Origin of the sequence: Flavobacterium panacagri, assembly GCF_030378165.1 — a bacterium.
GTDB classification, from domain to species: Bacteria; Bacteroidota; Bacteroidia; order Flavobacteriales; family Flavobacteriaceae; genus Flavobacterium; species Flavobacterium panacagri.
On the sequence record NZ_CP119766.1, the window covers coordinates 2,133,845 to 2,595,217 of the forward strand.

Consider the following 461,373-nt stretch of genomic DNA (forward strand, 5'->3'; position numbering starts at 1 on the left):
CCCGTAATTGGAAAATTACCTATGGCGGCTTTAGTCGGCGTAATGATGATGGTGGCCATTACCACTTTTGAATGGGCTAGTTTTAAAATTATTAATAAAATGCCAAGACACGATATTTTTGTGGGTATTTTAGTAGCCGTTATCACTATTGTGCTTCATAATTTAGCTTTAGCGGTTTTAATTGGAGTGATTATTTCGGCTTTAGTTTTTGCTTGGGAAAGTGCCAAAAGAATCCGTGCACGTCAATATATTGATGAAAACGGCATAAAACATTATGAAATATACGGTCCGTTATTTTTTGGTTCTATAACTGCTTTTATGGAAAAATTTGATGTACAAAACGATCCGAATCATGTTGTAATTGATTTTAAAGAAAGCAGGGTCTCAGATATGTCTGCTATTGAAGCATTGAACAATCTGACTAAAAAATACAAACAAGAAAATAAAACTATAGAATTACAGCACTTAAGTCCGGACTGCCGACAATTACTCAAAAATGCCGATGCGGTTATTAATGTTAATGTTATTGAAGATCCGAATTATAAAGTGGTGAGTTAGAAATTTCAGTCGATATGTAAACCCGACAGGTTTTTAAAACCTGTCGGGTTTCTTTTTGTGCCTCATTCTAGTATTTTGCAGAGACGCACAGTGTGCTTCTACAGATATGACTGTGATTTTTGTGTAATTTCTGCATAATAATAAAGAAAAGGATTGATTTAAATTTGTGCATTCGTGGCGAAAAACAAAAGATTGATTTTTGTAACTTTGTAAAATGAAACTAACAGAAACTTTAGAAGACTTTTATACGGTAAAAATAAAAGGGATGCCCGAAAATCTTAAAAAAGAAATCGGACATTTTAATGTTTTTAAACTGGATGATTATATAGGAAGCACTTGTAATCCTTTGCCTTATACGCGAAAAGACTTTTACAAAATCAGTTTAATCATTGGAAAAAACAAAGTGCATTATGCTGATAAGGTTGTTGCGATTGAAGATCAGGCTTTATTCTTTGCCAATCCGCAAATTCCATACAGCTGGGAACATATTGATGAAAACCAAACAGGATTTTTCTGCATTTTTACCGATGCTTTTTTTAGTCAGTTTGGGAATTTAAAAGAATATCCATTATTTCAGCCCGGCGGTAATCCGGTCGTTCCAGTTTCTCCAGAATTAGCAGAATCTTTAAAAACGGTTTATTTAAAAATGCTGGAAGAAATTAATTCTGATTATGCTTTTAAATATGATGTGCTTCGAAATTTGGTTTTCGAAATTATTCATCTTGCGTTAAAAACACAGACCGTAACTGCTTCATTATACAGTAAATCGAATGCTACAATTCGTGTTTCTTCTTTGTTTTTGGAATTGTTAGAACGCCAGTTTCCGATTGAATCGATTTCGCAGCAAATTAATTTCCGTTCCCCTTCAGAATATGCAAATCAATTAAATGTGCATGTCAATCATTTGAATAAAGCATTAAAAGAAACCACTGGAAAAACAACTTCACAGATTATTTCAGAAAGAATTGTTCAGGAAGCAATGATTTTATTGAAACAAACCAATTGGAATATTAATGAAATTGCCTGGTGTTTAGGTTTTGAAGAATTGTCTCATTTTATTAATTTTTTTAAAAAAAATGTTCAGGTTTCTCCTAAAATCTACCGTTTGACAGAAATTGTTTGATTTTTGTAACTTCTTGTTTGATTGCTTCAATATTGGAGAAGTACTTCACTAATACCTTTGTCCTGTATTTAAAACTTAAAAAATTAAAATCATGGACAATAAAAAAGTTTGGTTTATCACAGGTGCTTCAAAAGGACTTGGATTAGAATTAGCTAAAAAATTATTAGCAGAAGGATTTAAAGTAGCTGCAACTTCAAGAAGCGAAGAAGCTTTGATTAAAGTTTTAGGAAATTTGTCTGAAAGTTTTCTTCCTTTAGAAATGGATTTGGTTGATGAAAAAAGTGTTAAAAATGCAATCAATAAAACTATCAATCATTTTAAAACAATTGATGTTTTAGTGAACAATGCCGGCTATGGTTTATTAGGTGCATTAGAAGAGTTAACAGATGCTGAATCTAGAAAAAACTTCGAAGTAAATGTTTTTGGATTATTGAATGTAATTAGAAATACAATGCCAATTCTTCGCGCTAATAAAACAGGACATATTTTTAATATTTCTTCTGTTGGAGGTTATTATGGAGAGTTTCCAGGTTGGGGAATATACTGTTCTACAAAATTTGCGGTTGCTGGTTTAACAGAATCTTTGGCAGCAGAAGTGAAATCATTTGGAGTTCATGCGACAATTGTTTATCCAGGTTATTTCAGAACTGATTTCTTAAAAGACAGTTCATTATTATTGCCTCAAAATCCTATTGCAGAGTACAAGGAAGTAAGACAATCGGAGAGTGCACACAAAGATGATATCAATGAAAATCAGCCTGGAGATCCTGTAAAATTAGCAGAAGCCTTAATTAAAGCAAGTGAAGATCAAAATCCGCCGTTGCATTTGTTTTTGGGAGAGGATGCTTATAATATGGCAAACCAAAAAATTGCAAGCGTTCAAGCAGAATTGGAACAGTGGAAATCGGTTTCTGTTTCAACAGCGCTTTAATTAGAAAATCAAATAAAAAACTCCAAATTCCGAATGCAATGATAAACCCCACAGGTTTTTAAAACCTGTCAGGTTTACTATTTTATTGAATTGCCTCCTGCTTTAGCTGGAGGAAAAGAATAGCTTAATCAGAAAGGGCGTTAGCCAAACTTCGTAGTTTAGCTAACGCCCTTTTTTATATTTCAAAAGCATACCTCCAGATAAATCTTGAGGCAATTCAATTTGATTAATTTAAAGAATTATCTAATTTTCTAATTGCTACATTTTCTAATTAAAAAATTCTTCCGATAGGTACTTTTTTAACTTCTGAAATCAATTGTCCGTCATTAGTAAAACCTTCAATTACAACTTGTATTTCTTTTTGCTGATTCTTAGGAATTTTGATTTGATAGTCCAAATTATCTTTTAGTTCTATGTTTGGAAACCATCCCAAAGTACCAAAATAATTCAATTCATCCTGATTTTCAAATGGAGCGGTTTTGTAAGTGAAGTCTCTTGCAAAACCTTTTGTTACAATGAGTGTTGTAAATTTTACTTTGAAATAATCGTTTTTCTGCCCGGTTTTCATGAAAATTTTAATTGTTCCATGTCCTGCGCTTGTAGTATCAGAGCTTCCTGTCTGATCAATGTAAATTTCATCAACTTGATCTAACGTAAGATTAAAAAGCTGATTGAAATCGAAGACTAGAAAATTGTCAATATATACATTTGGAGAACTCGCTGATTCACCTAGAAAAGCACTTCTTCTTTCTTTTATATATACAGTAAAGTCGGTTGGGTTAACACCTGTATTGTAGCCATTTAAAGATAGGAAATTCAGTACAGTTCCATATTCTTTGCCATCAAATTTAAAAGCTTTGGCCATGGAACTCATGTCGGCTTTATGAGTAAAAACTTCTTTTTTGAAGCTGTTTTTTATTGCAACTTCTTTTAATTCAGTTGCTTTTGCTTTAGGGGGCTGAAAATTAAAAATAGTGTCAGAACTTTTTACGACAGGGCAAAATGCTTTTTCGAATGATGGTCCCAAAACAAACCTAGGTTCGGTTCGGGCAATTCGTGCTTCTATTTTAGTGGTTTGAGTAACGTTTTTTTCATTGGTCATCTGTAAAGCTAAAACAGTCGAATCCTGAACAAAAAAATGTTCAAATTTAAAATCATTATTTTGGTCGATAGTAGTTTGATCAAATAAATTGTTTTTTAATGCAATAAGAGAAATTTTGTTTTGAGAATTCGGTTTTAGATCTTTTTCTACTTTTCCATTTATTGTAACTCCTTTTTCAAATTCAAAACTAATTTTTGGTGGTCCAGATTTTATATTCTCCCAAAGGTATTTTCCTTTGTTCTGATTGAGTAGTAATAGTTCTATATCTTGTCTTCGGGTTTTATTATCAGGATTAAAATAAAAATAAGTATCAGGTTCTGGTTTTTCTAAATAAGTATTTAAGTAAAAAGTTCCTAAAAGTGTTTTCTTTTGATTGATACACACACTTTTTTCAGGAAGAACACTAATACTTAAATGTGCTTTAGCAATATCTGTTTTTCCAGATAGTATAATGCTGTCATTAGTTGTTATTTTTGCATCTAGTGATGTAGACGGATTTTTGCTCTCTTCGATATAAGTTAATCTTTCGGTGATTTCATTTAGATCTTCATCCAAAACTCTAATCGTATTTACTCCATTTGATAAAAATTTTTTGTCAAAATAAAAAGGCTGTTCTGTTTTGTTATTGCTGAAGGTAACTTCTTGCTGCATCGAACTTCCGTTTTGTTGAATCAGTACAGTGAATTTTTTATTTTGATAAGACAGAAGTCCTTTTTCATTCGTCTTTAGAATAACAAGTAAATTGTTTCTTCCGGGGTTATTAGGAGCACTTAATATGAGTCCAGTCTCTTCAATTTTCCCAAGAGGCTGTGTTATTTTTAGTTTGTCATTATTTATTTTAATCGTATACTTTTCATTTAAATCGGCTTTTAGATAAAAAACTCCGTTTCCCATTTGGTTTGTACGAAAGTGTGTAATTTCATTTGATTTGGAATCCAAAATAACACCATCTGCTACTTCTATTCCTATTTTATTGCAGTCTGCAATTTTAATTCCGATCATGTTGACGGTGCCATTTAATATAATTCCTCCTTCGGGAAATAAGCTTATTTCTGCCGTTTTCCAGTTTGGTTCATTGGTTTGAAATGCATATGGAGTGGTTTTGTCGATAATCTCAATGGTCTGATTGAAAGAGTCGTCTTCCTTGAAATTATTCATCCAATTTGTATAGAAATGAAAATGATATTTGCCAGGTTTAAATTTTTCATTTAAATGAATGCCACCAGAAAAAATGCCGTATTGTGCAAAAAGCAGTTGTTTCTGAATTATTTGTTCCTCTTCATTATAAACAACTAATTGAATGTTTACAGTCCTGCTGTTTGGGATATTGTTGTTTTTACTGAGAACGTATCCTTTAAAGGCAATATCTTCATTATTTGTAAACAAGTTTTTATTGAATTGTACATGGATAATCTCGCGGTCTTGAAAAAAATAGTCGTTTAGGTATTTCGTGATTTTTTCTTGGTTGGAAATAGCCTGTGCGAAAGATTGTAGACAGAATAGAAAACTAAAAAACCTGATGATTAATTTCATACAAAGAAAATATTAAAGGCTATTATGATGTTTGTAATAATAGGTTTAAATTTAATTGTAATATTAATCTGTAAAAGTTAAAGCATTCATAATCTTTTAAATATTTATTAAATAAAATGAATATTTATAAAATTGGCTACCTTTGGTGTTATAAGTCAAAAAACAGCAAATGTTCAAAGAGAATTAGAACAAAGGAAATCGATTGCTATACCAGCAGTATTTTGATTGAATAATCTGCGGCAACTAGAAAATTTGTCTGATGATATAATTTGAATTGCCTCCAGATTTATCTGGAGGTCACTTGTTGAAACATTAAAAGGCTTTAACTAAACTTTATAGTTCGGTTAAAGCCTTTTCCTCTTTAAGAGGGGGGTTATTCCTCCAGATAAATCTGGATGCAATTCAATTTGATTAATTTAAAGATTAATAAAATTATCAAATTGACTCATTATTAAATTGCCACATTTTCTAATTAACGAAGCATCGATTTTACATCGCTAAACTTCCCGTCAATCTCACCAACCTGTAAACCTAAAATATGAGCAATTAAAGGATAAATGGAAACATTTTGAAAAGTTGGGACAGTTTTATCTACTTTGAAAGCAGGGCCTTTTGCATAAAAAATTGCATGCATATCTTTTTCATTATTATCATAACCATGTGTTCCGCCTTTTATATGAGTACTTTCTTTGCCTACGAGACTCCATCCTTTTTCAGCTTCAATTACAAAATCATGTGCTCTTGGATTGGTTCCGTAGTGCAATCTTTTTGGAACTTCTGTAGATTTCCAAAATTTAATATGTGGTACTTTTTTTAAGGCTTTAGCAATAGAATCTTGAAATCCTGCTTTAGCCTGTAAGCTCATAATAGGATTAACAACATCTTTATATCCGAGCCATTCAGGTTTTAAATAATCTAGAACGGCTACTTTTTTATCATTACTGATATTGGCCATTCCGTGGTCTGAAACGATGATTAAATTGATTTGTTTTCCTATAGGAAGTTCATTTAATCTTCGGGATAATTCGCCCATAATAGAATCCATTTTGACTACTGCTTTTTTGGTTTCAGGAGAAAGCGGGCCAAAATTATGACCAGAATGATCCGGTTCGTCAAAATATAAAGTAACCAGATGAGGTCGTCTTTGTTCTGGTAATTGTAACCATTTTAGAACTGTGTCGATTCTAGCTCCGTATGGAGTTTTGCCATCATAATTTTTAAAATAACTTGGATTTCTTTTGTCAATATCAGAACCTGGCCAAAAGAAAGAAGCGGTTTTTACGCCTTGTTCTTCTGCTAAATTCCAAATCGGATTTCCTCCATAAAAGCGAGAATCATTTTTTGCTTTGCTTGATAATGAAAACGCTTGATCTAAAGAAGCATCATAAAAAACATTATTGATAATTCCGTGATGATCTGGATAAAGTCCTGTTACGATTGAATAGTGATTTGGAAAAGTTTTACTTGGATAAGAAGGTTTCATTGATTTGGCATGAACGCCTTCTTTTTCAATTTGTTTCAGATTTGGAAGATTATACATTTTGCCATAATCCCAACGAAATCCATCCATAGAAACTAAAACAACATAATTGTCTTTATTGTTTTGGGCCTGTAAGATGAATGAAATTGCGAAGAAAAGTAGTGATAGGAGCGCAGTAGAATATTTTTTCATTTTTTGAATTTATTATAACTGCAAAGTTAGAGATAACAGATTTTTTAAAGAAAAAGAGAATGTTAAATAAAAAAGCAAGTCACGAATAGACTAGAAGAATAGCCACGAATTCACGAATTTATGCAAATACGTTGTGTGAAAAAAGCTTTCCATAAATTACACAGATTAAAAGGATTTCTATTTCATACAGATTAATATAAAATTTATATTAATCTGCTTAAATCTGTGAAATCTGCGTGAAAAAACTTTGCGGCACCTAAGTAAAGGAATCCTTTTAATCCGTGTAATCCGTGGCTAAAAAAAAATAACCACAAAGATTAGAAAAAAATAATTTGTGAATTCGTGGCAAACAAAAAAAGCGCCAGATAAGAAATCCAGCGCTTTTAAGTTTTAAGAAGAGAATGAATTACATCATTCCTGGCATTCCGCCACCCATTGGCATTCCGCCTCCTGCATTTTCTTCTTTAATATCAATTAATGCACATTCTGTAGTTAAGATCATTCCGGAAACAGATGCAGCATTTTCTAATGCTACACGAGTTACTTTTTTAGGATCGATAATTCCTGCAGTAAGCATGTCTACATATTCGTCAGTTTTTGCGTTGTATCCAAAATCTCCTGAACCTTCAGAAACTTTAGCCACAACAACAGATCCTTCAAGACCAGCATTTTCAACGATAGTTCTTAACGGAGATTCAACAGCGCGAGAAACGATTTGGATCCCAGTAGCTTCGTCAGCATTGTCAGCTTTTAAGTCAGCCAAAGCAAGTTTAGCTCTTAATAGCGCCACACCACCACCAGCAACGATTCCTTCTTCAACAGCAGCACGAGTTGCGTGTAAAGCATCATCTACTCTGTCTTTTTTCTCTTTCATTTCAACTTCAGAAGCTGCACCAACATAAAGAACCGCAACACCGCCAGCTAATTTAGCCAAACGCTCTTGTAATTTTTCTTTATCGTAATCAGATGTAGTCGTTTCCATCTGACCTTTAATTTGGTTTACTCTGTTTTTGATGATATCAGCTTCACCAGCACCACTTACGATAGTTGTGTTGTCTTTATCGATAGAAACTCTTTTTGCGTTTCCTAACATTTCGATAGTTGTATTTTCTAGCGTATAACCTCTTTCTTCAGAAATTACAGTTCCGCCAGTTAAGATAGCGATATCTTCTAACATTGCTTTTCTTCTGTCTCCAAAACCTGGGGCTTTAACAGCAGCAATTTTAAGAGCACCTCTTAATTTGTTTACTACTAATGTAGAAAGAGCTTCTCCGTCAACATCTTCAGCAATAATTAATAATGGTTTTCCTGATTGAGCAACTGGCTCTAAAACTGGAAGTAATTCTTTTAAAGAAGATACTTTTTTGTCGTATAATAAAATGTATGGAGAGTCTAGTTCCACTTCCATTTTCTCAGGATTTGTTACGAAGTAAGGAGAAAGATATCCTCTGTCAAACTGCATTCCTTCAACAACATCCACGAAAGTGTCAGTTCCTTTAGCTTCTTCAACAGTGATCACACCTTCTTTTCCAACTTTAGCGAAAGCAGTAGCGATTAATTCGCCAATAACTTCGTCATTGTTAGCAGAGATAGAAGCAATTTGTTTGATTTTGTCTGAATCGCTTCCTACTACTTTAGCTTGTTTTGCTAAGTCAGCCACGATTGTTTCAACCGCTTTGTCGATACCACGTTTTAAGTCCATCGGATTGGCACCTGCAGCAACGTTTTTAAGACCTTCTTTTACGATAGCCTGAGCTAAAACTGTAGCAGTAGTAGTTCCGTCTCCTGCAAGGTCATTGGTTTTAGAAGCCACTTCTTTCACCATTTGCGCACCCATGTTTTCTAGTGCGTCTTTTAATTCGATTTCTTTTGCAACAGAAACACCATCTTTAGTAACAGTTGGTCCACCAAATGATTTTCCAATGATTACATTGCGACCTTTTGGTCCAAGTGTTACTTTTACAGCATTTGCTAATGCATCAACACCACGTTTTAATCCGTCACGTGCTTCAATATCAAATTTTATATCTTTTGCCATTTTAATATTTTTATTTAAAGTTTGAGTTGTTTCAAGTTTATCACAGTCTTAATTCTTAATACTGATTACTTAATACAATATGTTTTTTAGATAATTGCAAGGATATCGTCCTCACGCATAATTAAATAATCAGTACCTTCTAATTTTAGCTCAGTTCCTGCATATTTGCCATAAAGAACAGTATCACCAACTTTTACAGTCATAGTATGATCTTTAGTTCCGTTTCCTACTGCAACTACAGTTCCTTTCTGTGGTTTTTCTTTGGCAGTATCTGGAATAAAAATACCTGAAGCAGTTTTCGTTTCAGCTGCAACAGGCTCAATAAGTACGCGGTCTGAAAGCGGTTTAATGTTTAAAGCCATGATTTTATATTATTATAAGTTATACATTTTTTTATGTTCTATAAACTTTCAGAAATTGTGCCATGCTGGTAAAACTGACATTATTTCTTAAAAAAAATGCCAGCTTTGACAGGCTGGCATTAGATTTTTATATTGAGCTAAAATTATTTAGCTGCTGGTGCTGCTGGAGCAGGAGTGTTTCCTTGTGCTGGAGCTACAGGTGTATTTACTGGAGCTTCAGTTTTGTCAATAAGTTTAGAGTCTGTATCGCTTAAAGCTCCAGAGAAACTTAAGCTAGAAAGTAAAATTAGCACAATTAAAACAGTAGCTAAAGTCCAAGTACTTTTATCTAAAAAGTCAGTTGTTTTTTGTACACCACCTAACATCTGCGTTCCGCTGATAGTAGAAGACAATCCGCCTCCTTTAGGGTTCTGTACCATGATAACTACGATCAATAGAAAACAAACTATTGTGATTAAAACTAAAAAAATTGAAAATGTGCTCATTACTTAATTATTGTTATTGTTATTTTGTTGTAAAATCTTTATATCCGATATGCGGTCTGCAAAGAAAGTAATTTTTTCTGGATATTTCAAAATTAATATTTCATATGCCTGAATTGCCTTTGTATATTTCTTTTGTTCCAGATATACTCTAGCCAAAGTCTCTGTCATTAGGTACGAATTGTCCTCTGGAGCACTTTCAATCTGAACAATCGGAGCGCTATTTCCAGGTTTAATTGGAGAGATTTTCGGATTGTTTTCGATAAATTTATCGATTATGCTGGCTTTTTTTTGTCTTTCTTCCTCTTGTTGTGCTTTTTCAGAAGCTTCTTTTGCTGCTCTTTCTTCAGGAGAAAGATCATTTGAACGATCAATTGGTTCTGTTCTAGATAATTGAAGCCATTCTTGGAAAGAGTGTTTTTCTCTTAATGAAAAATCCAAAGGTTTGCCAATCTCCAAATGTTCTGCAGCAGTTTTTACTGATTCAGTTCTTTCTTCTTCAAATTCTTCAGGAGTTTCTTCTATAATTTCTTCAATTTCTTCCTGAAGTTGTTCAGCAGTAATTTCTTCAACAGTTTCTTCAATAATTTCTTCAATAATTTCTTCTTTAACCTCGATTTTAGGAATTACAGTTTCTGCTTCTTTAATTGAAGAAAGAATTGATCTTTCGATTGTATTAAACTTAGGTTCTGGAATTATCATTTCCTCAATAACGCCTTCTTCTTCGTCTTCTTCGATAGTGCTTGAAACAGGTTGTTCAATAACAGGAATAACCTTAACTTCTTCTATAATTGCTGGTTCTTCAGGAATTGCAGCTTCAGCTTCTTTAATAGAGCTTAAAATCGAATTTTCAATACGATCAAATTTTGTTTCTTCCTCAATTTCTTTTGCTGATTCTGATACAGTAGGAGTTTCAGAAACTTTTATAGAACTTAAAATGGAATTTTCAATACGATCAATTTTAGGTTTTTCAATTTCGGGCTCTTCTGTTTTTTCTGATTCAGTAAAAGAAGGAATATCAATTTCTTCTAAAGATTCTGTAGTTTCGGAAGTTACATTTTCTATAGTTTCAGAAGTGATAATAGATTCTATTTTCTTTTCCTCTTCAATAACTGGTTTTTCATAAGTTACCGACTGTGCTTCTTTGATAGCCATAAAAATAGAAGGATCTATTTCAGGAATTGTTATAGGTTTTTCTTCTATTGCTGGTTTCTCAAAAGTTACCGTTTGAGCTTCTTTAATAGCCATAAAAATAGAAGGATCTATTTCTGGAATATTTTTGACTTCAGTAACAACTAAAGGTTCTTCAATTTTTAAAGATTCCTCTATTTTTATCGGTTCTTCTGGTTTTACAAAATCCTCAATTTTTAAGGATTGTTCAGCTGAAACTGTAGAAACGGATTGAGCTTCTTTAATGTCAGGAACAGGCTGTTCTTCGGGATCATTTTTTTGAAGTGCTTTTCTAATTTGTTCAGGAGAAATAATTTCGCTATCAAAAACCGTAATTTCTAAAAGATCTCTTAGTTTTTGTTCGTAGAAATCATTTTGAACAGATGTAAAAACTTCTGAAGTGATAAAATCAAATAAAACGGAACGATCCGAAGTATGTGCTGCTGTAACTTTTAAAGCATAATTATACTTAAAACTGTTTTGATTGTAAAGTCCTTTTAATCGTAATGCGCGTGCACTTTGAAAATACGGAAATTCATTCAGAACACTTCCTAATGCATCCGCCTGCTTTTCTGTAATAGCATCCGGTTTGTTCATTAAGTAGGTATAATCAGTAACGTTCATTTTTTTTGTTTAATCGTTTAAAATTTTATTGGCTTAACTGTTTTGAAAATCGATTAATCGATTCAACAAGTTAAGATTTTACCATTTCGCCAATGACTCATTAAAAATGTCTTGGGTAATTCTTTCAAAAATTGTTTTAAGCGCATCATTTAATGTTGCTCCTGTTGGGAGTTCCTGTCCTGGGAAATCATAATAGAATTCAAAAGGTTTTTCGAAGTCATCTGTTTCTTTTTTCTTATTCATGAATCTAACATTCACACGAATTGACAAACGGTTTTGAGCGGCTCCCACATCGCCATTTGATCCTACGGCTGTTGCTGTCATTGGAGTAATTCTATAATCTACAATTTCTCCTTCGTATGTTAAATCACCATTGACACTTACCAAGTTTAAATTGGTCTGATTCATAATCAAATCCTGCAAAGCCAATGTAAAAGTTCTGTCGATTCCTGGTTCTACTAAATCTGCGTTGTTTTGAAAAAAGTTAACCTGAAAGGTTTTAGCATCAATTTTTCCAGTTCCTGTAAAATTGTATTTTACAGTACAGCTGCTAAAAGTTGTAGCGATAAGTAGAATAAGGATATGTTTTAAGTATTTCATTTTTTTATTTAAGGGTTGCTTGGCCAGTTCACTGGTACTTGGCCAAAGATATTCATTTTCGTTTAAAACATTTCGTGTCTTGGTGTCTTTGTGGCGAAACTATAAATCGAATTGTTTGATTTTGCGGTATAAAGTCCTTTCAGAAATACCCAATTCATCAGCAGCAGCTTTACGTTTTCCTTTGTTTTTTTCTAATGATTTTTTGATCATTTCGATTTCTTTCTGCTCTAGGCGTAAAATTTCTTCTTCTTCTATAGTTTCGGCAAACAAATAATTATCATCTGGTATCTGATAGTTGTCTTCACGAACGGCTGGCGTTGTCATGACAGCAGTTCTTGGTTCTTCTTCAAAATCAATTTCGCTGTCGTTTTCTTGGTTTCCGTATATTTTCTGAATTAGATTTGGATTAATATCTTGAACTTTAGAAGTGCCGTTTTTCATCAATTCTAATGTCAGTTTTTTCAAATCGTTTAAGTCACTTTTCATATCAAAGAGGACTTTGTATAAGATATCTCTTTCGGTACTGAAGTCACTTTCTTTTTTACTGTCATTAATTACCGAAGGTAGATTACTTCCTTCTGCAGGCAGATACGATTGTAAAGTGGCCAGCGTAATATCGCGATTGGTTTCTAAAACAGAAATCTGTTCCGCCACATTTCGAAGTTGACGAATATTACCGCTCCATCTAAATTTCTGTAAAAGCTGAACAGCATCATCATCCAATCTTAACGGAGGCATTTTGTATTTATGGGCAAAATCGGCTACGAATTTTCTAAATAACAAATGAATATCATCGTTTCTTTCTCGTAAAGGCGGTAAAGTAATTTCGACTGTACTCAAACGATAATACAAATCTTCACGGAATTTACCTTTTTCGATTGCATTAAATAAATTCACATTTGTTGCTGCAACAATACGGACATTTGTTTTTTGAACTTGGGATGAACCTACTTTTATAAATTCGCCATTTTCTAAAACACGTAACAATCTTACCTGAGTTGTCAAAGGTAATTCTCCAACTTCATCTAAAAATATTGTTCCGCCGTCTGCCACTTCAAAATAACCTTCACGAGTGCTTGTGGCACCTGTAAACGCCCCTTTTTCGTGACCAAAAAGTTCACTATCAATAGTTCCTTCCGGAATAGCTCCGCAGTTTACTGCAATATATTTACCATGCTTTCTGTGTGAAAGCGAATGTATAATTCTAGGAATATTTTCTTTACCAACACCACTTTCCCCAGTTACCATAACCGAAATATCAGTTGGAGCAACCTGAATGGCTTTTTCAATGGCACGATTTAATTTTGGATCATTTCCAATTATCTCAAATCGCTGTTTTATTGCTTGAACTGTTTCCATGTAGTTTTTGTTTCAAGTTTTTTATTTGTTTCAAGTTTCAGGTTATACCTAAAAATTAAAACTTTGGCTTGTATTTTTTTTCTTTTGCCACAGATTAAAATGATTAACACAGATTTTTTTTAAATCGGTCAGAAATGTTATTATTAAATTAACCACAAATTACACAAATTAGCGCAAATTCAGTTTATGAATTTATCAATCTTTTGTGTACTAATGATTTGTTTTGAAAGTTTGCAATTATTCCAACAGGAGTATCCGCAAGCTTCATGTAATTTAATGTTTGAGCAAGATGATCATTGCTAATTTCTTTAACTGATTTTACTTCTAATATTATATCTTCATAAACTATAAAATCGGCATAAAATTTATGAGGCAAAATAACTCCTTTGTATTCTATTGAAAATTCCTTTTCTCGATGATAAGGAATGTTGTTATTTTTGAATTCAATTTCTAATGCATCTTTATAGACAATTTCAAGTAATCCAGGGCCTAGTAATCTATGTACTTCCATGCATATGCCTACAATTTGATAATTTTGATCTTTCTTGTAGTAATATTCGTTTGTATCGATCATGAATAGTTAATTTGCGGAAATTTGTGAAATTTGCGGTTATAAAAACTAATTCATCTCAGAATATCCAATGGCTTCACCCTTTAAAGTTCCGCTAGTACAGCTTATGATTTTTACGTTTACAAAATCTCCAATTTTATAATTCTCTTTCGGAAAAACAACCGTTATACTTTGAGAATTTCTTCCGGAGAATTCTTCTTTAGATTTTTTAGAAACTTTCTCGATTAAAACTTCAACTGTTTTTCCAACAAATTCCTCACTTCTAAACCAAGCATGTTTTTGTTGTAAATCGACAATTTCCTGTAATCTTCTGGCTTTAGTTTCTTCTTCAACATCATCTTTCATTTTCCTTCCAGCAAGAGTTCCAGGGCGTTCAGAATACGAATACATATAACCGAAATTATATTTTACATATTCCATCAAACTCATGGTGTCTTGATGATCCTGTTCCGTTTCTGTGGGGAAACCGGCAATCATATCTTGTGAAATCGAAGCATCTGGAACAATCGCTCTGATTTTATCAATCAAAGCCATATATTCCTCACGAGAATGCAGACGATTCATTTCTTTTAAAATTCTGTTACTTCCAGACTGAACCGGCAAGTGAATATGTTTACAGATATTTGGATATTTCGCCATCACATGTAAAATACTTTCGTGCATATCCTGCGGATTTGAAGTCGAAAATCTAATACGCATTTTAGGAAAACCTACCGCAACCATTTCTAATAATTGATCAAAATCGACAGCAGTAGCTTTCTGCATTTCAGAAGCGTTTACGAAGTCTTTTTTCAAACCGCCGCCGTACCAAAGATAACTGTCAACGTTTTGTCCTAAAAGTGTAATTTCTTTAAAGCCTTTTTCCCAAAGATCTTTAATTTCATTCATAATGCTTTGAGGTTCACGGCTTCTTTCTCGTCCACGTGTAAACGGTACAACACAAAACGTACACATATTGTCGCATCCACGAGTAATCGAAACTAAAGCGGTGATTCCGTTACTCATTAAACGAACCGGCGAAATATCTCCGTATGTTTCCTCTTTTGATAAAATTACGTTAATGGCGTCACGTCCTTCTTCAACTTCTGCCAATAAATTCGGAAGATCTTTATAAGCATCAGGACCAACAACAAGATCGACTATTTTTTCTTCTTCTAAAAACTGACTTTTCAAACGTTCCGCCATACAGCCTAAAACGCCTACTTTCATTTTTGGATTCGTACGTTTTACTGCATTGTATTTTTCTAAACGTTTACGAATAGTTTGTTCCGCTTTGTCACGGATAGAGCAGGTATTCACCAAAACCAAATCGGCTTCTTCAAGAACAGATGTTGTATTATAACCTCCGTCAGATAAAATGGAAGCTACGACTTCACTGTCCGAAAAATTCATCGCACAGCCGTAACTTTCTATAAAGAGTTTTTTAGTATTCTCAGGTTTATTTTCCAGAACAAGACTTTCGCCCTGTTTGCTTTCTTCAATAATCTTTTCCATTGTAAAAATTCAAAGTGCAAAGATAGCGTAATTGAAACGAATATGACAAGATGTCAGATAAAGAATTAACAATGTTTTGAGAAATGTTGATAGCTAGTGTTTTGAGGTTTACTTTCTATGATAAACAGCTATTTCCAGCTCTCCACTTCTTGTCCTCATAAAAAAAGCAAAGTTTTTAATGTTGCAAAAAGAGCTTCCGTTGGTCGCTTTTTTTATAACAAGAAACTTTTGTTTTTTATTCCGGGCAATCCGTTTGCAAATGAAATTCTCTGAACACCGGTTTAAAATAAAGTCAGTGAAGTAATCTGGGCAAAGTAAATGTGTTTTTAAAAGAAAATAAATTGAGTTTTAATTTAGCGCATGTTTCTGCAATGTAAAATCTAAACTCTGAAATCTAAAATTAAAAGGGATTTCTCTGTCAGAAATCATTAAAAGTTATACCTATATATATAATCGAGATTATTACAGATAAATCTGCAATTTTAAGTTTCATAATATCAAAATACTTCAAAAATGCATTCGTAAGGTTAATATTTAAAAAAAATAGATACTTTTGTTGCAGAAAATAAGAGCAATGGCAAAGAATTTAGTTATAGTGGAGTCACCTGCAAAGGCGAAAACGATCGAGAAATTCCTCGGAAGCGATTTTCAGGTGGAGTCAAGTTATGGTCACATAGCCGACTTACCATCAAAGGAAATAGGAGTAGATGTAGAAAATGGATTTAAACCTAAATATGAAGTTTCTCCTGATAAAAAAGCCTTGGTAACGAAACTAAAATCACTTTCTAAGAATGCCGAAACGGTTTGGTTAGCATCCGATGAGGACCGCGAGGGAGAGGCTATTTCATGGCACTTGGCGGAAGAATTAAAATTAGACACAAAAAAAACCAAACGAATTGTTTTTCACGAGATTACAAAATCAGCGATTCTTAAAGCAATCGACAATCCAAGAGAAATTGATTATAATCTAGTAAACGCACAGCAGGCACGTCGTGTTCTGGATCGTTTAGTAGGTTACGAATTATCTCCTGTTTTATGGAGAAAAATCAAAGGAGGACTTTCAGCAGGTCGTGTGCAGTCAGTTTCTGTACGTTTGATCGTTGAAAGAGAGCGTGAAATTCAAAGTTTTAATGCAGTAGCAACCTATTCAATTGTTGCAGAATTTGTAAACGAAGCTGGAAAAGCTTTCAAAGCAAAACTTCCAAAAAACTTTAATACTAAAAAAGAAGCCGAAGATTTCTTAAATCAAAATATCGGTTCAAAATATAAGGTAGCTGATTTAGAAACTAAACCTACCAAAAAATCTCCAACATCTCCTTTTACAACTTCTACGTTACAGCAGGAAGCAGCAAGAAAATTATACTTGCCAGTTGGAATTACCATGCAGTTGGCACAGCGTCTTTATGAAGCCGGATTGATTACTTATATGAGAACGGATTCTGTGAATCTTTCAAAGGAAGCAATGGATGCAGCTGAAGCAGAAATCATAAAATCTTACGGAAAAGAATATTCTAAACCTCGCGTTTTTGCTAACAAAAATAAAGGAGCGCAGGAAGCACATGAAGCAATTCGTCCGACAGATATGTCTCGTCACTCTGTAAATATTGACCGTGACCAAGCGCGTTTATACGATTTGATCTGGAAAAGAACTTTAGCGTCTCAAATGAGTGATGCGCAGTTGGAAAGAACAAATGTAAAAATTGAAGCGGATAATCATGATGAGCTTTTTACAGCTTCTGGAGAAGTATTACTTTTCGAAGGATTCTTAAAAGTGTACTTAGAAGGTCATGATGACGATGAAGAAGAGCAAGAAGGAATGCTTCCAGCTTTAAAAGTAAACGAAAAACTAGCAAATAATTACATTACAGCTACAGAAAGATATTCAAGACCGCCTGCACGTTATACTGAAGCTTCTTTAGTGAAAAAACTGGAGGAACTGGGAATTGGACGTCCGTCTACTTATGCGCCAACTATTTCTACAATTATAAATAGAAATTATGTTGAAAAAGGAACTCTTGAAGGACAAGAGCGTAATTATACACAGCTTACTTTGCAAAACAGTAAAGTAGGAGAGAAGTTGTTGAAAGAAAATACAGGTTCTGATAAAGGGAAATTAGTTCCTACAGATATCGGAACTATTGTAACCGATTTCTTGGTGAAGAATTTTGGAAACATTTTAGATTATAATTTCACAGCAAAAGTAGAGCAGGATTTTGATGAAATTGCTGAAGGAAATATTGACTGGGCAAAAATGATGCAGGATTTCTACAATCAATTTCATCCAAATGTAAAAGAGGTTGAGGCAAATGCAGAACGAGAAAGCGGTGAAAGAATTCTAGGAAAAGATGCTGATGGAAGACAAGTTTCTGTTCGTTTAGGAAAATTTGGGCCAATGGCGCAGATTGGAGAAGCAGATGATGAGGATAAAAAATTTGCCAGCTTAATGGCAGATCAAAATATTGGAAATATTACCCTTGAAGAAGCTTTAAATTTATTTTTGCTGCCTAAAAGTTTAGGAGACTATAAAGGAGAAGAAGTAGAAGTGAATAACGGCCGTTACGGTCCTTATGTTCGTCACGGAAGTGTTTTTATTTCACTGCCAAGAGGTGAAGATCCATTGAATGTTTCTAAAGAAAGAGCTCAGGAATTAATTGACGAAAAAGCACTTGCAGATGCACCGATAGCTGTTTATAAAGGAGAAGGTGTCCAGAAAGGTGTTGGGCGCTTTGGGCCATTTATTAAATGGAACGGACTTTTTGTGAATGTGAGCAAAAAATACAATTTCGATAATTTATCGCAAGCAGATGTAGAAGAGCTTATTGAAGATAAGCTTCAAAAAAATATCGATAAAGTGCTTCACAATTGGGAAGACGAAGGAATTGTGGTGGAGAAAGCCCGTTGGGGACGTTCTGTAATCCTGAAAGGTAAAATCAAAATTGAATTGAGTAAAGATGTTGATGCAACGAAGTTGACATTAGCTCAGGTTCAAGAAATGATAGAAGCAAAAGCTCCTGCAAAGAAAGCGGCAGCGAAAAAAACGACAACAACTAAAAAAGCGCCAGCTAAAAAAGCAGCTGCTAAAAAGAAATAAAGAATAGATGGAATTTGATTTTCTAGAACCAGTAAATGATGTAATTGTAAAATTCGTCGGTGCGCTGTCTTCACAAGAACTTGGAAGTAAAGTAGTTTTTCATACCCAAGATCAGTTTCCTGATATTGATCAAATTAATATAGCTATAATTGGTGTTTTAGAAGATCGTACAAACATCAATATGGTTAACGAAGTTAATCTTTCGGCTGTTCGTAAGAAATTATATAGCATGTATCCAGGTAACTGGGATGCATCAATTGCAGACTTAGGAGATATCCTTGCTGGTGATTCTGTTGAAGATACTTATTTTGCAGTAAAAAAGGTTGTAGCGGCTTTAATTAAGAAAAAAGTCATTCCTATAGTCCTGGGAGGTTCTCAGGATTTGACCTATGCTTTGTATCGTGCTTACGACGATTTAGAACAGATGGTGAATTTGGTAGCTGTGGATAATAAATTTGATTTTGGAAAAGAAAATGAGTCAGTTTCGGCTAATTCGTATTTAACTAAAATCATAATTGATGAGCCAAATAATCTGTTTAACTACTGTAATATTGGGTATCAGACTTATTATAATTCTCAAGAAGAAATTGATTTGATCGAAAAATTATTTTTTGATGCTTATCGTTTAGGTGAAATTTCTAATAAAATTACCCTAGCAGAACCAGTTTTTAGAGATGCAGATTTAGTTAGCTTTGATTTGAATTCTGTAAAATCTTCAGCTTCAGGTAATACGGTTACTTTTGAGCCTAACGGATTTAATGGAAAAGAAATTTGTGCATTGTCTAGATATGCGGGAATAAGTGATAAAGTTTCTGCTTTTGGAGTCTTTAATCACAATAGTACAATGGCAGAGTCCGTTATTATTGCTCAGATTGTATGGTATTTTATTGAAGGATATCATTACCGTTCAAAAGAATATCCATTCGGGAGTCGTGCCAATTATCTTAAATATATAGTGCCGCTGGAAGAGGAGGAATTGATTTTTTATAAAAGTGATAAAACAGACCGTTGGTGGATCGAAATTCCTTTTCAATCAAATGGCCACAATAAGTTAAAAAGAAATACGTTATTACCCTGTTCTTATGATGAATATTTGGCGGCTTGTAACCAAGAATTGCCAGAAAGATGGTGGAAAGCGCAACGAAAAAATGCTTTGTAATATTAAAATTTAAGGTAAATCTTAAATTTTTAAAATGAGTAGAAAAAAGTTAAAATTAATTAGTGAGAAAATATTTACATATGATAAAAATTAACGTTTTACATCGATTTTTTGTCACAGTTTATCGATGAAATATTTTTTTTTTATTTTATTTAACATTATTTTTGAACGGTAAAATAAATTCGCAAGTAGTATTGTTTTTTAGATAAATAATAAATACGTTTACGGACTTTTAATAATGAATAGATAATCCCAAATTTATATGAAGAAGTTTATTGCATTTGCAGCAATGTTAACACTGGTAATCGGCTGTGGTAAGTCAGGTGACAAAGGTGAATTAGTTGGTGTTACAGGAGGGAAATGGCATCCCGAGAAGCCTTATGGAATGACATTAGTTCCGGGTGGATCTTTTATTATGGGTAAATCAGATGCTGATTTAGCTAACGTAGAAGATGCTCCGACTAAAACGGTAACTGTTCGTTCATTTTACATGGATGAAACTGAGATTACTAACAGTGAGTATCGTCAATTTGTGGAGTGGGTAAAAGACTCTACAATGAGAGTTCGTTTAGCAATTTTAGCTGACGAAACTGGACAAAAAGCGACTGATGGTAAAGGTAAAAAAGGCGGAAGTATTGCTGATTATGCTTTCAACGATTCTGATCCAGAAAAAATGACAGCTTACGATAAATATATGTACGATAACTATTACAGTGTAGGTACAAAAGATGATCCGTACGCTGGAAGAAAACTAAACAGAAAAGTTAAATTAATTAAAGATACAAAAGCATATCCAGATGAGTATTATGCTGAAGTAATGGATTCTATGTATTTGCCAATTGAAGAATCATACAATGGTTTAAGAACAATTGATGTAAATAAGTTGAAATTCCGTTATTCTTGGATGGATATTCAAGCTGCTGCAAAAGCTAAAGTTGGAAAAAGAAGTGATTTCGTAAAAACAGAGCAGGTTAATGTTTATCCTGATACAGCTGTTTGGATTAAAGATTTTGCTTATTCATATAATGAGCCAATGCATAATGATTATTTCTGGCACAAAGCTTATGGGGATTATCCTGTAGTTGGTGTTACTTGGAAACAAGCTAAAGCATTCTGTGCTTGGAGAACTCTAAATAAAAATAGCTATATCAAATCTAAGAAAAAAGGTCGTGACCTAGTAAACGCTTTCAGATTGCCAACTGAAGCAGAATGGGAATATGCGGCTAGAGGAGGTCTAGAGTCTGCAACTTATCCTTGGGGAGGTCCTTACACTAAAAGTGATAGAGGTTGTTTCTTAGCAAACTTCAAACCTAGTAGAGGAGATTATGCTGCTGATGAGGCTTTATATACTGTAGAAGCTAAATCATATGAAGTAAATGGTTACGGATTATACAATATGGCAGGTAACGTTTCAGAGTGGACAGATTCTGCTTACAATCCAAACGCTTACGAATATGTTTCTACAATGAATCCAAACGTAATTGATGGTAAAAACCAAAGAAAAGTGGTTCGTGGAGGTTCTTGGAAAGATGTTGCTTATTTCCTACAAGTAAGTACTCGTGACCACGAATACGCTGATTCAGCTAGAAGTTATATCGGATTCAGAACTGTTCAAGATTACATGGGAACTCAAGTAACTGGTAACGGAAACGGAAGCAAAAGAAAGTAATTTATAATTTTATCAATATCCAACAAATCTATTTTAAACCTAAAAAAAAAGTATTATGGCATTATTAAGTAAAAAAGCAATGAATTTCGCTTATGGTATGGGAGCGGCAGTGGTAATCGTTGGAGCTTTATTCAAAATTACTCACTTTGAAATTGGACCATTAACAGGAACAGTTATGCTTTCAGTAGGATTAGTGACTGAAGCGTTAATTTTTGCGCTTTCTGCTTTCGAACCAGTAGAGGACGAGTTAGATTGGACTCTTGTTTACCCAGAATTAGCTAATGGACAAGCTAGAAAAAAAGAGGTTAAAGCTGAAAACCCAACTGAGGCTCAAGGATTATTATCTCAAAAATTAGATACTTTATTAAAAGAAGCTAAAATTGACGGTGAATTAATGTCAAGTTTAGGAAACAGTATCAAAAACTTCGAATCTGCTGCTAAAGGAATTGCTCCAACTGTAGATTCAATTGCAGGACAAAAGAAATATTCTGAAGAATTATCTGTTGCTGCTGCTCAAATGGAATCATTAAACAGTTTATATAAAGTACAGTTAGAAAGCGCTTCTAGAAACGCTGAAGCTAACAAAGAAATCGCTGAAAACGCTTCTAAATTAAAAGAGCAAATGGCATCTATGACTGCTAATATTGCTTCTTTAAACAGTGTTTACGGTGGTATGCTTTCTGCAATGAGTAACAAAGGATAATTAGTTTTCAACTAATATTAAATTTATTAATAAAGAACTAATTAGAAAAAAATGGCAGGAGGAAAATTAACCCCTAGACAGAAGATGATTAACCTGATGTATCTGGTTTTCATCGCGATGTTAGCAATGAACGTATCAAAAGAAGTTATTTCTGCTTTTGGTTTGATGAATGAGAAATTTGAAAGTGCAAATACTACTTCAACAGAAACAAATGCAGGTTTATTAACATCTTTAGATCAAAAAGCAGCTGAAGCAAAAGGAGAATTTGCTATTGCTGCAGTTACTGCTCACAAAGTTGAAACAATTACAAAAGATTTCTATGATTATATAGCTACTCTAAAAGCTCAGGCTATTAAAGGTTTCGAAGTTGAAAAAGAAACTGGAAAATTGCCTTACGAAGCTATGGATAGAGGAGATAATATCGACGACTGGTTTACAGGAGACGGTTACACTAAAAAAGGTAACGAAATTATCTCTAAAATCGAAAAATATAAAGCTGATATTAAAGCTGCTTTAGGAACAGACAAAAAATATGCAGCAATTATCGCTGAGGTTGAAAAGAAATTTGATGTTTCTGATGTAAAAAACAAAGAAGGAATCAAAGAAAAATATTTAGCTTATCATTTCAAAGGATTTCCTGCAATTGCATCTGCTGCAAAATTATCAACTTGGCAAAATGACGTTAAAAAGACAGAAGCTGACGTTTATAACAGTGCTTTAGGTAAAGCTGCGGTTGCTGCTGCTTCTTACAGTAATTATCAAGCAATTGTTGTTTTAGATAAAAATGCTTATTTCCAAGGTGAAAAAGTTACTGGTAAAGTTGTTTTAGGTCGTTATGACGAAAATACTAAGCCTACTTCATTCCAAGGTCCTGGACAAATCGTAAACGGACAAGCTGTTATCTCTTTAACTGCTGGTGGAGTTGGAGAACAAGATATCAACGGACAATTTACATTCTTAGAAGATGGTAAAAACATTCCTTTGAAATTCTCTGGAAAATATGTTGTAGTTCCAAAACCAAATTCTGCTACAATTTCTGCTGATAAAATGAACGTTGTGTATAGAGGAGTTGTTAACCCAATTTCTGTATCTTTCGCAGGTGTTGCTGATAATAAAGTTGTGGCTAGTGCTCCAGGATTATCTTCAGCTGGAAAACCAGGAAAATATAACATGAGCCCAGGTCAAGGTACTGAAGCTACAATTTCTGTAACAGGTACATTACCAAATGGTGATAAAGTAACAGACAAGAAAACATTCAGAATTAAAGGTATTCCTGGTCCAACAGGAACAATTAGAGGTGAGATGGGAGTTGTTAAAGGTCCTAGATCTAACTTAGAGATTGCTACAATTGGAGCTAAATTACTTGATTTTGATTTTGAAGTTGGTTTAGATGTTGTTGGATTCAATATGAAAATTGCTGGACAGCCAACTGTGGTTGTAACAGGAAACAAAATGAATGCACAATGTAAACAAGTACTTTCAAGAGCAGGTAAAGGAGATCAAGTTACTATTTCTGAAATTAAAACTAAACTGGTTGGTGCTGGTAGTTATTTATTGCCAAGAACTGCTCCAGTAATTTACGAAATACAATAATAAAGTAGTATAAGCTACGTTCAATATCTTATAATGATATCATGATGAAAGTAAGAAATTTTTTAATAGCTATTGTTTCTATCGCTGGAGGTTTTGCTTCTAATGCGCAATCTAATTTGCTTAATGCGAAAACACCTGCACAGATAGGACTTAAAACTCCTGCTCAACTTATATCTGATAATGATAAGCCATTGGCTTATGGTTATGTAGATGATAGAGATATCTTGATGGGAAAAACAACATGGGAGATCATTGACTTAAATGAAAAAATCAATTTCCCAATGTATTTTCCGGTAGATACAGCTAATATTGGTTCTAACAGACGTTCTTTATACGACGTTCTTACTAAGGCTATTAAAGGTGGAAAAATAACTGAAGTTTATACAGATAGTTATTTTAATACTAAAAAATCTATGAAAGACATCGAAGGATCATTATCTCGTATTGATACAACTGATGCAGGTAGAGAGTTAATTAACCAATATCCAGATGACTACAAATCACGTGTTGTGAAGAAAAAAGTAGTTACTGGTAAAGGTAAAAACAAAAGTGTATCTTATGTTGAAGAAACAGTTGGCCCAACAAGAACAGTTCCTGCTGAATATATCTTAAAACAAGATCTTACTGCTGCAGATGTTACTCAGTATAAAATTAAAGGATACTGGTATTTTGACAAACGTCAGAGTGAATTGAAATATCGTTTACTTGGAATTTGTCCAGTAACTCCAGATGTTTATACAATGAATAGTGACGAAAAGGATTATATTGAATTGTTTTGGGTATTCTTCCCAAATGCTAGAGAAGCGCTTCACGAAGCAAAAGCTTTTAACGATCAAAATTCAGCTCTTCCTATTTCATTTGATCAGATCTTAAATTCTAGACGTTTTAATGCTGTAGTTTACAAAGAGGAAAACCTTTATGGAGATAGAGCAATTAGCGATTATATGAAAGATAATGCACAAAATCAGTTGTTAGAATCTGAAAGAGTGAAAGAAAAAATTCGCAACTTCGAACAAGATATGTGGAACTACTAAGTAGTACATAATCAAATATTTAAAAAACTCTTACTACCTTTGTAGTAAGAGTTTTTTTTATTTAGATAAATGGTGAAATATCATTCTGTAAAGGTTGTAAAAGCAGATAAAGATTATGGTTTTTGTTTATGTAAGAAAAATAACAATATTTTTAATAAAATTTCGTTTAATGCCTTATAATATTTATTATGATGAAAGTGAGAAATTTTTTTGTTGCTATTGTTACTGTTGCTGGAGGTCTTTTTTTACACGCACAGTCTAATTTACTTAATGCCAAAACTGCTGATCAAATTGGAATTAAGACACCCGCACAGATGATATCTGATAATGATAAGCCTCTTGCGTATGGTTATGTTAATGATCGGGATATCTTAATGGGAAAAACGGTTTGGGAGATTATTGATTTGAATGAAAAAATTAATTTTCCGTTGTATTTTCCAGTTGATACAGCTAATATTGGTTCAGATAGGCGCTCTCTTTATGATGTCTTAACAAAAGGTATTAGAGAGGGGAAAATAACTGAAGTGTACACAGATAGTTATTTTAATACTAAAAAATCGTTGAAAGATATTCAAGGATCTCTTTCTCGAGTAGATACAACGGATGCTGGCAGGGAATTAATTAATCAATATCCAGACGATTATAGATCACGTGTTGTTAAGAAAAAAGTGGTTACAGGGAAAGGGAAAAAGAAAAGTGTTTCCTATGTTGAAGAAACGGTTGGTCCAACCCGAACAGTTCCTGCAGAATATATCTTAAAACAAGATCTTACCGCTGCAGATGTCAGTCAATATAAAATTAAAGGGTTTTGGTATTTTGACAAACGCCAGAGTGAATTAAAGTATCGCTTACTCGGAATTTGTCCAGTTACTCCAGATGTCTACACGATGAATAGTGACGAAAAAGATTATATTGAATTATTTTGGGTTTTCTTTCCAAACGCGCGTGATGTTTTACATGAAGCAAAAGCTTTTAACGATCAAAATTCTGCCCTTCCAATTTCATTTGATCAGATATTAAACTCAAGGAGATTTAATTCGGTTATTTATAAAGAAGAAAATGTTTATGGGGATAGAGAAATCAAAGATTACATTAGAGATAATGCGCAAAGTCAGTTGTTGGAATCGGAACGAGTAAAAGAGAAGATTCGAAATTTCGAAGAAGATATGTGGAATTACTAAGTAATGAATCAAATTATAAGAGAAACTCTTGCTACCTTTGTAGTTAGAGTTTTTTTATTTTATCTACACTGCAAATGCTTGATTATTTAATCGTCGGATCTGGATTGGCTGGAATTTCTTTTGCCGAAGTTGCCCTTAAAAACAATAAATCTATTTTGGTTATAGATGACAAATCTCAAAATTCATCTAGAATTGCAGGTGGTTTGTACAATCCGGTTATTCTGAAACGTTTCAGCGAAGTTTGGAATGCTAAAGAGCATTTGGTTTTGATGAACGAATTCTATGATCAAGTTGAGGAGAAATTGCAGGAAAAATTCAATTATAAAATGCCTATTCTTCGAAAGTTTTTTTCGATTGAAGAACAGAATAATTGGTTTGCTGCTTCTGATAAAATAAACTTAGCTCCGTTTTTATCCACCAAACTCATTACTAAAAAGTATCAAGGTATTGATTCTCCTCATAATTATGGAGAAGTGCTGCATACAGGCTATGTAAAAACTGGACAGATGTTGGAGAGTTATAAAGCTTATTTAAAAGATAATAATTTGCTTCTGGAAGAATCTTTTCATAGTTCTTTCTTAGAAATTCTTGAATCTGGAATTCAGTATAAAAGTATTAAAGCCCGCCATATCATATTTGCAGAAGGTTTTGGACTACATAAAAATCCATATTTTAATTATCTTCCTTTGGATGGGACGAAAGGAGAATTGTTTTTGATAAAAGCCCCTGATTTAAAATTAGATCTAATTGTGAATACAAGCGTCTTCATTTTACCAGTAGGCGGTAATCTGTTTAAAGTTGGTGCAACTTACAATTGGCATGATAAGACGGATCTTCCAACAGAAGAAGGGAAACAGGAACTTATAGATCGTATTAAGGAAATTATTACCTGCGATTTTGAGATCATAAAGCATTTTGCTGGAGTAAGACCAACAGTTGCGGATAGAAGACCTTTAGTTGGTACTCACGAAGCATACAGTTCTATTCATGTTCTTAACGGATTAGGAACGCGAGGCGTGATGCTCGGGCCGGCATTGGCAAAAATGTTGTACGAGCATATTGAAAACGGAACGCCTATAGACCGAGAAGCCGATATTAAGCGATTCCATAAAAGATATTTAAAAGGGATTACTTTCGGCCAGCGTTAGGATCATAAGAAACAAACATATTAATGTATAAGTTTCTGGATAGACGAAGTACAAAAGGAAATAAAACTACCAAAGTCACGATAATAGCGATAAACGATTGCTCGATATTGGCTCCAAAAAAAACAAAAGAGATAATAAAGGCAGCAATTCCGACGGCAACATTCAAACCGTAGCTTACATACATAGCGCCGTAAAAGAACGACGGTTCAATTTGATATTTGAATCCGCAATGGCTGCAGTTTTCATTCATTTTTAGAACTTTACTCAAATGAAGGGGATTTTTGTCTTCATACATGCTTTCATTTTGGCATTTTGGACAACTTCCTGTTAAAATACTATTTAGTTTCGATCCTTTTTTTAACATTTTGTGTTTTGAATTTTTTATAATCTGTAAAGAAGTAGCTGTATTTAGATATTGAAATTTACCTTAATAGTGTCAGTAATTACTGAAACAAAGATAAGGTAATTTTTAATTTTCTGCTTTATTTTAGAGAATAAAACCACCGTTTTTTAAACGTTTCTACATTGTTGAAATGACTTATAATATAGAAAAATTGTCTTTTATGGGCAGTTAGAATTAGTAATGTTTTCTACTATTACAAATCAATTAAAATGTTTAAAGAACAATTAAATAAAAGTAATTTTTCTAGCTGAAAAAAAATAAACCTTTCTGGATACTATGAAATTGGTATTGTAAAGAGAGCCAATTTATTAAAGCTCTTAAAAATATTTCCCTTGTTTACGGAATCCCGTAAACTTTAATGCGCTTCTTTTTATATTATTGTACAGGTTAATTTATAAATACAAAATTTCGTAATGGCAATAAATTTACAAAAAGGACAAAAAATTGACATCGGATTATCTAGAATTACGGTTGGTCTAGGCTGGGATCCAAATGAAGGTACTGGGCATGATTTTGATCTGGATGCTTCTGCGATCATGATCAATGCAAGTAGAAAACTTTTAGGGGAAAGCTATTTTGTTTTTTATAACAATTTATCATCGCCCGATGGAGCACTATTGCATACAGGGGACGATCCGACAGGTGGTAATAGCGATGGCGATGATGATGAGGCTATCAAAGTAGACTTATCTAAAATAGATACCGCTGTTGAGGAGATTCTTTTTGTGGTAACAATTGAAGATTTTGAGCGCAGAAAACAGAATTTTGGTCAGGTTAGAAATTCTTATATCAGAATCGTCAATGATGAAAATGGAGAAGAAATTGCTAAATATGAGTTAGGAGAGGATTTCTCTATAGAGACTGGTGTTGAGTTTGGAAGATTGTATAAAAGAAATGGTAATTGGAAGTTTGAAGCTTCCGGTATTGGTTATAAAGCCGATTTGGGCTATTTCTTAGAGAAATATTATTCAGGCGAAATCATTAAGTAACATCTGTTTAGCAAATTTTAAATCTAGTCCTTTTGGAAATAAATTATGAAAATTACAGCCATCTTTCGTTCGATTTGTGGCTTACATTAATAAAATCAAATCCAGAGTTTAAGCAAAAAAGAAACTTATTATTTAAAGAGTTTTTTGAAATAGAGCACGGAATTGAAAAAGTAAATGAAGTTGTTCGATATTATGATGTTTTGTGTAATAATATTAATGAAAAAACGGGATTAAATATTGATACATACGAAATCTATTATTTGATTTTAAGTGCTCTAGATGTTGATTTTGAGAGAAATGATACAGGAAGTTTATTGGAATTCTACAAACATACTGAAGAATTGTTTTTGAAATATAAGCCGGTTTTAATTTATCCAGACATACAAAATCTATTTAAAGAAATAACAGTTCAAGATAAATCGATAAGTATTTTAAGTAATACTGCATTTATTAAAGGTCAGGTTTTAAGAAAACTGCTTGAACATTATGAACTAGCAGATTATTTTAAATTTCAAATCTATTCAGATGAAGTAGGGTTTTCAAAACCAAATCCAGCGATTTTTCAGCTTGTATTTGATGAAATTAATAAATATAAAAAGATAAATAAAAAAAATGTTTTGCATATAGGCGACAATTGTATTGCAGATTACAATGGAGCAATACAGTTTGGATTTAATGCACATTTACTAAAAATATAAACGTGAATAAGAGTTATAGCTTACACAAAATTATAGACCAAGATATTTGTCCTTTTAAAGAGGCAGAATACAGCAGATTTAAATTTGGAGATAAATTCTACGCAGAGAAATTTGCAGAGGATCTATTCGATGGATTTGTTGAAGAGCATAAAGATTTAATTTTATCTGATAAAGATATTGTTATTCTGCCAAGTCCTTATTTATCAATTCCTACTGCATCAAATTTTTTATGTTACTATTTTAAAAAGGAGCTGAACAGTTTTTTATTTAAAAATGGTAAAAAAGCTTGTATCGAATCTAAAATTTATAGAAATCAGACTTACGTTACTGATTATGGTAACTTAGATTTTGAACAAAGAGTAAAATTGATATCGAATGACACTTATTATATTGATCGCAATTTTATTGAAGGTAAGATATGCATTTTTGTGGATGATATTAAGATAACGGGAAGTCACGAGCATACGGTAAATAAGATTTTGGATCAATATAATGTTCAGGGTGATTTTATTTTTGTTTATTATGGTGAACTCGTAAACAAAGAAATTCATCCAAAAATTGAAAATCATTATAACTATTTTGCAGTAAAAAATGTAGAAGATATTGTTTCTATAGTGAATAGTGAAGACTTCCAATACAATACAAGAATTGTGAAGTTCATATTGAGCCTCGATGATAAACAGTTTGCATACTTAATTTCGAACATTTCTAGAAAAAAAAGCAATGAATTATTTCATCTAGCAATCAGTAATAATTACCACCAGATTTTAGAATATAAAAACAATATTAACATCATAAAAATAGATTAGATTATGGCTATTAATTTGCAGAAAGGACAAAGAGAAAATATTAATGCACCCAAATTTACAATTGGTTTAGGATGGGACACAAATAACAGCAGTACAGGTTCTAGTTTTGACCTTGATGCCTCAGCTTTTATTGTGGGGGAAAACGGAAAAATATTATCTGATTCTCATTTTATCTTCTATAATAATCTAAAAGCTCCAGATGAGTCTGTTATACATACTGGAGATAATCTAACAGGTGATGGAGATGGAGATGACGAACAAATTAAAATAGATTTAACTAAAATTAATAGTGCCGTAAAAGAAATCTGTATCGTAGTGACAATTCATGATGCTGAAGGAAGGAGACAAAATTTTGGACAAGTTAGAAATTCATTCATCCGTATCGTTGATGATTCTAATAATGCCGAAATGGTTAAGTATGAATTGGAAGAAGATTTCTCAATAGAAACCGCAGTTGAATTTGGAAGAATTTACAATAAAGATGGCCAGTGGAAATTTGAAGCGATGGGAGTTGGTATGAAAGGCGGATTAGAAGATTATTTAAATAAATACAATTAATTATAGATGGCAATTAATTTAGAAAAAGGACAGCGTATTAATCTTGAAAAAAGTAATGGTTCAAAATTAGTAAATATTTGCGTTGGTGTAAATTGGGGAGCAATAGAGAAAAAAGGATTATTTGGAACTAAAAAAGAACCAGTTGATTTAGATGCTAGCTGTGCGATTTATGACGATAAAAAAAATCATATTGATTCGGTAAATTTTAGAAAACTCATTTCTAATGATCGCGCAATCAAACATAGTGGAGATGATTTAACTGGAGATTTAAACGGTGACGATGGTCTAGATAATGAAGTTATTACTTTAGATTTTTCTCAATTAACGCCGGCAGCCAGTTATGTGGCATTTTTCATAAATAGTTTTAGAGGCCAGGACTTTAAAGATATTCCTTTTGCATCAATCAGAATATATGAAGGAACTCCAACCAGAGTGAGTCAGGAATTTGCACGTTATGATGTTGCAAACGATGCTTCTTTTGCAGGAAATGTATCTATGGTTTTAGGTGTTTTTTACAAAAGAAACGACGAATGGAAATTTAACGCAGTTGGTGTACCGACAAACGATAAAAAACTAGAACAGACAATTGTTACAATTCAACAGAATTATCTATAAATACTTATGGAAAATCAATTAGTTACTCAGGAGAATACTGCTTTGATTGATAAAGATGGAAATGTAAATTTAACTTCAATTTCGGAAGCAGAAATAAACAGTTATAAGAGTATTTCTAATCAATTAAATGAGAACGATGCCAATTCGATTCTTAATTATGGTGCCGATATTCAAAACTCTATAGCAAAACAAAGTGATAGTTTCTTAACCAATGTAAGAACCTATAATTCTGGAGAAGTAGGAACTTTGATTAATGATCTATTAACGGAATTAAATTATGTAGACGTTGATCAATTAGATCAAAGTCCATTTAAAAGATTTCTTTCAAAAATACCATTGCTCAATAAACTGATAACAGATGTAAAAAAGCTATTTCAGGAATATGACAGAATTACTGTAAATATTGAAAAAATCAGTAATAAAGTAAAAGCTGGAATGATCAATTCTGTAAAAGATAACAGCGCTCTTCAAACTATGTTTGACGGAAATGTGAATCTTATCAAAGAAATGGAAAAGCACATTATTGCGGGGCAGATTCGTTTTAAAGAATTGAACGAAGAACTTGCTGTGATGGAAGGCAATAGTGCGCAATATCAGGATTATCAAATTTCTGATAAAAGAACTTTCATAAATCGATTAGACAAGCGTCTTGCTGATATGAAAATTGTACGTTTTATTATGCTGCAATCTTTGGCGCAAATTAGAGTAGTTCAGAATAACAATACTTCGATTGCAGAGAAAGCGCAGTCGATTTTGACTACAACATTGCCTGTTTGGAAAAATCAGCTGACGCTAGCTGTTGCTTTACAAAGACAAAAACAAAATATTGAAGTACAAAGAAGAGTATCAGAAACAACGAATACTATTTTACAAAAGAATGCTGAAATGCTAAAACAAAATAGTATCGAAGTGGCCAAAGAAAATGAAAATACAATCGTTTCTCTGGAAACTCTTAAAATGACAACAAAATCTTTAATTGATACGCTGACAGAAGTAAAACAAATTCACGAGCAAGGTACAGAAACCAGAAGACAGCTTGATGCAGGTTTACAAAGTCTAGAGCAAGAATTGAAAAAAGGCGTTGTAAGCTAGACTATTGAGGAAATAATTTTTTTGAAACAATATAAATGCAAGAAGAAGAGGATCGATATCTTCAGATAATAAAAGAGAGTAATAGAAAATTAGTGATTTTAGAATTGTTATCCAATTTCTTTAATCACAAGGATCTTGTCGGGGTTCTGGTAAGGACAAAAATCATTCATAAGCTCTTTCAAAATAATAGAATATTAGATATAAATAAACTGGAACTCTTTCATATTCAGTATACTGATAGTCTTATTGCATTGTTTCAGAAAATCAAAAAATCAAAAGAACAGCAGTATGTTTTAATCTCTGATGAAATATACATCAACGAGGATATTTTAGTCAAATTAAAGCAGGAAATAGGAGAAACAAAACTGGCAAAATTACTGCAATTGCATGCACAGAATATGTCAAAAAAGATAGAAGAGCTCTATCAATTATTTGTTTCAGAAAAAGATGTTTTTTTTAATTGGAATGATCTGCTGACTTTTTCACAAAGCATTCAGGCAGAATATTACAGAGAAATAACAATTGATCAATATGAAAAGCTTTCACAGTTTAACAAAAGTGTTTATGAAAATGCTCATGCAAAATTCGAAACAAAGCTTTTAGGTCGATTAAACATCTTAAATTTTAAAATTAAGTTTTCGTGTGGATTAGTTTGTAATAATGAGATAATAGAGATTTATGAGTTCAGAGATTCTAATGATAAATTTGTTTTTGTAGCTAACGAAAAATCATTTTATTTTCTAAATGAAGAAGTGGTAAAGGGAATTGATCTCTCAAAAAATGATTCTTCAAAGCAAATTATTATAAAAGGATTGAAGAATAAAAATGCCGAACTAAAAAATGAGCTTAGTACTATAAAAACAACGCTGCCTGAAAATGTTTTAGAAGTGTTAAAAGAATATCTTGAGAAGATTTCATCTGTTGATTTTCTGGATGAATTACAGAATGTTGACGAACAGACTAATATCTTAAAAACAATGTTGAATATTAATATTAATTAAAAAAATAAAATGGCAATTAACTTAGAAAAAGGACAGAGACAAAGTATAGCTGCTCCTAAATTTACTGTAGGATTAGGATGGGATAGCAATTCAAGTAACACTGGATCAAGTTTTGATTTGGATGCTTCAGTTTTTTTAGTTGGTGCAAATGGAAAAATTCCAAATGACAATCATTTTATTTATTACAATAATTTAAAATCTCCAGATCAAGCAGTTATTCATGCAGGTGATAATTTAACCGGTGATGGTGATGGTGACGATGAGAAAATCTACATTGACTTATCTAAAATCTCATCAGATGTTAACGAAATTTCGTTTGTGGTTACAATTCACCATGCAGATACAAAAAGGCAAAATTTTGGACAAATCAGAAATTCATTCATTAGAATTTTAGATGAATCTAATGTTGAGTTGGTAAAGTATGAACTAGATGAAGACTTTTCGATAGAAACTGCTGTTGAATTTGGAAGAATTTACAAGAGAAATGAGGAGTGGAAGTTCGAAGCTGTTGGTATTGGAATGAAGGGCGGTTTACAAGATTACTTAAATAAATATAATTAATTTAAAACATTAACTCAAATGGCAATTAACTTAACCAAAGGTCAAAAAATTGATTTAAGAAAAACAACTGGTGAAACATTAACCAATTTCTGTATTGGAGTAAACTGGGGAGCAATCGAAACAAAAGGTTTCTTAGGATTATCAAAAAATGTAGTAGAGATTGATTTAGATTTAAGCTGTATTTTGATTGATGATCAAAATAAAATTTGTGATCATTTATATTCTCCTCTATACAGAGTAGAAGTATTACAGCAATTTGGTTTGCCAAAAGGGAAATTAGTAAGTGTTGATGGTGCTTTAAGACATACTGGAGATGATCTGGCAGGTGATACAGGCGGAGATGATGGTTTAGATAATGAAATTATTACAGTTGACCTTTCTAAAGTTGATGCTAAAGTAAGTCAGATATTTTTCTTTTTAAATAATGCTGGTAAAGAGGATTTTTCTCAAATTCCTTATGCAAAAATCAGAATGTATGAAGGTACTCCAACAAGAGTGGTTTCTGAGTTTGCTTCTTATAACGTAGCTGCAGAAAGTCAATACGTAAACAAACGTTCGATCATCATGGCGAAATTGTATAAACGTAACGGAGAGTGGAAGTTTAGTGCAATTGGAGATCCAACAGATGATACATTCTTAGGTCAGACTATTCATAAAATTGTTCAATCTTACCTTTAATGCAAATCAAAAACATTGAAGGACTAAGAGTTTCTCAAGTTAGAGACCTAGTTGGGCAAGGTGGAAAATTTGTTGTTTTTCCATATACAATTTCATTTGTAGTAATGACTTTAAAAAGAAGTTCTGATATTTATTTTATCAGACCTGACGAAAGCACTTTTAAATACTCATATGGATATGCACTGCTGAATTTAGTAATCGGCTGGTGGGGAATTCCTTGGGGACCAATTTATACAATTGGCTCTGCGTATCATCATGTGGTAGGAGGAAAAGATCTAACAGATATTGTTATGAGTCATTTAACACAGCATGACCCCGAGGCAGATACAAGTAGTTATAATATAAATGGTGTTGAAAGTTCTAACCAACGAAATAACAACACTTCTGATACTCCAACTTATAATATTCCTGTGTAAAACAATTCTACCATGAGAAGACTGCCCGTATACTTACTATTAGACACATCTGGTTCAATGACTGGTGAACCCATCGAAGCTGTTAAAAATGGTGTACAAATGATGATTAGTTCATTACGCCAAAATCCGCAAGCGATTGAAACGGCTTATTTAAGCGTGATTACTTTTGATACGACTGCACAACAAATTATTCCATTAACAGATTTGGCATCTTTTCAAATGGTTGATCTCAAGGCAACTGGAGTTACTGCTCTAGGCGATGCATTGAAATTAACAGCAAGTAAGATAGAAACTGAAGTTGCTAAAACAACAACAGAGCAAAAAGGAGACTGGAAACCACTTGTATTTATTATGACTGATGGAATTCCGACTGATAACTGGGAAAGTGGTCTTGCAGAATTTAAAAAAGTAAAGGTAGCTTTTACAGTTGCCTGTGCGGCCGGAGCAGGTGCAGATACCAATGTGTTGAAACAAATAACAGATACTGTAGTAAGTCTTGAAAATGCAGACAGTTCAAGTATTGGAAAATTTTTCCAATGGGTTACAGCTTCAATTGGAGTAACTTCAACTAAGATTGAAGATTTAGGCAGAGAGTTTACAAATGTAAAAGAGTTACCTCCTCCGCCATCTGAATTAAACATTGTAGTTTAGTTTCAAGCTGGAGGAGTTCCTTTTTTATAAAAATCAAGAAGAGCTGTTGTAAAATAATTTAGGATTAATTGATTGTTTACTTGTTTTTAAAAGTTATATGAGAAGATTACCAGTATATTTTTTATTAGATACATCCGGATCAATGTATGGCGAACCAATTCAGGCACTTAATAATGCTTTGAGTGGTATGATTAATACTTTGAGGTCAGATGCACAGGCGCTAGATTCGCTTTGGATAAGTATTATAACTTTTGACAGAGAAGTAAAAGAAATCGTTCCTTTGACAGAATTGGTTCATTTTCAGCTTCCAGAAATAACTTGTCCACAAAGCGGCCCCACAAATACAGGTGCAGGATTGGATTTTGTTATTCAAAAAGTAAAAAAAGAAGTGATATCAGGATCTACAACTCAAAAAGGAGACTGGAAACCATTGCTTTTTGTTTTTACAGATGGTAAACCTTCAGATATTCAATTTTATAGAGAAAAAATTCAAGAAGTAAAAGCATTAAATTTTGGTGCTGTGGTAGGTTGCGCTGCAGGTCACATGGCAAATGACAGTATTTTAAAAGAACTTACAGACAATGTAGTTCATTTAGACTCTGCAGATAGTTCGACTTTGAAACAGTTTTTTAAATGGGTCTCAGAAACTATCGAGCAAGGCAACAAAAGTCAGGGAACAGGAGAAAGTGTAACACTGCCTCCACCGCCAAGTGAAATAACGGTTGTGATTTAATTTAAAAGTACTCCATATGCTATTTACATTTTCTAAAGTTCTAATTCATGTCGCAACTGCAATTGATGAAGCTTATCAGGAGGGACAAGAAAATGAACTTGAAAATCTAGAGTTAAGCTCTGATGAAATTTTGGAAACCATGGACATTGATAATATTACATCATGTTATCAAAATACAGGTATTGAAGGGTTTAATATTAAAAATGCAGGGCATGTTTTAAAACAAAACTATACAGGAAAAGTATTTGATATTCTACACGTAATTGTTCGTAGAAATTGTGCTTATGTAAAAGTTATGCATAGTATACCATTCAATGGAGGAAATAAATGTTATGGAGCTTCATTCTCTATAAATTTTATGGAACCTAACAATGGAGTTGCTATTTATGGATGTCCAACTAAAAATTCTGATGAGAAACAGGCTTTCAAAGCTATTTCTATGGAATTATTAGCCGCTCTTTCAAAATGATGTTAGCTAAAATATTTATAAATGTTCTAATTGTTGGTCTGTTTTTATATTCAAAATTATTGCCATATAAAGATAAATTAAATCCTCAATATAAAACGGTTTTTGATTTTTTCAATAGTATATTTTCTCCCATATTTAATTTCCTAAAATCCTTTGTGAAACCTTTTCAGGTAGGTATTGGACTTGCAGTCGATATGACACAGATTATACTATTAATTGTTTTTTTAATGCTATTAAAATTTCTTTAAAATGAGAAGATTACCAATATATTTTTTAATTGATATTTCTGAGTCAATGGTTGGAGAACCGATCCAACAGGTAGAAGAAGGATTGGCAACTATAATTCAAGCATTAAAAACTGATCCGCATGCTCTGGAAACGGTTTATGTTTCGATTATCGTTTTTGCAGGTCAGCCTAAAACATTGGTGCCACTACAAGAAATAGTGAGCTTTTATCCGCCTAAATTTCCAATAGGAAGCGGAACATCATTGAGTAAAGGATTAGGACATTTGATGTACGAATTAAGAAGTAATATTGTAAAAACGACTTATGAGGTAAAAGGAGATTGGAAACCAATAGTATTTTTATTTACTGATGGAGTTCCGACAGATGATACTCAAGCTGCGATAAATGAATGGAAAAATAATTGGCAACGAACGGCTAATTTAATTGCTGTTTCTTTTGGAAATGAAACAGATACCAAGCTTTTAGGAGAATTGACAGAAAACGTGCTTCATTTTAAAAACACCAGTGTACAATCGTATAAAGAGTTTTTTAAATGGGTGACAGATTCTATTAAAACAAGCAGTATTAGTGTAGAAAATAATTCAAGTGGTTTTGAATTAGCAAAGTTAGATGGAGAAACACTTTCTAAAATTGACTTAACTAAAGAGACTCGAAATAAGCAATATGTTGATGATAATTATGTTGTTTTAAGCGGAAAATGTCAAAATACAAAAAGACCTTATTTGATGAAGTACCGCAAGAATATTGCATCTTCTGTTTATGCAGGTATTGAATTGGCTTCAAAAAATTACAAATTGGTTGGCGCTTACCAAGTGGACAACAATTATTTTGAATTGGCAGACAACAGTAATTTTAATAATAAAGTAAATACAGAAGAGTTATTTGGTGCACCAACATGTCCGTGTTGTGGAAATCAAATCGCTTTTGCTGTTTGTGTTTGTGAAAAAATACATTGTATTGGAGACGAACAAATAAGTACTTGTCCATGGTGTAATAATCAAGGTTCTTACGGATATGGAGAAGGAGGTTTTGATGTAAACAGGGCACAAGGATAATACGCATGGAGGAGACCAAAAGATATCTTCAGTCTTTTTTATTTCAAAATAAAATCGATATTCCGAGAAGCAAACAATCTCTTTTTGAAGATTTTATTGCGAATGAAACGAATATAACGGCAGTAAAAATAATTAAAGAAAAACAGCAAATAATTATGCAAAATTGGGAGTTAATAAATCGAATTGATGACATTACGAATCGATCAGTTTTTCTGCCAAATGGTACTGTAAACAAAGCATACGAAGCAAAAATCGATTTTATCCAATTGGGATGGAATGATATTGTTTCATATGAAATTCAAAATTTGGAAAACACTGGACTTTCATTTGATACTGAAAAAGAACTGCTTTCTGGTATTCCAAAAATAAGCGGGGACTTAAAAATAAAACTCTTTTTTAAAATTGAAGGTGAACCTGAAGAAACATCTTTAAATGAGAAAGTGATGATTGTTATTGTAAATCCTGATCCAAAATCCCTTTGGAAGAATTTAGAAAGTGATCAAAATACTCCTTTTGCAAAAGAAGATAATGTTGCGATTTCTAGTTTTTTCTTAGATAAGAAAATAGTTGTAGCTTCTAAACGTGGGCGCAGTCATGCTAATGTAGGCTCTTTTAGAGAAGACGATTTTGCCTTCAAAAATTTCACAGCTAACGGATGGAGTGTTTTAGCAGTTTCTGATGGAGCGGGTTCGTCGGCTTTGTCAAGAAAAGGCTCAAAACTGGCATGTGATACTTTAGTTGAATATTTTGAAGAAAATCTTGATAAGGAAAATCTAAAACAATTTGATGAAATCCTATTGAGTTATTACCAAAAATCAGATCCAGAAGCATCGAAAAAAATAAGCCATTTTGTTTATAATACGTTATTAAAAGCAGCTCATTTTGTAAATCAGACAATTGAGGAATTTGCAATTGCGAATAAGGAAGACCTGAAAAAATTTCACGCCACTTTAATTTTTACTTTGGTAAAAAAATACAATTTCGGTTATGCTGTTTTGACTTTTGGAGTAGGAGATTGTCCAATTGGTTTACTAAACAAAGATTTAACTGAAATTTCGTTAATGAATACTATAGATGTTGGTGAATTTGGTGGAGGAACAAGATTCATTACCATGCCGGAAATTTTCCAGAGTGATAAACTTTCTTCACGATTTGGCTTTAAATTAGTAGATGATTTCTCGTATTTAATGCTAATGACAGATGGAATTTATGATCCTAAATTTGTGGTTGAAGCCAATTTAGAAAAAATAGAAAAATGGAATGAATTTCTATCAGATTTGAAAGGGAATAATGAAGACGAATCAAAAGTTGATTTTGAAAATGAAAATGAAGATATTGCGTCACAGCTTTCAACTTGGATGGATTTTTGGAGTCCAGGAAATCACGATGACAGAACCCTTGCTATAATTTACTAAACATGAGTACAGTTACAGTAAAATCAATAAATGATCCTTCAAAAACCTATCAATTTGTTGATAACGGTGAGCCAATGCGCGGAGGTGTCAAAGATGTCTATTTTAGTCCCGATAGAAAATACGTTGTCGCTATTTTTAGAGATAAATTAGATTTTAATCAAAAAGAAAGACTTCAGAAAATTACCAATAAATATTATGCCCAAATCCAAAATGGAGAAGCTGGAGAATATTATTTAAATGAGGTTTTTAGATGGCCAACAGATGTTATCGAATATAATAATCTAACAGGTATAATTGTTCCTGTTTACAAGCCAAAATTCTTTTTTAGAAAAGGATATCAAACTAGTGAATTAATAAAGGGTAAAGAAAAAAATGGAAAATGGTTTGCGGGGCCAAAATTTAGAAATCCACATTTTCCGCTTCGAATTGCTAATGCTGAATTAGGTGATTGGTTGAGTTATTTTCAGGTTTGTGTCAATCTTTCAAGAGGAGTAAAAAAGATGCATGCTATGGGGTTAGCTCATTCTGATTTATCTTATAATAATGTATTGATAGATCCAATAGAAAGATCAGCCTGTATGATAGATCTTGATGGCTTAGTTGTTCCTGGTTTATTTCCAGCGGAAGTAATTGGCACAGCAGAATTTATTGCTCCCGAAGTACTTTCGAGCAAACATTTAGACAAAAATGATCCCAATAGAAAATTGCCAAACAGGCTTACAGATCTGCATGCTTTACCAGTTTTAATCTACATGTTTCTGTTACACAGGCATCCGTTAAAAGGAGGAAAAGTACATGATTTGGATACCGAAAAAGATGATTTATTGTCGATGGGAGAAAAGGCCATGTTTATTGAACATCCGACAGATGACGCAAATAGACCAAAGCTTAATCAGATTTCTAAATGGGATTTGCCTTGGGCAGATATAACCAAATTGCCTTACACTATAACAGGGCCTTATTTAAAGACTTTATTTGATAAAGTTTTTGTGGATGGACTGCACAATCCAATGCAGCGTCCTAATGCAGAAGAATGGGAAATAGCATTGTTGAAAACGACCGATTTAATGCAGAAATGCCATAATCCAACATGTGAACAAAAATGGTATGTTTTTGATAACACAAATACTCCAAAGTGTCCATTTTGTGGTACAGCACATCAAGGAACACTTCCAGTTTTAGATTTGTATTATCAGTTTCAGGAAACGACTTGGAAACCCGAGAATCATAGATTAATGGTTTATAACGATCAGTATTTGTTTCAATGGCATGTTAATCGGAATATTGTAAGAAACGAAAAGCTGGCGCCAGAACATAAAATTCCAGTTGGGTATTTTACTTTTTTCAATGGTAAATGGGTTTTAGTCAATCAAAAACTGACTTCGCTAAAAGATCTAACCGAGGATAAAGAAATTCCGATTGGGACAATGGTAGAGCTTAATCAGGGAAAAAAAATATTGCTTTCAAATGAAGAAGGCGGAAGAGTAATCATGGTAACAATGGCCAATTTATAATTTAAAAATTTTAACTTAATTAATATCTAAAAATGAATCAACACCCAATCTTTTCAGAGCATCCCGGTTTAATTATCGTTTTTGCGGTTGCAGTAGTCATAATGCTATTGCTGGATTTAGGAATTTTTAATAAAAAAAGCCACGTAGTAACAAATAAAGAAGCTATAACTTGGTCATTAGTTTGGATAAGTTTGGCCATGATTTTTAGTGGTTTAGTATACTATTTTGCAGGCGCAGCCAAATTCTACGAATTTCAATCGGCATATTGGATCGAAAAAGCACTTTCTGTAGACAACCTATTTGTATTTATTTTGGTATTTAAGTTTTTTGACGTAGCTAATCAAAATAAACATAAGGTATTGTTTTGGGGGATTATTGGGGCATTAGTACTTAGAGCAATCTTTATTTTCTCTGGAGCTTTCTTAATTGAACTAACCTATTTAAACAAACTTTTAAGTCTAGCTGGATTAGAAGGATTTAAGTATGATATTAACTTAATTATGACTGCATTTGGTTTATTTCTAGTTTACGCAGGTGTTAAATCATGGTCATCTGGAGACGACGACGATGACGAAGATTATAACAATACAAGAGGGGCAAGATTGATTAGAAAGTTCTTTAGTGTAAGTGATAAATATGACGGAGATAAATTCTTTACAATAGAAAACGGAAAAAAATTAGCAACACCGCTTTTAGTAGTTGTTGCTGTAATTGAATTTACAGATTTGTTATTTGCAGTAGATTCTATTCCAGCTATTTTTGCAATTTCAAATGATCCGTTTATACTTTATACGTCAAATATTTTTGCAATCTTAGGACTTAGAGCATTATTTTTCTTATTGGATAACTTCATTCACCTATTTAGTAAATTACAATATGGTTTAGCAATTATTTTATCATTTATCGGAATTAAAATGATTATTTCGCCATTCTATCACATCGAATCAATTTACTCTTTATTGGTAATTGGAGGCGTACTTCTTATTTCTGTGGTAGCTTCTATCTTAATGCCAGAACCGAAAGAAGCATAATTTTTTTTTAATTTTAAAAATAAACGGATTGAGAATTATGCCAAATTTTCAATCCGTTTTTATGTTTTGTAATATTGCAAAAGGGATTGTTTTTCAATATAAAACTTCAATTAAAAGTTATACTTTTGCACTTTCAAAATTGTAAATGGCAATCTGCTTTTACAGTTTGTTTTATTTAATAAATAATAAAGTTTCTAAACTTTATAACCGGCAGAAAAAATTATGCTTAATATACACAATCTTTCCGTTTCTTTTGGAGGAACCTATTTATTTGAAGAAGTAACTTTCCGTTTAGGAGCTGGAGACCGAGTAGGTCTTGTTGGTAAAAACGGAGCAGGTAAGTCTACCATGCTAAAAATGTTGGCAGGAGATTTTAAACCGGATTCAGGAGTTATTTCTCAAGAGAAAGATATTAAAATGGGTTTCTTGCGTCAGGATATTGATTTTGAACAGGGAAGAACCGTATTAGAGGAAGCTTATGAAGCTTTTACTGAAATCAAAGTTGTAGAAAAGAAGCTGGAAGAAATCAATCATCAATTGGTTACCAGAACGGATTATGAAAGTGAAGAATACGCTAAAATCATTGAGGATTTATCTGATTATACGCACCGTTTTGAACTTTTAGGTGGTTATAACTATGTTGGAGATACAGAAAAAATTCTTTTAGGTTTAGGTTTTAAAAGAGAAGTTTTTAATAACCAAACCGAAACTTTTTCTGGTGGATGGAGAATGCGTATCGAATTGGCAAAATTACTTTTACAGTCTAATGATGTATTACTTCTGGATGAGCCAACCAACCACTTAGATATCGAAAGTATTATTTGGTTAGAAAATTTCCTTCGCAATTATCCTGGGGTAGTTGTGATTGTGTCGCATGATAAAATGTTCTTGGACAATGTTACGAATAGAACAATCGAAATTTCTTTAGGAAAAGCATACGATTTCAATAAACCGTATTCTCAGTATTTAGAATTGCGTCATGAAATTCGTGAGAAACAATTGGCGACTCAAAAAAATCAGCAGAAGAAAATTGAAGAAACAGAAAAATTAATCGAGAAATTCCGTGCCAAGGCTTCAAAGGCTTCGATGGCGCAGTCGTTGATTAAAAAATTAGATAAAGTAGAAAGAATTGAAGTTGATGAAGACGACAATTCTGTAATGAATATTTCTTTCCCTGTTTCAAAAGAACCAGGAAAAGTAGTAATCGAAGCTGAAGATGTAACCAAAGCCTACGGCGATAAAACGATTCTGAAAGACATTAGTTTATTAGTCGAAAGAGGAAGTAAAATTGCCTTTGTTGGACAAAACGGACAAGGGAAATCTACTTTTATCAAAGCTTTGGTAAATGAATTTGAATATGAAGGAAATATCAAATTGGGTCATAATGTACAATTAGGATATTTTGCCCAAAATCAGGCGGAACATTTGGATGGAGAAATTACACTGCTTCAAACGATGGAAGATGCCGCAACCGACACCAATCGTATGAAAGTACGTGATATGCTGGGAGCATTTTTATTCCGCGGAGACGATGTAGAGAAAAAAGTAAAAGTACTTTCGGGAGGAGAACGTAACCGTTTGGCGCTTTGTAAGCTATTATTACAGCCAATTAATGTTCTGCTGATGGATGAGCCTACCAATCACTTAGATATTAAGTCTAAGAACGTTTTAAAGGCCGCGCTTCAAAAATTTGGAGGAACTTTGTTGTTAGTTTCTCACGACAGGGATTTCCTTCAGGGAATGTCGAATATCGTTTACGAATTCAAAGACCAAAAAATTAGAGAATATTTAGGCGATATCAACTTTTTCTTGGAACAGCGTAATATGGAGAATATGCGCGAAGTGGAGAAAAAAGATGTGGTAAAAAATGCACCAGCTACAAAAGAAAAAGAAGCAAGCAAATTATCTTACGAAGACCAGAAAAAAGGAAAATCACTTCAAAATAGATTAAGTAAAATCGAGAGTCAGATTCAGCAATTAGAAAAACAGATTCAGCACGACGATAAAATGCTGGAAACCAATTACGATAAACATATTGAAGACGCATCTTTTTTTACGGCTTATAATAAAAAGAAAGAAGATCTAGAGCAGTTATTAATGGATTGGGAAATCGTTCAGGAAGAGATTGATAGTTTTAATGCTTAATATTCTGTTTTAGGTTTCAAGTTGTAATCCTGGTAACTAAATTTTACCGCAAAGCACGCTAAGTTTTTTTATAGTTTGCCTTTAAGATGTAAAAAGTTCGCAAAGCTTTATTTATATAGCTTTGCGAACTTTGTGTTTTATAAAAACTCTCGCTTAAAAAACTTAGCGTGCTTTGCGGTTAAATATTCATTAGTTCAAAACCTGAAACAAAAAAAAACTATTCAATAATCCTAATAGATTTTGAATGTTCAATAGCTTTGCCACTTTCTTTAAAATAGCAGACAGAAACATTCAGATTTTCTAGGTTTTTTAGAATCTTTTGGACTTCAGATTTTGGTGATTTACCAGTTTGTCTAATGTAAACCGCAATTACGGTAACTGGAAATATTTTGCAGATACGTTCGTATAAAATAGGATCGTGCTGTGAATCATCACCTAATAAAACATATTTTAAAGTAGGATAGAATTCGACAACATGTTTGATTTTTTCAAACTTATGATCGTGGCTTCCTCTTCCGCTCATAAAGAAATCAGTAATTCCTCTTCTAATGTCTTTCAGGAGAATTACAGCTTTTGGAAGTTTGTGGATTTTGGTAAATTTTGCAATAAAACGGTATAAATTCCATTCACTGCTGGAGATATAGAAAAAGGCATTTTCTTCTTCAGGTTTGTCTCTTCCTGCCTGACTTAAGGCTTGATAATGAGCGACAACATCTTTAAAGACTTTACGGTCATTTACATTCTTAAAAAGTAAAATATAAAGTTTTTTGAAAAAATTTTTGGTGTGAGAAATCAAAAAAGTATCATCAATGTCAGATATGATTCCGAGTTTGCCTTTGTGCGGTCGTATAAAACTGCCTTTACACACTATAGTTTCGTCATTGTATTTCAAACTAACTTCATATGGCATCCAGCCAAAATGCGTTTCTTTTTCCAACGGAATACAAAAATTGAAATAACCATCATCTAGAGTTTTGGTGTGAATGATTTCGTTATTATAATGAAGATAAACATCAAAATTTTTAATGGTTTTGATTCGGAATAACTTTAAGATTGAAGTAGCGTTTTTTAATTTTCTTTTTTCAAAATCGTAATTGTGCTCTTTCTTTAAAACGTGCCCCATCACAATTAATTCTTGCTCATTTGCATAACCGCGATATAATTGTAGAATTGGTTTCATTAATTACGTATATTTAGGTAACTGTAATTTACTTAATTTAAATTGGTTTTAAAAATAAAATTTTGAAAAAGAATATACTATTTGTTGTAAATCCGATATCGGGAGATCTTGATAAATCAGACTTAATCGAAGCTGTAGAAGAGTTTGCAGCGACCAATCATTTTGATCTGGAAGTGTATGAAACCACTGGAAAAAATGACCCAAAAGAAATACAATCTATATACAAGCAATATCAACCAGAGCGAATTGTTGTGGCTGGCGGTGACGGTACCATTAAAATGGTTGCCGAAGCTATGGAAGAACAAGATGTCATAATTGGTATTTTACCAGCAGGTTCTGCAAACGGGCTTTCGGTAGATTTGAATCTTCCCGATGGAATCGAGGAAAACCTCAAAATAGCCTTTCTGCATCATTATATCGAAATGGATATGATATGTATTAACGGTAAAAAAAGCATTCATTTAAGCGACTTAGGATTGAATGCAAACTTGGTTAAAAATTACGAACAAAGTGATGTGAGAGGTTTTTGGGGATATGCGTTGCAGGCTTTTACAACTTTAAAAGAATCTGAAGATCCTTTTGTAGCCACTATTTCGGCAAATAATAAAACAGTGGAACATACCGCAAGAATGATTGTAATTGCCAATTCGCAGAAATACGGAACAGGGGTAGTCATCAATCCAAATGGTGCGATGAACGACGGGAAGTTTGAATTGGTAATTTTGAAAAGCCTGGATTTGTTATTAATTGGAAAAATTATTACCGGAAATATGCCAATTGATTCAGATGATATTGTCATTATTTCAACAGAAAAAGCCGAAATAAAAACCGATTATCCAGTTAATTTTCAAATTGATGGGGAATATTGCGGGGCACAGACTTCCTTGGAAATTCATATTCTGCATAAACAGATGAAAATTGCGGTGCCTTAAAACTTTGAATCTTTGACAAAGTTTCGAACTTTGTCAAAGTTGTCATTTAAACGGATTTCGTTCCTGCCATTCTGTTTTGGGCTCCAGATAATTGAAAAACCTCGAAATGTTATGGTTTATTAAAGCATTGCTGTGCGTAATTAAACCATACATTTTAACAGGTTTTGCACCGACAGAACTTTTTATTTCGAGTGCAGTTCTAGCAAATACAATTTCTTTGAATCCTTTTTTTATAGAATAGGCAATCATGTCGTAAAGCATGTTTAGATACAGCATTTTTTCGCGCTGAATACTTTCGTCATAGCCAAGGAAATAAGTATCCATGGTATCGCCATTTTTGATGAGTGTATTGAATCCAATTAGTTTTTCGTCAATGAAATAACCATACAACAAAAAGTTATCACCCATGATTTCTTTGAAAAAGCTGAAATGATTTCGAGCGAGGAAAAAAGTATTAAACGGAGCATTCTTAGCGACATGAAAATACAAATCGTAAATAACATCTTCATATTGCTTAATATCCGCTAATGACATTTGCTGTTTTACAATTCCTTCTGATTTTTTTCGGGCTCTTTTATATTGATCTCTATATTTTTTGGATAAAGCGTCGATATAATCCTGTTCGTTTTTCCAGTTTTCCCTGATTTCAAAAACCATATTAGGCTGAGTCGAAAACGTATAATTGTTTTTAAATTCGGCTTGCAGTGGTTTTATTTCTTCAGCAGTAAAATCTTTTATGCTTGTAATGTGAACTTTTTTTCCGTTTTCTTTTAGGTCTTTTTTAAGCTGATTTACGGCTTTGTGAAGGGTTTTAATGGCTTTTGCTTCTTTGATATTTTTATCAAAAATAAAAGCGTTTTGTCCCGTCAGCATGTTGTTGCCAACGAATAAAACATGTGAAGCAAAATTCTTCAATGCAAAATTTCGAACAGAAGTTTTTAAGCATTTATCACGCTCTCCAAACGATTCTAGTTTTTCAGCAAAAAGAAATTGCGTTAAAACAATACCGATTAATTTTTCTTCTTCAAAGAGTCCAATAAAATGGCAAGTCATGTTTACTGGAGAAGAATTTTCCAGAACTTCTAAATATTCACGAGTTAAAAAGATATTTTCAGCAGCAAGCGAATTCCATTCTAATGGTAGTAATGAGGCGCTTTTGTAAATCTGGAAAGAATAAGTTGTATTCAAGAGTGTGAACTAATTTCGTCAAAATTAGATAATATTTAGAATAACTCACTTTCTTTAAGTTATTATTAAGAAAAACCCGTTTGATTTTTTGGTTTCAAACGGGTTTTTGATATTTTGTTTTTTATGCAAAACCGCAGACAATGCCGCCCATTAAAGTAAGCGTAATTAGCCAGTAGCCAGTATGAATAAAAATATATTTCCAGGATTTTCTTTCGAACAAACCATTAATTCCAATTAACGGAAACGCAAAAAATAAACCAGACATAAATCCATGTAATGCGCCATGTTTAAAAGTTCTATATGCCATTCCATAATCGGCCATAAAAGCGGTAAAAGAAGGTTTTGCACTGTCCATTAACGGCGGGCCTCCAACCATTCCGATGGCACCAGATTGATGAATGGTAAGCGACATTAAAGTCATAGTAATCATTAACGAAAAAATGTACGTTAATCCGAAAATTTTAAGCATGCTGCCTTTTCTAAGTTCTTCTTGTGTGAGGTTGTTTTCTTTCATCCAGATGGTTCCGAACACTTTTGGACTGTACCAGATAAAACCGACAACAAGGGTAACAATTGCAGAGATAAGCAATGCGATGAAGTTAATTTTCATAATATGAGGGGTTTAGGATTAGTTAGTCAAATGTAGTTAAAAAACAGATACTGAATTTAGATTTTTGCAAAGTGCTATAAGTCTTGTTAATAAGAAATTTATTAACAGTTTATCGATATTATGCGAATATTATCTATGAAATATATAAATTCGTAAAATAAATTAAGAGCTAAAATCTTGCAATAAAAGCCAAGTATGTATAAGCTGTTATTTTAACCAAAACCAAAAAATAAATTACAATGTTTACCAAAAATTAATCGTGCTTATGAATGAATTTTACACTCGTTAAAAAAGTTGATTAAATATATTTAGTTAATTGCTGAAACCGTAATTCGTTACGGTTTTTTTGTTTTTGGACAGAAGCACTTCTTTAAAAAAATAACATTTAATTTAGAAAGGAATTTTTTATGTTTGTCTAAAATTTTATAACTTTAATACAAGTATCCAAAACAGCAAAGTTTGTAAAAACCGCGCTATTACTAACTTTAATAAACAGAAATTATGACACTGCAATATCAAGGTGAGCAATACGGAAAAAAGACCACTTTTACTATTAGAATTATTGGGAACAATTTGTCAAAAAGTAGTTCAAATTACCAAATCGATCTTTTAGTTGGCGACAAAAAAGTGCCAACTTTTACAAGTGAGATTCATCAGAGTCTTTCGAATTGCTTAAAAGAAATCTATTTGTTTAGAAAATATAATGGAATCCAATTTGATGAATCAACAGAGAAGATTGTTTCGCTTTTTGTTCCTTATGATAAAGTGTTGTACAACTACAATAAATATGCTTTATTTAGAGCATAAATTTTTCTCAAAATAACATGAAAAAAGGCCATTTGGAAAGATGGTCTTTTTTTTGTTTGAAAAAATCAGCTCCAAAATAATTGTAATTAATTTTTAATGAAAAAAATAATCCTAATATCACTTTTTTATACTTTGTTTTCATGTACAAGTAACAGAAATATGGGCGTTTATGGATATGCGTACAGTAACGACAGTGTTATTATTACTGATACTGATAATGAAATTCTTAAAATTAGAGTGGCTGGAAATGAGGATGAAAGGAGGTTATGTCCTGTAAATAAACCTGAAGTAAAAATTAAATCTTCAGAAGTAAAATTAAAAGTACAAATAGATTCATCAGGCATAGTGGTTTTAGATACAGTTGTAGTAATGCCTAAAGAATACAAAAGGCCTTTTATAACTTTTGTTTATCCTTCATCAAGAACTAAATTTAAAAGGATGTTATTGGCGGGAGATTATTCGATGTTTCCACTAGATTGAATTTTCTAAAAATGCAATATGCTTGTAGAATGTTTAAAAATAAAAAAGCTCCAGATTTCTCTGAAGCTTTTGTCTTGCTAAGTAGTCCGTGGGGGAATCGAACCCCCCTTACCAGGATGAAAACCTGGCGTCCTAACCGATAGACGAACGGACCTGCTTTGCTATTGCGGGTGCAAAATTAGAACTAATTTTGAATTATACAAGACGCTTTGAAAAAAAAGTTTCTTCGAATATTTGTGGGATACCATTTTTAAAGATAGATAATCGCAAATTAATTTAGGTACATGAAGTGTATTTGTTTGATTGATAATTGTTTCTTTAATATTTAGAAAATAAAAAAGAGATTTTTTATTAAAAGGAAGGCTTTCAAAAAAAAATAAATTTTATTGAATATTTTTTTTGTTTGAAAGAATATTCTTTTTTTTTTTTTGTTGAAATTGCAGAATTTAATAATAGGAGTCTAACTTTTTCAAAAGAATTAAAAATAAGTTCTAAGGAGTTTTAAAGTTGTTTCATAGGTTGGTTTTCGTCTTGCTTTTGCAAGTAACCAAGCTAAAAAGCTCATAATTACAATATCCTTCGGTCCGCTCTGTGCAGTAATTATAAAGTCTTCTATGGTTTCTTGAAATTTTTGTGTTTGTATAATTTCAGGTTTCAGGACATATTGTTCTACCAATAAGAGATATTGTACAACACGATCTTCATTTACGGTTAAAAGATATTTTTTGTAACGTCGTTTAAAACTTTTTATTCGAGACAATGCCAATTCTGTGTTTTCTTGCTGTGCGTGAAGCAGAATTTCGATAAGACACTTTTTTATTGTCCAGTCCATTCCCATTTTTTTTTCGTACCAATTGTCGGTATGGTTTAATTTTGCCATTTCTTTTTCAGCATTGCGGCCTGCGTTTTGCTGTACATAAAAAACAATAAGCATGAGACGAATATCATTGCTGTCGTTAGGATCAGCTTTTTTGTTTGCAGAAAGTGATTTTTCGGCAATTTCTATTGCTTTCTGTGGTTTACCAAGATAGTTTTCATTGAAAGCTAATAATAGAAAATATCTAAGGCTAAAACGCTGATAGTATTTGCCAGATTGTTTTTGAAGTTCTATAAACATCGGGTTCAAATAACTTACAGACTCAGAAAACTGACCATTGCGAAAATAGAAATTAGCAATAAAATACAAAATGTAGATATGATAGTAGAGATGACGTTCGGCCAGATCAGTTTTTTTGCTGATAAAACGATAACTTTTAATAACGAAGGGCTGAATAAGAGAGAAGTTGTTGTTTATAGAAGCATATTCGTTGGCAATAAATAAAATTTGATACAAGGATTTAAAAGTCAATCCCTGTCTTAACGATATTCCATGTGTTTCAATAGTTTTTTGTATTAGTTCTTGAAAGTCAACTATTCTCCCTTCATGATAAATAGCGGCAAGCTCACGTCGTAAAACTGCGTAACCTAAATTAAGCTGTTCCTCATACTCAAGCTTCTTTTTATTGGCTTTAAACTTTTGTATTGTTTTTTCGATTGGTTGTGACAGATTGAAATGCGCAAATTGAATCTGCGTCATGTAGATTTCGTTGAGAAGACTAAAATGCTCAATATTTAATGCAGTCTCTTCGGCTTTAGCCAAACATTTAAATGCTGTTTTTATAAGCTTATGTTCAAAAAATAAACGGCTCACTACAATAAGACGGAGCGTTGCATTTTCTTGTGAAGTATCATTCTCAAAACTTCGGTTGGCCATAAAATCGATTATGTTGTCGTAAAGTCTTTTTCTGAGTGCATGATAGGCATCGTTACTTTTTTTATCTTCTAAAATGTTTTTTTTATTCTTTATATCGTCAGTTTTTAAAGAATTAAATAATTCTATATTACCAACGTCTTTTCGTTTGTTCTTTCTTGATAAATAATTAATGAATGCCTTTTTTTCTGAATCATTCATCATGTTTGCTATTTCTTGAAGGGCATTCATAAGTACGTTTTTATTATGGTAAAAATATGAAAATGTATTTTTATATCGTCAGTTTTATTTTAAAATTGATTTTCATAACTACAGTTTCATATAGAAATTTGCTTCATAATTATAAAACATAAAAAATTATGGAACCGCTAAAATCAAATGAATCAAACAACAATTCAGAATCAAAAAATGCAAGATTAAATAATGGGAATAGTCCTTTAAAGCCAAGTGCCGCTTTTGTCGGAGCATCGTGGATGACTTTAATTTTAGGGATGGCTTCTTATTGTATTGGTCTTTATAATTCAGGAATGGCCTATAATGAAAAAGGCTACTATTTTACAATTCTTCTTTTTGGTCTTTTCTCCGTAATATCAGTGCAAAAAAGTGTACGAGACAGGTTAGAAGGCATACCTGTAACCGATTTATACTATAGCATAAGCTGGTTTAGTACCATTGCTTCGATAGTATTACTAATCATAGGTCTTTGGAATGCCGATTTACTACTTAGTGAAAAGGGATTTTTCGGAATGGCATTCGTTTTAGGATTGTTTTCTGCTCTTGCTGTACAGAAAAACACCAGGGATCTTAAGCAATTTGAATCGACTAGCATATAGTTTTTAGCGGGCCCCATTACTGTCGCAAACTGCGCGGTTTTGGGGTTTACTAAAATTTTAATTTATAAGGAAATGAAATTCTAAATGAACTTTTATTCTATAGATAAGGGTTTGATATAAAAGATAAAAGCTCCAGGTTTCTCTGAAGCTTTTGTTTTGGTTCTTTTAGGTTTTATTATTTGCACGGATATTTTTCAAAAATAGATTGAAGTTCCTCAAGGGCAGATTTTAATTTAAAGTCTGTTTTTTCAATAGCTTCAATGATCTTTGGGCAGTCAGCAAAAGCTTCCCTAGACATTTTACGAATTAATGAATCTGTTCCAATAGCTACAGAGTAGCCACCTACGAATCCAAAGACTAATTCTTCACTATTCTTTTTTCCAAAAAAGTAAGATGTATTTGGAGATGTAATTACTCTGCTGGTTCCGGCCGCATTTGGACGGTTACTTCCTGGCTGAAAGATGTAGCCTATTTTAGCACTTTTATCATAAACAATGTACATCCATCTTTTTTTGCCTGATCTCGAAAATTTTCCAGTCAGAAGATTTGCCGTTGTAGCATACAATCTCTCAGCAGTAGATTTTACGTTGTTATCATCAGTAAATTCAATTTTTTTGATGTCGGTACTTGCGATTTTTTCTTTTTTGGCTTCTTCGTCAGTTTTAAATTTTACTTTAGAATCATCGTATTCTACTTTTTCAGCCAGCCCTTTTTTTACAGTGCCATCTTCCATGTACAAAACGGCTTTAATATATTTTGCATGAATTGTACTGCTGAACAATAAAAGGGCGAATAAGAGTAAAATTGTTTTTTTCATAGTGTTTTTAAAATTTGTAGTAAATGTTATATGATTCATTAGGAAAAGGCAAGCAAATGTATAAGTAATATTTAAAACAAAGATTACCTGAAATCAGGTATGTTGTCGGTTTTTTTTGTCTTTTCGTCGATTTTCTTTCGATGTAAGCTAAAATTAATACATATATTCGCAGAAATTTTTGCTGATGAAAGTAATATTACCCCTAATAATTTTTAGTTTTTTTTTAAGTGTCCCAATCTATAGTCAAAACGAAACTAACATTACATACGGATTAAAATTTGGAGTTTTGCACTCCACCTTCAGTAATCTTCCAGAAAGCATTAAAGGGAGAGATAATACTTTTGATAATAGCGTGATGGAAAGCAAAGGAAAATTCGGTTTAGAAGGCGGTTTCTTTTTAAACTGTAAGCTTCACGATACACGAGTTGCCATCCAGCCAGAAATCTTATTTAGACAGTCAGGAGAAAAAGTGACTTATAAGGATGCTGTTGGCAAAGAGTTCGAACTCGGATTGAATTATGCTTTTCTGCAAATCGGGGCTTTATATAAAGTTTATCCGTACGAAGGTTTAAATTTTGGTGCAGGAGCTTTTTATGGTATCAATTTATCTCCAAACGATATTACTTATACGTCTAATGAAGCGGGTGGTATGTATGATGTAGCCACGAGACAATTCTATAAAGATGGTCTTGATGGAGATGCCGATTTTGCATTATGCTTCGCATTAGGTTATGAACTTCATCAAAGCATTCACTTTGACTTTCGCTACTATTTGGGCGTAAAAGACATGATTAAAAGTAATGCATCTTCTTTTCAGTTTATCGAAAATCAAAATAAAAGCAGTGTCTTTTGTTTTTCGTTAGGCTACAGTTTTCATCAATGGTAATGTATAAAAAAATGAAAAAAATTATTTTGCTTCTTTTATTAGTAAGCACAAAATCGGTATTGGCCCAAGGCGATCGAGAAATAACTTATGGTCTTTTTGGTGGTGGAATTTATTCTAAAATGTCTAACCTTCCGGACGTGATAGTGCCAAAAGGTATTTATGAAGGCTACACTTTAAAAGAAGAAGGAAAGTTTGGAGGAACTGGCGGTTTTTTCATCAACTGGAAATATCCTTATGCAAAGGTTGCGATTCAAACAGAAGTCTCTTATTCAGGTCAGGGAACTGATTTGAATTACGAAGATGTAAAAGGACTTAAATATAAAATGACATTTGGTTACAGTTATATTAATGTTGGGGCTCAGTTTAAATATTATCCAGTTGAAGGTTTTTATATTGGCGCTGGGCCTTATGTAGGCTTTAATATTGCCAGCGATAATATCAAGTACTCCTCAAATGCACAGCAAATATTTGCCGATTCTGGAGTGTATTTTGAGCCGGATGCTAATGTTCAGAAAGTATTAAAAGAATCTTTGACGGGTAAAAATTATTTCTACGGCGTTTTATCGGCAGGATATGAATTTAGTAATAATCTTTCTATCGGGGCACGATATTCTTTAGGGCTTACAGATGCTTTAATGACCGAAGAAAATGGACATCGCTATAGCGAAAACAAAAATAAGATCAATAGTATTTCATTAATTATTGGTTATTCTTTTGACTTTGATGATTTAGGTAATTTCTAATCCTATTTCATTATAAAAATCACTTTGCACTATGAATAAAAGGATTTTTTTATTGGTAAATGTATCAGTATTCCTAATGACGAATATTGTTTTTTCACAAGAGAAAGTATTGCCTGGAGCAGTTTCAGAACCTTTTTTTTGGATTAAATCCAGAAATACAGGAGAGAACTATTATTGGGAAAGTCTTATAAACAATAAAGAAGCAAAGGTGCCAATAAAAAAACACAATGGTGCAGTTTTTAATTTTAATCCAAGCATTGTTATTAATACTTCGCAGGATTCTTTAATTGTGCCTTTGGGCTCAGATAGTAAAAGACGCCAGACGCTTTTTATGGTTTATAAAGTGCAAGACAGTCTGAAAGAGCAATTTTTATGGACAATAAACGATCCTCAAAAAATAATTTCGGCAGCGACGAACAAACGATTGGTCGATTTAAAAAAGTATTCATATCAGTCTTACCAGGAAAAGATAAAACCTCACAAAGCCAATATTCATTTTTTTCAGCAGAATGTAACAGATACTGTTGCAAAATTGTCTTCGCTAACCATTGGTCAAAAATCCAAAATGGAGAAATTGCCTCCTGAAGATTTTAAAGGGAACATAAGCGAAATATTGATTTACGATCGCGTTTTATCAGGTCTAGAAACACAGAAAACGGCGAGTTACCTTGCGATAAAATATGGAATTTCGTTATCAAATTTTGATAATAAAAATTACGCAAACAGTAAAGGCGAGACAATTTGGGATGCTGAAAAACATAAAGGATTTTCTTCATCAATTACCGCAGTTGGTCGTGACGATGCCAGCGGATTATTGCAGCTTAAGAGCAATAATATGATCGACGAAGGACTGATGACGTTTGAATTGAAAAGTAAATCGGATAAAATTCCCAATAATTACTTTGCTTTTTGGAGTGATAACGGAAAGAATCTCTTAGTTAAAAAACAAGAGCAAGGAGAACCAATTGGCGTTTCTAGAGAATGGCAATTGGATTATTCTAATCCAAGCGATTTAAGTTTGGATTGGACTTTTAATCCTGCTTTTATAAAAGGAACATTGCCAAAAGATACGTATTACTGGCTTTTAGTTGATTATTCTGGAAAGGGAACTTATGATGAAAACGATTCAGAATACATTCGTTTAGGAAGCACTTCGAGTACAGAAAAATTAGTTTTAAAAGATTTTGACTGGAATAAACAGAAATCAGGAACAGCAAAATTTACTTTAAAAGTGGCTCCGCAAATGTTTAGCAGAGTTTGGATAACCGAAGCCTTATGCGGCGTTTCTGGGTCTGGAGAATTAAATTATACGATAGAAGGCGGAGAAGCTCCTTTTACCGTTACCGTTAAAAAAGAAGGCAGTGAAGCCGTAGTAAAACAATGGAATCAAGCCGCTAAAAGTCAGAGTGGCGTACAGCTTTCATCAGGAACGTATGATTATATCGTAAAAGATAAAAGAGGAAATCTCTATTCAGAAACCGTATTTGTTGCCGATAAAGAAGGAACTTTTCCGAACCTAAAATCAGATTATCTGCTTACTGATGGAAATGCGTTGCTTTTGGATGCCAGTAAGGATTTACCATCGGGAAATTATCAATACCAATGGTTTTATGAAGGTAATTTTATAGAGGACAATCCGAAGATTTTAATCGATCAGCCAGGGAATTATGAGCTTAGATTGATAAATGGACAAGAATGTAAAACGGCTAAAAAGATTGCTGTATCAACAGATGGAAAAGAAATTACAGATTCCAGTGTTTTGATATTATATCCAAATCCAACTACAGATGGCAAATTTTCAATTGCGATGCAGTTTCCTAAAAAGACTGATACTTCGATTCGCATTTATTCGCTTACAGGATCACTTTTAAAAGAGAAGAAATACAGTCAGATTGAAACCCATCTGCATGAAGACAGTATTAAAGAACCGTCTGGAATGTATCTGGTAAATGTGACTTCAGATTTTGGAAGTAAGACCTTTAAAGTAATTGTGAAATAATTTGATACCGTAAAACTGGTTCAGATTATTCAAATATAAAACCGATTGTCTCAAATCGATTTAACCCGCTTATGAAAAATAGAATTATAATATTGGTATTTTTAATAGGAGCATTTTTGTTTGCCGCTAATATTGGTGAATATAAAATGACCTCGTTATTTTCTGAAAACACAGCAGAAGAAAAAACGGTTTCAGTTTCTGATTCGACGGTTGTTGTAAAAAATGAAAATAAAACGACAAAACTATACACGGCTGATATCAAAGAAGGAATTATTGGAGTTGATAATCCGGAAGATATTGACGATGCCTACGATAATGTTTTTCATTTAAAGGTAGATGAACTTCCTTCGGAAAAGGAGAATGCTTATTTAGAATACGAATTATTTGGTTATGATTGTGCCGCTTCTATTTCGAGAAGTTTAAATAATCAGTCCAGTATTGGAGGACAATTTTTGTCTTATAACAAAGCGTGGACTACTCAATCTGAATTATTATCTGAAAAGTCATTACGAAAAGGAGATAATGTGCTTTTGTTTACAGCTCCTGAAGGAAATGCAAATGGATATAAAATTAAAAACGTACGAATAGTATATAAAAACGGAAATCAAACTTCTGATTTTACACTCCTGAAAACAGCTGATAAATTATACATCAAAGGAGTCAATTTTCCATCACAGATTAAAAAAATGAGCATTGCCGGAATTGCAATTGATGTAAACCAGCCAGAATTTGAATTGGTTTTGGATGCTCAGAATACAGGTAAATCAATTTTTGTAGAAAAAGAAACGGTTTCAGGAGTTGTTGTAAATGAGAAAATAGAGGTATCGCATTTTTCTAAAGTAGAAAGTTTCAGACCAATCGAAAATGCAAAAGAACGTATTTCAAAAACCATCCATTTTGAAACAGCCAATTCTTTAGAATATAAAGATTTCTCGGCTATTTTTCCAGCTGGTGCTTTAAAAAGTAATGTAAAAGTTTCTGTAAGCGGTTTGCGTAAAATTGATATTGCACCATTAAACTCAGCGATGGTAAATGTGACAGCCGTAAATGCAGGTTTTCGTTTATTGCCTCACGGAACCATTTTTGAAAAAGCCGTGACACTTTCGCTTCCATACGATAAAAAAACAATTCCCGAAGGTTATACAGAAAAAGATATCAATGTGTTTTATTTTGACGAAAATAAACGCCTTTGGCAGGAAGTAACCAAAGATTCTCTGGACATTAAACAAGGAATTATTAAGGCCAAAACAACTCATTTTACCGACTTTATTGCCGGAATTATAAAAATGCCCGAATCGCCTGAAACTTCAGGTTATACACCAACAAGCATTAAAGACCTAAAAGCGGCCAGTCCGTTAGTAGGGATTCAATCTATTGCACCGCCTTCAGCAAACGGAAGAGGAACCATGAGCACTGGTTTTTCTATCGTTATTCCGAATGGACGAGGAGGGCTGCAGCCTTCTTTTAATTTACAGTACGATAGTGATGGCGGCCACAGTTGGGCAGGAATGGGCTGGGATATTTCGACACCATCAGTAAATATTGAAACGCGTTGGGGAGCACCAAGGTATGATGCCGTAAATGAGACCGAAAGTTATGCAATTGCGGGAGAAGCACTGATTCCAAATACTCACAGAGCGGAATGGATTGCTAGAACTTCAGACAAGCAATTTTATCCAAGAAGAGAAAGTGCTTTTCAGCAGATCATCCGCAAAGGATCATCTCCTAAAAATTACTATTGGGTGGTTAAAGACAAAAGCGGAATAGCGAGTTATTATGGCGGAACACAATCTGGACTTGCTGTAAATGGTGTCTTGCAGGATGCTGACGGAAATATTGGACATTGGGCACTTTGTCTTCAGATTGACTTAAAAGGAAATACAGTTGAATACGAATACGATAAACGTGACGGAGAATTATATCTTAAAAAAGTATACTATACTGGTTTTGGTTCGCAGAAAGGAAATTATAGTGTCACTTTTGTAAAAAACTCAGATCTTGGCGAAGCAAACCGTCCAGATGTGCAGGTTTCGGCCAGATTAGGCTTTAAACAGTTGCACAATCAATTACTGCGAAAAATTGAAGTGCGTTACAAAAACGATATGATTCGCAGTTACGAATTGAAATTTAAGGAAGGTGCTTTCAAAAAGACTTTGTTGGAGTCAATTTCAGAATACGACTCAGAGTCTAAATTGTTTTACACCAATACTTTAGATTATTTCGATGATATTCGTGATGCTTCGGGTAAATACAATCCGTTTGGGCCAGAGCAGAATTGGACTGTACCGAACGATAATTTAAAGAACAGTTCTATTCCTGTTTTCAGTAATGTGCTTTTTTCTGGAAAACATTCTTTGGTAAGCAGTACGGAAGGTTCTACAGAGGGAGTGAGTTATAGACTTGGTATAGGTTTGGCGACAAATGCAGGAAGTTTGAAAGGTTTTACTGTTGGAGGACACGGAGGTAATAGCTGGGGATCATCTGATGTTGCTGTAATTTTAGAAGATTTAGATGGTGATGGACTGCCAGATAAAGTTTTTAAAACAAAAAGCGGTGTTTATTACAGAAAGAATTTATCGGCTTCTGGTCAGAATTCTTTTGGTGATTTGCAACAGCTGAATATTAGTGATGTAGGATATTCTAAATCGACTTCATTTAATTGGGGTGTTGATTTGAATTTGAAATTTGGAAATATAGGATATGATGAACAGCGCTCAACCAATAAAACCAAAGTCTACTTTATGGATTTTAATGGTGATGGTCTGACCGATTTTGTTCGCAATGGACAAGTATATTATAATCGTCTGGAAAATGGAATTCCGACTTTTAGAAACAGTAGTACAGGAACTCCTTCTCCTGTATTTGGAGGCGGTAACGTAACCATTCCTGGGTTTACGACCATTTCAGCAGAAGAAATAGAAAAGCAAAATCCGCTGCACGATGTAGTGCGTATGTGGGAAGCTCCTGTAAAAGGAATTATCTCAGTTTCACATCAATATCAATTAATTCAGGAAACAATTCCCGAAAGAATAAAAGCCCGTGCAGAATATGTAAACAATGCCGGAGAGGATAAAGCAGATGGTGTTCGACTTTATTTTCAAAAAGGAAATCAATTAATTTGGAATGAGACAATCGCAGCAACAGATTATAACCTTAAAAACAGACAAAATACTTCACTTTCTGTTGAGAAAGGAGAACGATTGTATTTTAGAGTAAGCTCCTTAAAAGATGGAAATTTTGATACCGTAATTTGGGATCCAGTTGTTACTTATTTGCAAGTCAAACAATATGACAGGGATTTAAATGGTAATCTTGCAGAAAGTGATTTTACCGTACCTTCATCTTTAAAAGATGTTAATGCTTATTCGTTGTCATCTTATCAGGCAAGTACTGATTTCTTCAGCAGTTCTTTGGCAGGAAAAGTCGTTCCAACTGCGGGAAATGTTCTGCTTAAAGGGATTTTAAACAAACCGGTTACCTCAGATCATATTAAATTAGTAATTACTAAAAATTATTTAGATCAAAGCAACCCAGCTGTTGTGGTTTTCGAAAGGACTTTTTTAGCAGAAGAAGTAGCTTCATTTAATTTAGCATCTGTGACTTTGCCAGCTTTTGAAGCCGAAACGCAGATTAGTATGGCTTTAGAAACAGCAACCAATATTAATTGGCAGAGTATTTCTTTTGCACCAATGGTAACAATTCCTGCCTATCCAGGTGGTGTTGCCGAAGAAGTCCCTTTAGAGGTTTCTCATTTCTTATACAACAAAAGAGAAGGAAATTATGCAATACCAGGAGTAACTTCTACGGTGGCTGGAAAAGTGAAATTAAGTATTCTTCCACAAGATTTAATATTGGCAACTCCATTTCAGTATCCAGGGAATATTAATAATTATAACGGAGAAGTAATTGTATCCGCAAAACAAAATAATAAACTGCTGGCACGTAATCGTTACCAGATTGCGGCAGGAACTTTAGTATTGCAAAATAACGCATTTGATAATGCTGTTAACTATCCTGAAGCTGTTTTAGGAGAGCCAATTCAATTAGAAATAACAGTATCAAATCAGCAATCGATTACGATTCTAAAAAATTATCCAAAAGCCAATGCTTTAAATATTCAAGTTCAGGTAACCGATTTAAAAGATCTTACAAACTTAACAGATGATGTAATCTGGACCAAAGCAACAGATGATTTTGCTATTTACAGTCTTTTAAATTCTGATGAAAGAACACTAGGATTATATTACAGAAATTGGGGAGGATTTGTTGTTAATGGAAATCTGGCATCCAATACGATAGATCAGACACAGTTAAAACAATCCGACGCTTATAATACAGAGCCAGATTTAAACAATACAGATCCTGAAAATTATGATGGAAAAGGATATGAAATAGCAAATAATTATTTTGTTTCCTTAAATCCATCTTATGCTAAAACAAAATGGGAAGGTTTAGAAGAAGGAATTTACATAAAAGGTCAGACGATAGGAACTTCAAGATTAGGAGAAGATGATATAGCGGATTATACTGATTTTTCACTTCCTAATTTACAAGGAGGCAGTACAACGGCGCTGGATATGATTAATGAAAGCAAAAGTAAAAGCATTTCAGCGGGAGTTTCGGCTGGTCAGGCAAACTTAGGATATAGTAAATCCATAGACGGAGATTCGTACGTAACACAAACGATGAGTGATTTCAACGGCGACCGTTTCCCAGATTACATTCGTGGAGGAAATATACAGCTTACGGCTCCAGTAGGAAAGGTTTCAGATGAGATAATCAATATTGGAGACAATTTTAGTCATTCTAAAACAAGTTCTGAGGGGCCAAATTTTGGAGGAAGTTACAACCACGGAGCACCTTCAAATTCTTTGAGTGTGACCGTTGGTAAAGTAGATGTAAAAAAGAAATCTTCAGAAGGAACTGCTTCAAAAGAAGCTGAAAAAGGAGGAAACAGTATTTCGGTAAATGCTTCGCAGGGAAAAGGTGAAGACAGTTCTGCAATGGTACACAGTGATATTAATGGTGATGGACTTCCAGATAAAATCTCAGAAAACGGTGATGTTTATTTAAATACAGGATATGGTTTTTTACCTGCCGAAAAATGGAACTATAATACGATTAATAAAGGAAATTCTACAGACTGGAGTGCTGGCTTAGGATTTAGTATTAAACAAGGTTCTATTTCGGGAGGAGCAAATTATGCCAGATCACAATCGGATAGCGATGAATCTTTTATGGATATCAATGGTGACGGACTTGCAGATAAAATTCGATATGTAGGCAATACCATGATGGTGTCGTTAAATTTAGGAAATGCTTTTGATACGCCTGTGATATATCCAAGATTTTCAGAAATGAATCAGAATAAGGGGGTTAGTTATGGTATAAATGCCAATGTTTCTATTGACATTGTGGTTTGGTTATTACGTATTACACCTACAATTGGAGGAAGTAAGGGATGGAGCACGAATCGTTCTGAAGGAACTTTTACAGATATTGATGGTGATGGAAACCTGGATTATATCGTTTCTAAAGACGACGGCCACCTTACAGCACAGCTTTCTAACATCAAAAGAACCAACAAACTTAAAGGCGTTAAAAATGCTGCGGGAAACAGTTATGTGGTAGATTACGAACTAACTAAGCCAAGTTATGAAAATCCGTCTGCCAAATGGGTATTGCAGTCTGTTGACGTTTTTGATGGACACACAGGAGACGGTATCGATCATTCGATAGCAAAATTTAGATACGAAGACGGATATCAAGATCGTCGCGAAAGAGAGTTTTACGGATTTGGGAAAGTGATTCAGGAACAGATTGATGCTGCCAATAATTCTGTTTTTATGACTACCGTGCAGGAGTTTTACAATCAGGATTATTTTAGAAGGAATCTTCTAAAACACAGTTATATTTTAGACAAAAACGGAAAAATGCGTCAGGAATCTGAAAACGAATATAGTTTTGTTGAGGTGGCTACTCAGACGAGTGTTCCAGTTTCAGAATTAAATTTACCTTCCTGTGATGCTAAAAGAATTTTCGTGGGATTAATTCATGTGAATCAAAAAGTGTATGAAGGAGGAAGTGAATATTTAGAAATCAATACTTTTAATACCTATGATGCCAAGGGAAATATTATTCAGTATGAAGATTTAGGAAACGGAACTGCCGATGATAAAGTAACTGCTAAAATCAGTTATTACGAAAGCACTACGCCATATTACGGAGGAATCCCAAAGCAGCTGGAAGTATTTACAACCGAAGGTTTAAAAAGAAAGAGAGCAACAACCATTAATACAACGACTGCTGAGGTTACACAGATTAAAAATTACGCTGCTACAGATAAAATTGCCATTACCGATATTGAGTATGATACGTATGGAAACCTGCAGAAAATTACTGGCCCAGAAAATCATAAAGCACAACATATGATTTTGGAATATGTATTTGATGCCGAAAATCATCAATACATGACCGAGATCAAAGATGCTTTTGGATACCAAAATAAAATGGAATACGATTATCGTTTTGGAATTCCGCTAAAAACAACTGACCGCAACGATCAAAGTACAATTTATACCATTGACGGAAAAGGCCGAATTGCAACTATTAAAGCACCTTATGAAGTTGCTTCTGGAAAACCGTATACCATTGCTTATGAATATTTCCCAGAAGCCAAAGTTCCTTATGCGAAAACCAAAAATTACGATCCAGAGTTTGATAAAGATATTGAAACTTTTACTTATACTGATGGTTTGGGAAGAGCCTTACAGGTAAAAAAAACAGCCAGTTTATTTACACAGGCAGGAAGTCCAGATCAGGAATCGCTTATTATTTCTGGAAAAACAATTTATGACGGATTGGGAAGAGTTACAACAACTTATTATCCAACTACAAGTTCAACGGTCGATACTAATTTTAGTACAGCAGTTTCAAATGTAACGCCGACTAAAACAGAGTACGATGAGATAAGCCGTCCAGTAAAAGTAACGCTGCCAGACGGAAGTACCAATTCGACAGTTTTTGCCATAGAAAGTTATGATGGAGTTCCTGTTTTAAGAACGACTCAAACCGATGCTTTAAACAAAACAACTGAGACTTTTACTGATGCAACTGGACAAAATTTAGCCAGTATGCAGAACGATTTGACCACAAAGTTTGAAACCAATGCACTGGGCGAAATGATCAAAGTAACCGATGCGATGGATCATATTACCAAAAGCAGTTACGATTGGTTAGGAAGACGTGTAGAGTTTACGCATCCAGATGCAGGAACAACAAAAATGGAATACGATTTGGCAGGTAACCTGACCACTCGTATCACACAAGATATTAAAAATACAGTTCCTAACGGCGGTGCTATACAATATGTATATAATTACAACCGTTTGGAAAGCATAAAATACCCTAAAAACCCGCAGAACAATGTGCAGTACAATTACGGAAAAGCTGACGGTACTGCTTCGCGCCGTGGAAGATTATGGTTCGTACAGGATGCCAGTGGCGGACAAGAGTTTTTCTATGGAAAATTGGGTGAAGTAGAAAAAGAGATTAGAACACTTCGTATTACGCCAACCGATGTACAAACTTATATTTCACAATACGAATACGATACCTGGAACCGTATTCAGAAAATGACGTATCCAGATGGTGAAGTGGTAGAATATACCTATAACCGTGCAGGAAACTTGCAGAGCATGAAGGGTAAAAAAGAAAGCCATACCTACGATTACATTAAACAATTGAGTTATGACGAATTTGAACAGCGCAAATATTTAAAATACGGAAACGATACTGAAACCAATTATACCTACGATCCTGTTATGAGAAGGTTACAACAGTTACAGGTAAAAAGCGGTTCAAGACAAGTCATGAACAATGCATACAGTTATGATTTAGTTGGAAACGTATTAAGTATAAAAAATAACGCACCAATAGTTAACAATACTTTGGGCGGAACTTCTGCGCATGAATACCAGTACGATGATTTTTACCACTTAAAGTCTGCAAAAGCGACATATCAAGGCGAGTTTACCAAAGCGAGTTATGAGCTGAATATGAGTTATAACAAAATGCACAATATTACCAAAAAAGACTTGGTACATATGGTAAACAATGAACACAAAGGCTATGCGTTAGAGTATAATTACGATAACGAACTGCACCCGAATGCGCCAAACAAAATTGCCGAGACAGGAAAAGCACAACCAAGAGAGTATGTGTACGACGGCAACGGAAACCCAACCAGTTACACCGAAGAAAAAAGTTTCAGAAAAATGACTTGGGACGAAGAAAACCGTTTGATGGGAATTAACGATAACGGAAGAATTCACCAATATACGTATGATGCAGGAGGAGAAAGAGTAATAAAAAGTTCAGGCGATTCGCAGAATGTAGCCATAAATGGTGAAACCGCTGCAACAATTGTACATACGGATGATTATACAGGTTATGTTTCTCCTTATTTTGTAATTAGTAAAGGGAAATTTACCAAACATTATTTTGAAGGAGCAGGGCGAATCGTAAGCAAATTGGGTAACGGAACTTTTGCACAGCCTTTAAAATTAACCGCTGGAGGTATAAACTACGGCAAACTAACGGCGGAACAGCAAAAAGCATTAGACACTTATGTAAAAAGTTTAGGAGTACCGCCAGGGCCACCAACACAACAGGGAATTTATGCCACGCCAGAATTTACAGGCGATCCGTATCCAAGCGAAGTCATTAAACCCGTAGAAGAAAATCAGGAACCGCCAGAAGGATGGCCAAGAAATCCAATTTTCAATGCACCGGGCGATGTGCCGGGATCGCCTGTGCAATTTGGCCCTCCAGTAGAACCTACAACAGTAAAAGGAGGAGAAGGTTTCACAGGAACAGGAATGCCCGAAAATGATATTTTCTATTTTCATCCGGATCATTTGGGAAGTACTTCGTATATTACCACCAAAAATGGTTCTATTTCACAACATGTGGAATATATTGCTTTTGGGGAAGTGTTATTTGAGGAGCATTCATCATCGTTCAGTTCACCTTACTTGTTTAATGGGAAGGAGTTAGATAGAGAAACGAATTTGAGTTATTATGGGGCGAGGTATTTGGATATGAAGACTAGTTTGTGGTTGAGTGTAGATCCGTTAAAAGAAAAATACTTGAATATTGGCAGTTATGTATACGTTGCAAATAACCCTACAAATGCTATAGATCCGGATGGAAGATTAATAATTTTTGTAAACGGAATGTGGGGAAGAGGTACTGGTGCTTCTGATGGAGGAAAAGCGAAACATTGGGGGGAAAGTTGGATTTTTAAAGCCCAAGAGGCTATTGGAGATTTTAATGCTAGATTTTATGATGGGTCTTCTGACAGGACAGGAAAAACAGGAGGAATGTCTCGACTTAGTTTTAATATGGATCCACTTAATAGATATAGTTCAGGATATAAACAAGGGAGAATAGATGCGTCAAGTATAGTTAATTCATTAGAACGTGATTCAAATGGAAATATAACTGAATCAATAAAGATGGTGACATCAAGTATGGGAGCAGCTTACTCTAGAGGAATGACAAAAGCAATAGTTGATTATGTAAAAGATGAAAATGCTGCGATAGACTTGTATAATAATGGTTTGGCTAAAGATAAAAATGGTAATTATCAAGATCCATCCAAAGTTAAACAAAGATTAAATGTTGTTATCGAATTCACTCTGGATTTGGATGCATTTCAAGCAAAAAATGTTAAAGCTGACCCTAATAGCGCTGCAAATTATTTTATGAAAGCTGACGGATGGGAAAGTAATTTTATTGGTGGAAATAACGTACCAGGATCAACAGAAATAGGTTCATCAAATATGAAGCATCATCATCCATCCTGGGCTCCTACAAAGGACTTCCCAAAAGGTAAAATGAATCCTACTAATTCATCAAAAAGACCAATCGAAAATCCAACTAATTAGTAAAATATGAAAAAACAAATATTTTTAACGAGTTTTTTATTGTTACTCTCATTTTGTTTGCAAACTATTCTCATAGGAACTTCTCCCAATATAGATTGTAGTCAGATAAAAACACAGTTTTATGTTATTGCACAAACATTATTAATTCAGTATATAGTTCTGATTCTTATTGAAATTTTAATTCTAAAATTTTGGATTAAATCTGATCTTAAAAAAAGCATTAAATTAGTTTTGATTTTTACAATTCTTTTTTTAGGTATTTTCGCTTATTTATTTTATGGATATTATAATGATATTTGTAATTAACATAAATTGAGTCATTTACTTTTAGTTGAAAACTATAATCCCGATCGCATATATATTTTCACGATGATCGCACGGATTTGCAATCCGTGCCGTAAAGTTGGCTTGGCTCGTTTTCTTTGTAAATATAAAAAAGGCACATTAATCTGTGTGACTTTTGTTGTAATGATTTGTTTTTGTGTCTTACTGTTGCGGGTACGGATTGCAAATCCGCATCTATAAAGAAACTTTTTTCCCCGCTCCCGCACGAATCCTTTCGTGTGCCGCAAAGATAATCGATAAAGAATAACAAAGAATAGAACCTCGCAAGTTGCGAGGTTTTTTTGTGTTTTATAATGAGGTTTATTATTTTCTACCAGCACAATAGAGAATTTATCGCACGCCAGAATTTACAGATGATCCATATCCAAGAGAAGTAATTAAACCTGTTGATGAAAATGAGGAACCATCAGAAGGTTGGCCAAGAAATCCGGCGTATATATTTTTAAGTATATTTGTTTGTACGGTGAAAAGTCATAGACATTTGTGTAGCATTGCGAATAAGACTTTGTTCAGCAGGCCTGATAGCACTAATAAATTTCAGACACCAAATAATTTATACAACAAGTTAATCGAACAAAAAGTCTTTACTCCCACTATAATAAAAAATGCAGGTAATAAAACATCTCAAGATTATGAGGATGCCGTTATAGATGATGGAGTAAAAGCGGCTATAAAAAATTAAAAAAAAATAAAATGAGAAATAAAAAATTGATTGTTTTTTTATTGATGACTATATGTCTAAATTTTTCTTGTGACAATAATTCAGATTGTAATTTATATAAAACTCTTTCAAAAAGTGAAAAAGATGTACAAAGTATTGAGTTAATAAATCTAAAAGATAAAAACAAAATACACATAGACAAATCATTTTTTCTTGATTTAAAAGAGTTAAAAAAAATTGATGGTATATGGAATTTTAGAAAGCAATTTCTAATAATTTCATATAATAATGGATTAAAAGATACTATTACCACTGATGGAACTGTATTTCTTTACAAGGATAAATACTATAGAAGAAATGATAAAAAGAACATATTACATAAATAACTGCAGAAAGGTTAAGTGTTAGAGTACAATTATGTTGGTGAACTACATCCTAACGCCCCGTACGAATCCTTTCGTGTGGAGCACAGATAGTCGATATAGAATAACAAAAAAATAAAACCCTCTGCTTTCCTAAGCGTTAAACTGAAAAGCTACGCAATCCCGAAAGCTTTCGAGATTGCGCAGCATTGCGAATAAGACTTTGCGTAACAGTGGATTTTTTACATATGTAACTCAAAAATTACTAAAATGAAAAAACTCATTTTGTTTCTGTTTGTATGCTCTTTTCAAATTTATGGACAGCACATTGATCTGGAAAGAGCTATGAATTTAATGATCACAGAAATTAAGCCAGATAATTTTAAATATATAAACCTTGCAGAGGAAAACTTAATTGAAAGAGAATTTGATTACAGTATTCAGAATTATCAGAAAAGAGAAATCTTCATTAAAGATTCACTTTTTCCAATTGAGTTAATAATGACGCCAAAAGAAGAAAAGAAAAGGATAAATTGGAAAACTTTTAAATTGAATAATTGTAAAATATATACTGAAAGCGATTGTATTAATATTGTTAGACATTCAAGACATTTAATTAAAGTAAAAAACAAATCAGAATATGATAGCATCATAAATCTAAACATTCCAAATGCAATTGTTGTGATAATAAATCCTGGCTGGGGAAAGCATAAAACCAAATTAGAAATAAGAAAAGCTACTGAAAAAATAGAAAGTGTTGAAAAAAGTATTGAAGATCATTTCTATTTCAGTTTTTCAATTCCTGTTTTTTCCGAAGATAAAAAATACTTCAGAATTACAATTTATAAAGGTAAGGAGCGTAATGGAGAAGGTACCTCAAAGATATTTAAAATCGAAAATGAAACTTTGACAGAGGTGTTTGAATACAATCGATGGAAAACGGAGTTTTCGACCGTAAATTAAAAAGAACAAATAATAGATTTTAGCATAGATTTAATGAAAAGTACCAAAACGGAGATATTTTGAAGTATTTGTTTATAACCTAAATTGCACTTTGCTAACCATGAGAAAGATAAAAAAATCCAGTATTATTAAACTCCGAATAATTATTTAATGCTGTTTTTGAAACAAAACAGTTTTATTGAAGACTAATATTTTAAGGTGATTTTTATTTCTCCCTCTTTTTTTAATTGCTGTTATTTTAAAAACTAAAACTTATGATGACTTTAATCGCTATATTTTTTCCTTCGCTGTCTTTTCTGCTGCGAGGAAAAATCTTGACGGCCTTATTATGTCTTATTCTGCAGATTACGCTCATAGGGTGGATTCCTGCAGCGATATGGGCTGTTTTGTCACTTCAGAATTCGAGGGCAGACAGACGTAATGCTAAACTTATCAAAGCAATTAGATCAAAGTAAAATAAGTTCATTAATTGATGAAGCTTGCGCAAGGTATAGCGTCTCGCTTGTGAACGTAATGAAAATTCAGTTCTAAACAAAAGCTTAGAAAATACAAAAAGCTTCAGAGAAATCTGAAGCTTTTTGTATTGGTAGCGGGAAGTATTCAAATATCTAACCAGATTATTGTGAATTATTATAATGTAATCGTCTACGCATCGTAATGATTTATATTAAAACAGAATATCTGTGACAATTTTGATAGTTTTGTTATATGTATAATATTAGTTATATCCATAAACAAACTAACAGAAAATGAAGTTAATAAAGCAATTTAAAGATCAGTTTATAAATCTTTACGACAATTTGACTAATGCTGATTCAAGTTGGGAGAATAGACAATATGATTTTTGCTTAATTTTTGGGCAGACGAATGAGAACAAATTACCTTGGATAACAGCAAATTGGAAATCAGATTTTGAGCCATATTTTGACTTGCTGATAAAACAGAACGGAATTTTTAAAGAGGCAGGATGTAAAGCGACCAAATACAAACTTGAAAAACGTATTTCCAAAAAAGAAAAGGAATTTATATATCATTCAGAAATAAAGCTTGGGAGACTCAAATGGGATGAAAAGTCACACGAAAAATGGACAATAGCTAATAATACTGATAATTACTTTCTCGATTTTGAATTATGGTCGCCAAGTTGGACAATTTGTGAAAAAAGACAATCACCGCCAGATATTTATATTTCAATATCTAATGAAACTGATTTTGAAAATAGTCGTGATATTAAATTTGGCTATTTTATTGTAGTGGCAATTGCCAAAAGTTTAAAATTTGACTCCAGGCCGATTTTGAAAGAGTTGTCTGAAAGAATAGACTCAAAAGCTACAATTTTAAAAACAAGAAGATGGGGTAAACCTGAAAAAACTGGAGTTTGGATTTTTGAAAATTGGATACAAGATACTTTTAGCAATGGTATTTATAAGGATAAAAATTTGCATTCAATAAACTTTGAAGAGTTAGAATTTGAACCTACATGGGAAGTGATACATCGAGCTAATTAAAAAAGAAGAATCTATGTGTAACAACTTACCAAAAAGAGTATAAAAAATCAAAAAAGCTCTAGATTTTTTTGAAGCTTTAATTGTTGTACTCCCAACGGAACAATTTTCGAACCATTCTCTATATGATTTAAAAAGAATAAATATAATTAGTCATTGAGTGATGCCTATATAAGGAGGTATTAAAATCTGCCATTTACATTTTGATTTCTTTTTGTCTATTGTTGATTAGAGGTTTTGATTATTTTGACTACTTATTTTATGATGTCAAATTCCTCGCATAAGTATACTCAATAATAAATTTCTTTTTATTGACATGACGTAGAAAAATAGACACCGGAGTCTTTAAACCATCGGGAAGAAGGAAAATTTTCTTGATCAACCTGAATGCATTTCAGATTTTCATTTTTAGTAGCGGAAACATAAGATATTGTACTATTATTTCCGTTTTTGAGATTAAGAGAACTCAATTCATTCGAAGAACAAATTAAAGCAAGCAATGCTGTGTTATTTGATAAATCGAGAGTTTTCAACTTGTTATCTTCACACGTAATTCTGGTTAATTGCAGATTCTGAGACAGATCTAAATTTTCTATTTTATTTTGCTGACAACGAAGCTCTTTTAAAGCTGTGTTTTTAGTGACATCTAAAGTTTTCAATAAATTAGAGTTGCATTCAAAATGCATTAAAAGAGTGTTTTGACTTGAATCTAAATTAGTCAGTTTATTTGAACTACAATTTAAATACCATAAAAGTGTATTTTTAGAGATATCCAAAGTCGTTATTTGATTCGATACACAGCTAAAATTATTCAGTACTTTGTTTGAACTGATATCCAGTGTTTTTAGTTTGTTTTCATTGCAATATAACATTCTTAAGCCTTTATTTTTAGAAACATCAAGGTTTGTCAATTGATTATTTGCACAAGCAAATTTTTCCAATTTTGGATTCAGACTTATATCTAAAGTAGTCAAGAGATTATTACTGCAAAACAACTCCCCTAAAATTACATTTTTAGATAAATTCAAAGTTGTTAATTTATTGCTGTCACATCGTAAAATTGTCAAAGCAATATTGTTAGAAACATCTAAATCTGATATTTTGTTAGATTGACAATCGATATAGTTTAAATGTAAATTTTTAGATAAGTCGAGGTTTGTTATTTGATTCGCATGACAGCCCAATTCGATTAATGAAGTGTTCTTAATAACACTTAAATCAGTTAATACGTTATTGTTACAATATAAGGTAGTCAGTGCTTTATTTTCTGAAAGTTCTAAAGTTGTTAATTTATTGCCATCACAATTTAAATTGGTTAGCAATTTATTTTTAGACAATTTCAAAGATTTTAAGTTGTTGTAATCACAATTCAAAGTAACCAACGCTTTATTTTGGCTAACATCTAAAGAAGTCATGTGATTGCGCTGACAATTTAATAAAGTAAGTGCTTTATTATTTGAAATATCTAAATCGATACTATTAGATTCACAATCTAGTTCTTTTAGAGCCTTATTTCCGGAAATATCCAAAGTATTAAGATAGTTTTCCTGACAGTAAAGCGCAGTTAAATTTTTATTTTTGTTTACAATTAAGGAAGTTATTAGGTTTTTAGTACAAATTAGTTTTGTCAAACCTTTATATTCGGTAATATCCAGATTTTCAATGCTATTTCTAGAGCAATCTAATGTTTTTAAAGCGATAAAATCTTCCAAACCTTTTAAGTCTTGGATTTGTCTATTGGAAACATCCAAATCTGTAATCGAGGCAATATTTGCTGTAAAAACTCTTCCGTCTGGTTCACCAGAATCATATTTTAGTGCAATTAAAGCTTTCTCAAAATTAACATCCGGAATCACTGTATATCCAGGTTCGATTTCTGCGCATATTATTTTGCATTTTGAAAAATCTGAAATATCATTGACATGATACGGTTTGCCATCAAAGTCTGCACTAATACATTTTAGATCAGGATTTTCCTCAGTAAACATATAACTTATAAGAGGACAATTTTTAATATTCAAATCAGTTAATTGATTTTTAGAACAATCAAAACCTTTTAAAGAAAGACTGTTTGATAAATCCAATGTTTTTAGCTGATTCTCACTGCATCCCAAACCAGTCAAAGCTTTGTTAGTGCTAAGATCTAATACAGTCAATTGATTATTGGAGCAGTTAATTTCAGTAAGTCTATTATTTTTTGAAAAACTTATAGCTGTTAATTGATTTTCCTGACATTGTATGAATTTCAGATTAATGTTTTGCATTATATCCAGATGGGTCAATTTATTATTATTGCATTCCAAAGTAATTAAATTTGAATTTTGGCTTAGATTCAGAAAAGCCAATTTATTATTAGAGCATTGTAAATACTCTAAATTGCTATTTTCATTCAAGTTTAAAGAAGTTAACTGATTTTCGAAACACATTAAATACTGCAAGACAGTGTTTTTACTCAGGTCTAAAGTTGCTAATTTGTTGTTGGAACAATCTAACTGATTTAATTTTGCATTTTGCGTTACATCTAAAGCTTTCAATTGATTATCATAACACAACAAGTGAGTTAGAATAGTGTTTTTTGTTACATTCAATGATTTTAGTTTGTTATTGCCGCAGGATAAAAAGGTTAAGACGGTATTTTTGCTAAAATCCAGTTTTGTTAATTTATTTCCGATGCATGATATGTTATCTAATGCTTCAAAATCTTGTATTCCAGTTAAATCTGAAATGCTTTTTTCTGAAATATTTAATGATTTTACTTTAGAAATTACAGCCGTTAATACTTTTCCGTCAGGTTTACCAGAATCATATCCCATATCTATCAGGCACTTTTCGAAATTAGCATCAGGAATTAAGGTATAACCTGTTATTGCTTGTGAAAACAAATTATGTGGCGTGCAACAAAGCAAAATAACGAATAGTATTCTTTTCATAAATGTTTCTTTTATAAAAAATGGAAATACAGAATATGATTTTTCAAGCATTAAAAGGGATAATAATTTCTGATTATAATTTATTTATGAATAAGGAATACAGTAGAATAAAGACATCGAACTGTTTTTCCTTTTATCTGTCCTGGAATCCATTTTGGCATTTTATTCAAAACTCTCAAAGCTTCTGGGCCGGAACCATAGCCATAATCTCTCAATACTTTTTGATTCGTAATTGTACCGTCTTTTTCTATTATAAAAGACAAATAAACTTTTCCCTGAAGTATTTCTCCGTCATCTTTTGGTGCTTTAAAGTTTTTATCTATAAATTTCACTTTTGCAGCCATTCCACCGTTATAATCGGGCAATACATCGAGTTCTGCTGTATTATAAATTTTGTTTTCGTCTATAGTTCCAGGCTTGATTATTGCCGGAGGAGTATATAAAGTGCCAATATTTCCTGCGCCTTTAATGGGTTTATTGCCTAAATATTTAATCTTAACTACATTTGAAATTAGAGCGAGCCAATATCCTTCATCATTTTTAAGAAGATAATAATCAGATGCTGGAGTTGTATCTGAACCACAACCAAGTCTGTAGCCAGTCATAATGGCTAATATTTCGACATTCTTATTTTTAATTATTTTATTAATGCCTCGGTAGATATAATCTTTGTCGGCTAGAAAATTGTAGAATGTTTTAACGCTTTGTGCATCAATACCTTTTATGGGAATAAGTTTTTGACTGCCATAATAAACGTAAATGTTATTTTTGTCTTTGTAATAATTCAGAATTCTTTCAAACGTTTCAGCATCTGCAGTGGTTTCTTTACCATTAATGTATATTTTGTTATTCGCTTTATACAATTTATATTCATAATGATTAATTTGTGTTGAATTGAGGATATCTGTTTTAGCGTTTTTTGCAGCATTGATTTGCGCCGGAGAAAGATTTTTATACATTTTCTTATTATAAACATCGTAAGCCTGATTTTCATAGATTAAATAATAATAACCATGAAAAGTATTTTTGGATGTAACTTTTCGTGTGTATACAAAAGGAAATTTTTTAAGTTCAGACTTTCCTTCTTTTTCGTCCCATTCTTGTCCATAAATTCCATTTTTGTCAAAGTACCAATCTGAAGACGGAATCATTCCAAAAGTTTTAGCGTCAACTGAAGTAAATGGAAAATTTGCACCAGCATACACCATTTTACCATCAGAAATATAACGGCTGTTTATCTGATCCCAAGCTTTAATATTTTCTGGATTTTTTGCTATTAGTGCCGTTTTTTTGCCATCATAATACACAAAATTCTTATCTATAGAATAATGTTTAGACAATGGTCGAATAGTTTTTGCATCAATATTTGGAACAACTGATCTGCCGCCTAATATTAATACGTCGGTTGAAGTTTTCATTAAATAATGATTTACAGACCGAAGAGTATCTCCGTTATGCAACCCAATTTCACCATCTATATAAACGTAGTTTTTGTCGTAGATTACAGTATTAACAGTCTCTGAAAGTGAATTTACATCAGCGTTTTTTATTTTTTTGAAATTGTAATAAAGATGATTTTTGTCTTTAAAATAAAGTGTTGAAAAAGAATAGGCCGATTTGAAACTTTCGATATCAATATCTTCCTTGATTTCGATATTGTTTTTAAAAAGCTTATCCTTTGTTTTCCAAACTAAATCCGGGCGAACAAGGTAATCTGTATTCCTGATTTCGGCAATAATTTTAAAACCGGTTGTATCAGTTGCTATAAAATCTCCATTATAATAAACGCCATTTTTGTCTAAAGCAAAAAGACCATATTCATTGAATCTTGGAGATCTAAAAGATTCAACATCTGCATCTTTTAGAATTTTTCTTTCACTGGTATTCTTTTGAAAAACAATATAGTTTTTATTTTTGATATAAAGCGGAGTCTCAAAACCAGCATTAGGATTTATTACTAAAGTAGTATCTACAACAGGATCTATTATAGAAAAAGAATCTGGAGTTTGTGCACAGCTTAAATTTGAAATCAATATAATTGATAATACTAAGAAGTAATATTTATTCATGTTGTGGTATGTATTGTGGTTTTTTAGGTTCTCTTTATTATATGGATGTGTTAAAATCTAAAAAGGTTGGGGAGAGAAGAATTTTTTTGCTGTTTTTGCATGTTACAGATAAATTTTTATGCCATGTTTATTTTTTGTTGAGCGCAAAAACTTAATAAATAGGAATAAAAAGAAAGGCAAACATCTGTCTCATAGTTTGGAATTATTGAATTTATTTTAGGTTAATTATTTTAAAATCATTGTTTTATGTCTCTGTCTCTTATTTTAATTCTTCAGAATTTCTTTATTCTCTCTAAAATAAAGAAATTGATTTCATCAAATTAACAATAAAAAAAGTGTTTTTGACGAATTAATTGCTCTTCATAAGGACAGATGCTTGAAATTCGGAAAAGGTTGTGACTAAGTTGATTATTTATGACTATTTGCTTTAACAAAAAATCATTTGTAATTGCAAGTTTAACATAACGGGACTCTAACCAAATTTGCTTGTAAATGCAGGGACTTAAAAATTTAAGTAATTGAAACAAGATTTTTCGAACCATAAAAAAAGCTCCAGATTTCTCTGAAGCTTTTTGTCTTAGTAGCGGGAACAGGACTCGAACCTGTGTCCGCCGTGGCGGATAAGAGCCCGATGAGCTAAATTTTAGAAACAAGATTTTTAATAAATTCTCTTCCCACTCCAGTTTTTAAATATTTTTCTCTTTTCATAGCTTCAGATTTTGAATTAAAAAACTCAACATAAATTACTGTCCAAGGTCTATATTTTGGAGTATAACCTTTCGTTTCAAGAAAATTATGAGATTTAAATCTTTCAATTAAATTGGAAGTAAATCCAGTATAGTTTTTCTTGAATTTTTCAGAATACAGAATGTAAACAACAAATTCATCCATATTGCAAAATGTTAAAAAACAAAAAAACACCACATGTAATAAGTGGTGTTTTTACTTAGTAGCGGGAACAGGACTCGAACCTGTGACCTTCGGGTTATGAGCCCGACGAGCTGCCTACTGCTCTATCCCGCGATGTTTCGGGTGCAAAGATACACACTAAATACGGTTATGCAAACAATTTTTGCACTTTATTTTTTATATTTCTTGAGAAGTGTTGTTTTTTTTAGATTTTAAAATCCAGTAATTCCTGATAAATATTTCCCTTTAAGCCTAGTAATAAGCCGAATGCGGGTTCTGTTTTGATGCCTTTTTGTTTGAGTTTGATAATTTCCAGTCGGAAGTTTTTATCTTTGGAATGTAGGATTTTGTCTTCAATAATCATGTGTTTATAGCCGTTTTGAAGTTCGGTTGGTATATTTTGCCCAAAGATTTCTATTTCAAAAACGTCAATAAAGAAGTTTGCAACAACCGATTCCTGATCATCAATTACAATTTCTCTAATTGTAAAATGAGTTTCTTTCTCAAAATGTTGTTTAACTCTTTCAATAAAATCCAGTTTGTTTTTCCAGTAACAAACAATATCCAAATCACTGTTTTCGATATCGATGTTTATTGGAATAGTACCGACTAAAATCGGATCAAAATCAACTAATTTTTCTAGAACTTTGTGTTTCGTTAAAACTTCAAAAGCCAATTGTTGTTTTTGATTTCCTGTTTTTAAATAGGTTATATTCTTGAAATCGGTCATTTATAATTACTTCTTATAATTTTTTTCTTTGGCAATTTCCTGTTTTAATCTTTTGTTGATGTTGATTTTGGCATTTGCAAAAACAAAAAGAGTCGTTCCGTATTCTCTCGCATATTTATTGGTAATCTGACCGCCTACAAAAGCCTTTTCAAAAAACGGACTCGTTGTTTTAAATTCGTCACTGTTCTCTTCAAATGTTTTAACACGAATTAAGTTTTTGTAATAAAGATTCAAATCAAACCAATTCACATAATCGGCATTGAAAGAAACGGCTTTAATTCCTTTTTTGGTATAATAATTTATAGCTCCGGCCTGACCATAATTGTCGCAAAGCACCAAAGTATTTTCTGTTTTGGGAAACAAAGCATAAATCGAATCGGTTTTGCGGGCAAGTTCTTTCCAGCCCAGCATATCGGCAAAATCTTGAGATAAGTCGTGTTCTTTTCCGTCTTCCCAACGATGTGTTTCTAATTTTTCGGCAACCAATTGTTCTGGACTTCTATTCGGAAAAGCCATGAAATACATCGGAATAAAAAACAATAACGGAAGTGCAATAAATACAGGTTTTAAAAAACGTTTCCACCCGTTTTGTAAAACGTTCGAAAGAAATACAGATCCAAATGCAATGTATATGGGATACAAACCAATAGCATAATAAGATTTTGCTTTGAAGTACAAAAAGATAACTAAAGTGAAAATGATCGAACCAAAAAAGAATCGGTATTTCTCAAATGGTTTGTAAAATAATAAGGCGTACAAAGAAGCCAGAATTACGAAAAAACTTCCAATAAAAAACAAAACCTGTTCTTTTAAAAATCCAACTCGTTCTACATTTACCAATTGCGTTTCTGCCAGTTCTTTCATATGATGCACAATCGGGAAATGATTTCTGTATTGCCATAAAAGATTTGGAATTATGAAAAGAAAGCCCATAATCAGAGCAAAATAAAGCTCTTTTTTAACTAATATTTTTCTCTGATTCGAAAGTATAATAGCAGGAATTAATCCCAGCAACAAAAACAAAATGTTGTATTTATTAAGAAAGCCAAATGCGAAAACAAAAGCGCCTAAATAGAGCCAATTGTTTTTTTCTGAAGTGATATACTGAATCAGAATATAATAAAATAACGTCCAGCACAACACGTCCAGCGAATTTGGCTGATACAGCATATTAAGACGTAACAAAGAAGAAAAAACAATGCCCAATGCACCAAGAACTAAAGCGTAGAGATTTCCTTTTAAAAGCTCGATAGTTTTCCAAACAACCAAAAGCGTCAAAGCACCAAAAAGGGCAGGGAAGAACTTGACCCAGAAAACCGAATTACCCAGCAATAAAATAAGACACGAAATCCAAGAAGTAACCGGCGGAACCGATAAATAGCCCCAAGCCAAATGATGCGCCTGATCCAGATGCAGATATTCATCACGCTGTAAATCATATTCTGGACTAATTAAAACGTACTGTAAAACAAATTTGAGCAGAATAAACCCAATTAAAATCAGTGTTTTTTTATTCATGAAGTTTTGGTTTAAGCGTAAATGATTTTGTTTCAGTTAAAAGGCTTAACGAATATAGACTTTATTTTTGAAAAAGATTAAAATAAATGAGATATCAATCACGCATAAACTATGTGCCTTTATGCAAGTGAAACGCCTTTTAACGTAAAGTAAATTCTATGTTTCTATGTGTTTGAATATAAAATAAAAAAGCTCCAGATTGCTCTGAAGCTTTTATTGAATTCTTATTCTTCTGTTGCCGTTTCAAATTCCATGTGGTCGATTATTTCAACTTCTGGTTTATCTGGTTTAGAAGCTTTCAGGGCATTAAATCTTTCCAGCATTTCGGTTTCGCCTTCTTCACCGCTGAAATAAGGGAAAACATCCATAATTGGTGTTTCTGAAATAGATGGAATAGAATATTCACCCATTGTATTTTTCATGATGTGAAGTGTGTTGTCAAAAGCTTCGCGAACATCGTTTGCCTGAACAAGCATATACATACTCGTTTTTCTTTCCTTGCCGCTTTCTTCATCATAAGCAATTAATGTAATTTTAGACTTGAACCATCTGTCCGCATTTTCAAAAGGATGAATTTCGGCATAATTGGCTACTTTAATGGCTGTGATTTTAAATTCTTCACTAGTATAAGCGGCCATTTCTTCGGTCATTCTTTTTTCTGCTTCTGTATAAGACAAAGCATCGACCAAATAAGGTTCGGTTAAAACTTTTTGTCCTCCGGTTTCGTCAGTTTTTCTATATTTTACTTTGCATTCGTACCAAATTGCGCTCATTTTCTTCTAAATTTTAAAGATGCCAAAGATAAATCATACTGCAAAATAAATAGTTAAATATCGAAATAGATATTCACAATTTAAGATTGTTTTTGGTAACGTTTTGAAATTCTGAAAGTTATGTTTTTTTGCTCTAAAAAAGCTTTGTAATCTTTGTCATTCTTTTGAAATTTCAGAAAAAAGAAAACATTTTTCTTGTGTAATTATTTGTAAGTCAATGTTTTATTAGTGAAGTTTTGAAAATGATAAAAAAAATCAATTTACCTCAAAACCAAATGGTCAATTTGAACGTAAGTGTGGGAAGATAGTGGTTGGGAATGAGGTAAATTCGAATGATAATTAGTTTTTGGAACATACTGAATCTTACCGCATTTCTGGCTACTATTTTTTATGAATTTTAAGAATACTAAATGACAGGAAAATTAAACGTTCAAAGATTAAAAGAGACTTTAGATTACTTGCAAAGTAAACAGCGTGAGTTAAATAGACAAGGCGAAAATGATTCCAGAAGCATCGAATCTATGATTAAATATCTCAAAAAAGATATGCTGGATCAATACAATTTGGAGGATCATCATTTGTCTATCAAACAAGAAATTAAAGACACTGAAACATTTATAAAAAACGTTAAAAGCATCATTGAGATCAATTCTTAACTTTATTCTATAGAAAGAAAACTACTTTTATTCCAGTTTATATTTTTCGGTTTTACAATCCAGAATCAGTTTATGTTGGAGAAATAGTTTATTCCCAATCATTCCCTGCATTCCGGAGCGTTTCATTAGAAATTTCTGAAGATCTGAAGTGCCTTCAATATAAGTAACTTCAGAAAGGTTTAAAACTAAATTTCCAAACTGTATTTTCTTTTTCGCGGAAGCGGAATATACATCCAGTGTATTTTCCCAAGAATTTCCTTTTTCGGCTTTTATCGGACTATTTTTGATTTTGTATTTTTCCCAAATTTCTTTTTGCGTAATCAATTCGTAACCACTTGTTCCTGTATCAAAGAGCAATTTCAAATCTTGATTTTCAATTTTTGAAGGAATCAATATTTTGCGTTTTTTGAATTCAAAAGCTGTAAAATTTTCTTCTGATATTTGTTCAAGAAAGGAACATTTACTGTTTTTAAAATCTAAAATAGTTACTCGTTTTTCCAGTAAATCGGTTCCAATTGTACCTACAATATTTTCCGCATCTGGATTGTCAAAATCGATTACACTTCCATAATTTAAAAGTTGAAAAACAGCCGAATTAATCTTCATATTTCTAATCGTAAAACCTGTTGAAATCTGTTTTTTTGCGGAGTCCATTTTTATCGCATTCAGAAATTTTTCTGAGATTGATGCTAATGATTTTTTATAGAAAACAGTAATCGGCGAGTCGGAATCAAACTGCATATAAAAGATTTTGTCAATTCCGTCAATTTGTACCGGAATTAGTAAAGCTTCATGCTGATTTTCATTGCCTGAAATCCATTTCAGCGGAATGTTTTCTGCAATTCCTGAAACGTTCAGATAATTCTCCGGCGGTGTGAATTTCTTTTGAAAATAAAAATATCCTCCAAATAAGGACAAAACAATAATCGTTACAATAATAAGGGCAACTTTCTTAAATAATTTCATGACTGATTTTTTTTGCAACATTCGGATTTAGCTTCCGATTTTCGCGCAAAATCAATGCGACATTTTTACGTCAGTTTTATGACTCCAATTATAAGAAGTTGTGTTTTAGTTTGATAGCTAATGTTTGATTTTGATTTAGGCTAATACCATTCAGAATAACAATTACCAATTTCAAACCCAGAATTGTAATTAACGGAATGAGAAAAAGTGGAAATTTTATCAAAAAAGCACGTTGAATAAACGGACTTAAAATCAATAAAAATGAAAGGATAAGGCTTAAGAAAATTTGAACAGTAATGATTTGTTTTCCTAATTCACGGTTTTTATGATCTTTGGTTTTATAAGTCAGAATCAAAGGAAAAATGATGCTTCCAAACGGAATAATAAGTCCTGTTAAAGCAGAAAGATTGATGATTTTAGCTCTTTCTACTTCGCTTTTCTCATTTTTATTTATGAGGTTTTCTGGTTCTGTTTCCAGCGATTGTGCAAGAGTTTTGAGTGTAAATCCTTTTAGAATACTTCCGGCTTCGATTCTCTGAATTGTTCTTAACGAAAGTCCCGATTTTTCGGCCAGTTCATTTTGAGTCATGTTTTGGGTTTCTCTCAAAATTTTTACGTTGTTCTTCATTTTTTAGGATTGGCAGTTTGAAGACGAAAATATAAAAAAGTTTTTTATCGTTTGTTTTTAAATTATTTCAAGCAGATTTTACAGATTTAGGCAGATTTAATTATAATAATTAGTTGGGAGTAATTATTTTTAAACACATAGAAACATAGTTATACAATAGCTGAAAGGCATTTCATTTGCATCAATACACATAGCAAACTATGCGTTGGAAACTAGTTTCTTTTTATCTCTTTTTTAGACAAACAAATAACTATGTTCCTATGTGTTTAATTTTTTTCTATTAATTAGATCTAATGGGTTTATGATAATCTGCTTTTATCTGCTCAAATCTTTTTAAATCTGCGTGAAACTTTTTAAGTACTCTTCAGGGTATATTTAACAGAATACAATCTTTATAAATAGTGTTTCAAAAGTTAAAGTTTAATAAAAATTAAGCCTTTTTCTTTAACAAAATGATTAACTTGTTGTAGAATAATGATTCACCTATATTAAATATCCTAAAAAATACCACTATGCGCGTATCAGTAGTTCGAAAAAACATAAAATTTACACCAGATTCCAGAAGAGTAGTTGCCCGATATTTTATGAATGGGCACGAAAGAACCCAGCAAATGGTGCTTCGGATTATGATGCTCGACGAAAAACAAGTATCACAGACTTTGGAACAAACGCTTCGTGAGTTCGCCAGACGACACCGAAATATCTCGGCAGTTTTCTTTAAACATTGCGAAAGAATAAGACCTATAATAGAAGAATTACAGATCAATTATGAAGGCATGTCTTCTGACCGAAAAATGTTGATTGGTTCCTATTGTACAATGGAATATGCAATTGAATCGGCTGCGATTTTCAATCCATCAATTGTAGAAGATTTTGACCAGACTGGATTAGAAGCAGGCGAAAAACGTGTTGTCATTTCGTTTAGAGCTACGGGCGAAGGACATATTTCATCTATTGTTTTTAGAAGAGGAATTCTGGATAGAAACAATGATCTGCATATCATGAAAATCGGAAATCATATTGATAAGGCCGAAATCGAACATAAGACCTTATTTAACAAAGAAAGATTTCTAACAAAACTGGCAGAAATGCATACTACAGATAAGTATATCGAACAAATTATGCACGATCTTCCAGATGAATTTGAGTTTGCAGTGCTTAAAAATACATTGACCGATGCGTTAAAAGATCCTGCTATTCGAGAAGAAAGAAAAACAGCTTTACAGGAAATATTATGGCTCGCTAATTCCTTTTACGATTTACAATTCAAACACGATTCGGATATTACGGAACGTGTTATTTTTCCAATTTCTGATTCTGAAAGCCGTGGAATTGAAGATGCGCGTTTTGTTCGTTTTGTGGATGATGACGATTCTGTCCGTATTATGGCAACTTATACAGCTTATAACGGACATACGATTTTACCAAAATTAATTTCTACCGAAGATTTTTATAGCTTTAGAGTAATGCCGCTTCATGGAGAAGGAGCGCAGAACAAAAATCTGGCTTTGTTTCCGAGAAAAATCAAAGGTAAATACGCTATGTTGGCCAGAATCGATGGTGTAAACAATTACATTATGTATTCTGATAGAGCCACGCAATGGAATACACCGGTTTTGCTTCAGGAACCTCGTTTTACTTGGGAATTAACGCAAATCGGAAATTGCGGTTCACCACTTTGGACAGAAGAAGGCTGGCTTGTTATTACCCATGGAGTAGGAACCATGAGACGTTATTGTATTGGTGCCTCTTTATTTGATTTGGAAGATCCGTCTAAAGAAATAGGAAGACTTACAGAACCATTACTCGCTCCGTTGGAAGACGAACGTGAAGGTTATGTGCCAAACGTAGTGTATTCCTGCGGTGCAATAATTCACAACAACAGTTTGATTTTGCCTTATGCCGTTTCAGATTATTGCTCAACCTACGGAGTTGTTGATTTGGCTGAATTGTTAGATGCACTTCGAAAAAGTAAATAGCAATTAGCTGGGGCAAATTTCAAAAAATATTTAAACACATAGAAACATATATTAGGATTGTGTCAAAAAAGAAATTAGAAGAAACAAGTTTCCACACATAGCTAAACTATGTGCATTTAAATTAGTGAAACGCCTTTTTTTAATCTCTAAAAAACCATGTCTCTATGTGTTTAAAATAATAAGGCTATCCGCTAAACAAATTAATAATTCAGTATAAAGCATATTGGTAACGCGGATAAAACGGATTTACTTCGTAAAAACGCGGATTAAAACAGATTTTTTATTTATTAAATTTTTTAGACAGATTAATAAAAAATCCTTTTTAATCCGCGTCTTCGCGTTAGCGAATCTGTATCATCCGCGTCTGATTATACAGATTTTTATGAAGATCAACAAAAAATCTATTTTCTGCTTTTTAAATCAGGAATCTTTTCGGTCAGATTCTTCCAGTATCTTTTAGGCATGTGTTGAATGTGAAGCTTCGTGTTTTTACGGGATTCTATATTGACACTTTTAAAATAATTACGCCATAAACTCTGAAAAAATTCTTCATTTTCATCAAATATTTCGGCAAGGAATTTAGACGAAGAAGAGTTGGCATCAAACTGTATTTCGACTGTTGATATATTTTCGAGATCATAGTAAATGCCGTATTTGCGTTTAGCGTCATAAATTAGCCAGCGTTGGTCAGCGTAGCGATTTTTAAAATGATTTTCTATTAGAGGCAATACATTGCAATCTGGCTCTACGATGGCATAATACAAGTTGTCTTTGGTCAGTTTGAAACGAACAAAAGCTTTCATCCTGTGGCTTTCTTTACCGGTTAAATGCGTTGCTTTTTGCACATTTAAAACACTAGTATTGCTGAAATCCTGTTCGATATTAATTGGACTTGCCAAAACATATTGTACATATCGAAACAGGGTTTCTTCAATCTGATTCATTTCAGATAAAAAAGCATAATACAAATTCGAAAATCCGCTGTTGGAAAGGCGTTTTTGAAGACCATTCAAAACACGATCGGCTTTAGTATGATCCGTATTTACAAAATGCCTATTGGAAAAAAGTAAAGCATTCGAAGTTTCGTCTTTCGCGAAAGCAACATCTTTGAATTTGTATTCATAGATTTCAAAAACAGCCGTAAGCCAGCCTTCATAACTTCCGTCGTAAATTATCTGTGTCATTTTGATTAAAATAAAGCCAGCTGATTGGAGAAATTATTTTGGTATTTGCTCTTTTGAAAATTCAGAATATGCTCTTTGATCTGAGCAGAAGTCAGGTCTTTTTGAAGCTGAAAAGGAGAAGCAAAAGCCAGAAAATATTTGGAACGACTGTATGCAATTCCTAATTTTTGTAAATCAGTGGCCTGTAATTTTTTAAACTTTCTGGCCGCGACAATTTTCTTAGCACTCAAAACCCCAATTCCAGGAATTCGCAGAATCAGTTCTAAATCGGCAGTATTGATATCAACCGGAAACTGATGTAGATTTCGCAATGCCCATCCTAATTTTGGGTCGATATCCAAATCAAGATTCGGCTGGTCAAAACCGACAATTTCGTTGACATTAAATCCGTAAAAACGCATTAACCAATCGGCCTGATACAAGCGATTTTCCCGAATCATTGGCACGGGAGTTCCAATTGCAGGAAGTCTGTTGTCGTAACTTATTGGTACATAGCCGGAATAATAAACCCTTTTCATCTGCATGGTATCGTAGAAATAATTGGCCATTCCCAAAATTTCAAGATCATTTTCCTGCGTGGCGCCAATCACCATCTGTGTACTTTGCCCGGCAGGAGCAAATAACGGTGCTTTATAATTAGATTTCTTTTCTTCTTTATAACCAACAATTTCATTTTTAAGATATTCCATTGGTTGAATCACGTCCTTGTGATTTTTGTCTGGCGCAAGCAGTTTTAGGCTTTTTTCGGTTGGCATTTCTACATTTACGCTTAAACGATCGGCATATAATCCAGCTTCCTTTAACAGTTCTTCACTTGCACCTGGAATGGCTTTTAAATGAATGTAACCATTGAAGTTTTCTTCCAGTCGTAATTTCTTTACAATTCGAACCAGACGCTCCATAGTGAAATCGGCATTATCAAAAATACCCGAACTCAAAAACAATCCTTCAATATAATTTCTTCGGTAAAAACCTATGGTAAGATCTACGACTTCTTGAACCGTAAAAGCAGCGCGTTTAATGTCGTTGCTTTTTCGGCTTACACAATAAGCGCAGTCAAAAATGCAGTGATTGGTCAGTAGAATTTTTAATAGAGAAACACAGCGTCCGTCTTCTGTGTAAGCATGACAAATTCCGTGTCCAGTGTCGCCCAAACCTTTGTCTTTGTTCTTTCGGGTGCTTTGACTGGAAGAACAGGAAACATCATATTTGGCTGCATCCGCTAAGATCGCCAATTTCTCCATTACTCTTTCGTGTACCATTTTGATCTTAATTTTTTTGTTTTGGAAATGAAAATTCATTCCTTCAAAACTACTTAATTGATCAAAAAAATAAAGGAAAACAGCTGTTCTAAATTGTACCAAATTTGAATCAGTTAGAAAAGTGACTTTAAAATTTTAACTTTTCCAGATTCAAAAACAGGTATAAATACGTGTTTTCAGGTTTTGCAAACTTTTTATATTGCGCCTCAGTAAGAAAAAAATCCGTTATCCCCCTTAACAATTGATTTTTATCTGTAAAAAGACTTACTAGTATTAGCGAATATTTATAAACCGAATAGCTAAAACGATGAAATTTGTAAAAGGACAAGATGTCTCCTACACAGCATTGAGTGGGAGGTCTTATGAGGCGAAAGTGATAGAAAGAAAAATGGATTTCAAAAAAGGGCTGATAATAAAATCTACTTCAAAACAGAGAGATTTTCATTATCTGATTGAAATTCAAAAAAATGGTACAACAGAAAATATTTTGTGTGCCGAGAATCATCTACAATTAATAGAAAAGAAAAAACGACGGGAAAAGAAAGCTGCCTAGAAATGACAATTTATAAAGGCTGTAACTTTTTCTAAAACTACTTCTGGTACTTCTTTGTGAGGTGTGTGTCCTACGTTTGGAACTATATATTGCTCTGATTTTCCATTAACTAAATGCAACGTTTTTTCAACTTGTGCTAAAGTGCCATATTCGTCATTTTTGCCCTGAATGAAAAGCAACGGAGATTTAATTTTTGGAAGTAAACCTTCAATGTTCCAATCTCTGAAATCATCTCGAAGCCACGTTTCTGTCCATGCTTTAAAAACGTTTTCTGTTTTTTCGGCATGATATTTCTCTAGTTTTAAAGCGAGATTTGTTGTTTCATAAGCCTGAACGGCCTGCCGAATTCCTTCGAGCGTAATTTCTTCTACAAAAATATGGGCTGCTTCGGCAACAACCATTTTGATGCGGTTTTGATATTTTGCAGCAGCAATCAACGCGATAGAACCACCATCGCTATGACCGAATAAAATAGCATTTTTAATATTTAGTTGTTCTAAGATATCGTTTAGAACTGTAGCTTCCAATTCTAAGTAATTTACAGATCGTACAAAGGTTGGCATAGGATTCGATTTTCCGTAACCCAAACGATCGTAAACTAATAAATTACATTGGCAGGCAATGGCAATTCTTTTAGGAAAATCTCTCCAAAGTTCGACACAGCCTAAAGAATCGTGCAGAAAAACGAATGTTGGCCTGTCTTTAAAAGCATGTTGATATTCAGCATAAAGAGTATTTCCGTTGCAATTGATTAACATACAGCTGTTTCGTTTTGCATTACTTTTTCTTTTTTGGCTTTAGAAATATTAAGATAGATAATGGCACCAAGCATTATAGCAATTCCTAATAGCTGTGGTAAAGTTACTTTTTCGCCCAAAATAATATGGGCGCAGAAAACCGCTGCCGGCAATTCTAAAGTCAGCAGAACCGAACTTAAACCTGCACCAATTTTAGGCATTCCGACAGTAAAACAAATTGGTGGAATCACAGTTCCAAAAACTGCTAAAAATGTTCCCCATTGCAGTAAACCAAAATCTAAATGTGTACTTGAAGTTATCGCTTCGCAGTTGATTAAAAATATAATCATAGCAGATCCGCTTGTCATTAAAGCGCTTTTTTCGAACATTGGGGTTTCTTTTCCGATTTTGCTCGTAAAAACGATATACAAAGTGTAAAGTATAGCTGATAATAAACTTAAAAGAATTCCTTTAAAAGAAATATTGGTGTTGTTTAGTTCCAAAAGATTGCCCGCTAATACAGTTCCTAAAATGATACATAACGAAGAACCGATTTCAACGGTACTTGGTTTTTTCTTAAAAACAATCCATTCGACCAAAATACTTAGCCATGTAATTTGCATTAACAAAACAATTGCTAGTGAAGCAGGAATATAAGCAACAGACAAATAATAACTGTAAGCAGAAGAACCCATTGTAGTTCCCGCTAAAAGCAATTTCCAGTCTAAAGCTAGTTTATGACCGTTTTTAAGTTTTTTGAAAAGAGCAATCAACCATAAAATCAAAGTTCCCATCAGGGCTTGCGTCAACGTAATTTCAGCTGGACTGTAACCTTCTCCATAAGCAATTTTGGCGAAAGAAGACAGCATTCCGAAACTCAAAGCGCCCAAAGCGACAATAATAATATATTTGTTCATTTTTGTATTCTAAAATATGTTTTGTACAGTCAAAAGTATTTATTGTAGAATTATGAACGAAATATTAAAATTAAATATGTATTTAATTCTTTAAAATAGAAAATTTTATGATTTTTGTCCGAAATTAAATTGTTTTTTATACTTTAACTGGAAAAAATCCGATGCAAGAATTAAGCAAACAAGAAATAGAACTACTTCGAATCCTACAGCAGAATGCCAGATTCGATATTACAGATTTAACCGAAAGACTAAATATGTCGCGAACTTCTGTTTACGACCGAATAAAAAAACTCGAAAATGAAGGTTATATCAAAGATTATGTCGCGATAATTGACCCGAAAAAAGTAGGATTGAATTTCACTGTAATTATAAATCTTTCTTTAACAAGCCAGCGTTTAGAATTGGTCGAAGAATTCTCACGACAAGTTTCGGAACTCGATGAGGTTGTAGAAGGTTATGTAACAGGCGGAATTTTTGATTATGTTTTGAAAGTGGTAGTAAAAGATCCCGAAGCGTTTAATGATTTTATTCGAAAATTATCCAACATTCCAAATATTAGTAAAGTGCAGAGTTCTTTTGTAATGAGTTATATTAAGCAGTCTACTAAATTGCATTTTTAGGAGAAGTAAATTTAGAATTTAAATAGTTCAGTAAAATCTATCTGTAATGCGTTACATACTTTTTCTAAAGTTGAAAGCGTTGCATTGACATTTCCTTTTTCCAATCGAGACATATTACTTTTTTCAAAGTTACATTTTGATGCTAAATCTTGCTGAGAAAGATTTTTCTGAATTCTAATTTCCTGAATTCGTTTTCCGACTTTTTGTTGTATGGTATTGTTCAAAATAAATTATCTTTTATGATAATTCAAATTTTGTTATATATTTGCCTTACTTGGTTATCATTTATGATAACTATAAAAAATAATCTTATGGAAATGAATGAAGTGAAAAAGCTAGACGAGATAAAAAAGCTGTCCAGATTATATTTAAATACACTAAAACCAAAAGATGGAAAGTCTCCTAGTGCAGAAATCAAAATGCTGAATTATTCAGAGCTTGGGTGTGTTATTACCAACATGCTAAAGCTTTGTATTTTAGCACTGGAACAGGATAATTGTAAAAACCAAGCGATTGATGTTGGATTAATTTTGGAACAAGCACTTTATTTATTTCCGACAGATGAAATGGAATTACTGGATTTGATTCAGGAAATGTTGGTTCAGGAAGAATAACATAAAAAAGCTTCAGATTACTCTGAAGCTTTAATTTAATGTATTAGTTTTTATTAAAATAAATATAGTTTTTTCAGTTTTAGATGTGTTTTTACTAATTGCCAATAAATGGTGGAAGTACTATTATGGCTGCTAATGTGTTATGCAGCTCATCAATACTATTCCACTCGGAACAATTTGGAGGAAGATCACTTTTATGATCTATAAGAGCATTAAACAATTTTTCGATTATTTGTCTTTTTGCTTCATTACTTCTTATAGTTTCTAAAGCGTTATAAGGTTTGTCTTTTTTTATTTCTTCTCCAAAGTAAGCTTCTTCGAAATTAGGTAATGAAGCAATTAGTCTAACGTTTACATTCGCAGGTCTATTTTCTATTTCCCCTAAAATATTAGGATTGTTTCCCCAAGCAGAACTTCGTTTTGTACCTTCTTGATTCCAAGGTCTGTCACTATCATGCAATACTGAATAATCAGCTCCAAACTGATTTAATATTTTTATTAATGATACGATAGTTGCTTTGCCTCTTGCTCTAATAATATGAACATCATTGTACTTTGTCTGATTAAGATTTTTAATGTAATTAAATGCAGTATATTCAGTATCTCCTTCAACTATAATTACTTTACCCCCAAAAAAAAACTCAGCGACATAAGGATCACAGAGATTTAGCAATTTTAAATTCTCCTTATCATCATCTCCAAGTTTAATTTTGTCAGGTCTAAAAACGGTAGTTCCTTTTACAACACCATTCTCGTTTTTTTCTACTCTAATAATTGTTGTGTTATCTCTATCAAAATTTATAAATATTGGGGAATGAGTAGTTGCCATTACTTGCCAGTTGTTATTTTCTGGTAACTCATACAAAACATTACTAGCTTCTCTAATAGCATTTGGATGTAAACAAATTTCTGGTTCATCTATTAATAATAAATGAGGCCTCGAAGGTCGTCCCTCTACAGAGACTCTAGTAGATTCTGATAGATATTTTAAAGCTGTCCATAATAAAGTTCTGCGTGCTCCGCTTCCTTGCTTATCAATTGAACTTTTATATCCATCTTTGGGACCCATTAGAAGATTTACTGTAGCGGATTTAAACAAGGATATAGATTTGTCTATGTTGTTTTCTGCGTCAAGTTCAAAGTCAATAATGTAATCAGGAAAAACTTTGGAAATTAATTTCGAAAGCTCTTCATTTGCTGTTTTTATTTGTTCTTGTGATTCATCTATTACTTTGTTTTGTAATATTTTTAAGCTTTCAAGTAGTTTGAAATATTCATTTTCTTCTTCTTCAGCTTGTAATCCAAGAACTTTTTCATTAATTGCAGTCATTAATAAATCAGCAATTGCTTTTGCTTGTACATCAGGGTTGTCAAATGCTAATACAGGATGTGGTTCTGGTCTTCTAAGATTCGCAACAGCTGCAAAACCAAAAGGGGCTTTTGTATCCCAATCATTTATTTCTGTATTGTATCCAACTCTAATGGGATTTTGTCCAGGTCCATTCCATGTCCATTTTTCTTTAACTATAAGTTCATTATTTTCTGTTCTATGTAACCAATGGGTACCAACTCTTTCTTCGTATACAATTGAATGTAATTCAACTTGTGGCAGATTTTCGGGATCAACGTTGTTGTTTGGAAAGTCATCTATACTTAAAAATGATTTTTTAGAACCATCATGCATTACTGTTTCATAAGCTTTTAAAATGGAACTTTTCCCAGCATTATTTGGCCCAACTAAAACAACAATATCGTTCAAATCTATATGTACCCCTTCTGAGCCTATACTCCTAAAATTTTTTATTATTAATTTTACTAATCGTGGATTAGGCATTGATAGAACTATTTGTTCTTCTTCGCTCTTTTCATTTTTTTTGCCATTTGTTTGGTTTAGGTTAATAGAAATAAATTAAAATGTTTTTGACTTACAAAAGTTTTAAATTTTAGTGAATTAATTCTAAGTGTTTTTACCCGATTTAGAAATATATAGTTTGATGTTTTTGAAATTAATCTATCGAGCATCAGTGAAAGTTGATGCAAGTTTTTTTTATAAAAAAAGCTCCAGATTTCTCCGAAGCTTTTGTGAATTAATACATTATCATTTTACAATTTCCGGTAAAGGCATTTTCCAGACATTATTAATTACATCTGGCTGTGGGCCGTAAATTCTGGTAACAAACATGAAGTTTCCTTCTTTAGGAGTAGGCAGCCAGTTGCTTTCTTTATCTTTTCCAGGCGAAGTATTTTGTAGATAAATATTCAAGTCTCCGTTGGACTCAAATTTTAAACCTTTCGTTTTATTTCCAATAGAGTATCTGTTTATTGGATTTGGAACAAGAAAACGTTTGGGTAAGTTGTACATTGTAATACTCCAAAAGTATTTTGCTTCGGGTAAATCTTTTTTGCTGAATTTTAAAATATACTTGTTGTTTCCTAAAAGCGGCTGTTTGTCTTTATCATTGGTACTTCCTGTGTAAACGGCTTCTATTGTTGTATTTCCATAAATTCCGGCAGCGGCTGCAACGGCACGGTTGAGATAGTTGTTTTTAAGTTCGGCTCGGGTACCAAAAAGATTTCCGAAGTCTTTTAGAGAAGCTAAATTAGATTCCAACTCTTGTTTTCCTTCTTCAATTCCTTTTTCAATTGCCTTAATAGTTTCCGGAGGATATTTAGAGCTGTCAAAAGCAACGCCAGGTACAATTCCAATTTTTGCAAAACGTGCTCTAAGTTCTTTCTCACTGCTGTCCTCGTTTGCATATTGCAATAAAGAATTTAATACATTAATGAATTCAGGCGAACTATAATCGCTTTCTTTCCAGACAGGAAGTGGCAGATTGTATTTTTTAACTGGCGGAGCGGCCTGTTTTGTAAATTCGTGTAAAGGAATTATTTTATATTGTGCCTGTATTTTTTTAAGATTAGCTACATCTGAAGGATCGTGCAGCTGCGTGCGACCAACTAGAAATATTAAATTGGTTTCAGAATGTAAAACTTTATTGATTCCTTGCGGGGTTTCGCCTTTCCAGTCTGGGCCAGCAATAAGATATTTACCAGGATTATTTCCAGTGGCACGAGTCCCAATATATTCGTAATTAAAGGTGTAAAGATCAACAAACTGCATTACATAATATCTGTCGTTTTCAATTTTAGGAACTTCCAAAACAACAGGTTCGCTCGAAACATCAAGAGCCGCCATCGAATACGGAGTATCATTATTTATGGTAATAACCAAAGTGTCTGCAGGAGTTGCACTTGATGCAAAACTTTTAAAATTATTAAAACCGGCATAAGCGGCATGTGTTTTATCTAGTGCATTGGCATAAATGGTTTTGTAGTTATAAAATATAGGATATCCATAAATCCATGCCTCTTTGGTAATTGCAGTTATTGAATTGGCAGATGGGGTTTTGTCTGAAACATCTTGTTTCTCTTTTGATTGATCTTTTTTGCAAGCGGTTAACGCTAAAATGCACACGAATAAAAAAGCAGTAAAATTTTTCATAATTCAGGTATTTTGATTTCACATGAGATTATTTCCTGATTTTAAAATTAGATTTTAAAAGAAAATTTTTACTTTTTTAAATAGCAAAAATGGTTGCAACTTATAAGTTGCAACCATTTTTATTCTTGAAAATCAAAACTGAATAGCTCTTTTTATAGAAGTAGTTTATTCATTAAGCCATTCCCATCTTTTACTCCAGTCCAGAAGAATTTCATCTCTCCATTTTGAAATGGTTTTACCTCCCTGAATTTTGCCAAAATAAAGATCAGGATCGTGTTTATCTGTAAACCAATTACTGCCTAACTGATAATCTTTTGAGCTTCTTTTTCCGGGCCATAAATTGGTTGCAACCAATGCACCGGTTTTTCCGTTAATTTCCGGAATATCCGAAGACAATTTATAATTTAAAACTTCTGCTTTCTTCGGAATATATCTGATAGCATAAACATCATTCCCAATATAATAACCAGGCCATTTCTGAATTGTTTTTCCATAAGGCACTTCCATCCAAAAGCCTATAGATTCTTTTTTAGCTTTTGTTTTGGGTACAGTAAATCGCATTTCCATAATCGAACAGTAGGCAATCGTATCGTTAATAGTTGTTGTACGATCAAGTACAGTTCGCGGACTATGATTGAATTTTTCGAAACTGCATCCCCAGCTTTCACGTGTTGGATCATTGGGATCGCCGTCCATCATGTAGAGCAGGGAAGGCGTATCTCCCATTTTTACTTCTCCTTTATAATAATTGATAAAGTCTTTCCCCAAAAAACTTTTGTCTTTAATATGATTCGTGTAATAATTTGAAATTACTACGCTATCGGGCTCATCACTTTTAGAGAATAAACCATAATAAGACGAGTTGTTTTCGATAAACCATAAATTGGGAAAATTGGCAACAATATAAGCGTAACTATTAGCACTCCATTTTTTATTTGGCCCACCAATCCAATACACTTTGATTTTATTTTGAATTTCAGGTGCGTCGTGCAAGGCTTGCGCCAAGTCTTCTAGACCTCCCCAGCACAATATCCATAGAGGCTGAGAACTTTTTTTCTGAGCCGATTTTACAATCCAGTTAGAACCTTCTGTAGCTTTAGAATAACCAATAAAAGATACATTTCCGTGATATCCCTGTTTGGTTATAGAACGAAGATAATCCGGAGATGCAAATCCGGATTGGTGTTTTTGAAGTTTAGGAAGATCTTTTTCATACAAATCAATCATTCGAATTATTTCCTGTTTGCTTCCGTTTCCATAAGAAGGCGATGAAATTAATCCTTCAATTTCAAATTTATCGCTATACATCAGTAAATGCGTCATCGATTGATTATCATCTGGATCTGTGCCGCCAATATCTGTACTAATTAGTATTCTTGGCTTTACAGGCACGGCTTTTTGACCATAAACTGAAGTAATAAAAAGGCTCAGTAAACTAATGATATAAGATTTAATTCTCATGACAATATGCATTTAAAGATTAATGTAATCGATTACAATTGCTAATATAAGGCTTTTATGTATAAGTTAATTTAAAAAATATTTCGAGTTTGAAGCGTTTTTGTGATTTTAAAGAATAAAAAAAGCTCCAGATTTCTCTGAAGCTTTGATGATTTGTAAAATAAATACTTTTTAGAAATTAGTATTAACTTTTTTAGAGCGGTCTGCTATATAAGAAATCAACCAAGTCACTTGTCCATCTTTTACAAAGTAAATTTTCTTTGTTCCAGAATTTGGAATACTTTCCAGACATGTTACCAATATATTGTTTGCCGAAATAAGGTATTTTTGATCGTATGTATTTAAAACTCTTGCAGCTTCTTTATTCGTTTTTGCAAGGTTTGTAAACTTTCCAAAGTTGTTTTTCAGAATAGCATCATAGTCAATAACATCTTGAAGCGTCAAAGCAATATAATGGTCTTTAACGTTCTCATCATAATAAAGTGTTGAAAAAGCCCAAACTGCACCTCCAGATAAATATAATTTATCCTTTTTTTCTAAAGGAGGATTGGAATCAAAAAGCTGTTTTGTCTTTTTACGCAGAATCGGATTAAAGTCAAAAGACTTTTCTTGGTAAGTAGACATATCATTCACCTGACTTTTGTTTACAACCGTTTTTTCTACAGCATCAGTAAGAGTCATGGTACCAAAATCAAGTTCCAAAGGAATAAATTCTAATTTATTATCTTTGAGTTCATCAATATAACCACCTTTAGTAGTTTGAGCTCCAATGTCTAAAAGGAATGCCGTTGCATAATCAACAGGAGGAATAGCACCTTTTACTAAGGTTTTTGCTTCTTCATTTACTTCAAGAACATCAAGCTCTTTATTAGTAAGTGTAGCAATTTTATTTTTTAGAACATTAACATTAGTAGCAGAAGCAAAAACAGGAGCTGCAACGATAAAGATATTTTCGTCTAACATCTTATAGTCGGTTCTAATTTTTTTCAATTGGTCAACAACTATAATACCTGTTTTGTTAATATCTTCTGGCGTAAGTTGTCCATTTGCTCCAATATGATCCGCAAAAGGAATTCTTTCTGTCCAGAAGGAAAGAATTTTATAATCGGCTTTTCTAATGTTACTTACATCAATAACAGAAACTTTAATTGCTCTTCGGCCAATTTCAATTCCAGCATAAATACTTTTTTGAGCAAAGGAATTGAGGGTAAAAATTAAATTAAAGAGAATAAAAAATAGAACTTGGGGTTTGTTTTTTTTAAGCATTGTGTTGAATTAGTAATTAAAATATAATTTGTTTTTAAAAAATTGTAAAGTGTTTTCGTGGTATTGATGTGAAAGTCACAATTTTGTATTGAAAATAATAGCTTTCATTACAGGATTGCAAATTTATAAAAAACATTTGCTAATGAAAAGCTAGTTAGTAAGAAAACAATGTTAAGTTTTGTAATCATGAAAAGATGTTTAATAAATCTTAAATTCTAAGTATTTTATGATCTTGAATTTAGATTTGATGTCTATTCGTTTTTTAATTTTTAAAGAAGAAATACCTAAAACAACATGAAGAAATTGAAATATAACATAATATCCCAAAAATTTATTGCAGGATATGAAGACATTCCTTTTATAAGAACCGGTTATAAAAGTAATACTGCCTATAATGTCTCAATTGAAATATTTGATACAGATTATATTAATTCTTTTTTTAAAACATTTGAGTTGGTTGATTTATACGCAATTCTAATCTTAGATCTGGAACATATTTTTAAGGATGCTAATTTGATTTTTATTTCAAAATTTAAGGTTTACAATAAGAATATTGCGATTGTAAAAGTAGAGTCTGATTTTTTTACGACCATAAACTATAATAGTAGGAATGAATTAGAGAAGCCATTTTTCTTTAGATCAAATAATTTTGAAGAATTGAATTGGGATAAAATTTTAAGTAAATGTTTATACGAAAGAGAGATCGTAAATCTGAAAAAGAGTGTTTTAACAGTAGATCCTTTAAAAATATTAAAAAATAAAGGAATTGATAAAGTTGTAAAATTCTATGTTGATCTAATTGAGGCTTTTTTAGAAGATGTTTTAAAATTGAGACAAAATGTTTTAGATGTAAATGAAGATTATATATCAAAAATTGAAATCAGTTTAGAGTCGAAAAAATAGGAAGAAAAGGTACTTAAGAGTTGTAATAAAAAAAGCTTCAGAGATCTGAAGCTTTTTTTATTGACGTACGTAGCAAATAAGTTATTTTATTCCAAGATTGCCATCAAATGTATTGAAGTCATCTGTTCTTTTTGGTTTAATAATTAATAAATTATAGAGCTGATGGCAGATTGTTTTTAATTCCGTTAAGTTGGAATTGTCGATTGCTTTTTCTCCTAATTGTATCAATTTACTATGTTTAGACTTGTCTTTAAAGGCACTCGGCTCTTCAAGTCGGAAATAATAAAAATAATCTATATAGCTTTCATCCTGATTGTGATAGATGTTTTCTAACAAGTTTTCGAGTTCTTTTTTCTTCTTGCGAATCAAATATTTATTGTTTGATTGAAGAAATTCCTTCTCGTTTTTTGTAATTTTTTCAAATTCTTCTTTCTGGCGTGGACTTCCTTTCTCAACATAAAAAGCAAGGCTATCTTTGATGCTGTTATATTCTTCGAGCTCAGACAAGATATGTTTGTGTCTAATGAGATCATCAAATTCCTGAATGTAGATTTTTTTCAATTCATCAATTTGATATTTTTTATCTGTAATAGCATCATTTTTATTTTCTAAAGCCTCATTATATAGAACAGTCAACGATTCCTGAGATCTTTTTAATTTGGCTAAATATTCATAATTTTCATGCTGTTCTTCACTTCTTATTTCTTCTAAAATGGTATCTAAAGCATTTTTGATTTCGGAGGCTAATTTTTCAATAGAAATTTTTCGCTGATGCGGATTAAAAACTTCACTGATTTCCAAATCAAGAGCACTTATGTAAACATCAATACTTAAATCTCGAGATTCCGAAACTTTAAAGTTTAGTTCGATATCCATTCCTTTTAAAAGATCCTGCTCAAAATTGCTTCCAGCTATTTCAATATATCCAATAGAGACATTACTGCCAACCATATTTCCGGCATTTCCTTCTACTACATTTATAATCAGTTTTTGGTCAGAATTTCTTAATATGTTTTTAGAACAGGTTTTGTAAATGGTTTTCTTAAGTGGCAGAATATCGTTTTTCTTAAAGATAATTTCCATATGGCTTTTCCCTGATTCTTCGTCTAGTTCTAAACAAATATCGTTTGGAATTGGCTGTCCCAAAATACTGTATAATCCGTTGGTAATTTGGATATTTGGATTGCTAAATATTTGTTTCTGCTGCTTATCGAATAAAAATAATGTAAATTGATTGGTTGCTTTTTCTAATAAGGGAACAAATTCAGCTATTTTTTTATTGGCTTTCAAAAGACCAGTGTCAAAACCGCCATCAGCTCGCGTAATTCTGTAATAGCCCTCAAAAGATTCTTCTAAAAGAATGACAATTAATTCTTCAGAATCTTTAGAATGCGGTTCGTAAATAGTCTCAACCTGAATGTTGTTTTCTACAGCTGCAGGCTTGCTTGTAATTTCTTCTTCAATTAATTCAGAAGGTTTAGAACCTGCATAATAAGCAGCTCCAAGCATTACGGCAGTTGTTGGATCTATATTTGTTTCTACCTGAATTTGCGTTCTCTCTTGCAATTGCTGGCGTATGTAAGGAATATATGTAGTGCCGCCAACTAGAATAATGCGTTCTATATCTGAAAAACTCAGAAAGTTTTCTTTAATTAATTTTTCAACTAAATGAAACGATTCTTCAAATTTAGGCTGAATGATGGATTCTAATTCTTTTCGGCTGATATCGATGTCTAATGAAATTTCAAGCTCATCAAAATCGATTTCAATACTTGAGATTTCTTTAATAGAAAGTTCTTTTTTGGCTTCTTCTGCTTTATACAAAAGTTCAAAAAAGAGTTTATTGTAAACGGAGTTTTCTTTAGAAATTAGTTTTGACCAAAGATTATTTTCCTGAGTCTGTTTTTCGATTTTTGGACATATAATTTTCTCAACAAATAAAGTATCCAAATCAACGCCTCCTAGAAAATTATTCCCTTTGTGATCAAATACCTTTAAATCTCGTTCGTTAATATTTACCAATGCGATATCAAAAGTTCCTCCTCCAAAATCATACACCAGCCATTTTTTGTCTGAGGTAATTTCAATATTTAATGAATTCGAATAAGCCAAACAAGCGGCAATGGGTTCTTGAAGCAAAACTATTTCTTCAAAACCTGCCAGATAACCTGCTTTTTTGGTAGCATTGGATTGGATCGTATCAAATGAAGCTGGAATTGTAATAACGGCAGATCTCAGCTTTTCTCCTTGAGCGAAATTAATTAGTTCTTTCAAAACCATTGAAGAAAGTTCGATCGGACTGCGATTTTCGTTGAGGTCTTTAATGAAATAAATTTCATCAGATCCCATTTTTCGTTTAAAAGAAGAGAATACATTTTCTGCATTTGTTGCACTGTGTTCTCTTGCTTTTTCACCTATTTGAATGCGTCCTTTTCGAAACGAAACGACAGAAGGAATAGTATCTTTGAAACCAACAGGATTTTTATAAATACTGATTTTTCCGTTTTCATATTTTGCAATTCCTGAATTTGTTGTTCCTAAGTCAATTCCGATATTGATATTCTTCATAATGCTATTATTATTCTACAATAACCACTGCTTTTTGAACCAATTGCAGTGTGTCATTTTCTGTTTTGTAAATGGTGGGTCTGATAACTTTGGTTATTTTCTTCGAATTTGAGTTTAGGATATTTGCATCAATAGAACTATCTCTTTCATCATAGTTGGTTCCTAAAGGATTGATAATTTTATATCCTTTTTCTTCCAATTCATTATAAATTCTTTTTAGATTGCGCTCCAAACCAGTGAAGTTTTGTTCTAACGCTTTTTTCTCAATTTCAAACAGTTGGTTTATGATTGTATTCATTTCTAAAATCGGATTTTTATGATCAGCAATTTACAATTTATTTAATACGATATTAATTATAAATATTATTTTTTATTAGCCCTAAAATTCTTTGGAACACAATGAATATCATTCAATTATTTTCTTTGTTAGATTTAAAAAGAGATCAGATTTTAGAATTTGGTTCTGCGGATTATATTAGAATCGAGAAAAACATAAATTTCGAAAGAAAGATAAATTCAGAAATAGATTCAAATACAAGTGGAAATTTAATTTTGGCATTAAAAGAGTACAAAGAAGAACTCTTGTTTGTAATCTCAAATCGTATACTTTTTAATTTTTTCACCAATAATAATCGTATTGAAAATCATTTTCAAGATGATAATTTGAATGTTTCTGAAGAAAAAATGAAACATTTTATAAGTCTTTTTTTGGCAGATGATTTGATTTCTTTTTTCAGTCAAAAACTATCAAAAGGTTGGTATCATTATTTAGAAGAACTGGATCTTCTTGTAAAATTTAAAAGATATTTTCCAGAAGAGATTAATTATAAAATGAGTTCGCTTATTTTTTCTAAACTTGATTTTGCAATTTATAAATTGAGTGTTTTGGAGAATAATAAAGTTTCAGATATCGCTTATATCAAACACAGAACCTTTTATGAATTATTATCTCATTTTGCTTCTATTGAATTAGATCAAAAAATTACGAACCTTTTGTCATTGGTTATTGACTTTTATAAAAAAAAGACAAATATTGTTTTTTGGAATTCTGTTATAAAATCAATGGCATTTTATACGGCTTTTGATGATAGTATTAATGAAATTTTATTTAAAAACAGTGATGCTGTTTCTATAACCGGAAAATACTTTAGTAATGCTGATAGAAGTCCTGCTATGCGTGTACTGATTGCAGCAATTTGTGTTATTATACCTTTTTTGGTTACTAAATGTTCCTGATTTTTTTATTTAATCTTTTACAAAAGAGTTAAAAGATTATGTTTGTGCTCTGAAATAATATAGTAAGGATGAATCTAATAGAATTATTTGAAGAGTTAAAAATAAATAAAAGCCATATTCTAGTATTCTCGCCAGAAGATATAATGCGAGTCGAAAAGCAGGTTAATGTTGAGAAAAAGATAAATCCAGAAATAGATGCTAAGACGAGTGAAAATTTAATTTTGGCCTTGAAAGAATACAAAGAAGAACTCTTGTTTGTAATCTCAAATCGTATACTTTTTAATTTTTTTACCCATAGTAATTTACCCAAAGATAGTTTCCTAAATTACAAGAAGACTGTCTCTGATGAAAAAATAAAATATTTTATTGCTCTTTTTTTAGCAGAAGATTTGATTTCATTTTTTAGCATTAAACTTTCAGAAAATACTTCTGAAAAGTTTAAAAAACTGGATGCTCTTTTAGATTTAAAAAAATATTTTCCCGAAGAGGCTATCTACCAAATGAGTTTGCTTGTTTTTTCTAAGCTAGACTTAACGCTTTCTCAATTAGCTGCTTTAAATATTAGTGAACCCTCAAATATTATTTATATTCAACACAAAACCTTTTATGATTTGCTGTCTCATTTTGCATCAATTGAATTAGATCAAAAGATGGATAGTCTTATGACGTTGGTTGTTAGATTTCATAAAAAAAAGACAGATAATGTTTTTTTTATTTCTGTTATAAAATCAATGGCATCTTATAATGCTTTTGGTGAGCTTTTAAATCAAGCTCTTGTAAAAAACAGAGCTATTTTAGTTCAATTGGAGGAAGATAAGGAGCAAGATAAAATATATCTTGTTGTAAAAATTATTGCTGTGATTCTTTTTCTTTTGTTTGCTTTTTCAAAAATTCAATGGTTCTAAATTTATTTCTATTTAATCTTTTGCAAAACGGTTAAAAAGATTATGTTTGTTGCTCAAAATTAACAGCACAGATGAACATAATAGAATTATTTGAAGAGTTAAAGATAGATAAAAGCAATGTTCTATTATTTTCCCCAGAAGACATAATTCGAGTAGAAAAACAGATTAATGTTGAGAAAAGAATCAATGCAGATATAGATGTTAATGTTGCTAATAATCTGATTCTGGCTTTAAAGGAGTATCGCGAGGAATTGTATTTTATAGTTTCAAGCCGAATTTTATATAATCTTTTTTCGAAGAAAAATTATTCCAGACATAATTTTCCTGCTCCTCAAAGAGAATATGATGCTGCAAAGATTCAGTCTTTCATCAGTCAATTTCTTAATGATGATTTAGTGTTGTTTTTTGACCAGAATTTATCTCAGAATAAGTTTGATTACATCACAGATATTTTTGATTTTAAAGACTGTTTTCCAGAAGATGCCCTTTTTCAGTTGAATAAAAAACTTAACGGAAAACTAGATTTTATACTTACAAATTTAACCCAAATGGGTTCGGCAAATATGTCGGCAATCCCATATGCTGAATATAGAAGTTTTTATGTTTTGGTATCTTATTTTAGTTCTGTCGAGATGGATAGTAAAATAAGAAGTCTTGTAAATATTGTTTCGGCACGCTATAATGCCAATAAACTATCCGATTTTTATATGACTTGCATCATGTCGATGCAAGGTTATGTAGCTTATGATCCTTATTTAACGGATATTTTAGTTGGCAATAGAGAAGCTGTTCTTGCCAACAATACTGATAACGGCTCGTCATCAGACAATTCGTCTGGTATATCTGGAAAAACTATTTTTTTTATAATACTTGCTTTAGTAAAAATGATGGTTCTTTTTTCTAAATGCAATCATTAATTTTTAAGTATTGAATTGTATTATAAAAGTATGAAACCTTTTTAAAAGAAAGAGGAGCAGAAGCCTCTGACTTTTTACAGCTTGCAATAACTATCGAAAGTACTAAAGATGAAGAATATTCAAGATTTAAATATAAAAAACGAAATACTGCCGATATTTGATTATTCCTTAAATTCTTTTACAAAAAATAGGCTTCTTTATTTATTGGAAACACCTCTAAAAGGTGAAAATGAAATTATAGAAAGACAAAATATTCTCAAGGCTTTCGGATCTAATATGAACGTTTTGGAAAGTTATTCCTATACCGTTCTTTATTTAAATGAAGTTCACTTTTTTCTAAATACATTTAAAGCAGTAAACTTAAAAAGTAAAGGTTTTCTTTTTTCGAGTCCAGATGATGATGAAATTCTTTTGAAGAACAAACTGCATCAATTGATATTGTTTTTTCACAGACTGGAATCTTTCTATTTTTCAAGAATTAGGGTCAAAGATTTTCCTGAAATTTACAGAAAAGACTTAAATAGGATTCTATCTTTTCTTTCATTTTTTGAATTGAAACATTATGAGTTTATAATCAGGGAAAAACGTTTAAAAAGAAAACATATTAAAGAACTAGCAGATAAAATTCTGAAGCTGCAGATCGAGCAGAGAATAGAAACATTTTGGGGAGATTTATTTTTGTTCGAATCGTATTGTTCTATCAGTTTGGCAGTAAAAAATAAAAAGTTTTCTTTTCCAACTTTTCACGAGAAAGAAATCAATCTTAACGAATTCTATCATCCATTGGTTCAAAATCCAGTTAAAAATAATTTTACAGCTTCGAGTAATGTTATTGTATTAAATGGACCGAATATGTCAGGAAAATCGACTTTTCTTAAGTCTATTAGTTTGTGTGTTTATTTAGGAAATCTTGGACTTGCCATTCCTGCGTCAAAAGGGATAATTCCTGTTTGCAGTGATTTTTCAATTGGAATTAATAAACGAGATAATATCTTAAGCGGATACAGTCATTTTATGACAGAAATTATGAATCTTAAAGATGTCGTTTTAAACGCAGCAGAAGGAAAGAAATGTTTTGCAGTATTTGACGAACTCTTTAGCGGAACAAATGTTGAAGATGCTTCAGAAATTTGCCGAACTACCATAAATGGTCTTAGTAAGTATAGTAATTCCTATTTCTTTATTTCTACCCATATTCAGGAATTAAGAGATGTTACCAATGATAATATCGCTACATTTTACTTAGATTGTGAATTGATTAACAATGTGCCGACTTTTACCTATAAATTAAAAAAAGGATGGTCGGATATTAAAGTCGGCAGAATTTTATTTGATAAAGTCGGGTTGAATGAGCTTCTCAATACTTCAAAGTCAAGTGATAATTAATCTGAAAGTTTTGCAGCAAAGCTCCCGATTCTCTATTTCTCTACTCTTTTGAAATCCAAATCCTGAAAATCAAAACTAAAGTCCATGTTTGGAGAAATTCCTTTCATTTTAATAGACTGTGCCTTACCTGTTTCGTCTAGTGAAAATAGAACAAAAGCATCACAATTCATGGCCTGATATTCCCATTTTACTGCAAATGTATTGGCATTATAAAAAGCCATTGTGCCATTTAATTTTGGAGAACGAAGACATTTGATCCACAATTGCTTATTATTCAAAAATACTTCTGCTTTTCCAAACCAAGGGTCTTCATAAATGCCAACGTAATCTTCGTTTTTTATTTTAGTGTTTTTTGCAGAAGCGACTTTTTTCCAGACATTTTTGGTTACATCATCGCTTTCCGTTTTATCTTCATCCAGCCATTGCGCTACTTTATCTGTCCAGCCAAAATTATCCAGACCTAAATAACTGTCCTCAATAGTATTGGATACCGCAGTAAAAAGACCGCCACCGCCATTTTCAGTATTCGTCAGAATAACAATTCCTAAGTTTAGATCAGGAAACAAGGTTACTTTAGATAACATTCCTGGCAGACCTCCTGTATGTTCTACTTTAAGATTGCCTTTTACATCTGATAAAAACCATCCTAAACCGTAACCATTAAAATGAGAATTGTATCTCGGATCAGAATCTACAGGCATAATAGTGTGTAGACGCCACATTCTATCATGGTTTTTTAAAGAGAACAAAGACGACTTTTGATCTTCTCCATATTTACCTTTATTTAATCGCACAATCATCCATTTTGCCATGTCAGCAACATTGGAATAAATGCCTCCTGCAGCGCTTGCTATTCCAATATCATAAGCCTCGATTGTTTTGATGGTTCCAGATACGGAAGAATGTGGAACGGCAAGATTTGTTTTATCTTGCAGCAGATTTCCAACAAAAGTGTGATTCATCTGCAAAGGAGTTATAATTCTTTGTTGTACAAATTGCTCATAAGGCATTCCGCTGACTTTTGCGATTATTTCCCCAGCAATTATATAAAGTAAATTATCATAGTCAAATTTTGTTCTAAAGGCAGAAACAGGTTTGAAATGCTGAAAACTTTTTGTAACATCTTGCACTGTAAAGTTGGATCCGTCGGGAAAAAACATCAAATCACCAACACCTAATCCAAGTCCGCTGCGATGCGTTACTAAATCCTGAATATTAAAATTCTCTGTAACATAATCGTTATACATTTTAAATTCAGGCAGATAATTTTTAACCTTATCCGTCCATTTCAATTTACCTTCGTCTTCTAAAATGGATAAAGCAGCTGTTGTAAAAGCTTTGCTATTGGATGCAATTTGAAAATTGGTGTATTCGTCTACTGCTTTTTTGGTTTCGATAGAATTAACTCCGTAACCTTTCGAATGAATTATTTTTCCGTCTTTAACCACCGCAATGGATGCTCCAGCAACTTTAAATCTTTGGAGCGTATTTAACATTAAAGAATCAATTTTTGCAGCTGATAATTGGGCAAATGATGCCGAAGAGGCAAAACAAATAAAAAGTAATAAAGCGAAACGAATTCTCATTTTTTTCATATTAATTTCATTTTTGGACTTATTTAAAAACAATTCAAAAGAATATGACTGTTTTTTAAATTATAAGCTGATAGGGTATTTAGTAATGACGAATATAAGAAATATCTTTAATCTATTGTCAAATTAAAGAAAGCCTGAGAAATATAAATTTCTTAGGCTTTTGTAAGGTGAAGCATTGAAAATATAACCAAATTCTTGAAGGTTATTAAAATCGATATCCAGCACTAAGTCCAAATTTTGCAACAATAGTATGATCTGTTTTATCAGCATTGATTAATATACCGCCATAACCAATATTTGCTTCAAAAAGAAATCCGCTTTTACTAACCCATTTCCAGCCTCCGCCGGCACCGAGAGCAAAATTAATAACGTCGGGATTTTCGGCATATATGGAATGATCTTCTGAAGTGTATATTTTTTTACCATCTGTTGAAGCTAGCATTCCAAATCCTTCCACAAACCAGCCCGATGCGTATTTTTTACCAAAATATCTTCTGTAATAGGGAGAAATAGAATAATTCATGTCATTGCTTGTGTCGGTTGTTAATACATGAAAATAATAAATGCCTAACGACGATCTGTTGTTTAAATGTCTTTCGTAGCTTACGTTTAGGGTTTTGTTAAAGGCCGCAATTGCATTTATGGTAATGTCATTTTTTTTCTCAAAAGGATTTGATTCGGTTTCATTTTGAGCATTGGCGGAATAAAAGGCAAGTAAAATGATAAGTAGTAAATAGTTTTTTTTCATAAAAGTACATTGATTAATGTTGCTGTCTCAAAAAGAAAAAATCCTTATTCAATAAATGAAAGAAGGATTTTTATTTTATTAAGTTTTAGAAAAAGAAATACCCAACGGATACTTGAAATGCTCCATTTCTATTTTTGATTGAAGAATTATCTACATTATTAATGTCAGTTAATCCCAGATTATATCTTACACCAAAATTAAGTCCGTTTTCTAGTTTATAGCCTATACCAAAATTAACACCAAAATCAACAGTATTAAACGAATCTTTTACATCAGTTTTTTCATTTTTAGCAGAAAGTAAAAAACCTACCTGCGGTCCAGCTTCAAGGCTCAATCCTTTTGTTACATAGTATTTTCCCATTAAAGGAATGTTCAGATAGTTCATAGCAACAACATCTGTATTCAAGCTATATCCCTGACGAGAATACATTACTTCAGGTTGGAAAGAAAATTTTTCAGAGATTGGAATTTCCGATACAAGGCCAACATGCTGAGATGTTACATAATCAATGTTATTGGTGTTATCTCCGCTGACAGTTGAAAAGTTTAAACCCGCTTTAGCTCCAAATTTAATTTTTTGAGCATTTACATTCATAAATCCTAAAACTGTAAAAACAGTTAGTAATAAAATTTTTTTCATAAAAAGTGATTTGAATTATTTGAAGCCAAAATTGATGTGAAAAAAAGTATGAAAGGTTTCAAAAACTTAAAATTGGATAAAATGGGACTTATTTGCTAGCGTTTTTGTATTCATTTGGTGTTAGACCAGTAACTTTTTTAAAGGCTTTATAAAAAGTCGTTTTAGAAGTAAAACCAGACTCTAGCCCCATTGCTAGCAGATTGTAGTTTTCGTATTCAGGATTTGAGATCATTTCCTTAACCGCTTCAACTCGGTATTGATTAATGTAATTGGCAAAGTTATCTCCTGTTACAGTATTTATGATTTGAGAAAGATATCCTGGGCTTATGCCTAGTTTTTCGGCTACTTTTTCTCTGTTTAATGTACTGTCGTTATAAATGTGCTCCTCTTGGCAAAGAAGTTCCAGTTTTTGAAAATAAAGATTATCTGCCGTTATCGATTCTCGATATTCTTCGACTATATTATTTTCAATGATATGTAGCTGGTCAGGCGAAATAGCTAAATCGTTGTTTAGAAAATTGAAAATAGCTTGTTTGTTTTTGGCCAATTTGTATTTGTAAATACCGATATAGGCTGTCCAATGAATTACAAATGTTGCAGCTAAACCCAGAACACTCATAATAGAAGAAACATCTAATTGGAAAAACCAGCCAACCATATAGGTAGTTAGCCAGAAAACTAACAGCATATACATGAAAGTTAATAAAGTAATGACCCATTTTTTCTCTTGTGGATCCTTTAAATGTTTTACCATAAAATAGGAGTAAAGTGGTAGAAACAATACGATGCTAACGGCCAATAAAAATTGAATCATCCTAAGGATATCGATTAGGTACATGTAGGACTCAGGAATTTTATAAATTCCAGCTATAATGTCAAGATAAACTCCAACAGTAAGAGTACTGTTGTAGACAAATGGAATGTAATACAAATACGTTTTTTGCTTGTTTTTTACAGTATCATCGATGCGGTTTATAATAAACAGAAATGTGAAAACAGGTAATAGAAATACCCAATCGAAAGCGTCTATAAAACGTAAAAAAGGATAGGATTTAAATACATCTTGAAGTTCAAAAACATAATTTAGTAAAACGATGGAAAGTGTCAAAAGTAAGTACGCGAGATATTTATTCGATTTACTATTGAATAAGGAAGACTTTAAAATAATGAAGCCTAAGACTATTCCCTGAAAAATAGCAATATTTAAAAGTGTTGTATAAATCAAGTTATAGTATGGAATTTGGTTTTAAAAGTATTTGAAACAATTTTGCTAAAACATAGCTTATTTCATACGAATAATTAAGGCGAATTTATAGTAATGCTAATGACTTTCTAAATGGATTAAGAAATGATTAACTAAAATAATGAAAGAATTACAGCTTTCTAATTGGTAATTCTAGATCAGATTAATTGTCTTTTTATTTAGTTTTAATTGTATTTCCTTTAACATAAAATGAACTGAATTAAGTATAGTTTCGTCATAGAAAATTATAGGTAATTACCTAAAAAAAAACAGAAGCATTCTAACTAAATACTACGCTATAGATTGATCTTTACTATTTTTTTTAACACGGCAATTTTTCAGGGAATAGTTCTTGGAGCAATTATCTTAAAATCACCATTATTTAAGAGCAAGGCCAATAAATATCTGGCTTATGCAATATTTACTCTTTCGATTCTTATTGCCAATCTCGTCTTCGAAATAATTGATCTTTACAACAGTATGCCTTTTCTGCGCTTTCTTGATGATGTCGAATGGGCATTTCTCTTTCCTGTATTAATTTTTATGTTTGTTATACATCAGGTAAATCATCCCATCAGAAATTCGAAAAATATTCGCTGGCTGTTTGTTCCATTTCTTTATTCCGCTCTTGCAAATGTTTTTTATGATTGTGATGCTGTTGCACATATTTTTACAATACCGCACTTTCTTAAAAGCGCTATAGAAACTTTAGGAAGTTTTGATTTTTATATTATTCTTGCATTTATGCCTTTTATGGCTGTTTACACTTTTCGTTTCATTACATTTTCAAAAGACAAACAGGAAAAAAAATGGATTACTTTTTTATGGCTTTTGGTTTATGTTTTAATGCTTTCTTGGATAACGGCTATTTTGATAACACTTTTTTTCGAATATGATGTTTCATTTGTTATGCGGATTCTGGCATTGTTTGCTACGTTTTTAATTCATTGCACAGCTTATTATGGTGTGTTCAGATATAGATTAGCCGACAATAAAGCAGGTATTGATGAATTATTGAATAAAAAGATTGTATTAGATGGCGAAGCATCTATCGAAGAAGTGATTCTTAATAAAGCAAATGATGCAGCAGCTTTGGAGTTCTTTACAAAAGAAAATCCTTATTTTAAGAGACTTGAACTTCTTTGTAAAGAAAATGAGATTTACAGAGACAGCAATCTCAACAGAGAAAAAGTGGCAGAACAATTAGGCATAAGCCCAGGATATGTTTCGCAGCTTATTAATGCGATTACTGGAGATAATTTTGCCAATTACATAAATAACTATCGGGTAGAAGCGGTGAAAGAAATGATTCTCGATGCAGACTATGAAAATTACAGCTTGTTGGCAATAGGATTAGAATCTGGATTTACTTCAAAGACAACATTCCACAATGCGTTCAAAAAATCGACAGGAATGACTCCAAACGGCTTCCGCAATAACAATAAATAAGTTCAGATTTCTTCAGTCTGAAGATATTTGGACTTTACCATTTTATATTTCATTTAGGTTTGCCGATGATAATCAACTTAAATTTATATGAAATTAAATCGACTCATTTTTGCAACTGCGATTTTGTCTGCAGTGTCTGTTCAATCTCAAACTACTGAAAAAAAGAACCAGCTGGAATTTTCTGCAGGATATAATTTTGGCTATTTGAAAAATCTCGAATTTGCGCCAGTGGCAATGTATGAGTATGAAGGCTCGGTGTATAAATTAAATTACACACATAGTAGTAAAAAAGAAAATCTATTTGAAGTGAAGGCGGATTATCTTTCATCTGAATTAAAAACCGATAAGCTTTCCAATCTCAATACTGATTTTGCAAAAGTTGGGTTGGGTTTTTCTTATCTGAAAAAGATTCATAATAAAGACCGATTTACGATCTATGGAGGACTCCAATCGCAGACTAATACTTCTATTTATAGCAATCCAAATACTTCTACTTTTAATAATGGGGATTACTATACATTACATCAGGAATTTGGAATAGCGGCAAGATTCAGATACCAATTTAGTGAAAAACAATATTTATCATCAAAATTAACACTTCCTATAATTTTGCTTAGAGTTACCAACGCTGAAGGAAAGTTTTATACAATAGACAACTATCAAAGTGTTTTATGGGATTTGGAGTATGGGTACAAGCTTTCTAATCATTTTGATATAAAAGCAGTATATAACTTTAATTATGCAAGACTTCAGGTGCCAAGTGCATACAGAGAACTGCAGCATCAATTGAATCTGGGTATTAACTATAAATTTTAATCATGAAACAAATCAAATTTTTGGGATGCTTTTTTGCAATTATCTTTATGTTTTTATTTGCCTCCTGTGCAGACATGCTGATGGGTGATGAAGGAAAATACGACGAAGATGTCTACTTAAATTATAAGACAAAAACGGTTTTAGAACTGCCTTTTGAAGACGACTGGTATATAGTCGCGGGAGGAAAATCTCTGGAATTAAATCATCATTTTACTCCTAACCGTCACCAAAGATATGCTTTAGACATTGTCCATGTAATAAATCGAAGAGGAAATACGGGAGACGGAACCAAAAATGAAGATTATTATTGTTTTGGGAAACGTTTGAACGCCTCTGGAGACGGAAAAATAATAGCAATGGAAAACACAATTGAGGATAATGTTCCGGGAATTAAAAATAGTAAGCAATCGTTTGGGAATTATATTATTATTGATCATTTGAATGGAGAGTTTTCTTTTATGCTTCATTTAAAAAAGAATTCTATAATAGTAAAAGTTGGAGATACAGTAAAGAGGGGGCAGCAGGTTGGTCTGGCAGGAAACAGCGGTTACTCTACAGGCCCGCATCTGCATTACCATCTGCAGTCAACTTCCTCTCTTGCAACGGGTGTTGGTCTTCCTATGCAGTTTCAAAATTACTATGCTGATGATGTTTTTACAGAAAGAGGAGAGCCAATTACTTCTCAGATCGTGAGGAAAAACTAAGGAACAACAACTTTCATTTTTTTTAATAAAACCTGCGTAAGAAATAAGTAAAAAAGCTCCAGATTTCTCTGGAGCTTTTTGCATTAATGCAAGAATATTTGAATTAATATATTTTTATACATGATTGATAAAATAACCAGAATCTAAATCTGAAAGAATAATATTTCATTATTTTCGTTTAAAAATCAATCATCAATCAAATCAATCAAAATGAAAAAACAATTTTTTCTTTATTTTACAGCTTTACTTTTTACAAGTACGATCTCAGGACAAGAGATAAAAGATTTCTTTTCGACCCTTGCTAAAAATAATCTTTTTAACGGCAGTGTTTTAATTTCTAAATCGGGAGAAACTGTTTTTTCTGATTTTTATGGATATGCTAATATCGACAAGGAAGAAAAAATCAATGAAAAATCTCAATTTACAATTGCATCAGTATCCAAAACGTTTACTGCGACAGCAATACTGCAGCTGAAACAAAAGGGGAAATTGAATATTGACGATCCAGTACAAAAATATCTTCAGGATTTTCCTTATCCCAATGTTAGTATTAGACATCTGCTGAGCCATACTTCTGGAGTAAGTCACTACTATCGTCTATTTGATAATGCAATAAAAGAAAATCCAGAGAAAACTTTTTCTAATAAAGATATTATACCAGCATTAATTGAAAATAAAGTACCGCTTTCATTTGCTCCGGGAGACAAATGGGAATATAATAATGTTAATTACTGCCTTGCGGCTTTGATAGTAGAAAAAATAACAGGAATTGATTTTAGAGATTATTTGAAAAAAAATATTTTCGATCCTGCTAAAATGAAAGATTCATTTCTCCCTAAGAATAGAAGACTTAAAGAGCCAAATCAGGTAGAATTGTATACTTATCCAAATTTTTATTCAACGAATCTAGTCAATGTCCAAACCTTAAAAGAAACTTTTTTAATAGATGAGAAAAGCAATTTTTATGGGCCTGGAGGTATTGTAAGTACGGCTTTAGATTTACAGAAGTATCAAAAAGCATTATTTAGCTATCAGCTTTTAAGCAAGAAAGAATTAGAAGAAGCGCTGACACCAGCAAAGCTTAATAACGGCAAAACTGCTTCTTTTCGAATGGATGAAAAAGAGATCGCCTATGGCTTAGGCTGGGCGATGTACACTAATGATACTAATGAAAAAATAATTTTTCACGACGGACTCAATACTGGGCTTACATCAATTCTAATGCATAATATTACTAGAAACAACACGGTTATTTTGCTGTCCAATACAGCAAGTCCAGTTTTTATTACAGCCAATGAAGTTTTGAAATTAATCGATCATAAGCCTTATAAAATGCCTTTGCAGAATCTTTCGAGAATTTATGGCAGTCTGCTTGAAAGCGGGGATAAAGAAAAAGCAAATCAGTTAATTGAAGGATATTTAAAAAAGCCAGATAGCTACGAAGCATCAGAAAGAGATTTTAATAGATTGGGGTATCAATTTCTTAGACTTCAAAAAACAGACAATTCTTTGCTGACATTCGCTTCGGCAGCATTACTTTTTCCTAACAGTTCAAATATATATGATAGCTATGGAGAGGCATTACTACAAAGCGGTAAAAAAGAGGATGCGATTAAAATGTATCAAAAATCTGTTGAATTAAATCCAGATAATGAAAATGGTAAAAAAGTATTGAAAGAATTGCTGTAGTTACCAGATGTAAAAGTTTCAATCAAGGCCTAGAACACAAAAAGCTTCAGAGTAATCTGAAGCTTTTTGTGTTGTGGCAATTAATTTCCGAATCATTTTATTGATGATATGAAGAATATAATATTAATCTTTAAAATATTTTGGTAGAGTATTCCTTTATTTGATAGTTTAATTTTTAAACCATAATTCAATTCAGTTTAAAGATTTCATCAAAAGGACTTTTACGAATTTCTAGATTTCCGGGCGCTCCAAACTTCTTTATAAAGTCCCATTTTACTTTCTTATCAATTTTTAATGGTTTTACTTTATTACTCAGAGCATAAATTTGCATGCCAGTACATTCGAAAAAAATATTCTCATAAATTTCAAAGTCTAAACAGGGAAAATTTTTATTCAAATGATATCCTATATCCCATAGATAAAGCACTTCGTTTTTATTAAGTTCAATAACATATAAATCACTTTCATCTTCATATTCTGGTGCTATAGCAATTCTTTCAGCAGAAATCTTGCAAGTATGAACTACACCTTTATCTATTATTTTATTAAGTTGATTCAATACAATTTTATGTTCTTTTGTTAATTTATGAATTTCATAAGGAAAGAATACAATAAATGAAAACGCTAAAACCGAAAGAGTTCCAAAGAGGAATGTCCAGAAACTCTCTGGTATATTAACTGCAATAAAAGCGGATCCGATTCCTACTCCGCCTGCAATAAGTAAATGGGGAAATTTTATTTTTCTGTTAGCAAGTTTTTGTTTTTGGGTAATTATTTTTTTTAATAGTTTTAATTCATCATCATAAAGATCTCTGGGGTTGTAAGTTATTTTCATGTTTTAAGATGTTATAATATACTCACATGTTCTCCTAGTTTAGTTTAAAACTGTCAGTAGTAAGTTATTGTATTCTTTAAATTTTAATTATTATCAATCACATTTTGTGAATTGCTAATATAATTTATTTCTCTTGCTCTCTGAAGAGTTTCTTATGAAAAGTCGCGCAATCTCGAAAGCTTTCGGGATTGACTTTGCGCATTTTTTTGTAGTTATTAGAATTTTGATACATCACAAAAGTTTTCCGACTTTTTTCGTTCATACCTTGTTATAATTTTATATTAAGAAATCTTGTTTTAAAGTCGGAGACTTTATGGCGTGAACGTTTTTAATTACATTTGTTTGGAAGAGGTAAAGTCAGTCCCGAAAGCTTTTAGGATTGCGCAACATTGTGAATAAGAGTTTGCGGAGCAGGGTACTTATTTTGAGCAAACAAAAACTACACCTGCAGGTCAAATAAGACCGAAACCCAACGGAGGAACATAAAAAAACAATATGATAAATAGAGAAACAATTATTAATTTTTATGAAGATTTAAAAAAAGAGAACGATTTTAATATAGATGAAAAATTATTGTGGAGCTACTTTTTTTTGGATACAAACAAAAAGAAGTTACAAGATTTTACTGTTAAACTTGAACAGCTTGGATATAAATTTGAAAGTATTTTTGAAGCTGAAAAAATAAATGAAGAAGATGATGTAGAGTATTATCTTCAAGTTATCGAAATTCAGCACCATACAATTGATTCGTTAAATGACTTAAATATGATGTTTTATAAACTAGCTGAAGTAAATGATATTAATCATTATGATGGTTTTGATGTAGGCAATATAGAGTAATTAAGTCATTATTAAATTAACACAAAAAAGTCCCGAAAGTTTTTCGGGACTACGCAGCATTGCGAATAAAACTTTGCGGAGTAGGGGGATTTACAGAAACTTTTACAACTAGGATTGATATAAAAACATTAAATATGGCATATGAAGATTTCTTAACAGATTGTTTTGGCGAATTACAAAAAATGCAAGATGATTTAAATAAAGCGTATGATATTAATTCTTTTACAAGTTGGAACTATGACCAGCCGAGTGGTATTATAACACTATCTAAGCCTGATAAAACTATTAATTTCAGATATTATCAAGTTGGAACTTATTCCACAGCATCTAAAACTTGGAAATGGTCGTGGGACAATGAAAATACATCTAAAAACGTAGTCGTTGATATTGAAAAAATTAAAGGTTTTGGAATTGCAAATAACTATGAAAATCTAATTAATGGGGAATTTCCATCTTATGATGAGATAGGATGGGAATTATCTTCTATCTGCTGTAATTTAATAGGCGGTATTGGCGTGTATAGGCCTGTTGTTGATCACTTAAAAATTTACATTGTATTAACTGAACTGATTGATAATGATTTAGCAGAAAGAGAAAAGACCAAATATGTTGATTGCGAAAATCACGAGAGAAGAAGAAGAGCATTTATCTGCCAGCATTTAAAAGAAGGAAGCAAAAACGGATTCGAAGAATCATTTGAAACATTTGAAGATATGGAATTCGAATATGAAGATGATGATTTTGTGGCTTGGTGTAACGAATGTGAGAAATTGAGAATCAAAGAAGGTGGTTTGTCAGAAAAATGCTGGGAAGAAGGCAAATTTAAAATTGTTTGTGAAAAGTGCTATTTCAAAATTAAAGAAACAAATACCTAAAATGAAAAATCAAATTCTGATTTTATTAATATTTTTAAAAACGTTAGCAGCCCAAGGGCAAAGTAAAATGGAAAATAAATTTATCACTTGGGAAAATTTTGTAAAAGGATTTGGCAAAGAGATGGTTTCTGCTGAAGACGTATTTAAAAATATGTCTGACAGTGGATTGAAAGACAATTGTCTAACTAAAATGGATTTTACTTTTATTTCTGACGATAAGGAAAATCTAATCCGATTATCTGAATTCTTAAACTCCCATTATCCATATGTATTGCATGAAGTTAAGAAATATGGATCTCTTTGGGAAGTAAACGGAGAAACAAATGAAATACCAATGACTGCAGACAATTTAATGTATTGGAGTTTGGATATGTACAAAAGAGGATATGAATTTGATTCAACTCTCGATGCTTATGGAGGATTATTTGATCCACGAAGCTCAAATTTCCCAGACTTGGATAATTCGAAAGCGGAGTACTATTTTGATAAAGGTATTGACTGTTACAACAATGGTGATTTAAGTGGCTCAATATTTAATTGGTCATTGGCAATTGCAATTGATTCGAAAGATTCAAATGCTTATTATTCAAGAGCAATCGTAAAGAATGAACTTTACACTTGGAAATCGGCTCTTAAAGATTATGACAAAGCTATAGAGATTGCTCCAAAATTTGGAAGTGCTTTAATTAATAGAGGCGGATTAAAAGATGAAAACGGAGACTATCAAGGTGCGATTGCAGATTATGAAAAAGTACTGCAGTTTGATGATTCATCACTTGAAAATAAACAGCAGGCATATTTTAATCTTGGAAATACAAAACTTAATTTAAAAGATAAAAGGGCAGCTTGTGAAAGTTGGAATAAAGCATTGGAACTTGGCGCAGATTATGCTAAAGATAAAATTGATGAATACTGTAAAGAAAAAAAGAAATGAATGCTTAATCCTTTCTTAAAATGAATTTTCTTAAAATTTTCTTTTTCAGTAAAAAGCCAGTCATAAAGTATATATAATAAAATAACCGATCGCTGTAGATATGTATACAACCATAGTGCAGATTTTTAATCTGTGTCCGCAAAGAGAATCGGAAAAAGATAAGAACAAAAAAGAGCCTAGATCTATCTGAAGCTTTACTTAGTAACGGGAAGCATTCAAATATCTAACCAGATTATCTTGGATTATTACAATATTTTAGCATGTACATCTTAATTTTTTTCTGAATATTATTGTTTGCATTGCGATTCTTATAGGTATCAAAAGGTATTAGTCAAATTAAAAAGCTTTTTGATAATATGTATTGAAAAAGTATATATTTGATAATAATATATTGAAGTTTATCACGTATATAAATAAGTTTTATAAACGTTTTTATTCAAATCGCAATAATTATTCTAATTACAAGAAGATTTGCCATGAAAAAAGAAACCTATATTATTATCCTATTTTTTTTTATTAATCTAATTCAGGCACAAAAGAAAAGTCCAGATTATTTTACATTAAAGGGCGTTTTAAAAAATAATTACAAAGGGTATTTATACGTTTCTTATGATGATAAAAATGATAGCTGTTTAGTAGAAAACAATAAATTTTCTTTCAAAGGGCATATAAAAGGTAACATGACAAATGTATTTTTTTGGTTGAGAGATAAACCTTGCATAATGAAAAAAGAATTTTTTCTCGAAAATAAAAACGTTAAAATCGACTTAGCTTTTTATGAAGAAATCCAAGACAGAGATACGACAGTTATTTTTCATGCAACTTCAATTGTGGGTACAAAAACAGCTCTGATACAGAACGATTATGAAAGATTTGTTGCTAGTAATTTATTTGCTAAAGATCGGGATCAAAATTTATACAGAAAGCTAAACACAATGGCAGTTAAAAATCCAAAAAATTATTATGTGGCTACTTTAATTGAGGAAATGTGTTGGGATAGTACATTGGATAAGAATCAATTAAAAAAATATATAGTAAATTAGATAAAAAAAATCAACGAAAAAGCACTATTTATATTATAGAAAAAAAACTGTATCCTAAAAACGATATAAATGTAAACGATATGGTTTATGATTTTGAATTACCGGATGAAAACAATACTGTATTTAAAACAGTATCTTTAAAAGGGAAATGGTATCTTATAGATTTTTGGGCAACCTATTGTAGTATCTGTATCGCTGCATTTCCTAAATTACAAAAGATTCATGATTTATATAAAGACCGGAATTTTGAAATTTTAGCAGTTTCCGTTGATAAAGATTTGCAACAATGGCAAAATTTCTTGAAAATACATGATCTAAAATGGCAAAATTTGATTGAAAAAAGGGGTATTGACAATAGCGAAGCTGTAAAAAAATATATTTCTTTTACCCCATCAAATTTTTTAATTAGCCCCGAAGGTAAAATAGTTGCAAGAAATATTAGCCCCGAAGATTTAGAAAAATTCCTCAAAAAAAATTTAAAATAATCCTAAACAATAACAGAGAATTACAATTACCTTTTCCATTATTTGGAAAAGGAAGGCATCTATATTGTAAAAATGATTTTTTTTCAAATACAATCACATCCCTCGCTGGCGCTGGCGTCCCGCTCGTGAACGCAAAGTCTTTCAGTAGTCTAAACAAAAAAAGCTCCAGATTTCTCTGAAGCATTGTGTTAGTAGCCCTAACGGGACAATTTTCGAACCATTTTATTGATGATTTGAAAAGAATATATATAATTCAATCAAGTGATGTATTTACTGTGTAAGGTATCGAATAAAAGCATCTTACTTTTTTTCCATCTTTAATTCCCGGGCTCCATTTAGGAGATAGTTTTAAAACTCTAATGAGTTCTTTTCCGGTTCCATAGCCAAGATCTCGAAGGATTTTTATGTCAGATAAAGTTCCATTTTTTTCAATTATAAAGGTTGAATAAATTTTTCCTTTTAGATTTTTTTCTTCCACTTTGAAATTTTTATTTACAAAACCATTAAATCCACTTATTCCGCCAGGAAAATTAGGTAGAACATCTACATCTGTAGTGCTATAGAGGGCTTCTTCTATTTCTTTTTTTTCTGCTTCTTTTTCTTTTTTATAAACGATATCCCATTTATGACTATAAGTTTTTCCTAAAAAATTGTAGGATACAATATCAGAAGATTTGACGATCCAATATCCTTTAATATTTTTGAATAAGTAATATTGTTCTTTGAGGAAATTCTTCTCATTATTTATTATAGAAACACCTTCTTTGTAAATTGTATAATCGGATATTAGTTTTAAATCTTTACTCTCAATTACTTTTGAAGTTTTAATGTATAAATAGTTTTTGTCAGCAATAAACCAATCAGAATAATTTGTTGAAGCCGCATCGATGCCTTCAATTTTCTGCAAACCTGATTTCCATGTATTATAATAATAAACATGGGTATTGTTTTTAAAATACTCAGGCCCAATTCTCTTAAAGCTACTACCATCAATATTTGTTAATATCCCTTGGTAGTAAACTCTATTTCCTTTTTTATAAAAATTATAATCGTAGTTCTCTGCATTTGGTACTAATGTGTAATAAGGAGTGCCACAACCGGGATATGATTCCACCCATTTACGTTTGGTATAACCTTCGGGAATTTTTAAAGAAAAATCTCTTACTGCGTTATTAGTCTTTTTATTTTGACCATTTCCTATTGAAAAAACACTTAATAATATAAAAATTATTGTTTTCATGGGTTACATTTATTTTGTTGAATGAATGTTTGTTATTTGGCTTTAATCAACACAATCATAAAAACCACTTTCCATCTTTTTCAATAATTTTTTCACTAATTTACTATAGAATCTATTAGTTTGTCTAGCGGCTTTTTTGCTTTGATGATAGATCAATCCAGTACCAGTCACTGTACCTAGATTAATTTCATAGCAGTTTTTATCTTTAATTAAAATTTTTTGAGTTTTAATAAATAATCCTTGAATAATTAAAACGTCACCTTCTTTTGCTTCAATTTCAAATTTGCCATTATCGTCTGTTTTTGTCTTTCTTTCCGTTCCTATTATTTCAATAGGAACTTCAGCAGCTGGTAATGGAATGCTTGCATATTCGGAGTTATCAAAAACAAATCCTCTAATTAATTTGCTTTTTGCTTCGATGTTCTGTCCAAATGAAAGAATAATCATATGACAGAAAAATATGCAGATAATTTTTTTCATAAATACTGTAAAATTGATTTAGAGCTTTTAATTTTAGTATAAAAATTGGGAATTTATTTCAAATATAATACTTCAGAAAAGTAGCAATAAAAATGTAATTAAAGTTTTAAAATTTCTCTTATAATAAATATATAGATATTATAAAATCGGAAAAGGTTGGGAGGGAAGAGCGATTTCTTTTGCTATATTTATAGAAGGTAGCTATAACAGCTTCAATCGTCAATTACCTAAAAGGACTCGAACCAATTTCCCTAGAAAATACAGGCTTTTTATATTTGGTAGAAATATTATAGGATTCATCGAACCACAAAAAAAAGCCTGAGAAATCTATATTTCTCAGGCTTTACATATTTTTTAGTAGCGGGAACAGGACTCGAACCTTTGTCCGCCGTGGCGGATATGAGCCCAAATGAGCTGGTCGAAAATTTTTAAAAATAAAAAAACACCAGCTTTTTCAAGTGGTGTTTTCCTTAGTAGCGGGAAGCATTGAAATATCTAACCAGATTATCTTGGATTATTACAGTATTTTAGCATGTGCATCTTAATTTTTTTCTGATTTTTGTTTGCATTGCTACTTATATAAATGCCCAAAAGCACGAATTATATTTGTAGTTCTTTCGATTGTTTGTAGTGGAAAAATTGTATATTTGAGAATAAAAAATGTGTAATAATTATCAAGTATATCTACTCCAATTCAGGTGAGATGTCTGGTTTCATAACACATAAATAAGTTAACTTAAAGTATGCCGACTAGAAACTAATTAAATAATTTAATAAAGCAAGGTTAATGAAAAACACATTTACTTTTATACTTTTTATCACTTTTTACTTTGGTTCATATGCTCAAAACAAGACTGGAAGTTGGACTTTACAACAATTACAAGCAAGATTCACACATAAAAATTATACTGAAAAAGTACTCTTAGATTTTCAAAAAACAATGGTCAGATCCGAAGAAAGACCGCAACTTAATGAAGATATTCCTGGCGAAGTAATTTCGTGGACTGGTCGAAATGGAGACTTCTCGTGGCACGAAACCTATCTTATCCAAAAAAACAAAGTACAAAATGTGGAGTTAATACCTAAAGACAATCTTTTTTTTAAAAAATTAAATAGTTATGCTTCGGGACAATCTAAATTTTCTTACGGAGCCGATTTGTGGAGTTTTGCATTTGTGGAAAAGAAATTAAAAGACAATTTTTACTTGATTGGAGTGGTAGCAAGATCATTTAGTTCCATGGAAGATATTATTACTGACGATATCTTGATATATGATTTAAAGTATAAAACGAGGGATTTTAAAGAATTTAAATTGGTTCGATTCAAAGATAGTCGTAATGAAGAATGGAAAGAAGTTGGCGAGTATTGATTTTTTGTATAAAATATAGAAAACAACTCTAGAGCTGTTCTGAGTTCTGCTCAAAAGCTAAGCGAATGTCTCTGACTTCGCACCCGCAATCTAAATCAAATATAAACAAAAAAGCTTCAGATTTCTCTGAAGCTTTTTGTCTGTGTAGCGGGAACAGGACTCGAACCTGTGACCTTCGGGTTATGAGCCCGACGAGCTGCCTACTGCTCTATCCCGCGATGTTTCGGGTGCAAAGATACGCCGATTTTTTAGAAATCCAACGAAAACTTTAAAAAATGTTTTATTTTCTGTATTGAGTTGATATGACTACCTTTGCACCTTAAAATAGTAAGCAAATGTCACATAAAGCAGGTTTTGTAAACATTATCGGAAATCCAAATGTTGGAAAATCAACATTGATGAACGCTTTCGTTGGAGAACGATTATCAATTATTACATCAAAAGCACAAACAACACGTCATAGAATTCTTGGAATCGTAAACGGAGAAGATTTCCAATTGGTATTGTCTGATACTCCGGGAATCATCAAGCCGGCGTATGAAATGCAGGAATCGATGATGAACTTTGTAAAATCAGCTTTTGAAGATGCTGATATTTTAATTTACATGGTCGAAATAGGCGAGCAGGATTTAAAAGATGAAGATTTCTTCAAGAAAATTATTCACGCTAAAATCCCTGTTTTATTGCTGTTAAATAAAATCGATAATTCGAATCAGGAACAATTAGAGCAGCAGGTTTCTTTCTGGAAAGAAAAAGTACCAAATGCAGAAATTTTCCCAATTTCAGCTTTACAGAACTTTAACGTTCCAGAAGTCTTCGGGAGAATTGTAGAATTATTGCCAGAATCTCCGGCATATTATCCAAAAGATCAATTAACAGACAAACCAGAACGTTTCTTTGTGAATGAAACCATCCGTGAGAAAATCTTATTGAATTACGCTAAAGAAATTCCGTATGCAGTTGAAATCGTAACAGAAGAATTTTTTGAAGACGAAAAAATTATCAGAATTCGTTCTGTAATTATGGTGGAGCGCGATACACAGAAAGGAATTATTATCGGACATAAAGGTGCCGCTTTAAAGAAAGTAGGAACAGATGCCCGTGCCGATTTAGAGAAATTCTTCGGAAAACAAATTCATATCGAACTGTATGTAAAAGTGAACAAAAACTGGAGAAGCAATGCCAACATGCTGAAACGTTTCGGGTATAATCAGTAAAATGTTTTGGGCGTGTCCCTCCGGGTCGTCCCGATAGCTATCGGGATTCGGCTTTATCTTTTGCTCCGTTTCACTTCACAAAAGGATATCGCCTCAATCCCTCACGCAAACAAAACTCAAAAGAACTATTGATTTATAAAGAAAATAAATGAAAGGTAAAAAGACTGCTCTCATCATAATTTCGGTTTTAGTTTTGGGCTATACAGGAATAAAAGTTGTAAAGAAAATAAACTTAAACTCTCATTATAAAATAGGTCAGGCGCTGGATAGCTTAAATGGAGTAAAAGTTTATTATAACGGAGGAGTAGATCATATCGCAGGAAGAAACGTTACAAAAGATAATTACAATTTAGGACTTAAATATCAGTGCGTTGAATTTGTAAAACGTTATTATTACGAACATTACAAACATAAAATGCCTGATGCTTACGGACATGCAAAGGATTTTTTTGATCCAAGAGTAAAAGATGGGGAATTGAACTCAAAAAGAGATTTAACTCAATATACAAATCCAAGTAAAGAGAAACCTGAAGTTGGGGATTTGATGATTTTTTCAGGATCAATATTAAATAGATTTGGACATGTTGCGATAATATCCAAAGTTTCTGAAAATGAAATCGAAATTATTCAGCAAAATCCAGGGCCATTTAATGATTCCAGAGAGAAATTTGAATTAGAAAAGGAAAAAGGCTATTATAAAATCAAAAATGAAAGGCTTTTGGGTTGGCTAAGAAAAAAGAAATAATTAAATGTTCTTGAAACCTTAAATCATAGCCCAGATAGAAGCGACATCCTTTTCCTGGTCTCGTTTTTTTATAACGAGACCAGAAAAAGATATAGCGGATAGCTGGATTAGCTCCTGAAAAATAACAAGAAAGTGATAAAAAACTTAGGTACTTAGAAACTTAGCGTCTCAGCAACTTTTTTTAACTACCTTTGCAAAAAATTTAAATAAGGCATTTTGGATTTATAATTTATTGTGATTTAGTCAAAAACGAAATCGGAATTGTGAATCTAAAATCTAAAATTCAAAAAAAATGAGTAATAACATTGTTGCGATAGTAGGAAGACCTAATGTGGGGAAATCAACCCTTTTCAATAGGCTGATACAAAGAAGAGAAGCTATTGTAGATTCAGTATCTGGGGTGACCCGTGATAGAAACTATGGTAAAAGCGAGTGGAACGGAAAAGAGTTTTCTGTAATTGATACCGGTGGATACGTTCGCGGATCTGATGACGTATTTGAAGGTGAAATCCGTAAACAAGTAGAGCTTGCTATCGACGAAGCCGATGTTATTATTTTTGTGGTTGATGTTGAAGAAGGAATTACGCCAATGGACGAAACCGTTGCAAAATTGCTTCGTAAAGTAACAAAACCAGTTTTATTGGCTGTAAATAAGGTGGATAACGCTATGCGTGAAAAAGATGCGATTGAGTTTTATAATCTTGGATTAGGAGATTATTTTACTTTTGCAAGTATCTCGGGAAGCGGAACAGGGGATTTATTAGATGCTTTAATCGATGCATTTCCAGAGAAACCAGAAGTTGAGGTTAAAGAAGATTTACCTCGTTTTGCAGTTGTAGGACGTCCAAACGCTGGAAAATCTAGTTTTATCAATGCTTTAATTGGTAAAGACCGTTACATTGTAACTGATATTGCAGGAACAACTCGTGATGCCATTGATACTAAATTTGACCGTTTTGGTTTCGAATTTAATTTGGTTGATACTGCGGGAATCCGTCGTAAAGCAAAAGTAAAAGAAGACTTAGAGTTTTATTCTGTAATGCGTTCTGTACGTGCAATCGAACACGCCGATATTTGTATTTTGGTTATCGATGCAACCCGCGGATTTGAAGGTCAGGATCAGAGTATTTTCTGGTTGGCAGAAAAAAATAGAAAAGGAGTAGTAATCTTGGTAAACAAATGGGATTTGGTAGAAAAAGACACCATGTCTACCCGTGATTACGAAGAAAAAATCAAAAAAGAATTAATGCCTTTTACAGATGTGCCAATTTTATTCGTTTCGGCATTAACTAAACAGCGTTTGTTAAAAGCATTAGAAGCAACAGTTCAAGTTTTTGAAAATAGAAAACAAAGAATTGCAACTTCAAAATTCAACGAATACATGTTGAAAGTAATTGAAGCATATCCACCACCAGCGACGAAAGGAAAATATGTGAAAATTAAATATTGTATGCAATTGCCAACTCAAACACCTCAGTTTGTCTTTTTTGCTAATATGCCACAATATGTTAAAGAACCTTACAAGAGATATCTAGAAAATAAGATTAGAGAAAATTGGGATTTTGCAGGAGTTCCAATTGATATTTATATTAGAGAAAAATAAAAACAAAGAAGTCCCCAAAACAGGGGACTTTTTTATGTTTGGTAATTAAATAATTACAGTATTGGTTTTTTATTGGCATTATATTTGAATAAATGTGAAAAACACAATTAAACCTTTTGCATTTTTTAAAGTCTTAATGTTCTAACTAACCTAATTTATGACCAGAATTTATTCGTTTCTATTGTTTTTAGCTTTTGTTTATTCGGCAAATGCCCAAAATAATATTGTTGTTAAAGGAACTGTAATTGATATTAATACACAGCTTCCGCTTGAACTTGCCACTGTCTATTTTACCACTGTAAAAGATTCTACTATCATTGAATATGCTACGACGGATAAAAATGGAAATTTCCTCATTAATACCAAAAAATTTGATAAACCTGTTTTTTTAAAAGTAAATTATACGGGATACCAAGCTTACTTTGAAGAGCAAAAAGGTCTTACTGAAAGTAAAGACTTTGGAAAATTATATATGATTGAAAATGCCAATGTTTTAAACGAGGTTATAGTAAAATCTGAAGCTCCGCCTATTACCATTAAAAAAGATACTTTAGAATTTAATGCACCATCATATAAGGTTCGTCCAGATGCAAATGTTGAAACTTTATTGAAGCAATTACCCGGATTTGATGTTGATAATTCTGGAAAAATTACGGTGAATGGACGTGAAGTCAATCAGGTTTTAGTGAATGGAAAAGCATTTTTTGATAAAGATGGTGCTATAGCCATTAAAAACCTTCCAGCAGATATTATTAAAAAAGTTCAGGTTTCTGACTTTAAAACAAAAAAGGAAGAGCTTGCTAAGCAGGAATCGACTTCAGATTATTCGAGTATTAATATCACTATTGACGAAAAGAAAAATAAAGGTTATTTCGGAAAAGTTCTCGGCGGATATGGCTCGGACGAACATTATGAAAGCAGTTTGATGATGAACTTTTTCAAAAACAAACAAAAAATCAGTGTTTTAGCTTCTTCCAATAATATTAATTCAACTGGCTTTTCGATGGATGAGGTTTTTGATAATATGGGAGGCGGAAGAAATGCAAAAGGAGGTCAGGGCGCGAGCAGTGGCGGAAGAGGAATTACACAATCGACTTTGGCCGGTATTAATTATTCTGACGATTGGACGAGAGATTTGGAGTTTATGAGCAGCTATAATTTTACGAATGCGGTAACTAAAAATGATAGTAAATCGAATCAGGTTAGTTTTTTGCCAACAGGAAATATTGTAACAGAGGCTGATTCTAAAACCAAAAATGAAAATACGGGGAATAATGCCAATTTTCAATTAGAATATAAAATCGACCCGACGATGCGTCTTGTTGTGGCTCCAAATTTAAATCAATCCAATTCTTCTAATACAAATTCTTCTTTTAGTTCTTCAGTAGATGAAAATGGTGATGCACTAAACGAAAGTACATCAAGCTCTCATACTACAGGATCTAATACGAATTTTGCGAACAGCATAAATTTCAATAAAGTATTTGAAAAAAAGTCACGAAATCTGAGTATTGTTTTTAATAACAATAATTCAAAAAATAGCTCGAACGGAATTAATATTTCTGAAACTATTTTCCACCAAGACGGAAAACCGAATGATGAAAGAAATCAGAATGCAAAAAACACTTCAAAAAGTGATACTTATGCTATTGATTTAGAATATACAGAACCAATTACAGATTCACTTCGTGTACGTTTTGGAACTGATTTTAACTGGCAAAATTCTATAAATGATCAGAAAACATTCAATTTTGATGAAGATACTGATCAATATTCTGATTTGAATTTATCATTGACAAATTATACAACTTCAAAGCAGAATTCGATTTCTCCAAAAGTTGGGATTACTTTACAGAAAAGTAAATTTACACTGAATTTAAACTCAAGAACTTCAATTGTGGAGTTTGATAATCATTCTTTTTATTTGAATCAAGCAACTGATTTGAATAAAAGATATATGCTTCCTTATGGAAATGCGCAACTTCGATACAAATTTAATAGATCTAAGAATTTAACTTTTAAATACGATTATTCGAATGCGCTTCCGTCAGCAACGCAATTAATGCCGGTGGCGAATTTAAATAATCCATTAAATAGTGTAATCGGTAATCCAGATTTAAATCCAATTGAGAAAAATAGTGCCGGAATCGATTTCAAGAACTTTGATTTTAGGACTCGTTCTGGATACAGTGTTTATATTAGAGGGGATTATTATAATAATGACGTAGTTTCAACTTCAATTTATGATGATAGCGGAAAAAGAAATACGACTTATGTAAATATTTCAGGAACTTATTCGACATCTATTGGTGGAAACTGGAATCAGCAGATTAAAAAAGATGCGCATACTTTACGTTACGGCTTGCGTTTAAGCGGAAACTATAATTTTGATAAAGGATTTACAAATGCAGAATTGTATAGTGCCAAATCAATTGTAGTAACACCAAGTGTTTATGCTTCTTACGATTATGGGGAAGTACTTTCTATCGCACCATCTTATAGTTTATCATACAACGAAACACGATATGAGAATTTTTCTAGAGATGCAACTTCAAATGTAATTCACAGAATAAATCTACAAACAACTTCATATTGGCCTGCGAATTTGATTTTTGGAAATGATTTTGGATATACCTATAATTCAAATATTTCAGGTGATTTTAAGAAAGATTTCTTTCTTTGGAATACTAGTTTGTCTTATGGTTTCTTAGATAAAAAATTATATGCAAAAGTGAAAGTATACGATGTTTTAAATCAGAACCAAAGCGCAACAAGAACGATTTCTGCAACTTCGATTCGTGATGAAGAAAATACCGTTTTAAAACGCTATGTAATGTTTTCTCTAGCATACAAAATTGGAAACTTCGCTGAAAGTAAAAAAGGAGGAAGAGGAAGACAGAGAGGAGGATTCTAGTAGCAAAGTTACAAAGTTACAAAGTTACAAAGGGAGAAAGAATAAAAAAACGGCAAATCATAAAATGATTTGCCGTTTTTTTTATAGTAAAATCTAAAATCTAAAATCTAAAATCTAAAATCTAAAATCTAAAATCTAAAATCTAAAATCTAAAATCTAAAATCTAAAATCTAAAATCTAAAATCTAAAATCTAAAATCTAAAATCTAAAATCTAAAATCTAAAATCTAAAATCTAAAATCTAAAATCTAAAATTTTCTATTAATTCTATGGTAAACGGTAAATCTGATAATATCTCGATCATAAAAATCTACACCGCTGGCACGTCTTTGGAAGTTTTTGAGGTATCCCAATTCTAAACCAAGATGTGGAGTGAAGTGATACCGCAATGCAGCATAAATACGATTTTGATCAAAAGTATTTCTTTTGTTGTCTTTTCCGTAATTGAATAAGACTTCGTCAGATAGGGTACCTTTTAAGCTGTTCTGATCTTTTTCCCAAAGGGTAAAAGTAGATTGCAGTCGATATCTAAATCGGTATGCAAAGGAGAACTCGTTTAGAAGCCCGTTTTTATCTGCTTTTTGTATAAAACGTTCTTCTAATTGAAAACGATTATGAAAGGTAATTCTAGCAATATCATTTATGAGAGTCAAATCTTGCTGCGCTCGATATTCAGGAACGGAATAATCTGGATCAATATTTGGATTTTGTGTATTGACATTAAAATAAGCAAATCCACCACCAAAATCCATTAATTTAGTTGCTCTGTAACGAGCCTGAGAACGGATTACAAAAAGATTTTCGTGAATAGGATTAACAAAACTTCGATTGTCAAATTCAGAATGAATGGCCCATTTTTCACTTAAAGGAAAGATATTGTAATAACGAATCCAAGTCAGAGTCTGCTGATCGGTTTTCTTTATATTTTGTGCTGATAAAATCGAACCAGCTAAGATTAAAATAAGTATTAATTTGAAAATCTTCATTCAATCAATAAAATTCAGGCTGCGAATATATACAAAGAGGAGTATATGATTTGAAATTTGATTTGTTTTTTATTCTGCTTTTTGTTTGATTTTGTGATTGTTTTAAAAGTAAAATGTTTTCTTGTTTAAATATTGGAGTTATGTTTTGAATCAGCTGCGATTAAAATTTCTTTTTTAAAATTTAAGAATAATTCAAGTTGAGGTATGATTTCCATTTCTAAAAAACGAACTTCAGGATTATTTTGATTTTCATTTCTTATTTGATTGGTTAATTTGTTGTTTTTTGTAGTAGAGCCCGTTTTGATTGTTAGTATATAACAAAAACTATCCATTTTCGATTTGGTTGTGATATTCAGAATAGCATCTAATGTTGTGATTTCTTTTTTTTCGAACGGTGTAATTTTGTAGAATTTATTTTCAGTTTTGTCAAAAAGAAATGTTGTACTATGTTTGATTTTTAATCTGTAGATATAACTAAGAGAAAAAAAAATACTGACCAAGATTGCAATAACGATTCCATTTTTGGAATCATTTAGGTAGTAATAAATGACTCCAAGAGCTAAAAAACAAATTACTAAAAAGAAATTTAAAGGAAGGTTCAATTTTACATACCAATAAGGATTATAAGAAATTTGATTGGCTGAAACTGTAAAATTGTAATAATGCTGCATTATAGATACTGAATTAGTTTTTCCTTTTTTAAAACTATATCTATTACAATAAGATTTTTAAAGTCTTAAATAGTAAATATCATTTCTTTGAATAAGATAAATTACCACATTAAGGTTTTTAAATAACAGTTTAAGGTTTTTGTAAAAAAAATGAGATATGTTTTTAAAGCATATCTCATTTTTACTCATTAGTTTATTTTATTATAGCGAATATTTCAAAGTAATTCCATAGGTTCTTTGATCACCTAAAACTCCTGCATATTGTCCTGCATTTCCACCTGCTGGCAATAACTGCTCATAGTAATCTTTATTTAAAAGGTTACGTCCCCAGAAGTGAACAGATAAACCTTGTGAAGCACGGAAACCTAAACGAGCATTAAAAATAGCATAACCTTGAACAACCAAATATTTAGATGCAGAAGGGCTTGAGGAAAACTCAGAGCGAGCATAAGAATCAACAGCCAAGAAAATTTTTCCTGCATTTCCAAAGAATTTAGCACGATCAGAAAGTTCTCCTCCTAAAGATCCTGCCCATCTTGAAGCGCCAGGAAGTGCAGATCCAGAAACATCTTTAAAGGATACTGGAGCTCCAGTTTCTTCTAATGGAAGCGGTGCATTTGTAAATTTTACATATTTACCATCTGTATAAGTTGCAGCTCCATTAATAGTTAAGTGCTCGCTAAATACAAAACTGGCATCTACTTCTACACCTTGCACGCGTACTTTATCAGCATTAGCAAGATAACCACGGTTTACACCCAATTCAGCAGCCTGAACATTAGTTTGGAAATCATTTATATCCGTTTGAAACAAGGCTAAGTTGAAAATTGAATTTTTGAAAGGAGAAGTTTTTACTCCAACCTCATAATGATATACTTTTTCTGGTTTAATAACAGCCAGTTCAAGCAGCGGTTGTCCAGCTGAGTTTGTTGGAAGTCCAGCAACGTTTACACCGACTGGTTTGTAGCTTTTTGCGAAAGTTCCATAAGCATTGATTTTATCTGAAGCTTTAAAAGTAACTGTAATGTTCCCTGAAAAGTCTGTGTTATCAATCGCTGAATCAAATGCCTGATCTGAATATACTTGTTTTTTCAAAGCTAATAATGCTGGGTCTGTTGTTTGTAAACCTCCGTATGTTGTACGAGCATAATGCGCATCTTTTTTATCAAAATTATAACGTAAACCTGGTAAAACATGCAGACGATCTGTAATAGCCCAGTCAATCTGACCAAATACTGCAGCACTTGAAGCTCGAATGTTGGCATCCGTTTTAATTCCATATCCTTCAAAAAGACCTGGAGTTTTCCATAGAGCACTAGTTGAACTTTGTGCAAATCTCCATTGTGCATTTCCAGATTCTTCCGTTCCATCAGTCTGCGATGTCTGATCAATAAAGAATACTCCAGCAACACCACTTATTTTTGAAGTAATTTGTCCAGCGTAACGAACTTCTTGTGTAATCTGTGTTTGTCTTGTTGGGTTTTGAGATTTAGCTAATACTTGTAATCCTGTAAAATCTCTATCATTCGACGGATCCCAATTCCAGAAACGCCATGCCGTTGTAGAAGTAAGAGTTCCACCTCCAATTTTAGTATCAACATTCAAAGAGAAACCTCCCATATCTTGATTTGATCTCCATGGAGTATCGTGATCAATTTTACGATCAAAAGCATTTAAGCTTGGTAGCTGATAATTTAAATCGGCAATAATAGCATCAAACTGTCTGTAAGCTGCTCTTTGCGTTGGTGCAACGCCTGCAATAACTTGTGCATATCCGTCAGGGCGCTGTGTTGTGATGTCAGCAGCAAAAATAACATTTGTATTTACAGTTGGTGTCCAAAGCAATTGTCCTCTAATTCCTTGGTTGCTCAAAGTATTTGTTGGTCTTCCAGTTGCAACGTTGTCCACTAAACCGTCGCGAGAAGTACCCGAGAAAGATATTCTACCAGCTACTTTACTTCCTAAGGCTCCAGTAACAGATGCTTTAGCCTGTAAGAAAGAATAATTTCCATAGCTAAGTTCAAAATCAGCACCAGAAGTAAAACTTGGTTTACGAGTTGTAATGTTAAAGGCTCCAGAGGTTGTGTTTTTTCCAAACAAAGAACCTTGTGGGCCACGTAAAACCTCAATTTGTTCTACATCGATAAAATCAAGTGTTGTAGCAGCTGGACGAGCAAAATATACTCCGTCAACGTAGAATCCAACTCCCGGATCGATACCGTCATTGGTTAATCCGAAAGGAGAACCTAAACTTCTAATGTTGATTCCAGTATTTCTTGGGTTCGAAGAATAAAGCTGAACAGATGGTACTAATTCTTTAATACGATTCACGTTAAAAGCTCCAGTTTGTTCTGCTTGTTTTCCTGTGATTACAGAAATGGCAATTGGCACATCTTGAACTTTTTCGATTCTTCTTCTAGAAGAAACTACAACTTCGACAAGTTCGTTTTCTTCTCTAAGTGCAACTTGAATTGGATTTGCTGGAATAGCAGTTAATTCGATTTCTGTTGTTTTGTATCCAACATATTGAATTAAAAGAGTCAATGGCAGTCTTCCTTCAGAATCGATGACGAATTTACCGCTGTTGTCTGTGATAGCGCTATGAGTAGTTCCTTTAATTACCACGTTTACTGCTTCTAAAGGAATGTTTTCACTTGTTGTAACTACACCTTCAATATTTTGTGCAAATGAGATAGAGAAGGTTAAAAAAGATAATATTGTAAAGATATTTTTTATAGATGCTTTCATTTTTATATTAAGTATATATGATTAGTAGAGTTTAAAAATAAATTTTTTTAACAGCACATACACATCATACATGAATTGCCAGAAGCAGTTCTGAAAAGCTTAGTTTTATTTTGCAAAAGTTTTGTAACACCCGAGGGATTAAAATGTACTTTCATGAGATAGAATTTTGTTATTGGTTTGTTAATTATTTTTTGCAAATATATGTAATTAATTCTATCGATTTACTAGGGATTAGAAAATATTTTTTTATTTCTTTACTAATGAAGCGATTGTAATGCCTTCCATAGCCTTCAAAGTTTTATCTCTGATAAGCATTAAACCGTGACGCAGACTGCATTCAGACTCGGTTTTACAATCGGAGCAAGGCTCGTAAAAATTTAGTGAAGCACATGGCAAAAGAGCAATTGCACCGTCAAATAATCGGTGAATTTCTGCCAGAGTGATGTCATTTTTTGATTTAATTAGATAATATCCACCAAATTTCCCCTGCTTACTGCTCACAAAACGGCCGCGTTTTAGATCCAATAAAATCTGTTCTAAAAACTTTTTAGGAATATTGGCTCCATCAGCAATTTCTACAGTTCTAGAAATGTGATTTTCGTCTTGTTCTGCTAAATAAAGTAAGGCCTTAAGGGCGTATTTTGCTTTATGTGATAACATCTATTAATAAATTGTAAAATGTAAATGTATGATTTTTTAATATTGAAACCTAAACTCGACGTCTGAAACAAAGAAAATTAGAAGCATCCTAAATTACCAGCTTCCTCCAGAACCACCTCCCGAGAATCCGCCTCCGCCAAATCCTCCGCCGAAGCCTCCGCCTCCGCCAAAACCACCACCGGATGATCCGCCTCCGAAGCCTCCAAATCCGCCGCCACCGCTTCTTCCAAGATTACTTAGAATAATAACGTCAAGCAGGCTAGGGCCTCCACCATTACTGCCAGAATTTCCTCCTCCGCCTTTTTTATTTCGGGCAAGTAAAATCAAAATAATTACAACAATTACGATAAAAGGTAAAACGGGAAAATCTTGTCCCTTGGCTTTTTTGCGCTCTCCTTTGTATTTTCCTTTAAAAACATCAAAAAGAGCATCAGCACCTTTGTCAAGTCCTCGATAATAGCTTCCAGCTTTAAATTCAGGAATAATAATGTTTCTTGTAATTTCTCCGCCAATACCAGCAGTTAAACGATCTTCTAATCCGTAACCTGGAGAAATCCAGATTTTTCTTTCGGTTTTAGCTAATAAGATTAAAACACCGTTATCTTCTTTTGCTTGGCCAATTCCCCATTCCTGAGCCCATTTTGGAGTAAGAATACCAATATCTTCGCCTTTCAAGCTTTCGATAGTAATCACTACAATTTGTGTAGAAGTGGAGTCGGAATAACGAACTAGCTTTTCTTCCAATTGCGTTTTTTCAGAAGCACTTAAAACATTAGCGTAGTCGTAAACAGAAGTTTGAAAATCGGGTTTTTTTGGGATATCGAATTGCGCAAGAAGAGTATTGCAAACAAAAAAAGCGATAAACAAAAAAGTAAACTGAAAAATTCTATTGGAATTTGAGTTTTTATTTTTAGAATTTTTCATCATTTATCCTTTAGAAATTTCGTTTGATAATTCGTTGATATCATCTTCTTGAGATGGGAAATATTTTTTCAGTTGTTCTCCAGCATTTAGAATACCATCAACAATTCCCTGCTTAAAATTTCCAGCTTTAAAATGATTTATCATAATGTCTTTGGTACAATCCCAAAAATCATTAGACACTAAATCATTAATTCCTTTGTCGCCACAAATCACAAAGTTTTTATCCTCAACAGCAAAATAGAGTAGAACCCCATTCTGTAATTTAGTTTCATCCATTCGCAATTCATGAAAAACTTCTAAAGCTCTATGGTAATGAGCTTTAGAAGTAGTTTTTTCTATATGTACTCTAATTTCGCCAGAAGTATTGTTTTCAGCCACACGAATAGCTTCAACAATTTCATGCTCTTCTTCTTTGGTTAAAAAATCTTCTACTTTTGACATGGAAATGATTTTAGAGTTTATATTATAGATTGTTTCTAGAACCTAGAACTTTTTAGAATTTTATTTCAACTGGTTTATCTGCACCTGTAGAAGCTTCAAAGTATGGTTTTTCTTTGTATTCGCTCAAGAACCAGTTGTTTGGAATTTTCAAAACATATCCGTTGTAAACTTGTACAGCCTCATTAAAACGAGTTCTCGCAGTTAAAATCTGATTTTCAGTACTTGCTAATTCGTCTTGTAATTTCAAGAAGTTTTCGTTAGCCTTTAAAGTTGGATATTGCTCTACAGAAACCAATAATCTTGATAATGATGAACTTACACCACTTTGAGCCTGATTGAATTCTTTTAATTGTTCTGGAGTTACATTACTTGGATCAATTGTTACAGAAGTAGCTTTTGCACGAGCTTCGATTACAGCTGTTAAAGTTCCTTTTTCAAAGTCAGCAGCTCCTTTTACAGTGTTTACTAAATTCCCAATAAGATCATTACGTCTTTGGTAAGCCGTCTGAACATTTCCCCATTCTTTATTTACAGCTTGACTGTGCTGTAAAGCAGTATTTTTAATACCAATCGACCAAAATGCGATAATAGCAATAAGTGCTATAATAATTCCTACAGGGATTAACCACTTTTTCATATTTGTTTTGATTTAAGTTTATTTCTAGTTTTAATTACAATTCGTTTTTGATGTCGTTCAATTGCGTTTTTATGGACTCTAATTTACGTATTATTTCGAATTTATCTAACGTTTTCTTTTGTCCTTCTTTTAAATGTATTTTGGCGCCTTCGAGCGTAAATCCTCTCTCTTTTACAAGATGATAGATCAATTGTAGGTTGGTAATATCTTCGGGTGTGAACATTCTGTTTCCCTTTGCATTTTTTTTGGGTTTCAGGATATCAAATTCGCTGTCCCAAAATCGTATCAAAGAGGCATTGACATTAAAAGCTTTGGCTACTTCGCCAATACTATAATATCTTTTGTCTTTAGAAAGTTCAATATGCATGATTCGTTTTTTACTATTTTACTTCAAAAATACTATTTTTTCGGAATATTAATCTAATGATTGATTTTCTTGGTTGGCCATATGTGAAATTGCCACATATTCTACAGCCGAAATATTTCCGTAATAGAAATTCAGCGGGTTTACGACTTTACCATCTTTATGCACTTCATAGTGACAATGTGGTCCCTCGGATCTTCCAGTGCTTCCAACATATCCAATTACGTCTCCTCTTTTGACTTTTTGTCCAGGTCTACAGTTGTATTTGCTTAAATGAGCATATAGACTTTCATATCCAAAACCATGCCTGATCACAATGTGGTTTCCATAGCCAGATGCTGTATTATCAGCTCTTGCTACGACACCGTCACCAGTAGCATAAATTGGAGCGCCTGTATTGGCAGTAAAATCCATTCCGTTGTGCATTTTTCGTACTTTTGTGAAAGGGTCAATTCGGTATCCAAAACCAGAGGCAACTCGTTTTAAGTTTTCATTCTGAACAGGCTGAATGGCAGGAATTGCTAATAATAAACTTTCTTTAGCTCCAGCTAATTTTAAAATATCATCCAACGATTTTGATTGAATAGCTAATTCTTTGGACAGTTTATCAACTCTTTTTGTGGTGTTTAAAACCAATTGAGAATTATTATATCCTTCTAATGCTTTGTATCTCTCCGGATTTCTAAAACCGGCTTTTCTAATCGAATCCGGAATTTCAGCTTTATTAAAATAAATTCTGTAAATATTATTGTCACGTTCTTCTAAGGCATCTGCAACGGCATCAATTTCATCTAATTTTTTATTTAAAATAGAATATTGAAGTTTTAAATTCTCAATTTCACGTGCCTGTAAACGATCTTTCGGAGTTTCGAAATAAGGTGTATTAATTAAAAGAACGAAAACTAAAAAACCGAACAACGCCGAGGCGAGTAAAAACAGTAAGGCGTAGCCTATTTTTATTCTTTTTCTGGTTTTTATTTTCGTATAAGCCAGATTTTCTGAGTCGTAATAATATTTTACTTTCGCCATATTTTAAAATACGCTATTTTTGCACCTTGTAAAATGAGTTAGACGAACAAAATGGCTAAATGTTTCAGCTGTTCGATAATTTTTTACAAGAAGTAATGATTAGATATTGGGGCTATTTTATCATTAGATAATGCGCAAAATAGGCAATTTATTGTTTATAATATAAGTTTTTTGAATTCATTATAAAAAACTTAACGCATCATCAAATGAAACAATAAGTTAATGATCTAATTATCAAATTGACACATTAAAATTGACACATTTTTCTAATTTAAATATGAAATCACAAGACGTACGTAAACAATTTTTAGATTTTTTTGAGAGTAAAGGACACACTATTGTTCCTTCAGCTCCTCTTGTCCTTAAAGACGACCCAACCTTAATGTTCAACAACTCGGGAATGGCCCAGTTTAAAGAATTTTTCTTAGGGAACGGAACTCCAAAAAGTCCAAGAATAGCCGATACGCAAAAATGTCTTCGTGTTTCAGGAAAACATAATGATCTTGAAGAAGTTGGTATTGATACCTACCACCACACTATGTTTGAAATGTTAGGAAACTGGTCATTTGGTGATTACTTCAAAAAAGAAGCTATCAATTGGGCTTGGGAATTATTGACAGAGGTTTATAAAATTCCTAAAGAAAATCTTTATGTTTCTGTCTTTGAAGGAAGTAAAGAAGACAATGTTCCGTTTGATCAAGAAGCTTGGGATATTTGGAAAGAGTTAATTGATGAAGACCGAATTATTCTTGGAAATAAAGATGATAATTTCTGGGAAATGGGAGATCAGGGACCATGCGGCCCTTGTTCTGAAATTCACGTTGATTTACGTTCTGCAGAAGAAAAAGCTTTAAAACCAGGCAAAGAAGAAGTAAATAATGATCATCCTCAAGTAGTTGAAATCTGGAATAACGTATTTATGGAATTTAACCGTAAAGCGGATGGTTCATTAGAAAAACTTCCAGCACAGCACGTTGATACCGGAATGGGATTTGAGCGTTTGTGTATGGCTTTGCAAGGAAAAACATCAAACTATGATACTGATGTTTTCATGCCTTTAATTAGAGAAATCGAAACGATTACAGGTGCAAAATATACAACTAATGATGTAACAGGCATTAGTGAAGAACAAAATAAAATGAATATTGCGATTCGTGTAGTGGCAGATCACGTTCGTGCGGTAGCTTTTGCTATTGCTGATGGTCAGTTGCCTTCTAACACAGGTGCAGGATATGTAATTCGTAGAATTTTGCGTCGTGCAATTCGTTACGGTTTTACTTTCTTAGGAACAAAAGAGCCGTTTATTTTTAAATTGGTTGAAACTTTAAGCGAGCAGATGGGAGATTCTTTCCCAGAAATCAGAACTCAGAAAGCACTTTGCTCTAACGTAATTCGTGAAGAAGAAAATTCATTCCTTAAAACATTAGATCAGGGATTGATTCTTTTAGATGCTGTAATTTTAAACAATACAGGAGATACTGTTGATGGTAAGAAAGCATTTGAATTGTATGATACTTATGGATTTCCAATCGATTTAACCGCTTTAATTCTTTCTGAAAAAGGATTGAAATTGGATGAAGAAGGATTTAAAGAGCAATTGCAATTGCAAAAAGAAAGATCTCGTGCAGCATCAAAAGTAACAGCAGGAGACTGGAATGTACTTGTAGAGGATGATGTTCAGGAATTTATTGGATATGACAGATTATCGCATCAGGTAAAAATCACAAAATACCGTAGAGTTGAAAGTGCAAAAGACGGTGAGATTTTCCAATTGGTTTTCAATGCAACTCCATTTTACGGAGAAAGCGGAGGACAAACAGGAGACAAAGGCTATTTAGAAGCTCAAAACGGTGATATCGTTTACATTATCGATACAAAAAAAGAAAATAATCAAACGATTCATTTAGCAAAATCGTTACCGGAAAACCTTACGGGAACTTTTAACGCAGTTGTAGATGCTAATCAGAGAGCTAAAACCTCATCAAATCACTCGGCTACGCATTTATTGCACCAAGGTTTGCGTAAGATTTTAGGAACTCACATTGAGCAGAAAGGTTCGATGGTAAGAAATGCTTCTTTGCGTTTTGACTTTTCTCATTTCTCTAAAGTAACTGATGAAGAATTGGTTGAAGTTGAAAACTTCGTAAATGCAAGGATTCGCGAGAGTCTGCCATTAATCGAAAAAAGAGGAATTCCAAAAGAGCAGGCTTTGGAAGAGGGAGCAATTGCTTTATTTGGTGAGAAATATGGAGATTTAGTTCGTATGATTAAATTCGGTGATTCTGTCGAGTTGTGCGGAGGAACACACGTTGCAAATACATCAGATATCTGGCATTTTAAAATTGTTTCAGAAGGTGCTGTTGCAGCTGGAATCAGAAGGATTGAAGCGATTACAAGTGAAGCTGCAAAAGAATATTTTGAGTCGCAAGCAGTTTCTTTAACTGAAATTAAAGAAGCTCTTAAAAATGCTCAAGATCCTGTAAAATCAATTTTGGCTTTACAAGACGAAAATGCACAACTTAAAAAACAATTAGAAGCTTTATTAAAAGATAAAGCGAAAAATATGAAAGCTGATTTGGCTAAAGAATTACAAGAAATCAACGGAGTTCAATTCTTAGCAAAACAAGTAGATTTAAACCCAGAAGGAGCAAAAGATTTAGCTTATGAATTAGGCGGTTCTTATAACAATTTATTTGTAGTTTTCGCAACGGCTCACGAAGGAAAACCAATGTTAACTTGTTATATCTCTAAAGAAATTGTAGCAGCCAAAAACCTAAATGCAGGACAAGTGGTTCGCGAATTAGGGAAATACATCCAAGGTGGAGGTGGAGGCCAGCCTTTCTTCGCAACTGCAGGAGGTAAAAATGTTGATGGAATTGGAGAGGCTTTAGCTAAGGCTGTGGATTTCGTTAAATAAATAAAGATGCTAAGAATCTAAGATACTAAGGTTCTCAGTTTTTATAAAAGTAAACCCGATAAGTTTTATTACTTATCGGGTTTTATTTTTTGCAACAGATTAAATGATTAAAAAAGATTTTTTCTCATTTTTTCTCATTTCGACGAAGGAGAAATCTCCGCAAGTAACTCCGCAATCAAAGGCAATAATCTTTGTCGAGCTTCTTATGGAGATTTCTCCTTCGTCGAAATGACAAATAGCTCGTGTAAAAAAACTCAGAATCTTAGTTTCTTCGAGTCTTAAAACTATTTACGTTCCCCAATCTGCTGGCGCCACATAGCATAATAAAGCCCTTTCTCTACAATTAAATCCTCATGTTTTCCTTGCTCAATTATTTTTCCTTGTTCTAGAACAAATATCCTGTCAGCATGCATTACAGTTGATAAACGGTGTGCAATTAAAACTGTGATTCGGTTTTTATCTGAAATATTTCTGATTGTATCATTAATTTCTTCTTCGGTAATAGAATCCAATGCAGAAGTGGCTTCATCAAAAATCAATAAATTCGGATTTCTAAGAATTGCTCTGGCAATAGATAAACGTTGTTTTTCTCCACCCGAAACTTTGATTCCGCCTTCCCCGATTGTGGTATTTAAACCATCTTCGGCACGTCTAAGCAATTTATCACAGCTTGCACGTTTTAGTGCGTCGTACAGATCTTCGTCGGTTGCGTTTGGTTTTACGAATAATAAATTTTCACGGATTGTTCCAGAAAACAATTGGGCATCCTGAGTTACAAATCCTAATTGCTTTCTCAAATCTAAAAGATCAATATCTGTAGAATCAATATCATTATAGGTAACCTGACCTTCTGCAGGTGTATACAGCCCAACTAATAATTTGACCAAAGTAGTTTTACCAGAACCAGACGGCCCAACAAAAGCTACTGTTTGCCCTTGTTTAATTTCGAAATTGATATTTTCGACCGCTTTAAATTTAGCTGTTCTATGCTGAAAACTTACATTTGAAAAAAGCAATTTCTGAATTGCCCCAATATGTTTTGGATTTTTAGGACGAAATTCTTTTGGAGCGCTTAATAAGGTTTTAAAGTTCTCCATAGAAACTTTCGTTTCATTCAAAGCAATGATAAAGTTTCCTAATTCCTGTAAAGGGCCAAAAATAAAGAATGTAAAAAATACCATTGTCAATAAATCTCCAACGATAATTTTTCCGCCAAACAAGAAGTAATATAAAGCAAAAACAACACAGGTTCTTAAAAAGTGAACGGTTGTTCCCTGAATGAAACTTAAACTTCTAATAAAACGGATTTTCTCTAATTCTAATTGAAGGATTTTAAACGTATTCAGGTTTAAACGTTTTTCTTCCTGATAGGTTAAACCAAGACTTTTTACCAACTCAATGTTTCGCAAACTTTCGGTTGTAGAACCTGCAAGTGCATTGGTTTGATTTACAATTTTTCTGGAAACAATTTTGATCTTTTTACCTAGATACAAACTTACTAAAGCAATAATTGGGGCAGTAATTAAAAAGATGATCGAAATGCGAAGATCTATTCTTGCAACATATACGATTACGAATATAAACCCAATAATAGTCTGAAAAATTAAAGAAATAGAAAGTGTGATCAATTTTTCAGAATCAATTCTAACTTTAGTTAGTTTGCTTAACGTTTCACCACTTCGCTGATCTTCAAATTCTGCGTAAGGAAGATCAAGTGATTTTTTTATTCCGTCTGTATACATTTGAGCACCAGTTCTCTGTATGACGACGTTGGTAAAATAATCTTGAAAATTTTTGGTAATTCTAGAAATCATTGCAGCGCCAAGGGAAAGTCCAAGCCAAAAAGCTAGGGATTTAATGAATCCAATTTCGTTTCCTTTATATTTTGTAATTCCAACACCGCAATCCTGCATTAATTTTCCGGTAATTACTGAATCTGATAAACTGAAACAAATGTTGATAGTAGCCATTATCAAAGCAAAAAACAGAAGCATTTTATGTTTGATAATGTAGGTATATAATAATTTCATAAGTGATTTAAAAAAATGGAAGATGCAAAAGTAAGGAATTGTTTTAGTTTGTGAAGTTGATTTCTGTTATTAAAAATGTAAATTTTATGAAATCTTAAATATTATTTTTTGTGAAAGGTATTTTTAACGTTGAATTGAAAAAACAAATAAATCAGACCTGTATTTATATTTACTCGGTTATTATTTTTTTTATTAAACAAGTCCCTTTTATATTGTTCATTCAGAATGTATTAATATTTTTTTAAATGTATTATTTTTCTTAATGAGGAATCCCGTAAGGTTTTGATTTTGTGTTGTATTACGTTTGCTGTATAACAAATTTAACCCAATCAAAATGAAAAAAATTTTATGTCTTTTTGGAGCATTGACTCTATTATTATCATCGTGTTCAAATGATGAGTCTTCTTCAGATCTTGTTTTACTTAAAAAAACCGTTATTACAAATTCTGATGGTGAAAAATTTACTATTAATTACAAATATGACGGTAATAAAATCATAAGCGCTATTGATGATTCAGGAGATACAAGTCTCTATTACACTTATACAGGAGATCTAATTACTAAAATAGAGTTTAAATTTCCTGATGGAACAATCGATCAGATTAATACGTTTTCTTACAATGCAGAAGGTAAATTAACCACTTTTGTAAGAGTAGAACCTAATATGGATTGGGGACATAAAGAAGTTTACACATACAATACCGATGGTACAATTTCGGTTAAATCATATAGTGGCGATAGTAAAACTCAAACAGCTGGTGGTACTACGTCAACAATTAAATTTGTAAATGGTGAAGTTAGTGAAATCGTAGCCATTACTGCAAACCAGCCAGATCATAAATACACATACGATACTAAAAACAATCCTACGAAAAATATATTAGGAATGGATAAAATTGCATTTGTGGATGGAGAAGGAAATGGAGTTAAATTCAACATTTTAACAGATACAGCAGATGGTGATTTATGGACAAACAGCACTTTTACCTATAATGACCAAGGATACCCAACTAAAGAAGTTGATACAGGATCTGACAGTTTAGGTACTAGCGAGTATTTTTACTAAATAAATCTAAAGTTTGAATATTAATAGCCAGAAGTATTTTGCTTCTGGCTTTATGTTTTTAAATCTTTCCATTTTTAGAAGACCATTTTACGGCTCCATTATAAATTAATTGAAGATCTCCGTCATCTTGTAAATGCAATGTTGCGCCAGGAAATCCAGCAGTATCAGATGTCCAGATTATTTGTTCTGGTGCGGTAAAACCAGAAGAATGACCTTTAATTACTAAATTTCCATCAGATTGTAAATAGCAGGATGGGCGATTGCTGTATCTTGAATTTCCTTCCTGCCAGATTATTGTATCATAGGTTAAGTCTTTTATCGATAACATTCCAGAATCGAATTGTAAAACAAACAAACCATTTGAAGATTTAATAGCTTTTGTCCACGGAATATAATCTATTCTTTCTCCAGATTCTATAGTCGATCTAATAGGAAATGGATACCATTTATTAATAGATTGGATATCAGTTAGAGATAAATCATTCATTTCGTTTACAGCAACCCTGTTAGTAGTAAGAGAAGCTGGTACATAATAATGCATTATAGAAAGAGGATCATACTGACTATAATTGGTAGATTCGGGACTTTTTATAACAAATTGATCCACTTCGTCTTTTGACCATCCATTTAGTTCATTGTAATATTGGTATACTTTTGGTAAATCCCATTTTATGGTTGATGCAGGACTTGAATTTTCATGAATAAGACCTAATGCATGTCCGAATTCATGTAAAATTGTTCGTCTTATCGAAACTTCATTTGTAGAAGTAAGAGATCCCAATCGCATGGATTGATCGTTTGTATTGCCATAAGCAGATTTCATCCCTAAAACAGACCATGCTCCATAACTACCAACATTAAAACCAATTCTAATATCTGCGTATTCAGTTGCTGGAACATATTCAAATGTTAGGTTGGCATATTTTGTCCATTCGCCAGCAATTCTTTTTACTTTTTCCTGTGAAGCAGCATCACCGTCTAAAAATTTAATTTTAATAGTTTGACCAATTTTCCATCTAGGCCATGTTATAATTGCGGCATCGGGTTTTGTTGTGGTGTCAAATTTTAAATCAATAAAATTAAAATTACATAGTTCGGTTTCATTATCGGGGGATTGATTTTCTTCATGACCGCATGAAAAAAGAAATAGAAAGATAAAAAGGATTGGTAACCTGTGAGTATTTAGCATATCTATTTTTTTTAGAAAAGGCAAAATTAGAACAAGATGAAATATCTTTCTACGAGAAACATAAAGTATGTCTTAAAGTGTTATAATTATGTCTTTTTGTGGAAAGCAGTTTTTGCTGGAAAAGGTTCTTTTTGTAAGTTATCTAAATGAGACATGAAAAAATATTTATCTTATTGCTGTACAATTATTTTGTTTGTCTTGTTTTCCTGTTCTAATGAAGAATATATGGAAAGTCAAAATATGATTTTACCTAAAACTTTAAAAACAATATATCCCAACAATCCCTCAGAGAATTTTGATGTAAATATTGTGTACAATGGAAATAAGATTGTAAGTACTAGCAATAAATTGGAAAAGACAGCATATTCGTACAATGGAAATTATATAGCAAGTGAAACAAAATATGATATTAGAAATGGGCAGGAAATAAAATATTTTGAAACCTTTTATGAGTATGAAAATGAAAGTCTAAAAACTGTTTCTAAAATAATGAATGGAGAAGAAACAAGATCTGTTTACACTAAAAATGGAGATGACTCAATTACTAAGGAAATCTATGATTTTGATGTTAAAACTAAAAAAATATCAGATAATCCAAAGCAGGATGTTTTGACAATTTTAAATGGGAATTTAATAAATCTTGTTTTCAATTGGGGATCTAATGATGTGATGACTTGTTCGCGTTTTCAATATGATGCACATTATAATGCTTTCAAAAATGTTTTAGGTTTTAATGTGCTGCTGGATCAGGAAATTTTAGGGTCAGAACTCAGTGTTTCTTCTTTTAATAATTTAACAAGACACTCTTATTCTTCTATTGCTTCGGGAAGTATTATATTTGAACCATATTCCAATTCGATGGTTTACGAATACAATAAAAAGGGATACCCAACTAAGAAAACTACTTACGATTATGCAGACAAAATAATCAGTATCATAGAATATGTATATTGATTTTTTATAACATTATCATTAAAGTTTAATTCTTATAAATGCCACAAAAAGTTTTTTTAATATTAAAATAAGGTAAGATTTTATTGCTTTTTTAGAATGGTTTGATTTATTTTTGAAAGAACAAATCTAACCTACTACAAAATGAAAAAACTAGTAATCCTTTTTACTGCATTATTTTTCGGTATGAGTTCTTGCTCTAGCGAAGATGGTGCTTCTTCAGGCGATACTTCTATTTTGCCTAAAACAATTTCCTATGTTTATCCCAATATTTATTTAGGAACAAATACCACAAGTACTCTTACCTACAGCGGAAATAAAATTATCAGCAGTATTGACGAAGACTCAAAAACACTATTTACCTATACTGGAGACCTTATAACCAAACAAGAAGTTTTTGATATAGACGAAAAAGGAAAGGAAACTAAAACAGCTGAAGCGGTTTATACCTACGAAAACGGAAAACTTAAGACCAGAGTTTTTAAAGAAGATATTACTGCTCAATATCCAGATGGAGAGTATATAATAAAAACAGTTTACAATCATATTTCGAATGAATCAATTTCGTTTATCAATTATTTAGTTGATAAAAATACTAAAGCAGAAATTAAAGATAGTGAAGGTAGTCTGACTTATAAAAATGGAAATCTCATAAAAGAGCAAATTACAAGTAGTACTTCAACTGTATCAAGGGATTATGAATACGATGTAAAAAACAATCCGCTTAGAAATGTCACAGGTTTCAATTTGCTTCTAAATGAAATCAGCGAAATTGGCAGAAACAATTCTGTGAAAACAACCTTTAAGACATCTGAGAATTCTAATACAGGTGTTTATTTAACAAGTTATATTTATAATGACAAAGATTATCCAACAAAGCAGACTTCATATGATGGCTCTGGCGTTTCAATTGAATATGAAATAGAATACACTTATTAGCCTTGAAAAAATTTAAAACCCCAAATACTTAACCTATTAAAAATGAAAAAACTTTTATTCCTTTCTACTGTACTTTCTTTAATCATAACGTCATGTTCAAGTGATGATAATTCCGCGAAAGACAGTTCTGTATTGCCAAAAACCATTACTTATACTTACCCTCCTGAAGATGAGAAGCCAATAGAAATTGGTTTAGTTAGATACGACGGCAATAAAATTAACAGCATTATAGGAGCAAACAAAAGAACATTGTTTACTTACACAGATAACCTTATAACAAAACAAGAGGTTTATGAAAAAGACAGACAGGGAAAAGAGTATAAAACAAAAGAAGCTTTTTACACTTATAAAAACGGAAAATTAGACACTAAAATTTCAAATACCAGTAATATTCTTAGTCCTGATTATATATCTACTCAAAAAACAGTTTACACGCATTCTTCAAACGAACAAATATCATACATAACTTATTCGGTTAATAATGATACGAAAGTTGAAACTAAAACCATTGAAGGAACTTTGACTTATGAAAATGGTAATCTTGTAAAACGTGCAGGAAATATATGGTCTTACGTTTATGAATACGATAATAAAAACAATCCTTTAAAAAATATTGTAGGTTTAGATTTATTGTTGGATGATATCAGAGAAATTGGTAAAAACAATGTTGTTAAAATTACCAACAAACCGTCCCTGACATCTAATCCCGCTATTTTTTTGAGAGACTACACTTATGATGACAAGAATTACCCAACAAAAAATAGATCTTATACTAATGGAGGAACTGTCGAATTTGATATAGAATATACCTATTAATTTAAGAATTTATAAAACGCCAAATACTTTCGGTATTTGGTTTTTTTATTGCTGATAATTGGCGAAATTCGTGTTCAAATAAAATCTCATGCAATTCAGAACACAAATCCCAATTTCAAAAAGTAATTCGCCAATCGATTATCATTCGAAAGTACTTTCAATGGGTTCTTGTTTTGCAGAAAATATGGCGGAGAAATTTGATTATTTTAAATTTCAAAACGAAACCAATCCGTTTGGGATTATTTTTAATCCAGTTTCAATAGAAAAATTATTTAAGAGAGTTTGTCAAGAACAATGGTTTGAAGAAAAAGATGTTTTCTTTCATAACGAACGCTGGCATTCTTTTGAAGCACATTCTGATTTAAGTAATGCCGACCGACAAGAATTGCTGGAAACGCTCAATAAAGCTATTTTAGAAACGAACAAACAATTAAAAGAAGCAACGCATCTCATTATCACTTTTGGAACTTCCTGGATTTACAAAGTTTTAGAGAAAGATGAAGTTGTTGCCAATTGTCATAAAGTGCCACAGAAACAATTTTCAAAAGAGTTGTTATCTGTTGAAGTAATTCAGAAAAGCATTCAAAACACAATGGATTTAGTTCAGGCTTTAAATCCAAAAATCAATTTCATTTTTACCATTTCTCCTGTCAGACATATTAAAGATGGCTTTGTAGAAAATCAGTTAAGTAAATCACATTTGTTTACAGCTTTACACTCCATCTTGAATACTGAACACTCAAAACTGAACACTGCATACTTTCCCTCTTACGAAATCATGATGGATGAGCTTCGCGATTATCGTTTTTATGGAGAAGATATGTTACACCCAAATCAAATCGCGATTGATTATATCTGGAAGCTTTTCAGCGAAAATTATATTTCAGAAAACAGCCTTTCAATAATGCTAGAAGTAGACGAAATTCAAAAAAGTCTTCGACACAGAAGTTTCAATCCGGAATCAGAACAGCATCAGAAATTCTTAGCTAAACTCCAGCAAAAAATAAATCTCTTAGAGAAAAAGATTTCTCATATCAAATTCTAACTAATTATTATAAAAAAACTTTCGGGTCTTAGTGCCTTAGTGGCAAAAACAACAATAAAATTCTAGAATAATTCCTGATAATTATGTAAATTGTTAAGGTTTAAATTTTACATTTTTGTAAGATGTGTAACCCTGCTTTTTTCAGAAGCAATTAATCTAATCGATTTTATTGACGTATGAATAAGAAACCCGCTTATTTTATTAAAAAAATACTTCGTATCCTCATGTGGTGCGTGGTTTCTGTAGTGGCACTTTTATTACTTGTTATCATTTTAATTCAGGTTCCTTCGGTTCAGAATTTCGTTAAAAATAAAGCCATCACCTACCTTCAGGATAAAATAAAAACTAAAGTTTCTTTAGATTATATTTCGATAAAATTTCCAAAAGATGTAGTTCTGGAAGGTTTTTATTTTGAAGATCAAAAAAAAGATACTTTGTTGGCTGGTAAACGATTAGAGGTTGATGTTGATCTTTTTAAACTCGTTAGCAGTGAACTTGAAATCAATTCGGTTTCACTTGAAAATGTGAAAGCTAATATTTCCCGAAATAAAGACGGTGTTTTTAATTTCGATTACATCATAAAAGCATTCGAATCCAAAGAACCAAAAGTAGAGGATCCAAATGCAAAACCTTTCAAAATCTCGGTTGTCAAAGTAAACCTCGATCAGGTTAAATTTAACTTTAAGGATGATTTCGCTAAAAATGATATTCGGGTAAACCTGACGCATTTTGATACCAAATTCAAGAAGTTTGATCTGGATCAGATGGATTTTAATATTCCGACAATCAATTTAAATGGCTTAAAAGTAGTTTTAGATCAGGATGTAGTCGAGAAAATTGCTGAGGTTTCAGTAAAAACAGTTGATACAATTTCGAAACGTCCCGATTTTAAATTGGCGTTAGATAAAATAGCTTTGTCTAAAATCGACATTTTATATGATAATAAAGATTCGAAACTAAATTCTGGCATTAGCTTAGGAAATTTAAAATTAATAGTAAATGAGATTGATCTTAATAAACAGTTTTTGGATTTTGATACTTTTGAAGTTAAAAATCTTAAAGGAAATTTACGTCTTGGTGCAAAAGATAAGCAGATTCAAGCCCCTGACTTGGATACAACAGCCATAAAACAAGCGGGCTGGAAAGCAAAATTAAACAAGGTTGATATCCAGAATGTCGCCTTCAAATTTGATGATATGCAATCAAAACCTGTCGCAAAAGGTTTAGACTACAGTCATTTGGATTTGAGTAAATTCAACTTCGAAGCAGAGAAATTGTATTATGGAAATGATACTATTTCAGGAAATATAAATAAACTTACAGTCAGCGAAAAAAGCGGTTTGCAAATCCAGTCTTTAAAAACTAATTTTTTCTACGGACCAAAAAATGCATCCTTAGAGAATCTGTATTTAAAAACACCTCAAACACTTGTTCAGGATAAAATTAAAGCTGAATACAGATCGCTTGATGCACTGCAGAAAGATTTAGGAAATCTGGCTATTGATGCCAATCTGAAAGAATCCAAAATTGGTTTCAAAGACATTTTATTATTTGTTCCAACGCTTCAAAATACCAATCCGTTTAAGAGTAATCCAAACGCGGTTTTGTATGTTGACAGTCGTGTAAGCGGAAAAGTAAAAGATCTGAATATTTCCAAATTTGAAATGAGCGGAATAGGAACGACAAAAGTTTCCCTTTCGGGGAAGATTGCCGGATTGCCTGATGCGCAAAAAGCGTATTACGATTTGGATATTAAAAAGATTTCGAGCACAGCAAAAGATATTAATATGTTCGTGCCGGCAGGAACAATTCCAAAAAACATTCAGCTTCCTTCGCAGTTGAGTTTGCAGGGAAAATTTAAAGGTTCAGTTCAAAACTTCAAAACCAATTTAGCTTTAAATAGCAGTTTTGGAAATGCAAAAGTGGATGCTTTATTTGACCAGCGAGTTAAAAAAAGAGAAAAGTATGATGCTGTAGTTTCCTTAAACGAATTTGATCTTGGACGATTAATCAAAAATGATTCGATTGGAAAAATAACGCTTAATGCAAAAGTTAAAGGAAACGGTTTAGATCCGAAAACTGCAAATGCTTTTGTGGACGGAATTGTTCAGAAAGCAGTTTTCAACAGATATACATATAAAGATTTAACCTTAAAAGGAAATATCGAAAACGGATCTTTTGCCGTAAAATCCGGAATGGAAGACCCGAATCTGAATTTTAATTTAACCGCAAGCGGAGATACAAAAGATAAATATCCAACCATAAAACTGAAATTAAATCTCGATATAGCCGATTTAGAAAAACTGAATCTGCATGCCGGCCCAATGAAACTGCGCGGAAATTTAGATGCTGCTATTACCAACAGTAATCCCGATTTTTTAAACGGAAAAGTTTTTCTGTCCAATATTCAGATTTTGCAGGACAAAGAGCCAATTGTTTTAGATTCGATTCGTGTTATTGCTTTTGCAGATAAAGACAGCAATTCAATTAAGATTTCGTCGCAGTTTTTAAAAGCAGAAATGACCGGAAAGTACAAACTGACGACTTTGTCCAATTCAATTCAAAAATCATTATCAAAATATATTGATCTTAAAAATCCAAAAGTCAACGCAGAATCAGATGAGCAAAGGCTGGCTTTTATGCTCAAAGTCGACAATGATCCTGTGCTTTTAAAATTATTACCAAAATTGACAAACTTAGAGCCTTTTACCATAACAGGGAATTATAATAGTAAAACAGATTCTCTAAATGTGAAAGGAACGATTCCGAGAATTGTTTATGGAGGTAATACCATTTCAGACGGAAAAATAAATATCGAGGCCAAAGAAAATGCTTTAGAATATGCAGTTTCTGTGGCGACAATCGAAAGCGGTTCGCTTAAAATTCCGTTTACAAGTTTGTCCGGAAATGTGCAGAATAATATTTTGACGTATGCTCTTGAAGTAAAAGATGCCAAAGAAAAACAGCAATATTTTATTGCAGGTGAATTTAAGGCAGAGGATTCAAAAAACATTGTAAAACTGGATGCGGAAAATTTCATTTTAAATTATGATAAGTGGAATGTTGATCCAGAAAATGCAATCGAATTTGGCGAAAAAAGACTCTATGTCAATAAATTCAATTTGAGTAATAACGGAAATGAGTTAAAAATTCAGTCGCAAGGAACACAGGACAATGCACCGTTGCAGGTCGATTTTGTGAACTTCAAAATCGAAACCATTATGAATATGGTCAAAAAAGACGAGCTGTTAATGCAGGGATTGATTAACGGAAATGCGTTAGTCGAAAATGTAATGACCAGTCCGACTTTTACTTCGGACTTAAAAATTGATGATTTTACTTTTAAAGGAGAAAAAGTTGGCGATTTAGAAATAAAAGTAGACAACAAAACGACTGATACACTTGTAGCAAATGTGGCTTTAAGTGACGAAGGAAATGATGTAAAACTTACCGGAGAATATAAAATAGAAGAAGGTAATTTTGATTTGGATGTCGCAATTAATAAGCTGAACATCAAAAGTATTCAAGGTTTCAGCATGGGAAATATTACCGAAGGAAAGGGGTTTCTGTCTGGAAATTTTAAAATAACAGGAAATACTTCGGCTCCAAAAATTAATGGTGAATTGGTTTTTAATGATGCTGGTTTTAGAGTGACACAGCTCAATTCTTATTTTAAAACTAAAAACGAAAAAATCACTTTCGCTAATGAAACAATCTCATTTGACAAATTTTCTCTTTTTGATGAAAATGATAATGAATTGTTTGTCAATGGAACCATTCAATCTGCTGATTTTGTAAAATATAATTTTAATTTATTGGTTGAGGCTAATGATTTTAGAGCCATAAATTCTAAAGCTACGGATAATGATTTGTTCTACGGCGATTTGTTTTTGGATACAAAATTAAATATCAAAGGAAGTTTAGAAAGTCCGGTTGTAGATGGAACAATCAAAATCAATAAAGAAACCAAATTTACGGTGGTAATGCCACAATCAGATCCTTCGATTGCAGACCGCGAAGGAATTGTAGAGTTTGTTGATGAAGACAATATGTACCTCAAACAAACAGTTGATCTTCAAAATAAATTAGATCAATCGGAATTGAAAGGAATGGATGTAAATGTTGCTATTACGATTGATAAAGAGGCCGAATTGACTTTACTGATTGATAAAGCAAACGGAGATTATCTGAACTTAAAAGGCGAAGCCGAACTAGTTGGAGGAATTGATCGATCAGGAAAAACAACTTTGACTGGAAAATATGAGTTCTCGGATGGAGCTTATCAAATGAATTTTAACGGAATCAAAAGAAAATTCGATATTCAGGAAGGAAGTTATATTACCTGGAATGGCGAACCAACGATGGCAAATGTAAGCATTACGGCTATTTATAAGGTTGATGCTGCTCCGATTGATCTATTAGGTAATCAAATTCCAACTGATAATACAGCGGAAAGAAATACATACAAACAAAAACTTCCGTTTCAGACTTTATTGAAAATGAACGGAGAACTGATGAAACCTGAAATTTCATTTGGAATTGTATTGCCAGATGGAAATTATAATGTTTCTACAGATGTAGTTACATTAACACAAACCAAATTGAAACAGTTAGAACAAGATCCTGCCGAATTGAACAAACAGGTTTTTGCTCTTTTATTATTAAACCGATTTGTGGGAGAAAACCCTTTTCAAAGTGAAAGCGGTGGCGTTAACGCAGAATCTTTCGCAAGACAAAGTGTGAGTAAGATTCTTTCACAGCAATTGAATAATCTGGCAGGTGAATTAATTACAGGATTTGAAGTCAATTTTGATTTAGAATCCTCTGAAGATTATACTTCTGGAACCATGCAAAACAGAACCGATCTGAATGTAGAAGTTTCTAAAAAACTGTTGGATGACAGATTGAAAGTAACTGTTGGAAGCAGTTTTGGAGTAGAAGGTGCAGAGCGGGCCAATGAAGAAAGCACCAATATTGCCGGTGATGTAGCTTTAGATTATCAGCTTACAAAAGACGGCAGGTATATTGTTCGTGCTTATAGAAAAAATCAATATCAGGTAGCAGTAGAAGGACAGGTTGTAGAAACAGGAGTTGCTTTTATTATCACAATGAGTTACAATAAATTCAGAGAACTTTTCCATCGCACCGAAAAAGAAAAAGAATTGATTCGAGAAGAGAAGCTTCGAAAAGAAAAAGAAAAACAGAAAAAAAAGGAAGAGAAAGAGAAGGAGCAATTGCAGGAAAATCAAATTGAAGGAAATGAACAAAAAACGTAATCATATAAAAAATCATCTGGTAAAGTATTTTGTGCTGATATCCCTGTTTTTTGTTTTTGGATGCAGTAATACAAAATATCTTCCGGAAGGCGATTTGCTGTACACAGGCGGTTCGGTAAAAGTGAAAGATTCTATCATGAAAAAGAAAGATAGAAAAGCGCTTGAAACGGAGCTGGAAGGTCTTCTTCGTCCAAAACCAAATAAAACTTTTTTAGGCTTACGTCCAAAATTATGGTTTTATAATATTGCCGGCGAGCCCAAAAAACAAAAAGGATTTAGATATTGGCTTCGAACTAAAGTGGGAGAAGAGCCAGTGCTTTTTAGCAAAGTCGATTTAGATTATAATGCTTCGGTTTTACGGAATTTTACAGAAAACAGAGGTTATTTTAAAACTCGTGTCAGCGCAGATTCTACTGTAAATAATAAAAGGGTAACAGCAGAATATACCGTTATTCCCAAAAAACAATACATTATTAAAAGTGTGATTTTTCCGGATGATTCTTTAAAAATGTCAAAAATAATTGCCAGATCAAGCCGACGCAGTTTATTGAAAGTGGGTAAACCGTATGATTTGGATCTTATAAAAGCAGAGAGAGAACGCATCGATGCAAGACTTAAAGAAAAAGGCTATTATTATTTTAGTCCCGATTATCTTCTGGCAAAAGTAGACAGTAGTAAAGGTGATCATGAAGTAAAAATCAGATTGGTTATTAAAGATGAAACTCCTGCAAAAGCTTTAAGAGCTTATACGATAAATAACATATTTGTGTATCCAAATTATTCGCTGTCAAACGACAGTATGGTTTACAGAAAAAAGAATATAACTCAATATAAAGATTTTACTATTATTGATACTACGGAAACATTTAAACCGAGAGTTTACGACAGAACCATCTATTTCAAAAAAGGTGATTTATACAACAGAACCGATCACAATTTGACTTTGAATCGTTTTGTAAACCTAGGAACGTTCAGTTTTGTTAAAAATGAATTCAAGCCTTCTGACAGTATCGACAATGCTTTGGATTCTTATTATTACCTAACACTTTTACCTAAAAAGTTTATCCGTGTTGAGGTTTTGGGTAAAACCAATTCAGCAAGTTATACGGGTACAGAACTTAATTTGAACTGGAATAATAGAAATTTCTTTCACGGGGCAGAATTGTTTACAGCATCCATTTTTGGTGGAGCAGATTTTCAATTAGGTGGCGTCAATAAGGGGAAAAATATTTATAAACTTGGAGGGGAAGTTAGTCTAACATGGCCAAGATTTATTACGCCTTTTAATATTGAAGGAAACAGTGAATATGTGCCAAGAACCAAAGCAACGCTTCGATATGAATATCAAAAACGAACCCAATTGTATGCACTGAATTCTTTTAATACTTCTTTTGGTTATCTATGGAAGGAAAACATCCGAAAAGAACATCAGCTTAATGTAATTGATGTGACGTATGTTAGTCCGAATCATGTTACGGCTGAATATTTAGAAGACATTCAACAAGATCCTGCATTAGGAAAGGTAATTGAAAAACAGTTAATCTTTGGGCCAACTTACAATTATACCTATACGAATACCATGCAGAAACGCCGAAAAAACACGATCTATTTTAATGGAGAATTGGATTTGGCTGGGAATATTACCGGTTTGGTTACCGGTGCAGATTATCCGGATAAGGTTAAAACGATATTTGATGTTCCGTTTAGTCAATATGTAAAAATAAGAACCGATTTCAGGCATTATTTAAAACTAGGAAAAGAGAGCGAATTAGCCAGTAGATTAATTGTAGGGGCAGGATTTGCTTATGGAAATTCGAATACAATGCCAGCTTCTAAACAGTTTGTAGTGGGAGGGACAAACAGTATTCGAGCTTTTAGAGCCAGAACGCTCGGGCCAGGAAGTTATGTGATTCCTGAAACGACAACCAATATTAATTATACACCAGATCAATCAGCCGATTTGAAATTGGAGTTTAATACCGAATACAGAGCAAAACTTTTTAGCATTGTAAGAGGAGCAGTGTTTTTGGATGCCGGTAATATCTGGCTTTTACATGCCGATCCTAATAAACCTGGAGCTGAAATTTCAAAAGATTTTATGAAAGAAATAGCTGTCGGTGCAGGAGCTGGTTTACGTTTTGATTTGTCGTTCCTGATTTTAAGAACAGATTTAGCCATTCCACTAAGAAATCCATCTCTTCCAGATGGACAAAGATGGGTTATTGATGATATTAATTTTGGAAGCAGTTCTTGGAGAAAAGACAATCTCATTCTGAATATTGCTATTGGCTATCCTTTCTAATTTTTTTTAGCCACGACCCGAGCGATAGCGAACTGGCGACGCAATTCACGAATTAATATAATCTATGCGGATGCTTATAATTGAATTAAACGAATTTTGATTTGTGAAATTGAGAAAAATAATAGACAAAGAGATTGGCGAAAATTCGTGAATTCGTGGCAGAAAAAAGAAAAAATAAAGTAAATTGGTCTAAAATATTTTAGAGGAATGCAAAACTTAATCAAAAGAATTATTGGTATTGGTGTAATCGTTTTAGTCATTGTTTTGGCTTTTAAATACTGCCAGTTTAAAAAAGAGGACGATTCGGATATTCAATACAATACCAATTTAATTCAACAGCAGATTCTTAATGTTGGAAAACTAGTGGTAACCGAAGGTCATTTTTCGGAAGTGGTTACCTATAAAAATCAACAGAAGTATTTGATGGATATGATTTCTTTTGAAAAGAAAGCGCTTATTGTAGTCAATGCAAACGTAACGGTTGCTTATGATTTGCATCAAATGAAATACGATATTGATGAGAAAAATAAAACCATTACGATTCTAAACATTCCAAAAGAAGAAATTACAATCAATCCGGATATTCAGTTTTATGATGTAGAACAAAGTAAATTGAATCCGTTTACAGGAGATGACTATAATAAAATCAATAAATCGGTAAAGGCAAACTTAGCCAAGAAAATTGAAAAATCAACGCTCAAAACAAACGCCCAAAACAGACTAATTAGTGAATTGTCTAAAATTCTGATTCTGACAAACTCGATGGGCTGGAAGTTGGAATACAAAGGAAAAACTATCGAGTCTGAGACTGAGTTAAGTCAGGATTTGATTTTTGATAATTTGCCACAAAGGCACTAAGACACAAAGTTTTTTTTGCCATAGATTAAAAGGATTGTGAGGATTTAATCTGAATGTTTTTTCAAATAAAGATTTTCTCGCAATCTTGTCATTTCGACTGAAAGGAGAAATCACACTCGTATATCTACAAAGATTGGTGTTTTCTTTGCGGAGTTTCTAGTGTGATTTCTCCTTTCAGTCGAAATGACATAAAATGAGGAAAATCTTTGCGTCTTAGTGCCTTTGTGGCAAATTATCAAAAATCAAATCCAGTCCTCCAGAAATCAAATGCGCCACTTCAGGACGTTTTACTTTCAATTGATCTAAATGAACCAATACTTCCTGTAAAAGCTGTTTCTCTTCAGAATCTTTCAAAAGCTCAGCAATTTCAACAGACAATAACCAATCATTTGAATGATTATTTTTTAGTTTTTCAAAAACAGCCTTCAATTCTGTTTTAGAAGATTTATTATTTCTGATTTCACGAACAGTTGCATATAAATGCTCCAATTCATCGCGCTCATCAGTATGTTTTGCTTTGATAGTTTTGGTTGAAGGAACAATATTAATTAAATCAAAACTATTGACATCAGCAGGGCCAGAGAAAGCAGAAATTACTTTTTTACCAATTGCCATATCATAATTTCCCCAATCAGGCTGAAATAAAATAGTTTCGCCATGAGTAACGGTACAATTTTTAAAACTAATTAAAATGATTTCTCCATGAAGATTTCGAGAGCCGGTAATAATCTCGCCTTCCACAATAATATTGCCTTCAAATTCCAGTGTTATCTTTTCTCCCTCTACAATGCTGTAAGCCTGTAAATCTTTCGGACTCATATCTTCAATCGCCAGATTAAAACCTTTCAATTTCCCAATCGGACTTCCAAATCCGTGCGGATGTGTTAAAGTTCCGTGGCCTACTAATTCTTTTTCGCGGTAAGCCAAAGCAGTTTTTCCAGTGGTCTGAATATAAACAGGTTTTCCTTCTTCTTCAATTACATTCGTGAAAACTCCTGAAATTTGTAAACCTGTGCTCAATTCAATTGTTCCTAAAGCATTCGATTGAATCAGTTTTTTAATTCCAGAAAGACCTCCAGTACGTAAAGCCATTTTATTAGCAAATTCTTCCAGAATCAAACTTAAATGAGAAAAAGTCGGTGTTACATACAATTGAGGTTGTAATTGCGTAATATCAAAATTCTGATTGGCTGCTGAAATATCATAAGGGATTTTCTTCACATTATCGGTCATGCAGTGTGCACTTTCGCCAATCGAAGAAAGCAATCCAGCACCATATATTTTAGGATTTTCAACTGTTCCAATTAAGCCGTATTCCACTGTCCACCAATGCAGGTTTCGAATTTGAGCCATTTCAGATAATTCACCCATATCATTTTGTAAATCGGCAACTGCTTTTTCAGCTTCGTCTATTTTTTCCTGAGGTGTATCTTCGGCTTCTTTTAAAATCGAAAGCAGTCGGATTGCCTCATACATCTGATAATCTTTATGAGAAGAAATTGCTTTACAGCCAATTTCTCCAAAACGTCTTAGATATTCAGCATATTCAGGATTAGCAATAATAGGAGCGTGGCCAGCACCTTCGTGAATAATATCCGGAGCAGGAGTGTATTCAATATGTTCTAACTGTCGAATATCCGAAGCAATAACCAAAACATTATAAGCCTGAAATTCCATAAAAGCATTTGGCGGAATAAAGCCATCAACGGCAACTGCTGCCCAACCAATCTCGCTAAGAATTCGGTTCATGCCATACATGCTCGGAATAGAATCTATCTCGATTCCCGTTTTTCGTAAACCTTCCAAATAAGAATGGTGTGCTACTTTTGAAAGATAATCAACATTTTTGCGCATCACATATCGCCAAACTGCTTGATTGATAGGAGAATAATCGCTATAATCTTGAGGTTTGATAAATTGCTGTAAATGTTTAGGCAATCTTTCTAATAACGGATTGGTTTCAATATTTGGATTCATTTCGAAAACGTTGTAGATTAGAATGTAAAATTACGAATTTAGACCGCTATTTTTTGCATTTTATCACAATATTTTTATCCGAAATTAGCTTTTATTGCGTTTTTGTGAGTTTAGAATAAATGATAGAATTAATGTTTTTAGCAGTCATTATTTTCAAAACTTACTCTTTCCAGTGTTTGTTCGTAGTTTTCGATTTCTTTTTTAGTCATTGAAACCTCTTTTAAATCGATTTTTAACTGTTTTTTAGTATCGGGACTAATCCATAAACCGGAGAAAGTATTTCCAGTTTTCTTTAAAATCAAAACACCGCTGAAACCATGTTCCACCATAATAAATTCATTTTCAACTTTTCTGTTCTGTGTAATATCCAGATGAAGCCATTTATTTGATTTATAACGATATATTGCGACATAACTTAAATCAGCTGTACATTGGTTTTCTGTTGCTTTAATATAAAAAGTAACGGGAGTTTTTCCATCAACCGTTCCTTTATATAAATTGGAAAACGGTGCTTGTGATTGTGCCGCTAATTGATTTATAAATGCAAAACAGATGATAACAAATAAGGTTGCTTTTTTCATAACTAAAAATATAGATTTGGGGTTAATTCATTTAGCCAAATATAAAGTTCTGTTTGTTATTTGAAAGAAATTTTTTAAGATTTTTTTGTGGCATCTCTCATTTCATTTTCAGCGTTTCTAAAATACTCAATTTTATGGCTGAACATAAAAGCCATATTTGTAGCACGCATTTTAGCTTCTTCTGTAATTGGCCCAGCAAACTGAGAATCGATTGTCGTATTAAAAATGGCAATCCAGCGGTCAAAATGAGTTTTGTCAACAGGCAATTGTTTGTGTGGCGGAAAAGGTGTTCCAGAATAAGCACGGACATCGAAAAGAATGGTCTGCCAAAAATTATACATTTTTTGCAAATGAGGTTCCCAGCGATCTTGTAACTTATCGTTAAAAATAGGGCCAATCAAATCGTCTTTTCTAACATTAGCATAAAAGCTGTTAACCATTTGTTGAATGTCTTCTATAGTGGAAATATCTTTTAAATCTGCCATTTTATTTATTCTAAAGTTAAGCTGCAAAAATACGTCATAAGTTTTTTTATTTATTGACAATTATCATTTTGAAAACGATTATCCAATCAATTGCGTAAACAAATCCTGATTATCATTTAAATATTGAAATTCAAATCCGTTTTGCGTCATTTTAAGTTTAATAGGCATGATGTCTTTTTTGTTTTTCAATTCTAAACCAACAACAACAGAACCTTTTTCACGACTGTTTTTCTTAGCAAACTGAAAATAAGTGATATCATCATCTGGGCCTAAAATATTATTTACGAATTCTTTTAAAGCTCCTGGACGCTGTGGAAACTGAATCATGAAATAATGCATTAATCCTTCATATAATAAAGAACGTTCTTTTATTTCAGCCGTTCTTTCGATGTCATTATTGCTTCCGCTTACAATGCAGACTACATTTTTACCTTTAATTTTATCTTTATAAAAATCCAAGGCAGCGATAGTCAAAGCACCTGCAGGTTCTACAACCATAGCTTCTTCATTATATAATCTTAAAATGGTCGTACAGACTTTTCCTTCGGGAACCAAAATAATATCTTCCAAATTATAACGACAGATTTCAAAGGTTTTATCGCCAACTTGTTTTACAGCAGCACCATCAACAAATTTGTCAATTGTTTTTAACGGCGTGTTTTTATTTTCTTCAATTGAAGTTTTCATCGAAGGAGCGCCTTTTGGCTCAACTCCGATTATTTTAGTGTTTGGACTTAAATGTCTGAAAACTTCAGATAAACCAGATGCGAGTCCACCACCGCCAATGGGTACAAAAACATAATCGATTGGTTCTTTGCAACTTTCTAGAATTTCCAATCCAACAGTTCCTTGACCTGCAATCACTTTTTCATCATCAAAAGGATGGATAAAGGTTTTATGATTTTTAATAGCATCTGCAGTGGCTGAAGCATAAGCGTCATCAAAAGTATCTCCGGTTAAAACAATTTCGACAAACTTTTTTCCAAACAATTGTACTTGTTTTACTTTTTGTTTTGGAGTTGTTTTCGGCATATAGATTTTACCTTGGATATTTAAGAGATTACAAGAATAAGCAACTCCCTGGGCATGATTTCCAGCACTGGCACAAACAATTCCGCTTGCTTTTTCTTTTTCATTTAACGAAGAAATCTTATTGTAGGCTCCTCTAATTTTATACGACCGCACAATTTGTAAATCTTCTCTTTTTAATAAAATAGTCGATTTGAATTCGTCCGAAAGATTCAAATTTTGGGTTAGAGGAGTAGCTGCAACTACATCTTCAAGCTGCTTTTTGGCATTAAGTACTTCATTAAATAAACTCATGAGAATTTGTTTTTTTTTCGCCACGAATTCACGAATTATTTTTGATAATTTTTGAATATAAGAATTCGTGAATTCGTGGCTGTTTAAAATTGTTTTTAAAATAAAAAACCTCCCAATTGGGAGGTTTCTATAAATTATATTTTACAAACTTATATAACACCTCGCCATTACTGCTGAATTGCAATAATGCTAATAATAGCGATAATAATGTTGTTAAAGTTTTTCATTTTTTTAGCTGATTGAATAGCAAAAGTAAATAATTATTTTTTTACAGGCGGATATTGAGCTAAAATTTTATTTACGAACTCAGCAATTTTTTGATCTTTTTTGTCAATGTTTCGAGTTAAAGTTCCCTGACCTTCGCCCTGCCAGATCATTTCTTTCTTTTTAGCATCGATTAAATCAATGTATAAAGTTCCTTCTGTAGAAGTAGAAACAGTAGTTTGATTTCCTCCGTACATCATCCACGGATTCCAACCCCAGCCCCAGCCGTAACCCCAGCCAGCACTAAATTGATTTACATTTACCTGTTCTCTTGATTTAGTGAAAATGTTAACCAATAAATCAGGGGTTTCACTTTTGGTAAGACCTTTGGCTTGCATTTCGGCATCGATTGCTTTCAGAATACGTCTTTTATCCAAATCAGAAATCTCTACTTTATCAATTCCGGGCTTAAAGAAAGCATAAGTCTTATAAGGCGCAAAATCGACAGTTTTGTCGTAATCAGAATATACAGTAACACTGCTGCAAGAAGAAAGAATCAACAGCAGGAAAAACGGAATTAACTTAAGTGTTTTCATATTTTTAGGAATTAAATGTTCTATTAATTTAGTAAATTTTCATCAACTATATTAGGTAAAGTTACTTTTAATAAAGGTTCCACCTCCATAGCCCTTTTTATGGCAAAAACGGCCCCTTCATTTCGAGCCCAGCTTCGTCTTGAAATTCCGTTATTTACATCCCAGAAAAGCATTGACGCTAAACGCTTTGAAGCCTCAGTAGAACCATCAAGAACCATACCAAATCCGCCGTTTATAACCTCTCCCCAGCCAACGCCACCACCGTTATGGATTGATACCCAGGTTGCTCCTCTAAAACTGTCTCCAATCACGTTATGAATCGCCATATCGGCAGTAAAACGAGATCCGTCATAGATATTTGAAGTTTCTCTGTAAGGCGAGTCGGTTCCAGAAACATCATGGTGATCGCGTCCTAAAACCACTGCGCCAATTTCTCCTTTTGCAATGGCTTGATTGAAAGCTTCTGCAATTTTAATTCTTCCTTCAGCATCGGCATAAAGAATTCGAGCTTGTGAACCTACAACCAGCTTGTTTTCCTGTGCGCCTTTAATCCATTTAATGTTATCCTGCATTTGCTGCTGAATTTCATTTGGAGCAGTTTCTGCCATTTTTTCTAAAACTTTGCAGGCAATGGCGTCAGTTTTTAATAAATCTTCTGGTTTCCCCGAAGTACAAACCCAGCGGAAAGGCCCAAATCCGTAGTCAAAACACATTGGCCCCATAATATCCTGAACATAACTAGGATATTTAAAATCGATATTATTTTCGGCCATTACATCGGCTCCTGCACGAGAAGCTTCTAATAAAAAGGCATTTCCGTAATCAAAAAAGTAAGTGCCTTTTGCGGTATGTTTATTAATAGCAGTGGCATGACGGCGTAATGTTTCCTGAACTTTTTCTTTAAATAATTCAGGATTGTTAGCCATTAAATCATTGGCTTCTTCAAACGAAATCCCAACTGGATAATAACCTCCAGCCCAAGGATTATGAAGTGAAGTCTGATCTGAGCCTAAATCAATTTTAATGTTTTCCTGGTCAAAACGTTCCCAAACGTCCACCACATTTCCTAAATAAGCAATCGAAACGGTTTCTTTATTGGCTTTCGCCAAAGCTACTCTGGCAACTAGTTCGTCCGTTGATGTTACGACTTCATTAATCCAACCTTGTTCGTGACGGATTTTGGTGATTTTCGGATTTACTTCGGCGCAGACCGTAATACATCCTGCAATATTTCCAGCTTTTGGCTGTGCCCCGGACATTCCTCCAAGCCCAGAAGTTACGAATAGACTTCCTTCGGGATTTTGTTTTATTTTTCTGAAACCATTTAAAACGGTAATCGTAGTTCCGTGTACAATTCCCTGCGGGCCAATGTACATATAACTTCCCGCTGTCATTTGTCCGTATTGCGAAACTCCCAACGCATTCATTTTTTCCCAATCGTCAGGTTTAGAATAATTCGGTATAACCATTCCGTTTGTAACCACAACTCTTGGAGCTTCTTTATGGGAAGGAAATAATCCCATTGGATGTCCTGAATACATGGTTAATGTCTGCTCATCTGTCATTTCAGAGAGATATTGCATCGTCAATAGATATTGTGCCCAGTTTTGGAAAACAGCACCGTTTCCACCATAGGTAATCAATTCATGTGGATGCTGTGCTACAGCATAATCCAAGTTGTTCTGAATCATGTGCATAATCGCTTTTGCCTGTAATGATTTTCCAGGATATTCTTCGATTGGTCTTGCGTACATTCTGTAATCTGGACGAAGACGATACATATAAATACGCCCGTATTTTTCTAGTTCTTCTAAAAATTCGGGAATTAATTCGGCGTGATGTTTTGGATCAAAATAACGTAAGGCATTTTTAAGAGCCAGCTTTTTCTCTTCTGCCGAAAGAATTTCTTTTCGTTTCGGAGCATGATTAATCGCTGGATCGTATGCTTGCTTTGGAGGTAATATATTTGGAATTCCTTGTTGTATTTGTTCTTTGAAAGTCATTTCTGTAAGATTCTAAGATGCTGAGATTCTAAGTTACTAAGATATTGAGCTTAGATTAACATCAGATTAATTTTTTGTTTTTTAATTATGCCATTTGATGGCGATTCAAATGTGCAAACGCTAATTGATGTAATTGGAATTTGAAATTTAACATTTGGAATTTATTTTAAATTATCTCATTCCCATATTGTCACATTTTCTAATTAAAAAAACTAAGGATAACGGATATCCGACCTGTGATACGATTTATAAATCGTAATCTTAAACTTCCTTGAGCGAATATCCATATATGATATTTTAGATTGTTGATTTCAGATTTTCAAAAATTATCTAATTAAAGATAAACCTCTTCATTAACACAATACGGCATTTTTTTACCCTCAATAACCGCAATTATATTTTGTGCTGCGCAAACTGCCATTCCGTTTCTGGCTTCGTATGTTGCTGAACCAATATGCGGTAAAACACAGCAATTTGAAAGCGATAATAACGGATTATCTTGTTTCATAGGTTCTGGATTGGTAACATCAAGTCCCGCGCCCCAGATTATATTATTTGTTAAAGCTTCAAATAAGTCATTTTCATTATGAAATTTTCCTCTTGCGGTGTTGATGAAAATCGAATTCGATTTCATTTTAGCAAAAGCAATTTTATTGAAGAGTTCGTTATTTTCTATTGTATAATTAGCATGAACACTTAAAACGTCACTTTCAGCAAGTAGCGTTTCAAAATCTACTAATTTTGCACCCAATTCTTTTTCTGCATCTTCTTTACGAGAGCGATTGTGGTAAATAATATTCATTCCAAAAGCAGCTTTGCATTTTTGAGCCATTTCAAAACCAATTCTCCCCAAACCGAATACTCCTAATGTCTTTCCATAAAGTTCCTGTCCTAAATTGGCCAACGGATCAAAACTTCCCCAATCGTTATTTAAAATTCTTTTATGATTAAAAAATGATTTTCGAGCAACACTCTGCATCAATAAAAAGGCAACATCTGATGTTGCTCTACTTAAAACATCAGGTGTATTTCCGACAGGAATTTTTCTGCTGTTTGCCGATGGAATATGAACGGAATCAAACCCGACAGAAAACAAAGCAATTCCTTTTAAATTGGGACATTGCTGAAAAAAATCTTCATCTAAATTATTGGTTCCAACATTTAAAAGAACATCATTCTTCTGACAGATTTTAATGAATTCTTCTCTAGGTAATATATTCTCTGTTGGGTTTATGGTCAGATTGATGCCTTTTTCCTCAAGAAGTTTAATTCCTGTTTCTGGTATATTTTTATTGATGAAAACGTTCATGTGTGTTGTTTTAATTTTTATGAAGGTTTATTGATTCTTCCTGTTTTTTTATCATATCCGTATGGACAATGTCGGCAGCCACTTTTGCAGCAATAACCTCTTTTTAAATGATGTTTTTCAGTAAAGCATTTGTAACCTTCGGGCGTATAGTAAAAATCTTCTCCTTCGATTAATTTATTTTCATTACTTTGCTCTTTCATAAATCTGCTTCGTGTTCTATTTTTCTAAACTTTAAAATCAAAAATATAAATATTTGATTGTGTTTTTATCGAAATCGAACAATTATATAGCTACAAATTTATAAATTTTACAGCCAATGTTTCTGATTGTTGCCAAATATTTAATTCCGAAAGGATATCGAGGAATGGCTGTATTTCCGTTTATAATTGCAAAATATGATTTTGATAAGACGAATGAAGTTTTCGTCAATCATGAAAAAATCCATTTAAGACAACAGTTAGAGCTTTTAGTAATTCCGTTTTTTGTCTGGTATTTTTTAGAATATTTAATTCGCCTGATTCAATATAAAAATGGAGCATTGGCGTATCGAAATATCAGTTTCGAAAGAGAAGCTTATACTAAAGAAAGAGACTTAAATTATCTGAAAAACAGATCCTTTTTTCAGTTTTTACATTACATCAAATCAAAATGAATCCAGTTTTCAATCAATCTATAAATATTCAATTTCCAAATGATATTTCTTTGACTATAAAGCGTGAAGATTTGATTCATTCTTTTGTTTCAGGAAATAAATTCAGAAAACTGAAATACAATTTACTTCAGGCGAAAGCAGAAAACAAAGATACTTTACTGACTTTTGGTGGCGCTTTTTCCAATCATATTGCAGCTGTAGCTTATGCTGGAAAAGAACAAGGTCTTAAAACTATCGGAATCATTCGCGGAGACGAACTTCTGGATAAAATACAGGAAAATCCAACCTTAAAATTTGCTCAGGAAAATGGAATGCAATTGGAGTTTGTTTCGAGAGAAGAGTATCGTTTAAAGAATGAAACTTCATTTATAGAAAAGTTAAAAAACAAGTTCGGCAATTTTTATTTAGTTCCCGAAGGCGGTACAAATGAACTCGCAGTAAAAGGCTGCGAAGAGATTTTGACAGAAGAAGATTCGGTTTTTAATTACGTTTGCTGTGCAGTTGGAACAGGAGGTACGATTTCGGGATTAATCAATAGTGCATTGCCAAATCAGAAGATTTTGGGTTTTCCAGCGTTAAAAGGTGACTTTTTAACCGATGAAATTCGTATTTTTGCAAAAAAAGATAACTGGAATTTAATTTCTGACTATCATTTTGGAGGTTACGGCAAGATAAATTTAGAATTAATTGAATTTATTAATTCATTTTTTGAAGAAACAAAAGTGCCCTTAGATCCAATTTATACGGGAAAGATGGTTTTTGGCGTTATAGATTTAATCAGCAAAAATTATTTTCCTGCACATTCAAAAATTTTACTCATTCATACTGGTGGATTACAGGGAATTGAAGGAATGAATATAAAGTTGAAGCAGAAGAAATTACCAATACTCAAAACCAATGATTAAAAAAATTGTATTACTTGTCGTAATATTAGTTTTGGCAAGTTGCTCGTCGAGCAAACCTGCTATCGCAACGACTAAAAAAGCGGCTGTACACCAAACAAGAACTGCAGCAGCTAAAAAGCCTGTGTATGCTAAACCAACAGCTAAATATCCTTCTACCAATAATACAACTGAGGTTATTCAATCTACTTCAAAAACAGTTGTAACAAGCGATTTGATCAATAATTATGTTTTGCAATACAAAGACATTGCAATGGGAAACATGAAAACGTACGGAATTCCAGCGAGTATTATTTTGGCGCAGGGAATTTTGGAATCGGGTGCAGGAAAAGGAGATTTAGCAGTAGATGCTAATAATCATTTTGGAATAAAATGCCATAATGATTGGTTGGGAGAAAGTGTTCGCCACGATGATGACTCGGCTCAGGAATGTTTTAGGAAATATCCTCAGGCATCAGAATCGTATAGAGATCACGCTCTATTTTTAGTTGGAAAAAAACGATATGCTACCTTGTTCACTTACGAAAAAGACGATTACAAAGCTTGGGCAAAAGGTTTGAGAGCAGCAGGTTACGCAACAGATCCGAAATATCCAGATAAATTAATCAGTTATATTGAAAGATACAATCTGCATCAATATGATTGTCAGGTTACAGGAAGAAATTATGTGCCAATAAATACTTCCACTCCACAAAAAAAATCATCTTATGATGTCGCTTCTGATCCAAAGATCAATATGAATCAATACGATCCGAATTTGTATGAGGTCCAAAAAGGAGATACTTTGTATTCGATTTCAAAAAAATTCAATTTATTGGTTGAAGATTTAAAGCGAAAAAATAATCTGACTGATAATGCCATTTCGATTGGGCAGAGGCTTAAGGTTAAGTAATTAAGTGTTCAGCTTTTAGTGTTCAGTCTCAGTTTTTAATAAAAAATGAAGAAGAAAGTCTTAATTGTAATTTTTATTTTAGCAGTTGCAATGACTATTAGACTTTTTTGTGGAGTTTATGAACATGATGAATTTGCAGAAACAAATTTTTTCATAAAACATCGACCAACTTGGAAATGGAGATTTTATTCTCCAACAGGAATGTCGGATTTGAAAATGGAAGATCTTTCAAAAGAAAAACAAATAGAACAAAAATATTTCAATGAGTTTGTAAGAGATCAAGGTTTAAGTCGATAGATTAAATCTAAAATCTGAACTCTAAAATCTAAAATAAAAAATGTTATATAAAAGAAGTAGTCAGCTTTTTGCTGCAGCAGAAAAAGTAATTCCGGGAGGAGTAAATTCACCAGTAAGAGCATTTAAAGCAGTTGGCGGAACTCCGATTTTTGTAAAAAGTGCCAAAGGTGCTTATTTATATGATGAAGACGGGAACAAATTAATAGATTATATCAACTCTTGGGGACCAATGGTTTTAGGCCATGCCTATCAGTCGGTTGTAGATGCCGTAATCGAAAAAGCAAAACTGGGAACTTCGTTTGGAATGCCTACAGAATTGGAAACTGAAATCGCTGCTTTGGCCGTTTCAATGGTTCCAAATATTGATAAAATAAGATTTGTAAATTCAGGAACAGAAGCTTGTATGAGCGCGATTCGTTTAGCAAGAGGATTTACAAAAAGAGATAAAATTGTAAAATTTGCAGGTTGCTACCACGGACATTCAGATTCATTTTTGATTCAGGCAGGAAGCGGTGCGGTAACTTTTGGTTCGCCAAATAGTCCAGGAGTTACGCAGGGAACTGCAAAAGATACTTTATTGGCAAAATACAATGATTTAGAAAATGTAAAAACATTGGTTGAAGCAAATAAAGGAGAAATTGCAGCAATTATTATCGAAGCTGTTGCTGGAAATATGGGATGTATTCCACCTCAAAAAGGTTTCCTTGAAGGCTTGAGAGAATTATGCACAGCAAACGGAATTTTACTGATTTTTGATGAGGTAATGACAGGTTTTCGTTTGGCTCGTGGCGGCGTTCAGGAATTGTATGGAATTGATGCTGATATTGTAACTTTTGGAAAAGTTATTGGTGGAGGACTTCCAGTTGGAGCTTTTGCTGCCCGCGAAGAAATCATGAATTATTTAGCTCCTCTTGGACCAGTTTATCAGGCAGGAACATTATCTGGAAATCCGTTAGCAATGGCTGCGGGATTGGCAATGTTGAAAGCTCTTGATAGCGACAGAGAAATTTTTACTCGTTTAGAAGAAAAAACAGCCTACTTAGAAGCAGGAATTGACAGAGTTTTAAAAGCGAATAATGTGGTGTTTACCATCAATAGAGTAGGTTCTATGATTTCGGTTCACTTTGATGCAGATCCAGTTACTGATTTCCAAACTGCTGCAAAAGGAGATAATGAAACATTTAAGAAATTCTTCCACGGATTATTACAAGAAGGAATTTATATTGCTCCATCTGCTTATGAAACATGGTTTATTACAGATGCTTTGACTTATGAAGATTTAGATTTTACAATTCAAGCAATTGACAAAGTTTCGAAGACTTTTTAAACAATAAAAAAGACAAATTCAAAGGCTCGCTTTTATAAAGTAGAGCCTTTTTTATACATAAAAACCAAAAGTTAATAAAAAGTTAATAGAAATGAAATTTATTGTATTATTGTAATAAAAATTATTTTTGTTTAACAAATAACCATTAAACCTACCAAAATGAAGAAATTTTTCATTTTATCTACAATAGCCATTTTAGCGCTATTTCCTTCTCAACAATTTGCTCAGAGTAAAAAGAAAAAAGATCAAAAAGAGGTACCAGCCACTCCGCCAGAAAAGAAACCAGAATCGTCTATTAAGGATTATAATAAAGTAATTACTAAAGATGCAGTATCAGACGAAGGGCTTTTCACAGTACATAAAGTAGATAAAAAATACTATTTCGAGATTCCGAATAAATATTTAAATAAAGATATGCTTTTGGTTAGCCGTCTTGCAAAATTGCCTTCTAATTTGGGTGGCGGTTATGTAAATGCCGGTTCTGAAACCAATGAACAGCTTATTGTATGGCAGCGTTTTCAGGATAAAATCTTAATCAAATCAAAATCTTATAATTCAGTGGCAAATGATACACTGCCAATTAGTATTTCAGTTAAAGCTAATAATTATGAGCCAACTTTATATGCTTTTGATATTGTTGCTTTCAGTAAAGATTCGGCAAATACAGTTATTGATGTCACTAAATTTTACAGTACAGATGTAAAAGCAATCAGCGGCATTTCGGCTGAAATGCGAGATACCTACAAAGTAAAAGGTTTAGATGATTCCAGAACTTTTATTACAGCAATGAAAAGCTTTCCGATGAATATCGAAGTAATTCAAGATATGACCTATAATGCTTCGAAACCTTCTATGTTAGAAGAATCAGAATCAATCAGCATTCAGATGAATCAATCTATGATTTTACTACCAGAAATCCCGATGAAACCTCGTTTGGCAGATCCGAGAGTAGGATGGTTTACAGTGAGTCAGTACGATTATGGAAGCAATGAATTAAAATCAGATTTAAAGACGTATATCAGACGATGGAGATTAGAACCAAAAGATCCTGAGGCATATAACAGAGGAGAATTGGTAGAACCTATAAAACCAATTGTGTATTACTTAGATCCAGCAACGCCTGAAAAATTAAAAAAATACATTAAACAAGGAATTGAAGAATGGCAGAAACCTTTTGAAACTGCTGGATTTAAAAATGCAATCATCGCAAAAGATGCTCCGACAAAAGAAGAAGACCCAGATTTCAGCCCAGAAGATGTGCGTTACTCAGTTATTCGCTATGTAGCCAGTACGACTAGAAATGCAGTTGGTCCAAGTGTTTCAGACCCAAGAACTGGAGAAATTATTGAGAGTGATGTAATTTGGTACCACAATCATTTACGTTCTTACAGAAATAGATATTTATTAGAAACAGGAGCAGCAAATCCTTCAGCACGAACTTTGCAAACTAGTGATGCAGAAATGGGCGAAATGATGCGAATGGTTATTGCTCATGAAGTAGGACACGCTTTAGGTTTTCCGCATAATATGGGAGCAAGCTGTGCTTATGATGTAGAAAGTTATAGAAATGGAGCTTTTACAAAAGAAAACGGAATTTCTGCAAGTATTATGGATTATGCCCGTTTCAATTATATCGCGCAGCCTGGAGATCAAAATATTCGTTTTATACGTAAAATGGGAGCTTATGACCATTATGCCTTGAATTGGGGATACAGAGCTATTCCAACTGCAAAATCTCCTGAAGCAGAAATTCCAACTTTAGATAAATGGATATTAGAAAAAGCTGGAAATCCTATTTATAAATTTGGAAAACAAAGCAGTGCTTTTGATCCGTCTTCTCAAACAGAAGACATAGGAAACAACTCCATGAAAGCAAGCTCTTATGGACTTAAAAATTTGGAATACGTTGCCGGTCATCTTAGCGAATGGACTAGTACCGCAACTAATAATTACGAAGATTTAGAAGAATTATATAAAGAGCTTTTGGACTGCTGGAGCCGTTATGTTGGTCATGTGGTAACGAATGTGGGAGGAATTTATGAAAATACCAAAAAGCCAAATCAGGCAGGGAGCGTTTATGAAGTAGTTCCAAAAGCAAAACAAATAGAAGCAATGAACTGGCTTCAGAAAAATGCTTTTGAATCGCCAACTTGGATTGTAAATACTAAAACCTTGCAAAATACAGAGTTTGCAGGTTATACAGAAAAGTTTAGAAACCTTCAGGTAAGACAGCTTAATAACTTAATGACTTTAGGAAGGATAGGAAGATTAATGGATAACGAAATTTTAAGTGGCGATAATTACAAAGCTTTAGATTTTTTTAAAGATATTAGAAAAGGAATTTGGAAAGAAGCTGTGGCTGCAGGAAATGTAACCGTTTATCGCAGAAACTTGCAACGCGCTTATATTGATAGAATGAGCTATTTAATGACAGAGGAAATTAAGCCCACTGATCGATCAGCAACATACTTTAACACTGCGCAATCTGATCTTAGAGCTTTGGTGCGTGGAGAGTTAGTAGCATTAAGAAAATCGCTTGTCACAGCAAAAGCGACAGGGATTAATACTGAAACAAAATACCATTATGAAGATTGTATCAAAAGAATCGATTTGATATTAAATCCAATAAAGTAATAAAAACAAAAAGAGGCTTAAAAGCCTCTTTTTTTTATACGCCAAATTAGATTTTATCTTCTCTGCGTTCTTTCATTTTATCCTTCATTTTGTCTTTTTTTTCTTCTTGTAAAGCTTTCCATTTGGTGTATTGATCGGCTTTTAAGATTGATTTCATTTTGGCATCATTTGCTGCGACTTCATCTTCCATTTGTTTTTTGAAAGCGGCTTTTTCTGCAGCAGTTGGTTTAGTATTGCTGTCTTTTTGCTCTTTTCTCGCTTCTCTAAATTTTTCAGCTTTAGCAGTTCTGTCAGCTAAAAGTTGTTTTACTTGTGCCTGTTGATTGGCATCTAAACTTAATTCTGTTGTCAATTTTTGAAGCTGTTTCTCATTACGCTGTTCTGGAGTCATTCTTTCTCTGCCTTCGCGTGATGGCTTTTGGTTCATGTCTTGTGCAAAACTTGCTATTCCAACAAATAGCATAGCTGCGATAAATAATTTTTTCATGTTCAAGTTTTTTTAATTGTTTCTGATTAGACTTTATCAAATTCAATAGGTTTAAAATGAAGATTAGATTTATAATTTATTTAACAGATTGAAAAGTAGTTGATTAATGGTTTTATTGCTGTAGTATTGAAGATATTTTCTTATTTTTAAGGTACAAACAAATTTTAGACTGAGAATTTAATCGGATTATTTATGAATAAAATAGCTTTTTTTTCTACGCAGCCTTACGATAAAGCATTCTTTAATAAATACAATGCTGACTTTGGTTTTCAGCTAGATTTTTTTGAAACACAATTAAATTCACAGACTGTTGCTTTAATTGAAGAATGCGAAATTGTCTGCGTATTTGTAAATGATATTGTGAACGAAACAGTAATCAAACAATTAGCAGACAAAAATGTAAAAATTATTGCTTTACGCTGTGCTGGTTTTAATAATGTGGATTTAGAAGCAGCAAAAAAACACGATATCAAAGTTTGTCGTGTTCCAGCTTATTCTCCGCAAGCAGTTGCAGAGCATGCTATGGCTATGATTTTGACTTTAAATAGAAAAACACACAAAGCCTATAATAGAGTTCGTGAACAGAATTTTTCTTTAAACGGATTATTAGGTTTTGATTTATTTGGAAAAACAATTGGAATTATTGGAACTGGAAATATAGGAAAAGCATTTTCTAAAATAGCATTAGGATTTGGCTGTAAAGTTTTGGCTTATGATATTGTAGAAAATGAAGAAATGATAAAAGACGGTGTTTCTTTTGTTGGTTTAGAAGAGATTTTTAAATCGAGTGATATAATTTCATTGCATTGTCCGCTGAACGATCAGACAAAACACCTGATCAATAGAACTTCGCTTTCTTTTATGAAAGAAAACGTAATGATCATTAATACCAGTCGTGGAGGATTAATTGAAACTTCATCAGTTATTGAAGGTTTGAAAGAAGGAAAAATTGGTTATCTGGGAATAGATGTTTACGAACAAGAAGAGAAACTTTTCTTTAGAGATTTATCGGCAGATATTATTCAAGATGATGCCATTCAGCGTTTAATGAGTTTTCCGAATGTTTTGGTAACGGCACATCAGGCATTTTTTACCAATGAAGCTTTGACACAGATTGCTTTGGTGACTTTTAATAATATTAAGTCTTTATTGGCGCAAAATGATATTGAAAATAAAGCAGCGTTGTTGGTCTAAATCGAATTAGATTGGCAGACCCGACAGGTTTTTAAAACCTGTCGGGTTTAGCTTGTCGAATATTTTTCGTAATTTAATTACTTGTAAAGAAAGATCTAGATTTAAAATATCAAATTATGAAAAATAAAATTCTAATTCTAGTCGGAATCGTAGCATTTTATTCCTGTCAAAATAAAGACAATTCAAAAAATATTGTCAAAACCATTGTTCAGGATACTTTATCGAAAACCATTGGAGGAACGGCAGATTTAAGCGATGCGCCACCCAGAGATGATAAAGCTGTAGCCTTGATTCGTAAACAATTGAATGTTCTTTTGAAAAAGGATTTGCTGTCAATGACAAAAGAAAATCGGTATTTTTATTATGAAGCTTTTGATCTGAATAACGACAATAAAAATGAATATTTCGTCGGTTTCTCAAATTCGTATTTCTGTGGAAGCGGAGGCTGTTCTGGTTATATTTTGAATAGTGATGGAAATGTAATCAATAAATTTACTGTAACTGATTTTCCTATTTATGTAATGACTTCTTCAACTGAAAAATTTTATGATTTGATATTTGAAAGTGGTGGGAAATTTCATCATCTTAAAATGAAAAGTGGAAAATATCCTTCAAATCCATCCGTTCAGGAAGTTGCGAAAGGAAATGTTCCAAAAGAAAGTACAAAGGTTTTGGATATTAATTCTAAGAAGTTAGAGAAGTATTCGTTCTAACTAAATGATTTTAGAGTAAGAAACCCGACAGGTTTTTAAAACTTGTTGGGAAAGTAGTTCTTTGTTTTAACTTAATAATCTATTTGCCAGTTATTTCAGAATTACTTAATTCAATTAGAGAGTGTTTAGAAAGTAATTCAATAATGGTTTTGAAATTGTTCTTAAAAAGAGAAAAAAAGTCTTTGTTTTTTATATTTCCCGATGTTATTAAAACTAACTTTTTTGGTTTATTAAAAATTAAATAACTATCAAGAAAATCTTTGTCTTTAGTAATTATGATTTTATCTTCTAATTCAGAGATATTTATTATTTCAGTATCAGAAGTTCGCTCCATGTTGGGCATATCGTCTGTGTGAATTGCATCAAATCCATTGTCTTTTAAAAAAAGTTTCAGTCCATAAGGTAATTGCATCTACAGCAAACTTCATGCAACCTTACTTAATATTTTTACATCAGTTAGTTTTGAAGCATATGCTAAACAAGCTAATATGTCTTTATTTTCAAGAGCAGGATAATCTTCAATGATTTCTTGAAATTCCATTCCGGAGGAAAGTAAGTCCAAAATCATTTCTACAGGGTAACGCATATTTCTCACAGTCGGTTTTCCATGACAAACGTTAGGATTTATTGTGATTCTTGAAATTAGATTTTCCATAGTGTTAATTTTACTCAAATATAAAGATATTATTCTACATAAAAAAAGAGCTTCAAACGAAGCTCTTCTATAATTTGACTTAATTTTTATTCATTTTAAATTTTCTAAAATTCAAATTCTCCAATTAGAATCTTACTGTCGTTTTCACGTTTGTTTTCTTTCTGACTTTGGAAAACAGCTATTTTTCGCTCTTGTCTTCCATCAGAATAATGAAGATATACTTCTGCCATTATGGTCGTTGGCCCAGAAAGAACATTCTGTCTCTCACCAAAAAAGTTAGTTTTAATTTTATATTTCCCTTTGATCGCTTTTTTAAGTAAAAACTGTTCAGGGCCAAAACCTTGAGTGAAATCGTTACTTAATCTTCCTCCAATTTCAGTCGATCTATGAGAGTAAGAGCAATCTTCTCCTCTCGGATCTGTAACCCAAAGATCGATATCTGTATTGTCTTTATTCCAATTAATAACGACACGGATGTCTACAGGAAGATTTGCTTTTAAACGATCATCAACTTTGCTGGCATCAACGTTTTTATTTTGGCTCAAAATATTATTGATTTCCATGATCAAAATCTCTTCAATACCAGTATCTCTCACAGAAATCTCATCCGTATATTCCTGATAAAGCATAGATTTGTACACATTAAGAGCTTCTTGAGGTCTTTTATTGTCAACCAAAGCCAATGCATAGTCTCTATGACTTTGAGGATCAAACGGTCTCCATTCTAGAATCTTTTGGGTAATCCACAATTCTTTGTCGTAATTACCTCTCTGTTTCAATAGATAAGATATTGTTTTGTATAATTCTTCATTCTCTAAATCAAGTTCGGCTAATGTGCTTAAAACCTTTAAAGAAAGCACCTTGTCTCCTTTTCTGAATAACAGTTTAGAAACATCAAAATAATAAGTTACCTGTTTTTCATATTTAGGACGATTTTCAAGATATTTTTGGTAAATCAATTCAGGAGATTGTAAAGACTGAAAATCCTTCATATACTCTTGAGTGCTTTCTACATCTACTAAAGTTATTTTACCAGTGGATGTTTTTTTATCGCTTGACCTGCTCTCTCTTTCTGCGGAATATACAGCGTTATCGCTAACAACACTTTCTTCTGAAGACAATTTTTGTGACTGCTTAGAAACTGTAGGATATTGTTTTTTTTCTGTAGGCTTAAATTCAGAATTCCACCAGGTTGTTAGTTCACGTGTTTTATCAAAAGCTTTAGACAGCAGATTTTTTCTTTGTTCTAAAATTTGTCTTTTGTTCTGCGAAACGATTTTGTTGTATTCTGACAATAATTCCTGAGGAGGAGTAATACCGAAACGTACATAATCATTAATGTCGTCTAATACTATTAAACTGGTGTTTTTGCTTACTACTCCAAACTGCTCGCTCAAGTTTCTGATTTCATCGCTGTTTTGAGTCGAATTAAGTTCAAGATCATTAATTTTTCGTTGTGCCCAAAATTGATCAATAGGCCAATTATCTACTTGTACAGCGTTAGTGAAATCTACAGGAACTTCAAATTTCTTGTTTCCTACTGAAAAAACAGCAGTAAGTTTACCCAAATTAGGAGCTGAAATTCCAAATATATTGACAGGTTCGTTTACAGCAGTTCCAACATTTGGAAACAATTCCTGAGCAGTATTGGTTTCTTTAAAACCTAAAAATAGAATAGGAAGTCTATTGTATGTTTTTAAAGCAGATTGCGTGTCTAATTCATTCAGATTAATAAAATTTCCTCCTGATTGTGAAGCCAAAAGTTTCAACAGATTAAAATCAGAAGTTGGCGTGCTTGTAATGCTGTTGATAGGCTTTTTAAATTTTAAAGTTAAATCGCCAAAATTTGAAATTCCGTCAGAAAATAAAAGATATTCATCTATTTGCGGTATTTCCTTTAAAGCACCAAAGTCAGTTCCTCCATCATATTTCAGGTTAAGAATTCTTTCTTTTAATGCACTCCAGTTTCCTCCAGAAACAGTAAATTCTTCTGTTTTTTCGAGAATATTATTTAAAAGGACAAAAGATATTGCAATGTTCTTGTTCTCTAAAAAATAAGCATTAAGAAAGTCCAGTTCTTTTTGATGATCTCTCTTTGATCCGCTGAATGAATTGTCCCAAATAATAGCATTTTTTTGAGATTTTGCTTTTTCTTTTACGGGGAAATTCATCGAAACACTTGCCGCAAAATAAAATTTATTATCAGAAGCTTTTTGAAGCAATACACTTGAAGATTCATTAACTTTTGGAATCGTTATTTTGAGACTTTCATTTGGCGTAAAATTCGTTTTACTGATTTCTGCTACCCATTGATTTCCTTTTTTCTGAAAAGCAAAACTTCCATCTGGATTTTCCGTAATTTTAGGAGTCGTCAGACTTTCATTAATCAATACTTTTAAATTAAATTTTGGAATACTGACTGCATTGGCAAAACTTAGAAAATACAGATAATCAGTAGCAGTATTTTTTAATTCCTGATTATAAGTAATCTGAATCGTTCTGCTGCCTCTAGCTGGAATAGGGTAGATTCTGGTTCTGAAATTGTTTCCTTCTACTTTTTCAATAATACCAGGATCGACATTTCTTCTTTCAATACTTTCAAATACTTCTTTAGCTCGTTCTTTTGGAACAGGAACTGCATCTCTCAAGTTTCCGTTGATGTCTAAAGCATAACCGCTTACACTTACTCCTTCAGGCAACGGAATAGTAAGTTTTCCTTCTAAAATTCTATCTCCAGAATTGTAAAATATATAAGTTGCAGTTGTTGTTGCAAGATTTCCTAAAATTTTAGTTTCGATTTTTAAATCCTGCAAGGTTACAGAATTCTTTTTCTGGTTTTCGACATCCAGATTTGGAATCTGTGAAAAAACGGCACTAAAAAACAGTAGTGCACAAATAGTAAAAATTTTATTCATGATTAATAAACGTGATTTTTTATTTGGCTATAAACGTAGGAAAATTCATTTGTTTTAAAAAAGTATTTTTGATCTTTTTTTAAATTAAAGAGAATTAATATGTTTAGCCACAATTCCAAAATTGATACCTTGAACCTGATCGACTCCACTGAAATTTACTGCAATCAGCTGACCACATTCGTTAAAGACTGGCGCACCGCTGGCACCATGCGTAGAAGTTATGCTGTATTGAATTTTATTGCCGTCTGATTCTTTACTTATCTGACCATTGTAAAGTTGTACTTTTATACCTGAATTGGTTTGTGCCAAATCCATTCCAAGAGGATAGCCTACCATTATCGCTTTCTGACCAGGTGCTAAAGTAGAATCGTTTGCAACAGCATTCTCAAGATCGATTACGTTGCTAACAGTTCCTGGAGTTCTATGATCAGCCAGCTGTAAAATACCTAAATCAACATTGCTGTCTTCAGATACTTTTTTAACCTCACAATTAAGCCATTCACTATCAGAATCGTGCAGAGCTACTTCAATATCCAAGGTTTTTACAAATACTTCAATTTCATCAATAGAAACATATTCTTTTACTGGAATTGATGCTGCAATATCTGTTGATGATGTATCAGTAGCGGTTTCTGTTTCGTTTGAACTAACAAATTCTTCACCCGCTGACTCAGTAGTTTCCTCACCCGATTCGTCATAATCTCCCTCTTCTTCACCTTCATTATATGAGATGGAAGCATGTGTCCAATTTCTTTCAATAAAACTTTCATATTCATCTGCAGAAACCTCTTTAGTAAGAATAGAAGCAATCTTCATTCTTAGATTTCGCATAGTAGCATTTACTTTAGCACTTTCTTCATCTGATGAAGACCATGGCTCTAAAACATGTCTATTGGTTATCATGTCTCCATTTGTATCAACAAAAAAGCCTGTTCCGTAAATGGTCTCTTCCTTAGCATCTTCAGAAGTAAGCTGAAATTCTTTCCCGTTAATTTTAGCAAAATAGCCATATCTATGTTTTATAAGTACAACTGCGTCTTTATAAGCATCGTAGATTTTGGTATCTGTGCCTAAACAAACAGCTTCAGGTTTAGGTTTTAGATATTTAAATCCTAAAAATCCTGCTGCTGCGAGAAAGATAATACCAATGATTACAAATTTGTAGCGATTTCCTTTTTTCTTGTTTGTTGCTGCTGCTAAGTCTTCGTTTGGGGAGATTTTTCTAATTTTCATTTAGAGTATTGGTTGAAAGATGTTAATTTAATGGGTTTGGGTTAAAAATAAATAGACTTGATATCAAGTCTAACTATTTTTCAAATGTAGTAATTTGTTTGCTAAAAAAAGTAAAATTAAAATCAATTCTGTGTTCAATATTGAACTAATTGTAATTCGTTTTTTACATTACATAAGTAATTATTGATGCAACTTACTATGAGATAATTTTCGGGATTAAATTGTTGTTTGTTATTTAGAGGTTCAACTTGATTACGGTTTTAATTCTTTAACCCAGAAGCTTTCGATTCTTCATTCATAAATTTTAGTCAATTAAGAGCTGAGGAAAATATTCATTAAAGAAGTATTGCACTATAAGTTTCAAATTACCTTTTTAGAATTTTAGAAAGTAATTTAGGATTTCTTCTATTATCCCAAAAAGCTACAACAATCAATTCTTTTGAGTTTGACTTATAGAAGATATTGTAATGCCCCAATGTTGAGGTTCTGATTTCTGGAAAGCTGGTTTTAACGTAAATTTCAGGATTATCAACTAGAAATTTAATTCTTTGTGTTATTTCTGAAACTAATTTTCTTGAATAAGTTTTTGATTTGTTTCTTTTGTTCCAGTAATTCAATATTTTTCTTCTTTGATTAACTGCAGTATTAGTCCAAATTATTCTGAAAGCCATTCTAAATCTTCTTTGTCTAAATCTTCTTGAGAAATAACTCTTCCATACTTTATGTCTTCTTCACTTTCTCTGAGCATATCCAGTTCATATTGTTCAAATTGATAAACATCTGATGTATCTGCATTTTTTAAAAGATTTCTGATTTTCTCTAACAGACTTATATCTTCGACATTTTTTAGTTTATCAAATATTTCTAATTTTATTTCTAAAGTGCTCATAATAATGCAATTTTGATTAATCAAAGTTATGTAAATAAAACGAAAAACCCGATAAGTTATAAACCTATCGGGTTGTATTTGTAATAAAATAAGACAAAAATTATCCCACCAATTCCACAAATTTAAACTCACCGTCAACAACAACTTTAGTTAAACCGTGTTTAGATAAATTTTTCATAGAAGCATCCCATTTTTTACCGCTTAAATTAGCTGTGATTTTTAGTTGCGTTAAATCCATTCTATTTTCATTTTTGGTAAGCAAGTCAATAATGAATTTTTCTTCATCAGAAAGTTCAATCTGAGCTTGTTTTTTCTCCGGACGCATTTGAGGGAATAATAAAACTTCTTGAATAGAAGCATTATTAGTTAAATACATAATCAAACGATCCATTCCAATTCCCATTCCAGACGTTGGAGGCATACCATATTCAAGCGCTCTTAAGAAATCTTCGTCGATAATTCCGTTTGCTTCATCATCACCTTTTGCAGCCAAACGCATTTGATCTTCAAAACGTTCTCTTTGGTCAATCGGATCATTTAATTCAGAATAAGCATTTGCAATTTCTTTACCGCAAACCATTAATTCAAAACGTTCCGTTAAATCTGGATTATCGCGGTGCTCTTTACAAAGCGGCGACATTTCTTTTGGATAATCTGTAATGAAAGTTGGCTGAATATAATTTCCTTCACATTTAGCTCCGAAAATCTCATCAATCAATTTTCCTTTACCCATTGTTTCGTCAACCTCGATTCCCATTCCACGCGCCGCTTCAAACAATTCCTGTTCTGTTTTTCCAGAAATATCAAAACCAGTAAAATGTTTGATAGAATCGGTCATTGTAACACGTGCATAAGGCGCTTTAAAGTTGATTTTGTGCTCGCCAAAAGTTACTTCGCTTGTGCCATTTACAGCAATTGCACAATGCTCCAATAAACCTTCAGCAAAGTCCATCATCCAGTTGTAGTCTTTATAAGCTACATATATTTCCATTGCAGTAAATTCCGGATTATGCGTTCTATCCATACCTTCGTTACGGAAGTTTCTAGAGAACTCATAAACACCTTCAAATCCACCAACAATCAATCTTTTTAAGTATAGCTCATTCGCAATTCGCATATAAAGCGGAATATCAAGCGAGTTATGATGCGTAATAAAAGGTCTTGCCGAAGCACCACCAGGAATGGACTGTAAAACCGGAGTGTCTACTTCAAGATAACCTGCATTGTTAAAATACTCTCTCATTGCAGTGAACAATTTAGTTCTCTTAAGGAAAGTTTCTTTAACCTGCGGATTTACCGTTAAATCTACATAACGCATTCTGTAACGCAACTCAGCGTCATTAAAAGCATCGTGTACATTTCCTTCTTCGTCAACTTTTGGTAAGGGAAGCGGACGCAATGTTTTACTCAAGAAAGTAAAACCGTTAACACGAATACATTTTGCACCAACCTGAGTTGTAAACAATTCACCTTCAATACCAATAAAGTCACCTAAATCAGTTAGTTTTTTGAATACTTGGTTGTATAATGTTTTATCATCACCTTCACACAAAACATCACGATTCACGTACAATTGAATACGCCCTTCACTGTCTTGTAATTCAGCAAAACAAGCTTTACCCTGATCACGAACACTCATCAAACGTCCCGCAACAATAACCTTCTTACCTTCCTCAAAAGTTTCCTTTATCTGCTTCGAAGTATGATTTACAGGAAAAAGATTAGCTGGATAAGGATTGATTCCCAGATTGCGTAAATTTTGAAGTTTTTCTCTTCTGATGATTTCTTGTTCTGATAATGCCATTTTGTGCTATTTTTTTAAGTGTGCAAAGATAAAGAAAAGAATGCAGATTTTAGAATGCAGATTTTAGATTTTTTGAAGCAGCAATTTATTGGATTTCAATACCCTTTAGTCCCGCTATCCGTTGCAATCTTTTATGCCGAACACCGGCATAAAAGGATTTCCACTTCTATCGGGGCTAGATAAGAAGATTTTGTTTTTAGAAGAACTTTTTATTGTAAGAAAATTAAATGTAAAACTAGCTATCTTAGCATCTTTTAAAATCAAAACCTTTTACAAAAAATGAAATATTTATTAATTGTATTACTTCTAATTTTAGTGTCTAGCTGTCAAATTACAGAAACACTTACAATCGATTCAGACGGAAGCGGTACAATAGAAATAGAACAGTTTCGGGAAGAAAACAGTTATATGCAGTTGGCAGGCGAAGAATATTCAAAAGAAAATGTATTTCAGGATACCACTTATGTTTTTAAAGAATACATTGGAAAATACAGGGAGAATTTTATAAAATACCTTCCAGAAGAACAAAAGTTGTTTCAAAAATATGCCAATGTAAAAGTGCATGTCAAACGAAGTTCTTACGAAAAAGAATTTCGAACCGTTTTTTCACTTTACTTTAATAAAGTCTCAGAAACTCCAGATTTATTTAAAACAGAAGATTATGCTTCAGACATTCAGCATAATTATGCCCTGACGGCAGAAAATCATTATTTCAAAATAGAATATGATTTTGACGGGACAATTTTTAAACGTTCGGTTTCGATTATAAATAAAGAAGAATTAGAAAAAGCAAAAGAGCAGTGTGAAAATTTTGAAAAAAAATATGGTTCTTCAAAACTGGTACAATCATATCTATTAAAGTATCATTTTCCAAAAAAAATAAAATCAGTTTCCAATTCAAAAGCGGTTATCAATTCAGATAAAAAATCGTTAACAGTAGAATTTAAATTGTCAGATTGTTTACGCAATCCAGAAATGACAAATCTCCAAGTCGTTTTGGAATAATAAAAAAGGAAGTTCGAAAACTTAGAAACTTAGAATCTTAGTCCCGATAACTATCGGGGCAGAACCTAAAAAACTTCGTATCTTTGATGAAAAATTGTACTCTTATGAAACTATACAAATTACTAAGCTTTTCTTTTTTAATAGCAATATTAACGAGTTGTACTTTCACTGAAAATATTACGATTAATGAAAACGGAACAGGAAAATTCTCTGTAGATATGGACGGTTCTGCTTTAATGGAAATGGCGGGCGACCAAATAGGAAGCCAAATGGGAGCTGATGCTAAAAAAGACATTGATTCGACATTTACTTTCAAACAACTATTTGAGGAGAAAAAAGACAGTATTGCTAAATTGTCTCCAGAAGCTCAAAAAGAACTAAAAAAATTGGAGAATTTTGTGGTGAGTACTAAAATGAGCTCAGAGAAAAAGCAGTTTTTAATGAACTTTGCAACAGACTTTAAAAACGTAAACGAATTACAAGATATTTTACAAACCATAAGTGCACTTCAAAAATTGGAAGGTGCAGCCAATGCTAGTCCGCTTGGAAGTGGTTTTGGAAACAATAATAGTAAACTAAGTTATACTTACGACGGAAAGAAATTTACAAGAAAAGCTGTAATAGACAAGCAGAAACTGGCTGAGATTAAAAAAGATTCTACAGCAGATATGACCAAAATGATGTTTGCTTCATCGAATTACATTGTAAAATATAATTTTCCAAAAAAGATTAAGAAAGTCTCTAATCCAAATGCATTGTTTAGCGACGATAGAAAATCAATTACAATTCAATACTCTTTTACGGATTATATGGAGAATCCAGACAAACTCAACTTCGATGTTGAGTTTGAAAAATAATTAAAATGAACAAAAAAATCCAACTTCAGGATCTGGGCAATAAAGACTATAAATCGACCTGGGAATATCAAGAAGAACTTTTCAAAGACATAGTCGATTTAAAAATCAAAAACAGAAGGGAAGAACTTGATCTGCCGACGCCAAATTATTTATTATTTGTAGAGCATCCGCATGTTTATACTTTGGGTAAAAGCGGCGATTTTGAGAATTTATTATTAAACGAAAAACAACTAGAAGCCAAAGGAGCGACTTTCTATAAAATTAACCGTGGTGGCGATATAACGTATCACGGGCCGGGACAAATTGTAGGTTATCCTATTCTTGATTTAGAAAACTTCTTTACTGATATTCATAAATACTTACGTCTATTGGAGGAATCTATGATTCTTACTTTGGCAGAATACGGCTTAGAATCGGGGAGAAGTGAAGGCGAGACAGGAGTTTGGCTTGGTGTGGGAACTCCGTTTGCACGTAAAATATGTGCTATGGGTGTTCGTGCTTCGCGTTGGGTAACCATGCACGGATTTGCTTTAAACGTAAATGTCGATTTGGGATATTTTGATAATATTATTCCATGTGGTATTCGAGGAAAAGGAGTAACTTCTTTAAACGTCGAACTTGGAGTAGAAAAGGTAGATGAGGAAGAAGTAAAATCGAAAATCATCAAACATTTTACAGCATTATTTGAAGCTGAGTTTGTAAGCTAAAAAAAAAGTACAAGCATAAAAAAAAAGACTTATCAATTGATAAGTCTTTTTTATGTCTAAAATTCTAATTTTAATTGTTCCGGTAAAAGCCTGAAACTCATGCGGTGGTGTTTTGTTGTACCATATTTTTTAATTGCTTCACGATGTTCAGTAGTCGGATAGCCTTTGTTTTTTTTCCAATTATACATGGGAAATTCTTCATGAATTTGATCCATGTATTCGTCGCGATACGTTTTAGCTAAAACCGAAGCAGCTGCAATACTTAGAAATTTTGCATCACCTTTTATAATACTTTGATTGGGAATCGATTTTAATAATGCAATTTCATCATCAGAAAACTGTTTTCCAAAAGTGTTTTTAAGTCCCAATTTGGCATTTATAGATCGGTTTCCATCTACAATAATGTACTCTGGAACATGTTTAAGTTTTAGAATACACTCCTGCATGCCTTTCATTGAAGCATTTAATATGTTTATTTCGTCAATCTCTTCTGGAAATAAATGTGTAACCGCAAAACATAGTGCTTCTTTTTCTATAATCGGCTTTAAAAGTGCTCTTGTTTTTTCAGATAACTGTTTACTGTCATTTAAAATTGTATTCTCAAAATCTTCAGGCAGAATTATGGCGGCGGCGGTTACGGGTCCGGCGAGACACCCTCTTCCTGCTTCATCTGTTCCGGTTTCTAGAATAAATCCTGAGTAATTATGCTGTAACATACTTATTTTTTTTCGTACACAAATATTGTGTTTTTCGATAAATTATTCAAAAAGGAAGGATTAAAAAACGAAAAAAAAGTTTTTTTATGAAAGAAAGCTGTTTTGAATTGAAGCGTTATTTATTCTCGAATGAATACACTTTGGTAACACTAAAAGGGATTAGAATATTGGCGAGAAAATGCATTTTTTTAGAGAAAAGTACCGGGTTTAACTTTCTTTTCTTTCCTAAAACACAAAAAAAGGCTAAAAACATGATTTTTAGCCTTTTATTTTTTTAAGATAAGTATTATAATTTGTGGTTTTAATGTCTTGAGAAAGTGTATTTTTCGTACATTAAAATGTTAATATTATGTTAAAATTTTATGTTTTTTTTAAGTCTGATTTCGGTGTTTTTGTTAAAAATATCAGGTTTTGGGTGTTAAAATGTAGTTTTTTAATGTTTTGTGTTAAAATAGCATGAACTAAATCCAAATTAAGTGTTAAAAAAACTATTGTTATTTTAAGAAATAATTAAGATGTTTGCGACCTACTAATTCAAAATATACTAAAATGAAATTAAAATTACATTGGATTTGTACGCTATTAATAGCGTTATCAATTCAGTTCTCTTACGCTCAAGAGAGGACTGTTACAGGTGTTGTTTCAGGCGACACTGGAGTTATTCCTGGTGTTAATGTTGTCGTTAAAGGCACAAAAGTTAGTACACAGACAGATTTTGATGGAGGTTTCTCTATTAAAGCTAAAACAGGTGATGTACTTCTTTTTTCTTACGTTGGAATGGATAATCTTTCTGCAGTTGTCGGGACATCTCCAACACTTAACATCAAAATGAAAGACACAGGAAAAGCTTTGGAAGAAGTTGTAATTGTGGCTTACGGTAAAGCAAAGAAAAGTTCTTATACAGGTTCAGCTGTAGCAATCAAAGGAGAGGACTTTGCTAATAGAGCTGTAACAAACGTTTTGTCTACAATTGAGGGAGCTTCTTCGGGTGTTCAAATTCAGAGTGCATCAGGACAGCCAGGCGCGGCGCCAGCGATAAGAATACGTGGTTTTAGTTCTATCAATGGATCAAATACGCCATTATATGTAGTAGATGGTGTTCCTTTTTCAGGAGATATCAGCAATTTAAATTCTGCTGATATTGAAAGCTTAACAGTTTTAAAAGATGCTTCATCAACTTCATTATATGGCTCCAAAGCGGCAAATGGTGTTGTAATCATTACTACAAAAACGGGTAAATCTTCAAAAGATAAGTTCTCTTTGAATGTTAGCCAAGGTATGAGTTCAAGACTTATTAAAGAATATGAAAGAGTAGGTGCTTTTGACTATTATCCTTTAGAGTGGGAAGCAATTAGAAACAGCCGTCCAATGGCTACTCAAGCTCAAATTGATGCAGCAAATGCATATGCTTCTACAAGGGTTCCAGTGGTTTTGGTTACGAATCCATTTAATGTTCCAAATGCACAAGTTGTTGGTACTGATGGAAAAATAAACCCTAATGCTAGTTTATTATATCCTCAAGATTTAGACTGGTTGGCTCCACTTGAAAGAGCAGGAGTTCGTCAAAATGTAGATTTTTCTTATCAAGGGAAATCAGAAAAATCGAATTACTTTGCTTCTATTGGTTATGTGAATGAAGAAGGATATATGCGTAAATCGGATTACGAGAGAATAGCAGCGAGATTAAATCTTAATACATCTTTAAAAGAGTGGTTTAAAACAGGAATTAATTTATCTGGAACAACTACAGACTCAAATTTAGCTGTAAATGGTGTTGATAATACAAGTTCTTTTAATAACCCATTTAGATCTATCAGATATATGGGGCCAATATATCCAGTATATGATCACACTTCAACAGGAGATTATGTTTATGATGCTTTAGGAAATAAAGTATACTCAACTGTAAGAGGTAGTGGAGCGTCTAATGGTAGAAATATCGTTTATGAAACGTTAAATAATACGGATAATACAAAAGGTACAGCATTATCTGCTCGTGCATACGCTGAGGTTAAGTTCTTAAAAGATTTTAAATTTACATTTAATGCCTCTTTGGATAAATCGTATAACAATAGGACGTATACTTACAATACAGAAATTGGAGACGGTGCACCTACAGGGTTAATTGCAAAAGAGGATAGAATTATTACAGGTGTTACTTATAACCAGTTATTAAACTATGACAAAAAAATTGGTGATCATACAATCTCTGTTTTAGTTGGTCACGAAAGTTTTGATTATGAAAGAAACTGGCTTACAGGTACAAAAACAGGACAAGTTTCTCCGGATAATCCAGAATTTATTAACTATGCAACTACTACAGATTTAACATCTTATACAAGAAACTATGGTACAGAATCTTATTTGTCAAGAATAGGTTACGACTATAAAGACAAGTATATTCTTTCTGGTTCATTTAGAAGAGATGGTTCTTCAAAATTTGCAAAAGACAATCGTTGGGGTAACTTCTGGTCATTAGGAGGAGCTTGGGTTCTTACTAGAGAAAGTTTCTTAGACAATATTGGTTGGTTAAATGAATTAAAACTAAGAGCTTCGATTGGGGAAGTAGGTAATGATTCTCATACAAGTAATGACGATTTAAGTTTCTACGCTAGCCAGCCTACATTTAGTTTAGGGTATGATAATGGAAGTGAAGGTGGAGTTGTAACAAATGCTGCTGGAGCTACAAATTTACAGTGGGAAAAGAATACTCAGAAAGATATTGCTGTTGAATTTGGATTATTTAACAATAGACTTAGAGGTGCTGTTGAATATTATAATAGAAATACAGATGGCTTGATTTTCTCTGTTCCAAATCCATTATCATCAGGTTTAGATAATAGAGTAGAAAATATTGGATCTATGTCAAACAAAGGTTTTGAAATTTCATTAGATGGAGTTGTTGTTAAAACAAATAATTTCTCTTGGGGATTAAATGTTAATGCTTCTACTATTAAAAATGAGATTACAAGTTTGCCTCAAAAAGAGATTATCAATGGAACTAAAAAATTAATGGTTGGACAATCTATGTATGATTACTGGTTGAGAGATTGGTATGGTGTAGATCCAACAGATGGATACGCTTTGTATGTTTCGGATCCTGCTTTAATTGTTGCGGGTGATGCTACTCAGAGAGTTGTTAATGGAGTTAACGTAACGACAGATCAAAATAAAGCATTATACCACTATGCAGATTCTGCAATTCCTGATTTGTATGGAAGTTTTGGTACTAATGTAGACTACAAAGGTTTAAGATTAGAAGTTTTATTTGCTTATCAAATTGGCGGTATGATGTATGATAGTAATTATGCTGCACTTATGCATACTGGTAACAATTACGGATCTGCTTTAAGTGTTGATGCACTTAACAGATGGCAGAAACCAGGAGATATTACTGATGTTCCAAGAATGGATATCAATAGAAATACACAGTCAACTGCAGCTTCTGACAGATGGTTAATTGGTTCAGACTATTTATCTTTAAGACAAGTTAATTTATCTTACAAGATGCCTTCTGAATTAATCTCAAAATTAGGCGTAGATAATGCTACTTTGTATGTAAACGGTGAAAATTTAATGTTATTCACTAAACGTCAAGGATTAGATCCAAGTCAAACTTTTAATGGAACAACTCAAAATAGATACACTCCTTCTAGAGTTATTACTTTAGGTTTGAACTTAAACTTTTAAAAAAAACATTATGAAATCAAATTATATAAAACACCTATTTTTAGCACTATCATTTTTAGTGCTTGCTTCTTGCTCAGAAGAGTTTTTGGATAAAAAACCTACGGAATTTATTGATTATGAAGGAGCTACGAAAACGACTGATAATTTAATGACTCTTTTGAACGGTATTCATAGATCATTATATGTACGATATGAATCTAACCAAAATGAGAATGGATTAGGGAGTTTAATGCAGCAGGTTGATATTGCTGGAGATGATGTTGTTTTTCCAGTAACTAACGGATGGTTTTTACAGGTTTACAACTGGAATGGTGTTGCCAATGAGAACTCTCAGGATATCAGATTTCCATACAGAACTTATTATAGAATCATTAGAAATGCAAATACAATTATTGAAGCTACTGATGCAGCAATAGGTACAGAGGCAGATAAGAAAATTGTAAAAGGACAAGCATTACTTTATAGAGCTTTCTGTCATTATCAATTGGTACAGTTGTTTGGAAAAAGATATGTAAACGGAACGACAAACTCACAGCTTGGTGTGCCAATTATTTTAACAGTTGGTAATGAAAATTTCCCTCGCTCAACAGTTGAAGAAGTTTATGCACAAATTAATAAAGATTTAGATGAGGCTAATGTTTTATTAGTGGGGTATACAAAACCAAATAACTCACATTTAAATTTGAAAGTTGCACAAGGTTTAAAAGCGAGAGTTGCTTTGACTCAAGGGAATTGGGCAATTGCAGCAGATTATGCGGCTAAAGCTAAAACAGGTATCAATTTAATGAGTACTACAGAATATGTTAAAGGATTTAATGACTATAACAATGTAGAATGGATGTGGGGAAGTCACATTAATGAGGTTCAAACAGATTATTTTGGAAATTTTGGAGCTTACATGTCAAGAAATTATAATTCGACAGTTATTCGTTCTTGTCCAAAAGCGATCAACAGTAAACTTTATAATTTGATTCCAACTACTGACGTACGTTCAACTTTGTTTGATAGAACAGGTAGCCATACAGCATTAAATTTACCATCTACATACGCTAAATTTCCTTTTACAAGTCAAAAGTATTTGTCTATAAGTACTGGAGACAGTAGATGTGATATTCCTTATATGCGTGTTGCTGAAATGTACCTTATTGAAGCAGAAGCAAAAGCTAGATTAGGACAGGCAGATGCTAATACAGTTTTATTTACTTTAGTAAAAAGCAGAAACCCTGCATATGTTTTGTCTACTAATACAGGTCAAGCTTTAGTGAATGAAATTTGGTTTCAAAGAAGAATTGAATTATGGGGCGAAGGTTTTAGATTTTACGATTTAAAAAGAACAAATTCTGCTCTTGACAGATCTGGTGCAAATCATGATTCAACAATTACTGGTGGTGTAATCAATGTTCCAGCAACAGACAAAAGATGGCAGTGGCTGATCCCTAGAGCTGAGATCAATGCAAATCCATTAATTGTTCAGAATGAATTATAATAGGATACAATATATGGTTTAATGTGTAGTTATAGTTCTAATAGATTTTCTTAAGTGTTAAAATTTTGAATAAAAAATACTCCACGTTAAGCATGTATTGCAACAAACAATAATTATTTTGATTTATTTTGAAGACCCCGTATACTTTTGTGTACGGGGTTTTCGTTTCAAATAACCTAAATGGTTCTAGGTTCATATTATGTATTATGTTTTTTCGTTTATACGTTTTTATCTTTTACCTTTGCTCAGCAAATTTTGTCATAATAAATTTATATAAAGCCATCAAATGAGAATATTCATTTTTCTATATCTATTAGTTGTACCAACTTTATTGTTTTCTCAAGTAAAACCAGCTCCTAAAAATAATTTAGATATGAATACGGAATACTCAAGTATAACGGATACCGTAAAAAAGAAAAAAGCTAAAATTGCAACTATAGACCAATATAAGATTGTAACACTGGAGCACGATACTATTTATGTTGATACTTCGCTGACGCTTAAAAGTGCTTATAAGCAAAATCATCTCAGAAAAGATCTTTTTGGTTATCAGGAATTTTCCAATATCGGCCAGCCTTTAAATACGTTACAATATAGTTTGACTAGTTTTTCTCCATATCCCGAAATTGGTTTTAGCGGAAAACATTTTAATTACATACAGGCAGATCAAGTTCGATATTATTCTGCCGCAACGCCTTTGACAGAGTTGTTTTTTAATACAACAATTAATAAAGGTCAAAATGTAGATTCTTTTATCACGTTGAACGTTTCTAAAAATCTGAATTTTTCAATTGCCTATAGAGGTTTAAGATCTGAAGGAGATTATATTAATCAGTTGGTTAGTGCAGGAAACTTTAGATTCACCACTAGTTATGCTACTACAAGCAGACGGTATGCCATAAACGCTCATTATACTTTTCAAGATATAATGAATGAGGAAAACGGAGGTATTACAAATGATAATAATTTTGAAAGCGATAATAAAGATTATAAAAATAGACAAAGATTGCAAGTCTATTTAACTGATGCAGAATCGATGTTAAAGGGAAGAAGAATCTTTTTTGATCATGCTTTTAGAGTAAATCCAACTGAAGGAAATAACAATCTATATGTAACTCATCAACTTAATTATGAGAATAAAAGTTACGAGTATAAACAGCCAACAGTGCTTTCTACGGTTACAGATGATAATAATGTTAGTACTAGGATTGAGCGTTTTGGAGACTCCTATGCGTCAAGCAATATAAACGATAAGACAAGGTACGAAAGACTTTATAATAAAGTAGGACTTGCTTATGAAAATTCGCTTCTAGGGAAATTTAACTTTTTTGTAGATGATTATAGATCAAACTATGAGTATGAAAAAATAATTATTCGCACCGACAGTACTGCTGTACCAGGGAATTTGTTTGTACACATTAATAATGTAGGAGGACAATATGAATACCAAAAAAACAAATGGAATGGCAGGTTCTTGTATTCTAGATCAATTACAAACCAGTCACTTTCAGATTTAGATGCAAAGCTGCGTTACGATTTAAATGATGATATTAAATTTGATTTTAGATATCGTAACATTAATAAACTGCCAAATAATAATTATAATTTGTATCAAAGTAGTTGGGTATCTTATAATTGGTCGAATAGTTTTAAAAACGAAAAAATCAATTCTCTTAGTGCAGAAATTAAAACACCTTGGTTGACAGGACAAGTTCAATATACAGTTCTTAAAGATCATTTGTATTTTTCAGACACATTGAGAACGGCTAATGTTCAAATTGTTACGCCATTACAGTATGCAAATACGATTAATTATTTAGAAATAAAAGCAAGCCGAGAATTTAAATTTGGGCCATTTGCATTAGACAATACACTTTTATATCAAAAAGTAGATCAGTCTGATTTGGTATTAAATGTTCCTGACTTTGTAACAAGAAACACGTTCTATTATTCAGGTTACTTTTTTAAGAAAGCATTATATATGCAGACGGGACTTGTATTCAATTATCTTACTAAATATTACGGGGATGATTATAACCCTGTTATTGCTGAATTCTTTGTGCAGCAGGATAAAAAAATTGGTGGTTTTGCAACATTTGATTTCTTTATTAATGCCCGAATTCGTCAGACTAGATTTTATTTAAAAGCAGAGCATTTTAATGCTGCTTTTACACAAAGTAATTATTATGCAACGCCTAATAATCCTTATCGTGATTTTGTATTGCGTTTTGGTTTAGTTTGGAATTTCTTCCAATAAAAAAAAAAGACTTACTTTATTTTAAACCACATATTAAACTTAAATAAAAATGGACTTTTCAAATAATATTTTAGAAACAATTGGTAACACACCATTGGTAAAGCTCAACAAAATTGTTGCTGAAATTGATGCATTAGTATTGGCAAAAGTCGAAACTTTTAATCCCGGAAATTCTGTAAAAGACAGAATGGCCGTAAAAATGATTGAAGACGCAGAGGCTGATGGAAGATTAAAACCGGGAGGAACTATTATTGAAGGAACTTCAGGAAATACGGGAATGGGATTGGCTCTTGTGGCTATTGTAAAAGGATATAAATTGATTTGCGTTATTTCAGACAAGCAGTCAAAAGAAAAAATGGATATTCTTCGTGCGGTTGGTGCAAAAGTTGTTGTTTGCCCTACAGATGTTGAACCTACAGATCCTCGTTCATATTATTCGGTTTCAAAGCGTTTAGCAGAAGAAACTCCAAATTCTTGGTATGTAAACCAATATGATAATATGTCAAATTCATTGGCACATTATGAACAAACTGGGCCTGAAATCTGGAAACAGACTGAAGGAAAGATTACACACTTTGTTGTTGGTGTTGGAACTGGAGGAACTATTTCTGGTGTTGGAAAATACTTAAAAGAGAAAAACCCGAACATTAAAATTTGGGGAATTGATACGTATGGTTCTGTTTTTAAAAAGTACCATGAAACAGGAATTTTTGATGAAAACGAAATCTACTCTTATATAACAGAAGGAATTGGAGAAGATATTCTGCCTAAAAATGTTGACTTCTCTTTAATTGACGGATTTACAAAAGTAACAGATAAAGATGCGGCTGTTTATACGAGAAAAATTGCGCTTGAAGAAGCTATTTTTGTTGGAAATTCGGCAGGAGCTTGTATAAAAGGTTTATTGCAGCTAAAAGAGCATTTTAAGCCTGATGATGTTGTGGTAGTATTATTTCATGATTCTGGAAGCCGTTATGTAGGTAAAATGTTCAACGATGATTGGATGCGCGAACGTGGATTCTTGGAAGAAAATGTGACCAAAGCAGAAGATGTTATTAAAGATCATATCGATAAAGAATTAATTGTAGTTCGTACAGAAGAATTGGTTTCGCACGCAATCGAGCGTATGCGTAAATATAAAATCTCACAGATTCCTGTTGTAGATATCAGTGGCTTTGTGGGATCTGTTGATGAAACAGACTTGTTTAGAAGTTATGTTGCAGATAAAAACGTTGCCGAAAAACCAATCAAGGAGGTAATGGGAAAACCTTTTCCAATTGTAAAATTAGGAACTCCAATTGAAGAAGTGTCAAAACTTTTTACCAAAGAAAATGATGCGGTTCTAGTTGATTTAGGAAACGGACACCATCATATTATTACAAAATATGATATTATTGGCTCGATAAAATAAGTCTTTACAAATAATATTTATCCATAAATCTTGTTACTTTAGTAATTAGATTTATGGATTTTTCTTTTAAAAATATAAAATGAATTTTACTGCAATAGATTTTGAAACGGCTACGGGATATCATCCATGTTCTGTTGGAATTGTGACGGTTCAAAACGGAATAATTATTGACGAATTTGTAACTTTAATAAAACCTCCAAATAACGAATATAATCCGTTTACGACTCGTGTTCATGGAATTTACCCAAAGGACACCATCAATTCTAAAACTTTTTTTCAGGTTTATCCCGAAATAGAAAAGCGGCTAAAAAATCGAGTTGTCGTGGCACACAATGAAAGCTTTGACCGTAATGTTTTAATGAAGTCTATGCTGCTTCATGGTTTAAATTATGAAGATTTAAACATTGCTTCACAATGGGAATGTACAGTGAAAATCTATAAAGCAAAAGGAATAAAGCCAACAAAGCTAAGTGACTGCTGTCGCGAAATGAAAATTCAGCTCAATCACCATGAAGCTTTATCAGATGCAAGAGCTTGTGCAAAGCTGTATATGCTTCGTTAAATAAATTTAATTTGTAAGAATAATTTTAAAATTTTATTATTTTTAGATTTTGTAAAACAATATCAAATCTAAAAATGAAAGAAGACTTTCTTTATTATCTCTGGAAATTCAAGAAGTTTGATACTTTGAATTTGAAAAGCGCGCAAGGCGAATTAATTACTATTTTGAAATCAGGTGATTATTTAGAGCTTTCGGGGCCTGATTTTTTTAATGCACAGATAGAAATTGGAAATCAAAAATGGGCAGGCAATGTCGAAATTCATTTAAAATCTTCCGATTGGTATCTTCATAATCACGAAAAAGATCCTGCTTATCAAAATGTGATCCTTCATGTAGTTTGGGAGAATGATACGGCTATTTTTAGAGAAGATAATACAGAAATTCCCGTTTTGGTTCTCAAAGACTTTGTTGATAAAGAAATACTCGCTAATTATAAAGCATTGGTTTCTCCTAAAACATGGATTTCATGCGAAAAACAAATTAAAGGTATTGACAGTTTTGTTTTTAAAAGCTGGCAGGAAAGATTGTTTTTTGAACGTTTGGAACGCAAATCAAAATTTATTTATGAATTATTAGAAGAAACAAATCAAGACTGGGAAGCAGTTTTGTTTTTTCTTTTGGCAAAGAATTTCGGTTTAAATACAAATGGAGTTTCTTTTCTTCAAATTGCCAAATCAATTCCGTTTTCAATCATAAGGAAAGAAAGTTTCGAAAACGAAAATCTCGAAGCATTATTTTTTGGAACCGCTGGTTTGCTTAATGGAGAAAAAGAAGATGTCTATTTTAAAGATTTAAAATTCAGATATTTTTATTTATTGAATAAGTACCAATTGGAAAGAACATTTGTTGAACCTGTACAATTTTTTAAACTTTGCCCAGATAATTTTCCAACCATAAGGCTTTCACAAATGGCAGGTCTTTATCATAAATATCAAAATTTGTTTTCTAAAATAAATGATTTAAAGTCTATTGCGAGCGTTTATAATCTTTTTAATGTTTCGACAAGTAGTTATTGGCAGAACCATTATCAGTTTGATAAAGAAAGTCCGAAGAAATCAAAGCTATTATCGAAGGCATTTTTAGATTTGATTGTGATCAATACGATTATTCCAATTCAGTTTGCTTACTCGGCTGTATTAGGGGAGTCAATTGTTGAAGATTTAATTGATTTCATGAATGAAGTTGCATCAGAGAAAAATGCCGTAATAGATAAGTTTATTTCGTTTGGAATAAAACCGAAAAATGCATTTGAAAGCCAAACTTTGTTAGAGCTCAAAAATGAATATTGTAATCATAAAGCTTGTTTAAAATGTGCGGTTGGAGTGGAACTTCTAAAAAACAATTAGATAATTTTGTATTTTTGCAATTCACGTCAATGTAGAAATCTTAAATCAAAAATCTAATATCATAATATGTCAGCTATTTTAAAACTAAAATTCTTTTTTGAAAAATATGGTTTCCATGTTTCTTCTAGATTGGCAGATAAATTAGGGATGCGTGTAACAAGTGTTAGATTGTTTTTTATCTATATTTCTTTTGTTACGGCAGGTTTAGGATTTGGAGTTTATTTGACATTGGCATTTTGGATTAGACTTAAGGATTTAATCCGCTCCAAAAGAACATCAGTATTTGATTTATAAAAAGAAAGCTCCAAAATTTACTTTGGAGCTTTCTTTTTTATATTGAAATAGTATATTTCTATTCTTCAAATCCTTTAGCGTCATTAAGCTTAGATCTTTGTTTGCTGTATCCAAAATAAACAAGAATACCAATTGCAAGCCATCCAAGTGAAAATAATTGAGCATCTAAACTCAAATTAATGATAAGATAAGTATTAATTGCAATTCCTAGTACAGCAATAATAGGCAATGCAGGAACTTTAAATGTTCTAGTTAAACCTGGCTGTTTTACTCTTAAAATCCAAACCGCAATACAAACCATTGTAAAGGCAAATAAAGTACCGAAGCTTGTCATGTCAGCTAATTTATTGATAGGAGTAAAAGCGGCAACTGTTGCAATAATACCTCCTAAAATCATTAAGTTAGTTGTAGGAGATCCAGAAATAGGGTTTACTCTAGAGAAAACAGAAGGAATTAAACCGTCTTTAGACATCCCTAAGAAAATTCTAGATTGTCCCATAATCATTACCATTAATACAGAAACTAATCCAATAGTAGCTGCAACAGTAATAATAAATCCAGCCCATCCTTGTCCTGCAATATCAAAAGCATAAGCAACAGGTGCTTTGATAGCTTCAGGATATTTTCCTAGTGGATTGAAATCTTGGTAATTCATCATTCCAGTTAATACAAGAGAAACAAGAATGTATAAAGTTGTACAGATTAACAATGAAGCAATAATAGCAAAAGGTACATCTTTTTTAGGATTAATAGCTTCCCCAGCTTGTGTAGAAACGGCATCAAAACCAACATAAGCAAAGAAAATGGCAGCAGCTCCAGAAACAATTCCTCCAATTCCGTAAGCATTATGAGTTGTTTCTTTTTCGATAATTTGAGTAGCTTCAGGAATAAACGGGCTCCAGTTTGCTGTATTAATAAAGAAAAGTCCAGCAATAATTACGAAGATAACCGCAGCAACTTTAAGAATAACGATAGCGTTATTAGCTTTTGCTGCACTTTTAGTTCCTTTAATAAGTAGTGAAATAACTAAGATAACAATCAAGAAAGCAGGAAGATTCATAGAGAATCCTTCTCCAGTGTAGCTTGCAGGATCTGTTGTCAGCCATTCAGGGAGTTTAATACCAAAGAGTTTAAGTAATTTATTAAAATATCCGGACCAGGAAACCGCTACGGTCATAGATCCCATGGCATATTCGAGTATAAGTCCCCAGCCAATTATCCATGCAAAAATTTCTCCGATAGTACCATAAGCATAGGCATAAGCGGATCCTTCAACTGGTAAAATGGAAGCAAATTCAGAATAGCAAAGAGCGGCAAAAACACAAGCAATACCTGCAATAATAAACGAAATTGCTAATGCTGGGCCTGCATGATAATAAGCCCCAGTACCTGTAAGTACAAAAATTCCTCCACCGATAATGGCACCAACACCAATGGCAGTAAGACTCCATTTTCCAAGGACTCTTTTTAAATCACTTTTTTTCATATCGGCCTCAAAGGCAGATATTGGTTTAACTCTCCAAATTGACATACTATAATATTGGTTTATTTGTTATTAAGTGCCAAATGTATTGTTTTTTGTAAAAAATAAAAACAATTATCATGTTTTAAGTTATAAAATCTTTATTTTTTTTAGAGGACTCTCAGGAAAGTTTCTCTAAGTATTGATATTCATTAAATTAATTGAGGTTTTCTGAAATATTTGATAATTTTTTAAAAGCTACTTTTCTTACTAATTTAATTCATATTTTTGAGAGTTTTTTCTTATTTTTTGTTTTTATAATAAATTAAAGAGCTTTTTTTGATTATGAATTTTAGTTATTTTAAAAAATATTTACATTTTACAAAGTATCAGAGAGCAGGCATTTTAATACTGTTTTTAATAATAGTAGTAGTGCAGCTGTTTTATCTATTTGCGGATTTTTCTATAAGTGAAGAGAAAAGTCCTGATAAAGAAAAATGGCTCGATCTTCAATCGGAAATAGATAAAGAAAAAACTTTAAAGGGAAATAATAAACCAGTAATTTATCTATTTAATCCAAATTTTATTTCAGATTATAAAGGATATAAACTCGGAATGTCGGTTGAGGAAATTGATCGTTTATTGGCATTTCGTAAAGAAAATAAATATGTAAACTCTGCTGAAGAGTTTCAAAAGGTTACTGGTATTTCAGATTCGTTGCTAAATAAAATTTCTCCCTTATTTAAATTTCCAGATTGGGTGGAGCATAAATCTAATTTAAAATCGGAGAAATTAGAATACAATACAATTGCTTATCCAGAGAAAGTAAAGCTTGAAATCTTAGATATAAATCAGGCAACACAGGAAGATTTAATGAAGATATATGGAATTGGTGAAGGTCTATCCACTCGGATATTAAAGCAAAAAGAAATTATGGGATGTTTTGTTTCAATGGATCAAATGGAAGATGTTTGGGGGCTTTCTCCTCAAGTTATAAATGAATTAAAAACTCATTTTAAAGTAGTAATCCCGTCAACATTAAAAAAAATAAATGTGAATGATGCTTCGTTAAAAGAATTATCCCAGTTTCCGTATTTTAAATATGCTCTCGCAAAACAGATTGTAACATATAGAAGCATGAATGGAAATTTTAATAATATTGAGGATTTATCAAAAATTAAAGATTTTCCTGTTGAAAAAGCAAAAATAATTAGTTTATATTTGGAGTACTAAAAAGAAAGCAACTAATGAATTTTGAATATAACGAAACACAGTTAATGATTACGCAGTCTATAAAAGACTTTGCAGAAAAAAATATAAGACCCTATATAATGGAGTGGGATGAGTCGCAGATTTTTCCAATTCCGTTATTTAAGAAATTGGGTGAAATGGGATTTATGGGGGTTTTAGTTCCTGAAGAATATGGAGGTTCTGGGTTAGGTTATCATGAATATGTTACTATAATTGAAGAAATTTCAAAAGTAGATCCGTCAATAGGATTGTCAGTTGCGGCGCATAATTCACTATGTACAAATCATATTTTGACTTTCGGAAACGAAGAGCAAAAGAAAAAATGGCTTCCTAAATTAGCAACAGCAGAACACATTGGTGCTTGGGGACTAACAGAACATAATACAGGCTCGGATGCTGGAGGAATGAATACAACGGCGGTCAAAGATGGCGACCATTGGATAGTAAATGGAGCAAAAAATTTTATAACTCATGCAATTTCTGGAGATATTGCAGTTGTTGTAGTACGTACAGGGGAAAAAGGTGATTCTAAAGGAATGACGGCTTTTGTTTTTGAAAAAGGAATGACGGGTTTTTCGTCAGGAAAGAAAGAAAATAAGCTGGGAATGAGAGCTAGTGAAACTGCGGAATTGGTTTTTGATAATTGCCGAGTTCCAGATGAAAACAGATTAGGAGAAGTTGGGCAGGGGTTTATTCAGGCAATGAAAATTCTAGATGGAGGAAGGATTTCTATAGGAGCTTTGTCATTAGGAATTGCAAAAGGGGCTTATGAAGCAGCGCTGAAGTATTCAAAGGAAAGGCATCAGTTTGGGCAGCCAATTAGTAATTTTCAAGGAATATCCTTTAAATTGGCAGATATGGCAACGGAAATTGAGGCTTCAGAATTGTTGCTTCATAAAGCAGCTTTTTTGAAACAGAAGCATAAAGAGGTAACTACAGCAGGAGCCATGGCAAAAATGTATGCTTCTGAAGCCTGTGTTAAAATTGCCAATGATGCAGTCCAGATTCATGGCGGATATGGGTATACTAAGGATTTTCCAGTTGAAAAATTCTACAGAGATTCTAAATTGTGTACAATAGGAGAGGGGACTACTGAAATTCAAAAAGTAGTAATTTCTAGAAATTTATTGAAAGAATAAAGGGTTGATCTATTCTCTTTTTTTCTGTATTCTATTCTCTGAAAAAAAATAATTTAAAATTTATGGCTTATAATTAATAATTAATTTTTACATTTGCAGCCTTAACGAGAGGAGGTGTCTATATTATGTTAATTATACCAATTAAAGACGGAGAAAATATCGATAGAGCATTAAAGCGCTATAAAAGAAAATTTGATAAAACAGGAACTGTTCGTCAATTAAGAGCACGTACTGCTTTTATTAAGCCTTCTGTTATCAAAAGAGCTCAAATTCAAAAAGCTGCTTACATTCAAGGTTTGAAAGATAGCTTAGAAAGTTAATATTTAGCTTTTCAGAAATAATTACCGTTAGTGGTCAAAATGTTTTAATTTTGATTCTAACGGTTTTTTTTGTGCTTAATACTGAGATTTTATTTTATGAAAACAAATAAAGAAGCTTTTGGGGATTATCTTTTGCTGGAGAAAAAATATTCTGCGCATACCGTGCAGGCTTATTTAAATGATGTTGTGTCTTTTGAGTCTTTTGTTAGTGAAAGTTTTGAGCAGGAGAGTATTGATTTGGTAAATTACAGTCAAGTTAGAAGCTGGATTGTTTTTTTGGTAGAACAGGGGATTTCGAATGTGTCGATAAACAGGAAAATGGCTTCTCTAAAAGCTTTTTACAGATTTTTGTTAAAGTCTAAGCAGATCGAAATTAATCCTATGTTGAAGCATAAGGCTTTAAAAGTTCCGAAAGTGGTCCAGATTCCTTTTTCTGAAAAAGAGCTAAAGGATTTGCTGAGTGAGATAGATTTTCCGGTTGGTTTTCAAGAAGTGAGAGATAAGCTTATTGTGGAGATGTTTTATGTGACGGGAATGCGTCGTGCGGAATTGATTCATTTGATGATTAAGAATGTGGATCTTTCTTCTGGTGTTATAAAGGTGTTAGGGAAAAGAAATAAGGAGCGTATTATTCCTATTCTGCCAATGATAGTGAATCAAATTAGGGTTTATATAAAGGAGAGGGATAGTCTGGGGGATATTGAAGATTTTGATTATTTTTTTATTTCCAAAAAAGGATTAAAATTAAGCGAATCTTTTGTTTATCGTTTAATAAATTCATACTTTAGTAGGGTCTCGGAAAAGGTAAAAAAAAGTCCGCATGTGCTTCGGCATACTTTTGCAACCCACTTGTTGAATAACGGGGCAGATTTGAATTCGGTTAAAGAGTTGTTGGGGCATTCTAGTTTGGCGTCTACGCAAGTTTATACTCATAATAGTTTGGCGGAACTTAAAAAAGTGTATAAAGGGGCGCATCCAAGAGGTGACTGATGACTCTAAAATGTTAAATCCTAAAATTTGTATTATGAAGGTAGATGTTCATGCGGTTAACTTTACTGTTGACAGAAAATTGGTCGATTTTATTCAGGAAAGAATGAGTAAGTTGGAAAAATACTACGATCGAGTGGTTTCGTCAGATGTTTTTTTGAAAGTGGAAAGAACAAGTGATAAAGAGAATAAGGTGGTGGAGATAAAGATTAATGTTCCTGGTGATGAGTTTTTAGTGAAAAAACAGTGTAAAACATTTGAAGAGGCGATTGAGCTTTCGGCAGAATCGTTAGAACGTTTGCTTGTAAAAAGGAAAGAAAAAATAAGAGCGCATATTTAATTGAAATTTTTTTTTGAAAAATGTTTTGATTAAAAGATAAAATACCTACATTTGCAGTCCGTTAGAAATAGCGGACTTTTTTAATGCATTCGCCGATGTAGCTCAGCTGGCTAGAGCAGCTGATTTGTAATCAGCAGGTCGTGGGTTCGAGTCCCTCTATCGGCTCGAAATATTTCAAATACGATTTGAAATTTGTTCTTTTAAAATATTGATAATTAATGATTTGTGGTGTTGGATTTTGGTTTTGGAGAGATTTGAAATTGAAAGCTGAAATTGTAAAATTGTTAAAAGGGGAGATACTCAAGCGGCCAACGAGGGCAGACTGTAAATCTGCTGTGTGAACTTCGCAGGTTCGAATCCTGCTCTCCCCACAAAAAAAAAGAAGTTAAGGTTTTCGGTTTTAATTTTAGGTTTTTTTAAATCTAAAATCAGAATTCAGAAATCTAAAATCAGAACTCTCTGCCGGTGTAGCTCAGGGGTAGAGTGCTTCCTTGGTAAGGAAGAGGTCTCGGGTTCAAATCCCGACATTGGCTCAAGTAAGTAGGAAATTGAAAATTAATATATAACTAAGATTAAAAATTAAGTAAAATGGCAAAGGAGAATTTTAATCGTTCCAAACCGCACTTAAACATAGGTACAATTGGACACGTAGATCACGGAAAAACTACATTAACTGCTGCAATTACAAAAGTATTGTCAGATGCTGGTTACTGTCAAGCAAAATCGTTTGATCAAATCGATAACGCTCCAGAGGAGAAAGAAAGAGGTATTACTATTAATACATCACACGTAGAGTATGAAACTGCTAACCGTCACTACGCTCACGTTGACTGTCCTGGTCACGCGGATTACGTAAAGAACATGGTTACTGGTGCTGCTCAAATGGACGGAGCTATCTTAGTAGTTGCTGCTACAGATGGTCCAATGCCACAAACACGTGAGCACATCCTTTTAGGTCGTCAGGTTGGTATTCCAAGAATCGTTGTTTTCATGAACAAAGTGGATATGGTTGATGATGCTGAGTTATTAGAGCTTGTTGAAATGGAAATTAGAGATTTGTTATCTTTCTACGAATATGATGGAGATAATGGTCCTGTAGTTCAAGGTTCTGCTTTAGGAGGATTAAACAATGATCCAAACTGGGTACCTAAAATTATCGAATTAATGGAAGCTGTTGATGCTTGGATCGAAGAGCCAGTACGTGACGTTGCTAAACCATTCTTGATGCCAGTTGAGGACGTATTTACAATTACAGGTCGTGGAACTGTTGCTACAGGTCGTATCGAAACTGGAGTTGCTAACACTGGAGATCCTGTTGAAATCATTGGTATGGGAGCTGAAAAATTAACTTCTACTATTACAGGAGTTGAGATGTTCCGTAAAATCCTTGACAGAGGTGAAGCTGGAGATAACGTAGGTTTATTGTTAAGAGGTATTGATAAAGCTGATATCAAAAGAGGTATGGTTATTATTAAGCCAGGTTCAGTAAAACCACACGCTAAATTCAAAGCAGAGGTTTACATCTTGAAAAAAGAAGAAGGTGGACGTCATACTCCATTCCACAATAACTACCGTCCACAGTTCTATGTACGTACAACTGACGTAACAGGAGTTATTACTTTACCAGCAGGTGTAGAGATGGTAATGCCAGGTGATAACTTAACTATTGAAGTTGCTTTATTAAGCCCAATCGCTATGAACGTAGGTTTACGTTTTGCTATCCGTGAAGGAGGTAGAACAGTTGGAGCTGGTCAGGTTACTGAAATCGTAGAATAATCATTCTATTAAAATAAATAAAAGCCAGTTGATATTAGTATCACTGGCTTTAATTACGGGCGTAGTTCAAGGGTAGAATAGCGGTCTCCAAAACCGTTGATGGGGGTTCGAATCCCTCCGCCCGTGCAATAAAAAATATATCAAATGACAAAAGTTACTAATTATTTATCAGAGGCTTTCGAAGAGTTAAAGTCAAATGTTACTTGGCCAGCTTGGGCTGAAGTACAAAAATTGACAATTGTTGTGGCTGTATTTTCAATCTTATTCGCTTTGGCAACTTGGGGAGTGGATGAATTTTTTGCAAAAGCTTTGGCTGGATTTTTTAACTGGTTAAAAGGATAATTTTTTTGTGATGGCAGATAATAATGTGAAAAAATGGTACGTAGTTAGAGCGGTTAGCGGTCAAGAGAATAAAGTGAAAGCTTATATCGAGACTGAGATTGCGAGATTAGGTATGGAGGATTATGTTTCTCAGGTTTTAGTTCCTACTGAAAAAGTAGTTACTGTAAAAGATGGGAAAAAATCATCTAAGGATAAAGTGTATTTTCCTGGATATGTTATGATCGAAGCTAATTTAGTTGGTGAGATTCCTCATATTATTAAGTCAATTACTAGTGTTATTGGATTTTTAGGAGAGACTAAAGGCGGGGAGCCTGTTCCTTTAAGGCTTTCTGAAGTAAACCGTATGTTAGGTAAAGTAGATGAGTTGGCTGTAAATACAGATACTCGTTCTATTCCGTTTAGTGTTGGAGAAACGGTTAAGGTTATTGATGGGCCTTTCAATGGATTTAATGGATCTGTTGAGAAAATCAATGAAGAGAAGCGTAAACTTGAAGTAATGGTTAAGATTTTCGGAAGAAAGACTCCATTAGAGTTGAGTTTTATGCAAGTTGAAAAAGTATAATTTTTTGTTACACTATAATAAACCATTGTAATCGCTTCCATTGATTACAGTGTTAAATTTTTTAAAAATGGCTAAAGAAATTAGTAAGGTAGTTAAACTACAAGTTAAGGGAGGTGCTGCGAACCCGTCGCCACCGGTTGGACCTGCTTTAGGAGCTGCTGGGGTTAACATCATGGAGTTCTGTAAGCAATTTAATGCTAGAACTCAAGATAAACCTGGCAAAATTTGTCCAGTGCAAATCACTGTGTACAAAGACAAATCATTTGATTTTGTTGTTAAGACTCCTCCAGCAGCAGTTCAGTTAATGGAAGCTGCAAAGCTAAAATCTGGTTCTGGTGAGCCTAATCGTAAAAAAGTAGCTAGCGTTACTTGGGAACAAATTAGAACTATTGCTGAAGACAAAATGCCAGACTTAAACGCTTTTACAATTGAAAAAGCTATGAGTATGGTTGCTGGAACAGCTAGATCTATGGGTATAACCGTATCAGGAGATGCTCCTTTTTAATTAAGAAAAAGACATGGCAAAATTAACAAAAAAGCAAAAAGAGGCTGCTTCAAAAATTGAAAAGAACAAATTATACTCTCTAAAAGATGCTGCTGCATTATTGAAAGTTGTTGCTTCTGCAAAATTTGATGAGTCTGTTGATATCGCAGTTCGTTTGGGTGTTGATCCAAGAAAAGCGAATCAAATGGTAAGAGGTGTAGTTACATTACCTCATGGAACTGGTAAAGATGTTAAAGTATTAGCATTAGTTACTCCAGATAAAGAAGCGGAAGCTAAAGAAGCTGGAGCTGATTATGTAGGTCTTGATGACTATTTACAAAAAATTAAAGATGGTTGGACAGATGTTGATGTTATCATCACTATGCCAGCTGTTATGGGTAAATTAGGTCCATTAGGTCGTATTTTAGGACCTAGAGGTTTAATGCCAAACCCTAAAACAGGTACAGTAACTATGGATGTTGCTAAAGCTGTTCAAGAAGTTAAGGCTGGTAAAATTGACTTTAAAGTTGATAAAACTGGTATCGTTCACGCAGGAATCGGTAAAGTTTCTTTTGGAGCTGAGCAGATTGTTGACAACGCACACGAAATTATTCAAACATTAATAAAACTTAAACCAACTGCTGCAAAAGGTACATACATCAAAGGTATTCACCTTACAAGCACTATGAGTCCTGCTATTGCATTAGACCCAAAAGCAGTATAATTGGTAGTTAAAAATTTTTAGTATGACTAGAGAAGAAAAATCAATCGCGATTGAAAATTTAACTGCGCAGTTAGCTGGTACAAATATCATTTATGTATCTGATATTTCTGGTTTAAACGCAGAGACAACTTCAAACTTACGTAGAGCTTGTTTTAAAGCAGGTATCAAATTAGAAGTTGTAAAGAACACTTTGCTTGCAAAAGCAATGGAAGCTTCTGCTAATGATTATGGTGATTTACCTACTGTTTTAAGTGGTAACAGTGCTATTTTTATTTCTGATGTTGCAAATGCACCTGGAAAAATTATCAAAGATTTCCGTAAGAAATCAGATAAACCTGTTTTAAAAGGAGCATACATCAATTCTGAGATTTACATTGGGGATAACCAATTAGATGCATTAGCAACTATTAAATCTAAAGAAGAGTTACTTGGAGAACTTATTGGATTATTACAATCTCCAGCTCAAAGAATTATTTCTGCTTTACAAAACAAATTCGCAGGAAGCGAAGAAGGAGCAGAGTAATTATTTATGTAAGGAAGAATGCTTCCTTGCTGCTTAATTAGCGCACAATAAATAAATTATATTTTTTACAAATCATTTTAAACGATAGAAGAAATGGCAGATTTGAAACAATTCGCAGAACAATTAGTTAACTTAACAGTTAAAGAAGTTAACGAATTAGCAACAATATTAAAAGATGAGTATGGTATCGAGCCTGCTGCTGCAGCTGTAGTAGTTGCTGCTGGTGGTGGTGAAGGTGCTGCTGAAGAAGCTCAAACTGAATTTACAGTTGTATTAAAAGAAGCTGGTGCTTCTAAATTAGCAGTTGTGAAATTAGTAAAAGAACTTACTGGTTTAGGTCTTAAAGAAGCTAAAGACGTAGTTGACGGTGCTCCAAGCAACGTTAAAGAAGGTGTTTCTAAAGAAGAGGCTGAAGGTCTTAAGAAAGCTTTAGAAGAGGCTGGAGCTGTAGTTGAGCTTAAATAATTAAACTCAGTTTAGAACTAGGTTTAGACCTTGGATGGCATCATCCAAGGGTCTAAACCATTTTTCGTATAATAAAATATTATTAAGTTTTATTATCCCATAGTTTAAAATACGAAAAAGTTTTTGATCAATACGAAGAAAGAAAATCGAACTTTTTTACTGTTTTATTTTTAAAGATGTATTGATTATAATAAGAAAGTATAGATTAAACAGTGTGTATTTACACAAAAAAATTACTTTTTTTTAATCAAAATTTTGTCCATTGATGATAACAAATCAGACTGAAAGATTGAATTTTGCCTCTACAAAAAATATTCCTGACTATCCAGATTTCTTAGATGTTCAGGTTAAATCTTTTAAAGATTTCTTTCAATTAGAAACGAAATCTGACGAAAGAGGCAACGAAGGGTTGTACAACACCTTCATGGAAAACTTTCCAATCACAGATACAAGAAACAACTTTGTATTGGAATTCCTAGATTATTTTGTTGATCCACCACGTTATACAATTCAAGAATGTATAGAGAGAGGTCTTACTTATAGTGTGCCTTTAAAAGCTAGGTTAAAACTATACTGTACAGATCCAGAACACGAAGATTTTGAAACTATTGTACAAGATGTTTATCTTGGAACAATTCCTTACATGACTCCTAGTGGTACTTTTGTTATTAATGGTGCCGAGCGTGTTGTAGTATCTCAATTACACCGTTCTCCAGGGGTTTTCTTTGGACAGTCATTCCACGCAAATGGAACTAAACTTTATTCTGCCAGAGTAATTCCTTTTAAAGGTTCTTGGATAGAATTCTCTACAGATATTAACAGCGTAATGTATGCTTATATCGATAGAAAGAAAAAATTACCTGTAACAACTTTATTCCGTGCTATCGGTTTCGAAAGAGATAAGGATATCCTTGAAATTTTCGACTTAGCTGAAGAAATTAAAGTTTCTAAAACTGGTATTAAGAAATATATTGGAAGAAGACTTGCTGCGCGTGTATTGAATACATGGCATGAGGATTTCGTAGATGAGGATACTGGAGAGGTAGTTTCTATCGAACGTAACGAAATCATCCTTGATCGTGATACAATTATCGACAAAGATAATGTTGAAGAGATCATCGATTCTAACGTAAAATCTATTTTGTTACACAAAGAGGATAATAACCAAGCAGATTATGCGATTATCCACAATACGTTACAAAAAGATCCAACAAACTCTGAAAAAGAAGCTGTAGAGCACATTTACCGTCAGTTGCGTAACGCTGAACCGCCTGATGAGGAAACTGCTCGTGGTATTATAGATAAATTGTTCTTCTCTGATCAACGTTATAACTTAGGTGAAGTTGGTCGTTACAGAATGAACAAAAAATTAGATTTAGATATCCCTATGGATAAGCAAGTGCTTACTAAAGAGGATATCATTACAATCGTAAAATATTTGATCGAATTGATCAACTCTAAAGCAGAGATTGATGATATTGATCACTTATCAAACCGTCGTGTTAGAACAGTTGGTGAACAATTGTCTCAACAATTCGGTGTTGGTTTAGCACGTATGGCTAGAACTATTCGTGAGAGAATGAACGTTAGAGATAACGAGGTGTTTACACCAATTGATTTGATCAATGCTAAAACATTATCATCAGTTATCAACTCTTTCTTTGGTACTAACCAGTTATCTCAATTTATGGATCAAACGAATCCATTAGCTGAGATTACACACAAAAGAAGACTTTCTGCACTTGGACCAGGTGGACTTTCGAGAGAGAGAGCTGGTTTCGAGGTTCGTGACGTTCACTATACTCACTATGGTCGTTTATGTCCGATTGAAACTCCTGAGGGACCAAACATTGGTTTGATTTCATCTCTTGGTGTTTATGCAAAAGTAAACGGAATGGGATTCATCGAAACTCCATACCGTAAAGTAACTAATGGTGTAGTTGATTTAGAAAGTACTCCAGTTTACTTAAGTGCTGAAGAAGAAGAAGGTAAAATGATTGCTCAGGCAAACATTGAAATGGATGCTACAGGTAAAATTACAGCTAGCAATGTTATTGCTCGTGAGGAAGGTGACTTCCCGGTTGTTGAGCCATCAGTAGTTCATTATACAGACGTTGCTCCTAACCAGATCGCTTCGATTTCTGCATCTTTGATTCCTTTCTTGGAGCATGATGATGCGAACCGTGCGTTGATGGGATCGAACATGATGCGTCAGGCAGTTCCTTTGATCCGTCCTGAAGCACCGATTGTTGGTACAGGTTTAGAGCGTCAAGTAGCTTCAGATTCAAGAGTATTAATCAATGCTGAAGGGCATGGTACTGTTGAATATGTTGATGCTAATATCATTACTATTAAATACGATCGTACAGAAGACGAGAGAATGGTTAGTTTTGATGCTGATGAGAAAACGTACAACTTAATTAAATTTAGAAAAACCAATCAAGGAACAAGTATTAACTTGAAACCAATCGTAAGAAAAGGTGACAGAGTTATTCCTGGACAAGTATTATCAGAAGGATATGCTACTCAAAATGGAGAATTAGCTTTAGGTAGAAACTTAAAAGTTGCGTTCATGCCATGGAAAGGGTACAACTTCGAGGATGCGATTGTAATTTCTGAGAAAGTAGTTCGTGATGATATTTTTACTTCTATCCACGTTGATGATTATTCATTAGAGGTTAGAGATACTAAGTTAGGAAATGAAGAGTTAACAAACGATATTCCTAACGTTTCTGAAGAAGCTACTAAAGATTTAGATGAAAACGGTATGATTAGAATTGGAGCAGAGGTTAAACCTGGCGATATTTTGATCGGAAAAATTACACCAAAAGGAGAATCAGATCCTACTCCAGAGGAGAAATTGCTTCGTGCGATCTTCGGGGATAAAGCAGGGGATGTAAAAGATGCTTCATTAAAAGCTTCTCCATCTTTACACGGTGTAGTTCTTGACAAAAAATTATTTGCAAGAGCCGTAAAAGATAAACGTAAACGTACTCAGGATAAAGATGCTTTAGGAGCTTTAGAAATGGAATTCGAAACTAAATTTGTTGAATTAAAAGACAGATTGGTTGAGAAATTATTCTTGATCGTTAACGGAAAAACATCTCAAGGTGTAATGAATGATTTGGGTGAAGAAGTTTTACCAAAAGGTAAAAAATATACTCAAAAAATGCTTTACGCAGTAGAAGATTTTGCTCACTTAAGCAAAGGTCAATGGGTTGCTGATGATGCTACAAATAAAATGGTTAATGATTTAATTCATAACTATAAAATTAAGCTGAACGACTTACAAGGAGCTTTAAGAAGAGAGAAATTCACTATTACGGTTGGAGATGAATTACCATCTGGAATCTTGAAATTGGCTAAAATCTATATCGCTAAAAAACGTAAGTTAAAAGTTGGTGATAAAATGGCGGGACGTCACGGTAACAAAGGTATTGTTGCTAGAATCGTTCGTCATGAAGATATGCCATTCTTAGAAGATGGAACACCAGTAGATATCGTATTGAATCCACTTGGGGTACCTTCACGTATGAACATTGGTCAGATTTATGAGACTGTTCTTGGATGGGCGGGTATGAACTTGGGTAGAAAATTTGCTACTCCAATTTTCGACGGTGCTTCTCTTGACGAGATCAATGCTTTGACTGATGAAGCTAACGTACCACGTTTCGGACATACCTATCTTTATGATGGTGGAACTGGAGAGCGTTTTGCACAAAAAGCAACTGTGGGTGTAATTTACATGCTTAAATTAGGACACATGGTTGATGATAAGATGCACGCACGTTCTATCGGACCATACTCATTGATTACGCAACAACCACTTGGAGGTAAGGCTCAATTTGGAGGTCAGCGTTTTGGAGAGATGGAGGTTTGGGCACTTGAGGCTTATGGAGCTTCTAGTACTTTACGTGAAATCTTAACTGTTAAGTCTGATGACGTTATTGGTAGAGCTAAAACTTACGAAGCTATCGTTAAGGGAGAAACTATGCCAGAACCAGGTTTACCAGAATCATTCAATGTATTAATGCACGAATTGAAAGGTCTAGGATTAGATCTTCGTTTGGAAGAATAATGTTTTAGTATTCAGTGTTCAGGATTTAGTAATCAGTGATAAACTGAACACTAAATTCTGAATGCTGAACACTTTTTTATAAAAGTTTTTAAAGATTTATACCCGTAACCCGTTCCGATTTTTTATAACAATGCAAGGCATTTTATAACTAGCGCTTCAAATAAGAATTTGAGGTTTAGAGAAGTAACCCGAGGTAGTAGCTGAATGATTAACTCTTAAATTTTTAAGAGTAGATTATAAATCTAAATTCAATTTTTTAATTGCAAATAAATCAATAGTAAAAACTATGATGAATAACAGAAACAATAAAGATAAGAATCCAGTAAAAAGATTTAACAAAATTTCTATTGGATTGGCTTCACCAGAATCTATCTTGAAAGAATCAAGAGGAGAGGTTTTAAAGCCGGAAACTATTAACTATAGAACGCACAAACCAGAGCGTGACGGACTTTTCTGCGAAAGAATCTTCGGACCAGTAAAAGATTTCGAATGTGCTTGTGGTAAGTATAAAAGAATTCGTTACAAAGGTATCATCTGTGACCGTTGTGGTGTTGAAGTTACTGAGAAAAAAGTACGTCGTGACAGAGTAGGACACATCAACCTTGTTGTGCCAATTGCTCACATCTGGTACTTCCGTTCTCTTCCAAACAAAATTGGTTATATCCTTGGTCTTCCATCTAAGAAATTAGATATGATCATTTACTACGAAAGATACGTAGTAATCCAAGCTGGTATTGCTAAAAATGCAGATGGAGAATCTTTACAAAGACTTGATTTCTTAACTGAAGAAGAATATTTGAATATTTTAGATACTCTTCCACAAGAAAACCAATATTTAGATGATTTAGATCCTAATAAATTTGTTGCCAAAATGGGAGCAGAGTGTATTATGGATTTATTAGCTCGTATCGACTTAGATGCTTTATCTTATGAATTAAGACACAGCGCTAACAACGAGACTTCAAAACAAAGAAAAACTGAAGCTTTAAAAAGATTACAAGTTGTTGAATCTTTCCGTGAGTCTAACGAAAACCGCGAAAACCGTCCAGAATGGATGATTATGAAAGTGGTTCCAGTTATTCCACCAGAATTACGTCCACTTGTGCCACTTGATGGAGGTCGTTTTGCAACTTCAGATTTGAACGATTTATATCGTCGTGTAATCATCCGTAACAACCGTTTGAAAAGATTAATGGAGATTAAAGCTCCAGAAGTTATCTTAAGAAACGAGAAACGTATGTTACAAGAATCTGTAGATTCATTATTTGATAATACACGTAAAGCTTCTGCTGTTAAAACAGAATCTAACAGACCATTAAAATCATTATCTGACTCATTAAAAGGTAAGCAAGGACGTTTCCGTCAAAACTTACTTGGTAAACGTGTGGATTATTCTGCTCGTTCGGTAATTGTTGTTGGTCCAGAGTTAAAATTATATGAGTGCGGATTGCCAAAAGATATGGCTTCTGAATTATACAAACCTTTCGTTATCCGTAAATTGATCGAAAGAGGTATTGTTAAAACAGTAAAATCTGCTAAGAAAATCATTGACAAAAAAGAGCCGGTAGTTTGGGATATCTTAGAAAACGTAATTAAAGGACACCCAGTATTGCTGAACCGTGCTCCTACTTTGCACAGACTTGGTATTCAGGCTTTCCAGCCAAAATTAATTGAAGGAAAAGCGATCCAGTTACACCCATTAGTATGTACGGCATTCAACGCCGATTTCGATGGTGACCAGATGGCGGTTCACTTACCATTAGGACCAGAGGCTATTTTAGAGGCACAGTTATTAATGTTGGCTTCTCACAATATCTTGAACCCTGCAAATGGTGCTCCAATTACTGTACCTTCTCAGGACATGGTCTTGGGTCTATACTATATGACCAAAGAACGTATCTCAACAGAAGATCACAAAATTATCGGTCAGGATTTGACTTTCTATTCTGCTGAAGAAGTAAATATTGCATTAAACGAAGGAAGATTAGAATTGAATGCTCGTGTAAAAATTAGAGCAAAAGATTTTAATGATGCTGGAGAATTGGTGTACAAAATTATTCAAACAACTGCAGGACGTGTATTATTTAACGAAGTAGTACCTGAAGCAGCTGGATATATCAACGACGTATTGACTAAGAAAAACCTTAGAGATATTATCGGACACATTTTAAGTGTGACTGATGTACCTACAACGGCTGCTTTCTTGGATAATATGAAAGATATGGGTTATAAATTCGCATTTAGAGGAGGTTTATCATTCTCTTTAGGTGATATTAGAATCCCAGAACAAAAAACTAAGTTAATTGCAGATGCTAGAGAGCAAGTTGAAGGTATCTCAACTAACTATAACATGGGTCTTATTACCAATAACGAGCGTTACAACCAAGTTATTGACGTATGGACTTCAGCAAATGCTCAGTTAACAGAATTAGCAATGAAAAATATTAGAGAAGACCAACAAGGTTTCAACTCTGTATATATGATGCTTGACTCTGGGGCGAGGGGTTCTAAGGAACAGATTCGTCAGTTAACTGGTATGCGTGGTTTGATGGCTAAGCCAAAAAAATCTACTGCTGGTGGTGGTGAGATTATTGAAAACCCGATTCTTTCTAACTTTAAGGAAGGTCTTTCGATCCTTGAGTATTTCATTTCTACTCACGGTGCTCGTAAAGGTCTTGCGGATACGGCTCTTAAAACAGCCGATGCTGGTTACTTGACAAGAAGGCTTCATGACGTTTCTCAAGATGTTATTGTTAACATCGAAGATTGTGGAACTTTAAGAGGTGTTGAAGTTGCTGCATTGAAGAAAAATGAGGAAATCGTTGAATCTTTAGGAGAGAGAATTCTTGGACGTGTTGCATTACAAGACGTTATTAATCCTCTTACTAATGAAGTAATGGTTCAATCTGGTCAACAAATTACAGAAGCAATTATGAGAACTATCGAAGCTTCTCCAATTGAAAAAGTAGAGGTTAGATCTCCATTAACTTGTGAAGCTTTAAAAGGTATTTGTGCTAAATGTTACGGTAGAAACTTAGCTACTGGTAAGATGACACAAAGAGGAGAAGCTGTCGGAGTTATTGCAGCTCAGTCTATTGGAGAGCCAGGTACACAGTTAACACTTCGTACGTTCCACGTTGGAGGGGTTGCTGGAGGTATTTCTGAAGAGTCTAGTATTGTTACAAGATTCGCTGGTAGACTTGAAATTGAAGATTTAAAAACAGTTAAAGGAGAAGACGGAGAAGGTAACTCTGTTGATATCGTAGTTTCACGTTCAACAGAATTAAAATTAGTTGACGAAAAAACTGGAATTGTTTTAAATACACATAACATTCCTTACGGTTCTAGTATCTTCGTTGGAGATGGTGAAACTGTAGCTAAAGGAACTGTAATCTGTAAATGGGATCCATATAACGGTGTAATTGTTTCTGAGTTTACTGGTAAGATTGCTTACGAAGATTTAGAGCAAGGACAATCGTTCATGGTGGAGATCGATGAGCAGACTGGTTTCCAAGAAAAAGTAATTTCTGAAGCTAGAAACAAAAAATTAATCCCAACTTTATTGGTTTATGGTAAAGAAGGTGAATTGATTCGTTCTTACAACTTGCCAGTAGGTGCACACTTAATGGTTGAAAACGGTGAGAAAATTAAAGCAGGTAAAGTATTAGTGAAAATCCCACGTCGTTCTTCTAAAGCAGGCGATATCACGGGAGGTTTACCAAGAATTACTGAGCTTCTTGAGGCTCGTAACCCTTCAAACCCGGCAGTTGTATCTGAAATTGATGGTGTTGTATCTTTCGGAAAAATCAAAAGAGGTAACCGTGAGATCGTTATCGAGTCTAAATTTGGTGAGATTAAAAAGTATTTAGTTAAACTTTCAAGCCAAATATTAGTACAAGAAAATGACTTCGTAAGAGCGGGAGTTCCATTGTCTGATGGTGCAATTACTCCAGATGATATCTTAAGAATTCAAGGGCCAGCAGCTGTTCAACAGTATTTGGTTAATGAAATTCAAGAGGTTTACCGTCTACAAGGGGTAAAAATCAATGACAAACACTTTGAGGTTGTAATTCGTCAAATGATGCGTAAAGTTAAAGTTGAAGATCCAGGAGATACTCTATTCTTAGAAGATCAATTGATCCATACTAAAGACTTTATCCTTCAAAACGATAAATTATACGGAATGAAAGTGGTTGAAGATGCTGGAGATTCTTCAGTATTGAAACCAGGTCAGATTATTACACCTCGTGAATTACGTGATGAAAATTCATTATTGAAACGTACAGATAAAAATCTTGTTGTAGCAAGAGATGTAATTACTGCAACTGCAACGCCAGTTCTTCAAGGTATTACAAGAGCTTCGTTACAAACTAAATCATTCATTTCTGCGGCTTCATTCCAGGAGACAACGAAAGTACTTAACGAAGCTGCTGTAGCTGGTAAAGTAGATGATTTAGAAGGATTAAAAGAAAATGTAATTGTTGGACACAGAATTCCTGCAGGAACTGGTATGAGAGAATACGATCATACAATCGTAGGATCTAAAGACGATTACAACGAAATGATGGCAAATAAAGAAGAATACATTTATTAATTAGGAAACTATGAGTAATCCGAAACAACAACAAGAGCAAATTAACATTGAGTTAGACGAAACAATTGCAGAAGGAATTTATTCTAATCTCGCAATCATTAATCACTCATCATCTGAGTTTGTTTTAGATTTTGTGAGTATTATGCCCGGGATTCCTAAAGCCAAGGTAAAGTCAAGAATTGTTTTGACACCACAACATGCTAAAAGATTATTAAGAGCAATAGGTGAAAATATCCATAGATTTGAAGCCGCTCATGGCGAAATCAAAGAAACGGAACAAGCACCAATTCCCCTTAATTTTGGTCCTGCGGGACAAGCATAAATTCTAAAGCCCCATTTAATGGGGCTTTTTTTGTTTTAAATGCGAAGTTTTATATGTATTTTATCCGATTTATTTTACTTTAATCGACAAAATTTATTTTCGATAACATGTTAGGCTATATTTGCAATCCTATGAAGATAAATTTTTGAAATATAATGACTTAGTAAGGTTGATTTAATTCAAATTAAAAGAAAAGCGCTAATGAAATATTAGCGCTTTTTTTTATTTTCCAATTTTCCTTCATTATGTTTAAAGGATTATTTACCTGCTCTTTGGTGTTGTAAAGTATATCCATTAAACATTAATTCTTTTACTATCGTAGCTGCAGTTTTGTCAGAACTCATTTTATATTGTAACACACCAGAAGTGTCAGGTTTTACAGTAAAAACTTTACCGTCATAGGTTATAAATTGTTCATATAAAAAACCATCATAACCAGGATGTTTACTGCTCATGTTGTACCAAGTTGCCGTTAAGTTACCATCTAGATCAAATATTTCATATTTTTGAATTCCCATGCCTGTTGTTGCAGCAATTTTTATTGTACCAATATTTTTATTGTTAGGGTCTTTTGAAGCTGCACTGTATATGGATCCTGAATCATCGATTGTTATTTGGTATCCATCCATACGTTTTTGTTTCTCTATCCCTGCAGTTGCTTCTTCTTTAATTTTGTTTGAAACTCCAGAAGCTTCACCATTTATAAAACTTTCAATAGCATCAATATTTAGTCCCTCTACACTTAGAAAACCTTTATCTATAAATGCTTCCATAGCACTTTTTTGCTGATTTAGTGGGTTAAATTTTTTATAATCAACTTCATTTGTTTTTCCTGTTTTTGTGCTCTTTAAAACCATCCATCTTTTACCAGAAGATTCTAAGAATTTAAGTTCGGCGCTTACTGTATATTGTTTGTCTAAGCTTAAAATTTGGAAATTTGGTTTCTTACCTTCCATGTAGGCAACTACTTTTTCATCAATTTTAACTTCATTGTTTTTTACTTTGATTTCTTGTGCAGTGGCACAAATAGTAAAGATTATTGCAGTAAGTGAGCAAAGGATTTTTTTCATTTCTAAAAATTTGATTTAGTGTTATAATTTTAATTTTGGCAAAAATAGATTTTTTTTAAATAAAAATACTATTAAAATTATTTGTATAAGCAACGGATTAAGTTGATAAAAAGGAATAAAAAAAGGCTGTTTAATTTTTTTAAACAGCCTTTTTTTATTCCAATAAAATATTTTGTTAGTCGAACTCCGATGTGAAGAATAATTTCACGCTAGGATATTTACTCTGTGTCATTTGAATTGTGAAATCAGAATCTGCTAAGAATACTAATTGACCGTATTTATCATGAGCCAAGAATTTTTGTTTGATACGTTTAAATTCTTTGAATTCTTCATTTTTAGCGTCATCAGGTTTAACCCAGCAAGCTTTATGAACTGGGAAGTTTTCATAAGTACATTTTGCTCCGTATTCATGCTCTAAACGATATTGAATAACTTCGTACTGAAGCGCTCCAACAGTTCCAATAACTTTACGATTATTCATTTCTAAAGTAAATAACTGAGCAACACCTTCATCCATTAACTGATCAACACCTTTTTCTAATTGCTTAGCTTTCATAGGATCAGCATTATTGATATATCTAAAGTGCTCTGGAGAGAAACTCGGAATTCCTTTAAAGCTCATTATTTCGCCTTCAGTTAAAGTATCTCCAATTTTAAAGTTTCCAGTGTCGTGTAGACCAACAATATCACCAGGATACGAAATATCTACAATTTCTTTTTTCTCAGCAAAAAATGCGTTTGGACTAGAGAATTTTAAATTTTTCTTTTGACGAACGTGATAGTAAGGTTTATTTCTTTCGAAAGTTCCTGAAACGATTTTAATAAAAGCTAAACGGTCACGGTGTTTTGGATCCATATTGGCGTGGATTTTGAAAACAAATCCAGACATTTTTTCTTCTGTAGGTTCAACGGTGCGAGTCTCAGAATCTTTTGCTCTTGGAGACGGAGCGGTAGTGATGAAACAATCCAATAGTTCACGAACTCCAAAGTTATTTAAAGCAGACCCAAAGAAAACCGGCTGGATTTTTCCATCTAAATAGTCCTGACGTTCAAATTTTGGATAAACTTCATCAATCAATTCTAGTTCTTCACGAAGTTTATTAGCTGCTTTTTCTCCCACAATTTTATCCAATTCCGGGTTGTTTTGTACATCAGAAAAAGCAATTGTTTCTTCAATGTTTTTACGGCTGTCTCCGCTGAAAAGATTGATGTTTTCTTCCCATAAATTGTAAATTCCTTGGAAATCATAACCCATTCCAATCGGGAAACTTAGAGGCGTAACTTTTAAACCTAACTTTTGTTCCACTTCATCCATCAAATCAAAAGCATCTTTACCTTCACGGTCTAATTTGTTGATGAAAACAATCATAGGAATGTTACGCATTCTACAAACAGCTACTAATTTTTCAGTTTGTTCCTCAACCCCTTTCGCTACGTCAATTACAACGATTACACTGTCAACAGCAGTTAAAGTTCTAAAAGTATCTTCAGCAAAATCCTTGTGACCAGGTGTATCGAGGATGTTGATTTTTTTATCTTTATAATTAAAAGCAAGTACAGAAGTCGAAACCGAGATACCTCTTTGGCGTTCGATTTCCATAAAATCACTCGTTGCTCCTTTTTTAATTTTGTTATTTTTTACCGCTCCCGCTTCCTGAATAGCTCCTCCAAATAACAGTAATTTTTCTGTTAAGGTAGTCTTACCGGCATCGGGATGCGAGATAATTCCAAATGTTCTTCTGCGTTGTATTTCTTTTAAAAAGCTCATATTTCGTATAAATAGGTTGCAAAAGTACTATTAAATACGACTTTATAAAAATATTCACTTCTTAAATTTGGAAGTCTTTATTATTAAGGTGGCTTTTTAGAAAAAAATAAGGCTGTTTTGCAACAGCCCTAAGTAGTCATTTTTAAAATTACTGATTAATTGACCAAATTGAATATCCTTTTGGAGGACATTGTATTTTTACCCATTTATCGGCTTGTGTAGTTGGATACCAAGAAGAATTTCCTGTAAAATCTTTTATTTGGGTGTTAGCCCAATTCGTCTGAATCCATCTTTCCTGCCAAACATCTGAATTATTAATGTAAACAACCAAACCAGGATTTCCATTGTAACCATTTCTTCTTGCCACATATTCATCATTATCAGAATATAAAATAGAAGTCGTTCCTGTGGCTTTGTTGTTATGGATCCAGATTAGATTGTTCAGTTTGTTCTTGTCCAGCCATTCTTCATAATCTCTGTAAAAGATTGTTGGATAGCCTTCATGCGTTAATATATACGAGTACGCTAACATTTTGCTCCAAATTTCATCAGTATCATGATTGGTTACAAAAGTTACGGCTTTGTACGGATTTCGTTTCCACATCATATCATCGTTCAAAAGAGCAAGATTGTTTCCATCAAAAGCATCATTCATTTTGTAATAACACGCAAAGTCAAATACTGAACTGTTGGCACTGTTTGCCCAGTCATTTAAAACGTTTACATTCGAATCCCATAATTCTCCAACAGAAAATCCTCCAACGTTGGCATTCCATGCATTCACAACCCAAGCACCGAAGCCTTTAACATAATCAAATCTCCAGCCATCAAATTTCATAGTATTTTTATAGTATTTACCAACCCCATCAGCTCTAATCCATAACCAGTCTTTTACGTAAGGATCTGCATGGCATAAATCAGGAAATCCTCCAAATGAGCCTTCATCATTATTGCCATAGTTATTTTTGTAAAAATTAGCATAAGTCCTTTTAAATTTACCTGATGCAATTCCACTAAAATTAGTCCATGTATTAGTACCAGTAAAAGGGTTCGCTTCAGATTGTCCGCCGCTGTTGTGATTGATTACAATATCTGCATAAACTTTAATATTTTCATTATGGGCAGCTGTAATTAAACTTACCAACTCAGCTTTAGATCCAAAACGGGTTTCAGTACTTCCATTTTGATTGTAATCTCCAAAATCAAAGTAATCTGTAGGATCATATCCCATAGAAAAAGCTCCGTTCTGCGCTTTTGAAGCAGGTGGAAGCCAAATAGATCCAATTCCGGCATTACCCCATGCGATTACTTTACTGCTTACAGTGTTCCACCAATTTCCTCCTGCAGGAACATCCCAGTAAAAAGCTTGCATCATAACACCTCCACCAGGATTGTCAATATATTTTCCCGTAAACGAAGAATTTGAAGTTCCTGTACTAAAAGGTTTTCCATCGTGATGCGTAACATCGATCATTTTAAATTTTTGACTTTCCGCTCTTGCGTCAGTTTCATTGATTTCAGTTTGAGAGCATGAATACAATAATCCGGAGATTATAATTACCATGCATAGTTTTGCAATAGGTTTTTTCATAATAGATTGTGGTTTCGTTAAATAGTTTTTTTGTAATTAGTAATTTATTTTATGCTAAAAACAGAGATATTGTCATTTTTAGACGTCGTAAATTGATAATTACGTATCTAAAGTATGTTTTTTTTGATGCGGTTTTAATTTGTGAGAAAATTACTTTTAACGAAAACGTTGTAGTGTTGAGAAGTTTTTTTTATATCGCTTATAATTAGTATTTTATTTAAACAATAAATCAGTTCATCAGAAAGTTTTAGCTGGTTTCTAATGAACACTAATTGAAGAAGATCTCAGTATCCCATAATTTTTTGTTAATAGTATATCAGATAGTTGTATTATGTAATTGAATTGTTATTTTTGTTCGTTATAAGTTAGAAAAAGAACTATACTTGAATTATTTATGTTTAAGACATACTAATTTGGGAGGATTATCTAAAAACAGGCTTACATTCAAATAAAATTTAAAATAATGTTATTAAAAAAGTTCCAGCTAAAAACAATTGACTACAAGTTTGCTTTAGCAATTTGTTTTTTCCTTTTTTGCGCTCCATTTATCACAGCACAAGAAATAATTCCCGATGTTGTTGCTCAGAAGCCAGTTGAAGCACCTACTGGTGGGAAATTAAAAATCGACGGAATTATTGCAACCGTGGGAGATTATATTGTTTTAGATTCTGATATTGACAAAGGGTTTTTAGAAATTACTGCGCAAGGAGGATCTATAAAAGATATTACTAGATGTCAAATGCTTGGGAAACTTTTAGAAGATAAATTATATGCTCACCAAGCAATTCAAGATAGTATTATTGTGAGTGATGCCGAAGTAAGAGGTATGATGGAAGAGCGTTTGAATTACATGACGCAACAAGTAGGTGGAGATATCAATAAAGTGGTTGAATATTATAAAAAAAGTTCTGTAGAGGAATTTAAAACTTATTTTGCAGACATCTTGAAAGAGCAGAAACTTGCTCAGGAAATGAGAGATAAGATTATTAAAGATGTTGAAATTACGCCAGAGGAAGTTCGTAATTTCTTTAAGAAAATACCAAAAGAGGATTTGCCAACTTTTGGAGCTGAAATGGAAGTAGCACAGATCGTTGTGGAACCTAAAATCTCAGCAGAGGACAAGAAGAAAGTTATTGATAGATTAAATTCTATAAGACAAGATGTATTGGATGGATCTAGCTTTGCTACAAAGGCCGTTTTATATTCTCAAGATCCTGGATCTTCTCCAAATGGAGGTTATTATAAAATGACAAGAAAAACTCCGTTTGTAAAAGAATTCAAAGATGTTGCTTTTAGTTTGCAGGCAGGAGAAATTTCACAGCCATTTGAAACTACTTTTGGTTTTCATATCATTATGGTGGAGAAAATTAAAGGACAGGAAGTTGAACTTCGTCATATTTTGATCTCTCCAACAGTTTCTGAAGCTGCTTTAAAAGAAGCAAAAGAAAGAATTACTAATATTAGAAATAAAATTGTTGGCAATGAGATTTCATTTGCAGATGCTGCAAGAACAGAATCTGATGAAAAAGAAACAAGAGCAAACGGAGGAACTTTGGTAAATCCTACAACTCAAGATACTCGTTTTGAATTGACGAAAATGGATCCAACTCTATACAGCCAAGTTTCTAATTTAAAAGGAAATGAGGTTTCTCAGCCAATTTTAAATACAGACGATAAAGGTAAAAAGACTTATAAACTTATTACAGTTACAAACCGAATCGAAGATCACACTGCAGATTATGCTAAAGATTACACAAAAATTAAAGAATTAGCTTTAAAAGAAAAGCAGATCAATGCAATTGCTAAATGGTTTGATAATAAAATCAAAGATACTTACATCAAGATTATTGGCGAATACAAAGAATGTGAATTCGCGAACAACTGGTTGAAAAAATAATTTTTATTAAATAAATAAAAAGAGTTAGTTTTATGAATTCATAAAACTAACTCTTTTTAATTTTAAATACACTCATAAATGTCTGACGTAACAGCAATTCAAAATTTAGTTCAAAAAAGAAATGAATTAAAAAAAGAAATAGCGAAAATAATTGTAGGGCAGGACGCCGTTGTAGATCAAATTTTACTTTGTATATTTTCTGGAGGACATGCACTTTTGATAGGTGTTCCAGGACTTGCAAAAACTTTAATGATTAATACTTTATCTCAAGCTTTAGGTTTAGATTTTAAAAGAATTCAGTTTACACCAGATTTAATGCCTTCTGATATTTTAGGAAGTGAAATTTTAGATGAAAATAGAAATTTTAAATTTATAAAAGGACCAATTTTTTCTAATATCATTTTAGCGGATGAGATTAACAGGACTCCACCTAAAACGCAAGCAGCTTTACTTGAAGCGATGCAGGAACGTTCGGTTACAATTGCAGGACAGCATCATAAATTAGATTTACCTTATTTTGTTTTAGCAACTCAAAACCCTATTGAACAAGAAGGAACATATCCTTTGCCAGAAGCTCAGTTAGACCGTTTTATGTTTGCCATAAAATTAGAATACCCGACATTTGAAGAAGAAGTACAAGTGGTAAAAAGAACCACTTCAGATTCAAAAACGGTAATTAATCCATTATTTTCGGCTCAGGAGATTATCGATTTTCAGCATTTAATCCGTAGAATTCCTGTTGCAGATAACGTTATTGAATATGCAGTGACTTTGGTAAGTAAAACGCGTCCTGATAATGCTTTGACAAACGATTTTGTGAAAAATTATCTAGATTGGGGAGCAGGACCAAGAGCTTCACAGAATTTAATTTTAGCTGCAAAAGCACATGCGGCATTTAATGGAAAGTTCTCGCCTGATATTGAAGATGTGCAAGCAGTTGCAACCGGAATTTTGCGTCATAGAATTATTAAAAATTATAAAGCAGATGCTGAAGGAATAACAGAAGAAGTTATTATCAAGAAGTTGATGTAAGATATTTAAAGCCTGATTTTTAATCAGGCTTTTTTTATTTCAGTTCTTTAATGCTTGTCTCGTTTATTAAACGTACCGTTTTGTTGTTGAAAAGTTTTAGCAGTAAAACTGTGATCAGTGAAGTATACTTTTTATTATCATATTCATACCACCAGTAAGAGAAATAGCTAACATTGTTCTTTTCCATTTTTGTCAGCCATATTCTTTCATTGTTTTTACTGATTTCTTTAGATTCAATAATTTTATACCCATTTCCTGTCCAGCAGATTAAAGGTTTGTGAATTGGAGTTTTTATGTAAGTTAATGTCTCAGGAGTTGTAATTTTAAAAACTTCATTATTTATCCAAACACCATTTTTAAGGTTGTATGAAGAATCTAGATTTTCTAACAAAGAATAGTTTTGCTCTTTTTGAATCTCTAAGCTGGTCATAAACAAAATTCCCGTGGCAAATAGTATCGGTATAAATTTTGGCTGAATCATGTTGCTGCTTATTTCATCTTTTTTTGGAATAAAAAATCGGATAAGAAATAAAAGGGGAACGATTTGATAAAAAATAAAACACATAATTCCGATCGTATGATGTAAGATGTTTTCCTCCGTGCAATTGAACAAAATCAGAGTAATGATTCTGAAATAATTTGAAATTATATTCAGAATAATTAATGCACTGCAAAAGATTAAAATTTGCAGTATATTAAAATGTTTTTGTTGTTTTCGTTCTTCTAAAGTCAGTAAAAATGCACCTGAAAGTAATCCAGTTTTAAACATTGATAAGCCCATGCAAGCGGTATCGATAGAAATCTTTGCATTATCAATGTAGAAATTGACTCCTTCTATTTTTGTTATTGGGATAAAGTTTTTTAAAGTATAATATACTCCGTAACAAAGTGTCTGTTTTATTTCGACAGTTAAATAATTAAACAATTGATCGAAAATAGAGGAAAATAAAAAGAGGCATATAAAAGCAATAAAAGAAAATCTTTTGGTAAAGCTATAATAAACAAAACATATAAAAAGCAATAAAGCATGAAAATGCAAGGATTTTGTATGTAGTCTGTAGCTTATAAATTCCAATAAAAAAATCATTGTAAGAAGAGGGTAGCTCAATTTTAGAGTGGTTTTTCTTCCCGCAAAAAGAAATAATAAAATAGAAAAAATGATTCCGAAGAAATTATTGTCCAGTCCAGCTAATGCAATAGTATGGTTCATGACCAATAAAGTGGCAATAGCAAGAATAGCAATTGATTTCTTATAAGATTGTAACAAAACGGTCATTATGCTTTTCGAGTTTTGATTTTTCGATAATAAAATAAAAGTGTGGTTAAACCAATAATGATCATTATCCATTCGTGTGGCTCTGGAACTGCACCGTCATTTTTAATGGAGGCATTTCCTAAAGTATCAACATTCTTTTCGATTCCGTTCTTTTTATAATCTTCATCGGTTTCCAAGACAATTAAAGACGAAATAGGAGTTACAATGTTGGCATCTTTGGCTAGCGTAACATATTTGTTTACAGCCAAAGTATCGTTCTGGATTTTTACTTGTTCTTCTAAAACTTTTCCGAAAGCATACATTCGGTAAATATGATTTGGCCCGTCTTTTTTAGAACTACTTTCTTTAGTAGTTTCTTGAATTGAAATACCGGCAGGCTCGATATTTACTGAGTTTTCTTCTGTTTTGTATACTGCAAACTGGTTTTGTTGGATCATCTTTAAACTATTTTGAAGTGTAGTCTGATAATAATCAACATATTTTTGTTCTTTGATGGTTTGCCAAAACGGATTAATTTCTGCTGAAAGATTAATCACTTTTAAATTTTGCTGCTGCGTTCCGATTCTTATTTTATTTAAATACTCAGATCCATTCAGTTCTTCAAAATTGGCAGAAAACGCACTTGATTTTGTAATGATTAAGCTGTTTTTGGTAATCTTATAAAGTGGTAATAATGAATAGTGCAGGTTTTGAAATTCGGACTGAATGGTTTTGAAATTATCTCTATTAATGGATTTTTTCTCTTTGTCTTGATATACATAAATATACTTTCCAGCTAAATTGACAAAAGATTCTATCTCGTTTGAATTCCAATTGCTGTTTAGATCTAAAATAATTTCTGATGCTACAAAAGGAACAATTGCTTTTTGAATTTCGTTTATTTTATAGGTCTTGTCTTTCCAAGTGAATGAACTCGTTTGGAATGTTTTGTTTAAAGGTAAAACAGCTTCCCATTCTTCTAGCCCTTTTGAATTATTGATGTAGAAACCATTTTTTAATTCAAAGTTTTTAGTGGTTTTGACTTTTGTGTTATCAGTAATTTGAATTCGGGAAAGAGTAGAAGCATTAGAGCTATTAGGTCCCTTTATTGAGATACTTTGGTATTTCATTTCTGTTTCGCCTGTCTGTAATGGAGTTGTAAAACCGCATTTAAAAGTTCTTGGTTTTTCGTAACTTACAGGAAAAACGCGAACTACAATTTTGTTTCCTTCTTTCCATTGCATTAAAGATGGGTCACGGCTTTCTACGCCAACAATTTGTCTGTAGGCGGCCTGAGCTTTTTCTTTTGTGGTCAAAACTCCTTTTCGTTCAATGCCGTCTACCCATAAAGAAAGCGAAGTGGCTACTGAACCTTCAGGAAGTTGAAAAGAATAGATAGCTTCCTTATCTTGCCAAGATTCTTTCTTGCAGGCAATATCTATGGTAATTTCTGTATAAGCTAACCTTGAGGCAGGATAAATTTTCACATCTTCTTTTATCTCTTTAGTGAACAAGTCTTCACCGCTCCATAATTGTTCTTCAGTTTCTAGCCTTTTATCGAAGTTTGATTTTAGTATGTTAATTTGATCATTGACACTCAAATTGAGATTATTGCAAAAGGAATATGCAATGGTGATAAACGGATTGTGAATTTTTCTTTCGTTATATTGGCTGCCTCCAAATGAATCAAAACCTCTAAGGCTAAAGAAATCCTCCTGACTTTTATAAACAATATCCTTTTTAAGTAAAATTTCATTAAAAAAGTTAGGTTCTAGATGTTGTGAAATCCTAATGTAAGCAGGCAGATCTTCATTATAATCAAATGATTTTGAAATTTGATTCTGAGTGATTCTTTTACTTTCACTATTTAATCGGAATGCAAAAGCAAACAAAGCAATTAGTATACTTAAAATACCAGTACAAAATGAGATGAAGTATTGACTGTCTTCATGGAACAATTTTACAAGTTTTATCAAATGAATCAATGAAATTAGGGCAGGAACTAAACCATAAAAACCTAATCCTAAAAGTAAAATTGTAACTACTGAGATTATAGATATAGGAAGCAGGTATAATGTGTAATATAGTATTATAGTATAAGATAATCCATTTATAAAAAAAAGGATTAATGTGGTATTGCTCTTATTTTGTGTGTTGTAAATGAAAAAATTTGAAAAGCAAAAAAGTAAAGTAACGAGATAAACCCAGACAGGCAGATTTTCAAAAATTGGAATTAAAATGTTTAAAGAAAAACATCCAATCAGCCAGTTTAAAAATAAGAAAGGAATCAGATGAATATATTGTTCTCTTTTTCTCAAGATCATAAAGGAAACAGTTACGCCATATATAAATTCAAAAATCAAATTTATTTGGCATAAAGGTTCTGCACTACGTGAACCAGAAGCTGTAACGGTTAAAATTATGCTAAGTAAAAGCAGGCAAAAAGATGTTACGTTTAAGCTAAGTGTTACTCCATCTTTTTGAGTAAATTCTTTAAATTTTTCAAATTTGTATTTCATAGTGTTATGTTTTTAAAAGAACTTTGAATTGCAAAGTTATAAGAAAAAATGAATTATAAACATTTTGGAAGTTTTTTTTTAATGAAAGATTTCTGTAGATAATATAAGCTAAAAAGGGAGAAAGCAGTCGGTTAAAATCGCAACTATAACGTTATAATTTATTATTTAGAACCGTTCTTTGTGAAAATAGAAGTAAAATCTCACTTAGTTCGTAACATTAAATTTCGACTTTGTTAAAGAAAAGATTTTAAAATATGAAAAAATCATTTTTTTAATATATAATTGGTTTTTTGTCAAAAACAAGCATTGAAAATCGTTTTTTAACAATAATAATTTTTGAAAACGCGACTTCTATTATATTTTTTTTAATTCTCAGCTTTAATCTTTAAATTTGCGTACAAAAAAAAATACTTCTACTTAATTATGAATACTTACAAAGATTACATTCAAGAAATTGAAGAAAGAAAAGCCTTAGGTCTTCATCCGAAGCCAATTGATGGAGCTGAATTAGTAAGCGAAATCATTTCACAAATCAAAGATTTAGATAACGAATATAGAGAGGATTCTCTTAAGTTTTTTATTTACAATACATTGCCAGGTACTACAAGTGCTGCTGGTGAAAAAGCGAAATTTTTAAAAGAAATTATTCTTGGGCAATCTGTAGTAAAAGAAATTACTCCAGCTTTTGCTTTTGAATTATTATCACATATGAAAGGTGGACCTTCTATTGAAGTTTTACTGGATTTAGCTTTAGGTAATGATGCTGCTATTGCGAAAGAAGCGGCAAAAGTGCTTAAAACACAAGTTTTCCTTTACGAAGCAGATACAGATCGTTTAGTAGAGGCATTCAAAAATAATAATGAAATTGCTAAAGAAATCCTTGAGAGTTATGCTCAAGCTGAATTTTTTACAAAACTTCCAGAAGTAGCTGACGAAATTAAGGTAGTTACTTTTATCGCTGGTGAAGGCGATATTTCAACAGATTTACTTTCTCCTGGAAATCAAGCGCACTCACGTTCAGACCGTGAACTTCACGGGCAGTGTATGATTACGCCTCAAGCACAGCAAGAAATTAAAGCGTTACAAGCACAACATCCTGATAAAAGTGTAATGTTGATCGCTGAAAAAGGAACAATGGGAGTTGGATCTTCTAGAATGTCAGGTGTAAATAACGTGGCACTTTGGACAGGAAAACAAGCTAGTCCTTATATTCCTTTTGTTAACATTGCTCCAATTGTTGGAGGAACAAACGGAATTTCTCCAATTTTCTTGACAACTGTTGACGTTACTGGTGGTATAGGTTTAGACCTTAAAAACTGGGTTAAAAAAGTAGATGCAGAAGGAAATGTTATTCGTAACGAAAACGATGAACCAATTCTAGAGCAAACATATTCTGTTGCGACAGGAACTGTTTTGACTATTAATATAAAAGAGAAAAAACTTTATAATGGAGATCAGGAATTGATCGACATTTCTAAAGCATTTACTCCTCAAAAAATGGAATTTATCAAAGCGGGTGGTTCTTATGCTATCGTATTTGGTAAAAAATTACAAACATTAGCCGCAAAAGTTTTAGATGTTGAGGCTCCGTTAGTTTATGCTCCATCAAAAGAAGTTTCTCATGAAGGTCAAGGTTTGACTGCAGTTGAGAAAATCTTCAACAAAAATGCTGTTGGAATCGCTCCAGGAAAAGTATTGCACGCTGGTTCTGATGTTCGTGTAGAAGTAAACATTGTAGGTTCTCAAGATACTACAGGTCTTATGACAGCTCAGGAATTAGAGTCTATGGCAGCTACAGTAATCTCGCCAATCGTTGATGGTGCTTACCAATCAGGTTGCCACACAGCTTCGGTTTGGGATAAAAAAGCGCAGGCTAACATTCCTAAATTGATGAAATTTATGAACGATTTCGGTTTAATCACAGCTCGTGACCCGAAAGGTGTTTATCATTCAATGACAGACGTAATTCACAAAGTACTTAACGATATTACGATTGATGAGTGGGCTATCATTATTGGTGGTGACTCTCACACCAGAATGTCAAAAGGAGTTGCTTTTGGTGCTGACTCAGGAACTGTGGCTCTTGCATTAGCAACTGGAGAAGCTTCTATGCCAATTCCAGAATCTGTAAAAGTTACTTTCAAAGGAGATATGAAAGGGTATATGGACTTCCGTGATGTGGTTCATGCTACTCAAGCGCAAATGCTTCACCAATTTGGAGGAGAAAACGTATTCCAAGGAAGAATCATTGAGGTTCATATTGGAACACTTACTGCTGACCAAGCGTTTACATTTACAGACTGGACTGCTGAAATGAAAGCAAAAGCTTCTATCTGTATTTCTGAAGATGAAACTTTAATCGAATCATTGGAAATTGCAAAAGGCAGAATCCAGATCATGATTGATAAAGGAATGGATAACGATAAACACGTTCTTCAAGGATTAATCAACAAGGCAGATAAGAGAATTACTGAAATTAAATCGGCTGAAAAACCAGCTTTAACTCCAGATGCAAATGCTAAATATTATGCTGAAGTTGTAGTTGATTTAGATCAAATTTCAGAGCCAATGATCGCGGATCCAGATGTAAATAATGCTGATGTTTCTAAAAGATATACTCACGATACCATTAGACCTTTATCTTTCTATGGAGGAGATAAAAAAGTAGATCTTGGATTTATCGGATCTTGTATGGTTCACAAAGGAGATATGAAAATCCTTGCTCAAATGTTGAAAAATGTTGAAGCACAAACAGGTAAAGTGGAGTTTAAAGCGCCGCTTGTCGTAGCGCCACCAACATACAACATTGTAGATGAACTTAAAGCTGAAGGAGACTGGGAAGTTTTACAAAAATATTCTGGTTTCGAATTTAATGATGATGCTCCAAAAGGTGCAGCTCGTACAGAATATGAAAACATGTTATATTTAGAGCGTCCAGGCTGTAACCTTTGTATGGGTAACCAAGAAAAAGCAGCAAAAGGAGATACAGTAATGGCAACTTCAACTCGTCTTTTCCAAGGAAGAGTTGTAGAAGATAAAGAAGGTAAAAAAGGAGAGTCTCTTCTTTCTTCTACTCCAGTTGTGGTATTGTCTACAATTTTAGGAAGAACTCCTACTATTGAAGAGTACACTGCGGCAGTTGATGGTATTAACTTAACTAAGTTTGCGCCTTCAAACAAATCGTTAGTTATGTAATCTTACGATTATTGATATATCAAAAGCCCGAGCTAATAAACTCGGGCTTTTTCTTTTATACCTCCTCTATTTTTTGTAACTTAGAAAGTTCAAAAAAAACAGAAAACAAACAAATTACAAGACTTATGGCTTTTGATATCGAAATGATTAAGAAAGTGTATGAGAACATGCCTTCACGTGTTGATAAAGCACGTGAGCTTGTTGGACGTCCACTTACTTTAACTGAGAAAATTTTATACAATCATCTTTGGGACGGAATGCCGTCTCAGGTGTTTAAGAGAGGAGTTGATTACGTTGATTTTGCACCAGATCGTGTGGCTTGTCAAGATGCAACAGCACAAATGGCATTACTGCAGTTTATGCATGCTGGAAAATCTAAAGTAGCAGTTCCAACTACTGTTCATTGTGATCACTTGATTCAAGCAAAAATAGACGCTGCAACCGATTTGGCCAGAGCAAAGACGCAAAGTAATGAGGTCTTTGATTTCTTATCATCGGTTTCGAATAAATACGGAATTGGCTTTTGGAAACCGGGAGCAGGAATTATCCACCAAGTGGTGCTTGAAAATTATGCTTTCCCAGGCGGAATGATGATTGGTACCGATTCTCATACTGTAAACGCAGGTGGTTTAGGAATGGTGGCAATTGGTGTTGGTGGAGCCGATGCTGTTGATGTAATGTCAGGAATGGCCTGGGAGCTTAAGTTTCCTAAATTAATCGGAGTTAAATTAACTGGTAAATTATCAGGCTGGACTGCTCCGAAAGATGTTATTTTGAAAGTGGCTGGTATTTTGACTGTAAAAGGAGGAACTGGTGCTATTGTTGAATATTTTGGCGAAGGAGCAACAGCAATGTCTTGCACAGGAAAAGGGACAATTTGTAATATGGGAGCAGAAATTGGAGCAACAACTTCAACTTTTGGTTACGATGCATCAATGGGGCGTTACCTTCGTTCTACAAATCGTGCTGAAGTTGCAGATGCAGCAGATAAAATTGCTCCATACTTAACAGGGGATCCTGAAGTGTATGCAAATCCAGAACAATATTTTGATCAGGTTATTGAAATTAACTTATCTCAATTAGAGCCACATTTAAATGGGCCATTTACACCAGATTTAGCAACTCCAATTTCTAAAATGAAAGAAGAAGCAATCAAAAATAACTGGCCATTGCAAATTCAAGTTGGTTTAATTGGTTCTTGTACAAACTCTTCTTATGAAGATATTTCTCGTGCAGCTTCTTTAGCAAGACAAGTTGCTGCTAAAAACTTAAAAACAAAAGCGGAGTTTACTATTACTCCAGGTTCTGAAGTAGTTCGTTCGACTATAGAAAGAGACGGATTTATTGATACATTTCATAAAATTGGAGCAACTGTTTTTGCAAATGCCTGCGGACCATGTATTGGTATGTGGGACAGAGAAGGAGCAGAGAAAGAAGAAAGAAACACAATCGTTCACTCTTTCAATCGTAACTTTTCGAAACGTGCAGATGGTAACCCTAATACATTAGCATTTGTGGGATCTCCAGAATTGGTAACCGCAATGGCTATTGCGGGTGATTTAAGTTTTAATCCTTTAACAGATAAGTTGATTAATGAAGATGGAGAAGAAGTAATGTTGGATGCTCCAACTGGAGATGAACTTCCTGCTAAAGGTTTTTATGCAGAAGATCCAGGATTTCAGGCTCCGGCTGCTGATGGTTCAGGAGTTCAGGTAGTGGTTAATCCAACTTCTGAACGTTTACAATTATTAGCTCCATTTGATGCCTGGGACGGTAAAAATATCACAGGTGCAAAATTGTTAATCAAAGCATTCGGAAAATGTACAACCGACCATATTTCCATGGCAGGGCCGTGGTTGCGTTTCCGTGGACACTTAGATAATATTTCTAATAATATGTTGATTGGTGCTGTGAATGCTTACAATCAAAAAACAAATTCGGTTAAAAATCAATTATCTGGACAATATGATGCTGTGCCTGCTGTAGCAAGAGCTTATAAAGCAGCTGGAGTACCGTCTATTGTGGTTGGAGATCATAACTACGGAGAAGGTTCTTCTCGTGAACATGCGGCTATGGAACCTCGTTTCTTAGGAGTGAAAGCTGTGTTAGTTAAATCATTTGCTCGTATCCATGAAACAAACCTTAAAAAACAAGGGCTTTTAGGATTGACTTTTGCAAACGAAGCAGATTATGATAAAATAGAGGAAGACGATACAATCAATTTCTTGGATTTAACAGAGTTTGCTCCAGGAAAACCATTAACATTAGAGTTTGTCCATGTAAATGGTACAAAAGACATTATCTTGGCAAATCATACTTACAATGCTGGGCAGATTGGTTGGTTTGTGGCTGGGTCTGCATTAAACTTAATTGCGGCTGGAAAAGCTTAATTTTTAAGTTTCAATTATAACTCAAAACGCTCTGTGGAAACGGAGCGTTTTTTATTTTAGATCAATTTTTAGAGAAAATTCACCTCTAATTATAAAGTTTTGAAATTCAGTTAAGAAGCTTTTTTAGATATTAACTAAGCTTTAAATTTGAGCTTTTGACAAAAATTAGTTGTTAAAAAACGAGGTTTTTTTACTTTAAAAAGTTAAATTCGCCATGCACGTAATAAAAATGATTTTTTTGAGTTTAAAAATTAATGTTTTTGAGCTCTTGAAATAGTAATAAAAATGTAATTCAAGAAATATGGTTTATAGGATAATAATAGTACTGTTTTTTTTTAGTTTTGGAGCCTTCGCACAGGAAAACTTTGTAAAGCACAAAATTTCAAAAGGAGAAAACCTTTCTGTTATTGCTAAAAAATATGGGGTAAAAGTAAAAGAGATTACCGATGCTAACCCAAATGCTCCTAAAATCTTAAAACTAAATTCGACGCTTTTAATTCCTAATAAAAATAAAAGCACTTCTAAGGCGAAGCCTAAAACTACTGAACTTGCTTTAAATAATACTTCTTCTAATAATACTTCTTCTGGAACACATGAAGTGGCTGCTAAAGAAACACTTTGGGGAATTTCAAAAAAATACAATGTTTCTGTTGATGATTTGAAAAAAACAAACCCACTTTTGGAAACAGAGGGGTTGAAAATAGGACAACAGATTGCCATTCCTTCCAATACAATTGCTTCGGTTGATGAAAAACAAAATCAGGATGTTCCAGAAATTGTTTCAACAGATGTAGAATTGTTTAGAGAGGTTAAAGCTAAAGAAACAAAGTATGGCATTTCTAAAGAATATGGAATTACGGTGGCAGAATTAGAGCGCCAAAATCCTTCAATTAAAGGGAAAGTGCCAGTTGGATATCTTCTAAGAATCCGTGTTCCAAAAGAAAAAGCAGATGCAATTCAAGCAGCTCAAGCAGGGCAAACAATTAATGAAACGGTTGTTTCTTCTCCAGTTCAAATAGCAGAAACGGCGCCAGAAATAAAAAGAGATTCTACTTTTGTAAAAGTATCAACAGGATCTCACTCAGAATTAATCGATCAGCTTATAGCAAGTGCAACTGAAAATATCGGAACACGTTATCGTTCTGGCGGTACTACAAAAGCAGGTTTTGATTGTTCAGGATTAATGTTCTGTACTTTTGGTAACTTCGATATTAAACTGCCAAGAAGTTCAATAGAACAATCTCGAATAGGAACTAAGGTAGCTTCAGACGAAGCTCAAAAAGGAGATTTAATTTTCTTTAAAACCAACGGAAGACGTCATATAAATCATGTTGGTATGGTCGTTGAAAATATCGATGGGGAAATTAAATTTGTCCATTCATCAACACACGGAGGTGTAATAATCTCCTCTACAAAAGAACCTTATTACACTAGATCATTTTCTCAAGTAAATCGTGTTTTAGAATAATTTTTAAACAAAAGTCTTTTGCAATAATTCCAGTCTGAAAGGTTTATTCCAGAAATCAGAAACATACTTATTTTCTTTTACTTTCCTAATTTCGTCACTATCTAAAGTAGAAGAAAGTACAAAAATTTCAATTCTATCTTTTATCATTTCTGGCAGTTTAGCAAATTCATCTAAAAACTCAAAACCATTCATAATAGGCATTTGAATGTCTAAAAGAATAATCAAGGAATGATGATTTGGATTCTTTATAAGCCAGTCAATACCTTCTTTTCCATTATTAGCAGTGTAAAGTGGATTAATATCTAATCCTTTTTTAAGTAATTTTTTAGTGACAAACTGATCAATTAGGTTGTCTTCTATGATGATAAATTGAGATCTAAACGGCATGTGAGTTAGGTATAGTTACAATAAATTTACTTCCGACATTGCTTTCCGAAAAAACAAAAATGTCTCCTTTGATATTTTCGACGGCTTCTTTGACAATATATAAGCCTAATCCGGAACCTTTATTTTTGTTAGTTCCAAAGTACATATCAAAAATATTTTCTTTATGTTCGTCATGAATTCCGATTCCGTTATCTGCGATTTCAATTTTATTTAAACCTTCACTGAAGTAGGTTTTAATAGTAATAAACATTTCTTGTTTACTGCAATCGGCATATTTTATAGCGTTTGAAATTAGATTGTTGATAATGATTTTCAAACGAAGGCCGTCACTCTCAATTTGATCTACTTGAAGCTCCTGAGTGAATTTGATTCTACTGGCATTTTCAATATGCATTAATTGTAAAATAGCTTCGTTAAACAATTCCTTTAAACTAACGAGCTCTATGATTATTTCTTTTCTTTTGTTCTTAGAATAATCAATGATGTCACTGATAAATTGATCTTGACGAGCCAGACTTTCATGCATCATTTGAAGATAATTTCGAATCTGATTTACATCATCCTCTAAGGCTGTAATTTCGATTAAGCCTTTTAAAGAAGTGATTGGAGACCTCAAATCGTGTGAAGCACTGTAAACAAAACGATCTAGTTCTTTGTTTACAATTATTAAGTTCTCATTTTTAGCCTCAGTTTCTTTTTTAGAAACAACAAGCCTTTTTACCATAATGGAATAATACAGGCATACACTGCAGATTATGACCAAGATGAAGAAGATATTGGTAAAAATTAATAAGTCTTTGATTTTTCGTGTTCCTTCTCCTAATGTATTTGAGAAATTTCGTTCATTAATAGTTAATTGATCACTAATTATACTAATTTCTTTCATAAACTTTTTTTGATCTGTACCAGTCAAAATTTCACGATCTATTTTAGCGTGAATTTGTTGGCCAATTACAAAAAGCTTAACAATTTGTTTGTCGCCTTTCCCCCATTCGTGAATAGCCTTAGATAAAAAAGAAACATTTTTAAAGTTGTCAAAAAGCCAGATTACATCATCCAAGTCGTCTTCATGATTTCGGCCAGTTAAAAAACCTTTTCTGGCCACTTGATTGTCTCCTGCTTTTAGCAAAGTGATGCGTGCAATTCCATCTCCCTGTGGCACTTTTATTTCCTCAAGAAATGATTTCCACTGATTTGGATTTTGTGTATATAGATAACTAATAAGATGTCTCGATGCATCTTTTTGTCCTTTAGAATAATGAGATTCTCCATTGACGTAAGCCCGGTTTGCCGATAAAATTTTAATGGTAAAAAAATTGATGCAGATGAGTAACGCACAGGAAATAAAAACGATTAGAATAAGAATGAAAACATTCGGAAAACGAAAGTTTTTTAAAGCTTGTAACTTAGACATAATCTTATAATTAGTAGGTTAATAATAAAGTGTCTTTATGTGCTTTTTTTTAATCTGAAAACAATCTTATTTGGGAAAGGTTGTTTAAAATTTAAATTAAACACTTGTTAAAATTATCGGCGCTTAAAAAATAGATTTGGAATGATTCTCTCAAATATAGTTAAATTTATCTTATAAGTTTTACAAAAAAATGAGTTCAAATTGAAAATTTTTTAAACTAATTCTTTTTTGTTTAACATCTTGTTTGGTAGTTATTTATGTTGTTTATATCTTTTATTGAAGTCGAATTAGATTTTGACTTTCCAAATCTGGAAGTGAATAAAAGACAAAAAATAGAAAGTAAAAAAAAGAAGTTGAGGTTTTGTCTGTCTCAATTAATTGATTAAAATTTGGCATAAATGATTAGTCTTCTGAAGGCATAAATGGCAGGAACATTTGGAAAATAAGTGTTTATTCTTTTTTTAAATTCAGCAGTTAATTCTTCAAATTCGCCTTCTTTTAAACGCTCTTGATAAACGGTTAAAGCGGAGCCGGAAATAAAATCGAAAAAGTCATCTTGGGCGGTAGAAATAATAGGATATACTTTTTCGTATATGACCAAATCTTCTCCGCCATTTTCAAAAAGGATTTTAGCATACTCATCTAAAGTCAGAACTGGCGAAGGCCTTGTCCAATTATTTAAATAAGAAGCGAAAGGTTCTTCCTGTACCAAGTTTAAAAGTATTTTATTGAGAATATTTTCATTCTGCTGAGGCATTTGAACTGCCAGTTGTCCACCTGAATTTAGACGGGAAATAAGCTTTGGAAAAAGTTCATAATGATTGTCAATCCATTGTAATGCTGCGTTTGAAAAAATAAGATCCCATTTGACTGTATCGTTTAGCTGCTCTAAAATTGGTTTTTCTTCAAATTGAAGATTTGTTTGAATAGGAGCTTTGGCCAGCATTTCAGCTGAGTTATCTATTCCAAGAACTGTTGGATTAGTTAATTTTTCGGATAGTTTCTTGGTTAGTTCACCAGTTCCGCATCCTAAGTCAATGACTTTTAGGTTGGGCTTATCGATAATATGACTTGTCAGATCGTCAAAAGGTTTCGAACGTTCTTCTTTAAATTCATTGTATTTTTTTGGATCCCAAGTCATAATTATTGTTTTTATTTAAAGTTAAAAAAAAAACTTTAACGTGTAAAAACTAAAGGAAGAGATTGTCCCATTTGCTTAAATGTTCCTGTAATAATTTGATTCTTGTCAAGAACTCCTTCGTATTCGATTGTTAGATTATCAACAGTAAATTTTAATGTTGAATTTTCAAACGTGGTTGAAGTAACAGGTATTCCAAGTGCTTTCTGATCAGGACTGTCTAAAGTAGCGGTTAATTTGTTTTCTGATTTTGTAATATGTAGCACAAGATTTAGTTCTGCACCAGGAACTTTTAGAACACCTTTCCAGTTACCCGTAATATCTTGGGCAGACATACTTACTACAGCGAAAAAGAATAAAAGAGCAAAATTGACTTTTTTCATGAGTTTGAAGTTTAAAATGAGAAACAATATTCTGTGTGATAATTCTGAAATAAAATTAAGGATTTAAATCTATTAAACCTTTGAAAAGTTGAATTTTAAAGTTATTCAAGCTCATGCCAAAAATGACCGCACCCATTTCTACACTCGGTATTCCTTCTTTCTGTATCAGTAATTTTAAAAATCCAAAGTAATGAAATTATTATTTTTCGATTTTCATTTTCAGGAAGTGAAGCCAATTTATTAAAAGCATTTTTTGTTGGAAAACTTTTAAGAATCACAATAGGTGTATAAGTTGGTTTTAATGGAATTGTATGTAATGCCATTTGATACACTTGTGAATTGTAATCTGTTTTGTTTGGAATGGAATTGAAAATATAAAGATGAAGTGTTTTAAAAAGTTCTTCGAAAGAATAATTGTTATCCAATAAAAGCTGAACTCCAAAATCGAAATCAATTTTGTTTTGAGCAATTTTATTGATTAATAATTCGTGGTTTTCCATTGAATAAAAATAAAACTTTATCTCAAATAATTTATTGAAAATTTCTTCTGAAAATGAGTTTGCGTAAGGGATAGAAACGGCATCCTTTTATGGCGGGGTTCGCCATAAAAGATATAGTGGATAGCCCGACCCAGAGGGATACGCCCAAAAAGACTTTAGTAATCTGAAATCTATGATCTAAAATCTAAACTGTTGAAAAAAAGTATATCTTTAACCAACACTAAACCAATAAAAATGCAAGAAAACGACCAAGAAAATTTTAAAAGAGAACTCGGATTATTAGACGGAACCATGCTTGTAGTAGGTTCTATGATAGGATCTGGGATCTTTATTGTAAGTGCCGATATTGCCAGACAAGTCGGATCAGCAGGATGGCTGACGCTTATCTGGCTGATTTCTGGATTAATTACAATTATTGCCGCTGTAAGTTATGGCGAATTGAGCGCTATGTTTCCAAAAGCAGGTGGACAGTATGTTTATTTAAAAGAAGCATATAATAAACTTATTGCTTTTTTGTACGGATGGAGCTTTTTTGCCGTAATCCAAACTGGAACAATTGCTGCTGTTGGAGTAGCTTTTTCAAAGTTTGCAGCCTATCTGTATGAACCTTTTAGTGATGAAAATATATTGTATGAATTAGGTTCTTTTAAACTCAATGCAGCACAGTTAGTGTCTATTTTTACTATTATTTTATTGAGTTATATCAATAGTCGCGGCGTAAAAGATGGTAAAATTTTACAGACAGTTTTAACAATCATTAAAATTTTGTCTTTGCTTGGACTAGTAGTTTTTGGATTAACGCTTGGCGCAAAAGCTTCTATTTGGGAAGCCAACTGGGCAGATGGATGGATTACCCGTACATTTGATAAGGACAGTGGTTCTTGGTTACCAATAAGTGGAACGGCATTAATTTCTGGGATTTCCGCTGCGATGGTTGGCTCTTTGTTCTCAAGTGATGCTTGGAACGGTGTTACTTTTATTGCTGGTGAAATTAAAAATCCAAAACGTAATGTTGGATTGAGTTTATTTCTAGGAACTTTTATTGTAACAATAATTTATGTTTTAACGAATATTATGTATCTGGCGGTTGTTCCTTTTGATGAAATAGCGACAGCAAAATCGGATCGTATTGCTGTGGTGGCGGCACAATATATTTTTGGAAATATTGGAACACTGATTATCGCCATAATGATTATGATTTCGACTTTTGCCTGCAATAACGGGTTAATTATGGCGGGAGCAAGAGTGTATTATACCATGGCAAAAGATGGATTGTTTTTCAAAAAAGCGGCTGTTTTAAACAAGTCAAGCGTGCCAGCTTGGGCACTTTGGGCACAATGTATCTGGGCCTCGGCTTTGTGTCTTACAGGAAAATATGGTGATTTGTTAGACTTTGTAATTATAATTGTTCTGATTTTTTATATTCTAACAATTTATGGAATCTTCATTTTGCGTAAAAAAATGCCAGATGTTGAAAGACCTTATAGAGCTTTTGGATATCCGTTTTTACCAATGCTTTACATCATTACAGCGACAGCAATTTGTATCTCGTTATTAATTACAAAATTTTCAACCTGCGGATGGGGAGTTTTGATTATGCTGACAGGTATTCCAGTTTATTATCTAACGAAACCTAAAGAATAGTTTTTTTGTTTCATGTTTTACATTGAAGCAGAAGAAATTTATAAATAATTAAAGCGCCTTGATGATTTCAAGGCGCTTTTTTTGGAAACAAACTCTAACCAAAATTAATGAATATATTCTATGGAAAACTAGCAGGATATTGAATTATAAAAGCCCATTGACCAAACCAATTAATCAGGATTGTGCTGATTTTTTTAACTATGCGAATTAGTTAAATTGCCTAAATAATCCGTTTTTCGTTGGGCTTTATACTCTTAGTTATTTAACAGAATAAGGGAGCGAAAGATTACCGCTGGCAACGTTATAAACCTTGTAAACCCCCAACATTGGTTTTGCTCCGTCGCCTTCGTGCGAGCCTCCTGCCCCCGTATTAACTTCCATATAACAGGTTACAGCATCGAATTTGAAATTTGTTTTATTGTTAATTCGAAAATCTGGAACGATAACTTTTATGGAATTTCCTTTTGTAACGATATTAAAACCAGGACTATCCATATACATCGCCATTCCGGGATTTGTTGGAGGAAGCACGACATTTGGATCTCCCTTGGTAAATTCTTTAACCGATAGTCCGCCACCAACACGTTTGTCTTCTACCAGTAGAACCCAGTGCGCATGCCAGACTAAACCATCATTAAGATAATTTCCGTCTAAATTTTCATCCCAAAGCGGTGTATCTTCAAAGTCAGGATGTGAAGTTAAACCCAAAGCAACAATTCCTTCAACCTGACCGAAACCGATATCAGATGATTTTAAAGTCGTTGGAAAAACATAGGCAAGAACAGGAGCTCCATTTAATTGTCCAACGGGTTTAGGCATGGTATTGCCTGCTGTTCCTTCTACTTTAATATCCCAGACTGTAATTCCTAAATCGGCTTTGTGTGTTATAGAGGCAGATTTTATCTTGAAGTCACTATTGTTATAAGTGCCGCATTTATCACAGGCTTTTGAAACAGTATAATTAAAAAAGAGGATTAGCGAAATAAGGATTGATTTTTTCATGATGTATGTGGTTTAATGTTAATTGATTTTGAAAAAACAATACATATGCCACATACAAAAAAAGCCCTAAAAACAAGGGTTTTAGAGCTTTTTTAGGTTTGAATAAGATGTTATATATCGCAATTTAGTGAAATTTCGCTGATAGAATTATTGTATTATAAATTCAAATCGTTATTAATTCTTTCTTCTGTCGGTCTTAAAAAAATAAGATAAATAATAATTAGAATTCCAAATAGTACAAATTCTGGTTTTAAGAATAATATTAAAAATGCTGCACCTTCTAGAACTGCCCAGCGCATAATGGAAGCAGCTTGATAAATCGGCATTTTTTCTTCTAATTTCAATTTAGGATCAATTTGTTTTAACTGAGATTTAAATAAAAATGTACTCAAGATATAGGCTAATACTGGTATTAGTAAGTAAATAGCTGACGATGAATCTATATTTGGGATTTCTAATGTTTTCAAAGAAAAGTCTATTAGAAAGAAATAGGCCGCAAGAGTTCCAGCACAAATGGCAAGATGGATAATTTGCAGGGTTTTGATTTTTTCATTCATGATTTTTGGTTTTTTTGGGGATAATGAAGATCAAACTTATACAAATATAAAGGATTACGTTTGGACTGCTTACTTTTAAAAACAAAAAAACACTGCGGTTAGGCAGTGTTAGAATGTTAAAATCGATGAGACTGTAATTTATACAACGGCAGGCTCAAGAGATGATTCTATAGTTGAATTAATAATTGATATGGTAAGAGGATCTAATTCTCCAGAGAAAAAAGCATCCAAAACCTCCTGAAAGATTGGATTTGCATTTTCTACCAAAGAAAACAAAGTCATACAGGAACGTAATTTTCGAGCATCTAAATCGCCAAAAATTCCGTCAGCAGATTTCATTTTGAAGGTTAATAATAATTCTGAAATTTCAATTAAATGTTTTCCTAAAATAGGATGTTCCAAATAATCCGAAGCTTCTTTTAGATCGTTAATGGCATAAAGATTTGCAGTATCACTTTTTCCTAAACCTTTAATTTGAGGAAAAATAAACCACATCCAATGCGTCTCTTTTTTGCCTTTTCCGATTTCAGAAAGAGCAGTAAGATAAAGTTTGTTTTGCGCATCTAAGAAGCGTGCTAAATCGTTGTTTGAATAAGCCATTACGGTATTATATATTTTTAAAAGTTTGCAAAAATAGTAAAAAAGGAAGGTTCAGCCTAATAAAACGTTCATACAATCAGTATTTTAACTTTTTTCGACAGAATTTTCCTCGTCAAAATTGAGCTAATAAATCAGCTAGTTTTTAGTTCCTAATGACTTACGCATTGCGTTGCGTTTGCCTAAAAGTTAAATTAATTCTGGGTAAAACTTTACGAGCCGTTTTTGGAACATGATGTTGCCAAAAACTATTCGTAGTACCCGCCATTAGTAAGAAAGAACCGTGATGAAGCGGAATCTCAACCAGTGGAATATCCTTCCTGAATTTATGACGGAGTTTAAACATTCTCGTTTCTCCAAAAGTAACTGAGGCTATAATTGGATCTTTACCAGAATTATCTTCACGGTCACTGTGCCAGCCTACACCGTCTTTTCCGTTTCGGTATAAATTTAACAGTAAGCTATTAAAGTCAAGTTGGGTTTCCTTTTCGACACGGCTTCTGATTTTTAATAATTCATACGTCCAATCTGGCCCTTTGGGATCTGCACCTGCATTGTCTTTGTCTTCATACCAGGCAATCATTCTAGGGACAGTGTAAGTTTTATCATAAACTTCCATTTCATATTCTCGCCATTTGGTTTTACGCAGTATTCTTTCATAAAAGGAATCTGATTCTTCTTTGCTGAAAAAATTATCAATCAGAATCAGTTCGCAGTCTGGGAGATCAAAAATTTTTTTACCTGTTTGTCCAGTCGTAAATAATTCGGTATCGCTAAATAGTGTCATAATTTTAATTTTTACAGCTCTATTTTTCTCAGATTTGATTTTAGGCTAAAAGATGTTTTTTAAAGAATACTTTTCTCGGATGCTTTTCAGCATATGAAAAAATCAGCTGTTCGATATATTGATTGCTTTTATAAGGCGTAACGTAATTTTTTACATCTGAAGGTTCATGAATCGAAATATCGGAAGGAAGATATCCCATGCCATAAAAATGTCCGTTTTCAATCCAGATACAGCTGCGCTCTTCTTTTGATTTTCCTTTATCAATTATGGCAAAAGAAGGTCTGTTGTTTAACAAATAATCAATGGCGTTGTCGACTTGGGCATTATGCATTAGAACATCAGGCAGGTTTTGTGGATTATTGTTCTGAAAAAAATCTCCTTCTTCGGATTTTGAATATTTGCAGAAACGATGATCAATTTCAAAACGTTCGGCCAGATTTCGCAATAAATTAATGCCTTCATACAAACTGCTGAATTCATGAATACAAACCTGAAATTTACTCACTTTCCCAATCGCGAGATATTTATAACCGTTTCGGGCTTCGTATTGATAAATGCCAAATTTAGCTTCAAAACGTTTTAAAGCTCTGTTGTACGTTGGCCAGAGTTTTTTGATTTCGGTGCATTCTAGTAAAAGTGCCATTAATTCAGTAGCGCAGACTTCAAAAGAAATTCCGTGAATATCCCTTAAAAAATGCTGTCTCTGCGGATTAATATTATTGCCTGTGAAATGAGACGACACACGTTTCTTTAAATTAATCGCTTTTCCAACATAAATCACTTTTTTCGCCTGATTATAAAAATAATAAACACCCGGTTTGTCTGGCAAATTATTAAAATCATCTGGCGGAAGATTAGGTGGTAAACGTTGATCTTGCGCTGTTTTTTTGATCATTTTTTCGATTTCTCCTGCATCGTCCCATTCTAATAAAAGCGAAAATAGTAAAGCAGTAGCATCTGCATCTCCGCCTGCTCGGTGCCTGTTTTCTAAAGATATATTTAATGAGTTGCAAAGATTTCCTAAACTGTAAGAACCTAATCCTGGTTTGATTTTTCTGGCGGCACGAACGGTACAAAGTTTTTTAGCCGACCATTTAAAGCCTGCCTGTTCCAATTGATGATGAACAAATGAATAGTCGAAGTTGACATTGTGTGCCACGAAAATACGATCCGTAAGCATTTCTAATACTTTCTCTGATATGTCATCAAAGATTGGTGCATTGACGACCATTTCATTATTTATACCCGTTAATCCAAAAATAGATGGAGGAATGTCCTGTTCAGGATTTACAAGGGTTTCATAACGATCCAGCACATTTTTACCATCATGAATAATGATTGCAATTTCAGTAATGCGACTTCCACTGGCATTTCCGCCTGTGGTTTCAATATCGACTATAGCATATTCCGTATTTTTCATCTTTATATAACGTAAGTTGTTCTTTAGTTATTTTTTTTAGTGTTCAGTGTTCGGTATTTAGTGTTCAGCCACAGTGTTTACCTGAACACTAAATACCGAACACTGAGTACTAAAACTTCATTCTATGTCTGGGCAGATTAATTTCGTGACCTTGCGGATAAGGTTTTCGATGTGTAAGGCTTATATCTTCTTTAATCTGGTTTTGTGTTTTATATTGATCTTTGGAATCCATATAACGCGGATCTGGGATAAAAGGCATTTTTGCCATTTTTGTAATTGTGATGGTTGGAAAATGATAATCGACCTCAACATTTCCTAATAATAAATAACAGCCTCCGCCCTGAAAAGGATATTTTTCTAAACTATCCGGAAAATGTGCCGTATCAAAATAAGTGCCTTCATGATCGATCCAGGTTCCAAAATACATAGCGCCTTTTTTCGTGGGAACATGTTTTCTGGAAATTAAATAGGCCAGCATTCTGACTTGTTTTTTATGATATTTTACTAAATCTTTAGCCATAATATCGCCTCGATGTTTGGTTTGAAGAAGATCAAAAACAGTGCATGAAACAGGAAAACTCAATAATTCGATTTCGTCAAAAGCATCTTCAAAAACAGAACGTTCCAATTTTGGAAGTTTGTATTCTTTAACGGGTTCCTGCAATAATTTCAAATCTCTGTTTTCAGGTTTAAAATTATTCAACAGTAGACTGGCAGTTACTAAAAGCTGATTTTTGGTTTTCCCTGTAAAACGAAAAGCATCAATAAAAATCAGTGTTTTAACGCCTTCAATTCCAATTGGAATTCTATTGATAAAATCTTCCAGAGAACTAAAATCGCCTTTTTTGTTTCGATTTTCTTCAATTAAATGAGCAATTTTAGATTCCAGACTCTGAATGTGCATAAAACCCAAATAAATATCGGTACCATATAAAGTCGTCTGATATTCGCTTTTATTCACACACGGATTATGAATCGTTCCGCCAGACATTCGCGCTTCGTGTACATAAACTTCGGTTCTGTAAAATCCACCCTGATTGTTGATTACGGCTGTCATGAATTCAACAGGATAATTGACTTTCAAGTACAAACTCTGATAACTTTCAACCGCATAAGAAGCCGAATGTGCTTTGCAGAAAGAATACCCTGCGAAAGATTCGATCTGACGATAAATTTCCTGACTCAAAGTTTCGGGATGTCCTTTTTGAGCACAGCTCGCAAAGAAATTATCTTTTACTTTTTGCAACGCTTCCAGCGATCTTCCTTTCCCAGACATGGCACGACGAAGAATATCGCCGTCAGGAGCGGGTAGTCCGCCGTAATGCTGAGCAATTTTAATTACATCTTCCTGATAAACCATAATGCCGTAAGTTTCGCCAAGATGTTCTTTGAAAACCTCATGAAAATACTCAAATTGAGTTGGATTATTATGACGAAAAATATACTCTTTCATCATTCCCGATTGTGCAACGCCGGGACGAATAATAGACGACGCGGCGACCAAAATTTTATAATTATCACAATTTAAACGACGCAGTAAACCACGCATAGCGGGACTTTCGATATAAAAACAGCCAATTGTATGTCCTTTTGCTAAATAAGAATTGCAAACAGCCTCGTCTTTAGAAATCGAAGTATCGCGGATATTTACTTTTATGCCTCGGTTTTTGGCAATCAGTTTTACGCTGTCATCAATATGTCCGATACCGCGCTGACTTAGAATATCAAATTTATCAAAACCAATTTCTTCGGCAATGTGCATATCAAAAAGTACGATTGGAAAACCTTTTGGAGGCATTTCCAAAGGCGTGTAATTTGTAATTGGTTCTTCAGAAATCAGAATTCCACACGCATGCATGCTTCGTTGATTGGGATATTTTCCCATCATTTGTCCGTATTCCTGAACCAGTTTTACAATTTTATTGGTTGGATGAAGTTCTTCAGGATTTTTTGCCAAAAGATCTAATTCTTCTTTAGGAAGCCCAAAAACTTTTCCAACTTCCCTAAATATAGAACGATATTTAAATTCGACGTTCGTTCCGCAAAAAGCAACGTGATCTTTGCCATATTTTCCAAAAATATATTCCAGAATTGTGTTACGTTCCTGCCAGCTCCAGTCAATATCAAAATCAGGTGGCGTTTTACGGTTGAGGTTTAAAAAACGTTCAAAATACAAATCCAGTTCAATAGGGCAGATATCGGTAATTCCGAGGCAATAAGCGATGATACTGTTGGCACCACTTCCACGTCCAATATGCATAAAACCCTTACTGTTGCTGTATTGAATAATGTCCCAAGTAATTAAAAAGTAACCGCTGAATTCTAATTCGTCAATTACTTTTAATTCTTTTTTTACGCGGGCTTTTGCTTCAATATTTTCGTTTCCATAACGTTTTTCAAATCCTTCCCAAGCCAATTCGGTCAGTTTTTCTAAATCTTTTTGACGGTTTTCAGTATAGAATTTTTTATTCTTTTTAGCCGAATAATCATATTGAAAATTACAATCGTCAATGATACGTTGTGTGTTCAAAATGATTTCAGGATATTTTTCATAAAATGGCAGAATCGATTCTACAGGTTTCATCACATCAGAAACTTTGCAGTAATCTGCTTCTGTAAGTTTCGATAAAATAATATTGGTATCAATAGCACGAAGCACTTTATGTAGATTGTATTCTTTTTTACTTCTAAAAGTCACAGGTTGTAAAATCACCATTTTGGAGATTTTGTTTTTATGTTTTGAAGTCAGAAGACTTGAAACTTCTTCAGGACGAACTCCGATAAATTCATTTTCATGAAGTGTTTCCGGAGCATTTTCTAAAGTATAAATCACAAAAACCGATTTAAATTTAGGAGCACGCAGAGGCAAAGTTTCTCCGCTGAAATTATGTTCTGTTAAGAATCTGTTCATTTCAGCTAAACCTTCTGCATTTTTAGCCAAACCAATATATCGGAATTCATGATTGTATCGAAATTCCATTCCAACTAATGGCTTAATTCCGTTTTCCTGACACGCTTTTATAAAATCATAAATTCCAGTAACAGTATTAATATCCGTCAATGCCATTGCTTTTATACCATGCAAAACGGCTTCGGCAATCAAATCCTTAAGCGGAATTGTGCCGTAACGTAATGAATGATAAGAATGACAATTAAGATACATTATTTCTTGCGTTTTAAAATTTCGTCTTTGGTATTCGGTTTAAAATGAGCTCCGGCACAGCGCATTACGGCATCAAAACCATAACGGCTTTTCATTTTGTCCATCGCTTCATAAAGTGAAAGCATTTCCTGAGTGTCTTCAAAAAGATCAATTTGATAGGTTCCGCGTACCAATCCGCTAAAGCGAACGCCAATCAAACGCAGACGCATCCTACGTTGATACACTTTTTCAAAAAGTTCTATTACATTTTTCGTTAAAATATGATCGGCTGATGTATAAGCTACTCGGCATTGTTTGGTTTCGGTATCAAAATTGGCGTAACGTATTTTGACTGTAACAGTTGAAGTCAGCCATTGTTCTGCACGAAGCTGAAAAGCCAGTTTTTCGACCATTCCTAATAATATTCTTCTCAGTTTTGCAAGATCAATAGTGTCTTGTGAAAAAGTAGTTTCGGTCGAAATTGATTTTCGTTCGGTATAAGGTTCAACAGGCGTGTGATCGATTCCGTGTGCTTTTTTCCAAAGTTCGAGACCATTTTTACCAATCATTTGCTGTAAAACCTCAGCAGGCATTTCGGCCAAAGTTTGAATTTTACGAACGCCAATTCTAGACAAAAGCTGAAAAGTAACAGCGCCCACCATCGGGATTTTCTGAATCGAAAGCGGATTTAAAAAGTCCTGAACTTTTTGTTCTGGAATTTCAAGATTTCCGACAGGTTTGCCTTCTCCAGTCGCAATTTTAGAAACGGTTTTGTTGATGGATAATGAAAAACTAATTGGCAGTCCAGTTTCTTTAATTACCTTTTGTGCTAGTTCATTTGTCCATTTATAACTGCCATGAAATTTGTCCATTCCGGTAATGTCAAGATAAAATTCGTCTACACTAGCTTTTTCTAAAACAGGCGCTTTTTCCTGAAGAATTTCAGTAACGTCATGAGAAAGCTGTGAATACAATTCCATGTCGCCTTTCATTACTTTTGCGTCAGGACAAAGTTTTAAAGCCATACGAATTGGCATAGCAGAACGAACGCCATATTTACGGGCTTCATACGAACAAGATGCCACAACGCCACGATCTCCGCCACCTATAATAAGCGGAATTCCGTTAAGTTCAGAGTTGGTGCGTCTTTCGCAGGATACAAAAAAGGTATCCAAATCCATATGTACAATTGCCCGTGCCATTTTTTCCTTTTGTTTTGTATGAAACAAAATTAGTACAGATAATAACATTTTTTGTATATTTGCTGTTCCAAATTATAACAAATTAATTATGTCCTTATTTTCAGACAACATCAGAGCATTAAGGGTTAAGCATAAAATATCGCAGGAGAAATTAGCTGAAAACCTTAGCATTACCAGAGGTAGATACGTGAAATACGAAGATGGAACTTCGGAAGCACCGTATGACATTTTAAAGAAGATTGCATTATATTTTCACATGAGTATCGACTTGATATTATCTGTCGATATCCGCAAAATTGATGTGCAAAACTTGATAAAACTGGAAGGGAATCGACTTATTTTACCCATTCAAGTGGATAGTTTTGGAGAAAATTTTATTGAAATTGTATCTCAAAAAGCAAAAGCAGGTTACCTCAACGGATATGCTGATCCAGAATATATTGAAAGTTTACAGCAGATTACACTTCCGTTTTTAGGACCAGGAAAACACCGCGGATTTCCCGTTGAAGGCGATTCAATGCCTCCACACGAAGATGGTTCTATTATTATTGGTCGTTATGTAGAAAAGCTGGGAGAGGTAATGGACGGAAAAACCTATATTCTGATTACTAAGAATGAAGGAATGGTGTATAAACGTCTCAATAAAAACAAAAAGAATAGTTTGGTTTTAGAATCTGACAACAATTTTTACCCGAATTATGAAGTGAAAGCTTCTGATATTCTGGAGATTTGGGAATACGAATGTAACATCGGCCGTTCGGATAAAAAACAAGAAACGACAGAAACCGGAGCAATGAAAGATTTACTTTTAGAATTGAAAAGAGAAGTTCGGGAGATTAAGAATAATACTTCGAATACATAAAAAGAATTTGCCACGAAGGCGCTAAGACACAAAACTATTCAAAAAAACTTTGTGTCTTAGCGCCTTTGTGGCAAAAAAACTAAAAGATCTTCGCAAATCCTAATCCATATTGCTGTCCATTATAAAAAGGCATAATCATAGAAGTTGATTTGTTCTCAGAATCTGATTTGAATAACTTTTTAGTAATATATGGATTAATCCAATAGGCAATTTTGGTACTCAAAATCCCAATTCCCGCTCCAGCGGCAACATCAGTTAACCAATGGCGGTTGTTGTAAATTCTAAATAATCCCGTTCCGGTTGCAACGGCATAACCGGCAATTCCGTACCAAATGGATTTGTCTTTATATTCCTGGTATAAAAATTCGGCACCCATAAATGCAGTTGCAGTGTGTCCGGAAGGGAAGGAATTGTTCGAACTTCCGTCAGGTCTTTCTACATGTGAAATCGATTTTAAACTTAAAACTGTTGTAGCCATAATTGCATACGAAGTCACAAGTATTACAGAACGGTCGCGCATATTATTTTTGCCTTTTACACCAAAAGCATTCAGCGCATAAACAGATACGGCAGGCGCATATTGCGAGAAATCGTCAATGGTAACTTTCTCGTCAATGTCTTCGGTAACTTCATCTTTAATTTGATGATTGAAACTCAAAAGCTGATCACTTTCTAAACCAATTACGCCATAACCAATTAATACACTCGGAATAATTAATTGTTTGTAATTGAATTTTAAATTATGTGAAGTACTGTCAATTTTTGTGATCGAATCATTTTGTTGTGCATTTGCAGAAAATAATCCGAACAAGAATACTAGGAAAACTGTTTTGCGGAACATTGTTTTTGTCGTTTATATTTTGCAATAGTAACGAATGTTTAATGTCGGTATTTTGGTCTTAATTGAACCTTAAGCGAACTTTAATTTGCTGGTTTTAAATAGGGTAATTGGATTAAGATTGGCTAAATTTATTTTAAAATTCCGTAGGAATAATTGATATTGTAGCAACGGATTTCAATCCGTTGAGGATGATTTAACATGTTCTAGAAGTCCTTTAGGGACGATTCATAGTTGTGCTCAATATGTGCCGAACCTACGGCTCTTTTGTATTGCGGAATTTCTATGCCAACCGGATTGAAATCCGGCCCTACAAAATGTACCTAGCCTACGGCTCTTTTGATAAACTTTATTAAAATATAATTTGTGAAAATTTGTGTAATTTGTGGCGAAAAAAGACATACAAAGTCATTCAAAAATTTGTTTAATCCTTTTAATCTGTGGCTGAAAAATAAAACTTAGCGTCTTAGTGCCTTTGTGGCAAAAAAAAATCTAAACCTTCAACGAAAACCAAAACGTACTTCCCAATCCCAAATTACTCTCCACGCCAACATTTCCATTTTGAGCTTCAATAAATTCTTTACTGATTGCCAAACCCAATCCCGTTCCAGATTTCTGACTTCCCGGAACCTGAAAATATTTGTCAAAAACTTTGTCTTTATATCTTGTATCAATTCCTTTTCCAGTATCGATAACCTGAAATACGATTTGATTTAGTTCTTTTTTAAGTTTGATGTGAATGGTACTTTTTTCAGAAGAATATCTTATCGCATTCGATAAATAATTAATCAAAACCCAGCCTGTTTTTTCGCTGTCGGCTTTTACGTCTTGCAGGTTTTCATCGGCATCAATAACTAGTTTAATTTGTTTTTGTTCCGCCTGAACTTTTACGGCTTCAACAGCATAATTTACAATTTCATGCGGATTGCTTTTTTCGATATTCAGCTGAATATTTCCCGTTTCTAATTGAGATAGATTCAGCAATTCTCCCGTAATTTTCAATAATCGCTGACTGTCCTCTTTTATGCTTTCAACCAATTGTTTTTGGTCGTCGTTCATGTCGCCTGTTTTTTCATTTTCAAGCAATTTCAGACTTAATTTTATCGAAGCAATTGGTGTTTTTAATTCATGCGAAACCGTTGCAATAAAATTGGTTTTGGCAAAATCCAGTTCTTTAAAAAGTGTAATATTTCGCAGAATAATCACATCACCAATATTGATTTCTTTTTCTTCTCCTGTCGGAATTATGGTAATGTTCAGAATCTCTTTTTCGAAATAACTTTCCTTTCCGTGCGCATAAATTTTAAGCGGTTGTTTTTTAGGAGCATCTAATTCCTCTTTCATAATCAAAGACCGAATCAAATCATTCGACAAGGCTAGAGTAGAAGCCGATTTCCCGATAACATCTTCCAGTTTCAAACCAATAATTTTCAACGCTTCATCATTGGCAAACAAAATAATTCCTTCATGATCTAATCCAATAATAGGATCGTTCATATTATTGATTAAAGTTTCCAGTCGTTTCTTTTCGAAAAAGAGTTTGTATAAATTACTGTCGTTATATTCCTGAAGTTTTTGCGCCATCGTATTAAACGATTTGGCCAAATCTCCAAATTCACTATGACTTGTAAAATGAACGCGTTCAGAATAGTTTTTATTGGCAATTTCCTTAATACTCAGCGTCAATTCCTTGATTGGATTGGCAATATTATTCGGCAGATTAACCAGCAAATTAAAAGCAATCAAAAAGCACAAACTTCCCACAATGGCAATCCATAAATTAGCATTTTCGGCGGTATGTTTGGCAATATCGCTTTTCTGTTTTATAGCATCCAGATTCAGTTTCATAATCGCAAAAATATCCTGTCTGATTTTTGCTTTTATGGTTTCGTTTGCTCCGTTTTGTTCTAAAAGCGTAAAACTTTTTTCAAGGTTTTCGGTTGCTTCTTTTTCTCCTGGTTCGGTAACATTTTGCGTTTGTTTTTCAAGATATTCCTTGAAAACATGAATCTTGCTATCGGGGCTCGCTTTAATTTCATCCAAAGACAAAATCATATTTCGCGAATATTCCAGCGTATTATAATTTGCTTTCAGAATATTCTCGGTATCTGCTTTTATCAAAAAAACAGAATAACCGCTAACTAACGAAAGTATAATGATCATTAAAAATAACAATCCAACTCCCAGATTCAATTTGGTTTTAATTCTCATGACGTTTATTTAAAAACAAGTTTTTTTTATTTGAACCATTAAGATATTAAGGAAATTAAGTTTTGAACTTAATGAAACTTACAAAGAGAAAATTAAGCATAGCCTTTATTTTCTTAATATCTTAATGGTTAGAAAAATTACGACAGAATGACAAGATCAACATTTGACAACGATAGTTTGTTTAGCAAACGTCTAAAAATTGTTGTAGACAAAATTACTTTAAATAAATTCAAATGCGGTTTTCCAATGCAGACAGTTGTAATTTGTTTTTCTTCTACGGTTGCCAAAATTGCATCGGTAATATTACTGTTTTCCAGTTTAATAACTTCTGCGCCTAATTGCACAGCGAGTTTAAAGTTATTAATTAAATGTCTTTGTTTGTCCAAAGCAATTTTATTACTGCTTTCCTTCGGAGTTTCTACATATAAAACATACCACAATCCGTTATAATAACTGGAGAGTCTTGCTGTTTTTCTAATCACAATTTTGGCCGTTTTGTCATTACTGCTAATGCAGGCCAACAATTTCTCATGTCGTAATGCATGAAGATTCGGAACTTCATTTTCAACTTTTCGAACGACCTGACTCGCTACTTCTTTCAAAGCCAATTCCCGAAGTTGTAAAATCTGTTCCGATTTAAAAAAGTTCGTTAAAGCCGTCTGAATTTTATCCGGAGTATAAATTTTCCCTTCTTTCAAACGTGCAATCAAATCTTCAGATGTTAAGTCTATATTCACGACTTCATCTGCCAATCGTAAAACATTGTCAGGAATACGTTCCTGAACATCAATATTTGTAATTCGTTTTACATCTTCATTTAAACTCTCAATATGCTGAATATTGACAGCCGAAATCACATTAATTCCTGCTTCCAAAATCTCTAAAACATCCTGCCAGCGTTTTTCATTTTTGCTTCCCTCAACATTCGTGTGTGCCAATTCATCAACAATAACTACTTCTGGACGAAGATTAATAATCGCTTGAACATCGAGTTCTTCCAATTCTTTTCCTTTATAGAAAATGGTTCGTCTCGGAATTATAGGCAAACCTGCTAATAATTCATGCGTTTCCTTCCGCATGTGCGTTTCGATGTAGCCAATTTTCACATCGATTTCATTTTTCAATAACGAATGCGCTTCCTGAAGCATACGGAAAGTCTTGCCCACACCGGCGCTCATCCCAATGTAGATTTTAAACTTTCCCTTTCGTGATTTCTGAATTAAATCGAGAAAGTGCTGTGCGTTATTATTTTCGTTTTCCATATTTTTTGCCACGAAGGCGCTAAGTCACAAAGTTTTATTTTTTTTAGCCACGAATTCACGAATTTTTATTTGAAATAATTCGTGAATTCGTGGCGAATAAATTAGCACGAAAAAATCCCTTTAATCTGTGTAATCTGTGGCAAGAAATATTCCCCTAAAAACTAATCGCCAAGGAAGTCGTTACAAACGTATTCGTATCCGTTGGAAGATTGTCTTTATTTGTGAAGATTTCGTCTTTACTTGAAAGATTTCTGGCTTCAATTCTAAACATAACATTATCAGTAACTAAGTAATCAAAGTTAGCCGAAAATCCGTAAGTTTTAAAACCATTTGGTGTTTCCGTCGCGATAATCACACCTTTTTCGTCACTATAATATTCACCTCGTACTGCAAGCTGAATCTTGTCAACTGGTTTGTATTGCAGAATCAAAACAGGCGAAAACCAAGTGTCATATTTGTTACTGTTTTTAGCCGATTGCTGAGATCCAATATCAAAACCAGCTGTAATATTTGTCTTTTCCGTTACTTTAAATTGTCCGTAAAAGTTGTTGAAATAACGCCACTTTTTATCAATATCCGGCTGTTCATTTCCAACATAAGTACTCCAGTTCAAAGCAACCCGATCAGATGGTTTGTAAGTAACCTGAGTTCCAAAAGCAGGCGTTTGATTGCCTTCCACTTTCTCGATTCTCTGCCAGCCGTTCAGGTACATTCCTGCCAAATACCATTCTCCAGACTCAGATGTATAACCAATTTTAACTCCCGTTTCATAATAAGGAGAATTCTCAGCCAGAATGCTTCTCGTTAAAGTTTGACAATCCTTTCCAATTGCACTTTCAAAACCAATATGCGAGGGCATAATTCCCGCATCAATCCATAAATTATGGTTTTTCGAAATTTTTACGCCAACATTCGCTTCGTAAACATTTTTCAACAAACCTTGCTCGGCAGACATATTATATTCGGCATAAGTTCCCGCCATTAAGGCAAAATTCCCCCGAATATTCTCTTTCGAATAATTCACTTTCGCCATTCCCAAATTCAGGTTTACCTCGTTGCTTTTATTAGAACTGTAAAAAAAGTTCGGTCGAGTATGATTTTCAGGTTTCCCGAAATCATAACTATAATAAGCGTCAACATATCCCGAAAATGTCAATGGACTTTTAGATTCCTCTTGTGCATGTAAATTGCTAAAACCAAAAGCGATTAAAGCAGTAAGTATTATTTTTTTCATTTTTGTGGTATTCAATTATTTATTAGTAGATTTTTTAGGAGCTAATCCCGCTATCCGTTTCAATCTTTTCCTGGCTAAAGAAGCCAGAAAAAGGATTTCCACTACTATCGGGGCTAGGGCATTTGGGGTAAAAAGGCGTTTTCGTTTCCTGCAAGGTTTCCAAAACCTTGTAGGTATTAATTATAAGTTTCAGTTTACGCTCTGTTTGTCATTCCGAGGAACAAGGACACGAGCGATAGCGAACTGGCGAAGCAATCTTCGCAAGAAACTCCGTATAGAAATTCGCCAATCTTTGTCGAGCTACTAACGAAGATTTCTCCTTCGTCGAAATGACAAGAATGCGCATAGAACAAGAATGAAAATTCGTGTCAATTAGTCTATCATACCTACAAGGTTTGGAGAAAAACTTAGAATCTTAGAACCTTAGCAACTTAGTATCTCTGGAATTAGCGAAGCTGATTCAGCGCCACATTCAATTCCAAAACATTCACCGTTTCAGGCCCAACGACAGCAGTATTAATTTTAGATTCCACCAAAGCTTTTACTTTAGCTTCAGCTAAATTTCTTTCTTTAGCAATTCGTTTTACCTGAATCAAAGCGCCTTGCGGAGAAATATTCGGATCTAAACCACTTCCAGAAGCCGTAACCATATCCGACGGAATATCAGATTTTTTCAAGTACGGATGAACCAATAAAAGCGTATCAATTCTTTTTTGAACCAAAGCTAAATAATCAGGATTGCTTGGGCCTTTGTTGCTTCCGGCACTTCCCGACGCGTTATAATCAACCGCCGAAGGTCTTCCCCAGAAATAATTCGACTTATCGAACTTTTGTCCAATTTTTTGGTAACCAACCACTTTTCCGTTAACCAAAATAGTTTCTCCTTTTCCTTGATTTGGAGCAATTTGTGCGATTCCGTAAATCGCTAAAGGATAAATAACTGCGAACAAGATTAAAGTAGCCACAGTAAGTTTTATTATAGAAAATAGATTTTTCATTTTTTGAAGATTCTAAGACTCTAAGATGCTAAGGTTCTAAGTTTTTTTCTTAGAAGCTTATAGTTTAAAGTCTATGTTTTTAATTGAGTTTTTGTGAACCTGACAGGTTTTTAAAACCTGTCGGGTTTAATTTTTACATGAAGAGTGCAACAATCACGTCAATCAGTTTGATTCCAATAAAAGGAACAATCAATCCACCAAGACCATAAATCAAAAGATTTCTTTTTAAGATCGCACTAGCTCCAATTGGACGATAATCGACCCCTTTCAGCGCAAGCGGAATCAATATCGGAATAATAATCGCGTTGAAAATTACGGCTGATAAAATGGCACTTTCAGGACTATGCAAATGCATAATATTCAAACCTTGAAGCGCTGGAATCGCAGTAATAAAAAGAGCAGGAACAATAGCAAAATATTTCGCAACGTCATTTGCAATAGAAAAAGTAGTTAAAGTGCCTCGAGTCATTAAAAGCTGTTTTCCAATTTCTACAATCTCGATTAATTTGGTTGGATCATTGTCAAGATCGACCATATTTCCAGCTTCTTTTGCAGCTTGAGTGCCACTATTCATGGCAACACCTACGTTGGCTTGCGCAAGGGCAGGAGCGTCGTTTGTTCCGTCACCCATCATGGCAACTAAACGTCCGTCCGATTGCTCTTTTCGGATGTAGTTCATTTTATCTTCTGGTTTAGCTTCAGCGATAAAATCATCAACACCGGCTTTTTCAGCAATAAATTTAGCTGTCAGTGGATTATCTCCTGTAACCATAACCGTTTTGATTCCCATTCGGCGTAAACGCTCAAAACGTTCTTTCATTCCGGTTTTGATAATATCTTGTAATTCAATTACACCTTGAATTTCATTGTTTTTGATAACTACTAATGGTGTTCCTCCGTTAGAAGAAATGGCAATCACTTGCTGCGCAGTATCTTCAGGAAAAATATTCCCTGCCTGTTCTGCAATTTTTTTAGCTGCATCTTGCGCACCTTTTCGAATATTAGTTCCGTCTTGTAAAATGACACCTGATGTTCTGGTCTCAGCTGTAAATTTGATGGTGTGTGAAATTTCAGAGATGTTTTTTAAAGCACTTGCTTTTGTTTCGCTTTTTACATCTATTACTTCACTTAGTTCCAAAATACTTTTCCCTTCAGGCGTATCATCTGCAAGCGAACTCAAAACAGCCGATTTCACAAAATCGTCAAAAGAAATTCCTTTTGTTGGATAAAAATTGGTTGCTTTTCTATTTCCAATGGTAATAGTTCCGGTTTTATCCAAAAGTAATACGTCAATATCTCCAGCAGTTTCAACCGCTTTCCCCGATTTGGTAATTACATTGGCACGCAAAGCTCTGTCCATTCCCGCAATACCAATCGCAGAAAGTAAACCTCCAATTGTAGTTGGGATTAGGCAGACAAAAAGAGAAATAAATGCAGCAATGGTAATAGGAGCGTTGGCATAATCTGCAAAAGGTTTTAAGGTTACGCAGACAATAATAAAAATTAAAGTAAAAGCTGCTAATAGAATGGTTAAGGCAATTTCGTTTGGTGTTTTCTGACGGCTTGCACCTTCAACCAAAGCAATCATTTTATCCAAAAAGCTTTCGCCAGGTTCAGAAGTTACTTTTACTTTAATTTTATCAGATAATACTTTTGTCCCTCCAGTTACAGATGATTTATCTCCGCCAGCTTCCCGAATTACAGGAGCACTTTCTCCGGTAATAGCACTTTCGTCGATTGTAGCCAGACCTTCGATAATTTCACCATCGGCAGCAATTAAATCTCCAGCCTCGCAAATGAAAATATCGTCTTTTTTCAATGCCGAAGAACTGATATTTTTAATTTCTCCGTTTGGCAGAATTTGTCTTGCAGGAGTTTCTTCTCTTGTTTTTCGCAAACTGTCGGCTTGTGCTTTTCCTCTCGCTTCAGCAATGGCTTCGGCGAAATTGGCAAATAAAAGCGTTGCCAGTAATATTAAAAAAACAATCAAATTGTAAATAAAGCTACCTTGGTCAGTTGCGCCCATTAAGATTGAAATGCAGACAGCAAACATTATGGCAGTTCCAATTTCTACGGTAAACATTACCGGATTTTTAATCATCAATTTTGGATTCAGCTTTATAAAAGACTGCACGAGTGCTTCTTTTACCTGCTGACTTTCAAATAATGATGTGGATTTATTAGTTGTCATTTTCTTGTAAAAAGTTAAATGTTATTTGTTAGATGTTATGCGAAAAAAACACATAGATTATAGAATATAACCAGTGGTTTCAACCACTGGAATACAACGCATATCACATTTGATGTCCTTGCAATTCGCTTCCCGTGGTTGAAACCACGGGTTATATTTAAAATAAGAATGAACAATTTGTTGTTCAACTATGTGTTAGAAACCAGTTTCTTTTAATTCATCTTTTTTAGGTGAAAAAAAATCTATGTTTCTATGTGTTTAAAATAATTCTAGCTTTGAAAAATGAGTTATTATTTTAGTGTAAAATATTCCGCCAATGGTCCAAGTGCCAAAGCAGGAAAGAACGATAAAGCAGCAATAATGGCAATCACAGCAAAAATCATAATTCCAAAAATAGAGGTATCGGTTTTTAAAGTTCCGGCACTTTCAGGAATGTATTTTTTATTGGCTAATAAACCTGCAATTGCAAGAGGTCCGATGATTGGAATGAATCGACTTAACAGTAAAACAATTCCAGTTGTGATATTCCAAAACGGATTGTTATCTCCTAAGCCTTCAAAACCAGAACCGTTGTTCGCTGCACTTGAAGTATATTCATATAACATTTCTGAGAATCCATGATTCCCTGGATTGTTTAACCAGCCCGTAGCATTTCCGCTGAACCAATACCCCATTGTAGTATCATGTGCAGCAAAATAAGATGCTAAGGCAGTTCCGGCTAAAATCAATAATGGGTGAATAATAGCGATAAAAGCAGCAATTTTAACTTCCCGCGCTTCGATTTTCTTTCCTAAAAATTCGGGAGTTCGACCAACCATTAAACCAGAAATAAAGACAGCCAGAATAATAAAGATGTAAAAGTTGAGGTAACCCACACCACATCCGCCATAAAAGGCATTCACCATCATGGCTAATAACTGCATCGCTCCAGAAACTGGCATCGAACTATCATGCATACTGTTTACAGACCCTGTAGAAATTACCGTTGTAGCAATACTCCAGAAACCTGAAATGGCCGGGCCAAAACGAACTTCTTTTCCTTCCATTGCTCCAGTTGTCTGTGCTATTCCCATTTTTGCAATAGCAGGATTTCCGTTGATTTCGCTTGATATTGTCGGAATTACAAGAAGTAAAAATCCAACAGTCATTACACCAAAAATGATATAAGATAATTTTCTTTTGTTTAAGAAAAATCCAAGCGCAAAAATCATTGCAAACGGAACAATAATTTGTGCCCAAAGTTCAACGGCATTAGTAAAATAAGTTGGGTTTTCTAAAGGGTGTGCTGAGTTAGCTCCAAAGAATCCACCTCCGTTTGTACCAATATGTTTAATCGCAATAAAGGCAGCGGCGGGCCCACGAGAAACTTCAACATTATCGCCTTGCAAAGTTGTGATTGCATCTTTTCCTTCAAAAGTCATAGGAGTTCCACTGAAAACTAAAACAATAGCTACGATTGCTGAAAGAGGCAATAAAATACGTGTACAGCTTTTAACGAAATAGTTATAAAAATTCCCTAGTTTGTCTGTGGTTCTTTCTTTCATCGCAGTAAAAACCATTACCGCAGCAGCGATTCCGACACCAGCCGAAACGAATTGTAGGAACATTAAAACCATCTGCGATAAATAAGAAACACCGCTCTCGCCAGAATAATGCTGTAAATCGCAATTGACTAAAAATGAAATGGCAGTATTAAAAGCCAAATCGGGTGTCATGGATGGATTATTATCTGGATTTAGGGGTAAAGACCCCTGAAATAGCAGTACAAAAAAGCAGAGAAAGAACCAAACCATGTTGATACTCAAAAGTGCTTTTAGATGCTGTTTCCAGTTCATTTCTTCGGCTGGATTGATACCGCTGATTTTAAAAATAAATTTTTCAAGTGGATTGAAAATCGGGTCAAGAATTGTTTTATTCCCCAAGAAAACTTTAGCAATGTATTTTCCTAACGGAATGGCTAAAACAATGGTAAGGATAAAAATACCTATGACACCTAATAATTCTGTGTTCATAATTTTGAGATTATTTTTTAGATTTTGATGTGATTTGTAAAATGGAACAAGCAAGGAATAAACTTTTAACCCTTAACTTGTAGCTTCTAATTTTTCACATTAGAATTTTTCGGGTTTGATTAATACGTAAATCAAGTACACGAAAACGGCGAGTGAAATAATAAATAGTGCAGTCATGATTTAGATTTTTTCAAAGAATTCAACTGACAGAAAACAAATCGCAAACAGTAAAACTGCCAAAGCGAGAAGAAGAATGGTGATCATAATTATTTTAGATTTTAGTCCCAATGCCGAAACTTCGGGACGGGATAGATTTTAGATTAAACACCAGAGGTATTAACCTGTTTGATATATTCTGCTTTAAGCGTTTGTGGAAAAAGATGTGAAATATTGCAGTGACGCATTTCCATAAAAGACGAAACAGAAAAAACGTATACATTTGAAATAGCATTTTTAGTTTCAATGCTTCCGGTGATAAATAACCGTTCAGCAAGGGCTAAACATTTTTTAGCCCGAACGATATTACCGCAGATAATTGATTTTTTAGTAATCTCAGCAAACCGTTCAGCTTGTTTATAGATTGAGGTAACTTGATTTTTCATGAGAAGGATTTTTTAATGTTCTTTCCCCCTTTATGCCAAAAGATGTTCCGAAAAAGTCAAGCTGTGTCTAAAGTGTTGTGAATAAAAGGAATGTAGTTTTGTGCCAAAAATTAGCCATAAAAAAAGCCTATCAAAATGATAAGCTTTTATTGAAATGATAAGGTTGTTACGTTTCCTGCAAGGTTTTCAAAACCTTGTAGGTATTCTATTAAGCGCAATATTTAAATTATTAAAAATCTAAACCTACAAGGTTTTGAAAATCTTGCAGGATTACGGCTGAATATTGTACTCCTCTAATTTTCTATACAAAGTCGCAATCCCAATTTCCAACAATCTAGCCGTTTCCGCTTTATTGCCTTTCGTATAATTTAAAACTTTCTGAATGTGCAGTTTCTCAACACTTTGCATAGAGAAAGCGGACATAGGTTTCGAATTATTTTCATTCTGATGTTGCATTTCGTATGGCAGAACATCAGCAGTTAAAATATCTCCATTACTCAAAATAACCGATCTTTCGATGACATTTTTAAGTTCACGGATATTTCCCGGCCAGGAATAATTTTCTAATTTCTGAAGAAAATCATCACCAATCTGCAAGGCTTTTTTATTTGTTTTTTCTGAAAACTGCTTAACGTAATAATTCGCCAAAAGCGGAATATCTTTAACCCTTTCACGTAAAGAAGGCAATTTGATTTCGAAGATATTCAAACGGAAATACAAATCAGACCGGAAACGATGTTCGTCGCTTTCTGTTTTTAAATCACGATTTGTAGCGGCAATTAATCTGAAGTTTGATTTTTTTGGAGTCGTGTCACCAACGGGAATATACTCGCTGGTTTCTAAAACACGTAACAATTTGGCTTGAAGGTCAATTGGCATTTCGCCAATTTCATCCAGAAACAAAGTTCCGCCGTTCGCTTCTTCAATAAAACCTTTTTTGTCTTTTAAAGCTCCTGTAAAAGCGCCTTGTTTATGACCGAAAAGTTCGCTCTCTAAAATTTCCTTGCTGAATGTACTACAGTTTAAAGCCACAAAAGATTTCCCGACACGATTACTGTTTTCATGAATGGCTTGTGCAAAAACTTCTTTTCCGGTTCCGGTTTCGCCAGTTAATAAAACAGTCGAATCGGTTTTGGCAACTTTTTGTGCGAGATCGATAACTTGTTCGATTCCTTTCGATTTTCCTATAATAGTAGAAAAAGAATATTTATCATTAATTCGTTTTTCTAACTGTTGTACTTTTTTCTGCAATTGTACTTTTTCTACAGCTTTATAAAGAAGCGGAATAATTTTATCGTTATCATCGCCTTTTACAATATAATCGAAAGCGCCATTTTTCATGGCCTGAACGCCATCTGGAATATTTCCGAAAGCGGTCAGTAAAATCACTTCTGTTAAAGGAAAACTGTTTTTTATGTTTTGAAGAAAATCAACGCCATTTCCATCAGGAAGTTTTACATCACACAAAACAACATCAATTTCGGTTTGTTCCAGTTTTTTGAAACCCGATTTTAAATCTTTCGCTTCAAAAACTTCAAATCCTTCCGATTTTATAATTCGGGCCAGTAGACTTCTCAGTTTCTCTTCGTCGTCTATAATTAAAATTTTGTGTGTCATTTGCAGATAAGCTAAAACCCGAATTGGTATTTGATGTACAAATTTAGCTTTAAATCGATTTCCTTTTTGGATTCAACGGAAATTCTTGTGCAAATTCAATTTTCAGAGTTGTTCCGTTATTATTTTCCATGGTCAAATTTCCGTCAATATCATCACTCAAACCTCTTATTAAACTCATTCCGAAAGAGTTTGCTTTTTTATCGTTAAGGTTTGGGTCAAAACCAATTCCGTTATCAGAAATAGTCAGTACATATTGTTTTTCGTCTTTCGCTTCAAGCGTAATATAAATCATTCCGGTTTGGTCATTTGGAAAAGCATATTTAATAGAATTGGTAATCGCCTCGTTCAAAATCAATCCAAGCGGAACAGCCTGCGCCACATCTAATTCTAACGGATCGATTTTTACTTCAAAACGAATTCTCTGCCCAAGCGAAAAAGATTCACGCAAATATTCGACTAATTCTTTAATATAATTCGGCATATTAATAGTCGAAATATTCTCAGAATTATACAATTTCTGATGAATCAAAGACATCGAATGAATCCTGTGCTGACTGTTTTTAATTGCCGACAAAGCCATATCGTTTTCCAAATAAGCTGATTGTGAATTGAGAAGACTAATTACAGTCTGCAGATTATTTTTTACACGATGATGAATTTCTTTCAAAAGCCATTCTTTTTCGTCCAATAAATGTCTCAGGTTGGCATTTGCTTTACTGATTTCCTTTTCTTTTAATTCTAATTTGACATTATTTCGTTGTTTCAAACGATAACGATTGTACAATAATCCAATCGTAATGAGAAGCAAAACTAAACTCCATATTGAAACACTGTTCAACATTTTGGATTTCTTTAATGCAAGACCTTTTAAATTCGATTCCTGATTTAATAATTTGATTTCGTGTTCTTGATTTTGTGTTTCGTACTGAATTTTTAATTCTTCGATTTGTCTGTTTTTCGAAATACTATAAAGAGAATCACTTAACTTTTTAAATATTTTATAATTAGAAAGAGCAGAACGAAAATCACCTTTTAAAGAATCAATTCGATACAAAGCAGTCATCAAAGTTTGAGAGTTGTAATTTTTGTCGTATTTATTAGAAAGGGCTAAAACTTTATTAGTGTAATAAGTAGCTTTTCCAAGATTTTTTCTTCCTGCGTAGAAAGAGGCAATTGCAGAATAGCAATTGGCAACATCTCTAAAAGTTTCGGGAGAATCTAATTTGGAAGCATAAAAATCCATTTCTAGGAAATATTTTTCGGCTTTTACATAATTTTTTAATTCCCAATAACAGTTTCCAAGTGCAAAAGCAACCAACATTTGGTCAAAGGTATTTTTAGGCGGATACACTTTTATAATCGAATTGATATAAGTAATAGCTTCTTTATTTTGTCCTCGAATAGATAATGAAGCGGCAGAAGTTATAAAACTTTTATACCAGCTTCCGCTGTTTACAATATTGTCTTTACCGTATTCAATACTTTTCTGTGCCAGTTTCATTGCATCGTCAAAATGACCAATACCTAGATATACCATTGCCAAACGCATATAAAAGATATCTGCAAAAGTATAATCGTTTGTCTCTTCTATTCTGTTAACGCTTTTTTGTGCGTAATAAAGAGAATTTTTTAAATTGAACTGATTCGCTTCAATATAAGAAATAGTAGTTTCAGCATATTGCTGATGTTCAAAACCTATTTTTCGTAAATCAACCAAATTTTGATAGAGTCTTTTTTTGGCCTCATTTATTTTTCCTCCCCAAAAATAGATAGTAGTAATCTTCATGTAATTTTCGATTCTTTTTTCTTCTAGTTTTAAGGATGCATAAAGCGAAACGACTTCCTGAAGTATTTTTTCTTTTTCGGGATCCAGATTAAACAGGAGCGTTCCGTAAGCATCAAGAGCTTCAGCAAGATCTTTTTTGTCATTCTGTTTTCGGCATTCAGCTATGACTTCTAAAAATATTTTTTTGCCTTCTGTTTGATTATTGGCCTGATAATAATATTTGCCTAAAAGAATTAAACTCTGTTGCTGCCATTTTTTATTTTTAAGCTGATTGCTTGTGCGCAAAGCATCGTCAATATAAATTTTAGCATTTTGAAGATCTTCTAATTTTGTCCCAGGTTTAAAAAGATAAAAATTCGCTAATTGAAGCGATAATAAGATTCGATCTTCATTTTTTGTTTTTGGAAGTAGTTTTTTAACAGAATTAGTATCTTCTTTTTCAATTAAATCTTTTCCAATAATATACGAACCATTGTTAAAACCTTCATCGTATGCTAAAGAAACAGGAATTTTATAAGCTTTACAAGCTAAAACTACCGAGCTGTCTACATCAATAGCGCCTTGGTTGGCATTAAACAAATACATAGAACAAGCTTGAATAAGTAATCTTTTTTTAGGAAGATTATATTTGGCAACAGTTGGAGATAATTGACCATGTGAAGAATAACTTACAAGCAAAATCAAATAAAAAATGATTCGTTTCATAACAGGTTATAAATTAGTTTTTTGGATTGGTTTTTGTAAACAAATATAGAAAGAAAGAAGTCTGACTTTTTTAAAAAATATCAGGAAAATTCACATTAAATATGATTTTTTTGATATAAAATTTCAGAAACACTGAAATTACTTAGGTTATTTAACTAATTTTATACCAGTTAATTATAAAAATATAATATTACAAATACTACATTTATGGGAACTGTGTCTGAAAAAAGCACCCAATCTGAAAATAGCAACTTACAAAAGCAAATTTTAATTGTCGAAGATCAGTTTATTGAAGCGCATGATCTGCAATTAATTCTCGAAAAGGCAAACTATAATGTCATCGGAATTGTACGTTCTGTTGATCAGGCTTTGGAAGTAATTCATACCCAAAAACCAGACTTGGTATTTGTTGATATTATGTTGAAAGGAAGCCAAACTGGAATTGATCTTGCCCATATTTTAAAAGGCAAAAACATTGGTTTCATTTTTGTCTCTGCAAATTCGAGCAAAAGAATTTTAGATCAGGCGAAGACAACTCATCCATACGGATTTATCGTAAAACCGTTTCGGGAACAAGATATTTTAACGACGCTGGAAATTGCTTTTTACAGACAAAAGTATAGTTTGGAATCGCAGTTAATGCAACAGTTGGAACTGAAAAATGAGATAACGGAATTGATCAATTCCAATCTAAAGTTAGAAGATGCTTTATTAGCTTTCGCCAAAATCATTCAGACTTTTATTTCTTTTGATTATCTGGAAGCCGGATTTGTAAATGCAGAACAATATTCAAACCTCGGAATCATCCGAAAAAATATCGATCAATACCAAATTATCAATATAGAAAAGCTTTCACAGATTGCCGAAATATCCATTCGAGAATTAAACGAAACCTATATTAAATCGCAAATAGATATCAGGCCAATTGTTTACAGCGAAGAATCTCTGATAAATAATTTTCAAGCTGCACCGATAAAAGGAATTATTTCGCATAATTTCGGAATCAAATCGTATTTGGTTTTCCCACTTTCTATTGCGATTTCGCAGCGTTTTTGTTTTACCTTTTACAGTCGTAATTTTAATGTGTATTCAGACGATAACCTGAAATTATTATCCAATCTTGAAAATACTTTTTCTCAGTTTATTTCCCATTTTTATCTGACCGAGCCAATAATTCGTATTGAACCGAAAGAGATTCCGATAAAAAAAGAAAAATCAGAAAATATAAAATCAGGTTTTGAAGGCATAATTGGAAACAGTTCGCAAATGGTAACGGTTTTTAATTACATCAAAAAAGTGGCGCCATCGGATACTTCTGTTTTAATTTTAGGCGAAAGCGGAACGGGAAAAGAAAAAATTGCCAAAAGCATTCACGATTTATCTCCAAGAAAAGACAAACCGCTTATTATAATAAATTGCGGAGCGATTCCTGAAAATTTGGCTGAATCTTTACTTTTTGGACATGAAAAAGGTGCTTTTACTGGAGCAACCGAAAAACGAATCGGGAAATTTGAACTCGCAAACGGCGGAACAATTTTCTTAGATGAAATAGGAGAGATGCCTTTGGAACTTCAGGTCAAATTATTACGTGTTTTGCAAGAACGAGAAATCGAACGTGTTGGCGGATTGATGCCTATAAAAATCGATGTACGAATTATTGCAGCGACCAATAAAAATCTCGAAGAAGAAGTCGCAGCAGGACGTTTTAGAATGGATTTGTATTATCGACTTCACGTTTTTCCAATAATGGTTCCGTCCTTAAAAAAGAGAAAAGAAGATATTCCCGAATTGACAGACCATTTCATAAATATCTACAGCGAAAGAATGAACCGAAAAGCTCCTGTACTTTCAGAAAATGCGTTACAGCAGATTATGAATTACGACTGGCCAGGAAATATTAGAGAACTAGAACATCTGATTCAGCGCACTATTTTACTCACCGAAGGCAATACGATTAAAAATATCGAGTTTTCGCCTTCATCTAAAATACACGCACAGCAAAACACTGATTCATTTTCAATCAAAACCATTATGGAAAATGAGCGTGACTACATATTATATATACTCAAAAAATGTAATGGGAAAATTTCGGGAGCAGGCGGAGCAGCCGAAATTCTGGATATTCATCCTTCGACTTTAAATTCAAAAATTAAGAAATTAGAAATTAAAAGGGAAATCAGTTAATTTGTTTTTAGTGTAACGTGTAAAATAATTTAAACACATAGAAACATAGATTTTTCTTTATAGTAAAAAGGTAATTAAAAGAAACTAGTTTCTAACAAATAGCTTATGTGTTTTATTAAAAGTGAAATGCCTTTCAACAGTAGCAAAATCTATGTTTCTATGTGTTTAAAAAATAATCAAGTAACTTTCTCAATCCATTTTGAAATGCATTCAGCGACTTCCTGCCATTGAGGCTGTAGAATTACAAAATGATTTTTGTTTTTAAATTCCTTATAACAAGTTATAGAATGCACATTTCTATGTTTTTGGAAATTCCACAAAACGAGTTTTGGAGGAATTATTTCGTCTTCTGAACAAGATATAAAAAAGAGCGGAACATGTTTTTTCCTGAAATTGATTTGAGCATTTTTTGAGAATAGATTTCGAAGCGCTTTTTTAGATTCGGGAATAATTAATTTCTCGTATTCTTTTTTCTGTTCTTCGGCAGATGAATTAATAAAAAAGCTATTCTGCCAGTCTTTATAAGGTAGAATCAATGTTTTTTTAGAAGAGAAAATATTCCAAGTAAAACCCAAAATAGTTTTATAAAACGAAAATTTGAAAACTGTAAAACTTTTTGGAGGAAAAGAACTGATACAGATTCCAGCTTCGGCCAAATCTTTCTGAACTAATAATTGTACTAAAAGTCCGCCATACGAATGTCCTATTAAAATAGGTTTTTCAGGAAGCTTTTCAATGATTTCCGTATAATAACACAAAAGATCATATAAAGTGATGGCACCAATTTTTATGCAAGGATTCTGTTTTCTTAAATTTTCTACTGTATCATTTTTATGAAGCCAGGGAGGAGCGACTACTTTGTATCCTTTGTTTTCAAAAAAAGCAAGCCACTCTTCCCAATAAAAATGACTCAGAAAAGCTCCCGAAATAAACACAATTGTTTTTGTATTAGAAAGATACATAGCAGGAATTTTTAGGTTATATTTTAAAATACAATCGATGTGCCTGTTTATGAAAACCTTATTATTACTGAGCTGATGAGGTTTCGACTTAATTGTAATTATTATATTTCGTTAAATACTTTTTAATGTATTGAAATATCATTTTTTAAATACCTTTAAAAAATCTAACTAAGCTAAAAAATGAAAATACCAAGTTTCCAGATCAAAGTACTTTTATTCATTTTGATTCTTTTACTTCAATGTTCTTTCCATGCTGTTTATTCGCAAAATAATTCAGTTAAATCGAAAACTATTTCCTTTAAAATAAAACTAAAATCAGAAAGCAAAGTAGAAATAAAAGCTTCACCATTAAAATTCAACAAACATTTTGCTTACAGTTTTACACTTGATGATGGATATCGTTCAGCTTATTTAACGGCTTTCCCGTTATTGAATGGAGGAAAAATCAGTAATCCGGATAAAAACGAATGGAAAGTCGATCAGGGCGGAGATGGAACAACTTCAAAAGGACTTTTTTATTCAGACGGATTCGGAAATAATATTCCGTTTAAACTGGCTTTGGCAATCAATGGTGGATCACTTCGTGATTTACCAGAAAACCGAGGACATCTTTCATGGTCAGAAATCAAAGAAATGTACAATGCAGGATGGGATATTTTAAATCATAGTTTTCATCATGCTACTAAACACGGAACAAATTATAAAACAGAAGTAACAGAAAATACAACTTCAATTAAACAAAATCTAGATTTTACAATGTCTCATTTTGTAGTTCCGGGCGGAGAAGGAGATGAGAAGTATTATTTAGAATATGAAAAAGAAGCTCTTAATAATGGACATTTTTCTGTTGCATCTTATTATGGTACTGGCCCGGTTTATAAAGTGAATTCGAAAGTAAATTTGGATGAAATGATTTCAGCCAGAACTTTTGTATTGAGTTCAAAAGATACAACCAGTTTTGCAACAATGGATCGTTATTTAAAAACAATAGATTCGATTGTAAAACAGCCAGAACCAGTTTGGTTTAACGATTTTACCCACGGAACAGGAAATGGAAATCTTTGGAATTTAAGCATGCGTTTTCCAGATTTCAAATATTATATGACAACATTAGCAGATAAATATGGTACAAAAGGAAACGATTCCATCTGGATGGCGCCGTGGCAGGAAGTTTACGAATACATTTGGTTAAGAGACCGAATCAAAATTGAATACAAACAAAACAAAAAAGAAGTAGAAGTAACAATCATTCTTCCAGAAATTCCAGAAACGTTTCGCCACAAAGACATTTCATTAAATATAGAAACGTCATCCAAATTTGAAATCGAATCAGCCAGAGATTTGAAAATAAAAGAAGATGGAAGAACGAATCATAAACAAATTCTAATACAATTGTAGTGGTGATATTTGTAGTAACAAATATTATAATTCTCTTAACATTCAAAAATAGAAGGCATCCGAATAAATGAGTTAATTTTGCATATTAGCATTTTTTTATATGAAAAAAACAATTTCAGTCTCATTATTAGAGCTCGCTATCATCACTCAGGACAGCAACGCCACAGAAACATTTAAGAAAACAAAAGACATAGCGCAATTAGCAGATCAATTAGGATACAAGCGATTTTGGCTGGCAGAACATCATAATATGGCACATGTTGCCAGTACAGCAACAGTAGTTTTAATTGGTTATATAGCAGGTCAGACACAAAATATAAGAGTTGGTTCAGGAGGAATTATGCTTCCGAATCATTCTCCTTTAGTAGTTGCAGAACAATTTGGAACACTTGAAACGCTTTACCCAAACCGAATCGATTTAGGTTTAGGAAGAGCACCAGGAACAGATCAGCCAACGGCAGAAGCCATTAGAAAAGACTTTTTTGAGCAGGCACAGCGTTTTCCGCAAAACGTAAGCAAACTTCAGGAGTATTTTTCAAGCGAAAATGCCACAGGAAAAGTCCGTGCTTTTCCAGCCGAAGGTTTAAAAGTGCCAATCTGGATTTTAGGATCAAGTATGGACAGTGCGGCCTTGGCGGCAGCTTATGGTTTGCCTTATGCTTTTGCTGGACATTTTGCACCAAAGCTGATGATTCAAGCATTTGAGTTTTATCGCGAAAATTTCCAGCCTTCAGAGTTTTTAGATAAACCTAAAACAATGTCATGCGTAAACGTAATCGCAGCTGATACTAATGAAGATGCGGAGTTATTGTCTACAAGTTTGTATCAAATGTTTCTAAACTTAATTAGAAACGATCGTAAAGGTTTACAGCCACCCGTTCCGTCATTAGATGATATTATGAACGAAGCAGAACGTTTTCACGTTAATCAAATGACAGCTGGAACTTTTACTGGAAACAAAGAACAACTAATAATTGATCTGAAGAAATTCATCGACTATGCCAAAATCGACGAACTAATGGTAACAAGTCCAATCTTCGATCATCAGGCAAAACTAAAAAGCATCCAAATCACAAAAGAAGTGATCGATAGTCTAAACGAAAGCATACATATATAAGTATAAAGTATACTATAATAAGAGTAGATTTTATTCCCACAACCCGGCAGGTTTTAAAAATCTGCCGGGTTTATTTTTATACATATATAAGTAGAGAAGTATACTATAATATATAAGAGAAAAAGCTAATATGTGAGGCCGGGCTAAGTTGAAGTCCTTTTAAGTTTAGAATTTTAATAGGGAGCTTAATCCCGCTATCCGTTCCAATCTTTTGTGCCGAACCCCGGCACAAAAGGATTTCCACTTCTATCGGGGCTATGACATCTGTTTTCAGAAGAAAAAATTGGCATCTCATTGTCTTTGTGAGATTAAAATTGTCAGAAAGGAAAACTTCAGACTTTGATTTCTCTTCAGGAAACTGCCTTTAAGGCTGAAAACTCCTCAAAAACTATATAGACAAACAGGCTGAAAATGGATAAAAACAAAAGGAAAGCAGAAAAAACCGACAAAGCGTCAAAAAAATTTTCCATATAAATCAGCTGTTATGAGTGAGTTAAGAAAAAGATTGTAAAAAGAACAAAAAAAGGCGGATAAAAAGCTTGCAGAAGCGGAAAAAGGTTCTACTTTTGCACCCGCAGAAGCGAAGACGTTCACAGCAATACCGGCAGGAGACTGATCAGAAAGAGAAAAGAGATTTTCGAAAAAAAAGATTAAAAAAGTCTTGCAGGATTGGGAAAAGCGTTTTACATTTGCACCCCGCAAATACGGGAAGTTCACTGAAAGATTGGGAGGGAATGCTGAAGAAATGAAACGAAAAAAAAGTTTCAAAAATTTTCAAATTTTCCTTGCAGGAAACAAAAAGAATTTTTAGTTTTGCACCCGCTTTGAGATACAGGCGGAGATAAAAAAGAAATACACGTTCGTAGACATATTGAATTGACAGCCGTTCTGAAAGAGATTTCAGAACAGAAAAGAATAAGAGTAATAGAATCGTAAGATTCGGAAAGAACCGATAGATAAGGCATCGCATAAATAATATAAAAATATACGATGAAGAGTTTGATCCTGGCTCAGGATGAACGCTAGCGGCAGGCTTAACACATGCAAGTCGAGGGGTATGCATCTTCGGGTGCAGAGACCGGCGCACGGGTGCGTAACGCGTATGCAATCTGCCTTTCACAGAGGGATAGCCCAGAGAAATTTGGATTAATACCTCATAGTATAGTGAGTTGGCATCAACACACTATTAAAGTCACAACGGTGAAAGATGAGCATGCGTCCCATTAGCTAGTTGGTAAGGTAACGGCTTACCAAGGCAACGATGGGTAGGGGTCCTGAGAGGGAGATCCCCCACACTGGTACTGAGACACGGACCAGACTCCTACGGGAGGCAGCAGTGAGGAATATTGGTCAATGGGCGCAAGCCTGAACCAGCCATGCCGCGTGCAGGATGACGGTCCTATGGATTGTAAACTGCTTTTGTACGAGAAGAAACACCTCTACGTGTAGAGGCTTGACGGTATCGTAAGAATAAGGATCGGCTAACTCCGTGCCAGCAGCCGCGGTAATACGGAGGATCCAAGCGTTATCCGGAATCATTGGGTTTAAAGGGTCCGTAGGCGGTCCTGTAAGTCAGTGGTGAAAGCCCATCGCTCAACGATGGAACGGCCATTGATACTGCAGGACTTGAATTATCAGGAAGTAACTAGAATATGTAGTGTAGCGGTGAAATGCTTAGAGATTACATGGAATACCAATTGCGAAGGCAGGTTACTACTGATGGATTGACGCTGATGGACGAAAGCGTGGGTAGCGAACAGGATTAGATACCCTGGTAGTCCACGCCGTAAACGATGGATACTAGCTGTTGGGGGCAACTTCAGTGGCTAAGCGAAAGTGATAAGTATCCCACCTGGGGAGTACGAACGCAAGTTTGAAACTCAAAGGAATTGACGGGGGCCCGCACAAGCGGTGGAGCATGTGGTTTAATTCGATGATACGCGAGGAACCTTACCAAGGCTTAAATGCAGACTGACCGTTTTGGAAACAGAACTTTCGCAAGACAGTCTACAAGGTGCTGCATGGTTGTCGTCAGCTCGTGCCGTGAGGTGTCAGGTTAAGTCCTATAACGAGCGCAACCCCTGTTGTTAGTTGCCAGCGAGTCAAGTCGGGAACTCTAACAAGACTGCCAGTGCAAACTGTGAGGAAGGTGGGGATGACGTCAAATCATCACGGCCCTTACGCCTTGGGCTACACACGTGCTACAATGGCCGGTACAGAGAGCAGCCACTGGGCGACCAGGAGCGAATCTATAAAGCCGGTCACAGTTCGGATCGGAGTCTGCAACTCGACTCCGTGAAGCTGGAATCGCTAGTAATCGGATATCAGCCATGATCCGGTGAATACGTTCCCGGGCCTTGTACACACCGCCCGTCAAGCCATGGAAGCTGGGGGTGCCTGAAGTCGGTGACCGCAAGGAGCTGCCTAGGGTAAAACTGGTAACTAGGGCTAAGTCGTAACAAGGTAGCCGTACCGGAAGGTGCGGCTGGAACACCTCCTTTCTAGAGCCCTGACCGTTAGCATTGATGCACGTCAGGGAAATAAGATGCCTTAAATAAGGTTTTGGATTTAAGATTGTATTACTCTTGCTGTTAATTTAAAAAAATGATAAAACTTAAGTAAAACAGAGTCTCGTAGCTCAGCTGGTTAGAGTACTACACTGATAATGTAGGGGTCGGCAGTTCGAGTCTGCCCGGGACTACTATTTGGCTTAGGAAAAGGAAATTTTAGAGGTTGAGTTGCACTTTTAGTGAACCGTTTTGAACTGTTAACTGAAAACTGTTAACTGCATACTGAAAAAACGGGGGATTAGCTCAGCTGGCTAGAGCGCCTGCCTTGCACGCAGGAGGCCAACGGTTCGACTCCGTTATTCTCCACGAATTTACTCAGAGAAGTAAATAAAAGTTCATTGACATATTGAGATAAGAAAATAATAAGAAAGTAGAAAGCGTTTTTATTAGCAATAATAAAAACAAAAAAAACGGTCCTGTTTTAATTAACAGGATTGGTACAATAAGCAAAATAAGGGCGCATGGGGGATGCCTAGGCTCTCAGAGGCGATGAAGGACGTGATAAGCTGCGAAAAGCTGCGGGGACTGGCACACACAGACTGATCCGCAGATATCCGAATGGGGCAACCCGCTATATTGAAGATATAGCACACCGATAGGTGGGCAAACCCGCTGAACTGAAACATCTAAGTAGGCGGAGGAGAAGAAAACAAAAGTGATTCCGTAAGTAGTGGCGAGCGAACGCGGATTAGCCCAAACCATCCATGTTACGGCATGGGTGGGGTTGTAGGACTGCGCTACTTCATGCACAAGGAACCGGAAGTTTCTGGAAAGGAACGCCGTAGAGGGTGACAGCCCCGTATGGGCAACAAGTGTAATGGACAGCAGTATCCTGAGTAGGGCGGGGCACGTGAAACCCTGTCTGAATTCGGCGGGACCATCCGCTAAGGCTAAATACTCCTGAGAGACCGATAGTGAACCAGTACCGTGAGGGAAAGGTGAAAAGAACCGTGAATAACGGAGTGAAATAGATCCTGAAACCATGCGCTTACAAGCGGTCGGAGCCCTTAAGTGGGGTGACGGCGTGCCTTTTGCATAATGAGCCTACGAGTTAACGTTGCCGGCAAGGATAAGTACTTCAGGTATGGATCCGCAGCGAAAGCGAGTCTGAATAGGGCGCTTTAGTCGGCAGTGTTAGACGCGAAACCGTGTGATCTACCCATGGGCAGGTTGAAGCTGTGGTAACACACAGTGGAGGACCGAACCGGTTGACGTTGAAAAGTCTTCGGATGACCTGTGGGTAGGGGTGAAAGGCCAATCAAACTCGGAAATAGCTCGTACTCCCCGAAATGCATTTAGGTGCAGCGCTGGACATAGTTATACAGAGGTAGAGCTACTGATTGGATGCGGGGGCTTCACCGCCTACCAATTCCTGACAAACTCCGAATGCTGTATAATGTTTGCCAGCAGTGAGGGCTTGGGTGCTAAGGTCCAAGTCCGAGAGGGAAAGAACCCAGACCATCAGCTAAGGTCCCCAAATATATGTTAAGTTGAAAGAACGAGGTTTGTCTGCCCAGACAGCTAGGATGTTGGCTTGGAAGCAGCCATTCATTTAAAGAGTGCGTAACAGCTCACTAGTCGAGCGGACGAGCATGGATAATAATCGGGCATAAACATATTACCGAAGCTATGGATTTGCAGTTTACTGCAAGTGGTAGGGGAGCATTCTGACAGGGCAGAAGGTGTGCCGTAAGGTATGCTGGACCGGTCAGAAAAGAAAATGTAGGCATAAGTAACGATAATGCGGGCGAGAAACCCGCACACCGAAAAACTAAGGTTTCCACAGCTATGCTAATCAGCTGTGGGTTAGTCTGGACCTAAGGCGAACCCGAAAGGGACAGTCGATGGCCGACGGGTTAATATTCCCGTACTACTAATTACTGTGATGGGGTGACGGAGTGATGAAAGCGCCGCGGACTGACGGAATAGTTCGTTGAAGTACCTAGCTATAAGACCTGTAGGCAAATCCGCAGGTTTTGGTGAAATACGATAGTACTCGGAGTCTTCGGACAAAGAGATAGTGCGCCTAAGGGCTTCCAAGAAAAACCTCTAAACTTCAGGTAATTAGTACCAGTACCGTAAACCGACACAGGTAGTTGAGGAGAGAATCCTAAGGTGCTCGAGAGATTCATGGCTAAGGAATTAGGCAAAATAGACCTGTAACTTCGGGAGAAAGGTCGCCACGCTCAGGCGTGGCCGCAGTGAAGAGGTCCAGGCGACTGTTTATCAAAAACACAGGGCTCTGCAAAATCGTAAGATGAAGTATAGGGCCTGACACCTGCCCGGTGCTGGAAGGTTAAGAGGAGATGTTATCTTCGGAGAAGCATTGAATTGAAGCCCCAGTAAACGGCGGCCGTAACTATAACGGTCCTAAGGTAGCGAAATTCCTTGTCGGGTAAGTTCCGACCTGCACGAATGGTGTAACGATCTGGACACTGTCTCAGCCATGAGCTCGGTGAAATTGTAGTAACGGTGAAGATGCCGTTTACCCGCAGTGGGACGAAAAGACCCTGTGCACCTTTACTATAGCTTAGTATTGACCTTGGATAAATGATGTGTAGGATAGGTTGGAGACTTTGAAGGGGCGTCGCCAGGCGCTCTGGAGTCATTGTTGAAATACAACCCTTTGTTTATCTGAGGCCTAACCCCGAGTATCGGGGGACATTGCTTGGTGGGTAGTTTGACTGGGGTGGTCGCCTCCAAAAGAGTAACGGAGGCTTCTAAAGGTTCCCTCAGTACGCTTGGTAACCGTGCGTAGAGTGCAATGGCATAAGGGAGCTTGACTGAGAGACATACAGGTCGATCAGGTACGAAAGTAGAGCATAGTGATCCGGTGGTTCCGCATGGAAGGGCCATCGCTCAAAGGATAAAAGGTACGCCGGGGATAACAGGCTGATCTCCCCCAAGAGCTCATATCGACGGGGGGGTTTGGCACCTCGATGTCGGCTCGTCACATCCTGGGGCTGGAGAAGGTCCCAAGGGTTGGGCTGTTCGCCCATTAAAGTGGCACGCGAGCTGGGTTCAGAACGTCGTGAGACAGTTCGGTCTCTATCTACTGCGGGCGTTAGAAATTTGAGTGGATCTGATTCTAGTACGAGAGGACCGAATTGGACAAACCGCTGGTGTATCTGTTGTCCCGCCAGGGGCACCGCAGAGTAGCTACGTTTGGAAGGGATAAGCGCTGAAAGCATATAAGCGCGAAACCCACCACAAGATGAGATTTCTTTTAAGGATCGTGGAAGATGACCACGTTGATAGGCTATAGATGTAAAGGCAGTAATGTCATAGTCGAGTAGTACTAATAATCCGTAAGCTTATGTACATAATTTTTCTCTCCCGTCCCAGACGGGAGAGAAGGAACTTTCTTAAAAAACTTATGTTTCTTTATCTCAGTATGTTAAAATATTGTCCGCACGCGGAAGGTAATTAGATATTAATTACTGAAAACCTTAAGGTGGTTATTGCGGCGGGGCTCACCTCTTCCCATCCCGAACAGAGAAGTTAAGCCCGCCTGCGCAGATGGTACTGCATCATTGTGGGAGAGTATGTCGCCGCCTTTCTTTTGAAAACCCTGTTTAAAATAACAGGGTTTTTTATTCTAAATTTTACTTGTATAAGTAAAAAAGGTACCTTAGCTCAGATGGTAGAGCAATGGACTGAAAATCCATGTGTCCCTGGTTCGATCCCTGGAGGTACCACATAATGCTCGGATGGTGAAATTGGTAGACACGCTGGACTTAAAATCCAGTGAACAGCAATGTTCGTGCGGGTTCAAGTCCCGCTCTGAGTACTAAAAGCTTTAAGAAATTAGTTTTCTTAAAGCTTTTTTTATTTTATTATACTTTATTATTAAAATTTTTTAGATCAGTTAATCAGTGATAGAGTTAAAAATGTAGAGACTTCCTGTGCTAGAAGCTAAAGGGAATATTTTTAAAAGGCTCATTAATATAAAATTTGTTTTTTTTAATTAGAATTTCTTTTAAACTGAGTGTGCGTTAGGGATGGGAGCGACATCCTTCTACTTTTTTCTTAAAAAAGCAAAAGATACAGCCGTATTTCGAACCCTCGGGACGATCCGTAGGGAAACGCCCGAATTATTTGTAATTTATTTTTTTTGATCATTAACATCATTAATAAACTGAATGACACCATTCATAAATACTTTTTGATCGTCCCACATGGCTAAATGGCTTCCGTTTGGACAGTATAAGTAACGCCCTTTTTTAACTAATTTGCTCTGTTCTTCCATTGCTTTTGGATCCATAGTATCGTATTTGGCACCAATCATTAGTGTTGGAACTGTAATCTCATGTAGTCTATTTTTAATGTCCCATTTGGCTAGACGGCCACTGATTCCGAATTCACTTGGACCTTGCATTAAGGTATAAATTTCTCCGTTAGCATGTTTACTGGCACGATTCAGTCCATCTGGCCATTCTTCTAAACGGCATAAATGCTCTTTATAGAAATTTGGAATTAGTAATTCCATGTACCTTGGATTGCTAAAGTCTTTTTTTGCTTCTAATTCTCTTATTTCTTTGAGAACTTCTGGTTTCATTTGTTTGGCTAAAACCTCATCAGCATATTTTCCATATTCGGGTGCACTTGCCATCATATTAGCAACTAGCAATCCTTTCATATTTTGTTGGTATTTTAATGCGTATTCCATTGCTAATATACCGCCCCAAGAATTTCCTAATACATAAAAATTGTCTTTGTCAGCATTAATGGCTTTTCGAACTTGCTCTACCTCATCAACAAATCGATCTATTGTCCATAGACTGCTGTCTTTGGGCTGATCGCTGTAGTAAGAACCCAATTGATCATATTCGTAAAATTCGAATCCTTCACGTTGGAAAAAAGTTTCGAAGCATTCCATGTATTCATGTGTCATTGCAGGGCCTCCATGTAAGAGTAAAACTTTAATTTTTGGATTATTTCCAAAACGTTTTGTCCAGACTTTAAATTCGCCAACAGGTGTTTTTATTGGAATCATTTTTACTCCAGCTGCTTCTATTTTGTTATTTTCATAGGTAAAATAATCTGATAAAAAATTGGTTTTATTTTCATTTTTACAAGAGGTTAGAAGAAAGAGAGCCGAGAGAGCAATGATGTAGCGCATGGTTTTAGTTTTTAATGGTTTAGACTAATTTACAAATTAAATTTAGCAGTGCAGTTTTTGATGGTAGTATTTTATACTAGAGTTCAAAAATCACTATTTATAGTGATGTGAAAGAAATAGTGAGATTATAGTTTTGCGCTTTAAATAGTATTTGCAAATTATAATACCTCTGTATGATAAAATTCAAGAATTTAACTAAAAAAGCTGAGTTAGTTTTACTGTTTGCAACTTTTTTTTCTTTTGTGTCAATTTATGCGCAGGAAAAAGAGGTTAATAAATTAAATTCAAATATTGTTACGCTTGCTACCAAGAATGATTTTCATTCGGCTAGTAAAACTATAAAAGTAACCTCAAAAAGCGCTGTTGCTAAAACAGCTAAATCTGCTGCAGACACAGAACCGCCAACGTTAATTTGCCCATCCAATCAACAATTGAGTTGTGGAATGCCTGTTCCAAGTTATTTCGATTTGCTGACAGTCAATGATAATATTGATACTGAAATCGATGTAACACAATATCCAGGTGAAGGTTCTTTTTTTTATGACGGAATGGAGATTCAATTTACTGCAACAGATGATGCTGGGAACACGAGTAATTGCAGTATTATTGTTACTGCTGTTACTCCAGATGTTACTCCGCCAACATTTACTTGTCCAACGAACATTAAATTGAACTGTGGTGATGCTATACCCAATTACGCGATTAGCCCTGTTATGAATCTTAATGATGATTGCAGTATTAATTTAAAATACAAAATGACACCTGCAGCGGGAACCATTTTTTATGGTAATCCAACTCCAGTTGAAATCGAATATTCTGATAAGGCTGGTAATAAATCCTATTGCAATTTTACAATTACTTCTGATACCGATGTTACAAAACCTGTTATTACAAACTGTCCAGGAACTCAATTTCTCGCGTGTGGTTTGACTCTTCCAGATTATAAAAGCTGGATAACAGTTAATGATAATTGTGATGGGCTTTTAAGTATATCTCAATCTCCAGCTCCCGAAAGCGCTATTACATCAGGTATGACGGTTATTCTAACAGTGAAAGATGCCTCGAATAATACTTCAACTTGTAGTTTTATTGTTAATTCTTCTCCCGATATCATAAAACCTATAATTAGCTGTCCGAGCAATAAGAAACTGGCTTTGGGCAGTATTTTACCTAATTATTTTAGCGAAGTTATAGTAGTTGATAATTGCGATGTGAGTCCAATTATCACACAAAGTCCTGTTTCTGGTACAGCCTTTATACCCGGTATGACGGTTAGAATGACAGCAACTGATCATTCTGGAAATAGTGAATTTTGTACTTTTATAGTCGAAGCGATTAGTAGTTCAGATATTGAACCACCAGTTATTTCTTGTCCTGTAAATCAGGAATTATTTGCGAATTCTACTCTGCCCAATTACGTTTCTTTTTTAGTAGATATCACAGATAATGTTACAGATCCATTTGATTTGGTTTTTACGCAAACTCCTAGTCAGGGAACTTTATTTACTTCTGACACAAATGTAAAAATTACCGCAACTGATGCTGCAGGAAACAGCAGTTCATGTACTTTTTTAGTAAAATTAAAAACTAGTACGGAAGAAATTAATTGTAAAACAACAAGTTTTAATGTCTCAAATTTAAATGGAAGCAACGGTTTTACTGTTTTTGGAGATACAAAAGTCAGAGAATCTGGTTTTAGTGTGAAAACAGCCGGAGATGTAAACAATGATGGTATAGATGATTTTATAATTGGGGCTCCTGGAAATTATAATCCTTGGTACGGAAAAGATAAAGTTTATAAAATTATTCACGGAGCTGCTTTTGTTGTTTTTGGCAAAAGCACTGGTTTTTCACCCAATATAGATTTAGGATTGCTGGACGGAACAAATGGCTTTGCTGTTCGAAATGATACTCCATCAAACAATTTTCCTGAAACGGGGTATGATGTAAGCAGTGCTGGAGATATAAATGGTGATGGTATAGATGATTTTATGATTAGTGATCCAATAAGACAATCTACTTATGGAAATGAAGTTGGGCATGTATATTTCATTTTTGGAAAAAGTGGAGGGTTTCCTGCTGATTTTAATTTATCTTCTTTAAATGGCACAAATGGTTTTACTCTTATAGGTAATGAAAATTATGGTAATGTAGGCAATGAAATAAGCTCAGTAGGAGATATAAATGGAGATGGTTTTCAGGATATAGCTGTAATTACTAGAGGATCTGGGGCAGGAAATGGAAAATGTGTCATTATCTATGGGAAAAATGGAAGCTTTCCAGCAATTATTAGAGTCAATGAAATTAATGGCTCAAACGGTTTTATTATTACAGGAGATCCTATAATTGGAAAAATTGGTATAAATGTTTCAGGTTTAGGAGATGTAAATGGAGATAATATTCCAGATATAGGTATAGGTTATAATAATGCTGCACCAAGTAGAGTGTTTATAATTTTTGGACGCTCAGCTAATTTTCCTGCAGTATTCAATGTTTCGGAAATAAATGGAACAAATGGATTTGTGATTGAAAACTCCGAAACTCCAATAAATTCTTATGCTGAAATTGCTAAGGCCGGAGATGTTAATGGGGATGGATTTAATGACATTTTTGTAACATCAAGCTATGTACTATTTGGAAGAAGTACTTTTCCTAAAACTGTTGATTTAAAGGATTTAAATGGAAGCAATGGATTCAAAGTAACAAATTATTTTGGCAATAACTTTGGAGGAGCAGGAGATTTTAACGGAGACGGAATTGATGATTGTTTCTTTGATAGTGGTATTTTATATGGAAAAAAGGCGTGGAATTCAGCTGTAAATTTAAGTTACATCTCTAATAAAGAGTTTTTAAAACTTAATATAGCAGATACGTATAGTCATAAAACCGCTATAAATTTTGCGGGAGATGTCAATAAAGATGGAATAAGTGACTTAATTATTGGAAGTTATCGTGACTCGTATGGAAGTAATTTAAAGGTGAATTGGAATCCTGGCAGCGCTTATGTGGTTTTTGGAAAAAAAATAGCAGATACAGAAAAACCAATCATCGCTAATTGTCCTGCAAATCAAGTTTTAGGTATAGGAGATTTAATTCCTGATTATACAAAATCAATTACCGTTACGGATAATTGTGATAGTAAACCTTTAATGACACAAACTCCGATAGCTGGTTCTGTATTTGATGGAACAGCGACAGATATTACACTCACAGTTACAGATGCAAACGGTAATATGTCGGAGTGTAAATTTACAGTAGCACTAATGACCAGTGGAAGCCCCGTAATCGTTTGCCCAATAAACCAAGAACTTTATGCAAATTCTTCACTACCTAATTATATTCCTTTCTTAGAAGATGTCAGCGATGATAATACTCTAGACCATGAATTAGTTTTTACGCAGACACCATCTGTTGGAACTTTATTTACTGCTGATACGAATGTAACTATTACCGTCAAAGATAAATCAGGTAATGAAAGCTCCTGCACATTTTTAGTAAAATTGAAAACAAAAATTTTTGATTTAGAGTGCAGTACAGCCAGTATCGATGTTAAAGAGTTAAATGGCAGTAATGGCGTAATTTTATATGGAGATAAAGGAACCAAAAGGACAGGATTTACAACCAGTCAGGCGGGAGATATAAATGCCGATGGAATTCAGGATTTTATTATTGGATCAAGAGATGAAGGATGTTATGTAATATTTGGAACCAGTACTGGATTTCCTCCTAATGTAAATCTAGAATATTTAGATGGCAGCAACGGATTCAAAATTTTTGATGATGTTTTGAACATAACTAGCCAATTGTCTTATGATGTAAGCGGGGCAGGTGATATTAATGGAGATGGTATTGATGATTTGATGCTGAGCGATCGCAGGATAGCAAATGCAACAAAGTATTTTGCTGGATGTGTTTATGTTATTTTTGGAAAGAAAACTCCTTTTACTGCAAAGCTGCCACTTTCGAGTTTAAACGGAAGTAACGGATTTAAAATTTCAGGCAACACTTACAATGAATTTTTAGGAACAGCAATTACCAATATTGGCGACTTTAATAATGATTCCTATAGTGATATTGCAATTTTATCTGATAATGAAGGAACTGGCGGAATTAAAAAGTGCTATATAGTTTTTGGTCGAAATGCTGCTTTTCCTGCATCAATCAATATCGATGATTTAACTAATTCTTCTTCATTGATAATAGAAGGAGATGTTGGGAAGACAATTGAAGCGCCAGGTGATATAAATGGTGATGGTATACCTGATATTATTTTTTCGGGTGATTACACAAAATATAGATATGTTGTTTTTGGAGCTTCAGGTTTACCGGTTAAACTTAATACTTCCAATTTAAATGGAACAAATGGATTTAGAATCGAAAATTCAGTCAATGCATTAGACGCAAGTCAATATTATCAGGTTAAGGCTTTAGGAGATATAAATGGTGATTCATACAATGATTTAGGAATTGATAATTATGTATTGTTTGGGAATGCTGTATTTCCTTCCAATGTTGATCTTAAAGACTTGAATGGAGCAAATGGATTCAAATTTAATATGTATACACTAGAGTATCTTGATGAATATAAAGGTTATGGTGACTTTAATGGAGATGGAATCGATGATATGGCAATTGTTTATATCGACAATATCTATATCGTCTATGGTAAAAAAAGCTGGAATCCTATTGAAGATTTTACCTTTTTCAATGTCGCTGATGGGTTAAAAATGAAAATCCGTTACAGTGCAAAATACAGCGTGACTTATTTAAAAGATGTCAATAAAGATGGTGTCGATGATATTTTAATAGGAAGTACAGATGAAAAGTATTCTTCCGATCCAGATCAAGATCCAGGAATTTCGTATTTAATTTTTGGAAGCAAATTTAGTGACGTTACGGCTCCAGTAATTACAAATTGTCCAAGTAATAAAGTCTTGAATTCAGGAGATTTACTGCCAGATTATACCACAAGTATTACAGTTAAAGATAACTGTGATACAGCTCCTAAAATTACACAGACACCAGCAGTAGGTTCAGTTTATGATGGAAAAAACATAGAAGTTGTGTTATTGGCTGTTGATGCTTCTGGAAACAGTGCTGAATGTAAATTCAGTATTAGCACTGTGGAAGATACAAATCCGCCGGTAATTACGTGTATAACAGATCAGACATTGTCTTGTGAAATAAAAGTAATTCCAAACTATCTAAATCTTATAACGGTTACTGATGCAGAAGATGCTTCACCAGTACTTAGACAAAATCCAATAGCAGGAAGTATTTTTACAGATGGCATGACTGTAACAATAACTGCCAAAGATGCTTCAAACAATGAATCGAATTGCAGTTTTAAAGTTAATGTTTCCGCAGATGTTACTTCGCCGGTAATTACCTGTATCGGAGAACAGACTTTATCATGCGGAGCAACAATTCCAGATTATACAGCATCGATAACGGTTACAGATAATTGTGATGTTTCGCCAGTAATCACACAAAACCCAATTGCAGGAAGTGTTTTTACAGACGGAATGACGGTAACAATAACTGCCAAAGATGCTTCAAGCAATGAATCAAATTGCAGTTTTAAAGTCAATGCTTCCGCAGATTTTACTTCGCCGGTAATTACCTGTATCGGAGATCAGATTTTATCATGCGGAGCAACAATTCCAGATTATACAGCATCGATAACGGTTACAGATAATTGTGATGTTTCGCCAGTAATCACACAAAACCCAATTGCAGGAAGTGTTTTTACAAACGGAATGACCATTACAATAACGGCCAAAGATGCTTCAAACAATGAATCGAATTGCAGTTTTAAAGTCAATGCTTCCGCAGATTTTACTTCGCCGGTAATTACCTGTATCGGAGATCAGACTTTATCATGTGGAGCAACAATTCCAGATTATACAGCATCGATAACGGTTACAGATAATTGTGATGTTTCGCCAGTACTAACACAAAACCCAATGTCAGGAAGTGTTTTTACAGACGGAATGACCATTGCAATAACGGCCAAAGATGCTTCAAACAATGAATCGAATTGCAGTTTTAAAGTTAACGTTTCTGCGGATGTTACTGCGCCTGTAATAACTTGTATCGGAGATCAGACTTTATCATGTGAAGCGACGATTCCAGATTATACAGCATCGATAACGGTTACAGATAATTGTGATGTTTCACCAGTACTAACACAAAACCCAATGTCAGGAAGTGTTTTTACAGACGGAATGACCATTACAATAACAGCCAAAGATTTTTTTTATAATAGTTCAACTTGTAGTTTTAAAGTAAACGCTTCCGCAGATGTAACTGCGCCAGTAATAACTTGTATAGCAGATCAGACGTTATCATGTGGTAGTACAATTCCAGATTATACACCTTTAGTTACAGCAAATGATAATTGTGATCCTTATCCCGTAATTACCCAGAATCCATCTGCAGGAAGTGTTTTTACAAACGGAATGACGGTTACTATAATCGCTAAAGACGTTTCAAATAACGAATCCTCTTGTAGTTTTAAAGTTAATGGTTCCGCAGATGTGACAGCGCCTTCAATTACCTGCATTTCGGATCAGATTTTAGATTTTGGAGCAGTTCTTCCCGATTATCGCTCGATGATTACGGCAACAGACAATTGCGATCCAAATCCGAAAATAACTCAGACACCAGCATCCGGATCAGCAGTTACTAACGGAATGATTGTGACAATGAATGTTTTAGACAACAGCGGTAATAATACTTCCTGTTCATTTACAATTCATTTGGTTAAAGATACAGAAGCGCCTGTTTTTAATTGTATTGATGTACAGATGTTTGATTGTAGTGTAAGTCAGGTTCCGGATTATACCAAAATGATTTTTGCAACCGATAATACAGATCCAAATCCTGTAATCACTCAATCTCCCGCACCTGGAACAGCTTTTTTAGATGGAATGACTGTTACCATAAAAGTTTCGGATTATAGCAATAATACTTCTGAATGTTCATTTCAGCTCTTTACCTATCCCATTTTTGTTGATGCAGGAGCAGATGTAGAAATTAACGAAGGAGATGTTGCGCAATTGTATGTAATTGCTTTAGAAGACGGTACTTTTTCATGGTCGCCTGCAACAGGATTAAATAATAGTAAAATAGGAAATCCAATTGCAAAACCAGCAGAAACCACAACTTATACCGTAGTTTTTACAAATCAAGACGGCTGCGAGACAGAAGATTCTATTACTATAACCGTGATTCCTGCACAGAAAGACGAGACCAAATACGGTTTTTCTCCAAACGGAGACGGTATAAATGATTTCTGGGAAATTGACGGAATCACAGATTATCCAAATAATGAAGTTTTGATTTACAACCGCTGGGGCGATCTGGTTTATCAGACGAAAGGTTACAATAATTCTTCTAATGTTTTTAGCGGAATTGCCAACAAAAGCCGAAGTCTAGGAGCAAATCAATTGCCCGAAGGAACTTATTTCTTTGAAATCCGTGTAGATCAGCCTCATCATTTTAAGAAAACCAAGGGATATCTTGTTTTAAAACGTTAATTCATGAAAAGTAAAATCAATATAATCTTAGCTTTATTTATAATCATCATTTTTTTAGAAAGAGCCTACGGACAGCAGACACCCGTTTTTTCAAGTTATAATTACAATGCCGTTTTAATAAATCCTGCTCATGCCGGTTATTATCCGGATATCGATATTGCCATGACGACCAATGGTTATTTTAATTCGGTAGACGGAAGCCCGAAAAATTTTGATCTTTCAGTAAATAAACTAACATGGGGAGAAAAAATTGGTCTGGCAGGAGGAATAGCGCACGATCAGATAGGAGTAACCAATACAACCAGTTTCTTTACGTCGTATTCCTATAAAATTTACTACGATCCTGATTACAAACATGGAAAATGGTGGGCTTATGATCCCAGTATTATTTCGTTTGGAGTTACAGCAGGAGCCATGCTTTATAATGAAAACCTGACTCGGTTAGGAATCGAAAATGATCCTGAATTTCAGGAAAACATCAATAGTTTTACGCCTACGTTCGGAGTTGGATTTTTATACAATCGGGATCAGATTTATTTTGGTTTATCTTCTCCAAATTTATTGAGCTCTGCTTTCAATTCCAGCAACAATACTAATTTAAAAAATGTTTATTACAGTTATTTGGGATATAAATTTTTTACCAACCGCTTTCATGAAGTCTTAGTAAATCCCAGTTTTTTGCTCAAATATGTTGAAGGAGCGCCCTTACAGGCCGATATGAATCTTTTAATCAATTATAAAAATAAAATAGAATTTGGCGGAGGTTACCGAACTTCAAAGACATTGAACTTTTTAGCCGGATTTCATCTTTCAGACAATTTTAGGGTTATCTGCACTTACAATAAAGCAATTGATAATGTAGTAATTCCAGACACTTTTGGATTAGTTTTAAATTACAGATTAGGAAACGGTTTCGAATAAATCAATCGACCAAACCGTTTTCAACTGCGTATTTTACAAGACCCGCCGTATTTTTTGCATTCAGTTTAGATAATAAATTACGGCGGTGCGTATTTACGGTATTTAAGCTGATAAACGTTTTTTCAGCAATTTCGGCCGTATTATATTCGTGGGCAATCAAAACTAAAATTTCTTTTTCGCGGGAACTTAGTTCTGTTAAATTAGAAACCTGCTTTTCAATTTTCGAACTATTCGAAAGATGTTTTTCCTCTAGTTCTTCAGCAAAATAATTCTCTCCCGACGCAATCCTATTAATTGCTTGCAGTAGTTCTTCTTTTTCGGCATTTTTCAGCAGATAACCATTCACTCCAATTCGGATTAATCTCGAAATAATCATCACATTACTGTGCGTGCTTACAATCAGAATTTTCACGTTAGGATGCTGTTTCTTTAGGATTTTGCTTAACTCAATTCCGTCCATTTCTGGCATGCTGACATCCAGAATGATAAAATCAACAATTCCTTCCTGAATGATTTCCAAAGCCTCATTTCCATTTACGGCCTTTCCAACGATAGTAATATTCGGTTCCTTTTCCAATAAAGACATAATGCCCTGAAGGAACATCGTATGATCATCGGCAATAAGAAGGTTAATTTTTTTCATCAAACAAATATATTAGTTGCTTTTTAATTCGTCAAGCTGATTTTTTAGATCGATGCCTTTTATGGTATTTTTGGTTTTAGAAACTGGAATCGGAATTTCAATATTAATGATTGTACCCCGTTTTAATTTAGAATCAATAACAAATGAACCCTCCAGTTTTTTAATTCGGTTTTCCAGATTAATAAAGCCAATTCCTTTTGAATATTTTGTGGTATCAAAACCAATTCCGTTATCTTCAAACAAAAGATTCACAATATCTTCAATATAATTCAATTGTATTTCTACTTCCGAAGCCTTCGCATGTTTAATTGTATTTGTCAGCAGTTCCTGAATGATTTTAAAGGTTTCCACCTGAATATTTTCATTCAGTTCATTAATCTCTTTTTTAGGATACGGAATAAAAGAAATCTTAATCTTGCTCGCATCACTGATATTTTTGAGATACGATTCTAAAACCTCCAAAAACTTATTCTGGCTGAATTTTTTCGGAAGCAGCGTATGCGATATACCGCGAACCTGCTGATAGGTTTCATCGATTTGAAGACTGATTTTCTGAATAGTAGAAAAATCAGAAGCATTCAAATGATTCACCTGAAGTTTTATTGCTGCTAAATTTCCGCCAATGCTGTCGTGCAGTTCCTGCGAAATGCGTTGTCTTTCCTTGTCCTGTCCGCTAATGGATGCTTTTATTAGTTCCAGTTCCTGATCTTTTAAAATTCCGTCAATCTTTTGCGAAGTGATTTCAGACTGTTTGATATTCAGTAAATGCTGGACTTTAAAACGTTTGTAATACTGAAACAAAAGACCAATTATCGGAATCAGTAAAATCAGAAAAGCAATAACCGTAAACCATCTTATTTTTTTCTGCTGATTAATTTCAAGTGCTTTCAGCTGCTGGTCTTTTTTCAAAAGAGAAATCTCATTTCGTTTTTTGTTTGATGAATTCTGATACGCCAGAATCGTGTTTTCGTTATTTTTCTTCGAAATTTCGTCCTGAAGAATCATATTCTTGATCGCTTCTTCCTGATTCGCCAAAACGAGTTTTTTAGCTTCATTTTCAAACTTCAAAGCCTCAATTTCCTTCTGTTTTTGAGCCGTTTTGTATTTTACTTCTAACTCATTAATTTCTTTTATTTTCTGAAGATTATTGATCGAATCTTTTATAAGGGTCGATTTTTCGAAAAATGAATACGCACTTTTATAATCGTCCTGAAGAATGGCAATTTTCCTCAACTCATCATAAATAGAACTTTGATTTTGAAGCAGTCCAAAGTGAACCGATTTCTGAAGCGCTTCAGAAAAAATCAGTTTTGCTTCATTGTATTTTTTTAAGGAAATATACGTATTACCAATACTGCTTCTTGAAACAATAGACAGCTGATTCAGTTCATTTTTATCAGCAATAGCACGTGCTTCTTCAAACATTTTTAAAGCTTCCTGAAGTTTGTGCTGCAATTGGTAATTTTCGCCAAGACCTAATAAAACAATAACTCTTCCCTGATTATTATTGGTTTTTTCGCAGAGAACTTTTCCTTTTTTATAAAAAATATTGGCGTTGTCATAATCTTTCAGCCTCGAATAAATATCCCCAATATTGATGTAACTGCCTAGTATAATTTCATTGTCGTCTTTGTATTCCAGACATTGTTTAAACAATTTCAACGCATTATCATAATCGCCCAATTCGCTGTAAGTTTGTGCTAAACCGTGCGTATGTGTATAGAAAAGATTTTTTTCATTGTATTTTTGAGAAACTTCGATTCCTTTTAAATGCCATTTTTTGCTGTCATTCAGCAAACCTCTTTTTTTATAATTGATGGCCAGTAAATTGTAACCAAGCGAAAAAAGACGGCTTTTTAAAGAATCGTTTACGACCGTGTTGAACTTTAAAGCCTGATTGGTGTAATATATAGAAGAATCAATAATCGCCCTTTTATTAAAATAATAAGCCAGAAGCAGATGGGTTCGGGCGAGGGCTCTATTGTCGGCAAACCCCGATTTTAGGATAGAATGTGCTTTTTTATATGCCTTTTTTTCATCTCCTTTATTGTATAAATCATAAAGTGCGAGTGTGTTTTTATCCTCCTTAATTTTTACGGAATTTTTGGAAACGAAAGTTTTCTTTTTATTTTCAATCTGAGCCTGCAGACCGAACGATAAAAAGATGAAAATCAATACATAAAGTCTTCCAGACCAGATTGCCATACGTTTTTGGTTTGAACTCTAATTTGGATTTAGAGTAAAATTTAAAGTGTTGTAAACTTGGGGTTTATGATATCATGCTTTGCTGAAGCCGAAAGGTAAAAATACTACAAAAGCATCAAACAGCCATTCCTTAAAATAATTTTTTTAGTCAAAGTTGTGATATAATTTTAAGAACAAGAATTAATTTAAAGTATTTGTAAATCAATTTATTAGGAACGTTTAAAACATTAAAAGTTTCTTAAATTAATTTGAAGGCATTTTTTGAAGTGGTAAATTAGTAATGCTATATTGTAAAGAAATGAATTATGAAAACGAAGATATTTTTAGCCATGACACTGTTAATCCTGACAATTTCGGCCAGTGCACAAAAGAAAATTGAAGTAACCGAACTGCCAAAACCGGCACAGGAATTTTTAAAGAAACATTTTAGCCATACTACAGTGGTAAAAGCGCAAAAGGATCCTGAACACGGAGAAAAAGGCTATGAAGTTAAACTAAAAGATGGAACAGAAGTAGAGTTCTGGAAAGATGGTTCATATCGCGAAGTGGATGGCGGTGACAATCCAATTCCAAGTGATTTTATACCTGATAATATTAAAGCTTATGTCGCCAAAAATTATCCAAATGAAAAAATAACGCACATCGACTATGGACACAAAGATCTGGATGTTGATTTGACGAATAAAATTGATTTAGAATTTACCAAAGACGGTAAAATTCTAAAAGACAAAAAGAATAATGTAAAAAAATAGATAGCAAATTTTATTTTAGACGAAATCTGGTAAGAGAACATCTTGAACGAAAATAGTTTATATTTACATCTTTATTTTTTATTTCATGGAAGAAAATAAACATGTAACGATATACGATATTGCCGAGAGATTAAATTTGGCAACGTCTACTATTTCAAGAGCTTTAAAAGACCATCATACCATTAGTGACAAGACGATTAAGAAAGTAAAAAAAACCGCCGAAGAAATGGGATTTGTTCCTAATACTTTAGCTGCTGGTTTGCGCGGAAACAAAACCAGAACTATTGGTGTTTTAATCCCAACCGTTACACAGCCCTTTTTATCTTCATTAATCAGTGGGATCGAAATTACAGCCCAAAAATCGGATTATACGGTTATCATTATGCAGTCGCATGACTCGTATGAAGAAGAGGTCAATATGGCTAAATCATTGTATAGCAATCGTGTGAGCGGTGTGATTTGCTCTTTGGCAATGGAAACCAGAGATACAGCGCATTTTCATCAGTTTTCCAACAATAATATTCCGTTAGTTTTTGTCGACAGGGTTCCCAAGGATTACAATACTTTTAGAGTTGTTATTGATAATTACTCGGCAGGCTACAAAGCAACTAAACACCTTATTGAACAAGGCTGTATTCGTATTGCGCATTTAACAGCAGGCTCAGAATTAGGAAATTTATATAACGAAAGAAAAAGAGGGTATATAGAGGCCTTAAAAGATCATAATATTGAAGTGGAAGAAGAATTGATTATCAATCTAAATTCTGTTACTTACGAAGATGGTGTAAGAGCCAGCAATGCTTTATTTGATTTGAATCCAATTCCTGACGGATTGTTTGCTCCTGGAGATATTCTGGCGGTAAGTGCGATTCAGACGGCTAAAAAAAGAGGTATTAAAGTTCCAGAAGAATTTAAAGTAATTGGTTTTAATAATGACCCGATTTCACAGATTATAGATCCTAATTTATCGACTATCACACATCCTGCTGAAAAAATGGGAAAAGCTTCTGCAGAAATTATTATCAAAAATCTAAAGTCTTCTAAGAGTGATGATGCCAAAGAAATTACCTTCTTAAATACGGAAGTATTGGCAAGAGAATCTTCAGAAAAATAAATCAGACTCAATTTGGAATTAGGGCTTATCAGTTTGTTTATAGCTGAATAAGTCATCAACGTTTATATTATTTTTTGGAATGAAAACCATTACACTTCCAGACGAAATGGATTTAGAAATAGCACAGTCGGTGCATGTTGTAGAATACAGCAGTTCTAAAGATGTTTCTAAACAGCAGATTATTCTCAATCAAAATATCATTAGTTTCCTCATTGAAGGAACCAAAGAAGTAATTTTTGATAATGTAGCGTTATCGATTGATCCTTCTAAATTCATCATAATGCGTTCCGGAAATTGTTTGATGACTGAAAAAAGGATTTCAGATACATCCAATTATAAAAGCATTCTTTTGTTTTTTTCTAATGAAATGGTTCGTAATTTTATTAGAAAAATGGAATCAGAAAAATCAGAATCGATTGAACCTAAATCGGTTTATGATTTTGGCTATGATGATTTTTTAAAACGTTTTGTAGAGAGTTTAATCGATATTGCTAAACTTTCTAAAACTGTTCAGATAAAACTATTAGAAGTTAAGTTTGAAGAAATTATGCTTTATCTGACTGCTCAATATGGAACCGATTTTTTATATTCATTAATCACTAACAACAATCAAACGGCTCAAAAATTCATTCGTACAATCGAAAACAGTCATCTCGATAAGTTGACTGTAAAAGAATTGGCGTTTTTGTGTAATATGAGTGTTTCGACTTTTAAAAGAGAATTCGAAAAACACTATTCGGCATCTCCAATGAAATGGTTTCAAAACAAACGATTAGAACATGCGCATTACTTGTTAAATCAGGAAAAAAGCCCTTCTGAAGTATATTTTGAAGCCGGTTATGAAAACCTTTCCAGCTTTAGCCAGGCTTATAAGCTCAAATATGGTGTTACGCCAAGAGAACACAAAAAAGTTTGAGCTTTTAGCAACAGTTTTTGATCTTTTACCTAAAATGATTTAGCTGTTCCAAATCTAACTTTGCTTAAAATTTTAAAACAGATAAAATGAAAAAGCTAAGTATGATTTTGGCGATATCAGCCATTTTTTCAACACCAATTTTTGCACAGAAAACATTTACTTTAAACAGTAAAGATTTAGGAGGAGAAACTACTAAAATTCAGGAATTCAACGGTTTTGGATGTTCTGGAGAAAACCAGTCTCCACAGTTATCATGGAAAAATGCTCCAGAAGGAACTAAAAGTTTTGCGGTAACAATGTACGATCCTGATGCGCCTACAGGAAGCGGATTCTGGCATTGGGTTGTAGTGGATATTCCTGCCAATGTAAACGAATTGGTTACCAATGCAGGAACTAAAAATTTGGTTCCAAAAGGTGCAATTCAAAGTGTAACCGATTATGGGATCAAAGGATTTGGAGGGCCATGTCCTCCGGTTGGTCACGGATATCATCAATACATTATTACAGTTTATGCTTTAAAAACAGATAAACTAGGAACTGATGAAAATACAAATCCTGCTGTAGTTGGCTTTAATCTTTGGAATCAGACTTTAGCAAAAGCCAGTATTGTAGCTTATTACAAACGATAATATTAGAGGAATTAAAACCTAAATTCACCCCGCTAAAGCAGGATAGTTTTTATAATTATCCTGCTTTTATTTGTTATAGAAATAATTTTTTCCAAAAAAAAGACAGTCAAAATTTTTTTCTTAAACAACAATCTTATATTTTTACGCAACCGATTGCAATTGTTGTTTTATTTAGGATAATGTATTTTTTGAATTAAAATTTTATCAAATGCTTTTAATTATAAATAAAATGCTGATTCTTTCTAAAAGATGTTTCTAAAGAATAAATTTAAGCCAATGATCTCATTAAGATTTGTTTTCCTGTTTCTTCTGATTTCCTTTTCGGCTTCGGCACAAAAGGATTATAAATTGTGGCTTCAATATAATGCAGTAACTAGCTCAGCAGTAGCTTCAGAATACAAAAACAATCTTAAAGGCATTGTTGTTTTGGGAAATTCCGAAACCATTAGAATTGCTGAAAAAGAACTCAAAACAGGGTTTTTGGATATGTTGGGAAATATTCCTGAAGTCAAACAAGATGTTAAAGGAGAGAACAATCTTATCGTTGGCTCCCAATTGAATTTCAGTTCGGAAATCAAATCGGAACTGAAAGCGGATTTCGAAAAAATCAATAATGAAGGATTTATTATCAAATCCATTTCACTTAAAAGTAAAAAACAAATTGTTATTACAGGAAAAAACGATGTTGCTGTTTTATATGGAGTTTTTCATTTCTTGAGAATTTTGCAGACCAATAAATCTGTTAAAAATTTAAGTATTATTGATTCTCCAAAAACGAATATCAGAATTCTGAATCATTGGGATAATCTTGACAGAACGGTAGAACGTGGTTATGCCAGTTTTTCGTTATGGAACTGGCAAAAACTTCCAGATTTTATTGACCAACGTTATATTGATTACGCTAGAGCGAATGCCTCAATAGGAATCAACGGAACGGTTTTAACCAATGTAAATGCAAACGCCTTAATTCTGACTCCACAATATTTAGAAAAGGTTGAAGCCTTAGCGAATGTCTTCAGACCTTACGGAATAAAAGTCTATTTAACCGCAAGATTTTCGGCACCAATTGAAATCGGAAATTTAAAAACGGCTGATCCAAAAGATCCTGAAGTTATTAATTGGTGGAAAAATAAGTCGGCTGAAATCTATAAACGAATCCCAGATTTTGGTGGGTTTTTAGTAAAAGCCAATTCTGAAGGTCAGCCTGGTCCTCAAAATTATGGCAGAGATCATGTTGACGGAGCAAATATGCTGGCTGATGCCGTTGCACCTTTTGGTGGTGTAATTATGTGGAGAGCCTTTGTATATTCTGAACATGATGCCAATGATCGCGCTAAACAAGCTTATGCCGAATTTCAGCCATATGACGGGAAATTCAAAGGCAATGTAATCGTTCAGGTAAAAAACGGGGCGATTGATTTTCAGCCTAGAGAACCATTTCATCCATTATTTGGAGCGATGCCAAAAACGCCTCTCATGATGGAATTTCAAATTACGCAGGAATATTTAGGTTTCAGCACGCATTTGGTTTTTCTGCCTAAATTATTTCAGGAAGTTTTAGAATCAGATACGTATCAAAAAGGAAAAGGTTCGACAGTTGCCAAAGTCGTTGACGGCACTTTATATCAAAATAAACTAACGGGAATTGCCGGCGTTGCCAATATTGGGAACGATTTAAACTGGACAGGACATCCTTTTGCGCAGGCGAATTGGTATGGTTTCGGAAGACTGGCTTGGAATCCGTATTTGGATTCGGAAACCATTGCTGACGAATGGTTAAGAAGCACTTTTTCTAACGATGAAAATTTTATAAAACCAATCAAAAATATAATGATTGAATCACGTGAAGCCGTTGTCAATTATATGGCTCCTTTGGGTTTGCATCATATTATGGATACTGGACATCATTACGGGCCTGGGCCTTGGGTTTCTAATTTATCAAGACCAGAATGGAATCCGACTTATTATCATAAAGCAGACAAAAACGGAATTGGTTTCGATAGATCGAAATCGGGTACAAATGCCGTTTCGCAATACGCTCCAGAAGTTGCCAAGCTTTTTGATAATTTAGAAACCTGTCCGGAAAAAGAGCTGCTATGGTTTCATCATGTTTCATGGGATTATAAACTAAAAAACGGACAAACGCTTTGGAATGGTTTAGCGCTGAAATATCAAGGAGGTGTAAACCAGGTTAGAGAAATGCAGAATGTTTGGGACAAAACTGAAAAATATGTAGACAGTGAACGTTTTAATGAAGTTAAAATGTTATTGGAAATCCAATATAAAGAAGCAAAGTGGTGGCGTGATGCCTGTTTGCTGTATTTTCAGCAATTCTCAGGAAAAGAGCTTCCTGCTGGAGTAGAAAAACCAACACAGACATTAGAGTATTTTAAATCATTAAAATTTCCTTTTGCACCGGGGAATGGGTAACTAAAAATAAAATAAACACATAGAAACATAGATTTTATTTAATTGTAAAAGGATTAAAGAAAGAAACTAGTTTCTCACACATAGCCTATGTGTATTGATGCAAGTGAAACGCCTTTAAAGACAAAGAATAACTATGTTTCTATGTGTTTAAAAAATTAAGCATGAAATTATTGTAAAAAATTATGAGCAAGAAAACGGCAATTGTAACCGGAGGAAATTCGGGATTAGGTTTTGCAACGGCAAAAAAACTTTGTGACAACGGAATCACAACTTATATCATCGGAAGATCAAAAGAAAAAACAGAAGATGCCTGTGCGGCAATTGGAGAAAATGCTATTCCGGTAATATTTGATTTGAACGATCTGAAAGGAATTCCTGCGATGATCGAAAGCATTACCCAAAACAGTTCAATTGATATTTTGGTTAATAATGCGGGAATCAATATGAAAAAGGAATTTGCAGATGTAAGTGATGAAGATTTTTTATCAATCATTCACACCAATCTTTTAAGTGTTTTTGCTGTGAGCCGAGAGGTTGTAAAAAATATGAAAGCAAACGGAGGTGGAAGCATTGTCAACATCAGTTCGATGGCATCACAATACGGAATTCCAAAAGTAATTGCCTATTCATCAAGTAAAGGCGCAATCGAAGCGATGACTCGTGCTATGGCGGTTGAATTAGCTCAGTTTGGTATTCGTGCCAATTGTATTGCACCAGGATTCATTAAAACCAAAATGTCATCAACAGCACTTGATAACGATCCGGAAAGAAAAAATAAAGTATTAGGAAGAACGCCAATGGGTTATTTGGGCGAACCCTCAGACATTGCAGACGCCGTTTATTATTTTGCTTTAAGCGAATCAAAATATACTACGGGTACAGTTTTGCCAGTTGATGGAGGAAATAGTATAGGGTTTTAATTTTTAAATATTTTAAACACATAGAAACATAGTTTTTTCTTTGTCTATAAAGGCGTTTCACTTGCATTAATGCACAATAGCTATGTGTGAGAAACTAGTTTCTTTCTCTAATCTTTTTTGAGTTAAATATGAATCTATGTTTCTATGTGTTTAATTAATTTTTACAGAAAGGAAGTATGGTAAAAATGCAGCAAGCCATGCGTTGGTTTGGGCCTCAAGACAACGTAAAACTTATCGATATTAAGCAAGCTGGTGCAACGGGAATTGTAACCGCATTGCATCAAATTCCCGTTGGCGAAATCTGGACTGTTGAAGCTATAAAAGAAAGACAGGAAATCATTCGCAATTATGGATTGGAATGGACTGTGGTTGAAAGTCTTCCTGTTCATGAAGAAATCAAACGAGCTTCGGGAAATTATCAGCAATATATTGAAAATTATAAAATCAGTTTGCAAAATCTGGCGGAGTGCGGCATCAAAATTATAACCTATAATTTCATGCCGATTCTGGACTGGGTGCGAACTAATCATAATTTTATAAACGAAGACGGAAGCAAAGCTTTGCTGTACAATCAGGATGCGTTTACTTTTTTTGATGTTTTTCTTTTGAAAAGACCTAATTCTGAAAACGATTATTCTGATGCTGAAAAAGAAAAAGCGTTACAATTCGGAAATCAATTATTGGAAGATGAAAAAGCATTATTATTTAAAAATGTTTTGTTGGGATTGCCGGGAAGTAAAATCAATTTTACGGCAGAACAGATTTTAGCTCTTTTAGAAAATTATGCCGAAATCGACAATCAAAAATTAAGAGAAAACCTGATTTATTTTTTATCAGAAGTAACTCCGATTGCGGAGAAAAACCAACAAAAATTAGCGATTCATCCCGATGATCCACCGTTTTCGGTTTTAGGACTTCCAAGAATTGTTTCAACAGAAGCCGATTTGAAAGCGATTTTTGACGCGGTTCCATCAACAGCAAACGGATTGTGTTATTGCACTGGTTCGTTAAGTGCCGATCCTAAAAACAATCTGGAAAAAATAATAGACGATTTCGGAGACCGAATTCACTTTTTACATCTGAGAAATACCATCCGCGAAAGCGAAACTATTTTTAGGGAATCAGAGCATTTAAACGGTGATGTCAAAATGGAAGTCATTGTTGAGAAATTATTGTTATTAATGCATAAAACCAAAACAAGCCTGCCAATGCGCCCAGATCATGGTTTTCTGCATCGAGTTGATGAAGAAACCGAAACATATCCTGGTTATTCGTTGACTGGAAGATTAAAAGGTTTGGCAGAGTTACGAGGTTTGGAAATGGGAATTGGGTATAAATTGAATTTGTAATAAAAGTTATTTTCAAGTATCCTAACAGGTTTCCAAAACCTGTTAGGTATCATAAGAGGTAAAGTAATATTCACCAGTTTAAACCCGACAGGTTTTTAAAACCTGTCGGGTTTGCCGATGAGAACAGGAAAAACTTTAAATAATACCTAACAGGTTTTGGAAACCTGTTAGGATGCGTATCAAATCTATGATCTATGTGTTTAAAAACTAAAATAACATACATAATCTTATCACTTCTCCTAATCGGATTAAGAACAAATACGTATGCCATAAATCCAGAGAAATATGTAGTTCATCAGGCTTTTAGTGAAAATTTTCCGTTAGTTTCAAAAGGAAAAATAGCTTCAATTTTGGTTGACGATAGAGATCATGTAGGAGTTTTAAAAGTAACAGGACATTTAGAAAACGATCTTTTTAAAGTTTCTGATTTACATTCGAAGAGAATAAAAAAGATTTCGGAGGCAGAAGATTTTGTTGTCATTATAGGAACACTCGGAAAAAATGAAATCATCGATCAATTAGCCAAAGAAGGAAAAATTGATGCCAATCAGCTTAAGGGAAAATGGGAAAAATTTACCACACAGATAGTTGAAAATCCATTTAAAGGAATCAAGAAAGCTTTGATAATTGCGGGTTCAGACAAACGCGGAACGATTTACGGAATCTATGATTTGTCTAATCAAATTGGCGTTTCGCCTTGGTATTACTGGGCAGATGTTCCCGTTAAAAAACAATCAGAATTGCATGTTCTGCCTGGAATTCATTCGCAGGGAGAACCAAAAGTAAAATACAGAGGGATTTTTATAAACGATGAAGCTCCGGCTTTATCTGGCTGGGCTTTTGAGAAATTCGGCGGATTCAATTCGAAATTTTATGACAAAGTTTTTGAATTGATTCTGCGAATGAAAGGCAACTATTTATGGCCGGCCATGTGGGGCAGAATGTTTTATGTTGAAGATCCGCAGAACGCAGTTTTGGCAGATGAATACGGAATCGTAATGGGAACTTCGCATCACGAACCCTTAACGCGAGCACACGCTGAATGGGGAAATGAAAAAGGAAAATGGGATTTTAACACCAATTCAGAAGCTTTGATTCAATTCTGGAAAGACGGAATTAAACGAATGGGAAACAAAGAAACCATCGTTACCATTGGAATGCGTGGTGACGGCGACGAACCGATGACTGAAGGAACTGCTATTGAATTGTTAGAAAATATCGTAAAAACACAAAGAAATATTATTGCAGAAGTGACTCAAAAACCAGCGGAAGAAACGCCGCAAATGTGGGCGCTTTACAAAGAAGTTCAGGATTATTATGACAAAGGCATGACCGTTCCTGATGATATTACGCTTCTATTGTGTGATGATAATTGGGGAAATATCCGCAAACTTCCAGAACTGAATGCCAAACCAAGAAAAGGCGGTTACGGCATTTATTATCATTACGATTATGTGGGTGGCCCGAGAAATTACAAATGGATTAACACCAATCAAATCGAAAGAGTTTGGGAACAAATGGATTTGGCTTATCAATATGGTGTCGATAAAATCTGGATTGTAAATGTGGGCGACATCAAACCAATGGAATTTCCAATAGAGTTTTTCCTGGACATGGCTTGGAATCCTGAAAAGTTCAATGCAGGAAATTTAGAATACTATTATTCAGATTGGGCTAAAGAGAATTTTGATAATCAGTTTACAGGTGAAATCGCTCAGATTTTAAAATTATATACAAAATACAATTCCCGAAGAAAACCTGAATTATTAGATCGTAAAACCTATAGTGTCACTAATTATAATGAAGCTGACAAAGTTATAGCTGATTATCAAAAATTGGTCAAATTGGCTACAATTATAAATGAGAAATTGAAACCAGAATACAAAGATGCTTTTTATCAGTTGGTTTTGTTTCCTGTTTTGGCAAGTGCTAATTTAAACGAATTGTATGTGGCACAGGCTAAAAATTTTTTATACTCAGAACAGTGGAGACTTTCTGCAAATGAATATAAAGAAAAAGTAAAAGAGTTATTTGAAAAAGATTCCGAACTCACGAATTATTATCATACGCAATTAGCAAATGGTAAATGGAATCATATGATGTCGCAGACGCATATTGGTTATGATAATTGGCAACAGCCGGATAAAAATGTGATTCCAGGCACGAGACATCTTTTTCATAATACAGCAATAAATCAGAGAATTGCTGTTGAAGGAATAGAGGAATCTTTTGATGGAGTTCTTAAAAATAAAATAGAGTTGGTAGAATTTTCATCATTAGAAAATAATACATCATACATCGATCTATTAAATTCTGGAATAAAAAAATATACATTTAAAATTTTTTGCGATCATAATTGGATTCAGTTTTCTCAATCTGAGGGTATAGTTGATACAGAACAAAGAATTTTAGTAAATATTGATTGGAAAAAAGCCCCAAAAGGAATAACTAAGAGTCAATTTATAGTTGTTGCTAATTATCAAAAATTTATTATTCAATTAAAAACTAATAATATTAAAGCTGATAAAGTTCATGGCTTTGCTGAAAACAACGGTTATATTTCGATAGAAGCTCAGAATTATTCAAAAGCAATAAATTCTGATTCAATAAAATGGACAACAATTCCAAATCTTGGAAAAACAGCATCCGGAGTAACTTTAAAACCTTCGCATATTCATCCGATAGAAATCTCACAACAATCTCCAAGATTAGAATACAACGTTCATTTTTTTAGCAAAGGAAAGATGAAAGTAAACGCTTATTTTTCGCCAACAATCAATTTTAAAAAGGGCGACGGATTAAAATACGGAATTGCCTTTGATAATGAGAAACCGCAAATCATGAACCTCAACGCAGATGCTTCAGAAAAAGCCTGGGCAGAATCTGTTGCGAATAATATTAAAATCATAACATCGACACATAACATTGAAAGAGCAGGAAATCATATATTAAAGATTTATGGAATTGATCCAGCGCTTGTGCTTCAGAAAATTGTAATTGAAACCGAAGAAGGAAAGGTTTTGGAGTCGTATTTGGGCCCGCCGGAGAGTTTTAGGAAGGAATGATTTCGTAAAGTAACACGTTCTGTTTGTCATTCCGAGGAACGAGGAATCTCCGCAAGAAACTCTACAAAGTTGATCTAGCATGCGGAGCTATTTGTGGAGATTTCTCCTTACGTCGAAATGATAAAACTATGAGAGAATACTAGACCTGTCGGTCTCTTCTGAAAGAAAAAACGATTAACTATTTAAACCAAAAAATATGAAATGCATTAAACCTTTTTTATTTACCGTCACGGCTTTGCTGACTATAAGCTGTACGTCGCAAAAAGAAACTGCTTCGTTAAAAGATGCTTACAAAGATGATTTTTACATCGGAACTGCTTTAAGCGCTGATCAAATTGAAGAAAAAGACAAAAAAGTAGATTCTTTGATTCGAAAAGAATTTAATGCGATTACTGCCGAGAATATTATGAAATCTATGTACATGCATCCACAAAAGGACAAATATCATTTTGCTTTGTCTGATAAATTTGTGGCGTATGGTGAGAAGAATAAAATGTTTGTTCATGGACATACTTTAATCTGGCACAGTCAATTGGCGCCATGGATGGAAAAAATCGCCGATAGTACAGAAATGAAAGCTTTTATGAAAGATCATATTACAACCATCGTTTCTAAATACAAAGACAGAATCAATTCTTGGGATGTTGTGAATGAAGCTTTAAATGACGATGGAACTTTAAGAAAATCAGTTTTTTTGAATACACTTGGCGAGAAGTATTTAGTTGAAGCTTTTAAACTGGCAGAAAAAGCCGATCCAAAAGCAGAATTATATTATAACGATTATAATATCGAAGAACCAGCAAAAAGAGCAGGAGCTATTGCTTTAATCAAAAAAATAAAAGCTGAAGGCGGGAAAGTGGACGGAGTTGGCATTCAGGGACACTGGCGATTACAGAGTCCGTCATTAGAGGAAATTGAAAAAAGCATTTTAGAGTATTCTGCTTTAGGAATCAAAGTGGCTTTTACAGAATTGGATATTACGGTTTTGCCAAACCCGTGGGATCTGAAAGGAGCAGACGTGAATCAGAAATTTGAAGGGAATCCTAAAATGAATCCGTATCCCGAAAAATTACCAGATTCCGTTCAGACACAATTAGCAGAACGTTATGCATCGATTTTTAAATTATTTTTAAAGCATAAAGATAAAATCAGCAGAGTTACGTTTTGGGGTGTTCATGACGGTCAATCCTGGCTAAACGATTGGCCGATAAAAGGAAGAACCAATTACCCGCTTCCGTTTGACAAGGAATTAAAACATAAACTAGCTTACGACAGCATCTTAAAGTTGAAAGAAACTAAAGAATAAGCAGTCGAAATAGCTTAAGATTGATGAATTAATCAACAATCGGTTGTGAAATAAAAAATAACTTAAATAAAGTAAACTAAATTTGCATAATATGTTTTTTTGTCTAATTTTACACAACCGATTGTTTTGATTGTAATTCGCTTTCCTGCAAGGTTTTCAAAACCTTGTAGGTATGGATTTTAAAATTGTATAAAAACAACTGAAACCTTAAAGGTTTTGAAAACCTTGCAGGATCGGGACTAACTAACCACAAAACCACCAATGAGTAACATTTCGCAAAAATTATCCATCAAAGAAAAAATTGGATACAGCTTAGGAGATTTAGCTGCCAATTTAGTTTTTCAGACTTTGATGACCTATCTGGCGTATTTCTACACCGATATTTACGGATTATCACCAACAGATTCTTCCATCATCATGCTGATTGTAGGATTGGTTGCAGCTTTTATTTTCAATCCGATTATTGGGGTCTTGGCAGACAGAACCAGTACGAGATGGGGAAAATTCAGACCTTGGATTTTATTGACCGCAATTCCGCTTGGTGTAGTGGCATTATTAGCCTTTTCAACTCCTGATTTCTCTTATAAAGGAAAAGTAATTTATGCCGTTGTAACGTATACTTTACTGCTTCTTTTTTATGCAGGAAACAATTTGCCGTATTCTGCTTTAAGCGGAGTAATTACGGGCGATATGAAAGAACGAAACAGTATGTCATCGTATCGGTTTGTTGCGGTAATGTTTGCACAGTTTTTCGTTCAGGTTTTTATGCTTGGTATTATCAAAAGCGCTGGAAACGGAGATAAAGCAATCGGGATTGAAAAAGTAATGACCGCTTTGGCGATTATCGGAACGATCATGCTTTTAATTACTTTTTTAACGACTAAAGAAAGAATTATTCCAAAACCAGAACAAAAGTCAAGCGTAAAAGAAGATTTGAGTGATTTGATTAAAAACAGACCTTGGATTATTATGCTTTCGCTGACAACTTTGGTTTTTGTGACTTTGGCTATGAAAGGCGGTTCGTATGTGTATTATTTTGAGAATTATGTAGATAAAGAGCAATTAGCCGTTTTTATTCAGCCTATATTGGATTTTTTAACCAATATCGGATTGAATCATTTTGGGAATGATCCTGTTTCTGCAGGTTTCGGACTCTTTAATGCGGGCGGAATTATCTTTATGATTGTCGGAATTACGTTGTCTAAAAACTTGGCTGATAAATACGGAAAACGAAACATATTCGGATTGTTTTTATTCATTTCGACACTGTTTATCATCGCTTTTTATTTCTATCCGCCAGCATCAATCGGATTGGTATTTTTCTCTCAAATTCTGCACGGATTTTTTTACGGAATCACAATCCCAATTTTATGGGCAATGATTGCCGATGTTGCCGATTATTCGGAATGGCTTAATAATCGAAGAGCGACAGCAATTATTTTTTCAGCAATGATGGTAGGTTTGAAAAGCGGATTAAGCATTGGAGGTGCTTTAACGACATTATTCCTGGGCTATTTTCATTATGTCCCAAATACACCTCAGCAGTCGGAAACAGCTATAAATGGAATTAAATTATTAGTTAGTATTTTCCCTGCAATCCCTTTTTTGATTGGAGTTGGATTGCTGTTTTTCTATAAAATCGACAAAGCGATGGAAGTGCAAATTGAAACAGAACTTAAACAAAGAAGAACTTAATTATTTAAAACAAAGATACCACTATGCCTGAAGATAGCATTGAACACATTAATTTTGAGGAAATTAATGATTTGGCGATTTCAAAGCCATTAGTATCTCATATGTATACAGCCGATCCTTCGGCGCATGTATTCAATGGGAAGATTTACATTTATCCGTCGCATGATATAGATGCTGGAATTCCGTTTAACGATAACGGCGATCATTTTGGGATGGAAGATTATCACGTTTTTTCGATGGACACGATATCATCAGAAGTTGTGGATAACGGAGTAGCGCTTCATGTTGATGATGTGGCTTGGGCCGAAAAACAAATGTGGGCACCCGATGCAGGACATAAAAACGGAAAGTACTATTTGTATTTTCCAGCCAAACGTGCCAATGGAATTTTCCAGATTGGAGTGGCGATAGGCGACGCACCAGAAGGGCCGTTTATACCTCAACCTGACGCTATAAAAGGAAGTTACAGTATTGACCCGGCCGTTTTTGAAGACGAAGACGGAAAACATTATATCTATTTTGGAGGCATTTGGGGTGGACAGCTTCAGAAATACCGAAACAATATATACGATTCCAATAACGAAGAACCGTTTGGAAATGAACCTGCTTTAGGGCCAATCGTAGCTATGCTTCGCGATGATATGCTGGAATTTGCCGAAGAACCAAAAGAAATCCAGATTCTGGATGAAAACGGAAAAGTGATTTTGGCAAGCGATAACGACCGTCGTTTTTTTGAAGCTTCTTGGGTTCACAAATACAACGGAAAATACTATTTCTCCTATTCGACAGGCGATACACATTTTATCTGTTACGCTATTGGCGACAATCCGTATGGACCGTTTACGTATCAGGGAAGAATTTTGAATCCCGTTGTAGGCTGGACTTCGCACCATTCTATTTGTGAAGTAGAAGGAGAATGGTATTTGTTTTACCACGATTCGAGTTTGTCAAAAGGCGTAACACATTTAAGAAGCATGAAAGTAACCAAAATCGATTATCTTGACGATGGTTCCATAGTAACAATTGATCCATACGGAATTAGAAGATTATTTGATTAAGATTTTAGCAAAAAAAGATGTTTAAAAAAAGCAGATTAGGTAGTGCATTGATAAGCGCATTCATTTTAATGAGTGCTTTTTCATCGTGTAAAAAAATTTCGCAAAAATCACAATCGGTTGTGTATTCCGATTATGCTGTTTTTGACTGGTTTGATTATCGAGGAAATGACGATGCGTATCAAAATCTAACAAAATCTGATGCTGAGTATTTAAATCCTGTTTTGGCTGGTTTTTATCCTGATCCTACAATCTGCAGGGTTGAGGATAAGTTTTACTTGGTGAATTCTTCTTTTTGCTATTTTCCTGGACTTCCTATTTTTGAAAGTACCGATTTAGTAAACTGGAAACAGATTGGAAATATTATAAACCGTCGCGAACAATCCGATTTTGGCAATTCTCGTCTTTCAGGCGGCATGTATGCGCCAACAATTCGATACAATAAAGGCATTTTTTATGTGATTTGTACCAATGTCAGCGGAGTGGGTAATTTTATTGTTACAGCTAAAAATCCGTCTGGGCCTTGGTCAAATCCGATTGCGCTTCCTGAAGTTAACGGAATCGATCCAGATCTCTTTTTTGATGAAGACGGAAAAGCTTATATTACACATAACGGGCCTCCGCCTAATAATGTTTCGCTTCACGATGGCCATCGCGCCATTTATATGCTGGAATACGATTTGGAAAAACAAAAAACCACAACAGCTCCCAAATTGGTTATTAACGGCGGAACCGATATGGCTATAAAACCAGTCTGGATTGAAGGGCCGCATGTGATTAAAAAAGATGGATTTTATTATCTGATTTGTGCTCAGGGTGGAACAGGTTTCAATCATTCTGAAGTGGTTTTTAGAAGTAAAAACATCTATGGCCCTTATGAAAGTTATGCTAATAACCCGATTTTGACGCAATCGCATTTAGACCCAAATCGTAAAAATTTAGTTTCGACAACAGGTCATGCTGATTTTGTTCAATTGTCAAACGGCGATTGGTGGTCAGTATTTTTGGGCTGTCGTCCTTATGAAGGTGATTTGTATAATACTGGAAGAGAGACCTTCATGATGCCTGTGCAATGGAAAAACGATTGGCCAGAAATTGTCGGCGGAAATGAGCCTATTCCTATGATTCATAAACGACCAAATCTTATTCTTTCAAAAGAAAAAATAGAAGCCAATAACGGGAATTTTGTTTGGCAAGATAATTTTGATTCGGATGAATTGGGTTTGAAATGGAATTTTATTCGAACTCCTTTAGAAAAATGGTATGATTTAAAAGACGGAAAATTATATATCAAACCGAGAAATGAATCGATTCATACCGAAACTAATTTCTCTTTTATTGGAAGACGACAACAGCATTTAAAGTTTGAAGCTTCAGTGAAGTTTGAATTTACACCAAAAGATAATTTACAAGTTGCGGGTCTAACTGCTTTCCAGAATGAAAAACATTATTTGTTGATTGGAAAGCGCCTGAATACTGATAAGAAGCAAGAGGTTTTTGTAGAAAGAACTGCGAGTAAAATCAATAATGGAAAATCGGAGATAATTGCTAAAAAAGATCTTTTTGATTCTGATAAAGACTTATTAGTGAAAATTGAAGGAAATGGAAGATTATATAGTTTTTATTTTAAAACAAAAGAAAAAGAAAAGTGGAATTTGTTAATTAAAGATGTTGATGGGGCTATTTTAAGTACAAAAGAAGCTGGAGGTTTTGTAGGGACGTATTTGGCGATGTATGCGTCGAGTAGGCATTTTGCGAGATAAAGTTTTAAGTGAAGTGGTTTCGTTTAGTTTGTCATCCTGACGAAGGAAAGATCACACTAGAAACTCCGCACAGAATGTCGCCAATCTTTGTCGATTCTCGAGTGTGATCTTTCCTTCGTCGGGATGACAAAACTGAGAGTGAACTTCTTAGCGTTCTTTGCGTAAACCTTTGCGAACTTTGCGGTTAAATCACTTTATGTAGTTACTATTGTGATTTTTCCTTTTAAATGGAAATGACAAGATTGTGTCTCTTGAACTCGCTTTGCGTGAGGGATAGCAGTGGAAAGCCCGGAGCCTGACGAAGGAAGTGCGAGGACTTGAAACGGATAGCCTCCCGATAGCTATCGGGACAAGCACACGCCCAAATTATTGAAAAATAGATTTTTAAAAACTTAACATAATTAATACAAAAAACAATTTTTTATAAAATATTTTTAGCTACTTTAGCATAACAGAACGGAACAGAACGGTATGCTAAAAGAAGAAGAAAAATTTGAGTTTATAATCAATCACGAAAGTGATATTCCAAAGTATCAGCAGTTGGTGGATGGAATTACAAATTCGATTGCGGAGAATATTCTGCAAAAAGGAGATTTGCTTCCGTCGGTGAATGTGATCTGTAAAACGTATCAGCTTTCGAGAGACACGGTTTTTAAGGCTTATTCGATTTTAAAAGACCAAAATACGATTGAATCTGTGCCGAATAAAGGCTATTACGTAGCGGGTGAAACAAGAAAAGTGCTTTTGGTTCTAGATACGTTTAAGGCATATAAAGAGGTTTTGTATCATTCGGTTGTGAATAATCTGCCCGATAATGTGATTATCGATGTGCAGTTTCATCATTATAATATTGATGTTTTTAAAACGATTATCAATAACGGAATTGGGAAGTATTATAAATACGTGGTGATGAATTTTGATCATCGGGATATTGCTCCGGCATTGTCGGCAATTTCAAGTGACAAATTGCTTTTGATTGACTGGAATATTCAGGCGAAAAAGACGAACAATTATGTTTTTCAGGATTTCGGGAAAGCGTTTTATGAGTCTTTGACAGAGGCAGTTTATTTGTTTAAAAAGTATAAAAAGATACAATTTGTCTATCCTGATTTTACGAATCACCCGTGGGAAACAGTGGAATTTTTTAAGAAATTCTGTGCCGATTTTGGTTTTGAATACGAAGTGATTACAGATCCGAAGAAGTTCAATATCGAAAAAGGCATTGCTTATATCAGTGTAAGCGACAGGATTTTAGGGCACTTTTTAGAGCAGTGTAAAGAGAAGGATTACGAACCGGGAAAAGATGTTGGCTTTTTATCGTACAACGAAACCCCGATGAAGAAATTTATATACAAAGGAATTTCGGTTGTTTCAACTGATTTTAAAGAAATAGGAACCAAAGCAGCGGCATTTATTACGCATGACGAAGAAACGAAGTGTTATGTGCCGACAAAATTAATAATAAGAGAATCATTGTAAGTATGTATTATATCGGATATGATATTGGAAGTTCTTCTGTGAAAGCAGCAATTGTTGAAGCAGAAACGGGTAAAAAAGTGATCGTTTTGAATGAACCGCAAAACGAAATGGAAATCCTTTCAATTCACCCAGACTGGGCAGAGCAGGATCCAGAAATTTGGTGGCAGTACATTTGTACGGCAACAAAAAGAGCGATTAAAGAAGCTAATATTGATGCGTCTAAAATTCAGGGAATTGGTATTTCGTACCAAATGCACGGATTGGTGATTGTGGACAAAGAAGGCGCTCCGTTACGAAATTCAATTATCTGGTGCGACAGCCGTGCGGTTGAAATTGGGAATACCGCTTTCGCCGAAATTGGAGAAGAGAAATGCATGTCGCATTTATTGAATTCTCCAGGAAATTTCACGGCTTCGAAACTGAAATGGGTTAAAGAAAACGAACCAGCAGTTTACAATAAAATTGCGAAATACATGCTTCCGGGAGATTACATCGCTTTGAAATTGACAGGCGAAGTAACGACTACCAAAAATGGTTTGTCTGAAGGAATGCTTTGGGATTATAAAGAAAATAAAGTAGCCGACTGGCTTTTAGAATATTATGGAATTGATACAGCATTGACTCCAAAAATCGTAGAAAATTTTACAAATCAAGGTGTTGTTACAGAAAAAGCTGCTGCAGAATCGGGTCTTCCTGCTGGAATTCCGATTGTTTACCGAGCGGGAGATCAGCCAAATAACGCTTTGTCATTGAATGTACTTCGTTCGGGAGAAGTTGCAGCAACGGGCGGTACGTCGGGTGTTTTCTATGCTGTTACAGAAACAAACTCAGGGAAAAGTACTCGTGTAAACAACTTCGTTCATGTAAATTATACAGAATCAAATCCGAGAGTTGGCAAATTGCTGAATATAAACGGAGCAGGAATCCAATACAGATGGATGCGAAACAATATCGGAAATGAGTCGTATGAAGAAATGAATGAAAAAGCATCTCAGATAAATGTAGGTTCGCAAGGATTGGTTGTCATTCCGTTTGGAAATGGCGCTGAAAGAATGTTCAATAACAAAAACATTGGGTCGCATATTCTAAACTTGAATTTTAATATTCATACCAATGCACATTTATTTAGAGCATCTTTGGAAGCCATTGCATTTTCTTTTGTTTATGGAATGGAATGCCTGAAAGATGATAATGCAACTATTAATGTCATAAGAGCTGGAAATGATAATTTATTCCGTTCTGAAATTTTCTCTAATACAGTGGCAACCTTAATTGGACATGAAATTGAAATTTACAATACAACCGGAGCAGTAGGAGCGGCAAGAGCTGTTGGCTTGACAGATGGCGACTTTGAAAAATTTGGTTCAGGAATTACAACAAACGATCACGTAATGACCTTTTTGCCTCTAAAAAATAAAGAGGAATACGAAACGGCATATAAAAAATGGAAACAAGAATTAGAATTAATATTAACAAATAAATAAAAAAATCAAATGATAGTTTTAGGAGATAAAGAATACTACAAAGGTATTGGCCAAATTAAATTTGAAGGAAAGGAATCTGATAATCCGTTGGCATTTAAATATTACAATCCAGACCAGGTTGTGGCTGGAAAAACAATGCGTGAGCACTTTAAATTTGCTATTGCTTACTGGCATACTTTCTGCGGACAAGGAAGCGATCCATTCGGGCCAGGAACACAGCAATTTGCTTGGGATGCTTCATCAGATCCATATCAAGCCGCAAAAGATAAAGCAGACGCTGCTTTTGAATTCATCAGCAAAATGGGATTCGATTATTTCTGTTTCCACGATTATGATTTGATTGCTGAAGGAGCAACTTTCGCAGAATCAGAAAAACGTTTGGCATTTATTACAGATTACTTAAAACAGAAAAAAGCAGATTCTGGAATTAAATTACTTTGGGGAACTTCAAACTGTTTCTCGAACCCAAGATTCATGAACGGAGCCGCTACAAATCCAGATTTTAATGTAGTAGCGAGAGCTGGAGGTCAAGTAAAATTAGCTTTGGATGCAACAATTGCTTTAGGTGGAGAAAACTACGTATTCTGGGGTGGTAGAGAAGGTTATATGTCTTTACTAAACACAGATATGGGAAGAGAATTAGACCACATGGCGCAATTCTTAGCAATGTCTAGAGACTACGCAAGATCTCAAGGTTTTAAAGGAACTTTCTTCATCGAGCCAAAACCAATGGAGCCATCTAAACACCAATACGATTTTGACTCGGCTACAGCAATTGGATTCTTGAAAAATTATGGGTTAGATAAAGATTTCAAAATTAATATTGAGGTAAACCACGCTACTTTGGCTCAGCATACTTTCCAACACGAATTAGAAGTAGCAGCAAAAGCAGGAATGTTAGGAAGTATCGATGCTAATAGAGGAGATTACCAAAACGGATGGGATACAGATCAGTTCCCAAATAACATTCAAGAAACAACTGAAGCCATGTTGGTTTTCTTAAAAGCTGGCGGATTGCAAGGCGGAGGAGTTAACTTTGATGCTAAAATCAGAAGAAATTCTACAGACTTAGAAGATGTTTTCTTAGCGCACATTGGCGGAGCTGATACTTTTGCAAGAGCTTTATTGACTGCAGATAAAATCATCACTTCTTCTCCTTACGAAAAATTAAGAACAGAAAGATACAGTTCATTCGATTCTGGAAAAGGAAAAGATTTTGCTGAAGGAAAATTAAACCTTAAAGATCTTTACACTATCGCTCACGAAAATGGAGAATTAAATCTTCAAAGCGGTAAACAAGAATTGTTTGAAAACATCATCAATCAATATATTTAATTGATTTAGATTTTCATATCAAACCTAACAGGCTTTCAAAACCTGTTAGGTTTCTTAAAAAACTAAAAACTAAATTTTTAAATAGGATAGCCGTAAAAAGTTAAAAATATTTAAAAGTGTTTTTTTAGATAAAAACTTTAAAAATGTGTATTAAGATTATGGCTTTTTTTCACATTAAGATTTCAGAAAAATAGATTGAAGGTTTAGTTACTATTTTTTTGAAGATCAAAATGAATAAAAAGTCAGTTTGATAAAATAATAAGTGAGTATTTTTTATTGAAGGTTTTTTGAAGAGCAGAATCAATCGAAATGCACATTTTTCACTCACTAGAACACACTGAGAACTTTGTCAATGTTTTAAACTTTGACAAAGTTTTTTTTACGCAAAAATACTTTTAACTTAAACCAAAAACTTATGAAATTTTTTATTGACACTGCCAATCTTCAGGACATTGAAGAAGCACAGTCTTTAGGCGTTTTAGACGGTGTAACCACCAATCCGTCTTTAATGGCAAAAGAAGGCATTACAGGAAAACAAAACATCCTAAATCATTATTTGGCTATTTGTAATATCGTTGATGGCGATGTTTCGGCTGAGGTAATCTCGACTGACTTTGAAGGAATTGTTAGAGAAGGAGAGGAGCTGGCAGCTTTACATCCTCAAATTGTAGTAAAACTACCAATGATTGGTGATGGCATAAAAGCCTGTAAATATTTCTCTTCAAAAGGAATTCGTACCAATGTAACTTTGGTATTTTCTGCTGGACAAGCCTTATTAGCTGCTAAAGCTGGAGCGACTTATGTTTCCCCATTTTTAGGAAGATTAGATGATGTTTCGACTGACGGAATGAACCTAATCGCTGAAATTAGAGAAATTTACGATAATTATGATTATCAGACACAAATCCTTTCAGCATCAGTAAGACATACGATGCATATTATTAACTGTGCAAAAATTGGTTCAGATGTTATGACTGGGCCACTTTCAGCAATCAAAGGCTTATTGAAACATCCGTTAACAGATATTGGATTAAAACAGTTTGTTGAAGATGCCAAAAAGATGAATTTATAGTCTTAATTTAAGATCATTTTTAGAATCCCCTCCAAGATATTTGGAGGGGATTTTTTATGAAATAAAAGCAACCGATTGTTTGTTTTAGGTTTTTGTAAGAAATATATTGTTTAGCGGTTAATAGATTGATTAGTAGTTACTAATTGAATAAAATCCTTATTTTATAAGGGTTGGATAAGGGTTTTCTCTTCAATTCTTTTTTGCAGTTTCACTACAACGTTTTAGCGGTTTTTGAAAAAATATTAAATTTTAACTTTTTATGTTTTTTTTAAGATTTATAAGTAAATGATTTATTATCTCTAACGTTTTCGTTGTATTAATTCTTGTTTTTGATTATTATTCAAATTTTTAATAATATAAACGAATAATATGTTTTTTTGAAGAGGTATTTTTTTAAAAATGACAAAAAAAATTAACGCAACCGATTGTGTGTTGTTGTTTTTTGTATATATTTGTTTTGACTATAAGTTGTTTTTTGTTTGATTTCTTTTAACATAAAAAAACAAACTATAGGTCAATTAAAAGTAAACTAACTAAACCATACTTATTAACTCATTAAACCAATTATTTATGACTAACTTTTTAATTACTAAAAGCAGATCAAAATACTTTAAGAATTTGGGAGTCCTAATTCTGATGCTGGTATGCTCTGCTGCGGTAAATGCGCAAATTACTGTTTCGGGTACTGTATCTGATGGTAGCGGACCAATACCAGGTGTCAATATTATTGTAAAAGGAACTAAAACCAGTACTGTTTCTAACTTTGACGGAACATATACACTACAATCTGTTCCTGCCAATAGTATTCTGGTTTTTAGTTTTATAGGATATAAGCCTCATGAAGTTTTAGTAAACAACAAAACTAAAATAGATGCGGTATTAGAAGAAAATTTAAATGACTTAAAAGAAGTTGTTGTAATTGGATACGGAACTGCTAAAAGAGCAGATTTAACAGGTTCTATTTCGTCTATCTCTAGCGCTGCAGTAACTCAATCAGTTGCTACAACTATTGATCAGGTTTTACAAGGACGTGCAGCGGGTGTGCAGATACAGCAAAATAGCGGTACACCAGGAGGAAGTTCTTCAGTGCGTATTCGTGGTATTAGCTCTATAACCGGTTCAAATGAACCTATTTATGTGATAGATGGTGTTATTATTGACGGAAATTCAGGTTCTTTAAATACCAACCCGCTTGCGGGAATTAATCCAAACGACATTGCTTCTATTGATATTTTGAAAGATGCTTCTGCAACTGCAATTTATGGTTCTAGAGCGGCAAATGGTGTAATCATGGTAACAACTAAAACAGGGAGAAAAGGAGACTTGACTTTAAATTTTGACAGTTATATTGGATGGCAGGAAATGCCGAAACAGTTGCAGGTTCTTAATTTAAGAGAATATGGAACCCTTAAAAATACGCGTTCAGACTTGGGAATTGTACAAAGAGATCCTTATTTTATCCGTCCTGATTTATTAGGGGAAGGAACAAACTGGCAGGATGAATTGTTTCAAACAGGTTTAATTCAAAGCTATAACTTATCTGCGTCTGGTGGTTCTGATACTACAACTTATGCATTAGGTATGTCGTATTTTGATCAAGAAGGAACTATAATTGGATCCTCTTTCGATCGTATGACTATTCGTGGTGTTATTGATTCTCAGGTAAAGAAATGGATGAAAGTGGGGGTAAATATGAATGTTTTTAAAACCAATCAAGTGACCACTGTTAATGATGATTCGGTAATCCTGACAGCTTTAAAGCAAACGCCAAATGTGGCAGCCCGAAATGCTGATGGAACTTTTGATGGACCAGATACAACTGAATTCGTTCAAACCAATCCATTAGGAATTGCAATGCTGAAAGATAATCATGGAAAAGATTATGGAGTTAGAGGAAATGTTTATGCAGAAATTAGTTTTACAAAAGATTTAAAACTTAGAACACAATATTCTATAGATTATGGTTTTGGAAACCGATATACTTTTAATCCGTCTTATACTTTTGGAGCATTATCAAATGAGGTTAGAGAAGGAACAAGAACAAAATCTACCAGCGAAAACTGGATCTGGACTAACACTTTGACTTATAATAAAATATTTGGAAAACATAATGTTAATGCGATGCTTGCAGAAGAACTTCAGGAAAGAAACTGGGAAAATCTTTACGGCTATCGCTCTGGATATTTAACAAATGGAGCAACAGACTTAAATGCGGGTGATCCAACAACAGCACGAAATTCTAATGCAAGTTCTACAAATTCTCTAAGTTCTTACTTTGGAAGGGTAGCTTACACATTTGATGACAGATATTTTATAACAGGAACGATTAGAAGAGATGGATCTTCACAATTTGCAGAAGGTAATAAATGGGACTGGTTCCCAGCTGCAGGTTTGGCTTGGAAGATATCAAATGAAGGATTCTTAAAAGAGAATCAGACAATCAATAATCTTAAATTACGTGCTGGCTGGGGAGTTACAGGTAATTCAAGCGTGCCAAATAATGCTTATACTTCTGTTTATGGTACTTCGGCAACCAATTGGGGAAGCGGACAGATTGCAACCAATACGGCAAATCCAGATTTGAAGTGGGAAAAATCAAACCAGACAAATATTGGTTTAGATCTTGGACTTTTTAATAATAGAGTAGAAATTACCGCAGACGTTTATTACAAAAGAACAGATGATTTATTATTAAGATTGTCACTTCCAGCTTATGTTGGTACAACAGGACAAGGGTCGACTTCTCCGCCTTTTGCAAATATTGGATCTCTTGAAAATAAAGGTATTGAGTTTACTCTAAACACAATCAATATGCAACGACCAGATTTTCTTTGGAAATCAAACTTTAATATCTCTATGAATAGGTTTAAAGTATTGAAATTAAATTCTGAGTCAGGAGTTTATGATCAGACTTTACAGCAAGGTTCAGATGTGACAGTGGTTACTCGCAGTGCAGTAGGACAAACATTAGGACAATTTTATGGATATAAAGTTATTGGACGTTTTGAAAAAGCAACAGATTTCTATTATAAAGATGCATCAGGAACTGTAAAGCCTACAGCATTACCAGAAGGAATGGTTATTGGCGAAAACGGTGTTTGGATTGGAGATTATATGTTTGAAGATGTCAATAAAGATGGCGTAATCAACGAAAAAGATGCTGGTTATATTGGAAATCCTAATCCAGATTTCACTTTTGGTTTTAACAACAGTTTTTCATTCAAAGGATTTGATGTGAGCATTTTATTTACAGGTTCTTATGGAAATGATGTTTTAAATTATCAAAGACGTTGGTTAGAAAATCCTCGTGAAAATACTAATTTATTGAAAACAGCTTTGGGATATGCGCAATTGGAATTAATAGACCCGAATGGTCCTAATGATTACAGAAATGTACAGATTGTGGGCGGTGATCCTTATATGCCAAGAATTGGAGCTTCATCAGCATCTTCTGCTTCTAACTATCGTTTGAGCAATAGATTTGTAGAAGATGGTTCGTATGTTAGGCTTAAAAACATTTCTATTGGTTATAATCTACCAAAGGATTTGTATTCTAAATATGGAATTTCAAATATCAAAGTTTACTCAAACATGCAGAATGTTTTAACCTTTACTAAATATAAAGGATATGATCCTGAAGTTGGTGCGATAAATCAAAATCAGCTTTTAAACGGTATCGATAATGGACGTTATCCTTCACCAGTAACAACTACACTTGGAATCAACATTAATTTCTAAAAACTGCACAATGAAAACAAAGAAAATATTTTACACGGCTTTAATTATTGCATTGCCATTTGTTTGGACGAGTTGCAGCGATATTTTGGAAGTTGAACCGAATGATGTAATTACTAAAGAAAACTTCTACAAGACTGAATCCGATTTTCAGGCTGCGACAGGACCGTTATACAACAAAGTATGGTTCGATTTTAATGATAAATTTTATTATGGTTTAGGAGATGGACGTGCGGCAAATATGTATGCACCTTTCTCAGACTATGTATATCCTTTTACAGATTTAACAGAAACGGGATTAACTGGACCATTAGTTTCAGCTTGGGCTTCATTATACAATGTAGTACAGCAGTCCAATAATGTTATCATTGGGATTTCCGGAAGTCCGTTGAATGATGCTGTAAAAAACAGATATATTGCTCAAGCTCGTTTTATGAGAGGAACAGCTTACTGGTATCTAGCTTCTCTATGGGGAGATGTGATAATCTCAACAGATCCAAGAGAGTTGGTGAAAAATCCAATTGTAAACAAAAACCCAATGAAAGATGTTTACGAATTTTCAATACGTGATTTAGAATTTGCTGCTAAATATCTTCCAGAAACTGCTGGTCAGGCTGGACGTTTGACAAGGTACAGCGCATTCGGAATGCTTTCTCGTGTGTATTTATCATTTTCAGGAGTTAGCGACAATCCGAACAGCGGAACTCGCAATCAGGAATATCTTGATCTGGCTAAAAAAGCTGCAGAAAAAGTAATGAGTTCTGGCCCTTACAGTTTGATGGCTAATTATGAAGATTTATTCATGATTGATAATAATAACAACTCCGAATCTATGTTTGCTTTACAATGGGTTCCAAACGGAGATTATGGCGTTAACAATACTCAGCAGGCTTATTTTGCATTAGGTTCTGATATTACTGGAGATGATGCCGCTTGGGGATATTGGACAAGAGCATCGTATGATGTTTTAAAAGAATACGAATCAAAAGATCTTCGCCGAAGAGCGACATGGATGGCTGATGATGATTTTTATCCAGAAATTAATAAATCAAATGGTGGCTATACCGTTAATCACAGCAAAGAATTTGTAAACATAAAAAAAGGAGTTGTGGGGTCTACTAAAGACAACTCAAAAATTACCCGTATGAATTCTGCTTTGAATACCAATATGCTGCGTTTGGCCGAAGTTTATCTAAACTATGCGGAAGCTGCTTTAGGAAACAATGCTTCCACTTCAGATGCGGCTGCTTTAGAAGGCATAAACAAATTACGAACACGTGCAGGTCTTACGCCAAAAACATCTTTAACTTATGCAGATATTATACACGAAAGAAGAGTAGAATTGGCTATGGAAGGACAATACTGGTATGATTTAGTAAGAAGAGCCTATTACAAACAGCAGGAAGTGATTAATTATATAACAGGACAGGACAGAGGAACAATTCAGCCTATTCTTTATGATGCTGCGACTAATACCGTTTCTATAGACCCGGCAAGAAGCAGCAGTCCACGTGCCATTGGTGTTATCGATGCGACAATTTTCCTTCTTCCTTACCCAGAATCTGAGTTAGTCCAGAATCCGTTATTGAGAGAAAATCCTGTTCCATATCAGTTTACAGAAGAGAAGATTAAAGATTTATTCTAGTTATCAGAAATAAAAAACTAAAAGACATAAAAAAGACATAAATATGAAATATATTTTAAATAAAAAGTATTGGGCACCCATCGCACTTCTTGGAATGATGGTTTTCAGTACGTTGTTTACATCATGTGACAATAACGATTCTGAAGGCGGTTCGATGACAATTACGAGAGTATTTTTAGAAGATATAAACTCTTCTGTGCCAGATAGAGAAGTAAGTTTTGCTCGTTTAGGACAATTATTGCGTATCGAAGGTTCAGGATTTACGGGACTGAAGAAGGTTTATATTAATGGATATTCCACTTATTTTAATGTGGTATTTGTAACAAACAATTCGATGTTGGTCAGTATATCTGCTGATACTCCGATTTCAGATGCAGATCCTTCAGTAAGAAATACAATTCGTTTTGTAAATGATTCTCATGAAGTAACATTTCCTTTTCAAATTCGTGCAGGAAAACCAGTAATTTCTAGTATTTCTAACACGATGCCAAATCCAGGTGAAACAATTAGTGTGGCTGGAGCTGGTTTAACAGAAGTAAGTAAAGTAGTTTTTCCAGGAAATGTGGAAGTGACTTCTGGAATTACTTCAGATGAAGATGGTGAGTTATTTACAGTTGTTGTTCCAAATGGTATTTCAGATTTAGGAGGTTCAATTTATGTAGAAACATCAAATGGAGGTGTTTATTCTCCGGCTTATTTTAATTTCAAAAAAGGATTATTGCTTAATTTTGATGGACAAGGTTCTCACGGATATTGGGGAACTTCAACAAGTATGATTCAGCCTGCAGATTTAGAATCCGCTGCGATTGGAATTGGAAATACTTCACAAGGAAAATATGTTCCTCATCGTCCAGCTCGTATTGCTTCTTTTGATGCTGCGAAAAACAGATGTTCAGAAGTTTGGACAGCAGGAAACGGAGTAGACAACTGGAGAGCACAATTAACGCCTTATATTCCTGCGACTACACCTTTGGATAAAGTTGCATTTCAATTTGATATTTTGGTTCCAGAAGTTTGGGCTCAGTCAGGTTTCTTAAAAATTTGTATGATTAATAATTTCAACGGTGGCGAATGGGCTGGAGCTTGTTACAATTATGTTCCTTGGATTTTAGACGGAAAAGCTGTAGGAGTACAAACAACGGGATGGATTACAGTTACAATTCCGTTAAACAAATTCTATGCATGGTCAAAAGAAGCGTTTACTTTCGAAACGGTATTGGCTTATCGTGAAGCGGCGACCTACCAAAACTTTGGAATTTATTTCGAAAATTCTGATGTAAAACTATCCAATGTTACTGGAAGTGCAAGTGAAGTAGAATTCCCATCAAAAGCAACTTCTGTAAAAGTGTACACTGACAATTGGAGAATTGTACCATTAGATACGCCAGTTTACAATGATTTTAACTAACAAAAACCACAAAATGAAATCTAAATATATCATACCAATAATCGCTTCATCGCTAATGATTTTATCATCATGTGATGATAATTTGATGGAGTGGGGAAAAGACCCAGAACATGGAGCAGTAACAGGAGCTGAGCTTCCACTAGCTTTAGTAGAAAAAATCAGCCGTTATGAGCCATTAAAAAACTATTCAGATTTTCCTTTAGGAAATGGGATTGGAATCAGTTTATACATGAGTGATGCAGCCTATAGAAAAATTGTAAATGACAATTTTGATGAGGTTACACCTGGTTACGAAATGAAACATGGTGCTATGGTAAATGCTAAAGGAGAAATTAATTTTACTAATGTAGATGCTTTTATCGCCGCAACAAAAAGTGCAGGACTAAAAGTTTTTGGACATACTTTGATCTGGCACTCTAATCAAAATGCAGGTTACTTGAATGGTATTATTGCTCCAACAGTAATTCCAGGTTCAAGCGGGGCTAATATTTTAGATTTAGCGCCTATAAAAGATGGTTCCTTCACGGGCTGGGCAAGAAATAATCCAGGAAAAGGAATCACAACTGTTGCCAATTCAGGTTTAACTAGTACATCAGCAGCAATTCAGCTGGCATCTAGTGCTTCATCTTCTGCAGCTTACAGTTTGCAGTTGACATCACCAAATGTACCAATTGTAGCGGGACACAACTATGAAATTTCATTTTATATTAAATCTGATGTTGCAGGTAAAGGACGTATTTCATTTAATGCTTCTTTAACCAATCAATATCCTTATAAAGATTGGTTCGCAACTGGAGGAACTTGGACAGAAGCTTTTGCTACAACTTCTTCCTGGCAACAAGTTAAAATTAAATTGGCTCCGGGAGATTTTAAAACAGGAAGTACCACTTTTCAGTTTAATATCGATTTAGGATATCTTCCAAACGTAACGTATCTGATCGATGCGAATACTTTAGCTGTTGTAGATTTAGATGCTGCAACAGGACCTGTTAATTTGGTTTCTAATGGAAATTTTAATTCAGGAATAACTGGATGGAGTAGAGCTAATGGAGCAGCTGATGCTTTAAGTGCAGGAACAGGAGCTGCAAATGTTTATGAGGGAAGCGGATCGATGAAAGTCGTAAATGCTACGAGTACTCCAACAGAGCAATGGAGAACTCAAATTCAGACTACTTTTACTGCTGCATTGACAGCAGGAAAAAGCTACACGATTTCTTATATGATTCGTTCGGAAGCTAATGGTTCTGTAAGGTGTTCCACTACACCATCATCATTAGCAAATTATCAGGGAGATCAGACAACGACTACTACATGGAAACAAATAGAATGGAAAATCACTGCAAAAGGTGGTGAGACCGGTTTTGGTTTTGATTTAGGAGGAGCTGCAGGAACTTATTATATCGATAATGTTTTAGTGACTGATGGATCATCTTCTGGAACTGGATCAACAGCACCTGTTACAATCGAAAAAACAGATGCAGAGAAAGCTAAAATTATTGGCGATGCCATGACTGATTGGATTTCTAAAATGATGACACATTATAAAACAGGTGTTTTTTCTTGGGATGTTGTAAATGAACCAATGAAAGAAGACGGAACTTTAAGAAATGGAAGTGAAGGTGATACGGCAACAGACTATTTCTCATGGGTAAAATATCTTGGAAAAGATTATGCTGTAAAAGCATTCAAATTGGCCCGTCAATATGGAAATACAACGGATAAACTTTTCATCAACGATTATAATTTAGAATCTAGATTGGATAAATGTGATGGATTAATCGAATATGTAAAATATATCGAAAGCCAAGGAGCTCAAGTTGACGGAATTGGTACACAAATGCACATTGGTTTAACAACAGATAAAGAGAAAATAGTTCAAATGTTCCAAAAACTGGCAGCATCAGGAAAATTAATTAAAATTTCTGAATTAGACATAAGATTAGGAACTGCAACGCCAACTGTAGCACAACAGGCTTCGCAAGCAGAAATGTATCAGTATGTAATCGATATGTACAAAAAATACATTCCTGTTCCACAACAATACGGAATCACGATTTGGGGTGTTTCTGATAATGCTAAAGAGCACGAATACTGGCTTCCAAATGAATCCCCAAACCTTTGGGATGCCAATTATGTTCGTAAACATGCTTATAAAGGAGCTGCTGATGGTCTTGCTGGAAAAGACGTAAGTAAAGACTTTTCAGGAGAATTAGTTAAGTAATTTTTAAGTTAGTTTTAATCCATAATATGAACCGTAAAAAGTTTATATTATGGATTATTTATTTTTTAATTTTTTAAAAGAATTAGAATGTTCCAATTTTCCCAAAGTACGGCTGTAATACTATTTTTTGTTCTGACTCAATTTGGTTTTTCTCAAGAGAAAATACCTCATCTGCAGCAAAAAGGAAATAAAACGCAGCTCATTATCAATAATAAACCTTTTATAATAAGAGGCGGAGAATTAGGAAATTCTTCTGCCACCAGTATGGAAAGCATGGAAACCATTTGGCCCAAATTGGTTGATATGAATCTCAACACTGTTTTAACGCCAATCTATTGGGAACTTATAGAACCAGAAGAAGGGAAATTTGATTTTGCTTTGGTTGATGATTTAATTCTTAGAGCCAGAAAAGAAAATTTAAAACTCGTTTTTCTTTGGTTTGGGTCTTGGAAAAATAGTATGTCAAGCCATGCTCCGGCTTGGGTAAAATTAATTCAGAAAAAATATCCAAGGGTTAAAGATGACAAAGATAAAAGCCATGAAATTCTAACGCCTTTCAGCGAAAATAATCTACAGGCGGATTTAAATGCGTTTAAAAAATTAATGTCGCATATTAAAGATTTCGACCAAAGAGAACAAACCTTAATTATGATCCAAGTGGAGAACGAAATCGGAATGTTGCCAACGGCTCGTGATTATCATTCTTTAGCGAATGCCGCTTTCAAAAAAGAAGTACCAAAAGAATTGATTCAATATTTACAGAAAAACAAAGAAAAACTGGTTCCAGAATTTTTGGGAATCTGGAAGAAAAACGGATTTAAAACTACTGGAAATTGGGAAGACATTTTTGGAAAAGGCCTGCATACCGATGAAATTTTTATGGCTTGGTATTTTTCAAAATTTACTAATATAATTGCAAAAGCAGGAAAGGATGTCTATCCAATTCCAATGTTTGTGAATGCCGCTTTAAATGCACCAGAAAAAAAACCAGGGCAATATCCAAGTGCAGGACCGTTGCCACATCTTATGGATGTCTGGAAAGCAGCAGGAAATTCAATTGATTTTCTAGCGCCAGATTTTTATAATCCGTCATTCAAACAATGGAATGATTTATTTATGCGACAAGGCGATCCATTATTTATTCCAGAACATCGTTTTGATGAAACGGCGCCTTTTAAAGGTTTGTATGCTATCGGACATTATGAAGCCATTGGTTTTTCGCCTTTTTCAATAGAATCAGTTACAGATGCTAAAAAAGAACCACTTGGGAAAATTTATGATCTAGTCCAGCAGTTAACACCAACAATTGAAGCCAATAAAGGACAAGGAAAAATTGATGGTGTTTTACTAGACAAAGAAAATAATACTCAGATTATAAAAATGGGTAATTATGAATTCACCTTTAAGCATGATTATACGCTAAATTGGTCTGATGGAGCAAAAGAGAATGTTTGGCCAATGTCAAGTGCCATTATTATAGAAATTGCTAAAGACGAATTTTATATTGCAGGTTCCGGAATTGTAGTCACTTTTAAATCTTTAAAAGAAAATCTAAACGCTGGAATTTTAAAAACCGATCAAGGTAGATTTGAAAATGAAAAATGGAGAACCATCAGGCATTTTAATGGCGACCAAACGCATCAAGGCAGACATTTGAGAATTTCAGTCGGCGATTACGAAATCCAGAAAATAAAATTATATAGTTATGAATAGGTTTTTTTAGCCACGAATTCACGAATTTTTTTTTTAAAATCTTTGTCTGCAGAATAATCAAATTACACAAATTAATTTGTGTAATTGCTGATAATTAAAACACAAAGATTTTAAAAAAAAAATTCGTGAATTCGTGGCGAAAAAATTGACACCAAGAAAGACTAAATAGCATGAAAAAAATAATACTACTTACATTTCTAATATCTTTTGCAATCAATGCACAGATAAAACTGCCGCGATTAATAAGCGACGGAATGATTTTACAGCGCGATACCAAAGTCAATATTTGGGGCTGGGCATCGGCAAATGAAAATATAGAATTGGATTTTAAAGGGAAAAAGTATAAAACCATAGCTTCCGAAGACGGAAAATGGTCGATTCAACTTTCGTCACAAAAAGCAGGCGGTCCGTTTGAAATGACTTTAAAAGGAATCAATACAATTGTTTTGAAAAATATTCTTTTTGGAGATGTCTGGCTGTGTTCAGGACAATCGAATATGGAACTTCCAATGGATAGATTGAAAGATAAGTACAAAGAAGTAATTGCTAAATCTGAAAATTCAAACATCAGACAATTTTTAGTTCCTGACGAATACTACTTCGAAAAAGAAAGAAACGATTTCTCAACAGGTTCTTGGGTAGAAGCAAATCCCATAAACGTTTTACAATTTACAGGAGTTGGTTATTTTTTTGCGACTGAAATCTACGAAAAATATAAAGTTCCAATCGGTTTAATCAACAGCGCTTTGGGCGGTTCTCCTGCGGAATCTTGGATTAATGAAGAAGGAATTAAAAAGTTTCCAGAATACTATCAGGAATATTTAAAGTTCAAAGATGGAAAACTTGAAAAAGAAATTGATGCAAACGACCGAAAAGTAAGTTCAGATTGGTATAAATTATTAAATGAAACTGATCTTGGCTTAAAAAATAAATGGAAAAATACAACTGATGTTTCCGACTGGAAAACGATGAATATTCCAGGTTATTGGGTCGATGGAGAACTGGGAAATTTAAATGGTTCTGTTTGGTTTAAAAAAGAATTCACTTTAGGTAAAATCAAAGAGAGCCAAGCGAAAATTATTTTAGGAAGAATTATCGATGCCGATTCTGTTTTTGTAAACGGAAATTTTGTGGGAACCACTTCTTATCAATATCCGCCGAGAATTTATTCTTTCAATTCATCTCTATTAAAAGAAGGAAAAAACGAGATTACAATTCGTGTTATTAACAACTCGGGCAGAGGAGGTTTTGTAACCGATAAACCTTATGAACTAATTATTGGTGATAAAACCATTGATTTAAAAGGAAGCTGGAATTATAAATTAGGATCAAAAATGCTTCCGTTACCCGGACAGACTTTTGTACGCTGGAAACCAGTTGGATTGTATAATGCTATGATTGCGCCAATTAAAAATTATCCTCTGAAAGGAGTTTTGTGGTATCAAGGCGAAGCCAATACAAAAAAGCCTTTGGAATATACCGCTTTAATGGAAACATTAATAAATACGTGGCGTACAGAATTAAAACAGGAAAAACTTCCTTTTCTACTTGTTCAACTGCCAAATTTTATGGATCCAAAAACAGAACCAACTGAAAGTAATTGGGCAGTTTTAAGACAGCAGCAAAGTAAGGTTTTAGAAATTCCAAATACCGGAATGGCGGTTGCCATAGATTTAGGAGAATGGAATGATATTCATCCTTTGAATAAATCTGATGTGGGAAAACGATTAGCTTTACAGGCTAGAAAATTAGTTTACGGCGAAAAAAAATTAGTCACTTCCGGTCCTATTTTTAAATCAATGAAACAAAAAGATGAACAGCTTGTTTTGAGTTTTGATAGTTTAGGAACGGGTTTAATGAACAAAGGCGGAAATACTTTAAACGGTTTTGCCATTGCTGGTGCAGATGGAAAGTTTGTTTGGGCAAAAGCAGTTATCGAAGACGATAAAGTTATGGTTTGGAATAATGATATTCGTAATCCTGTAAAAGTGCGTTATGCTTGGGCAGATAATCCATTTAATGCTAATTTATATAATCAAGAAAATTTACCAGCTTCGCCGTTTGAAGCAGGGTTGAAATAGATTTTGATCGCGAGAACTTTGTCAAAGTTTTAAACTTTGACAAAGTTGTTAGTCTATTTAGACATCTAGTTTTATTATAAAAATCGAAATGACAAACTATACGAAAACCTCAAAGACAATTTTAATTCTCAATTTTTAATTAACAGCCATCAGCATTTTTAAAAAAGTAGTAACCGCTTTTTTCTCATAAGCTTCTTTCAAAGAAATCAGCATGGCAGTTCTCGTCATATTTTTGCCGCTTATGGGAATCGCGTGCAGGTCTTTTTCGTTTTCAATTGTCGTTTTCGTTAAAATTGTATGCCATTTTCCTGTTTTAATCAGTTCGAGTAAAGTCGGAATATCATTGATTTCGATGGTAACTTTTGGATTGAGATTGTCATTTTTGAAAGCTTTATTGATAAACTGTGTTGTGCTGAAACCACTCGATGGAAGTGCAAGCGGTAAGGAACTCACTTCACTTAACGAAATACTCTTTTTATTGGTAAATGGCGTTTCTGTTGAGGTAACCAAAGCCATTGGAGACGTAAATAATTCTCTGTATTTAAAATGTGCCTCAGAAGCAATTTCTTCAAAAGTCAGAATTACATCAAGCTCAAAATGATTGAGTTTATGAATCAATTCTTGTGAAGTTCCAAAGACGATTTCGAATTGAATTTTAGGGAATTCAGAACTGAAAATAATCAACGCTTTTGTAACCACATGACGTAAGGCGTATGTAACGCCAATAGCAACTTTTCCTGTTTCAAGATTATTCAAATCTTTTAAAAGTTCAAATCCGTCCGTAGCTTTGTTGACAGATTGCTGCGCATAAACCGAGAATAAATCTCCAGCTTCTGTAAGCGTAATTCGTTTTCCAATTCTATTAAAAAGTGGTACTTGTAATTCTTCTTCGAGTTGTTTAATTTGCTGTGATAAAGTGCTCTGACTAATATAAAGTGCCGATGCGGCTTCAGTAAAATTCAATAATTCTTTGGCTTTCAGAAAATATTTAAGCTGTCGAAGTTCCATTTCTAAATCGGTTTTATCGATTGATTTTATCGAAAAATAAGGTTTTACAAATATAGAAATTCTTAAGAACTTTGTAATGTTTCAAAATCAAAGCAGAAGAAAATGAAAATTATAGCTTTACAAGAAGGAAATTATATAGCCAATTCTGAAAAAGAGTTTCAATTAATTACAGAAAACACCACCGAAATGGGGCTTAAAATGGCCATTCAGCCTTTTGTGGTCATTACGGATAACGATGTTATATTATTGGATTTTGGTTTAGGATTTATGAATGATGGTGTTCCGTTTATTCATGAAATGCTGAAAAAGAATGCTATTGAGCCAGAACAAATTACAAAAGTTTTGGTTTCGCATCTGCACAAAGATCATATTGAAGGAATTGGTTATTTTGAAAATGGAAATTTGGTTCAAAATTTTCCTGATGCAACAATTTACATTCAGGAACGCGAAATAGATTTTGCTTTAGAGCAAATCAATAATCCGTCTTATGTTTTTGAGATATTAAATGAACTGAAAAAATTGCCTAATGTGGAGTTAATGAATGATGATAAAGGCAATATTACAAATGAAATTTTCTACGAAGTTTCAGCAGGACATACAAAATTTCATCAAGTTTTCTGGATCAAAGCCGAAGATGAAATTGTTTTTTATGGAGCAGACGATTTACCTCAAAAAATATACTGGTCGATGCATGTTGCCTATAAAACGGACTTTGACGGAAAACGTGCTAGAGAATCCCGTAAAAAATGGGAACAGCAGGCGAAAGACGAAAACTGGAAAGTGCTTTTTTATCATGATATGAAAATGCCGGTTTTAGAAATTTTTGAGCAAAAAATGGAAAACGTTTCCTAAATGAAAGGTCTACATTCAATGCCAGCTTTAATTATTTATGGTTCGTTGACGCCTGGACAATCCAATCATTCGGTTATGGATCCTATAAAAGGAGAATGGCATAAAGCGATTATAAAAGGAAAACTGGAAGAAGGAGGCTGGGGTTCTTCATTAGGTTATAATGGTTTTATTCCTGTGAATTCTGAAGAAGCCGAAATTATAAATTGTTATGTTCTTTTTTCAGAAGATCTAACAGCAAATTGGGATTATCTGGACGAATTTGAAGGCGATGGTTACACTCGTATCGAAACCGAATATGAACTCGAAACCGGAAAAAAGGGAATAGGATTTATTTATGCTTTAAAACAATAAGTCAATAAATTCAGATTAATTTACTTAGTCTGAATTTTTTTTTAGCCGAAAACAGCAGAAACAAAACACTTCTCACTTTTTCTTCCAACGAAGAACGCAGTATAGAAAACGCTTTTGTAATCTGAGCTTCAACCGTTTTAATCGAAACATCCAAATGTTCCGCGATTTCAATATTGGTCAAACCTTCTTTTTTACTCAGAATAAAAACCTCTTTGCATTTTGGAGGCAGATTCTGAATTTCTTTATTCACAGCATTTAAAACTCTTTGAAAAGCTTCTGAATCTTCTTCCTGAACAATTCCGTTCAAAGCATCATAATAGGATTTTTCCAAAGAAAACAAAGATTGGTTTTTTCGATACAAATCGATGAACTCATTATAAGTTAATTTATAAAGAAAACTTTTTAATGCATGATCCGATTTCAATCTTGTGCGTTGTTCCCAAACCTTGATAAAAACATTCTGCACAATATCTTCCGCGCTGTAAACATTCTTAACCAAACTGTTAGCGTAGACGCAAAGTTTATGATGATAAGTATCGATTAAATAAGTGTACGCCATTTCATCTCCATTTTTTAGAGATTCAATAAGTATAGTATTATCGTTATAATCACCCGTTTTCATAAAAACAAATATATAAATTTATAATTTTCGCTGCCCAAATAAGGCCTTTATTTGCTAAAAATCTTCCTTTTTGGCAATTTCTATTTGAAATTTATTACAAATAAAAATTCGAAAAAAGGCAAAGATAAAAACATTTATTCTTTTATTTCTATCAAACTAGTAGAATTTATTGAGAGAAAAAACTTGTGAAAAATAAAAAAATCATCAAAATGAAAAAAACTTTATCAAATTGTTAGGGTTTTGTTTTTTTGCTTCGTAATAATATTAAAAACAACTAAAATGACCGTGAAAAAATCAGAACGATTAATCGTTAAATTTATCACAAATCAGGCAAGTCAGGAAGAGATTGAACAGCTGACTGAATGGCTGAAGCAAGATGAAAATCAAATTGTGTTTAAGGATTTTGTGAAAACCAATTACGCAATAGATACTGCTATGAACAATTTTGATTCTACTGAAGTTAGAAAACAGCTTTCAGATAGAATCAGAAAAGAAAATAATGCTTTTTACAAAAGAAGATTTTCATCGTACTATAAATATGCAGCGATTTTGATTGTGGCTTTGGGCGGATTTTATTTTTATAAAAATTCAGATCCTGTAACAAAGCCAAAACAAAATGTAGTAATTCCGAGAGAAGATGAAATTGTATTGCAGCTTGGAAACGAATCACAGAATCTTAAGCTAAATGAAGACAGAAACATAACCGACAAAGACGGAAATGTAATTGGAAGACAAGAAAAAGACAGATTGGTTTATGCTAAAGCTTACGCTGAAGGAGCAGTGGTTTATAATACAATTAGGATTCCCTACGGAAAAAAGTTTGAAGTACAATTGTCTGACGGAACATTGGTGCATTTAAATGCAGGAACGTCTTTGAGATATCCGGTGCAGTTTGTTAGAAATCAAAATCGACAAGTTTATCTTTTGGGTGAAGCTTATTTTGAAGTAGAGAAAGACAAAGAACATCCATTCAACGTAAATACGCAAAATGTAAATATTGAAGTTTTAGGAACTAAGTTCAATGTAGATACGTATAGTGAAAATATAAGCACAGATGTGGTTTTGGTTGAAGGAAAAGTGTCTTTATATAAAGATCAAAAAACAAAAGAAAATCAACTATATCTGAAGCCTGGAGAAAAAGGCTCAAATGAAAGAGGGCAGTCAAAAATTACAAAAGAGCAGGTGAATACAGAGTATTATACAGCCTGGGTAACAGGAAGTCTGGTATTTAAAAATGCTTCATTTGAGAATATTATTAAAAAACTGGAACGCCGTTACAATGTGACTTTCATCAATAGAAATAAAACGCTGGGTAAAGAAATTTTTAACGCCCGTTTTGATAACGAACCAATTGAAGTAGTGCTGAAATATTTTAGCGATAGTTATGCTATTGATTACGATATAGATCGGGATAAGATTACTATTAAATAGAATTAAGAATTAAGAATTAAGAATTAAGAATTAAGAATTAAGAATTAAGAATTAAGAATTAAGAATTAAGAATTAAGAATTAAGAATTAAGAATTAAGAATTAAGAATTAAGAATTAAGAATTAAGAATTAAGATTATAGTTAAAATCTAAAATAAATTAAACGCCTATGTAACAAAATCCAAAAATGAAAAGGATCGTTATAAAAAAACCGGAAAATGCGCCAACATTTCCCGGTAGAATAAATGCGATCAGTTAATTAACCAACCAACATTAAAAAAAACATTTTAAAAGTATGAAAAAACTATTGAACAGAATCAGGTTCGACGAGCCTTTTTTGAAATTCGATTTGAAAATGAAATTGACCACATTATTTATTTTAACCACTTTTACGGTTATGCAGGCGGGAGTAAGCTACTCGCAAAAGGCAAAAATGTCTTTTAATGCCAATAATATGACCGTTGCAAAAGTTATCGAAAAGCTTGAATATACTACTAATTATAGATTTGTTTACAATGTAAGATCTGTTGATTTAAACAGAACAATTAATGTTAATGAGAATAATGTTTCTATCGAAACGATCTTAAATACCATTTTTGGAAATACGGGTACAGACTATAAAGTTTCTGGAAACCATATTGTTTTGATGGCAAAAAAAGCGCCAGAAGAAAAAACAGTCGCAGCAGAAAAAGATTTTATCGTTAAGGGGCGTGTTACTGACGAAAAAGGGATGCCTTTAGTTGGTGCAGCTGTCGCTGATAATGGTTCAGGAAGAGGTGTAAATACTGATTTTAATGGTGAATACCAGATTATTGCCGTGAGCAGTGAAACTACTTTAGCTTTCTCTTATTTAGGATATGTGAGACAAGAAATAAAAGTGGAGGGTAGAAGCGTTATCAATGTTGTTTTAAAAGAAGATGTACAGGAATTGGAAGGAGTTGTTTTAAAGACAGGTTATCAAGAAATTACCGCAGAAAAAGCAACAGGATCTTTCTCGAACTTAAAAGCAACAGATTTTAAAGAACAGCGTTTAAGCGGTTTAGATAAAATTTTAGAAGGACGTATTGTTGGATATCAGGATGGAAAAATCCGTGGAACGACTTCTATGGCAACTGGTTCAGCAGTGCCTTTGTACGTTATTGATGGTTTTCCTGTTGAAAATACAAGATTAACTCCTTATGCTTCTATAGAAGAGAATCTTCCAAGTCTTAACTTAGAAGATATTGAGACGATTACAGTTTTAAAAGATGCGGCAGCTTCTTCTATTTATGGTGCCCGTGCTGCTAATGGAGTTATAGTAATTACTACTAAAAAAGCAAAAGCAGGTAAAACCAATATTTCGTTTTCAAGCAACTTGACAGTTACTCCTTATAGAAATTATACATCAAACCTTACTGACTCTGGAGATATTATTGATTTAGAAAGAGGATGGGCAGCTGGAAATCCTAATTTGAAAACGGCAAATTCAGCTACTTATGCGCAATCATTGCTAAATAATGCGGCATTTACAAGTTTAGGAATGCAGACTATTTTGAATGGTTATGCCGGAAAAACTTCAATGGCAGAAATGAACAGCCGTTTGGATGCCCTTGGTGCTCAAGGTTACAAATACTATGATGATATTGCCAAATATGCAAAACGTGATCAATATTTTCTACAGCACAATCTAAGTTTAGGAAAAGCAACTGAAACGAATACGTTTAATGCTTCTTTAACTTACAAAAGCAATCAGCTGGAAGATATCAATACTGAAAATGAAACAGTTGGTCTTAATTTGAAAAACTCAACACAAATTAACAATTGGCTGTCTTTGGATTTAGGAAGTTACACTAGTTTTGGAAAAGGAGATACGCAGAGTTATTTTGCTTCAGCACCTGGATTTAAATATCAGCCATACAATCAGTTGGTAAATAATGATGGAACAAATTTTGTTTCTACAGCTGCATCTCGTTATAATAATTTTACACTTCAGTCGATGCAGACTTATGGTCTTTACAACATGGACATAACTCCAATGGATGAGTTGGGAAGAAATGGTATTGAAAATAAAAATTTCTTGAACAGAACATACGCTAAGTTTAATGTAAAATTCAGTAAAGCATTTACATACAATGCCATGTTCCAATATGAATTTGCTTCAGATCGTGCAAGTCAGTTATATGGTAGAGATTCTTATTATGTAAGAAACAAAGTAAACGGTCTGGTTACAATTGCTAACAACAAAGCAGTTTATAATTTGCCTTACGGAGATATTATAAAAGAAACAAATCAGTTTTCTAATGCTTATAATTTCCGTCAACAGTTAAACTTCAATCAGACTTTTGCTGAAAAGCATGATTTTTCTGCTATAGCTGGTATGGAGATTCGTCATTCAAAACAAGAGTATAATGATAACACTCGTTATGGTTATGATGCACAAGCTTTATCTTTTACAAATATTAATCAAGCCGATTTATTAAAAGTATATGGAGCTGTTTTCGGTGGCTATATGTCTCAAAATGAATTTGCATTAGAAAAAGAATTGCAGAACCGCTATGTTTCAGTTTACTCAACAGGTGGATATACTTACGACAGAAGATATACGCTTTCTGGAAGTGTACGTTGGGATCGTTCTAATCTTTGGGGAACAGACAGTAAATATCAAAACAAACCTATTTGGTCTGTTGGTGCGGGCTGGAATATTAACAATGAATCATTTTTTGATGTGGATTGGGTAGATGCGCTTAAACTTCGCGGTTCTTATGGTATTGGAGGAAATATCGCTAAAGATACTGCGCCATATTTAACTGCTTTTTATAGTGCTAATCCTAATGTTGGAGGAACGCAGGGAAGTGTTGGCAGACGACCAAATCCTGAATTGTCTTGGGAAAAAACAACTACAACAAACATTGGTTTAGACTTTTCATTCTTTAAAAGCAGATTAAGCGGAACTTTAGATTTATATAATAAAAAAGGTCAGGATTTATTAGCTAGCAGTCAAGGAATTCCAACTGAAGGATTTGGATATTCAACTTACACGCTTAATAATGGAGAAATGACCAATAAAGGTATCGAAGTTAGTTTAAGAGGAACATTGGTAAAAACACCTTCATTCTCTTGGGATGCAGCTGTTTTGTATGCCTATAATAAAAACGTAGTAGATTATGTAAATGTAAAAGCTCCTGTGTATTATCTTCAATTAGATTATCCTATGTCATTTCCAAGAGTTGGAACAAGTTTTAACTCTATTTATGGATACAAATGGGCTGGGTTAAGTAATACAGGAGTTCCTCAAGTTTATGATGCTTCGGGAACAGCAGTAAAATACAATCCAGGACAGATAGATGCTATTAAAGATTTTGGATCGACAGTTCCTACACACAGCGGTTCTTTCCATACTTCTGCTAATTATAAAAACTTCTCACTTTCGGCTCTTTTCATTTATGAGTTAGGACATAAAGTAAGAAACACATTCCTCCCAATGTTGGCTAACAATTATAATAGTGCAATTGGAGGATATGTAACAGATATTACAGTAGTAAACAATCATATTGCAGATCGTTGGAAACAGCCAGGAGACGAAGCTTTTACAAATGTTCCAAGAGTTGTATATGAGTATGAATCAGAATTTAATTCAGAATCTCGTACTATTTATTCTTATGCAGATATCAATATTTTGGATGCTTCAAATGTAAGATTAAGCAACGTTTCATTGGCGTATCAAATGCCAAGTGCTATTATTAAGAAAGTAAAATTAGACGGAGTACGTTTCAATTTAAACGCAGAAAACGTATATACTTTTGCTAAAAGCAGAGATGCTAAGTATATGCTGGGCGGTTTTACCTCGCCAAGTTTTGTTATGGGCGTAAATGTTAATTTCTAATTTATAAAGACTAGACGATGAAAAATATATATAAAAAAGTTGCGTGCTTATTAGCTTTAGGATTGACTTTTGCATCTTGCGACGATTATTTGAGCGATGTTCCTAAAGGTGCAAAATCGCCAGAAACATTAGCAGATTATGAAGCCTTTTTGCGTGACGAATACAATACGAGATTAGATATTTTAGGAGCTTCACAATTATTAAATGACCAATTTATAACGGCAGCTACTTTAACCAGCAATAGATTGTATAATGCCAACTACATGTGGGATGAAAATGCAGATCGTATTGCGTTAAAAGTGTCAGATGAAACGGCTTATTATGGAACTTATGCTGGAATTGCGGCTTTTAATTTAATTATAGAGAATGCACTAACAGCAACTAAAGCGACGGAGCAAGAACAGAGAGTGGTTTGGGCGCAAGCAAAAATAATGCGTGCCATGAACTTTTTTTATGTGACTAATTTTTATGCAGATACTTATGTTGCTGCAACAGCTGCAACAAAATTATCAGTGCCATTAATTACGAGTGCCAATATTAATGCGCCAAGTAAGCAGGTTACGATTCAAGAAATGTATGATTTTATTTTGAATGACATTAAAGAGGCTTTGCCATATTTACCAAAGGTTGCTCAAACAGCATTGCATCCAAATTTAGGGGGAGCTTATGCATTTTATTCAAGAGTTTATCTGCAAATGAATAATTATACAGAGGCTTTAAAATATGCAGACTTAGCATTGGCAGAAAATAATCAATTGTATGACTGGGTTGCTTTTTATAATACAAATAAAGCCATTATAGATGTGCCTAATTCGTATACAACATCAGTATCGCCAATGGGCTATACATATAGTGAAAATTATTTTTTCAGACACGGTTCAAGCCGTTCTTTAGGCAGGGAAACAAGTATACCGGTAGAAAGAGCAGCACGTTTTGAAACAGGAGATTTACGTTTAAAGTCACGTTGGAAATTAAGAACAGTGGGTGCCGATACTTATTACTATTCCATATTATCAGGGATGTATAATTTTGCTGGAATCACAACTGTTGAGGTTTATTTAATCAAAGCAGAGTGTTTGGCGCGTGATAATAAAATCAGTGAGGCTTTGGCAATTTTAAATGCAGTTCGTAAAACTCGTATTCTTCCAGCTTCTTATCAGGATATTTCAACTACAGATAAAACAACCGCTTTGAATGCTATTTTCAGAACAAAAAATAACGAGCTTCTTAACACATTAACTCCTTATGCAGATGCTCGTCGTCTAAATGCAGAGGGTGTTTACAAATTTAGTTTAACAAAAGTAGCAAACGGAACTACTTACACGTTAAAATCAGATTCTCATTTATGGACTTCGCCTTTCCCGCAAGGAGCAGTGCAAAATCCAGGAAACGGAACAATTACACAAAACGTAGCTAAATAATAACTTTAAAAGCTTCCTGATTAGGAACTCCGAAAAGGAAGCTTTTTTAAAATATCAATCAAAAATGAATACAATTAAATATAAAATATTAGGATTGTGCATCTGTTTATTTGTTATTTCAAATAATGTTTTAGCACAAAAGAAAAAAGTAGCAGCTCCTGCAGCAACATCTTACACTATCGAGGGAACTATTACTGGTCTTACAGATGGAACAGCGGTAAAATTAATTCCTGGAGCAACACATTCATCAGAATTGCCGGTTGCCGAAACTACACTTAAAGAAGGTAAATTCACATTTACAGGAAAATTAAACGAGCCTCGTTTTTTCTTTATCGCATTTGGAAAAAATAAAGGTTACTTGAATTTATTAGTTGAAAATGCAAAAATAAAAGTTACGGCAGATGCCGAAGTTTCAAAAAACGAAGATGAAAGAATTACTTTTAAAAATCAAGTAACTACTGGTTCTAAATCAAATGATTATTATAAAAAAGAAACTGCTTTTAGAGACGAACTTGAAAAAGATTATGCTGCTTACCATACTGCAGAATCAAATGAACTAAGTAAATTAATCGGTGCAGCTAAACGTGATAAGAATACAAAAGCAGCAGATTCGCTTCAAAATCTTCCAGTTTGGAAAAAATTTGAAGCTGATGAAAAAGCATTTTTTACTAAAGTAGAAAAAACAACTTTAGATGTAATTACAAAGCATAAAGACTCTTGGTGGGGACCGTTTTTTATGATGACGCAATACAGCTATTTCACACCAGAGCAAAAACCAATCTATGAGCAATTTTCTGCAACAGCAAAGAAAAGTTATTATGGACAAGTTGTAGATAAAGATTTGAATCCGAAATCGTTAATAGGAACAAGTATTGCTAATTTCAATTTGAAAGATAAAGACGGAAAAGCATACAATGCAAAAGATATTGTGGCTGGTAAAAAATACATTTTAGTTGATTTTTGGGCTTCCTGGTGCGGACCATGTCGTAAAGAAATTCCAAATTTAAAAACAGCCTATGCAGAATATGGAGCAAAAGGATTTGAAATCTTAAGTATCTCAATCGACAAAGATGAAAAAGCTTGGCAGAAAGCACTGGGACAAGAAAATATGCAGTGGCACAATCTTTTAGATGATGATAAAGTAAGTAAATCATTCAATGTAAAAACAATTCCCGCAACTTATTTAGTAGACAGTAAAGGTGTAATTATCGGTGACAATTTAAGAGGTGCAGACTTAGAAGCGAAATTAAAAGAATTATTGAAATCATAATTCAGTTTTCAGTTATGGTTTTCAGTTACAGTCGAAAATTAAAACTGAAAACCTAAACTGAAATTAAAAAATAACAAACAAAAAAATATCAACATGAAAAGTACAATCTTAAAATCAGGCTTATCTGCTTTAGCGCTTATGACCGTACTTTCTTCTTGTTCAAAAAAAGAAGAAGGATTTACTATTAACGGTACTATTGCCGGATTAGATAAAGGAACTGTTTATCTGGAAAATACAGATGAAAAAGGAAACAAGAAAATCGCAGATTCTGCACAAATACAAAAAGACGGAACTTTTACTCTTACCGGAAAAGTTTCAGAACCTTTATTGCATACTATTAAATTAAAGGGAGAAGAATACGGTGCTTATTTTCTTTTATCTAATGAAGATATTAAAGTAGAAGCTAAAAAAGATTCTATTTACAAAGCAAAAGTAAGTGGAGCAACTCAAAATGATATTTACAGATCATACTACGATAACGAGTTCAAAAAAATACAAAACATCGCAGGTCCTATTTACAAATTATCAGATTCGTTAACACAGAACGGAAAAGTAAAATTAACGGCAGAACAACAAACTGCAATGGATAAAAAGTGGAAAGATCTTCAAACTTTAGCGGATGATTTGACTGATAAATTTATTAGAAAAAATAAAGATAAAATTGCTGGTGCTTTAGTAATTAGCGACAGAATTGTATCTTATGGAACACCAGAACAGGTAAAAACATATTATGCTATTTTAACTCCTGAAGTGCAAAAATCAGTTTACGGAAAACAGTTAAAAGAAGCAATTGATCTTAATGATAAAACTGCCGTAGGAGTTACCGCTCCAGAATTCTCGCAGACAGATGTAAACGGAAAAGTGGTAAAATTATCAGACTATAAAGGAAAATATGTTTTAGTAGATTTCTGGGCTTCTTGGTGTGGTCCTTGCCGTAAAGAAAACCCTAATGTGGTTTTAGCATATAAAACATATCACGATAAAGGATTTGATGTTTTAGGTGTTTCTTTGGATGATAAAAAGAACCTTTGGGAAAAAGCCATCGAAAAAGACGGATTAACGTGGACTCATGTTTCAGATTTAAAAGGATGGCAGAATGAAGCCGCTGTTTTATATGGCGTAAAAATGGTGCCAACCAACTACTTAATTGGACCTGACGGAAAAATCGTTGCCAAAAACCTTAGAGAAGCTGAACTTCAATCTAAACTGAAAGAAATTTTCAGTAAATCATAAATCCGTTCACAGTCTTAAGTATTTAGTGTTCAGTCTCGTTTCGGTCAAAGTTTTCAATTCTGGAGTTAGACTGAACACTAAATACTGAAAAACTGAACACTCTAATAATATCTCAATCACAAAAAATGAAAAAATACATCTTTCTGGGCTATTGCTCACTGGCTTTCTGCACCCTAATTTCAGCGCAGAATAAATCGGTTAATTTTAAGAAAATCAAAGAATTAGGTGGAATTGAAGAATATTTATACCAGCCAAATGGAATGAGCGTGCTTCTTTTACAAGATAATGCTTCACCAGTTGCCACGGTGCAGATTGTGTACCGAGTAGGGTCTAAACATGAAGTGTTAGGAAACACGGGATCAACTCACCTTTTAGAGCATTTAATGTTTAAAGGAACGCCGACTTTCAACAAAAAGAATGGAAATACAATTACTGATGTCCTTCAAAATACTGGAGCACAATTAAATGCCACAACTTGGTACGATCGTACTAATTATTTTGAAACACTGCCAAGTGATAAAATAGAATTAGCGCTTCAGATTGAAGCGGACAGAATGCGTAATTCTTTATTAACCAAAGAAGATAAAGAAGCTGAAATGACGGTAGTTCGCAACGAATTTGAACGCGGCGAAAACAATCCAAACAGTTTATTGGATAAGGAAATCTGGGCTTCGGCTTATATTGCGCATCCATACCACCATTCGACAATTGGATGGAAATCGGACATTGAAAAAGCACCGATTGAGGTTTTAAAGAATTTTTATAATACGTATTACTGGCCGGATAATGCTACTTTGACCATTATCGGAGATTTCAGAAAAGAAAATGTTTTTGAATTGATCGAAAAATATTTCGGAAAAATCACAAAAGCACCGCATGTAATGCCTCAGCCTTATACAGAAGAACCGCAGCAATATGGGCCTCGTAAAATTGTAGTTAGAAAACCTGGAGAACTGGGTGTAGTAAATAAAGCGTATAAAATCCCTGGTGCTCTGCACGAAGATCTTCCTGCTTTAGGGATTCTAGCGCAAATTATTGGTAATGGTCCATCGGCTATTTTGAACAAAACTTTCGTTGATACTCGTCTGGGAATTTATTCCTATGCAAGCGCAACGGAGTTTAAAGAAGTGGGATTGTTTACAATTGGGGTAGGATTTCCAACAAGTTCAAAACACGAAGATATCGATGCTAAAATCAGCGAGGTTGTGGCTAAAATCCAGAAAGAAGGTGTGACTCAAGATGAGGTAAATAGGGTAGTTGCAAAAATAAGCGCTCAAACTATTTTAGCACGTGATGGTTCTGGCGTTATTGCTTCAGCTTTGAACGAAGCTATTGCAGCTGGAGACTGGACAGATTATATAACCGGTGTTGACCGATTGAAAAAAGTAACTCCAGCAGATGTACTTCGTGTTGCCAATAAATATTTGGTTGAAGACCAGAGTACAACAGGTTATTTTATTCCAAAACAAGCAGGTTCACAGAAAAAAGAAACAGGACAGGCTGCTAATTTTATGCCAGAGAACGGACCGTTTTATTATAGACATTCAGAAGACGGACATATTCATGAAGAAAGTGAAGTAAAAGCTGTTTTAGCAGAACAAAAAAATAATGCTGCAATTACTTTTAATGATAAAGTAATTGAGAAATCGGCATCAGCTTATAAAAGAGAAAAGGTTGCAGGAATAGATGTAGTTTCAGTAAAAACTTCTGCTAAGGATTTTGTTACTGTTGCAGCGAGTATTTCATTAGGAAATTATGCGAGTGAAACTAAAAATAATAGTATTCCAGCTTTAACGGCTTCGATGCTGTCAAAAGGAACAACGCTGAATGACAAATTTAAGTTCTCAGAAAAACTTCAAAAATTAGGAGTTACTTTAAACGTAAACGCTTCTACATTTAAAATCAATATCGGATTTAAATGTCTGAAAAAAGATCTGGATCAAGTTGTGGCATTATTGGCAGAAGAGTTGAAAAATCCGTTGTTTGATGCTAAAGAATTCGAAAATTTAAAACAGCAGTTTATTGGGAATACACAGCAGAGTTTAAATGATCCTGGAGAAAGGGGCGGTATAGCTTTATCTCAAGCAATTTATCCCAAGACAAATCCGAATTATAGTTTAAATGTTGAAGATAATATTGCTAATATTAAAAATGCAACGCTTGATGAAGTAAAAGCGTTCCATAAAAAATATTTTGGGACTGCTTCTATGCGTCTTGTAATTGTGGGAGACACAGATGGAGCCAATTTAAATGCGTCACTAAAAAAATCATTCAAAAACTGGAACGGCGGCGTTTCAGAAAAGTTGAAATTTGAAGAAGCTTCAAAAGCAGCTTCAAAAACAGAAGTAGTTAGTATACCTGAAAAACCAAGTGCAGAATTATTCATCGGACAGTTTACAGGTTTAAAAAGGGCAGATGCTGATTATATTCCGTTCTTCATTGGAAATTATACTCTTGGTGCTGGTTTTGCAGGCCGTTTAATGCAGACAGTTCGTGACGTTGACGGTTTAACATATAGCATTTCTTCTGGTCTAGGGGGAAATATTGAAACGGGCGGTTACTGGTTTGTAAATGCTTCTTTCAACCCGAATTTATTCCAGAAAGGATTGGATGCGACTATGGTTCAGGTGGACAAATGGGTAAAAGACGGAATTACAGCTGAAGAGCTTGAGAACAAGAAAACCAATTTAATCGGAAGTTTTAAAGTTGGAATGTCCACGACAAACGGAATGGCAAGAACAATTTTAAGTTTCATGGAAAGAGGATTGGAGCCAAACTACATTGATCAGTATCCAAAAGACATTGAAAAAGCGACTTTACAGCAGGTAAACGATGCGATCAAAAAGTATGTAAAACTGGATAAAATGATTATTATCAAATCGGGTTCTCTTGACCAAAGCGGAAATCCGTTGAAATAGTGGTAAGTGTTCAGTTTTTTAGTGTTCAGTTTGTTCACCGTTAAAAGCTTTGTCAAAGTTTAACAGGACTGAACACTAAAAAACTGAACACTGAATACTAAAAAAAAGTCTTCCAAATACTTCATTTTAAAATCTGAATTAGTAAGCCATATTTTATAGGAAGACCTTCAAGAGCTGTCGGCAAGCAGCTCTTTTTTTTAATCAAACTCAAAAAAACAATGAAAAATAGTATCATTACATTATTGCTGTTCCTTTCAGTGAGTATGTCTGCCCAAATGTATAATCCTGTAAAATGGTCGACATCTGTAGAGAAAGTATCAGATAAAGAATATATTTTAAAAGCCAAAGCCGTGATACAATCCGGCTGGCATTTATACGGACAATATATTGAAGAAGGAGGTCCTTCAAGAACCGCTTTCGCTTTCAAAAACAGCAGTAAAAAGTTTGAACTTATCGGAAAAACAACAGAAGAAAAAGGACATGAGGTTGTTGATAAAATCTTCGATATGAAAATTAAGTATTTTGAAGATAAGGCGCTTTTTACACAGAAAATAAAACTGACTTCAGAAGGCGTTTCGAACATTGACGGAGAAGTAGAATTTATGGTCTGTGATGACAGCAACTGTTTACCGCCGACAACAGAAGAATTAGCCTTTAAAATTCCTGTAGAAAAGAAAACAGTGGCGGAAGAAACTCCAGCTGCGGAAAAAGATTCGGTAATTACTGAAGAAGTAACTTTGGTAAAAGCTGTTGATAAAACTGAAAAATCTGGAAAAACAGCAACGGCTGAAGTTCCAAAGAAAAATGAACAAAGAGGATTGCTAACTATCTTTATTTTAGCTTTTTTATCCGGTTTTGCGGCCTTATTAACACCTTGTGTTTTTCCAATGATCCCAATGACGGTTAGTTATTTTACAAAGCAGAGTAAAACCAAAGCGGCAGGAATTAGAAATGCGATGATTTACGGTTTTTCAATTGTAATCATTTACGTTTTACTAGGTTCCATTGTAACAGCCGTTTTTGGTGCCGATTCGTTAAATGCGCTTTCAACAAACGTCTGGTTCAACCTGATTTTCTTTGTTTTATTGGTAGTTTTTGCCTGTTCCTTTTTGGGCGCTTTCGAAATTATGCTTCCCAATGCATTAGCTAACAAAGTGGATTCGCAGGCTGATAGAGGAGGACTGATTGGGATTTTCTTTATGGCATTGGCTTTAGCCATTGTCTCTTTTTCTTGCACAGGACCCATTGTAGGAACTTTGTTGGTTGAAGCGGCTTCAAAAGGCGGAATCGCTCCAATTGTGGGAATGTTAGGATTTTCAATTGCTATTGCATTACCGTTTTCATTATTTGCCGCTTTTCCAGGCTGGCTAAATGCATTGCCAAAATCAGGAGGCTGGCTGAATACTGTGAAAGTGGTTTTAGGTTTTTTGGAATTAGCTTTAGCTTTCAAATTTTTATCCAATGCCGATTTAGTATTGCAATTGCATTGGTTAGAAAGAGAAACTTTCTTAGCGATTTGGATCGCGGTTTTTGGTATGTTGGCTTTTTACTTATTCGGAAAAATTACACTGCCACATGATTCACCTTTAAATCATATTTCTGTCGGGAGATTAGGTTTTGGACTCATCGTTTTAAGTTTTACTATTTATTTAATTCCGGGACTTTGGGGCGCACCCTTAAAATTAATCAGCGGATTTCCTCCTCCAATGCAGTACAGCGAATCTCCAAATGGATTGGGTGTCTCTAGTAATTCGGAGTTGAAAATAACGGCTTCGCTGCCAGAAGGAGCAGAACACGGTCCGCAGAACATTATCACTTTTCATGATTATGAGAAAGGGATGGAATATGCAAAAAAAGAAGGAAAACCTGTTTTATTGGATTTCACAGGATACGCCTGTGTAAACTGCCGAAAAATGGAAGAATTGGTTTGGTCTGATCCTAAAGTTTTAGGAGTTTTAAACAACGATGTGGTGCTAATTTCACTTTATGTAGATGATAAAAAAGAATTGCCAGAAAACGAACAGTATGTTTCTGAAACTACTGGAAAAAAAATCAAAACCATCGGAAACAAATGGAGTGATTTACAGATTAAAACTTACAAGGCAAACGCACAGCCATTTTATGTAATTGTAGATCACAGCAGTAATTCTTTGACAGAAACTTCAGCTTATAATCCAGATATAACCGAATATTACAACTGGCTACAAAGCGGGATTAAAAACTTTAAAAAATAAACCATTTTAAGAAATGATAGACGAAATGGATACTATTTTGAAAACAAAACCAAGTAAATTGGAGAACTATTTTTCTGAATTCAGAGAAAATACGATAGGAGTTAATCATAGATTTGAGTCGATTTACGGACAACAGCATTTACTATACGCCGATTGGATTGCCAGCGGAAGATTGTATTTTCCAATTGAAGATATTATGCTGCGAAAAATTGGTCCGATGATTGCCAATACACATTCTTTTTCCAGCCAGACAGGAAAAGCCTCGACTTACGCTTATCAATATGCAAGACAATTGATTAAGAAGCATGTAAATGCATCAGAAACAGATTGTTTGGTAGCAACAGGAACTGGAATGACGGCGGCTTTAAATAAACTGCAGCGTATTATGGGACTGCGTTCTGAGGATAATATTTACAGCGTTAAACTCAATTATGATGAGGAAAGACCTGTAGTTTTTATCACACATATGGAACATCATTCCAATCAAGTGCCGTGGTACGAAACCATTGCCGACGTTGTTGTGCTGCCTTGCGGCCAAAACAATTTGGTTGATCCAAAAATTCTATCGAAAGAACTGAAAAAATATGCTGATAGACGACTTAAAATTGGTTCGTTTACCGCTTGTTCCAATGTAACAGGAATTATTACGCCTTATCATGAACTGGCAAAAGTAATGCATCAAAATGGAGGATATTGCTTTGTTGATTTTGCGGCTTCAGCACCTTATGTAAAAATTGATATGCATCCAAAAGATCCAGAACAGCAATTGGATGCCATTTTCTTTTCGCCTCATAAATTTTTGGGAGGGCCTGGAACCTGTGGTATTTTGGTTTTCAATGAAAAACTATATCAATCTAATTTTCCAGATAATCCGGGTGGGGGAAATGTAAAATGCACCAATCCGTGGGGAGAATATCATTACAGTGATGCTATTGAAGTGAAAGAAGATGGCGGAACCCCAGGTTTTCTGCAGGTCATGAGAACGGCTCTATGTTTGGAATTAAAAGACAAAATGGGGGTCGAAAAAATGAAAAATAGAGAAACAGAACTCCTGCACCTTTGTTTTTCTGAATTACAGAAAATAAAAGGTTTAACTATTTTAGGAGATTTAGAAACCGAAAGAATCGGCTGTGTTTCATTTACCGTCGAAAATATTCATTACAATTTGATGGTAAGACTTTTAAATGACAGATTCGGAATTCAGGTTCGCGGAGGCTGGTCTTGTGCGAGTACTTATGCTCATTTTTTATTGGATATTGATGAAGAAAAATCGGCAGCAATTACAAACGGAATTCTTCAGAAAAACTTAACTGAAAAACCAGGTTGGGTAAGGGTTTCACTTCATCCAACCATGAAAAACGAGGAGCTTTTATTTATCTGTAATGCAGTTGAACAGATTGTTTTAAATATTGAAGAATGGCAGAAAGCCTATCAATACAATCCTGTAACCAATGAGTTTGATCATCTTTTGATAAAAGAAACTATTGAAGAGAATGTGAAAGAGTGGTTTTCGTTAGATTAAAAACAAAAAAATAAACCTCCAAAGTCAGTTGATTTTGGAGGTTCTTTTTTTATTACAGTTTTAAATCATAACGTTCCTCATTAAACGTTTTTCCCCATTCCGTTACTTCTTCAGATGAGGTAAGTTCAAAACCGGCCAGTTTATACATTCCAAGTGCTTTATTTTGAAGATTGGTTGTAAGAAGGAATACATTCTTAAATTTCTTCTCTCGACAAAAAGCTACTGCATCAGTTAAGAGTTTTTTGCCGATTCCAAGTCCTCTAAAAGCAGGATCAAGTAAAAACCATCTCAGTTGCGCTTCATTTTCTGGCTGATGCTGAATTGCTACGCATCCTACAATTTTGTTATTGTATTCTGCCATCCAGATTCGGTCATTTTCGGGGTCATAATTTTCTAAGAAATGATAAAAAGTCTTGATTACATATTTTTCAAAATCAGTAGAAAAATTAGATTCGTTTTCATAAATATAACCATGAAGATAAATGATGTATCCAATATCGCCAGGATTAATGTTATGACGATACGAAATTTCATGACGTTCTATTTTATTTTCTGTCAAAAGATTTCTAACCTTTTGCATAGAACTGACTAACATTTCTTTTTCAGTAAAATTCAGTTTTTCAATTTTATTCTCGATTAGCTTTTCAGATTTATCATTTAAAGCACTTAATAAATCATTCCCTGAATTACTCAGTTTGATATTAAAAGCTCTTTTGTCTTCGTTGGATGAAATCCTAGTGATTAAATTTTCTTTTAAAAAACGTTTCAGGATTCTACTGAGATAACCTTTGTCTAGATTTAAAATATCAGTTAATTTTTGAGCAGTTATGATTTCGCTTTCGCTGATTTCGTATAGGATACGAACTTCTGTTAAAGAATAATCACTGTCCAAATAATGCTTATTTAAGATATCTAAATGTGCAGTATAAAAGCGGTTGAAACTTCTAATTTTTGAAGTTGACATATTCATGGTTATAATGATATTGTATTATAGAGGCAAATATATGAAAATTTAGTTGCTTTTGTCAACTAATTAGATGTTTTAAGAAGTTAAAGGCTTTATTTAGTAAGAAAAACAATTGTAAACTAAAAAAAAAAGCTGATAAGACTCATATAATCAAATATTTATAATATATTTAACATCTGAAATGTGGGAATTGTGTAAAATTTGTACATAATTTTGCAAAGTCAAAGAGGAGAACAACGATTTTGTTTTTTTGACATGGAACCCAAATCTGTTTTTTAACTTTAATTATAGCCTGCTTATGAGAATATTTTTTGTAGCACTGCTTTTTTCTCTTAGTTCGTTTACAACCTACAACCTAACGGACAGAAAAGAAATATTAAATGAAATTGAATTCGCAAGACTTACAGAACATGTAAGTGAAGTAAAAACTTTTGTAGCTTCGAATCGTGGTTACAGCAAGAAAATTGCTTTTCTGGTTGATATGAAAATCAAATCTGGAAAAAATCGTTTTTTTGTTTACGATCTTGTAAATGAAAAAATTATCGATCAAGGACTTGTTGCACATGGTTCTGGATCTGAAACTGGTATTAAAGGAGATATTTTACAGTTCAGTAATCTGCCAAATTCTAATTGTACTTCCCTAGGCCGTTATGGTGTGGAAAAAGCATACAAAGGCGTTTTTGGTAAAGCTTACAGACTAAGCGGAATGGATGAAACAAATAATAATGCTCAAAAAAGAGCTATCGTTCTTCACTGTTACAAAGAAGTTCCAGATGATGAAAAAGAATATTACATCATTAACAGTCACGGTTGCCCAATGGTAAGCGAAGCATTCTTTAAAAGACTTGACAAGTTTATTGAGGGTTCAGATTCTAAAATCATGCTTTCTGTTTATTACTAGAAATAAAAAAATATAAGAGAGAGATTCTCATCATGAAAACAAGAGCCTTTTTGGGCTCTTGTTTTTTTTTGTCCAATATGTTTCTGCTAAAACATAGGCTGTTAATTAGAGTAAAATCTTTTTTTTATTTGTTTTTAGTCTTTAAAAAAGAATTTTTCTGCTTACCTTGTATAGTCCAAAATCAAATCTTATGACTTCAAGAAAGCTTTTTCTTCTATTTTTTATATCCATTTTGTCTTCCTGCGGTAATAAAAAAGAACAGGAACTCATTCTTCGTGAAAATGCACTTTTAGAACGCGAAAAACAATTTCAAGATAAAGAAGCAGAATATGATAAGCTCTTAAAATTCAAAGATAGCCTGCTGTCTGTTTCTAAATTTAAAGACACCGTTTCTCAAACAAAAGAATGGCCAGATGGCCTTAGAATCAAATGGAATAGTAAAATGATCTGTAGAGAATCGAACTGCAGTAATTACGTTATTGGCGACCAACGCAGTGAAGTTTGGGAATTTATATCTGATTCTGTTGGGATGTACACCAATGTTTTAAGTAATAATGAAATTAAACGTGTTTTTACGGGACAGTATTTAGAAAACAAAATAGTTCTTGATTCGGCTAAAGAAACTTCTGCTAAAAACAAAATTAAAGTAAGCGTAGTGCTTGACGATATTAAAAAAAATATCATAAAAGGCACGCAGACTATAACTGGCCAGGATAACTGTACAGCAAAATTCTCAGTTGAACTTACTCCATCTAATAAAAAGTAATTTATGCTGCTGAGTATTCACCATATAAGTCTTCCTATTGAAGATCCGTTATTGAAGTTTCTTATCGAAATTATCATCATTTTATGTATTCCGCTTTTGCTAAATAAAATAAAAGTACCGCATCTGCTAGGACTTATTATTGCTGGAGCTATTATCGGTCCAAATGGTTTTGGCGTATTGTCAAGAGATAGCAGCGTAGTGGTCACAGGAACTACAGGTCTTTTGTATATTATGTTTTTAGCCGGTCTGGAAATTGACATGGCCGATTTTAAAAAGAATAAATGGAAGAGCATTATTTTTTCGATTTTCACTTTTGCTGTTCCGTTTATTTTAGGGCTGGTTGGAGGTTATTATGTTTTAGGATTTTCACTCCTTACTTCGATTCTATTTGCTAGTCTTTTTTCGTCACACACCTTAATTGTTTATCCAATGGTCAGTGGTTTAGGGATTGCAAAAAATCTTTCGGTAAATATAACAGTGGGAGGTACCATGATTACAGATGTGCTTTCGCTTTTGGTTCTTGCCGCTATTGTTGGTATGTCTCAGGGAGAAGCAGGAACTGCTTTTTGGGTTAAGCTCTCCGTTTCAATGGTTGTTTTTACTTTAATTGTGTTATTAGTTTTTCCGATAATCGCACGTTGGTTTTTTAAAACTGTCGAAGATAAAATATCTCAATATCTTTTTGTGATTGTTATGATTTATCTTGCCGCACTTCTAGCTGAATTAGCAGGAATTGAATCTATTATTGGTGCATTTTTTGCTGGATTGGCTTTAAACAAACTAATTCCGCATACTTCATCATTAATGAACAGAGTAGAATTTGTGGGAAATGCGATTTTCATTCCTTTCTTTTTAATAAGCGTCGGAATGCTGATTGATTTTAATGCTTTTATACAAAGCTGGGAAACATTATGGGTAGCCACAATTATGCTTATTGCATCCATAGGCGGAAAATACTCTGCAGCCATGCTGACCAAAAAAACATTTAAACTTACCAATGATGAAGGACAGCTTATTTTTGGAATGAGTGCAGCATCAGCAGCGGCGACATTGGCATCTGTTATGGTAGGGTATAACATAATTATTGGAGAAAATGATGCGGGAGAACCTATCAGACTTTTGAATGAACATGTTCTTAACGGCAGTATTCTTCTTATTCTAGTATCCTGTACCATATCTTCGTTTGTTTCGATGGCAAGTGCACAGCGTATAGCACAGGCAGATAAAGATAATACCGTTTCGGGCAAAAGTGAAGAAAAGGAAAATATATTGCTGGCAGTTAATCATGAAGCAACTGTAGATAAGATGGTAAATCTCGGACTAATGGTCAAAACAGCATCCAACAAAGCGCTTTATGCTGTTAATGTAATTAATGAAGATGCTAATGAATCTTCTGTTAAAAATGCCGAAAAAATAATGGATACTGCAGTTAAAGCGGCTGCTGCTGCCGATGTTGAATTGTATCCCATAACCCGTCATGATAATGATACGGCAGGAGGAATAAGTAATGTTATAAAAGAAAAAGAAATTAGTGATCTTATAGTAGGACTAGAGGGAGGGAAAGGTTTTTCGGCTTCGTTTGTCTATAATTTATATAACGGCTATCTGCGAAATAAGAACATAAATTTGATGGTGTATCATGCTGTACAGCCAGCAGCTACTGTTAAAAGATATTTGGTTTTCATACCAGCCGACGCCGAAGTGGATGCAGGATTTTTTCATTCGATGTTGAGAATCTGGAATATAGGGCGTAATTCTGGTGCGAAAATGAGTTTTTATGGGAAAGAAAAAACTTTAAACATTCTAAAAAGAATCGCTAAAAAAGCCTCTATAGAAGCCACATTTGATGTTCTTTTAGATTGGAATAATGCCATGCAGACCGCAATTACTATTGAAGAAAATGAAGGGCTGATTATTATGATGGGAGATAAAGGAATGCATTCGTATTTTTCGCAGATGAGAGATGTACCAGATCTTTTGAATGAGAAATTCAATAATAATAACTATATGTTGATTTATCCTTTTTCTAAAACACTTAAAAACAATACAGAAAAAAGATCAGTAAGTAGCCATGATGATTTTGCTGAAATAGGAAAAGCGATTAGAAATATTTTTAAATGATTAGTGTTTTGTTGTTTTTGTAAATAAGATAATTAGTAAAGAGATACACTGATTTTTTTTAGTACTTAACGAAAGGCATTACTCAATGTTTCATAAAATCAAAACTTCGTTTCAAATTATAATTTGAAACCGAATTTAGAAACTTGGTACAATTTTAAATTGATTGTGGTTATAACTTTGATGTTCTTGAAAGTGTAATCAGTTTTTACTTCTGGAAACCTTTAAAATGAAACTTTCAAAAAACACAATAATGAAAATAAAGATTTAAAGCAATGTAGAATTTTTACAGCAGTGTGGATTATTGATTTTAATAATATTTAAATTTCAAGAAGATGTCTTTACCTGATCAATTATATAATATGAAGTTTGCTGAGTATTTTGAATCAATACGCAAGATGTATTTAATTGATGAAAAATTTAGGGGGATTTGCGACAATTACTGTGATAACGTTGTAAATGGAGAAAACTACAGAAAGAAAAAGGAAAAAAATTTCCTGAAAGAGCAGGAATGTGAAATTTTATCTAAAGAATTAGAGGAAGAAATACTTTTTTATATTGTTCGTAACGGTTAGAATACAAGGTGTTCTGCCGTTTAAATTTGGATGAGAACTTCTCTTTGCTGGCTGTAAAGGGAAGTTTTTTATTTAATTTTAGATATTGATATTTACTCAAAGAATGGATTTTTTACAAGATATACCAGGCCATACTATTGCTTAAAATTTGACTGATGCCGATATTTGTCTAATATTATAATCAGGATAACATGTATATTTGTGCTTTAAGTACAAATTGGCATAAAAAAGAGTAAGAGCAATGAGTGAAAAGTTTAAGGTAGGAAGTTTGTATGCAGGTATTGGTGGAATTTGTATGGGATTTAAAAATTCTGGATTTGACTTACTTTGGGCCAATGAGTTTGATAAAAATGCTTGTGTAACTTACCGAGAAAACTTCAAACATACGCTTATAGAAGGAGATGTTTTGCAATTGGATTTAGATACTATTCCAAAAGTTGACATTTTAACTGGCGGATTTCCCTGCCAGCCGTTTTCTGTAGCTGGTTATAGAAAAGGTTTTGATGATAATAGAGGGAATCATTTTTTTAGAATTTTAGATTTCGCAGATACAATGCGACCTAAAGTAATATTCTTAGAAAATGTAAAAAACCTTGTAAATCACGACAACGGAAAAACAATGAAAGTGATTGAATCTTCCTTAAGAGAAAGAAACTATTCCTTTCAATCACAAGTTTTAAATACCAAAGATTACGGGAACATACCTCACAATAGAGAAAGGATATTTATGGTGGCATTTGATACATTGGAGTATCCTGATGCAGAAAGAACTTTTGAGTTTCCAAAGAAAGAAGAATTGACTCGAACAATTGAAGATGTAATTACAAAAGAAAAAGTAGAAGAGAATTTCTATTATAAGGAAGATAAATACATGTTCAATATGCTGAAAGAGACAATGAAGTCAAAAGATACAGTATATCAATTCAGAAGGCAGTATGTAAGAGAAAATAAATCGAATGTCTGCCCAACTTTAACTGCAAATATGGGAACTGGCGGCCATAATGTTCCTTTAATAAAAACAGATTTTGGATTTAGGAAGCTGACGCCGAGAGAATGTTTAAGATTCCAAGGTTTTCCTGATTCATTTAAAATTCCGGCCAAACTGGCCAATTCCAGTTTGTACAAACAGGCAGGAAACTCTGTAAGTGTTCCAGTAATTGAAGCATTATCTAAAAAAATATTGGAAGTCCTAGAAAATGTCCCAGTATTGACTAATGAAGTGCAATAATTTTTCACTTCAGAATTCTGCTGAAGTTATTATTGTCTGATTTAAGAATTTAATAGCTGTACTAAACCATCAATAGGATGTAGATCGCCGCTTTGAATATAGTAATTGCTGACATCCATTTTAGTATATTGATTTAGCATTGCGTTTTGAGGAAGGACATCATTATTATTGATTGTATTTTTAAGATCTTGGTGGCTGCAATATCCGGCTATATCAAATTCCCAGACCGAATTGAAAATTAATTTTTCTATTTCTTCTTTAGTCATTTCATCAGTATACAAATATTTTCTAGCAGTAAATAGTTTTTTAATATCCGGTTGAATTCTAACCAAAATGAAATAATCGTATTGAATTGTAGAGCCGTTATTTAAGGAAAGATTTGGAATGTATTGTCCTTGATGATTCCAGTCTTTTGTTTCAAGAAGCAATAAATTGGACTGAGCTGCGGCAGATTTAACATTGATTTTTCTACCCTTAATTTCCAAATCTGAATCATCCCAAACACCTTCACCGTAAATTTCGAAATCAGGTTCTTTAGAGTTAAGATTTTTGGCTTTAAAATAATTGTAAAGTAGAACCTCTGCTAATTTTCCTTGAAAAGTATTGCAGAATTTCTCGCTTTTTGTTCTTTGATATTGTCCACCTGTTCTGCAATTTCTATGATGCCCTTTTCCGAAACACATTTCAAATGAAAAATTTATAACTTTTTGAATATCAATTTCTGATATTGGAGAACCTGTAAAGGTTTTTACATTGCTAACATAATAATAATCTTTATGATCAAATACTTTGTGGTTCAGTTTCATAGCTGTATGTTTTATAAAATGATATTTTTACAAGTACTGTAATCATTTTAGTTATGGCTCAGTTTCTGTTAACAAAAGATATGAGCCTTTTCTTCTAAAAGTCTTTTGAAATATAGTTTTCAAATATAATTTTAAACTTATTAAAAATAAGTTTTTTCTTTCTTTTTTTTGAAATAAAAATGAATTGCTATGATTTTTTATTTATGCTCTTATCAACATTTTAACCGTTTATATTGATGGTAATGAAGAGAATTCGTTTTATTAGATGTTGCGAAATCATTATTTGATTTTACAGTTATTTAAAGGTTTATCTCAATGCCGAAAAGTGGAAAATGACCTCAGAAGCAATTATTATAATAAGATTGACCGTTTGTTTTTTAATAAAATGATGCTAATCAGTATAATTAAATAAAAATGGCGGTCTTAATAGAGACCGCCATTTTTTTAGTTTTTTTATTTTATAAAATTAAATTAGATCAAAGCGATCCAGATTCATAACTTTAGTCCATACAGCAATAAAATCATGAATAAATTTCTGCTGTGCATCACTGCTTGCATAAACCTCTGCAATAGCTCTTAGTTCTGAATTAGATCCAAAAACAAGATCAGCACGAGTTCCAATCCATTTAAGCTGACCGGTTTTACGGTCGGTTCCAGAGTAAAGTTCTCGATCTTCAGATAAGGCTTTCCATTGTGTATTCATATCCAGAAGATTTACAAAGAAATCATTTGTAAGCTGCCCAGGACGATCTGTAAATACTCCATTTTTAGAACCATCAGTATTGATTTCTAATGTTCTTAAACCGCCTAAAAGAACAGTCAGCTCAGGAGCTGTTAATGTTAATAAATGCGCTTTATCAATCAAAAGTTCCTCAGTGAAAACAGAAGATTTTGTTCTGCGGTAATTACGGAATCCATCTGTTTTAGGTTCTAAATAACCAGCAGATTCTATGTCAGTTTGTTCTTGTGAAGCGTCCATACGTCCTGGAGAAAATGGGACAGTAATTGGGCTTCCAGCTTTTTCAGCTGCGATCTCGATACCGGTTGAACCAGCAAGAACTATTAAATCAGCAAGAGAAACTTTTTTTCCGTTGTTAGAGTTGTCGAATTCCGTCTTAATTTGTTCAAGTTTAGCTAGTACTTCTTTTAGCTGTGCAGGATTGTTAACTTCCCAGTCTTTTTGCGGTGCAAGTGCGATGCGTGCACCATTAGCACCACCTCTTTTATCAGATCCTCTAAAAGTAGAAGCAGATGCCCAAGCTGTAGCGACCAATTGAGAAACATTCACTCCTGATTCTTTTATTTTCACTTTTAAAGTAGTTATGTCATTAGCATCTACTAATGGATGATCAACACTTGGAATCGGATCCTGCCACAATAATTCTTCTTGAGGAACATCTGGTCCTAAATAACGTGCACGAGGCCCCATATCACGATGTGTTAGTTTGAACCATGCGCGCGCAAAAGCATCAGCGAATTCGTCTGGATTTTCAAGAAAACGGCGTGATATTTTTTCGTAAGCAGGATCTAGTCTTAAAGATAAGTCAGTTGTTAACATTGTAGGCAGGTGCTTTTTTGTAGCATCATAAGCGTCAGGAATAATAGCTTCAGCATTTTTTGCTACCCACTGATGTGCACCAGCTGGACTTTTTGAAAGTTCCCATTCATATTCAAAAAGATTTTCAAAGAAGTTGTTGCTCCATTGAGTAGGGGTTTTAGTCCAAATAACTTCAAGTCCACTTGTGATGGCATCAGGGCCTTTTCCAGAACGATATTTATTATTCCATCCAAAACCTTGCATTTCTAGATCAGCAGCTTCAGGCTCTTTCCCTACATTGTCTGATGATGCAGCACCATGCGTTTTTCCAAAAGTATGTCCACCTGCAATTAATGCTACAGTTTCTTCATCATCCATAGCCATACGGCCAAAAGTATCTCGAATATCTTTTGCGGCTGCGATTGGATCAGGATTTCCGTCTGGTCCCTCAGGATTCACATAAATAAGTCCCATTTGTACTGCTGCCAAAGGTTTTTCCAAATTTCTTGAATGTACACTTCCATCGGCATCATCATCAGATGATACTACTCCATGATCTTTAGGAACACCTGGCGAACCATTTCCGTAGCGAATATCGCCTCCTAACCATTCTGTTTCAGATCCCCAATAAACTGCTTCGTCTGGTTCCCAAACATCTTCACGCCCTCCAGCAAAACCAAATGTTTTAAATCCCATAGATTCTAAAGCAACATTTCCAGTCAGTATCATTAAGTCGGCCCACGAGATTTTTTTGCCATATTTTTGTTTGATAGGCCAAAGGAGTCTGCGTGCTTTATCAAGGCTAACATTATCAGGCCAGCTGTTTAGCGGTGCAAAACGCTGTTGCCCAGCACCAGCTCCTCCACGTCCATCTTGTACGCGATAAGTTCCAGCACTATGCCATGCCATACGAATAAACAATCCTCCATAATGTCCAAAATCTGCAGGCCACCAATCTTGTGAATCGGTCATAAGGGCATGAAGATCTTTTTTTACGGCTTCAAGATCAAGACTGTTGAAAGCTTCAATATAATTAAAATCTTCTCCCATTGGATCTGATTTTGGAGAATGCTGTCTCAAAATACTTACTTTTAACTGGTTCGGCCACCAATCTCGGTTTTTGGTTCCTCCACCTGGAGTATTATTCAATTGGCCATTGTGAAAAGGGCATTTGCTGATGTCATTTGTGTTATCCATAAGCTGAAATTTTTTAAAGTTTTTTGTTTTTTTTAATTCTGATCTCTCAAAGTTACAGATAAATAAAAAGCAAGATTTAGCAATTAGATATTAAATCGATGTAGTGTTATAGATTTAATCTATTTTAAAAGAGGTTTTGTAATGAATGTATCTATTGCAGTGTATGTTGCTTTATGAAAATAGAATAGGCAGAAAAATACTTTTTCTGCCTATTTTTTAATTTAATTTTAAACTCTAATGTTTGAAATTTTGATGAGGTGTTATTATAGGTTGTTTTACTTAAAATGCCATTATATGAGTCAATTAATATAAATTAGACTTTTTAAATTACTGTCAATCATCATTTGTTTTTTCTAAAAAGTTGATGAGTTTTTTTGAATTGCTTTTAATTGCTTTTTAAAATCTCATCAATAATGATTTTTTGAACTTCCTCTGATTTTTCAATCAAAACAGAATGGCCGGCATCCTTAAACAAAAATATTTTTTTCTTAGGTGCTTTTAGTTTTTCGAAATATTCTTTGGCAATAGTAAAGTTGGTTTGGAGATCTTTTTCGCCAATAAAGAAATATACGGGACATTTCGCAGAAGGAAGATCTTTAAAAAGATTCTGTTTAATAGCTTTATTCCATGTTGGCATCCAAGTGTCTGACCAGGATTTAAGATATTCTTTTACTACAGTTGTATCTTTATCAGCAAAGGGCTGTCCATCATAATTAAACATCCATTTTCGGGAATAAAATATTTGCTCGTAGTTTTCAAAAGGAATCTTTACTGTTTTTAATTCTTTTTCGGCTCTATTGTTATGTTTTTCTTTCGCGTCAGCTTTGAGTTTATCCAGCAGTATTTGCTCACTTTTTGTCTGGTCAATTACAGGACTGAACGCCAGATAAGCATTTAATAAATCGGGATGCGTTTTAGTCATATAAAATCCCAATACGGTTCCCCAAGATTCGCCTGCGAGATATATTTTTTGTTTATTAAATTTTTTTAAAAGAAGTTTTACCAATTCATAAGTATCCTTTTCCATTAGTTCTAACGTAATTGGCTCCGAAGACTTATTAAGAGCTAGTGTTCTTCCTGCATCTCTTTGATCCCACTGAACCACTAAAAAATGATTCTCAAGTTTATTTGTGAATTTTTCCGCTTGATTCATTCGTGAACTGCCAGGCCCGCCATGCAAAAATAAAATTAGGGGAGAAGTCTGATTTCCTTTATAAGAGATGACTTGTTTTATTTTGCCTATCGATAAAGTATCATAATGAGTTTGAGTCTGTGCAAATGATTTATTCGAAAGTAAAGCAATAAAAAGTACTACAAAATGTATTTTTTTCATCTGTTTAATTGGTTTTAAATTTAGAAATGAGCTTTATTACTTGAAATATTCTTCTTTAATGCATTGATTCGTATTTGTTTGTAGGCAAAAATAAAAGTTTTTTGTAAAGTTGAATTTATTATTTGTAATAAATTTCTATGTTTTTAAACTGCCAATTAATGATGGAAAATGACGGGTCGAGTAATAAAATTAAAAAATAGTATTGTTTCGTATATCCATAACAAAACAATACTTCCAAATAGAATAAATAATAAAAAGGCTAAAATAAAGCTTAAAATCAATACTTTATAAATAGAGTAGAACAAAGTGTCTAAAAAACAAAACTTCCGAAGTTAGACCTATTCTTTCTCTTTACACATTACTTTTACATACTACTTTGAAGTATTATCAAAGCATGCAAAAACAAACAAGCCCAAGCATGCTGTGGAATTTTCAATAATAAATCGAACCTTCTTAATTTATTTTTTATTCTTCTTTATTAAGCTGGGTATTCATTTGGATATTCAAATCAAAGTAAATCTGAATTAGTTTAAAGTATCTTAAATTCATTTTAAACTATAAATCTGCAAAAAACAGCTAAACTCAAGCATCTTATTTACATTTAGAATAAAGCAAAATACCGCATAAGTTGCGGTATTTCAGTGTTTTTCGAGCTTTTAATCGATTCAGATAAAAAAGTTGCAGTTTATTCTAAACGTATAACACCTATTACAATCGCAATCGCACGAATCTGTGATTTATGCAGTTCAAATGGATCATAGTTCAAGTTGTCACTTACAATTAATATATGTTCTTCTGAAGATCCTTTTTTTATTCTTTTAATTAAGGCCCCTTGAATAGTATCTAAAACATAAACTTTGTTCCATTGAAAAAACATATCGGCAAGAGAAAGGTTTTTACATGCCACAATATCTCCGCTATTATATTTTGGATACATACTTGACCCTTTTACTTGTATAAGATAATCAGCCCCTTTAAAAGTCGGAATCAAAAATCGTTCGCAGTCCAATTCAAGTACAGTTGCTTCTCCGGCACTATAGCCAGCCATTGCCTCAATTGGAATTAAAGGAATACCAATTGACTGAATTATTTCATTCTTGCGAAGCTCGTCACTAACTTCATTTCCTGATTTTCTTTTAATCATCATTCCCTCACCTTTTATTAGCCACTCTAGACAAATTTCTGGAAAAACATGTACAGTATTCTGTATCGGCTTAATCCCCACATTGGTTCTCTCTTTCAAAATCTCGTTCATCATAGAAGTACTTATGCCTACTTTTTTAGCAAAATCAGATGCAGAGTCTACTTTTTTTGCTAGAAGAAAATGGTTGTAAACCTCTATAAACCTTAGTGTTATCTCTTTCATTATAAAATTATTTACAGAATATTGTATTTTTTGCTTTTTTATTTACAGAATACTGTATACATTTGCTTCATCATAAAAAACAAATAGAGCAATGAACAAAGAAACTAAAAAAAATAAAAGGTTCACATACAACCAGCAAATAATTAAAGCAATAGTCGAAAAACATGGTTTTACCTCTTTTTTTATCCGCCAGTGTTTGTCAGGAAATCGCAACAGTATTTCGGCAGATACGATAAAAAAAGATTACAAAATTCTGGAAAAGAAAATCAAGGAAACTATTGAACAATTCTACAAGAAATAAATTAGAAACAGACACTAAAAATTAAAACCAGTATTAATATAACAATCAAAAAATCATGCCATACCTCTGGATAAATAATAAAGTTGCAGTTGAATTGGACGAACTTGTTCCAAAGTATTGGAATTGTCTGAAAACCTTGCAATCAGAGCTTAATCGATACAAACAGAAGCCCTTTGGCATAAAACGCCTTCAATTAGGAGGAAACGGCCGAAAATTATTGATAGACTTTGATTCCCTAAAAATAGCCATACAAGATGAATTAGGAGATCCTAGAAGAATTGATAATCCACTAGAACCTTTTTTTGAATTTGATCCCCAAGCGGTTAGGTATTATACCAAATTTAAAAGAGCTGGAAATGCATTAGAAGCAGAGGAGCAGGAAAGATACATTATAAATGCAAGTGTAATGAGCGCAGCAATTAAACTGGAAGAAGCCCGCTTTCAAGAAAGAATAAAACTGAGAGGATCAATTCGCGGTATGCTGGCAATTTTGGTTAAAGATGTTGAACAATTCAATATCACATTAAAAATAAAACATGAGGTGAGCCATAATCTGCCGGCAAGTGAAAAACAGTTTAAAAAACTTTTAAAGGACTGTAAAAAAGATCTTTATTATCCAATAATTAAAGATCCAAATGGAGGAAAAACGAACAATGCACGAAAAGTAGACGATAAAACAGAGGTAATTTTTAATGGTTTATTTAAAAATCAGCTGCACAAACCTACGCCTTCAGAAGTTGCTCGACATTATGATGCTTTTTTAAACGGATATGCAGAAATTTTTAATGAAGAGACGGGAGAATTACTCAATCCAAAAGATTATAAAGCACTTTCGAACACTACCATAATTAATTACATCAATAAATGGGAAAATAGAATTGCTACACATTTATCCAGAAGCGGTGACAGGCAAAAATATATGAAAGAGTACACGACTCCGCATCAGATGGATATGCCAGTTTATTCGGGTTCTATTATATCTATTGACGATCGAAATCCTCCATTTTGGTACGAAAAAGGAAAAAGAGTATGGTTTTATATTGGTTGTGATATTGCCTCCCAATGTTTTACAACGGTTGTTTATGGTAAAACCAAAGAAGGAATCATAACCGATTTTTACCGCCAGATGGTTCGAAATCATACCGAGTGGAAATTGCCTCTGCCACATGAGTTAGAATGTGAAAGTTCTTTGAATAGTAATTTTAGAAATACGCTCCTGCGTCCTGGAGCCATGTTTCAAAGTACAAGAATTATTGCCAATAAAGCTAGTGGTAAATATATTGAAAGAATGTTTGGCAAAATTAGATATGATATTGAGAAAGAATCCTACGGCTGGATCAGCAGGCCTCATGCGAAGAAAGAGTCCAATCAGGCTGGTCCTGGTGAAAACAAAATTATTCCATACAATCAGCTTGTTAACGATCGTATGATTGAGATTGAACAATGGAATAATATGCCTCATCCGACAGAGCGATCAATAAGCCGATTTGATTATTTCTTGAAGAAACAGCATCCAGATTTAAAACCTACGAACTGGGAAGCAATTTTACCCATAATAGGATACAAAACAGAGACATCATGCAGACTTGGATATGTAACACTTCAGGGCAGAAAAAGAGCCATTGCTAATGAGGGCAGTATCTTAACAGGAGAGGCGCTAATAAATATTCTCAAGATAATTGAAAGTAAAGAAGTTGTAGTGTATTGGCTCGATGGAAACGACGGACAAGTGATAAAAGCTCTAGTGTATTTTAATGAAAGATTGATTTGCGAAATCGTAGAGATGCCAAGATACAATAGAGCCAGTATTGAAAGAACAAAAGCAGATCACGAAGCCAGAGTTTTACAAAGTTCTTATGTAGCATCGGTTGAGTCATTTGCAAGACAGCAGCGATCAAAATTTGAAAATATCAACATTACAGACAAGAGAGCTAAAACAGTCAATTCCAATTTTAAGTTTTCGAACCTTAAACGGTTTGAAGCAAAAGAAGAACACTTTCCTGAAATTTTTGAAGACCAAGATGAAGATGCTCTAATGCTAACGCAGACAACAGCAATACCAAGCTGGAAAAGAAATTTTATTCAATAAATAATTAAAAATGAACCTAACAAACGAATTCAGACAAAAAGTACGACTTGCACTTATTGAAGCTCGTCAAAATTATGGTGGTTCAGATTCAGATTTTTCTAAGTCAAAAGGAATTAAGCCTTCCATTTATTCTCGATTAAAAAATGGAGAAATGGAACGAATCTTATCCGATACAACTTGGATTTCTTTAGGTCGGGAACTACAGGTTAATGTTTTTGAAGACAATTGGAGAGTAGCCAGAACAGCTGTCTATTCGGAAATTGAGGATAATTTAAATTTTTGTGCCGCTTTAAGCAAATCAATGGTTTTGGTTGACGACTGCGGAATCGGGAAAACGTTCTGCACGAAACACATCATCAAAAAAATGAAAAATACTTTTTATATAGACTGCTCACAGGCTAAAAGTAAACAGCAATTTATCCGACTGTTATCCAAAACCCTTGGCATAGACAATCAGGGTAGATATAGTGATGTTAAGGCCAATTTAAAATATTACATAACCACGCTCGAGAAACCATTAATTATTCTGGATGAAGCTGGAGACTTAGAATACAATGCTTTTCTAGAATTAAAAGAATTATGGAATGGAACAGATGGCGCTTGCGGATGGTATATGATTGGCGCCGATGGATTGAGGGTTAAAATCCAAAAAGGAATTAGCAATAAAAAAGTTGGTTTCGCCGAAATATTCAGTCGGTTTTCAGATGAATATGTAAAACTGGTGCCTAATGGAAAATTAGACCGTACAATTTTTTACAGCCAATTAATCAGCGATGTAGCTAATGCAAATTTAGAAGACCGAACGAAAACTAAGATGCTCGTTAATCAATGCATCAAAAAAGAAACAACACTTAGATATCTAGAAACACTCATCAAAATAGGAATATAATGGCAAGAGCAATATCTCCCAAAACATTGTTTGAAAAAAAGTTCGACGAGTTCGACTTTGACGGAATCTGGGGCGATGCATTTGGCAAACCAGAAAAAGGAGGTGTGTGGATCATTTACGGAGCAGAAAAAAATGGCAAAACACTCTTTGCTCTAAAACTGGCCGAGTTCTTAACGCAATATGAAAATGTCTGGTACATCTCTGCAGAAGAAGGAACAGGAAAAGAGTTTCAGGCCAATGCACAACGCGCAAAAATAGATCCATCATCCAGAAAAATTAAGTTTTCAGATTACACCGAAATAGAATTAGTGAAAGAAAGATTGTCTAAACGCCAGGCACCAAAAATAGTGTTCTTTGATAATATGACCATTTACAATGATGAATTAAAAAATGGAGCTTTTAGACGATTTACTTCTGATTTTCAAAATACTACGATGATATTTCTTGCTCATGAGGAAAAAAAAGAACCTTATACAGCAACAGCCAAATTGGCCAAAAAACTAGCCAAAATATACATCAGAATTGAAGGACTGACCGCTTTTGTTGCCGGAAGATGTCCTGGAGGAATAATCGCTATAAACGAAAAAACTGCGCTTTTGTATCATGGAAGCGCTATTAAAAAATAAAAAATAATCTCTTTAAATTAAAAAAATATGACAGCAGCCGAAATTATGAATCGCTTAGACATTTTATACAATGTCCTTTTTTATTGTTCAGAAAAACATGCCACTTTTAGCAGATTTCAACGCATTTGCATCAACCAGGAACGAGGAGCTTTGTACAGCAAATTTTCTTTTTTGCTCAATGAAATATCCGAAAATGAAGTTAGAGACTATCAATGTCCGCCAGAAATTGAAGCAAAAATTCAATTCACGCTTCAAAAAATAAAAGACACCAACTGGCTTGCTTTTGATCAATCTCAGTTATTATAAAAACACTAAACAGTATTCTATATGGAAAGTACAGCAATTGACATTACACAATTTTCACCAGCACAATTAAAAGCCGCTTTAGCACAAATAGAAGCAAAACAGAATCAAGATCGCGAAGTATACAAACAGCTTGTTGCAGAAACAATACCAAAAGCCTTGTTTAGATTGTGTACGGCGTCTGAAGTTTTAAGTAATGCTAAAACAGAAACCTTTAAATTTTTTGAAGATGTACTCGATTTAAAAAACAAGGTATACGGATTAAAAGAAAAACAAATGTCACATACTTTTTCGACCGACAGAGAAGAAATAACAATCGGATACAGAATTAATGACGGCTGGGACGACAGCGCTACCGCGGGAATAGAAAAAGTGCAAAACTATATTGCATCACTTTCAACAAATGAAGAAACTGCAGCATTGGTTAAAATCGTTTTCAATTTACTGAAAAAAGATAGTAAAGGAAATTTAAAAAGCAACCGCATTCTTGAACTTCAAAAACTGACTAAAGAGTTTAATAATGCTGATTTTTCAGATGGTGTCGATATTATATCGAAAGCATTTAAACCTACTCGTTCAAGCTGGTTTATAGAAGCAAGTTTAATTGATGATAACGGAAAAAAGACCAACATTCCGCTGAGCATGTCATCTGTTGGATTTTCAGGATCTTATTCTTTTAATTTTTTTAACAAAAATAAGATCAATGAATAACACGCTATTTATACTAATACTGCTTCTGATTGTCACCAATCTAAAATCGACGCTAACGTACTTAGAATGGCTGAAATTTAAACTTAAAACAATGTACAAACACAGAAAAAATGAGCATAACAATACTGCCAATAACAGATCACGAAATGTATGAAATAAACGGGCATTTAATCTATAAAGATGATCTTAATAACTGGATTTGCAAATCGGTTTTGAGTGAAAAAGAATATTTTGCCTTTAATCTTTATATGCTAATCGTAATAGAAAACCCAAGATTCAAAAAACACATAAAATCAACTTACCTAAATTAAATAATCATGACAAAAAATAGAAAAACGAAACACCAAATGCTTACTATTTTAATATTGATAACTATTATTTTTTCAATTCTAAAATTAACAAATTTAATAAGCTGGAGCTGGTGGCTGGTATGTTCTCCATTAGTAATTCCGTTTGGTTCAGTTCTAATTTATTTGGTAACAGCAGGTTTGTTCTTTATGCTGAAACAATTAAAGTGAAAAAGAATTCGATTCTTAGTTTATGAACAAAATAGCTCTAAAATTGTCTCGAACGCAATTATTATTACTAATCAAGATCTTTAGTTCATTGAGTTCAAAACCACCTGATAACAGAAAATCGAAAGTTAGCAGATGTATTCTTGACCGGATAAATCTTAGAGTCAGGAAAATAGCAATTGCCTGCGAATGTAAATATGATGCTTTTAATTCTAACAAGAAAACAAATCTCAGTCTTGATTATGCAGAAGCTCATTATCTGGAAGAACTTTTGATTATTTATGCTGCGCTCTTGATTCAGGATGATTTTTTAGCCAGGAATGATTTGCAATTAATGATCACTTTTTTAAATCAAAAATTAGCTTAAAATGAATGAATCTGTTACTACATATAGAGCCAAAGGAAAAGAAATTGGACTCGTTTTTTTATTTAAATATGATTTGCAAGGTCATTTAAAATTATTTGAAATTGCAGAAGGAGAGCTAAACGAACAACAGATAAAATGGCTTTTCAGCACCCATTTTCCATCCAATGAAATTACAATGAAGACGGTTTGGATGAAAGAGAAGAAATATTTAAAAGTGTTTGAAATCGAAAAATCTGCTGCCAATTTATCCTTTGATGCGCTTTGGAATTTATACGCTAATAAAGTATCTAAATGGGATGCCGAAAAAGCATTTAACAAACTAAAAGAAAGTGACAAAATTAAATGCTTTTTAGCCATACCCGGATACAAAAAATATCTAGCTCAAAAAGGAACAGGAATAGCGCATCTTGCAACGTTTATTAACCGTCAATACTATAATGACGAATGGAATAAGGCTTGATTAATAGCTTAAAATTCCCTTTTCTAGAACTAAAAACACACGTTGTTCTAGTCAAAAAAATCGCCTTGCAGAATTAAAATGGTCTCTTTATCTTTGCCTTATGACTCGTAAAGAAAGACTTTTAGAAAGAAATAATTTAGTACGCAAACACTTTTATTCACTAATGGCAAAGAATCCTAAATGGAGAATTGATGCTGTTATTGAAGAGGTTGCGAAAAAAGCTTTTTTATCCTCTAGAACCGTTGATGCAATTGTAAATTATGAAGGAATTTACAATGATAATCTTAAAGATCCGGCAAAAAACAACAATCAGTTAAAAATGTTTTAAACGACGTTTAAATTGCATTTAAATATACTTTCAAAATTTACAAACCTCCTTATTCAGGAGGTTTTTTTATGCCTAAAAATTAAGATGCTTTTTTGTTCGAATACAAAGCATTGATTTTTCTACAGATAGTATTGCTGAATGATAATTTATAACTCAAAAAACCATCTACAGTATTGTCTGTTTCTTCATTAACCTGTAATAAAGGTGAAAATAAATCTCCCCTTAAGTATTGGAGTTTCTCAGATATTTTCTGAATTAAATTAAACTCCGCCAATTCGTCCGGATTTTCTACAGTTACATTAAGCTGCTCTGTCCAGCCATTTTTGCAATACAAAATAACTTCTGTAATGCAGTCTCCTTCTTGATTTCTTCCAGTCCTATTTTGCCAGGAAATACTTTGGATATCTACCAATGCAGCCGTCCAATAGACAGGATCTCCAGAAACTGGGTTAGAAAATTGCCTGCGTTGCAAATCGACTAATTCCAGTTCTGGAATTGTTTTTAGGGCCTGTTTTATTTTTACAAATAATTCGTTTCGTGGTGTCATTTCATTTTTTTTAAAGTGGTTAGTCTGCCTTCTTTTTAAAATCAAGGCACAACAATTCTAAGCTGTTTTTTTTACAGCTTTAATTACTAAATAAATAGGCTTGTAAAGTCTATGAATATTCTCCGTCAACATTTAGATTCCCGTCTTCATCAAGCTCAATATTGCTAATCTTCATACCGTCGTACTCCAGATTTTTTTTAGCTTCGATTAGAACGCTCATATAATTGTCGTCGTTTAACATTTGCAAAATACCTACTCCCAGTTCGGGAAACTCACGATATTCGCCCTTATTGGCAATCAAGATATGTTCTTGATGCAGGTTTTCTGAAAAACCAATCAAAAGGTCTCCATTTTGAAAACCTAAATCTCCATTTGTGTCTAATAATATATCATTCATGAGACAAAATTCGTCTTTAGATATGTATCATAAAATTTAATACCCAATGCTTGTATGAAATCTGTACAATGGTTGTATTCATTTCATACAAGCATTGGTGAGCTATTTTTTTTACCGCAGAAAAGCCCACAATTTTGCCTCAGAAATCAAACGGAAAAATTGCTTTTTTCAAGTAATATGCTCTAAAAGCATACTGGTAAAAAGTGACAGATCTGGAATAAAAAAAGCAAAGTGAGACAAATAAAGTATCTAGTCGTGCACTGCACAGCAACCTCGCAAAACACATCAATAAGTAGTATACAGAACTATTGGAAAAATCAATTGGGTTGGAGAATGCCAGGCTACCACTTTATTATAAAGCCAGATGGGCAGGTAGTTTCGTTATTACCGATAGAACAGGTTTCTAATGGCGTACAAGGGTTTAATCATGAAAGCATCAATATATCTTATGTAGGAGGAATTGATGAAAAAAACGCCCCAAAGGATAATCGGACACCTGCTCAAAAAGCTTCTTTGCTTCAATTGCTTTTGGAGTTAAAACAGAAATTTCCGAAAGCTATTATTCAAGGTCACCGCGATTTTCCAAACGTAAAAAAAGCATGCCCGAGTTTTGACGCTAAAAAAGAATATAAACATGTATAAAAAAACACTTTTGTTATCGGTGTTGATTTTTAGTTGTTTGTTGATTTCCTGCCGCACCACGCGGCAGGAAAATCAAAAAATCGAAAATCAGAGCCAAATAATATCTGAGAAAGTAGTGGTCTATAAGGATACTACAGTGTATGCGCCAAGAGCAGAAACAGAACTTAGAATTCCTTTATCAGACTTGGTTGCAAAAAGCCAGTTGAAAACAGAACAACAGCCCATTTTCTATGTTCAGAAAAATGCTCAGGCAAAGGTTAAATTAAGAATTGTACACGATACGATTTCAATAACAGCCACCTGCGATAGTTTGGCAATAATTGCCAGAATAAAGAATGAGTTTAAAAAAGAGAGTACAACCAATAGTAAAAGCAACACTATTGAAAGCAAACAAAAAACGGGATATTCCTTTATACATCTCTTAATTGCTTTTTTACTCGGATTTGCATTTTGTTATATAATTAAATTTTTTAAAATAGTATGAGTTTACCAAATATAAAATTCAACATCTCTAGCAAGGGGCTAGGGTTGTTACAATCAGACATTCAAAAAGTACCAGGATTGGTATTAACGGGAGTTACAGTTGCAGGAACCGGAAAGGTTGCTGTGGGCAGTTCGTATCAGATTTTTTCGCTTGATGAAGCAGTAAATCTGGGTATCGAAGAGACAGGAGCAAATGCTTTTGCTTACAAGCATATTAAAGCATTTTATGACGAAGCCAAAAAAGGAGCAGAACTTTGGTTCATGCTTGTTTTATCTACCATTACAATGGAAGAAATGGCCGATTTGACAAAACCTTATGCAAAAAAATTATTAGCTGATGCATCTGGAAAAATTAGAGTTTTAGGACTTCTTAAAAAATCAGGAACAACTGAAACAATCACAAACGGATTAGATGCAGATGTTGCACTTGCCGTTGCAAAAGCACAAGCTTTAAACGAAGATTATGCAGACAGATATTTCCCTGTTCGTACTATTATCTCGGGTAACAAATTCTCTGGAGTCGTTGCCGATTTAAAAGATTACACTACTGCCGATTTCAACAAAGTATCTATTTTATTGGCTAACACAGATGGATCTAAAGAGGCTTCTGTTGGTTTAGCTTTAGGAAGAATTGCCAGTATTCCGTCTCAAAGAAAAATCTCTCGTGTAAAAGACGGTCCGGTAGAAAACTTTAATGCTTATTTTACTAACGGATCAACTGCAGAAAGTCTGGATACATCATGGGATGCTATTCACAATAAAGGCTACATCTTCTTGCGCAGTTTTGCTAACCGTTCTGGTTATTATTTTACAAGTGATACAACTTTGACATCGCCGACAGATGATTTTAACACTTTGTCTAGAGGTTTAGTAATGGATGAAGCGGTTCTTATTGCTTACGATACGCTTGTAGACGAGTTATCAGATGAAATTCCGGTAACAGAATCTGGCAAAATTCATCCGGTTACGATTAAATCATGGCAGAATGCTATCGAAAGACAAATCAACGGCTTAATGGTCGAAAATGGAAAACTTTCTGGCGTGAAAGCTTTCATTGATGAAAATCAAAACGTATTGGTTACAAACAACCTTGACATCTCTTTACAATTACTGCCAGTAGGTTATAGCGATTATATTACTGTAAACATTGGATTCACAACAAATTTAGAATAAAAATATGAGCACATTTAGCAGCAAGCAATATGCTTGGTCAGACGTTTCCATTTCAATTGGAGGCAGAATTATAGAAGGAATTACAGAAGTAGAATACACTGTTAAACAGGAAAAAGAAACCTTAAGAGGACGCGGTAATAACCCGCACAAAGTAACTCGTGGTAATAAATCCTACGAAGGTAAAATTACGATTTGGCAAAGCGAACTTGAAGCGATGGTTTTAAGCGCTCCAAACTTTGATATCCTGGACTTAACTTTTGATATTATTGTTTCTTATGTCCCTTCTGATGGAGGAAAAACAGTAATCGATGTTTTATCCGGATGCGAATTTACAGAAACTAAGAAAAGCATGAAACAAGGCGACAAAAACATGGTGGTTGAATTACCAATTGTTTTTTTAGGAGTAAAAGCGCAGCAATAATTTAAACCAACCAGCCAGCCAAATCACCTCAAATAATTTGGCTGGTTAAACAAACAGACAATGAAACAACAGATTAAACAAGAACAGATTAACGAGTGGAAAGAGAAATATGGTCAGATTTATGAGCTTCCTGTAGAAGATAAAGTAGCTTATTTACGAGAACCAAAAATGACCACTTTCAAACATGCTTTTAGCGCAATGCAAAAAGATGGAGAAATGACTTTTGGAGAAGTTATGCTAAATGAACTGTTTATTGGTGGAGACGAAGAAATTAAAACGAATGATGAATACTTTTTTGCAGCTCGTAAAGAGCTTACAGGCTTTTTCAATTTTGATGATGCAGAAATCAGTTCAGAAGGCAGTAACTCTGTTATCGTAATTGGGGAAGAACAATGTACTGTTAGAGTAATTACCCGTCAAGACATTAAAATTGCCGAAAAGAAAAATCCATCAGGAAAACCATTTGTAACACAAGAGAAATTATTCGAAATGATCTGCATCAAGAAAAATGATGTTTTCAATGATCGTGAAAATGCTTCCATTAGATTTCCTCTTTATCAAGCAATAGAGAAACTCCAAAACAAAAAAGTGGCAACGCTAAAAAAGCTTTAAAAGAGGCTATTGTCGATACCGATGATACCTCTTCCTTTACTATCGCAGAAAATATTAACATTCGATTATTTGATGCTTATTTAAAATTTTACATGCACATTCCTAAACCTCATAAGCTGAGTGATGAAAATTGGGCAGAGGAAATACAGAATTTGCATTTTATCAGAACCAAAGAAAAAGAAACCTCTCAAGCACAATCATGAACGCCTACGACTATATTTTAAACATGCAAGATAATGCCAGCGGTCCAATTTTAGCCGTAGCGCAATCCGTTGGAATTACAATAAACCAGGTAACGGTTTTGAACAATTCTTTTCAGCAAATCGAAAACTCGGTAAGAGATCTTGGTGAAGAAATTAAAGAAACTAATTCAATAATGGATTTCCTTGAATCTGGTCTCAATACCGTTAAGGATAAAATAAAAGGGGCTTTTTCTTTGGATTCAATTATTGAATTTGGTAAAGAAGTTTTTAATGCCAGAGTCGCCTACGAAAAGCTAAACGGAATTAAGGGCGGAGTAAGTGATGAATTTGAAAAACTAAAAGCTGCTCAGGGAGAATTTGCCGCCGCTTGGAATACTTTTCTTGTTTCACTTGGCGGAGATACAGCCAATTCATTTAAAGGATTTATTTCAATTCTAGAAAAAGGACTGTCTTTTTTAACACAACAGCTTCCTATCATTTCAATGGCTTTTAGTGTCTTGTGGACTTTTGTCGAACCTGTTGTAACGGTAATACGAGATTTAAGCATGGGACTGCTCGATTTAATTATTGGTATTACAGAATCTAAATCGGCAATGATTATGGTTGGAGGTATTCTTCTGGCTTTAGGAGTCAATTTTTTACTGGCAAATATTCAGGCATATGCTTTTAGTGCCGCATTGGGAATATTAGAAGGAGTAATCTGGTTAGTTGAAGCTGCATCAGCGGCGTGGAATTTTGTTTTAAACATGAATCCGATATCATTCGTAATTATTGGAATTGCGGCATTGATTGCAATAATCTACGCATTATGGAATAGATTCGAGTCAGTTCGTGGCACTATAATGGGGGTTTGGGAAGTCATGAAAGGTTTCGGTACGATGATAAAAAATTATGTCATTAATCGTTTTCATGAGTTGTTGTCTGGAATTACAGGAATAGGGCAGGCGTTACTCGCTTTTTTTAGCGGTGATTTTAAGAAAGCATGGGAAATAGGTAAAAAAGCGGCTACCGATTTAATGGGCGTTAATTCAAAAAAACAACTCCTTGAAGATGGTATTAATGCAGGAAAAAGCTATGGCGTAGGTTACGAAAAAGGAGTTAAAATGACTACTGCTTCAAAAGTGGCCGGTAAAAGCGAAATTGCTCAAAAAAACCCGCAGAGTCAGGCAAAAATCCAGCAGAAAACACTGTTAGGAGAAACAAATCTATCGATTATAAATAACCGAACAGCAAAAACTCAAAAAGCAGTAAAAGCCAGTAATTCTGGAACAACAGATTCAATTGTTTCAGGAGGTTCAAAGTCTACCAATATTATAATTAACATCCAAAAATTACAGGATGATACTAAGATTTACGTAGAATCATCTGAAAAAGGAATCAGTAATATGGGCGAAAAGGTTCAAGAAATGCTTTTAAGAGCCGTGAATAGTGTAAATCAAATGCAAACAGCAGGATAATGGCAGAATTTAATTTAAAAGAACTTACAGCAAGGACATTTTTGGACTATGTTGGTCCAGCATATCCGGGTTTTTTATACGATGTGAGTGTTAAAAACGGTAAACTGAAAATAAAAAAGAATGGCAAAAAAATAGATCTCAATGCTATTAATGCAGCGAGTTTTTCAGGAGGAAAATACTTTTTGACAGTTACACTGACTCATAAAGGAACTGATTATGAATTGCCAAATGAACCATTAATCTCACTTGGTTTAAGTAAGACTATTGTTGAAACAGCTACAGTAGGAAAATCTAGAAGAGGAACAGTAAAAGAATATATCAATACAGAGGATTATACGATTTCTATAAAAGGAATTTGTTTCAATGAAGAAGATCCTAGTGCATATCCTTCACAGCAAGTGAGTTTGTTACGAAGCATGGTTGAAATAAACGAAGCTTTGGAGATAAAAAACAATCCTTTCTTTACATTATTTGGCATTGGAAAATTGGTAATCAAAGATATTCAGTTTGAAGATATGATGGGGCAGGGCGGTATGCAGAAATACGTTATTTCGGCTATAAGCGATCAAGATTTTTATGCAGATTTAGATGAGAAAAACAAAGGGAAAAGCGAACTATTAAAAACCTCTTAAAATGTATGTACTTGAAAGTAAGATTGTGTTTTCGCGAAGTGGTAAAGGCTCAGAGGAATTGAGTTATACTTTTAATGCAGTACATGATATCGAAATAACAAAATCTGTAGATGAATTGAGCGATACAGCAGTTATAAAATTACCTGCCAAATTCAAAATAAAGCAGAACGGTTCGGAAAAATTTACAGAAGAAGCATTAAAAGTTGAAGATAAAGTAACTATCACTCTGGGGTATGAAGGGAAAAGCTCAAATGTAGAGTTTGTTGGATATATAAAAAAAATAAGCCCAAAGATTCCTTTAGAAATTCATTGTGAAGATGCCATGTGGAAGCTTCGAAGAAAGAATATAAGCAAAAGCTGGGAAAAAGAAGTTTCACTCCAGGAGATCTTAAAAGAAATAGTAAGCAGTACCGATATTGAACTCAATAATCATAGTGAGCTGACTTCGTTTAAGCTGGACAAATGGATTATTGATGGAAATGGAGCACAGGCACTCGAAAAATTGAAACAAAATTTTGGTTTTGCTTCTTTCATTACTGATGATGGTAAACTGCATTGCGGTCTAGAAGAATTGACAAATATTGGTCAGGCAGCGACTTATGATCTAAACCTCAATCTGGTCGAAAAGAATTTGGAATACAAAACCATAGAAGACCGAAAAATTTTGGTGAAGTACACTTATATAAATCCCAAGACTAATAAACGAACAGTTGTTGAGGTAGGAGATAAGGATGGAGAACAAAGAACTTTTACAACTTCAACAGTTTCAGAAGAAGCTAAACTAAAAGAACTCGCATTAAAAGAACTCAATAAGCTGAAATATAACGGGTATAATGGAGATATAACTAGTTTTTTAATTCCATATGCTACCAGAGGAATGAAAGCTAATTTAATAGATAAAGATAAAGAGGAAGGTAAAGAGGAAGGTAAAGATCGGAATGAAAGCTATTTTATCAACAAAGTAGTGACCACTTTTGGGTTGAATGGAGCGAGAAGAAAAATAAGTATAAGAAATAAATTGTGATGGAAAAAGATTTGCAGGATGCTTTTAGAAGGCTAAAAAAAAGAGAAGTGGACACCTTCATTGCAGATGTTATTTCTGTAGATAAAGGCAAAGGAACTTGTAAGATCTCAGACGGAAAACTCGAATACTTTGATGTACAATTGGCTTCGATAATAAACGAAAGCAACCAAAAATTTTACTTGTTTCCCAAAGAAAAGAGTTCTGTAATTGTTAGTCCAATAAATGAAGACCTGCATAGATTATATGTTGAAGCTTATTCAGAAATAGAAAGTTTAAGTCTTGCAATTGATAAAGTGGAGTTTCAAATCGATAAAGAAGGTTTTTTGCTGAAAAAGGAAAATGAGAATCTAAAAAAGCTCATGGCTGATCTTATAAAAGCGATCAAAAACTTAAAATTCACGACCAACAACGGCCCCACAATAAATTTAATAAACATTGCTGATTTTACAGCTCTTGAAGATCGTTTCAATCAGTTTTTAAAAGATTAAAGATGCTAAACCCAGATAGATTAAAAAACAAGATTCGTGCAGCATTTGAAGCTGAACAAAGCGAAGAGAAAGATCATAATGCCAGTTTAGACAGAATATCTTCAAAACTGGCCAATGCGATTGTGGAGGAAATTAAAAATGCCAAAATCGAATATCAAGCCGGACTTATAGCTCCAAACGGAACTGTAACCGGAACAATAATTCACACGATTAGTTAATAATGAATGAACTCATAATTGCATTAAGCGGATTACTAACAGCTGGAGGAACAGGCTATTTTAGCTTCTTATTTGCTAAAAGCAAGTACAAACAAGAAGTAGAAAAGCTAAAAATGGAGGTGTTTCAGGCTAAACAATTTGCTGAAACTACTGCGATCGAAAACGATGTTAAACTTTCAGGACATTATAAAGAAATTTTAGATGATCTGAAAAACCGCTACGAATCACGTTACAAAGAGTTTGAAGAAATGATGAACAGAAAAGTTTTGCTTCTGGAAGAAGAACTCAAACTGAAAGATCGAAAAATCAAACTACAGCAGCAGGAGATTAACGAATTAAAAAAAGAAAACAGAATATTACGTAACCATGCAAGAAACAGTATTACATAACCAATCGTTAATAGATTTTACCCTGCATCATTGCGGTACCATCGAAAGTATTGTTGCAATGGCTGTTGCAAACAATTTTAGTGTAACTGAAGAAATGCAGTCTAAAAGCATTTTAGAAATACCTGCCGATATTATTAAAGACTCGGATATTGTGAATTTTTATGTCAATAAAAAACACATTCCGGCATTTAATTATACAGCGCCGGCTTCTTTAGATAAAGAAGGAATTGGAGAAATGATAATAGAAAAAACATTTATAGTAAGATAAAAAATGGCAAGAAGTATATCAGAAATACAAAAGGAAATGGTTGATGCTATAAGCAAAAGCCAAAATCTTTCAGGAGAACTCACTTTAATTACATCAACAAGTAAAGCGTCTATCGCTAGATTATTGACTTTTATTGTTGCTACGGCAATATGGACTTTGGAAGTCTTTTTTGACCAGCATACAAAAGAAATCGATGAAAAACTAGCCAATCAAAAATCGGGAACTTTGCCCTGGTATCGTACTATGGCTTTGAGATTTCAAGAAGGATTTGATTTAGTAACAGATCGTGATTATTTTGAAAATGGAGATGCTGAGGCTCAAGAAATCGAAGACTCTAAAATCATTAAATACGCCGCAGTAGCTGAATCTGCTGAAGCAAGCAGGGTAATTATTAAAATAGCCGGAGAAACCGACCAAAAACTATCTCCAATTACCCAAGATCAAAAAGCAAGTTTTGAGGCTTATATGAAGGAAATCAAATGGGCAGGAGTTGAGGTTACAGTTATCAATTACAAACCAGATAAGCTGCGATTAGAAATACAGATCAAACGTGATGCTTTAGTACTAAACAATAAAGGGATGAGTATTAAAAATGCAAATTATCCTGTAGAAGAAGCTCTTTTAGAACACATGAAAGAATTGCCTTTTGATGGTGATTTAAGATTATCTGCCATTGTTGATAAATTACAAAAAGTTCCTGGTGTTTTGGATGCAACAATTAAAAGTGCCAGCAGTGCATGGATTAATCCTGATCTTAACGATTATGACCAGCCACAGCCTATTCTTATTTCGACAGTACCAGTGAGCGGTTATTTTGAAATAGAAACATTTGAAAATATTGAATATGTGGTATAGTATAGATTATAATCGGTTAGGCTCTCTACTCTTGCCCACTTTTCTGCGAAAAAAGAATTTGATGGAATTTGTCCAGACTTTGCTTCTGCCCATAGATTCTCTTTATTACTTCTGGAAAAATTGGAGAATAGACAACATCATTAAACTTGAACATTCCGGGCAGATCTGCTATTTGCGAAAAATATTAAATGACGAATTTGATCCTATTGAGAAAAGAATACGTGTAGAGTCTGGCAACTTATATGAAACCACTTATATCTATACGGCAGGAGAAGAAAAAGAGGTCTCTTTATATACAGAGACAGAGAATAACCCAATATGGCTAAGAGCAGATTCCGAAACAGCAGATTCAGGATTAGATTTTATTGTCTGGGTTCCCGTAGGTGTTTATGATGCATCTTACTTCAAGTTACTTTCACTAATTAATTTTTACAAAGCAGGCGGTAAACGCTATAATATTATAATAAATGAATAAATCAAATTTTAATCAAACAGGTGGTTATCCATTAACAACTGAACGATTACAAGAGCTTCAGACAGCTCATGAAATCTTTAACTCTTTTGGAAGTCTTGCAGGGAATTATACTATTATTTCCGGCTGTAATCTTATCGGTTCTATTGTACAAAATGGCTTTGTATTTATTAATGGTGAATTATTAGAATTCAGACAAGCAGCGGTTACGCCAACATCAACAGTTATCATTATTGAAACTCCAGTAATGAAATCGTTTGAAAATGGTAATCAAAAACAAGTGCATACTATTCGCTATGCTACTTTTGGTACTGCCGAAGTTTCGTGGCCATGGAGCTCTTTCAGAAGACCTATCGAAACAAAAGAAATTGCTCCGGTATTAGATCAAAAAGCAGATAAGGTTACAACAGATAATCTACAGGCAAATAAAGTCGATAAAAGTGTTCTTACGCTTTTGGATAACCGTGTAAAAGTTCTGGAAGGTCTGTTAACTGCTTCAGGAGCTCCGATTATTAAAATTGACTATGCTTCGGAACAAACTGTAACTAGTAACGCAGGAGGTAATGGATTTAATGATTATACAAGAAATTATGTATATGTGTATCCTCCATTTGGTTACACTATGCAGCACTTAAAAGGCTTTTTGGCTTCAATGGCTGAAATTAAATATAATGGAGATGTTGATTCTAATGACAGTCTTTGGTGTAAACATAGAACAGACTCAAGTAAAGTGACTGTTATCTGTGGAGGTTCAGAAGTGCGTGAAGCTGTAAAAGTAAACTATTTAGCAATTTGGATTAAATAATTGATAACATGACAGATATAAATACTATTTTAAGCTGGTTTAAAACAGGTTTAAAACCCACACAAGCACAATTTTGGGCATCATGGCAATCGTTTTGGCATAAAGATGAACAAATACCACAAAGTAATATTGCCAATTTATCGGCAACTTTAAACGCAAAAGTTGAAAAAGCTCAATTTGATGCACATACATCAGATCTAAACGCGCATCCAACTATTCTGGTAAACGCCAAATTTATTCCAAAAGAGAAATTTATTGTTTTCAAAAATCCAGAAAACTCAGATCCTTCAAATGCTTTTATACTGGAAGTAAATGACATGGTTATTGGCTATGTTGGAACGAGCTGGATAACTGGAAATTATGTTGGAGGAGATATTACAGAATTGGGAAGCTTCGATGTTTACACAACAATTTAATTTTTAAAATATGAAACAAATATTCTTATTTTTATTGTTGGCAGTAACGTTCAATATTACTGCTCAAAAAACATACTCTATAGAGAAACCATTACAATTAAATACCGTTAACGAAGGAGCTAAATCTGATAGCGTTTTGGTTAGAGGGGTTGATAAAGTGGTAAAATTTATTCCGAGAAGTGAGTTTGGAGGTGCAGATAATAATACATTACTTCATACTACAGGAAATGAAACAAAAAATGGTACTTTAAATTTAGTCACTTCTGACATTTTACCAAACGCTACCGCACTAAACGCACTATCTCCTTTGACTATTGTAGGTGGAAAAGGAGGTAATAATACAAATACTGCAGGAACTGTAATAGCAGGAAATGCAGCCAATATTTCTATCAAAACAGGATGGGGCGGATCTGTATCAGGCGTAGCAGGCACAGGAGTTTCTGGAAATGGGGGTGATATAATCCTTCTGTCTGGAGACGGTGGAGTAGCTACAGGTACAGGAACTTTGTTTCCTGGCAAAGGCGGAGATTTAAGTTTACAGGCAGGAAGTTCTAGAGGAGGAACAGCAGGAATGGCTGAACTAAAAGGGGGGAATAATGATAAATTGGGAGCAAAAGGCGGCAATGTTCATTTAATTGCTGGCTGGGGGAATAATAGTTTTAACAGTAATCTAGCTTATGATGGAACTATTTTTCTTGGTGTTAGCCAGCCAGGAGTTGTAAGAGGAAATACAGTTATAGGAAACGCTGTAGATGATCGAACAAATAAACTTCAAGTCACAGGATCTTCTAAATTCTCGGGAATAGTTACTGCAGACTCGTTTGTAAAAGCTGAAGGGACATCGTCTCAGTTTTTAAAAGCAGACGGCAGCGTAGATTCTAATTCCTATGCATCTTTGACAAGTCCTGCATTTGCAGGTATTCCAACTGCTCCTACTCCGTTAATAAATAATAATAGTACCCAAATAGCAACGACGGCTTATGTATCTTCTCTTGTAGCCGGAACTAATATTCAAAATGTTAATCTTAATAGTCCACAGACTATCTACGGAGCAAAAACATTTGCTGAAAAAGTTGTGATAAGCGGGATTAATAAGTATTTGGAATTTCCTTCTGGAGGATTAGTTAATGGAGCATATATTACCCCAACAATTGGAGCGTATAATGGATATTTTTCAATTGCAGGAAGCGGAGGATCAAGCTCTCCTGTGATGATTAAAACACCAAATAGTGCTACAACAAATTTATATGAGTTTCCAGATGCTAGTGGCGTTATCGCTATTACTTTAAATGCTTCTGCAACTTTAGATTTTCCAAATACAAATCCAGGATCAACTTCAGATTTGACAGTTACAGTATCAGGTGCAGTTATAGGAGATGTAGTTTCTGTAGGTGTTCCCGCTGGCTCTGTGCAATCTAATGCTCAATATACAGCATTTGTTAATGCTGCAAATTCAGTAACTGTACGATTTAGTAATTTACAAGCTTCAGCATCGCAGGATCCAGCTTCTGGAATATTTAAAGTAAAAGTCTTTAAATAATTATAATTCTGTGTTTTAAATGGTATTTGTTGGTTTATTGTATTTAGTAAACCAGCAATTACTATAAAAACTCACTTAAAAGCAAATTAGTAGCAATATTAATTTAATCAATCTTAACAAATGAAAGAGACCGTAAAAATACAATCGGATGAAATTCAGTCATCAGCAGCCGGTTACAATATTAATAAAGCTTTAAAACTAAACAGAGTAGAACAAGGCGAATCGACTGATAATGTCTTGGTTCATAGTACAGAAAATGAAGTAAAATTTATTGCAAGAAATGAACTTGTTGGAGGATCTCAGAATTTTCAGGAAGTGGTGAGTAAAAGCGCTGATAATGCAGATGGATTAGCTGTTGCTTCATTGGAAGATCCTTCAGATGTATCAAAAAAAGCATCTTTTTCAGTAGGCAAAACGGATGATGAAAATATGGGAGCGGTAATTTCATCATCAGCTTCCGCTTCTACAGCAAGTTATATTACTGAAAACGGTAAGATAAAAGCAGTTCAATCTAATACTGACGGAACTTTAAAAACAGAGTTAAAAATGCAAGAACCAACTGTTCTTGCATCTGTATACGTACCAGCTCCAACGGTTGCCGGCGATTATGTTTTAGCAACAACACAAGATGTCACATTGGATAAAGCGGCAGATGCAGGAGCTATTATAACAGACAAAACAGTTGAATTTTTAAGTACAGAAAGTGATTCTAAAACCTCAATTGACAGTCAAAATATATCTGTTTTAGGGTATGGCTTTACTGGTGGTAGATCTTCTTCTCCTCCTGAAAGTAAAATCGTAATTGATAAAAAGAGTGTTTGGATTTCAGAAAAAGTGCCTTTTGGAAATGAAGGAGGTGAAGCTGATCGTACTGAAAATGACGAAGACCAAGAATTTGTAGGATACCAGCAAAATGACATATATTTCGATAAATTTGATATTGCCATATACAATGAAGTTGCCTATGGTCCTGATTACTCTGAGTATAATTCTATAGGGATGAACGGATCTGAGTGGAATTTCTATGCTCGGCAAGGGAATAATGGTTTTAGAGCAACCCCTTTTTCCTTTGGTTTTTCTGAAGGAGAGCATAATGTATCATTCATGTTAGATAGTCCAATAAATCAAACTACTCAAATTAGATTCAATCCACTGGGAGGTACAGTTGCCTACGAAAATTCTTTTAAAACAATCAACGGGAAAAGCATCTTAGGAAGCGGAGATTTGGTTATAGGAGGCTCTTCTGCAGCGTCTAATCTTCAAGATGTATTGAATACGGGAAAAGTAAGCACAACAACAGGACAGAATATTCACTTTCAGCTTAGAAGCCAGTTTTATGATGGAGGGCCATATCATGACATGATTTTCAAAAGAAACTCAATTAGAGCTGAATTTGATAACGGTGGATATGTTTTTGATGAAAATGGAATTTACTCAATCAGAGATTTATATTCTGCAGGATTTGGATATCAGGGATTTTCACTAACAAGTAATGGACTGTATTTAAAGACTAATCCAATCGGTGGAAACGCTATAATTAAATCAGATAATTTAAGCACTAATACAATACTTCAATTACCTGGAACCATCGAAGTAAATGGAGTGCTAACTTTAGCCAGTACTAAAGATATAGAGGCTTATGTAGGTTCAAGAACCGTTAATAGCTCAACGACCACTCCGTTAACATCCGCTACTCTAAATGAAACGTATCCAGCTGCAACAGCAGGATTTAGAGTTATGGCATTAAACATTCCATCGGATAAAGTAATCTATGAAAAAACAGCTGCAGGCTGGATTAAAACATCTGTTTCTTTCGTATAAATATGACTTGAAAAGAATAAGCTGAAAAACACAATATTTATGAATAAATTTTTAAATCTCATATTAGGTACAACCGATATTCCTACTTACTTAGCAGGATTATTTTTTGCTTTAATTGGCTTGGCTTTTTATTATAAAAGTAAAATTGCCAAACGCGATAAATCGTCCAGTAATACACCATATTATTTCTCTATATCCTTTTTTACTCAGGATAATTTAGTAGAGCTTGTTTTTTCAATTATGGCAATTTTTTTAGCACTCCGCTTTTCTGTAGAATATTTTGGTGCAGAACTGACAATGTTTTATGCGCTTGGAATTGGATGGACTTTACCAAAAGTTATAGCCTTCATGTACAAAATACAAGATAAAGCTAGGGAATAAAAAAATCTAGTACTCTTACATCTTAAACTATCAGAATTAATTGCGATAGTTTAAGGTGTTTTTTATTTATAAAAAACAGTTTTTTTTAAGGAAATTTTGATTTACGAAAAAGGAAGTTTTGTTTTTTTGATTATATCTTTCCCCACTATATTATTCCAAAGTGTGTCAAAATGAAATTCAGAATTACTTCATAATATTCAGCATAGTGTTTTAGTATGAAATATAATCTTCCAGTTTTAATAATTGGATATAATTAACGGCATATGTTTATGAACTTAATAAAATTAACAAGCATTGCAATGTCTTTTTTTGTTTAAAGTTTATAATTGTAGGTGAAATCTTTAATTTAATTTTTATTTTTTAATTATTAAGTTATTTGTTGTCAGTAATTTAAGGAAAAAATGAAAAAAAAATGAAAAAATAATCATAAAAAACCTTGTAGATCCTGATAAACTGACTACTTTTGCACCCGCTTTGAGATACAGGCGGAGATAGAAAGAAATACACGTTCGTAGACATATTGAATTGACAGCCGTTCTGAAAGAGATTTCAGAACAGAAAAGAATAAGAGTAATAGAATCGTAAGATTCGGAAAGAACCGATAGATAAGGCATCGCATAAATAATATAAAAATATACGATGAAGAGTTTGATCCTGGCTCAGGATGAACGCTAGCGGCAGGCTTAACACATGCAAGTCGAGGGGTATGCATCTTCGGGTGCAGAGACCGGCGCACGGGTGCGTAACGCGTATGCAATCTGCCTTTCACAGAGGGATAGCCCAGAGAAATTTGGATTAATACCTCATAGTATAGTGAGTTGGCATCAACACACTATTAAAGTCACAACGGTGAAAGATGAGCATGCGTCCCATTAGCTAGTTGGTAAGGTAACGGCTTACCAAGGCAACGATGGGTAGGGGTCCTGAGAGGGAGATCCCCCACACTGGTACTGAGACACGGACCAGACTCCTACGGGAGGCAGCAGTGAGGAATATTGGTCAATGGGCGCAAGCCTGAACCAGCCATGCCGCGTGCAGGATGACGGTCCTATGGATTGTAAACTGCTTTTGTACGAGAAGAAACACCTCTACGTGTAGAGGCTTGACGGTATCGTAAGAATAAGGATCGGCTAACTCCGTGCCAGCAGCCGCGGTAATACGGAGGATCCAAGCGTTATCCGGAATCATTGGGTTTAAAGGGTCCGTAGGCGGTCCTGTAAGTCAGTGGTGAAAGCCCATCGCTCAACGATGGAACGGCCATTGATACTGCAGGACTTGAATTATCAGGAAGTAACTAGAATATGTAGTGTAGCGGTGAAATGCTTAGAGATTACATGGAATACCAATTGCGAAGGCAGGTTACTACTGATGGATTGACGCTGATGGACGAAAGCGTGGGTAGCGAACAGGATTAGATACCCTGGTAGTCCACGCCGTAAACGATGGATACTAGCTGTTGGGGGCAACTTCAGTGGCTAAGCGAAAGTGATAAGTATCCCACCTGGGGAGTACGAACGCAAGTTTGAAACTCAAAGGAATTGACGGGGGCCCGCACAAGCGGTGGAGCATGTGGTTTAATTCGATGATACGCGAGGAACCTTACCAAGGCTTAAATGCAGACTGACCGTTTTGGAAACAGAACTTTCGCAAGACAGTCTACAAGGTGCTGCATGGTTGTCGTCAGCTCGTGCCGTGAGGTGTCAGGTTAAGTCCTATAACGAGCGCAACCCCTGTTGTTAGTTGCCAGCGAGTCAAGTCGGGAACTCTAACAAGACTGCCAGTGCAAACTGTGAGGAAGGTGGGGATGACGTCAAATCATCACGGCCCTTACGCCTTGGGCTACACACGTGCTACAATGGCCGGTACAGAGAGCAGCCACTGGGCGACCAGGAGCGAATCTATAAAGCCGGTCACAGTTCGGATCGGAGTCTGCAACTCGACTCCGTGAAGCTGGAATCGCTAGTAATCGGATATCAGCCATGATCCGGTGAATACGTTCCCGGGCCTTGTACACACCGCCCGTCAAGCCATGGAAGCTGGGGGTGCCTGAAGTCGGTGACCGCAAGGAGCTGCCTAGGGTAAAACTGGTAACTAGGGCTAAGTCGTAACAAGGTAGCCGTACCGGAAGGTGCGGCTGGAACACCTCCTTTCTAGAGCCCTGACCGTTAGCATTGATGCACGTCAGGGAAATAAGATGCCTTAAATAAGGTTTTGGATTTAAGATTGTATTACTCTTGCTGTTAATTTAAAAAAATGATAAAACTTAAGTAAAACAGAGTCTCGTAGCTCAGCTGGTTAGAGTACTACACTGATAATGTAGGGGTCGGCAGTTCGAGTCTGCCCGGGACTACTATTTGGCTTAGGAAAAGGAAATTTTAGAGGTTGAGTTGCACTTTTAGTGAACCGTTTTGAACTGTTAACTGAAAACTGTTAACTGCATACTGAAAAAACGGGGGATTAGCTCAGCTGGCTAGAGCGCCTGCCTTGCACGCAGGAGGCCAACGGTTCGACTCCGTTATTCTCCACGAATTTACTCAGAGAAGTAAATAAAAGTTCATTGACATATTGAGATAAGAAAATAATAAGAAAGTAGAAAGCGTTTTTATTAGCAATAATAAAAACAAAAAAAACGGTCCTGTTTTAATTAACAGGATTGGTACAATAAGCAAAATAAGGGCGCATGGGGGATGCCTAGGCTCTCAGAGGCGATGAAGGACGTGATAAGCTGCGAAAAGCTGCGGGGACTGGCACACACAGACTGATCCGCAGATATCCGAATGGGGCAACCCGCTATATTGAAGATATAGCACACCGATAGGTGGGCAAACCCGCTGAACTGAAACATCTAAGTAGGCGGAGGAGAAGAAAACAAAAGTGATTCCGTAAGTAGTGGCGAGCGAACGCGGATTAGCCCAAACCATCCATGTTACGGCATGGGTGGGGTTGTAGGACTGCGCTACTTCATGCACAAGGAACCGGAAGTTTCTGGAAAGGAACGCCGTAGAGGGTGACAGCCCCGTATGGGCAACAAGTGTAATGGACAGCAGTATCCTGAGTAGGGCGGGGCACGTGAAACCCTGTCTGAATTCGGCGGGACCATCCGCTAAGGCTAAATACTCCTGAGAGACCGATAGTGAACCAGTACCGTGAGGGAAAGGTGAAAAGAACCGTGAATAACGGAGTGAAATAGATCCTGAAACCATGCGCTTACAAGCGGTCGGAGCCCTTAAGTGGGGTGACGGCGTGCCTTTTGCATAATGAGCCTACGAGTTAACGTTGCCGGCAAGGATAAGTACTTCAGGTATGGATCCGCAGCGAAAGCGAGTCTGAATAGGGCGCTTTAGTCGGCAGTGTTAGACGCGAAACCGTGTGATCTACCCATGGGCAGGTTGAAGCTGTGGTAACACACAGTGGAGGACCGAACCGGTTGACGTTGAAAAGTCTTCGGATGACCTGTGGGTAGGGGTGAAAGGCCAATCAAACTCGGAAATAGCTCGTACTCCCCGAAATGCATTTAGGTGCAGCGCTGGACATAGTTATACAGAGGTAGAGCTACTGATTGGATGCGGGGGCTTCACCGCCTACCAATTCCTGACAAACTCCGAATGCTGTATAATGTTTGCCAGCAGTGAGGGCTTGGGTGCTAAGGTCCAAGTCCGAGAGGGAAAGAACCCAGACCATCAGCTAAGGTCCCCAAATATATGTTAAGTTGAAAGAACGAGGTTTGTCTGCCCAGACAGCTAGGATGTTGGCTTGGAAGCAGCCATTCATTTAAAGAGTGCGTAACAGCTCACTAGTCGAGCGGACGAGCATGGATAATAATCGGGCATAAACATATTACCGAAGCTATGGATTTGCAGTTTACTGCAAGTGGTAGGGGAGCATTCTGACAGGGCAGAAGGTGTGCCGTAAGGTATGCTGGACCGGTCAGAAAAGAAAATGTAGGCATAAGTAACGATAATGCGGGCGAGAAACCCGCACACCGAAAAACTAAGGTTTCCACAGCTATGCTAATCAGCTGTGGGTTAGTCTGGACCTAAGGCGAACCCGAAAGGGACAGTCGATGGCCGACGGGTTAATATTCCCGTACTACTAATTACTGTGATGGGGTGACGGAGTGATGAAAGCGCCGCGGACTGACGGAATAGTTCGTTGAAGTACCTAGCTATAAGACCTGTAGGCAAATCCGCAGGTTTTGGTGAAATACGATAGTACTCGGAGTCTTCGGACAAAGAGATAGTGCGCCTAAGGGCTTCCAAGAAAAACCTCTAAACTTCAGGTAATTAGTACCAGTACCGTAAACCGACACAGGTAGTTGAGGAGAGAATCCTAAGGTGCTCGAGAGATTCATGGCTAAGGAATTAGGCAAAATAGACCTGTAACTTCGGGAGAAAGGTCGCCACGCTCAGGCGTGGCCGCAGTGAAGAGGTCCAGGCGACTGTTTATCAAAAACACAGGGCTCTGCAAAATCGTAAGATGAAGTATAGGGCCTGACACCTGCCCGGTGCTGGAAGGTTAAGAGGAGATGTTATCTTCGGAGAAGCATTGAATTGAAGCCCCAGTAAACGGCGGCCGTAACTATAACGGTCCTAAGGTAGCGAAATTCCTTGTCGGGTAAGTTCCGACCTGCACGAATGGTGTAACGATCTGGACACTGTCTCAGCCATGAGCTCGGTGAAATTGTAGTAACGGTGAAGATGCCGTTTACCCGCAGTGGGACGAAAAGACCCTGTGCACCTTTACTATAGCTTAGTATTGACCTTGGATAAATGATGTGTAGGATAGGTTGGAGACTTTGAAGGGGCGTCGCCAGGCGCTCTGGAGTCATTGTTGAAATACAACCCTTTGTTTATCTGAGGCCTAACCCCGAGTATCGGGGGACATTGCTTGGTGGGTAGTTTGACTGGGGTGGTCGCCTCCAAAAGAGTAACGGAGGCTTCTAAAGGTTCCCTCAGTACGCTTGGTAACCGTGCGTAGAGTGCAATGGCATAAGGGAGCTTGACTGAGAGACATACAGGTCGATCAGGTACGAAAGTAGAGCATAGTGATCCGGTGGTTCCGCATGGAAGGGCCATCGCTCAAAGGATAAAAGGTACGCCGGGGATAACAGGCTGATCTCCCCCAAGAGCTCATATCGACGGGGGGGTTTGGCACCTCGATGTCGGCTCGTCACATCCTGGGGCTGGAGAAGGTCCCAAGGGTTGGGCTGTTCGCCCATTAAAGTGGCACGCGAGCTGGGTTCAGAACGTCGTGAGACAGTTCGGTCTCTATCTACTGCGGGCGTTAGAAATTTGAGTGGATCTGATTCTAGTACGAGAGGACCGAATTGGACAAACCGCTGGTGTATCTGTTGTCCCGCCAGGGGCACCGCAGAGTAGCTACGTTTGGAAGGGATAAGCGCTGAAAGCATATAAGCGCGAAACCCACCACAAGATGAGATTTCTTTTAAGGATCGTGGAAGATGACCACGTTGATAGGCTATAGATGTAAAGGCAGTAATGTCATAGTCGAGTAGTACTAATAATCCGTAAGCTTATGTACATAATTTTTCTCTCCCGTCCCAGACGGGAGAGAAGGAACTTTCTTAAAAAACTTATGTTTCTTTATCTCAGTATGTTAAAATATTGTCCGCACGCGGAAGGTAATTAGATATTAATTACTGAAAACCTTAAGGTGGTTATTGCGGCGGGGCTCACCTCTTCCCATCCCGAACAGAGAAGTTAAGCCCGCCTGCGCAGATGGTACTGCATCATTGTGGGAGAGTATGTCGCCGCCTTTCTTTTGAAAACCCTGTTTCTTACGAAACGGGGTTTTTTGTTTATAATACTTTTTTATTTTTTGCGCAGAGAACGGTTTTGAATTTCTTTTAATCCATTGCCCTAAAAAAACTCTCTAAATCTGGATGCGTCAGCCATGGAGTCGGAATCTTTTGATTTTGTGCAACGGCCAATACATTTTCTTCATCGTTGCTCATTAGAAGCTGTTCAAATGACCTGCTATTTATCTGTCGTTCCAGCTCGCATGATGTCTAATTGTTTTTAACGAGATAAAGAGGGATCAGAACCTAAGTTCTGCATCACGCTCTTATACTGCATTTTCCGATATTTTTTACCTGTCGCGCCACGATTCTGCCACGAACTTTAAAATACGCTAATCTGCGTTGTAATGTCTTGTTTTTTAATAATTTATAACTCTATTTTTTTAATATGGCAAAAATACATTTTTTTATAATATAATCAATTTCTGATACACTTATTTGCATTTGTGTTTAATGCGAATAGATTATTACAGCTACTTACGATATTTTACTGTTCACCTAATTATATGCTTTTGAATATAAAAAAGCATATAATTTTAAAAATATATGCTTTAGCATATAATGAAAATTTACTTTAATAATAGCATTAAGATACTTTGAATGCGGCGGCCATTAATTCTTGTTCTGCTCTAGAGATTCCAATTTTTTGCGCAATGACTTTCCAAGTGCTTACGGCCTCAATAACTTCATTTATGATTTTATCCATTTGGCTGTTATCTAGCCTAAAATATTCTCCAACACTTATTGCAAGATTAAAATCAAGCTCGTTGTTGTGAGTATCAATATTCAAGGCAAGACCATCCTTATCTATTGAGGGATTAATATCATAGGCTGGAGATAGTGTCCAACCTTCGTTAGTTAATATGAATCCATGATTTCTAAGGTGGTCATCAGTGTTAGAAACAGCAATATTAAAAATAATCCTGCGCCATAGCTGCTGTAAGTTTTTATTAATATTCACTCCATAGTTTTGAATAAAATCAGCAATGTCAAGATAGCTCGGTGTATTATCGCGAATTGTATCTTCACTATTAGAAGTCATCGTCATTGCCGACGCAAAATGTATTCTTTGTTCTTTTTCCCGATCGAAACGCTTTGTGAAAAAAGTGTTGTACTTTCCGGCAATCTTCTCTATTTTGCTTGCCGCCATATTTATGCCCGCTTTAAGTGCTAGTTCATAGGCAAGCATTTCCCATGCTCCCTTATCAATCGTATCATTTTTTGAAGGGAATTTTGCTATCCAGAGCTCCTTATTCTCATCAAGAATATTAGCTTTTGGCCTGGCTCCTCCAAGAGAAGAGCCTGGAGCCATGAGAACAGAGAGCCATTTTTGGATCTCTTTGTTATCATCGTCATTCTCCAGCATTTTTGCGGCGTTCTGAAGTTCACGAATGGAAGACCATGGTGGAGTAGGGCTTGTATTATTATTGTCTAAAAATGGTCCGTCGGGCTCAGTCTTAAAACGCAACGCTCCCATGCGGCTTTCATCGTAAACACCAAGAAGATAATCTATATCGTAAAGTGTCCGTGGTTTTTCTCCATTCTCTTTTGCCTGCTGGCTGACTCGTCTTTTCATTAGTGTTCGCCCCCATGTATCTGGCATACTGTCAAGGAAAATTCCAAAGTTTTCTTTATCACTTGGGAATTGTGGACCTGAATAAAACTGAATATCCGGATCAAAAAGCATCTGATCTTTTGATTTAATCCATGTTCTGTCGTATTCAAAGCTGAATGATTTTTTGCCTTTGGCAAAATGTGCCGACAGGATGCCTGTTAACTCAGGTTCCTGCATACCTATCCAGTGTGCGTAAACATATATGTCGAATTTGTTCTGTGCCATCTCTTCTAATTATAATAACTCTAGGTCTTGTAATTTTCGTCCAAAGGTATCATCCGCTGCAAGTTTAAGAAAATCCTCATGAAGACCTAATACCCGAAGTACATTAAAATAAGCACCCATAGCTACACCTTCATTTCCTTGTTCTATTAGATACAATGTAGATCTTGCGATATCTGCACGTTCAGCTACTTGATTAGTGGTAAGTTTACGTCTTTTTCTCGCTAGTTTAATATTCTCTCCCATTTGTTCCATCACCTCCTTATATTTAGGATAAATGATTTGTTTCTTCCTGTTCATCTTTGCAATGTATTACTAAAGCTATTAGTATTGCTAATGTTACTAATGTTACTAATGTTACTAATGTTACTAATGTTACTAATGTTACTAATGTTACTAATGTTGCTAATGATTGTTATTTCATACAAAAGTAATCTATTTGTTTGAAATAACAATCAATTTGTTTGTGTTTCTATTCTTCTTGTTCTTCTTCTTCTTGTTCTTGTTCTTGTTGTTGTTGTTGTTGTTGTTGTTGTTGTTGTTGTTGTTGTTGTTGTTGTTGTTGTTGTTGGAGATACCAAATCTCATCAACATGATCATCTCAGTTGGAATTATTCTTTTTTGAATCTATATAAATGAAGAGTAAAAACTTAAAAGTTAGAGAAATAAAAAAAGTACACTGTGACAAAAGATACATATAATTTCCAAGTCGAAAACTATTTTAGCAGTCTTTAAAAAATCAAATTAATTTTATAAGGCTAACCACTAAGGTTTTTGTTGATATTAGAATAAAAACGTCAATCAAGTAAACAATTAGAATTCTAACTTACTTAAATGAAAAAAGCTAAGAGATACAAGATTATCAATAAATTTTTTAAACTTGATCAGAGATTAAATAAGATAGAAAATTTGTTGCTCTTAAACGAATCGCAGATTAATCTATTATCATACGAAAGGTGCAAAAGCTCTTATAGTAAAAGTGAGCTTGCAATTCTGTTCTATATTCTGATGGATGAAGGTCTGTTCTTTTTTGATCCATCTGATGTGAAAAAAAATCGAATAAGTATTCAGGAATTCATAAGTAGTAATTTCACATATAGAGATAATGAAGGGGTTCAGAAAAAAATAACTAGAATTAGCAGACAGTTTTCCGAGTGTAAAGGTTATACTTATAAAGAGAAACAGATGAGATTTTTAGATGACTTGATTGGGATATTGACGGAGCGGAAAAGAAAACTTGAGAACTGGTAAGCTTGGAAAAAAAATATAATATCAACAAACAATTCAATTATGACAAAGAAAGAAAAGAGGCAAGCTTTTATAATGGAGATTAAAAACATTATTGATCCTTTAATGTTAAAACTGGAAGCGATCGATTCAAAAATCAGTAAAGGAAAAACCTTGAGACCTGTTTATTACAGAAATGAGGATTTAAAAAAGATATTTGGACTGTCTAATAATACTATTATAAAATACAGGCAGACTGGGATTCTTCCATATACTAAACTAGGAGATATATTTCTATACGATAGTATGAAGATTGAGGAAACTCTTCGTAAGAATAGTATCTGAATGAATCTTTTTTTTATAACAATACAAAGAGCAACTTTCTTTCTTTTTGCGAGTCTTGGTTCTTAAAAAAAATAATAATATGGAGATAAACAGAATTCAATATGCTTCAGATCTGCATCTGGAGTTTATTAAAAACAAAGAATTCCTGAGAGATAATCCCTTAATTCCAAAAGGAGATATCTTAATTCTCGCTGGGGATATTGTACCTTTTTCGCTCATGGATAAACATCACGATTTTTTTGATTTCTTATCCGATAATTTCCAAATGACATATTGGATTCCTGGAAATCATGAGTACTACTATTTTGATGCTCTTCTGAAAATAGGAACTTTTTATGAGAAGATTAGAAATAATGTAATCCTTCTAAATAATTATGTTGTAGAATATGATAATTTAAAACTGGTTTTCTCGACTCTATGGTCTCATATTAGTCCGATTTCCAGATTAAATATTGAAAGAGGGCTCAGTGATTTTCATGTTATTAAATATAATGGGGCAAGCTTTTCAGCAATTGATTATAATAAGTTATATTTTGAGAATTTAGAGTTTATCACGAAGATTCTACAGACTCCAGAGTCTAAAAAAACTGTTGTCACAACTCATCATGTTCCGACTTTTAAAGAATATCCAAAAATGTATGAAAATAGTCCCTTGAACGAAGCTTTTGCTGTTGAACTTTCAGAGCTTATTAAACAGTTCCAGCCAATTTACTGGATTTATGGACACAGTCATTATAATAATAAGGATTTTAAAATTGGAAATACAAATATAGTAACAAACCAGCTTGGATATATCCAACGAGGTGAACATGACAGGTTTTGCAGTGACAAAGTTTTAATTTTCTGAATTTCATGTTGTAAAGCTATTTCGACGGATACAATTTATTACTTTAATTCTTAATAGGAAAGTAATTTATGAAAATGCTATTTTACTGGAAGATATTTTACAACTAACGCTCCTTAAAGGTTTTAATGGTGATCAATGTAAGTGACATCGAAATTTAGTTTTTTCTACCCATGTTTTCTGCCCACCTTATCTACTTTTGTATTTAATAAAAGACCAGGATTTGAACTTTCTCAAGGATTGTAGTTCAATTGTTGATAAGGTTATCTGCCTACTTTTCTACCCACCTTTCAAAATTAGAGTGTTTTTAAGATATAACATCACAACTGGAATGTGCATTTATTTTTAGCTAACTTATATGAAGTTAAATCATGTTCGTTTTTTCGTATTGTTCACGAAACTTGAACTATTAAAAAAAGTGAACAAATCACAAGATACGAATCTGCTGCACCCAAATCAGCAAACATATCTGTCTCACCCCGATTAGAACCTCTTTTAAGAGCCAATGGCTTTAAAGATTTTTAACCGGGAATTTCCAGTTGCGCCACGATTCTGCCACAAAATTTGTAATATTGAATATCTTTAAAAATAGGTTTAATTTTTTTTTTTTGCAAAAAAAGATGTCCACTTGATATAAGCTCCAAATTAGAATTATGCTCAATCGGACAAATTGAACGTTGAAAAAGACAATAGCAAGGTTGATTTGATTTTAAAAATTATTGAGGAAGTTATTTGTTTTAAACTTATCGCTTGATTATGTCATAATCAGCTATACTTCGACATGGATTTATATAGTTAATTCTTTATTTGTTAATAATATCAGCCAGTTCTTTATTAGTATAATTGTTTATTATTCCTCTTTTAGTGACCAAATAATCAAAAATTGACTTGTGGTTCAAACTATGCGTTTCTTTTATTCCATTTATGATTGTATTTAAATAGCTCTCACTTGGCTTTGTTGAAATTTCTAAATCATTTTCATTTGTCAGGGTAAAAACGGGGTAGTTATCATGCTCTCCTAAATATAATAGATTTCCATACCATGAAGGACGTTTGAAAATGTAGTGACCGTGGCTAGTGGCACTTTCAAAATCTAGTAACAGATCATTTTTTGTATTTGTTTCTTGTCGTGCAATATCTATTAATTGACCTTTTGTTATGAGATAGATTCTGGCAAGAGTTGTTTCTTTTCTTTGAGATTTATTTTTAATAAAAGCTACACCACCGTTATCCCAAGTCCCTGATTCTTTAGCAAAATATAGTTCGAATGGTATGTGAAAATCTTGTTGCTCGATTGGAAGAGTTTTGTCATTGCAACCTTCATAAACTGTCTTTGCCCCATTTGGCTGTCCTCCTTTGATGTAACAAAGAAATCGATCTTCTAGCATGTTTGATCCGTAGCATGCATACCACAATTTATCTTGAATATTTGACATAAGTTAGTGTATAGAAATTACTAGTGAAAAATGAGTTTTAATTAGTAATTATTGTTTCTATATAATTAATACCCTGTTCGGTAGATTTTTCAATTTTTTTAAGCACTTTATTTTTTACTAAATTAGCAGCAATAACTATTTCAGCTTCTCCTCTGTTTGTTAAATACCCAAAAATATCTTTTTTATTAACTTGGCCACTAACAATAAAAGCAGTGTTGGTTGGATTGTCTTGAAAAGAAAAATCTTTAGCTATTTTTCTTTTTAATGTCCAGCTAAAACCACATCTGTTAATATTTCCGGGAGCACTTCGAATGCCTCTATAAACAGTTAAATCATTATCTAAATCATCGAAGTCATTGAACTCATCTTTAGAACAAAAAGGTGTATTAACTTTTTGAAACATATCAATAATAGTATCATGTGAAAAAAAAGTAAATAATGAAGTATTTGCATCGGTCATATTGTAGACGGAAAAAAGCAAATTTGTGAATGTATTTCTGTCTGATAAATTAAGACGATAGACAAAGTATAGCAAAACTTCTCTTGACCAGCAATTCTGCTCTGCAGAAAAAACATACATGGACATATGTAAATTATCGCTTCTTAAATTTTGCTCGAAAATGTATTTAATTGTTTTTTGATCATAAATGTTTTTATATTTTGGATGAGTATCTCCGTATCTCAGACAACGGTCATATATTCTTAAAAAGAGGTTAATGTTCTCTTCAGTCATTTTCTTTAATTTGTATATTAGTTATATAACTTTGTTTTTTGCAACTTTTATAGGTGTGCCTTTTAAATTCGGTTTCCTGATGTAAAAACTATTTGAGAATACTTTCTAATTGAATTAAGCGCTCAACTGGGATATTTAATAAGCTCGCAAATCTATTTAGAATTTTTCTTTCTTTGTCCGTAATCTCCGCATGGTCTTTCATCTCTTGAAACGCTTCTAAATATTCCTTTTCATCATCCGTCAAATTCCCTCCAGTTCTAACTTCATTTTCAATCTTTAATGCATTCTCAGGTGAAAGATTCAGCTTTACTCGTAATCTTTCTAAAATACTTCTTTCTTTGTCGTCAATTATTCCGTCATCTTCTAGCATAAATTTTATTTCTTCCTTGTAGTATTCCTCTTCAGTTGAAATAATTGCAGTGCTTGGATTGAATTGATTTTCTAACTCATTGACCTCTGTCAAATTTTCAATTGATTCGAACTCTATTTCGATGTCCCATTCAATTGAATCATTTTGATTGAAAGTACTTTCTACTATTTTAGATATGTTTTTGTTTTTCTCAGTATTTAGACTTCCAGATGCACTATAAGCTAAGTAGCTTATTTCTGCAGAAATATAATTTGTATACGCTTCTTTCAATGAAGTGTTTTCTTTTTCTGAAATTGAGTAAGTGCTTTTCGAGTTTAAAATGTCATGATGATGTTTTATATTACCAGTGATCCTTTGCTTGTATAGTCTTTGCCAAGTTGATTCATTCTCATACCAAATCATTTCTAAAGGCAGATAAGGCTTTTTTGTTGGATTAAAGATTTGTGTTCTTGAATAATAAGTATCATCCTCTTTTATCTGATCTTGATCGGAACTAAAATCTGTTTCATTATTTTTGGTACTTTTATTACTGCCTTTTATTCCAAATCCATTTATTCCGATAGCACCGTCTACTGATTTTTCACTATTGATATTTGAAGTTAGATTAATTAAGTTAGAACGACTGTTTTTACTTTCTTTAGCAACTTTTATAGTCATTTTTTTCGCACCTAAACATTGAATTAAATATGAAAACTCTTCAAATTTATCTCTAAATAATATTACTTCATAATCAGAAAAAGGCATGTAAATATCTTTAATATAGGGATGAAGAATATATAGCTCTTCCTTTTTGGGATTATTGTTAGGAAATTGAATATTTAATGGTAAATTATTTTTTTCTAATACGATAAAGGTTTCTTCAGGTGTACTTTTAAATTCGCTATCAATTAAAATTAACTTTCTTTGATGGTAGGGAAGGGTAATAAAAATTTTATTAAAATCATTTTGTAAAGTCTGCGTAATATCCCTAAATTTTAATTTTTGTTGGCTGTCCAGACTAAGTAGAGATGCTTTATTGTAGTATATTATAGCTTGATAGGTGTTGCCTAATTTGTTTAAAGTTGCAGCTTTTAATTCATACCATAAACAGGTGTTTTCGGTATAATTTTTTAAAACATAATCAGTTATTTCCAGGGCTTTTTTAAATTCAGATTTACCCTGATATGCTAAAAACTCATAGTATTTGAGATCAATAGGCATGTTGTTTTTCCCATATTGAACGGTGAATTGATCGTAAAGAATTAAAACTTGATTACTAAAATCTTTCTCAGCCAGTTCTAACATTTCTTTCTGGCTATGATTATTTTTAAAGTCAATGTAACTTTTATTAAGATTATTAAGTTTCTCTAGAGTTTCATTTCTTCCTTTATGGTATTTAATCAATTTAACCAATTCGTCAGTAAAATAAATTGGTGCATCATCATAATTATTTACGACAGCGAAAAAATTAAATATACCGCCAATTTCTTCATTATTTATATCAAAAAAATGGTATAATGTACTATCATATTCGATACTACTTATATCCTTAAAATAATAAACATTAATTTCATTAGATACTGACCAGTGAGCCGATATAAATTCTGTGGTTATTACTATGGATGTTAGTGTACTTTTCCCATTATTTTCTTCCCATTTTTTTTCAGAAAAATATAAAATTTCATTACCAGAATTTAACTTATGATAGTTGATAGCTTTTTTTTTTGCTAAAAGAGGTATAGGATCAATATATACTTCTGCCGAAATTATCTCTGGAAATTCTTTACTGAATTGTGGGGTTATCTTATTGTCTAAAAAGGCTGCATTTTTTAGATTTTGTAATAATGATTGCATGGCTAAATTTTACAGGGTTGGTGAATGTTTTGCTTTATTTGTTCCCGAAGGGTGACGGTGACAAGAATTACCTGTCAATGAAATAATTGTTGGTGCTGTAGTTCCGCAATATTTACAGTTATAACTGGATTTTTCACTTCCTTCATATAATTTGTGTTTTCCCTGGTTAGGACCTGAAGGATGACGGTGACATGAATTTGCTGTTAAGTTTGATATACTGGCACTTTTTGTTCCGCAGTATTCACAATAAAAATTTGACATTCGCTATTTTTTAAATGTATAAACAAGATCATTCTTTATTTTGTTTTATAAGTTTTCTACGCAATATAAATTAAGCTGCAAAGCCTCTGCCCATTTGTGCCAATTCATAAAAATGTTGGAATGCTATATCTACTTTTTGCGAAAAAACTAATCGGTCATAACTGGTTTCTGGCAGTAAATTCCCAAGGACCAATTGAATTTCTCTCTTAACTTTTTCTTGTGTTGCTTTTTCCTTATGCCATTCTTGAATTAGTATTTTATTTTTAGCATCGTACAATTTTTCTAATAAAGACTTTGCTGCCAATCGAACGGATTTTTCTTCTTCTTTGGTTAGTTTTTCTTTTTTTAATAAATCAAACAATTCTTGCTCTTCTTCCGTCATCTCATTTTTGGCAGCCCTTTGCTGCTCTTCATTCAGTTCTGCAGCTTCTTGTAATAATGCGTCATAAGCTTCTTCAATCGATATGCTGCCTGAATTATATTCATCAATTATCTTTTGAAAGTTTTCTAAAAATGAGCCTCTTGTTTTATTTTGAGCCATCATTTGTTTTAATTTAATTTCAAGCAATTCTCTTAAATCTGCAAACTGGATGTTTTTATGTTTTTTGCCTGAAAATTCACTTCGTAACAATTCGAAATTTAATTTACTTAAATCAATTTGTTTTGAAGTATCCATCTTGTAATCAAGAATTCCAGGTTTCTGCAAATCTCCTTTTCCAACAATACTGTTATCCAATAGCTCTTCAATCTTTTTCTTAGCTCTTTCAATCGCTTCATCCTGATCTATATTTCTATCCACAACACCCCTCAAATATTGTAGAACATCCCTGTTTTTTTTGACGATTGGAAATTCATAGATTTCAGGTTTGGCAGAATCATATAATGAAACAATAGTGTTTACAAATAGCCCTAACTGTTTACGATGTTCATCTTTGGCTAGAATGATATTGGCATATTCTTGAAACAATTCTATTTCTTTAAAACCTCTTTCATCCATTGATAAAATTTTATCGACATCAGCTCCTAATTCGCGGCAAAATAATTTTGCCTCTATTATTGCCTGATCCAGCAATGATATTAATTCCTCAAACTCTTTTGCGGGATATTCATCCTCATCGTCTTCACTTTTCTTGCCTTTAGTTCCTTCAGCGTAGGCTGCTAAAGCTATTTTAAGATTTCTAAAAACCCCAAAATAATCAATTACCAAACCATTTTTCTTTCCTTCAAGTACCCTATTCGTTCTTGCAATAGTTTGCATTAAAGTATGATTTTGTAATGGTTTATCCAAATATAGCGTAGAAACTGATGGAGCATCAAAACCAGTCATCCACATAGCCGTTACAAAAACAATGCGATAGGGATCGTTAGGATCTTTAAAGTAATCTTCAATATTTCGGCCATCATCATCCGGATTGTCTAACAGTTGCCTGTGTTGTTTAATATTTAAACCAGCTTCACTAAATATTTTTTCCTCTTCTTTATCGCTCCCATCCTGACTTATAACAACTGCCATTTTGGTCTCGATCATAAACTCTAAGGCGTTTTGATATCTTCTCTTTAGTTCAGGATCAGTTTCGCGAACTACTTTCTTTCTTAATTCTTTTATTTCTTCTTTTAGGTGGTATTGCACCTTTTCGTACATTTTGACCGCTGTAAATTTATCAATACTGATGACCATAGCTTTCATCGGTCTTCTGTTATTTTCTTCATCTACAACATCTAAGCGATATGGAAAATGCTTAACTATATGTTTTGCAATTTCTTCTAATCTATCATCTCTTCGTACTACATTTAGCAAGGTAGAAAACTCTTTGTCTAATTTGTTTTTCTGGTCATCGGTAAGGTGTTCATTTTCCAGAATTTCAGCTGCTTCACCAACTAAGTTCGGATTAACCTGTTCGACTCTTGGTACACTTTTTTTATAGAAAATAGGTACTGTTGCCCCATCTTCAATGCTTTGAGCAAAATTGTATTCTGAAATATAGGAACCAAACCAATCTTTGGTCAATTCACTTTTTAATAAAGGTGTCCCGGTAAAAGCTATGTATTGGGCATTTGGTAATGCAATACGCATATTTTCTGCCAAACTTTTGTACTGGGTTCTGTGAGCTTCGTCGACAATTACAATCCAATCTTTTCTGTCGGTTAGTTGCGGATACGTTTTTCCGCTTTCTACACCAAATTTAAAAATTAATGTAAAAACATATGCTCTATTGGATTGCAGGTATTCTCTAAGATTAGCTTTGTCTTTTGGCCTGAAGTAGTTTTCTTTTTGGTCTTTAGTCTCTACAATAGCCTCTGTTTCAAGAAAATTTCTATATATCTGACCATCTAAATCTTTTCGGTCAGTTATTATTAAAAAGGACCAATCTCCTGTAACTTTTCTATGAATTTTTTTAGAGAAAAAGATCATTGAATATGATTTTCCAGAACCCTGGGTGTGCCAAAAGATACCTAATTTTCCTTGATTAGTTTCTTTATCCTCAAGGGCAAGTATTGCATTGTTTACTCCTAAAAATTGGTGGTTTTTAGCAATAATTTTAATTTTGTTTTTATGATATAAAACAAAATTTTCGAAATAATCTAATATGTTTTCTTTACTGCAGAGCCCTTCTCCAAATATTTTTAGGCTTAAATGCTCTCCAGTTTTTTGGCTTTCGATTTCAATTTCTTCTTTTGTAGGCTGGTCATGAGTAATGGATGTATCGGTTAATTTCAGCCAAGAGAAGAAGTGATCCCAAGGCGCATTAAAGCTGCCTACTCTGGTTTGAATTCCATTGGAAATACATACAAATAAATTGTACCAAAATAACTGAGGAATATCTCGCCTGTAATCTTTTAAGTTTTTATCAAATCCTACTTTTGCTTTTTCGGTGGCATTTTTTAATTCAATCATTACCAATGGCAGGCCATTGATGTATAGCAATAAATCAGGTCTTCGGGTAATGTTTTGTGTTTCCTGATATTCAATACTTAATTGAGAAACCATTAAGAAATCATTCTCTGTTTTATTTTTAAAGTCAATTACTTTAACATAATCATTTTCTTCCCGACCTAGTTCATTTTTATAATCAACAGGCACACCGTTTTTAATCAGCTGATAAACTTCCTTGTTGGCTATTATAGGTGCAAGTGCAGCTCTACTTTTGGTAAGCTCATAAATCGCATGGTCAATACACTCAGGAGGTAAATTTTTATTTAGCTTTTCTAAACTAGAACGCAATTGATCGAGTAACACTACATCTTTGAGTGTTTCCCTGCCCATAAGTTTCTTCTCCCAAGCATTGATGTGTGTATAACCCAATTTTTCTGTAAAAAAATTGATATCGGCAACTTCAATATCTGATTCGTTTAGATATGCCATATTTATGATTTATTAAAAACTTATTTTTTTAAAACTTCTTGACAAAAATCAATTGCTATTTCAATTTTATCTTTCGTAATAGACTCATTTAACAGATAATAATTGCTTGCTTTTACCAAGTTAAAGTTTTTTACTAATGAGTCAAACTCTTTATGCTTTTCTAAATTATATATTTCATAACCTTCATCACCACAATAAATAGTAATATCTTTTGGTAATCCTATACACCCCAATTGATCTGTATATCGTCCATGATATTTTTTTACTTTGTTCTCTTTTGAGAACTTTTCTTTTATAGCAGTTAAATATGGGTTTATGTGATAGGAAGCCAAAGGCTGTTTACCTGAGTTACCAACACTATTTATATTAAAACCATTGTTGTCTTTCCAAGTAAATAGATTAATGTTATCAACGATATATGATGTGAATTCTGGATATTTAATAAAATAGTAAATCCAATTTTTGTCTGTCGGATTAAAAGTATTTATCATTTTATATAATTTTTCAGCAATTGTTTTTTCAGTTAATTTTATATATTCTTTTAGAAACGAATTGATACTAGCTTTGATTTTTACCTGTTCAATTTTATCGGTTGTTGTTAAAATTCTATTCCAACCTTCTTCAGAACCAAAATACCAAATTGCGCCTAAACTTGAATAATCATGTGTTTTAACTGAAAAGTCTCCATGCGTTAGCAGAGCTCTCACTACAAGTGAGTTATTTGTCTCTTTAAATTCCCAAATTTCATAAAATGCATTAACATGTTTTTCAATATCTTCTGATTCGACATCGAAATTATCAGTTATACCTTCCAAGTAAAAATGTTCCTCGAGTTTAATAATAGCTTCTTCTTTTTTATCATTCTCAAGAATTGCAATCACTTTATTTTTTTCTGCATCAAAAACCTCTTTTGTAAATCCTTTTAATGTATTTTCAGTAAATAATCGGAATACATTTTTACTAGGATTTACTTTTATTAGCTGTATTAATTCTATAATAAAATTAGAATATTCGAAAAAGTTTGGCAAACGTAAATTGGAAGTGTATTCAATTCTTTTGGATGTATTCACCTGTCGTGTTCGAGATAGTAAATTCCTTGTTATTCGAATAAAATCTTTTAAATTTTTATCAGGAAATGAAGTTTTTGTTTCAATACAAAAATCCAAAACACCATACAAAAGTACTCTTTGTTTTACATCAAAGTTTTCGTCTGTAAATGCTCTTAGAAATAAATCGGTAGGCTTATCATCGAATAATTTTACTTTACCAATTTCATATTCATTATTACAAAACAATTCGCTAAAAAATAATCCCACATCTTTCACACTTGATAAAAAATCCAGTGAATTGAAGAGAAAATCAACATTTTCCTTAAATGCGTAAACTGTTTTTAAGGATTCGAAATTCTTAGTGAAGTTTCCATCTTTATTATTTTTGTAATGTTGCATTTCTGCTACATAATAGAAAAAGTTTAATATGTTTTCATCTAAACCTTTATTACTTATCTTCCTGTAATTCCAAAATAAATCAACCCATTTACCATCAATATTAAATGCAAAATATTGTTGATAGGTTATTTTACTCCCTTTGAAATCAATGCTTTCTTTAAAATAGTTTGTTTCATCATCATTTAAAAGTTGAGAGAATATTGCTTTAAAATTTTCAAAAGGCGTTAAAGGTTTTCCTCTTGAGTTCATTTTAATATATAACTCATCTGTTAATTTAAATTCATCGGATTTAATATCAATATAATCAAAGGTAATTAGCGCATTTAAGGTTAATTTATCCCATACATTTTCACAATCGGCTAATGTTGTATGAATTGTTTCCAACATATTCAGCATTGCAATAATTGTTGGGTCATTTTTCCAAGAAGTCATAAACCAAGACGAATCTATTATTTCTTCCTTTATGGATTCAATTTTATCTAAATTTGAAATTGGATTGTTGACTAAATTTTCGCAAAATCTTTTGGAAGAAATTCTTGTTTCATAAGTAAAATTTAAAAGCGTTGATTTAACATCGCTTCTTTCTTCATCTTTTGTTAATTTACCTTCTTTAGAAGCGAAATACCAATGTAACAACCACAAAGTAGTTAATCGTTGTTGTCCATCAAGCGGTATAAAATTGGTTTTGCCTTGACTTGTTTTTTCAGTATAACCATAGACGAAATCTAGATTAAGCTTTTCTGTTCCGTCATTTAAGATTTTTTGAATTTTCGTAATGAAACTATTTCTTAAATCTTTTTCTGATTCTCGACCTTGTGCATAATCTCTTTGGATCAATGGAATTTTGACTAAATTATTTTCTAATAATGTGTATAAAGTGTATTTCATCGATTTTCTTTAATTAACTGCTTCTATTACAAAATAATTATACATTTCCTCAAGACTTTTAAGATACCCAGTTCTATCTTCTGATCTCCAATAGGCATTGTTTTGTGGATAATCTGTGTAAGATTTTAGAAAAACATTTCTTGAACTAACAGGAATGTAATATCCTTTGACTTCTCTCTTTTTAATTTTTTCTCTTTTTACATCGAAAACAGAATTGTTAAGTTGACTGTTGGTGTTTTTATCAATTAAACATAAATTATCAATCTGATGAATGTTTTTTTCATTGATTCCAGCTATTTTATTGATTAATGAATACACAGAATTTACAATTTTATTAAATTTTTCTTTGTCTAAATCATCATCTTTTAAAGCAGAATTCATCTTTTTGATTATACTTTCAAATTGCACATCATTTGTATTGGTCAATGACTTTATGTGGTCTTGTAGCCAAGATTTTTGGTGTGCTGGTTTTGTAATATTTTCAGAGTTTTGTGCGTGGATGTGCTCTAGACTCCATTTTTCGTTCTTTTTAGTTTTCTTGTAAAGGTTGAAAGGAAATTTTGCTTTTTCTTTTTCCGATTTTAAGGTAGCTATCACATTGTGTAAAAACAAAATCCTGATAATTAATGGCTTATCGTTTGTTTTTTGGTCTTCGTTTTCATAACACAAATCTTTTAGATTTACGGTTATACTGTTGCCACTTGCATCTTTACCTTTTGTGTTTATTTTGATTAACTCTTTAATTTCACCTTCGAGATAGGTTACAAATGATTTTTTTGTTCGTTCTTTAGATTCTTTTATTAAAGTATCAATGATATGACTTCCTCTTGATTCAATTAGGTATCCAATGTAATGATAGAGTTTTCTGTTATTGAACCATTCTTTGTAATATTCAAAATATTCAATAACCATTTCCCAAATGTGTTTTACAGCATCAATTCTTGATTTTTTATCATTAGTAATTAAGTCTTGTAAATAAGCTGACAGGATTAGAAAAGTTGCGTGCTTGAAATTTTTAGATTCAAAATATTTTTTCTCTTTTAAAATCTTATTTGCAATCGCATCAAAAATAAATTCGATGTGTGTTGGCTTTAAATTTTCTTCGTTGCTTAAAAAATACCAAAAGGCTTCTTCTTGTAAGGTATATTCAATTGTGTCCCATTCTGTAGCAATTTCAAACAATTTCATTTTGTTGAATTTCAAATCATCAGAATGGTATTTGTCGCTTTGTAGCAAAAGGGCTTTAATTAATTCGGCATCGGTTAATGGAATTTTGCCTACATTCAATCGAATAAATACGTCTATTGGATTTTTTTCTTGTTCTACATCATACCAAATAAAGCGGATGTTTCTATTGCCTCCAGTATTATCATCAAGCAAAATAGGAATTAATTTTCCTTTTGCTCCTGCGTGATTTTTAAACCAAGTTTCTATATAACTATAGCTATTACAGATGTGCTGAAAATCAATATTTGATTCATCAACAGTAGTTATAAAAGTTCTATCGGCTAAAAACTTTTCGCATTTATCTCTTGTCTCGTAGTTTAATGTAAAAAGTTCTTGATTATAACCATCTTCAAATCTTCGTTCTTCTAGATAAACGAGTATTAGATACAAAGTTGTAAGTCGTTGTTGCCCATCTAAAACGTTATATTCATTATCTGCAATTTTTTGAACTACAATAGGCTGTAAACAGTAGAACTCTCCCTTGTTTGAAGTGTTCATGAAATTCCAGATATCATCTAATAGTTCAGTAACTTCTTGTTCTTCCCATCTATAGCCACGTTGATAATGTGGAATTATAAATTTTTTGCCAAACAAATCTATCAATGGTGTTGTACTACTCATAATTTACTTCTTTATTTATATTCAGCGCTCTGCTCTGCTACCATCATTAATTCTTCTTCTACTTCTTTCTCTATTAAATGCACCACACTCAACTTACCACTTATTAATCGTGGTAATAACAAATCACGGGTTTCTTGTAATAGTTGGTTTTTTTCTTTCAGAATTTGAATTTCCTCAAAAAACGGAGAAGTTAGATTGTTAAAAAGTAAAAGCGTATCATCATCTGGTATCAAAATATACTCTTGCTTTAAAAACTTAAAATGTCTAGCATAATGAAAATTGGACAAATCGATATTCTTGATAGATATATAGAAATATATAGGCAACAAACTTTTGTTTTTTGGAGAAAGCAATTGTGTGCCATCTGCTCCAGAAGCAAAAGGATAATTGACAAATTTTACTCTTCTTGTGTGATCACCAAAAACTAAAAGTGGTAATGGTGCAAATTGAACAAGATTTTCATCATTCGTATAACCTGCTATAAAATCATCACCTTGATCAATTATCGGATATTTACCCTCTGAAAGGTACTTATCTGTGCTTATTTTGGGTTTTCTTTTGACTGGTTCTAAAACATTATTCAATTTCATTTTCTCCCAACCTTGAGGCATGCCATCTACAATTTTAGTATTTTCATAACCCGGAAAACGCAAACGCACAAACCATTCCTCATAAATTTCTTCTGCCATTTCTTCTAATAATTTGATGCGTTGGTTGTTATTTTTAATCAATGCATCGTAAGATGATAGAATGGAAGCAATCTTATTTTGAAATGGTAATAGCAGGTTAGGTATTTCAATTTTTGAAATAATATCCTGATTAAGAGAGCCCATAGTAGCTCCAAAAGAACCAAGATTTATCATCCATTGTTTATGTTGTTCAGTTCTAAAAAAGTACGATACAAATGTTGGATTATATTCACTATTCAAAAATCTTAATCTTATACAATCAGAACCTTGTATCCACCCTTCTTCATTAGAACTTATTAATGAATGTCTTTCTACAGCACCTTTCCTGCCAAAAACAATATCATTCTTTATTAATCTATGAGATTTTAAGATTGTAGCCATTTCGTCATCAAGGTATTCCAATTGATTTTCTCGTATTTCACCAAAACCAATATTTCTAACATTAATTACAGGAATACCTTGTTCTACATAATCAGATGCTTTTAGTTGTGTACCAAATGGTCCGGTTTGCGAATGAGCTTTTTTTTGCTTTATTAAATCTCCTATTTTTATACGCTTCAACATTAAAACAAATTTTTTAAATTGTTTTCAATTGAATTTTCTAACTCTAATGCTTTTAAAGACATTTTTCTAAACTCTAAACTTTTTATTTCAATTTTGTGTTTGAATTCTTCATTGGTAATATTTTCAGCATCAAGAACCACACCCACATATCTTGCAGCACTCAAAGAATAATCTTGTTCCTCAACATATTCTGTTCTATCGGCTACGTTGCATAAACCCACTACATCGGCATATTTTGCTTCAGGAAAACGACTTTGCAACCAGTCTATATTTGCTTGATAATAGCAAACTTGGTCTGTACAATCTTTCCAATTTTGTTGCAGTTGTTCAATTTGTTTTAATCCATTTAAACCGAAACCGTTCCAGTCTTTATCATTTTTTACTTTGACTTGTTTGTCGGCAAGTACCAACACTTTGAACAAAGTATCTTTGCTAATTTTTAGAGCGGTGTCTATTTCTTTTAATTGATCAGTGTAAACAGATAATTCTTTGGAATAGGCTAATTGTTGATTGTTGGATGCGGTTAGTTCGTTCTGTGTAATGACTGATACTGACAAATTAGGCAAGGTCAATTCATCTATTTTTTGAAGTAAACCACTTTCTACAATTTTTTTGAAAGCATCCGGTTTGTGTTTGGTTTTACTATCTCTAGTATAATTCTGTAATTTGATTATCGTTTGTTGGATTAATGTCCAATACTCATTAAAAGCAGTTGGTACTTTTTCCATAGCTTCGTTAGCTTGGCTGATGTACTGACTAATTAATTCTAAATAACGTTCATTTTCTCCGCGATATAAACGCACAATCGCAGTAAGGTTTTGAATATGTTCTTCTTTCCATTCACGGTGAGCTCGGTCTATTTGGTGATATGTATTTCGGGCATCTATAAAAAGAATTTGGTCTTTACGATCTTTATTTATTTTTTGTTTGTCAAAAAACCACAGCGTAGCCGGTAAGGTTACTGTCAAAAACATATTGGAAGGCATAGAAACCATGCAGTCAACAATACCGCTATCTACAATCTTTTTTCGAATTTCATATTCCGAATTACCAGCATCAGAAGCTGAGTTAGGCATTACAAAACCCGCTCTTCCGTTAGCATTCAACGAGGTGGCAAATAAAGAAATCCAAAGGTAATTAGCATCGGTGATGCTGTCGTTGGTTTTTTTGCCTTTGTTTTTAGGTAAACCATATTTATAAAAACGTTCGTCATTTTTTACAGTACTTTCTTTTACTGATTTTACGTTAAATGGTGGATTTGCCATTACAAAATCGAACTTTCCTAATCCTGCATATGGGTCGTTTTCGTAAGAGTTAGTTTCGATAATTTCGCCACGGATGTTGTTAACCATCAAGTTCATCTTTGCCAAACGCGCCGTTTCTCCCATATATTCTTGTCCGTAAACGTAAATATCATTAAGGTCGTGATTGGCTTCTTTTACGAAAGTTGCACTTTGTACAAACATACCACCTGAACCACAGGCAGGATCGTATATTTTTCCAGCATAAGGTTCGATGACTTCAACAATAAATCGTACTACTGAAGTTGGCGTAAAGAATTCACCTCCTTTTTGTCCTTCACTCATTGCAAATTCCCCTAAGAAGAATTCGTATATTTTTCCAAAAACATCTCCGGTGGCATCCACTGGAATATCAGAGAATGTTTTTAGTAATTGGGGTAGTATATCAGCTTTCTTTTTTTCAATATCAAAGTAGGCTTCTTTAGGTAAAACGTCTTTGAACTTATCGTCTTGAAATTCTTCAATTCCCTCCATAGCCTTTCGTAAAGCTTTAGCCAAACTTTCGTCTCCAGGAAGTTCCAATAAATAATCGTATCGCGCAAAGTCAGGTAAATAAAAACCACATTTTGCCAATGCTATCGAATGAATTGGTCTTTCTAATCTTGTGCCTTTTTCAGCTTCAAATTCTTTAAGAATCTCTGGTTCGTAGTGGCTGTATTTGTTTTCTGCAAATCGTAGAAAAATAAGCCCTAAAACTGGTACGGCATAATCAGCTGCTTTAAGTCCTCCATATGCACGAAGCGAGTTAGCAGAATCCCATAGGTCTTTTTCTAGTTTTTTGAGTTGTTCGTTTGTCATTATTGTTTTGAGAAAATTATTTTTTTAACGTTATTTACCTCATTTAGTACTTCTTGTATTGCTTAAAGTCTATCTTAAGATTTCAAGCTCTCTCTAGCTTGCTGCTAATAAATGATTTTTATTTGTGGTTCTACAAACATACTAAAAAGCAGTGTTAGGAATAGTGTGGAAAACCGTAAAATGTGGAAAACTTATTAGACCTAATTTTGGATATAAACCTTTATAGGTGATCTAGCTTATTTAAGTTTGCAAATTATCATATTACATCTCTTCAATGATATTTATTTTTTATTTATTATCAAGTGACATAACATTGAATCTGCAATTAGCCTTTCCATTTCAGAATGCAATATTTCTTCAATATCCTGCTTTATCTGCAAATAATTTTGTTGAATTATTATGTTATTAATTACTCTTACTTGTGGTAGCTCTTTATAATAATCATCTTCTTTTTTTAGCGCATCATGATCCTTTATAATTTCAGAGTGAAAAATTTTACGTTCTATTTTGCATTTGGGATCATCTGCAGCCATACCAACAAATTCACCTGAACTTAGAGTAGAAATTTTAGAAGGAGAGACGCAGATTCCAATTGTTTGGAGTGGTTTATTGACGTATCAGTACTGTTGATAAAAAGACTTTCTCGGTACTGCATGATTTTCCCAAATCGCTCCGATAATTGTTTAGCTGTATCGCCCTTCACCTGACAAGTAAATTTTTTGCCGATAATGTTTAGAATAACATCTGCCTGCTCACGTCCGTAGTCTTTTCTAAGTTGGCTGAAGTCTTGAATTCCTATGCAAGTAGCTACTTTATTGCTTCTTGTTGTAGCAATTAAACTGTCCATATAGTTAAGATAGATTGTTGGGAATTCATCTAATACTAGACTACTTTTTAGATTTCTTTTTTGGTTTACCTGCTTGATTAATCGACTTACAAATAAAGATAAAACAGCGCCATAAGTTTGTGTTTTTTGAGGATTATTTCCTATGTACACTATTTTTGGATCCAATAAATTATTGATGTCTAATGTAAAATCATTTCCAGCGAGTACATAATAAATCTGGGGAGAAGAAAGTCTTGTCATCTAGATTTTAGCAGAGGTAATTTGTCCTTCTAATTGCTCCATTACATCATTTAAATAGAAAGGGTAATGGAAAATAATTTGTTTTCAATAATATTTAGTTCGTGCTGTGTTAGAAAAGTGGCATCTCTGATAATTAATTTTCCATCGTAAATATTGAAGGGATTTTCAAGAAGGAAGATCCATTTTTAAAATGAAATTACAGATAGTTTTATACATTTTCATATGTTTTACCACAGAATTGTTTTTGATTTCTGGTTTGTCTTTAAAATTACTTTCATATTAAGAAACTCCTCTAGGTTAAGCACAAAAGCATTATGATATTACATGTGCTTTTTTAAGATTTGCTTAAAATAAAAAGCCTTTAAACAGTGATGTTTAAAGGCTTTTTATTTTAAAAATTTCTTTTTAAGCTTCTATTGGCGGAGGAAGAGGGATTCGAACCCCCGGACCTGTTACAGTCAACAGTTTTCAAGACTGCCGCATTCGACCGCTCTGCCATTCCTCCAGTATGTTGCTATCATTGACTGATTGCGGGTGCAAATATAGAATGTTTTTTTAATTGAGAAAAACTTTTTGATGATATTTGACAATAAAAATATACTTCAGTGTCTAAAGCGTACAAGAACAGGCTATTTAAAAAGACCTAAAACAGGCTACTGTTGAAATGGGAATTCCTATTTGGAAAAAGCTTGTAATGCAAACCTTTCGCTATTAGGAAAGGATTAGTTTTTGCTTATAGCAATTTAGTCTACATATTGTATCTGTTTCCAATTAGGCCACTGCATGAAGGCCTTTTGGCGTAATTGTGCTGTGGTCAGTCATTTCTTCTAAGATTATCATGCCCCGATCATGTAGAAGAATCAGATTTTCTAAAATGATTGACAGCATCAAGTATTCATCTGGTTTCAGATCTGACAACTCATTGGCAAGTAGTGCGTAAAGTCTAGCAATTTATGCTAATTCTTCAAGTGAAACACTTCGTTTAAAATTTTCAGCTAGTATCTTTAGAAGAAGATTTGTTAATTTTACTGTCATATGTTTTTAATGTACGCTTTTAAAGGTACGGTATTATAATTATAGCTCTTAAATATTTCCGAGCAATGTAAAACAGGTATAATTGCGTATAGTTGTTGAACGTTAAAACTCTATTTTTACGATCAATTAGAAAATATGACTTTTCTGTAAACGGCAGAAACATCATTCAATTTAAACTAACCAAATAACCAACAAATGAAAATCAAAATTACTTTTGCAGTCCTATTCTGTTTTTTTGTATCGAAAACTCAGGGACAGGCATCAATCAACGAATCAAAAAGAGATAATAGTTTTGCAGATGTGCTTCTCTCAGAAGAGTACAAGCAGGTAGTGACGGACATTGCTAATACAAATGAAAAAGTAGAAGATTTGAACAAAAAGCTCGCGGCAAAGAATGCCTTGGTAAAAAACGACATTGTTGACGAGGACATTAAAGCTATCAACGCAGCGTTGGCAAGTAACAATAGTAGGCTAAAATCCTTAATGCAACTGAAGGCGTCTTTTAGGGAGAAAGAAGAGCAGAAGCAGGTCTATGTAGTTTATTACGATAAGCAGATCGATAATGTAAAGAATGAAATCGATTCCCTGAAAAATGCCATAAGGAACCACACTTCACTCAAAGAAATTGAGTTGACCCAGGACCGAATCAACAAAAAAGAACGTGAAATAAGAATTATAGAACAGGAAAAAACGGATAAGCTTCTGAGTCTTAATACCTACAGATGGTTTATGCCAACACTCAGGAAAATAGACAGAGCAGTGTTTTTCAAGGATATGTACAGCAACAAAACAGATAAAACTATTTTGCTGAATTCTTTTGCGTTAAGCAGTGACAGTAAAGCATCTGCCGTCCAGACTGAAATTGTAACGGACAACCTATCCGCCCTGAGATTATCGTTTGGAAGCGTTGTGTCGCTTTCGACTTCCAAAGACGAAACAGAGGAAACTGCGGAGCAAAAGAAAAAAGAAGAGACAGAGCAGGAAGCATTCAGCAGGCTTATTAACGGAGGTGGAAATTTTTATTTGGAGGCAGTTCTTCCACTTTTATGCACTAATCCCAATAATGGCAATCAATTTACATTTTACGGCTATGGAAGCATTAGAGGGGCAATGGACGTGGAAGGATTTGGAAATGATATCGATACCTCGACGGCAAACTATGCAATTGGCCTTAATACTTATTTTGGGTTGTCTTCAGACAGCAAAAAGTTTAACTTCTTTGTACAGGCAAACGGTACCGTATCAGGCGGAACAAATGATTTTTATAAAAACCTTGGTCTTGTGCACGAAAAAGCTTTCTTTAATGGTAAAATAATTGCTGGAATGACCATTCTTAATAACTTCAGGTTTTCGGCTATGCTATCAGCATATGGCAGTGACGAGAAAATCAGAAGTAATAAAATAACAGTTGGAATTCAGATTCTGCCTGGGCTGTAAATCTTATCAATACAACAAAGACCAACCTCAAAAAAGAAAAAAATCTGTCGATAGATAGCTTTTTTTCTTTTTTCAAACAATTCAGTTTAGAGATCATTTATTATCAAATAAACCAATTTTTGGCTTCATTTGAAATATTCGTTTGATAATATATAAGCTTTTGGTGTGGCAAAAACGAAGGCAACTCAAAATTTTCAATATGATTTTTTGAGTCTATTTCAAAGGGATTTTTCAGATATATTTTAATAGGGTTGATCGAAAGGTTGAGTTAAAAGTTAATTATAGGAAGAAATCATTTTTTGTATTCATATTTGAAAAGGACTTTCGTCTCTTTATATATTAAAAATCGAAAAACATATTAATAAGCTTTGAGCATTACTCTTAAAATCATTAATTTGTTTTGGATTTTTCTAATTATAAAAAAACATTAGAAAAGAGAGTGAAAACTATACATAGAAAGTGCCAAAAACTAAATTAGTTAAAATATAAAATATTTTTGGAAAAAAGTGCCAATTGACATAAAGTATAACTATGAACAATTTATTCCAAAGGAACGAAAATTAAAATATTTATGGATAAAACAAATTTCAAAATTTTAGCTGTAAGACCAATTGTGGGGTGTAGAAGAGAATTCTCGAAGGTACTGAAGCTTGGTGTTATTTATAAATTTTATAATGATTACGAATATTTTAAACAAAATGGTGAAGTTGCAGGGATTGAGGAAAACAATACAGATCAAGTAACAAATATCATTTACACCTCTACAGTACCTGAAGATTTATATAAAATAAAAACTGCCGACGGGCATGAAATAAATTTAAATATTTCATCAGTTGTAGGTAAAAACGGAGCTGGTAAAAGCACGTTACTAGAACTTTTATATGCGCTAAGTTATGCGATTGCAATTAAAGATGAATTAATTGCTGATTATAAATATTATTTAGAAAAATTCGAGGAAACTTCTCATGCTTTTTTTTCGGAAAAATTTCATGCTATACAATATGTAATTGACGGATTACAGTTGGAACTTTATTTCTCAAAAGGAAATTCCATATTTTTATTACGAAACGGGCCCGGGGGGTACAGTGTATTTGAATTTAGCGATGTTGGATGGAAGTATTTAGATAAATTTCATGTGGGCGATTTGTTTTATACAATTGCTGTAAATTACTCCATTTATGCATTGAATGGTTCATTATATGAAAATTTTTGGATGAATTCTTTATTTCATAAGAATGACGGTTACAGGACCCCTATTGTCATTAATCCCTTTAGGACAGCTGGAAATATTGATGTTAATATCGAGTTTCATCTGACGCAAACCAGAATATTATATAATCTTTCAGGTGATTCTATACAAGGAAAGTATATTGTCAACAAAAAAAAGGTAGATAGTTTGCAGTTCAATATTTATCCTGAAGAATTAGATTCTTTTGGGTTAATTAGTTACAAGAATGTCTTCGAACTGTATCAAAAGGATAATAAGGAAAGTGTTGTCATTTTATTTGTTAAACTGATGAAAATTCTAACAGATTATGAGATGGATTCTGATAGTATCGACTTTTTGCAGCAGTCTCTACAAGCTGACTTGAAAATGACGAATATAGATGATAGATATGTTTTTGTTGATAATGAGCTTGATGTCGATTATAAAGACATTACATACTTATGTTTAAAATACGCCATCCGAAAATTATTTAGAATATGCAGTCAATATTTAGAGTTTAATAAATTTTACGGTATTTTGAGTAAAGATAAACCAGTTCCCAGATTGCAAAATATTGGTGAGCTTCTTTTTGCTCTTAAAGAAGATAATAGTCACGTAACGATTAAAATTAGACAAATATTATTTTCTGTTAAAGAAAAATACTTTAATAATAAATGGGAGATTATTCGAAACCCTAGAAATTCAGGCAATAAGGCGTACAGAAATATCGTAGAGATTAATGATTTTTCTGCTATGATAAAAAAGGCTGAGAGCAATAATAATCAGGTACTCGTTGAATACTTGTTGCCAGTCGCATTTTTTAAACCTGAGTTGTTTATAAAAAATGATGATAGCCCAAATTCCGCATCCATTTTTCAAACATTAAGTTCGGGAGAACAACAATTAATCCAGTCAGTACAGTCAATTATTTATCATATAATAAATTTGAACTCGGTTTTTAACTCTTATTCTACCGATAAAATTAGGTATAAATATCTCAATATAGTATTAGATGAAGTAGAGTTGTATTATCATCCAGAGTATCAAAAAAAATTCGTGTCAGAGCTTGTTAATAGTCTTAGCAAGCTTAACATAGAACATATTCTAGGAATTAATATACTTTTTTCAACTCATTCACCTTTTCTCTTGTCAGATATTCCCAACGCTAATATCTTACGCATACAGAATGGTGAAATTATAAATTCGCACAATGAGCTTACCTTTGGATCCAATATTTATGATTTATTGTCCAATGATTTTTTCATAAAAGATGGATCTATAGGAGAGTATGCATTAGCAGAAATTAGGAAGATACTTGATTATACTACTAAGGGGAAATATGATGAAGCAGAACATCAATATTTTAAGGCTATTGCTGCGCTGATTGGAGATGATGTGATTAGAAATAAACTTAAAGAACTTCTGCAAGACGTTGAGTCTTTAGTGACTAGAGAGGAAAAAATAATTTTATTAGAAAAACAAATGCAGGAAATTGCTGCTGAAATTGAAAAACATAGAAAATAATGATTTCTCTTCCAAAAAAAGTAATAGATAATTCCCGTCGTTTGCATTCTGAAGGGGTGGTGAAGATTATAGATTTAAAGGTTAAAATTTTAACTCTCTGTCTGGAATATTATCAATTGCAAAGTAAGGTAGCAAAAGATGAGTTTAAAGATAAACTGTTTGCTTTGAAATGTGATGATGCAATTAAAAGGCAATCTCTTAATTGGTTTCTAAAAAAGTCGACTAGTAGCAAGGATGATGTTGATGGTGAATTTAATAATGTGAAATCCATCAATAACCTCACTAACTATTTTGACTCTAAAAAACGTATAGTAAGTAGGGACTTCACCACACAAAATGAGTTAAGGAAAAGATTGGAATATTTCAAAAGAGAAAGGATACATAAGATTATTAACGGCGGTCCTTCCGATCTTTTGGAAGAAAATGAAAGGTATAAAAAATATTTTCCTGAAAATAGAAGAAAAGATGTTAACAATCAAATATTGAAATTGTTGACTTATCTTTTTGATTACGTTGAGTTTTCAAAGAAAGAGTCAATTTTTTCACCTCACTGGGGTGCATATCAGCTGACTTCTTCCTTAAATGTGAATACTTGCTTGTATTGCAACAGAAACTACGTCATAACAGTTATTAATAGTGGTAAAAATTTTATCAGAGCTGAAATTGATCATTTTTTTGCACAAAGTAGTTATCCAATACTGGCTCTCTCATTTTATAATTTAATTCCCAGTTGCCATATTTGTAATTCAAATTTAAAAAAGGCTACAAATATTTCTTTAATAAACAATCTTCATCCCTATGTCCATAACTATTGCGATGAAAAGGTAAAGTTTACTTATAAGGTAAACAATCCAAGAGCATTTTTTCATGACACTAGAGGACTAAGTATAATTTTGGACACTTCGAAGACTATAAGAATGAAAACGCAAATAGACAATAATATTGAATTATTCAAACTGGATTATATTTATGATCATCACAAGGATATCGCTGAAGGTCTTATGGACCTTCAGCGTAAAACGGTTCCCACGAGATTACAAGATATATATGCGAATATTTTAATTAATAATAGTGGTAAGAAGATTTTCGATAGCGAAAAAGATTTATATGAATTTGCAATTAGAAATTATTTTTCACCTGCTGAATTTTACAAAAGGCCTTTAGCTAAATTTGAAAAAGATATAGCCAAAGAGATCGGTTTAATTTGATTATTTGCAATACCCTCGGAGCTTAAAAAGTAAAAATGAATGAAATTATGGAAATCAATCTTTTAAGTTACCACTTTGAGGAAGGCGCGTCAGCTGAAAACCTTACGCTGACTAAATGAATAGCACTTTTAAATAAGGTTACTGTCGATATTCTTCTTGAATGGCTTGTTGCAATAGTTGCTTTTTGGTGAAGGTGAGGTCACAACTGTGGATTGGATAAAATCAGTGAAACAGGCTTTGAAGGCAATGAGATCATTTTAAAGCCTTTGTTTGGAAAGAGGAGAAAAGCCACCTCTGAGAAATTACGGCCGAGTATAAATACGAGTTTGTAAGATTGGATATGGAAGGCAAATAGGCAATATTACGTAATGGAACAGATTCCCTTAAATTTAAATTATCACAGTATTATCATAAAAAATATGATGCGGTTGCGGTTGAAAGCATCTGAAAAAGCTTCTCTGTTGAAGAAGCAAACAGCCGATAAAGCCGTTCTTTTGAAAGAGGATTCCAATCTTCATAAGCATTGCTTTTTTGGGAAGGCTTGAACCTTAAAACCACCATCTTCAGCGAGGAGGACTTTATATTTATGATGTATCTGTTAAAAAAGATGCCAGTGTTCATTTTCTTTCATTTCTTTCACGGAAAATTTATTAAGTGTGGTATACAGTTTAGAACCTAAGCTTCTGAAGCGCTGTCTTTGCTAAGGTTGTGTTTTTGAAAATGTGCTGCGCCACAATTTTTTCATGAACTTTTTATGCGCGTTTATCCGTTTTTGAATCTTTTAAACTGTTTAAATTCAGGTGTAATTCTTCGTTGAGGTAAATGTACAAATATCTAAAATCTTCTGAAATTTTTTAATCAATAATTTTAAAATTGGACCTGTTAACTTATGAATGAATATAGATGGCAAAAGACTTCAATATGTGCGTATTGGAGGATAGGGGGGGATAAGTTATTTGTAATATGTGATTTTCATTTGTGCCCGTTCATATGTCTGAATACGAATTATAAAATATCATATAAGCTTTTGAGCTTTTTTAGTTCTTCATCTTCATTAGCTTTTGAAGGCATTGGTCTTACTTGGCAAGTATATTTCCTAGTACTATTAAAATAATTTGATTTTTTATTTAGTTTTACAAAGCGTGCTTGGATAAATCTTGAACCAACCATTATTTTTATTGGAGTATTTCCAGCATTTATTAATTCTACTGAAACGCATCCGCAATATCCTGGCTGAACAATTATTGAAATTGCTAAACCTAATCGGCTAAATGAACTTCGTAAAGATAAAATTGCATATACATCACTGGGTAATTTAATGTATTCTAACGTTGAAAATAAAATGGTTTGGGACGGATGGAGTAAAAAACTTTCCCCTACTTTTCTTCTTGTTTCAGTGAAATGACTTTTAATAGGTCTTTTTGACATTGAATCCTCAGTAGTATCAATAAACGCTTCTCTACCTTGGTGCAAAGCTAAAAAGTCTAACCCCACTCTTAAATCGATACTGACTTCTCCGATTTGAGTTTGATCAAGTAATGGCAGGATTATAAGTTCTTTTTTTCTTAACAATTTTTCTAATTCTACTTTTGTAAGAGTGCCACTATTCTCCGATCCAAATATTCTTTTTATAAGATTTCTTGCCATTTTTCAGTGATAGTATAATTAGAAATTGATTTTTCGATCAGATTATTGATTATATGATACTTTTGCCTTGATTCAAAATTCTTTAAGAAATTTGTCTCGGAAGTATTCCAGAAATCCCATCCTAATTTAAATATATAATGCAACTCAGGAACACTTTTTATATTTTGGGGGATCAATTTTAAAAAATCAGATTTTTTAATATCTAACTTTTTGTACCTGATTTTTAATTCTGTCGGACCTGACACACTTAAAACAGAATTAAATTCATCTAATTCTAGACAATTTTTACCGGTTAAAAAATTTTCTACAACTGAAATTCTTTTGTTAGTTGCGGGATGTGTTTCACAATCAGGATTATCAAACGCTATATAATTAAGAAATAGATTTGAGGCATCATTTATATATTGAGCTGCAAACAGATCTGCAAAATATTCTCTTTTATGACAAAGAAATTCATATTCACTGTAATTGGTCGGATCAGTCTTATGATAATTTTTTAGAAATATCTTCTTTGAAATATTCAACTCCATGTCTACAAAGTGACCTAATTCGTGATATAGTACGACACATGATAGATAGTCTCTAGAAAGGACTTTCGGAAGACTTATTTTTATTAGTCTGTGAGTTAATTGGTGCCCATAAAGGGCACCAATTAAAAAATTAATATTGTTAAATTCTTCATTGCTATCGGTCGACTCAAAGTAGAAATCTAAATTTTTATTGGATAGAGAGGTTGCAATAATGAAATTATCTTTATCAATCCAATCCTCTAGCGCATATTCTAGACATGAAATTATTTCATATGGGATAATATTTAGAGTGCTATTATCCAGATATTCAAGACCTTTAAATATATAATTAAGTAAAAAAAAATGATCTTGTAAATTTCGTAAATCAAAGCGTTTGTAATCGCTAGTTTTTATCGCTTTAAATAATTTATATAACTCATCAAAATGAGTTTGTTTTTTTGGATCAGAGTAAATATTACTTCTGCTTTTTGAAAAAGATTCTTCTAACTGTAGAATTTGTAACTCAATACTTTTATAATCCATAAATTATCTATCTTAACAACTCTAAAATTTCGCTATAGACTTCATTATTAATAGAATCGTTTTGGAATGCCAAAAGTTTGTCCTTATATTTAGATATTAGAGTTGTAACCAGAAAATAATGATTATTATCAATAGCAAAAATGTTTTTCTCCCCTTTAGCTATTTCACTAGCCTCAGTTATTGCCGTGTCAATATCAGCCTTATTTTGTAAATTCTTTGAAGATATTATATCTTGCAGGATATTTACGTAAAAAGGCGCTTGTGTTTGCAAGGTGCTTGTTTGTGCTAAATACATAATAGATCTTTTAGGTTTGTTAAAAATAACTACATTCTTATTAACTAATTTAATCAATAATTATTCTAAAAAAACACCTTATCAACAAAAGTTATTAACTTTTGTTGATAAGACATTTTCTCAATCGCGTAATTTCGGCAAAGCTAACATAATTTTTTATAATTTATTAAAATAATTACTGATGGTACTGAAATTAACAATCTATTGATTTCCAATTCGCTAGAATATTGAGACATGTCCTCGGTTTCGATCATTTAAAATGTTAATTACTTATCGTGATTGTAGTAACGTTTTAAATTATAAATCCACTTTTAGATTATGTAGTAATATGATTTCTCTACGGTATTTAAATATTCTAGACAGAACGTTTTAGTAAAGAAATATGATTGTGCTGATTTATCTTGGCAAAACTATGAATGAAAGTTTAATAAAACTTATGTCTGTACAGTTAGTAAACATGTTTGTTCAAAATAATATTTATTAAATCATTCGCGTTCCAGTAAAATAGGATTAGTGGTATAATCAATCTTTACATACGGAACCTCTTGAGAAATTTATTCTAAAAACTATCCTTTAAAAACTGTTTACAGTTTGTTCCTATAAATCGTCCAAGCATTCAATTTTTTTTTGGAAGATGATTCTTTCTCGCTATTGTAGTTCCTGGTAAAAAGGTTGTTTGTACAAAAAAATATTATATTTAAGATATGACTCCAAAAAAGAAAAATGAAAATGCGAAATTGCAAAAAATAGTCACCAGCAAAATGGAAATTAATGAGAGTAATAGTAAGTTAAAGCTAGAAGAATTAAGGAAATACGAAGGATTCACTGATGTTTCGGATTAAGAAGGGAAGGAAATAATTGAAAGCTTATATAAATTATCATTGATAGTTTATGATTACAATACACAACCCAGTAACTCAACAGAAATATGTTAGCTTATAATTGTTCTGTTGTTTTATAAACAGCTGTTAATTAAGTGATTTTTATTGCTGTTAAATTGAAATAATTTTTAGAAATTTAGACTTTTATTGTTTTGATTCTTACCTAATACTTTGGAATCCAGTTCGGAAATCTCTTAAGTTAAACTATTAACTGTGGGTTCTCATTTAATTCCTTATATCTTGACTTCAAATTTTTATTTGTAGCGCAAATAGGATTGTAAGCTTGCAGTTCGGATCGCTCTAAAATCCCAACCTTACTAGAAAAAGTCTAATTTTAAAGAATAGATTATCATACAGACTACTTGCGCCACTATTCTGCCACAAAATTTGAAATGTCAAATTGTTGTCAAATTTGCCTTAGCTTTTCGTGTGAAAAAAATACGAAGTCTACTTTAGGTTTTAATCTCTTGGCGCAGCCGCTAATATTTGACCACAGTATTCTTCAAGAGTTCGTCGTGTTCTTGTAAACTTTGGCAATCGATAGTACTCTAAATCCAAACGGTTAAAGAACTCAAATGAATCTACATATCTTTTTTTATTTTTACTGAAGTAGATACTATCGATTTTTAAAATACCATTTGCTGACGAAGTTAAAGTATCGTTGCTCACAGTAATCATAAATTTGATTGGTTCTGTTGAAGGACCAGCGAATGACTGTGATGTTTTGGAAACCATCAGTTTTATGACGCATTCTTGAGAATAGATGCCTAATGATAAAAAGGCAAAGCCAAGCAATAATATAATTTTTTTCATATGTTTCTTGAAATTTTTATTATGTATAAAATTGATAGTATTAAAAATAAACACATACTTAAGAAATTTATTTCAAATTGATTCCTAAGTAAAAATGTATAAAAGGATTTATTAATAATTTTTAATGGTTTAAGGCATTCAAAATGCATTACTGGGTTTATCTCTTTTTCATTCGTGTAATATTTTATTCTGTAGCTTAATCCAGGTTGAATTAACTTAATCTTAAAATAGGCTAATTTATCCTTAGTAAATTTTGGATCTTCCTGAATTATAGCAGCTGGTGAAATTGCATCAATATCAGGACATAATATTATTGATCTGCTTTTATTTTTAAATTTTAATTGCAGATGAAAATTTTCAATCATTTTATCATTTGATAAATTTTTTATAATTAAATACTTATGGTATAAAGTATCCCCTGCTTTGCTTTTAGCGTCTTGAAAATTATATTCCAAAACGGGAATTTTTGACATACTGTCAAGAGTATAGTTAAACTGCAATGCAAGTATTGCAAGTAGTAATGTTAGAAAATAAGGGACTTTATCTGTAATTAAAATATTAGCTGGATTATTCATTTTGCCTACTGGTATCTATATTATTATACAATAAATATGATAGTTCTTCAATACATTTATTTAAAAGTATTTTTTTATAATGATTAAATTTAAATAGATTTTTAAAAACATTTTTTTCAATTAAAAGGATTAAGATTATCATAATTTGACATCGTATTTGATAAGTAATATGATAGAAAGACAGAGAATAACTGCAGCCCAAACCTTGCTTCCTAATTCCTGGCAGTATTTTAAATCGGCAATCTGTAGGGTGCTTAGTCTGTTTGCTTTATTTTCTCCAAATAAAAAGATGTATTCAACCAAAAGAAAAATAGGAGGTCCTAAAAGCCATATAAAATATATTGCAATGTCAAGTATATTATATGGAAGTCCGTTATGTGCTTTTTTTAAAGAATCGAAAAAGGGAGCATCGATAAAAAGTAATTTTGATACGCTAACTAATAGAACAATAATTAGAGCTGTTAAAAAAATGAAACTTCCATAGGGGCTTCGCCATAATTTCTCGGTTAGCTCATCTTTATATATTTTTTGTTTTAAGTTTTCTACTCTATTTTGCATATCTTTTATATTAATGGACATTAATATATGATCTAGGTCTTTTAGAAAATGTTCTTTTTCAGATGTATTCATATATCTAATATTTAAATTAGTTAATATTTATTTTTATTCAAGTATCAAATGAGCAGATATTCTTGAATGATTTATTCAGACACTTATAAATGATATCTCTTGAATAATGATGTTTTCTTTTTATTTTAGAGCTTTTGATTAATATCAAGTTCGTTGAATATATTTATCAAAAGATTTAGATTTGGAAAAAAGTATCGGGTGATTTTTTTTGAAGTTTTAATTTTTTTGAAGTGTCATTTGTGAAGAGTTTCCTTTATATATTTCATCTTTTTTTATCCATTCGTCATCAGAAGAATAATACCCTTCGAAGAAATCAACATAATCATCACCGTTTGACTTTAGTATTGTGCCAATAATTCCGCCTAGCTCTATCGCTGCATCTTTTACGAGTGATATTGTTACACCGGATACACCTGTTCCTAGTGAAATTAAAGAAAGTAGATTATTGAGTTTAGAATTTTTTATAGCTTCAGAGGTATCATTTACAGCCTTTCCAAATTTGCGTATTTCTTGGTCTGATTCCCATATTTGAATTCTTAAAGCAATACCGCCTTTAACATATCTCTTGGGGAACAACACAATCCCATTACCTATAAATTCCCGAACATTTCCTGCTTTCATAGGAATCAGAACTGATTCTGGCTGAACATCTTTACCAGGATAAAGATTTACGGGCTCCCCACTTAAATCCCATGCCCATGCGATAAAATAGATGTTATTGGTAGAACCTAGTAGATTGTTTAAAAAACCGCCGAAGCCTTTTTCTAATTTTAATTTTTTTAGATATAAACCTCGCTGATCTTTTGAGGTAATGAGTTCGAAAGAATTAGGTTCAATACTTTTGGAAACCTGATCTAATTCTGAAAAAGTAGATACAGATTCCAACATTGACGCTTCGGGGATGTCTTTTTTAACACTTACTGAAAAATTGTTGATTGATCCAACTTCAATTATTGCCATGATTTGCCGATTTAATGATTAATATTTTTTAAGTTGTTTTATTATTAGGTGTTTTTAATAATATTGCGACAGCAACTTCCCATCTCTGTAATACTCGGTTTACATGGAAGAAGCCCCCAGAATTAGTTGTTATATTTGTAATTGTGGATACGAAACTAATCAGAGAGCCTTCGCGGTCAATCAATTCAATTAACGGACTTAACCAGTCCACATTTTTTAAGACCATATTTTCAAAAATATGAGGCTGTAAATCGATTATATTGATGCATATGCAGTCAAAGAGAACAAGTCTCAATTCTTCTATTTTTAGATTTTCATTTTCGATCATCTCGTATAATACAGCTGTTACAGCATTCCGAAAAACTAAATTCGTGCCTCTTACAATTTTGTATACCGTTGGTTGGTCAAGTACAGATAAGTTGATCATTATTTTGAACCATTCTTCTCTAATATCTTCCATACTGTCTATGTGATTTAAAAAATTACGAGCAGTCATTGGATAATTATCAGTTTGTTTAAAAATAGTTAAAATAGGACCAATCAAATTTTGTATAGATTCTTCCGTATAATCCTGCAAACTGTTAAGCCATTCAGGATCAAGTTTTAAATTTGAAAGACACAGATAATAATATTGGGGAATAAACTGATTGGCTAAAATGTTTAATAACAATCTTCCTCTGTTAGAATGTTTAAAATTTTGATTGTGACTTAGTAATTCGACTATAGTTTGAAGATCAATAACCATTTTATGGGATAATCCTTTAACATTATTTAATATTGTAAATGAATATGATAGTCTTGTAATGATAGTTAAGCTCTCTGGACCGGATAAAGTTTTTTCAAGTTTTTTTGAATTTTCACAAGCGTTTTTAATTAAAGTTTCAATTTTTTCAACTTCTACATCTTCAGGAGCAATAAGTATTGCAGGAAAAATGTAATGTAATAACTGTAAGAGTTCAGATATTTCAGGATTGTATTTTTGATAACTTTTCAAGGTTCTTATTTCTTCAAACTTTCCCAGGTTAAAAAGCATTTCTTGTTCCCACCGGTCTGCAAGGCCCATTCCTGTGGCAGTTAACTGGAAATTTATTTTTTTTGCATATGAATATAATTTGTATGCTTCTTTAAACTGTTGTCTATTTGTAAGTCTCCTTCCTGTTTTTCCATATACTTTTTTAAAATAACTATCCGGAAGCTGTAATACATCAGATGCTGAAACCCTTCCAGTTTTGGCGAATTGTAATAAGACTGCAGCCGATTTTGGCAAATCGAAATCATCTGCACCAATAAAGGAGGAGGCGGCTTTTAGTTCTGAAAGGCTATAGGAATCCAAATCTGATTTCCCTTCTGATAACATTAGTTTATGATATATACTTTCTGCTTTCGATTTTGAGTCATTTTGTTGATCAAAGTATGTGATTACTGCTTTTCTTATTGTAATTGCTAGTTCGGACTGTTGTTCCATAATCATACGGATCATAATTCGACGTAAATCTTTTCTATGCCAGATTTCGTTTTCATTTAGTCTGTAGGACAACCAGCCGTAAGATTCAAGATCGTTAAGCAAATTTTTCTTTGTCTGAAGATCCATTTGAGGTAAGTCCAAAATAGGGGATAAAACATCTAATAAATCTGTTGTGATATATCTGAGAATTAAACCAGGATAAGCTATTTTTCTTACTGTGTTGTTTGCTATTCTATTCAGCACTCGTCGGTATATAATTCCGGTGTAAAATTCATCACGAATAATTGACTTGCTATCTGTGAAAATTTCATTTTCAAGGATTTCAAATGGGATGTTCTGGTCTTTGAGTATCTTACTAATTAGTTTGAGTTCTAAAGGCCGTAGAGGAACGCTTTTATTTTTTAAAATTGATTTGATTGTTTGGTTATCGTTACCTAATTTTTTTAAAAAAATAGCAGCAGTAGCTTTATCAAAAACATCAAGAAAAATGGTATTGTATTCATCTGTTTTAAAATCCAACTGATCCTGAATTCTACCCGATAATATAACTTTTAGGGATATACCATAAAGACTGCTGTAAATTAGATTAATAAAATTTTGTAATTTTTCAAATGACCTCTGCTGGAAGACTTCCTCGATTGTATCGAAAACAATTACTAATGGTTTTCCTGTCCTTGAAATAATACGTTGGACACCTATTAGGCTTTTTTGGCCTATTTTGTCGTATTCTATCGATTCCAATACATTTGCTCTTGACGTACTGTAATTTTCTGATGTATGATGATTTAATTCTAATAAATGATGAAGTTTATCTCTTTCATTTGGAAATTGAATTCCGACCTGCTTGATAAGCTCCTCTATAAGCCATGTGGTGTCTTGTGAGCTCATTCCGGGACGGTCAAAGTCAATAAGCAGCAGTGTTGCTGATTTAAGTTCAAGTATTTCGACGCAGGTTTTAGCTAAAAGAGTTGATTTTCCAACTCCTCCGACTCCTTTTATAACCATGGTATCCCAAGACCACGGATTAGATTCAGCAATAAATGATCTTAATTTTTTTAATTCAGTTTTCCGACCGACAAAAGTTTCGGTAAGGTGACGGTAATTGTCAATAAATGACTTTAAATCCAATATTTTCTTTACCTTATTAAGATCAGGTTTGGTAATATCAATATTAATACCCTCGATACTTTCCAGAACTGCAGATAAAAGCATCAATTCATTTCTGTCCATTTGTTCTAAGGAAAAAATCCTATCATCAAATAATATTTCTCTCAATAATCTGCCAAAATTATCAGTTGCAGGTAGCGTTTCCTTATATTTATCTAGAGATTTTATTGCAATAAAAAGCTCTGTTAAAACAGCTTTTCTCTTATTGGTTTCGAGCATCCACAATACTTTTTGTTCCGTCGCATCTATATTACAATAAGGAATTAAAGCATTTAGTATAATGGTTTTGTCTGCTTCACTTTCGGCTTCGACAATTGAATTTGGGGTGAATTTTCCGGAAAATGCAGCTTTTACAAATGCATTTTCTATTTTCTTTTTTAAATTTTCATCAAGTTCTAAGCAAGGTTTGGAAAGTAATAATTCATCATCTAATTCTTTTAAAAAATCTTCTTTACTAGGAATTTTCCAGTCATTTTTTTGCTCATTAACTGCGGAATCATGATCTCCAAGTTCCATTTTGGCTATATAGTTTGGTCTAATTTCCATATTTGATTAATATTTAAGATCTTTTTTCAAATACATTTATAATACCTTTCTTGAGTATGTTCATTGCAGAATGATTGTCTGGTAGTTTATCGGCATAAACAAAACGCAGTAAATTAGAAACCTGATTAATTGGGTTTAAATCCCAGCCTCTTTCAGTAAAACATTTATTTAGAAATGATGTAATATCGTCTAGTGTTAATTCTGTAGTTCTGTAAGTCTGGGTATAATCGAGAGTGGCAACCGGAAGATTTGAGGGAAATCCGTCAATGATGATGCGAAGCCATTCTGTATCTTTTAAAGAACTAAGAAGCAACAGAAAAAATTCCGAGAGATTTTCACCCTCCAGACTGAATTTATTTAAATCAGTTATCATAATCCATACAGTTCTTTTATCTCTTACTTTATTTAGAGAGGAAAGAAGTGGATCGGCCAAAATGTTTCTAAGCCATGCAGCTACTGTGGTGTCATATTCTTTAAATGCAGGTATTCCAGGCAATGGTATTCCCGCAGTACCGCATACATAATTAACAAAGGAACAAGCGTCCATTTTCCCGATTATTTCTCCAGGACAATTGATTTTTAGGTGCTGAATATCATTAAGGGCTGAATGTGCAATTCGTGTAAGAAAAGTTTTTCCTGTGCCTTCGACTCCCTTAATATCAAATAAACGTTTATTGTTTTGGGGATTTATAAAAGAATCCCAGAGTAGGAGCTGGAAATCATCTCTTCCTATGACAGGTTCATATTTAATCTTATCCAGGTACCAAAAAGGATTTTCAAAATCCATCTCATGAATGTTGGTGTTATGTACAGAATTAAAATGAGTGCATATTTTATCAATTGGAATACCTCTATTCACAGTACGGCCGTTTAACTTTTCTGGCCAGACCCCCTGATGTATTCCAATAAGGGTAAATTCTTTATCGAAACAAGGACCTCCAGAAGCACCACCCAAGGCATTCACTTCATGTAGAAAGCGAAATTTTGGAATCTGCGTTATTGAAGGTCTTGGACTAATTATAGTGCTGATATCAATTTTAAGTGAGGATCCTGATGGATGCTGGAAGAGAATGATTTTAGCATCATCTGGTGGAACCAAAGCGCGCGGATCAATTGTAACCCAGCTTCTTTCGTACCCTACAGGCCTTTTTAATTTTATAATAGTATAATCCCAAAATCCAGCAAAACCATCTTTAGGATCCGGAATTTTATTATTTAATTCTACTTCGTTACATACAGAATGGCTAACATACCATTTTCTATGCGCTTGGATGATTAGGGACTGATTTGTGGTCATCCCGGTTTCACTGGCCTTTAGAAAGTTGTCAAACTCAATACTAAGATCAACATCTGTTAAAGGTGTATTATTATGGTCAAATAACGATTTTGTAACATGCCAGGCAGTAAGGAAGTAATTTGGACCAACTAGTACCCCAGTTCCCATTGGCTCTCCGTTAATAATTACTTTTCCAGTAAGTCTCATGTTTTTCATGATACCTTTCAGGTATACATCGGGCTCAGAGAATCCAGAAACAGCATTTGTTATTGCCTGTAACTGAGGTTGAGCTGTTTGTAGACTGTTTTGCTGCAAAATTCTCATCAGTGCTCCTGTTTCCAGAGAAGACTGAGCAAATGTCAATAGAAAACTTTCTATAAAATTGTTAGATATAGAGTAGTTGACAGCTTTTTTAAAAGCTTCAGTGTCATCTGCATATTCCGCTACAATAACTTCAAAAGCAATACGTTTCTCAATTGGTAAAACTGTTTGTGATTGAAAGTATAAGTCACCAAATTCTCTGCGATTTGTACGTAATGCGGAAACAATTTCATTAGCTGAATAACTCATGTTGTTTTTTTTAGATTAATCTATTCAGTAATAACTCCATTTGAATCCAGAATCTCAGATAAAAGTCTTCCTGATGTTTTGTCTTTAATGTTTAGAGTAGATTCAAGCAATAAGCCCCAATTTTCGCGTGGTGTCTTAAGAGTTCCTCCATAATGAATGGCACTGGCAGAGGTTAGTTTATTGTTACCAATAATTACGGATCCTGAATTACCTCCTAAGGTACTGGCATCGTGGCTAATGGTATGACTGTTTTTAATATCACTATTGATAATTTGTCCAGGCGATAGTCTTTTAAAACCGTATGTAGACTGATAAATATCTTCTAATAATTTTCCATAAACACTTAAACCAGCAAGACCTGGATCTCCGGGATATCCAATAGTATACATGTAAGAGTTGGATTTTAATTCTTTAATGGTTTTAGTGAAGTTTATTTGAGGAACTCTACAAGCAGTATTTAATGGTAGCAATTCAATAATTACCATATCGATTTTGGAATGATCTATCAACTTGGGATTTATAAGATTTCCATTATCAAATATTACTTTTTTGAACTCACGACGATTTAATGTTTTAATACCTTCATATTCAAAGCCAAAGTCTACAGATACGTCATCGTAAACGGTTGATCCTGAGTTGTTATTTGAGCCGATGCTCTGCAGGACATGACGATTTGTTACAAATAAATTCTGAGCTATAAGAAATCCACTACCTACATGGGAGCCGAATTTATCTATACGACCGACACATGAAATAGCATAATCAATACTAGTTTTATTAGTCGTCAGTATATCATTCCACAACCCTGGCTGGGCAGAAGAAAGATCTACTGTACCATTTTTTACTAGAAAAGAAGGACTGCTTCCGTCGGTTTTTACAATGACTTCTAACAGATCCAGTGCTTCAAGATTGTTTTTAAAATATGCACTATCATTATTGTATACGGCCTTAAGTGCCTTCTTTCCTTCAGTATTGACTGCGTCGGTAAGTTTTTGTAATTTTTTTGCATCCACATCAGAATTGTATCTCAGCCTTCTTATTTCATTTTCAGCCGAAGAGGTTTTAGCTTCAATAATTGTTTTTAAAGCAGTTTTGGGTATATCAGTGCTTTCGAAAGATTCCAGAGAAGATGCAACTGTTCTTATAAGATTGGGGCGAAAGCGGTTTATGGCTTGATCAATCTTTTTCATTTTAGTAAAGTTTATTATCAAGTATCAGCTGTTTTAGTGCTTCGGAGGTTTCCGGTATTTCTAGTATAATGGCGTAAAACTGTCTTTGTTCTTTATCAGTCAGTTCATCAAAGTTTTTTTCTTCATATTCCAGCAGTTTCTGGAGTGATGCTGATTTTGAAATTAATTGAAGAATTTCTACTTCGTACATTTCAATTGAGCTTTCAAGTAATTCGGTGCCGGTTACCAGTTTTAAAAATGGCCAGCTTACTTTAGCAGGATCTGCTTTTTTTACTGTGACTTGTGAAGGTTTTATTTCCAACATATCGTTAGCCTGCAGAATCCCATTACCAAAATAGAGTGTAATGTCATTATCAAAGCCATCTTTGATTTTTTTTGCAGCAGAATCAAACATGGCCTGACGTATTGTTTCAATTTTTTTCCAGCCAGGCATTGCATTAAGCTCAGTATGATATTTTTGATAATATAAGGCAGCTGCAGATGCAATCTGAGGAGTAGCAGAAGAAGTTCCCGCACCGTTGATACTGACTAAGTTTCCACTATTTATAATTGCCCATGCAACGTTTGGTGTAAATGCAGCTATTGCTTTTGTCATGCATTTTTTTGGACCGTAGTTTCCTTCCATGGTCTTTATGTTTCGAATTCCAAAGGGTTTGTAATAGGGTGAATAGTCATAAGTTACTCCGCATGCAGCTGTTACACGCTCAAAACGTGCCGGGTAAACTAATGTTGAAGGTGTTGCTCTCCCAATGTTATTACCAGCCGCGGTAACAATAAAAATTCCTTTTTCATAGGCGCGATTTATAACATCTGCCCATGCTTTTGAAGGCATTCCCCCCATACTCATTGTAACAATGTCACAACGATCAGGGGTATCATATAAACTTATTACATGTTCAAGAGCATCAACAAAAGCTTTGTTTTTCCATAACATTACACTCCGGGAAATACGTAGAGGCAGAATTTTGATGTTTTTATGTATTCCTATAAAATCATTGTGTTGGTATTCGTCGATCTTCATTGTATTGCCGGCAAGTATGGATAAAGTACCTGTTCCGTGCCCCGGATTGTTTATTAATCCTTCGGAGCCGATATCAATGGAAGAATTATTTTCTTCTACAAAATTTTTCTGATTTTTGGTGTCTATACTGTTTTTGAGTAAACTTTTATGCTCGGGATCGTATCCAGTATCAAAATGAGCAATTCTTATTACAGGTGTTGTATCTGAAACAGAGTCTCTTGCGGATTTTAGTTGTGAAAACTCATCACCAAGATACCAAAACTTTTTATCTGCCTTCCCGTTAATCTGAGGATAAGGCCACTCGGGATCGTAGTCATTTTGTGCGACGGATTCTAGTGATTCTAACACTTCCTCATTTTTTTGACTGATAATTTTTTTACCCGATAGAATTTCATTCGGTTCTATATAAATATTCCCGGATTTTTTTTGCTGCAATTCATGAGCTTTGTCCCAAGGGTTCTTACCGCGTTTAGCTGCAGGAAAATAATTAGTTTCAGGCTGCGCAGTTTCAAGAAGTTCCAGATTACCATGATCGCTGGAATAAAATAGAGATTTTTCCATATTATTAATTTTAGAATTATAAATAAAATGTCTTGGGGACTTAATAACAGGATGCTTATAACAAGGCGGGTAAATTGAATTTGAATATAAATATTCAAAAATTAGGCTTTATTGCCGGTAAACAGAATATACAGGTGTATAATACGATATGTTTGAGATGATAAAATTAGTAAATTAATTCAAATTATACCCCGTATAAATACCTGTATTTTGTTGTAATTGAGGTATTTGTTTGTTTTTGTTGAAAATAAGGTGTGTAGTTAAATAAAGAGATAAAACACTAATAAAAATATCAAAGAGGATAGTGAGCAAAGTAATTTGTTTTTACTGGAGATATTGTTTTTGGAATTCTTCGATTGTTAAATATTCAAGTGCTGAATGTCTTCTGCAGGTGTTGTAGAAATTTTTGATATAATTAGTGACTGATGTTTTTGCTTTTTTAATGGACGCATATTGGTTCTGATAAATTAACTCTGATTTAATTGTCTTGAAAAAGCTTTCTGCAACTGCATTGTCGTAGCAGTTTCCTTTTCTGCTCATGCTCTGAGTAATCTGATCACTTTTAGATAAAATGTACACAAAGGCTTTGCAGGCATATTGGATTCCGCGGTCTGAATGAAATATTAATTTTTGGTTTCGAATTAATGGACGGTTGCGCAAAGCCTGCTTAAAAGCAGCTATAGTTGTATCTATTGCTTTCATGGTTTTGCTTATGGACCAGCCTATAACTTTACGATCGAAGAGGTCTATTACTGCGGTAAGGTATACCCAGCCTTTCTTAGTTTGAATGTAAGTAATGTCAGATACCCAGACCTGGTTTTGGTTTCTAACTTTAAATTCCTGATTTAATAAATTGTCAGCTGCAGGATATTTGGGAGAGGAGATTGTAGTTCTTTTAAACTTTTGTTTTGCGACCCGTTGAAGATGATTCTCTAGCATTATCTTTCCAACATACGTGCGGGATACATTTATACCTATTGCTGAAAGTTCTTTAGTGATTCTTATGCTTCCGTACCTTCCTTGGCTCCAATGATAAATTCTTAGAATTTCAGATGTTATAAATATTTTTCTTTCAGCTCTGCTCGTAGATAGGTCTTTCCTCCATCTGTAGAAACAGCTTGGATCTACCTTGAAAATTTTACACATCTTAATAATTGGAAATTTTTCACAGTTTTCCATGATGAATTTATAGCGAAGCCGTCTTTTCTGTAAAATAATTCCTGCGCTGTTTTCTAAGATATCCTTTTCTATCTGAATATTTTTGATTTCTTTTTTTAATCTTATTAATTCTTTTTGGTTATCATCTAAATCTGATTTTTTCTCGAGGGTCAATTTTCCTTCCTTGTAAAGTTTTTTCCAATGTTGAAGGCTATTTTCACTGATGCCTAGGTCCTGGGATACAGTTAATACACTTTTATATTGATTACTGATTGTGACGGCACAAATTTTAAATTCCAACGGCCACTTTTTTCGAGTATTTTCCATGGTTTCAAATTTATAGAGTGATGAATTGTTTTGTAACTATTTATTCTTACAATTTATCAAAATAAATTTAATCAATATTTTTAAAACCGCCTTAGCTTTTTGTGGCAAAAAAGGTATCACCTCCAGCCAGAAAGTGCACCGATTCTGCACCTTTAATTTTGTGAGGATTTATAAATATTGAAAACAGTCCTAAAATAAAAAAAAACTGCAAATCCTTGAATTTGCAGGTCTTCAGACATTTTTTGTGGCTTTTTAAAAAGAATGAAAACTTTAAGTTTTCCGCCTTTTAGGCCTTTCCGTGGGGAGAGCAGTACTCGAACCCATGAGGTATCTTTTTAATATGTTAAACATGTTGGTATTTGCATAAGCTTTGAATTAATAATTCTTACAAAATGCCATATTGGTTAAACCTCATTTTAATATTAAAGTGATGCATTTTTATATTTACTTTTAATTAATTGAATTTCTTTTTCAAGTTTCTCAAGCGTGGTTAAATCTTCTTGAGAAATCTCATTTGTATGCTTATTGAGTTTTTGATTTAGTATGGACATTTCTCTTCCAATAGTTGTCTGCTCTGTTATGGCATAAGCTTCTGTCTGTTTAACCGAGGAGTGTCCAAGCAGTTCTTTGACTACGTTAATTGGGACATTATTGTTCAAGGTTACCGTGCTTCCAAATGTACGGCGTGCCATATGTGTGTTAAGTGGGAATGGAAAACCGCACAATACAGCAATTTCTTTAAGGTAGCCATTCATCTTCTGATTAGAATAAACAGGCAGGAGAGTTCCTCGTTTAATGCAGACAGGATGATCTTTATATTTTTCAAGAATTCTGGCAGCATGAGGCAGGAGTGGAATTTTTGCAGTTGAATTAGTTTTCTGGCGTTCAGAGATAATCCAAGGTTTTCCATCAACTCCGTCTTTTATATCAGCACTTGTGAGCTGGTAGGCATCAATGTATGCAAGCCCTGTGTAGCATTGGAATACAAAAATGTCGCGTACTATACTGAGTCTTTCAATCGAAAACTGATGGGCTTCCAATTCAGCCAATTCTTTTGCAGATATAGGTTTTTTTACAATTTTAGTTTTTTTGCCTTTAAAGCTTTTAAAAGGGTCTTTTTCAATAATTTCCTTATCAAGTGCACGTATGACAATTTTTTTGAAGTTAGCAATGTATTTAAGGGCTGTATTATTGCTGCATTTGCGGACAGACCGCAGGTAAAACTCAAAATCTTTTACAAATTCAAGATCTAGATCGGCAAATTCAAAATCATCAGAATTATATTTGAATTTTATAAAATTTGACACGTGGTTTTTGGTTATGTTAAACCTTTCCAAGGTTGCACCTGTGTAACCATTGCCAACCAACGCCTCCAATTCATCATTGTGTTTCTGAAATTCTTCAAGCACTTTTACTCTCGGAGTTATTCTTCCCATGACATGATCCATAATTTTCTGGGAAGTTATTGGTTTTCCGCTGTAGAGTATCTCAGTTTTGATATCGTGGATTTTCGATGTGAGCGAGTCAAGAAAAAAATTAAGTGACTTTGCGTCTTCTTTTGTTCCGACTGCTCTTTCAGTTTTCTGGTTCCATCGCTCCAGATCCCATTGGCGTCTTGTAGATGCTTCTTTAGGAATGCCGTCAACGGTGATTCTGAAATAAACGGTTCTAATTTTACTCTCATGTCGGGGAACTTTCAAGAAGAAAATTAACCCAAAGCTGTTCTCTAGCATAATTCAATTTATTAGATTAGTAAATGTAGAATTATAACCTTATTTAAACAAGATGTAAACGTGCTTAACCCCTTTGATATCGGGACTTAAGATAAAATCTTGTGGCACACTTTTAAAATCTTAGCCTGCGCCACGAATGCGCCACGAAGATTTTGTCTGTTTTTGAAAATATTGAAAAGCGGTATAAAAGAAGAAACCCTGCAAATCGTTTGATTTGCAGGGTTTTCCGTGAATTTTAGCCTTTTTTGTAAACTTTGAAAAGTCTCTTTTTAAGCTCTCAGCGGAGAAAGAGGGATTCGAACCCCCGGACCTGTTACAGTCAACAGTTTTCAAGACTGCCGCATTCGACCGCTCTGCCATTTCTCCAGTATGTTGCTATCAGTGCCTGATTGCGGGTGCAAATATAAGACGGTTTTTCGGTTCTCAAAACTTTTTTTAGACTTTTTTTTGAAGATTTTTAAAATAATTTTCAAGTGTCTAATTATCAGTATTTCTGAAAAGGAGTTTTTTTTGAAGAATTATTCTAAATCGTCTAAAATTGGTGTTGGTTTTTTATTTTCATCAACTGCAACAAACGAAAAAGTCCCTGAAACGACTGTTTCGCGAAGCTCCGAATACATTTGCTCCATAAAAATATCAACATGAATTTTACAGCTTGTTCTTCCAACGCTGTCAACTTTTGCGACCAATTCGATTAAAGTTCCAGCTGGGATTGCTTTTTTAAAGTCAATTTGCCCTGTTGAAATTGTAACTACTTTTTTTCGACTGAAACGTGTAGCACAGATAAAAGCTACTTCATCCATTAAATGAAGTGCGGTTCCTCCAAATAAAGTGTCGTAATGATTCGTTGTACTTGGAAAAACAGCTTTAAAAATTCGTGTTTCTGATTTTAAAATTCTTTCTTCTACTGTTCCCATATTAGTAATTAACGTATTCTGTAATTTCAAGTCCATAACCAATCATACCAACACGTTTGGTTTGTTCTGTATTTGAAACTAATCTAATCTTAGAAATATCAATGTCGTGAAGAATTTGAGCTCCAATACCATAATCTTTGCTGTCAATAATGACTTTAGGAGCTTTTAAGGTTCCTTGCGATTGAAGTGTTTTAAGCTCTGAAATTCGATTTAAAAGGTTAACTGCTGTCATATCCTGATTAATGAAGATAACAGCGCCTTTTCCATTCTCATTAATTACTTTAAACATATCATCTAACTGCTGCTCAGCATTATTAGTTAAAGTTCCTAATAAATCATTATTAACCTGAGAAGAGTGGATTCTGGTCAAAATTGGTTCGCCAAGATTCCAAGTTCCTTTTGTTAAAGCAATATGAATTTGTTTGTTTGTTGTTTGTTCGTAAGCTCTTAATCTGAAAGTTCCAAAGCGAGTTTCAATATCAAAATCTTCTTTTTTAACGATTAAGCTGTCGTGCTGCATTCTATAGGCAACTAAATCCTCAATCGAAACTAATTTCAAATCGAATTTTTTAGCCACTTTTATCAATTCAGGCAAACGTGACATTGTTCCGTCTTCGTTAAGAATTTCGCAGATAACACCCGCTGGTTTAAATCCTGCCAAACGTGCAAAGTCGATAGCAGCTTCAGTGTGGCCTGTTCTTCTTAAAACACCGCCTTGTTTTGCAATTAAAGGGAAAATATGCCCAGGACGAGCTAAATCGTGTGGTTTTGTGTTTGGGTCGACTAAAGCTTCAACTGTTTTAGAACGATCTGCGGCAGAGATTCCAGTCGTTACTCCGTTTCCTTTTAAATCAACAGAAACTGTAAAAGCAGTTTCCATATGATCTGTATTATTGGTAACCATTGCACGAAGGTCTAGTTCTTTACAACGACTTTCAGTAAGTGGTGTACAAATTAAACCGCGTCCGTGCGTAGCCATAAAGTTAATCATTTCTGGAGTAATTTTTTCAGCAGCTGCTAAAAAGTCACCCTCGTTTTCGCGATCCTCATCATCGACTACAATGATTACTTTACCTTGACGAATATCTTCTATAGCTTCCTCAATGGTATTCAGTTGTATTTTTGTTGTTGACATAATTATTGTTGCTTTTGAGCTGGTAAAAACCGCTCGGAAATTTTCTGAAATAGTTGTGAAATCGGAGTTGTAATCGCATCAAAATTGATTAATCCGTTATCATTTGTTGCGCGATAAGTTAAAAGAATCGCCAATGGAGACAGTATGAATGAGGACATCCATGATCCCAAAAACGGAGACATACCGCCTTCTTGAGATAATCTTTTTCCAAAAGTATTAATAAAGTGGAAAGTAATAAAAATTAAAACGGCAAATACAATTGGAAGCCCAAGTCCGCCTTTTCTAATAATCGCTCCAAGTGGTGCTCCAATAAAAAACATTAAAAAACAAGCAAATGCAATTACAAACTTTTCGTATAATGCAGTTAAATGTTTATTGATTTCACGTTGTTTGTCTTTTAAATCTCTTTGAGTAGTTTCTATTGAGTAAATGTTACTGGTAACATTGCTTCCGGCCATTTTTAAAATATCTACCTTGTCTTTGTTGGAATACATGGACATCAGGTTGTTTGGCAGTTGTTTTTTCTTTGTTTTTGTCCCTGGAGGAGATGGATATTTTCTAATTCCAACACGCTGATTGATGTTTTCAGAAAAAGAAACAATTTCATTATCAATGTTTTTGTTTAATGAATCTAATGTATAACGCAGTTCGTTGACATTCAACATTGCATTTGTACCAGCAATACTTTCTTTACTGTCATCTACCTTGTTTAATTCGGATAAGTCAATATTGATAATCTGCTTTTTAAATTTTCCTTTTACAAAAGGCAGTTTGGCGCGATCTTCATATTTTTTTGGTGTAACATCCTGATAATAATAACCATCATTTAAAACGAGTTTTAAAATGCTCGATTTTTCACTGCTCACCAATTCTCCTGTTTTAGATTTAATAACGGTTTTATTTTCGCCCATATTATTAGGCTTTTCGTGAATGGTTACTTCTGTTAGCTTGTTCCCGTTTTCTCCAGATTTTTTTACAACTTTAATATTGTAAAATCCAACATCATTAAATTGTCCTTCAACAATCGCCATTGCCGGTTTGGCTTGGGCGATATTTTTTCGAAAGTTTACAAACTTGAATTCTGCGTATGGAATAACATTGTTTGCAAACCAAAACGCAACGATGCTTAAAATGAAAATAAAAATAATGAGTACTCGCATGGCTCTCTGAAGTGAGATTCCAGACGATTTCATGGCTGCAAACTCGTAATTTTCGGCTAAGTTTCCGAAAGTCATAATGGAAGCTAGTAAAACCGATAAAGGAAGTACCAGAGGTATAATTCGTGGCATAGAAAAAAGCAGGAATTTCACGACTAATATTAAGTCGAGATCTTTACCTGCTAATTCTGATATAAATAGCCATACTGTTTGTAGTATGAATATGAAAAATAGGATTACAAATACCGTAGTAAATGTAAGTAAGAATGTTTTTAATAAGTATTTGTCTAGAATTTTCAACCTTCTGATTAATCTAATTTATTAATGTAGTATTTCGGGTATTTACTCGCTACAAATGTAAATTGATTTTTTGATAATGGCTGATTGGTTTTAAAAGAATTAACGGTTAAAGTTGTTTTTGTTCCGTTTTTTCCAGTTTCAATCAAATTATAAATGTGTTTTGTCTGACTATCAATACCCAAAAGAATTTCTTTTCTTTGGTCTTTTCCGCTTGTAGGAACTAATTTGATGTATTGAATTTTTCTTCCTTTTACGTTTTGTACGATATCCATCGTGTATTTGTAACCAGAATTAAAGAAAGTAAGCATTTTAGATGGGGTAATCGCATTATCGTCTTTCTCATTTACTTTAGAGATAGTAACTTCTTCGTCTTCAGGAACAATAGTATAGGTTTTTTGACCGTCAAAAATTTTAGTCACGCCCATGAAATTCAAAACATATTGATTGCCTTTCATTGTAACGTTTCCTTTACTGTCTTGATTAATGTTTTCTTTAGCGTTATTCAAAGAATATTTAAAGTCAATAACAATATTGTCATAGCTTTTAATTTTTGAAGTTACTTCGTTCAATAAATCTTTGGCTTTTTTATCTTGAGCTTGAATAGAAGTGAAGCTCAAAAGCAAAATAACTGCTAATTGAAAACACTTTTTAGTCATGTTTGTGATAGAATTGTTGTTGATTTCTTGAATTTTTACTTTCATGATTGGATTAATTTTGTTCATTATTAAAAAATTGATCAAGAGCACTTAAGTCTAAAATGTTTACAGTTCTTGCTTTACTGCCTTCGAAAGGGCCAACAATTCCGGCTGCTTCCAGCTGATCGATTAGACGGCCAGCTCTGTTATAACCTAGTTTTAATTTTCTTTGCAGTAATGAAGCAGAACCTTGCTGTGCATTGACAATAATCTCCGCAGCTTCTCTAAATAAGGTATCTCTTTCGGAAATATCTATATCAAGATTAATGCCACTTTCTTCCCCAACAAACTCTGGAAGCAAATAAGCTGTAGAGTATGCCTTTTGGGAACCAATAAAATCTGTAATTTTTTCAACTTCTGGTGTGTCAATAAAGGCGCACTGTACACGTACGACATCGTTTCCATTTGTATATAATAAATCTCCACGTCCAATAAGCTGATCGGCTCCTTGAGTGTCCAAAATAGTTCTTGAATCAATTTTTGAAGTTACTCTAAAAGCAATTCTGGCAGGGAAATTGGCTTTAATTAAACCTGTAATTACGTTAACAGAAGGTCGTTGTGTTGCAATAATCAAGTGAATTCCAATGGCACGGGCTAACTGCGCTAAACGAGCAATCGGAATTTCTACTTCTTTTCCAGCTGTCATAATTAAATCGGCGAACTCATCGACAACTAAAACAATATATGGTAAAAAGCGGTGGCCGGCTTCAGGATTTAATTTTCTTGATTTGAATTTTTCGTTGTATTCTTTGATATTACGAACCATCGCATCTTTTAGTAAAGAATAACGATTGTCCATTTCAGTACAAAGCGAATTTAAAGTATTGACAACTTTTGCATTGTCAGTAATAATAGCATCTTCCGTGTCGGGAAGTTTGGCTAAATAATGTCTTTCGATTTTATTAAAAAGCGTAAGCTCCACTTTTTTCGGATCAACTAAAACGAATTTTACTTCTGCTGGATGTTTTTTGTATAATAATGAAGTTAAAACTGCATTCAATCCAACAGATTTTCCTTGTCCTGTTGCTCCTGCCATCAATAAGTGGGGCATTTTGGCAAGATCGACTACAAAAGTTTCGTTTGAAATGGTTTTTCCTAAAGCAATTGGTAGTTCCATTTCGGCTTCTTGGAATTTAGCTGCTCCAATAACACTTTTCATCGAAACCATAGTTGGGTTTTTGTTCGGAACCTCAATACCGATAGTACCTTTTCCGGGAATTGGCGCAATAATACGAATTCCTAATGCTGATAATGACAATGCAATATCATCTTCTAAACTCTTAATTTTTGAAATTCTAATTCCTGCTTCTGGAACAATTTCATACAAAGTAACCGATGGTCCAACGGTTGCTTTAATTTGTGCGATTTCAATTTTGTAATTACGAAGTGTATCTACAATTTTATTTTTATTTTCTTCTAATTCTTCTTGGTTGATCGTAATTCCACCAGTCGAATATTCTTTTAATAAATCGATGGTTGGGAATTTATAATTGGATAAGTCCAAAGTCGGATCAAATAATCCAAAATCGGCAACTAGTCGTGAAGCTAAGTTTTCTTCGATAATATCTTCTTCTTCCGCTTTTTCAATTACAAAAGCTTCGTCAGGAGAAACTAATGGTAGTTCTTGTTTTGGAGTAATTGGCTTTAAAATCGGATTTAGCTCAATTTCCGAAGAATGAGAAATAGTTGGTTTTAATGCTTCTTTGTTAAGTTCAAATTGCGTGTCAACTGTTTTGATGTGAATATCATCTATTTCAGGATCACTTTCAATTTCTTCTTTAATAGCAAATTCTTCTAAATTATAAGCGCTTTCAGGTTGGTTTACAGCTGGCTTTAAAGTGTCTAATTCTGATTTAAATTCTTTTTTAGTAGAATCAAAATACGATTGAATTTTTTCTGGAGATATTTTGATTTTGAAAATCAGATAAACGATTAATCCAAAAAGCAGTGTAAGCAAAGTACCTGTTTTTCCAATATAATCCTGCAGAAATAAGTTTAATTCGTAACCAATTGTACCGCCTAATTCTGGTGCAGAAGTGGCAAAAAAACCAAATAAAATAGAAATAATAATAATGGCAAAAATATCCCAAAACCAAGTATTCTTTAATTTTTGGGTCGAAAGATCCAAGGCTAAAAACATTCCAGTAAGGAAAAATAAACGTACAAAAATGAAAGAAGCAAGTCCGAAACCTCTATAGATAATCAAGTCGGCTAAATAAGCTCCGAATTTTCCTAACCAGTTTTCTGCAACTTCTGTACGGTCACCAAGCTGGTTTACGACACTTTGATCATTTTGCCATTGTCCATTTACATAAAAAGACATAAATGCGACTAATAGTGCAATAGAGAAAAGAACCAAAAGACAGCCCAAAACAAATTTCTGTGGTTTGGTCATCTTCCAGGATCTTTTAGTGCCTTGTTGTTTGTCGTTTTTTTTATCTACAGTTTCTTTTTTATTTTTTGCCATTCTTGCGTTTTCCTTTGCCTAAATAAATTTTGGAATATAAATAATCAAGCCTATTGCTATTGCAGTCATTGCAGCAAAAAATACCGCCCCTGCAGCAATATCTTTAATAAAACCGATTCGTTTGCTGTAATCAGGATGGATAAAATCGGCAATTTTTTCAACTGCCGTATTCAATCCTTCAATGCTTAAAACCAAACCGATGGCAAATGTCTGACAAAGCCATTCGGTTTGTGAAATGTGAAAATAGAACCCGGCAATGGTCATGATAATTCCCAAAGAGAATTGCACCATGATGCTGTGTTCTGTTTTAATCAATTTTACAGCTCCTTTAAATGCATAAGTCATGCTTTTTAAACGACCTGTAACAAAAGTATTGTCTTTTTGAAACTCCATTTAAGGGAAAATATTATAGCGCAGCTAAAGCAGCTTCGTAATTTGGTTCGTTTGCAATTTCGGCAACTTGTTCCGTGTGAACAACTTTTCCGTCAGCATCAACAACAATGATTGCTCTTGAGTGTAAACCTGCAAGAGGCCCATCAACGATTTCTAGACCGTTTGCTTTACCAAAAGCACCAGTTTGAAAATCTGATAAGTTTACTACATTTTCTAAACCTTCGGCACCACAAAAACGTTTTTGAGCAAAAGGCAAATCTCTTGAAATACATAAAACAGTAGTATTTTCTAATCCGCTTGCACTTGCGTTGAAAGTTCTAACAGATGTTGCGCAAGTTCCTGTATCAACACTTGGAAAGATATTTAAAACTAATTTTTTACCTGCGAAAGTACTTAAAGAAGCAACTGATAAATCGTTTTGAACTAATTTGAAGTCAGCTAATTGTGATCCAACTGCTGGCAATTCGCCTGATGTATGAACTGGATTTCCTCCTAATGTGATAGATGCCATGATTTTTGTTTAAAATTAATGAGGTTCAAAAGTAAGGATTAAAATTTGAATCTAAAAGTATTTGTTATGGGTTTAAGGAGAGATTAAGGATGGTTTTCGGGTAGCCATGAATTCACGAATTTATATGATAATTTTAGATTTTAGAATGTAGATTTTAGATTTAGTTTGCCAATAGCTATGAAACGTCAATTGAAACCGTTGACTCGCGAGAGGGATAGAAGCAATCCGCCGCGGCGGAGCGGATAGCCCGACAGTATTTGGGAAAGTGGGCGAATAAAGGCAAAGTATGTTTGCCCACTTTTTCAAATACTGTCTCGCCCTTATTAATTTAGATTTTAGAGTGGAGATTTTAGATTGAAAGCATAGTTTCTAAGGCTGAAACGATTTTGTGGAAAACTGAAAACTACGACTGCCACTGAATACTAAAAACTGACCACTGTAAACTAAAAAAAAGCGTCTCTAAAATAGAAACGCTTTCTCAGCCTTGTTTTTTGTTTTTATTCTTGGAAGGAGGTCGACTTATTTATCGATTGAACCTAAAACACGTTTCATGAATGTGTTTAAAGCTTCTTTTTTGTCAGTTCCCTGCGCAACTAGTTTTTGCACTTCAAGGGCGCCGTACATATTTGAAATCAATTCGCCAATTACGTCTAATTCTTCGTCTTTAAGAGAAGGAATTTCGGTCATCGCTTCCAGAACTTCGATTGTTTCTATGATATAATCCTGATCGTTTTCTTCGATGAATTGTGTTAAATGCTTTATTACTGGTAATTTCATGTTGTGGAGTTTATGAATTAAGCAATTGCGTTTACAAGATCGATTAAAACTTCTTGTTTGTTAGTTTGCGTTTCGCCAACTAATTGTCCGTTTACGAAAGTTGCGAATGTTGGCAGGTTGCTCACATTAGCTAATTTTCTTGATTCAGGAGAATTTTCTGCATCAACCAAAACAAAAGTGATAGCTTCATTTTCTGTTGCTAATTTTTTGAATTTTGGTTTCATAATACGGCAATTTCCACACCATGAAGCTGAATATTGTACTACTACTTTTTCGTTTTTAGCAACTAAATCTGCTAACGTATCTTCGTTTAAGTCGATTAACATAAGTTTATTTTTTAGACACTAAGTTGCTAAGGTTCTAAGATGCTAAGTTTGCTCTCGAACCAGATAACTTTGTGTGGATTTATTTGATAGATTTTTTAAGTCTTAGAGATTCTAAGATCTAAGTTTAATCTTAGAATCTCTCGACTTTATTGTAGAATGTGTCTAAGATTTAAAAGTTAAGTTAAAAAACTTAGCATCTTAGAACCTTAGTATCTTAGCAGCTTAGTTAGCGCTTAAGTATTCAGCAGTACTGATTCTGTCAGCAGACATAGCTTCTTTACCAGCTTCCCAGTTTGCCGGACAAACTTCACCTTTAGTTTGGATGTGAGTGTAAGCGTCAACCATTCTTAGGTATTCGTTTACGTTACGTCCTAATGGCATATCGTTTACACTTTCGTGGAAGATTTTTCCAGTTTCGTCGATTAAGTAAGTGGCTCTGTAAGTTACATTTGAACCTTCGATGATAACTGAGTCAGTATCTTCGCTGTAGCTTGTAGATTCGATATCAAGAATACCTAAAATGTTAGCTAAGTTACGGTTTGTATCCGCTAAGATTGGGTAAGTAACACCTTCGATTCCACCATTGTTTTTTGGAGTATTTAACCAAGCAAAGTGAACTTCGTTTGTATCACAAGAAGCACCAATTACGATAGTATTTCTTTTCTCAAATTCTGGTAATGCAGCTTGAAAGGCGTGTAATTCTGTTGGACATACAAAAGTAAAATCTTTTGGGTACCAAAATAAAAGTACTTTTTTATTGTTGTTTACTGCTTCTTCAAAAATGTTGATTTTTAAATTGTCACCCATTTCTGAGATAGCATCTACTGCAATACTTGGGAATTTTTTTCCTACTAAAGACATAATTTTCGTTTTACGTTAAATATTTATTTCTGGTGCAAAAGTAGGGCATAAGTGCAGTTTTCTACAATAAGATGTGATTATAAAAATTTATAAGTTGATAAATTTTGACTATTTAAAGTTTTAACTTATTGAATGTCAATATTTATGGGTAAGATCCCATTCAAACTATTTTTTTCTAAAAATTGAATTCCTGCTGTTTTTTGAAATTCTTCAAAATCTTGATAAGCCTGAATTAATCCTGAAGCCTTTTTTAGATTAGGAATTAATGGTAAAGAATATGGATTTCCGAAAACGTAAACGATACATTTTTTGGTTTGAAGTAAATCAGAAAGCAATTCTAAAACTTCATTGTCAATTTCAAAATTGTTGAGCGGTTTTGCCTTTGGAACAAATAATGAAATTAAAATAGTTTCAAAATTTTCTAATTCTTTTTTGATAGATGAAATCTCTGAAACTTCTAAATTTTCAAAAGCAAATTCTGGAGAAGGTAATTCTGAATTTAAAGTTTTAAAGAAAGTATTTTCGGTTTTTTTATATAAGCTGAGCTTGGCTAATTTTTTATTTTTATGAGCTTCAAAAGCCAATTCTGAACTTGAATTATCAATAATCGTAGTAATCGCATTTTGAGCAATTTCCAGATTTAATTTTGATGTTTTTTCGAAATCTAATTCGCCTGAAGCTGAAATATTTCCAGAAAGAATTCCTGCTTTTTCTTTGGCTTTCATAATTCGGTTATAACTTTCGAAAATTCGGTCTGGAGAAGCATTTTTATAGATAGCTTCAATTCCTTCCGGAACATTTTCGGCAAAACACAAAACATCATTTCCGGCATTAAAAGCTTCCCATTCTAATTGTCCTTTGGTTTCATACAGTTTCGAAACACTGTGCATATTTAAAGCATCTGAAATTACTAAGCCGTCATAACCTAATTTATTACGCAAAAGATCCTGAATAACTGCTTTTGATAAGGTTGCCGAAGTATCTTTTCCGTCATTTAAACTTGGAACAGCCAAATGTCCAATCATAATTGAATCAACATTATTTTCGATTCCTTTAATGAATGGATATAATTCGTTTTCCATCAGTTCTTCTAAAGTCTCCTTTAAAACGGGCAACCCTAAATGCGAATCGACATTTGTATTTCCATGTCCAGGAAAGTGTTTCAGACAGCCTAGAACACCAACTTCTGACATTCCTTTTAGATATTCAACAGCAAAATCGGCTACTTTTTGTTTGTTTTCGCCAAAAGAACGATACCCAATAACGGGATTGTTTGGATTATTGTTGATGTCTGCCAAAGGCGATAAGTTGTACTGAATTCCCGCTGCTTTTAAATCTAAACCAATTTGTTTTCCAACTTCATAAACCAAATTAGCTTTGTTTTCTGGCAAAGCACCAAGAGTGATTGCATAAGGATATTGCGGTGTTTTTTCGATACGCATTGCTAAACCCCATTCCGCATCAATACTAATTAAAAGTGGAGTAGAAGCAGCTTTTTGATAACGAGCAATTAATGCTTTAATTTTTTCGTAACTGTCATCGTTGAAAACGACTTTTTTCTTGCTTTCGTAATTGGTTGCAGCGCTTGCACGACTGTGGAAAAAAGTCAGTCCACCAATATTATATTCTTTGATTAAGCGTTCCGTTTCCAGAATATTTTCTTCTGTATCATTGATGAAAACGGCAGGGAAAAAGAATTGTCCTATTTTATGTTTTAATGCTTCGGCAGTGATTTCCATTATTATAAAGTCTTTTTCATGCAGACACTATTATCCATTTTTTCGTAGGGTGGATAATTTGGAATGATGGTGTAATTTAATTTTTGATATAAGTTGATGGCTTCCGGCTGATTTTTGCCAGTTTCCAAAATGGTATAAGTATAACCGGCTTCTTTAGCCCAGATTTCCAATTCGGCTAAAATTTTTGATGCAATTCCTTTTTTACGATAATCAGGATGAACAAACATTCTTTTGATTTCGGTTTTGTCGCTTTCTTTTTCGCGAAAAGCGCCACAACCAACTGGAATGTCATTTTCGTAATAAACGATTGTATGCTTTATTTTATCTGTTTTGTTATACTGATTATAAAAAGCATGATCGTCTCCATCTCTAATTGCTAATTCTTGATCTAATAAAGCAACCAGATTTATAAAATCAATATCGTCCGAGTTTGTTCGTTTTATGTTAATCATGATTTTATAGCTTTTCTGTTTTTGTATTAATTTTTGAACAAATAGAAATAGTTTTAGAGTAAAGGCATAGCTATGTTTGGAGAAACTAGTTTCTCTTTTTAAATAAAATAATTCTATGTTTCTATGTGTTTAAAAACTATTTCAATTTTGCCTTTTTTTGTTTGGCTAATTGTTTTTGAGTTTCAATGGCTTTTTCCAATCGGTTTTTGAATCGGAAAAGCTTTGGAAGTCCTTCCAATCGGTCTTCGATTGTGATTTCTTCGTAAACCAAAATGGCTTTTTCTAAAATCCTAATTTCGTTGTCGAGATCATTTTGATTTTTGTAAATCGTTGCCAGTCGATCGTACGGATGATTTCCTTTAAAGCTTTCTGCGACATTTTCTTCATACAATTCAATTGCTTTTTCAAGATTTCCATTTTTCTCGAACTCAGTTCCTTTCAGATTTCGTTCGGCCTGCAAATTTTCATTGATTTCCATATGTAAGAGTTTGATTTGGGGTGAAACTTCTTATGATTTTTTCCCAAAATCTTTCGGGAAAACTAAAAAACGTGATAAAATAAGACCTGGAATTGTCGCTATTAAAACCCAAATAAAGAAGTTTTGATAGCCTAAAAATTTCTGAATATAACCGCTCAACATTCCCGGAAGCATCATTCCTAATGCCATAAATCCAGTTGCCAATGCATAATGGGCTGTTTTTGATTCTCCTTCGGCAACATGAATTAAATACATCATAAATGCTGTAAAACCAAAACCGTAACCAAATTGTTCTAAAATCACAACGGCATAAATGTAATAAATTGATGTCGGGTGAAAAAATGCTAAAAGTATAAAACCAATAATAGGTAAATGCATGGCTAAAAACATTGGAAACATCCATTTGGTAAGACCATGTCTGGAAATAGCAATTCCGCCTAAAATCCCGCCTAAGGTTAATGCTGCAACTCCAAATGTTCCGTAAATAATTCCAACGGCTTCCGTATCTAATCCCATTCCGCCAAGTTCTTTTCCATCCAATAAAAAAGGACTTAACATTTTAAGCAGTTGTGATTCTCCTAATCTGAAGACCAGAACAAAGGCTAGGATTAATCCGATTTGTTTTTTCTTGAAGAAGCTAATGAATATGGTTCCAAAATTTTGATGAGTTGTTTCTTTTTTGCCTTCTACAACATTGATTTCATTTTTTGGTGTAAAAATGAAGTTGTAAGCTGTAATGAAAGTCATCAATAAACCAACGAAAATCATAGTGTAAGACCAAGCTTTTGTATTGTCACCATATTTATGTTCCAAATATCCTGCAAAAAGGACTACTAATCCGTTTCCGGCAAGCATTGAAAGTCTGTAGAAAGTACTTCTAATTCCGATAAAGAAAGATTGCTTGTCTTCTGGTAAAACCAATAAATAGAAACCGTCTGTTGCAATATCATTGGAAGCCGAAGCAAAAGCGGCAACCCAGAATATGGCCAGCGACATCATGAAAAATCCGTTGGTTGGAATGGCTAATCCGACCAGTAAAAAGGCGATTGAAATTAATAACTGCATCGATAAAAACCATTTTCTTTTGGTTCCGATTAATTCAATAAGCGGACTCCAAAGTGGTTTGATTACCCAAGGAAGATATAATAAACTGGTGTAGACTCCGATATCTTCATTTGAAATTCCCAGATTTTTGTACATAATTACCGAAACTGAAATAATTATGGCATAAGGCAATCCAGATGCAAAGTTCAGAAGTGGAATCCAGAACCAAGGTTTATTATCTATTTTCATTTGGTTGTGCAGGTGTATAGTTTTTAAAAGGTTTTTTTAGATCTATGGCAGTTGGCGAGCTTTCGTTCGCGTAATAATCAATGAAAGTTACAGCACAGGCTTTATAAAGGTTTAGTTTTCCACCAGCAATTGAGAAAATAATTTTTCCGTCAACTTCTTTTACGGTTACTTTTTCAACAATTTTTGTGGCATCGTTAATGTCGATTTTTGAGATATGATCGCCTCCATAAACCACCATATAACGAACTTTTGTATTCAACGGACTTTTAAAAGTGAAATTATAACGGATGCTATCTTTGCTGTATTCAATCACTCTTGGCGTATCAATAATTACATGTCTTAAGTTCGGAACTGCTGCAGGAAGTGCCGGATATTTATATTGATTTTCTTCTAAATGACGAACCACATCGAAGTTTTTACCCATGAACCACTTTGAGCTGAAATAAGCACTTCCAGACACGTTTTTAAAGGTTCTCAGAAAATCAACCTGTGTTGGGATTTCAGTCATAAAATTCCAGCTTTTATCTGAGTCGCCTCTAATTTTATAAGAAGCATGACCAATGTAAATAGCTGTGTTTTTTGCATTTTCTGACCACCATTTTACCAATTTGGAGTAAGACGCTCTTGTATTGTTCATACTCCAATACAATTGAGGCAGAATATAATCAATCCATTTTTGATCCATCCATAACATTGGATCTGCATATAAATCATCGTAATTAGAAGTTGACTGTGTTTCAGAACCTCTTGGATCCTGAGACTTATTTCGCCAAACTCCAAAAGGACTAATTCCAAATTGAACCCAAGGTTTGCTGGCTTTTATGGTTGTTGAAATGGTGTGAACAAAGTTACTCACATTCGCACGACGCCAATCGGCACGGCTTAAACCGGCACCATATTTTTGATAGGAAGCGTTGTCGTTAAATACTTTTCCAGGAACGGCATATGGATAAAAATAATCATCAAAATGAATGGCATCAATGTCATATTTGTCCACGACTTCTTTAACTACTTTCGTTAAATGCGCCTGAACTTCTGGTAAAGCTGGATCATAATAATATTTTCCGCCATATTCAATCATCCATTCCGGATGTTTAAAAAGATCATGTCCCGGACTTAAAAGATTTTTATTCAAATCGAAAGTCGCACGATAAGGATTTAACCAAGCGTGAAATTCAAATCCGCGATTGTGCGCCTGCTCAATCATCCAGGCTAATGCATCGTAATACGGATTTGGAGCTAAACCTTCTTTCCCCGTTAAAAAACGAGACCAAGGCGCAAATTCAGAAGGATAAATGGCATCGCCGACACTTCGAACCTGAACGATTAAGGCATTGTAATTTAACTTTTTGTATGCTTCTAAAATCTCAAGATAATCAGCTTTTTCTTTTTCTACATTATCTAGACTTGTTTTGGGCCAGTCAATATTAACAACCGTGGCAATCCAAACACCTCTGAATTCGTTTTTAGGATGCATTGTATTTTCCTGTGCGGCAATCGTCGAAACGAAAAATAGAAGTAGAAAAGAGAATATTAAATACTGATTTTTATGCATTTCAATGTTTTTTAACAAAAACCAAAAGTAGTTTTTTTAGATGATTAAAGGAAATTTAAATTTCGCAATAATAATACCATTCTTTCTGAAATACTAAACTTTGAATATCAGTTTTCTTTTATACAAAATCCATAAGATAATTGACCAGAAAAGGGCATAAGCCAGCGCATAAGCCAATGATGCATTTAATGGATTTTCAAAATGAGGAACAATTCCGTATTGGTATAGGTAAGCTTGAAATCCAATTTCTTCACTTCCAATTTCTGGATTTTGCATTTTTATAGAGCTCATTACCCTCGGAATTATTCCAGAAAAGTAAAAGACAATCATTGGATTTACGCCCCAGATTAAAAACAATTTGGCCCATTTTTTATAATTCGCAACATCGATAATATAATAGAGCAACGTCAAACATAAAGTAGCAATTCCGCCTGTATATAAAACATAAGAACTTGTCCAAAGTGATTTGTTGATTGGGAAAATAATATTCCAAAGTAATCCGGAGATTAGTAAAACAATTCCTGCGATTGCCAGTTTTTTTACAATTTCAATTTTAGAAATATGTAAGTTTAAAATTTGACCAATAAACATTCCTGTAATTCCAGTTGCTATAGCTGGTAAAGTACTTAAAATTCCTTCCGGATCCCAAGTTTTAGAAACGCTCCAAAGGTGTCCGTTTAAAAGTAAATTATCGAGCCATGCTACCAGATTAGTGCCTTTTTCAAAATTAGCTTCTCCAATTCCTGGAACAGGGACAAAAGCCATCAACAGATAATATCCAACGAGAATTGAAACCGCAGTTATAATCTGTGTTTTTAGATTGGTTTTTAAATATAAAAGAGATGTAAAAAAATAGACGATTCCAATTCGCTGTAAAACTCCTGGAATTCTAGTGTCTTCAAAGTGCTCTAAACCGCTGTAGGTTAAAAATAGTAATACAGCTAAGATTCCGAAAACAAGATACGTTTTGACTTTTAGGCTAAAATTCCCCAAAAGAGCATAAGCGATTCCGAAGAAAATAACGAGTCTTACTGCTAAAAGAGGAAAGCCTTCCAAACCAAATAAATGTATTCTGCCGAAAAAAGCTAAAGAAAATCCTAAACAAAAAATACGCAGTGATCGAACTAAAATTTTATTAAAAACAGCACCATCAAGATGTTTAACCGGCATGGCAAAAGGGATTGCTGTTCCCATAATAAAAACGAAAAAAGGAAAAACTAAATCGGTTGGAGTGCAGCCGTGCCATTCTGCATGTTCTAATGGCGGATAAATAGAAGACCAGCTTCCGGGATTGTTAACTATCGTCATTAGAAAAATAGTAAATCCTCTAAAAACATCCAGTGAGGTTAAACGTTCTTTTGTCATGGTTTTGGTTATTAATAGTTTATTGTTTTTTTTGTAAAATTTTTAAACACATAGAAACATAGATTTTTTTATTTCTTTTTAAAAGAATAGGGAAGAGAAACTCGTTTCTCCACACATAGCTCAGCGTTGTCAAAGCTTTAGTAGATAAAGGTATAACTTGCTATGTTTGTTTAAATAAGTGAAGCGCCTTTGTGATATTCTAAATTCTATGTCTCTATGTGTTTAAAAATATTTAATCCGGCATTGAAATTTTTCCCATAGTTACTGATGGAATTTTTACAGAATTAAATTTAAAATCGCCCCCAGCAACAGTTTCATTGGCTAAAACAGCAAACAGAATCGCTTCTTTGGCATCACTGTTAATTCCTAAATCATCGCTTTTGAAGAAAGAGCAAGGCAGTAATTCTTTTAACCATTGTACGATTAATGGATTATTGGCTCCCCCACCGGAAAGATATATTTTAAAGTCTTCAATTTTATAAGAAGAGTTTTTAACAGCAAATTGAATCGCTTCTGCAATAGTTTCGGCTGTAAAACGTGTTAAAGTCGCCAATAAATCGGGAGCTAAAATATCGGTAAGATTACTTTTTGAAAGTGCTAATTCTACATATTCAGCATTAAATAATTCCTGCCCGATCGTTTTTGGGAAACCTTTTTTGAAAAATGCATTGTCTTTCAAATTGTCTAATAAAATCTGATTTACATTTCCTTGTTTGGCTATTTCAGCATCTTTATCGTAGCTTTTGTCTAGGAAATATTTCTTCACAAAAAGATCAATTAAGGTATTTCCTGTTCCGGTATCGGTTACAAAAGTATCTTCATTTTTTATGTCTGATGGCAGGTAGGTAAAATTGGCAATCCCGCCAATGTTGAGCATAATTCTGTTTTCGCCTTCTTTTCCGAATAAAAAATAATCACCATAAACGGCTAAAGGAGCACCTTCACCACCTGCTGCAACATGTTTTTGTCTAAAATCAGATAAAGTAATAATTCCTGTTTTTACAGCAATATGATCTCCGTCTCCAATTTGCAAAGTCGCATTTGGAAATTTTTCCTGCTGATGCAAAAACTTTGGCGCATGTAAAACGGTTTGGCCGTGAGACGCAATTAAATCAATTTCAGAAGCAGGAATATTCCATTTTTCTAAGGCTTCATTAATCATTGAAGCATGAAGTAAACCAATCCATTCGTTAAGCAAAGCCAAATGCTGAAAATCGATATTTTTCTGAGCAAAGACTTTGCGAATTTCTGTTTTGATTTCTTCAGAGTAACTAATCGTTTCAAACTGAGCCAGCTTTACATTGGTATTTACACCAGATCCTGAAATTTCGCATAAGGCAATATCCAATCCGTCAAGAGAAGTCCCCGACATCAGTCCAATAATACGTTTCGTTTCTTTTTGGGCAATTTGATAAAGTGCTTCAATATTTTTGTTCATGAAAGTTTGTTTAAAATGCAGCTAAAGTTAATTAGTTGGAAGCGATTAATTTTATTAAACACATAGAAACATAGGTTTTTATATAAATAAAAGTAAATAAAAAGAAACTAGTTTCTAACACATAGAGCTATGTGCTTTATTCTGAGTGAAACGACTTTTTATAAGCTAATAAAATCTATGTTTCTATGTGTTTAAAAAACAATCCACAAAGTTATTTCATTATAGATTCATAAATTATTTTCTGAATGTCTTCACGAATCTTTTCTTTCGCTAGTTTATTTCCTTCTTCGCCAACTTCTGGATACGTTCTGTTAGATAAAAATACATAAACCGTTTCGTTTTCGGGATCAACCCAAGCCATATTTCCGGTAAATCCAGTGTGTCCAAAACTTGATTTCGAAGCACATTGACAAGTCGGGCCGTCTTTTCCTAATCTTTTGTCGAAACCTAAACCTCTTTCAACGCCTTGATCGCAATAAAAACAGGTGTTGAAAGTATCAAATGTAGCTTCAGAAAAATAACGTTCACCGCCATAACTTCCTTTTTGAAGAAAAAGCTGCATCATTTTGGCAACATCCATCGCATTGGAGAAAATTCCCGCGTGACCAGCAATTCCGCCTTCCATAGCGGCTGCCATATCGTGTACGTAACCTTGAATTAATTGATGTCTGAAATAGTTATCAATTTCGGTTGGAGCGATTACATTTTTGTCAAATTTCAACAATGGATTGTAAGTTGTATAATTCATTCCCAACGAATTGAAAAAGTTCTTCTGACTTAAATTTTCCAATTTTTCATGTGTGGCTCTTTCCAGATAATCTTTTAAAATGATAAAAGTAAAATCACTGTATTTGTATTCTTTTTTAAGTGAAATAGGAGAGTCGGCAATAAATTTCATGATCGTGTCATGATAATCATTTCGAATGTAAAGACTGTCTGCTACTTTAGTTGTGAAATTGTTTTCTGCAACTTTTCGATAATATTGATCTGATGGAAAACCTTTAGCGTCTAATGTTGATTTATAAAACGGACTCCAGGCAATTAATCCCGCATAATGATTTAAAAGATCTTTAAACGAAATATCTTTTTTGTTTGATTTAGCAAACATCGGAAGCATGGTTCCTAATTTGGTGTCTAACTCAACTTTATTTTTATCGTATAACTGCATTACGTTTGGAAGTGTAGAAATCATTTTTGAAATCGAAGCTACATCGTATAAATCAGTATTCGAAACTTTTACTTTTTTGTCATAAGTCTGATATCCGTATGATTTCTGAAAAACGACACTGCCTTTTCTTGCCACTAAAACCTGCATTCCAGGAGCCATTTTTCCGTCAATTGCTTTTTTGGCAATCGCGTCTATTTTGTCAAGAATTGCCGAATTCATTCCGACATTTTCTGGTGTTTCAAAACCTAAACGATCGATTTTTTCGGTATCGATTCCATCATTTACTTTAAAATTATCGTTGATTGAAACTGGTAATTTTCCTTTGGCACTTTTTGCTCCAAATAAAATTTCGGCAGAAACAATCTGAGAAATCGTTGAGTTTTGGTACGAAACCATCAATCCTTCAATAGCATCAAAATTTTTGATAGAAAGAAGCGAATACGGTTTTGCAAAAACGTCTAGAATTACTTTATTATTTTCGGCAATTTTATTTAGAAAAAACAATTCATTTGAAGAGAAATCTTGTTTTTCCCAAGCTTTATTCACTTTGTGATAACTTAAAATAACTAAATCGTATTTCTTTAATTGTTTGTTTAAAGAATCGACGTTGGTATTTGAAACTTCTGTTATTTCAGTATATTTTTTTAAGGTTGAAACAAAAGCACTGTTGACATCTTCTCCCAGTTTTACGTAAGCAATTTTCTGATTCAGATTTTTAATTGGAAGAATGTCTTTTTTGTTTTTTAATACTGTAGTTGCGTTTTCGAATAAATTATATTGAAGCGCATCTTTATCAGGACTTGTTAAATCTTTTCGCAGATTTTTTAAATCAACAGGTTTGTATTTGTTTAAACCTGCTTTGAATTTGTAATGCAGGATTTTTTTAACGGAATGCGCTAAACGTTCTTCGGTAATCTGGCCATTTGCATAAAAGACTTTTAATTTTTCTAAAGCGGCGGGAACATCATCCGGACAAAGGAAAATATCATTTCCTGCCTGTAAAACAGCCAATTCCAAATCGCCGACAGGTTTAAAATTACTGGCGCCTTTCATGCCTAAACCATCTGTAAAAATAAGTCCTTCGAAACCTAATTGTTTCTGAAGAAGTTCGGTAACAACATTATAAGAAGCAGAAGACGGAACATTTTCTTTTGGTTCTAAACTCGGAATATTAAGATGCGCCACCATGACAGAAGCCAGACCTTCGTCAAAAAGCTGTTTATAAGGATATATTTCCACTTCATCCAAATGTTCTTTCGTAAAAGAAACGGTTGGAAGTGCTTTATGCGAATCGACTGCCGTATCGCCGTGACCCGGAAAATGTTTTCCTGTACATAAAACACCTTGGCTTTGAATACCTTTCATAATTGCCGAAGCACGATTGGCAACATTGGTTTTGCTTTCGCCAAAAGAACGATTTCCGATAATGGGATTCAGCGGATTGGTATTAATATCTAAAACTGGAGCAAAATTGAAATGAATTCCCATTCTTTTGCATTCGCTTCCCATTTGTCTTCCAACTTTTTCAATAAGATTTAAATCCTGAATCGCGCCCAAAGTCATGTTCCAAGGATAAGCGTAAGTTGAGTCTAAACGCATGCTCAATCCCCATTCGGCATCAAGTCCTATAAACAGCGGCACTTTTGCTTTTGACTGATAGATGTTGGTTAATTTCGCTTGACGAACCGGCCCGCCCTGAAAGAAAATAATACCGCCAATTTTGTATTTTGAAACCAGTTCTTTTACTTTATTAACATGTACAGAATCTTTGTTAGAATAAGCATTTGCAAAAAATAATTGACCTAGTTTTTCATCCAGCGTCATTTGGCTGTAAATACTGTCTGCCCAACGATTTTCAGCATCACAATCGGGAACAAAAGGTTTTTTTTCTGATTTGCTTTTGGGTACGTAAACTTCTTTATTTTCTGTCGAAATAGGTTCATTAGTTTCAACGGCAGTTTTAGTCTTTTTTGAAACGCCACAATTGACAATTAAAAAAAGAACAGCTGTAAATAAACCTATTTTTATAATAGTATTTTTCATGTAATCATTTTTTGAGAATTCAGATCAATTCTGAATTGCTTTAATTTGGCTTTTAGAAAGAGATTTTTTCTTCTGTTCGCTTACTGGTTAAATAAATTCCGATATAAGTGAATAATCCGTTGATGATAATTAATTCGTTATCAAAAGTGTATCCGAATAATTGTGCTGAATTTTCACTTAAGAAATACGTGAATATTGGAGAAATAAGACAGATAATCGGAATTAGTTTGTCGTTTACTAATCTTGATTTTTGTAATAATCCAAAAGCGTATAATCCTAATAAAGGGCCGTAAGTGTAAGATGCTGCTTTGAAAATTAGTGCCACAACAGAAGCGTCATTAAAGGAATTTAAGACAATAATTACCAGAAAAAGCAATATTGAAAAAGCGAAATGCACCCAATGTCTTATTGTTACATTTTTGTGATTATCCAGATTTTCAGATTTATCCATTCCAAGAAAATCGACACAAAATGAAGTTGTCAAAGCGGTTAAAGCCGAATCGGTTGTTGCAAAAGTAGCCGCGATAATTCCTAAAAGGAAAACAAAAGCCGGAACGATTGACAAATGATTTAAAGCAATTTCTGGAAAAAGTAAATCGGTTCTTGGTTTTCCTGTTGCTAAATCTAATGGAATTTCAACATTATTTTTTGCAGCGTAGATGTATAATAAAGCACCTAAACTCAAGAAAATAATATTGATTAAAACAAAAATTCCTGTAAACGTAAACATGTTTTTTTGTGCTTCGCCGATGTTTTTACAGCTTAAATTTTTCTGCATTAAATCTTGGTCGAGCCCAACCATTGCAATAGTAACAAACATTCCTCCTAAAATCTGCTTTACAAAGTGGTACTTGCTCGTAAAGAAATCATCAAAGAAAAATATTTTAGAATAATTACTTTTCTGAATGGTTGAAACCGACTCAAGAACAGTCAGGTTAAGACTGTCGCAAACAAAATAAATGGTTATAAACACGGAACTAACTAAAAAAAACGTCTGTAAAGTATCGGTAATAATAATCGTTTTTAGACCGCTTCTAAAAGTGTATAAAAAGATAAGCGCCAAAGCCAAAAGTACCGTTACAGGAAATGGAATATGAAAATCGTTGAAGACATATCGCTGTAAAACGATAACCACCAAATACAATCTAAAAGCAGAGCTAATGGTTCTGCTGACCAAGAAAATCGAAGCTGCCGTTTTGTAACTTCTAATTCCCATTCTTTGTTCGATATAACTATAAATCGAAGTCAGATTCATTCTGTAATAGAGTGGTAGCAGGACTTTTGCAATAATGATAAAACCAATTGCGTTTCCTAAAACAAACTGGAAATATTTGAACTGTTCTCCGTTTGGTGAACCGACTTCTCCAGGAACCGAAATAAAGGTAACGCCAGAAAGTGCTGTTCCAATCATACCAAAAGCAACTAGATACCATTTGGAATTTTTATTTGCTTTGAAAAAAGAATCATTGTCCTGTCCTTTTTTACTGATTACATTTGAAATAAAGAGTAAAAGGCCAAAATAAACAAAGATAAAAATGAGAATTGTAGTAGAAGACATTTTGGTTTTGGTTTAGTTTTTAGGTTATTTTTTGCTGTTATGATCTAACAAAACAGCGCGTACGCTTTTATGTTTTTGCAGTAATTCTTCGGCTAAATCATATTCAATTCCCAATTCTTCCATAATCATTTTGATACCTCGTTTTACCAGTTTTTCATTAGACAACTGCATGTCAACCATCTTGTTGCCTTTTACTTTTCCAAGTTTAATCATTACCGAAGTCGAAATCATGTTCAAAGTCAGTTTTTGAGCTGTTCCTGCTTTCATTCTTGTACTTCCGGTTAGGAATTCTGGCCCAACGATTACTTCAATTGGAAAGTCAGCTTCCTGTGCTATAAGTCCGTTGCTGATGCACGAAATACTTCCTGTTTTAATATTATGTTCTTTAGCTTTTTTTAAAGCACCTAAAACATAAGGTGTATTTCCAGAAGCAGCAATCCCGATAATAAAATCCAGACTTGAAATTTCAAATTTAGCTAAATCTTTCCAAGCTTGTTCGGTATCGTCTTCTGCATTTTCAACCGCTTTTCGAATCGCAGTGTCGCCACCGGCAATAATTCCGATAATCATATCATGTGGCACACCAAAAGTTGGCGGGCATTCAGAAGCATCTAAAATTCCGATACGCCCAGAAGTTCCAGCTCCAATATAAAATAATCGGCCGCCTAACTGCATTTTCTTAACGATTGCTTTAACCAGTTTTTCAATTTTAGGAATCTGGCCTTCGATAATTTCTGGTACTTTTCGATCTTCTGTATTGATGTTGGTCAACAGCTCTTTTACTGTCATTTGATCTAAATCTTTGTATAAAGATTCTTGTTCGGTTTCAGGATTTTTATTCTTCATTTTTTTCTTTTTTTGGTTGAGAAATGACAGATTTTGTTGGGATCTTTCATTTCGATAATTTATATAGGAAATCTCTATTTTATTAAAAAATAGTCAGTTTTGGGGTTTTTGGCGGGGAATGAAAAGTTATATTTAGTAAAGTAAATACGGTTTTCTCATGATTTGAAAAGCTTCTAAATCTTTTTTCCAGCTTGTGCGAATTTCTTTTTCTGAAACTCCAGATTCAATTTGCTGCTGTAATTTTTTTGTTCCGGCTAGTTTGGTAAAAAAGGAATTGAAAAATTTAGATTTATCGCTGGTATTTTGATAGGCTTTTAAGAGCCATTTTAATTCTAATTGTTTGAGTTTTGGGTATGAAGTTAAATCTTCGCCAAAACATTCTTTTCCGTTATAAAGCGGCTCTTTGGCTCCAAAATTGGGTTTCGGCGTAAAGCTGAAATTGGTTTTGGTTAAATAAGGAGAACCGTAAATTTGAAATTGCTTTTCTGTTCCACGCCCCATGCTTACATTAGTTCCTTCAAAAAGACATAAACTGGCGTATAGATTTATAGACTGATCGTTTGGTAAATTTGGAGAGGGTTTTACTAATAAGCTGTATTCCATTGTACGTTTATAATTGGAGCATGGAATTACAGTTAGTTTACATTGAACACCATCTTTAAGCCATTTTTTTCCATTAATCATTTGACCGTATTCTCCAATTGTCATTCCGTGAAGGAGTGGAATAGGGTGCATGCCGACAAAACTGGTAAATTCTTTTTCTAAAAGCGGGCCATCAACAATACTTCCATTAGGATTTGGTCTGTCCAAAATTATAAGCGGGACATTGTTTTCGGCGCAAGCCTCCATTACATAATGCAAAGAAGAAATATAGGTGTAAAAACGAGCACCAACATCCTGGAGATCAAAAATCATAATATCGATCCCGTTTAATTGTGTTGGTTTCGGTTTTTTATTGTCTCCGTAAAGAGAAATGATGGATAATCCTGTTTTTGGATCTTTTCCGTCAACAACATGTTCTCCTGCATCGGCAGTTCCTCTAAAACCGTGTTCTGGTGCGAAGATGGTTTGAATGGCAATTTTTTTCTCCAGTAAAAAATCAACTAAATGGGTTTTGTTAGATAAAATCCCTGTTTGATTAGTTACAATTCCTATTTTTTTGTCTTTTAAAAGCGGTAAATATTTCTCGTAATTATCTGCTCCAGTTTTTATTGCTGGAGGATTAATTTCTGATGTGCCGTAGTTTACAGCTGTTGAGAACGAATTAGAATACAAAGACGTAATAAACAGAGAACTTAAAATAAAGACACTTTTTGAGATGAATTTTATCATTTTAATTACAATTAATAGTTAGGCAAAAATTGACTAATAAAATTAAGCTATTATTTGATTGGTTGTTGTTTTGATTGATGATGAGAAATGATGATCTGAAATTTCAGATTGAGGCTTTTAACTTCTTTCTTTTGTCAATTGATTATACACTGAAAAAGAGTGTTTAAATACTGCCTCTGGTTAGATTGCTTCCAGAGGCAGTTTTTATAATAAAGGGCAAATAATCTATTTATTATTTTGAATTACCAGCCTGGGTTTTGTTTTAATTCAACACCTTCTGCAGCATATAGATTAATGTCATTTGTTGGGATCGCACTTAGATAATTTTTTGGCGAAACAAACAGTCTAGACACACCTGCAGCATAAGGAATTACATATCCTTGTGCATTTACTTTAGTTTTAGTATTTCCTCCTATCAAAGCAGGTATTCTAGCTCCTAAAACAACATCAGGATTGGCATTAGTATCTAAATAATCTCCTTTTTTCCAGCGCATAAGATCTTCTTTTCTCATAGTAGTCCAAGCCATAAACTCGATTCTGCGCTCACGACGAATCTCCCATATAATTGGATTAACAATTCCTGAAAGTTGTTCTAATGCAGTTGTTCTTTGCGGGTCGTTTATTTGTACTCCACTTGCAGTCGCATTTGTACCATCTGTAGTCAAAGTAGCGATTCCTGCACGTGTACGAACTTTGTTTAGTGATAAATCAAGATCAACATTAGTAATTGTGCCTAATTCTGCACAGGCTTCAGCATAATTCAAATAAACTTCACTTAGTGTAAAAACTGGAGCGTCAATTTGATTTTGTCCAATTGTTGAAACGTCTGTACCTGTTGTCGCAGGGTTGTTGTACAGTTGAAATACATAACCTGTGATAGAGGTTAAACCATTATACGGTTTATCAGAGTAAGCATAATCTGCCGTACTAAAAGCTTTAGCAAACCTTGGGTCTCTGTTGGCAAAAGTATTAGCAATAGTATTGTCACCTAAAAATTGAGCATTTCCAGCTTGCTTGATAGGAAGTCCATTTGTAGTTACATAACTTTCTGCAGCAAATTTTGTCAACCCGTTTTGAACTGTAGAGGTATTAGTATAGGCTTGCACTGAATTTCCTAAAACACCTTTAATGTATCTTTTGGTTAAAATTACCTCAGTATTATTCATTAACTCAACAGAGTTGTAAAGTGCTTTCCAATCTGCATTTAGTTTGAAAGAATTATTATTCATTACCGCTAAAGAAGCTTCTTTTGCTTTTTGAAGATAAGCATTTCCGTTCTGTCCTAAATTGTATTTTCTGTAAGTACCTTCGCTCAAACATACTCGGCTTAATAATGCATAAGCGGTATATTTATTTACAGTAACATTGCTATCATCAACGTTTAGTAACATTGGAATTGCTTCTTCTAAATCTTTGATAACATTGTCTATAACTTCTGCTCGCGATAAAGCTGGTTTATATACGTTAACATCACTTTGTGCTAAATACTTATCTGTATACGGCACATCGCCAAACTGCTGTGCTAAACGAAAATAAGTATGGGCTCTAAAAAACTTTGCGACACCTATGTAGTGATTTTTCTTCGTTTGATCCATAGGTACATTTGGCACTCTTTCTAACATAAGATTACAACGGCGAACCAAAGTGTAATATTCATTCCAGTTTGCATTAGTTGCATTTGGAGCTGTTAAAAAGTTAGTAAAAACATTCATGGCTAAATTGTCGTCTATTAATCCTGTAGACGAAGCGTGAAAGTAAAAATCAGCGGTAGAACCAGCATTATTTCCATACCCATTAAACGTATTGTAGTTTAACCAAGAATATGTTTTTACATTATTTTCTGAAGTCCAAAAATTATTGTCTGTAAATACATCTTCAGGAGGGGTATCCAAAAAATCGGAGCAGCTAACCGTTAGACTTGCAATAGTAAACAAGGCAACTGAAAGTTTTATCTTAGAGTTTATGATTAATTTTCTCATCTTAATTAATTTTTGATTTTTAAATACATTTATTAAAACGCAAGCTGTATACCAACTGACCACGTTTTAGAATAAGGGAAAGTTCTTCCCCATACTGCTTCAGTTTCGTTAATTTCAGGATCTACAGGTAATTTACTGCTTTTCCAAGTCGCTAAGTTGAAACCTGAAACATAAGGTCTGATTTTATCAAATCCAGCTTTTTGAGAAAGGCTTTTTGGAAAAGTATATCCAAGAGTCATAGATTTTAATCTTAAATAAGACATGTCTAATAAATAACGTGATTGCGCAACAAAATTGTTTGATCCAGGTGCATAAGCTCCAAAAGCATTCGTAGCATGTCCAGGATATGGATTAGGGAAATACGCATCTGTATTTTCCGGTGTCCAGTAATCATTCATACTTGCATACATAGCATCTGTTCTGTTGTAGAATGGTAAAACTAAGTCTGAAGTTGTCCAGAATTCACGTTTACCAACACCTTGAAAGAAAGCATCAATATCGAATCCATATAAAGCACCACCTAAACGAACTCCATATTGGTAGCGAGGCGTAGTGTTTCCAATAACTTTTAAATCTCCTGGTTTAAGAGCTGTTCCATCTCCTCTTGAGATCACTCCGTCTCCGTCTAAATCTTTATACATTACATCTCCTGCACCGTATCTAAAAGCACCAGTTCTTACGTTTTTATAATCAACACCATTTACTATTAGTCCTGTTGCATCAATTTGATCTGTTGACTGAATTAATCGATCTGTTTCTAATCCCCAGATTTCACCTAATTTTTGACCTGCATAAAAAGATCCTAAAAGTTTAGAAGAGTTGTTCCATTCTGTTACTTCTGTAGTATTGTCAGAAAGTGTAAGATCTGCATAAACACTTATGTCTTTGTTGATTTGTTTATTAAAGTTAAGTGCCAATTCCCAACCAGTTGTTCTTAAGTTTCCTGAGTTTGTATTGGCAGCAGTCTGACCAAATGAACCTGGAAGTGTTTTACCTGGAGCTAACATTCCTTTGGTATCACGTTGATAATAATCAAATGTTAAACCTAACATATTAAAGATACGAATATCAATACCAATATCCTGAGTAGTTACCTTTTCCCAAGTTAAATTAGGGTCAACATTTGAAGGCTGATTAACAGTAGGATTAACTGTCGTACCGCTACCTATCCAATAAGGATTAGGGTTAGTAGTAACGTTAGTCATAACTGGTAAAAAGGCATTGTTAGCGATATTTTGATTTCCGATTGAACCAACAGAACCACGGATTTTCAAATCATTTAACCAGCCTCTTGTTCCTTCCATGAAACTTTCTTCAGAAATTCTATATCCAACAGAAGCAGAAGGGAAGAATCCCCATTGCTCATTACTAGGGAATTTTGAAGATCCATCATAACGTCCGTTTAATTCCAGTAAATATTTCCCTTTGTAATCGTAATTTACACGCGCAAAAAATCCTGCAATTGCATATCTTGATAAACCTGGATTTAAAGTGGTATTAGCAACAAGAGGTGAAGTAAATTGATCACCAATTGCTAAATTAAACTCTGGTTTGTTTTTGTCCAAAAGTGTATTTCTACGAGCGTAGGTTCTCTCAAAATCATACCATTCTGAGTTTAAACCACCTAATACTTTAAAGTTATGGTTTTCTCCTAATGTTTTTGTATAATTTGCATAAAAATTGGCTACATTTCTTGTAAAAGATGATTTGGATTGCGCAACAAAATCATTAGCCACTTCCATTGAAGTCGGTTTTCCTGAAACTAAGTCAGCTGCACCTGTCCAAAAGTCCCAAAGAGGCACTTGACCACCGTTCATTTTTAGACTTGAAAAATTAGTATTAAAACTATATTCTCCAATGATATTAAAGTCTTTTGTGACTTGAGCAGTAAGTTTTCCGCTTATCCTCATATCATTAGACTTGCTTTCATTTTGAGATGCATTTGCCATATAACCTGGCGCGTGTCTAAAGTAAGTGCCATTATAAGTACCATATGGGAAATAAGAGCCCCAACGCATATAGTAACCAAAATAACCGTTACCAGCAGTATCAATACCATTGTTATAGTAGTTAAATGGAGAATCATATTCTTGGAAGGTTCCTAATACTTTGAAATCTCCTGTAAGCCAGCTTGCTAACTCTGTTGTTAGACCAAGATTAAGATTGAATCTTTGGTTGGTTTCGTTGTTGATTTTCATTACACCTTCCTGATTAGCAAGACCTAACGAAACAATAAAGGAGCTTTTTTCACTCAGAGAACCTTGTGCTGATAAATTGTGAAGTGTTTGTACCGCATTCTTTTTTAACATTTCATCATGCGGATTCCAAATTCTGTAGAAATATTCTTTTCCTCCAATAATATCAAAATCTTCTCCTAAGATCATGTTTTTATCATTAGGATTTCTAGTTGCAGCGTATTTTTCTTTCCAGTTAATAATACCAGGCAATAATGTTTTATAGTTCATACCAAAAGATTCTGGATTTGCATTACCAGCTCTGGCTTGTGCCTCAATCATTGCAGGAAGCTCAACTGTTGGATCATTAAATTGAACTAAAGAAATAGGATTACTCCATCCTGTATTGTTGCTGTAAGCGAATCTCACTTTGCCTTTAGCATTTTTACCACTTTTAGTAGTAATTAATATTACTCCAAATGCAGCACGAGCACCATAAATAGAAGCAGAAGCAGCATCTTTAAGTACAGACATCGATTCTACGTCTTCTGCATTTAGCATTGATAAATCGCCCGGAACACCATCAACTAAAATAAGTGGAGATCCTGAAGCTTCTCCATTTACAATTGTTCCCATACCACGAATATTAACGCTTGATTGTTTGCCTAAGTTCCCTGAATTATTAGTGATATTAAGTCCCGGAGTAGTTCCTTGTAAACCTTTTGTAATGTCAGTAACGGGAATACTTCCTAAAGCTTTTTTAACATCTACTTTTGCAACTGCTCCAGTAAGATTTGCTTTTTTCTGAGAAGCAAAACCTACAACAACAACTTCATCCAGTTTTGAAGTACTTGGAGAAAGGTCAATATTTACTTTTTGTTGCCCTTCAATTTTTACAGCTATGGTTTCAAAACCCATATAACTGAAGCTAAGGCTTCGTCCTGGCGCTATACTGATACTGTAGTTACCGTCAAAATCAGTAGTAGTTCCATTAGAGGTTCCCTGAATCATTACGCTGACACCAGGTATGGGGAATCCGTCTGCTTTGTTTTTTACTGTTCCAGTGATTGTTTTTGTTTGCCCAAAAGTTGCTTGAATGAACAAAACCAACAATGAAATAAGAAATAGTTTTTTCATGATTACTTGGTTTTTTTTAATGGTTGTTGAGCAAATATATTTATTTATTGCATACAAATGCATTTTTATTGTTAATATTTTTTTAAAATCTTTTGAATAACGCAAAATAACGCATTTTTTGAGTGTGTAATTTTTCTTGTTTTATTTTTTGAGTTAAAACATGCAAACTGTTGCAGTAATTCGGCTTGCTTTTATATTTCAATAAAATTATTTGATATATTTGCCTGAATTTAAACTTTTAATAATATGCTGAAAGCCGAAAGACATAAATATATCATGACTAAACTTGTTGAAGAACAGAAAGTTGTCACAACTGATTTGGCTTTGGCTTTAGATTTGTCTGAGGATACCATTAGAAGAGATTTAAACGAACTGGATAGTAAAAAGCTGTTAGAGAAGGTTTATGGTGGTGCTGTACAGGTAACAGAAAAATCTGCAGACGTTTTTAATATTACTATATCAGACGAAGAAGAAAAAATAAAGATTGTTACAAAAGCACTGTCTCTACTTCGTGATGATCAGGTTATTATTATGAGTGGAGGAAGCACTAATTTGGTTTTTGCAAAGTTAATTCCGGCCGATTTAAAAGCGACAATTTATACTTACAGTCTTCCTATAGCAATGCAATTGTCACAACATCCTAATATTGATTTGATCTTTATTGGAGGGAAAATGCAGAAAAATGCAATGGTAACAATTGGCATGGATGTAATTCAGGTAGTGTCAAAAATTAAAGCTGATATTTGTTTTATAGGTGCCAGCAGTATTAATGTAAAACAAGGATTGACAGAGATTGGCTATGAAATCTCAATTGTAAAAAAAGCCATGATAGAAGCTTCTGATAGAGTAGTTTCTATGTTTTCTTCTGATAAATTGAATACCAAAATGCCTCATGTAGTTTGCGATTTAAAACAATTGGATACCATTGTGACTAATCTTGATCCCGAAGACGCCAGTCTTGAAGAATATAGAAAATCGGGGGTTTTTATATTATAAGAAGGAGTATTATATAATTATTTCTGCATGTTTTTGCGTTATTTGTGTTTTATTTTGTTAAATAATGCAAAATAATGTATTCTGTTTGTTTTTTGTATATATTTGTTAAAACTATTTTCTAACAAAACCAATATGATATGAAAAACTATTCCTCTACTCCAAATAGACTTCAAAAAAGTGAGGAAGCTTTATTTCGAAATAAGTGTAATTTAAAAGTACTTTATACCTTATTCTTAATTTTTTTGTTTTTTTCTGCAAAAGCGGCGACAGTTGATACCATTCAGGTTTTCAGTCCTTCAATGAATAAGAATATTAAAAGCTGTGTTATAGTTCCAGATAGTTATAAAAAAAACGATAAAAAATTCCCTGTAGTTTATCTGCTTCACGGATATAGTGGAAATTATGGTTCTTGGGCAAAAGATTTCAAAGAGCTTAAAAGTCAGGCGGATCAATATAATTTTATTGTAGTGGGTGTAGACGGGAATTACTCAAGCTGGTATTTTGACAGTCCAATCGATCCTAATTTTAAGTATGAAACTTATGTTATAAAAGAATTAGTGCCTTATATAGACAAAAAATACAAGACTCTTGCCAATCGTGAAAATAGAGCAATTTCAGGTTTAAGCATGGGCGGACATGGTGCTTTGTATTTGTCTTTCAAACATCAGGATGTATTTGGTGCGGCAGGAAGTATGAGTGGCGGAGTAGATTTTAGACCATTTCCTGATAACTGGGATATTAAAAAACGTCTTGGCACTATCACGGAGTTTCCTGAGAATTGGGATAAAAATACCGTTACCAATATGCTTGATTTGGTAAAAGAAAATAATTTAAAGTTGATTATAGATTGTGGGGTTGATGATTTTTTCATGGAAGTAAACAGACAGCTTCATGCTAAAATGCTAACCTTAAAAATAAATCACGATTACATAGAACGCCCCGGAAAACATGATCTTATGTATTGGGAAAACTCTTTAAAGTTTCAGTTGCTGTTCTTTAATAATTTTTTCAAAGACAATATAAAAAATTAGATAAGTAAGTGTGTATTGCGATTTTACCCATAAAAAAAGTAATGCATAAATTTTGGTTGGTTACCTAATCCTAACAGGTTTTCAAAACCTGTTAGGTATTTCTCAATAAATTAGAATAGCCAAAGATTAAAAGTATTTAAGATTTTTTTTGCATAAAACCGAGCGATAGTGAATTACTGAAGCAAATCCCCAAGAATTAAATCTGCTGAATCTGCAATCCCGATAGCTATCGGGAGCGTGAGAAAAAAGCACATAGACATATATCGTAGAGATGCACTGCAGTTCATCTAACACAATGTAATTACAACATAATTTAAATGAAGTTTTAATAAATAAAAAAACATCTATGAAAAATCTATTTTCAAGAATATTATTGCTTTTTATAATAGTTTCCGGTTTTTCTCAAAATCCAGAAAAATCAGAAAACATCAAATTTGTGCAATTGACCGATCTGCATGTTTCAGTAGGAAATGATAATGATTTTTTACTTCAGAATATCGTAAAAGAAATCAATAATTCTGATTTTGAATTTGCAATTGTAACGGGAGATTTAACAAATCGTGGTGCAGATGATGAATTAAAACAAGTTCATTCCATACTTTCTCAGCTCAAAATACCTTATTATGTAATTTCAGGAAACCATGAAACGAACTGGAGTGAAAGCGCTGGATTAACTTATAAAAAAATATTTGGCGAGGATCGGTTTGTGTTTTCAAAAGGAGATTATGTTTTCATCGGATTTCCATGCGGGCCTTACATGAAAATGGGCGACGGATTTGTGAAACACGAAGATGTGCTTTGGCTGGATAAAACCTTAAAAGAAAATCTTAAAAACAGCACTAAAAAAGTGCTGAATTTTGCTCATTATCCGTTAGATAACAGCGTCAGCAATTACAAAGAAGTACTTTCGGTTTTAGCAAAATATCCAACTGTTGCGACTTTTTGCGGTCATGGACATACCTTAAGGAAATATGATTTCTCTGGTTTGAGCGGTATAATGGGAACTTCTATCACTTCGCTTGACGGCAAAACAAAAAGTTATAATCAGGTAATTATCAGCAAAGACAGTATCAGTATCTATCAAAAGGAAATAGATAAACCAGAAGTTTTTAGATTTTCGGTTCCGTCAAAACCTTCTAAAATTGCAATCCCGAAAGATAGTTTAGCAATGCAATCTCCTTTTATAAAAGATATTGCTTCTATTTACAGTCTTCCGGCATTTGATAAAAAGAACCTTTATTTTACGAATTCTATTGGAGAAATAAAATCGGTAAATTTGAAAAACAAAAGTGTCAACTGGAAAACCGAAACTGGCAATTCGATTTATTTTTCGCCCATCATTGTAAAAAATAATTTAGTTATTGGTACTATTGAAGGAAATCTGAAAGGTTTTGATACACAATCGGGAAAAGAAAGATGGACAATTCCGGTTGGTGGTGTCTTGGTAGGTTCGCCAATTGCAGAAAACAATAAAATTTATACAGCGAGTTCAACAGCGTTTATTTGTGTAGATGCTGTAACTGGTAAAGTAATCTGGCAGAATAATTTGCCAGCATCTTATTCGCAAGGAGTACCTTTAATACAAGGCGATAAAATAATTTTTGGAGTTTGGGATTCGTACGTGTATTGCCTGGACAAAAACACTGGAAAACTAATCTGGAAATGGAATAATGGTAATGATAAGCAGATTCTGTATTCGGCTGGAAATGTCAATATGGTTGCAACAAAAAGTCGACTTTATTTTGTTACGCCACAGCGTTTCTTAACTATATTAGATCTTGAAACGGGTAAAACACTTTTGAGAACTCAGAAATGGAAAATTAGAGAGTCAATGGGTAAAAGCCAGGATGGGAAATGGTTTTACGGCAAAACAATGGATGGAGAACTGGTAAGAGTACCATTGAACGATAATCTTGAATTAACAGAAGAAAATGTAATTGCACAAAGTAAAGTTCTGGATCTAAAATTAGGATATGAGCACAATCCTGCAGGAATAGTAGAAAATAAAAATAAAATTTATATTGGAAGCCGAAAAGGAGAAGTGATAATCGTCGATGCAGCCAAATTTGAAATCATCAAACAAATTAATCTGGGAAGTTCAAGTGTAAACGGATTTACAGTTGATAATAAAGGACAAGTTTGGGCATCGCTAATTGAAGGCGGAATCTTTTTGTTGGAATAATTTTTTAAGAGTTTTTTTCTAGTCGACAAATTTTCTCGCAAAGTCGCAGAGTCGCAAAGTTTTTTTTCTTTCATTAGCTTTAAGTAATACTTTGCGACTCTGCGACTTTGCGAGATTAAAAAGAAAACTTAGCGAACCTTGCGTAAAACTTAGCGAACTTAGCGGTTAAATTGTTAAACAACAACTAGCTAATCAAAATATAAACTTATGAAAAACCTAAAGTTCATAATCCTGATATTGCTCTTTCAAGCAAAACTTTTCAGTCAGGAATCTCCTAAAAGAGAAATGCGTGCAGCGTGGATTTCTACCGTAGACAATATCGACTGGCCATCAAAACCTGGATTGTCTGATAAACAGATGAAAGCTGAAATGATTTCTATTTTAGATAATTTACGATCTAATAATTTAAACACCGTAATTTTTCAAATCCGCCCAACGGCTGATGCATATTACAAATCAACAAAAGAACCAGCTTCGCATTGGATAACCGGAACTCAAGGTGTTTCTCCTGGATTTGATCCGTTGCAAATGATGATTGATGAAGCTGGAAAAAGAGGAATGAATGTTCACGTTTGGCTGAATCCGTATCGTGTACAAAAAGACACTGTAAAAGATGTATTGACTAAATCTCATTTATATTTTAAGAAACCAGAACTATTTTTAACCTATGGGAAATCAAGATA

General features: G+C 33.6%; 356 protein-coding genes, 15 tRNA genes and 6 rRNA genes (2 of these 377 only partly in view). 211 read left to right on the forward strand and 166 right to left on the reverse strand.

Features of this window, described 5'->3' with window-relative positions; translation table 11 throughout:
- From P2W65_RS09675 to P2W65_RS09685, 3 genes are all read left to right on the forward strand, one after another.
- Positions 1 to 558, forward strand: the 3' portion of a protein-coding gene (locus tag P2W65_RS09675) for a SulP family inorganic anion transporter (RefSeq protein WP_289665191.1). Its footprint begins 972 nt before the window's first position; 558 of the gene's 1,530 nt are visible here — the last part of the coding sequence; its start codon lies beyond the left edge, outside the window; its stop codon occupies positions 556 to 558.
- A 214-nt stretch (positions 559 to 772) separates the two neighbouring features.
- Positions 773 to 1,681: a helix-turn-helix domain-containing protein gene (locus P2W65_RS09680; RefSeq protein ID WP_289665193.1), complete on the forward strand. Its 909-nt coding sequence runs from the start codon at positions 773 to 775 to the stop codon at positions 1,679 to 1,681.
- 91 nt (positions 1,682 to 1,772) lie between these two features.
- Entirely contained in the window at positions 1,773 to 2,612 is an 840-nt protein-coding gene (locus P2W65_RS09685; RefSeq protein WP_289665194.1) for an oxidoreductase, read from the forward strand.
- A gap of 271 nt (positions 2,613 to 2,883) precedes the next feature.
- Here P2W65_RS09685 and P2W65_RS09690 read toward each other — a convergent pair whose 3' ends face one another.
- The 10 genes from P2W65_RS09690 to miaB all read right to left on the reverse strand — a co-directional run bounded on the left by P2W65_RS09690 (position 2,884) and on the right by miaB (position 15,619).
- Complete coding sequence (locus tag P2W65_RS09690; RefSeq protein ID WP_289665195.1) at positions 2,884 to 5,247, reverse strand: hypothetical protein; 2,364 nt, start codon at positions 5,245 to 5,247, stop codon at positions 2,884 to 2,886.
- Positions 5,248 to 5,719: 472 nt separating this feature from the next.
- A complete protein-coding gene (locus P2W65_RS09695) occupies positions 5,720 to 6,919 on the reverse strand; it encodes an alkaline phosphatase family protein (RefSeq protein ID WP_289665196.1) in 1,200 nt (399 codons plus the stop codon).
- A 406-nt stretch (positions 6,920 to 7,325) separates the two neighbouring features.
- On the reverse strand, positions 7,326 to 8,957 hold the full coding sequence (groL, locus tag P2W65_RS09700) for a chaperonin GroEL (protein ID WP_177210785.1): 1,632 nt from the start codon (positions 8,955 to 8,957) through the stop codon (positions 7,326 to 7,328).
- Positions 8,958 to 9,043: 86 nt separating this feature from the next.
- Positions 9,044 to 9,319 carry a co-chaperone GroES gene (locus P2W65_RS09705; protein ID WP_008467105.1) on the reverse strand — a complete coding sequence of 92 codons (276 nt, stop codon included), beginning with the start codon at positions 9,317 to 9,319 and terminating at the stop codon, positions 9,044 to 9,046.
- A 143-nt stretch (positions 9,320 to 9,462) separates the two neighbouring features.
- Positions 9,463 to 9,804 carry a preprotein translocase subunit SecG gene (gene secG, locus P2W65_RS09710; protein ID WP_289665200.1) on the reverse strand — a complete coding sequence of 114 codons (342 nt, stop codon included), beginning with the start codon at positions 9,802 to 9,804 and terminating at the stop codon, positions 9,463 to 9,465.
- A 3-nt stretch (positions 9,805 to 9,807) separates the two neighbouring features.
- Positions 9,808 to 11,595, reverse strand: coding sequence for a tetratricopeptide repeat protein (locus tag P2W65_RS09715; protein WP_289665201.1), 1,788 nt, complete (start codon positions 11,593 to 11,595; stop codon positions 9,808 to 9,810).
- Between the two features lie 78 nt (positions 11,596 to 11,673).
- The gene (locus P2W65_RS09720; protein ID WP_289665203.1) at positions 11,674 to 12,195 is read right to left on the reverse strand and encodes an LptE family protein; all 522 of its coding nucleotides are present in this window, start codon (positions 12,193 to 12,195) and stop codon (positions 11,674 to 11,676) included.
- 99 nt (positions 12,196 to 12,294) lie between these two features.
- Positions 12,295 to 13,554 carry a sigma-54 interaction domain-containing protein gene (locus P2W65_RS09725; protein ID WP_289665204.1) on the reverse strand — a complete coding sequence of 420 codons (1,260 nt, stop codon included), beginning with the start codon at positions 13,552 to 13,554 and terminating at the stop codon, positions 12,295 to 12,297.
- Between the two features lie 184 nt (positions 13,555 to 13,738).
- Entirely contained in the window at positions 13,739 to 14,128 is a 390-nt protein-coding gene (locus P2W65_RS09730; protein WP_289665206.1) for a GxxExxY protein, read from the reverse strand.
- Positions 14,129 to 14,173: 45 nt separating this feature from the next.
- The gene (gene miaB / locus P2W65_RS09735; RefSeq protein WP_289665208.1) at positions 14,174 to 15,619 is read right to left on the reverse strand and encodes a tRNA (N6-isopentenyl adenosine(37)-C2)-methylthiotransferase MiaB; all 1,446 of its coding nucleotides are present in this window, start codon (positions 15,617 to 15,619) and stop codon (positions 14,174 to 14,176) included.
- Between the two features lie 574 nt (positions 15,620 to 16,193).
- Here miaB and topA point away from each other — a divergent pair.
- The 8 genes from topA to P2W65_RS09775 all read left to right on the forward strand — a co-directional run bounded on the left by topA (position 16,194) and on the right by P2W65_RS09775 (position 27,197).
- Entirely contained in the window at positions 16,194 to 18,710 is a 2,517-nt protein-coding gene (topA, locus tag P2W65_RS09740; RefSeq protein ID WP_289665209.1) for a type I DNA topoisomerase, read from the forward strand.
- Between the two features lie 7 nt (positions 18,711 to 18,717).
- Complete coding sequence (locus P2W65_RS09745; RefSeq protein ID WP_289665210.1) at positions 18,718 to 19,869, forward strand: formimidoylglutamase; 1,152 nt, start codon at positions 18,718 to 18,720, stop codon at positions 19,867 to 19,869.
- A gap of 262 nt (positions 19,870 to 20,131) precedes the next feature.
- Positions 20,132 to 21,538: a T9SS ring complex lipoprotein PorK/GldK gene (porK, locus tag P2W65_RS09750; protein WP_289665211.1), complete on the forward strand. Its 1,407-nt coding sequence runs from the start codon at positions 20,132 to 20,134 to the stop codon at positions 21,536 to 21,538.
- 55 nt (positions 21,539 to 21,593) lie between these two features.
- On the forward strand, positions 21,594 to 22,241 hold the full coding sequence (gene porL / locus P2W65_RS09755; RefSeq protein ID WP_289665213.1) for a type IX secretion system motor protein PorL/GldL: 648 nt from the start codon (positions 21,594 to 21,596) through the stop codon (positions 22,239 to 22,241).
- 51 nt (positions 22,242 to 22,292) lie between these two features.
- Complete coding sequence (porM, locus tag P2W65_RS09760) at positions 22,293 to 23,834, forward strand: type IX secretion system motor protein PorM/GldM (protein WP_289665215.1); 1,542 nt, start codon at positions 22,293 to 22,295, stop codon at positions 23,832 to 23,834.
- Positions 23,835 to 23,878: 44 nt separating this feature from the next.
- On the forward strand, positions 23,879 to 24,868 hold the full coding sequence (porN, locus tag P2W65_RS09765) for a type IX secretion system ring subunit PorN/GldN (RefSeq protein WP_289666179.1): 990 nt from the start codon (positions 23,879 to 23,881) through the stop codon (positions 24,866 to 24,868).
- Between the two features lie 191 nt (positions 24,869 to 25,059).
- Positions 25,060 to 26,049, forward strand: a complete 990-nt coding sequence (gene porN / locus P2W65_RS09770) for a type IX secretion system ring subunit PorN/GldN (protein ID WP_289666180.1) — start codon at positions 25,060 to 25,062, stop codon at positions 26,047 to 26,049.
- 74 nt (positions 26,050 to 26,123) lie between these two features.
- Positions 26,124 to 27,197 carry an NAD(P)/FAD-dependent oxidoreductase gene (locus tag P2W65_RS09775; RefSeq protein WP_289665217.1) on the forward strand — a complete coding sequence of 358 codons (1,074 nt, stop codon included), beginning with the start codon at positions 26,124 to 26,126 and terminating at the stop codon, positions 27,195 to 27,197.
- On the opposite strand, the gene P2W65_RS09780 is transcribed toward P2W65_RS09775, so the two are convergent.
- On the reverse strand, positions 27,178 to 27,561 hold the full coding sequence (locus P2W65_RS09780; RefSeq protein ID WP_289665219.1) for a DUF983 domain-containing protein: 384 nt from the start codon (positions 27,559 to 27,561) through the stop codon (positions 27,178 to 27,180). The genes P2W65_RS09775 and P2W65_RS09780 overlap by 20 nt on opposite strands.
- 452 nt (positions 27,562 to 28,013) lie before the next feature.
- On the opposite strand from P2W65_RS09780, the gene P2W65_RS09785 reads away from it, so the two are divergent.
- The 18 genes from P2W65_RS09785 (at position 28,014) to P2W65_RS09870 (ending at position 44,277) form a co-directional block, all read left to right on the forward strand.
- The gene (locus P2W65_RS09785; protein ID WP_289665220.1) at positions 28,014 to 28,589 is read left to right on the forward strand and encodes a TerD family protein; all 576 of its coding nucleotides are present in this window, start codon (positions 28,014 to 28,016) and stop codon (positions 28,587 to 28,589) included.
- A 32-nt stretch (positions 28,590 to 28,621) separates the two neighbouring features.
- Complete coding sequence (locus P2W65_RS09790) at positions 28,622 to 29,287, forward strand: HAD family hydrolase (RefSeq protein ID WP_289665221.1); 666 nt, start codon at positions 28,622 to 28,624, stop codon at positions 29,285 to 29,287.
- A 2-nt stretch (positions 29,288 to 29,289) separates the two neighbouring features.
- Positions 29,290 to 30,096, forward strand: coding sequence for a phosphoribosyltransferase family protein (locus P2W65_RS09795; RefSeq protein WP_289665223.1), 807 nt, complete (start codon positions 29,290 to 29,292; stop codon positions 30,094 to 30,096).
- Between the two features lie 3 nt (positions 30,097 to 30,099).
- A complete protein-coding gene (locus P2W65_RS09800; protein ID WP_289665225.1) occupies positions 30,100 to 30,654 on the forward strand; it encodes a TerD family protein in 555 nt (184 codons plus the stop codon).
- 6 nt (positions 30,655 to 30,660) lie between these two features.
- Positions 30,661 to 31,269: a TerD family protein gene (locus tag P2W65_RS09805; protein WP_289665227.1), complete on the forward strand. Its 609-nt coding sequence runs from the start codon at positions 30,661 to 30,663 to the stop codon at positions 31,267 to 31,269.
- A gap of 6 nt (positions 31,270 to 31,275) precedes the next feature.
- Positions 31,276 to 32,361: a toxic anion resistance protein gene (locus tag P2W65_RS09810; RefSeq protein ID WP_289665229.1), complete on the forward strand. Its 1,086-nt coding sequence runs from the start codon at positions 31,276 to 31,278 to the stop codon at positions 32,359 to 32,361.
- A gap of 35 nt (positions 32,362 to 32,396) precedes the next feature.
- Positions 32,397 to 33,362 (forward strand): hypothetical protein, encoded by a 966-nt coding sequence (locus P2W65_RS09815; protein ID WP_289665230.1) that lies wholly within the window; start codon positions 32,397 to 32,399, stop codon positions 33,360 to 33,362.
- A 9-nt stretch (positions 33,363 to 33,371) separates the two neighbouring features.
- Positions 33,372 to 33,923 carry a TerD family protein gene (locus P2W65_RS09820; RefSeq protein WP_289665231.1) on the forward strand — a complete coding sequence of 184 codons (552 nt, stop codon included), beginning with the start codon at positions 33,372 to 33,374 and terminating at the stop codon, positions 33,921 to 33,923.
- 18 nt (positions 33,924 to 33,941) lie between these two features.
- Positions 33,942 to 34,601, forward strand: a complete 660-nt coding sequence (locus P2W65_RS09825) for a TerD family protein (RefSeq protein ID WP_289665233.1) — start codon at positions 33,942 to 33,944, stop codon at positions 34,599 to 34,601.
- Positions 34,601 to 35,017 (forward strand): hypothetical protein, encoded by a 417-nt coding sequence (locus tag P2W65_RS09830; protein ID WP_289665235.1) that lies wholly within the window; start codon positions 34,601 to 34,603, stop codon positions 35,015 to 35,017. Before P2W65_RS09825 ends, P2W65_RS09830 begins: the two co-directional genes overlap by 1 nt.
- Positions 35,018 to 35,029: 12 nt before the next feature.
- A complete protein-coding gene (locus P2W65_RS09835) occupies positions 35,030 to 35,668 on the forward strand; it encodes a vWA domain-containing protein (protein ID WP_289665237.1) in 639 nt (212 codons plus the stop codon).
- A 97-nt stretch (positions 35,669 to 35,765) separates the two neighbouring features.
- A complete protein-coding gene (locus P2W65_RS09840) occupies positions 35,766 to 36,401 on the forward strand; it encodes a vWA domain-containing protein (RefSeq protein WP_289665239.1) in 636 nt (211 codons plus the stop codon).
- 16 nt (positions 36,402 to 36,417) lie between these two features.
- Entirely contained in the window at positions 36,418 to 36,870 is a 453-nt protein-coding gene (locus tag P2W65_RS09845) for a hypothetical protein (protein ID WP_289665240.1), read from the forward strand.
- A gap of 249 nt (positions 36,871 to 37,119) precedes the next feature.
- Positions 37,120 to 38,172 (forward strand): TerY-C metal binding domain-containing protein, encoded by a 1,053-nt coding sequence (locus tag P2W65_RS09850; RefSeq protein ID WP_289665242.1) that lies wholly within the window; start codon positions 37,120 to 37,122, stop codon positions 38,170 to 38,172.
- Positions 38,173 to 38,177: 5 nt separating this feature from the next.
- Complete coding sequence (locus P2W65_RS09855) at positions 38,178 to 39,587, forward strand: PP2C family serine/threonine-protein phosphatase (protein ID WP_289665244.1); 1,410 nt, start codon at positions 38,178 to 38,180, stop codon at positions 39,585 to 39,587.
- Between the two features lie 2 nt (positions 39,588 to 39,589).
- Entirely contained in the window at positions 39,590 to 41,101 is a 1,512-nt protein-coding gene (locus tag P2W65_RS09860; RefSeq protein ID WP_289665246.1) for a helix-hairpin-helix domain-containing protein, read from the forward strand.
- 32 nt (positions 41,102 to 41,133) lie between these two features.
- Positions 41,134 to 42,132, forward strand: coding sequence for a TerC/Alx family metal homeostasis membrane protein (locus P2W65_RS09865; RefSeq protein WP_289665248.1), 999 nt, complete (start codon positions 41,134 to 41,136; stop codon positions 42,130 to 42,132).
- A 222-nt stretch (positions 42,133 to 42,354) separates the two neighbouring features.
- A complete protein-coding gene (locus tag P2W65_RS09870) occupies positions 42,355 to 44,277 on the forward strand; it encodes an ABC-F family ATP-binding cassette domain-containing protein (RefSeq protein WP_289665250.1) in 1,923 nt (640 codons plus the stop codon).
- Positions 44,278 to 44,494: 217 nt separating this feature from the next.
- Here P2W65_RS09870 and P2W65_RS09875 read toward each other — a convergent pair whose 3' ends face one another.
- Positions 44,495 to 45,457, reverse strand: a complete 963-nt coding sequence (locus P2W65_RS09875; protein WP_179001296.1) for an App1 family protein phosphatidate phosphatase — start codon at positions 45,455 to 45,457, stop codon at positions 44,495 to 44,497.
- Positions 45,458 to 45,519: 62 nt separating this feature from the next.
- Here P2W65_RS09875 and P2W65_RS09880 point away from each other — a divergent pair, with 62 nt between their 5' ends.
- Positions 45,520 to 46,389, forward strand: a complete 870-nt coding sequence (locus tag P2W65_RS09880; protein ID WP_289665251.1) for a diacylglycerol/lipid kinase family protein — start codon at positions 45,520 to 45,522, stop codon at positions 46,387 to 46,389.
- A gap of 42 nt (positions 46,390 to 46,431) precedes the next feature.
- Here the strand turns inward: P2W65_RS09880 and P2W65_RS09885 are convergent, their stop codons facing one another.
- Both P2W65_RS09885 and P2W65_RS09890 read right to left on the reverse strand, forming a co-directional pair.
- Positions 46,432 to 47,577 carry a GNAT family N-acetyltransferase gene (locus tag P2W65_RS09885; protein ID WP_289665252.1) on the reverse strand — a complete coding sequence of 382 codons (1,146 nt, stop codon included), beginning with the start codon at positions 47,575 to 47,577 and terminating at the stop codon, positions 46,432 to 46,434.
- Positions 47,578 to 47,698: 121 nt separating this feature from the next.
- The gene (locus P2W65_RS09890) at positions 47,699 to 48,187 is read right to left on the reverse strand and encodes a DUF1761 domain-containing protein (protein WP_289665253.1); all 489 of its coding nucleotides are present in this window, start codon (positions 48,185 to 48,187) and stop codon (positions 47,699 to 47,701) included.
- A gap of 501 nt (positions 48,188 to 48,688) precedes the next feature.
- On the opposite strand from P2W65_RS09890, the gene P2W65_RS09895 reads away from it, so the two are divergent.
- Both P2W65_RS09895 and P2W65_RS09900 read left to right on the forward strand, forming a co-directional pair.
- Complete coding sequence (locus P2W65_RS09895) at positions 48,689 to 48,994, forward strand: hypothetical protein (RefSeq protein WP_179001288.1); 306 nt, start codon at positions 48,689 to 48,691, stop codon at positions 48,992 to 48,994.
- Positions 48,995 to 49,090: 96 nt separating this feature from the next.
- On the forward strand, positions 49,091 to 49,474 hold the full coding sequence (locus P2W65_RS09900; RefSeq protein WP_289665255.1) for a hypothetical protein: 384 nt from the start codon (positions 49,091 to 49,093) through the stop codon (positions 49,472 to 49,474).
- 82 nt (positions 49,475 to 49,556) lie between these two features.
- Here P2W65_RS09900 and P2W65_RS09905 read toward each other — a convergent pair.
- Both P2W65_RS09905 and P2W65_RS09910 read right to left on the reverse strand, forming a co-directional pair.
- Positions 49,557 to 49,628: transfer RNA gene (locus P2W65_RS09905), tRNA-Glu, on the reverse strand.
- 324 nt (positions 49,629 to 49,952) lie between these two features.
- On the reverse strand, positions 49,953 to 51,455 hold the full coding sequence (locus tag P2W65_RS09910) for a hypothetical protein (RefSeq protein ID WP_289665256.1): 1,503 nt from the start codon (positions 51,453 to 51,455) through the stop codon (positions 49,953 to 49,955).
- A gap of 128 nt (positions 51,456 to 51,583) precedes the next feature.
- Between P2W65_RS09910 and yiaA the strand changes: the two genes are divergently transcribed.
- Complete coding sequence (gene yiaA, locus P2W65_RS09915) at positions 51,584 to 52,057, forward strand: inner membrane protein YiaA (RefSeq protein ID WP_289665257.1); 474 nt, start codon at positions 51,584 to 51,586, stop codon at positions 52,055 to 52,057.
- A 175-nt stretch (positions 52,058 to 52,232) separates the two neighbouring features.
- On the opposite strand, the gene P2W65_RS09920 is transcribed toward yiaA, so the two are convergent.
- On the reverse strand, positions 52,233 to 52,874 hold the full coding sequence (locus P2W65_RS09920) for a hypothetical protein (RefSeq protein ID WP_289665259.1): 642 nt from the start codon (positions 52,872 to 52,874) through the stop codon (positions 52,233 to 52,235).
- A 184-nt stretch (positions 52,875 to 53,058) separates the two neighbouring features.
- Here P2W65_RS09920 and P2W65_RS09925 point away from each other — a divergent pair, with 184 nt between their 5' ends.
- The 8 genes from P2W65_RS09925 (at position 53,059) to P2W65_RS09960 (ending at position 70,291) form a co-directional block, all read left to right on the forward strand.
- On the forward strand, positions 53,059 to 53,760 hold the full coding sequence (locus tag P2W65_RS09925; protein ID WP_289665261.1) for an outer membrane beta-barrel protein: 702 nt from the start codon (positions 53,059 to 53,061) through the stop codon (positions 53,758 to 53,760).
- 11 nt (positions 53,761 to 53,771) lie between these two features.
- Complete coding sequence (locus P2W65_RS09930) at positions 53,772 to 54,503, forward strand: outer membrane beta-barrel protein (RefSeq protein WP_289665262.1); 732 nt, start codon at positions 53,772 to 53,774, stop codon at positions 54,501 to 54,503.
- Positions 54,504 to 54,534: 31 nt separating this feature from the next.
- Positions 54,535 to 56,502: a T9SS type A sorting domain-containing protein gene (locus P2W65_RS09935; protein WP_289665263.1), complete on the forward strand. Its 1,968-nt coding sequence runs from the start codon at positions 54,535 to 54,537 to the stop codon at positions 56,500 to 56,502.
- A 71-nt stretch (positions 56,503 to 56,573) separates the two neighbouring features.
- Positions 56,574 to 66,452, forward strand: a complete 9,879-nt coding sequence (locus tag P2W65_RS09940) for a SpvB/TcaC N-terminal domain-containing protein (protein WP_289665264.1) — start codon at positions 56,574 to 56,576, stop codon at positions 66,450 to 66,452.
- 1,038 nt (positions 66,453 to 67,490) lie between these two features.
- Positions 67,491 to 67,844, forward strand: coding sequence for a hypothetical protein (locus P2W65_RS09945; protein WP_289665265.1), 354 nt, complete (start codon positions 67,491 to 67,493; stop codon positions 67,842 to 67,844).
- Between the two features lie 246 nt (positions 67,845 to 68,090).
- Complete coding sequence (locus P2W65_RS09950; RefSeq protein WP_289665266.1) at positions 68,091 to 68,783, forward strand: hypothetical protein; 693 nt, start codon at positions 68,091 to 68,093, stop codon at positions 68,781 to 68,783.
- Between the two features lie 254 nt (positions 68,784 to 69,037).
- A complete protein-coding gene (locus tag P2W65_RS09955) occupies positions 69,038 to 69,238 on the forward strand; it encodes a YqaE/Pmp3 family membrane protein (protein ID WP_218651370.1) in 201 nt (66 codons plus the stop codon).
- Positions 69,239 to 69,532: 294 nt separating this feature from the next.
- Complete coding sequence (locus P2W65_RS09960; RefSeq protein WP_289665267.1) at positions 69,533 to 70,291, forward strand: hypothetical protein; 759 nt, start codon at positions 69,533 to 69,535, stop codon at positions 70,289 to 70,291.
- Positions 70,292 to 70,596: 305 nt separating this feature from the next.
- On the opposite strand, the gene P2W65_RS09965 is transcribed toward P2W65_RS09960, so the two are convergent.
- The 7 genes from P2W65_RS09965 to P2W65_RS09995 all read right to left on the reverse strand — a co-directional run bounded on the left by P2W65_RS09965 (position 70,597) and on the right by P2W65_RS09995 (position 79,217).
- Positions 70,597 to 73,218, reverse strand: a complete 2,622-nt coding sequence (locus tag P2W65_RS09965) for a leucine-rich repeat domain-containing protein (protein WP_289665269.1) — start codon at positions 73,216 to 73,218, stop codon at positions 70,597 to 70,599.
- 80 nt (positions 73,219 to 73,298) lie between these two features.
- Positions 73,299 to 75,287 carry a DKNYY domain-containing protein gene (locus P2W65_RS09970; protein ID WP_289665270.1) on the reverse strand — a complete coding sequence of 663 codons (1,989 nt, stop codon included), beginning with the start codon at positions 75,285 to 75,287 and terminating at the stop codon, positions 73,299 to 73,301.
- 636 nt (positions 75,288 to 75,923) lie between these two features.
- A complete protein-coding gene (locus tag P2W65_RS09975) occupies positions 75,924 to 76,178 on the reverse strand; it encodes a GIY-YIG nuclease family protein (RefSeq protein WP_289665271.1) in 255 nt (84 codons plus the stop codon).
- 59 nt (positions 76,179 to 76,237) lie between these two features.
- A tRNA-Met gene (locus P2W65_RS09980) sits at positions 76,238 to 76,310 on the reverse strand.
- A gap of 91 nt (positions 76,311 to 76,401) precedes the next feature.
- Positions 76,402 to 76,926 carry a DUF4269 domain-containing protein gene (locus tag P2W65_RS09985; protein ID WP_289665272.1) on the reverse strand — a complete coding sequence of 175 codons (525 nt, stop codon included), beginning with the start codon at positions 76,924 to 76,926 and terminating at the stop codon, positions 76,402 to 76,404.
- A 6-nt stretch (positions 76,927 to 76,932) separates the two neighbouring features.
- On the reverse strand, positions 76,933 to 78,444 hold the full coding sequence (locus P2W65_RS09990) for a glycosyltransferase family 39 protein (RefSeq protein ID WP_289665274.1): 1,512 nt from the start codon (positions 78,442 to 78,444) through the stop codon (positions 76,933 to 76,935).
- A 224-nt stretch (positions 78,445 to 78,668) separates the two neighbouring features.
- A complete protein-coding gene (locus P2W65_RS09995; RefSeq protein ID WP_289665275.1) occupies positions 78,669 to 79,217 on the reverse strand; it encodes a DUF4494 domain-containing protein in 549 nt (182 codons plus the stop codon).
- 410 nt (positions 79,218 to 79,627) lie between these two features.
- Between P2W65_RS09995 and P2W65_RS10000 the strand changes: the two genes are divergently transcribed.
- Positions 79,628 to 79,873, forward strand: coding sequence for a hypothetical protein (locus tag P2W65_RS10000; RefSeq protein WP_289665277.1), 246 nt, complete (start codon positions 79,628 to 79,630; stop codon positions 79,871 to 79,873).
- A 27-nt stretch (positions 79,874 to 79,900) separates the two neighbouring features.
- Here the strand turns inward: P2W65_RS10000 and P2W65_RS10005 are convergent, their stop codons facing one another.
- Together P2W65_RS10005 and P2W65_RS10010 are read right to left on the reverse strand one after the other, a co-directional pair.
- Positions 79,901 to 80,839 carry a hypothetical protein gene (locus P2W65_RS10005; protein ID WP_289665278.1) on the reverse strand — a complete coding sequence of 313 codons (939 nt, stop codon included), beginning with the start codon at positions 80,837 to 80,839 and terminating at the stop codon, positions 79,901 to 79,903.
- Between the two features lie 88 nt (positions 80,840 to 80,927).
- Positions 80,928 to 81,467: a magnetosome magnetite crystal formation protein family gene (locus P2W65_RS10010; RefSeq protein ID WP_289665279.1), complete on the reverse strand. Its 540-nt coding sequence runs from the start codon at positions 81,465 to 81,467 to the stop codon at positions 80,928 to 80,930.
- 512 nt (positions 81,468 to 81,979) lie between these two features.
- On the opposite strand from P2W65_RS10010, the gene P2W65_RS10015 reads away from it, so the two are divergent.
- Positions 81,980 to 83,446 carry a glycoside hydrolase family 130 protein gene (locus tag P2W65_RS10015; protein WP_289665281.1) on the forward strand — a complete coding sequence of 489 codons (1,467 nt, stop codon included), beginning with the start codon at positions 81,980 to 81,982 and terminating at the stop codon, positions 83,444 to 83,446.
- Between the two features lie 401 nt (positions 83,447 to 83,847).
- Here the strand turns inward: P2W65_RS10015 and P2W65_RS10020 are convergent, their stop codons facing one another.
- Together P2W65_RS10020 and P2W65_RS10025 are read right to left on the reverse strand one after the other, a co-directional pair.
- Positions 83,848 to 84,630, reverse strand: a complete 783-nt coding sequence (locus tag P2W65_RS10020; RefSeq protein ID WP_289665282.1) for a TIGR03915 family putative DNA repair protein — start codon at positions 84,628 to 84,630, stop codon at positions 83,848 to 83,850.
- A gap of 5 nt (positions 84,631 to 84,635) precedes the next feature.
- A complete protein-coding gene (locus P2W65_RS10025; protein ID WP_289665284.1) occupies positions 84,636 to 85,892 on the reverse strand; it encodes a putative DNA modification/repair radical SAM protein in 1,257 nt (418 codons plus the stop codon).
- Positions 85,893 to 86,199: 307 nt separating this feature from the next.
- On the opposite strand from P2W65_RS10025, the gene P2W65_RS10030 reads away from it, so the two are divergent.
- Entirely contained in the window at positions 86,200 to 86,445 is a 246-nt protein-coding gene (locus tag P2W65_RS10030; protein WP_289665286.1) for a hypothetical protein, read from the forward strand.
- Here the strand turns inward: P2W65_RS10030 and P2W65_RS10035 are convergent.
- The gene (locus P2W65_RS10035; protein ID WP_289665288.1) at positions 86,442 to 87,203 is read right to left on the reverse strand and encodes an alpha/beta fold hydrolase; all 762 of its coding nucleotides are present in this window, start codon (positions 87,201 to 87,203) and stop codon (positions 86,442 to 86,444) included. The genes P2W65_RS10030 and P2W65_RS10035 overlap by 4 nt on opposite strands.
- Positions 87,197 to 88,099 carry an EamA family transporter gene (locus P2W65_RS10040; RefSeq protein WP_289665290.1) on the reverse strand — a complete coding sequence of 301 codons (903 nt, stop codon included), beginning with the start codon at positions 88,097 to 88,099 and terminating at the stop codon, positions 87,197 to 87,199. The genes P2W65_RS10035 and P2W65_RS10040 overlap by 7 nt, the downstream gene beginning before the upstream one ends.
- A 161-nt stretch (positions 88,100 to 88,260) precedes the next feature.
- On the opposite strand from P2W65_RS10040, the gene P2W65_RS10045 reads away from it, so the two are divergent.
- Positions 88,261 to 88,719, forward strand: coding sequence for an Lrp/AsnC family transcriptional regulator (locus tag P2W65_RS10045; RefSeq protein WP_289665292.1), 459 nt, complete (start codon positions 88,261 to 88,263; stop codon positions 88,717 to 88,719).
- Between the two features lie 11 nt (positions 88,720 to 88,730).
- Here the strand turns inward: P2W65_RS10045 and P2W65_RS10050 are convergent, their stop codons facing one another.
- Positions 88,731 to 88,943 (reverse strand): helix-turn-helix domain-containing protein, encoded by a 213-nt coding sequence (locus tag P2W65_RS10050; protein WP_091492688.1) that lies wholly within the window; start codon positions 88,941 to 88,943, stop codon positions 88,731 to 88,733.
- Positions 88,944 to 89,030: 87 nt separating this feature from the next.
- Between P2W65_RS10050 and P2W65_RS10055 the strand changes: the two genes are divergently transcribed.
- Positions 89,031 to 89,333: a hypothetical protein gene (locus tag P2W65_RS10055; protein WP_289665295.1), complete on the forward strand. Its 303-nt coding sequence runs from the start codon at positions 89,031 to 89,033 to the stop codon at positions 89,331 to 89,333.
- Between the two features lie 94 nt (positions 89,334 to 89,427).
- On the opposite strand, the gene P2W65_RS10060 is transcribed toward P2W65_RS10055, so the two are convergent.
- The 4 genes from P2W65_RS10060 to P2W65_RS10075 form a co-directional block, all read right to left on the reverse strand.
- On the reverse strand, positions 89,428 to 91,167 hold the full coding sequence (locus P2W65_RS10060; RefSeq protein ID WP_289665296.1) for an ATP-dependent nuclease: 1,740 nt from the start codon (positions 91,165 to 91,167) through the stop codon (positions 89,428 to 89,430).
- A 264-nt stretch (positions 91,168 to 91,431) separates the two neighbouring features.
- Positions 91,432 to 92,835 carry a DUF1254 domain-containing protein gene (locus P2W65_RS10065; protein ID WP_289665297.1) on the reverse strand — a complete coding sequence of 468 codons (1,404 nt, stop codon included), beginning with the start codon at positions 92,833 to 92,835 and terminating at the stop codon, positions 91,432 to 91,434.
- A 165-nt stretch (positions 92,836 to 93,000) separates the two neighbouring features.
- Complete coding sequence (locus P2W65_RS10070; RefSeq protein ID WP_289665299.1) at positions 93,001 to 94,296, reverse strand: nucleoside hydrolase-like domain-containing protein; 1,296 nt, start codon at positions 94,294 to 94,296, stop codon at positions 93,001 to 93,003.
- Between the two features lie 171 nt (positions 94,297 to 94,467).
- Entirely contained in the window at positions 94,468 to 95,562 is a 1,095-nt protein-coding gene (locus P2W65_RS10075) for a Ppx/GppA phosphatase family protein (protein ID WP_289665300.1), read from the reverse strand.
- Between the two features lie 294 nt (positions 95,563 to 95,856).
- Here P2W65_RS10075 and P2W65_RS10080 point away from each other — a divergent pair, with 294 nt between their 5' ends.
- The gene (locus P2W65_RS10080; protein WP_289665302.1) at positions 95,857 to 96,465 is read left to right on the forward strand and encodes a hypothetical protein; all 609 of its coding nucleotides are present in this window, start codon (positions 95,857 to 95,859) and stop codon (positions 96,463 to 96,465) included.
- An 81-nt stretch (positions 96,466 to 96,546) separates the two neighbouring features.
- Here the strand turns inward: P2W65_RS10080 and P2W65_RS10085 are convergent, their stop codons facing one another.
- Positions 96,547 to 99,033: an Hsp70 family protein gene (locus P2W65_RS10085; protein WP_289665304.1), complete on the reverse strand. Its 2,487-nt coding sequence runs from the start codon at positions 99,031 to 99,033 to the stop codon at positions 96,547 to 96,549.
- Between the two features lie 10 nt (positions 99,034 to 99,043).
- Positions 99,044 to 99,331: a hypothetical protein gene (locus P2W65_RS10090; protein ID WP_179001218.1), complete on the reverse strand. Its 288-nt coding sequence runs from the start codon at positions 99,329 to 99,331 to the stop codon at positions 99,044 to 99,046.
- A 101-nt stretch (positions 99,332 to 99,432) separates the two neighbouring features.
- Between P2W65_RS10090 and P2W65_RS10095 the strand changes: the two genes are divergently transcribed.
- The 4 genes from P2W65_RS10095 to P2W65_RS10110 all read left to right on the forward strand — a co-directional run bounded on the left by P2W65_RS10095 (position 99,433) and on the right by P2W65_RS10110 (position 103,477).
- Positions 99,433 to 100,269: a hypothetical protein gene (locus P2W65_RS10095; protein WP_289665308.1), complete on the forward strand. Its 837-nt coding sequence runs from the start codon at positions 99,433 to 99,435 to the stop codon at positions 100,267 to 100,269.
- Positions 100,270 to 100,337: 68 nt separating this feature from the next.
- The gene (locus P2W65_RS10100; RefSeq protein WP_289665309.1) at positions 100,338 to 101,174 is read left to right on the forward strand and encodes a hypothetical protein; all 837 of its coding nucleotides are present in this window, start codon (positions 100,338 to 100,340) and stop codon (positions 101,172 to 101,174) included.
- A 71-nt stretch (positions 101,175 to 101,245) separates the two neighbouring features.
- The gene (locus P2W65_RS10105; protein WP_289665312.1) at positions 101,246 to 102,091 is read left to right on the forward strand and encodes a hypothetical protein; all 846 of its coding nucleotides are present in this window, start codon (positions 101,246 to 101,248) and stop codon (positions 102,089 to 102,091) included.
- 108 nt (positions 102,092 to 102,199) lie between these two features.
- A complete protein-coding gene (locus tag P2W65_RS10110) occupies positions 102,200 to 103,477 on the forward strand; it encodes a MutS-related protein (RefSeq protein WP_289665313.1) in 1,278 nt (425 codons plus the stop codon).
- 32 nt (positions 103,478 to 103,509) lie between these two features.
- Here the strand turns inward: P2W65_RS10110 and P2W65_RS10115 are convergent, their stop codons facing one another.
- From P2W65_RS10115 to P2W65_RS10130, 4 genes are all read right to left on the reverse strand, one after another.
- Positions 103,510 to 105,072 (reverse strand): serine hydrolase, encoded by a 1,563-nt coding sequence (locus P2W65_RS10115; RefSeq protein WP_289665315.1) that lies wholly within the window; start codon positions 105,070 to 105,072, stop codon positions 103,510 to 103,512.
- Between the two features lie 205 nt (positions 105,073 to 105,277).
- On the reverse strand, positions 105,278 to 105,820 hold the full coding sequence (locus P2W65_RS10120; protein ID WP_179001206.1) for a DUF3575 domain-containing protein: 543 nt from the start codon (positions 105,818 to 105,820) through the stop codon (positions 105,278 to 105,280).
- An 85-nt stretch (positions 105,821 to 105,905) separates the two neighbouring features.
- Entirely contained in the window at positions 105,906 to 106,460 is a 555-nt protein-coding gene (locus P2W65_RS10125) for a porin family protein (RefSeq protein ID WP_289665317.1), read from the reverse strand.
- Positions 106,461 to 106,548: 88 nt separating this feature from the next.
- Complete coding sequence (locus P2W65_RS10130; protein WP_289665319.1) at positions 106,549 to 107,685, reverse strand: helix-turn-helix domain-containing protein; 1,137 nt, start codon at positions 107,683 to 107,685, stop codon at positions 106,549 to 106,551.
- A gap of 321 nt (positions 107,686 to 108,006) precedes the next feature.
- Between P2W65_RS10130 and P2W65_RS10135 the strand changes: the two genes are divergently transcribed.
- From P2W65_RS10135 to P2W65_RS10150, 4 genes are all read left to right on the forward strand, one after another.
- Entirely contained in the window at positions 108,007 to 109,152 is a 1,146-nt protein-coding gene (locus P2W65_RS10135) for a helix-turn-helix domain-containing protein (protein WP_289665321.1), read from the forward strand.
- An 87-nt stretch (positions 109,153 to 109,239) separates the two neighbouring features.
- A complete protein-coding gene (locus P2W65_RS10140; protein ID WP_289665322.1) occupies positions 109,240 to 109,968 on the forward strand; it encodes a hypothetical protein in 729 nt (242 codons plus the stop codon).
- Positions 109,969 to 109,970: 2 nt separating this feature from the next.
- Complete coding sequence (locus P2W65_RS10145; RefSeq protein WP_289665324.1) at positions 109,971 to 110,672, forward strand: M23 family metallopeptidase; 702 nt, start codon at positions 109,971 to 109,973, stop codon at positions 110,670 to 110,672.
- A 210-nt stretch (positions 110,673 to 110,882) separates the two neighbouring features.
- Positions 110,883 to 112,361 (forward strand): serine hydrolase, encoded by a 1,479-nt coding sequence (locus tag P2W65_RS10150; protein ID WP_289665326.1) that lies wholly within the window; start codon positions 110,883 to 110,885, stop codon positions 112,359 to 112,361.
- Between the two features lie 187 nt (positions 112,362 to 112,548).
- Here the strand turns inward: P2W65_RS10150 and P2W65_RS10155 are convergent, their stop codons facing one another.
- The gene (locus P2W65_RS10155; RefSeq protein WP_289665328.1) at positions 112,549 to 113,196 is read right to left on the reverse strand and encodes a DUF2207 domain-containing protein; all 648 of its coding nucleotides are present in this window, start codon (positions 113,194 to 113,196) and stop codon (positions 112,549 to 112,551) included.
- A gap of 495 nt (positions 113,197 to 113,691) precedes the next feature.
- On the opposite strand from P2W65_RS10155, the gene P2W65_RS10160 reads away from it, so the two are divergent.
- The 5 genes from P2W65_RS10160 to P2W65_RS10180 all read left to right on the forward strand — a co-directional run bounded on the left by P2W65_RS10160 (position 113,692) and on the right by P2W65_RS10180 (position 117,373).
- Complete coding sequence (locus P2W65_RS10160) at positions 113,692 to 114,036, forward strand: ribonuclease E inhibitor RraB (RefSeq protein WP_289665330.1); 345 nt, start codon at positions 113,692 to 113,694, stop codon at positions 114,034 to 114,036.
- 134 nt (positions 114,037 to 114,170) lie between these two features.
- A complete protein-coding gene (locus tag P2W65_RS10165) occupies positions 114,171 to 114,911 on the forward strand; it encodes a DUF6882 domain-containing protein (RefSeq protein WP_289665332.1) in 741 nt (246 codons plus the stop codon).
- Position 114,912: 1 nt separating this feature from the next.
- Positions 114,913 to 115,845 carry a tetratricopeptide repeat protein gene (locus P2W65_RS10170; RefSeq protein WP_289665334.1) on the forward strand — a complete coding sequence of 311 codons (933 nt, stop codon included), beginning with the start codon at positions 114,913 to 114,915 and terminating at the stop codon, positions 115,843 to 115,845.
- A 476-nt stretch (positions 115,846 to 116,321) separates the two neighbouring features.
- On the forward strand, positions 116,322 to 116,888 hold the full coding sequence (locus tag P2W65_RS10175; protein ID WP_289665335.1) for a DUF4369 domain-containing protein: 567 nt from the start codon (positions 116,322 to 116,324) through the stop codon (positions 116,886 to 116,888).
- An 80-nt stretch (positions 116,889 to 116,968) separates the two neighbouring features.
- Complete coding sequence (locus P2W65_RS10180; protein WP_289665336.1) at positions 116,969 to 117,373, forward strand: TlpA family protein disulfide reductase; 405 nt, start codon at positions 116,969 to 116,971, stop codon at positions 117,371 to 117,373.
- A gap of 253 nt (positions 117,374 to 117,626) precedes the next feature.
- Here P2W65_RS10180 and P2W65_RS10185 read toward each other — a convergent pair whose 3' ends face one another.
- Together P2W65_RS10185 and P2W65_RS10190 are read right to left on the reverse strand one after the other, a co-directional pair.
- Positions 117,627 to 118,613 carry an energy transducer TonB gene (locus P2W65_RS10185; RefSeq protein WP_289665337.1) on the reverse strand — a complete coding sequence of 329 codons (987 nt, stop codon included), beginning with the start codon at positions 118,611 to 118,613 and terminating at the stop codon, positions 117,627 to 117,629.
- Positions 118,614 to 118,655: 42 nt separating this feature from the next.
- A complete protein-coding gene (locus tag P2W65_RS10190; RefSeq protein WP_289665338.1) occupies positions 118,656 to 119,093 on the reverse strand; it encodes a peptidase associated/transthyretin-like domain-containing protein in 438 nt (145 codons plus the stop codon).
- A 787-nt stretch (positions 119,094 to 119,880) separates the two neighbouring features.
- On the opposite strand from P2W65_RS10190, the gene P2W65_RS10195 reads away from it, so the two are divergent.
- A complete protein-coding gene (locus P2W65_RS10195; protein WP_289665340.1) occupies positions 119,881 to 120,462 on the forward strand; it encodes a hypothetical protein in 582 nt (193 codons plus the stop codon).
- A 145-nt stretch (positions 120,463 to 120,607) separates the two neighbouring features.
- On the opposite strand, the gene P2W65_RS10200 is transcribed toward P2W65_RS10195, so the two are convergent.
- A tRNA-Met gene (locus P2W65_RS10200) sits at positions 120,608 to 120,680 on the reverse strand.
- 117 nt (positions 120,681 to 120,797) lie between these two features.
- On the opposite strand from P2W65_RS10200, the gene era reads away from it, so the two are divergent.
- The 4 genes from era (at position 120,798) to P2W65_RS10220 (ending at position 126,941) form a co-directional block, all read left to right on the forward strand.
- Positions 120,798 to 121,679: a GTPase Era gene (gene era, locus P2W65_RS10205; protein WP_179001194.1), complete on the forward strand. Its 882-nt coding sequence runs from the start codon at positions 120,798 to 120,800 to the stop codon at positions 121,677 to 121,679.
- A gap of 148 nt (positions 121,680 to 121,827) precedes the next feature.
- Positions 121,828 to 122,424: a CHAP domain-containing protein gene (locus P2W65_RS10210; protein ID WP_289665342.1), complete on the forward strand. Its 597-nt coding sequence runs from the start codon at positions 121,828 to 121,830 to the stop codon at positions 122,422 to 122,424.
- Positions 122,425 to 122,716: 292 nt separating this feature from the next.
- The gene (der, locus tag P2W65_RS10215) at positions 122,717 to 124,027 is read left to right on the forward strand and encodes a ribosome biogenesis GTPase Der (RefSeq protein WP_289665343.1); all 1,311 of its coding nucleotides are present in this window, start codon (positions 122,717 to 122,719) and stop codon (positions 124,025 to 124,027) included.
- 157 nt (positions 124,028 to 124,184) lie between these two features.
- Positions 124,185 to 126,941: an outer membrane beta-barrel protein gene (locus tag P2W65_RS10220; RefSeq protein ID WP_289665345.1), complete on the forward strand. Its 2,757-nt coding sequence runs from the start codon at positions 124,185 to 124,187 to the stop codon at positions 126,939 to 126,941.
- A gap of 247 nt (positions 126,942 to 127,188) precedes the next feature.
- Here P2W65_RS10220 and P2W65_RS10225 read toward each other — a convergent pair whose 3' ends face one another.
- From P2W65_RS10225 to P2W65_RS10265, 9 genes are all read right to left on the reverse strand, one after another.
- On the reverse strand, positions 127,189 to 127,926 hold the full coding sequence (locus P2W65_RS10225; protein ID WP_289665346.1) for a DUF2490 domain-containing protein: 738 nt from the start codon (positions 127,924 to 127,926) through the stop codon (positions 127,189 to 127,191).
- Between the two features lie 125 nt (positions 127,927 to 128,051).
- The gene (locus tag P2W65_RS10230) at positions 128,052 to 128,597 is read right to left on the reverse strand and encodes a hypothetical protein (protein WP_289665347.1); all 546 of its coding nucleotides are present in this window, start codon (positions 128,595 to 128,597) and stop codon (positions 128,052 to 128,054) included.
- Between the two features lie 201 nt (positions 128,598 to 128,798).
- Positions 128,799 to 131,345 (reverse strand): TonB-dependent receptor, encoded by a 2,547-nt coding sequence (locus tag P2W65_RS10235; protein WP_289665348.1) that lies wholly within the window; start codon positions 131,343 to 131,345, stop codon positions 128,799 to 128,801.
- Between the two features lie 246 nt (positions 131,346 to 131,591).
- A complete protein-coding gene (locus tag P2W65_RS10240; RefSeq protein ID WP_012023964.1) occupies positions 131,592 to 132,005 on the reverse strand; it encodes an RrF2 family transcriptional regulator in 414 nt (137 codons plus the stop codon).
- A gap of 93 nt (positions 132,006 to 132,098) precedes the next feature.
- Positions 132,099 to 132,929, reverse strand: a complete 831-nt coding sequence (locus P2W65_RS10245) for a TPM domain-containing protein (RefSeq protein WP_289665351.1) — start codon at positions 132,927 to 132,929, stop codon at positions 132,099 to 132,101.
- A gap of 3 nt (positions 132,930 to 132,932) precedes the next feature.
- Entirely contained in the window at positions 132,933 to 133,370 is a 438-nt protein-coding gene (locus P2W65_RS10250) for a TPM domain-containing protein (RefSeq protein ID WP_289665352.1), read from the reverse strand.
- A gap of 52 nt (positions 133,371 to 133,422) precedes the next feature.
- Entirely contained in the window at positions 133,423 to 134,007 is a 585-nt protein-coding gene (locus P2W65_RS10255; RefSeq protein ID WP_289665353.1) for a LemA family protein, read from the reverse strand.
- A 34-nt stretch (positions 134,008 to 134,041) separates the two neighbouring features.
- Complete coding sequence (locus tag P2W65_RS10260) at positions 134,042 to 134,374, reverse strand: MerR family transcriptional regulator (protein ID WP_091492704.1); 333 nt, start codon at positions 134,372 to 134,374, stop codon at positions 134,042 to 134,044.
- Between the two features lie 48 nt (positions 134,375 to 134,422).
- Entirely contained in the window at positions 134,423 to 135,400 is a 978-nt protein-coding gene (locus P2W65_RS10265; protein ID WP_289665355.1) for a M23 family metallopeptidase, read from the reverse strand.
- Between the two features lie 277 nt (positions 135,401 to 135,677).
- Between P2W65_RS10265 and alaS the strand changes: the two genes are divergently transcribed.
- Positions 135,678 to 138,317, forward strand: a complete 2,640-nt coding sequence (alaS, locus tag P2W65_RS10270) for an alanine--tRNA ligase (protein ID WP_289665357.1) — start codon at positions 135,678 to 135,680, stop codon at positions 138,315 to 138,317.
- A gap of 284 nt (positions 138,318 to 138,601) precedes the next feature.
- Here alaS and P2W65_RS10275 read toward each other — a convergent pair whose 3' ends face one another.
- Positions 138,602 to 140,347, reverse strand: coding sequence for an ABC transporter ATP-binding protein (locus P2W65_RS10275; RefSeq protein WP_289665358.1), 1,746 nt, complete (start codon positions 140,345 to 140,347; stop codon positions 138,602 to 138,604).
- Between the two features lie 334 nt (positions 140,348 to 140,681).
- Between P2W65_RS10275 and P2W65_RS10280 the strand changes: the two genes are divergently transcribed.
- Positions 140,682 to 141,413, forward strand: coding sequence for a hypothetical protein (locus tag P2W65_RS10280; RefSeq protein ID WP_289665359.1), 732 nt, complete (start codon positions 140,682 to 140,684; stop codon positions 141,411 to 141,413).
- A gap of 58 nt (positions 141,414 to 141,471) precedes the next feature.
- On the opposite strand, the gene P2W65_RS10285 is transcribed toward P2W65_RS10280, so the two are convergent.
- On the reverse strand, positions 141,472 to 142,602 hold the full coding sequence (locus tag P2W65_RS10285) for a matrixin family metalloprotease (RefSeq protein ID WP_289665360.1): 1,131 nt from the start codon (positions 142,600 to 142,602) through the stop codon (positions 141,472 to 141,474).
- 153 nt (positions 142,603 to 142,755) lie between these two features.
- Between P2W65_RS10285 and P2W65_RS10290 the strand changes: the two genes are divergently transcribed.
- The 7 genes from P2W65_RS10290 (at position 142,756) to P2W65_RS10320 (ending at position 154,789) form a co-directional block, all read left to right on the forward strand.
- A complete protein-coding gene (locus P2W65_RS10290; protein ID WP_289665361.1) occupies positions 142,756 to 143,556 on the forward strand; it encodes a hypothetical protein in 801 nt (266 codons plus the stop codon).
- A 141-nt stretch (positions 143,557 to 143,697) separates the two neighbouring features.
- Positions 143,698 to 144,492, forward strand: coding sequence for a hypothetical protein (locus P2W65_RS10295; RefSeq protein WP_289665362.1), 795 nt, complete (start codon positions 143,698 to 143,700; stop codon positions 144,490 to 144,492).
- Positions 144,493 to 144,534: 42 nt separating this feature from the next.
- The gene (locus P2W65_RS10300; RefSeq protein ID WP_289665363.1) at positions 144,535 to 145,308 is read left to right on the forward strand and encodes a hypothetical protein; all 774 of its coding nucleotides are present in this window, start codon (positions 144,535 to 144,537) and stop codon (positions 145,306 to 145,308) included.
- Between the two features lie 88 nt (positions 145,309 to 145,396).
- A complete protein-coding gene (locus P2W65_RS10305) occupies positions 145,397 to 146,353 on the forward strand; it encodes a GSCFA domain-containing protein (protein ID WP_289665365.1) in 957 nt (318 codons plus the stop codon).
- A gap of 176 nt (positions 146,354 to 146,529) precedes the next feature.
- The gene (locus tag P2W65_RS10310) at positions 146,530 to 151,629 is read left to right on the forward strand and encodes a translocation/assembly module TamB domain-containing protein (RefSeq protein ID WP_289665367.1); all 5,100 of its coding nucleotides are present in this window, start codon (positions 146,530 to 146,532) and stop codon (positions 151,627 to 151,629) included.
- A complete protein-coding gene (tamL, locus tag P2W65_RS10315; protein WP_289665368.1) occupies positions 151,613 to 153,931 on the forward strand; it encodes a translocation and assembly module lipoprotein TamL in 2,319 nt (772 codons plus the stop codon). Before P2W65_RS10310 ends, tamL begins: the two co-directional genes overlap by 17 nt.
- A 207-nt stretch (positions 153,932 to 154,138) precedes the next feature.
- Positions 154,139 to 154,789, forward strand: coding sequence for a DUF4230 domain-containing protein (locus P2W65_RS10320; protein WP_289665369.1), 651 nt, complete (start codon positions 154,139 to 154,141; stop codon positions 154,787 to 154,789).
- 213 nt (positions 154,790 to 155,002) lie between these two features.
- Here the strand turns inward: P2W65_RS10320 and P2W65_RS10325 are convergent, their stop codons facing one another.
- From P2W65_RS10325 to P2W65_RS10360, 8 genes are all read right to left on the reverse strand, one after another.
- Complete coding sequence (locus P2W65_RS10325; protein ID WP_289665370.1) at positions 155,003 to 156,766, reverse strand: aromatic amino acid hydroxylase; 1,764 nt, start codon at positions 156,764 to 156,766, stop codon at positions 155,003 to 155,005.
- Positions 156,767 to 156,903: 137 nt separating this feature from the next.
- Positions 156,904 to 157,347: a hypothetical protein gene (locus P2W65_RS10330; protein WP_289665371.1), complete on the reverse strand. Its 444-nt coding sequence runs from the start codon at positions 157,345 to 157,347 to the stop codon at positions 156,904 to 156,906.
- Between the two features lie 74 nt (positions 157,348 to 157,421).
- Entirely contained in the window at positions 157,422 to 157,832 is a 411-nt protein-coding gene (locus P2W65_RS10335; RefSeq protein WP_179001158.1) for a group III truncated hemoglobin, read from the reverse strand.
- A 78-nt stretch (positions 157,833 to 157,910) separates the two neighbouring features.
- Positions 157,911 to 159,155 carry a threonine ammonia-lyase IlvA gene (gene ilvA, locus P2W65_RS10340; protein ID WP_289665372.1) on the reverse strand — a complete coding sequence of 415 codons (1,245 nt, stop codon included), beginning with the start codon at positions 159,153 to 159,155 and terminating at the stop codon, positions 157,911 to 157,913.
- Positions 159,156 to 159,415: 260 nt separating this feature from the next.
- Positions 159,416 to 159,955, reverse strand: coding sequence for a DUF4136 domain-containing protein (locus P2W65_RS10345; protein ID WP_289665374.1), 540 nt, complete (start codon positions 159,953 to 159,955; stop codon positions 159,416 to 159,418).
- Between the two features lie 23 nt (positions 159,956 to 159,978).
- On the reverse strand, positions 159,979 to 161,958 hold the full coding sequence (gene hutU, locus P2W65_RS10350; RefSeq protein ID WP_289665376.1) for a urocanate hydratase: 1,980 nt from the start codon (positions 161,956 to 161,958) through the stop codon (positions 159,979 to 159,981).
- Positions 161,959 to 162,292: 334 nt separating this feature from the next.
- The gene (locus P2W65_RS10355) at positions 162,293 to 163,267 is read right to left on the reverse strand and encodes a 2-hydroxyacid dehydrogenase (RefSeq protein WP_289665377.1); all 975 of its coding nucleotides are present in this window, start codon (positions 163,265 to 163,267) and stop codon (positions 162,293 to 162,295) included.
- Positions 163,268 to 163,284: 17 nt separating this feature from the next.
- A complete protein-coding gene (locus P2W65_RS10360) occupies positions 163,285 to 163,467 on the reverse strand; it encodes a C1orf53 family protein (RefSeq protein WP_012023986.1) in 183 nt (60 codons plus the stop codon).
- A gap of 116 nt (positions 163,468 to 163,583) precedes the next feature.
- Here P2W65_RS10360 and P2W65_RS10365 point away from each other — a divergent pair, with 116 nt between their 5' ends.
- The 6 genes from P2W65_RS10365 (at position 163,584) to P2W65_RS10390 (ending at position 169,971) form a co-directional block, all read left to right on the forward strand.
- On the forward strand, positions 163,584 to 163,919 hold the full coding sequence (locus P2W65_RS10365; RefSeq protein WP_179001148.1) for a hypothetical protein: 336 nt from the start codon (positions 163,584 to 163,586) through the stop codon (positions 163,917 to 163,919).
- On the forward strand, positions 163,916 to 164,824 hold the full coding sequence (locus P2W65_RS10370; RefSeq protein WP_289665380.1) for a 1-aminocyclopropane-1-carboxylate deaminase/D-cysteine desulfhydrase: 909 nt from the start codon (positions 163,916 to 163,918) through the stop codon (positions 164,822 to 164,824). The genes P2W65_RS10365 and P2W65_RS10370 overlap by 4 nt, the downstream gene beginning before the upstream one ends.
- Positions 164,817 to 165,713, forward strand: coding sequence for a glucosaminidase domain-containing protein (locus P2W65_RS10375; RefSeq protein WP_289665382.1), 897 nt, complete (start codon positions 164,817 to 164,819; stop codon positions 165,711 to 165,713). The genes P2W65_RS10370 and P2W65_RS10375 overlap by 8 nt, the downstream gene beginning before the upstream one ends.
- Before the next feature lie 45 nt (positions 165,714 to 165,758).
- Positions 165,759 to 166,010 (forward strand): hypothetical protein, encoded by a 252-nt coding sequence (locus P2W65_RS10380; protein WP_289665384.1) that lies wholly within the window; start codon positions 165,759 to 165,761, stop codon positions 166,008 to 166,010.
- 40 nt (positions 166,011 to 166,050) lie between these two features.
- A complete protein-coding gene (gene hemL, locus P2W65_RS10385) occupies positions 166,051 to 167,337 on the forward strand; it encodes a glutamate-1-semialdehyde 2,1-aminomutase (protein WP_289665386.1) in 1,287 nt (428 codons plus the stop codon).
- 159 nt (positions 167,338 to 167,496) lie between these two features.
- The gene (locus P2W65_RS10390) at positions 167,497 to 169,971 is read left to right on the forward strand and encodes a zinc-dependent metalloprotease (protein ID WP_289665388.1); all 2,475 of its coding nucleotides are present in this window, start codon (positions 167,497 to 167,499) and stop codon (positions 169,969 to 169,971) included.
- A 46-nt stretch (positions 169,972 to 170,017) separates the two neighbouring features.
- On the opposite strand, the gene P2W65_RS10395 is transcribed toward P2W65_RS10390, so the two are convergent.
- Entirely contained in the window at positions 170,018 to 170,458 is a 441-nt protein-coding gene (locus P2W65_RS10395) for a DUF4890 domain-containing protein (protein WP_289665389.1), read from the reverse strand.
- A 192-nt stretch (positions 170,459 to 170,650) separates the two neighbouring features.
- Here P2W65_RS10395 and P2W65_RS10400 point away from each other — a divergent pair, with 192 nt between their 5' ends.
- Both P2W65_RS10400 and P2W65_RS10405 read left to right on the forward strand, forming a co-directional pair.
- Positions 170,651 to 171,652 carry a 2-hydroxyacid dehydrogenase gene (locus P2W65_RS10400; protein WP_289665390.1) on the forward strand — a complete coding sequence of 334 codons (1,002 nt, stop codon included), beginning with the start codon at positions 170,651 to 170,653 and terminating at the stop codon, positions 171,650 to 171,652.
- Between the two features lie 116 nt (positions 171,653 to 171,768).
- Complete coding sequence (locus P2W65_RS10405; protein WP_289665392.1) at positions 171,769 to 172,365, forward strand: hypothetical protein; 597 nt, start codon at positions 171,769 to 171,771, stop codon at positions 172,363 to 172,365.
- A 79-nt stretch (positions 172,366 to 172,444) separates the two neighbouring features.
- Here P2W65_RS10405 and P2W65_RS10410 read toward each other — a convergent pair whose 3' ends face one another.
- The 7 genes from P2W65_RS10410 to lysS all read right to left on the reverse strand — a co-directional run bounded on the left by P2W65_RS10410 (position 172,445) and on the right by lysS (position 179,861).
- Entirely contained in the window at positions 172,445 to 172,777 is a 333-nt protein-coding gene (locus P2W65_RS10410) for a DUF5615 family PIN-like protein (protein ID WP_289665394.1), read from the reverse strand.
- A 12-nt stretch (positions 172,778 to 172,789) separates the two neighbouring features.
- Positions 172,790 to 173,020: a DUF433 domain-containing protein gene (locus tag P2W65_RS10415; RefSeq protein ID WP_289665396.1), complete on the reverse strand. Its 231-nt coding sequence runs from the start codon at positions 173,018 to 173,020 to the stop codon at positions 172,790 to 172,792.
- 104 nt (positions 173,021 to 173,124) lie between these two features.
- Positions 173,125 to 175,935 carry a DUF2135 domain-containing protein gene (locus P2W65_RS10420; RefSeq protein ID WP_289665398.1) on the reverse strand — a complete coding sequence of 937 codons (2,811 nt, stop codon included), beginning with the start codon at positions 175,933 to 175,935 and terminating at the stop codon, positions 173,125 to 173,127.
- An 84-nt stretch (positions 175,936 to 176,019) separates the two neighbouring features.
- On the reverse strand, positions 176,020 to 177,168 hold the full coding sequence (locus tag P2W65_RS10425; RefSeq protein WP_289665400.1) for a S1 family peptidase: 1,149 nt from the start codon (positions 177,166 to 177,168) through the stop codon (positions 176,020 to 176,022).
- A gap of 365 nt (positions 177,169 to 177,533) precedes the next feature.
- Positions 177,534 to 177,839 carry a type II toxin-antitoxin system RelE/ParE family toxin gene (locus P2W65_RS10430; protein WP_289665402.1) on the reverse strand — a complete coding sequence of 102 codons (306 nt, stop codon included), beginning with the start codon at positions 177,837 to 177,839 and terminating at the stop codon, positions 177,534 to 177,536.
- Positions 177,824 to 178,057, reverse strand: a complete 234-nt coding sequence (locus P2W65_RS10435) for a hypothetical protein (RefSeq protein WP_289665404.1) — start codon at positions 178,055 to 178,057, stop codon at positions 177,824 to 177,826. The genes P2W65_RS10430 and P2W65_RS10435 overlap by 16 nt, the downstream gene beginning before the upstream one ends.
- A 100-nt stretch (positions 178,058 to 178,157) precedes the next feature.
- The gene (lysS, locus tag P2W65_RS10440; protein WP_289665406.1) at positions 178,158 to 179,861 is read right to left on the reverse strand and encodes a lysine--tRNA ligase; all 1,704 of its coding nucleotides are present in this window, start codon (positions 179,859 to 179,861) and stop codon (positions 178,158 to 178,160) included.
- 279 nt (positions 179,862 to 180,140) lie between these two features.
- Between lysS and P2W65_RS10445 the strand changes: the two genes are divergently transcribed.
- The 3 genes from P2W65_RS10445 to lipB all read left to right on the forward strand — a co-directional run bounded on the left by P2W65_RS10445 (position 180,141) and on the right by lipB (position 182,430).
- On the forward strand, positions 180,141 to 180,866 hold the full coding sequence (locus tag P2W65_RS10445) for a hypothetical protein (protein ID WP_289665408.1): 726 nt from the start codon (positions 180,141 to 180,143) through the stop codon (positions 180,864 to 180,866).
- A 104-nt stretch (positions 180,867 to 180,970) separates the two neighbouring features.
- Positions 180,971 to 181,723 carry a hypothetical protein gene (locus P2W65_RS10450; protein WP_289665410.1) on the forward strand — a complete coding sequence of 251 codons (753 nt, stop codon included), beginning with the start codon at positions 180,971 to 180,973 and terminating at the stop codon, positions 181,721 to 181,723.
- Positions 181,724 to 181,728: 5 nt separating this feature from the next.
- Positions 181,729 to 182,430 carry a lipoyl(octanoyl) transferase LipB gene (gene lipB / locus P2W65_RS10455; protein WP_289665412.1) on the forward strand — a complete coding sequence of 234 codons (702 nt, stop codon included), beginning with the start codon at positions 181,729 to 181,731 and terminating at the stop codon, positions 182,428 to 182,430.
- A gap of 56 nt (positions 182,431 to 182,486) precedes the next feature.
- Here lipB and rnhB read toward each other — a convergent pair whose 3' ends face one another.
- Positions 182,487 to 183,146, reverse strand: a complete 660-nt coding sequence (rnhB, locus tag P2W65_RS10460) for a ribonuclease HII (RefSeq protein ID WP_289665414.1) — start codon at positions 183,144 to 183,146, stop codon at positions 182,487 to 182,489.
- 549 nt (positions 183,147 to 183,695) lie between these two features.
- On the opposite strand from rnhB, the gene P2W65_RS10465 reads away from it, so the two are divergent.
- The 7 genes from P2W65_RS10465 (at position 183,696) to P2W65_RS10495 (ending at position 194,192) form a co-directional block, all read left to right on the forward strand.
- The gene (locus P2W65_RS10465) at positions 183,696 to 186,836 is read left to right on the forward strand and encodes a SusC/RagA family TonB-linked outer membrane protein (protein WP_289665415.1); all 3,141 of its coding nucleotides are present in this window, start codon (positions 183,696 to 183,698) and stop codon (positions 186,834 to 186,836) included.
- A gap of 10 nt (positions 186,837 to 186,846) precedes the next feature.
- Positions 186,847 to 188,322, forward strand: a complete 1,476-nt coding sequence (locus tag P2W65_RS10470; protein ID WP_289665416.1) for a RagB/SusD family nutrient uptake outer membrane protein — start codon at positions 186,847 to 186,849, stop codon at positions 188,320 to 188,322.
- Positions 188,323 to 188,608: 286 nt separating this feature from the next.
- On the forward strand, positions 188,609 to 190,579 hold the full coding sequence (locus P2W65_RS10475; RefSeq protein WP_289665417.1) for a putative porin: 1,971 nt from the start codon (positions 188,609 to 188,611) through the stop codon (positions 190,577 to 190,579).
- Between the two features lie 49 nt (positions 190,580 to 190,628).
- On the forward strand, positions 190,629 to 191,990 hold the full coding sequence (locus tag P2W65_RS10480) for a pyridoxal-phosphate dependent enzyme (protein WP_289665418.1): 1,362 nt from the start codon (positions 190,629 to 190,631) through the stop codon (positions 191,988 to 191,990).
- 79 nt (positions 191,991 to 192,069) lie between these two features.
- Entirely contained in the window at positions 192,070 to 192,552 is a 483-nt protein-coding gene (locus tag P2W65_RS10485) for a 3'-5' exonuclease (RefSeq protein WP_289665419.1), read from the forward strand.
- Positions 192,553 to 192,626: 74 nt separating this feature from the next.
- Positions 192,627 to 193,898 (forward strand): DUF2851 family protein, encoded by a 1,272-nt coding sequence (locus tag P2W65_RS10490; protein WP_289665420.1) that lies wholly within the window; start codon positions 192,627 to 192,629, stop codon positions 193,896 to 193,898.
- A gap of 66 nt (positions 193,899 to 193,964) precedes the next feature.
- On the forward strand, positions 193,965 to 194,192 hold the full coding sequence (locus P2W65_RS10495; protein WP_008466940.1) for a PspC family transcriptional regulator: 228 nt from the start codon (positions 193,965 to 193,967) through the stop codon (positions 194,190 to 194,192).
- A gap of 58 nt (positions 194,193 to 194,250) precedes the next feature.
- Here P2W65_RS10495 and P2W65_RS10500 read toward each other — a convergent pair whose 3' ends face one another.
- Positions 194,251 to 195,723, reverse strand: a complete 1,473-nt coding sequence (locus P2W65_RS10500; RefSeq protein WP_289665423.1) for an APC family permease — start codon at positions 195,721 to 195,723, stop codon at positions 194,251 to 194,253.
- Between the two features lie 276 nt (positions 195,724 to 195,999).
- On the opposite strand from P2W65_RS10500, the gene P2W65_RS10505 reads away from it, so the two are divergent.
- The 19 genes from P2W65_RS10505 (at position 196,000) to P2W65_RS10595 (ending at position 213,561) form a co-directional block, all read left to right on the forward strand.
- Positions 196,000 to 196,887, forward strand: a complete 888-nt coding sequence (locus P2W65_RS10505; RefSeq protein WP_289665424.1) for a ComEA family DNA-binding protein — start codon at positions 196,000 to 196,002, stop codon at positions 196,885 to 196,887.
- Positions 196,888 to 196,901: 14 nt separating this feature from the next.
- A complete protein-coding gene (locus tag P2W65_RS10510) occupies positions 196,902 to 198,044 on the forward strand; it encodes an acyl-CoA dehydrogenase family protein (protein ID WP_289665426.1) in 1,143 nt (380 codons plus the stop codon).
- 125 nt (positions 198,045 to 198,169) lie between these two features.
- Complete coding sequence (rpsU, locus tag P2W65_RS10515) at positions 198,170 to 198,364, forward strand: 30S ribosomal protein S21 (protein ID WP_026730435.1); 195 nt, start codon at positions 198,170 to 198,172, stop codon at positions 198,362 to 198,364.
- 96 nt (positions 198,365 to 198,460) lie between these two features.
- The gene (locus P2W65_RS10520; protein WP_289665429.1) at positions 198,461 to 199,354 is read left to right on the forward strand and encodes a tyrosine-type recombinase/integrase; all 894 of its coding nucleotides are present in this window, start codon (positions 198,461 to 198,463) and stop codon (positions 199,352 to 199,354) included.
- Between the two features lie 34 nt (positions 199,355 to 199,388).
- Positions 199,389 to 199,691 (forward strand): ribosome hibernation-promoting factor, HPF/YfiA family, encoded by a 303-nt coding sequence (hpf, locus tag P2W65_RS10525; protein ID WP_289665430.1) that lies wholly within the window; start codon positions 199,389 to 199,391, stop codon positions 199,689 to 199,691.
- A 91-nt stretch (positions 199,692 to 199,782) separates the two neighbouring features.
- A tRNA-Thr gene (locus P2W65_RS10530) sits at positions 199,783 to 199,856 on the forward strand.
- A 125-nt stretch (positions 199,857 to 199,981) separates the two neighbouring features.
- Positions 199,982 to 200,062: transfer RNA gene (locus tag P2W65_RS10535), tRNA-Tyr, on the forward strand.
- A gap of 90 nt (positions 200,063 to 200,152) precedes the next feature.
- Positions 200,153 to 200,224, forward strand: a tRNA-Thr gene (locus P2W65_RS10540).
- 55 nt (positions 200,225 to 200,279) lie between these two features.
- Positions 200,280 to 201,467, forward strand: coding sequence for an elongation factor Tu (gene tuf / locus P2W65_RS10545; RefSeq protein ID WP_115889623.1), 1,188 nt, complete (start codon positions 200,280 to 200,282; stop codon positions 201,465 to 201,467).
- A gap of 55 nt (positions 201,468 to 201,522) precedes the next feature.
- A tRNA-Trp gene (locus P2W65_RS10550) sits at positions 201,523 to 201,593 on the forward strand.
- 18 nt (positions 201,594 to 201,611) lie between these two features.
- On the forward strand, positions 201,612 to 201,809 hold the full coding sequence (gene secE / locus P2W65_RS10555; protein ID WP_008466927.1) for a preprotein translocase subunit SecE: 198 nt from the start codon (positions 201,612 to 201,614) through the stop codon (positions 201,807 to 201,809).
- Between the two features lie 10 nt (positions 201,810 to 201,819).
- Positions 201,820 to 202,371, forward strand: coding sequence for a transcription termination/antitermination protein NusG (nusG, locus tag P2W65_RS10560; protein WP_008466925.1), 552 nt, complete (start codon positions 201,820 to 201,822; stop codon positions 202,369 to 202,371).
- A 67-nt stretch (positions 202,372 to 202,438) separates the two neighbouring features.
- Complete coding sequence (gene rplK, locus P2W65_RS10565; RefSeq protein ID WP_008466923.1) at positions 202,439 to 202,876, forward strand: 50S ribosomal protein L11; 438 nt, start codon at positions 202,439 to 202,441, stop codon at positions 202,874 to 202,876.
- Between the two features lie 13 nt (positions 202,877 to 202,889).
- Positions 202,890 to 203,579 carry a 50S ribosomal protein L1 gene (rplA, locus tag P2W65_RS10570; RefSeq protein ID WP_035619180.1) on the forward strand — a complete coding sequence of 230 codons (690 nt, stop codon included), beginning with the start codon at positions 202,890 to 202,892 and terminating at the stop codon, positions 203,577 to 203,579.
- Positions 203,580 to 203,601: 22 nt separating this feature from the next.
- On the forward strand, positions 203,602 to 204,102 hold the full coding sequence (gene rplJ / locus P2W65_RS10575) for a 50S ribosomal protein L10 (protein WP_289665442.1): 501 nt from the start codon (positions 203,602 to 203,604) through the stop codon (positions 204,100 to 204,102).
- A gap of 93 nt (positions 204,103 to 204,195) precedes the next feature.
- Positions 204,196 to 204,567 (forward strand): 50S ribosomal protein L7/L12, encoded by a 372-nt coding sequence (gene rplL, locus P2W65_RS10580; RefSeq protein WP_026730429.1) that lies wholly within the window; start codon positions 204,196 to 204,198, stop codon positions 204,565 to 204,567.
- Between the two features lie 265 nt (positions 204,568 to 204,832).
- The gene (gene rpoB, locus P2W65_RS10585) at positions 204,833 to 208,645 is read left to right on the forward strand and encodes a DNA-directed RNA polymerase subunit beta (protein ID WP_142450671.1); all 3,813 of its coding nucleotides are present in this window, start codon (positions 204,833 to 204,835) and stop codon (positions 208,643 to 208,645) included.
- 286 nt (positions 208,646 to 208,931) lie between these two features.
- On the forward strand, positions 208,932 to 213,239 hold the full coding sequence (rpoC, locus tag P2W65_RS10590; RefSeq protein ID WP_289665444.1) for a DNA-directed RNA polymerase subunit beta': 4,308 nt from the start codon (positions 208,932 to 208,934) through the stop codon (positions 213,237 to 213,239).
- A gap of 10 nt (positions 213,240 to 213,249) precedes the next feature.
- Positions 213,250 to 213,561: a DUF3467 domain-containing protein gene (locus P2W65_RS10595; RefSeq protein ID WP_012024017.1), complete on the forward strand. Its 312-nt coding sequence runs from the start codon at positions 213,250 to 213,252 to the stop codon at positions 213,559 to 213,561.
- Positions 213,562 to 213,818: 257 nt separating this feature from the next.
- Here P2W65_RS10595 and P2W65_RS10600 read toward each other — a convergent pair whose 3' ends face one another.
- The 3 genes from P2W65_RS10600 to P2W65_RS10610 form a co-directional block, all read right to left on the reverse strand.
- Positions 213,819 to 214,631, reverse strand: coding sequence for a hypothetical protein (locus tag P2W65_RS10600; RefSeq protein WP_289665445.1), 813 nt, complete (start codon positions 214,629 to 214,631; stop codon positions 213,819 to 213,821).
- Between the two features lie 175 nt (positions 214,632 to 214,806).
- Entirely contained in the window at positions 214,807 to 216,399 is a 1,593-nt protein-coding gene (locus P2W65_RS10605; RefSeq protein WP_289665446.1) for a peptide chain release factor 3, read from the reverse strand.
- Between the two features lie 148 nt (positions 216,400 to 216,547).
- Positions 216,548 to 217,990: an alpha-amylase gene (locus tag P2W65_RS10610; protein ID WP_289665448.1), complete on the reverse strand. Its 1,443-nt coding sequence runs from the start codon at positions 217,988 to 217,990 to the stop codon at positions 216,548 to 216,550.
- Positions 217,991 to 218,453: 463 nt separating this feature from the next.
- On the opposite strand from P2W65_RS10610, the gene P2W65_RS10615 reads away from it, so the two are divergent.
- Together P2W65_RS10615 and P2W65_RS10620 are read left to right on the forward strand one after the other, a co-directional pair.
- Complete coding sequence (locus P2W65_RS10615) at positions 218,454 to 219,887, forward strand: peptidylprolyl isomerase (RefSeq protein WP_289665450.1); 1,434 nt, start codon at positions 218,454 to 218,456, stop codon at positions 219,885 to 219,887.
- Between the two features lie 78 nt (positions 219,888 to 219,965).
- On the forward strand, positions 219,966 to 220,919 hold the full coding sequence (locus P2W65_RS10620; RefSeq protein WP_289665451.1) for an AAA family ATPase: 954 nt from the start codon (positions 219,966 to 219,968) through the stop codon (positions 220,917 to 220,919).
- A 34-nt stretch (positions 220,920 to 220,953) separates the two neighbouring features.
- On the opposite strand, the gene xrtN is transcribed toward P2W65_RS10620, so the two are convergent.
- Positions 220,954 to 222,195 carry an exosortase N gene (xrtN, locus tag P2W65_RS10625; protein WP_289665453.1) on the reverse strand — a complete coding sequence of 414 codons (1,242 nt, stop codon included), beginning with the start codon at positions 222,193 to 222,195 and terminating at the stop codon, positions 220,954 to 220,956.
- Positions 222,195 to 224,693, reverse strand: a complete 2,499-nt coding sequence (locus tag P2W65_RS10630; RefSeq protein ID WP_289665454.1) for an XrtN system VIT domain-containing protein — start codon at positions 224,691 to 224,693, stop codon at positions 222,195 to 222,197. Before P2W65_RS10630 ends, xrtN begins: the two co-directional genes overlap by 1 nt.
- Before the next feature lie 423 nt (positions 224,694 to 225,116).
- Here P2W65_RS10630 and P2W65_RS10635 point away from each other — a divergent pair, with 423 nt between their 5' ends.
- The 3 genes from P2W65_RS10635 to P2W65_RS10645 all read left to right on the forward strand — a co-directional run bounded on the left by P2W65_RS10635 (position 225,117) and on the right by P2W65_RS10645 (position 231,746).
- Positions 225,117 to 227,888, forward strand: coding sequence for a bifunctional aconitate hydratase 2/2-methylisocitrate dehydratase (locus P2W65_RS10635; RefSeq protein ID WP_289665455.1), 2,772 nt, complete (start codon positions 225,117 to 225,119; stop codon positions 227,886 to 227,888).
- Between the two features lie 125 nt (positions 227,889 to 228,013).
- Positions 228,014 to 230,278 (forward strand): aconitate hydratase, encoded by a 2,265-nt coding sequence (locus P2W65_RS10640; protein WP_289665456.1) that lies wholly within the window; start codon positions 228,014 to 228,016, stop codon positions 230,276 to 230,278.
- Between the two features lie 301 nt (positions 230,279 to 230,579).
- On the forward strand, positions 230,580 to 231,746 hold the full coding sequence (locus P2W65_RS10645) for a C40 family peptidase (RefSeq protein ID WP_289665457.1): 1,167 nt from the start codon (positions 230,580 to 230,582) through the stop codon (positions 231,744 to 231,746).
- A gap of 3 nt (positions 231,747 to 231,749) precedes the next feature.
- On the opposite strand, the gene P2W65_RS10650 is transcribed toward P2W65_RS10645, so the two are convergent.
- From P2W65_RS10650 to P2W65_RS10670, 5 genes are all read right to left on the reverse strand, one after another.
- Positions 231,750 to 232,133 carry a response regulator gene (locus tag P2W65_RS10650; protein ID WP_289665458.1) on the reverse strand — a complete coding sequence of 128 codons (384 nt, stop codon included), beginning with the start codon at positions 232,131 to 232,133 and terminating at the stop codon, positions 231,750 to 231,752.
- On the reverse strand, positions 232,123 to 233,547 hold the full coding sequence (locus tag P2W65_RS10655) for a sensor histidine kinase (RefSeq protein ID WP_289665459.1): 1,425 nt from the start codon (positions 233,545 to 233,547) through the stop codon (positions 232,123 to 232,125). Before P2W65_RS10655 ends, P2W65_RS10650 begins: the two co-directional genes overlap by 11 nt.
- Positions 233,548 to 233,929: 382 nt before the next feature.
- Positions 233,930 to 234,688 carry a methyltransferase domain-containing protein gene (locus P2W65_RS10660; protein WP_289665461.1) on the reverse strand — a complete coding sequence of 253 codons (759 nt, stop codon included), beginning with the start codon at positions 234,686 to 234,688 and terminating at the stop codon, positions 233,930 to 233,932.
- Between the two features lie 35 nt (positions 234,689 to 234,723).
- The gene (locus tag P2W65_RS10665) at positions 234,724 to 235,068 is read right to left on the reverse strand and encodes a hypothetical protein (RefSeq protein ID WP_289665462.1); all 345 of its coding nucleotides are present in this window, start codon (positions 235,066 to 235,068) and stop codon (positions 234,724 to 234,726) included.
- A 101-nt stretch (positions 235,069 to 235,169) separates the two neighbouring features.
- Entirely contained in the window at positions 235,170 to 235,568 is a 399-nt protein-coding gene (locus P2W65_RS10670; protein ID WP_289665463.1) for a DUF5958 family protein, read from the reverse strand.
- Between the two features lie 234 nt (positions 235,569 to 235,802).
- On the opposite strand from P2W65_RS10670, the gene P2W65_RS10675 reads away from it, so the two are divergent.
- Positions 235,803 to 237,212 (forward strand): APC family permease, encoded by a 1,410-nt coding sequence (locus P2W65_RS10675; RefSeq protein WP_289665464.1) that lies wholly within the window; start codon positions 235,803 to 235,805, stop codon positions 237,210 to 237,212.
- A 258-nt stretch (positions 237,213 to 237,470) separates the two neighbouring features.
- Here the strand turns inward: P2W65_RS10675 and P2W65_RS10680 are convergent, their stop codons facing one another.
- From P2W65_RS10680 to dinB, 7 genes are all read right to left on the reverse strand, one after another.
- Positions 237,471 to 238,214, reverse strand: coding sequence for a hypothetical protein (locus P2W65_RS10680; protein WP_289665466.1), 744 nt, complete (start codon positions 238,212 to 238,214; stop codon positions 237,471 to 237,473).
- Positions 238,215 to 238,369: 155 nt separating this feature from the next.
- The gene (locus tag P2W65_RS10685) at positions 238,370 to 238,771 is read right to left on the reverse strand and encodes an MFS transporter (RefSeq protein ID WP_179001064.1); all 402 of its coding nucleotides are present in this window, start codon (positions 238,769 to 238,771) and stop codon (positions 238,370 to 238,372) included.
- 138 nt (positions 238,772 to 238,909) lie between these two features.
- Positions 238,910 to 239,371 carry a DUF1810 domain-containing protein gene (locus P2W65_RS10690; protein WP_179001062.1) on the reverse strand — a complete coding sequence of 154 codons (462 nt, stop codon included), beginning with the start codon at positions 239,369 to 239,371 and terminating at the stop codon, positions 238,910 to 238,912.
- Positions 239,372 to 239,528: 157 nt separating this feature from the next.
- Entirely contained in the window at positions 239,529 to 240,155 is a 627-nt protein-coding gene (locus tag P2W65_RS10695; protein ID WP_179001060.1) for an alpha-ketoglutarate-dependent dioxygenase AlkB family protein, read from the reverse strand.
- 40 nt (positions 240,156 to 240,195) lie between these two features.
- Entirely contained in the window at positions 240,196 to 241,575 is a 1,380-nt protein-coding gene (locus tag P2W65_RS10700) for an exonuclease domain-containing protein (protein ID WP_289665467.1), read from the reverse strand.
- A 109-nt stretch (positions 241,576 to 241,684) separates the two neighbouring features.
- Positions 241,685 to 244,738: a DNA polymerase III subunit alpha gene (locus P2W65_RS10705; RefSeq protein ID WP_289665468.1), complete on the reverse strand. Its 3,054-nt coding sequence runs from the start codon at positions 244,736 to 244,738 to the stop codon at positions 241,685 to 241,687.
- On the reverse strand, positions 244,738 to 245,919 hold the full coding sequence (gene dinB / locus P2W65_RS10710; RefSeq protein ID WP_289665470.1) for a DNA polymerase IV: 1,182 nt from the start codon (positions 245,917 to 245,919) through the stop codon (positions 244,738 to 244,740). The genes P2W65_RS10705 and dinB overlap by 1 nt, the downstream gene beginning before the upstream one ends.
- An 88-nt stretch (positions 245,920 to 246,007) precedes the next feature.
- On the opposite strand from dinB, the gene P2W65_RS10715 reads away from it, so the two are divergent.
- The gene (locus P2W65_RS10715) at positions 246,008 to 246,781 is read left to right on the forward strand and encodes an XRE family transcriptional regulator (RefSeq protein ID WP_179001052.1); all 774 of its coding nucleotides are present in this window, start codon (positions 246,008 to 246,010) and stop codon (positions 246,779 to 246,781) included.
- A gap of 79 nt (positions 246,782 to 246,860) precedes the next feature.
- Here the strand turns inward: P2W65_RS10715 and P2W65_RS10720 are convergent, their stop codons facing one another.
- From P2W65_RS10720 to P2W65_RS10770, 11 genes are all read right to left on the reverse strand, one after another.
- Entirely contained in the window at positions 246,861 to 247,622 is a 762-nt protein-coding gene (locus P2W65_RS10720) for a phosphatase PAP2 family protein (RefSeq protein WP_289665471.1), read from the reverse strand.
- Between the two features lie 489 nt (positions 247,623 to 248,111).
- Entirely contained in the window at positions 248,112 to 249,830 is a 1,719-nt protein-coding gene (locus P2W65_RS10725; protein ID WP_289665473.1) for an ATP-binding protein, read from the reverse strand.
- 137 nt (positions 249,831 to 249,967) lie between these two features.
- On the reverse strand, positions 249,968 to 251,092 hold the full coding sequence (locus P2W65_RS10730) for a sensor protein KdpD (protein WP_289665474.1): 1,125 nt from the start codon (positions 251,090 to 251,092) through the stop codon (positions 249,968 to 249,970).
- A 154-nt stretch (positions 251,093 to 251,246) separates the two neighbouring features.
- Positions 251,247 to 252,326, reverse strand: a complete 1,080-nt coding sequence (locus P2W65_RS10735; protein WP_289665475.1) for a porin — start codon at positions 252,324 to 252,326, stop codon at positions 251,247 to 251,249.
- 446 nt (positions 252,327 to 252,772) lie between these two features.
- Positions 252,773 to 253,324, reverse strand: a complete 552-nt coding sequence (locus P2W65_RS10740; protein ID WP_289665476.1) for a K(+)-transporting ATPase subunit C — start codon at positions 253,322 to 253,324, stop codon at positions 252,773 to 252,775.
- A gap of 133 nt (positions 253,325 to 253,457) precedes the next feature.
- Entirely contained in the window at positions 253,458 to 255,515 is a 2,058-nt protein-coding gene (gene kdpB / locus P2W65_RS10745) for a potassium-transporting ATPase subunit KdpB (protein WP_289665477.1), read from the reverse strand.
- A gap of 290 nt (positions 255,516 to 255,805) precedes the next feature.
- Positions 255,806 to 257,527 (reverse strand): potassium-transporting ATPase subunit KdpA, encoded by a 1,722-nt coding sequence (gene kdpA, locus P2W65_RS10750; RefSeq protein ID WP_289665479.1) that lies wholly within the window; start codon positions 257,525 to 257,527, stop codon positions 255,806 to 255,808.
- A gap of 99 nt (positions 257,528 to 257,626) precedes the next feature.
- Positions 257,627 to 257,704, reverse strand: coding sequence for a K(+)-transporting ATPase subunit F (gene kdpF, locus P2W65_RS10755; RefSeq protein WP_289666181.1), 78 nt, complete (start codon positions 257,702 to 257,704; stop codon positions 257,627 to 257,629).
- A gap of 143 nt (positions 257,705 to 257,847) precedes the next feature.
- Entirely contained in the window at positions 257,848 to 258,129 is a 282-nt protein-coding gene (locus tag P2W65_RS10760; RefSeq protein WP_109192150.1) for a DUF7674 family protein, read from the reverse strand.
- A gap of 270 nt (positions 258,130 to 258,399) precedes the next feature.
- Positions 258,400 to 259,746: a sigma-54-dependent transcriptional regulator gene (locus P2W65_RS10765; RefSeq protein WP_289665480.1), complete on the reverse strand. Its 1,347-nt coding sequence runs from the start codon at positions 259,744 to 259,746 to the stop codon at positions 258,400 to 258,402.
- A 49-nt stretch (positions 259,747 to 259,795) separates the two neighbouring features.
- A complete protein-coding gene (locus P2W65_RS10770; RefSeq protein WP_289665481.1) occupies positions 259,796 to 262,237 on the reverse strand; it encodes a sensor histidine kinase in 2,442 nt (813 codons plus the stop codon).
- A 207-nt stretch (positions 262,238 to 262,444) separates the two neighbouring features.
- On the opposite strand from P2W65_RS10770, the gene P2W65_RS10775 reads away from it, so the two are divergent.
- Positions 262,445 to 264,421, forward strand: a complete 1,977-nt coding sequence (locus P2W65_RS10775; protein ID WP_289665482.1) for a sigma 54-interacting response regulator — start codon at positions 262,445 to 262,447, stop codon at positions 264,419 to 264,421.
- A gap of 176 nt (positions 264,422 to 264,597) precedes the next feature.
- On the opposite strand, the gene P2W65_RS10780 is transcribed toward P2W65_RS10775, so the two are convergent.
- A complete protein-coding gene (locus tag P2W65_RS10780) occupies positions 264,598 to 265,383 on the reverse strand; it encodes an alpha/beta fold hydrolase (protein ID WP_289665483.1) in 786 nt (261 codons plus the stop codon).
- A 180-nt stretch (positions 265,384 to 265,563) separates the two neighbouring features.
- Between P2W65_RS10780 and P2W65_RS10785 the strand changes: the two genes are divergently transcribed.
- The 9 genes from P2W65_RS10785 to P2W65_RS10825 all read left to right on the forward strand — a co-directional run bounded on the left by P2W65_RS10785 (position 265,564) and on the right by P2W65_RS10825 (position 274,258).
- Positions 265,564 to 266,781, forward strand: a complete 1,218-nt coding sequence (locus tag P2W65_RS10785; RefSeq protein WP_289665485.1) for a polysaccharide deacetylase family protein — start codon at positions 265,564 to 265,566, stop codon at positions 266,779 to 266,781.
- 100 nt (positions 266,782 to 266,881) lie between these two features.
- Positions 266,882 to 267,898, forward strand: coding sequence for an LLM class flavin-dependent oxidoreductase (locus P2W65_RS10790; RefSeq protein WP_289665486.1), 1,017 nt, complete (start codon positions 266,882 to 266,884; stop codon positions 267,896 to 267,898).
- Positions 267,899 to 268,885: 987 nt separating this feature from the next.
- A 16S ribosomal RNA gene (locus P2W65_RS10795) occupies positions 268,886 to 270,399 on the forward strand.
- A gap of 126 nt (positions 270,400 to 270,525) precedes the next feature.
- Positions 270,526 to 270,599, forward strand: a tRNA-Ile gene (locus P2W65_RS10800).
- 101 nt (positions 270,600 to 270,700) lie between these two features.
- A tRNA-Ala gene (locus P2W65_RS10805) sits at positions 270,701 to 270,774 on the forward strand.
- A 134-nt stretch (positions 270,775 to 270,908) separates the two neighbouring features.
- Positions 270,909 to 273,790: ribosomal RNA gene (locus P2W65_RS10810) — 23S ribosomal RNA — on the forward strand.
- 128 nt (positions 273,791 to 273,918) lie between these two features.
- Positions 273,919 to 274,028: ribosomal RNA gene (gene rrf / locus P2W65_RS10815) — 5S ribosomal RNA — on the forward strand.
- The 16S, 23S and 5S rRNA genes sit together here with 4 tRNA genes alongside, the layout of an rRNA operon.
- Before the next feature lie 65 nt (positions 274,029 to 274,093).
- Positions 274,094 to 274,166 (forward strand) — tRNA-Phe (locus tag P2W65_RS10820).
- Between the two features lie 6 nt (positions 274,167 to 274,172).
- Positions 274,173 to 274,258, forward strand: a tRNA-Leu gene (locus P2W65_RS10825).
- 315 nt (positions 274,259 to 274,573) lie between these two features.
- On the opposite strand, the gene P2W65_RS10830 is transcribed toward P2W65_RS10825, so the two are convergent.
- Positions 274,574 to 275,590, reverse strand: a complete 1,017-nt coding sequence (locus tag P2W65_RS10830) for a proline-specific peptidase family protein (RefSeq protein WP_289665487.1) — start codon at positions 275,588 to 275,590, stop codon at positions 274,574 to 274,576.
- A gap of 173 nt (positions 275,591 to 275,763) precedes the next feature.
- Between P2W65_RS10830 and P2W65_RS10835 the strand changes: the two genes are divergently transcribed.
- The gene (locus P2W65_RS10835; RefSeq protein WP_289665489.1) at positions 275,764 to 283,131 is read left to right on the forward strand and encodes an HYR domain-containing protein; all 7,368 of its coding nucleotides are present in this window, start codon (positions 275,764 to 275,766) and stop codon (positions 283,129 to 283,131) included.
- A gap of 3 nt (positions 283,132 to 283,134) precedes the next feature.
- On the forward strand, positions 283,135 to 284,052 hold the full coding sequence (locus tag P2W65_RS10840) for a PorP/SprF family type IX secretion system membrane protein (RefSeq protein ID WP_289665491.1): 918 nt from the start codon (positions 283,135 to 283,137) through the stop codon (positions 284,050 to 284,052).
- Between the two features lies 1 nt (position 284,053).
- Here the strand turns inward: P2W65_RS10840 and P2W65_RS10845 are convergent, their stop codons facing one another.
- Positions 284,054 to 284,695 carry a response regulator transcription factor gene (locus tag P2W65_RS10845; RefSeq protein ID WP_289665492.1) on the reverse strand — a complete coding sequence of 214 codons (642 nt, stop codon included), beginning with the start codon at positions 284,693 to 284,695 and terminating at the stop codon, positions 284,054 to 284,056.
- Between the two features lie 12 nt (positions 284,696 to 284,707).
- On the reverse strand, positions 284,708 to 286,900 hold the full coding sequence (locus P2W65_RS10850) for a tetratricopeptide repeat-containing sensor histidine kinase (RefSeq protein WP_289665494.1): 2,193 nt from the start codon (positions 286,898 to 286,900) through the stop codon (positions 284,708 to 284,710).
- A gap of 305 nt (positions 286,901 to 287,205) precedes the next feature.
- Between P2W65_RS10850 and P2W65_RS10855 the strand changes: the two genes are divergently transcribed.
- The 22 genes from P2W65_RS10855 to P2W65_RS10960 all read left to right on the forward strand — a co-directional run bounded on the left by P2W65_RS10855 (position 287,206) and on the right by P2W65_RS10960 (position 322,067).
- The gene (locus tag P2W65_RS10855; protein WP_289665496.1) at positions 287,206 to 287,652 is read left to right on the forward strand and encodes a PepSY-like domain-containing protein; all 447 of its coding nucleotides are present in this window, start codon (positions 287,206 to 287,208) and stop codon (positions 287,650 to 287,652) included.
- 85 nt (positions 287,653 to 287,737) lie between these two features.
- Complete coding sequence (locus tag P2W65_RS10860) at positions 287,738 to 288,766, forward strand: LacI family DNA-binding transcriptional regulator (RefSeq protein WP_289665498.1); 1,029 nt, start codon at positions 287,738 to 287,740, stop codon at positions 288,764 to 288,766.
- Between the two features lie 79 nt (positions 288,767 to 288,845).
- Positions 288,846 to 289,682, forward strand: a complete 837-nt coding sequence (locus P2W65_RS10865) for a helix-turn-helix domain-containing protein (protein WP_289665500.1) — start codon at positions 288,846 to 288,848, stop codon at positions 289,680 to 289,682.
- An 86-nt stretch (positions 289,683 to 289,768) separates the two neighbouring features.
- Positions 289,769 to 290,311, forward strand: a complete 543-nt coding sequence (locus P2W65_RS10870; protein ID WP_289665501.1) for a YbhB/YbcL family Raf kinase inhibitor-like protein — start codon at positions 289,769 to 289,771, stop codon at positions 290,309 to 290,311.
- Between the two features lie 276 nt (positions 290,312 to 290,587).
- Positions 290,588 to 292,741: an alpha-glucuronidase family glycosyl hydrolase gene (locus P2W65_RS10875; protein WP_289665503.1), complete on the forward strand. Its 2,154-nt coding sequence runs from the start codon at positions 290,588 to 290,590 to the stop codon at positions 292,739 to 292,741.
- Between the two features lie 182 nt (positions 292,742 to 292,923).
- Positions 292,924 to 293,661: an SDR family NAD(P)-dependent oxidoreductase gene (locus tag P2W65_RS10880; protein ID WP_289665505.1), complete on the forward strand. Its 738-nt coding sequence runs from the start codon at positions 292,924 to 292,926 to the stop codon at positions 293,659 to 293,661.
- Positions 293,662 to 293,846: 185 nt separating this feature from the next.
- Positions 293,847 to 295,010, forward strand: a complete 1,164-nt coding sequence (uxuA, locus tag P2W65_RS10885) for a mannonate dehydratase (RefSeq protein WP_289666183.1) — start codon at positions 293,847 to 293,849, stop codon at positions 295,008 to 295,010.
- Positions 295,011 to 295,204: 194 nt separating this feature from the next.
- Positions 295,205 to 298,075 carry a glycosyl hydrolase 115 family protein gene (locus P2W65_RS10890; protein WP_289665506.1) on the forward strand — a complete coding sequence of 957 codons (2,871 nt, stop codon included), beginning with the start codon at positions 295,205 to 295,207 and terminating at the stop codon, positions 298,073 to 298,075.
- A gap of 196 nt (positions 298,076 to 298,271) precedes the next feature.
- Complete coding sequence (locus P2W65_RS10895; protein ID WP_289665507.1) at positions 298,272 to 299,381, forward strand: endo-1,4-beta-xylanase; 1,110 nt, start codon at positions 298,272 to 298,274, stop codon at positions 299,379 to 299,381.
- 261 nt (positions 299,382 to 299,642) lie between these two features.
- A complete protein-coding gene (locus P2W65_RS10900) occupies positions 299,643 to 301,076 on the forward strand; it encodes an MFS transporter (protein ID WP_289665509.1) in 1,434 nt (477 codons plus the stop codon).
- A gap of 23 nt (positions 301,077 to 301,099) precedes the next feature.
- Positions 301,100 to 302,134: a glycoside hydrolase family 43 protein gene (locus P2W65_RS10905; protein ID WP_289665510.1), complete on the forward strand. Its 1,035-nt coding sequence runs from the start codon at positions 301,100 to 301,102 to the stop codon at positions 302,132 to 302,134.
- 17 nt (positions 302,135 to 302,151) lie between these two features.
- The gene (locus tag P2W65_RS10910) at positions 302,152 to 303,894 is read left to right on the forward strand and encodes a glycoside hydrolase family 43 protein (protein WP_289665512.1); all 1,743 of its coding nucleotides are present in this window, start codon (positions 302,152 to 302,154) and stop codon (positions 303,892 to 303,894) included.
- Positions 303,895 to 304,365: 471 nt separating this feature from the next.
- Positions 304,366 to 305,373 (forward strand): GntR family transcriptional regulator, encoded by a 1,008-nt coding sequence (locus tag P2W65_RS10915; protein ID WP_179002504.1) that lies wholly within the window; start codon positions 304,366 to 304,368, stop codon positions 305,371 to 305,373.
- Between the two features lie 2 nt (positions 305,374 to 305,375).
- On the forward strand, positions 305,376 to 306,857 hold the full coding sequence (locus tag P2W65_RS10920) for a xylulokinase (protein ID WP_289665513.1): 1,482 nt from the start codon (positions 305,376 to 305,378) through the stop codon (positions 306,855 to 306,857).
- Between the two features lie 9 nt (positions 306,858 to 306,866).
- On the forward strand, positions 306,867 to 308,192 hold the full coding sequence (gene xylA, locus P2W65_RS10925) for a xylose isomerase (RefSeq protein ID WP_289665515.1): 1,326 nt from the start codon (positions 306,867 to 306,869) through the stop codon (positions 308,190 to 308,192).
- A 415-nt stretch (positions 308,193 to 308,607) separates the two neighbouring features.
- Positions 308,608 to 309,264, forward strand: a complete 657-nt coding sequence (gene fsa, locus P2W65_RS10930) for a fructose-6-phosphate aldolase (protein ID WP_289665517.1) — start codon at positions 308,608 to 308,610, stop codon at positions 309,262 to 309,264.
- Positions 309,265 to 309,834: 570 nt separating this feature from the next.
- Positions 309,835 to 313,002, forward strand: coding sequence for a SusC/RagA family TonB-linked outer membrane protein (locus P2W65_RS10935; RefSeq protein WP_289665519.1), 3,168 nt, complete (start codon positions 309,835 to 309,837; stop codon positions 313,000 to 313,002).
- 10 nt (positions 313,003 to 313,012) lie between these two features.
- A complete protein-coding gene (locus P2W65_RS10940) occupies positions 313,013 to 314,644 on the forward strand; it encodes a RagB/SusD family nutrient uptake outer membrane protein (protein WP_289665520.1) in 1,632 nt (543 codons plus the stop codon).
- A gap of 43 nt (positions 314,645 to 314,687) precedes the next feature.
- Positions 314,688 to 316,052, forward strand: coding sequence for a glycan-binding surface protein (locus P2W65_RS10945; protein ID WP_289665521.1), 1,365 nt, complete (start codon positions 314,688 to 314,690; stop codon positions 316,050 to 316,052).
- Positions 316,053 to 316,065: 13 nt separating this feature from the next.
- Positions 316,066 to 318,273 carry an endo-1,4-beta-xylanase gene (locus P2W65_RS10950; RefSeq protein ID WP_289665522.1) on the forward strand — a complete coding sequence of 736 codons (2,208 nt, stop codon included), beginning with the start codon at positions 316,066 to 316,068 and terminating at the stop codon, positions 318,271 to 318,273.
- A gap of 87 nt (positions 318,274 to 318,360) precedes the next feature.
- The gene (locus P2W65_RS10955) at positions 318,361 to 319,986 is read left to right on the forward strand and encodes a GH35 family beta-galactosidase (RefSeq protein WP_289665523.1); all 1,626 of its coding nucleotides are present in this window, start codon (positions 318,361 to 318,363) and stop codon (positions 319,984 to 319,986) included.
- A gap of 170 nt (positions 319,987 to 320,156) precedes the next feature.
- Positions 320,157 to 322,067: a sialate O-acetylesterase gene (locus P2W65_RS10960; protein WP_289665525.1), complete on the forward strand. Its 1,911-nt coding sequence runs from the start codon at positions 320,157 to 320,159 to the stop codon at positions 322,065 to 322,067.
- A 135-nt stretch (positions 322,068 to 322,202) separates the two neighbouring features.
- Here P2W65_RS10960 and P2W65_RS10965 read toward each other — a convergent pair whose 3' ends face one another.
- Positions 322,203 to 323,075, reverse strand: a complete 873-nt coding sequence (locus tag P2W65_RS10965; RefSeq protein WP_289665527.1) for a LysR substrate-binding domain-containing protein — start codon at positions 323,073 to 323,075, stop codon at positions 322,203 to 322,205.
- A gap of 102 nt (positions 323,076 to 323,177) precedes the next feature.
- On the opposite strand from P2W65_RS10965, the gene P2W65_RS10970 reads away from it, so the two are divergent.
- A complete protein-coding gene (locus tag P2W65_RS10970; protein WP_289665528.1) occupies positions 323,178 to 323,927 on the forward strand; it encodes an MBL fold metallo-hydrolase in 750 nt (249 codons plus the stop codon).
- Complete coding sequence (locus tag P2W65_RS10975) at positions 323,928 to 324,278, forward strand: gamma-glutamylcyclotransferase family protein (protein WP_289665529.1); 351 nt, start codon at positions 323,928 to 323,930, stop codon at positions 324,276 to 324,278.
- Positions 324,279 to 324,288: 10 nt separating this feature from the next.
- Here P2W65_RS10975 and P2W65_RS10980 read toward each other — a convergent pair whose 3' ends face one another.
- Positions 324,289 to 324,900 carry an RNA polymerase sigma factor gene (locus P2W65_RS10980; RefSeq protein ID WP_289665530.1) on the reverse strand — a complete coding sequence of 204 codons (612 nt, stop codon included), beginning with the start codon at positions 324,898 to 324,900 and terminating at the stop codon, positions 324,289 to 324,291.
- Between the two features lie 279 nt (positions 324,901 to 325,179).
- Here P2W65_RS10980 and P2W65_RS10985 point away from each other — a divergent pair, with 279 nt between their 5' ends.
- The 8 genes from P2W65_RS10985 to P2W65_RS11020 all read left to right on the forward strand — a co-directional run bounded on the left by P2W65_RS10985 (position 325,180) and on the right by P2W65_RS11020 (position 340,789).
- Complete coding sequence (locus P2W65_RS10985) at positions 325,180 to 326,331, forward strand: FecR family protein (protein ID WP_289665531.1); 1,152 nt, start codon at positions 325,180 to 325,182, stop codon at positions 326,329 to 326,331.
- 293 nt (positions 326,332 to 326,624) lie between these two features.
- On the forward strand, positions 326,625 to 330,191 hold the full coding sequence (locus P2W65_RS10990) for a SusC/RagA family TonB-linked outer membrane protein (RefSeq protein ID WP_289665532.1): 3,567 nt from the start codon (positions 326,625 to 326,627) through the stop codon (positions 330,189 to 330,191).
- Between the two features lie 17 nt (positions 330,192 to 330,208).
- Positions 330,209 to 331,612 carry a RagB/SusD family nutrient uptake outer membrane protein gene (locus tag P2W65_RS10995; RefSeq protein WP_289665533.1) on the forward strand — a complete coding sequence of 468 codons (1,404 nt, stop codon included), beginning with the start codon at positions 330,209 to 330,211 and terminating at the stop codon, positions 331,610 to 331,612.
- Between the two features lie 64 nt (positions 331,613 to 331,676).
- Positions 331,677 to 332,882 carry a TlpA disulfide reductase family protein gene (locus tag P2W65_RS11000; protein WP_289665534.1) on the forward strand — a complete coding sequence of 402 codons (1,206 nt, stop codon included), beginning with the start codon at positions 331,677 to 331,679 and terminating at the stop codon, positions 332,880 to 332,882.
- A 93-nt stretch (positions 332,883 to 332,975) separates the two neighbouring features.
- Complete coding sequence (locus tag P2W65_RS11005) at positions 332,976 to 334,115, forward strand: TlpA disulfide reductase family protein (RefSeq protein WP_289665535.1); 1,140 nt, start codon at positions 332,976 to 332,978, stop codon at positions 334,113 to 334,115.
- A 125-nt stretch (positions 334,116 to 334,240) separates the two neighbouring features.
- Positions 334,241 to 337,033 (forward strand): M16 family metallopeptidase, encoded by a 2,793-nt coding sequence (locus tag P2W65_RS11010; protein WP_289665536.1) that lies wholly within the window; start codon positions 334,241 to 334,243, stop codon positions 337,031 to 337,033.
- A 218-nt stretch (positions 337,034 to 337,251) separates the two neighbouring features.
- A complete protein-coding gene (locus P2W65_RS11015) occupies positions 337,252 to 339,267 on the forward strand; it encodes a protein-disulfide reductase DsbD family protein (RefSeq protein ID WP_289665537.1) in 2,016 nt (671 codons plus the stop codon).
- A 13-nt stretch (positions 339,268 to 339,280) separates the two neighbouring features.
- The gene (locus P2W65_RS11020) at positions 339,281 to 340,789 is read left to right on the forward strand and encodes an aminotransferase class V-fold PLP-dependent enzyme (protein WP_289665538.1); all 1,509 of its coding nucleotides are present in this window, start codon (positions 339,281 to 339,283) and stop codon (positions 340,787 to 340,789) included.
- 52 nt (positions 340,790 to 340,841) lie between these two features.
- Here the strand turns inward: P2W65_RS11020 and P2W65_RS11025 are convergent, their stop codons facing one another.
- Entirely contained in the window at positions 340,842 to 341,753 is a 912-nt protein-coding gene (locus tag P2W65_RS11025) for a bifunctional helix-turn-helix transcriptional regulator/GNAT family N-acetyltransferase (RefSeq protein ID WP_289665539.1), read from the reverse strand.
- A gap of 301 nt (positions 341,754 to 342,054) precedes the next feature.
- Between P2W65_RS11025 and P2W65_RS11030 the strand changes: the two genes are divergently transcribed.
- From P2W65_RS11030 to dcm, 5 genes are all read left to right on the forward strand, one after another.
- Positions 342,055 to 342,657, forward strand: a complete 603-nt coding sequence (locus P2W65_RS11030; protein WP_289665540.1) for a murein L,D-transpeptidase catalytic domain-containing protein — start codon at positions 342,055 to 342,057, stop codon at positions 342,655 to 342,657.
- Positions 342,658 to 342,847: 190 nt separating this feature from the next.
- Positions 342,848 to 343,423 (forward strand): hypothetical protein, encoded by a 576-nt coding sequence (locus tag P2W65_RS11035; RefSeq protein ID WP_289665541.1) that lies wholly within the window; start codon positions 342,848 to 342,850, stop codon positions 343,421 to 343,423.
- 3 nt (positions 343,424 to 343,426) lie between these two features.
- The gene (locus P2W65_RS11040; RefSeq protein WP_289665542.1) at positions 343,427 to 345,544 is read left to right on the forward strand and encodes a cation:proton antiporter; all 2,118 of its coding nucleotides are present in this window, start codon (positions 343,427 to 343,429) and stop codon (positions 345,542 to 345,544) included.
- 332 nt (positions 345,545 to 345,876) lie between these two features.
- Positions 345,877 to 346,116, forward strand: a complete 240-nt coding sequence (locus tag P2W65_RS11045; RefSeq protein ID WP_289665543.1) for a hypothetical protein — start codon at positions 345,877 to 345,879, stop codon at positions 346,114 to 346,116.
- A 241-nt stretch (positions 346,117 to 346,357) separates the two neighbouring features.
- Complete coding sequence (gene dcm, locus P2W65_RS11050; RefSeq protein WP_289665544.1) at positions 346,358 to 347,344, forward strand: DNA (cytosine-5-)-methyltransferase; 987 nt, start codon at positions 346,358 to 346,360, stop codon at positions 347,342 to 347,344.
- 41 nt (positions 347,345 to 347,385) lie between these two features.
- On the opposite strand, the gene P2W65_RS11055 is transcribed toward dcm, so the two are convergent.
- The 4 genes from P2W65_RS11055 to P2W65_RS11070 form a co-directional block, all read right to left on the reverse strand.
- Positions 347,386 to 348,150 (reverse strand): hypothetical protein, encoded by a 765-nt coding sequence (locus tag P2W65_RS11055; RefSeq protein WP_289665545.1) that lies wholly within the window; start codon positions 348,148 to 348,150, stop codon positions 347,386 to 347,388.
- A 466-nt stretch (positions 348,151 to 348,616) separates the two neighbouring features.
- Positions 348,617 to 350,884 carry a catalase/peroxidase HPI gene (gene katG / locus P2W65_RS11060; protein WP_289665546.1) on the reverse strand — a complete coding sequence of 756 codons (2,268 nt, stop codon included), beginning with the start codon at positions 350,882 to 350,884 and terminating at the stop codon, positions 348,617 to 348,619.
- A 385-nt stretch (positions 350,885 to 351,269) separates the two neighbouring features.
- Positions 351,270 to 352,217, reverse strand: a complete 948-nt coding sequence (locus P2W65_RS11065; protein ID WP_289665547.1) for an alpha/beta fold hydrolase — start codon at positions 352,215 to 352,217, stop codon at positions 351,270 to 351,272.
- Positions 352,218 to 352,902: 685 nt separating this feature from the next.
- The gene (locus P2W65_RS11070) at positions 352,903 to 353,583 is read right to left on the reverse strand and encodes a S24 family peptidase (protein WP_289665548.1); all 681 of its coding nucleotides are present in this window, start codon (positions 353,581 to 353,583) and stop codon (positions 352,903 to 352,905) included.
- Between the two features lie 356 nt (positions 353,584 to 353,939).
- On the opposite strand from P2W65_RS11070, the gene P2W65_RS11075 reads away from it, so the two are divergent.
- From P2W65_RS11075 to P2W65_RS11120, 10 genes are all read left to right on the forward strand, one after another.
- Entirely contained in the window at positions 353,940 to 355,973 is a 2,034-nt protein-coding gene (locus P2W65_RS11075) for a hypothetical protein (RefSeq protein WP_289665549.1), read from the forward strand.
- A 10-nt stretch (positions 355,974 to 355,983) separates the two neighbouring features.
- Positions 355,984 to 356,862, forward strand: coding sequence for an AAA family ATPase (locus tag P2W65_RS11080; protein ID WP_289665550.1), 879 nt, complete (start codon positions 355,984 to 355,986; stop codon positions 356,860 to 356,862).
- The gene (locus tag P2W65_RS11085) at positions 356,862 to 357,488 is read left to right on the forward strand and encodes an AAA family ATPase (RefSeq protein WP_289665551.1); all 627 of its coding nucleotides are present in this window, start codon (positions 356,862 to 356,864) and stop codon (positions 357,486 to 357,488) included. Before P2W65_RS11080 ends, P2W65_RS11085 begins: the two co-directional genes overlap by 1 nt.
- Before the next feature lie 27 nt (positions 357,489 to 357,515).
- On the forward strand, positions 357,516 to 357,794 hold the full coding sequence (locus P2W65_RS11090) for a hypothetical protein (RefSeq protein WP_289665553.1): 279 nt from the start codon (positions 357,516 to 357,518) through the stop codon (positions 357,792 to 357,794).
- Between the two features lie 21 nt (positions 357,795 to 357,815).
- Complete coding sequence (locus P2W65_RS11095) at positions 357,816 to 358,502, forward strand: DUF3164 family protein (protein ID WP_289665554.1); 687 nt, start codon at positions 357,816 to 357,818, stop codon at positions 358,500 to 358,502.
- Positions 358,503 to 358,612: 110 nt separating this feature from the next.
- Positions 358,613 to 358,813, forward strand: a complete 201-nt coding sequence (locus P2W65_RS11100) for a hypothetical protein (protein WP_289665555.1) — start codon at positions 358,613 to 358,615, stop codon at positions 358,811 to 358,813.
- A 6-nt stretch (positions 358,814 to 358,819) separates the two neighbouring features.
- The gene (locus tag P2W65_RS11105) at positions 358,820 to 359,020 is read left to right on the forward strand and encodes a hypothetical protein (protein ID WP_289665556.1); all 201 of its coding nucleotides are present in this window, start codon (positions 358,820 to 358,822) and stop codon (positions 359,018 to 359,020) included.
- Between the two features lie 88 nt (positions 359,021 to 359,108).
- Complete coding sequence (locus P2W65_RS11110; protein WP_289665557.1) at positions 359,109 to 359,384, forward strand: hypothetical protein; 276 nt, start codon at positions 359,109 to 359,111, stop codon at positions 359,382 to 359,384.
- Between the two features lies 1 nt (position 359,385).
- On the forward strand, positions 359,386 to 359,844 hold the full coding sequence (locus P2W65_RS11115) for an LvrA C-terminal domain-related protein (protein ID WP_289665558.1): 459 nt from the start codon (positions 359,386 to 359,388) through the stop codon (positions 359,842 to 359,844).
- A 163-nt stretch (positions 359,845 to 360,007) separates the two neighbouring features.
- Positions 360,008 to 360,172, forward strand: coding sequence for a hypothetical protein (locus P2W65_RS11120; RefSeq protein WP_353511553.1), 165 nt, complete (start codon positions 360,008 to 360,010; stop codon positions 360,170 to 360,172).
- A 79-nt stretch (positions 360,173 to 360,251) separates the two neighbouring features.
- Here the strand turns inward: P2W65_RS11120 and P2W65_RS11125 are convergent, their stop codons facing one another.
- Together P2W65_RS11125 and P2W65_RS11130 are read right to left on the reverse strand one after the other, a co-directional pair.
- Positions 360,252 to 360,719, reverse strand: coding sequence for a hypothetical protein (locus P2W65_RS11125; RefSeq protein ID WP_289665562.1), 468 nt, complete (start codon positions 360,717 to 360,719; stop codon positions 360,252 to 360,254).
- A gap of 109 nt (positions 360,720 to 360,828) precedes the next feature.
- On the reverse strand, positions 360,829 to 361,116 hold the full coding sequence (locus P2W65_RS11130; RefSeq protein WP_289665564.1) for an oxidase: 288 nt from the start codon (positions 361,114 to 361,116) through the stop codon (positions 360,829 to 360,831).
- Between the two features lie 231 nt (positions 361,117 to 361,347).
- Between P2W65_RS11130 and P2W65_RS11135 the strand changes: the two genes are divergently transcribed.
- The 24 genes from P2W65_RS11135 (at position 361,348) to rrf (P2W65_RS11250) (ending at position 381,195) form a co-directional block, all read left to right on the forward strand.
- Complete coding sequence (locus P2W65_RS11135; RefSeq protein ID WP_434783359.1) at positions 361,348 to 361,758, forward strand: N-acetylmuramoyl-L-alanine amidase; 411 nt, start codon at positions 361,348 to 361,350, stop codon at positions 361,756 to 361,758.
- Positions 361,751 to 362,242, forward strand: coding sequence for a hypothetical protein (locus P2W65_RS11140; RefSeq protein ID WP_289665565.1), 492 nt, complete (start codon positions 361,751 to 361,753; stop codon positions 362,240 to 362,242). Before P2W65_RS11135 ends, P2W65_RS11140 begins: the two co-directional genes overlap by 8 nt.
- Entirely contained in the window at positions 362,239 to 363,414 is a 1,176-nt protein-coding gene (locus tag P2W65_RS11145) for a DUF2586 family protein (RefSeq protein WP_289665566.1), read from the forward strand. The genes P2W65_RS11140 and P2W65_RS11145 overlap by 4 nt, the downstream gene beginning before the upstream one ends.
- Positions 363,415 to 363,418: 4 nt before the next feature.
- Positions 363,419 to 363,835, forward strand: coding sequence for a hypothetical protein (locus P2W65_RS11150; protein ID WP_289665567.1), 417 nt, complete (start codon positions 363,419 to 363,421; stop codon positions 363,833 to 363,835).
- A gap of 60 nt (positions 363,836 to 363,895) precedes the next feature.
- Positions 363,896 to 364,447 (forward strand): hypothetical protein, encoded by a 552-nt coding sequence (locus tag P2W65_RS11155; RefSeq protein WP_289665569.1) that lies wholly within the window; start codon positions 363,896 to 363,898, stop codon positions 364,445 to 364,447.
- Positions 364,448 to 364,646: 199 nt separating this feature from the next.
- Entirely contained in the window at positions 364,647 to 366,107 is a 1,461-nt protein-coding gene (locus P2W65_RS11160; RefSeq protein WP_289665570.1) for a phage tail tape measure protein, read from the forward strand.
- The gene (locus tag P2W65_RS11165) at positions 366,107 to 366,739 is read left to right on the forward strand and encodes a DUF6046 domain-containing protein (protein ID WP_289665572.1); all 633 of its coding nucleotides are present in this window, start codon (positions 366,107 to 366,109) and stop codon (positions 366,737 to 366,739) included. The genes P2W65_RS11160 and P2W65_RS11165 overlap by 1 nt, the downstream gene beginning before the upstream one ends.
- 1 nt (position 366,740) lies before the next feature.
- Positions 366,741 to 367,763 (forward strand): late control protein, encoded by a 1,023-nt coding sequence (locus P2W65_RS11170; RefSeq protein ID WP_289665573.1) that lies wholly within the window; start codon positions 366,741 to 366,743, stop codon positions 367,761 to 367,763.
- The gene (locus P2W65_RS11175) at positions 367,763 to 368,251 is read left to right on the forward strand and encodes a hypothetical protein (protein WP_289665575.1); all 489 of its coding nucleotides are present in this window, start codon (positions 367,763 to 367,765) and stop codon (positions 368,249 to 368,251) included. The genes P2W65_RS11170 and P2W65_RS11175 overlap by 1 nt, the downstream gene beginning before the upstream one ends.
- A gap of 2 nt (positions 368,252 to 368,253) precedes the next feature.
- Positions 368,254 to 368,469 carry a hypothetical protein gene (locus P2W65_RS11180; RefSeq protein ID WP_289665577.1) on the forward strand — a complete coding sequence of 72 codons (216 nt, stop codon included), beginning with the start codon at positions 368,254 to 368,256 and terminating at the stop codon, positions 368,467 to 368,469.
- A gap of 2 nt (positions 368,470 to 368,471) precedes the next feature.
- The gene (locus P2W65_RS11185) at positions 368,472 to 368,858 is read left to right on the forward strand and encodes a hypothetical protein (RefSeq protein WP_289665579.1); all 387 of its coding nucleotides are present in this window, start codon (positions 368,472 to 368,474) and stop codon (positions 368,856 to 368,858) included.
- The gene (locus P2W65_RS11190) at positions 368,836 to 369,126 is read left to right on the forward strand and encodes a hypothetical protein (protein ID WP_289665581.1); all 291 of its coding nucleotides are present in this window, start codon (positions 368,836 to 368,838) and stop codon (positions 369,124 to 369,126) included. The genes P2W65_RS11185 and P2W65_RS11190 overlap by 23 nt, the downstream gene beginning before the upstream one ends.
- 3 nt (positions 369,127 to 369,129) lie before the next feature.
- Positions 369,130 to 369,981 carry a nucleotidyltransferase gene (locus P2W65_RS11195; protein WP_289665583.1) on the forward strand — a complete coding sequence of 284 codons (852 nt, stop codon included), beginning with the start codon at positions 369,130 to 369,132 and terminating at the stop codon, positions 369,979 to 369,981.
- A 61-nt stretch (positions 369,982 to 370,042) separates the two neighbouring features.
- The gene (locus P2W65_RS11200) at positions 370,043 to 370,456 is read left to right on the forward strand and encodes a hypothetical protein (RefSeq protein ID WP_289665585.1); all 414 of its coding nucleotides are present in this window, start codon (positions 370,043 to 370,045) and stop codon (positions 370,454 to 370,456) included.
- Positions 370,449 to 371,258 carry a hypothetical protein gene (locus P2W65_RS11205; RefSeq protein ID WP_289665587.1) on the forward strand — a complete coding sequence of 270 codons (810 nt, stop codon included), beginning with the start codon at positions 370,449 to 370,451 and terminating at the stop codon, positions 371,256 to 371,258. Before P2W65_RS11200 ends, P2W65_RS11205 begins: the two co-directional genes overlap by 8 nt.
- Before the next feature lie 8 nt (positions 371,259 to 371,266).
- Positions 371,267 to 371,674 (forward strand): hypothetical protein, encoded by a 408-nt coding sequence (locus P2W65_RS11210; RefSeq protein ID WP_289665589.1) that lies wholly within the window; start codon positions 371,267 to 371,269, stop codon positions 371,672 to 371,674.
- A 10-nt stretch (positions 371,675 to 371,684) separates the two neighbouring features.
- On the forward strand, positions 371,685 to 373,214 hold the full coding sequence (locus P2W65_RS11215) for a hypothetical protein (RefSeq protein WP_289665591.1): 1,530 nt from the start codon (positions 371,685 to 371,687) through the stop codon (positions 373,212 to 373,214).
- A gap of 120 nt (positions 373,215 to 373,334) precedes the next feature.
- Positions 373,335 to 375,035 carry a hypothetical protein gene (locus P2W65_RS11220; protein ID WP_289665593.1) on the forward strand — a complete coding sequence of 567 codons (1,701 nt, stop codon included), beginning with the start codon at positions 373,335 to 373,337 and terminating at the stop codon, positions 375,033 to 375,035.
- 39 nt (positions 375,036 to 375,074) lie between these two features.
- Complete coding sequence (locus P2W65_RS11225) at positions 375,075 to 375,416, forward strand: hypothetical protein (RefSeq protein ID WP_289665595.1); 342 nt, start codon at positions 375,075 to 375,077, stop codon at positions 375,414 to 375,416.
- A gap of 636 nt (positions 375,417 to 376,052) precedes the next feature.
- Positions 376,053 to 377,566, forward strand: a 16S ribosomal RNA gene (locus P2W65_RS11230).
- A gap of 126 nt (positions 377,567 to 377,692) precedes the next feature.
- Positions 377,693 to 377,766 (forward strand) — tRNA-Ile (locus P2W65_RS11235).
- Between the two features lie 101 nt (positions 377,767 to 377,867).
- A tRNA-Ala gene (locus tag P2W65_RS11240) sits at positions 377,868 to 377,941 on the forward strand.
- Between the two features lie 134 nt (positions 377,942 to 378,075).
- Positions 378,076 to 380,957: ribosomal RNA gene (locus P2W65_RS11245) — 23S ribosomal RNA — on the forward strand.
- Positions 380,958 to 381,085: 128 nt separating this feature from the next.
- Positions 381,086 to 381,195: ribosomal RNA gene (rrf, locus tag P2W65_RS11250) — 5S ribosomal RNA — on the forward strand.
- Positions 381,196 to 381,820: 625 nt separating this feature from the next.
- Here rrf (P2W65_RS11250) and P2W65_RS11255 read toward each other — a convergent pair.
- Positions 381,821 to 383,074 carry a type II toxin-antitoxin system HipA family toxin gene (locus P2W65_RS11255; protein WP_289665597.1) on the reverse strand — a complete coding sequence of 418 codons (1,254 nt, stop codon included), beginning with the start codon at positions 383,072 to 383,074 and terminating at the stop codon, positions 381,821 to 381,823.
- 9 nt (positions 383,075 to 383,083) lie between these two features.
- Positions 383,084 to 383,371, reverse strand: coding sequence for a helix-turn-helix domain-containing protein (locus P2W65_RS11260; protein ID WP_281635554.1), 288 nt, complete (start codon positions 383,369 to 383,371; stop codon positions 383,084 to 383,086).
- A 534-nt stretch (positions 383,372 to 383,905) separates the two neighbouring features.
- Here P2W65_RS11260 and P2W65_RS11265 point away from each other — a divergent pair.
- From P2W65_RS11265 to P2W65_RS11275, 3 genes are all read left to right on the forward strand, one after another.
- Positions 383,906 to 384,322 carry a hypothetical protein gene (locus tag P2W65_RS11265; protein WP_289665602.1) on the forward strand — a complete coding sequence of 139 codons (417 nt, stop codon included), beginning with the start codon at positions 383,906 to 383,908 and terminating at the stop codon, positions 384,320 to 384,322.
- 39 nt (positions 384,323 to 384,361) lie between these two features.
- Positions 384,362 to 384,643 (forward strand): helix-turn-helix domain-containing protein, encoded by a 282-nt coding sequence (locus P2W65_RS11270; protein WP_289665603.1) that lies wholly within the window; start codon positions 384,362 to 384,364, stop codon positions 384,641 to 384,643.
- Positions 384,644 to 384,722: 79 nt separating this feature from the next.
- A complete protein-coding gene (locus P2W65_RS11275) occupies positions 384,723 to 385,490 on the forward strand; it encodes a metallophosphoesterase (protein WP_289665605.1) in 768 nt (255 codons plus the stop codon).
- Positions 385,491 to 386,290: 800 nt separating this feature from the next.
- On the opposite strand, the gene P2W65_RS11280 is transcribed toward P2W65_RS11275, so the two are convergent.
- The 12 genes from P2W65_RS11280 to P2W65_RS11335 all read right to left on the reverse strand — a co-directional run bounded on the left by P2W65_RS11280 (position 386,291) and on the right by P2W65_RS11335 (position 402,612).
- The gene (locus tag P2W65_RS11280; protein WP_289665607.1) at positions 386,291 to 386,923 is read right to left on the reverse strand and encodes a hypothetical protein; all 633 of its coding nucleotides are present in this window, start codon (positions 386,921 to 386,923) and stop codon (positions 386,291 to 386,293) included.
- 37 nt (positions 386,924 to 386,960) lie between these two features.
- Positions 386,961 to 387,656 carry a hypothetical protein gene (locus tag P2W65_RS11285; RefSeq protein ID WP_289665609.1) on the reverse strand — a complete coding sequence of 232 codons (696 nt, stop codon included), beginning with the start codon at positions 387,654 to 387,656 and terminating at the stop codon, positions 386,961 to 386,963.
- Between the two features lie 88 nt (positions 387,657 to 387,744).
- On the reverse strand, positions 387,745 to 389,859 hold the full coding sequence (locus P2W65_RS11290) for a hypothetical protein (RefSeq protein WP_289665611.1): 2,115 nt from the start codon (positions 389,857 to 389,859) through the stop codon (positions 387,745 to 387,747).
- 9 nt (positions 389,860 to 389,868) lie between these two features.
- On the reverse strand, positions 389,869 to 390,120 hold the full coding sequence (locus tag P2W65_RS11295) for a hypothetical protein (RefSeq protein WP_289665613.1): 252 nt from the start codon (positions 390,118 to 390,120) through the stop codon (positions 389,869 to 389,871).
- Positions 390,121 to 390,190: 70 nt separating this feature from the next.
- Positions 390,191 to 393,484 carry a type I restriction endonuclease subunit R gene (locus tag P2W65_RS11300; protein ID WP_434783360.1) on the reverse strand — a complete coding sequence of 1,098 codons (3,294 nt, stop codon included), beginning with the start codon at positions 393,482 to 393,484 and terminating at the stop codon, positions 390,191 to 390,193.
- A gap of 20 nt (positions 393,485 to 393,504) precedes the next feature.
- Positions 393,505 to 395,820, reverse strand: a complete 2,316-nt coding sequence (locus tag P2W65_RS11305; RefSeq protein ID WP_289665617.1) for a DUF262 domain-containing protein — start codon at positions 395,818 to 395,820, stop codon at positions 393,505 to 393,507.
- Positions 395,821 to 395,829: 9 nt separating this feature from the next.
- On the reverse strand, positions 395,830 to 397,668 hold the full coding sequence (locus tag P2W65_RS11310) for a DUF262 domain-containing protein (RefSeq protein WP_289665619.1): 1,839 nt from the start codon (positions 397,666 to 397,668) through the stop codon (positions 395,830 to 395,832).
- 11 nt (positions 397,669 to 397,679) lie between these two features.
- Complete coding sequence (locus tag P2W65_RS11315) at positions 397,680 to 398,921, reverse strand: restriction endonuclease subunit S (protein ID WP_289665620.1); 1,242 nt, start codon at positions 398,919 to 398,921, stop codon at positions 397,680 to 397,682.
- A complete protein-coding gene (locus P2W65_RS11320; protein ID WP_289665622.1) occupies positions 398,921 to 401,020 on the reverse strand; it encodes a type I restriction-modification system subunit M in 2,100 nt (699 codons plus the stop codon). The genes P2W65_RS11315 and P2W65_RS11320 overlap by 1 nt, the downstream gene beginning before the upstream one ends.
- 281 nt (positions 401,021 to 401,301) lie before the next feature.
- Positions 401,302 to 401,553, reverse strand: a complete 252-nt coding sequence (locus P2W65_RS11325) for a hypothetical protein (protein ID WP_289665624.1) — start codon at positions 401,551 to 401,553, stop codon at positions 401,302 to 401,304.
- A gap of 20 nt (positions 401,554 to 401,573) precedes the next feature.
- Positions 401,574 to 402,107 carry a type IV secretory system conjugative DNA transfer family protein gene (locus tag P2W65_RS11330; protein ID WP_289665625.1) on the reverse strand — a complete coding sequence of 178 codons (534 nt, stop codon included), beginning with the start codon at positions 402,105 to 402,107 and terminating at the stop codon, positions 401,574 to 401,576.
- Between the two features lie 417 nt (positions 402,108 to 402,524).
- Positions 402,525 to 402,612 (reverse strand) — tRNA-Ser (locus tag P2W65_RS11335).
- Positions 402,613 to 403,337: 725 nt separating this feature from the next.
- On the opposite strand from P2W65_RS11335, the gene P2W65_RS11340 reads away from it, so the two are divergent.
- From P2W65_RS11340 to P2W65_RS11350, 3 genes are all read left to right on the forward strand, one after another.
- On the forward strand, positions 403,338 to 404,579 hold the full coding sequence (locus P2W65_RS11340; protein WP_289665627.1) for a coiled-coil domain-containing protein: 1,242 nt from the start codon (positions 403,338 to 403,340) through the stop codon (positions 404,577 to 404,579).
- Between the two features lie 571 nt (positions 404,580 to 405,150).
- Complete coding sequence (locus P2W65_RS11345) at positions 405,151 to 407,310, forward strand: AAA family ATPase (protein ID WP_289665628.1); 2,160 nt, start codon at positions 405,151 to 405,153, stop codon at positions 407,308 to 407,310.
- A complete protein-coding gene (locus tag P2W65_RS11350; RefSeq protein WP_289665630.1) occupies positions 407,310 to 408,518 on the forward strand; it encodes a hypothetical protein in 1,209 nt (402 codons plus the stop codon). The genes P2W65_RS11345 and P2W65_RS11350 overlap by 1 nt, the downstream gene beginning before the upstream one ends.
- Before the next feature lie 1,005 nt (positions 408,519 to 409,523).
- Here P2W65_RS11350 and dcd read toward each other — a convergent pair.
- The 37 genes from dcd to P2W65_RS11535 form a co-directional block, all read right to left on the reverse strand.
- Positions 409,524 to 410,165: a dCTP deaminase gene (gene dcd / locus P2W65_RS11355; RefSeq protein ID WP_289665632.1), complete on the reverse strand. Its 642-nt coding sequence runs from the start codon at positions 410,163 to 410,165 to the stop codon at positions 409,524 to 409,526.
- Positions 410,147 to 411,217, reverse strand: a complete 1,071-nt coding sequence (locus tag P2W65_RS11360; protein ID WP_289665633.1) for a hypothetical protein — start codon at positions 411,215 to 411,217, stop codon at positions 410,147 to 410,149. The genes dcd and P2W65_RS11360 overlap by 19 nt, the downstream gene beginning before the upstream one ends.
- A gap of 7 nt (positions 411,218 to 411,224) precedes the next feature.
- Positions 411,225 to 411,512 carry a hypothetical protein gene (locus tag P2W65_RS11365; RefSeq protein WP_289665634.1) on the reverse strand — a complete coding sequence of 96 codons (288 nt, stop codon included), beginning with the start codon at positions 411,510 to 411,512 and terminating at the stop codon, positions 411,225 to 411,227.
- 1,340 nt (positions 411,513 to 412,852) lie between these two features.
- Positions 412,853 to 413,206, reverse strand: coding sequence for a hypothetical protein (locus P2W65_RS11370; protein ID WP_289665635.1), 354 nt, complete (start codon positions 413,204 to 413,206; stop codon positions 412,853 to 412,855).
- Entirely contained in the window at positions 413,203 to 413,781 is a 579-nt protein-coding gene (locus P2W65_RS11375; protein ID WP_289665636.1) for a hypothetical protein, read from the reverse strand. Before P2W65_RS11375 ends, P2W65_RS11370 begins: the two co-directional genes overlap by 4 nt.
- Positions 413,782 to 413,919: 138 nt before the next feature.
- The gene (locus P2W65_RS11380) at positions 413,920 to 414,411 is read right to left on the reverse strand and encodes a hypothetical protein (protein WP_289665637.1); all 492 of its coding nucleotides are present in this window, start codon (positions 414,409 to 414,411) and stop codon (positions 413,920 to 413,922) included.
- Between the two features lie 216 nt (positions 414,412 to 414,627).
- On the reverse strand, positions 414,628 to 415,371 hold the full coding sequence (locus tag P2W65_RS11385) for a hypothetical protein (protein ID WP_289665639.1): 744 nt from the start codon (positions 415,369 to 415,371) through the stop codon (positions 414,628 to 414,630).
- Between the two features lie 28 nt (positions 415,372 to 415,399).
- The gene (locus P2W65_RS11390; protein WP_289665641.1) at positions 415,400 to 418,549 is read right to left on the reverse strand and encodes a P-loop domain-containing protein; all 3,150 of its coding nucleotides are present in this window, start codon (positions 418,547 to 418,549) and stop codon (positions 415,400 to 415,402) included.
- Positions 418,550 to 418,562: 13 nt separating this feature from the next.
- Positions 418,563 to 420,395: a trypsin-like serine peptidase gene (locus P2W65_RS11395; protein ID WP_289665642.1), complete on the reverse strand. Its 1,833-nt coding sequence runs from the start codon at positions 420,393 to 420,395 to the stop codon at positions 418,563 to 418,565.
- A gap of 20 nt (positions 420,396 to 420,415) precedes the next feature.
- Positions 420,416 to 421,585 carry a trypsin-like serine peptidase gene (locus P2W65_RS11400; protein WP_289665644.1) on the reverse strand — a complete coding sequence of 390 codons (1,170 nt, stop codon included), beginning with the start codon at positions 421,583 to 421,585 and terminating at the stop codon, positions 420,416 to 420,418.
- Between the two features lies 1 nt (position 421,586).
- Positions 421,587 to 423,167, reverse strand: a complete 1,581-nt coding sequence (locus tag P2W65_RS11405; RefSeq protein WP_289665646.1) for a S8 family peptidase — start codon at positions 423,165 to 423,167, stop codon at positions 421,587 to 421,589.
- Positions 423,168 to 423,491: 324 nt separating this feature from the next.
- Positions 423,492 to 424,652, reverse strand: coding sequence for an IS3 family transposase (locus P2W65_RS11410; protein WP_434783361.1), 1,161 nt, complete (start codon positions 424,650 to 424,652; stop codon positions 423,492 to 423,494).
- A gap of 422 nt (positions 424,653 to 425,074) precedes the next feature.
- A complete protein-coding gene (locus P2W65_RS11415; RefSeq protein WP_289665648.1) occupies positions 425,075 to 426,385 on the reverse strand; it encodes a site-specific integrase in 1,311 nt (436 codons plus the stop codon).
- 281 nt (positions 426,386 to 426,666) lie between these two features.
- Positions 426,667 to 426,751: transfer RNA gene (locus tag P2W65_RS11420), tRNA-Ser, on the reverse strand.
- Between the two features lie 152 nt (positions 426,752 to 426,903).
- Complete coding sequence (locus P2W65_RS11425) at positions 426,904 to 427,302, reverse strand: acyl-CoA thioesterase (RefSeq protein ID WP_012024176.1); 399 nt, start codon at positions 427,300 to 427,302, stop codon at positions 426,904 to 426,906.
- Position 427,303: 1 nt separating this feature from the next.
- Positions 427,304 to 428,437: a 3,4-dihydroxy-2-butanone-4-phosphate synthase gene (ribB, locus tag P2W65_RS11430; protein WP_289665653.1), complete on the reverse strand. Its 1,134-nt coding sequence runs from the start codon at positions 428,435 to 428,437 to the stop codon at positions 427,304 to 427,306.
- A 2-nt stretch (positions 428,438 to 428,439) separates the two neighbouring features.
- Positions 428,440 to 429,894 carry an LptF/LptG family permease gene (locus tag P2W65_RS11435; protein WP_289665655.1) on the reverse strand — a complete coding sequence of 485 codons (1,455 nt, stop codon included), beginning with the start codon at positions 429,892 to 429,894 and terminating at the stop codon, positions 428,440 to 428,442.
- 8 nt (positions 429,895 to 429,902) lie between these two features.
- A complete protein-coding gene (gene lolA1 / locus P2W65_RS11440) occupies positions 429,903 to 430,550 on the reverse strand; it encodes an outer membrane lipoprotein periplasmic chaperone LolA1 (RefSeq protein ID WP_491844605.1) in 648 nt (215 codons plus the stop codon).
- 52 nt (positions 430,551 to 430,602) lie between these two features.
- On the reverse strand, positions 430,603 to 433,056 hold the full coding sequence (locus P2W65_RS11445; RefSeq protein ID WP_289665659.1) for an FtsK/SpoIIIE family DNA translocase: 2,454 nt from the start codon (positions 433,054 to 433,056) through the stop codon (positions 430,603 to 430,605).
- An 18-nt stretch (positions 433,057 to 433,074) separates the two neighbouring features.
- On the reverse strand, positions 433,075 to 433,449 hold the full coding sequence (locus P2W65_RS11450; RefSeq protein ID WP_109192327.1) for a diacylglycerol kinase: 375 nt from the start codon (positions 433,447 to 433,449) through the stop codon (positions 433,075 to 433,077).
- Positions 433,450 to 433,462: 13 nt separating this feature from the next.
- The gene (gene tpx / locus P2W65_RS11455) at positions 433,463 to 433,960 is read right to left on the reverse strand and encodes a thiol peroxidase (RefSeq protein WP_289665663.1); all 498 of its coding nucleotides are present in this window, start codon (positions 433,958 to 433,960) and stop codon (positions 433,463 to 433,465) included.
- A 519-nt stretch (positions 433,961 to 434,479) separates the two neighbouring features.
- Positions 434,480 to 434,737, reverse strand: a complete 258-nt coding sequence (locus P2W65_RS11460) for a DUF6952 family protein (protein ID WP_008462029.1) — start codon at positions 434,735 to 434,737, stop codon at positions 434,480 to 434,482.
- Between the two features lie 17 nt (positions 434,738 to 434,754).
- A complete protein-coding gene (locus P2W65_RS11465; protein ID WP_007805605.1) occupies positions 434,755 to 435,063 on the reverse strand; it encodes a thioredoxin family protein in 309 nt (102 codons plus the stop codon).
- Positions 435,064 to 435,285: 222 nt separating this feature from the next.
- Entirely contained in the window at positions 435,286 to 435,924 is a 639-nt protein-coding gene (locus P2W65_RS11470; RefSeq protein ID WP_012024184.1) for a peroxiredoxin, read from the reverse strand.
- A 125-nt stretch (positions 435,925 to 436,049) separates the two neighbouring features.
- On the reverse strand, positions 436,050 to 437,663 hold the full coding sequence (locus P2W65_RS11475) for a glycoside hydrolase family 3 protein (RefSeq protein WP_289665678.1): 1,614 nt from the start codon (positions 437,661 to 437,663) through the stop codon (positions 436,050 to 436,052).
- 2 nt (positions 437,664 to 437,665) lie between these two features.
- The gene (locus P2W65_RS11480; RefSeq protein ID WP_289665680.1) at positions 437,666 to 438,115 is read right to left on the reverse strand and encodes a GNAT family N-acetyltransferase; all 450 of its coding nucleotides are present in this window, start codon (positions 438,113 to 438,115) and stop codon (positions 437,666 to 437,668) included.
- A 136-nt stretch (positions 438,116 to 438,251) separates the two neighbouring features.
- The gene (locus P2W65_RS11485) at positions 438,252 to 438,593 is read right to left on the reverse strand and encodes a hypothetical protein (protein WP_289665681.1); all 342 of its coding nucleotides are present in this window, start codon (positions 438,591 to 438,593) and stop codon (positions 438,252 to 438,254) included.
- A 30-nt stretch (positions 438,594 to 438,623) separates the two neighbouring features.
- A complete protein-coding gene (locus tag P2W65_RS11490; protein ID WP_289665683.1) occupies positions 438,624 to 439,886 on the reverse strand; it encodes an MFS transporter in 1,263 nt (420 codons plus the stop codon).
- Positions 439,873 to 441,441 carry a glycoside hydrolase family 10-like protein gene (locus P2W65_RS11495; protein ID WP_289665685.1) on the reverse strand — a complete coding sequence of 523 codons (1,569 nt, stop codon included), beginning with the start codon at positions 441,439 to 441,441 and terminating at the stop codon, positions 439,873 to 439,875. The genes P2W65_RS11490 and P2W65_RS11495 overlap by 14 nt, the downstream gene beginning before the upstream one ends.
- A 93-nt stretch (positions 441,442 to 441,534) precedes the next feature.
- Complete coding sequence (locus P2W65_RS11500) at positions 441,535 to 442,806, reverse strand: acyltransferase family protein (RefSeq protein WP_289665686.1); 1,272 nt, start codon at positions 442,804 to 442,806, stop codon at positions 441,535 to 441,537.
- A 232-nt stretch (positions 442,807 to 443,038) separates the two neighbouring features.
- Positions 443,039 to 444,244 carry an anhydro-N-acetylmuramic acid kinase gene (locus P2W65_RS11505; RefSeq protein ID WP_289665688.1) on the reverse strand — a complete coding sequence of 402 codons (1,206 nt, stop codon included), beginning with the start codon at positions 444,242 to 444,244 and terminating at the stop codon, positions 443,039 to 443,041.
- A 211-nt stretch (positions 444,245 to 444,455) separates the two neighbouring features.
- On the reverse strand, positions 444,456 to 447,455 hold the full coding sequence (locus tag P2W65_RS11510) for a serine hydrolase domain-containing protein (protein WP_289665690.1): 3,000 nt from the start codon (positions 447,453 to 447,455) through the stop codon (positions 444,456 to 444,458).
- A gap of 52 nt (positions 447,456 to 447,507) precedes the next feature.
- Positions 447,508 to 449,013, reverse strand: a complete 1,506-nt coding sequence (locus P2W65_RS11515) for a sodium:solute symporter (protein ID WP_289665692.1) — start codon at positions 449,011 to 449,013, stop codon at positions 447,508 to 447,510.
- 24 nt (positions 449,014 to 449,037) lie between these two features.
- Entirely contained in the window at positions 449,038 to 449,859 is an 822-nt protein-coding gene (gene murQ / locus P2W65_RS11520) for an N-acetylmuramic acid 6-phosphate etherase (protein WP_179006730.1), read from the reverse strand.
- A 132-nt stretch (positions 449,860 to 449,991) separates the two neighbouring features.
- Complete coding sequence (locus P2W65_RS11525; RefSeq protein WP_289665694.1) at positions 449,992 to 451,191, reverse strand: exo-beta-N-acetylmuramidase NamZ family protein; 1,200 nt, start codon at positions 451,189 to 451,191, stop codon at positions 449,992 to 449,994.
- 242 nt (positions 451,192 to 451,433) lie between these two features.
- The gene (locus P2W65_RS11530; protein ID WP_289665696.1) at positions 451,434 to 453,170 is read right to left on the reverse strand and encodes a RagB/SusD family nutrient uptake outer membrane protein; all 1,737 of its coding nucleotides are present in this window, start codon (positions 453,168 to 453,170) and stop codon (positions 451,434 to 451,436) included.
- A 32-nt stretch (positions 453,171 to 453,202) separates the two neighbouring features.
- On the reverse strand, positions 453,203 to 456,481 hold the full coding sequence (locus P2W65_RS11535; protein ID WP_289665698.1) for a SusC/RagA family TonB-linked outer membrane protein: 3,279 nt from the start codon (positions 456,479 to 456,481) through the stop codon (positions 453,203 to 453,205).
- A 246-nt stretch (positions 456,482 to 456,727) separates the two neighbouring features.
- Between P2W65_RS11535 and P2W65_RS11540 the strand changes: the two genes are divergently transcribed.
- The 4 genes from P2W65_RS11540 to P2W65_RS11555 form a co-directional block, all read left to right on the forward strand.
- Entirely contained in the window at positions 456,728 to 457,477 is a 750-nt protein-coding gene (locus tag P2W65_RS11540; RefSeq protein WP_179006739.1) for a DeoR/GlpR family DNA-binding transcription regulator, read from the forward strand.
- A gap of 137 nt (positions 457,478 to 457,614) precedes the next feature.
- A complete protein-coding gene (locus P2W65_RS11545; protein WP_289665700.1) occupies positions 457,615 to 458,508 on the forward strand; it encodes an alpha/beta hydrolase in 894 nt (297 codons plus the stop codon).
- 346 nt (positions 458,509 to 458,854) lie between these two features.
- The gene (locus P2W65_RS11550; RefSeq protein WP_289665701.1) at positions 458,855 to 460,690 is read left to right on the forward strand and encodes an outer membrane protein assembly factor BamB family protein; all 1,836 of its coding nucleotides are present in this window, start codon (positions 458,855 to 458,857) and stop codon (positions 460,688 to 460,690) included.
- A 207-nt stretch (positions 460,691 to 460,897) separates the two neighbouring features.
- On the forward strand, positions 460,898 to 461,373 hold the 5' end (the start) of the coding sequence (locus P2W65_RS11555; protein ID WP_289665702.1) for a glycoside hydrolase family 10-like protein. 1,006 nt of this gene lie beyond the right edge of the window; the window shows 476 of its 1,482 coding nt (coding positions 1–476); the start codon lies at positions 460,898 to 460,900; its stop codon lies off the right edge, out of view.

Coding starts and splice junctions, on each gene's coding strand:
- P2W65_RS09680 (WP_289665193.1), top strand. CDS start 773: ATGAAACTAACAGAAACTTTAGAAGACTTTTATACGGTAAAAATAAAA.
- P2W65_RS09685 (WP_289665194.1), top strand. CDS start 1,773: ATGGACAATAAAAAAGTTTGGTTTATCACAGGTGCTTCAAAAGGACTT.
- P2W65_RS09690 (WP_289665195.1), bottom strand. CDS start 5,247: ATGAAATTAATCATCAGGTTTTTTAGTTTTCTATTCTGTCTACAATCT.
- P2W65_RS09695 (WP_289665196.1), bottom strand. CDS start 6,919: ATGAAAAAATATTCTACTGCGCTCCTATCACTACTTTTCTTCGCAATT.
- groL (WP_177210785.1), bottom strand. CDS start 8,957: ATGGCAAAAGATATAAAATTTGATATTGAAGCACGTGACGGATTAAAA.
- P2W65_RS09705 (WP_008467105.1), bottom strand. CDS start 9,319: ATGGCTTTAAACATTAAACCGCTTTCAGACCGCGTACTTATTGAGCCT.
- secG (WP_289665200.1), bottom strand. CDS start 9,804: ATGAGCACATTTTCAATTTTTTTAGTTTTAATCACAATAGTTTGTTTT.
- P2W65_RS09715 (WP_289665201.1), bottom strand. CDS start 11,595: ATGAACGTTACTGATTATACCTACTTAATGAACAAACCGGATGCTATT.
- P2W65_RS09720 (WP_289665203.1), bottom strand. CDS start 12,195: ATGAAATACTTAAAACATATCCTTATTCTACTTATCGCTACAACTTTT.
- P2W65_RS09725 (WP_289665204.1), bottom strand. CDS start 13,554: ATGGAAACAGTTCAAGCAATAAAACAGCGATTTGAGATAATTGGAAAT.
- P2W65_RS09730 (WP_289665206.1), bottom strand. CDS start 14,128: ATGATCGATACAAACGAATATTACTACAAGAAAGATCAAAATTATCAA.
- miaB (WP_289665208.1), bottom strand. CDS start 15,619: ATGGAAAAGATTATTGAAGAAAGCAAACAGGGCGAAAGTCTTGTTCTG.
- topA (WP_289665209.1), top strand. CDS start 16,194: ATGGCAAAGAATTTAGTTATAGTGGAGTCACCTGCAAAGGCGAAAACG.
- P2W65_RS09745 (WP_289665210.1), top strand. CDS start 18,718: ATGGAATTTGATTTTCTAGAACCAGTAAATGATGTAATTGTAAAATTC.
- porK (WP_289665211.1), top strand. CDS start 20,132: ATGAAGAAGTTTATTGCATTTGCAGCAATGTTAACACTGGTAATCGGC.
- porL (WP_289665213.1), top strand. CDS start 21,594: ATGGCATTATTAAGTAAAAAAGCAATGAATTTCGCTTATGGTATGGGA.
- porM (WP_289665215.1), top strand. CDS start 22,293: ATGGCAGGAGGAAAATTAACCCCTAGACAGAAGATGATTAACCTGATG.
- porN (WP_289666179.1), top strand. CDS start 23,879: ATGAAAGTAAGAAATTTTTTAATAGCTATTGTTTCTATCGCTGGAGGT.
- porN (WP_289666180.1), top strand. CDS start 25,060: ATGAAAGTGAGAAATTTTTTTGTTGCTATTGTTACTGTTGCTGGAGGT.
- P2W65_RS09775 (WP_289665217.1), top strand. CDS start 26,124: ATGCTTGATTATTTAATCGTCGGATCTGGATTGGCTGGAATTTCTTTT.
- P2W65_RS09780 (WP_289665219.1), bottom strand. CDS start 27,561: ATGTTAAAAAAAGGATCGAAACTAAATAGTATTTTAACAGGAAGTTGT.
- P2W65_RS09785 (WP_289665220.1), top strand. CDS start 28,014: ATGGCAATAAATTTACAAAAAGGACAAAAAATTGACATCGGATTATCT.
- P2W65_RS09800 (WP_289665225.1), top strand. CDS start 30,100: ATGGCTATTAATTTGCAGAAAGGACAAAGAGAAAATATTAATGCACCC.
- P2W65_RS09805 (WP_289665227.1), top strand. CDS start 30,661: ATGGCAATTAATTTAGAAAAAGGACAGCGTATTAATCTTGAAAAAAGT.
- P2W65_RS09810 (WP_289665229.1), top strand. CDS start 31,276: ATGGAAAATCAATTAGTTACTCAGGAGAATACTGCTTTGATTGATAAA.
- P2W65_RS09815 (WP_289665230.1), top strand. CDS start 32,397: ATGCAAGAAGAAGAGGATCGATATCTTCAGATAATAAAAGAGAGTAAT.
- P2W65_RS09820 (WP_289665231.1), top strand. CDS start 33,372: ATGGCAATTAACTTAGAAAAAGGACAGAGACAAAGTATAGCTGCTCCT.
- P2W65_RS09825 (WP_289665233.1), top strand. CDS start 33,942: ATGGCAATTAACTTAACCAAAGGTCAAAAAATTGATTTAAGAAAAACA.
- P2W65_RS09830 (WP_289665235.1), top strand. CDS start 34,601: ATGCAAATCAAAAACATTGAAGGACTAAGAGTTTCTCAAGTTAGAGAC.
- P2W65_RS09835 (WP_289665237.1), top strand. CDS start 35,030: ATGAGAAGACTGCCCGTATACTTACTATTAGACACATCTGGTTCAATG.
- P2W65_RS09840 (WP_289665239.1), top strand. CDS start 35,766: ATGAGAAGATTACCAGTATATTTTTTATTAGATACATCCGGATCAATG.
- P2W65_RS09845 (WP_289665240.1), top strand. CDS start 36,418: ATGCTATTTACATTTTCTAAAGTTCTAATTCATGTCGCAACTGCAATT.
- P2W65_RS09850 (WP_289665242.1), top strand. CDS start 37,120: ATGAGAAGATTACCAATATATTTTTTAATTGATATTTCTGAGTCAATG.
- P2W65_RS09855 (WP_289665244.1), top strand. CDS start 38,178: ATGGAGGAGACCAAAAGATATCTTCAGTCTTTTTTATTTCAAAATAAA.
- P2W65_RS09860 (WP_289665246.1), top strand. CDS start 39,590: ATGAGTACAGTTACAGTAAAATCAATAAATGATCCTTCAAAAACCTAT.
- P2W65_RS09865 (WP_289665248.1), top strand. CDS start 41,134: ATGAATCAACACCCAATCTTTTCAGAGCATCCCGGTTTAATTATCGTT.
- P2W65_RS09870 (WP_289665250.1), top strand. CDS start 42,355: ATGCTTAATATACACAATCTTTCCGTTTCTTTTGGAGGAACCTATTTA.
- P2W65_RS09875 (WP_179001296.1), bottom strand. CDS start 45,457: ATGAAACCAATTCTACAATTATATCGCGGTTATGCAAATGAGCAAGAA.
- P2W65_RS09890 (WP_289665253.1), bottom strand. CDS start 48,187: ATGAAAATTAACTTCATCGCATTGCTTATCTCTGCAATTGTTACCCTT.
- P2W65_RS09895 (WP_179001288.1), top strand. CDS start 48,689: ATGACACTGCAATATCAAGGTGAGCAATACGGAAAAAAGACCACTTTT.
- P2W65_RS09900 (WP_289665255.1), top strand. CDS start 49,091: ATGAAAAAAATAATCCTAATATCACTTTTTTATACTTTGTTTTCATGT.
- P2W65_RS09910 (WP_289665256.1), bottom strand. CDS start 51,455: ATGAATGCCCTTCAAGAAATAGCAAACATGATGAATGATTCAGAAAAA.
- yiaA (WP_289665257.1), top strand. CDS start 51,584: ATGGAACCGCTAAAATCAAATGAATCAAACAACAATTCAGAATCAAAA.
- P2W65_RS09920 (WP_289665259.1), bottom strand. CDS start 52,874: ATGAAAAAAACAATTTTACTCTTATTCGCCCTTTTATTGTTCAGCAGT.
- P2W65_RS09925 (WP_289665261.1), top strand. CDS start 53,059: ATGAAAGTAATATTACCCCTAATAATTTTTAGTTTTTTTTTAAGTGTC.
- P2W65_RS09930 (WP_289665262.1), top strand. CDS start 53,772: ATGAAAAAAATTATTTTGCTTCTTTTATTAGTAAGCACAAAATCGGTA.
- P2W65_RS09935 (WP_289665263.1), top strand. CDS start 54,535: ATGAATAAAAGGATTTTTTTATTGGTAAATGTATCAGTATTCCTAATG.
- P2W65_RS09940 (WP_289665264.1), top strand. CDS start 56,574: ATGAAAAATAGAATTATAATATTGGTATTTTTAATAGGAGCATTTTTG.
- P2W65_RS09945 (WP_289665265.1), top strand. CDS start 67,491: ATGAGAAATAAAAAATTGATTGTTTTTTTATTGATGACTATATGTCTA.
- P2W65_RS09950 (WP_289665266.1), top strand. CDS start 68,091: ATGAAAAAACTCATTTTGTTTCTGTTTGTATGCTCTTTTCAAATTTAT.
- P2W65_RS09955 (WP_218651370.1), top strand. CDS start 69,038: ATGATGACTTTAATCGCTATATTTTTTCCTTCGCTGTCTTTTCTGCTG.
- P2W65_RS09960 (WP_289665267.1), top strand. CDS start 69,533: ATGAAGTTAATAAAGCAATTTAAAGATCAGTTTATAAATCTTTACGAC.
- P2W65_RS09965 (WP_289665269.1), bottom strand. CDS start 73,218: ATGAAAAGAATACTATTCGTTATTTTGCTTTGTTGCACGCCACATAAT.
- P2W65_RS09970 (WP_289665270.1), bottom strand. CDS start 75,287: ATGAATAAATATTACTTCTTAGTATTATCAATTATATTGATTTCAAAT.
- P2W65_RS09975 (WP_289665271.1), bottom strand. CDS start 76,178: ATGGATGAATTTGTTGTTTACATTCTGTATTCTGAAAAATTCAAGAAA.
- P2W65_RS09985 (WP_289665272.1), bottom strand. CDS start 76,926: ATGACCGATTTCAAGAATATAACCTATTTAAAAACAGGAAATCAAAAA.
- P2W65_RS09990 (WP_289665274.1), bottom strand. CDS start 78,444: ATGAATAAAAAAACACTGATTTTAATTGGGTTTATTCTGCTCAAATTT.
- P2W65_RS09995 (WP_289665275.1), bottom strand. CDS start 79,217: ATGAGCGCAATTTGGTACGAATGCAAAGTAAAATATAGAAAAACTGAC.
- P2W65_RS10000 (WP_289665277.1), top strand. CDS start 79,628: ATGACAGGAAAATTAAACGTTCAAAGATTAAAAGAGACTTTAGATTAC.
- P2W65_RS10005 (WP_289665278.1), bottom strand. CDS start 80,839: ATGAAATTATTTAAGAAAGTTGCCCTTATTATTGTAACGATTATTGTT.
- P2W65_RS10010 (WP_289665279.1), bottom strand. CDS start 81,467: ATGAAGAACAACGTAAAAATTTTGAGAGAAACCCAAAACATGACTCAA.
- P2W65_RS10015 (WP_289665281.1), top strand. CDS start 81,980: ATGCGCGTATCAGTAGTTCGAAAAAACATAAAATTTACACCAGATTCC.
- P2W65_RS10020 (WP_289665282.1), bottom strand. CDS start 84,630: ATGACACAGATAATTTACGACGGAAGTTATGAAGGCTGGCTTACGGCT.
- P2W65_RS10025 (WP_289665284.1), bottom strand. CDS start 85,892: ATGGTACACGAAAGAGTAATGGAGAAATTGGCGATCTTAGCGGATGCA.
- P2W65_RS10030 (WP_289665286.1), top strand. CDS start 86,200: ATGAAATTTGTAAAAGGACAAGATGTCTCCTACACAGCATTGAGTGGG.
- P2W65_RS10035 (WP_289665288.1), bottom strand. CDS start 87,203: ATGTTAATCAATTGCAACGGAAATACTCTTTATGCTGAATATCAACAT.
- P2W65_RS10040 (WP_289665290.1), bottom strand. CDS start 88,099: ATGAACAAATATATTATTATTGTCGCTTTGGGCGCTTTGAGTTTCGGA.
- P2W65_RS10045 (WP_289665292.1), top strand. CDS start 88,261: ATGCAAGAATTAAGCAAACAAGAAATAGAACTACTTCGAATCCTACAG.
- P2W65_RS10055 (WP_289665295.1), top strand. CDS start 89,031: ATGGAAATGAATGAAGTGAAAAAGCTAGACGAGATAAAAAAGCTGTCC.
- P2W65_RS10060 (WP_289665296.1), bottom strand. CDS start 91,167: ATGCCTAATCCACGATTAGTAAAATTAATAATAAAAAATTTTAGGAGT.
- P2W65_RS10065 (WP_289665297.1), bottom strand. CDS start 92,835: ATGAAAAATTTTACTGCTTTTTTATTCGTGTGCATTTTAGCGTTAACC.
- P2W65_RS10070 (WP_289665299.1), bottom strand. CDS start 94,296: ATGAGAATTAAATCTTATATCATTAGTTTACTGAGCCTTTTTATTACT.
- P2W65_RS10075 (WP_289665300.1), bottom strand. CDS start 95,562: ATGCTTAAAAAAAACAAACCCCAAGTTCTATTTTTTATTCTCTTTAAT.
- P2W65_RS10080 (WP_289665302.1), top strand. CDS start 95,857: ATGAAGAAATTGAAATATAACATAATATCCCAAAAATTTATTGCAGGA.
- P2W65_RS10085 (WP_289665304.1), bottom strand. CDS start 99,033: ATGAAGAATATCAATATCGGAATTGACTTAGGAACAACAAATTCAGGA.
- P2W65_RS10090 (WP_179001218.1), bottom strand. CDS start 99,331: ATGAATACAATCATAAACCAACTGTTTGAAATTGAGAAAAAAGCGTTA.
- P2W65_RS10095 (WP_289665308.1), top strand. CDS start 99,433: ATGAATATCATTCAATTATTTTCTTTGTTAGATTTAAAAAGAGATCAG.
- P2W65_RS10100 (WP_289665309.1), top strand. CDS start 100,338: ATGAATCTAATAGAATTATTTGAAGAGTTAAAAATAAATAAAAGCCAT.
- P2W65_RS10105 (WP_289665312.1), top strand. CDS start 101,246: ATGAACATAATAGAATTATTTGAAGAGTTAAAGATAGATAAAAGCAAT.
- P2W65_RS10110 (WP_289665313.1), top strand. CDS start 102,200: ATGAAGAATATTCAAGATTTAAATATAAAAAACGAAATACTGCCGATA.
- P2W65_RS10115 (WP_289665315.1), bottom strand. CDS start 105,072: ATGAAAAAAATGAGAATTCGTTTCGCTTTATTACTTTTTATTTGTTTT.
- P2W65_RS10120 (WP_179001206.1), bottom strand. CDS start 105,820: ATGAAAAAAAACTATTTACTACTTATCATTTTACTTGCCTTTTATTCC.
- P2W65_RS10125 (WP_289665317.1), bottom strand. CDS start 106,460: ATGAAAAAAATTTTATTACTAACTGTTTTTACAGTTTTAGGATTTATG.
- P2W65_RS10140 (WP_289665322.1), top strand. CDS start 109,240: ATGAAATTAAATCGACTCATTTTTGCAACTGCGATTTTGTCTGCAGTG.
- P2W65_RS10145 (WP_289665324.1), top strand. CDS start 109,971: ATGAAACAAATCAAATTTTTGGGATGCTTTTTTGCAATTATCTTTATG.
- P2W65_RS10150 (WP_289665326.1), top strand. CDS start 110,883: ATGAAAAAACAATTTTTTCTTTATTTTACAGCTTTACTTTTTACAAGT.
- P2W65_RS10155 (WP_289665328.1), bottom strand. CDS start 113,196: ATGAAAATAACTTACAACCCCAGAGATCTTTATGATGATGAATTAAAA.
- P2W65_RS10160 (WP_289665330.1), top strand. CDS start 113,692: ATGATAAATAGAGAAACAATTATTAATTTTTATGAAGATTTAAAAAAA.
- P2W65_RS10165 (WP_289665332.1), top strand. CDS start 114,171: ATGGCATATGAAGATTTCTTAACAGATTGTTTTGGCGAATTACAAAAA.
- P2W65_RS10170 (WP_289665334.1), top strand. CDS start 114,913: ATGAAAAATCAAATTCTGATTTTATTAATATTTTTAAAAACGTTAGCA.
- P2W65_RS10175 (WP_289665335.1), top strand. CDS start 116,322: ATGAAAAAAGAAACCTATATTATTATCCTATTTTTTTTTATTAATCTA.
- P2W65_RS10180 (WP_289665336.1), top strand. CDS start 116,969: ATGGTTTATGATTTTGAATTACCGGATGAAAACAATACTGTATTTAAA.
- P2W65_RS10185 (WP_289665337.1), bottom strand. CDS start 118,613: ATGAAAACAATAATTTTTATATTATTAAGTGTTTTTTCAATAGGAAAT.
- P2W65_RS10190 (WP_289665338.1), bottom strand. CDS start 119,093: ATGAAAAAAATTATCTGCATATTTTTCTGTCATATGATTATTCTTTCA.
- P2W65_RS10195 (WP_289665340.1), top strand. CDS start 119,881: ATGAAAAACACATTTACTTTTATACTTTTTATCACTTTTTACTTTGGT.
- era (WP_179001194.1), top strand. CDS start 120,798: ATGTCACATAAAGCAGGTTTTGTAAACATTATCGGAAATCCAAATGTT.
- P2W65_RS10210 (WP_289665342.1), top strand. CDS start 121,828: ATGAAAGGTAAAAAGACTGCTCTCATCATAATTTCGGTTTTAGTTTTG.
- der (WP_289665343.1), top strand. CDS start 122,717: ATGAGTAATAACATTGTTGCGATAGTAGGAAGACCTAATGTGGGGAAA.
- P2W65_RS10220 (WP_289665345.1), top strand. CDS start 124,185: ATGACCAGAATTTATTCGTTTCTATTGTTTTTAGCTTTTGTTTATTCG.
- P2W65_RS10225 (WP_289665346.1), bottom strand. CDS start 127,926: ATGAAGATTTTCAAATTAATACTTATTTTAATCTTAGCTGGTTCGATT.
- P2W65_RS10230 (WP_289665347.1), bottom strand. CDS start 128,597: ATGCAGCATTATTACAATTTTACAGTTTCAGCCAATCAAATTTCTTAT.
- P2W65_RS10235 (WP_289665348.1), bottom strand. CDS start 131,345: ATGAAAGCATCTATAAAAAATATCTTTACAATATTATCTTTTTTAACC.
- P2W65_RS10240 (WP_012023964.1), bottom strand. CDS start 132,005: ATGTTATCACATAAAGCAAAATACGCCCTTAAGGCCTTACTTTATTTA.
- P2W65_RS10245 (WP_289665351.1), bottom strand. CDS start 132,929: ATGAAAAATTCTAAAAATAAAAACTCAAATTCCAATAGAATTTTTCAG.
- P2W65_RS10250 (WP_289665352.1), bottom strand. CDS start 133,370: ATGTCAAAAGTAGAAGATTTTTTAACCAAAGAAGAAGAGCATGAAATT.
- P2W65_RS10255 (WP_289665353.1), bottom strand. CDS start 134,007: ATGAAAAAGTGGTTAATCCCTGTAGGAATTATTATAGCACTTATTGCT.
- P2W65_RS10260 (WP_091492704.1), bottom strand. CDS start 134,374: ATGCATATTGAACTTTCTAAAGACAAAAGATATTATAGTATTGGCGAA.
- P2W65_RS10265 (WP_289665355.1), bottom strand. CDS start 135,400: ATGGCGAAAGTAAAATATTATTACGACTCAGAAAATCTGGCTTATACG.
- alaS (WP_289665357.1), top strand. CDS start 135,678: ATGAAATCACAAGACGTACGTAAACAATTTTTAGATTTTTTTGAGAGT.
- P2W65_RS10275 (WP_289665358.1), bottom strand. CDS start 140,347: ATGAAATTATTATATACCTACATTATCAAACATAAAATGCTTCTGTTT.
- P2W65_RS10280 (WP_289665359.1), top strand. CDS start 140,682: ATGAAAAAAATTTTATGTCTTTTTGGAGCATTGACTCTATTATTATCA.
- P2W65_RS10285 (WP_289665360.1), bottom strand. CDS start 142,602: ATGCTAAATACTCACAGGTTACCAATCCTTTTTATCTTTCTATTTCTT.
- P2W65_RS10290 (WP_289665361.1), top strand. CDS start 142,756: ATGAAAAAATATTTATCTTATTGCTGTACAATTATTTTGTTTGTCTTG.
- P2W65_RS10295 (WP_289665362.1), top strand. CDS start 143,698: ATGAAAAAACTAGTAATCCTTTTTACTGCATTATTTTTCGGTATGAGT.
- P2W65_RS10300 (WP_289665363.1), top strand. CDS start 144,535: ATGAAAAAACTTTTATTCCTTTCTACTGTACTTTCTTTAATCATAACG.
- P2W65_RS10305 (WP_289665365.1), top strand. CDS start 145,397: ATGCAATTCAGAACACAAATCCCAATTTCAAAAAGTAATTCGCCAATC.
- P2W65_RS10310 (WP_289665367.1), top strand. CDS start 146,530: ATGAATAAGAAACCCGCTTATTTTATTAAAAAAATACTTCGTATCCTC.
- tamL (WP_289665368.1), top strand. CDS start 151,613: ATGAACAAAAAACGTAATCATATAAAAAATCATCTGGTAAAGTATTTT.
- P2W65_RS10320 (WP_289665369.1), top strand. CDS start 154,139: ATGCAAAACTTAATCAAAAGAATTATTGGTATTGGTGTAATCGTTTTA.
- P2W65_RS10325 (WP_289665370.1), bottom strand. CDS start 156,766: ATGAATCCAAATATTGAAACCAATCCGTTATTAGAAAGATTGCCTAAA.
- P2W65_RS10330 (WP_289665371.1), bottom strand. CDS start 157,347: ATGAAAAAAGCAACCTTATTTGTTATCATCTGTTTTGCATTTATAAAT.
- P2W65_RS10335 (WP_179001158.1), bottom strand. CDS start 157,832: ATGGCAGATTTAAAAGATATTTCCACTATAGAAGACATTCAACAAATG.
- ilvA (WP_289665372.1), bottom strand. CDS start 159,155: ATGAGTTTATTTAATGAAGTACTTAATGCCAAAAAGCAGCTTGAAGAT.
- P2W65_RS10345 (WP_289665374.1), bottom strand. CDS start 159,955: ATGAAAACACTTAAGTTAATTCCGTTTTTCCTGCTGTTGATTCTTTCT.
- hutU (WP_289665376.1), bottom strand. CDS start 161,958: ATGACTTTCAAAGAACAAATACAACAAGGAATTCCAAATATATTACCT.
- P2W65_RS10355 (WP_289665377.1), bottom strand. CDS start 163,267: ATGAACGTTTTCATCAATAAAAATATACCAGAAACAGGAATTAAACTT.
- P2W65_RS10360 (WP_012023986.1), bottom strand. CDS start 163,467: ATGAAAGAGCAAAGTAATGAAAATAAATTAATCGAAGGAGAAGATTTT.
- P2W65_RS10365 (WP_179001148.1), top strand. CDS start 163,584: ATGTTTCTGATTGTTGCCAAATATTTAATTCCGAAAGGATATCGAGGA.
- P2W65_RS10370 (WP_289665380.1), top strand. CDS start 163,916: ATGAATCCAGTTTTCAATCAATCTATAAATATTCAATTTCCAAATGAT.
- P2W65_RS10375 (WP_289665382.1), top strand. CDS start 164,817: ATGATTAAAAAAATTGTATTACTTGTCGTAATATTAGTTTTGGCAAGT.
- P2W65_RS10380 (WP_289665384.1), top strand. CDS start 165,759: ATGAAGAAGAAAGTCTTAATTGTAATTTTTATTTTAGCAGTTGCAATG.
- hemL (WP_289665386.1), top strand. CDS start 166,051: ATGTTATATAAAAGAAGTAGTCAGCTTTTTGCTGCAGCAGAAAAAGTA.
- P2W65_RS10390 (WP_289665388.1), top strand. CDS start 167,497: ATGAAGAAATTTTTCATTTTATCTACAATAGCCATTTTAGCGCTATTT.
- P2W65_RS10395 (WP_289665389.1), bottom strand. CDS start 170,458: ATGAAAAAATTATTTATCGCAGCTATGCTATTTGTTGGAATAGCAAGT.
- P2W65_RS10400 (WP_289665390.1), top strand. CDS start 170,651: ATGAATAAAATAGCTTTTTTTTCTACGCAGCCTTACGATAAAGCATTC.
- P2W65_RS10405 (WP_289665392.1), top strand. CDS start 171,769: ATGAAAAATAAAATTCTAATTCTAGTCGGAATCGTAGCATTTTATTCC.
- P2W65_RS10410 (WP_289665394.1), bottom strand. CDS start 172,777: ATGCAATTACCTTATGGACTGAAACTTTTTTTAAAAGACAATGGATTT.
- P2W65_RS10415 (WP_289665396.1), bottom strand. CDS start 173,020: ATGGAAAATCTAATTTCAAGAATCACAATAAATCCTAACGTTTGTCAT.
- P2W65_RS10420 (WP_289665398.1), bottom strand. CDS start 175,935: ATGAATAAAATTTTTACTATTTGTGCACTACTGTTTTTTAGTGCCGTT.
- P2W65_RS10425 (WP_289665400.1), bottom strand. CDS start 177,168: ATGAAAATTAGAAAAATCTCCCCAAACGAAGACTTAGCAGCAGCAACA.
- P2W65_RS10430 (WP_289665402.1), bottom strand. CDS start 177,839: ATGGCTTTCAGAATAATTTGGACTAATACTGCAGTTAATCAAAGAAGA.
- P2W65_RS10435 (WP_289665404.1), bottom strand. CDS start 178,057: ATGAGCACTTTAGAAATAAAATTAGAAATATTTGATAAACTAAAAAAT.
- lysS (WP_289665406.1), bottom strand. CDS start 179,861: ATGGCATTATCAGAACAAGAAATCATCAGAAGAGAAAAACTTCAAAAT.
- P2W65_RS10445 (WP_289665408.1), top strand. CDS start 180,141: ATGAAATATTTATTAATTGTATTACTTCTAATTTTAGTGTCTAGCTGT.
- P2W65_RS10450 (WP_289665410.1), top strand. CDS start 180,971: ATGAAACTATACAAATTACTAAGCTTTTCTTTTTTAATAGCAATATTA.
- lipB (WP_289665412.1), top strand. CDS start 181,729: ATGAACAAAAAAATCCAACTTCAGGATCTGGGCAATAAAGACTATAAA.
- rnhB (WP_289665414.1), bottom strand. CDS start 183,146: ATGTTACAGCATAATTACTCAGGATTTATTCTAGAAACCGGAACAGAT.
- P2W65_RS10465 (WP_289665415.1), top strand. CDS start 183,696: ATGAAATTAAAATTACATTGGATTTGTACGCTATTAATAGCGTTATCA.
- P2W65_RS10470 (WP_289665416.1), top strand. CDS start 186,847: ATGAAATCAAATTATATAAAACACCTATTTTTAGCACTATCATTTTTA.
- P2W65_RS10475 (WP_289665417.1), top strand. CDS start 188,609: ATGAGAATATTCATTTTTCTATATCTATTAGTTGTACCAACTTTATTG.
- P2W65_RS10480 (WP_289665418.1), top strand. CDS start 190,629: ATGGACTTTTCAAATAATATTTTAGAAACAATTGGTAACACACCATTG.
- P2W65_RS10485 (WP_289665419.1), top strand. CDS start 192,070: ATGAATTTTACTGCAATAGATTTTGAAACGGCTACGGGATATCATCCA.
- P2W65_RS10490 (WP_289665420.1), top strand. CDS start 192,627: ATGAAAGAAGACTTTCTTTATTATCTCTGGAAATTCAAGAAGTTTGAT.
- P2W65_RS10495 (WP_008466940.1), top strand. CDS start 193,965: ATGTCAGCTATTTTAAAACTAAAATTCTTTTTTGAAAAATATGGTTTC.
- P2W65_RS10500 (WP_289665423.1), bottom strand. CDS start 195,723: ATGTCAATTTGGAGAGTTAAACCAATATCTGCCTTTGAGGCCGATATG.
- P2W65_RS10505 (WP_289665424.1), top strand. CDS start 196,000: ATGAATTTTAGTTATTTTAAAAAATATTTACATTTTACAAAGTATCAG.
- P2W65_RS10510 (WP_289665426.1), top strand. CDS start 196,902: ATGAATTTTGAATATAACGAAACACAGTTAATGATTACGCAGTCTATA.
- rpsU (WP_026730435.1), top strand. CDS start 198,170: ATGTTAATTATACCAATTAAAGACGGAGAAAATATCGATAGAGCATTA.
- P2W65_RS10520 (WP_289665429.1), top strand. CDS start 198,461: ATGAAAACAAATAAAGAAGCTTTTGGGGATTATCTTTTGCTGGAGAAA.
- hpf (WP_289665430.1), top strand. CDS start 199,389: ATGAAGGTAGATGTTCATGCGGTTAACTTTACTGTTGACAGAAAATTG.
- tuf (WP_115889623.1), top strand. CDS start 200,280: ATGGCAAAGGAGAATTTTAATCGTTCCAAACCGCACTTAAACATAGGT.
- secE (WP_008466927.1), top strand. CDS start 201,612: ATGACAAAAGTTACTAATTATTTATCAGAGGCTTTCGAAGAGTTAAAG.
- nusG (WP_008466925.1), top strand. CDS start 201,820: ATGGCAGATAATAATGTGAAAAAATGGTACGTAGTTAGAGCGGTTAGC.
- rplK (WP_008466923.1), top strand. CDS start 202,439: ATGGCTAAAGAAATTAGTAAGGTAGTTAAACTACAAGTTAAGGGAGGT.
- rplA (WP_035619180.1), top strand. CDS start 202,890: ATGGCAAAATTAACAAAAAAGCAAAAAGAGGCTGCTTCAAAAATTGAA.
- rplJ (WP_289665442.1), top strand. CDS start 203,602: ATGACTAGAGAAGAAAAATCAATCGCGATTGAAAATTTAACTGCGCAG.
- rplL (WP_026730429.1), top strand. CDS start 204,196: ATGGCAGATTTGAAACAATTCGCAGAACAATTAGTTAACTTAACAGTT.
- rpoB (WP_142450671.1), top strand. CDS start 204,833: ATGATAACAAATCAGACTGAAAGATTGAATTTTGCCTCTACAAAAAAT.
- rpoC (WP_289665444.1), top strand. CDS start 208,932: ATGATGAATAACAGAAACAATAAAGATAAGAATCCAGTAAAAAGATTT.
- P2W65_RS10595 (WP_012024017.1), top strand. CDS start 213,250: ATGAGTAATCCGAAACAACAACAAGAGCAAATTAACATTGAGTTAGAC.
- P2W65_RS10600 (WP_289665445.1), bottom strand. CDS start 214,631: ATGAAAAAAATCCTTTGCTCACTTACTGCAATAATCTTTACTATTTGT.
- P2W65_RS10605 (WP_289665446.1), bottom strand. CDS start 216,399: ATGAGCTTTTTAAAAGAAATACAACGCAGAAGAACATTTGGAATTATC.
- P2W65_RS10610 (WP_289665448.1), bottom strand. CDS start 217,990: ATGAAAAAACCTATTGCAAAACTATGCATGGTAATTATAATCTCCGGA.
- P2W65_RS10615 (WP_289665450.1), top strand. CDS start 218,454: ATGTTATTAAAAAAGTTCCAGCTAAAAACAATTGACTACAAGTTTGCT.
- P2W65_RS10620 (WP_289665451.1), top strand. CDS start 219,966: ATGTCTGACGTAACAGCAATTCAAAATTTAGTTCAAAAAAGAAATGAA.
- xrtN (WP_289665453.1), bottom strand. CDS start 222,195: ATGACCGTTTTGTTACAATCTTATAAGAAATCAATTGCTATTCTTGCT.
- P2W65_RS10630 (WP_289665454.1), bottom strand. CDS start 224,693: ATGAAATACAAATTTGAAAAATTTAAAGAATTTACTCAAAAAGATGGA.
- P2W65_RS10635 (WP_289665455.1), top strand. CDS start 225,117: ATGAATACTTACAAAGATTACATTCAAGAAATTGAAGAAAGAAAAGCC.
- P2W65_RS10640 (WP_289665456.1), top strand. CDS start 228,014: ATGGCTTTTGATATCGAAATGATTAAGAAAGTGTATGAGAACATGCCT.
- P2W65_RS10645 (WP_289665457.1), top strand. CDS start 230,580: ATGGTTTATAGGATAATAATAGTACTGTTTTTTTTTAGTTTTGGAGCC.
- P2W65_RS10650 (WP_289665458.1), bottom strand. CDS start 232,133: ATGCCGTTTAGATCTCAATTTATCATCATAGAAGACAACCTAATTGAT.
- P2W65_RS10655 (WP_289665459.1), bottom strand. CDS start 233,547: ATGTCTAAGTTACAAGCTTTAAAAAACTTTCGTTTTCCGAATGTTTTC.
- P2W65_RS10660 (WP_289665461.1), bottom strand. CDS start 234,688: ATGACTTGGGATCCAAAAAAATACAATGAATTTAAAGAAGAACGTTCG.
- P2W65_RS10665 (WP_289665462.1), bottom strand. CDS start 235,068: ATGAAAAAAGTCAATTTTGCTCTTTTATTCTTTTTCGCTGTAGTAAGT.
- P2W65_RS10670 (WP_289665463.1), bottom strand. CDS start 235,568: ATGGAAAACCACGAATTATTAATCAATAAAATTGCTCAAAACAAAATT.
- P2W65_RS10675 (WP_289665464.1), top strand. CDS start 235,803: ATGCAAGAAAACGACCAAGAAAATTTTAAAAGAGAACTCGGATTATTA.
- P2W65_RS10680 (WP_289665466.1), bottom strand. CDS start 238,214: ATGAAAAAATCAATCCTTATTTCGCTAATCCTCTTTTTTAATTATACT.
- P2W65_RS10685 (WP_179001064.1), bottom strand. CDS start 238,771: ATGAATGAAAAAATCAAAACCCTGCAAATTATCCATCTTGCCATTTGT.
- P2W65_RS10690 (WP_179001062.1), bottom strand. CDS start 239,371: ATGGCTTATTCAAACAACGATTTAGCACGCTTCTTAGATGCGCAAAAC.
- P2W65_RS10695 (WP_179001060.1), bottom strand. CDS start 240,155: ATGACACTATTTAGCGATACCGAATTATTTACGACTGGACAAACAGGT.
- P2W65_RS10700 (WP_289665467.1), bottom strand. CDS start 241,575: ATGAAAAATACGGAATATGCTATAGTCGATATTGAAACCACAGGCGGA.
- P2W65_RS10705 (WP_289665468.1), bottom strand. CDS start 244,738: ATGTATCTTAATTGTCATTCTTATCATTCATTACGTTACGGCACAATT.
- dinB (WP_289665470.1), bottom strand. CDS start 245,919: ATGGCACGGGCAATTGTACATATGGATTTGGATACCTTTTTTGTATCC.
- P2W65_RS10715 (WP_179001052.1), top strand. CDS start 246,008: ATGTCCTTATTTTCAGACAACATCAGAGCATTAAGGGTTAAGCATAAA.
- P2W65_RS10720 (WP_289665471.1), bottom strand. CDS start 247,622: ATGTTCCGCAAAACAGTTTTCCTAGTATTCTTGTTCGGATTATTTTCT.
- P2W65_RS10725 (WP_289665473.1), bottom strand. CDS start 249,830: ATGAGAATTAAAACCAAATTGAATCTGGGAGTTGGATTGTTATTTTTA.
- P2W65_RS10730 (WP_289665474.1), bottom strand. CDS start 251,092: ATGGAAAACGAAAATAATAACGCACAGCACTTTCTCGATTTAATTCAG.
- P2W65_RS10735 (WP_289665475.1), bottom strand. CDS start 252,326: ATGAAAAAAATAATACTTACTGCTTTAATCGCTTTTGGTTTTAGCAAT.
- P2W65_RS10740 (WP_289665476.1), bottom strand. CDS start 253,324: ATGAAAAATCTATTTTCTATAATAAAACTTACTGTGGCTACTTTAATC.
- kdpB (WP_289665477.1), bottom strand. CDS start 255,515: ATGACAACTAATAAATCCACATCATTATTTGAAAGTCAGCAGGTAAAA.
- kdpA (WP_289665479.1), bottom strand. CDS start 257,527: ATGAACACAGAATTATTAGGTGTCATAGGTATTTTTATCCTTACCATT.
- kdpF (WP_289666181.1), bottom strand. CDS start 257,704: ATGACTGCACTATTTATTATTTCACTCGCCGTTTTCGTGTACTTGATT.
- P2W65_RS10760 (WP_109192150.1), bottom strand. CDS start 258,129: ATGAAAAATCAAGTTACCTCAATCTATAAACAAGCTGAACGGTTTGCT.
- P2W65_RS10765 (WP_289665480.1), bottom strand. CDS start 259,746: ATGACACACAAAATTTTAATTATAGACGACGAAGAGAAACTGAGAAGT.
- P2W65_RS10770 (WP_289665481.1), bottom strand. CDS start 262,237: ATGAAACGAATCATTTTTTATTTGATTTTGCTTGTAAGTTATTCTTCA.
- P2W65_RS10775 (WP_289665482.1), top strand. CDS start 262,445: ATGGGAACTGTGTCTGAAAAAAGCACCCAATCTGAAAATAGCAACTTA.
- P2W65_RS10780 (WP_289665483.1), bottom strand. CDS start 265,383: ATGTATCTTTCTAATACAAAAACAATTGTGTTTATTTCGGGAGCTTTT.
- P2W65_RS10785 (WP_289665485.1), top strand. CDS start 265,564: ATGAAAATACCAAGTTTCCAGATCAAAGTACTTTTATTCATTTTGATT.
- P2W65_RS10790 (WP_289665486.1), top strand. CDS start 266,882: ATGAAAAAAACAATTTCAGTCTCATTATTAGAGCTCGCTATCATCACT.
- P2W65_RS10830 (WP_289665487.1), bottom strand. CDS start 275,590: ATGCGCTACATCATTGCTCTCTCGGCTCTCTTTCTTCTAACCTCTTGT.
- P2W65_RS10835 (WP_289665489.1), top strand. CDS start 275,764: ATGATAAAATTCAAGAATTTAACTAAAAAAGCTGAGTTAGTTTTACTG.
- P2W65_RS10840 (WP_289665491.1), top strand. CDS start 283,135: ATGAAAAGTAAAATCAATATAATCTTAGCTTTATTTATAATCATCATT.
- P2W65_RS10845 (WP_289665492.1), bottom strand. CDS start 284,695: ATGAAAAAAATTAACCTTCTTATTGCCGATGATCATACGATGTTCCTT.
- P2W65_RS10850 (WP_289665494.1), bottom strand. CDS start 286,900: ATGGCAATCTGGTCTGGAAGACTTTATGTATTGATTTTCATCTTTTTA.
- P2W65_RS10855 (WP_289665496.1), top strand. CDS start 287,206: ATGAAAACGAAGATATTTTTAGCCATGACACTGTTAATCCTGACAATT.
- P2W65_RS10860 (WP_289665498.1), top strand. CDS start 287,738: ATGGAAGAAAATAAACATGTAACGATATACGATATTGCCGAGAGATTA.
- P2W65_RS10865 (WP_289665500.1), top strand. CDS start 288,846: ATGAAAACCATTACACTTCCAGACGAAATGGATTTAGAAATAGCACAG.
- P2W65_RS10870 (WP_289665501.1), top strand. CDS start 289,769: ATGAAAAAGCTAAGTATGATTTTGGCGATATCAGCCATTTTTTCAACA.
- P2W65_RS10875 (WP_289665503.1), top strand. CDS start 290,588: ATGATCTCATTAAGATTTGTTTTCCTGTTTCTTCTGATTTCCTTTTCG.
- P2W65_RS10880 (WP_289665505.1), top strand. CDS start 292,924: ATGAGCAAGAAAACGGCAATTGTAACCGGAGGAAATTCGGGATTAGGT.
- uxuA (WP_289666183.1), top strand. CDS start 293,847: ATGCAGCAAGCCATGCGTTGGTTTGGGCCTCAAGACAACGTAAAACTT.
- P2W65_RS10890 (WP_289665506.1), top strand. CDS start 295,205: ATGTGTTTAAAAACTAAAATAACATACATAATCTTATCACTTCTCCTA.
- P2W65_RS10895 (WP_289665507.1), top strand. CDS start 298,272: ATGAAATGCATTAAACCTTTTTTATTTACCGTCACGGCTTTGCTGACT.
- P2W65_RS10900 (WP_289665509.1), top strand. CDS start 299,643: ATGAGTAACATTTCGCAAAAATTATCCATCAAAGAAAAAATTGGATAC.
- P2W65_RS10905 (WP_289665510.1), top strand. CDS start 301,100: ATGCCTGAAGATAGCATTGAACACATTAATTTTGAGGAAATTAATGAT.
- P2W65_RS10910 (WP_289665512.1), top strand. CDS start 302,152: ATGTTTAAAAAAAGCAGATTAGGTAGTGCATTGATAAGCGCATTCATT.
- P2W65_RS10915 (WP_179002504.1), top strand. CDS start 304,366: ATGCTAAAAGAAGAAGAAAAATTTGAGTTTATAATCAATCACGAAAGT.
- P2W65_RS10920 (WP_289665513.1), top strand. CDS start 305,376: ATGTATTATATCGGATATGATATTGGAAGTTCTTCTGTGAAAGCAGCA.
- xylA (WP_289665515.1), top strand. CDS start 306,867: ATGATAGTTTTAGGAGATAAAGAATACTACAAAGGTATTGGCCAAATT.
- fsa (WP_289665517.1), top strand. CDS start 308,608: ATGAAATTTTTTATTGACACTGCCAATCTTCAGGACATTGAAGAAGCA.
- P2W65_RS10935 (WP_289665519.1), top strand. CDS start 309,835: ATGACTAACTTTTTAATTACTAAAAGCAGATCAAAATACTTTAAGAAT.
- P2W65_RS10940 (WP_289665520.1), top strand. CDS start 313,013: ATGAAAACAAAGAAAATATTTTACACGGCTTTAATTATTGCATTGCCA.
- P2W65_RS10945 (WP_289665521.1), top strand. CDS start 314,688: ATGAAATATATTTTAAATAAAAAGTATTGGGCACCCATCGCACTTCTT.
- P2W65_RS10950 (WP_289665522.1), top strand. CDS start 316,066: ATGAAATCTAAATATATCATACCAATAATCGCTTCATCGCTAATGATT.
- P2W65_RS10955 (WP_289665523.1), top strand. CDS start 318,361: ATGTTCCAATTTTCCCAAAGTACGGCTGTAATACTATTTTTTGTTCTG.
- P2W65_RS10960 (WP_289665525.1), top strand. CDS start 320,157: ATGAAAAAAATAATACTACTTACATTTCTAATATCTTTTGCAATCAAT.
- P2W65_RS10965 (WP_289665527.1), bottom strand. CDS start 323,075: ATGGAACTTCGACAGCTTAAATATTTTCTGAAAGCCAAAGAATTATTG.
- P2W65_RS10970 (WP_289665528.1), top strand. CDS start 323,178: ATGAAAATTATAGCTTTACAAGAAGGAAATTATATAGCCAATTCTGAA.
- P2W65_RS10975 (WP_289665529.1), top strand. CDS start 323,928: ATGAAAGGTCTACATTCAATGCCAGCTTTAATTATTTATGGTTCGTTG.
- P2W65_RS10980 (WP_289665530.1), bottom strand. CDS start 324,900: ATGAAAACGGGTGATTATAACGATAATACTATACTTATTGAATCTCTA.
- P2W65_RS10985 (WP_289665531.1), top strand. CDS start 325,180: ATGACCGTGAAAAAATCAGAACGATTAATCGTTAAATTTATCACAAAT.
- P2W65_RS10990 (WP_289665532.1), top strand. CDS start 326,625: ATGAAAAAACTATTGAACAGAATCAGGTTCGACGAGCCTTTTTTGAAA.
- P2W65_RS10995 (WP_289665533.1), top strand. CDS start 330,209: ATGAAAAATATATATAAAAAAGTTGCGTGCTTATTAGCTTTAGGATTG.
- P2W65_RS11000 (WP_289665534.1), top strand. CDS start 331,677: ATGAATACAATTAAATATAAAATATTAGGATTGTGCATCTGTTTATTT.
- P2W65_RS11005 (WP_289665535.1), top strand. CDS start 332,976: ATGAAAAGTACAATCTTAAAATCAGGCTTATCTGCTTTAGCGCTTATG.
- P2W65_RS11010 (WP_289665536.1), top strand. CDS start 334,241: ATGAAAAAATACATCTTTCTGGGCTATTGCTCACTGGCTTTCTGCACC.
- P2W65_RS11015 (WP_289665537.1), top strand. CDS start 337,252: ATGAAAAATAGTATCATTACATTATTGCTGTTCCTTTCAGTGAGTATG.
- P2W65_RS11020 (WP_289665538.1), top strand. CDS start 339,281: ATGATAGACGAAATGGATACTATTTTGAAAACAAAACCAAGTAAATTG.
- P2W65_RS11025 (WP_289665539.1), bottom strand. CDS start 341,753: ATGTCAACTTCAAAAATTAGAAGTTTCAACCGCTTTTATACTGCACAT.
- P2W65_RS11030 (WP_289665540.1), top strand. CDS start 342,055: ATGAGAATATTTTTTGTAGCACTGCTTTTTTCTCTTAGTTCGTTTACA.
- P2W65_RS11035 (WP_289665541.1), top strand. CDS start 342,848: ATGACTTCAAGAAAGCTTTTTCTTCTATTTTTTATATCCATTTTGTCT.
- P2W65_RS11040 (WP_289665542.1), top strand. CDS start 343,427: ATGCTGCTGAGTATTCACCATATAAGTCTTCCTATTGAAGATCCGTTA.
- P2W65_RS11045 (WP_289665543.1), top strand. CDS start 345,877: ATGTCTTTACCTGATCAATTATATAATATGAAGTTTGCTGAGTATTTT.
- dcm (WP_289665544.1), top strand. CDS start 346,358: ATGAGTGAAAAGTTTAAGGTAGGAAGTTTGTATGCAGGTATTGGTGGA.
- P2W65_RS11055 (WP_289665545.1), bottom strand. CDS start 348,150: ATGAAACTGAACCACAAAGTATTTGATCATAAAGATTATTATTATGTT.
- katG (WP_289665546.1), bottom strand. CDS start 350,884: ATGGATAACACAAATGACATCAGCAAATGCCCTTTTCACAATGGCCAA.
- P2W65_RS11065 (WP_289665547.1), bottom strand. CDS start 352,217: ATGAAAAAAATACATTTTGTAGTACTTTTTATTGCTTTACTTTCGAAT.
- P2W65_RS11070 (WP_289665548.1), bottom strand. CDS start 353,583: ATGAAAGAGATAACACTAAGGTTTATAGAGGTTTACAACCATTTTCTT.
- P2W65_RS11075 (WP_289665549.1), top strand. CDS start 353,940: ATGCCATACCTCTGGATAAATAATAAAGTTGCAGTTGAATTGGACGAA.
- P2W65_RS11080 (WP_289665550.1), top strand. CDS start 355,984: ATGAACCTAACAAACGAATTCAGACAAAAAGTACGACTTGCACTTATT.
- P2W65_RS11085 (WP_289665551.1), top strand. CDS start 356,862: ATGGCAAGAGCAATATCTCCCAAAACATTGTTTGAAAAAAAGTTCGAC.
- P2W65_RS11090 (WP_289665553.1), top strand. CDS start 357,516: ATGACAGCAGCCGAAATTATGAATCGCTTAGACATTTTATACAATGTC.
- P2W65_RS11095 (WP_289665554.1), top strand. CDS start 357,816: ATGGAAAGTACAGCAATTGACATTACACAATTTTCACCAGCACAATTA.
- P2W65_RS11100 (WP_289665555.1), top strand. CDS start 358,613: ATGAGCATAACAATACTGCCAATAACAGATCACGAAATGTATGAAATA.
- P2W65_RS11105 (WP_289665556.1), top strand. CDS start 358,820: ATGACAAAAAATAGAAAAACGAAACACCAAATGCTTACTATTTTAATA.
- P2W65_RS11115 (WP_289665558.1), top strand. CDS start 359,386: ATGAATGAATCTGTTACTACATATAGAGCCAAAGGAAAAGAAATTGGA.
- P2W65_RS11120 (WP_353511553.1), top strand. CDS start 360,008: ATGGCAAAGAATCCTAAATGGAGAATTGATGCTGTTATTGAAGAGGTT.
- P2W65_RS11125 (WP_289665562.1), bottom strand. CDS start 360,719: ATGACACCACGAAACGAATTATTTGTAAAAATAAAACAGGCCCTAAAA.
- P2W65_RS11130 (WP_289665564.1), bottom strand. CDS start 361,116: ATGAATGATATATTATTAGACACAAATGGAGATTTAGGTTTTCAAAAT.
- P2W65_RS11140 (WP_289665565.1), top strand. CDS start 361,751: ATGTATAAAAAAACACTTTTGTTATCGGTGTTGATTTTTAGTTGTTTG.
- P2W65_RS11145 (WP_289665566.1), top strand. CDS start 362,239: ATGAGTTTACCAAATATAAAATTCAACATCTCTAGCAAGGGGCTAGGG.
- P2W65_RS11150 (WP_289665567.1), top strand. CDS start 363,419: ATGAGCACATTTAGCAGCAAGCAATATGCTTGGTCAGACGTTTCCATT.
- P2W65_RS11155 (WP_289665569.1), top strand. CDS start 363,896: ATGAAACAACAGATTAAACAAGAACAGATTAACGAGTGGAAAGAGAAA.
- P2W65_RS11160 (WP_289665570.1), top strand. CDS start 364,647: ATGAACGCCTACGACTATATTTTAAACATGCAAGATAATGCCAGCGGT.
- P2W65_RS11165 (WP_289665572.1), top strand. CDS start 366,107: ATGGCAGAATTTAATTTAAAAGAACTTACAGCAAGGACATTTTTGGAC.
- P2W65_RS11170 (WP_289665573.1), top strand. CDS start 366,741: ATGTATGTACTTGAAAGTAAGATTGTGTTTTCGCGAAGTGGTAAAGGC.
- P2W65_RS11175 (WP_289665575.1), top strand. CDS start 367,763: ATGGAAAAAGATTTGCAGGATGCTTTTAGAAGGCTAAAAAAAAGAGAA.
- P2W65_RS11180 (WP_289665577.1), top strand. CDS start 368,254: ATGCTAAACCCAGATAGATTAAAAAACAAGATTCGTGCAGCATTTGAA.
- P2W65_RS11185 (WP_289665579.1), top strand. CDS start 368,472: ATGAATGAACTCATAATTGCATTAAGCGGATTACTAACAGCTGGAGGA.
- P2W65_RS11190 (WP_289665581.1), top strand. CDS start 368,836: ATGCAAGAAACAGTATTACATAACCAATCGTTAATAGATTTTACCCTG.
- P2W65_RS11195 (WP_289665583.1), top strand. CDS start 369,130: ATGGCAAGAAGTATATCAGAAATACAAAAGGAAATGGTTGATGCTATA.
- P2W65_RS11200 (WP_289665585.1), top strand. CDS start 370,043: ATGGAATTTGTCCAGACTTTGCTTCTGCCCATAGATTCTCTTTATTAC.
- P2W65_RS11205 (WP_289665587.1), top strand. CDS start 370,449: ATGAATAAATCAAATTTTAATCAAACAGGTGGTTATCCATTAACAACT.
- P2W65_RS11210 (WP_289665589.1), top strand. CDS start 371,267: ATGACAGATATAAATACTATTTTAAGCTGGTTTAAAACAGGTTTAAAA.
- P2W65_RS11215 (WP_289665591.1), top strand. CDS start 371,685: ATGAAACAAATATTCTTATTTTTATTGTTGGCAGTAACGTTCAATATT.
- P2W65_RS11220 (WP_289665593.1), top strand. CDS start 373,335: ATGAAAGAGACCGTAAAAATACAATCGGATGAAATTCAGTCATCAGCA.
- P2W65_RS11225 (WP_289665595.1), top strand. CDS start 375,075: ATGAATAAATTTTTAAATCTCATATTAGGTACAACCGATATTCCTACT.
- P2W65_RS11255 (WP_289665597.1), bottom strand. CDS start 383,074: ATGGCACAGAACAAATTCGACATATATGTTTACGCACACTGGATAGGT.
- P2W65_RS11260 (WP_281635554.1), bottom strand. CDS start 383,371: ATGAACAGGAAGAAACAAATCATTTATCCTAAATATAAGGAGGTGATG.
- P2W65_RS11265 (WP_289665602.1), top strand. CDS start 383,906: ATGAAAAAAGCTAAGAGATACAAGATTATCAATAAATTTTTTAAACTT.
- P2W65_RS11270 (WP_289665603.1), top strand. CDS start 384,362: ATGACAAAGAAAGAAAAGAGGCAAGCTTTTATAATGGAGATTAAAAAC.
- P2W65_RS11275 (WP_289665605.1), top strand. CDS start 384,723: ATGGAGATAAACAGAATTCAATATGCTTCAGATCTGCATCTGGAGTTT.
- P2W65_RS11280 (WP_289665607.1), bottom strand. CDS start 386,923: ATGTCAAATATTCAAGATAAATTGTGGTATGCATGCTACGGATCAAAC.
- P2W65_RS11285 (WP_289665609.1), bottom strand. CDS start 387,656: ATGACTGAAGAGAACATTAACCTCTTTTTAAGAATATATGACCGTTGT.
- P2W65_RS11290 (WP_289665611.1), bottom strand. CDS start 389,859: ATGCAATCATTATTACAAAATCTAAAAAATGCAGCCTTTTTAGACAAT.
- P2W65_RS11295 (WP_289665613.1), bottom strand. CDS start 390,120: ATGTCAAATTTTTATTGTGAATACTGCGGAACAAAAAGTGCCAGTATA.
- P2W65_RS11300 (WP_434783360.1), bottom strand. CDS start 393,484: ATGGCATATCTAAACGAATCAGATATTGAAGTTGCCGATATCAATTTT.
- P2W65_RS11305 (WP_289665617.1), bottom strand. CDS start 395,820: ATGAAATACACTTTATACACATTATTAGAAAATAATTTAGTCAAAATT.
- P2W65_RS11310 (WP_289665619.1), bottom strand. CDS start 397,668: ATGAGTAGTACAACACCATTGATAGATTTGTTTGGCAAAAAATTTATA.
- P2W65_RS11315 (WP_289665620.1), bottom strand. CDS start 398,921: ATGTTGAAGCGTATAAAAATAGGAGATTTAATAAAGCAAAAAAAAGCT.
- P2W65_RS11320 (WP_289665622.1), bottom strand. CDS start 401,020: ATGACAAACGAACAACTCAAAAAACTAGAAAAAGACCTATGGGATTCT.
- P2W65_RS11325 (WP_289665624.1), bottom strand. CDS start 401,553: ATGGCTGCAGATGATCCCAAATGCAAAATAGAACGTAAAATTTTTCAC.
- P2W65_RS11330 (WP_289665625.1), bottom strand. CDS start 402,107: ATGACAAGACTTTCTTCTCCCCAGATTTATTATGTACTCGCTGGAAAT.
- P2W65_RS11340 (WP_289665627.1), top strand. CDS start 403,338: ATGAAAATCAAAATTACTTTTGCAGTCCTATTCTGTTTTTTTGTATCG.
- P2W65_RS11345 (WP_289665628.1), top strand. CDS start 405,151: ATGGATAAAACAAATTTCAAAATTTTAGCTGTAAGACCAATTGTGGGG.
- P2W65_RS11350 (WP_289665630.1), top strand. CDS start 407,310: ATGATTTCTCTTCCAAAAAAAGTAATAGATAATTCCCGTCGTTTGCAT.
- dcd (WP_289665632.1), bottom strand. CDS start 410,165: ATGGCAAGAAATCTTATAAAAAGAATATTTGGATCGGAGAATAGTGGC.
- P2W65_RS11360 (WP_289665633.1), bottom strand. CDS start 411,217: ATGGATTATAAAAGTATTGAGTTACAAATTCTACAGTTAGAAGAATCT.
- P2W65_RS11365 (WP_289665634.1), bottom strand. CDS start 411,512: ATGTATTTAGCACAAACAAGCACCTTGCAAACACAAGCGCCTTTTTAC.
- P2W65_RS11370 (WP_289665635.1), bottom strand. CDS start 413,206: ATGAAAAAAATTATATTATTGCTTGGCTTTGCCTTTTTATCATTAGGC.
- P2W65_RS11375 (WP_289665636.1), bottom strand. CDS start 413,781: ATGAATAATCCAGCTAATATTTTAATTACAGATAAAGTCCCTTATTTT.
- P2W65_RS11380 (WP_289665637.1), bottom strand. CDS start 414,411: ATGAATACATCTGAAAAAGAACATTTTCTAAAAGACCTAGATCATATA.
- P2W65_RS11385 (WP_289665639.1), bottom strand. CDS start 415,371: ATGGCAATAATTGAAGTTGGATCAATCAACAATTTTTCAGTAAGTGTT.
- P2W65_RS11390 (WP_289665641.1), bottom strand. CDS start 418,549: ATGGAAATTAGACCAAACTATATAGCCAAAATGGAACTTGGAGATCAT.
- P2W65_RS11395 (WP_289665642.1), bottom strand. CDS start 420,395: ATGAGTTATTCAGCTAATGAAATTGTTTCCGCATTACGTACAAATCGC.
- P2W65_RS11400 (WP_289665644.1), bottom strand. CDS start 421,585: ATGAAAAAGATTGATCAAGCCATAAACCGCTTTCGCCCCAATCTTATA.
- P2W65_RS11405 (WP_289665646.1), bottom strand. CDS start 423,167: ATGGAAAAATCTCTATTTTATTCCAGCGATCATGGTAATCTGGAACTT.
- P2W65_RS11410 (WP_434783361.1), bottom strand. CDS start 424,652: ATGGAAAATACTCGAAAAAAGTGGCCGTTGGAATTTAAAATTTGTGCC.
- P2W65_RS11415 (WP_289665648.1), bottom strand. CDS start 426,385: ATGCTAGAGAACAGCTTTGGGTTAATTTTCTTCTTGAAAGTTCCCCGA.
- P2W65_RS11425 (WP_012024176.1), bottom strand. CDS start 427,302: ATGGGAACAGTAGAAGAAAGAATTTTAAAATCAGAAACACGAATTTTT.
- ribB (WP_289665653.1), bottom strand. CDS start 428,437: ATGTCAACAACAAAAATACAACTGAATACCATTGAGGAAGCTATAGAA.
- lolA1 (WP_491844605.1), bottom strand. CDS start 430,550: ATGACTAAAAAGTGTTTTCAATTAGCAGTTATTTTGCTTTTGAGCTTC.
- P2W65_RS11445 (WP_289665659.1), bottom strand. CDS start 433,056: ATGGCAAAAAATAAAAAAGAAACTGTAGATAAAAAAAACGACAAACAA.
- P2W65_RS11450 (WP_109192327.1), bottom strand. CDS start 433,449: ATGGAGTTTCAAAAAGACAATACTTTTGTTACAGGTCGTTTAAAAAGC.
- tpx (WP_289665663.1), bottom strand. CDS start 433,960: ATGGCATCTATCACATTAGGAGGAAATCCAGTTCATACATCAGGCGAA.
- P2W65_RS11460 (WP_008462029.1), bottom strand. CDS start 434,737: ATGAAATTACCAGTAATAAAGCATTTAACACAATTCATCGAAGAAAAC.
- P2W65_RS11465 (WP_007805605.1), bottom strand. CDS start 435,063: ATGTTAATCGACTTAAACGAAGATACGTTAGCAGATTTAGTTGCTAAA.
- P2W65_RS11470 (WP_012024184.1), bottom strand. CDS start 435,924: ATGTCTTTAGTAGGAAAAAAATTCCCAAGTATTGCAGTAGATGCTATC.
- P2W65_RS11475 (WP_289665678.1), bottom strand. CDS start 437,663: ATGGAAATCACTGCCGAAGCATTAAAACATAAAATAGGACAATTCTTT.
- P2W65_RS11480 (WP_289665680.1), bottom strand. CDS start 438,115: ATGATTAACATAAAACGAACAAACTCGGACGATATTGATTTTATAAAT.
- P2W65_RS11485 (WP_289665681.1), bottom strand. CDS start 438,593: ATGGAAATCAATGAAAATTTGCAGGCCGAACGAAATCTGAAAGGAACT.
- P2W65_RS11490 (WP_289665683.1), bottom strand. CDS start 439,886: ATGAAAATAGATAATAAACCTTGGTTCTGGATTCCACTTCTGAACTTT.
- P2W65_RS11495 (WP_289665685.1), bottom strand. CDS start 441,441: ATGCATAAAAATCAGTATTTAATATTCTCTTTTCTACTTCTATTTTTC.
- P2W65_RS11500 (WP_289665686.1), bottom strand. CDS start 442,806: ATGACAAAAGAACGTTTAACCTCACTGGATGTTTTTAGAGGATTTACT.
- P2W65_RS11505 (WP_289665688.1), bottom strand. CDS start 444,244: ATGAACAAAAATATTGAAGCACTTTATCAAATTGCCCAAAAAGAAACG.
- P2W65_RS11510 (WP_289665690.1), bottom strand. CDS start 447,455: ATGAAAAATACTATTATAAAAATAGGTTTATTTACAGCTGTTCTTTTT.
- P2W65_RS11515 (WP_289665692.1), bottom strand. CDS start 449,013: ATGTCTTCTACTACAATTCTCATTTTTATCTTTGTTTATTTTGGCCTT.
- murQ (WP_179006730.1), bottom strand. CDS start 449,859: ATGAAGAATAAAAATCCTGAAACCGAACAAGAATCTTTATACAAAGAT.
- P2W65_RS11525 (WP_289665694.1), bottom strand. CDS start 451,191: ATGATAAAATTCATCTCAAAAAGTGTCTTTATTTTAAGTTCTCTGTTT.
- P2W65_RS11530 (WP_289665696.1), bottom strand. CDS start 453,170: ATGAGAAAATTAATCATAAACTCTAAGATAAAACTTTCAGTTGCCTTG.
- P2W65_RS11535 (WP_289665698.1), bottom strand. CDS start 456,481: ATGAAAAAACTATTTCTTATTTCATTGTTGGTTTTGTTCATTCAAGCA.
- P2W65_RS11540 (WP_179006739.1), top strand. CDS start 456,728: ATGCTGAAAGCCGAAAGACATAAATATATCATGACTAAACTTGTTGAA.
- P2W65_RS11545 (WP_289665700.1), top strand. CDS start 457,615: ATGAAAAACTATTCCTCTACTCCAAATAGACTTCAAAAAAGTGAGGAA.
- P2W65_RS11550 (WP_289665701.1), top strand. CDS start 458,855: ATGAAAAATCTATTTTCAAGAATATTATTGCTTTTTATAATAGTTTCC.